404 protein-coding genes, 1 tRNA gene, 1 other RNA gene, 6 pseudogenes and 2 riboswitches (1 of these 414 cut by a window edge) are annotated in these 455,764 nt (G+C 64.8%); of the genes and pseudogenes, 193 read left to right on the forward strand and 219 right to left on the reverse strand.

The genetic code is table 11. The features are described from left to right. The 10 genes and pseudogenes from DNK89_RS18800 to DNK89_RS18845 all read right to left on the reverse strand — a co-directional run. Nucleotides 1-145, reverse strand: a pseudogene (locus DNK89_RS18800) (electron transfer flavoprotein subunit beta/FixA family protein); the annotation flags it as partial. Nucleotides 146-177: 32 nt separating this feature from the next. After that, nucleotides 178-1,743 carry a class I adenylate-forming enzyme family protein gene (locus DNK89_RS18805; protein ID WP_110961352.1) on the reverse strand — a complete coding sequence of 522 codons (1,566 nt, stop codon included), beginning with the start codon at nucleotides 1,741-1,743 and terminating at the stop codon, nucleotides 178-180. Between the two features lie 8 nt (nucleotides 1,744-1,751). After that, on the reverse strand, nucleotides 1,752-2,765 hold the full coding sequence (locus tag DNK89_RS18810) for a tripartite tricarboxylate transporter substrate binding protein (RefSeq protein WP_110961353.1): 1,014 nt from the start codon (nucleotides 2,763-2,765) through the stop codon (nucleotides 1,752-1,754). 183 nt (nucleotides 2,766-2,948) lie between these two features. Further along, nucleotides 2,949-3,947, reverse strand: coding sequence for a tripartite tricarboxylate transporter substrate binding protein (locus DNK89_RS18815; RefSeq protein ID WP_110961354.1), 999 nt, complete (start codon nucleotides 3,945-3,947; stop codon nucleotides 2,949-2,951). Between the two features lie 15 nt (nucleotides 3,948-3,962). Continuing rightward, on the reverse strand, nucleotides 3,963-5,219 hold the full coding sequence (locus DNK89_RS18820) for a CaiB/BaiF CoA-transferase family protein (RefSeq protein WP_110961355.1): 1,257 nt from the start codon (nucleotides 5,217-5,219) through the stop codon (nucleotides 3,963-3,965). Continuing rightward, nucleotides 5,216-6,052, reverse strand: a complete 837-nt coding sequence (locus DNK89_RS18825) for an oxepin-CoA hydrolase, alternative type (RefSeq protein ID WP_110961356.1) — start codon at nucleotides 6,050-6,052, stop codon at nucleotides 5,216-5,218. Before DNK89_RS18825 ends, DNK89_RS18820 begins: the two co-directional genes overlap by 4 nt. A gap of 4 nt (nucleotides 6,053-6,056) precedes the next feature. Further along, nucleotides 6,057-7,190, reverse strand: a complete 1,134-nt coding sequence (locus DNK89_RS18830) for an acyl-CoA dehydrogenase family protein (protein ID WP_110961357.1) — start codon at nucleotides 7,188-7,190, stop codon at nucleotides 6,057-6,059. Nucleotides 7,191-7,200: 10 nt separating this feature from the next. Next, on the reverse strand, nucleotides 7,201-8,397 hold the full coding sequence (locus DNK89_RS18835) for an acyl-CoA dehydrogenase family protein (protein WP_110961358.1): 1,197 nt from the start codon (nucleotides 8,395-8,397) through the stop codon (nucleotides 7,201-7,203). A 162-nt stretch (nucleotides 8,398-8,559) separates the two neighbouring features. Further along, complete coding sequence (locus DNK89_RS18840; RefSeq protein WP_110961359.1) at nucleotides 8,560-9,735, reverse strand: acetyl-CoA C-acyltransferase; 1,176 nt, start codon at nucleotides 9,733-9,735, stop codon at nucleotides 8,560-8,562. Between the two features lie 104 nt (nucleotides 9,736-9,839). Beyond that, entirely contained in the window at nucleotides 9,840-11,966 is a 2,127-nt protein-coding gene (locus DNK89_RS18845; protein ID WP_110961360.1) for a 3-hydroxyacyl-CoA dehydrogenase NAD-binding domain-containing protein, read from the reverse strand. Between the two features lie 153 nt (nucleotides 11,967-12,119). Here DNK89_RS18845 and DNK89_RS18850 point away from each other — a divergent pair, with 153 nt between their 5' ends. Beyond that, nucleotides 12,120-13,040 carry a LysR family transcriptional regulator gene (locus tag DNK89_RS18850; protein ID WP_110961361.1) on the forward strand — a complete coding sequence of 307 codons (921 nt, stop codon included), beginning with the start codon at nucleotides 12,120-12,122 and terminating at the stop codon, nucleotides 13,038-13,040. 153 nt (nucleotides 13,041-13,193) lie between these two features. Here DNK89_RS18850 and DNK89_RS18855 read toward each other — a convergent pair whose 3' ends face one another. From DNK89_RS18855 to DNK89_RS18890, 8 genes are all read right to left on the reverse strand, one after another. Further along, a complete protein-coding gene (locus DNK89_RS18855) occupies nucleotides 13,194-14,207 on the reverse strand; it encodes an ABC transporter ATP-binding protein (RefSeq protein WP_110961362.1) in 1,014 nt (337 codons plus the stop codon). Then, nucleotides 14,204-15,184, reverse strand: a complete 981-nt coding sequence (locus DNK89_RS18860) for an ABC transporter ATP-binding protein (RefSeq protein ID WP_110961700.1) — start codon at nucleotides 15,182-15,184, stop codon at nucleotides 14,204-14,206. Before DNK89_RS18860 ends, DNK89_RS18855 begins: the two co-directional genes overlap by 4 nt. 29 nt (nucleotides 15,185-15,213) lie before the next feature. Next, entirely contained in the window at nucleotides 15,214-16,125 is a 912-nt protein-coding gene (locus DNK89_RS18865) for an ABC transporter permease (protein WP_015012586.1), read from the reverse strand. Between the two features lie 122 nt (nucleotides 16,126-16,247). After that, nucleotides 16,248-17,831: an ABC transporter substrate-binding protein gene (locus tag DNK89_RS18870; protein WP_060986070.1), complete on the reverse strand. Its 1,584-nt coding sequence runs from the start codon at nucleotides 17,829-17,831 to the stop codon at nucleotides 16,248-16,250. A 111-nt stretch (nucleotides 17,832-17,942) separates the two neighbouring features. Next, a complete protein-coding gene (locus tag DNK89_RS18875) occupies nucleotides 17,943-19,160 on the reverse strand; it encodes a M20 aminoacylase family protein (RefSeq protein ID WP_060986071.1) in 1,218 nt (405 codons plus the stop codon). Beyond that, nucleotides 19,160-20,140: an ABC transporter permease gene (locus tag DNK89_RS18880; RefSeq protein ID WP_015012584.1), complete on the reverse strand. Its 981-nt coding sequence runs from the start codon at nucleotides 20,138-20,140 to the stop codon at nucleotides 19,160-19,162. The genes DNK89_RS18875 and DNK89_RS18880 overlap by 1 nt, the downstream gene beginning before the upstream one ends. A gap of 137 nt (nucleotides 20,141-20,277) precedes the next feature. Then, nucleotides 20,278-21,858, reverse strand: a complete 1,581-nt coding sequence (locus tag DNK89_RS18885) for an ABC transporter substrate-binding protein (protein WP_110961363.1) — start codon at nucleotides 21,856-21,858, stop codon at nucleotides 20,278-20,280. A gap of 500 nt (nucleotides 21,859-22,358) precedes the next feature. Further along, a complete protein-coding gene (locus tag DNK89_RS18890; RefSeq protein ID WP_110961364.1) occupies nucleotides 22,359-23,405 on the reverse strand; it encodes a porin in 1,047 nt (348 codons plus the stop codon). A gap of 315 nt (nucleotides 23,406-23,720) precedes the next feature. On the opposite strand from DNK89_RS18890, the gene coq7 reads away from it, so the two are divergent. Beyond that, entirely contained in the window at nucleotides 23,721-24,338 is a 618-nt protein-coding gene (gene coq7 / locus DNK89_RS18895; protein WP_110961365.1) for a 2-polyprenyl-3-methyl-6-methoxy-1,4-benzoquinone monooxygenase, read from the forward strand. Between the two features lie 93 nt (nucleotides 24,339-24,431). On the opposite strand, the gene DNK89_RS18900 is transcribed toward coq7, so the two are convergent. Next, entirely contained in the window at nucleotides 24,432-24,881 is a 450-nt protein-coding gene (locus DNK89_RS18900) for an OsmC family protein (protein ID WP_110961366.1), read from the reverse strand. A gap of 377 nt (nucleotides 24,882-25,258) precedes the next feature. On the opposite strand from DNK89_RS18900, the gene ilvA reads away from it, so the two are divergent. The 3 genes from ilvA (at nucleotide 25,259) to DNK89_RS18915 (ending at nucleotide 28,295) form a co-directional block, all read left to right on the forward strand. Beyond that, nucleotides 25,259-26,818 carry a threonine ammonia-lyase, biosynthetic gene (gene ilvA, locus DNK89_RS18905; protein WP_060984500.1) on the forward strand — a complete coding sequence of 520 codons (1,560 nt, stop codon included), beginning with the start codon at nucleotides 25,259-25,261 and terminating at the stop codon, nucleotides 26,816-26,818. An 80-nt stretch (nucleotides 26,819-26,898) separates the two neighbouring features. After that, a complete protein-coding gene (gene cobS / locus DNK89_RS18910; RefSeq protein ID WP_110961367.1) occupies nucleotides 26,899-27,705 on the forward strand; it encodes an adenosylcobinamide-GDP ribazoletransferase in 807 nt (268 codons plus the stop codon). Continuing rightward, nucleotides 27,702-28,295, forward strand: coding sequence for a histidine phosphatase family protein (locus DNK89_RS18915; protein ID WP_110961368.1), 594 nt, complete (start codon nucleotides 27,702-27,704; stop codon nucleotides 28,293-28,295). The genes cobS and DNK89_RS18915 overlap by 4 nt, the downstream gene beginning before the upstream one ends. Before the next feature lie 31 nt (nucleotides 28,296-28,326). Here the strand turns inward: DNK89_RS18915 and DNK89_RS18920 are convergent, their stop codons facing one another. After that, nucleotides 28,327-28,776: a type II secretion system protein N gene (locus DNK89_RS18920; RefSeq protein ID WP_056646703.1), complete on the reverse strand. Its 450-nt coding sequence runs from the start codon at nucleotides 28,774-28,776 to the stop codon at nucleotides 28,327-28,329. Nucleotides 28,777-28,824: 48 nt separating this feature from the next. On the opposite strand from DNK89_RS18920, the gene gspG (DNK89_RS18925) reads away from it, so the two are divergent. From gspG (DNK89_RS18925) to DNK89_RS18970, 10 genes are all read left to right on the forward strand, one after another. Further along, entirely contained in the window at nucleotides 28,825-29,289 is a 465-nt protein-coding gene (gspG, locus tag DNK89_RS18925) for a type II secretion system major pseudopilin GspG (RefSeq protein ID WP_043565124.1), read from the forward strand. 142 nt (nucleotides 29,290-29,431) lie between these two features. Continuing rightward, a complete protein-coding gene (locus tag DNK89_RS18930) occupies nucleotides 29,432-29,830 on the forward strand; it encodes a hypothetical protein (RefSeq protein WP_015012574.1) in 399 nt (132 codons plus the stop codon). Further along, nucleotides 29,827-30,201, forward strand: coding sequence for a type II secretion system minor pseudopilin GspI (gene gspI, locus DNK89_RS18935; RefSeq protein ID WP_110961370.1), 375 nt, complete (start codon nucleotides 29,827-29,829; stop codon nucleotides 30,199-30,201). The genes DNK89_RS18930 and gspI overlap by 4 nt, the downstream gene beginning before the upstream one ends. Before the next feature lie 104 nt (nucleotides 30,202-30,305). Further along, entirely contained in the window at nucleotides 30,306-30,962 is a 657-nt protein-coding gene (locus DNK89_RS18940) for a type II secretion system protein J (protein ID WP_110961371.1), read from the forward strand. 98 nt (nucleotides 30,963-31,060) lie between these two features. Then, nucleotides 31,061-32,038, forward strand: a complete 978-nt coding sequence (gene gspK / locus DNK89_RS18945; protein ID WP_161958965.1) for a type II secretion system minor pseudopilin GspK — start codon at nucleotides 31,061-31,063, stop codon at nucleotides 32,036-32,038. Between the two features lie 95 nt (nucleotides 32,039-32,133). Further along, the gene (gspL, locus tag DNK89_RS18950) at nucleotides 32,134-33,420 is read left to right on the forward strand and encodes a type II secretion system protein GspL (RefSeq protein WP_110961373.1); all 1,287 of its coding nucleotides are present in this window, start codon (nucleotides 32,134-32,136) and stop codon (nucleotides 33,418-33,420) included. Then, nucleotides 33,417-33,971 carry a type II secretion system protein GspM gene (gspM, locus tag DNK89_RS18955; protein ID WP_110961374.1) on the forward strand — a complete coding sequence of 185 codons (555 nt, stop codon included), beginning with the start codon at nucleotides 33,417-33,419 and terminating at the stop codon, nucleotides 33,969-33,971. The genes gspL and gspM overlap by 4 nt, the downstream gene beginning before the upstream one ends. A gap of 41 nt (nucleotides 33,972-34,012) precedes the next feature. Continuing rightward, a complete protein-coding gene (gene gspN, locus DNK89_RS18960; RefSeq protein WP_110961375.1) occupies nucleotides 34,013-34,825 on the forward strand; it encodes a type II secretion system protein N in 813 nt (270 codons plus the stop codon). Nucleotides 34,826-34,829: 4 nt separating this feature from the next. Further along, nucleotides 34,830-37,115 (forward strand): type II secretion system secretin GspD, encoded by a 2,286-nt coding sequence (gene gspD, locus DNK89_RS18965; RefSeq protein ID WP_110961376.1) that lies wholly within the window; start codon nucleotides 34,830-34,832, stop codon nucleotides 37,113-37,115. A 21-nt stretch (nucleotides 37,116-37,136) separates the two neighbouring features. Further along, nucleotides 37,137-38,525: a GspE/PulE family protein gene (locus DNK89_RS18970; RefSeq protein ID WP_110961377.1), complete on the forward strand. Its 1,389-nt coding sequence runs from the start codon at nucleotides 37,137-37,139 to the stop codon at nucleotides 38,523-38,525. A 66-nt stretch (nucleotides 38,526-38,591) separates the two neighbouring features. Here DNK89_RS18970 and DNK89_RS18975 read toward each other — a convergent pair whose 3' ends face one another. The 4 genes from DNK89_RS18975 to lpxC form a co-directional block, all read right to left on the reverse strand. Beyond that, nucleotides 38,592-40,241, reverse strand: a complete 1,650-nt coding sequence (locus DNK89_RS18975; RefSeq protein WP_110961378.1) for a methyl-accepting chemotaxis protein — start codon at nucleotides 40,239-40,241, stop codon at nucleotides 38,592-38,594. 193 nt (nucleotides 40,242-40,434) lie between these two features. Then, nucleotides 40,435-42,339 carry a phosphomethylpyrimidine synthase ThiC gene (gene thiC / locus DNK89_RS18980; protein ID WP_110961379.1) on the reverse strand — a complete coding sequence of 635 codons (1,905 nt, stop codon included), beginning with the start codon at nucleotides 42,337-42,339 and terminating at the stop codon, nucleotides 40,435-40,437. Between the two features lie 121 nt (nucleotides 42,340-42,460). Next, nucleotides 42,461-42,584: riboswitch (TPP riboswitch) on the reverse strand. 54 nt (nucleotides 42,585-42,638) lie between these two features. Beyond that, nucleotides 42,639-42,815, reverse strand: coding sequence for a hypothetical protein (locus tag DNK89_RS24595; RefSeq protein WP_015012563.1), 177 nt, complete (start codon nucleotides 42,813-42,815; stop codon nucleotides 42,639-42,641). A 12-nt stretch (nucleotides 42,816-42,827) separates the two neighbouring features. Then, nucleotides 42,828-43,751: a UDP-3-O-acyl-N-acetylglucosamine deacetylase gene (gene lpxC / locus DNK89_RS18985; protein ID WP_110961380.1), complete on the reverse strand. Its 924-nt coding sequence runs from the start codon at nucleotides 43,749-43,751 to the stop codon at nucleotides 42,828-42,830. Between the two features lie 192 nt (nucleotides 43,752-43,943). Here lpxC and DNK89_RS18990 point away from each other — a divergent pair, with 192 nt between their 5' ends. Further along, complete coding sequence (locus tag DNK89_RS18990; RefSeq protein WP_110961381.1) at nucleotides 43,944-45,725, forward strand: methyl-accepting chemotaxis protein; 1,782 nt, start codon at nucleotides 43,944-43,946, stop codon at nucleotides 45,723-45,725. Nucleotides 45,726-45,868: 143 nt separating this feature from the next. Here the strand turns inward: DNK89_RS18990 and ftsZ are convergent, their stop codons facing one another. From ftsZ to DNK89_RS19095, 21 genes are all read right to left on the reverse strand, one after another. Continuing rightward, a complete protein-coding gene (gene ftsZ, locus DNK89_RS18995) occupies nucleotides 45,869-47,110 on the reverse strand; it encodes a cell division protein FtsZ (RefSeq protein ID WP_060985579.1) in 1,242 nt (413 codons plus the stop codon). A gap of 151 nt (nucleotides 47,111-47,261) precedes the next feature. After that, nucleotides 47,262-48,491 (reverse strand): cell division protein FtsA, encoded by a 1,230-nt coding sequence (gene ftsA / locus DNK89_RS19000; protein ID WP_015012559.1) that lies wholly within the window; start codon nucleotides 48,489-48,491, stop codon nucleotides 47,262-47,264. 107 nt (nucleotides 48,492-48,598) lie between these two features. Further along, nucleotides 48,599-49,402, reverse strand: coding sequence for a cell division protein FtsQ/DivIB (locus tag DNK89_RS19005; RefSeq protein ID WP_110961382.1), 804 nt, complete (start codon nucleotides 49,400-49,402; stop codon nucleotides 48,599-48,601). After that, nucleotides 49,402-50,391: a D-alanine--D-alanine ligase gene (locus tag DNK89_RS19010; RefSeq protein ID WP_015012557.1), complete on the reverse strand. Its 990-nt coding sequence runs from the start codon at nucleotides 50,389-50,391 to the stop codon at nucleotides 49,402-49,404. Before DNK89_RS19010 ends, DNK89_RS19005 begins: the two co-directional genes overlap by 1 nt. Continuing rightward, nucleotides 50,388-51,821, reverse strand: a complete 1,434-nt coding sequence (murC, locus tag DNK89_RS19015; RefSeq protein ID WP_110961383.1) for a UDP-N-acetylmuramate--L-alanine ligase — start codon at nucleotides 51,819-51,821, stop codon at nucleotides 50,388-50,390. Before murC ends, DNK89_RS19010 begins: the two co-directional genes overlap by 4 nt. Then, on the reverse strand, nucleotides 51,818-52,882 hold the full coding sequence (gene murG / locus DNK89_RS19020; RefSeq protein ID WP_110961384.1) for an undecaprenyldiphospho-muramoylpentapeptide beta-N-acetylglucosaminyltransferase: 1,065 nt from the start codon (nucleotides 52,880-52,882) through the stop codon (nucleotides 51,818-51,820). Before murG ends, murC begins: the two co-directional genes overlap by 4 nt. Then, on the reverse strand, nucleotides 52,879-54,147 hold the full coding sequence (ftsW, locus tag DNK89_RS19025; protein ID WP_110961385.1) for a putative lipid II flippase FtsW: 1,269 nt from the start codon (nucleotides 54,145-54,147) through the stop codon (nucleotides 52,879-52,881). The genes murG and ftsW overlap by 4 nt, the downstream gene beginning before the upstream one ends. Continuing rightward, a complete protein-coding gene (gene murD, locus DNK89_RS19030) occupies nucleotides 54,144-56,102 on the reverse strand; it encodes a UDP-N-acetylmuramoyl-L-alanine--D-glutamate ligase (RefSeq protein ID WP_370220936.1) in 1,959 nt (652 codons plus the stop codon). The genes ftsW and murD overlap by 4 nt, the downstream gene beginning before the upstream one ends. After that, complete coding sequence (gene mraY / locus DNK89_RS19035) at nucleotides 56,099-57,277, reverse strand: phospho-N-acetylmuramoyl-pentapeptide-transferase (RefSeq protein WP_110961387.1); 1,179 nt, start codon at nucleotides 57,275-57,277, stop codon at nucleotides 56,099-56,101. The genes murD and mraY overlap by 4 nt, the downstream gene beginning before the upstream one ends. A gap of 39 nt (nucleotides 57,278-57,316) precedes the next feature. Then, nucleotides 57,317-58,783, reverse strand: coding sequence for a UDP-N-acetylmuramoyl-tripeptide--D-alanyl-D-alanine ligase (gene murF, locus DNK89_RS19040; protein ID WP_110961388.1), 1,467 nt, complete (start codon nucleotides 58,781-58,783; stop codon nucleotides 57,317-57,319). After that, nucleotides 58,774-60,288, reverse strand: coding sequence for a UDP-N-acetylmuramoyl-L-alanyl-D-glutamate--2,6-diaminopimelate ligase (locus DNK89_RS19045; RefSeq protein WP_110961389.1), 1,515 nt, complete (start codon nucleotides 60,286-60,288; stop codon nucleotides 58,774-58,776). The genes murF and DNK89_RS19045 overlap by 10 nt, the downstream gene beginning before the upstream one ends. Beyond that, the gene (locus DNK89_RS19050; RefSeq protein ID WP_015012549.1) at nucleotides 60,288-62,033 is read right to left on the reverse strand and encodes a penicillin-binding protein 2; all 1,746 of its coding nucleotides are present in this window, start codon (nucleotides 62,031-62,033) and stop codon (nucleotides 60,288-60,290) included. The genes DNK89_RS19045 and DNK89_RS19050 overlap by 1 nt, the downstream gene beginning before the upstream one ends. Next, the gene (ftsL, locus tag DNK89_RS19055) at nucleotides 62,030-62,359 is read right to left on the reverse strand and encodes a cell division protein FtsL (RefSeq protein ID WP_015012548.1); all 330 of its coding nucleotides are present in this window, start codon (nucleotides 62,357-62,359) and stop codon (nucleotides 62,030-62,032) included. Before ftsL ends, DNK89_RS19050 begins: the two co-directional genes overlap by 4 nt. A gap of 1 nt (nucleotide 62,360) precedes the next feature. Continuing rightward, nucleotides 62,361-63,287, reverse strand: a complete 927-nt coding sequence (gene rsmH, locus DNK89_RS19060; RefSeq protein ID WP_110961390.1) for a 16S rRNA (cytosine(1402)-N(4))-methyltransferase RsmH — start codon at nucleotides 63,285-63,287, stop codon at nucleotides 62,361-62,363. Between the two features lie 8 nt (nucleotides 63,288-63,295). Further along, nucleotides 63,296-63,724: a division/cell wall cluster transcriptional repressor MraZ gene (mraZ, locus tag DNK89_RS19065; RefSeq protein ID WP_015012546.1), complete on the reverse strand. Its 429-nt coding sequence runs from the start codon at nucleotides 63,722-63,724 to the stop codon at nucleotides 63,296-63,298. 252 nt (nucleotides 63,725-63,976) lie between these two features. Then, nucleotides 63,977-65,302, reverse strand: a complete 1,326-nt coding sequence (gene hslU / locus DNK89_RS19070; protein WP_110961391.1) for an ATP-dependent protease ATPase subunit HslU — start codon at nucleotides 65,300-65,302, stop codon at nucleotides 63,977-63,979. A 131-nt stretch (nucleotides 65,303-65,433) separates the two neighbouring features. Beyond that, nucleotides 65,434-66,000, reverse strand: a complete 567-nt coding sequence (gene hslV / locus DNK89_RS19075) for an ATP-dependent protease subunit HslV (protein ID WP_056646768.1) — start codon at nucleotides 65,998-66,000, stop codon at nucleotides 65,434-65,436. A 166-nt stretch (nucleotides 66,001-66,166) separates the two neighbouring features. After that, nucleotides 66,167-67,906: an STAS domain-containing protein gene (locus tag DNK89_RS19080; RefSeq protein WP_110961392.1), complete on the reverse strand. Its 1,740-nt coding sequence runs from the start codon at nucleotides 67,904-67,906 to the stop codon at nucleotides 66,167-66,169. Between the two features lie 47 nt (nucleotides 67,907-67,953). Beyond that, nucleotides 67,954-68,751 carry an RNA polymerase-binding protein DksA gene (dksA, locus tag DNK89_RS19085; RefSeq protein WP_110961393.1) on the reverse strand — a complete coding sequence of 266 codons (798 nt, stop codon included), beginning with the start codon at nucleotides 68,749-68,751 and terminating at the stop codon, nucleotides 67,954-67,956. A 178-nt stretch (nucleotides 68,752-68,929) separates the two neighbouring features. Then, on the reverse strand, nucleotides 68,930-69,985 hold the full coding sequence (locus tag DNK89_RS19090; RefSeq protein WP_110961394.1) for a GTP-binding protein: 1,056 nt from the start codon (nucleotides 69,983-69,985) through the stop codon (nucleotides 68,930-68,932). A 123-nt stretch (nucleotides 69,986-70,108) separates the two neighbouring features. Further along, on the reverse strand, nucleotides 70,109-71,344 hold the full coding sequence (locus DNK89_RS19095; protein WP_015012540.1) for a class I SAM-dependent rRNA methyltransferase: 1,236 nt from the start codon (nucleotides 71,342-71,344) through the stop codon (nucleotides 70,109-70,111). 226 nt (nucleotides 71,345-71,570) lie between these two features. Between DNK89_RS19095 and DNK89_RS19100 the strand changes: the two genes are divergently transcribed. Next, nucleotides 71,571-72,098 (forward strand): chemotaxis protein CheW, encoded by a 528-nt coding sequence (locus DNK89_RS19100; RefSeq protein ID WP_110961395.1) that lies wholly within the window; start codon nucleotides 71,571-71,573, stop codon nucleotides 72,096-72,098. 34 nt (nucleotides 72,099-72,132) lie between these two features. Next, nucleotides 72,133-73,788 carry a methyl-accepting chemotaxis protein gene (locus tag DNK89_RS19105; RefSeq protein WP_110961396.1) on the forward strand — a complete coding sequence of 552 codons (1,656 nt, stop codon included), beginning with the start codon at nucleotides 72,133-72,135 and terminating at the stop codon, nucleotides 73,786-73,788. A gap of 39 nt (nucleotides 73,789-73,827) precedes the next feature. Here DNK89_RS19105 and lepB read toward each other — a convergent pair whose 3' ends face one another. From lepB to dapF, 4 genes are all read right to left on the reverse strand, one after another. Continuing rightward, nucleotides 73,828-74,508, reverse strand: coding sequence for a signal peptidase I (gene lepB / locus DNK89_RS19110; RefSeq protein ID WP_110961397.1), 681 nt, complete (start codon nucleotides 74,506-74,508; stop codon nucleotides 73,828-73,830). A gap of 119 nt (nucleotides 74,509-74,627) precedes the next feature. Beyond that, nucleotides 74,628-75,611: a tyrosine recombinase XerC gene (locus DNK89_RS19115; RefSeq protein WP_110961398.1), complete on the reverse strand. Its 984-nt coding sequence runs from the start codon at nucleotides 75,609-75,611 to the stop codon at nucleotides 74,628-74,630. Between the two features lie 51 nt (nucleotides 75,612-75,662). Then, nucleotides 75,663-76,352 carry a DUF484 family protein gene (locus DNK89_RS19120; protein ID WP_015012535.1) on the reverse strand — a complete coding sequence of 230 codons (690 nt, stop codon included), beginning with the start codon at nucleotides 76,350-76,352 and terminating at the stop codon, nucleotides 75,663-75,665. Then, nucleotides 76,349-77,230, reverse strand: coding sequence for a diaminopimelate epimerase (gene dapF, locus DNK89_RS19125; RefSeq protein ID WP_110961399.1), 882 nt, complete (start codon nucleotides 77,228-77,230; stop codon nucleotides 76,349-76,351). The genes DNK89_RS19120 and dapF overlap by 4 nt, the downstream gene beginning before the upstream one ends. A 94-nt stretch (nucleotides 77,231-77,324) precedes the next feature. Between dapF and DNK89_RS19130 the strand changes: the two genes are divergently transcribed. Together DNK89_RS19130 and DNK89_RS19135 are read left to right on the forward strand one after the other, a co-directional pair. Beyond that, nucleotides 77,325-78,029 carry a glutathione S-transferase N-terminal domain-containing protein gene (locus DNK89_RS19130; RefSeq protein WP_110961400.1) on the forward strand — a complete coding sequence of 235 codons (705 nt, stop codon included), beginning with the start codon at nucleotides 77,325-77,327 and terminating at the stop codon, nucleotides 78,027-78,029. 113 nt (nucleotides 78,030-78,142) lie between these two features. Next, nucleotides 78,143-78,340, forward strand: coding sequence for a hypothetical protein (locus tag DNK89_RS19135; protein ID WP_110961401.1), 198 nt, complete (start codon nucleotides 78,143-78,145; stop codon nucleotides 78,338-78,340). A 25-nt stretch (nucleotides 78,341-78,365) separates the two neighbouring features. On the opposite strand, the gene DNK89_RS19140 is transcribed toward DNK89_RS19135, so the two are convergent. Beyond that, nucleotides 78,366-79,250, reverse strand: a complete 885-nt coding sequence (locus DNK89_RS19140) for a LysR family transcriptional regulator (RefSeq protein WP_110961402.1) — start codon at nucleotides 79,248-79,250, stop codon at nucleotides 78,366-78,368. A gap of 123 nt (nucleotides 79,251-79,373) precedes the next feature. Between DNK89_RS19140 and DNK89_RS19145 the strand changes: the two genes are divergently transcribed. The 5 genes from DNK89_RS19145 to DNK89_RS19165 all read left to right on the forward strand — a co-directional run bounded on the left by DNK89_RS19145 (nucleotide 79,374) and on the right by DNK89_RS19165 (nucleotide 85,901). Further along, nucleotides 79,374-80,576 carry an MFS transporter gene (locus tag DNK89_RS19145; protein ID WP_110961403.1) on the forward strand — a complete coding sequence of 401 codons (1,203 nt, stop codon included), beginning with the start codon at nucleotides 79,374-79,376 and terminating at the stop codon, nucleotides 80,574-80,576. A gap of 105 nt (nucleotides 80,577-80,681) precedes the next feature. Beyond that, nucleotides 80,682-82,379 carry an MBL fold metallo-hydrolase gene (locus tag DNK89_RS19150; RefSeq protein ID WP_110961404.1) on the forward strand — a complete coding sequence of 566 codons (1,698 nt, stop codon included), beginning with the start codon at nucleotides 80,682-80,684 and terminating at the stop codon, nucleotides 82,377-82,379. A 31-nt stretch (nucleotides 82,380-82,410) separates the two neighbouring features. Continuing rightward, a complete protein-coding gene (locus DNK89_RS19155) occupies nucleotides 82,411-83,205 on the forward strand; it encodes an rRNA pseudouridine synthase (RefSeq protein WP_110961405.1) in 795 nt (264 codons plus the stop codon). Nucleotides 83,206-83,388: 183 nt separating this feature from the next. After that, nucleotides 83,389-84,654: a YjgN family protein gene (locus DNK89_RS19160; RefSeq protein WP_238990875.1), complete on the forward strand. Its 1,266-nt coding sequence runs from the start codon at nucleotides 83,389-83,391 to the stop codon at nucleotides 84,652-84,654. A gap of 2 nt (nucleotides 84,655-84,656) precedes the next feature. After that, nucleotides 84,657-85,901 (forward strand): M48 family metallopeptidase, encoded by a 1,245-nt coding sequence (locus tag DNK89_RS19165; protein WP_110961407.1) that lies wholly within the window; start codon nucleotides 84,657-84,659, stop codon nucleotides 85,899-85,901. 68 nt (nucleotides 85,902-85,969) lie between these two features. Here DNK89_RS19165 and rnpB read toward each other — a convergent pair. Then, an RNA gene (gene rnpB, locus DNK89_RS19170) (RNase P RNA component class A) lies at nucleotides 85,970-86,309 on the reverse strand. Nucleotides 86,310-86,319: 10 nt separating this feature from the next. Continuing rightward, nucleotides 86,320-87,954 carry an RNA repair transcriptional activator RtcR gene (gene rtcR, locus DNK89_RS19175; protein ID WP_110961408.1) on the reverse strand — a complete coding sequence of 545 codons (1,635 nt, stop codon included), beginning with the start codon at nucleotides 87,952-87,954 and terminating at the stop codon, nucleotides 86,320-86,322. 346 nt (nucleotides 87,955-88,300) lie between these two features. On the opposite strand from rtcR, the gene DNK89_RS19180 reads away from it, so the two are divergent. The 11 genes from DNK89_RS19180 to DNK89_RS19230 all read left to right on the forward strand — a co-directional run bounded on the left by DNK89_RS19180 (nucleotide 88,301) and on the right by DNK89_RS19230 (nucleotide 100,101). Beyond that, nucleotides 88,301-88,373, forward strand: a tRNA-OTHER gene (locus DNK89_RS19180). 306 nt (nucleotides 88,374-88,679) lie between these two features. After that, a complete protein-coding gene (locus DNK89_RS19185) occupies nucleotides 88,680-89,819 on the forward strand; it encodes a slipin family protein (RefSeq protein WP_110961701.1) in 1,140 nt (379 codons plus the stop codon). Between the two features lie 277 nt (nucleotides 89,820-90,096). Further along, nucleotides 90,097-90,930, forward strand: a complete 834-nt coding sequence (locus DNK89_RS19190) for a hypothetical protein (RefSeq protein WP_110961409.1) — start codon at nucleotides 90,097-90,099, stop codon at nucleotides 90,928-90,930. Between the two features lie 52 nt (nucleotides 90,931-90,982). After that, nucleotides 90,983-92,200, forward strand: coding sequence for an RtcB family protein (locus tag DNK89_RS19195; protein WP_110961410.1), 1,218 nt, complete (start codon nucleotides 90,983-90,985; stop codon nucleotides 92,198-92,200). A gap of 66 nt (nucleotides 92,201-92,266) precedes the next feature. Next, the gene (gene rtcA / locus DNK89_RS19200; protein ID WP_110961411.1) at nucleotides 92,267-93,355 is read left to right on the forward strand and encodes an RNA 3'-terminal phosphate cyclase; all 1,089 of its coding nucleotides are present in this window, start codon (nucleotides 92,267-92,269) and stop codon (nucleotides 93,353-93,355) included. 128 nt (nucleotides 93,356-93,483) lie between these two features. After that, nucleotides 93,484-94,401, forward strand: a complete 918-nt coding sequence (cysK, locus tag DNK89_RS19205; protein ID WP_110961412.1) for a cysteine synthase A — start codon at nucleotides 93,484-93,486, stop codon at nucleotides 94,399-94,401. A gap of 186 nt (nucleotides 94,402-94,587) precedes the next feature. After that, complete coding sequence (locus tag DNK89_RS19210) at nucleotides 94,588-95,361, forward strand: endonuclease/exonuclease/phosphatase family protein (RefSeq protein ID WP_110961413.1); 774 nt, start codon at nucleotides 94,588-94,590, stop codon at nucleotides 95,359-95,361. Then, nucleotides 95,358-96,608, forward strand: coding sequence for a cardiolipin synthase ClsB (clsB, locus tag DNK89_RS19215; RefSeq protein ID WP_110961414.1), 1,251 nt, complete (start codon nucleotides 95,358-95,360; stop codon nucleotides 96,606-96,608). Before DNK89_RS19210 ends, clsB begins: the two co-directional genes overlap by 4 nt. A gap of 17 nt (nucleotides 96,609-96,625) precedes the next feature. Next, a complete protein-coding gene (locus tag DNK89_RS19220; RefSeq protein WP_110961415.1) occupies nucleotides 96,626-97,642 on the forward strand; it encodes a lysylphosphatidylglycerol synthase domain-containing protein in 1,017 nt (338 codons plus the stop codon). 201 nt (nucleotides 97,643-97,843) lie between these two features. Continuing rightward, the gene (locus tag DNK89_RS19225) at nucleotides 97,844-99,562 is read left to right on the forward strand and encodes an NAD(P)/FAD-dependent oxidoreductase (protein ID WP_110961416.1); all 1,719 of its coding nucleotides are present in this window, start codon (nucleotides 97,844-97,846) and stop codon (nucleotides 99,560-99,562) included. Next, the gene (locus DNK89_RS19230) at nucleotides 99,559-100,101 is read left to right on the forward strand and encodes a VUT family protein (protein ID WP_110961417.1); all 543 of its coding nucleotides are present in this window, start codon (nucleotides 99,559-99,561) and stop codon (nucleotides 100,099-100,101) included. Before DNK89_RS19225 ends, DNK89_RS19230 begins: the two co-directional genes overlap by 4 nt. Before the next feature lie 33 nt (nucleotides 100,102-100,134). Here the strand turns inward: DNK89_RS19230 and DNK89_RS19235 are convergent, their stop codons facing one another. Then, a complete protein-coding gene (locus tag DNK89_RS19235; protein WP_110961418.1) occupies nucleotides 100,135-101,478 on the reverse strand; it encodes an amidohydrolase in 1,344 nt (447 codons plus the stop codon). Between the two features lie 123 nt (nucleotides 101,479-101,601). Here DNK89_RS19235 and DNK89_RS19240 point away from each other — a divergent pair, with 123 nt between their 5' ends. Together DNK89_RS19240 and DNK89_RS19245 are read left to right on the forward strand one after the other, a co-directional pair. Continuing rightward, nucleotides 101,602-102,669 carry a GlxA family transcriptional regulator gene (locus DNK89_RS19240; protein ID WP_110961419.1) on the forward strand — a complete coding sequence of 356 codons (1,068 nt, stop codon included), beginning with the start codon at nucleotides 101,602-101,604 and terminating at the stop codon, nucleotides 102,667-102,669. Between the two features lie 173 nt (nucleotides 102,670-102,842). Beyond that, nucleotides 102,843-104,363, forward strand: coding sequence for a DASS family sodium-coupled anion symporter (locus DNK89_RS19245; RefSeq protein ID WP_110961420.1), 1,521 nt, complete (start codon nucleotides 102,843-102,845; stop codon nucleotides 104,361-104,363). 9 nt (nucleotides 104,364-104,372) lie between these two features. Here the strand turns inward: DNK89_RS19245 and DNK89_RS19250 are convergent, their stop codons facing one another. The 7 genes from DNK89_RS19250 to DNK89_RS19280 all read right to left on the reverse strand — a co-directional run bounded on the left by DNK89_RS19250 (nucleotide 104,373) and on the right by DNK89_RS19280 (nucleotide 112,549). Beyond that, on the reverse strand, nucleotides 104,373-105,956 hold the full coding sequence (locus DNK89_RS19250) for a methyl-accepting chemotaxis protein (protein ID WP_110961421.1): 1,584 nt from the start codon (nucleotides 105,954-105,956) through the stop codon (nucleotides 104,373-104,375). 236 nt (nucleotides 105,957-106,192) lie between these two features. Beyond that, nucleotides 106,193-107,074 carry a protease HtpX gene (gene htpX / locus DNK89_RS19255; RefSeq protein ID WP_110961422.1) on the reverse strand — a complete coding sequence of 294 codons (882 nt, stop codon included), beginning with the start codon at nucleotides 107,072-107,074 and terminating at the stop codon, nucleotides 106,193-106,195. 183 nt (nucleotides 107,075-107,257) lie between these two features. After that, entirely contained in the window at nucleotides 107,258-107,998 is a 741-nt protein-coding gene (locus DNK89_RS19260; protein WP_110961423.1) for a DUF3025 domain-containing protein, read from the reverse strand. After that, nucleotides 107,985-109,097 (reverse strand): NYN domain-containing protein, encoded by a 1,113-nt coding sequence (locus DNK89_RS19265; protein ID WP_238990876.1) that lies wholly within the window; start codon nucleotides 109,095-109,097, stop codon nucleotides 107,985-107,987. Before DNK89_RS19265 ends, DNK89_RS19260 begins: the two co-directional genes overlap by 14 nt. Nucleotides 109,098-109,138: 41 nt before the next feature. After that, entirely contained in the window at nucleotides 109,139-110,182 is a 1,044-nt protein-coding gene (gene pyrC, locus DNK89_RS19270) for a dihydroorotase (RefSeq protein WP_110961425.1), read from the reverse strand. Nucleotides 110,183-110,312: 130 nt separating this feature from the next. Beyond that, nucleotides 110,313-111,302: a tripartite tricarboxylate transporter substrate binding protein gene (locus tag DNK89_RS19275; protein WP_110961426.1), complete on the reverse strand. Its 990-nt coding sequence runs from the start codon at nucleotides 111,300-111,302 to the stop codon at nucleotides 110,313-110,315. 65 nt (nucleotides 111,303-111,367) lie between these two features. After that, nucleotides 111,368-112,549, reverse strand: coding sequence for a M20 family metallopeptidase (locus DNK89_RS19280; protein WP_110961427.1), 1,182 nt, complete (start codon nucleotides 112,547-112,549; stop codon nucleotides 111,368-111,370). A 99-nt stretch (nucleotides 112,550-112,648) separates the two neighbouring features. Here DNK89_RS19280 and DNK89_RS19285 point away from each other — a divergent pair, with 99 nt between their 5' ends. Next, on the forward strand, nucleotides 112,649-113,569 hold the full coding sequence (locus DNK89_RS19285) for a MurR/RpiR family transcriptional regulator (protein WP_110961428.1): 921 nt from the start codon (nucleotides 112,649-112,651) through the stop codon (nucleotides 113,567-113,569). Between the two features lie 106 nt (nucleotides 113,570-113,675). On the opposite strand, the gene DNK89_RS19290 is transcribed toward DNK89_RS19285, so the two are convergent. The 6 genes from DNK89_RS19290 to DNK89_RS19315 all read right to left on the reverse strand — a co-directional run bounded on the left by DNK89_RS19290 (nucleotide 113,676) and on the right by DNK89_RS19315 (nucleotide 119,015). Continuing rightward, nucleotides 113,676-114,413, reverse strand: a complete 738-nt coding sequence (locus DNK89_RS19290; RefSeq protein ID WP_015012504.1) for an amino acid ABC transporter ATP-binding protein — start codon at nucleotides 114,411-114,413, stop codon at nucleotides 113,676-113,678. Between the two features lie 40 nt (nucleotides 114,414-114,453). Continuing rightward, nucleotides 114,454-115,119: an amino acid ABC transporter permease gene (locus DNK89_RS19295; RefSeq protein WP_015012503.1), complete on the reverse strand. Its 666-nt coding sequence runs from the start codon at nucleotides 115,117-115,119 to the stop codon at nucleotides 114,454-114,456. Between the two features lies 1 nt (nucleotide 115,120). After that, a complete protein-coding gene (locus tag DNK89_RS19300) occupies nucleotides 115,121-115,879 on the reverse strand; it encodes an amino acid ABC transporter permease (protein WP_015012502.1) in 759 nt (252 codons plus the stop codon). Nucleotides 115,880-115,987: 108 nt separating this feature from the next. Then, nucleotides 115,988-116,887 (reverse strand): amino acid ABC transporter substrate-binding protein, encoded by a 900-nt coding sequence (locus DNK89_RS19305; protein ID WP_060983901.1) that lies wholly within the window; start codon nucleotides 116,885-116,887, stop codon nucleotides 115,988-115,990. 117 nt (nucleotides 116,888-117,004) lie between these two features. After that, nucleotides 117,005-117,901 (reverse strand): amino acid ABC transporter substrate-binding protein, encoded by an 897-nt coding sequence (locus tag DNK89_RS19310; RefSeq protein WP_110961429.1) that lies wholly within the window; start codon nucleotides 117,899-117,901, stop codon nucleotides 117,005-117,007. A 181-nt stretch (nucleotides 117,902-118,082) separates the two neighbouring features. Then, the gene (locus tag DNK89_RS19315) at nucleotides 118,083-119,015 is read right to left on the reverse strand and encodes a LysR family transcriptional regulator (RefSeq protein ID WP_110961430.1); all 933 of its coding nucleotides are present in this window, start codon (nucleotides 119,013-119,015) and stop codon (nucleotides 118,083-118,085) included. 250 nt (nucleotides 119,016-119,265) lie between these two features. On the opposite strand from DNK89_RS19315, the gene DNK89_RS19320 reads away from it, so the two are divergent. From DNK89_RS19320 to DNK89_RS19330, 3 genes are read left to right on the forward strand one after another with little or no spacing between them, the layout of a single operon-like run. Further along, nucleotides 119,266-119,820: a TRAP transporter small permease gene (locus tag DNK89_RS19320; RefSeq protein ID WP_110961431.1), complete on the forward strand. Its 555-nt coding sequence runs from the start codon at nucleotides 119,266-119,268 to the stop codon at nucleotides 119,818-119,820. Beyond that, nucleotides 119,817-121,115, forward strand: a complete 1,299-nt coding sequence (locus DNK89_RS19325) for a TRAP transporter large permease (protein WP_110961432.1) — start codon at nucleotides 119,817-119,819, stop codon at nucleotides 121,113-121,115. The genes DNK89_RS19320 and DNK89_RS19325 overlap by 4 nt, the downstream gene beginning before the upstream one ends. A gap of 39 nt (nucleotides 121,116-121,154) precedes the next feature. Continuing rightward, nucleotides 121,155-122,192: a DctP family TRAP transporter solute-binding subunit gene (locus tag DNK89_RS19330; RefSeq protein ID WP_060983896.1), complete on the forward strand. Its 1,038-nt coding sequence runs from the start codon at nucleotides 121,155-121,157 to the stop codon at nucleotides 122,190-122,192. A gap of 174 nt (nucleotides 122,193-122,366) precedes the next feature. On the opposite strand, the gene DNK89_RS19335 is transcribed toward DNK89_RS19330, so the two are convergent. From DNK89_RS19335 to DNK89_RS19345, 3 genes are all read right to left on the reverse strand, one after another. Continuing rightward, nucleotides 122,367-122,699, reverse strand: a complete 333-nt coding sequence (locus DNK89_RS19335; RefSeq protein ID WP_060983895.1) for a nucleotide pyrophosphohydrolase — start codon at nucleotides 122,697-122,699, stop codon at nucleotides 122,367-122,369. A gap of 73 nt (nucleotides 122,700-122,772) precedes the next feature. After that, the gene (locus tag DNK89_RS19340) at nucleotides 122,773-123,705 is read right to left on the reverse strand and encodes a 2-hydroxyacid dehydrogenase (protein ID WP_110961702.1); all 933 of its coding nucleotides are present in this window, start codon (nucleotides 123,703-123,705) and stop codon (nucleotides 122,773-122,775) included. Between the two features lie 43 nt (nucleotides 123,706-123,748). Continuing rightward, complete coding sequence (locus DNK89_RS19345) at nucleotides 123,749-125,593, reverse strand: ABC transporter ATP-binding protein/permease (protein WP_110961433.1); 1,845 nt, start codon at nucleotides 125,591-125,593, stop codon at nucleotides 123,749-123,751. A 128-nt stretch (nucleotides 125,594-125,721) separates the two neighbouring features. On the opposite strand from DNK89_RS19345, the gene DNK89_RS19350 reads away from it, so the two are divergent. Then, entirely contained in the window at nucleotides 125,722-126,144 is a 423-nt protein-coding gene (locus DNK89_RS19350; RefSeq protein WP_015012492.1) for an acyl-CoA thioesterase, read from the forward strand. A 77-nt stretch (nucleotides 126,145-126,221) separates the two neighbouring features. Here the strand turns inward: DNK89_RS19350 and DNK89_RS19355 are convergent, their stop codons facing one another. From DNK89_RS19355 to DNK89_RS19365, 3 genes are all read right to left on the reverse strand, one after another. Next, nucleotides 126,222-126,782 (reverse strand): polymer-forming cytoskeletal protein, encoded by a 561-nt coding sequence (locus tag DNK89_RS19355; protein ID WP_110961434.1) that lies wholly within the window; start codon nucleotides 126,780-126,782, stop codon nucleotides 126,222-126,224. Between the two features lie 203 nt (nucleotides 126,783-126,985). Next, a complete protein-coding gene (locus tag DNK89_RS19360; RefSeq protein WP_110961435.1) occupies nucleotides 126,986-127,471 on the reverse strand; it encodes a thioesterase family protein in 486 nt (161 codons plus the stop codon). Nucleotides 127,472-127,579: 108 nt separating this feature from the next. Then, nucleotides 127,580-128,377, reverse strand: coding sequence for a crotonase/enoyl-CoA hydratase family protein (locus tag DNK89_RS19365; protein ID WP_110961436.1), 798 nt, complete (start codon nucleotides 128,375-128,377; stop codon nucleotides 127,580-127,582). Between the two features lie 191 nt (nucleotides 128,378-128,568). Here DNK89_RS19365 and DNK89_RS19370 point away from each other — a divergent pair, with 191 nt between their 5' ends. The 7 genes from DNK89_RS19370 to DNK89_RS19400 all read left to right on the forward strand — a co-directional run bounded on the left by DNK89_RS19370 (nucleotide 128,569) and on the right by DNK89_RS19400 (nucleotide 136,641). Further along, on the forward strand, nucleotides 128,569-129,444 hold the full coding sequence (locus tag DNK89_RS19370; RefSeq protein WP_094288787.1) for a branched-chain amino acid ABC transporter permease: 876 nt from the start codon (nucleotides 128,569-128,571) through the stop codon (nucleotides 129,442-129,444). Between the two features lie 2 nt (nucleotides 129,445-129,446). Beyond that, nucleotides 129,447-130,523 carry a branched-chain amino acid ABC transporter permease gene (locus DNK89_RS19375; protein WP_110961437.1) on the forward strand — a complete coding sequence of 359 codons (1,077 nt, stop codon included), beginning with the start codon at nucleotides 129,447-129,449 and terminating at the stop codon, nucleotides 130,521-130,523. A gap of 14 nt (nucleotides 130,524-130,537) precedes the next feature. Then, entirely contained in the window at nucleotides 130,538-131,377 is an 840-nt protein-coding gene (locus tag DNK89_RS19380) for an ABC transporter ATP-binding protein (RefSeq protein ID WP_110961438.1), read from the forward strand. Then, the gene (locus DNK89_RS19385; protein ID WP_110961439.1) at nucleotides 131,374-132,195 is read left to right on the forward strand and encodes an ABC transporter ATP-binding protein; all 822 of its coding nucleotides are present in this window, start codon (nucleotides 131,374-131,376) and stop codon (nucleotides 132,193-132,195) included. Before DNK89_RS19380 ends, DNK89_RS19385 begins: the two co-directional genes overlap by 4 nt. Nucleotides 132,196-132,202: 7 nt before the next feature. Then, complete coding sequence (locus DNK89_RS19390; protein ID WP_110961440.1) at nucleotides 132,203-134,059, forward strand: long-chain fatty acid--CoA ligase; 1,857 nt, start codon at nucleotides 132,203-132,205, stop codon at nucleotides 134,057-134,059. 124 nt (nucleotides 134,060-134,183) lie between these two features. Beyond that, nucleotides 134,184-135,350, forward strand: a complete 1,167-nt coding sequence (locus DNK89_RS19395; RefSeq protein ID WP_015012483.1) for an ABC transporter substrate-binding protein — start codon at nucleotides 134,184-134,186, stop codon at nucleotides 135,348-135,350. Nucleotides 135,351-135,477: 127 nt separating this feature from the next. After that, on the forward strand, nucleotides 135,478-136,641 hold the full coding sequence (locus DNK89_RS19400; protein WP_110961441.1) for an acyl-CoA dehydrogenase family protein: 1,164 nt from the start codon (nucleotides 135,478-135,480) through the stop codon (nucleotides 136,639-136,641). 84 nt (nucleotides 136,642-136,725) lie between these two features. On the opposite strand, the gene DNK89_RS19405 is transcribed toward DNK89_RS19400, so the two are convergent. Then, a complete protein-coding gene (locus DNK89_RS19405) occupies nucleotides 136,726-137,028 on the reverse strand; it encodes a hypothetical protein (protein WP_225581100.1) in 303 nt (100 codons plus the stop codon). A 146-nt stretch (nucleotides 137,029-137,174) separates the two neighbouring features. Here DNK89_RS19405 and DNK89_RS19410 point away from each other — a divergent pair, with 146 nt between their 5' ends. After that, nucleotides 137,175-138,380: an acetyl-CoA C-acetyltransferase gene (locus DNK89_RS19410; protein ID WP_110961442.1), complete on the forward strand. Its 1,206-nt coding sequence runs from the start codon at nucleotides 137,175-137,177 to the stop codon at nucleotides 138,378-138,380. 22 nt (nucleotides 138,381-138,402) lie between these two features. Continuing rightward, complete coding sequence (locus DNK89_RS19415) at nucleotides 138,403-140,574, forward strand: 3-hydroxyacyl-CoA dehydrogenase NAD-binding domain-containing protein (protein ID WP_110961443.1); 2,172 nt, start codon at nucleotides 138,403-138,405, stop codon at nucleotides 140,572-140,574. A gap of 15 nt (nucleotides 140,575-140,589) precedes the next feature. On the opposite strand, the gene DNK89_RS19420 is transcribed toward DNK89_RS19415, so the two are convergent. Continuing rightward, entirely contained in the window at nucleotides 140,590-141,150 is a 561-nt protein-coding gene (locus DNK89_RS19420) for a hypothetical protein (RefSeq protein ID WP_153064299.1), read from the reverse strand. A 219-nt stretch (nucleotides 141,151-141,369) separates the two neighbouring features. On the opposite strand from DNK89_RS19420, the gene DNK89_RS19425 reads away from it, so the two are divergent. After that, nucleotides 141,370-141,615 (forward strand): hypothetical protein, encoded by a 246-nt coding sequence (locus tag DNK89_RS19425; protein ID WP_153064300.1) that lies wholly within the window; start codon nucleotides 141,370-141,372, stop codon nucleotides 141,613-141,615. Between the two features lie 130 nt (nucleotides 141,616-141,745). Here the strand turns inward: DNK89_RS19425 and DNK89_RS19430 are convergent. The 41 genes and pseudogenes from DNK89_RS19430 to DNK89_RS25045 all read right to left on the reverse strand — a co-directional run. Continuing rightward, nucleotides 141,746-142,081: pseudogene (locus DNK89_RS19430) on the reverse strand (3-keto-5-aminohexanoate cleavage protein); the annotation flags it as partial. Between the two features lie 26 nt (nucleotides 142,082-142,107). Further along, the gene (locus DNK89_RS19435) at nucleotides 142,108-143,229 is read right to left on the reverse strand and encodes a Fic family protein (RefSeq protein WP_110961446.1); all 1,122 of its coding nucleotides are present in this window, start codon (nucleotides 143,227-143,229) and stop codon (nucleotides 142,108-142,110) included. Between the two features lie 182 nt (nucleotides 143,230-143,411). Further along, a complete protein-coding gene (locus tag DNK89_RS19440; RefSeq protein WP_110961447.1) occupies nucleotides 143,412-144,299 on the reverse strand; it encodes a 3-keto-5-aminohexanoate cleavage protein in 888 nt (295 codons plus the stop codon). A gap of 14 nt (nucleotides 144,300-144,313) precedes the next feature. Further along, entirely contained in the window at nucleotides 144,314-145,486 is a 1,173-nt protein-coding gene (locus tag DNK89_RS19445; protein ID WP_110961448.1) for an acyl-CoA dehydrogenase family protein, read from the reverse strand. Further along, nucleotides 145,483-147,417 carry a biotin carboxylase N-terminal domain-containing protein gene (locus DNK89_RS19450; RefSeq protein WP_110961449.1) on the reverse strand — a complete coding sequence of 645 codons (1,935 nt, stop codon included), beginning with the start codon at nucleotides 147,415-147,417 and terminating at the stop codon, nucleotides 145,483-145,485. Before DNK89_RS19450 ends, DNK89_RS19445 begins: the two co-directional genes overlap by 4 nt. A gap of 109 nt (nucleotides 147,418-147,526) precedes the next feature. Continuing rightward, complete coding sequence (locus DNK89_RS19455) at nucleotides 147,527-148,330, reverse strand: enoyl-CoA hydratase/isomerase family protein (RefSeq protein ID WP_110961450.1); 804 nt, start codon at nucleotides 148,328-148,330, stop codon at nucleotides 147,527-147,529. A gap of 171 nt (nucleotides 148,331-148,501) precedes the next feature. Next, on the reverse strand, nucleotides 148,502-149,671 hold the full coding sequence (locus tag DNK89_RS19465; RefSeq protein WP_110961451.1) for an acyl-CoA dehydrogenase family protein: 1,170 nt from the start codon (nucleotides 149,669-149,671) through the stop codon (nucleotides 148,502-148,504). Nucleotides 149,672-149,724: 53 nt separating this feature from the next. Continuing rightward, nucleotides 149,725-150,855, reverse strand: a complete 1,131-nt coding sequence (locus DNK89_RS19470) for a DNA alkylation repair protein (RefSeq protein WP_110961452.1) — start codon at nucleotides 150,853-150,855, stop codon at nucleotides 149,725-149,727. A 23-nt stretch (nucleotides 150,856-150,878) separates the two neighbouring features. Then, nucleotides 150,879-152,492: an acyl-CoA carboxylase subunit beta gene (locus DNK89_RS19475; RefSeq protein WP_110961453.1), complete on the reverse strand. Its 1,614-nt coding sequence runs from the start codon at nucleotides 152,490-152,492 to the stop codon at nucleotides 150,879-150,881. Then, nucleotides 152,489-153,418 carry an SDR family oxidoreductase gene (locus DNK89_RS19480; protein WP_110961454.1) on the reverse strand — a complete coding sequence of 310 codons (930 nt, stop codon included), beginning with the start codon at nucleotides 153,416-153,418 and terminating at the stop codon, nucleotides 152,489-152,491. The genes DNK89_RS19475 and DNK89_RS19480 overlap by 4 nt, the downstream gene beginning before the upstream one ends. Before the next feature lie 24 nt (nucleotides 153,419-153,442). Further along, on the reverse strand, nucleotides 153,443-154,192 hold the full coding sequence (locus tag DNK89_RS19485) for a TetR/AcrR family transcriptional regulator (protein WP_110961455.1): 750 nt from the start codon (nucleotides 154,190-154,192) through the stop codon (nucleotides 153,443-153,445). A 1,087-nt stretch (nucleotides 154,193-155,279) separates the two neighbouring features. Beyond that, on the reverse strand, nucleotides 155,280-156,056 hold the full coding sequence (locus DNK89_RS19490; protein WP_110961456.1) for an enoyl-CoA hydratase: 777 nt from the start codon (nucleotides 156,054-156,056) through the stop codon (nucleotides 155,280-155,282). Nucleotides 156,057-156,131: 75 nt separating this feature from the next. Beyond that, nucleotides 156,132-156,992 (reverse strand): acyl-CoA thioesterase II, encoded by an 861-nt coding sequence (locus DNK89_RS19495; RefSeq protein WP_110961457.1) that lies wholly within the window; start codon nucleotides 156,990-156,992, stop codon nucleotides 156,132-156,134. A 27-nt stretch (nucleotides 156,993-157,019) separates the two neighbouring features. Continuing rightward, nucleotides 157,020-157,907, reverse strand: coding sequence for an alpha/beta fold hydrolase (locus DNK89_RS19500; RefSeq protein WP_110961458.1), 888 nt, complete (start codon nucleotides 157,905-157,907; stop codon nucleotides 157,020-157,022). 215 nt (nucleotides 157,908-158,122) lie between these two features. Next, nucleotides 158,123-159,322, reverse strand: coding sequence for an acetyl-CoA C-acyltransferase (locus DNK89_RS19505; protein ID WP_110961459.1), 1,200 nt, complete (start codon nucleotides 159,320-159,322; stop codon nucleotides 158,123-158,125). A 12-nt stretch (nucleotides 159,323-159,334) separates the two neighbouring features. Then, nucleotides 159,335-159,844, reverse strand: a complete 510-nt coding sequence (locus DNK89_RS19510; RefSeq protein WP_110961703.1) for a DUF4442 domain-containing protein — start codon at nucleotides 159,842-159,844, stop codon at nucleotides 159,335-159,337. 11 nt (nucleotides 159,845-159,855) lie between these two features. Further along, nucleotides 159,856-162,258 carry a 3-hydroxyacyl-CoA dehydrogenase/enoyl-CoA hydratase family protein gene (locus DNK89_RS19515; protein WP_110961460.1) on the reverse strand — a complete coding sequence of 801 codons (2,403 nt, stop codon included), beginning with the start codon at nucleotides 162,256-162,258 and terminating at the stop codon, nucleotides 159,856-159,858. 66 nt (nucleotides 162,259-162,324) lie between these two features. Then, nucleotides 162,325-162,762, reverse strand: coding sequence for a DUF2147 domain-containing protein (locus tag DNK89_RS19520; protein WP_110961461.1), 438 nt, complete (start codon nucleotides 162,760-162,762; stop codon nucleotides 162,325-162,327). Between the two features lie 45 nt (nucleotides 162,763-162,807). Then, nucleotides 162,808-164,604, reverse strand: a complete 1,797-nt coding sequence (locus DNK89_RS19525) for an acyl-CoA dehydrogenase C-terminal domain-containing protein (protein WP_015012460.1) — start codon at nucleotides 164,602-164,604, stop codon at nucleotides 162,808-162,810. Nucleotides 164,605-164,608: 4 nt separating this feature from the next. After that, the gene (locus DNK89_RS19530; RefSeq protein WP_060984113.1) at nucleotides 164,609-165,337 is read right to left on the reverse strand and encodes a TetR/AcrR family transcriptional regulator; all 729 of its coding nucleotides are present in this window, start codon (nucleotides 165,335-165,337) and stop codon (nucleotides 164,609-164,611) included. 148 nt (nucleotides 165,338-165,485) lie between these two features. Further along, entirely contained in the window at nucleotides 165,486-166,148 is a 663-nt protein-coding gene (gene slmA / locus DNK89_RS19535; protein WP_110961462.1) for a nucleoid occlusion factor SlmA, read from the reverse strand. A 216-nt stretch (nucleotides 166,149-166,364) separates the two neighbouring features. Beyond that, entirely contained in the window at nucleotides 166,365-167,816 is a 1,452-nt protein-coding gene (locus DNK89_RS19540) for a sensor histidine kinase (protein ID WP_110961463.1), read from the reverse strand. Between the two features lie 84 nt (nucleotides 167,817-167,900). After that, nucleotides 167,901-168,593 carry a response regulator transcription factor gene (locus tag DNK89_RS19545; RefSeq protein WP_015012456.1) on the reverse strand — a complete coding sequence of 231 codons (693 nt, stop codon included), beginning with the start codon at nucleotides 168,591-168,593 and terminating at the stop codon, nucleotides 167,901-167,903. A gap of 20 nt (nucleotides 168,594-168,613) precedes the next feature. Continuing rightward, nucleotides 168,614-169,504, reverse strand: coding sequence for an acetylglutamate kinase (gene argB / locus DNK89_RS19550; protein ID WP_015012455.1), 891 nt, complete (start codon nucleotides 169,502-169,504; stop codon nucleotides 168,614-168,616). Nucleotides 169,505-169,580: 76 nt separating this feature from the next. Continuing rightward, on the reverse strand, nucleotides 169,581-170,681 hold the full coding sequence (locus DNK89_RS19555; protein ID WP_110961464.1) for a glycosyltransferase: 1,101 nt from the start codon (nucleotides 170,679-170,681) through the stop codon (nucleotides 169,581-169,583). After that, nucleotides 170,678-171,490: a glycosyltransferase gene (locus DNK89_RS19560; RefSeq protein WP_203422375.1), complete on the reverse strand. Its 813-nt coding sequence runs from the start codon at nucleotides 171,488-171,490 to the stop codon at nucleotides 170,678-170,680. Before DNK89_RS19560 ends, DNK89_RS19555 begins: the two co-directional genes overlap by 4 nt. 6 nt (nucleotides 171,491-171,496) lie before the next feature. Continuing rightward, the gene (locus tag DNK89_RS19565; RefSeq protein WP_110961465.1) at nucleotides 171,497-172,861 is read right to left on the reverse strand and encodes a TolC family outer membrane protein; all 1,365 of its coding nucleotides are present in this window, start codon (nucleotides 172,859-172,861) and stop codon (nucleotides 171,497-171,499) included. A gap of 4 nt (nucleotides 172,862-172,865) precedes the next feature. After that, nucleotides 172,866-174,227 (reverse strand): HlyD family type I secretion periplasmic adaptor subunit, encoded by a 1,362-nt coding sequence (locus DNK89_RS19570; RefSeq protein ID WP_110961466.1) that lies wholly within the window; start codon nucleotides 174,225-174,227, stop codon nucleotides 172,866-172,868. 56 nt (nucleotides 174,228-174,283) lie between these two features. Then, nucleotides 174,284-176,038 (reverse strand): type I secretion system permease/ATPase, encoded by a 1,755-nt coding sequence (locus tag DNK89_RS19575; protein WP_110961467.1) that lies wholly within the window; start codon nucleotides 176,036-176,038, stop codon nucleotides 174,284-174,286. Between the two features lie 22 nt (nucleotides 176,039-176,060). Further along, nucleotides 176,061-177,812 (reverse strand): type I secretion system permease/ATPase, encoded by a 1,752-nt coding sequence (locus DNK89_RS19580; RefSeq protein ID WP_110961468.1) that lies wholly within the window; start codon nucleotides 177,810-177,812, stop codon nucleotides 176,061-176,063. After that, a complete protein-coding gene (locus tag DNK89_RS19585; protein ID WP_110961469.1) occupies nucleotides 177,809-178,420 on the reverse strand; it encodes a hypothetical protein in 612 nt (203 codons plus the stop codon). Before DNK89_RS19585 ends, DNK89_RS19580 begins: the two co-directional genes overlap by 4 nt. Nucleotides 178,421-178,496: 76 nt before the next feature. Beyond that, on the reverse strand, nucleotides 178,497-179,807 hold the full coding sequence (locus DNK89_RS19590) for a reprolysin-like metallopeptidase (RefSeq protein ID WP_238990888.1): 1,311 nt from the start codon (nucleotides 179,805-179,807) through the stop codon (nucleotides 178,497-178,499). 134 nt (nucleotides 179,808-179,941) lie between these two features. Continuing rightward, nucleotides 179,942-181,057, reverse strand: a complete 1,116-nt coding sequence (locus DNK89_RS19595; RefSeq protein WP_161958953.1) for an acyltransferase — start codon at nucleotides 181,055-181,057, stop codon at nucleotides 179,942-179,944. 573 nt (nucleotides 181,058-181,630) lie between these two features. Beyond that, the gene (locus DNK89_RS24315; protein ID WP_153064301.1) at nucleotides 181,631-181,822 is read right to left on the reverse strand and encodes a hypothetical protein; all 192 of its coding nucleotides are present in this window, start codon (nucleotides 181,820-181,822) and stop codon (nucleotides 181,631-181,633) included. Nucleotides 181,823-181,963: 141 nt separating this feature from the next. Continuing rightward, nucleotides 181,964-182,230: a hypothetical protein gene (locus DNK89_RS19600; protein ID WP_110961472.1), complete on the reverse strand. Its 267-nt coding sequence runs from the start codon at nucleotides 182,228-182,230 to the stop codon at nucleotides 181,964-181,966. 191 nt (nucleotides 182,231-182,421) lie between these two features. Next, nucleotides 182,422-183,969 (reverse strand): class I SAM-dependent methyltransferase, encoded by a 1,548-nt coding sequence (locus tag DNK89_RS19605; protein WP_110961473.1) that lies wholly within the window; start codon nucleotides 183,967-183,969, stop codon nucleotides 182,422-182,424. A 201-nt stretch (nucleotides 183,970-184,170) separates the two neighbouring features. After that, complete coding sequence (locus DNK89_RS19610; RefSeq protein WP_110961474.1) at nucleotides 184,171-186,669, reverse strand: hypothetical protein; 2,499 nt, start codon at nucleotides 186,667-186,669, stop codon at nucleotides 184,171-184,173. Nucleotides 186,670-186,929: 260 nt separating this feature from the next. Then, nucleotides 186,930-188,255, reverse strand: coding sequence for a tetratricopeptide repeat protein (locus tag DNK89_RS19615; protein ID WP_161958954.1), 1,326 nt, complete (start codon nucleotides 188,253-188,255; stop codon nucleotides 186,930-186,932). A 97-nt stretch (nucleotides 188,256-188,352) separates the two neighbouring features. Then, nucleotides 188,353-190,347: a CHASE2 domain-containing protein gene (locus tag DNK89_RS19620; RefSeq protein WP_110961476.1), complete on the reverse strand. Its 1,995-nt coding sequence runs from the start codon at nucleotides 190,345-190,347 to the stop codon at nucleotides 188,353-188,355. Next, nucleotides 190,348-190,887, reverse strand: coding sequence for a hypothetical protein (locus tag DNK89_RS24815; protein ID WP_238990877.1), 540 nt, complete (start codon nucleotides 190,885-190,887; stop codon nucleotides 190,348-190,350). It abuts the gene before it with no gap. 483 nt (nucleotides 190,888-191,370) lie between these two features. Then, a pseudogene (locus DNK89_RS25045) lies at nucleotides 191,371-191,703 on the reverse strand (FecR domain-containing protein); the annotation flags it as partial. Between DNK89_RS25045 and DNK89_RS24820 the strand changes: the two are divergent. From DNK89_RS24820 to DNK89_RS24320, 11 genes are all read left to right on the forward strand, one after another. Then, nucleotides 191,593-191,823 carry a hypothetical protein gene (locus DNK89_RS24820; RefSeq protein ID WP_238990878.1) on the forward strand — a complete coding sequence of 77 codons (231 nt, stop codon included), beginning with the start codon at nucleotides 191,593-191,595 and terminating at the stop codon, nucleotides 191,821-191,823. The pseudogene DNK89_RS25045 and the gene DNK89_RS24820 overlap by 111 nt on opposite strands. A 185-nt stretch (nucleotides 191,824-192,008) precedes the next feature. After that, nucleotides 192,009-193,175: an acyltransferase gene (locus DNK89_RS19630; RefSeq protein WP_110961478.1), complete on the forward strand. Its 1,167-nt coding sequence runs from the start codon at nucleotides 192,009-192,011 to the stop codon at nucleotides 193,173-193,175. 4 nt (nucleotides 193,176-193,179) lie between these two features. Continuing rightward, nucleotides 193,180-193,878, forward strand: coding sequence for a Crp/Fnr family transcriptional regulator (locus DNK89_RS19635; RefSeq protein ID WP_110961479.1), 699 nt, complete (start codon nucleotides 193,180-193,182; stop codon nucleotides 193,876-193,878). 39 nt (nucleotides 193,879-193,917) lie between these two features. Further along, nucleotides 193,918-195,030 carry an acyltransferase gene (locus DNK89_RS19640; protein ID WP_110961480.1) on the forward strand — a complete coding sequence of 371 codons (1,113 nt, stop codon included), beginning with the start codon at nucleotides 193,918-193,920 and terminating at the stop codon, nucleotides 195,028-195,030. 17 nt (nucleotides 195,031-195,047) lie between these two features. After that, the gene (locus DNK89_RS19645) at nucleotides 195,048-195,863 is read left to right on the forward strand and encodes an ABC transporter permease (RefSeq protein ID WP_203422376.1); all 816 of its coding nucleotides are present in this window, start codon (nucleotides 195,048-195,050) and stop codon (nucleotides 195,861-195,863) included. Then, nucleotides 195,853-197,169: an ABC transporter ATP-binding protein gene (locus DNK89_RS19650; RefSeq protein WP_110961481.1), complete on the forward strand. Its 1,317-nt coding sequence runs from the start codon at nucleotides 195,853-195,855 to the stop codon at nucleotides 197,167-197,169. Before DNK89_RS19645 ends, DNK89_RS19650 begins: the two co-directional genes overlap by 11 nt. Beyond that, nucleotides 197,166-198,170 (forward strand): GNAT family N-acetyltransferase, encoded by a 1,005-nt coding sequence (locus DNK89_RS19655; protein WP_110961482.1) that lies wholly within the window; start codon nucleotides 197,166-197,168, stop codon nucleotides 198,168-198,170. The genes DNK89_RS19650 and DNK89_RS19655 overlap by 4 nt, the downstream gene beginning before the upstream one ends. Nucleotides 198,171-198,640: 470 nt before the next feature. Next, a complete protein-coding gene (locus tag DNK89_RS25050; protein WP_370220949.1) occupies nucleotides 198,641-199,111 on the forward strand; it encodes a hypothetical protein in 471 nt (156 codons plus the stop codon). 1,115 nt (nucleotides 199,112-200,226) lie between these two features. Then, nucleotides 200,227-201,048, forward strand: coding sequence for a class I SAM-dependent methyltransferase (locus DNK89_RS19665; protein ID WP_161958958.1), 822 nt, complete (start codon nucleotides 200,227-200,229; stop codon nucleotides 201,046-201,048). Next, nucleotides 201,045-202,127 carry a glycosyltransferase family 2 protein gene (locus DNK89_RS19670; protein WP_110961485.1) on the forward strand — a complete coding sequence of 361 codons (1,083 nt, stop codon included), beginning with the start codon at nucleotides 201,045-201,047 and terminating at the stop codon, nucleotides 202,125-202,127. Before DNK89_RS19665 ends, DNK89_RS19670 begins: the two co-directional genes overlap by 4 nt. A gap of 550 nt (nucleotides 202,128-202,677) precedes the next feature. Next, nucleotides 202,678-203,244 carry a hypothetical protein gene (locus DNK89_RS24320; protein ID WP_153064302.1) on the forward strand — a complete coding sequence of 189 codons (567 nt, stop codon included), beginning with the start codon at nucleotides 202,678-202,680 and terminating at the stop codon, nucleotides 203,242-203,244. Nucleotides 203,245-203,363: 119 nt separating this feature from the next. Here the strand turns inward: DNK89_RS24320 and DNK89_RS19675 are convergent, their stop codons facing one another. The 7 genes from DNK89_RS19675 to DNK89_RS19700 all read right to left on the reverse strand — a co-directional run bounded on the left by DNK89_RS19675 (nucleotide 203,364) and on the right by DNK89_RS19700 (nucleotide 214,723). Continuing rightward, nucleotides 203,364-204,275: a glycosyltransferase gene (locus DNK89_RS19675; protein ID WP_110961486.1), complete on the reverse strand. Its 912-nt coding sequence runs from the start codon at nucleotides 204,273-204,275 to the stop codon at nucleotides 203,364-203,366. Continuing rightward, entirely contained in the window at nucleotides 204,262-205,176 is a 915-nt protein-coding gene (locus tag DNK89_RS19680; protein WP_110961487.1) for a glycosyltransferase family 2 protein, read from the reverse strand. The genes DNK89_RS19675 and DNK89_RS19680 overlap by 14 nt, the downstream gene beginning before the upstream one ends. Nucleotides 205,177-205,238: 62 nt before the next feature. Next, nucleotides 205,239-206,840 (reverse strand): hypothetical protein, encoded by a 1,602-nt coding sequence (locus DNK89_RS24325; protein WP_153064303.1) that lies wholly within the window; start codon nucleotides 206,838-206,840, stop codon nucleotides 205,239-205,241. A gap of 86 nt (nucleotides 206,841-206,926) precedes the next feature. Beyond that, nucleotides 206,927-208,189: a hypothetical protein gene (locus DNK89_RS19685; RefSeq protein WP_153064304.1), complete on the reverse strand. Its 1,263-nt coding sequence runs from the start codon at nucleotides 208,187-208,189 to the stop codon at nucleotides 206,927-206,929. Between the two features lie 263 nt (nucleotides 208,190-208,452). Next, nucleotides 208,453-208,824 (reverse strand): hypothetical protein, encoded by a 372-nt coding sequence (locus DNK89_RS19690; RefSeq protein WP_110961489.1) that lies wholly within the window; start codon nucleotides 208,822-208,824, stop codon nucleotides 208,453-208,455. Between the two features lie 146 nt (nucleotides 208,825-208,970). Continuing rightward, nucleotides 208,971-210,794 carry a methyltransferase domain-containing protein gene (locus DNK89_RS19695; protein ID WP_110961490.1) on the reverse strand — a complete coding sequence of 608 codons (1,824 nt, stop codon included), beginning with the start codon at nucleotides 210,792-210,794 and terminating at the stop codon, nucleotides 208,971-208,973. Further along, nucleotides 210,791-214,723, reverse strand: a complete 3,933-nt coding sequence (locus DNK89_RS19700; RefSeq protein WP_161958959.1) for a glycosyltransferase — start codon at nucleotides 214,721-214,723, stop codon at nucleotides 210,791-210,793. Before DNK89_RS19700 ends, DNK89_RS19695 begins: the two co-directional genes overlap by 4 nt. Nucleotides 214,724-215,164: 441 nt before the next feature. Here DNK89_RS19700 and DNK89_RS19705 point away from each other — a divergent pair, with 441 nt between their 5' ends. The 10 genes from DNK89_RS19705 to gspD (DNK89_RS19745) all read left to right on the forward strand — a co-directional run bounded on the left by DNK89_RS19705 (nucleotide 215,165) and on the right by gspD (DNK89_RS19745) (nucleotide 225,383). Continuing rightward, nucleotides 215,165-216,745: a GspE/PulE family protein gene (locus DNK89_RS19705; RefSeq protein ID WP_110961492.1), complete on the forward strand. Its 1,581-nt coding sequence runs from the start codon at nucleotides 215,165-215,167 to the stop codon at nucleotides 216,743-216,745. 170 nt (nucleotides 216,746-216,915) lie between these two features. After that, nucleotides 216,916-217,923, forward strand: a complete 1,008-nt coding sequence (locus DNK89_RS19710) for a type II secretion system F family protein (RefSeq protein WP_161958960.1) — start codon at nucleotides 216,916-216,918, stop codon at nucleotides 217,921-217,923. Between the two features lie 17 nt (nucleotides 217,924-217,940). Further along, nucleotides 217,941-218,381 (forward strand): type II secretion system major pseudopilin GspG, encoded by a 441-nt coding sequence (gspG, locus tag DNK89_RS19715; RefSeq protein WP_110961494.1) that lies wholly within the window; start codon nucleotides 217,941-217,943, stop codon nucleotides 218,379-218,381. A gap of 24 nt (nucleotides 218,382-218,405) precedes the next feature. Further along, nucleotides 218,406-218,870, forward strand: a complete 465-nt coding sequence (locus DNK89_RS19720; RefSeq protein ID WP_110961495.1) for a prepilin-type N-terminal cleavage/methylation domain-containing protein — start codon at nucleotides 218,406-218,408, stop codon at nucleotides 218,868-218,870. Next, nucleotides 218,851-219,330, forward strand: a complete 480-nt coding sequence (locus DNK89_RS19725) for a type II secretion system protein (protein ID WP_110961496.1) — start codon at nucleotides 218,851-218,853, stop codon at nucleotides 219,328-219,330. The genes DNK89_RS19720 and DNK89_RS19725 overlap by 20 nt, the downstream gene beginning before the upstream one ends. Further along, a complete protein-coding gene (locus DNK89_RS19730) occupies nucleotides 219,327-219,950 on the forward strand; it encodes a type II secretion system protein J (RefSeq protein ID WP_110961497.1) in 624 nt (207 codons plus the stop codon). The genes DNK89_RS19725 and DNK89_RS19730 overlap by 4 nt, the downstream gene beginning before the upstream one ends. 2 nt (nucleotides 219,951-219,952) lie before the next feature. Then, a complete protein-coding gene (locus DNK89_RS19735) occupies nucleotides 219,953-220,915 on the forward strand; it encodes a hypothetical protein (RefSeq protein WP_110961498.1) in 963 nt (320 codons plus the stop codon). After that, nucleotides 220,912-222,318, forward strand: a complete 1,407-nt coding sequence (locus tag DNK89_RS24330) for a hypothetical protein (RefSeq protein WP_153064306.1) — start codon at nucleotides 220,912-220,914, stop codon at nucleotides 222,316-222,318. The genes DNK89_RS19735 and DNK89_RS24330 overlap by 4 nt, the downstream gene beginning before the upstream one ends. Continuing rightward, the gene (locus DNK89_RS19740) at nucleotides 222,315-222,935 is read left to right on the forward strand and encodes a GspMb/PilO family protein (RefSeq protein ID WP_110961499.1); all 621 of its coding nucleotides are present in this window, start codon (nucleotides 222,315-222,317) and stop codon (nucleotides 222,933-222,935) included. Before DNK89_RS24330 ends, DNK89_RS19740 begins: the two co-directional genes overlap by 4 nt. 222 nt (nucleotides 222,936-223,157) lie before the next feature. Further along, complete coding sequence (gspD, locus tag DNK89_RS19745) at nucleotides 223,158-225,383, forward strand: type II secretion system secretin GspD (RefSeq protein WP_238990889.1); 2,226 nt, start codon at nucleotides 223,158-223,160, stop codon at nucleotides 225,381-225,383. Nucleotides 225,384-225,993: 610 nt separating this feature from the next. On the opposite strand, the pseudogene DNK89_RS25055 reads toward gspD (DNK89_RS19745), so the two are convergent. Then, nucleotides 225,994-226,379: pseudogene (locus DNK89_RS25055) on the reverse strand (transposase). Between DNK89_RS25055 and DNK89_RS25060 the strand changes: the two are divergent. Continuing rightward, entirely contained in the window at nucleotides 226,293-226,586 is a 294-nt protein-coding gene (locus DNK89_RS25060; protein ID WP_370220952.1) for a hypothetical protein, read from the forward strand. The pseudogene DNK89_RS25055 and the gene DNK89_RS25060 overlap by 87 nt on opposite strands. 288 nt (nucleotides 226,587-226,874) lie before the next feature. On the opposite strand, the gene rfbC is transcribed toward DNK89_RS25060, so the two are convergent. The 5 genes from rfbC to DNK89_RS19775 form a co-directional block, all read right to left on the reverse strand. Then, entirely contained in the window at nucleotides 226,875-227,426 is a 552-nt protein-coding gene (gene rfbC / locus DNK89_RS19755; protein ID WP_110961501.1) for a dTDP-4-dehydrorhamnose 3,5-epimerase, read from the reverse strand. After that, complete coding sequence (gene rfbA, locus DNK89_RS19760; RefSeq protein WP_110961502.1) at nucleotides 227,417-228,307, reverse strand: glucose-1-phosphate thymidylyltransferase RfbA; 891 nt, start codon at nucleotides 228,305-228,307, stop codon at nucleotides 227,417-227,419. Before rfbA ends, rfbC begins: the two co-directional genes overlap by 10 nt. Nucleotides 228,308-228,321: 14 nt before the next feature. After that, the gene (gene rfbD / locus DNK89_RS19765) at nucleotides 228,322-229,212 is read right to left on the reverse strand and encodes a dTDP-4-dehydrorhamnose reductase (protein WP_110961503.1); all 891 of its coding nucleotides are present in this window, start codon (nucleotides 229,210-229,212) and stop codon (nucleotides 228,322-228,324) included. Then, on the reverse strand, nucleotides 229,209-230,303 hold the full coding sequence (gene rfbB, locus DNK89_RS19770) for a dTDP-glucose 4,6-dehydratase (RefSeq protein WP_110961504.1): 1,095 nt from the start codon (nucleotides 230,301-230,303) through the stop codon (nucleotides 229,209-229,211). Before rfbB ends, rfbD begins: the two co-directional genes overlap by 4 nt. Before the next feature lie 111 nt (nucleotides 230,304-230,414). Then, nucleotides 230,415-232,400, reverse strand: coding sequence for an SDR family oxidoreductase (locus DNK89_RS19775; RefSeq protein ID WP_110961505.1), 1,986 nt, complete (start codon nucleotides 232,398-232,400; stop codon nucleotides 230,415-230,417). 228 nt (nucleotides 232,401-232,628) lie between these two features. Here DNK89_RS19775 and DNK89_RS19780 point away from each other — a divergent pair, with 228 nt between their 5' ends. The 3 genes from DNK89_RS19780 to DNK89_RS19790 all read left to right on the forward strand — a co-directional run bounded on the left by DNK89_RS19780 (nucleotide 232,629) and on the right by DNK89_RS19790 (nucleotide 234,947). Continuing rightward, on the forward strand, nucleotides 232,629-233,222 hold the full coding sequence (locus DNK89_RS19780; RefSeq protein ID WP_110961506.1) for a phasin family protein: 594 nt from the start codon (nucleotides 232,629-232,631) through the stop codon (nucleotides 233,220-233,222). Between the two features lie 229 nt (nucleotides 233,223-233,451). Then, the gene (locus DNK89_RS19785) at nucleotides 233,452-234,114 is read left to right on the forward strand and encodes a TetR/AcrR family transcriptional regulator (RefSeq protein ID WP_110961507.1); all 663 of its coding nucleotides are present in this window, start codon (nucleotides 233,452-233,454) and stop codon (nucleotides 234,112-234,114) included. A 56-nt stretch (nucleotides 234,115-234,170) separates the two neighbouring features. Then, complete coding sequence (locus DNK89_RS19790; RefSeq protein ID WP_110961508.1) at nucleotides 234,171-234,947, forward strand: hypothetical protein; 777 nt, start codon at nucleotides 234,171-234,173, stop codon at nucleotides 234,945-234,947. A gap of 195 nt (nucleotides 234,948-235,142) precedes the next feature. Here DNK89_RS19790 and DNK89_RS19795 read toward each other — a convergent pair whose 3' ends face one another. Further along, nucleotides 235,143-235,910 carry a type III pantothenate kinase gene (locus DNK89_RS19795; RefSeq protein ID WP_110961509.1) on the reverse strand — a complete coding sequence of 256 codons (768 nt, stop codon included), beginning with the start codon at nucleotides 235,908-235,910 and terminating at the stop codon, nucleotides 235,143-235,145. A gap of 170 nt (nucleotides 235,911-236,080) precedes the next feature. Between DNK89_RS19795 and lysM the strand changes: the two genes are divergently transcribed. Beyond that, nucleotides 236,081-236,569, forward strand: coding sequence for a peptidoglycan-binding protein LysM (gene lysM, locus DNK89_RS19800; RefSeq protein WP_015012417.1), 489 nt, complete (start codon nucleotides 236,081-236,083; stop codon nucleotides 236,567-236,569). A 76-nt stretch (nucleotides 236,570-236,645) separates the two neighbouring features. Here lysM and DNK89_RS19805 read toward each other — a convergent pair whose 3' ends face one another. From DNK89_RS19805 to DNK89_RS19840, 7 genes are all read right to left on the reverse strand, one after another. Next, nucleotides 236,646-237,062, reverse strand: coding sequence for a rhodanese-like domain-containing protein (locus DNK89_RS19805; protein WP_015012416.1), 417 nt, complete (start codon nucleotides 237,060-237,062; stop codon nucleotides 236,646-236,648). Nucleotides 237,063-237,078: 16 nt separating this feature from the next. Continuing rightward, nucleotides 237,079-238,026, reverse strand: coding sequence for a M48 family metallopeptidase (locus DNK89_RS19810; RefSeq protein WP_110961510.1), 948 nt, complete (start codon nucleotides 238,024-238,026; stop codon nucleotides 237,079-237,081). Between the two features lie 162 nt (nucleotides 238,027-238,188). After that, entirely contained in the window at nucleotides 238,189-238,935 is a 747-nt protein-coding gene (locus DNK89_RS19820; protein WP_060985269.1) for a 1-acyl-sn-glycerol-3-phosphate acyltransferase, read from the reverse strand. A gap of 94 nt (nucleotides 238,936-239,029) precedes the next feature. Beyond that, nucleotides 239,030-239,635: a D-glycero-beta-D-manno-heptose 1,7-bisphosphate 7-phosphatase gene (gene gmhB, locus DNK89_RS19825; RefSeq protein WP_110961511.1), complete on the reverse strand. Its 606-nt coding sequence runs from the start codon at nucleotides 239,633-239,635 to the stop codon at nucleotides 239,030-239,032. 47 nt (nucleotides 239,636-239,682) lie between these two features. Next, complete coding sequence (gene glyS / locus DNK89_RS19830; RefSeq protein WP_110961706.1) at nucleotides 239,683-241,824, reverse strand: glycine--tRNA ligase subunit beta; 2,142 nt, start codon at nucleotides 241,822-241,824, stop codon at nucleotides 239,683-239,685. A 20-nt stretch (nucleotides 241,825-241,844) separates the two neighbouring features. Next, a complete protein-coding gene (gene glyQ, locus DNK89_RS19835) occupies nucleotides 241,845-242,750 on the reverse strand; it encodes a glycine--tRNA ligase subunit alpha (RefSeq protein WP_015012411.1) in 906 nt (301 codons plus the stop codon). A 341-nt stretch (nucleotides 242,751-243,091) separates the two neighbouring features. Beyond that, nucleotides 243,092-244,168, reverse strand: a complete 1,077-nt coding sequence (locus tag DNK89_RS19840) for a type II asparaginase (protein WP_056647122.1) — start codon at nucleotides 244,166-244,168, stop codon at nucleotides 243,092-243,094. A gap of 208 nt (nucleotides 244,169-244,376) precedes the next feature. Between DNK89_RS19840 and DNK89_RS19845 the strand changes: the two genes are divergently transcribed. Next, nucleotides 244,377-245,294, forward strand: a complete 918-nt coding sequence (locus DNK89_RS19845) for a LysR family transcriptional regulator (protein WP_110961512.1) — start codon at nucleotides 244,377-244,379, stop codon at nucleotides 245,292-245,294. Nucleotides 245,295-245,390: 96 nt separating this feature from the next. Here the strand turns inward: DNK89_RS19845 and fabB are convergent, their stop codons facing one another. The 6 genes from fabB to DNK89_RS19875 all read right to left on the reverse strand — a co-directional run bounded on the left by fabB (nucleotide 245,391) and on the right by DNK89_RS19875 (nucleotide 251,488). After that, nucleotides 245,391-246,614: a beta-ketoacyl-ACP synthase I gene (gene fabB, locus DNK89_RS19850; protein WP_110961513.1), complete on the reverse strand. Its 1,224-nt coding sequence runs from the start codon at nucleotides 246,612-246,614 to the stop codon at nucleotides 245,391-245,393. Continuing rightward, nucleotides 246,611-247,132: a 3-hydroxyacyl-[acyl-carrier-protein] dehydratase FabA gene (gene fabA, locus DNK89_RS19855; protein ID WP_015012407.1), complete on the reverse strand. Its 522-nt coding sequence runs from the start codon at nucleotides 247,130-247,132 to the stop codon at nucleotides 246,611-246,613. Before fabA ends, fabB begins: the two co-directional genes overlap by 4 nt. Before the next feature lie 161 nt (nucleotides 247,133-247,293). After that, entirely contained in the window at nucleotides 247,294-248,928 is a 1,635-nt protein-coding gene (gene lnt / locus DNK89_RS19860; RefSeq protein ID WP_110961514.1) for an apolipoprotein N-acyltransferase, read from the reverse strand. After that, entirely contained in the window at nucleotides 248,928-249,812 is an 885-nt protein-coding gene (locus tag DNK89_RS19865; protein ID WP_110961515.1) for an HlyC/CorC family transporter, read from the reverse strand. The genes lnt and DNK89_RS19865 overlap by 1 nt, the downstream gene beginning before the upstream one ends. A 106-nt stretch (nucleotides 249,813-249,918) precedes the next feature. Further along, nucleotides 249,919-250,659, reverse strand: a complete 741-nt coding sequence (locus DNK89_RS19870) for a GNAT family N-acetyltransferase (protein ID WP_015012404.1) — start codon at nucleotides 250,657-250,659, stop codon at nucleotides 249,919-249,921. 346 nt (nucleotides 250,660-251,005) lie between these two features. Continuing rightward, complete coding sequence (locus DNK89_RS19875) at nucleotides 251,006-251,488, reverse strand: Lrp/AsnC family transcriptional regulator (RefSeq protein ID WP_015012403.1); 483 nt, start codon at nucleotides 251,486-251,488, stop codon at nucleotides 251,006-251,008. A gap of 165 nt (nucleotides 251,489-251,653) precedes the next feature. Between DNK89_RS19875 and DNK89_RS19880 the strand changes: the two genes are divergently transcribed. The 5 genes from DNK89_RS19880 (at nucleotide 251,654) to phhA (ending at nucleotide 257,001) form a co-directional block, all read left to right on the forward strand. Then, nucleotides 251,654-252,595 carry a triacylglycerol lipase gene (locus DNK89_RS19880; protein WP_110961516.1) on the forward strand — a complete coding sequence of 314 codons (942 nt, stop codon included), beginning with the start codon at nucleotides 251,654-251,656 and terminating at the stop codon, nucleotides 252,593-252,595. Between the two features lie 3 nt (nucleotides 252,596-252,598). Further along, entirely contained in the window at nucleotides 252,599-253,588 is a 990-nt protein-coding gene (locus DNK89_RS19885) for a lipase secretion chaperone (RefSeq protein WP_110961517.1), read from the forward strand. Nucleotides 253,589-253,941: 353 nt separating this feature from the next. Beyond that, nucleotides 253,942-255,054 (forward strand): 4-hydroxyphenylpyruvate dioxygenase, encoded by a 1,113-nt coding sequence (hppD, locus tag DNK89_RS19890; RefSeq protein WP_110961518.1) that lies wholly within the window; start codon nucleotides 253,942-253,944, stop codon nucleotides 255,052-255,054. 73 nt (nucleotides 255,055-255,127) lie between these two features. Next, nucleotides 255,128-256,096, forward strand: a complete 969-nt coding sequence (locus DNK89_RS19895) for a tripartite tricarboxylate transporter substrate binding protein (protein WP_110961519.1) — start codon at nucleotides 255,128-255,130, stop codon at nucleotides 256,094-256,096. Between the two features lie 65 nt (nucleotides 256,097-256,161). Beyond that, nucleotides 256,162-257,001, forward strand: coding sequence for a phenylalanine 4-monooxygenase (phhA, locus tag DNK89_RS19900; protein ID WP_110961520.1), 840 nt, complete (start codon nucleotides 256,162-256,164; stop codon nucleotides 256,999-257,001). Between the two features lie 890 nt (nucleotides 257,002-257,891). Here the strand turns inward: phhA and DNK89_RS19910 are convergent. Then, a complete protein-coding gene (locus DNK89_RS19910) occupies nucleotides 257,892-258,788 on the reverse strand; it encodes a triacylglycerol lipase (protein WP_203422412.1) in 897 nt (298 codons plus the stop codon). A 104-nt stretch (nucleotides 258,789-258,892) separates the two neighbouring features. Between DNK89_RS19910 and DNK89_RS19915 the strand changes: the two genes are divergently transcribed. The 9 genes from DNK89_RS19915 (at nucleotide 258,893) to DNK89_RS19955 (ending at nucleotide 269,076) form a co-directional block, all read left to right on the forward strand. Then, nucleotides 258,893-259,639 carry a hypothetical protein gene (locus tag DNK89_RS19915; RefSeq protein ID WP_110961522.1) on the forward strand — a complete coding sequence of 249 codons (747 nt, stop codon included), beginning with the start codon at nucleotides 258,893-258,895 and terminating at the stop codon, nucleotides 259,637-259,639. Between the two features lie 74 nt (nucleotides 259,640-259,713). Next, a complete protein-coding gene (locus DNK89_RS19920) occupies nucleotides 259,714-261,396 on the forward strand; it encodes an AMP-binding protein (RefSeq protein ID WP_110961523.1) in 1,683 nt (560 codons plus the stop codon). Between the two features lie 465 nt (nucleotides 261,397-261,861). Next, nucleotides 261,862-262,815, forward strand: a complete 954-nt coding sequence (locus DNK89_RS19925; protein ID WP_110961524.1) for a sugar ABC transporter substrate-binding protein — start codon at nucleotides 261,862-261,864, stop codon at nucleotides 262,813-262,815. A 144-nt stretch (nucleotides 262,816-262,959) separates the two neighbouring features. Continuing rightward, nucleotides 262,960-264,624 (forward strand): sugar ABC transporter ATP-binding protein, encoded by a 1,665-nt coding sequence (locus DNK89_RS19930; protein ID WP_110961525.1) that lies wholly within the window; start codon nucleotides 262,960-262,962, stop codon nucleotides 264,622-264,624. Then, nucleotides 264,621-265,613 (forward strand): ABC transporter permease, encoded by a 993-nt coding sequence (locus DNK89_RS19935; RefSeq protein ID WP_110961526.1) that lies wholly within the window; start codon nucleotides 264,621-264,623, stop codon nucleotides 265,611-265,613. Before DNK89_RS19930 ends, DNK89_RS19935 begins: the two co-directional genes overlap by 4 nt. 56 nt (nucleotides 265,614-265,669) lie before the next feature. Next, on the forward strand, nucleotides 265,670-266,692 hold the full coding sequence (locus DNK89_RS19940) for a LacI family DNA-binding transcriptional regulator (protein WP_060984503.1): 1,023 nt from the start codon (nucleotides 265,670-265,672) through the stop codon (nucleotides 266,690-266,692). Next, nucleotides 266,689-267,642: a ribokinase gene (gene rbsK / locus DNK89_RS19945; RefSeq protein ID WP_110961527.1), complete on the forward strand. Its 954-nt coding sequence runs from the start codon at nucleotides 266,689-266,691 to the stop codon at nucleotides 267,640-267,642. Before DNK89_RS19940 ends, rbsK begins: the two co-directional genes overlap by 4 nt. Further along, nucleotides 267,639-268,028, forward strand: coding sequence for a D-ribose pyranase (gene rbsD / locus DNK89_RS19950; protein ID WP_110961528.1), 390 nt, complete (start codon nucleotides 267,639-267,641; stop codon nucleotides 268,026-268,028). Before rbsK ends, rbsD begins: the two co-directional genes overlap by 4 nt. A 115-nt stretch (nucleotides 268,029-268,143) precedes the next feature. Continuing rightward, entirely contained in the window at nucleotides 268,144-269,076 is a 933-nt protein-coding gene (locus DNK89_RS19955) for an MBL fold metallo-hydrolase (RefSeq protein WP_110961529.1), read from the forward strand. 84 nt (nucleotides 269,077-269,160) lie between these two features. Here the strand turns inward: DNK89_RS19955 and DNK89_RS19960 are convergent, their stop codons facing one another. Then, nucleotides 269,161-269,757, reverse strand: a complete 597-nt coding sequence (locus tag DNK89_RS19960; protein WP_110961530.1) for a DUF4124 domain-containing protein — start codon at nucleotides 269,755-269,757, stop codon at nucleotides 269,161-269,163. Between the two features lie 118 nt (nucleotides 269,758-269,875). Beyond that, entirely contained in the window at nucleotides 269,876-271,861 is a 1,986-nt protein-coding gene (locus DNK89_RS19965; protein ID WP_110961531.1) for a lytic transglycosylase domain-containing protein, read from the reverse strand. Between the two features lie 14 nt (nucleotides 271,862-271,875). Between DNK89_RS19965 and DNK89_RS19970 the strand changes: the two genes are divergently transcribed. From DNK89_RS19970 to DNK89_RS19980, 3 genes are all read left to right on the forward strand, one after another. After that, nucleotides 271,876-272,448 (forward strand): 5-formyltetrahydrofolate cyclo-ligase, encoded by a 573-nt coding sequence (locus DNK89_RS19970; protein ID WP_060985741.1) that lies wholly within the window; start codon nucleotides 271,876-271,878, stop codon nucleotides 272,446-272,448. 170 nt (nucleotides 272,449-272,618) lie between these two features. Continuing rightward, a complete protein-coding gene (locus DNK89_RS19975) occupies nucleotides 272,619-273,311 on the forward strand; it encodes a glutathione S-transferase family protein (RefSeq protein ID WP_110961708.1) in 693 nt (230 codons plus the stop codon). Nucleotides 273,312-273,316: 5 nt separating this feature from the next. Further along, a complete protein-coding gene (locus DNK89_RS19980; protein WP_110961532.1) occupies nucleotides 273,317-273,625 on the forward strand; it encodes an NIPSNAP family protein in 309 nt (102 codons plus the stop codon). 24 nt (nucleotides 273,626-273,649) lie between these two features. Here the strand turns inward: DNK89_RS19980 and DNK89_RS19985 are convergent, their stop codons facing one another. After that, nucleotides 273,650-274,105, reverse strand: a complete 456-nt coding sequence (locus tag DNK89_RS19985; protein ID WP_110961533.1) for a hypothetical protein — start codon at nucleotides 274,103-274,105, stop codon at nucleotides 273,650-273,652. Nucleotides 274,106-274,144: 39 nt separating this feature from the next. Here DNK89_RS19985 and DNK89_RS19990 point away from each other — a divergent pair, with 39 nt between their 5' ends. Beyond that, nucleotides 274,145-275,404, forward strand: a complete 1,260-nt coding sequence (locus DNK89_RS19990; RefSeq protein ID WP_110961534.1) for a multifunctional CCA addition/repair protein — start codon at nucleotides 274,145-274,147, stop codon at nucleotides 275,402-275,404. Nucleotides 275,405-275,511: 107 nt separating this feature from the next. Next, nucleotides 275,512-275,970 carry a GNAT family N-acetyltransferase gene (locus DNK89_RS19995; protein ID WP_110961535.1) on the forward strand — a complete coding sequence of 153 codons (459 nt, stop codon included), beginning with the start codon at nucleotides 275,512-275,514 and terminating at the stop codon, nucleotides 275,968-275,970. Nucleotides 275,971-276,001: 31 nt separating this feature from the next. On the opposite strand, the gene DNK89_RS20000 is transcribed toward DNK89_RS19995, so the two are convergent. After that, nucleotides 276,002-276,643, reverse strand: coding sequence for an NrsF family protein (locus tag DNK89_RS20000; RefSeq protein ID WP_110961536.1), 642 nt, complete (start codon nucleotides 276,641-276,643; stop codon nucleotides 276,002-276,004). Continuing rightward, entirely contained in the window at nucleotides 276,640-277,185 is a 546-nt protein-coding gene (locus tag DNK89_RS20005; RefSeq protein WP_110961537.1) for a sigma-70 family RNA polymerase sigma factor, read from the reverse strand. Before DNK89_RS20005 ends, DNK89_RS20000 begins: the two co-directional genes overlap by 4 nt. A 213-nt stretch (nucleotides 277,186-277,398) precedes the next feature. Between DNK89_RS20005 and DNK89_RS20010 the strand changes: the two genes are divergently transcribed. The 4 genes from DNK89_RS20010 to DNK89_RS20025 are packed head-to-tail and all read left to right on the forward strand — an operon-like array spanning nucleotide 277,399 to nucleotide 279,791. Further along, nucleotides 277,399-277,692 carry a DUF2282 domain-containing protein gene (locus DNK89_RS20010; protein ID WP_110961538.1) on the forward strand — a complete coding sequence of 98 codons (294 nt, stop codon included), beginning with the start codon at nucleotides 277,399-277,401 and terminating at the stop codon, nucleotides 277,690-277,692. 2 nt (nucleotides 277,693-277,694) lie between these two features. After that, nucleotides 277,695-278,543: a DUF692 domain-containing protein gene (locus DNK89_RS20015; RefSeq protein WP_110961539.1), complete on the forward strand. Its 849-nt coding sequence runs from the start codon at nucleotides 277,695-277,697 to the stop codon at nucleotides 278,541-278,543. Further along, entirely contained in the window at nucleotides 278,534-279,307 is a 774-nt protein-coding gene (locus DNK89_RS20020) for a DNA-binding domain-containing protein (protein WP_110961540.1), read from the forward strand. Before DNK89_RS20015 ends, DNK89_RS20020 begins: the two co-directional genes overlap by 10 nt. Nucleotides 279,308-279,317: 10 nt before the next feature. Beyond that, complete coding sequence (locus DNK89_RS20025; protein ID WP_110961541.1) at nucleotides 279,318-279,791, forward strand: DoxX family protein; 474 nt, start codon at nucleotides 279,318-279,320, stop codon at nucleotides 279,789-279,791. 10 nt (nucleotides 279,792-279,801) lie between these two features. Here the strand turns inward: DNK89_RS20025 and trxC are convergent, their stop codons facing one another. Beyond that, entirely contained in the window at nucleotides 279,802-280,239 is a 438-nt protein-coding gene (gene trxC, locus DNK89_RS20030; protein WP_015015879.1) for a thioredoxin TrxC, read from the reverse strand. Between the two features lie 355 nt (nucleotides 280,240-280,594). Here trxC and otsB point away from each other — a divergent pair, with 355 nt between their 5' ends. The 3 genes from otsB to otsA are packed head-to-tail and all read left to right on the forward strand — an operon-like array spanning nucleotide 280,595 to nucleotide 284,560. Further along, nucleotides 280,595-281,332 carry a trehalose-phosphatase gene (otsB, locus tag DNK89_RS20035; protein WP_110961709.1) on the forward strand — a complete coding sequence of 246 codons (738 nt, stop codon included), beginning with the start codon at nucleotides 280,595-280,597 and terminating at the stop codon, nucleotides 281,330-281,332. Continuing rightward, on the forward strand, nucleotides 281,329-283,134 hold the full coding sequence (locus DNK89_RS20040) for a glycoside hydrolase family 15 protein (protein WP_110961542.1): 1,806 nt from the start codon (nucleotides 281,329-281,331) through the stop codon (nucleotides 283,132-283,134). The genes otsB and DNK89_RS20040 overlap by 4 nt, the downstream gene beginning before the upstream one ends. A gap of 49 nt (nucleotides 283,135-283,183) precedes the next feature. Continuing rightward, nucleotides 283,184-284,560: an alpha,alpha-trehalose-phosphate synthase (UDP-forming) gene (otsA, locus tag DNK89_RS20045; protein WP_110961710.1), complete on the forward strand. Its 1,377-nt coding sequence runs from the start codon at nucleotides 283,184-283,186 to the stop codon at nucleotides 284,558-284,560. Nucleotides 284,561-284,595: 35 nt separating this feature from the next. Here otsA and DNK89_RS20050 read toward each other — a convergent pair whose 3' ends face one another. After that, on the reverse strand, nucleotides 284,596-284,790 hold the full coding sequence (locus DNK89_RS20050) for a DUF2905 domain-containing protein (RefSeq protein ID WP_056745516.1): 195 nt from the start codon (nucleotides 284,788-284,790) through the stop codon (nucleotides 284,596-284,598). A gap of 21 nt (nucleotides 284,791-284,811) precedes the next feature. Next, complete coding sequence (locus tag DNK89_RS20055; protein WP_110961543.1) at nucleotides 284,812-285,930, reverse strand: class I SAM-dependent methyltransferase; 1,119 nt, start codon at nucleotides 285,928-285,930, stop codon at nucleotides 284,812-284,814. Nucleotides 285,931-285,940: 10 nt separating this feature from the next. Here DNK89_RS20055 and DNK89_RS20060 point away from each other — a divergent pair, with 10 nt between their 5' ends. From DNK89_RS20060 to DNK89_RS20090, 7 genes are all read left to right on the forward strand, one after another. Further along, a complete protein-coding gene (locus DNK89_RS20060) occupies nucleotides 285,941-286,735 on the forward strand; it encodes an SDR family oxidoreductase (protein WP_110961544.1) in 795 nt (264 codons plus the stop codon). Nucleotides 286,736-286,770: 35 nt separating this feature from the next. After that, nucleotides 286,771-287,154, forward strand: a complete 384-nt coding sequence (locus DNK89_RS20065) for a dihydroneopterin aldolase (protein WP_192420890.1) — start codon at nucleotides 286,771-286,773, stop codon at nucleotides 287,152-287,154. 4 nt (nucleotides 287,155-287,158) lie between these two features. After that, nucleotides 287,159-288,142, forward strand: a complete 984-nt coding sequence (gene ttcA, locus DNK89_RS20070) for a tRNA 2-thiocytidine(32) synthetase TtcA (RefSeq protein WP_203422378.1) — start codon at nucleotides 287,159-287,161, stop codon at nucleotides 288,140-288,142. Nucleotides 288,143-288,197: 55 nt separating this feature from the next. Then, nucleotides 288,198-288,809 carry a DUF4136 domain-containing protein gene (locus DNK89_RS20075; RefSeq protein ID WP_110961545.1) on the forward strand — a complete coding sequence of 204 codons (612 nt, stop codon included), beginning with the start codon at nucleotides 288,198-288,200 and terminating at the stop codon, nucleotides 288,807-288,809. Nucleotides 288,810-288,832: 23 nt separating this feature from the next. Beyond that, nucleotides 288,833-289,474 (forward strand): histidine phosphatase family protein, encoded by a 642-nt coding sequence (locus DNK89_RS20080; protein WP_110961546.1) that lies wholly within the window; start codon nucleotides 288,833-288,835, stop codon nucleotides 289,472-289,474. Then, nucleotides 289,458-290,627, forward strand: a complete 1,170-nt coding sequence (locus DNK89_RS20085; protein WP_060985411.1) for a DSD1 family PLP-dependent enzyme — start codon at nucleotides 289,458-289,460, stop codon at nucleotides 290,625-290,627. Before DNK89_RS20080 ends, DNK89_RS20085 begins: the two co-directional genes overlap by 17 nt. A 79-nt stretch (nucleotides 290,628-290,706) precedes the next feature. Next, nucleotides 290,707-292,509 carry a lysoplasmalogenase family protein gene (locus DNK89_RS20090; protein WP_110961547.1) on the forward strand — a complete coding sequence of 601 codons (1,803 nt, stop codon included), beginning with the start codon at nucleotides 290,707-290,709 and terminating at the stop codon, nucleotides 292,507-292,509. On the opposite strand, the gene ruvB is transcribed toward DNK89_RS20090, so the two are convergent. Next, nucleotides 292,466-293,527, reverse strand: a complete 1,062-nt coding sequence (ruvB, locus tag DNK89_RS20095) for a Holliday junction branch migration DNA helicase RuvB (protein ID WP_110961548.1) — start codon at nucleotides 293,525-293,527, stop codon at nucleotides 292,466-292,468. The genes DNK89_RS20090 and ruvB overlap by 44 nt on opposite strands. Before the next feature lie 114 nt (nucleotides 293,528-293,641). Between ruvB and DNK89_RS20100 the strand changes: the two genes are divergently transcribed. Next, nucleotides 293,642-294,781, forward strand: a complete 1,140-nt coding sequence (locus tag DNK89_RS20100) for a carbonic anhydrase (protein WP_161958961.1) — start codon at nucleotides 293,642-293,644, stop codon at nucleotides 294,779-294,781. A 4-nt stretch (nucleotides 294,782-294,785) separates the two neighbouring features. On the opposite strand, the gene ruvA is transcribed toward DNK89_RS20100, so the two are convergent. Further along, nucleotides 294,786-295,361, reverse strand: a complete 576-nt coding sequence (ruvA, locus tag DNK89_RS20105) for a Holliday junction branch migration protein RuvA (RefSeq protein WP_110961550.1) — start codon at nucleotides 295,359-295,361, stop codon at nucleotides 294,786-294,788. 80 nt (nucleotides 295,362-295,441) lie between these two features. Between ruvA and DNK89_RS20110 the strand changes: the two genes are divergently transcribed. From DNK89_RS20110 to DNK89_RS20125, 4 genes are all read left to right on the forward strand, one after another. Next, entirely contained in the window at nucleotides 295,442-296,398 is a 957-nt protein-coding gene (locus DNK89_RS20110; RefSeq protein ID WP_110961551.1) for a PhoH family protein, read from the forward strand. A gap of 62 nt (nucleotides 296,399-296,460) precedes the next feature. Further along, the gene (gene ybeY / locus DNK89_RS20115) at nucleotides 296,461-296,919 is read left to right on the forward strand and encodes an rRNA maturation RNase YbeY (RefSeq protein ID WP_110961552.1); all 459 of its coding nucleotides are present in this window, start codon (nucleotides 296,461-296,463) and stop codon (nucleotides 296,917-296,919) included. A gap of 143 nt (nucleotides 296,920-297,062) precedes the next feature. Continuing rightward, the gene (locus DNK89_RS20120) at nucleotides 297,063-297,845 is read left to right on the forward strand and encodes a sulfite exporter TauE/SafE family protein (RefSeq protein ID WP_110961553.1); all 783 of its coding nucleotides are present in this window, start codon (nucleotides 297,063-297,065) and stop codon (nucleotides 297,843-297,845) included. Then, the gene (locus tag DNK89_RS20125; RefSeq protein ID WP_110961554.1) at nucleotides 297,842-299,173 is read left to right on the forward strand and encodes a nitrate/nitrite transporter; all 1,332 of its coding nucleotides are present in this window, start codon (nucleotides 297,842-297,844) and stop codon (nucleotides 299,171-299,173) included. Before DNK89_RS20120 ends, DNK89_RS20125 begins: the two co-directional genes overlap by 4 nt. 180 nt (nucleotides 299,174-299,353) lie before the next feature. Here the strand turns inward: DNK89_RS20125 and DNK89_RS20135 are convergent, their stop codons facing one another. From DNK89_RS20135 to DNK89_RS20145, 3 genes are all read right to left on the reverse strand, one after another. Continuing rightward, the gene (locus DNK89_RS20135) at nucleotides 299,354-299,800 is read right to left on the reverse strand and encodes a universal stress protein (protein ID WP_110961555.1); all 447 of its coding nucleotides are present in this window, start codon (nucleotides 299,798-299,800) and stop codon (nucleotides 299,354-299,356) included. 73 nt (nucleotides 299,801-299,873) lie between these two features. Then, complete coding sequence (gene dtd / locus DNK89_RS20140; protein ID WP_110961556.1) at nucleotides 299,874-300,332, reverse strand: D-aminoacyl-tRNA deacylase; 459 nt, start codon at nucleotides 300,330-300,332, stop codon at nucleotides 299,874-299,876. Continuing rightward, nucleotides 300,329-301,279, reverse strand: a complete 951-nt coding sequence (locus DNK89_RS20145; protein ID WP_110961557.1) for a cation diffusion facilitator family transporter — start codon at nucleotides 301,277-301,279, stop codon at nucleotides 300,329-300,331. The genes dtd and DNK89_RS20145 overlap by 4 nt, the downstream gene beginning before the upstream one ends. 141 nt (nucleotides 301,280-301,420) lie before the next feature. Between DNK89_RS20145 and DNK89_RS20150 the strand changes: the two genes are divergently transcribed. The 4 genes from DNK89_RS20150 to DNK89_RS20165 all read left to right on the forward strand — a co-directional run bounded on the left by DNK89_RS20150 (nucleotide 301,421) and on the right by DNK89_RS20165 (nucleotide 304,956). Then, entirely contained in the window at nucleotides 301,421-302,965 is a 1,545-nt protein-coding gene (locus DNK89_RS20150) for an ATP-binding protein (protein ID WP_110961558.1), read from the forward strand. After that, nucleotides 302,955-303,587: a response regulator transcription factor gene (locus tag DNK89_RS20155; RefSeq protein ID WP_110961559.1), complete on the forward strand. Its 633-nt coding sequence runs from the start codon at nucleotides 302,955-302,957 to the stop codon at nucleotides 303,585-303,587. The genes DNK89_RS20150 and DNK89_RS20155 overlap by 11 nt, the downstream gene beginning before the upstream one ends. A gap of 138 nt (nucleotides 303,588-303,725) precedes the next feature. Next, nucleotides 303,726-304,220 (forward strand): heme-binding protein, encoded by a 495-nt coding sequence (locus tag DNK89_RS20160; protein WP_110961560.1) that lies wholly within the window; start codon nucleotides 303,726-303,728, stop codon nucleotides 304,218-304,220. Nucleotides 304,221-304,263: 43 nt separating this feature from the next. Continuing rightward, on the forward strand, nucleotides 304,264-304,956 hold the full coding sequence (locus DNK89_RS20165) for an ankyrin repeat domain-containing protein (protein WP_110961561.1): 693 nt from the start codon (nucleotides 304,264-304,266) through the stop codon (nucleotides 304,954-304,956). 64 nt (nucleotides 304,957-305,020) lie between these two features. Here the strand turns inward: DNK89_RS20165 and dbpA are convergent, their stop codons facing one another. Together dbpA and DNK89_RS20175 are read right to left on the reverse strand one after the other, a co-directional pair. After that, on the reverse strand, nucleotides 305,021-306,439 hold the full coding sequence (gene dbpA / locus DNK89_RS20170) for an ATP-dependent RNA helicase DbpA (RefSeq protein WP_110961562.1): 1,419 nt from the start codon (nucleotides 306,437-306,439) through the stop codon (nucleotides 305,021-305,023). A 33-nt stretch (nucleotides 306,440-306,472) separates the two neighbouring features. Then, nucleotides 306,473-307,753 carry a DUF4010 domain-containing protein gene (locus DNK89_RS20175; RefSeq protein WP_110961563.1) on the reverse strand — a complete coding sequence of 427 codons (1,281 nt, stop codon included), beginning with the start codon at nucleotides 307,751-307,753 and terminating at the stop codon, nucleotides 306,473-306,475. A gap of 158 nt (nucleotides 307,754-307,911) precedes the next feature. On the opposite strand from DNK89_RS20175, the gene DNK89_RS20180 reads away from it, so the two are divergent. The 4 genes from DNK89_RS20180 (at nucleotide 307,912) to DNK89_RS20195 (ending at nucleotide 313,716) form a co-directional block, all read left to right on the forward strand. Beyond that, nucleotides 307,912-309,975: a bifunctional diguanylate cyclase/phosphodiesterase gene (locus DNK89_RS20180; protein ID WP_110961564.1), complete on the forward strand. Its 2,064-nt coding sequence runs from the start codon at nucleotides 307,912-307,914 to the stop codon at nucleotides 309,973-309,975. A gap of 46 nt (nucleotides 309,976-310,021) precedes the next feature. Then, nucleotides 310,022-311,503, forward strand: a complete 1,482-nt coding sequence (locus tag DNK89_RS20185) for an AMP nucleosidase (RefSeq protein ID WP_060986393.1) — start codon at nucleotides 310,022-310,024, stop codon at nucleotides 311,501-311,503. Nucleotides 311,504-311,527: 24 nt separating this feature from the next. After that, nucleotides 311,528-312,664: a GGDEF domain-containing protein gene (locus tag DNK89_RS20190; protein WP_110961565.1), complete on the forward strand. Its 1,137-nt coding sequence runs from the start codon at nucleotides 311,528-311,530 to the stop codon at nucleotides 312,662-312,664. 116 nt (nucleotides 312,665-312,780) lie between these two features. Continuing rightward, nucleotides 312,781-313,716: an ATP-binding cassette domain-containing protein gene (locus DNK89_RS20195; protein ID WP_110961566.1), complete on the forward strand. Its 936-nt coding sequence runs from the start codon at nucleotides 312,781-312,783 to the stop codon at nucleotides 313,714-313,716. Here the strand turns inward: DNK89_RS20195 and DNK89_RS20200 are convergent. From DNK89_RS20200 to DNK89_RS20210, 3 genes are all read right to left on the reverse strand, one after another. Then, nucleotides 313,691-316,102 carry a bifunctional diguanylate cyclase/phosphodiesterase gene (locus DNK89_RS20200; RefSeq protein ID WP_110961567.1) on the reverse strand — a complete coding sequence of 804 codons (2,412 nt, stop codon included), beginning with the start codon at nucleotides 316,100-316,102 and terminating at the stop codon, nucleotides 313,691-313,693. The genes DNK89_RS20195 and DNK89_RS20200 overlap by 26 nt on opposite strands. 59 nt (nucleotides 316,103-316,161) lie before the next feature. After that, entirely contained in the window at nucleotides 316,162-317,364 is a 1,203-nt protein-coding gene (gene purT / locus DNK89_RS20205) for a formate-dependent phosphoribosylglycinamide formyltransferase (protein ID WP_110961568.1), read from the reverse strand. A 166-nt stretch (nucleotides 317,365-317,530) separates the two neighbouring features. Next, nucleotides 317,531-318,247 carry a TetR/AcrR family transcriptional regulator gene (locus DNK89_RS20210; RefSeq protein WP_161958962.1) on the reverse strand — a complete coding sequence of 239 codons (717 nt, stop codon included), beginning with the start codon at nucleotides 318,245-318,247 and terminating at the stop codon, nucleotides 317,531-317,533. 89 nt (nucleotides 318,248-318,336) lie between these two features. On the opposite strand from DNK89_RS20210, the gene DNK89_RS20215 reads away from it, so the two are divergent. The 10 genes from DNK89_RS20215 (at nucleotide 318,337) to DNK89_RS20260 (ending at nucleotide 328,615) form a co-directional block, all read left to right on the forward strand. Then, a complete protein-coding gene (locus tag DNK89_RS20215; RefSeq protein ID WP_110961570.1) occupies nucleotides 318,337-319,317 on the forward strand; it encodes a VOC family protein in 981 nt (326 codons plus the stop codon). Beyond that, nucleotides 319,314-320,222 carry a cytochrome c gene (locus DNK89_RS20220; RefSeq protein ID WP_110961571.1) on the forward strand — a complete coding sequence of 303 codons (909 nt, stop codon included), beginning with the start codon at nucleotides 319,314-319,316 and terminating at the stop codon, nucleotides 320,220-320,222. Before DNK89_RS20215 ends, DNK89_RS20220 begins: the two co-directional genes overlap by 4 nt. 166 nt (nucleotides 320,223-320,388) lie before the next feature. Beyond that, nucleotides 320,389-322,011, forward strand: coding sequence for a sigma 54-interacting transcriptional regulator (locus DNK89_RS20225; protein ID WP_203422390.1), 1,623 nt, complete (start codon nucleotides 320,389-320,391; stop codon nucleotides 322,009-322,011). 234 nt (nucleotides 322,012-322,245) lie between these two features. Further along, the gene (locus tag DNK89_RS20230) at nucleotides 322,246-323,157 is read left to right on the forward strand and encodes a sulfurtransferase (protein ID WP_015012391.1); all 912 of its coding nucleotides are present in this window, start codon (nucleotides 322,246-322,248) and stop codon (nucleotides 323,155-323,157) included. Between the two features lie 86 nt (nucleotides 323,158-323,243). Next, nucleotides 323,244-323,813, forward strand: a complete 570-nt coding sequence (locus DNK89_RS20235) for an OsmC family protein (RefSeq protein ID WP_008905298.1) — start codon at nucleotides 323,244-323,246, stop codon at nucleotides 323,811-323,813. Between the two features lie 151 nt (nucleotides 323,814-323,964). Next, nucleotides 323,965-325,122: an acyl-CoA dehydrogenase family protein gene (locus DNK89_RS20240; protein WP_110961573.1), complete on the forward strand. Its 1,158-nt coding sequence runs from the start codon at nucleotides 323,965-323,967 to the stop codon at nucleotides 325,120-325,122. Next, on the forward strand, nucleotides 325,119-326,444 hold the full coding sequence (locus DNK89_RS20245) for an FAD-dependent oxidoreductase (protein WP_110961574.1): 1,326 nt from the start codon (nucleotides 325,119-325,121) through the stop codon (nucleotides 326,442-326,444). The genes DNK89_RS20240 and DNK89_RS20245 overlap by 4 nt, the downstream gene beginning before the upstream one ends. A 151-nt stretch (nucleotides 326,445-326,595) precedes the next feature. Further along, on the forward strand, nucleotides 326,596-327,174 hold the full coding sequence (locus tag DNK89_RS20250) for a DUF3455 domain-containing protein (protein WP_110961575.1): 579 nt from the start codon (nucleotides 326,596-326,598) through the stop codon (nucleotides 327,172-327,174). Between the two features lie 107 nt (nucleotides 327,175-327,281). Further along, nucleotides 327,282-327,848 (forward strand): sigma-70 family RNA polymerase sigma factor, encoded by a 567-nt coding sequence (locus DNK89_RS20255; RefSeq protein ID WP_110961576.1) that lies wholly within the window; start codon nucleotides 327,282-327,284, stop codon nucleotides 327,846-327,848. Beyond that, nucleotides 327,845-328,615 carry an anti-sigma factor domain-containing protein gene (locus tag DNK89_RS20260; RefSeq protein ID WP_110961577.1) on the forward strand — a complete coding sequence of 257 codons (771 nt, stop codon included), beginning with the start codon at nucleotides 327,845-327,847 and terminating at the stop codon, nucleotides 328,613-328,615. The genes DNK89_RS20255 and DNK89_RS20260 overlap by 4 nt, the downstream gene beginning before the upstream one ends. A gap of 22 nt (nucleotides 328,616-328,637) precedes the next feature. On the opposite strand, the gene cynS is transcribed toward DNK89_RS20260, so the two are convergent. From cynS to DNK89_RS20290, 6 genes are all read right to left on the reverse strand, one after another. Then, nucleotides 328,638-329,081, reverse strand: coding sequence for a cyanase (gene cynS / locus DNK89_RS20265; RefSeq protein WP_008905293.1), 444 nt, complete (start codon nucleotides 329,079-329,081; stop codon nucleotides 328,638-328,640). Nucleotides 329,082-329,194: 113 nt separating this feature from the next. Continuing rightward, nucleotides 329,195-330,079, reverse strand: coding sequence for an ABC transporter ATP-binding protein (locus DNK89_RS20270; RefSeq protein WP_110961578.1), 885 nt, complete (start codon nucleotides 330,077-330,079; stop codon nucleotides 329,195-329,197). Continuing rightward, the gene (gene ntrB, locus DNK89_RS20275) at nucleotides 330,069-330,935 is read right to left on the reverse strand and encodes a nitrate ABC transporter permease (protein WP_066783581.1); all 867 of its coding nucleotides are present in this window, start codon (nucleotides 330,933-330,935) and stop codon (nucleotides 330,069-330,071) included. Before ntrB ends, DNK89_RS20270 begins: the two co-directional genes overlap by 11 nt. 1 nt (nucleotide 330,936) lies before the next feature. Next, nucleotides 330,937-332,343, reverse strand: coding sequence for a CmpA/NrtA family ABC transporter substrate-binding protein (locus DNK89_RS20280; RefSeq protein ID WP_110961579.1), 1,407 nt, complete (start codon nucleotides 332,341-332,343; stop codon nucleotides 330,937-330,939). Between the two features lie 146 nt (nucleotides 332,344-332,489). Then, nucleotides 332,490-333,185 (reverse strand): response regulator transcription factor, encoded by a 696-nt coding sequence (locus DNK89_RS20285; RefSeq protein ID WP_110961580.1) that lies wholly within the window; start codon nucleotides 333,183-333,185, stop codon nucleotides 332,490-332,492. After that, nucleotides 333,182-334,390 (reverse strand): PAS domain-containing sensor histidine kinase, encoded by a 1,209-nt coding sequence (locus DNK89_RS20290; protein WP_110961711.1) that lies wholly within the window; start codon nucleotides 334,388-334,390, stop codon nucleotides 333,182-333,184. The genes DNK89_RS20285 and DNK89_RS20290 overlap by 4 nt, the downstream gene beginning before the upstream one ends. Nucleotides 334,391-334,490: 100 nt before the next feature. On the opposite strand from DNK89_RS20290, the gene DNK89_RS20295 reads away from it, so the two are divergent. From DNK89_RS20295 to DNK89_RS20305, 3 genes are read left to right on the forward strand one after another with little or no spacing between them, the layout of a single operon-like run. After that, nucleotides 334,491-335,342, forward strand: coding sequence for an ABC transporter permease (locus tag DNK89_RS20295; RefSeq protein WP_110961581.1), 852 nt, complete (start codon nucleotides 334,491-334,493; stop codon nucleotides 335,340-335,342). Next, nucleotides 335,339-335,854: a hypothetical protein gene (locus tag DNK89_RS20300; RefSeq protein WP_110961582.1), complete on the forward strand. Its 516-nt coding sequence runs from the start codon at nucleotides 335,339-335,341 to the stop codon at nucleotides 335,852-335,854. Before DNK89_RS20295 ends, DNK89_RS20300 begins: the two co-directional genes overlap by 4 nt. Further along, nucleotides 335,851-337,203, forward strand: coding sequence for a GAF domain-containing protein (locus DNK89_RS20305; RefSeq protein WP_110961712.1), 1,353 nt, complete (start codon nucleotides 335,851-335,853; stop codon nucleotides 337,201-337,203). The genes DNK89_RS20300 and DNK89_RS20305 overlap by 4 nt, the downstream gene beginning before the upstream one ends. Nucleotides 337,204-337,230: 27 nt before the next feature. Here DNK89_RS20305 and DNK89_RS20310 read toward each other — a convergent pair whose 3' ends face one another. Beyond that, the gene (locus tag DNK89_RS20310; protein ID WP_110961583.1) at nucleotides 337,231-337,968 is read right to left on the reverse strand and encodes a hypothetical protein; all 738 of its coding nucleotides are present in this window, start codon (nucleotides 337,966-337,968) and stop codon (nucleotides 337,231-337,233) included. Between the two features lie 188 nt (nucleotides 337,969-338,156). Further along, nucleotides 338,157-339,746 carry a GMC family oxidoreductase gene (locus tag DNK89_RS20315; protein WP_110961584.1) on the reverse strand — a complete coding sequence of 530 codons (1,590 nt, stop codon included), beginning with the start codon at nucleotides 339,744-339,746 and terminating at the stop codon, nucleotides 338,157-338,159. A gap of 129 nt (nucleotides 339,747-339,875) precedes the next feature. Here DNK89_RS20315 and DNK89_RS20320 point away from each other — a divergent pair, with 129 nt between their 5' ends. The 9 genes from DNK89_RS20320 to DNK89_RS20365 all read left to right on the forward strand — a co-directional run bounded on the left by DNK89_RS20320 (nucleotide 339,876) and on the right by DNK89_RS20365 (nucleotide 348,175). Further along, nucleotides 339,876-340,724: a 3-hydroxybutyryl-CoA dehydrogenase gene (locus tag DNK89_RS20320; RefSeq protein WP_110961585.1), complete on the forward strand. Its 849-nt coding sequence runs from the start codon at nucleotides 339,876-339,878 to the stop codon at nucleotides 340,722-340,724. Nucleotides 340,725-340,928: 204 nt separating this feature from the next. Continuing rightward, the gene (locus DNK89_RS20325; RefSeq protein WP_110961713.1) at nucleotides 340,929-341,747 is read left to right on the forward strand and encodes a crotonase/enoyl-CoA hydratase family protein; all 819 of its coding nucleotides are present in this window, start codon (nucleotides 340,929-340,931) and stop codon (nucleotides 341,745-341,747) included. Between the two features lie 270 nt (nucleotides 341,748-342,017). Continuing rightward, entirely contained in the window at nucleotides 342,018-342,482 is a 465-nt protein-coding gene (locus DNK89_RS20330) for a MarR family winged helix-turn-helix transcriptional regulator (protein WP_110961586.1), read from the forward strand. A gap of 83 nt (nucleotides 342,483-342,565) precedes the next feature. Then, nucleotides 342,566-342,982 (forward strand): organic hydroperoxide resistance protein, encoded by a 417-nt coding sequence (locus DNK89_RS20335; protein ID WP_110961714.1) that lies wholly within the window; start codon nucleotides 342,566-342,568, stop codon nucleotides 342,980-342,982. Between the two features lie 4 nt (nucleotides 342,983-342,986). Next, on the forward strand, nucleotides 342,987-343,373 hold the full coding sequence (locus tag DNK89_RS20340) for a DUF1304 domain-containing protein (protein ID WP_110961587.1): 387 nt from the start codon (nucleotides 342,987-342,989) through the stop codon (nucleotides 343,371-343,373). A 134-nt stretch (nucleotides 343,374-343,507) separates the two neighbouring features. Then, the gene (locus DNK89_RS20345; protein ID WP_110961588.1) at nucleotides 343,508-344,266 is read left to right on the forward strand and encodes a metallophosphoesterase; all 759 of its coding nucleotides are present in this window, start codon (nucleotides 343,508-343,510) and stop codon (nucleotides 344,264-344,266) included. A 174-nt stretch (nucleotides 344,267-344,440) separates the two neighbouring features. Continuing rightward, complete coding sequence (locus DNK89_RS20355; RefSeq protein ID WP_110961589.1) at nucleotides 344,441-345,880, forward strand: bifunctional serine/threonine-protein kinase/universal stress protein; 1,440 nt, start codon at nucleotides 344,441-344,443, stop codon at nucleotides 345,878-345,880. 97 nt (nucleotides 345,881-345,977) lie between these two features. Next, the gene (locus DNK89_RS20360; RefSeq protein ID WP_110961590.1) at nucleotides 345,978-347,072 is read left to right on the forward strand and encodes a DUF2855 family protein; all 1,095 of its coding nucleotides are present in this window, start codon (nucleotides 345,978-345,980) and stop codon (nucleotides 347,070-347,072) included. 44 nt (nucleotides 347,073-347,116) lie between these two features. Continuing rightward, a complete protein-coding gene (locus DNK89_RS20365; RefSeq protein WP_110961591.1) occupies nucleotides 347,117-348,175 on the forward strand; it encodes a serine/threonine protein kinase in 1,059 nt (352 codons plus the stop codon). A 31-nt stretch (nucleotides 348,176-348,206) separates the two neighbouring features. On the opposite strand, the gene DNK89_RS20370 is transcribed toward DNK89_RS20365, so the two are convergent. Both DNK89_RS20370 and DNK89_RS20375 read right to left on the reverse strand, forming a co-directional pair. After that, nucleotides 348,207-349,862, reverse strand: a complete 1,656-nt coding sequence (locus tag DNK89_RS20370; protein WP_110961592.1) for a hypothetical protein — start codon at nucleotides 349,860-349,862, stop codon at nucleotides 348,207-348,209. Nucleotides 349,863-349,904: 42 nt separating this feature from the next. Then, nucleotides 349,905-354,902, reverse strand: a complete 4,998-nt coding sequence (locus DNK89_RS20375) for a fibronectin type III domain-containing protein (protein ID WP_161958963.1) — start codon at nucleotides 354,900-354,902, stop codon at nucleotides 349,905-349,907. 305 nt (nucleotides 354,903-355,207) lie between these two features. Here DNK89_RS20375 and DNK89_RS20380 point away from each other — a divergent pair, with 305 nt between their 5' ends. From DNK89_RS20380 to DNK89_RS20390, 3 genes are all read left to right on the forward strand, one after another. Beyond that, entirely contained in the window at nucleotides 355,208-356,356 is a 1,149-nt protein-coding gene (locus DNK89_RS20380) for a LuxR family transcriptional regulator (protein WP_110961594.1), read from the forward strand. Nucleotides 356,357-356,462: 106 nt separating this feature from the next. Next, nucleotides 356,463-357,488: a LuxR family transcriptional regulator gene (locus tag DNK89_RS20385; protein WP_161958964.1), complete on the forward strand. Its 1,026-nt coding sequence runs from the start codon at nucleotides 356,463-356,465 to the stop codon at nucleotides 357,486-357,488. A 513-nt stretch (nucleotides 357,489-358,001) separates the two neighbouring features. After that, on the forward strand, nucleotides 358,002-358,310 hold the full coding sequence (locus tag DNK89_RS20390) for a hypothetical protein (RefSeq protein WP_110961596.1): 309 nt from the start codon (nucleotides 358,002-358,004) through the stop codon (nucleotides 358,308-358,310). Between the two features lie 185 nt (nucleotides 358,311-358,495). On the opposite strand, the gene htpG is transcribed toward DNK89_RS20390, so the two are convergent. The 7 genes from htpG to DNK89_RS20425 all read right to left on the reverse strand — a co-directional run bounded on the left by htpG (nucleotide 358,496) and on the right by DNK89_RS20425 (nucleotide 368,085). Beyond that, a complete protein-coding gene (gene htpG / locus DNK89_RS20395; RefSeq protein WP_110961597.1) occupies nucleotides 358,496-360,475 on the reverse strand; it encodes a molecular chaperone HtpG in 1,980 nt (659 codons plus the stop codon). A gap of 162 nt (nucleotides 360,476-360,637) precedes the next feature. Then, nucleotides 360,638-361,573 carry an exopolyphosphatase gene (locus tag DNK89_RS20400; RefSeq protein ID WP_015012363.1) on the reverse strand — a complete coding sequence of 312 codons (936 nt, stop codon included), beginning with the start codon at nucleotides 361,571-361,573 and terminating at the stop codon, nucleotides 360,638-360,640. Between the two features lie 115 nt (nucleotides 361,574-361,688). After that, nucleotides 361,689-362,993: a triacylglycerol lipase gene (locus DNK89_RS20405; protein ID WP_238990879.1), complete on the reverse strand. Its 1,305-nt coding sequence runs from the start codon at nucleotides 362,991-362,993 to the stop codon at nucleotides 361,689-361,691. A gap of 45 nt (nucleotides 362,994-363,038) precedes the next feature. Further along, nucleotides 363,039-363,935 (reverse strand): pseudouridine synthase, encoded by an 897-nt coding sequence (locus tag DNK89_RS20410; protein WP_015012361.1) that lies wholly within the window; start codon nucleotides 363,933-363,935, stop codon nucleotides 363,039-363,041. 282 nt (nucleotides 363,936-364,217) lie between these two features. Continuing rightward, on the reverse strand, nucleotides 364,218-366,554 hold the full coding sequence (locus DNK89_RS20415; protein WP_110961598.1) for a bifunctional diguanylate cyclase/phosphodiesterase: 2,337 nt from the start codon (nucleotides 366,552-366,554) through the stop codon (nucleotides 364,218-364,220). After that, on the reverse strand, nucleotides 366,551-367,195 hold the full coding sequence (locus DNK89_RS20420) for a methylamine utilization protein (RefSeq protein ID WP_110961599.1): 645 nt from the start codon (nucleotides 367,193-367,195) through the stop codon (nucleotides 366,551-366,553). The genes DNK89_RS20415 and DNK89_RS20420 overlap by 4 nt, the downstream gene beginning before the upstream one ends. Further along, a complete protein-coding gene (locus DNK89_RS20425; RefSeq protein ID WP_110961600.1) occupies nucleotides 367,192-368,085 on the reverse strand; it encodes a DUF4394 domain-containing protein in 894 nt (297 codons plus the stop codon). The genes DNK89_RS20420 and DNK89_RS20425 overlap by 4 nt, the downstream gene beginning before the upstream one ends. A 404-nt stretch (nucleotides 368,086-368,489) precedes the next feature. Between DNK89_RS20425 and DNK89_RS20430 the strand changes: the two genes are divergently transcribed. Then, nucleotides 368,490-370,205 (forward strand): methyl-accepting chemotaxis protein, encoded by a 1,716-nt coding sequence (locus tag DNK89_RS20430; RefSeq protein ID WP_110961601.1) that lies wholly within the window; start codon nucleotides 368,490-368,492, stop codon nucleotides 370,203-370,205. A gap of 49 nt (nucleotides 370,206-370,254) precedes the next feature. Here DNK89_RS20430 and DNK89_RS20435 read toward each other — a convergent pair whose 3' ends face one another. After that, on the reverse strand, nucleotides 370,255-370,980 hold the full coding sequence (locus DNK89_RS20435) for a Crp/Fnr family transcriptional regulator (protein WP_015012356.1): 726 nt from the start codon (nucleotides 370,978-370,980) through the stop codon (nucleotides 370,255-370,257). Nucleotides 370,981-371,145: 165 nt separating this feature from the next. On the opposite strand from DNK89_RS20435, the gene DNK89_RS20440 reads away from it, so the two are divergent. Then, nucleotides 371,146-372,357, forward strand: coding sequence for an ABC transporter substrate-binding protein (locus DNK89_RS20440; protein WP_060987203.1), 1,212 nt, complete (start codon nucleotides 371,146-371,148; stop codon nucleotides 372,355-372,357). Nucleotides 372,358-372,490: 133 nt separating this feature from the next. Here DNK89_RS20440 and DNK89_RS20445 read toward each other — a convergent pair whose 3' ends face one another. Both DNK89_RS20445 and DNK89_RS20450 read right to left on the reverse strand, forming a co-directional pair. Further along, on the reverse strand, nucleotides 372,491-373,300 hold the full coding sequence (locus tag DNK89_RS20445) for a general secretion pathway protein GspB (RefSeq protein ID WP_110961602.1): 810 nt from the start codon (nucleotides 373,298-373,300) through the stop codon (nucleotides 372,491-372,493). A 5-nt stretch (nucleotides 373,301-373,305) separates the two neighbouring features. Further along, nucleotides 373,306-375,063: an ExeA family protein gene (locus DNK89_RS20450; RefSeq protein ID WP_110961603.1), complete on the reverse strand. Its 1,758-nt coding sequence runs from the start codon at nucleotides 375,061-375,063 to the stop codon at nucleotides 373,306-373,308. Nucleotides 375,064-375,244: 181 nt separating this feature from the next. On the opposite strand from DNK89_RS20450, the gene DNK89_RS20455 reads away from it, so the two are divergent. From DNK89_RS20455 to DNK89_RS20495, 9 genes are all read left to right on the forward strand, one after another. Further along, a complete protein-coding gene (locus DNK89_RS20455) occupies nucleotides 375,245-377,191 on the forward strand; it encodes a long-chain fatty acid--CoA ligase (RefSeq protein WP_110961604.1) in 1,947 nt (648 codons plus the stop codon). Between the two features lie 35 nt (nucleotides 377,192-377,226). Beyond that, nucleotides 377,227-378,012, forward strand: coding sequence for an ABC transporter ATP-binding protein (locus DNK89_RS20460; RefSeq protein WP_015012351.1), 786 nt, complete (start codon nucleotides 377,227-377,229; stop codon nucleotides 378,010-378,012). 15 nt (nucleotides 378,013-378,027) lie between these two features. After that, nucleotides 378,028-378,957 (forward strand): branched-chain amino acid ABC transporter permease, encoded by a 930-nt coding sequence (locus DNK89_RS20465; RefSeq protein ID WP_015012350.1) that lies wholly within the window; start codon nucleotides 378,028-378,030, stop codon nucleotides 378,955-378,957. Nucleotides 378,958-379,110: 153 nt separating this feature from the next. Beyond that, entirely contained in the window at nucleotides 379,111-380,187 is a 1,077-nt protein-coding gene (locus tag DNK89_RS20470; protein ID WP_015012349.1) for a branched-chain amino acid ABC transporter permease, read from the forward strand. Between the two features lie 126 nt (nucleotides 380,188-380,313). Beyond that, the gene (locus tag DNK89_RS20475) at nucleotides 380,314-381,642 is read left to right on the forward strand and encodes an ABC transporter substrate-binding protein (RefSeq protein WP_110961605.1); all 1,329 of its coding nucleotides are present in this window, start codon (nucleotides 380,314-380,316) and stop codon (nucleotides 381,640-381,642) included. A 222-nt stretch (nucleotides 381,643-381,864) separates the two neighbouring features. After that, nucleotides 381,865-382,677, forward strand: coding sequence for an ABC transporter ATP-binding protein (locus DNK89_RS20480; RefSeq protein ID WP_015012347.1), 813 nt, complete (start codon nucleotides 381,865-381,867; stop codon nucleotides 382,675-382,677). Between the two features lie 228 nt (nucleotides 382,678-382,905). After that, nucleotides 382,906-384,153 (forward strand): phenylacetate--CoA ligase family protein, encoded by a 1,248-nt coding sequence (locus tag DNK89_RS20485; RefSeq protein ID WP_110961606.1) that lies wholly within the window; start codon nucleotides 382,906-382,908, stop codon nucleotides 384,151-384,153. A 391-nt stretch (nucleotides 384,154-384,544) separates the two neighbouring features. After that, a complete protein-coding gene (locus tag DNK89_RS20490) occupies nucleotides 384,545-385,531 on the forward strand; it encodes a tripartite tricarboxylate transporter substrate-binding protein (RefSeq protein ID WP_110961607.1) in 987 nt (328 codons plus the stop codon). 346 nt (nucleotides 385,532-385,877) lie between these two features. Then, a complete protein-coding gene (locus tag DNK89_RS20495) occupies nucleotides 385,878-386,873 on the forward strand; it encodes a tripartite tricarboxylate transporter substrate binding protein (RefSeq protein WP_110961608.1) in 996 nt (331 codons plus the stop codon). Nucleotides 386,874-387,015: 142 nt separating this feature from the next. Here the strand turns inward: DNK89_RS20495 and DNK89_RS24830 are convergent, their stop codons facing one another. Continuing rightward, a complete protein-coding gene (locus tag DNK89_RS24830) occupies nucleotides 387,016-387,408 on the reverse strand; it encodes a DUF1840 domain-containing protein (RefSeq protein ID WP_370220951.1) in 393 nt (130 codons plus the stop codon). Beyond that, nucleotides 387,403-388,662, reverse strand: a pseudogene (locus DNK89_RS20500) (class I SAM-dependent methyltransferase); the annotation flags it as partial. The pseudogene DNK89_RS20500 and the gene DNK89_RS24830, both read right to left, overlap by 6 nt. A gap of 140 nt (nucleotides 388,663-388,802) precedes the next feature. Here DNK89_RS20500 and DNK89_RS20505 point away from each other — a divergent pair. From DNK89_RS20505 to DNK89_RS20530, 6 genes are read left to right on the forward strand one after another with little or no spacing between them, the layout of a single operon-like run. Next, entirely contained in the window at nucleotides 388,803-391,160 is a 2,358-nt protein-coding gene (locus DNK89_RS20505; RefSeq protein WP_110961610.1) for a bifunctional salicylyl-CoA 5-hydroxylase/oxidoreductase, read from the forward strand. Between the two features lie 5 nt (nucleotides 391,161-391,165). Next, nucleotides 391,166-391,657 carry a MarR family winged helix-turn-helix transcriptional regulator gene (locus tag DNK89_RS20510; protein ID WP_056059723.1) on the forward strand — a complete coding sequence of 164 codons (492 nt, stop codon included), beginning with the start codon at nucleotides 391,166-391,168 and terminating at the stop codon, nucleotides 391,655-391,657. Continuing rightward, entirely contained in the window at nucleotides 391,654-392,508 is an 855-nt protein-coding gene (locus DNK89_RS20515; RefSeq protein ID WP_110961611.1) for an enoyl-CoA hydratase family protein, read from the forward strand. The genes DNK89_RS20510 and DNK89_RS20515 overlap by 4 nt, the downstream gene beginning before the upstream one ends. A 3-nt stretch (nucleotides 392,509-392,511) precedes the next feature. Beyond that, nucleotides 392,512-393,708 (forward strand): acyl-CoA dehydrogenase family protein, encoded by a 1,197-nt coding sequence (locus DNK89_RS20520; RefSeq protein ID WP_110961612.1) that lies wholly within the window; start codon nucleotides 392,512-392,514, stop codon nucleotides 393,706-393,708. Nucleotides 393,709-393,712: 4 nt separating this feature from the next. Next, nucleotides 393,713-395,374, forward strand: coding sequence for an AMP-binding protein (locus DNK89_RS20525; RefSeq protein ID WP_110961613.1), 1,662 nt, complete (start codon nucleotides 393,713-393,715; stop codon nucleotides 395,372-395,374). Between the two features lie 2 nt (nucleotides 395,375-395,376). After that, a complete protein-coding gene (locus DNK89_RS20530) occupies nucleotides 395,377-395,775 on the forward strand; it encodes a RidA family protein (protein ID WP_015012337.1) in 399 nt (132 codons plus the stop codon). Here the strand turns inward: DNK89_RS20530 and DNK89_RS20535 are convergent. Beyond that, on the reverse strand, nucleotides 395,720-396,688 hold the full coding sequence (locus tag DNK89_RS20535; protein WP_110961614.1) for an EamA family transporter: 969 nt from the start codon (nucleotides 396,686-396,688) through the stop codon (nucleotides 395,720-395,722). The genes DNK89_RS20530 and DNK89_RS20535 overlap by 56 nt on opposite strands. 97 nt (nucleotides 396,689-396,785) lie before the next feature. On the opposite strand from DNK89_RS20535, the gene DNK89_RS20540 reads away from it, so the two are divergent. Further along, nucleotides 396,786-397,247, forward strand: coding sequence for an Lrp/AsnC family transcriptional regulator (locus DNK89_RS20540; protein ID WP_015012335.1), 462 nt, complete (start codon nucleotides 396,786-396,788; stop codon nucleotides 397,245-397,247). Nucleotides 397,248-397,298: 51 nt separating this feature from the next. Here the strand turns inward: DNK89_RS20540 and DNK89_RS20545 are convergent, their stop codons facing one another. Then, complete coding sequence (locus DNK89_RS20545) at nucleotides 397,299-398,459, reverse strand: DJ-1/PfpI family protein (RefSeq protein WP_153064309.1); 1,161 nt, start codon at nucleotides 398,457-398,459, stop codon at nucleotides 397,299-397,301. Between the two features lie 65 nt (nucleotides 398,460-398,524). Here DNK89_RS20545 and DNK89_RS20550 point away from each other — a divergent pair, with 65 nt between their 5' ends. Continuing rightward, nucleotides 398,525-399,541, forward strand: coding sequence for a GlxA family transcriptional regulator (locus DNK89_RS20550; RefSeq protein WP_203422393.1), 1,017 nt, complete (start codon nucleotides 398,525-398,527; stop codon nucleotides 399,539-399,541). 60 nt (nucleotides 399,542-399,601) lie between these two features. On the opposite strand, the gene DNK89_RS20555 is transcribed toward DNK89_RS20550, so the two are convergent. The 12 genes from DNK89_RS20555 to phnG form a co-directional block, all read right to left on the reverse strand. Then, a complete protein-coding gene (locus DNK89_RS20555) occupies nucleotides 399,602-400,162 on the reverse strand; it encodes a phosphonate degradation HD-domain oxygenase (RefSeq protein ID WP_110961616.1) in 561 nt (186 codons plus the stop codon). 12 nt (nucleotides 400,163-400,174) lie between these two features. After that, complete coding sequence (gene phnE, locus DNK89_RS20560) at nucleotides 400,175-400,981, reverse strand: phosphonate ABC transporter, permease protein PhnE (protein WP_110961617.1); 807 nt, start codon at nucleotides 400,979-400,981, stop codon at nucleotides 400,175-400,177. A gap of 34 nt (nucleotides 400,982-401,015) precedes the next feature. Beyond that, a complete protein-coding gene (gene phnD, locus DNK89_RS20565; RefSeq protein ID WP_110961618.1) occupies nucleotides 401,016-401,963 on the reverse strand; it encodes a phosphonate ABC transporter substrate-binding protein in 948 nt (315 codons plus the stop codon). Nucleotides 401,964-402,008: 45 nt separating this feature from the next. After that, the gene (gene phnC / locus DNK89_RS20570) at nucleotides 402,009-402,869 is read right to left on the reverse strand and encodes a phosphonate ABC transporter ATP-binding protein (RefSeq protein ID WP_110961619.1); all 861 of its coding nucleotides are present in this window, start codon (nucleotides 402,867-402,869) and stop codon (nucleotides 402,009-402,011) included. 215 nt (nucleotides 402,870-403,084) lie between these two features. Continuing rightward, nucleotides 403,085-404,239, reverse strand: coding sequence for an alpha-D-ribose 1-methylphosphonate 5-triphosphate diphosphatase (locus DNK89_RS20575; RefSeq protein ID WP_110961620.1), 1,155 nt, complete (start codon nucleotides 404,237-404,239; stop codon nucleotides 403,085-403,087). Next, entirely contained in the window at nucleotides 404,236-404,970 is a 735-nt protein-coding gene (gene phnL / locus DNK89_RS20580; RefSeq protein WP_110961621.1) for a phosphonate C-P lyase system protein PhnL, read from the reverse strand. The genes DNK89_RS20575 and phnL overlap by 4 nt, the downstream gene beginning before the upstream one ends. Next, a complete protein-coding gene (gene phnK, locus DNK89_RS20585) occupies nucleotides 404,967-405,755 on the reverse strand; it encodes a phosphonate C-P lyase system protein PhnK (RefSeq protein WP_110961622.1) in 789 nt (262 codons plus the stop codon). The genes phnL and phnK overlap by 4 nt, the downstream gene beginning before the upstream one ends. Beyond that, nucleotides 405,752-406,213 (reverse strand): GNAT family N-acetyltransferase, encoded by a 462-nt coding sequence (locus tag DNK89_RS20590; RefSeq protein ID WP_110961623.1) that lies wholly within the window; start codon nucleotides 406,211-406,213, stop codon nucleotides 405,752-405,754. The genes phnK and DNK89_RS20590 overlap by 4 nt, the downstream gene beginning before the upstream one ends. After that, complete coding sequence (locus DNK89_RS20595; protein WP_110961624.1) at nucleotides 406,210-407,130, reverse strand: alpha-D-ribose 1-methylphosphonate 5-phosphate C-P-lyase PhnJ; 921 nt, start codon at nucleotides 407,128-407,130, stop codon at nucleotides 406,210-406,212. The genes DNK89_RS20590 and DNK89_RS20595 overlap by 4 nt, the downstream gene beginning before the upstream one ends. Next, entirely contained in the window at nucleotides 407,127-408,230 is a 1,104-nt protein-coding gene (locus DNK89_RS20600) for a carbon-phosphorus lyase complex subunit PhnI (protein WP_110961625.1), read from the reverse strand. The genes DNK89_RS20595 and DNK89_RS20600 overlap by 4 nt, the downstream gene beginning before the upstream one ends. Nucleotides 408,231-408,232: 2 nt before the next feature. Continuing rightward, nucleotides 408,233-408,889 (reverse strand): phosphonate C-P lyase system protein PhnH, encoded by a 657-nt coding sequence (gene phnH, locus DNK89_RS20605; protein WP_238990881.1) that lies wholly within the window; start codon nucleotides 408,887-408,889, stop codon nucleotides 408,233-408,235. Beyond that, complete coding sequence (gene phnG / locus DNK89_RS20610) at nucleotides 408,886-409,398, reverse strand: phosphonate C-P lyase system protein PhnG (RefSeq protein WP_110961627.1); 513 nt, start codon at nucleotides 409,396-409,398, stop codon at nucleotides 408,886-408,888. The genes phnH and phnG overlap by 4 nt, the downstream gene beginning before the upstream one ends. A 75-nt stretch (nucleotides 409,399-409,473) precedes the next feature. On the opposite strand from phnG, the gene phnF reads away from it, so the two are divergent. From phnF to DNK89_RS20635, 5 genes are read left to right on the forward strand one after another with little or no spacing between them, the layout of a single operon-like run. Further along, nucleotides 409,474-410,256 (forward strand): phosphonate metabolism transcriptional regulator PhnF, encoded by a 783-nt coding sequence (gene phnF, locus DNK89_RS20615; protein ID WP_110961628.1) that lies wholly within the window; start codon nucleotides 409,474-409,476, stop codon nucleotides 410,254-410,256. Next, entirely contained in the window at nucleotides 410,243-410,971 is a 729-nt protein-coding gene (locus DNK89_RS20620; protein WP_110961629.1) for a DUF1045 domain-containing protein, read from the forward strand. Before phnF ends, DNK89_RS20620 begins: the two co-directional genes overlap by 14 nt. Beyond that, nucleotides 410,968-411,582: a phosphonate metabolism protein/1,5-bisphosphokinase (PRPP-forming) PhnN gene (gene phnN / locus DNK89_RS20625; protein WP_110961630.1), complete on the forward strand. Its 615-nt coding sequence runs from the start codon at nucleotides 410,968-410,970 to the stop codon at nucleotides 411,580-411,582. Before DNK89_RS20620 ends, phnN begins: the two co-directional genes overlap by 4 nt. Continuing rightward, nucleotides 411,579-412,001: an arsenate reductase (glutaredoxin) gene (arsC, locus tag DNK89_RS20630; protein ID WP_110961631.1), complete on the forward strand. Its 423-nt coding sequence runs from the start codon at nucleotides 411,579-411,581 to the stop codon at nucleotides 411,999-412,001. Before phnN ends, arsC begins: the two co-directional genes overlap by 4 nt. Nucleotides 412,002-412,040: 39 nt before the next feature. After that, entirely contained in the window at nucleotides 412,041-413,240 is a 1,200-nt protein-coding gene (locus DNK89_RS20635) for an MFS transporter (protein ID WP_110961632.1), read from the forward strand. Nucleotides 413,241-413,260: 20 nt separating this feature from the next. Here the strand turns inward: DNK89_RS20635 and DNK89_RS20640 are convergent, their stop codons facing one another. After that, complete coding sequence (locus DNK89_RS20640; protein ID WP_110961717.1) at nucleotides 413,261-413,935, reverse strand: DNA-3-methyladenine glycosylase I; 675 nt, start codon at nucleotides 413,933-413,935, stop codon at nucleotides 413,261-413,263. Between the two features lie 82 nt (nucleotides 413,936-414,017). Between DNK89_RS20640 and DNK89_RS20645 the strand changes: the two genes are divergently transcribed. From DNK89_RS20645 to DNK89_RS20655, 3 genes are read left to right on the forward strand one after another with little or no spacing between them, the layout of a single operon-like run. After that, on the forward strand, nucleotides 414,018-415,190 hold the full coding sequence (locus DNK89_RS20645) for an aminopeptidase (protein WP_110961633.1): 1,173 nt from the start codon (nucleotides 414,018-414,020) through the stop codon (nucleotides 415,188-415,190). After that, complete coding sequence (locus DNK89_RS20650; RefSeq protein ID WP_110961634.1) at nucleotides 415,183-415,590, forward strand: polyhydroxyalkanoic acid system family protein; 408 nt, start codon at nucleotides 415,183-415,185, stop codon at nucleotides 415,588-415,590. Before DNK89_RS20645 ends, DNK89_RS20650 begins: the two co-directional genes overlap by 8 nt. Nucleotides 415,591-415,606: 16 nt before the next feature. Continuing rightward, nucleotides 415,607-416,311: a nitroreductase gene (locus DNK89_RS20655; RefSeq protein WP_110961635.1), complete on the forward strand. Its 705-nt coding sequence runs from the start codon at nucleotides 415,607-415,609 to the stop codon at nucleotides 416,309-416,311. A gap of 28 nt (nucleotides 416,312-416,339) precedes the next feature. Here the strand turns inward: DNK89_RS20655 and DNK89_RS20660 are convergent, their stop codons facing one another. Continuing rightward, nucleotides 416,340-417,404 (reverse strand): ornithine cyclodeaminase, encoded by a 1,065-nt coding sequence (locus DNK89_RS20660; RefSeq protein ID WP_110961636.1) that lies wholly within the window; start codon nucleotides 417,402-417,404, stop codon nucleotides 416,340-416,342. A 200-nt stretch (nucleotides 417,405-417,604) separates the two neighbouring features. On the opposite strand from DNK89_RS20660, the gene DNK89_RS20665 reads away from it, so the two are divergent. After that, a complete protein-coding gene (locus DNK89_RS20665; RefSeq protein ID WP_110961718.1) occupies nucleotides 417,605-418,525 on the forward strand; it encodes a hydroxymethylglutaryl-CoA lyase in 921 nt (306 codons plus the stop codon). Between the two features lie 61 nt (nucleotides 418,526-418,586). Here DNK89_RS20665 and DNK89_RS20670 read toward each other — a convergent pair whose 3' ends face one another. Continuing rightward, nucleotides 418,587-418,841: an acyl-CoA-binding protein gene (locus DNK89_RS20670; protein WP_060985084.1), complete on the reverse strand. Its 255-nt coding sequence runs from the start codon at nucleotides 418,839-418,841 to the stop codon at nucleotides 418,587-418,589. Nucleotides 418,842-418,989: 148 nt separating this feature from the next. Here DNK89_RS20670 and DNK89_RS20675 point away from each other — a divergent pair, with 148 nt between their 5' ends. Next, complete coding sequence (locus tag DNK89_RS20675) at nucleotides 418,990-420,624, forward strand: wax ester/triacylglycerol synthase family O-acyltransferase (RefSeq protein ID WP_110961637.1); 1,635 nt, start codon at nucleotides 418,990-418,992, stop codon at nucleotides 420,622-420,624. After that, nucleotides 420,621-421,214 (forward strand): DUF922 domain-containing Zn-dependent protease, encoded by a 594-nt coding sequence (locus DNK89_RS20680; RefSeq protein WP_110961638.1) that lies wholly within the window; start codon nucleotides 420,621-420,623, stop codon nucleotides 421,212-421,214. The genes DNK89_RS20675 and DNK89_RS20680 overlap by 4 nt, the downstream gene beginning before the upstream one ends. Nucleotides 421,215-421,241: 27 nt before the next feature. Here DNK89_RS20680 and DNK89_RS20685 read toward each other — a convergent pair whose 3' ends face one another. Then, entirely contained in the window at nucleotides 421,242-421,850 is a 609-nt protein-coding gene (locus DNK89_RS20685; protein ID WP_110961639.1) for a TetR/AcrR family transcriptional regulator, read from the reverse strand. A gap of 89 nt (nucleotides 421,851-421,939) precedes the next feature. On the opposite strand from DNK89_RS20685, the gene DNK89_RS20690 reads away from it, so the two are divergent. Beyond that, nucleotides 421,940-422,407: a nuclear transport factor 2 family protein gene (locus tag DNK89_RS20690; RefSeq protein WP_110961640.1), complete on the forward strand. Its 468-nt coding sequence runs from the start codon at nucleotides 421,940-421,942 to the stop codon at nucleotides 422,405-422,407. Between the two features lie 33 nt (nucleotides 422,408-422,440). On the opposite strand, the gene DNK89_RS20695 is transcribed toward DNK89_RS20690, so the two are convergent. Continuing rightward, nucleotides 422,441-423,388, reverse strand: a complete 948-nt coding sequence (locus tag DNK89_RS20695) for a LysR family transcriptional regulator (protein WP_110961641.1) — start codon at nucleotides 423,386-423,388, stop codon at nucleotides 422,441-422,443. A gap of 119 nt (nucleotides 423,389-423,507) precedes the next feature. Here DNK89_RS20695 and DNK89_RS20700 point away from each other — a divergent pair, with 119 nt between their 5' ends. The 4 genes from DNK89_RS20700 to DNK89_RS20715 all read left to right on the forward strand — a co-directional run bounded on the left by DNK89_RS20700 (nucleotide 423,508) and on the right by DNK89_RS20715 (nucleotide 427,397). Continuing rightward, nucleotides 423,508-424,446 carry a dihydrodipicolinate synthase family protein gene (locus DNK89_RS20700; RefSeq protein WP_110961642.1) on the forward strand — a complete coding sequence of 313 codons (939 nt, stop codon included), beginning with the start codon at nucleotides 423,508-423,510 and terminating at the stop codon, nucleotides 424,444-424,446. Nucleotides 424,447-424,527: 81 nt separating this feature from the next. Further along, nucleotides 424,528-425,490, forward strand: a complete 963-nt coding sequence (locus DNK89_RS20705; RefSeq protein WP_108498757.1) for a tripartite tricarboxylate transporter substrate binding protein — start codon at nucleotides 424,528-424,530, stop codon at nucleotides 425,488-425,490. Beyond that, a complete protein-coding gene (locus tag DNK89_RS20710) occupies nucleotides 425,480-426,178 on the forward strand; it encodes an SDR family NAD(P)-dependent oxidoreductase (RefSeq protein WP_099731432.1) in 699 nt (232 codons plus the stop codon). The genes DNK89_RS20705 and DNK89_RS20710 overlap by 11 nt, the downstream gene beginning before the upstream one ends. Before the next feature lie 52 nt (nucleotides 426,179-426,230). After that, on the forward strand, nucleotides 426,231-427,397 hold the full coding sequence (locus DNK89_RS20715) for a mandelate racemase/muconate lactonizing enzyme family protein (protein ID WP_110961643.1): 1,167 nt from the start codon (nucleotides 426,231-426,233) through the stop codon (nucleotides 427,395-427,397). A 63-nt stretch (nucleotides 427,398-427,460) separates the two neighbouring features. Here DNK89_RS20715 and DNK89_RS20720 read toward each other — a convergent pair whose 3' ends face one another. From DNK89_RS20720 to DNK89_RS20735, 4 genes are all read right to left on the reverse strand, one after another. Beyond that, nucleotides 427,461-429,095: a tannase/feruloyl esterase family alpha/beta hydrolase gene (locus tag DNK89_RS20720; protein ID WP_238990882.1), complete on the reverse strand. Its 1,635-nt coding sequence runs from the start codon at nucleotides 429,093-429,095 to the stop codon at nucleotides 427,461-427,463. A gap of 187 nt (nucleotides 429,096-429,282) precedes the next feature. Continuing rightward, nucleotides 429,283-430,308 carry a LuxR C-terminal-related transcriptional regulator gene (locus DNK89_RS20725; RefSeq protein ID WP_110961644.1) on the reverse strand — a complete coding sequence of 342 codons (1,026 nt, stop codon included), beginning with the start codon at nucleotides 430,306-430,308 and terminating at the stop codon, nucleotides 429,283-429,285. Nucleotides 430,309-430,509: 201 nt separating this feature from the next. Continuing rightward, a complete protein-coding gene (locus DNK89_RS20730) occupies nucleotides 430,510-431,607 on the reverse strand; it encodes a M14 family metallopeptidase (protein ID WP_110961645.1) in 1,098 nt (365 codons plus the stop codon). A 111-nt stretch (nucleotides 431,608-431,718) separates the two neighbouring features. Continuing rightward, the gene (locus tag DNK89_RS20735; RefSeq protein WP_108626405.1) at nucleotides 431,719-432,930 is read right to left on the reverse strand and encodes a M20 aminoacylase family protein; all 1,212 of its coding nucleotides are present in this window, start codon (nucleotides 432,928-432,930) and stop codon (nucleotides 431,719-431,721) included. A gap of 76 nt (nucleotides 432,931-433,006) precedes the next feature. Here DNK89_RS20735 and argE point away from each other — a divergent pair, with 76 nt between their 5' ends. Then, nucleotides 433,007-434,164 (forward strand): acetylornithine deacetylase, encoded by a 1,158-nt coding sequence (gene argE / locus DNK89_RS20740; RefSeq protein ID WP_110961646.1) that lies wholly within the window; start codon nucleotides 433,007-433,009, stop codon nucleotides 434,162-434,164. A 46-nt stretch (nucleotides 434,165-434,210) separates the two neighbouring features. Here the strand turns inward: argE and DNK89_RS20745 are convergent, their stop codons facing one another. Further along, nucleotides 434,211-435,359 (reverse strand): ABC transporter substrate-binding protein, encoded by a 1,149-nt coding sequence (locus DNK89_RS20745; RefSeq protein ID WP_110961647.1) that lies wholly within the window; start codon nucleotides 435,357-435,359, stop codon nucleotides 434,211-434,213. A gap of 136 nt (nucleotides 435,360-435,495) precedes the next feature. Between DNK89_RS20745 and DNK89_RS20750 the strand changes: the two genes are divergently transcribed. Then, nucleotides 435,496-437,616 carry a molybdopterin-dependent oxidoreductase gene (locus tag DNK89_RS20750; protein ID WP_110961648.1) on the forward strand — a complete coding sequence of 707 codons (2,121 nt, stop codon included), beginning with the start codon at nucleotides 435,496-435,498 and terminating at the stop codon, nucleotides 437,614-437,616. A 146-nt stretch (nucleotides 437,617-437,762) separates the two neighbouring features. Here the strand turns inward: DNK89_RS20750 and DNK89_RS20755 are convergent, their stop codons facing one another. From DNK89_RS20755 to DNK89_RS20775, 5 genes and pseudogenes are all read right to left on the reverse strand, one after another. After that, complete coding sequence (locus DNK89_RS20755) at nucleotides 437,763-438,443, reverse strand: type 1 glutamine amidotransferase domain-containing protein (RefSeq protein ID WP_110961649.1); 681 nt, start codon at nucleotides 438,441-438,443, stop codon at nucleotides 437,763-437,765. A gap of 141 nt (nucleotides 438,444-438,584) precedes the next feature. Beyond that, a complete protein-coding gene (locus DNK89_RS20760; RefSeq protein WP_238990883.1) occupies nucleotides 438,585-439,661 on the reverse strand; it encodes a hypothetical protein in 1,077 nt (358 codons plus the stop codon). Nucleotides 439,662-439,882: 221 nt separating this feature from the next. After that, nucleotides 439,883-442,227: pseudogene (locus tag DNK89_RS20765) on the reverse strand (penicillin-binding protein 1A). 159 nt (nucleotides 442,228-442,386) lie between these two features. After that, a riboswitch (glycine riboswitch) is annotated at nucleotides 442,387-442,477 on the reverse strand. A gap of 68 nt (nucleotides 442,478-442,545) precedes the next feature. Beyond that, nucleotides 442,546-443,709 (reverse strand): iron-containing alcohol dehydrogenase, encoded by a 1,164-nt coding sequence (locus DNK89_RS20770; protein ID WP_110961651.1) that lies wholly within the window; start codon nucleotides 443,707-443,709, stop codon nucleotides 442,546-442,548. Between the two features lie 199 nt (nucleotides 443,710-443,908). Then, a complete protein-coding gene (locus tag DNK89_RS20775) occupies nucleotides 443,909-444,826 on the reverse strand; it encodes a LysR family transcriptional regulator (protein ID WP_110961652.1) in 918 nt (305 codons plus the stop codon). Between the two features lie 131 nt (nucleotides 444,827-444,957). Here DNK89_RS20775 and DNK89_RS20780 point away from each other — a divergent pair, with 131 nt between their 5' ends. Next, entirely contained in the window at nucleotides 444,958-445,980 is a 1,023-nt protein-coding gene (locus tag DNK89_RS20780) for a zinc-binding alcohol dehydrogenase family protein (RefSeq protein ID WP_110961653.1), read from the forward strand. A 128-nt stretch (nucleotides 445,981-446,108) separates the two neighbouring features. Then, on the forward strand, nucleotides 446,109-446,522 hold the full coding sequence (locus DNK89_RS20785) for a VOC family protein (RefSeq protein WP_060985098.1): 414 nt from the start codon (nucleotides 446,109-446,111) through the stop codon (nucleotides 446,520-446,522). A gap of 119 nt (nucleotides 446,523-446,641) precedes the next feature. Here the strand turns inward: DNK89_RS20785 and DNK89_RS20790 are convergent, their stop codons facing one another. Next, nucleotides 446,642-447,619: a tripartite tricarboxylate transporter substrate binding protein gene (locus tag DNK89_RS20790; protein WP_110961654.1), complete on the reverse strand. Its 978-nt coding sequence runs from the start codon at nucleotides 447,617-447,619 to the stop codon at nucleotides 446,642-446,644. Nucleotides 447,620-447,715: 96 nt separating this feature from the next. Continuing rightward, nucleotides 447,716-448,726, reverse strand: coding sequence for a fumarylacetoacetate hydrolase family protein (locus DNK89_RS20795; protein ID WP_110961655.1), 1,011 nt, complete (start codon nucleotides 448,724-448,726; stop codon nucleotides 447,716-447,718). 102 nt (nucleotides 448,727-448,828) lie between these two features. Here DNK89_RS20795 and DNK89_RS20800 point away from each other — a divergent pair, with 102 nt between their 5' ends. From DNK89_RS20800 to DNK89_RS20810, 3 genes are all read left to right on the forward strand, one after another. Then, on the forward strand, nucleotides 448,829-449,611 hold the full coding sequence (locus DNK89_RS20800; protein ID WP_015012292.1) for an IclR family transcriptional regulator: 783 nt from the start codon (nucleotides 448,829-448,831) through the stop codon (nucleotides 449,609-449,611). A 23-nt stretch (nucleotides 449,612-449,634) separates the two neighbouring features. Next, nucleotides 449,635-450,822: a DUF3108 domain-containing protein gene (locus tag DNK89_RS20805; protein ID WP_110961656.1), complete on the forward strand. Its 1,188-nt coding sequence runs from the start codon at nucleotides 449,635-449,637 to the stop codon at nucleotides 450,820-450,822. A 200-nt stretch (nucleotides 450,823-451,022) separates the two neighbouring features. Beyond that, the gene (locus tag DNK89_RS20810) at nucleotides 451,023-451,322 is read left to right on the forward strand and encodes a DUF3567 domain-containing protein (protein WP_060984226.1); all 300 of its coding nucleotides are present in this window, start codon (nucleotides 451,023-451,025) and stop codon (nucleotides 451,320-451,322) included. Nucleotides 451,323-451,349: 27 nt separating this feature from the next. On the opposite strand, the gene DNK89_RS20815 is transcribed toward DNK89_RS20810, so the two are convergent. The 5 genes from DNK89_RS20815 to DNK89_RS20835 form a co-directional block, all read right to left on the reverse strand. After that, entirely contained in the window at nucleotides 451,350-452,432 is a 1,083-nt protein-coding gene (locus DNK89_RS20815) for an AbrB family transcriptional regulator (protein ID WP_110961657.1), read from the reverse strand. Nucleotides 452,433-452,687: 255 nt separating this feature from the next. Then, nucleotides 452,688-453,272 (reverse strand): hemerythrin domain-containing protein, encoded by a 585-nt coding sequence (locus DNK89_RS20820; protein ID WP_110961658.1) that lies wholly within the window; start codon nucleotides 453,270-453,272, stop codon nucleotides 452,688-452,690. Between the two features lie 20 nt (nucleotides 453,273-453,292). Next, the gene (locus DNK89_RS20825; RefSeq protein WP_060984223.1) at nucleotides 453,293-453,706 is read right to left on the reverse strand and encodes a hypothetical protein; all 414 of its coding nucleotides are present in this window, start codon (nucleotides 453,704-453,706) and stop codon (nucleotides 453,293-453,295) included. A gap of 46 nt (nucleotides 453,707-453,752) precedes the next feature. Continuing rightward, nucleotides 453,753-454,430 carry a nitroreductase gene (locus tag DNK89_RS20830; protein WP_203422395.1) on the reverse strand — a complete coding sequence of 226 codons (678 nt, stop codon included), beginning with the start codon at nucleotides 454,428-454,430 and terminating at the stop codon, nucleotides 453,753-453,755. 72 nt (nucleotides 454,431-454,502) lie between these two features. Then, nucleotides 454,503-455,764, reverse strand: partial view of an adenosylcobalamin-dependent ribonucleoside-diphosphate reductase gene (locus DNK89_RS20835; protein WP_110961659.1) — the 3' portion only. Its footprint extends 1,186 nt past the window's final position; only the last 1,262 of its 2,448 coding nucleotides appear in the window; its start codon lies beyond the right edge, outside the window; its stop codon occupies nucleotides 454,503-454,505.

Genomic DNA, 455,764 nt, shown 5'->3' on the forward strand with positions numbered 1-455,764 from the left:
GGCGCACGGCCTCTTCAACGGCGATTTCGTCAAAGGGGTTCATGCTCATCTTCACGTTGGCGATGTCCACACCCGTGTTGTCCGACTTCACGCGGACCTTCACGTTGTAGTCCACCACGCGCTTGACGGGAACGAGAACTTTCATGGTTGGGTCTTTCTGAAAAAACAGGAAATCGATCAGTGCGACAGCGTGCGGTGCAGGTCGCGCAGCTCGCGCTTGAGCACCTTGCCAATCGCGCTGCGCGGCAGCTCGTCGATGAAATGCAGCGCAGCCAGCCGCTGTGTTTTGCCCGCCCGGGCGTTGTACCAACCCATGATCTGGGCGGCGTCTTCGGTAGCGCCCGGTCGGCGGCACACAAAGGCCACCGGCGTCTCGCCCCACTGTTCGGAGGGCACGCCGGTCACGGCCACGTCCTCCACGGCCGGGTGCTTGCGCAGCTCGGCTTCGAGGTCGCTGGGGTAGATGTTGAAGCCACCGCTGATGACCATGTCCTTGCGGCGGTCCAGCAGGGTCAGAAAGCCCTGCGCGTCAAACCGGCCCACGTCGCCCGTGCGGATGAAGCGCTTGCCGGTGGCGTCAAACCACTCGGCCTCGCGCGTCTTGTCGGGCTGCCGGTGGTAGCCGGTCATCATGCCGGGCGAGTGGCCCACCACCTCGCCGGTGGCGCCGGGCGGCAGCTCATGGCCCTCTTCGTCAATCAGGCGGATGTCGCTGGTGGATGCGGGCTGGCCCACAGTGTGCAGCTTGTCCGGGTGCTCGCGCGCCGCCAGGATGCAGGTGCCGCCGCCTTCGGTCATGCCGTAGAACTCGTACAGCGCGCCCGGCCAGCGCGCCAGGATGTCGGCTTTCAGCTCGGCGCGGAACGGCGCGCTGGTGCAGAACTTGGCGCGAAAGGACGACAGGTCGAATTCACCAAACTGCGGCAGCGCCATGATGCGCTGGTATTGCACCGGCACCAGCATGGAATGCGTGGCGCGGATCTGCTGCGCGGTCTGTAAGTAGCGCAACGCATCAAACTTCGCCATCAACCGCACGCTGCCGCCCCAGCACAGGCCGGGGAAGAACGACACCAGCGTGGTGTTGGAATACAGCGGCGTGGCCAGCAGCGTGACGCTGTCGGGACCGTAGCCCTGCGCCAGGCCGCGCACCAGATGCGCCCAGCGCATGCCATGCGATTGCACGATGCCCTTGGGGTTGCCGGTGGTGCCGGAGGAATAAATGATGTTGAACGGGTGCTCAGGCCCCACGTCCACCGACTGCGGCACCGCGCCTTCAGGGGCAAGCCACTCGCTCCACGGCGTGCCCGCGCCGGTGTCGTCCAGCGCCACGAGCGGCAGCGCACCGGCGCCTTCCATCACCGCAGGCGGCACCGCCGCCCTGCCCTGCGCATCGGCAAACAGCAGGCGCGCCTGGGCATCGCCCAGCATGGACGCCATGGCCTCGGGCGTGACGGACGGCGCCAGCGGTGCCACCACCCCCCCCGCACGCAGGGCGCCCAGGTACACAGCGGCATAACGCACCGATGACGCGGCGCACACGGCCACCACATCGCCCGACTGCAGGCTCGCCTGCTGCAACGATGCGGCCACGCGGTCCACCAGGGCATCGAGCCCAGCCCAGTCCAGCGCAGAGTCGTCATCGGCCAAGGCCTTGGCCTGCGGGCGCTGCCGCGCGTTGTCACGCAGCAGATCGGAGACCCGGCGGAACGGAGGGAAAGGGGCAGAGGCAGTGGTGTTGGTCATGGCCCCTCTTACTCGAAGACGATGCCCTTGTCGCGGATCACCTGGCCCCACTTGGCGTAATCGCCACGCACGCGCTTGGCCATCTGGTCGGGGCCCTGGTAGTTGGCGATGGCACCGGCGTTGAGCAGCTTGTCCTGCACTTCCTTGTCAGCCAGGATGGCCTTGACTTCGGTGCTGATGCGATCGACCACATCCTTGGGCGTACCGGGCGGGGCCATCAGGCCGCCCCATGACACAGCATCAAAGCCCTTGAAGCCCTGCTCGGCAATGGTGGGCACGTTGGGGATCACGCCCACGCGCTGCGGCGAGCCCACGGCAATCGCACGCAGCTTGCCCGTCTGGATATGGGGCAGCGCCGCCACGAGGTCGGCATACATCATGGGCACCTGGCCGCCCAGCGTGTCGGTGATGGCAGGCACGCCGCCCTTGTAAGGCACATGCTCCATCTCGAATTGGCCCAGCTGCTTGAGCAGCTCCATGCTCAGGTGACCAAAGCTGCCCACGCCCGAGGAGGTGTAGTTGAGCTGCCCAGGCCGTGCCTTGGCGTGGGTGATGAGCTTTTGCAGATCGGTCACGGTGGGCATCTGCGCCGGGTTGACCACCACCACGATGGGCAGGTCGTACACAGTGGCCACGGACACAAAATCCTTGGTGGTGTCGTAGCCCGCCTTTTTGTACAGGTGCGGGGCCAACAGCGTAGGCGTGGCCAGCATCATGAGCGTATAGCCGTCACCAGGGGTCTTGGCAATCTGCTGCGCAGCAATCGATCCCGAAGCGCCCGCGCGGTTCTCCACCACCACCGGCTGCTTCAGCCGCTCAGCCAGCTTCTGGCCGACGATGCGCGAGGCCGTGTCGGTGGGGCCGCCCGCCGGGAAGGGCACCACGAGCTTGATCATCTTGTTGGGCCAGGCCTGGGCGTATGCCGGGGCCGTGCCCAGCAGGCCCATGGCCGCTACAGCCGCAGCTGCGGAGAGAACGACGCGACGCGAAAACGCAGCGGGGAAAAGGGATGGTTTGTTCATGGCGAAAACGTCTTGTCTTTCAGTGATCCTTAGCGCTGCGTAGGCCCACGCCGTCCGAAACTGGCGAGGCCGAAGCGAGTGCAGCCGCGCAAGGGCCGCCCCGCCGCGCTGGCTGCGTCCCCCTGCCCGCATGGCGCAGCCATGCGAGAGCGGGGGGAAGCCGCGCAGCGGCTCGGGGGGGTGTTAATCGAGCTTTGCGCCAGAAACCTTCACCACCCGCTCCCACACCGGTGCGTCCTTCTTGAACTGCGCGTTGAACTGTTCGGGGCTGCTGCCCACGGGGATGAAGCCCATCTGCTGGATGCGCTCGCGCACCTCGGGCATCGCGATCACGGCCTGCAGCTCGGCGCCGAGCTTGGCCACGACTTCAGGCGGCGTCTTGGCAGGTGCGCTCATGCCCACCCAGCCCGTCACCAGGAAGACCTCGTCCTTGATACCCTGCTCCGCCATGGTGGCCACTTTGGGCAGCGCGTCCATGCGCTGCGCGCCGGTCACGGCCAGTGGCTTGAGGCGGCCCGATTCGATGTACGGTCGGGCCGACTGCAGGCTGGCAAACGCCATCTGGAACTGCCCGCCCACGAGGTCCTGCAGCATGGGGGCCTCGCCCTTGTAGGCCACATGGTTCATGTCGGCCTTGTGCTTGTCGGACAGCCATGCACCCGCCAGATGGGCGTACGAACCCATGCCCCATGAGCCATAGGCGATCTTGCCCTTGTTGCGGTCGATGTAGGCCATCAGCTCCGAGGCGTTGTTGACCGGCAGCTGCGGGTTGACCAGCAGCACCACCGGCGCCAGCGCGATCTGCGTGATGAGGGCCTGGTCCTTTTGCGGTTGGTAAGGCAGGCGGTCGTACAGGAACTGGTTGATGAGCATGGTGGTGCCCAGGGACACCAGCAGGGTGTAGCCGTCGGCAGGCGACTTGAGCGCCTGGTCGGTGCCGGTCACGCCGCCGGCTCCGCCGCGGTTGTCCACCAGCACAGGCTGGCCCAGCCGGGCCGAGAGCTTCTCGCCCAGCGTGCGGGCGGTGATATCGGTGGCGCCGCCCGCCGGGTACGGCACGATCAGCTTGATGGGCTTGGCAGGCCAGGCCTGCGCATGGGCTGCCGACATGATGCCGGGGACAGCCAAGGGGGCCAGGGCAGCCACGGTGGCCAGGATGGCGCGGCGGGAAAGGGATCGCATGGGGGGAGTCTCCTGTCAATGTTGTTGTGGGTCGGGCAGCGTGAGCACGCCCTTGTCGCGCAGGGCCTGCAGCTCGGCCTCGGGCAGTTGCAGCAGTTGCTGCAGCACCTCGCGCGTGGCGGCGCCCAGCGTGGGCGGTGAGTTGCGGATGGGCAGGCGCTGCCCGTCCAGCCGATAAGGCGGCGCGAAGACATGCGTGGTGCCCGCCACGGGGTGTGGCATTTCCTGCAGCAGGCCGCCGCGGCGCGTGCGTTCGCTGGTCAGCGCTTCGTGCAAGCCAGCCACCCTGCCGCAAGGGATGCCCGCAGCGGTCAGGCGTTCGAGCAGCACATCACGCGGAAAGCTGGCAATCAACGCCTTCATCTCGGGCAGCAGGGTCAGTCGATTGCGGGCACGCTCGACGTTGGTGGCAAAACGGGGGTCTTCCACGATGTCCGGGCGCATCACTACCTGGCGGCAGAACTTGTCGAACTGGCTGTTGTTGCCCACGGCGATGATGAGCGGACCATCCTGTGCCTCGAACATGCCGTAGGGCACGATGGACGGGTGGGCGTTGCCGTAGCGCTGCGGGTCGTGGCCCAGCAGCATGGCGTCCAGGCCGTAGTAGCCGGTGATCATCAGGCCGCAGTCGTACAGCGCCATCTCGATGTGGCGGCCCTTGCCCGTACGTTCCCGGCGGAACAGCGCGGCCAGCACAGCCTGCGCGGCGTACATGCCAGTCATCATGTCCACCGCGGCCACGCCGAACTTCAGGGGCGGCTGGTTGGCCTCACCGTTGATCGCCATCAGACCCGCCTCGCCTTGGATCACCAGGTCGTAGCCGGGGCGCTTGGCCTCGGGGCCGGAGCTGTCGTAGCCCGCCACCGAGCAGTAGATGAGGTCGGGCTTGATGGCCTTGAGCTGTTCGTAGCCCAGGCCCAGTTTCTCGGCGCCGCCGGTCTTGAAGTTCTGCACCACCACATCGCACTGGGGCAGCAGGTCGCGGATGATCTTCACGCCTTCGGGCGTCTGCAAATCCACCGTGATGGACCGCTTGTTGCGGTTCATGCTGTTGTAGTAGGTGGTCTCGGTCTTGCCGATGCGCATGCCCCAGTCGCGGGTGTCGTCACCCCGTCCGGGGTGTTCCACCTTGATGACGTCGGCACCAAAATCGGCCAGCACCTGGCCGCACAGCGGCCCGGCAAACACGCGCGAGAGGTCGAGCACGCGCACGCCTTCGAGCGGGAAGTCCATGCCCTCGGGCAATGCGGGTGTGGGGGTTGTGGAGGTCATTGCGTAGTGTCTTGTGTACCCGCGCCAGCGGCATTGACCTGGCGCAGGCGGGCGAAATCGGCCGGGCGCTTTTCCAGAAACGCACCAATGCCTTCGCGGGATTCTTCGGTGGCTTGCGACTGCACCATGAGCTGTGCTTCCAGCTCCAGCTGGGCGTCCAATGACTGCGCATAAGCACTGCGGCACAGCGCCTTGATACGGCCCATGGCCAGGTCCGGCCCGGTGGCCACCTGCGCGGCCAATGCCAATGCCTGGGTCAGCGCTTCTCCCGGCTCGGCCAGTCGGTTGACCGGGCCCAGTGCATGCAGCCGCTCGCCCGAGATGCGTTCGCCGGTGAGGCACAGCTCGGTCAGCACCTGGCGCGATACGAACTCGGCCAGGAAGGCCGTGGCGCCGCCGTCGGGCGTGAGCCCCACCTTCACATAGGCCACCGAGAACACGGCATTGCGCGCAACCACCAGCATGTCGCAGGCCAGCGCCAGCGACAGGCCCGCACCGGCCGCTGCGCCCTCCACCGCCGCGATCACCGGCTTGCGGCAATCGCGCACGGTGCGGATCAGGTCGTGCAGACCTTCGAGCTTGGCGCGGCGTTCTTCAATGGGTAGCTCGCGGCGCTTGGCCAATTGGCGCAGGTCACCGCCTGCACAGAAGTGCCCGCCTTCGCCGGTAAGCACGATGGCGCCCACGGTGGGGTCGGCCTCGGCCTGCGCCAGTGCCTCGGTCAGTGCCGCGTAGAACGCGGGTGACAACGCATTGCGCGCGGCGGGGTTGTTGTTGGAGAGCACGAGCACCGCGCCCTCGCGGCGTTGCAGCAGAGGCAGTGGCTGCTCCATGGCTTCAGCTCCGGCCCAGCGCGATAAAGCGCGCCAGGTGGTGGTCTTCGTCGCCAAACTGGTGATCCACCATGACGAGGCGCTTGGCGTAATGCGACAGCGGCAGCTCCCACGTCATGCCAATGCCGCCGTGCAGCTGGATGCTTTCCTCAGCTACCAGCGCGCCAATGCGGCCCATGGTGACCTTGGCGGCGGACAGCGCACGCTCGCGCTCGGCGCGGTCGGTGGTGTCCATGGCTGCGGCGGCGTTGATAACGGCAGAACGCGCCTGCTCCACTTCCAGCAGCAGGTCAGCCATGCGGTGCTGCAGGGCCTGAAAGCTGCCGATGGGCACACCAAACTGCTTGCGCGTTTGCAGGTATTCCAGCGTGTGCTTCTTGGCCACATCCATGGCGCCCAGCGCCTCGGCGCACACGGCCAGAATGCCCCAGCCCACGGCCTGTTCCAGCGTGGCAAGGCCCTGCCCCTCCGTGCCCAGCAGCGCATCGGCACCCACCTGCACATTCTGCAAGCTGACTTCGGCCACGCGGCCACCGTCGATGCGGCCCATGCCACGGCGGTTCAGGCCTGAGGCATCCGCGGGCACCAGGAACAGCGAGATACCGTCTTCCTCATCATCCGCGCCCGAGGTGCGAGCACTGACCAGCAGCAGCTGAGCCTGGTCGCCATGCAGCACCACGGCCTTGTGGCCTTTGAGCTGCCAGCCGTCGCCACTGCGCACGGCGCGGGTCGTCACGCGGTTCAGGGCGTAGTGCGCTCCGGGCTCTTCATGCGCCAGTGCGGCCACGGTGCTGCCGTCGATAAGGCTGGCGATGTGTTCCTTCTGCGCAGCGCTGCCCACCAGGCCCAGAGCCCGGCCCACCACCAGCGCGCCCACAAAGGGCTCCACCACCAAACCGCCGCCCAGGGCTTCAAACACCACAGCCACGTCAAAGCCTGCGCCGCCAAAGCCACCGTCGGCTTCGGGGAAGAGCGCGCCAATCGCACCCAACTCGGCAAAACGGGCCCACAGCGCAGGGTCCGTGCCGGTGTCGCCGTAAGCGATGTGGTTGCGGGTTTCAATGCCGTACTGCTCGGCCACAAAACGGTTCAGGGTGTCCGCCAGCATGCGGCGGTCTTCGGTATGTTCAAAGTTCATCGCGGCAACCTCACAGGCCGAGAATCATCTTGGAGATGATGTTCTTCTGAATTTCATTGGAGCCGCCAAAGATCGACAGCTTGCGGTAGTTGAAGTAGCTGGCTGCTGCCGTGGCCGCTTCCTTTGGCCCCACGGGTTCTTCGGCATAGCCTTCGTACTGCGCTTCTTCGATGAAAGGCAACGCGTACGGGCCCACAGCGCGGCGGATGAGCGACAAAATCTCTTGGCGGATCTCGGTGCCACGGATCTTGAGCATGGAGCTTTCTGCCCCCGGCACACCGCCACCGGCCACCGCGGCAATCACGCGCAGGTTGGTGGTCTTCATGTTCTCCAGGTCAATCTCGACCTGGGCCATGCGAGCGGCAAACAGCGGGTCCTGGTCCAGCGGCTGGCCGTTCTTCATCACCTTGGCAGCAATGACCTTGAGCTTGGCCAGTGCGGCAATGCAAAAGCCTACGCCTGCGATGCCGGTACGCTCGTAGGTCAGCAGGTACTTGGCATACGTCCAGCCCTTGTTTTCCTCGCCCACCAGGTTTTCTACCGGCACCTTCACGTCGGTGAAGAACACTTCGTTGACTTCCTTGTCGCCGTCCAGCGTGCGGATGGGGCGCAGCTCTACGCCGGGCGACTTCATGTCCACCAGCAAGAAGCTGATGCCCGACTGCGCCTTGGCTTCGCGGTCGGTGCGCACCAGGCAGAAGATCATGTTGGCGTGCTGGCCCTGGGTGGTCCAGGTCTTCTGGCCATTGACGATGTAGTGGTCGCCCTGGTGGACGGCCGTGGTCTTGACCGAAGCCAGGTCCGAGCCCGCGCCGGGTTCGGAGTAGCCCTGGCACCACCAGTCCTCGCCACTCAGGATGCGGGGCAGCCAGTATTTCTTTTGCGCCTCGTTACCAAACTTGATGAGCACCGGGCCCAGCATGTTCACGCCAAAGGGCACGATGCGCGGGCCACCGGCCAGGGCGCACTCTGTGTCAAAGATGAACTTCTCGACCGCGCCCCAGCCGGGGCCGCCGTAGGCCTCGGGCCAGTGGTTGGCCAGCCAGCCGCGCTCGTTCAGGATGGCGTGCCACTCGTCCTGATCGGCCTTGGTCAGGCGCTGCCCGGCCTTGACCTTGGTGGCGATGCGGGCGGGCAGCTTGTCTTTCAAGAAAGCCTGCACCTCGGCGCGGAAGGCTTCTTCTTGGGGGGTGAAATTCAGGTCCATTGACGGTTTTCCTCAGTCATCCATGGCGCTGTGCGCCTGTATACGGCCTTTGCACTGGCGCGCCCCAGGCGGGGGACGCCGAGCAAGGGCCGCCCCGCAGCGAGGGCGTCGTCCCCCTCCCGCAGGAGAGGGGGAAGCGGCGCCAGCCGCTCAGGGGGTGTTTCAATAAATCTCAAACAGGCCGGCCGCGCCCATGCCACCGGCGATGCACATCGTCACCACGCCGTACTTGGCCTTGCGGCGGCGGCCTTCGAGCAGCAGGTGGCCCACCAGGCGTGCACCGGTCATGCCGAAGGGGTGACCAATGGCAATGGCCCCGCCGTTCACATTCAGTCGCTCGGACGGAATGCCCAGGCGGCGCTGGCAGTACAGGGCCTGCGAGGCAAAGGCCTCGTTCATCTCCCACAGGTCGATGTCCTGCACCGTGAGGCCGTGGCGCGCCAGCAGCTTGGGCACGGCAAACACGGGGCCAATGCCCATCTCGTCGGGCTCGCATCCGGCCACGGCAAAACCACGGAAGGCACCCAGGGGCTGCAGGCCGCGGCGCTCGGCTTCTTTGGCTTCCATGAGCACGCAGGCGCTGGAGCCGTCGGACAGCTGCGAGGCGTTGCCTGCGGTGATGAACTGGCCCGGGCCCTTCACCGGCTCCAGCTTGGCCAGGCCTTCGAGCGTGGTGCTCGCACGGTTGCAGTTGTCGTGCGTGGCCGTCACTTCGCGGTAGGTGACCTCGCCGGTCTCCTTGTTCTTTTCCATCATGCGCGTGGTGCAGGGCACGATCTCGTCAGCGAACACGCCCGCCTGCTGTGCGGCGGCGGTGCGTTGCTGGCTTTGCAGCGAGAACGCGTCCTGGTCTTCACGGCTGATGCCGTAGCGGTGGGCCACGATGTCGGCGGTGTCGATCATGGCCATGAAGAGGTCGGGCTTGTGCTCTTGCAGCCAGGGGTCGATGTCTGCCGGGTTGCCGGGCCGGATGGCCGAGATGCTTTCCACCCCACCCGCCACCATGGCGGGCACGCCTTCGGCCACGATGCGGCCCGCGGCAATCGCCACCGACTGCAGACCCGACGCGCAAAAGCGGCTGGCCACCATGCCCGCCACCGAAAGGGGCAGACCCGCACGCAGCGCCGCCTGGCGGCCAATGTTCTTGCCGGTGATGCCCTCGGGGTAGCCGCAGCCCATCACCAGGTCTTCGATCAGCTCGGGGTCGATGCCCGAGCGCTCCACGGCCGCCTTGACGGAATACGCCGCCAGCTGCGGGCCGGGCGTGGCGTTGAACTCGCCCCGGTGCGACTTGGTCAGCGGGGTGCGGGCGGTGGAAACGATGACGGCTTCACGCATGATTTGCTCCTTATTTGGTAGCTGCTTGCGCTTATTGATCAAGCGGTAGCGGCCAAAATGATTTGAATTCGATGGGACTGAGAAAATTGCCTCGCGAGGCGGGCTCAGCGCTTTTCAGCCTGGTTCAGGCTGTCAAAGTTGCGCCCCTCCCGCACCAACTGCACCAGCAAGGGCGAGGGCTTCCAGAACAGTGGGTCTTCCTTGGCAAAAGCCTCGATGTCGGCCAGCAACTGGGGCAGGCCCGTCATGTCGGCCCACTTCATCGGGCCGCCCCGGTGGCGCGGGAAGCCGTAGCCCGCCACAAAGGTCACGTCCACATCCAGCGGGCGCAGGGCAATGCCCTCGTGCACCACGTTGGCTCCTTCGTTGACCATGGCGGCCATGTAGCGACGCATGATCTCGTCGGCAGTGAAGCTGCGGGGCGTGACGGCCTTCTTGGCGCGCTCGGCATCCACAATGGCCAGCACTTCAGGGTCGGGCTGGCCCACGCGGGCGCCTTCGGGGTAGAGGTAAAAGCCGCGCCCGGTCTTCTGGCCAAACCAGCCGCGCTCGCAGATGCGGTCGGCAATTTCCACGTAGCGGGCCTGGGGGTCGCGCGTGGCAGCACGGCGCTTGCGGGTGGCCCAGCCAATGTCGCCACCGGCCAGGTCCGTCACCTGGAAGGGGCCCATGGCAAAACCGAAGCCGCGCACGGCGGCGTCGATCTCATACGGGCTGGCACCGTCTTCCAGCAGGTAGTCGGCCGCCTGCTTGTACACGGCCAGGATGCGGTTGCCGATGAAACCGTCGCACACACCGGCGCGCACGGGCACCTTTTTGAGCTTCTTGGCCAGCTCAAACGCCGTGGCCACCACATCGGGTGCGACCTTGGCGGGCACCACGATCTCCAGCAGCTTCATGATGTTGGCGGGGCTGAAGAAGTGCAGGCCGATCACGTCCTGCGGGCGGCCGGTGGCAGCGGCAATGGCGTCAATGTCGAGATAGGACGTGTTGGTGGCCAGCACAGCGCCGGGCTTGCACACGCGGTCCAGCTCGCGGAACACGGTCTTCTTGACCTCGATGTCTTCAAACACGGCCTCGATCACCAGATCAACCTGCGCAATGTCGGCGTAGCTGGTGCTGCCGGTGTAGCGCGCCATCACGGCGGCCTTGGCGGCGTCGGTCATGCGGCCCTTGGCGACCAAGGCGTTGTAGACCTTTTCCACATTGGCGCGGCCCCGGGCGATGGACTCGGCATCGCGCTCGATCATGGTCACGGGCAGGCCCGCATCCAGCGCGGCCACGGCAATGCCCGCGCCCATGGTGCCACCCCCGATGATGGCAATGCGGGCCACGGGGCGCGGCTGCGCGGCCTGGGCCTCGGGCACCTTGACCACTTCACGCTCGGCAAAAAAGGCGTGGATGAGCCCGGCGCGTTGCGGGCTGTCGATGCATTCCATGAACAGCGCACGTTCGCGGGCCATGCCTTCGTCAAAAGGCAGCTGCAGTGCTGCCTGCACGCATTCGATGATCTTGAGGGGCGAGAACAGGCCGCGCGACTTCTTGGCCGTCTCGGTCTTTTGCTCTTCCAGCCAGGCCAGCGCCACCTGCGGCTCGGCAATGGCGAGGTCCCGCGTGCGGCGCACGGGAGCGTTGGCCGCCAGCAGTTCGCGCACATAGGCCAGGCCTGCGGCCAGCGGGTCGGCGCCTTCCACCAGCTTGTCGACCAGACCTGTCTGCAGCGCGGCCTGCGCCTTGAGGGGCTGACCACTGAGCATGAGGGTGGCGGCGGCCTGCACGCCCATCAGCCGTGGGGCGCGCTGGGTGCCGCCCGAGCCGGGCAGCAGGCCCAGGTTCACCTCAGGCAGGCCGAGCGTGGCAGCGGGCAAGGCCAGCCGATAGTGGGCTGACAGCGCCACTTCCAGCCCACCGCCCAGGGCTGCGCCGTGCAGTACGGCGACCACGGGCTTGTTCAGGTTTTCGATGGCGCGGCAGACCTCGGGCAGGATGGGGGAGACAGGGGGCTTGCCGAATTCGCGGATGTCCGCCCCGGCAATGAAGGCCTTGCCCGCGCCCACCAGCAGCACGGCGGCCACTTTGGTGTCGGCCTGCGCCTGCTGCATGGCGGCCAAAAGGCCCTGGCGCACGGCGGCGCCCAGGGCATTGACGGGCGGGTTGTCGATGGTGACGACCAGAACATCGCCATGCAGCGCGGTCGTAACAACGGAAGATGCGGTAGCGGCGGCGTGCATACGGGGAAGTCTCCTGGTCAATGGCTGTGCCTGTTGATGACCGGGGGATTGTTGATGCGCGAAGTAATCTTGACAATTACAGAGCCCATTGACAGACTGTCAAAGTTCTTTTGACAAACTGCAGCCAACGCGCGGTCAAGCGCCACCCCACCTATGGAACTCACCTCCCTCACCGTGCTGGTCGACATCCTTGATGCCGGCAACCTGAGCCAGGCCGCGCGCAACCTGAAGATGACCCGGGCCAACGTAAGCTACCACCTGCACCAGCTGGAAAAATCGGTGGGTGTGCAACTGGTGCGCCGGACCACGCGGCGTGTGGAGCCCACCGAGGTGGGGCTGCGCCTGTACGCCCATGGCCGCGCCATTCAGAACGAAATGCTGGCTGCGCGCGAGACGATTGCCACGCTGGGCCAAGGCCTGCAGGGCCGCGTGGGCCTGAGCGTGCCCAGTGGCTACGGGCAGATGGTGATGTCGGACTGGCTGATCGACTTCAAGCGGCTGTACCCCGGCATCGTGCTCGATGTGCGCTTTGAAAACCGGGTGGACGACCTGATCCGTGATGAGGTGGACATCGCCATCCGCGTGATGCCCGAGCCCCCGCCCACACTGGTGGCGCGCGACCTGGGCAGCGTGCGCTACATCGCCTGCGCGTCGCGCGGGTACGCCGAGGCGCATGGGCTGCCCCAGGACTTCGAGGCGCTGCAGGCCGCGCCGGTGATCACCGCAGGGGTGGTGGGCAAGCAGCTGCGCCTGCGCGGGTACCGGGGTGACCAGCGCCAGGAAGCCATGCTGGAGCCCACCCTCATTTCGGAGCACTTTCCGTTTCTGCGCCAGGGCATCCTGGCGGGGCTGGGCGTGGGGCTGGTACCGGACTACGTGGTGCAGGACGCCGTGTCCAGCGGGGACGTGCTGACCACGCTCGACGACTGGCGGCTGAGCATTTTTGGCACCCAGATGTTCATGCTCTACATGCCCAACCGCCACCAGACCCGGGCGGTGCGCACGTGCATTGACTACCTGCTGGGGCGGGCCCTGCCGGCAGCCGGCCAAGGAGTGACTGCGGATCCAGGATGAGCATCTTCTGCACGTTTACAAGCAAAAATAGCCGCAAGCGCAGGTATTCATTGCGTCAGCAGCTATTCTATTGATAGCAATCGCTACTGCGACAGTAGCACTGCGGGATGAGTCCCTCCGCCGCGCGTCAGCACACCCGCGTGGCGGCTGGCATCAGATGCGCCCTTCCTCCACCGCATGGCACGCAATGCGGATGCCGCCAATGCTCAGGAGCTGGGGGCGCTCGGTGCGGCAGCGGTCGTTGACGTGAGGGCAGCGTGGGTTGAACGCACAGCCGGGCGGCGGGTTCAGCGGGTTGGGTACCTCGCCCTGCACCGGAGTGCGCGCCTTGCCGGTGTCGTGCATCTTTGGGATGGCATCGAGCAGCATGCGCGTGTAGGGGTGGCGCGGCGTGTCAAACAGCGTGTGTTTATCGGCCAGCTCCACTAGGCGGCCCAGGTACATCACGCCCACCTGGTCGCTCACATGGCGCACCACAGCCAGGTTGTGGCTGATGAACAGATACGTGAGCTGCCGCTCGCGCTGCAGGTCCTTCATGATGTTGAGGACCTGGGCTTGCACCGACACATCGAGTGCGCTGGTGGGCTCGTCGCAGACCAGGAACTCGGGTTCGGTGGCCAGGGCGCGTGCAATCGAGATGCGCTGGCGCTGGCCGCCCGAGAACTGGTGCGGGTACTTGACCATGTCCAGCGGCGACAGCCCCACGGACTTGAGCAACTCGCCCACGCGGGTTTTGAGCTGCTCCTTATCGGTGATGAGCCCATGCTCCTTCAGCGGCTCGCCGATGATGTCCTCCACCAGCCAGCGAGGATTCAGGCTGGCATAGGGGTCCTGGAAGATCATCTGGATGCGGCGGCGCATGGCCTTGGCGTTGTTGCCCTTGAAGGCCGCATGGGCGTCTTGCCCATCAAACGTGAGGCCGCCGCGCGTGGGGTCGTACAGGCCCACCAGCAGGCGGGCCACGGTGCTTTTGCCGCAGCCGGATTCGCCCACCAGCGCCAGCGTCTTGCCCTTCTCGATCTCGAAGCTCACGCCGTCCACTGCATGCAGCAGGGTGCGGGGCTTGCGCTCGATCACGCGGTTGAGCCACGGGGCAGAGACGTCGAAGGTCTTGGCCAGGTCGTGTGCCTGCACCAGCGCCTTGCTGTTCGTTGCGGCGGCGCTCATGCGGTCACCTTGGTCGTTGCACCGGCATGCAGCCAGCAGGCAGCGCGGGTGGCGCCGGCATCCATCAGGTCGGGGCGGTCGGTCATGCAGCGGTCAAAGGTCTTGGGGCAACGGGGGTTGTAGGCACAGCCCTTGGGGATGGCGTTGAGGCGCGGCATGGCGCCGTCGATCTGGTTGAGGCGCTCGCGGTCCTGTTCCATGTCGGGGATGGAGGCCATCAACCCGGCGGTGTAGGGGTGGGATGGCTGGTTGATCACGTCATGCACCGGGCCGATCTCGGCCACGCGGCCTGCGTACAGCACGGCCACGCGGTCGCAGGTTTCGGCGATCACGCCCATGTCGTGGGTGATGAGCATGACGGCCGCGCCACGCGATTTGCAGATGTTTTTCAGCAGCGTGATGATCTGTGCCTGGATGGACACATCGAGCGCCGTGGTGGGCTCGTCGGCCACGATGAGCTTGGGCTCGGCGGCCAGGGCCAGGGCAATCACCACGCGTTGGCGCATGCCGCCCGAGAACTGGTGGGGGTAGTGGTCGATGCGCTCTTCGGCCGCCGGAATGCCGGTGTCCTTGAGCAACTGGATGGCGCGCTGGCGGGCCTCGGCGGCGTTGACCGGCAGGTGGGCGAGGATGGTCTCGGTGAGCTGACGGCCCACGGTGTACAGAGGGTTCAGCGAGGTCAGCGGGTCTTGAAAGATGGCACCGATGCGGCGGCCCCGAATGTGGCGCATCTCCTCGTTGTTGAGGTTGTCGATGCGCTGACCTTCCAGCAGGATCTGGCCCGAGGCCACGCGCCCGGGCGGCTCCAGCAGGCCGATGATGGCCGCGCCGGTGAGCGACTTGCCGGCGCCGGACTCTCCCACCACGCCCAGGATCTCACCGGGTGCGATGGAAAAGGAAATGTCGTCCAGAGCGCGCAGGGTACCGCGGCGGCCCGGGAATTCGACAACGAGGTTTTTGACTTCGAGAAGGCTCATGGAAATATCGCTTTTCTTCTTGTTCTTGTTCAACGCAGGCGGGGGTTGAGCGCGTCGCGCAGCCAGTCACCCAGCAGGTTCACGGACAAAGCAATCAGCACCAGCATGGCGCCCGGGAAGACGGTGATCCACCATTCGCCCGAGAACAGGTAGTCGTTGCCGATACGGATCAGCGTGCCCAGCGAGGGCGAAGTGGGCGGCGCGCCCACGCCCAGGAAAGACAGCGTGGCTTCGGTGATGATGGCCGTGGCCACCTGGATGGTGGCCAGCACCAGCACGGGCCCCATCACGTTGGGCAGCACGTGCTTGCGCATGATGCGCAGCGGCGAGACGCCCGTCACGCGGGCGGCTTGCACGTATTCCTTGTTACGCTCCACCAGCGTGGAGCCGCGCACCGTGCGGGCATATTGCACCCAGCCGGTGAGGGAGATGGAAAGGATCAGCACGCCAAACGCCAGCGACTCGTGGGCATTGGGGAACAGCGCACGGCCCACGCCGGCAATCAGCAGCGCGACCAGGATGGCGGGAAAGGACAACATCACGTCGCACAGGCGCATGAGCACGGCATCCACCCAGCCGCCCCGAAAGCCTGCCAGCAGGCCAAAGGCCACGCCCACCACCACGGACAGCACCACCGAGGCGATGCCCACCACGAGCGAGATGCGCGCGCCGTAGATCAGCGCCGACAGGATGTCGCGGCCCTGGTCATCGGTGCCCAGGGGATATTTCATCGAGCCCATTTCGCTCCATGCCGGAGGCAGGCGCGCATCGCTCAGCTCCAGCGTGGTCAGGTCGAACGGGTTGTGGGGCGCCACCCATCCGGCAAACACCGAACAGAACAGGCAAATCAGCGCAATGGCAGCGGCCAGCATGGCGACCGGCGATGTGCGGAAGCTGTAGCCAACGTCGCTGTCGAACCAGCGGGCAAGGGTAGTTTTCATTGTGGGAAACCAGTCAACGGGCAACAACACGCGCAGCGGGTAGCTGCGGGTGTTGTTGCGGGCTTGGATCAGCCGGTGGCTTTGTTGTTGTCGTCGTATCGATCAGTCGGAAAAATGCGGGCTCACTTGCTCACGGTGATCCACTTGAACGGCATGTAGTTGTCGGCCATCTGCACGAGCTTGACCTTCTTGCTCACGCCCCAGGCCAGCGCCTGCTGGTGCAGCGGCAGGTGGCCCACATCGGCGGTGTGCACTTCAAAGGCTTCCTTGATCATGGCGTCGCGCTTGGGCTTGTCGGTCTCGACCAGGATCTTCTTGGTCAGCTCGTCCAGCTTGGGGTTGCAGTACGCACCCAGGTTGAACTGGCCCGCGCCAGTCTTGTCGTCGGGGCAGATCATCAGCGCATTGAGGGCGTTGTGCGAGTCGTACGTGGTGGGGGTCCAGCCCAGCATGTAGAAGCTGGTGTCACGACGCAGCACCTTGGGGAAGTACGTGCCTTTGGTTTCCGCAGCAAGGTTGATCTTGACGTTGATGCGCGACAGGTTGGCAGCCACCGTCTGGCAGATACGGCCGTCGTTCACATAACGGTCGTTGGGGCAGTTCATGGTGACTTCAAAACCGTTGGGGTAACCGGCTTCGGCCATGAGCTTCTTGGCGGCTTCGACGTCATAAGGCAAGCGCTTGACGTCGGGCTGGAAGCCATTGATGCCGGGGCCCACCATCAGTGCGGACGGGTTGGAGGCGCCGCGCATCACGGTCTTCTTGATGCCTTCGATGTCGATGGCCTGGTAGAAGGCCTGGCGCACGCGCTTGTCCTTGAAGGGGTTCTTGCCCTTGACGTTGGAGTACAGCAGCTCGTCGCGCTTCTGGTCCATGCCCAGGAAGATGGTGCGCAGCTCGGGGCCGGTGATGGCGCGGGCGTTGGCGCTGTTGTTGATGCGCTCGATGTCCTGCACCGGCACGGGCTCCATCACGTCCACTTCACCCGACAGCAGGGCTGCCACGCGGGTGGCGTCGTTGCCGATGGGCGTGAAGACGACCTCGGTCGCGTTGCCTTCGATCTTGTCCCAGTAGGCGCCGTTGCGCACAAACACCGTGCGCACGTTGGGTTGGCGCTCACGCAGGCGGTAGGGGCCCGTGCCGTTGGCGCGGAACGATGCGGCGTTTTCGATGCCCTTGCGGCGGTCTACCGGGGTGGTGGCCTGGTTGGTCTCACACCACTTCTTGCTCATCATGTAGGACGTGGTGATCACGTCTGGCAGGATGGGCTGGGGAGCGACGGTATCGATCTCGACTGTGTGGTCGTCGATCTTGCGCACCTGCTTGATGTCGCTGTTGGTGGCCTTCATGTCCGAGCCATCGCCCTTCATGCGGGCAAAGCTGAACACCACGTCGTCGGCCGTGAACGGCGTGCCGTCATGGAACTGCACACCCTTGCGCAGTTCGAAGCGCCACACGGTCGGGGCAATCTGCTTCCAGCTGGTGGCCAGCGCGGGCGCCAGGCTCAGGTCCTTGTTGCGGCCCACCAGGGGTTCGTACACGTTGCTGGTCACGCTCAGCTGCAGGGATTCGTTGAGCGAATGGGGGTCCATCGACAGTGCATCGCCCTGGTTGGCGATGCGCACGGTCTGGGCCTGGGCTACCACGCTCGCCGCAGCCAGCGCAGCGAAGAGAGCGGTCACAGCGAGTTTTTTCTGGAATTTCATGGAAATCTCCTGGTAGTGAAAGGGTGGAATGGAAGGGTACGAAGACTTCCGGTGGGTGAAAAGCGTGTTTGCGCGAAGGGGCGGTGCAAGCAATGAAGCCTGGGCATCCGGTCAGACTGCCGGCAGGGGCATGGCCTGCTCAATCAGGCTTGCGTGCAGAGCAGCGCCCAACGGCAGGATGTCGTCGTTGAAGTCGTAGCGGCTGTTGTGCAGCGCACTGCCGCTTGCGCCCGTGCCCTGGCCAATGCGCAGGTAAGCGCCGGGCTTGTTCTGCAGCATGAAAGAGAAGTCCTCGGCACCCATGCTGGGCTCCAGGTCGCGCACCACGTGGTCGGCACCCAGCAGGGATTCGGCCACGTCGCCCGCGAAGATGGCTTCGCTTTCGCTGTTGATGGTGGCGGGGTAGATGCGCTCGTAGTGAACGGTGGCCGTGGCACCAAAGCCCAGCGCAATGGCGCTGCACAGCTCCTTGAGCCGCTTTTCCACCATCTCCTGCACTTGCGGGTCGAAGGTGCGCACGGTACCCACCAGCGTGGCCGTACCGGGCAGCACGCTGAAGGCCCCCAGGTCGCCTGCCTGCATCGCGCACAGGCTCACCACCGCGCTGTCGATGGGCCGGACGTTGCGCGACACGATGCTCTGCGCAGCGGTGATGATGTGCGCCGCGACCAGCACCACGTCCACCGTCTGGTAAGCGTGCGCGCCGTGGCCGCCTCGCCCGGTGATTTCAACGGTGAAGCGGTCGGCAGCGGCCATCATGGGCCCGGCGTTGATGCCGACGGTGCCGGGCTTCATCGCAGGCCAGTTGTGCATGGCAAAAATGGACTGCACCGGGAAGCGGTCAAACAACCCGTCTTCCATCATCACGCGGGCACCGGCAAAGCCTTCTTCGCCTGGCTGGAACACCAGCACGGCGGTGCCGTCGAAGTTACGCGTTTCCGCGAGGTAGCGCGCGGCGCCAATCAACATGGCGGTGTGGCCGTCGTGGCCGCAACCGTGCATGAGGCCCTGCTTGCAGGACTTCCAGGCAAAGTCGTTGTGTTCGGTCAGCGGCAGGGCATCCATGTCGGCGCGCAGGCCCACCATGCTTCCGCTGGCCGTGCTGCGCCCCCGAATGACGCCCACCACACCGGTCCGCCCGATGCCGTCGTGGATCTCATCCACACCGCAGAGCTTCAGCGCTTCCTTGACGCGTTTGCTGGTGTAAACCTCTTCAAAACCCAGCTCGGGATGGGCGTGCAGGTCACGCCGCAGTGCCGTCAACTCGGGGTGGTATTGCGCGATGTGCGCGAAGGCGCGACCACCCGCTTTCAAACGAGGGCCTTGCATCAGTGGCCTCCTGCCTTGCCCACGCGCAGGCGGGGATCGACAGCGAAGTACAGCAGGTCGACCACCAGGTTGATGACCACGAAGATCAGCGCGATCAGGCACAGGTAAGCGGCCATGACGGGGATGTCGGCGAACGTGACGGCCTGAATGAACAGCAGGCCCATGCCTGGCCACTGGAACACGGTCTCCGTGATGATGGCGAAAGCGATCAGGCCACCCAGTTGCAGACCGGTGATCGTCAGCACAGGCACCAGCGTGTTCTTGAGGGCGTGGCCAAAGTGAATGGCCCGGTTGGACAGGCCGCGCGCCCGGGCGAACTTGATGTAGTCGGTGCGCAGCACCTCCAGCATTTCAGCCCGCACCAGACGCATGATCAGCGTGAGCTGGAAGATGGCCAGTGTGATCGCAGGCAGGGTGATGTGATGCCAACCCTTGGCCTTCAGCAAGCCGGTGCTCCACCAGCCCAGCTGCACCACTTCGCCACGGCCGAAGCTGGGGAACCAACCCAGGTGCACCGCAAACACCAGGATCAGCAAGATGCCGATCAGGAAGGTGGGGAGGGACACGCCCAGCAGCGACAGGGTCATGAACAGCTGGCTGGTGAAAGTGCCGCGCTTGAGAGCGGCATACACGCCCATCGGCACACCGATCACCAGCGCGAGAAGGGCCGCTACGAGGGCTAGCTCCAGCGTGGCCGGGAAGCGCTCGGCAATCAGGCGCGATACCTTGGCGCCCTGGCGCAGGCTCAGGCCAAACTCGCCCTGCGCCGCATTCACCAGAAAGTGCCAAAACTGCACGAAAAAGGATTTGTCCAGGCCGAGGGCGCTGCGCAGCTCGCGAATCTGCTCAGGGGTGGCATCCTGGCCCAGCAGGAACACCACGGGATCTCCCACGTACTGGAACAGCATGAAGGAGATGAAGGCCACCGTGACCATGACAATCACAGCCTGTATCAGGCGGCGCAATATAAAGGCAAGCATCAGAGAGTCGAGTGAGTGTTCGATGGAAGTGCCACCGCCACTTTTGGTGGCCGAGGCACTGCGGGTCAATACATCGTCAGATATACCAAAGAAAGCAAGGGCCGCACGGCCCTTGCTTTCAGTCAGTCAAGAATAAATCAGTTCACCTTGACGGTGCGCATGTCCACGCGGTTATCGGCACGGTGCACCAGTTCGATGTTCTTCTTCATGGCCCATGGGATCACCTGGTCATGCAGAGGAATGTGGGACACGGTGTCGTTGGACAGTTGCAGCGCCTCGGTCAGCATGCGGGCGCGCACAGGCGCATCGGTTTCTGCCTTGATGCGGTCCACCAGGTAGTCCATGCGCTGGTTGCTGTAGCGACCCACGTTGTAATTGCCGTCGCCGCCTTGACCCACGGTGCGCACCAGCGATTGCAGGCTATATAGCGCGTCGAAAGTCGGCACGCCCCAGCCCAGCATGTAGATGCTGGCTTCGTAGCGCTGGATCATCGGGAAGTAGTTGACCAGCGGCAGCGTGCGCAGCTTGGCCTTCACACCCACGCGCGCCCACATCGCTGTAACGGCCTGGCAGATGGCTTCGTCGTTGATGTAGCGGTTGTTAGGACAGGCGAAGTCCACTTCAAAACCATCGGGGTAACCCGCCTCGGCCAGCAGCTTCTTGGACGCATCCACGCTGTACGGGAAGCGCTTGCCCACGGTCTCGGTGTAGCCGGCCACTTGTGGCGCCACGATGGTGCCGGTGGGCTTGCCCAGGCCGCGCATGATGTTGCGCGAGATGGTTTCGGCATCAATCGCCTGATAGAGCGCCTTGCGCACCCGCACGTCCTTGAGCGGGTTCTTGCCCTTGATGTTCGAGCCCGGGAGTTCTTCGCGGAACTGGTCCATGCCCAGGAAGATCGTGCGGTTCTCCACGCCGTCAATCACCTTCAGGTCAGGGCTGGCGCGCAGGCGGCCCAGATCTTGGGGGGACGGGTCGAGCACCAGATCCACTTCACCCGACAGCAGCGCGGCAATGCGCGTGGCTGCAGACTTGATGGGCGTGTAGACGATCTCGGTCACATTACCGTCCATCTTGCCCCACCAGTTGGGGTTGCGCTTGAACACCATCTTCACATCAGGCTGCCATGACTCGAGGGTGTAAGGCCCTGTCCCCATGGCATTGCGGTGGGCAAAGTTCTCGTCGGTTCCTTTGATGTCTTTGGGCTCTACCGACTTGTTCTTTTCGGCCCATGCCTTGCTCATGATGCGCAACTCGGTCATCTGACGCAGCAGCACCGGGTTGGGCGAAGACAGGATCACATCAAAGTTCTGGGCATCCACCTTCACCACTTTGCTGATGCCCTGCACGTAGGGGGTGAAATTGGACGTTTTGGCCATGGCTCGCTGGATGGAGTACACCGCATCGTCGGTGGTCAGCGGCGAACCATCATGGAACTTGACACCCTGGCGCAGCGTGAAACGCACCTGCGTAGGGCTGATCTCCTTCCAGGCTGTTGCCAGCACGGGTTCCACATCAAACGTCTTGCTGTTGTAGTAAACCAAGCTTTCATACACGTTGGCATGAAGGCCGTTTTGCAGCGCATTGTTCTGGGAGTGAATGTCCCAGGTCGCGATTTCCCCCTGACTGGCCCATTTGAAGGACTTGGCTTGCAGTGATGGCGCAAACAGCAGCGCGGCGGCCGCAGCCACCGCCAAAAGACTGTGGTTGAGTTTCATGGAACCCTCTTGATTAAAAGTTTTACTATGCAGTAAAGGTTGCTCTATAGCCAACGGGAAATCCCTGAATCCCCGGTGCTATGAAGGGCCTATAACTGCGCTGACAGCGCGTCCGTCATGCAAGGTTGGTGCCAGCTAAAACTTTCTTTTTATCTTGTCCGTGCGGGCTCACGCCTCCGGGCACGGCCGCGACATTACTTCACCACTCAGCAACCCAGGGGCAGAGTGCCCTGTGGCCTTGCCACCCACCAGGCCTTATCGCCACCTCGACGGAAGCACTCCACAGAGGGAAATCAGTTGCCCCACAAAACCTACAGGTCTGCATGGCAGTCACTGTTCTGCAAGCAAACCACGAGACAGCTTTGGACTACTCGAATCGATACACAGGGAGTCGCACGCGACGAACCGACTCACGAAAGCAATTCGAGAAATGAAAAAAGCCGCCCGAAGGCGGCTTTTAAGCTTTTGTATCAACAACTGGCCAAAGCCAGCTGACGATATTAGAAGCTGTGACGGATACCGAAGTCGTAGCCGTTGGAGTTGCTGTTCACACCAGTCACAGCGCCGTTCAGAGCTTGTGCAGCGCCGTTCTTGTTGGTCAGGTGAGCGTACGTTGCGTACAGAGCCGTGCGCTTGGACAGGTTGTGCACGTAGCCCAGAGCCAGCTTGTTCGTACGGGGATCAGCACCAACGGTGTCGATCTTGTAGGTGGAGTAAGCCAGACGAACTTCGCCAGCGCCCACGGGGATCAGACCACCAATCAGGAAGCCCTTACCGTCGTTACCGCCGCTGATCTTGTCTTGGTTGTAGTGAGCCATGATCTTAGCCATGCCCAGGTCGTATTGACCGCCCAGGTTCACAGCCTTGATGTTGCCCGTCAGGAACTTGGTTTCGGAGAAAGCGATAGCGGCGTTGATGGGGCCGTTAGCGTAACCAGCGCGCAGTGCCAGGCCGTTGCCGTCCTTCTTGTTGGCAGCGTTGCTGTTGTTCTCACCCATGTAGTACTGGGCTTGGCCGTAGAAACCACCCAGGTTGCCAGGCAGGAAGTAGCCGATGGAGTTCGAAGCGCGGATGGTGGTAGGGCCGCCCAGGCTGGAGTTCAGGGTTTGGGTGGTGCCCACGCCGTTCGTGCCGAACGGATCGAACACGGTCAGGTTCCAGAATTGGGGGGTGTAGTCACGGCCCAGACGCACTTCACCGAAGCCGCCGTTCAGGCTAACCGTCGAACGACGGTTGAAAGTCAGGCCGCCGCCAGTGCTGGTAGCTGCTTGGTTGTTGGTGTTGGTAACGCCGCCGGTGCCGTTGTCGTTGTTCAGACCAGCTTCGAGCCAGAACGAAGCGGACATGCCGCCACCCAGGTCTTCAACGCCGCGGAAACCCAGACGGCTGCTGTTGTAGCCGGAGTTCGTCAGTTGCGACTTGTTAGAGACGCTGCCGGAACCGTAAGCGTAGGTTGCGTCAACCACGCCGAACAGGGTCACGGAAGATTGAGCCATTGCAGCGCCGGAAGCAGCCAGCACAGCCAGGGCAATCAGGGATTTTTTCATTGCGAGTTACTCCAAGGTTAAACATCGGGCTCCGGTACGGGGGGTCTATGGTGAAAGCACCTGCACAGTCCCGCCGGTTTCCCGGGCCAACCTCCTGGTGGGGAAGTTGCTCTTATTGCACCAGACCCGGACCGGTTTCGCAAAGGAATTCACCCACAATCGCCCCGAAAGGGGAAATTCGTTGCAGTGTTGCAACATTTCAGTGCGCACGGGCAAAATCACGATTGCTGCATGCAACTCCTGTGCCTTGCCTTGTGGTTTTTTGTATCCAAGTGCAATTTGTGTTTCGACACCATTGCCACTCGAAAGCTTTCCATGGACGCTTTTTTGACTGCCGCAGACAACGCGCTGCGCACACTGTTCGCCCAACCCCGCGCTTGCGAACAGACACCAGCCCACGGTGTGCCCGAGGCGTCGCTCGATCCCGCACAGAAAAAGCTGGCCGGGGCCCTGATGCGGGTGAATCATGTGGGAGAAGTGTGCGCCCAGGCGCTCTACAGTGCGCAGGCGGCTGTCACCCGCGACCCCGCCCTGCGGGGCCACCTGCAGGCAGCGGCGCGCGAAGAAACCGACCACCTGGCCTGGACACAACAGCGCCTGGACGCGCTGGGTGCCCGCCCCAGCTTGCTCAACCCCCTGTGGTTCGCAGGGGCTTTTGCGCTCGGACTGGTGGCCGCCAAGGTCAGTGACCGGGCCAACCTGGGGTTTGTGGTGGAAACAGAAACCCAGGTGGCAGCGCATCTGCAAAGCCACCTCGACCGGCTTCCCGAGCAGGATCAGGCCTCAAGGGCCGTGGTCGCCCGGATGAAGCAGGACGAGGAGCGGCACGCAGACCAGGCCCGCGCCGCCGGCGCCCTGGAATTGCCCGCCCCGGTGCGCCTGGCCATGAAAGGCGCCGCCAAGGTCATGACCACCACGGCGCACTATCTTTGAACCCCCAGTTGGTTCACGCGGGCAGCAGGTGCACCAAAAACATACGCACAACTACCCGCTCAGTCTGGCAATCCAGACCATCCCACGACTTCGTCAGGCCTCCAGCACCTCGTAGCCGGTGGTGATGTCGGCCGTCTTGCCCAGCATGATGCTGGCCGAACAGTACTTGTCATGGCTCATGGCAATCGCGCGCTCCACGGCGGCTGAGGGGATGCCCTTGCCCGTGACGGTGAAGTGCATGTGGATCTTGGTGAACACCTTGGGGTCGGTCTCGGCGCGTTCCGTCGTCAACTTGACGCTGCAGCCGCGCACGTCATGGCGGCCGCGCTTAAGGATCAGCACCACGTCATAGGCGGTGCAACCGCCCGTGCCTGCCAGCACGGTCTCCATGGGCCGGGGCGCCAGGTTCTGGCCGCCATTGGCGGGGTTGGCGGCATCGGGGGCACCGTCCATGGTCAAAACATGGCCGCTGCCGGTTTCGGCCACAAAACCCATGCCGGAGCGGGTTCCCGCCCCGCCGGTCCAACTGACTGTGCATTCCATTTGTGTTTCTCCTGTGTGACACGTGGTTTTTTTCGCACGGAAAACCGAAACGAAAAGAATTTGATGCGAATTTTGCTGCATCGCAACAAGACTCGCGCTAAACTTCGCCCATGCGCTGCCGCTTTCGAACAGAAAGGAACCGGCAGGCGGCAAGAAGCCCGGAATCCGGCACTTGCCTCGCACCGATTGTCTCCTCCATCTCCTCAAAGGATGGATTAGCCCCAGGCCTCACGGCCCGGGGCTTTTTTTTGCCCGCTCGCCCTGCGCCGCAACAGGCCGCCCGCCCAGAGGCCTCGGCCCCTGCCCAGGGCGACGCCCTATGATGTGGGCCCCCGCCCGCCGCCCTGCGCCGGTGGGGCTCTCCTCCTGCACCTGCCATGACCCAGCACCTCACCCCCGCCGACTACCTCAAGAAAATCCTGACTGCCCGCGTGTACGACGTGGCGGTGGAGTCGGCGCTGGAGCCCGCCAAGAACCTCAGCCGCCGTCTGCACAACAAGGTGCTCCTCAAGCGCGAGGACCAGCAACCCGTGTTCAGCTTCAAGCTGCGGGGCGCCTACAACAAGATGGCGCACCTCACGCCCGAGCAACTGCAGCGCGGCGTGATCTGCGCCTCGGCTGGCAACCATGCCCAGGGCGTGGCCATGAGCGCCCACCGGCTGGGCACGCGCGCCGTGATCGTGATGCCCACCACCACGCCGCAGCTCAAGATTGATGCCGTGAAGACGCTCGGCGGCGAGGTCGTGCTGTTTGGCGAGAGCTATTCCGACGCCTACGGCCATTCCGTCCAGCTGGAGAAAGAACAGGGCCTGACCTTCGTGCACCCGTTCGACGACCCGGACGTGATCGCGGGCCAGGGCACCATCGCCATGGAGATCCTGCGCCAGTTGCAAAGCCTGGGCAGCAACCAGCTTGACGCCGTGTTCGTGGCCATCGGCGGCGGCGGGCTCATATCCGGCGTGGCCAACTACATCAAGGCCGTGCGGCCCGAGATCAAGGTGATCGGCGTGCAGATGAACGACTCGGACGCCATGATCCAGTCGGTGCAGGCCCACAAGCGCGTGACGCTGGCCGATGTGGGCCTGTTCTCCGACGGCACCGCCGTGAAGCTGGTGGGCGAGGAAACCTTCCGCGTGGCGCAGGGCCTGGTGGATGACTACATCACCGTCGATACCGACGCCGTCTGCGCCGCCATCAAGGACATCTTTGTGGACACGCGCAGCATCGTCGAGCCCGCTGGCGCGCTGGCAGTGGCGGCCATCAAACAATATGTCGCCAAGAACAAGACCAAGGGCGAGACCTACGCCGCCATCCTTTGCGGCGCCAACATGAACTTCGACCGGCTGCGCTTTGTGGCCGAGCGCGCCGAGGTGGGCGAGGAGCGCGAGGCGCTGCTCGCCGTCACCATCCCCGAAGAACGCGGCAGCTTCCGCCGCTTCTGCGAGGTGGTGGGCGGACTGCCCGGCGGCCCGCGCAACGTGACCGAGTTCAACTACCGCATCAGCGACGCCGCCCGGGCCCATGTGTTTGTAGGCCTGACCACCAACGGCAAGGGCGAATCGGAAAAGATCGCCAAGAACTTCAACCGCCACGGCTTCGAGGCGCTGGACCTGACGCACGACGAACTGGCCAAGGAACACCTGCGCCACCTGGTGGGCGGACACTCGGCCCTGGCCCAGGACGAGCGCCTGATGCGCTTCACCTTCCCCGAGCGGCCCGGCGCGCTGCTCAAATTTTTGAGCCTGATGCAGCCAACCTGGAACATCAGCCTGTTCCACTACCGCAACCAGGGCGCGGACTATGGTCGCATCCTCGTGGGCATGCAGGTGCCGCCCGAAGACAAGGCCGCCTTCGACGCCTTCCTGGCCACACTGGGCTACCCCTATGTGGAAGAAACACTGAATCCGGCCTACCGGCTGTTCCTGCGCTCCAAATAATGCAAAAAATGACTGCAAGCGCTTGTTGAGCATGCCTTGGCAGCTATCAAAACAGAAGCATCAAGCCCCTACGGCACACCATGCAAGCCCTGCGCCACTACCTACTGGCCGTGCAGTTCTTCACCCGCATCCCCGTCACCGGGCGGCTGGCGAACTGGGTGGGCTACAGCCCGGCCATGCTGCGGGCCAGCGCGGCGCACTTTCCGGGTATTGGCTGGCTGGCGGCGTTGCTGTCTGCGGCCGTGTATGCCGCGCTGCACTGGGCGATGGCGCCCAACCCGCTGGCCCCGGCCGTGGCAGCGGTGTTCTGCACCATCGCCACGGTGCTGATGACGGGCGGTTTCCATGAAGACGGCCTGGCCGATGTGGCCGATGGCCTGGGCGGCAGCTACGACCGCGAACGCGCGCTGGACATCATGAAGGACTCGCGCATCGGCGCCTTCGGGGCCATGGCGCTGGTGCTGGCGCTGTTGGCCAAGCTCAGCCTGCTGACGCTGCTGGGGGCACACAGCCTGCTGGCGGCGCTGGCGGCGCTGGTGGGCGCGCATGTGCTGTCGCGCTTTTGGCCCCTGCTCATCGTGCGCAGCCTGCCGCATGTGGGCGACACGGCGCGCTCCAAAAGCAAGCCGCTGGCCGATCAGATCTCCGGCCAGGCACTGGTTGCGGCGCTTTTATGGTGTTTTCCGCCCCTGGTGCTAGTGGGATATACCCAATCAGCTCTCTTTTTGGTAGCATCCATCGCTCTCAGCGCGCTCTGCGCGGCCTGGATGGCGCGCTGGTTCGCCCGACGGCTGCAAGGCTTCACCGGCGACTGCCTGGGCGCCACGCAGCAGGTGAGCGAGATCGGGTTCTACCTGGGCGCTGCCATCGCACTGCGATGGCTATGACGCCCCCTCCCGCCGCCGCCAAAAACCGCCTGTGGCTGGTGCGCCATGCGGCCCCGCTGGTTGCCCCAGGCACCTGCTACGGCGCTTTGGACGTGCCGGCCGACGCGCAGGACACCCGCGCAGCAGCAGAGCGCCTGGCAACAGCCCTGCCCGCTGGAGCCCTCGTGGTTTATTCCACGCTACAAAGATGTGAGCTGCTAGCGCATGAATTACAAGCGCTCAGACCCGATTTGACCCTTACCCCCGACGCCCGGCTGCGCGAGATGGACTTCGGCCGCTGGGAAGGGCAAACCTGGGAGGCCATCGGCAAAAGTGCCATCGACACCTGGGTGGCCGGGTTCGCCACCCACGCACCCGGCGGGGGCGAAAGCCTGGCCCACATGCTGCACCGCGTGGCGGCCGCCCTGCAGACCGCCCGCGAATGGCGCAATGATCAGGGGACGATGGATGTGGTGTGGATCACCCACGCCGGGGTGGCACGCTGCGTGGCCTGGTTGCTGGAGCGTGGCGAAAGCGCCCTGCCCCGCTCGGAGGACTGGCCGGCTGCGGCGCCGGGCTGGGGGGAATGGGAAATCAGGGAGCTGGCCTGACGCCACGTGCGGCAGGCCAACAAAAAGAACGTCAGTTTTTCAGCGGCATGTCCAGCGTCACCGTGGCAGGCCCGCCCATGCTGGCCCCCAGTTGCGCCTGGCGGGGGCCCAGGGCCTGCAGCACCAGCCCCTCATCCACAGCAGCGCCAACACGGAAGGGCTTGGCGGGCTTGCCGTCCACGGCAATCAGTGCCGCCCCGCCCCCGCTGCTGCGCCCCGACAGCACGCCGATCAGCGTGAACCGGCTTGCGGTAGGCGCCACCGGTGCTGCCACGCCAGGGGCGGCAGGTGCCGCACCCAGCAAACGCGCCAGCGCCTGCGCATCCATGGCCACCGGGGCAGGCGCCACGGCCGGCGCGGTGGATGCGGACGAAGGCGCCGACAGACGCAGCCCCCAATAGACCACGCTGGCGCCGGCTGCTGCCCAGAGCACCAGAGTCCCCAGGCGGACGCCCCATTTGCTGTACGTATTGGTCACCATGCGGAGATTATGATTCAGGCGATTCGACCATCCGAGAGACCGCCAGCAGTGAACACTTCTTTCTCCCTCCTCGTGCGCTCCGCCCCGCGCCGCGTTGCCAAGTCCGTGGCCCGTGGTTTCACCCTCATCGAACTGATGGTGGTGCTGGTGATCATCGGCGTGCTGGCCGCGCTGATCGTGCCCAATGTGCTCGAACGTGCCGACGATGCCCGCGTGACGGCCGCCCGCACCGACATCACCAACATCATGCAGGCGCTCAAGCTCTACCGCCTGGACAACCAGCGCTACCCCACGGCCGAACAGGGCCTGCAAGCCCTGGTCATCAAGCCCACTGCGGGCCCCGTGCCGGGCAACTGGAAGCTGTACCTCGAAAAGCTGCCCAACGACCCCTGGGGCCGCCCCTATCAATACCTCAACCCCGGCATCAAGGGCGAGATCGACGTGATGTCGTTCGGCGCCGATGGCCAGTCGGGCGGCGAAGGCAAGGACGCCGATATTGGCAGCTGGCAGTGACCGCTCATTGCCAAGGTGCCCCAGCCCCATGAAACGGGCACGCGCCCAGCGAGGGACGCCATGGAACTGGCTTTGCCAGGCCACTGGCGTCTTCTTCGGAAGAAGCCGTGCAGCAGCTCAGAGGGGCTTCACCCTCCTGGAGTTGCTGGTCGTCATCAGCATCATGGCGCTGGCCACGGCGGGCGTGGGGCTGGCGATGCGCGATGGCGGGCAGACGCAGCTGGAGCGGGAGGCCGCGCGGCTGGCGGCGCTGCTCGAATCCGCACGCGCCCAATCGCGCGCCGGGGGCATCCCGGTGCGCTGGCGTGCGCTGCCGGGGGGGTTCCGTTTTGAAGGGCTGCCGCGCAGCGCACAGGCCGCTCTGCCCAACCAGTGGCTGGACCCCGGCACCGTGGTGCGCGGACCGGCGGTGCTGCAACTCGGGCCCGAGCCGCTGATCGGCCCGCAGCAGGTGCTGATCACCCACCAGTCCTCCCCCGACCGTACCCTGCGCATTGCCACCGACGGTGTGCGCCCGTTTTCCGTGGATGCAGTGCAGTGAGGACGCGCCGCCCCCCTGTCAGCCACCAGGGCTTCACGCTGGTGGAAGTGCTGGTGGCGCTGGCCATCGTGGCCATTGCCCTCATGGCGGGGCTGCAGGCCACGACGGCACTCACGCGCAACGCCCTGCGGCAGTCTGACATCGTGCTCGCACAGCTGTGCGCAGAGAACGAACTGGTCAAGGCCCGCCTCTCGCGCCAGATGCCCAGCGTGGGGGACAGCAGCCTGACCTGCGAGCAGGCCGGGCGCCAGCTGCAGGTGGTGACCATCGTGCGACCCACGCCCAACCCGAGTTTTCGGCGCATCGATGCGCAGGTGCTGGATGGGGACAACTCCATCCTGCGCCTCTCCACCATCATTGGAAGGTATTGATGCCCCCCCTGAGTCGCTTCGCGCCTTCCCCCCGTGAGGGGGACGCACCCGGTGGCCTGGCAGAGCCAGTTCCATGGGTGCGCTGGCCTCGCGTCGCGCCAGTTTTGAAGGTCCCGCGCGGCTTCACGCTCATCGAACTGCTGGTCGCCATCAGCGTGATGGCGTTGATTGCCATCCTGAGCTGGCGCGGGCTCGATGGCATGGTGCGGGCGCAGGAGTCCACGCGCCAGCGGGCGGACGAGATGCTGGTGCTGCAGGCCGCGCTGGGGCAGTGGGGTACGGACCTGGACGCCCTGGTGTCCATCGCCAACACCACGCCGCTGGACTGGGATGGCCAGGTACTGCGCCTCACCCGCCGCAGCAGCGCCGTGCCCGACGAGGGTGCGCTGGTGGTGGCCTGGACCCGCCGCAACAACAACCAGGGCGTGGGCCAGTGGCTGCGCTGGCAGTCGCCGCCCGTGCGCACCCGTGCCGACTGGCGGCAGGCCTGGGAGCAGGCCGCCCAGTGGGCGCGCACGCCGGGCGACGCCGAGCGGCGCTACGAGGTGACGCTGCTGCCGCTCGACAACTGGCAGATCTTTTACTACCGGGGCGGCGCATGGTCCAACCCCCAGTCGAGCACGGGCACCCCGACGGGCGACAGCACCTCGTCCATCCCGGACGGCATCCGCCTGCAGATCACCCTGCCCCCGGGCCAGGCGCTGACGGGCCAGCTCACGCGCGACTGGGTCAACCCCGTGCTGGGTGGAGGCAGATCGTGAGTACCCCCCTGAGCGGCTGCGCCGCTTCCCCCCAGGGGGACGCCACCCGTGGCCTGGCAAAGCCAGCTCCACGGAGGCACTCGCTGTGGCAGCACCCATTGCACAGGCACAGGGCTCGCGGTGCGGCGCTGCTCGCCGCCATGCTCACCGTCACGCTGGTCGCCACCTTTGCGGCCGCCGCGATGTGGCAGCAGTGGCGCGCGGTGGAGGTCGAGACGGCCGAGCGTAGCCGCGTGCAGTCCGCGTGGATCTTGATCGGTGCGCTCGACTGGTCGCGGCTGATCCTGCGCGAGGATGGGCGCTCCGGCGGAGCCGACCACCTGGCCGAGCCCTGGGCCATTCCCTTGCAGGAGGCCCGCCTGTCCACCTTTCTCGCGGCCGACAAGAACGTGACGCAGGTAGACGACGCCAGCACCGACACCACCGAGGCCTTCCTCTCGGGCCAGATCACCGACCTGCAGGGCCGCCTGAACATCACCAACCTCGCAGAAGGCGGGCAGGTACAGGCCGTGGCGCTGCGGCAGTTCACCCGGCTGTTCGAGCGCCTGGGCCTGCCCGGCCAGCAGCTGAGCACCCTCATCGACGGCCTGCGCCGCGCACAGGCAGGTGCAGGCACAGACAGCGGCTCCGCCCCCCTGCTGCCACCCAGCGTGACCCAGCTGGGGTGGCTGGGCCTGACCCCGGCCACGGTGGCGGCGCTCGCCCCCCATGTGACGCTGCTGCCCGTGCGCACTCCGGTCAACCTGAACACCGCCGACATCAACGTGCTCATGGCCGCCATCGACGGGCTGGACAGCGCCACGGCCCAGAAGATCGTGCAGACCCGCGAAGCGCGGCATTTCCGCACCCTCAGCGACGTGCGCGACCTGGTGGGTGCCAGCATCGACATCAACGAAAGCGCCCATGCCGTGGCTTCGTCGTACTTTGAAGTGCGGGGCCGCCTGCGCCTGGGCGATGCGATGGTGGACGAGCGCTCTTTGGTCCGCAAACAGGGCATCGACGTGACCACGCTGTGGCGCGAGCGCGGGGCCTTCGACCGGGAAACCACGCAAACCCTGCCAGGGGTGCAGCGTTGAGAACCTGTTCTGAGGCGCAACAACCCTCAACGCCGCACCACCCACACCGCCGCCGTGTCACGCCCGCCCCCTAAAATGGCCCGCAAAACCCGCCCATGAGCACCCTGATCCTTTTCCTGCCGCCGGCACGCCCGGGACCCGCCTCCGAGTACGCCTACACGCTCACGGCAGACGGCCATTCCGCCCTCCAGCACGCCACCGCACCCGCTGCCCTGCTGCCCGAGCCCACCCGCCCCGGCGGCGAGGTCGTGGCTGTGGTGCCCGCACGGGCGCTGTCGTGGCAACGCGTGACCATTCCGGCCGGGGTGCCGCTGGGTGCCGGCCAGCAAACGCCCCGGCTGCGCTCCGTGCTTGAAGGCCTGCTCGAAGACCGCGTGCTGGACGATGCCAGCCAACTGCACTTTGCGCTGCAGCCCGGCGCACAAAGCCGCGCGCAGGCTGGCGAGCCGGTGTGGGTGGCCGTGTGCGACCGCGCCTGGCTGCGCGAACACCTGCAGGCTCTGGAGGCCGCAGGCCGCCGCGTGGCCCGCGTGGTGCCCGAATTTGCGCCCGGCCCCACGGCCAGCGGCCAGCCCGAGCTGTGTGCCCTGGGCACGCCCGAAGAGGCCTACGTGGTGCTCGCCGGCCACGGCGCCGAACAGGGCGTGGCGGTGCTGCCGCTGACGCCCATGGCCCTGACGCTGGCGCGTACCGGTTTGCCGGCCGCCGACGCTGGCGACGACCAGGTCCTCATGGTCCGCGCCGAGCCCGCGGTGGCTGCGCTGGCCGAACGCACCCTGGGCCAGCAAGGCCAACGCATTGCCCTGCACACCACCAGCCAGCGTGCACTCGACGCCGCCCGTGGCAACTGGGACCTGGCGCAGTTCGACCTCTCCAGCACCAGCAGCACCCGCGCGCTGCGCAAGGTGGGTAGCGCGCTGAGCGCGGCGCTGTACGCGCCGCAGTGGCGTGCCGCCCGCTGGGGCGCTGGCGTGCTGGTGTTGGCACACCTGGTGGGGCTGAACGCCTGGGCCTGGCAAGAACGGCAGGCACTGACCGCCAAGCAGGCCAGCGTGCGCAATACCCTGACCCAGACCTTCCCCAAGGTGCAGGTGGTCGTCGATGCGCCAGTGCAGATGGAACGCGAACTCGCCCAGCTGCGGCAGGCCGCCGGTAGCGTGTCGCCGCGCGACCTGGAGCCCCTGCTGGCAGCAGCCGGTGCGGCGCTGCCCGATGGCCGCCTGCCCAGCAGCATCGAATACACGCCCGGCGAGCTGCGCCTGCGTGGCGTGACCCTGGCGCCCGATGAAGAATCTGTGGTGTCTGGCCGCCTGCAAGCCGCCGGCTACCGCGCCCGCATGGACGATGGCAGCCTGTTGCTGCGCACCGAGGTGAGCCCATGACCCAACCCTCCGCCCTCCAGGACCGCTGGAAAGCCCTGGCGCCCCGCGAGCAGAACCTGGTGCTGGCCGCCAGCACGGTGGTGGCGCTGGCCCTGCTGTGGTGGGTGGCTGTCGCCCCCGCACTCGGCACCCTGCGCGCCGCGCCCGCGCGGCACGCCGCGCTCGATGCTCAACTGCAGCGCATGCAAAGCCTGCAGGCCGAGGCCCAGCAGCTGCAGGCCACACCCACCACCAGCCCCGGCGATGCCGTGGGCGCGCTGCGCACCGCCCTCACGCAGCGCCTGGGCAACACGGCCCAACTCAACGTGGCGGGCGACCGGGCCACGGTCACGCTCAAAGGCGCATCGGCCGACGCGCTGGCCCAGTGGCTGGCCCAGGCCCGTAGCAACGCCCGCGCCACACCGCTCGAAGCGCGGCTGACCCGCAGTGCTGCTCCTGCTGCTGCGGCGCCGACTGGCAATGCGCCCGTCACCCTGGGCAGCACGCCCGTGGCCATGCCCCGCTGGGATGGCACCGTGGTGCTGGCCCTGCCCGCCGCACCCGCCCGCTGACCCGCCGCTCCGTCACCGCCCTGAACGACACCCTCCCCACCGTGGCCCGCAACCTCCGTCCGACACGCCCTGCCCCCCGCTCCGCCCCCCGCACAGCGTGGGGCTGGGCATGGGCCGGCGTGCTGGCCGGCGTGCTGCCCGCCGTGGTGGCCTTTGCGCCCGCGCACTGGCTGGCCGGCGGCGTGGCCCGTGCCACCCAAGGGCAGGTGCTGTTGCTGCAGCCACGCGGCACGGTGTGGACCGGATCGGCCCAGCTGGTGCTGACCGGCGGCCAGGCCAGCAAAGACAGCGCCGCCCTGCCCGGCCGGGTGGACTGGCAGCTGCGCCCCACCTGGGGCGGCCTGCGCGCCCGGCTGCAAGCGGGCTGCTGCACGGCGGAGCCCCTGCAGGCCCAGGTGCACCTGAGATGGGCCGGCCCGCAAATCACCCTGGCCGACGGCCAGAGCCAGTGGCCCGCCGCGTTGCTGGCGGGCCTGGGCACCCCCTGGAACACGCTGCAGCCGCAGGGCCAGCTGGCGCTGCAGACCCGCGCACTGGCCGTGCAATGGGCCGCTGGCCGCATGGTGCTGTCGGGCCAGGCCCAGCTGGATGCGCGGGCCATGTCCTCACGCCTGTCCACCCTGCGCCCCATGGGCAGCTACCGGCTGGTGCTGCAGGGCGGCGAGGTGCCCACGCTCGCCCTCAGCACCATCGACGGGTCCTTGCAACTGAGTGGCAGCGGCCAGTGGGTGGGCAACCGCCTGCGCTTTGCGGGTGAGGCCAGTGCCGCCCCCGAGCGGGAGGCCGCACTGTCCAATCTTCTGAACATCATCGGACGGCGCAATGGCGCGCGCTCCATCATCACCGTGGGTTGAATCTATGACTTTCCTGTTTGCTCCACGCCTGCGCTTTACTGTCAAAACAATAGCTGCCAGCGCAATACTTACCTGCGCTAGCGGCCAAATTGGCGCCCAAACGGCGGTGGACACCCGCACCGGCAGCGTGCGCCCCAGCGAACCCGTCACGCTCAACTTTGCCAATGCCGAGATCGAGGCCGTGGCCCGCACCATGGCCACCATCACCGGCCGCAACGTGGTGGTGGACCCGCGCGTGAAAGGCCAGCTCAACCTGGTGACCGAGCGCGCGGTGACACCCGCAGCAGCGTTCCAGCAGTTCCTGGCCGCGCTGCGGCTGCAGGGCTTCACGGTGGTGGAGGCAGCCGGCCTGTACAAGGTGGTGCCCGAGGCCGACGCCAAGCTGCAGGGCGGCAGCGTGAGCGTGGTGCAGGGCAACGCGGGCAGCGCGCCCGGCGGCGGGCAGATCGTCACACAGATCTTCAAGCTCAACTTCGAGAACGCGGCCAATCTGGTGCCGGTGCTGCGCCCGCTCATCAGCCCCAACAACACCATCAACGTGAACCCCGGCAACAACTCGCTGGTGATCACCGACTACGCCGACAACCTGCAGCGCCTGGCGCGCATCGTGGCGGCCATGGATGTGTCCAACGCCAGCGATGTGGAGGTGATTCCGCTCAAGAACGCGATTGCCAGCGACCTGGCACCGCTGGTGTCGCGCCTGATCGATGGCGGCAGCGCCAACGGGGGCGCCGCCGCTGCGGCCGCGCCCGGCCAGGCCGACACATCGTTCAAGACCACCCTGATTGCCGAGCCGCGCAGCAACTCGCTGATCCTGCGCGCCGCCAACCCGGCCCGCGTGGCCCAGGTGCGCGCCCTGGTGGCCCAGCTGGACCAGGCGCCTGCGCCCGGCAGCAGCGCCGCCAGCGGCAACATCCATGTGGTCTACCTCAAGAACGCCGACGCCACCAAGCTGGCCACCACCCTGCGCGCCGCCATGGCTGCCATGGGCGGCGGCAATGCCGGCGCAGCCAGCGGCGGGGGCGGCGCCAGCGCGCCCGCACCCAGCACGGGGCTGAGCACCGGCGGCATGCTGTCCACCAACGGCAGCTCGTCCGGCAGCAGCAGCAGCAGCACCGGCGGCCTGGGCTCCAGCGCAAGCGCCATGGGCACCAGCAGTACCAACAACAACCAGCCCTCCACTGGCGGGCAAATCCAGGCCGACCCCACCACCAACTCGCTCATCATCACGGCGCCCGAGCCGCTGTACCGCCAGCTGCGCGACGTGATCGACAAGCTCGACGGCCGCCGCGCGCAGGTGCTGGTCGAGAGCCTGATCGTCGAGGTCTCCGCCAACAAGGTGGCCGAGTTCGGCATCCAGTGGCAGGGCGTTCTGGGCAAGAACGGTGATGGCACCGTGGGCGTGATCGGTACCAACTCCGGCCAGGCGGGCGCCAACATCCTGGGAGTCACGGCCGCGCTGGCCTCGGGCTCCACCACCTCCATCGCATCGGCTGCCAGCTCGCTGGGCAAGGGGCTGAACCTGGCGCTCGCGCCACGCGTCAACGGCCAGTACTACCTGGGCGCGCTGGCGAACTTTCTGCAGAACAGCGGCGACGCCAATGTGCTCTCCACCCCCAACCTGATGACGCTGGACAACGAAGAGGCGCGCATCATCATCGGCAACAACGTGCCCTTCGTGACCGGCTCGTACGCCAACAGCACGGGCAGCAGCACGGTGAACCCGTTCACCACGGTGGAGCGCAAAGACGTGGGCCTGATGCTGAAGGTGCGTCCGCAGATCAGCGAGAACGGCACCGTGAAGATGGCTATCTACCAGGAGGTCTCCAAGATCGACACCGCCACGCTGAGCAACGCCAACGGCCCCACCACCAGCAAGCGCTCCATCGAGTCGAACGTGGTGGTGGACGACGGCAACATCATCGTGATCGGCGGCCTGCTGGAAGACAGCTACTCGCAAGGCCAGGACAAGGTGCCGGTGATGGGCGACATCCCGGTGCTGGGCAACTTGTTCCGCAGCGAGAACCGCACCCGCAACAAGACCAACCTGATGGTGTTCCTGCGCCCCATTGTGGTGCGGGACAACGCCACCAGCGACGCGTTGATGATGGACCGCTACGAGGCCATCCGCGCGCTGCAGCAGAACACGCAGCCCGCGCCCAGCGTGGTGATGAAGTCGGTGTCCGGCGCGCCCATCCTGCCCGCGCTGCCACAGCGCGCAGAGCCCGGCGCAGCCACCGTGCCTGCGCAGCCGCTGGCCCCGCTGCCCGCAGAGACTTCGCCACGCTGAAGAAGAGAAGAGCCGCCACCCATGCGCCACCCCCTGCCCTACGCCTTTGCCCGCACCGCCCAACTGCTGCTGGAGGACGACGGCCACCAGCTGGTGCTGTGGCACGGCCCCAGCCCCGACGCGGGCGCGCTGTCCGAAGTGCTGCGCAAGCACCCCGTGCAGCAGCTGCTGCCGCTCGATGCCCCGGCCCTGGCCCAGCGCATCAGCGCGGCCTATTCGCACAGCGAATCGAGCGCTGCCACCGTGGTGAGCGAGGTCGAGAGCGACGCCGACCTCTCGCGCATGATGCAGGAGCTGCCGGCCGTCGAAGACTTGCTGGAGTCGGCCGGCGACGCGCCCATCATCCGCATGCTCAACGCCCTGCTCACGCAGGCCGCGCGCGACGGCGCGAGCGACATCCACATCGAGCCCTACGAGCGCCACAGCAGCGTGCGCTTTCGGGTGGACGGCACGCTGCGCGAAGTGGTGCAGCCCAACCGCGCGCTGCACGCGGCCCTGATCTCGCGCCTGAAGATCATGGCCGACCTGGACATCAGCGAAAAACGCCTGCCCCAGGACGGCCGCATCAGCCTGCGCCTGGGCACCCGAGCCATCGACGTGCGCGTTTCCACCCTGCCCAGCGCCCATGGCGAACGCGCGGTGCTGCGCCTGCTGGACAAGAGCGAAAGCAAGCTGAGCCTGGAAGCCGTGGGCATGCAGGGCGACACCCTGCACCGCTTCGAGGGCCTGATCGGCCAGCCGCACGGCATCATCCTGGTCACCGGCCCCACGGGCTCGGGCAAGACCACCACGCTGTACGCGGCGCTGGGCCGGCTCGACGCCACGCGCAACAACATCATGACGGTGGAAGACCCCATCGAGTACGAGCTGCCCGGCGTGGGGCAAACCCAGGTCAACAGCAAGATCGAGCTGACCTTTGCCAAGGCCCTGCGCGCCATCCTGCGGCAGGACCCGGACATCATCATGATCGGCGAAATCCGCGACTTTGAGACCGCGCAGATCGCCATCCAGGCGTCGCTCACCGGCCACCTGGTGCTGGCCACGCTGCACACCAACGATGCGGCCAGCGCCGTGACGCGCCTGACGGACATGGGCGTGGAGCCGTTCCTGTTGTCGTCGTCATTGCTCGGTGTTCTGGCCCAGCGCCTGGTGCGCAAGTTCTGCAGCCACTGCCACGGCGCGGGCTGCGAGCACTGCGGCCAGACCGGCTACACCGGCCGCACAGGCGTGTTCGAGCTGCTGGTGACCACGGACGCGATCCGCGCGCAAATCCACGCCCAGGCGTCAGAGGCCGACATCCGCGCCGCCGCCATGGCCGATGGCATGGCACTGATGCGCGAAGACGGCGAACGCCTGATTGCCGCCGGCATCACCAGCCGCGAAGAAGTGCTGCGGGTGACGCGGGACTGATTTGCTATACATCTGATAGCTGCTAGCACATGAAGCACTAGCGCTATCAGCCAAAAACACCTGAAATTACCGGATCTGCAACGCAGGTCGGCGCGCCACCTGGGCGACGGCGGGTGCTGCGGCAACGGGGGTGTTGAACGTGGCCGAGGGCGATGCGCCATCCTGCAGCTTGAACTGGCTGACCGCGCTGTTGAGGTGGTGGGCCTGCTCGCGCAGCGACTCGGACGCTGCGGTGGACTCCTCCACCAACGCCGCGTTCTGCTGCGTCATCTGGTCCAGCTGAGTGACCGACTGGCTGATCTGGCCGATGTTGTCGCTCTGCTCGGCCGACGAGGCGGTGATCTCCGCAATGATGTCGGACACACGCCGCACGCTGCTCACGATCTCCGTCATGGTCTGGCCGGCCTGGCTCACCAGACGCGAGCCGTCTTCCACCCGCTCCACCGACGAACCGATCAGGCCCTTGATCTCCTTGGCCGCTTCGGCGCTGCGCTGCGCGAGGTTGCGCACCTCGCTGGCCACCACTGCAAAGCCGCGGCCTTGCTCACCGGCACGGGCAGCTTCCACGGCGGCGTTGAGCGCCAGGATGTTGGTCTGGAACGCAATCGAATCGATCACGCCCGTGATGTCGGCAATCTTGCGCGAGCTGGTGGTGATCTGGTCCATGGTGGTCACCACCTGCGACACCACGGCGCCGCCGCGTGCGGCCACCTCGGCAGCGGTCGACGCGAAGTCGCTGGCCTGGCGCGAGGCCTGGGCGCTTTGCTGCACGGTGCTGGTCAGCACTTCCATCGACGAGGCCGTCTCTTCCAGGTTGGCCGCCGTCTGCTCGGTGCGGTGGCTCAGATCGTGGTTGCCGCTGGCGATCTCGGAGCTGGCGGTGGAGATGTTGCCCGCCGCGTCCTGCACCTGGCGCACCAGGTCACGCAACGAGTCCTGCATGCGGCCCATGGCGCCCACCAGCTGGCCCACTTCGTCCTGGTTCATGGCCGCCACATCGCGCGACAGGTCGCCGCTGGCAATGCGTTCGGCCAGCTCCTGCGCCTGTCCGAGGGATTTGGTGATGGAGCGCACGCTGAAGAACGTGAGCGGAATCAGAACCGCCAGCGCCAGCACCAGGCCTACACCGATCAGCGCGGCCATGGTGGAGGTGCGTGATTCGACGCCCGCACGGGCCTCGTCCATCTGCGCACGGGCCGAGTCCGCGAGGCTGGAGAACAGCTTGTCGGTGGCCTCCATGTGGACCTTCAGGCGATCGGCGTAGGCGCCGCCACCCGCGCCGTCCAGCTGCGCGCCTTCGATCTTCTCGAAGATGGGCGAAATGCCGGTTTCGTACTGCTTGATCTCGTCCAGCGATTTGTCGATGGAGGCCACAAAATCGGCATCGCCCGACTGCACCTGGCGCACATCGGCCAGGCGCTTGCGCAGGGAGGTCAGGGTCTTGGCCCAGGACTCGCGCAGGGCAGAGACCTCGACCGAGTTGTTGAAGTTGATGATGATGTCTTTTTCGGTCCGGCGCAGGTCACCCAGGGTGGTGCGCAGCTCGGACATGTCGGTCAGCGTCTGCACGCGCTCTGAAAACAGCACCTGCAGGGTGCCGCGCGTGCGGTCCAGGGCCACATAGCCCATGGCACCGATGACGACCAGAAGGATCAGGGAAAAGACGGTTCCGAAGTAGAGACGCGTGCGGATGGAGAAGCGGCCGAGAGCATTCATGGCTCTTCCTTACATTTTTTAACAGATAGTCCAGCATAGCAAATTTGGTGCCACGCACACACCCTACCTTCTGGGCCGGGAGTGGGCGCGACTATATGCCGGGCAGGGCCGCCTGCCGCACAGGGTAAGCACGGCCCCCATAAGCTCTTTCAGGGAAACCTCGGGGCCAGTAGCTGTGCTTATTGCCCCGTCGTTACACCGGCTTGAGCGGGATGTACAACTCGCCACCACCCTGCTGGAACTCGGCCGCCTTGGCCTGCATGCCCTGGGCCAGGGCTTCGGCCTCGGCCACGCCCTTTTGCGCGGCAAAGTCGCGCACTTCCTGGGTGATCTTCATCGAGCAGAACTTGGGCCCACACATCGAGCAGAAATGCGCCACCTTGGCCGAGTCCTTGGGCAGGGTCTCGTCGTGGTATTCCTTGGCCGTCTCCGGGTCCAGGCCCAGGTTGAACTGGTCCTGCCAGCGGAAGTCGAAGCGCGCCTGGCTGAGCGCATCGTCGCGCGAGCGGGCGCCGGGGTGGCCCTTGGCCACGTCGGCCGCGTGGGCGGCAATCTTGTAGGCAATGATCCCTTGCTTCACGTCGTCACGGTCGGGCAAGCCCAGGTGCTCCTTGGGCGTCACGTAGCACAGCATGGCCGTGCCCATCCAGCCGATCATGGCCGCGCCAATCGCGCTGGCGATGTGGTCATAGCCCGGCGCGATGTCGATGGTCAGCGGGCCCAGGGTGTAGAACGGCGCCTCGTGGCAGGTCTTGAGCTGCTCGGTCATGTTGGCCTGGATCATGTGCATGGGCACGTGGCCGGGGCCTTCGATCATGGTCTGCACGTCGTGCTTCCAGGCCACCTGGGTCAGCTCGCCCAGGGTGCGCAGCTCGGCAAACTGCGCTTCGTCATTCGCGTCCGATGCGCAGCCAGGGCGCAGGCCATCACCCAGGCTGAACGACACGTCGTACGCCTTCATGATGTCGCAGATGTCCTCGAAGTGCTCGTACAGGAAGCTCTCGCGGTGGTGGGCCATGCACCACTTGGCCATGATGGAGCCGCCGCGCGAGACGATGCCCGTGCGGCGCTGCGCCGTGAGGTGGATGTAGGCCAGACGCACGCCCGCGTGGATGGTGAAGTAGTCCACGCCCTGCTCAGCCTGCTCGATCAGCGTGTCGCGGAAGATGGCCCAGGTCAGGTCGTCGGCCACGCCGCCCACCTTTTCCAGCGCCTGGTAGATGGGCACCGTGCCAATCGGCACGGGCGAATTGCGCACGATCCAGTCGCGCGTGGTGTGAATGTTCTTGCCGGTGGACAGGTCCATCACGTTGTCGGCGCCCCAGCGGATGGCCCACACAAGCTTTTCCACTTCTTCTTCAATGCTGGACGTGACGGCCGAGTTGCCAATGTTGGCGTTGATCTTGACCAGGAAGTTGCGGCCAATCGCCATCGGCTCCACCTCGGGGTGGTTGATGTTGGCGGGGATGATGGCGCGGCCCCGGGCCACTTCGTCGCGCACGAATTCGGGCGTGATGATGCGCGGAATGCTGGCGCCCATGGGGTTGCCCATCAGACGCTTCTCACGGCCTGCATCAGCCATGTACTGCTCCATCCACTCGCGCTTGCCGTTTTCGCGAATGGCCACGTATTCCATCTCGGGCGTGATGATGCCCTTCTTGGCGTAGTGCATCTGGGTGACGTTGGCGCCTGCCTTGGCACGCAGGGGCTTGCGCTGCAGGGCGGCGGCTTCGGCACGCAGCTGGGCCAGGCGGGTCGCGTCTTCGCTCTTTTGCCCGTCGTCCAGCGCCACGGGCGCGCGGCCTTCGTAGTGCGCCACATCGCCACGGCCGGTGATCCAGCCGCCACGCACGCTGGCCAGGCCTTGGCGCACATCGATCACGGCGTTCGGGTCGGTGTAGGGGCCCGAGGTGTCGTACACGCTGACCAGCTCGCCGTTGGTGAGCGCGATGTCACGCACGGGCACGCGCAGGTCGGCGTGCAACTGGCCGGGGATATAGGCCTTGCGCGATGCGGGGAAGGGTTCGCGGGTGCGGGCGAGCAGCTCGGCAAACTTTTCAGCGCTGGCCAGTGGGGTGTGAGGGTCGGGGGCGTTCATGGGCAGGTCTCCTGGTTCCGGTGGCGGTGGGTCTGCTCCGGAATGGACCTGTGCGCCCCTCGGGCGGCTGCGCATGGCAGCCCCTGAGGCAAGGCGTGCCCACAGGGACTGCGGGCACGGGGACAAGGAGGTCGGCTCTTCTTCCGCCGGTATGAACCGGATCAAGTTCGTCGGGTTCGCAAGCTCGCCTGAATTCCTTCAGGACCCTTGCATCTCAGCGCATCAGCACACCCCGGAGCAGGCGCGAGTATAGGGCAGAGGAAAAACGGGCCCGCAGAGCCCGCGAATCAGCCGATACATCAGGCCAGGCGGCCGATGAGAATCACCGCAAAGAAGAACACAGCGGCAATCACCGTCCACTTGAGAATGACGAGCCCCAGGCGCTTGTAGCGCGGCTGCCCGGTGCCGGCATAAAACGCGAACGACACGGCCGCCGCCAAGAGCAGCAGCATGGCCAGCCAGCGAAAGATCAACATGGTCAGCGGGCCCTACCAGGCGCGCGCGGGCTGCGCAAAGCCGGTGGGGGCCTGGCGTTCATCCTCGAACGTGACCACCTCCCAGGCATCGCGCTGGGCCAGCAGCTCGCGCAGCAGCAGGTTGTTCATGGCATGGCCCGAGCGGAAGGCGCTGTAGTCGGCCAGCAGCGGCTTGCCAATGAGGTACAGGTCGCCCATGGCATCCAGTATCTTGTGCTTCACGAACTCGTCGTCGTAGCGCAGGCCGTCGCTGTTGAGCACCTTGTAGTCGTCCATGACGATGGCGTTGTCCAGCCCGCCGCCCAGCGCCAGGCCGTTGGAGCGCATCATTTCGACATCACGGGTGAAGCCAAAGGTGCGCGCGCGAGCAATGTCGCGGCTGTAGTTGCCTTGCCCCAGGTCAAACTCCACGCGCTGGCCGGTGGAGTCCACGGCGGGGTGGTCAAAGTCGATTTCAAAACTGAGCTTGTAGCCGTGGTACGGCGTGAGGCGCGCCCACTTGGCGTTGGCGCCTTCGCCCTCGCGCACCTCCACGGGGCGGGTGACGCGGATGAAGCGTTTGGGGGCGTTCTGCAGCTCCACCCCGGCGCTCTGCAGCAGGAACACGAACGAGGCCGAAGACCCGTCGAGGATGGGGACCTCTTCGGCCGTGATGTCCACGTAGAGGTTGTCAATGCCCAGCCCCGCGCAGGCCGACATCAGGTGCTCCACGGTGTGCACCTTGGCATTGCCCACCGCGATGGTAGACGCCAGCCGCGTGTCCGTCACCGCCTCGGCACGGATGGGAATGTCTACCGGCTGTGGCAGGTCCACCCGCCGGAACACGATGCCCGTGTCCGGCTGCGCGGGCCGCAGGGTCAACTCGACCCGCTGGCCGCTGTGCAGACCCACACCTACGGCGCGGGTCAGGGTCTTGAGGGTGCGTTGCTGGAGCATCCGCGCATTTTAGTTTCTGCGCCGCCGCCCCGCATGCGCCGATGTCTTGTCGGCTTTCCAGAGACGCGTACGTAGAGCTACCGCCGCGTTTTCACCTACTGTGCAGGCACCATTGTTCGCCGCACAATTTGGTACAGAGGGCCTTAGAAACCACAACATGAACTCACGACACTCGCCCCGCAGGAGACTCCCATGAGCAAACTCAGTTTCAAGATGAAGGTCATGCTCATGATCGGCACCGCGCTCACGGCGCTGCTGATCATGGCCATCCTGTCCCTCCTCCAGGAGCGACGGCTGATCACCGAGTCCCGCAAGGACATGCTGACCACCGCCGTCCAATCCGCCCACAGCATCGTGGTCGGCTACCAGGCCAAGGCCGCCAGCGGCGCCATGTCGGTGGAAGACGCGCAGAAAGCGGCCAAGGACGCCCTGCGCATTGCACGTTACGGCGGCCCCGAGGGCAAGACCGAATATTTCTACATCTGGACCACGGAGGGCGTGGGCGTGATGCACCCCTTCAAGACCGAATGGGACGGGCAGGACATGCTCGGCAAGGTCAAGGACGGTTCGGGCGTGGACATCATCGGCCTGCTGGTCAACGGCATGCGCAACAGCAAGGACGGCAAGGCCTTTGTGCCCACCATGTTTGCGCGCCCCGGCCAGCAGACGCCCGTGCCCAAGCTGCAGTACATCGTCAAGGTGGATGGCTGGAACTGGATGGTCGGCTCCGGGCTGTACACAGACGACGTGGATGTGATGCTGCGCCAGGCCCTGTGGTCGAGCCTGGCGCTGGTGCTGGCGGTGTTTGTGGCGGTGGGGGTGATCGGACTGCTGGTGTCGCGCTCGGTGTTGCGCCAGATCGGCGGCGAGCCCACCCACGCCATTGCCATCATGTCCGAGGTGGCCGAAGGCAACCTGGACGCGCAGATTCCGGCCGCCCCACCGGGCTCCATGCTCGACGGCCTCGCCCACATGGTGACCTCGCTGCGCAAGCTGGTGACCGAAGTGCGCTCGGCCACCGACAGCATCGCCACCGCGTCCAGCGAAATTGCGCAAGGCAACAACGACCTGGCCCACCGCACCGAAGACACGGCCAGCAACCTGCAGACCACAGCCAGCAGCATGGAGGAGCTGACCAGCACGGTGAAGCAGACCTCCGACTCCGCACAGACCGCCAACCAGATGGCCACGTCCGCCGCCGAAGTGGCAGCACGCGGGGGCGAGGTGGTGTCGCAGGTGGTGTCCACCATGCAGGACATCAACGCCAGCAGCAAGAAGATCAGCGACATCATCGGTGTCATCGACGGCATCGCGTTCCAGACCAACATCCTGGCGCTCAATGCTGCCGTGGAAGCCGCCCGTGCCGGCGAACAGGGCCGGGGCTTTGCCGTGGTGGCCGGCGAGGTGCGCAGCCTGGCGCAGCGCAGCGCCGAAGCCGCCAAGGAGATCAAGTCGCTGATCGGCGCGTCGGTCGAGAAGGTGGAGTCCGGCACCGCCCTGGTGGGCAATGCGGGCGCCACCATGACGGAGATCGTGGCCAGCGTGCAGCGCGTGACCGACATCATTGGCGAGATCCGTGCGGCCACGTCGGAGCAGAGCCAGGGCATTGCGCAGGTCAACACCGCCATGAACCAGCTGGACCAGATGACCCAGCAAAACTCGGCGCTGGTGGAAGAATCCACCGCCGCCGCCGACAGTCTGCGCGAGCAAGCCATGAAGCTCACCCAGGTGGTGGCGCTCTTCCGTGTGAACGGCAGCACCTCCGCGCCCGCCCCGGCCAGCCGGCCCGCAGCCGCGCCACGCCCCGCCGTGGCTCCTGCAGTGCGCGCCGCAACACCCCGCCCAGCCCTGGCCAAGGCGCCGGCAGCCCCTCGCCCTGCGGCGCCTTCACCCGCCCCAGCGGCGGCATTGCCCCCCAAGGCCAGCAGCCCCAAGACTGCGGCAGACAACAACGATGACTGGGAGTCTTTCTGATCGCTGAGAGGCCTGGGGCCACCCAGGCCTGAACGCGCGCTGAAGCACGCTACATCAGTAAAAAAGCCCTGCCAGCTTGCGCTGGCAGGGCTTTTTGTTTTACACCCCCATCAAGGGGCGGCGGAGTGCGATCAGCGGGGCTGTCAGTCCGCCTGCTTGCGCAGGAAGGCGGGGATCTCCAGGTCATCCATGCCGCCGGACGACAGGGCATCCACGCGGGCTGCCGCCTGCGTGCGGTTGGTGCGCCACACGCTGGGCACCGACATGCTGCCGTAGTCGGCCTGGGCACTGCCCGCATGGCCGCCAGGCACGCCCACAGCGGTACCCAGCGTGCCCACACCGGCGACGGGCATCTGGTAGGCCATGTTGTCCGTGCCCGTGCGCAGACCACCTTGCACCACCGAGATGGGCTGGCGGCGTGCATTGGCACGCGACAGGCCCGTGGCCACCACCGTCACGCGGATCTCATCGCCCAGGCTTTCGTCGTAGGCGGCGCCGAAGATCACATGCGCATCGGTGGATGCGTAGGCGTTGATGGTGTTCATGGCCTGGCGCGACTCGGACAGCTTGAGGCTGCCCTTGCTGGCCGTGACCAGCACCAGAACGCCCTTGGCGCCCGACAGGTCGATGCCTTCGAGCAGCGGGCAGGCAATGGCCTGCTCGGCAGCGATGCGTGCACGGTCTGGGCCGCTCGCCGTGGCCGTGCCCATCATGGCCTTGCCGGGCTCGCCCATCACGGTGCGCACGTCTTCAAAGTCCACGTTCACCTGGCCGTATTCGTTGATGATTTCAGCGATACCGCCCACGGCGTTCTTGAGCACGTCATTGGCGTGCGCAAAGGCCTCGTCCTGGGTGATGTCGTCACCCAGCACGTCGAGCAGCTTCTCGTTGAGCACCACGATCAGCGAGTCCACGTTGGCTTCCAGTTCGGCCAGGCCATCGTCCGCATTCTTCATGCGGCGACCACCCTCCCAGTCGAAAGGCTTGGTCACCACGCCCACGGTCAGGATGCCCATCTCCTTGGCCACGCGCGCGATCACGGGCGCAGCGCCCGTGCCCGTACCGCCGCCCATGCCCGCCGTGATGAACAGCATGTGGGCGCCGGAAATGGCTTCACGGATATCGGCCACCGCTGCCTCGGCCGCGTCGCGGGCCTTCTCGGGCTTGCCCCCTGCGCCCAGCCCGCTGTTGCCCAGCTGGATGACACGGTGGGCCGAGCTGCGCGTGAGCGCCTGCGCGTCGGTGTTGGCGCTGACAAACTCCACGCCCTGCACGCTGCGGGCAATCATGTGCTCGACGGCATTGCTGCCGCCGCCGCCCACACCGATCACCTTGATCTGGGTGCCCTGGTTGAATTCTTCGGCTTCGATCATTTCGATGGTCATCTTGGAGCTCCTGGTTCTAAATTCGTATGCAATTGCCAATTGAGAGATGGGATCATTTTTCTTGTAGTGCGTGGCGGCCCTGTACATCGCCATCGCTCGCGCGGTATCGGGTGAGGGCTCCCACGCGCTAGCCACAGGGGATATTTCATGGTCAGAAATTCCCCACGATGAAATCTTTGAAGCGTCCGAACGCGGTTTTCATGGACCCACTCTTCTGAGCCACCTTGAAGCCGCGCAGGCGCGCCAGCCGGGCTTCTTCAAGCAGGCCCATCACCGTGGCGGCACGGGGCTGGGCCACCATGTCCGCCAGAGCGCTGGAATACTTGGGGATGCCGCGCCGCACGGGCTTGAGGAAGATGTCTTCGCCCAGTTCAATCATGCCGGGCATCACCGAGCTGCCGCCCGTGAGCACGATGCCCGAGGACAACACCTCTTCGTAACCCGACTCGCGCACCACCTGCTGTACGAGCGAGAAGATTTCTTCAACGCGCGGCTCGATCACACCAGCCAGCGCCTGCTTGCTCAGCATGCGCGGGCTGCGGTCGCCCAGGCCGGGCACTTCCACCTGCGCCTCGGGGTCGGCCAGCAGCTGCTTGGCGTAGCCGCTTTCAACCTTGATGTCTTCGGCGTCCTTCGTAGGGGTGCGCAGCGCCATCGCGATGTCGCTGGTGATGAGGTCGCCCGCAATCGGGATCACCGCCGTGTGACGGATCGCACCACCCGTGAAGATGGCCACATCCGTCGTACCTGCGCCGATGTCCACCACCACCACGCCCAGCTCGCGCTCGTCGTCGGTCAGCACGGCCTGGCTGCTGGCCAGCGGGTTCAGCATGAGCTGCTCGACCTCCAGGCCGCAGCGGCGCACGCACTTGATGATGTTCTCGGCCGCGCTCTGTGCGCCGGTCACGATGTGGATCTTGGCTTCGAGGCGGATGCCGCTCATGCCAATGGGCTCCTTCACATCCTGCCCGTCGATCACAAACTCTTGCGGCTCCACCAGCAACAAGCGCTGGTCGCTGCTGATGTTGATGGCCTTGGCCGTCTCCACCACCCGCGCCACATCGGCCGAGGTGACTTCCTTGTCCTTCACGGCCACCATGCCGCTGGAGTTGAGACCGCGGATGTGGCTGCCGGTGATGCCGGTGTAGACGCGCTGGATCTTGCAGTCCGCCATCAGCTCGGCCTCTTTCAGGGCCTGCTGGATGCTCTGGACCGTGGCGTCGATGTTGACCACCACGCCCCGCTTGAGACCATTGCTCGGGGCCACGCCCAAGCCTGCGAGCTTCAGCTCGCCATTGGGCAGAACCTCGGCCACCACGGCCATGACCTTGGCGGTGCCAATGTCCAGCCCCACGACGACGTCTTTGTATTCTCTTGCCATATCAGTCTATGCCCTTCTCGGTTCTGTCCCGCTGTCCCACCAAGCCCTCACACCGCCCTCTCGGGGCCTGCAGCATGCTGCGTCCAGTCCTGTTGTTCCTCATGCCATCACCTCTTGCGCACGGCCGTGGCGCCGGTTGCGTCTGCACTCACCGTGGTCACGCCCCGCAGGCGCAGCGCGTAGCCCCCGGCGTGGCGCAGGTCTGCCGACTCCAGCGCATCCACGCGGCGGCCGTACTGCGCGGCCACCTGGGTGAGGGTTCGCACAAACCGCTGCGTGCGCTGCACCACTTCCTGCGGCGTGCCGCCGCCTAGCTCCACCACAGCCTCGCTGTCGAGGGTGGCGCGCCAGCCGCCCCGCCCTGTCAGCTCCAGCTCTTCCACATCCAGCCCAAGCGGTTGGAACACCGGCTCCAGCAGCCCGTACATCTGCAGCACCTCGGCCGAGCTGCCCGCTGGCCCCTGCAGGCGCGGCAGGCCTTCCTGCTCCACATCGCCCACATTCGCCTCGAAGACCTCGCCCTGGCTGTTGACCAGCGCCGAGCCGGTGTCCGGGCCCCAGTACGCCACGGCGTCGTGCTCCTGCAGCTCCACACGCAGGCTGCCGGGGTAGACCCGCCGCACCTGCGCGCGGCGAACCCAGGGCACCTGCTCAAAGGCCTCGCGCGCCGCGCGCAGGTCCACCGTGAAGAAGTTGCCCACCAGGTGCGGCGCCACGTTGGCCCGCAGCGTCACCGCGTTGTTGTGCACCAGTTCGCCCTGCACCACGATGCGTGCAATGGCAAAGCCGGGGTAGCGCAGCACCCACCACGCGCCCGCCGCCAGCACGGCCATGGCGCAGCCCACGAACAGGACCGACGCGGTCAGGTTCATGAGCTTGACGTCCAGGGGTGCGGGCAGCGTCTGATTCATCAGGCAGCCTTTGGCTTTGCGGGCGTGTCCAGTGCCGCATCCGCAAGGATGCGCAGGCACAGCTCTTCGTAGCTGATGCCTGAGGCCCGGGCCGACATGGGCACGAGCGAATGGCCTGTCATGCCGGGGGACGTGTTCATCTCCAGCAGGAAGGGCTTGCGGTCACTCGCACGGATCATCAGGTCGGCACGGCCCCAGCCACGGCAGCCCAGGGTGCGGTAGGCCTCCAGCACGATGCGCTGGATCTCGCGCTCTTCGGCCTCAGGCAGGCCGCTCGGGCACTGGTACTTCACATCGTCGGTGAAGTACTTGTTCTGGTAGTCGTAGGCACCATCAGGCGCCACGATGCGGATCACCGGCAACGCGCGGGCATTGGCGCCCTGGCCCAGCACGGGGCAGGTCACCTCTTCGCCCTCGATGAATTCTTCGCACAGCACGTCGGGGTCGTACTGGGCCGACAGCTGCACGGCCTCCTGCATGTCGGAATAGCCGCGCACCTTGGTCACGCCGATGGACGAACCTTCGCGCGGCGGCTTGACGATGAGGGGCAGACCCAGCTCGTCGGGCACGGTGCGCACCACTTCGCGCTGCTGGCGGTCAGGGGCCAGCCACACATAGCGCGGCGTGGGCAGGCCCTCGGCCAGCCACACCCGCTTGGTCATGACCTTGTCCATGGCAATCGCCGACGCCATCACGCCAGGGCCGGTGTACGGAATGCGCAGCAGCTCCAGCGCGCCCTGCACCGTGCCGTCTTCGCCATGGCGACCATGCAGTGCGATGAAGCAGCGCGCATAGCCGTCGCGCTTCAAATCACCCAGCGCGTTCTGCGCAGGGTCAAACGCATGGGCATCGACGCCACGGGAGCGCAGCGCCTGCAGCACGCCGCTGCCCGACATCAGCGACACCTCGCGCTCGGCCGAGTCTCCGCCCATCAGGACGGCGACCTTGCCCAGCGATTTCACGTCGATATTCGATTCAGGAAGGGTCATGGTGCGCTCCCTTCACGCGCTTTCAGCTCATTATTTTGTAGCATCTCAACCACCTTGCCGGGCACGGCACCGATGGAACCGGCGCCCATGCACATCACCACATCGCCCGCGCGTGCGTTGTCGGCAATGGCTTGGGGCAGATCGGCCACGTTGTCCACAAACACAGGCTCCACGCGCCCCGCTACACGCAAGGCACGGGCCAGCGAGCGGCCATCGGCAGCCACGACCGGCGCCTCGCCTGCGGCATACACCTCGGTGAGCAGTACCGCGTCGGCATGGCCGATCACCTTGACGAAGTCTTCGAAGCAATCGCGCGTACGCGTGTAGCGGTGCGGCTGGAAGGCCAGCACCAGGCGCCGCCCGGGAAACGCGCCACGTGCGGCTGCCAGCGTGGCAGCCATTTCCACCGGGTGGTGGCCGTAGTCGTCGATGACGGTGAAGGTGCCGCCGTCCTTCGCGGGCAGATCGCCATAGCGCTGGAAGCGCCTACCTACGCCCTTGAAGCCCGCCAGCGCGCGTTGCACGGCCTCATCGGGGATGTTCAGCTCCACCGCCACGGCAATGGCCGACAGCGCGTTGAGCACGTTGTGTTCCCCCGCGAGGTTGAGCACGACTTCCATGTCGGGCAGCGTGACGCCGTTGCGCCGCTGCACCGTGAAGCGCATCTGGCCCGCCTCGGCGCGCACGTTGATGGCACGCACCTGGGCGTCTTCCGAGAAGCCGTAGCTGGTGATGGGGCAGGTCACGCTTTGCAGGATGTCGCGCACGGCCGGGCTGTCCACACACAGGATGGCCGTGCCATAGAACGGCATGCGGTGCAGAAAGTCCACAAACGCGCCCTTGAGCCGGCCGAAGTCGTGCCCGTAGGTTTCCATGTGGTCGGCGTCGATGTTGGTCACCACCGCCATCACGGGCAGCAGGTTCAGGAACGACGCATCGGACTCATCGGCCTCGACCACGATGTAGTCGCCGCTGCCCAGTTTGGCATTGGCGCCCGCGCTGTTGAGCTTGCCGCCGATCACAAAAGTCGGGTCCAGTCCCGCCTCGGCCAGCACGCTGGTCACTAAGCTGGTGGTGGTGGTCTTGCCGTGCGTGCCAGCAATGGCAATGCCCTGCTTGAGGCGCATCAGCTCGGCCAGCATCAGCGCGCGCGGCACCACGGGGATTTTCTTTTCGCGTGCGGCCAGCACTTCGGGGTTGTCCGATGTGACTGCTGTGGACGTGACCACGGCGTCGGCACCATCGATGTGCGCGGCCGCGTGGCCGAGGCAGGTTTTGATGCCCAGGTCGGCCAGGCGGCGCAGCGTGGCGCTGTCGGCCAGGTCCGAGCCCGAGATGCGGTAGCCCAGGTTGAACAGCACTTCAGCAATGCCGCTCATGCCGGCGCCGCCCAGGCCGACGAAGTGGATGTGGCGAATCGCGTGTTTCATGCCAACTCCTCGCAGGCAGTCACCACTTCGCGGGTGGCGTTGATTTTTTGCATGTTTTTGGCCTTGAGCGCTACATCCACAAGCGTGGACCGCTCCAATTTCAATAGCATTTCAGACAACCCTTGCGGCGTCAGGTCGCGCTGCTGCACCAGCCAGCCGCCGCCCGCATTCACCAGGAACTGCGCGTTGGTGGTCTGGTGGTCGTCCACGGCCGACGGGAAGGGCACGAAGATGGACGCAGCGCCCACGGCCGCGATCTCGGTGACGGTGCTCGCACCCGCGCGGCAGACGATGATGTCGGCCGCTGCGAACGCGCTGGCGGTGTCGTCGATGAAAGGCGTCAGCTCTGCCTCAACACCCGCGACGGCATAGTTGGCTCGCAGCGCATCGATCTGCGCCGCACCGCTTTGGTGGACTACGGTGGGGCGCTGGTCGGCAGGCATCAGCGCAATGGCCTGGGGCACGATCTCGTTGAGCGCACGCGCGCCCAGGCTGCCGCCCACCACCAGCAGACGCAGCGGGCCGCTGCGGCCCGCAAACCGTTCTGCCGGGCCGGGCTGCTGTGTGAAGGCGGTACGCAGCGGGTTGCCCACCCACTGCCCCTTTTTGAACACGTTGGGGAAGGCGGTGAACACCCGGTCGGCCACACCGGCCAGCACCTTGTTCGCCATGCCCGCCACGGAGTTCTGCTCGTGCAGCACCAGAGGCTTGCCCGCGAGCACGCCCATCATCCCGCCCGGAAAGGTGATGTAGCCGCCCAGGCCCACCACCACATCGGGCTTCACACGGCGCACGACCTGCAGCGCCTGCCAGAACGCACGCAACAGGCGCAGCGGCAGCAGGGCCAGCGTGACGAGCCCCTTGCCGCGCACGCCAGAGAAATCGATGAGTTCCAGCGCAAAGCCGTGCTGCGGCACGATGCGCGACTCCATGCTGCCGGGCGCGCCCAGCCAATGCACGCGCCAGCCACGCGTACGCAGCTCTTCGGCCACAGCCAAGCCGGGGAAGATGTGGCCACCGGTGCCACCGGCCATGATGAGTGCGGTCTTTTGCTTGCTCATACGCGGCCTCCGCGCATGAGCAGCTTGTTTTCATAGTCCACGCGCAGCACCACCGCCAGCGCCACCAGGTTCATCAGGATCGCCGACCCGCCAAAACTCATCAGCGGCAGCGTGAGCCCCTTGGTCGGCAGCGCGCCCAGGTTCACGCCCATGTTGATAAAGGCCTGGAAGCCGATCCAGATCGCCACGCCCTGCGCGACAAGGCCGGAGAACACCCGGTCCAGCGCGATGGCCTGTCGGCCGATGTGCATGATGCGGCGGGTCATCCAGAGGAACAGGATGATGAGCGCCACCACACCCACAAGGCCAAACTCCTCGCCGATCACGGCCATCAGGAAGTCGGTGTGCGCCTCGGGCAGCCAGTGCAACTTCTCCACGCTGCCGCCTAGCCCCACGCCAAACACCTCGCCCCGCCCGATGGCGATCAGCGAGTGCGACAGCTGGTAGCCCTTGCCCAGCGCATGCTGTTCGCTGAAAGGGTCGAGGTAGGCAAACACGCGCTCGCGGCGCCAAGGGGAGCTGGCGATCATCAACGCAAAGGCACCTACCAGTACCCCTGCGATCAAGAAGAACATGCGGGCATTCACACCGCCGAGGAACAGGATGCCCATGGCAATCACGGCCACCACCATGAAGGCGCCCATATCGGGCTCGGCCAGCAGCAGCACGCCGACGATGGCCACCGCAGCGCCCATGGGCAGCACGGCACGGAAGAAGCGCTCCTTCACCTCCATCTTGCGCACCATGTAGTCGGCGGCATAGATCAGCACCGCAAACTTGGCCACCTCGGACGGCTGGAAGCCCACCGGCCCGATGGACAGCCAACGGCGCGCGCCGTTGACCACTTTGCCCACGCCAGGAATCAGCACCGCCACCAGCATGAGCAGGGCCACAATGAACAACCAAGGCGCCACGCGCTCCCACAGCGCCATGGGCACCTGGAACGCCAGCAGCGCCGCCACAAAACCCACCACCAAGTACATCATGTGGCGGGTCAGAAAATGGGTGGACGCATAGTTGGCAAAGCGCGGGTTGTCCGGCATGGCAATCGACGCCGAATAGACCATCACCAGCCCCCAGGCCAGCAGCGCCACCACCACCCAGAGCAGGGCCTGGTCAAAGCCCAGCACGCTCGCGGGCGTGCTGGACGACTGTCGGTACTCGGTGCCGCCCACGCGCACGGGCAACACGTCGGCCGCCTTGCTGGGCAGGCCGCCGAACCAGCCGGTCACGCGTTGGAGCAGGGTGCTGGCGGGTGCTGTCATTGCATTCCCTCCGCCGACTGGCCCGCATCGTCGACCATCGCCCGCACGGTCTCGCAAAAGACGTGGGCGCGGTGCTCGTAGTCCTTGAACATGTCGAAGCTGGCACAGGCAGGCGACATCAGCACTGCGTCGCCAGAATGGGCGCGCTGCGCTGCCAGTGCGACGGCCTCAGGCAAGGTGCCCGCATCGAGCAGTGGTACGCCTGTGTCCTGCAGCGCCGTGCGGATCAGCGGTGCGTCGCGGCCGATCAGCACCACCGCACGTGCATAGCGCGCGACGGGGGCTGCCAGGGGCGCAAAGTCCTGCCCTTTGCCTTCTCCGCCCAAAATGACCACCAGACGCCGCTCCGTGCCCAACCCCACCAGCGCTGCCGCCGTGGCGCCTACGTTGGTTCCCTTGCTGTCGTCAAAATATTCCACGCCATGGATGATGGCCACGGGTTCCACGCGGTGCGGCTCACCCCGGTATTCACGCAGGCCATACAGCATGGGCGCCAGCGGGCAACCCGCTGCCGTGGCCAGCGCCAGCGCCGCCAAGGCGTTGGTGGCGTTGTGGCGCCCCCGGATGTGCAGCGCATCCGCCGGCATGAGCCGCTGGATGTGCAGGTCCTCTTCGACCTCGTTGCGGCCACGCTTGCGGGTTTCGTCGGCATCCATGGCACGCACCAGCCAGGGCATACCGCTGACCACCTCAATGCCGAAGTCGCCCGGACGCCGGGGCATGTCGCCACCAAAGGTGATGTGTGCGCGCGCCTGCGGCTTTTGTAGCTTGACCTTGACGGGCGGTGGCAGCATGCCCATCACCGCAGGGTCTTCGCGGTTCAGGATCATCAAGCCCGTCTGGCCAAAGATGCGTGCCTTGGCCGCAGCGTAGGCCTCGATGCTGCCGTGCCAGTCCAGGTGGTCCTGCGTGATGTTGAGCACCGTGGCGGCTGTGGGCTCGAAGCCGCCTTCACCCCCATGCACGCCATCCAGCTGAAAACTCGACAGCTCCAGCACCCACACATCGGGCAAGGTGTCGGAGTCCAGGTGTTCTGCCAGTGTGTCGAGCAGGGTCGGACCGATGTTGCCGGCCACGGCCACGCGTTTGCCCGAGCGTTCCACCAGTTGGCCGGTGAGCGAGGTCACAGTGGTCTTGCCGTTGGTACCGGTGATGGCCAGCACGGCGGGGGCATACGCGTGCGATGCACGCAGCGCAGCCAAGGCCGTGGCATACAGGCTCAACTCACCGCCAGCGCTGATGTTGCTTGCGCGAGCCGCTTCCAAAACAGGAGCCACTGCCTCGGGGCTCAGCCCTGGCGAACGATAGACCGCGCGCAAGTTCTGCCCCTGCACCAGACTGGTATCGAATGCGCCCGACACAAAACGCACCCGGGGCAGCTCCTGCTGCAGCGCGGGAAGTTGCGGCGGGGCAGCGCGCGTATCGGCCACGGTGACCCGCGCACCACAACGCACACACCAGCGTGCCATCGCCATGCCCGAGGCGCCCAGGCCCAGGATCAGGATGTGCTGGTCTTGCAGCAGGTTCGCCACGCCTTCGCGCGCCGGGCCTGCAGGCACATCGGGCGTGGTGGACTCGTCGGCCTCAGCGGTCTCGGCAACGTCCGCGCTGTCCGCAGCGCCCGGCTCGGGGGCAGTCACCTCGGCAAAAATCTGCGCCACAAAGTCCGCCGCTGCCTTCGCGGCGGAGACGGCGGGCACGGCCTCGGGGTTCCAGGCGGTACTGGTGCTTTTGGCTGCGGGCGCAGCGTCTGTGGCCTCCCTGCCTGTCGCGGCAACAACCTGCTCAGGATTCGCCTCAGGCACTGCGGGCTCTGCGGGCGCTACGGGCAAAGGGGCCTGCATGCCAGGATCGCCTTCGGGAGTGCCGTCCGCACCCACCCAGGCCCCTGCCAACGGGGGCATGGCCTCGGGCGTACCGAGGGGGTCAGGGACAAGAGGATCGTTCGGGTTCATCGCAGTTTCAGCGTGGACAGCCCAATCAGGCACAGCAGCATGGTGATGATCCAGAAGCGCACAACCACCTGCGTTTCCTTCCAGCCGCTCTTCTCAAAGTGGTGGTGCAGCGGCGCCATCTTGAGCAGGCGGCGGCCTTCACCGTAGCGCTTCTTGGTGAACTTGAACCAGGCCACCTGCAGCATCACCGACAGGGCCTCGACCACAAAGATGCCACCCATGATGGCGAGCACGATTTCCTGGCGCACGATGATGGCGATGGTGCCCAGGGCACCGCCCAGCGCGAGCGCACCCACGTCACCCATGAAGACCTGGGCAGGGTGCGCGTTGAACCACAAAAACGCCAAGCCTGCGCCCGCCATGGCTGCGCAGAAGATCAGCAGTTCGCCCGACCCCGGAATGTGCGGAAAGAACAGGTACTTGGAGTACACCGAGCTACCGGTGACGTAGGCAAACACACCCAGAGCCGAACCCACCATCACCACGGGCATGATGGCCAGGCCGTCCAGACCATCGGTCAGGTTCACCGCATTGCTCGAACCCACGATGACGAGGTAGGTGAGGATCACGAAACCGAGCACGCCCAGGGGGTAGCTCACCTCTTTGAAGAACGGCAACTGCAGGCCCGCCTTGGGCGGCAGGTCGAGCGAAAAGCCCGACTGCACCCAGCCCACAAACAGCTCCCACACCTTGGCGTTGGAGCTTTCAGAAATGCTGAACACCAGGTACAGCGCGGCCATGAGGCCGATCACCGACTGCCAGAAGTACTTCTCGCGCGAACGCATGCCCTCGGGGTCTTTGTTGACCACCTTGCGCCAGTCGTCCACCCAGCCGATGGCGCCAAAACCAAGCGTGACGATGAGCACAATCCACACAAAGCGGTTGGACAGGTCAAACCACAGCAGGGTGGAAATGGCGATCGACAACAGGATCAGCACACCGCCCATGGTGGGCGTGCCGCTCTTGGACAGGTGCGACTGCATTGCATAGCCCCGAATGGGCTGGCCGATCTTGAGCGAGGTGAGGATACGGATCACCTTGGGGCCGGCCACCAGCCCGATGAGCAGCGCCGTCATGGCAGCCATCACCGCACGGAACGTGAGGTACTGGAACACCCGGAAAAAGCCGAACTCGGGCGACAGCCCTTGCAGCCATTGCGACAGCATCAGCAGCATGTGGCACCTCCGGCGCAGGCTGGCACCGTGCGGGCAATATCAATGCGTTGCGCCATGGTGTCCCTCCCGTGGGTTGATCGGCTTTTGTTGTTGTTCTGCGGGCAGTGCGGCGGCGCTGATCGCCTCGACCACCTGTTCCATCTTCATGAATCGCGATCCCTTGACCAGAACGCTGCCCACCGTGGGCAGAGCCTGGCGCACGGCATCCTGCAGGGCGGCCATCTCGTTGAAATGTCGGGCCCCATCGCCATAGGCCGAAGCAGCATGCACCGACTGCGCACCCAGAACAAACATCGTGGGGATGCCCGCCTCACGGGCCAGTGCGCCCGCCTCGGCATGGAACTGCGGGCCCTGGTCGCCCACCTCGCCCATGTCGCCCATCACCAGCAGTTGAGGGCCCGGCAGTTCGGCCAGCACCTGGATGGCAGCGTGCATGGAATCGGGGTTGGCGTTGTAGGTGTCATCCACCACTGTGATGTCGCGGCCCGCAACGGACACGCTGAACGCGCGCGAACGCCCCTTGACCGGGGTGAAGTCGCGCAACCCCTGGGCCACGGCCGCAACCGGTGCACCCGCTGCCAGCGTGCACGCCGTGGCCGCCAGTGCGTTCGTCACGTTGTGGCGGCCTGCGATGTGGAGACGGGTGGTGATCTCGCCGCGTGGCGTGGCCAGGGTGACCGCCCAGGCGCCGCGCTCCCAGGTGGCCTGTGCACAGCGGACATCGCCGCCATCGCCAAAGGTCACCGTGCGGCGGCCGGGCCGCTCCATGGCAAGCGATTGCCACAGGCTCGTGTACGCATCCCCTGCCGGGAATACGGCCACACCATCGGCCGGCAGGCTGGCAAACACCGAACCGTTCTCGCGGGCCACGGCCTCCACGGTGTGCATGAATTCCAGATGCTCGCGCTGCGCGTTGTTGACCAAGGCGACCGTGGGCTGGGCCATGGCCGCCAGTGTGGCGATCTCGCCAGGGTGGTTCATGCCCATCTCAATCACGGCGGCGCGGTGGCTGGCGCGCAGGCGCATCAGCATCAGCGGCACACCGATGTCGTTGTTGAAATTACCCTGCGTGGCAAACGCAGCCTCGCCCTGCCAGGCACGCAGAATGGACGCAATCATCTGCGTCACCGTGGTCTTGCCGTTGCTGCCCGTCACGCCGATCAGCGGCAGGTGAAATTGCGTGCGCCAGCCGGTGGCCAGCGCGCCCAACGCCGCCAGGCTGTTGGGCACTTCGATGCCGGGCAAGCCTGCGGCTTCCAGACCACCGTGTGCGATGGCGGCCGCAGCGCCGCCAGCCCGGGCGTCGGCCAAGAAGGAGTTGGCATCAAAGCGCTCGCCCTTGAGGGCCACAAACAAATCGCCTGGCTGCAACGTGCGCGTGTCGGTGTGCACGCGCGCCAGCGGGGTGGCGCCATCGCCCACCAGACGGGCGGCAGGGATACTGGGCTGCAGCAGTGCCCAGGCTTGCTGCAGGGTCATGACGGGTTCAAAACTGTTCATGCCCATGTGTGGGCTCCTCGGGCCTGCAGCGCAGCCTGCGCGTGGGCCATGTCGGAGAACGGCACACGCACGCCTGCCGCCTCCTGGGTGTCTTCGTGACCCTTGCCGGCAATCAGCACCACATCGGCGGGCGCGGCCTCGGCAATGGCCTGGGCGATGGCGACGGCACGGTCGGGCTCGGCTCGCACCGTGCCACCGGCAATCGTGCCCTGCAGGATCTGGTGCAGGATGGCAGCCGGGTCTTCGCTGCGGGGGTTGTCGCTGGTCACCACCACTTGGTCGGCCTGCTGCTGGGCCACGGCGCCCATCAGCGGGCGCTTGCCCGCATCACGGTCGCCGCCGCAGCCGAACACGCACCACAGCCGCCCGCCACGCTCGGCCACCAGGGGGCGAAGGGCTTGCAGGGCCTTGTCCAAAGCATCGGGGGTGTGGGCGTAGTCCACCGCCACCAGGGGTTGGCCCACCGCCACCAGCCGCTGCATGCGCCCCGGCACGGGCTGCAGGCTGGCGCAGGCACGCACGGCGCGGTCCAGCGGCACACCCAGGCTGCGCAGCGTGGCCAGCACACCCAGCAGGTTGAGCACGTTGTATTGGCCGATCACGCGGGTTTGCAGCAGATGACGGTCATTGCCCTCCACCACCGTGAAGCGCAGGCCCTGGTCACCCAGGGCGATGTCTTGTGCCGTCAGACGCGCAGGTGCCTGGGCCGAGACGCTCCACCGATCCAGCGCACTGCCTTTCAGCTCGCCATGCAGTTGGGCGCCTGCGGGGTCGTCCACATTGACGATGGCGGCCTGCAGGCCGGGCCAGTCGAACAGCGCGCGCTTGGCCAGCCAGTAGTCGGCCATGCTGCCGTGGTAGTCCAGGTGGTCCTGCGTGAAGTTGGTGAAGATGGCGGTGTGGATCTGCGTGCCATCGAGCCGGGCCTCGGCCAGTCCAATCGACGAGGCCTCGATGGCACAAGCACCAAGGCCCTGCGCCACAAACTGGGCAAACGCGCGCTGCAACCGCACCGGGTCGGGCGTGGTCATGCCGGTGGAGGCCAGCGCGGGAGGCACTCCCATGCCCAAAGTGCCCACCAGCGCACATTGATCTTGCCCCGATCGCTCCTCATTCGATAGCGCATTCAGCGCACCCGCCAGCCACCAGGCCGTGCTGGTCTTGCCGTTGGTTCCGGTCACGGCCAGCACCTTCAGCTGCTGCGTGGGTTGTGCAAACCATTCAGCGGCAATGGGCCCTGTGGCGGCCTTGAGGCCTGGCAGCGCAGCCATGTGGTCGCCCTCGAAAGCGAAAGCCTCGACCCCCGCCTGTTCGACCAGGCAAGCCGTGGCACCGCGGACCATGGCATCGGCCACATGCGCTCGGCCGTCGGTGGCGGCGCCGGGCCAGGCAATGAAGCCGTCGCCGGGCGTGATCTGGCGGCTGTCGGTGTGCAGGGTGCCGGTGACGCGCGTGCGCAGCCATTGCACGGCCTCGCCCGCGGTCTGCAGGGTGTGGAGCGGCGCTGGCATCACAGCGACTCCTCCACCGCATTGGCCACGATCTGCGGCTTGACCGCCATGTCGGGCTGCACGCCCATCATGCGCAGGGTTTGCTGCACCACCTCGCTGAACACCGGCGCGGCCACAGCGCCGCCGTAGAACACGCCGTTGCTGGGCTCGTCGATCATCACGGCCACGATGATGCGGGGCTTGTCGATGGGCGCCATGCCGGTGAACCACGCACGGTACTTGCCCGAGGCGTAGTTCTTGCCCACCTGCTTGCGCGCGGTGCCCGACTTGCCGCCCACCGAGTAGCCCACGGTCTGCGCCTTCTGGCCTGTGCCGCCGGGGCCTGCGGCCATCTGCAGCATCTTGCGCACCTGGTCGGCCGTGCGCTCAGAAAACACGGGCACGCCCACGGCGGGCTCGCTGGTCTTGAGCATGGTGGCGGGAATGACCCGGCCGCCATTGGCAAACACGGTGTACGACCGCGCCATCTGGAACAGGCTGGCCGACAGACCGTAGCCGTAGGACATGGTGGCCTGCTCCACCGGGCGCCAGCTCTTGTAAGGGCGCAGGCGCCCCGTCACCACACCCGGGAAGTGCAGTTGCGGCTTCTGGCCAAAACCGGCCGCCGAGAAGGTCTCCCACATCTCGCGCGCGGGCATCTGCATGGCCAGCTTGGTGGTGCCCACGTTGCTGGACTTCTGGATCACGCCTTCCACCGTGAGCACGCCATAGTTGTGCGTGTCCGAGATCGTGGAGCCGGTGATGGTGATGCGCCCGGGGTTGGTATCCACGATGGTCTCGGGGCGCACGCGGCCCGTCTCCAGCGCGAGGCCAATGGTGAACGGCTTCATGGTGGAGCCGGGCTCGAACACGTCGGTGAGCGCGCGGTTGCGCAGCTGCTCGCCGGTGAGGTTCTGGCGCTTGTCGGGCACGTAGCTGGGGTAGTTGGCCAGCGCCAACAGCTCGCCGGTGTGGGCATCGAGCACCACCACGCTGCCCGCCTTGGCCTTGTGCGCGGCCACCTGGTCGCGCAGCTTCTGGTACGCAAAGAACTGCACCTTGCTGTCGATGGACAGCTGCATGTCCTTGCCGTCGACCGGGGGCACGGTTTCGCCCACGCTTTCCACCACGCGACCCAGGCGGTCCTTGATCACGCGGCGCGAACCGGGCTTGCCCGCCAGCTCCTTGTCGAACGCCAGCTCCATGCCCTCCTGGCCATGGTCTTCCACGTTGGTGAAGCCCACCACGTGCGCGGCGGCTTCGCCCTCGGGGTATTGGCGCTTGTATTCCTTGCGCTGGTAGATGCCCTTGATGTCCAGAGCTGCAATCTGCTGGCCCACATCCCAGTCGAGCTGGCGCTTGATCCAGACAAAGGTCTTGTCCTCGTCCGCCAGCTTCTTCAGTAGATCGGCCTGCGGCATGTCCAGCAGCTTGGCCAGCTGCTTGAGCTTGGCGCGGACCTCGGGCTTGTCCTGGTCCACGTCTTCAGGAATGGCCCAGATGCTCGCAGCTGGCACGCTGGATGCGAGGATCAGGCCATTGCGGTCCACGATCTTGCCGCGGTTGGCAGGCAGCTCCAGCGTGCGCGCAAACCGCACCTCACCCTGGCGCTGGAAGAACGCGTTGCCAAACACCTGCACATAGGCCGCCCGCCCAGCCAGCCCCAGAAAACCCAGCGCAATCACCGCCACGATGAACTTGCTGCGCCAGACCGGTGTCTTGCTGGCCAGCAGAGGGCTTGAGGTGTAGAGCACACTGCGGCTCATGGCTGCGCCCCCGCAGGTTGCGAAGCGGCGGCTGCCGCTGCTGCATTGGCAGTTGCGACACCCTGTGGGTCAGACACGTACTGCGTGATGGCTGGCGTGGCGGTGCGCATGTTCAGCTGCGCACGCGCGATCCTTTCCACCCGCAGCGGCGTGGCCTGGGCGCGCTTTTCCACCTGCAGGCGCTGGTGCTCCGTCTCCAGACGGCGCGCCTCGGCCACCGCGCGGTCCAGCTCGGTGAACAGGCGGCGCGATTCGTACTGGGTGTGCACCAGGTAGATCGCGCTGGCAAGCACCGCCAGCAAAAGGACCACGTTCAGCCGCGTCATGTCAGACGACTGCCGTGCGCTCGGCCACGCGCATGATGGCGCTGCGCGAGCGGGGATTGGACTCGACCTCGGCCGCACTGGGCTTGATGCGGTCGAGCGCGATGAGCCTCATGGCCTGCGGCGCGGCAAACGGTGCGCGGCGGTCGTAGACCTCCTTGGAGTGTTTCGCGATGAATTGTTTGACGATACGGTCTTCGAGCGAGTGGAAGCTGATGACCACCAGCCGCCCGCCGGGCTGCAGCACCGAGAGGCTGGCCTCTAGCGCCTGTTGCAGCTCTTCAAGCTCGGCGTTGATGAAAATCCGAAGAGCTTGAAATGTGCGCGTTGCAGGGTTCTGGCCCGGCTCGCGGGTTTTGACCGCGCCAGCCACGAGGTCGGCCAGTTCTGCGGTGGTTGCAAGAGGACCCCGTTCTTCGCGCCGAGCAACAATCGCCTTTGCAATGGGGCCAGCAAACCGTTCTTCACCGTAGTCACGTATCACCTCCGCAATCTGACCGACTTCGGCCGTGGCCAACCAATCGGCCACGCTTTCGCCGCGCGTGGTGTCCATGCGCATGTCCAGCGGGCCGTCAAAACGGAAACTGAAGCCCCGCTCGGGGCTGTCGATCTGGGGCGAGCTCACACCCAGGTCCATCAGCACGCCCGCAGCGCTGGCAGGCGGCAGGTCGGCCAGATGGCGAAAACCTTCGTGCCGAATGGAAAAACGCGCATCGGTGATGCGCGTTGCTTCGGCGATGGCCTCGGGGTCCTTGTCAAAGGCCACCAAGCGCCCCTGGGGGCCCAGCCGGAGCAGGATGAGGCGGGAGTGCCCGCCGCGCCCGAAGGTCGCATCGACCCAGGTGCCGGAAGGCTCCGGGCCTGCGCCGCCCAAGAGAGAGTCCACAGCCTCATTCAGCAGGACGGTGGTGTGTTGCAAGGGAGATGTCACAGCGCGCCTCAGAAGGAAAAGTCCTTGAAGACATCCGGCATCTCGCCCTGCATGGCCTTGGCCTCCTGCTCGTCGTAGGTGGCCTTGTCCCAGAGCTCGAAATGGTTGCCCATGCCCAGCAGCATGGTGTCTTTGGAGATACCGGCGGCTTCGCGCAGCTCCGGGGAGATCAGCACACGGCCGGTGGCGTCCATGTCCACGTCCATGGCGTTGCCCAGAAAGATGCGCTTCCACCACTGGGCGGACATGGGCAGCTGGGCAATGCGCTCGCGGAACTTCTCCCATTCAGGACGGGGAAAGACCATGAGGCAGCCGTGCGGGTGCTTGGTGATGGTGAGCTGACCGGATGCCGTGGCCGCGAGGACGTCACGATGCCGGGTCGGCACGGACAGCCGACCCTTCGCATCGAGACTCAGCGACGAGGCACCTTGAAACACGGACAGATTCCCAGTTCGGTTTTGCGCCTCGGAGGTCCCGAAGGGGACCTTGAGGGCACTTTTCACCACTTAATTGCACTTTTTTGCACTGTAGCAGGAAAAGCACACCGAACAAGGGGGGTGTCCCACAAACTTTTCAATGAAATCAACGACTTAGATGCGTTTTTTCAGCTACCAAAACGCCAAAAGTCGTTGAAAAAGAAGTACTTAGAGAGGCCTATGAAAGTGACCTCTCAAGGCTTGACCGAGTGGTCACAGGATGTAGCGCGACAGGTCCTCGTCCTGGCTCAGGGTCTGCAGGCGCGCATCGACGTAGGCGGCGTCGATGGTGATGGTCTGGCCGGACAGGCGCGTGGCGTCAAAACTCACCTCGTCCAGCAGGCGCTCCATCACCGTGGAAAGGCGGCGCGCACCGATGTTCTCGGTGCGCTCGTTCACCTCAAAGGCGATGTGCGCCAGGCGTGTGATGCCCTCGGGGGCAAACTCCAGCGTGACGCCTTCCGTGGCCAGCAAGGCCTGGTACTGCTTGACCAGCGACGCATGGGTCTGCGTGAGGATGGCCTCGAAGTCCTTGACCGACAGCGACTCCAGCTCCACCCGGATCGGAAAACGCCCCTGCAGCTCCGGAATCAGGTCGCTGGGCTTGGACAGGTGGAAAGCGCCCGACGCGATGAACAGGATGTGGTCCGTCTTGATCATGCCGTACTTGGTGGACACCGTGGTGCCCTCCACCAGCGGCAGCAGGTCGCGCTGCACGCCCTGGCGCGACACGTCCGCACCACTGCTTTCCTGCCGCGCGGCCACCTTGTCGATCTCGTCGATGAAGACGATGCCGTTTTGCTCGGCGTTCTGCACGGCGCGGGTCTTGATCTCCTCTTCGTTGACCAGCTTGGCCGCCTCTTCGTCGGTGATCAGCTTCAAGGCTTCCGCGATCTTGAGCTTGCGGGTCTTGCGCTTATCCTGCCCCAGCTGGCTGAACATGCCGCGCAGTTGCTCCGTCATTTCCTCCATGCCCTGGGGGCCCATGATTTCGAGCTGGGGGCGGCCTTCGGCCACGTCGATCTCGACCTCCTTGTCGTCCAGACTGCCTTCGCGCAGCTTTTTGCGAAAGACCTGGCGGGCGGTGTTGTCAGCGGCGGGCTCGCTGCCTGCTGCAGCACGGGCCGGAGGGATCAGCACGTCGAGAATGCGCTCCTCGGCCGCATCTTCGGCGCGGGTGCGCACCTTCTTCATCTCGGCCTCGCGCGTCTGCTTGACGGCCATCTCGGCCAGGTCGCGGATGATCGAATCCACATCCTTGCCGACATAGCCCACCTCGGTGAACTTGGTGGCCTCGACCTTGATGAAGGGCGCATCGGCCAGCTTGGCCAGGCGGCGCGCGATCTCGGTCTTGCCCACACCAGTGGGGCCAATCATGAGGATGTTCTTGGGCGTGATCTCCTGGCGCAGGCTGCCTTCCACCTGCTGGCGGCGCCAGCGGTTGCGCAGGGCGATGGCCACGGCGCGCTTAGCGCTGGCCTGGCCCACGATGTGGTTGTCCAGCTCGGAGACGATTTCCTGGGGGGTCATGGACGACATACAGGTCTTCCTGGTATCAAATGGGGCGGTAGCGCTAGTGGATCATGCGCTAGCAGCTATAAAAAACAGAGCAATTGCCCATCAGAGGCTGACCGTGCGGCCAGCCTGGGGCCGGTTCCACCGCCGTACGCTCAGAGCGTCTCGATGGTGTGGTTCATGTTGGTGTAGATGCAGAGTTCGCCCGCGATTTCGAGCGACTTCTTCACGATCTCTTCGGCGGACAACTCGGTGTTCACCAGCAGCGCCTTGGCCGCCGAGTGCGCATAGGCGCCCCCGGAGCCGATCGCCACGATGCCTTGCTCGGGCTCCAGCACGTCCCCATTGCCGGTGATGATGAGCGACGCGCTGGCATCGGCCACGGCCAGCATGGCTTCGAGGCGGCGCAGAACGCGGTCGGTGCGCCAGTCCTTGGTGAGTTCGATGGCCGCGCGCGTTAGGTGGCCCTGGTGCTTTTCCAGCTTGGCCTCGAAGCGCTCGAACAGCGTGAAAGCATCGGCCGTGGCCCCGGCAAAGCCCGCCAGCACCTTGCCGTGATAGAGCTTGCGCACCTTGCGCGCCGTGCCCTTGACCACAATGTTGCCCAGCGTGACCTGCCCGTCGCCGCCGATGGCGACCTGAATGCCGGAGGGCGTCTGGCGACGCACGCTAAGAATGGTGGTGCCGTGGAACACCGGATGGTTGTCTTGTGATGAATCCATAGCTGCGGCAGATGGGGGCGGCAGCCCATTTTGCAAGGCAGCCATCCGACGCGAATACCTGTGGAGCACGCCACTCGCGCCCACGACAGAAGCCGACTTCACCGACAACCCTAGAAAACAAGAAACAGAGAGGCGCGCCAGCCGACCGCCGCACTGCCAAGTCAGCTCAGTTCTTGCGGGGAACCACCCAGGCGTGCTCGTTGATGCCGATCACGTTGAAGAAGATCGCCACCAGCCGCTGCAGGTTGTGGAACTGGATCACATGGCCATGGCCTTGTTGCTCGGCGGCCCAGTTGAGCACCGAGCCTGCGGCCGCAAAGTCCACCCGGATCAGCTTGTCGCAGGCAATGGTCAGCGGCACACCGGGCTTGAAGTGCGCCTCGAACGGCTGCAACAGGGGCGTGGCATCGCCATCGATGTGGCCCTTCAGCTCTGCCACCGGGCCCGCATCCAGCGGGGCCGGTGCCGACAGCTCGCCCAGGTCGGAGGCCATGAAGTCGCTGTCCGCCGCCAGCGGGGCGGAACCAGACGAAACCCCTTCGTTGTCCGAGTATCCGCAGCGCGGCGACACCCAGGACGGCGGCGAGACCTCATAGGTCACGCAGTAGTCCAGGGCCACCAGTTCAAATTCGTCGGGCTTGCCCATGAGGCGCATGGCGGCCATGCGCAGGCGCCACCACTCAGGGCTGTTGGAGCGGTCGCCCGACTGGGTCTTGGCATCCAGCAAGGCATGGAGCTTTTCCACACCCGAAAACACGATCTGCCCATCACGGTCAGCCCACTGGCTGAACTGGTCGGCCAGCAGGGGCACCGCAGCCTCGTCGATGGAAGTGAGGCGCGACCAGGACAAGGTCCAGGGCGATGCGGCACGCACCAGGGAGGCCTGCAGGGCCGCCACCGAAGAGACAGCGACGGTGGGTGGTGCGTTCCAGCTGAAATCGCGGCGCATGGCGACGGCGGGCTCGGCAGCCGGTGCGGCCTCTGCGGCCAGACCCAGCTGCGCCGGAATGGAGAACCACAGCGGCGCAGAACGGCCGTACTGCGCGGCAAAGTCGATGGCCAGGGTATCAAAACGGTCGTGCTGCCCGGTGGCCCGGTACAGGTCAAACAGCGTCATCCAGATTTCCAGCTGCTGCGCTGGATCGTCCTGCTGGTGCTGGGCCAGCACCTCCAGCAGACCAGACTCGGCCCCTGCATGGTCACCATTGGCAAACCGGATGGCGGCTTCTTCAAGATCGGGTTCGTGCACGAATTCCTCCGGTTCGAATGCGGGCGCGGGCGCAGCCGTGGGAGCCGCAGGGCTGAAGGATGCTTCGACGTGTGGGGTGCTGCCCGGCAGCATGGTGGCGTCCGTGCCACCAAAACGGCCAATGGCCATGCTGTCATCGGCAAACAGGGGCTGGACGGCAGGCTTGGTGTCCAAGGGGGCAGACAGGCTTCCGGGCACCGTGGGCGCATAGGCACGGGCCTGCTCCTCCGAAGAGGCCTCCGTGCTGGAGTCCGGCATCACCCCAGGCTGGGTGGGGGCGTCGGCGCCCTGCTTGCTCTTCCACCACTGCTGGGACATCTGCGCTTCAATCTCGTCGATCTTCTTGAGCGTGACGGCCCGCTCGTCGGGCGATGCCATGCTGCTCTGGAAGAACGAGGGCCGCCCAGCAGCGTCTTCCACCCGCTGGCCGTGCAAGACCTCGCGCTGGCGCAACTTGCGCAGCTGATCGAATTCGCGGCGCCGCACAAAGTCGTTGCGGCGCTTGCGCTCGATCATCTCCTTGAGCATCTGCTTGCTGTACTGGCTCTCCCGGTCGTCCTGAAGGGAATCCAGCTCTGTCCAGTTGACGGTCGGATTCTTCACGAACCGCACCACCTTCGATAGCAGGCCGCCGGGGGTGGATTCTTCCTTGCTCATTGCTCAGGGTGCAGAGTGCGCGCGTTGATTGACAGGCCGCTGCCTGCTCAATCCCCAAACATCTTCTGCTTGAGTTCGCGGCGTTGCTGCGCTTCGAGCGACAGCGTGGCAGTGGGGCGAGCGATCAGGCGGCCGACACCGATGGGTTCACCGGTTTCGTCGCAGTAGCCGTAGTCACCGGCATCAATGCGGGCGATGGATTGCTCGATTTTCTTGAGCAGCTTGCGCTCGCGGTCGCGGGTGCGCAGTTCCAGTGCGTGCTCTTCTTCGATGGTGGCGCGGTCGGCCGGGTCGGGCACCACCACGGTGTCTTCACGCAGGTGCTCGGTGGTTTCGCCGGCGCTGTTGTGGATGTCCTGCTTGAGCTGAACGAGCTTGAGGCGGAAGAACGCCATCTGTTTCTCGTTCATGTACTCGCTGTCGGGCATGGCCATGACTTCAGCGTCGGTCAGCTCGGCGACGGACTTGGTCTTCCAGTTGTTCGCCAGCTTGGGGTCTTTTTTGGCAGCCGTGAAAGTAGGCTGCGCTTGCGCGGTCGTGGGCATGGTGTGTTGATAACTGGCTTTGGCGGCCGTTGAGGCCACCGTCTGTGCCATGGATGGTACGGTCAATTGGGCCAATCGGGAAGAAGGCCGGGTTGTGCGCACGGGTACCTGCGAGCCCGCCTGCAGCGCAGGCGCCGCAGCGGCTACCGCCACGGCGGGGGGCGCGGCCACCTTGGGTGCCGCAGCAGCCTTGGCAGCGGCCTTCGCAGCCACCTTGGGTGCTGCTGGGGCGGCGGCGCTTTTCGCCGCGGCAGGGGTTGCCTTGGTGGCCCCCTTGGATTTGCTGGTGTCGGCTTTCACTTCCTGGTCTCCTCGCAGTACGGGCGGGCCCTTGGCCGCTCTCACGGCCCGGGACTGGTGGCAAGCCTTGGGTGGTTTTACCGGGGCGCGATTGTATCGACCTGGGCTGACGCAAACGGAAACGTTGCGGATACAACACAAATCGGGCGCCATCGCCCCCTCAAACCCCGTGCGCAGGTCAGACCAGGCTTTGCTCCAGCCCCTGCAAGAAGATGTCCTTGGGCAGGTCAATGCCAATGAAAACCATCTTGCTGGTGCGCAGCTCGCCCTCGGCCCACTGGGGGCCCAGGTCGCTGCCCATGAGCTGATGCACGCCCTGGAAGATCACCTTGCGCTCCGTGCCTTTCATATTCAGCACCCCTTTGTAGCGCAGCATGCGCGGGCCGTAAATGTTGACGATGGCGCCGAGGAAGTCTTCGAGCTTGGCCGGATCGAACGGGCGGTCCGAGCGGTACACAAAACTCTTCACATCATCGTCGTGGTGATGGTGGTGCCCGTGCTCATGGCCATGCTGGTGCGACGGGTGGTTGCAGTGCTCGCCATGCTCATGGTCGTGGTGGTCATGGCTGTGCTCCTCTTCCTTGAGAAAGTCCGGGTCGATGTCCAGCTTGGCATTGAGGTTGAAGCCGCGCAGGTCCAGCACCTCCTTGAGCGGCACTTCGCCAAAATGCACGGCCTTGATGGGCGCTCGGGGGTTCATGTGCTTGAGGCGGTGGATCAGCGCATCGGTTTCGTCCTGGGACACCAGGTCGGTCTTGGACAGGAAGATCTGGTCCGCAAATCCCACCTGGCGGCGCGCTTCCTGGCGGTCGTTGAGCTGCTGGGGCGCGTGCTTAGCGTCCACCAGGGTGATGATCGAGTCGATGAGGTAAGTCTCGGCGATCTCTTCGTCCATGAAGAAGGTCTGCGCCACGGGGCCCGGGTCGGCCACGCCGGTGGTCTCGATCACGATGCGGTCAAAGTCGAGCAGGTTCTTGCGCTTCTTGGCGGCCAGCAGTTGCAGCGTCTCGCGCAGGTCTTCGCGGATGGTGCAGCAGATGCAGCCATTGCTCATCTGCACGATCTGCTCCTTGGACTCGGTCACCAGGATGTCGTTGTCGATGTTTTCTTCGCCGAATTCGTTCTCGATCACGGCGATCTTCTGGCCATGGGCTTCGCTCAAGAGGCGCTTGAGCAACGTCGTTTTGCCCGAGCCCAGGAAGCCGGTGAGGATGGTGACGGGGATCAGTGCCATAAATCTGTCTTTCTAGGGATCAACTACTTGCGCGGCGGCGTGGCCGCCGCATATCTCAGTGCCCCGTGGGGCCAATTTTTCAGTGTACCGAGGCTGTCAACCCCTTGCCGGGAGCCGCCTCGTTCACCCTTTTCGCATCACGACCAGGCCCTTGAGGTACTCCCCTTCCGGAAACTCCAGCGTCATCGGGTGGTCGGGCGCGCCGCCCAGGCGCTCCAGGATGAAGCCGTCCACGCCCGCATCCGCTCCGGCCGACGCCACGATCTTGTGGAACAGGTCGGCGCTGATGCCGCCTGAGCACGAGAAGGTGAACAACACGCCACCGGGCGACAGCAACTGCAGCGCCAGCCGGTTGATGTCCTTGTAGGCGCGTGCGGCGCGCTCGGCGTGCGCCGCAGTGGGCGCAAACTTCGGCGGGTCCAGGATGATGGCGTCGAAGCGTTGGCCTTCCTTGAGGAACTGGCGCAGCGAGGCGTTCACGTCGGCATCGAGGAAGGTGGCGCGGTTCGGATCGAACCCATTGAGTGCCACGTGGGCGCGGGCGCGCTCCAGGGCCGGGCCTGAAGAATCGATGGAAGTCACGTGCCCATCGGCCACGTTGCCTGCCGCACGCATGCCCGCCAGCGCCGCCACGCTGAAACCGCCGGTGTAGCAAAAGCAGTTGAGCACATGCTTGAAGCCCAGGCGCTGGGTGTAGTCGGCAAACCGCTTGCGGCTGTCGCGCTGGTCCAGATAAAAGCCCGTCTTGTGGCCCTCGGCAATGTTGAGGGTCAGGCGCCACTGGTGCTCGCGGATCGTCAGCTCCAGCGGCGGCCCCTCGCCATCGCCCGCAGCGCCCGTCGGCCCGCCACGCAGCCAGCCGGTGGCGGGCTCCAGACCTTCCAGCGAACGCACGCTGGCGTCCGAGCGCTCGTACAGCTTGGTCAGCCCCGTCTCGCGCAGCAACGCATCGGCAATCACGCCCTTCCAGCGCTCGGTGCCTGCGCTGGTGAACTGCGCCACCAGGGTATCGCCATAGCGGTCCACGATGAGCCCCGGCAGACCGTCGGACTCACCATGCACCAGGCGCACGCCATCGCTTTGCACATCAAAACGGGCTCTGGCGATGATGGAACGTGCGCAAGCAGCTATAAAAAATGGAGCATCAATGCGCTGCGCCTCGTCAAAGCTCCACACCCGCGCGCGGATGCGCGAGCTGGGGCTGTAGGCCGCCCAGGCGAGGAACTGGCCTTCGTGCGATTCCACGCGCACGGTCTCGCCGCTGTCGCCGCCGCCCTTGGCGATGGCCGATTCAAAGATCCAGGGATGGCGGCGCAGTAGCGAGCGCTCTTTGCCTGCGCGGAGTCGAAGGGTTTTCATGCCCCGGATTGTGCGGCCTGAAGGCCACGGTAGCGGACCCCACCGACGCAAAACGCGCGCAGAAGCCGGCACTGCGACTGATCACGCCTTGGTCTGACACGCGCCGCACGCCCCTCTTCGCCCGGCAAACACCCGGCCGAGTCACTCTCTCGAAACCGCATATTTGACAAATATGATTTTCAATCGATAAAATTACGGAAATTAGCATTTTTATCAAAACACTCCGATGACTACCTCAGCCACACGCCCCAGCACCACCCGCCTCGCCCCCGCGCCCGGCACGGCCCAGGCCGTGATGACCGACCTGCGCGAATTTCTGGCCTTCAAGATCGGCAACGAGGAATACGGGGTGGACATCCTGCGGGTGCAGGAGATCCGGACGTACGAGAAGCCCACCACCATTGCCAACGCCACGGGCGAGTTGCTGGGCGTGATGAACCTACGCGGCGTGATCGTGCCCATCATCGACCTGCGCCTGAAGCTGGGGCAGACCGCCGTGCAATACGACCACCTGAAGGTGGTAATCGTGCTGCACATCGGCCAGCGCACGGTGGGCGTAGTGGTGGACGGGGTCTCCGATGTACTCACTCTGGAGCGCGAACAGCTGCGCCCCGTGCCCGCCCTGCGCGGCAACGTCAAGCCCGAACACCTGCTGGCCATCGGCTCGGTGGGTCCACGGATGCTGATCCTGCTCGACATCGAGAAATTCCTTGCCCGGCCTGTGGCGGGCGAAGCCCTTGCCGCCACCCACTAAACGGCCACCCCCTCCCCCAAGAACTGGACACACCATGAAATTCAATGACCTGAAGATTTCGACCCGGCTCACGCTGGGCTTTGGCTTGATGGCGCTGCTCATCGGCCTCATGGGCACGCTGTCGGTGGTGCTGGCAAGCCGCGCGGACAAAGCGTTCCACTCCATCATCGATGACCGCTTCCCCAAGGTGCTGCACCTGCATGTGGCCAAGGAAGACGTGACGGGGGTCGAACTGGCCCTCACGCAGATGCTGCTGGATACCAGCCCCGAAAACGTACAACGGCACCAGGCCACCATCAACGCCAAGCGTCAACAGATCACGCAGCTGTTCGAAGCCCTCGCACAGCAGATCACCACGCCCCAAGGCAAAGCCGCACTGGCCGAAACCTTGCGCGCACGCGGTGAGTACGCGGCGCAGTTGTCACGCTACTCTGAACTGCTGACCGCCGGGCGCCTGGACGATGCACGGGCTGTGCTGACAGGGTCCATGGCGGCGCCGCGCAAGGCGTACTTTGATGCCCTCGACGGCCTGATCGAATTCCAGGAGTCGCTGGCGAAAACGGCTCAGGCCGATGCCGTGGCGGCGGTGTCCACGCTGAACGTGTCGGTGCTGGCGCTCACAGGGCTGGCCCTGGTGGCCGGTGCGGCGATTGGTTTTGGCATCGTGCGCTCCACCACGGCTCCCCTGCGCCGCGCAGTGGATGCCGCCCGCGCCGTGGCGGCCGGGGACCTGAGCCTGCCCATCACCTACTGTGGCACCAACGAAACCGCACAACTGCTGCAGGCCCTGCAGGAGATGCAACAGTCACTGGTGCATCTGGTCGGCCAGGTGCGGACCAACAGTGACAGCGTCTCCTACGCGTCGGCCGAAATCGCCCAGGGCAACAACGATCTGTCAGCGCGCACAGAGCAGCAGGCCAGTGCACTGCAGGAAACCGCTGCCTCCATGGAGCAGCTGAACGCCACCGTGCGCCAGAACGCCGAAAACTCCCGCCAGGCCAACCAGCTGGCCCAGGCGGCCACAGCGATTGCCGTGCAAGGGGGCGACGTGGTGGCCGACGTGGTGCGCACCATGAAGGACATCAACGACAGCAGCAACAAGATCTCAGAGATCATTGGCGTCATCGACTCCATCGCGTTCCAGACCAACATCCTGGCGCTGAACGCTGCCGTGGAGGCCGCCCGTGCAGGCGACCAGGGCCGTGGCTTTGCCGTGGTGGCCACCGAGGTGCGCGTGTTGGCGAGCCGCTCGGCCGAGGCGTCCCGCGAGATCAAGGGCCTGATCGGGAACAGCGTGGAGCGCGTGGAAGCCGGATCGGCCCTGGTGGACCGCGCCGGTCAAACGATGAGCGAGGTCGTTGCCTCCATCCGCCGCGTCACCGACATCATGGGCGAGATCAGTGCCGCCAGCACCGAGCAAAGCCAGGGCGTGGACCAGATCAACGAAGCGGTGACGCAGATGGACCACGCCACACAACAAAACGCTGCCCTGGTGGAAGAAATGGCCGCTGCCGCTGCCAGTCTGAACCAGCAGGCGGGCGAACTGGTTCAGACGGTTGCCACCTTCAAGCTGCCCGATGGCCAGGAGCAAGCCCAGGCTTCCGTGCAGGAGCCACGCGCTGTCTTGCAACACCGACCCGTACGCCGCCCCTTGCTCGGCCAGGCCCATCTGCCGATGGCGGCAGCCTGAGCGGCTTAGAGCGGCAGGTCACGCTGTGGATGAACCAGACTACAGCGCCTTGCCAAAGCGCTCCAGGCGCGGCGCCCAGTGGCCCAGCACATCGGCCGACAGCAGCACGCGGTGCGCCTGCCCGATGAGCAGATGGCGCGGCACCAGGCCGATGTAGCGCGAGTCCGCACTGTTGTCCCGGTTATCACCCAGCACCAGGTATTCGCCCTCGGACACCTGCACCGGATCGAAGCTGCTGCGCGCTGTCACGCCCTGCAGCCACTGCACGCGGCGCTCATGCCCCAGCAGGCGCTCCGTCCAGCGCGTGGCGGTGAGCGTGCGGCCCGGCAGCACCGCCTCCTGCACAGAATCGGGCCTCTCGTATTCGGCGGCTTGGCCGTTGATGTAGAGCACCTCGTTGCGCATCTCCACCGTGTCGCCGGGCAAGGCGGCAATGCGTTTGATCAAGCGGGTGCCGTCCAGCGGGGACGAGAAGGTGACCACATCGCCGCGCTGCGGGTCGTCGATGTGCGCCAGGATCACGTCAGTGAGCGGAAGCTTGAGGTCGTAGGCCAGGCGGTTGACCAGTACCACATCCCCCTCCAGCAGCGTAGGCCGCATCGAGCCCGAGGGAATGGGGTTCCAGTCGGCCACGGCAGTGCGAAAGACACCAAAGCACAACAGCAGCACAATGAACCACCGGTTCGATTTAAGGTTCGATTGGATCCAGTTCAACAGCATCACGACAACTCCAGAGCGCCCACGGCGGGCGGCAATTTGATCGGAGGCGCCACGGGGCCACTTGGTTCCGCGCGGCGGGCGGGCGGTTGTTTCGCTTTCGCGGAGGCCCGCGCGGCGGCTCAGGGGGGCTTCTTCCGCGCACGCGGGTGGGCGGCGTCATACACCTTGGCCAGGTGCTGAAAGTCGAGACGCGTGTAGACCTGTGTGGTGGTGATGTTGGCGTGGCCCAGCAGCTCCTGCACCGCGCGCAGGTCGCCGCTGCTTTGCAGCAGATGGCTGGCAAACGAGTGGCGCAGCATGTGCGGGTGCACCGGCGTGGTCAGCCCCGCCTGCTGGCTGCGCTGGCGCAGGCGCAGCCAGATCGACTGGGCGGTGAGGCGTTTGCCGCGCTGGCCTACGAACAGGGCGGTATCGAGCCGTGCAGAGCCTTCGCCACCAAACGGTGTGGCCCGCAGCTGCAACCAGGCCTGCAGCGCGGCCGTAGCGGCGGCGCCCACCGGCACGCTGCGGCGCTTGCTGCCCTTGCCGAACACATGGGCTTCGCCCGCTTGCAGGTCCACCCAGCCACGGCCCTGGCGCTGGCGCTGGGTGTCGGCGTTGGGGATGGCATCGAGCCCCGCCAGTTCGCCCACGCGCAGGCCGCAGCCGTACAGCAGCTCCACCATCGCCGCATCGCGCGCCTCCAGCCAGGGGTCGGCGCCGGTGTTGTCGAATTCGGCCAGCCGCACGGCGTCGTCCACGCCCAGCGCCTTGGGCAAGGGCTTGGGGGCCTTGGGGGCGCGCACGTCCTGCACCGGGTTGTGCGGAATCAGCCCCTGCCGCCCGGCCCAGATGAAGAAGCCGCGCCAGCCCGAGAGGATGAGCGCAATGCCCCGCCCGCTGCGCCCGCCGCTGTGCATCTGTGCCACAAAGCGGCGAATGTGTGCCGTCTGCAACTGCAGCAGCGGCACGTTCACGCCAGCCGCAAACTGCGCCAGCTTTTCAAGGTCCAGGGTGTAGAGCGTGAGCGTGCGGGCGGCCAGCCGCTTTTCGACGCGCACATGCTCCAGATAGCGCAGGACGTGGGGGTCGAGCGTGGTGGGGGCGATGGGCGTTTCAGACATGGTGCCGTCGCCGAGACGCCGCTAGGTTGGCACGGGCTGCCAGAAGGCGGGCTACTGAAGCCGCAACAGTGCTGCGCTGGCCAGCTCTGCCATGCGCGACAAGAAGTCGGTGCCCATCGTGGCATCGAACCGCTGCGGATCGTGCGAGCCCAGCACCAGCAGGCCAAACGCTGGCGTGGCGCTGTCGATGGCACCGGCACGCAGCGGCAGCAGGGCCAGGGACTGGGCGGGCTCGCCGCCTTCCTGCGCCAGCCAGCCTGCAGGCTCGAAGCCCAGGTTGGGGCCGCAGAAGGGCATGGTCAGCGACGAAGCAAACGCCCGCGCGTCTTCGCTGGCGCCCTGTGTGAAGTCGGCGTCGATGTACGGAGCGGCCACTGCCCACACCCGCACGGCCGCCTGGGGCACATCGAACAGGGTGCGCACGCCATCGACCACGGCCTGGGGCAGGTCAAACGGGTCGCGCACCTGCAGCAGGCTCCCGGTCCATTGGTGCACCTTGTGGGCGATGGCGGCGTTTTCGGTGCTGTTGCGCACCATTTCCATGATCCGATGCTCCAGGCCCTTGATCTTCTCGCGCAGCATCTCGGCCTGGCGCTCCTGCAGGCTCACGGCGCGCGCACCGTGCGGGCTGGTGATCTGCACGCTGGCCAGCACCTCGGCATGGCGCTCGAAGAAACCCGGCGTGTTGGTGAGGAACTGGGCGATGTCGTCTTCGGTGATCGGTGGGATGTGGGTAGTCATACGAGCGTGTCGGGAATGTCGATCTGGCCTTCGAACACCGTGGTGGCCGGGCCGGTCATGAAAACGGAATCAGCCTCCTGGCCGCTCCAGGCGATGGTGAGGCGGCCGCCGCGCGTGTCCACCTGCACCTCGGGGTCGAGCAGCCCCAGCCGGATGCCGCTGGCCACGGCCGCGCAGGCGCCGGTGCCGCAGGCCAGCGTCTCGCCCGCGCCGCGCTCGAACACCCGCAGGCGCACATGGGAGCGGTCCACGATCTGCAGGTAGCCCGCGTTCACCCGCTGGGGGAAGCGCGCATGGCGCTCGATCAGCGGCCCGGTCTGCGCGACAGGCGCCGTGTCCACGTTGTCCACCAGTTGCACCGCATGCGGGTTGCCCATGGAGGCCACCGCTACCAAAACAGAAGCGCCCGAGGCATATTCCTCTAGCGCTACCGGCCATTTTTGCCCTGAACCCTGCTGCACGGGCGTAAGACCGGTGGTGTTGAACGGCACCTTGGCGGGGTCGAACTCGGGCCGGCCCATGTCCACCGTGACGCGGCCGTCGCCCGTGAGGCGGGGGGCAATCACACCGCTTTTGGTCTGTACGCGGATGGTGTCCTTGCCCGACAGCCCCCGGTCGTGCACAAAGCGAGCAAAACAGCGCGCACCGTTGCCGCACTGCTCCACCTCGCCGCCATCGGCGTTGTGGATCACGTATTCAAAGTCAATGCCCTCCCCCGGCGAGGGGCGCACGGTGAGGATCTGATCGGCGCCGACGCCGAAATGGCGGTCGGCCAGGAAGCGGTATTGGGCGGCGCTGAGCCCCAGGCGGCCCTGGGTTTCGTCGAGCACCACAAAATCGTTGCCCGCGCCCTGCATTTTGGTGAAGCGAATCTTCATGGGACGGGATTATGGCCCCGCCCCTGCGCCAAACCGCGCAGGGGCTTACGCTTGGCAGCTTCTCTCGATTCCACCGGCTTTTCAGGAACCTCGCATGACCGATCTTTCCGCTTTTGCCATCACCCGCAAGTGGCCCGCCCGACACCCGGACCGCATCCAGCTGTATTCACTGCCCACGCCCAACGGCGTGAAGGTGTCGATTGCGCTGGAAGAACTGGGCCTGCCCTACGAGCCCCACCTGGTGAGCTTTGAGACCAACGACCAGACCACGCCCGAATTCCTCTCGCTCAACCCCAACAACAAGATCCCGGCCATCCTGGACCCGAACGGGCCGGACGGCCAGCCGCTGGCACTGTTCGAGTCTGGCGCCATCCTGGTGTACCTGGCCAGCAAGACGGGCCAGCTGCTGCCGCAGGACACCGCCGGGCGCTACGAAACCCTGCAGTGGGTGATGTGGCAGATGGGCGGTGTGGGCCCCATGTTTGGCCAGCTCGGGTTCTTCCACAAGTTTGCAGGCAAGGACTACGAAGACAAGCGCCCGCGCGACCGGTATGTCGCTGAATCGAAGCGCCTGCTCAAGGTGCTGGACGAGCGCTTGGCGGGCCGCCAGTGGGTGATGGGCGACCAGTACACCATCGCCGACATCGCCATCCTGCCGTGGGTGCGCAACCTGGTGGGCTTTTACGGCGCGGGTGACCTGGTCGAGTTTGACCAGTTCAAGGAGGTGCAGCGCGTGCTCGCAGCCTTCGTGGCGCGTCCGGCGGTGGCCCGGGGGCTGGCGATTCCGGCGCGCGGCTGACGGCTAGGGCGCCGGGTTTCTCATCCGCCCTTGATCTTGATCATGCCGCGCAGCCCGGCACCCGGGCGCCACGCACCTACCATGGGCCTCCTCAAAAAAACAGGGAGCACCCCATGGGATTGACCGTTAATGTTCTTCAGGATCTGGACCTGCACGACCTCCAGGCCGCCGCCCGCGCGGCGCTGCAGGAAACCAACGCCATCGCGCTGATCGAGTTGCTGGAAATGCTGTGGAGCTGCGATGTGGAGGGCGCCAACGCCGTCATCGACGCCGTGCTGCAGCGCCTGCAGCAACTGCGCGCGCTGCGCTGACGGCGGGCCTGCAAGGCAGGCCTGCTCAGCCCAGACGCTCCTGTAAGAAATCCAGAAAACACGCGATACGTGCCGCCAGTTGCGTGTTGCGGTAGTACACCGCACTGATGGGCTGGCGCACCTCCACCGTGTCCTTGACCAGCACCTGCACCAGGTCGCCGCGCGCGCGGTCAGCGGCCGTCATGAAGTCCGACAGGCACACGATGCCCACCCCTTGCAGCGCTAGATGGCGCAGTGTCTCGCCGCTCGATGCGGTGAGGCCGGGCACGATGGGCCAGGCGTCTCCATGCGCGCCGCGCAGCGGCCACTGGTTGAGCGACTCGGGCTGGTTGAAGCCCAGCAGCGTGTGCCGGGCCAGGTCGGCCACACTTTTGGGCTTGCCCGTGCGCGCCAGGTAGTCGGGGCTGGCCAGCACCCGCAAGCGGCTGGTGCACAGCGGGCGCGCATGCAGGGTGGAATCCGGTAGCTGCCCGATGCGAATGGCCACGTCCGTGCGCCGCTCCAGCAGGTCGATGTATGTCTCGTCCGTGTCCAGCTGCAGCGTGATCTGTGGATAGGCCTTGCGAAACGCAGGCACCAGGGGCACCACGGCGTGCAGCATGAAGGGCGTGGCCGCATTCACCCGCAGGCGGCCGGCGGGCTGCTGGCGGCGCGCGGCAATGTGCTCCTCGGCGTCGTCGATCGAGGCCAGGATGGCGCGCGTGCGCTGCAAAAAGGCCCGGCCCTCCTCCGTCAGCTCGGTGCGGCGTGTGGTGCGGCGCAGCAGCGTGGTGTCCAGCTTTTTCTCCAGCCGCGCCAGCGCCCGGCTGATGCCCGAGACGGTTTGGCCCAGCGTGTCGGCTGCGGCCGTGATCGAACCGCCGTCCACCACCGCCACAAAGGCCTGCAGTTCTTCCAGCGTGGTTTTCATGGGTTCTCCTGCCGCGATATTGTTGACTTTAAATCAATTATCAATGGCGCTTAGCGATCTTTTTCAGCAAGACTGAAACACCCACACTCCACAGCCCGAAAGCCTGAAACCTGGAGTGTTCCCATGCCCATTGCCTTGCTCGCGCTGACGCTCAGCGCATTCGCCATCGGCACGACCGAGTTCGTGATCGTGGGCCTGCTGCCCACCGTGGCGGCAGACCTTTCCATAAGCATCCCCTCGGCGGGCCTGCTGGTCAGCCTGTACGCCCTGGGGGTCGCCATTGGTGCCCCGGTGCTCACCGCACTCACCGGCAAGCTGCCGCGCAAGGCGCTGCTGCTGGCGCTGATGGCACTGTTCACTGTAGGCAACCTGCTGGCCTGGCAGGCGCCCCGCTACGAGACCCTGGTCGCGGCGCGCATCCTGACCGGGCTGGCGCATGGCGTGTTCTTCTCGATCGGCTCCACCATCGCCACCGGCCTGGTGCCGCGCGAAAAGGCCGCGAGCGCGATTGCCATCATGTTCACCGGCCTCACGGTGGCCCTGGTCACCGGTGTGCCGCTGGGCACGTTCATCGGCCAGCATTTCGGCTGGCGTGAGACCTTTCTGGCCGTGTCGGTCCTGGGGGTGGTGGCCTTCATCGGCAGTGCGGTCTTTGTACCCCGCCACATCGCCCACACGCCCCCCGCTTCGCTGGCGCAACAAGCCCAGGTGCTGGTCGAGCCCCGCCTGCTGCTGGTGTACGCCAAGACGGCCATTGGCTACGGCGGCACCTTCATTCCGTTCACCTTTCTCGCGTCCATCCTCACCGACATCTCGGGCTTCAGCGCCAGTGCCGTGGGCTGGGTGATGCTGGTCTACGGCGTGTCCGTGGCCGTGGGCAACCTCTGGGGCGGCAAACTGGCCGACCGGCTGGGGCCCATCCCGGCACTGCGCATCATCTTTGCGCTGCTGGCGGCCGTGCTGCTGGTGCTGCAATTCACGGCTCCCCATCCCTGGCTGGCAGTGGGCACCGTGCTGCTGTGGGGCGCTGTGGCGTTCGGCAATGTGCCGGGGTTGCAGGTGTACGTGGTCAAACAGGCCGAGCGCTTCACCCCGCAGGCGGTGGACGTGGCCTCGGGCCTGAACATCGCAGCGTTCAACCTGGGTATCGCCGGCGCCGCGTGGGCCGGAGGCCTGATCGTGACGCACCTGGGCCTGCAGCACACGCCGTGGATCGGTGCGCTGGTGGTGCTGGTGTCGCTGGCCCTCACGCACTGGAGCGGTGTGCTGGACCGGCGCAGCGGCATCCCCGTGAGCGCCAGCGGCCCTGTGCCCGTGGGGCACTGACCGTGCCGTGCCCCTCACGCAAAGGGGCACGCGCCATGGGCTACCCGCTGCAGCCTGTGCGCTGGCAGGAGTGCACGGAGTCCAGCGCGCCTCGATAATGGGCTGATGCCCCGCTCCAGCCAACAACTCCACCCCCACCGCGAACCCGTCGCCACCCGCCCCGCCGCCACCGTGCTGCTGCTGCGCGATGTCCCTGACGGCGGCGGGCTCGAAGTCCTCATGACCCGGCGCTCGGCCACAGCCAGCTTTGCGCCCGGCGCCTATGTCTTCCCCGGCGGAGGCATTGATGCGCTGGATGCCGCCCCCGCCACCCACGCCGCTGCGGACCGCCGCCCTACCCAGAGCGACCTGCATCTCACCCAGGCGATTGCAGCCATCCGCGAGAGTTTTGAAGAACTGGGCGTGCTGCTGGCGCGCCATGCCGAGGGCCCCCGCCAGGGGCAGATGGCCGATGCGCAGGACATTGCCACCATCGACCGCCACCAGCCCTTTGCTGCGCAGTGCACCGCACGCGGACTGCGCCTGGCGGCCGATGGGGTGTACCTGCTGGCACACTGGACGGCCGACCGCGACCTGGCACGCCGCTTTGAAGTGCCTTTTCTGGTGGCCCGTATGCCCGATGGCCAGGAGCCCGTGGCCGACGAGGCCGAGCAGTTCGAGCCCGTGTGGGTGCGCCCGGCCGATGCGCTGGCGCGGCACGAGGCGGGGCAGTTCTTCATGATCTTCCCGACCATCCGCACGCTGCAGCGCCTGGCCCAATTTGCCAGCACCCAGGCGGTGCTGGACGCCGTGGCGCACGAGCAGCCCCTGTGGGTCAGCTGCCCGCGCGCCGGCCTGCTGGCAGGCAAGGAAGCGCGCTACATGGAGGACGACATGCCGTTTGGCGAGCTGGCGCTGGTCTGCCCCGACGGGCAGATCGTGCACCCACTGGACTGGCAGACTGAGCGCCCCGTGCCGCTGCTGCGCAACGTGATGCGCCTGACCGCCCCCAACCCCGGCGTGATGACCGGCCCTGGCACCAACAGCTATCTGGTGGGCGACCCGGCCACGGGCTTCATCGCCATCGACCCTGGCCCGGCCGACGCCGAGCACCTGGACAAGCTCTGGCGTGCAGCGGGGGGCGACATCCGCATGATTGTGTGCACCCACTCGCACGCCGACCATTCTCCCGGCGCGGCGCCGCTGCAGGCGATGTGTGTGCAGGCCGGCAAGGCGCGCCCGCCCGTTCTGGGCCTGCCGTCGGCCCCCACGGCCCGCGCGGCCAGCCAGTTCACCCCCGACCGGGCGCTACAAAATAATGAGCTGCTTGTGCTTGAGGGACTAGCACCTGAAGGCAAAATCACCCATACCCTGCAGGTGATCCACACCCCAGGCCATGCGGCCAACCACCTGTGCCTGCTGCTGGTGGAAGACGCGCTGCTGTTCAGTGGTGACCACATCCTGAACGGCAGCACCACCGTGATCGACCCGCCGGACGGCAACATGGCCGACTACCTGGATTCGCTGGACCGGCTGGATGCGGCGTGCACCGAGCACAGCGTGGAGTTCATCCTGCCCGCGCATGGCTACGTGCTGGGGGGCCCGGTCCTCGGTGCCCGCAATGCCATCGCCAAGCTCAGGGCCCACCGCCTGGCGCGCGAGGCCAAGGTACTGGCCGCCATGCAGGCGCTGCCCCAGGGCAGCATGGACGACTGGGTGCGCCACGCCTATGACGACGTACCGCAGCGCATGTGGCCCGTGGCCCAGCGCTCGCTGCTGGCGCATGTGGAGCGCATTCGCTCTCTGCAGCCCGGCAATGACTGAACCACAAGAACACCAAGACCGCCTTCATTCAATGACCGACAAGAACCCTGACTCCACCCACATCCGCCTGGCCAAACGCGTGGCCGAACAGCTGAGCTGCTCGCGCAGCACGGCCGAGCAATTCATCGAGGGCGGCTTTGTGAGCGTGGACGGCCAGATCGAGGAAGCCCCCGGCGCGCGCGTGCGCCCCGATCAGACCGTGGCGGTCGCACCCGATGCCAGCCTGCTGGAGCTGACCCCAGTGACCTTGCTGCTGCACAAGCCCGCAGGGTTTGAAGCCGGCCTGGGCCTGCCGGGCGCACCCACAGGGCAGGCAGCCCACGCCAGCCGCAGCCAGGGTGCGCAGCAGGCGCTCACGCTGCTCAGCGCGGCGTCCCACCTGCCGGAAGACGCGTCGGGCATCCGCGTGCTGCAGCGCCACTTCAAGCAGCTCGAATGCTTCCCCCCCCTGCCCACCGAGGCCAGCGGCCTAGTGGTGTACACGCAGGACAAACGCATCGCGCGCAAGCTGGCCGAAGACATCGAGGTGCTGGAGCAGGAATGCATCGTCGAGGTCAAGGGCGACATCGCCCCCAACGGCCTGCAGCGCCTGTGCCATGGCCTCACGTTCAACGGCCGCCCCCTGCCCCCCATCAAGGTGAGCTGGCAGAACGAGACCAAGCTGCGCTTTGCACTCAAGGGCATCCGCCCCGGCCAAATCCCGGCCATGTGCGAGGCGGTGGGCCTGACGGTGGTGGGCATCAAGCGCATCCGCATCGGCCGCGTGCCGCTGGCCAAGGTGCCCGAGGGGCAATGGCGCTACCTGCAGCCGTGGGAGAAGTTCTAAGAATCTGCTCTAAGCGCTTACGGGCCCAGCGGCGCACTGCCGATGCGCAAGGGACAGGTGACGCACATATGCTCCTGAAAACATAGCTATCAGCGCTTTTACAACAAGCGCTTCAGGCCTTTTCCATTTGAATTCCCTCGATCCACACCGCTGCTACACTGCGCAGCACTCTGGAGGGAGTTCATGAACACAAACCAATCGTCAGGCGGCGCTGCGGGGCCGATGTCCACCTTCATGCCGATGAACATCGATGCCCACCCGCTCGAGTTCACAGGCAACGGTGGCGAGTATTTCCGGGTCTGGATCGTCAACGTGCTGCTGTCCATCGTCACGCTGGGCATCTACACCCCCTGGGCACGCCGCCGCACCGCCCAGTATTTCTACAGCCACACGCTGGTGGCCGGCAGCCCCCTCGAATTCACCGCGCAGCAGCGCAAGATGGTGATGGGCTTTGTGCTGCTGATGCTGCTGACCATTGCCTACAACCTGGCCGCCAACACCGGGCAGGACACGGCCGTGGGCCTGTTCCTGCTGGCGGGCGCAGCGCTGGCGCCCTTCATCTGGGCCAGCGCCATGCGGTTCCGCCTGGGGGCCACACGCTGGCGCGGGCTGCGACTGCAGTTCACGGCGAGCTGGAAAGAGGTCTACCTCGCCAGCTGGCCCGTGTTTGCGCTGGCGCTGGTGTGGTTTGGGGTGTTCTATGGCCTGCAGCTGCTGTCGCCCGACCTCGCCCAGGCGCTGGAGACCATCGAGGAAGAAGGCAAGAAGCAACCCATGCCCTCGTTCACCCCCGCCATGGGCGGCCTGGTGCTGCTGGGCCTGGTGCTGTCGGTGCTGTGCGTGATCCGCATGGAGTACAACTTCAAGAGCCTGCTGGTGCTCAAGGCCCAGGTCGGCGCCGAAAAAGGCCGCTGGAAGCCCGTGTACATGGACTTCGTCAAGGTGTGGATGGCCACCGTGGCCGTTTTCATTCTGTGCGTGGTGGGCTTCTCGGCACTGATCGGCATCCTGGCGGGCAGTTCCATCGCCCTGGTGGCCAGCCAGAGCAATCGGCTGGGCCTGTGGATGTTTGTGGTGATCATCGTGTCCATCATCGCCGGCATCTTCATGCTGATCCTGGCGTCGGCCCCCGCACGCGCGTACCGCGAGGCGCGCATGTTCCAGCTGATGTGGAACAACATCGGCGTGAGCCATGTGGCCCGTTTCAAGTGCCACCTGAAAAGCGGCCAGTACGTGTGGCTGCGCATCAAGAACATGCTGCTCACCCTGCTGACGCTGGGGCTGTACCGCCCGTTTGCGCGGGTGAGTGAGTACCGTATGAAGTGCGAGTCCGTCACCCTGCACGTCAAGGGTGGCGTGGAGCAGGTGACCGGCGCCATGGTGCGCCAGCAGCAGGGTGGCCTGGGCGATGCGCTGGCGGATGCCGCTGGCCTCGACCTCATCGGTTGACCATGTCGACGCCCGAGCACCCTGCCCTGGTCCCCGGGCGCTGGTTTGACGGCCAGAGCAGCAAGGCCCGTCCGGTGGTGGTGAGCCTGCGGCCCACGCCACAAGGCCCATCGCTGGTGCTGCATCCGCTTTCGCAGCCAGGTGCTGAACCGGTGGTTTTTACCTGGAAGCAGGTGGGCTGGCCGGAGGCCTGGAACGAGCGCAAGCCGCAGCCCCGCGTGGTCGTCGATCTGCGCGACCATGGCAGCGTGGAGATCGACGCAGTGACCGAGTGGCGCGCGGCCCTGGCCGCTGCGGGCGAGCGCCCCGGCATCGCACAACGCATGCAGACCCGCTGGCCCGTGCTGCTGGGCGTGACGGCCGCCGCCGTCATCGGCCTCACGCTGTTTTACCGCTACGGCACACCCTGGGCCGCCACGCAACTCACGCGGTTTGTGCCCCTGGGCTGGGAAACCAGTGTGGCGGAGAACGTGCTCAAACAGATGGATGAAGGCACGCTCAAGCCCAGCAAGCTCCCTAAGGAGCGGCAGCAGCAACTCCAGGCACGTTTCAACACGTTGGTGCAACAGGCGCCCGCCACACTGCACCGCTACGCACAATACAACCCGCCCCTGTCGCTGGAGTTCCGCTCGGGCATGGGCGCCAACGCTTTTGCCCTGCCCGGTGGCAAGATCGTGATGACCGACGGCATCGTGAAAGCCGCCGCCGACAATGGCCTGCCCGACGACGCCTTGGTGGGCGTGCTGGCCCACGAGATCGGCCATGTCGTGCACCGCCACACCACCCGCTTGGTGGTGGAGCAAGGCGTGCTCAACGTCGGCCTGGGCTTGGCACTGGGAGATGTGTCAGCGATCGTCTCCACCGGTGCCTCGGTGATGACGGGCTTGGCCTACAGCCGCAGCCACGAGCGCGAGGCCGACTGCTACGCCATCGCCCTCATGCGCCATACCGCGCTGTCCACGGCGCCCATGGGCAAGCTGCTGCTGGCCATTGCGCGGGCCGAGGAAAAGGAAGAGGACAAGGGCAGCGACAAGGACAAAAAAGCGGCCGACGACAACCCAGCCGATGCTGCCCACGCCCCAACGCCCCAATCCGCCGCCAGCGCACCCGACGCCACACGCAAACGCAAGCTGGGCCAGGAGGCCGAATCCCACCCGGTCTGGTCGCTGCTCAGCAGCCACCCCGAGACGATGAAGCGCGCCACCGAGCTGGAGCAGGGGCATGCGCCACACTGCGCCAAAAGCTGAATGAATAGTTGGAAGCGGCGCCCAGGGCTGGCACCGCACCCGCGTGCCAGCGCGGGACAAAAAATAAAGTGTGAAGCACGCCGATAAGCCGGATTCTGTGCACCACGGTTGCCCGCAGTGTGACCGCCATTAATCTGGGCCGGGTGTCGCCACCACGGCTCGGTGCTACCTACCCGCCAGCTCTGCGGAACCACATCAACGCTGGCCTACTTGGTATTGCTGCGCGTAGAGATTGCCCGTTTCACCCCCGGTGGTTTGCCTTGCGGCACTCCCCCGGGACTCGTCTCTGTTGCTCTGATCCTCACCTCACGGTGGGCAGCCGTTAGCTGCTACGCTGTCCTGTGCAGTCCGGACGTTCCTCCAGTGCCTGGTTTCCCAGATTGCACCAGCGGCGGTCTGGCGTGCTTCACGGGCGTGATTATCGCCCAGCACCCGATGCCCGCTCCCAATCCAGCCCAAACCGCGCCAGGTACTTGCGCAGCCGGTCTGCGTCATTGACCACGGTGCGCTGCGTACGCGAGGCCTGGAACAGCACGCGCCCTGCATCCGACAAGGTGCGCGACTGCCGGCAGACCTGCAGCACAGCGGCCAATTGCAACTGGTCGAAGAGGTCCATGGACTCCACCACCTCGTCACCCAGCAAAGCCTCGAGTTCATCGCGCCCTACCGCACCTGCGACGGGAGCCAGGCCATGGCGCGCGTCGCTTGCGGGCTGCCACAGCCAGCGCAGGCGGGCGATCTCGGCCTCCACCAGCGGCAGACCGATGCGTCCGCTATCTGCCAGGGTAGCCAGGCGCGTCACGCTGGCCGACAGGTCGCGGAAGTTGCCCGTCCACAGCGCTTCGGGCGACTGGGCGTAGCGCAGGTAGGCGGCGCGCGCCTCGTTGGAAAAGCGCACGCTGCGGCCCAGCTCTTCGCCCGCTCGCTGCAGCAGGTGGTCCACATTGGGCTCAATGTCCTCGGGCCGCTGGGCCAGGCCGGGCAGCACATAGCTCCACAGGTTGATGCGGGCAAACAGGTCTTCACGAAAGCGCCCAGCCGCCACCTCGGTGCGCAGGTCGCGGTTGGTGCCGGCCACCAGTTGAAAGTCACTCTCCACCTCGCGGTCGCTGCCCAGGGGGTAGAAGCGCTTTTCTTCCACGGCCTTGAGCAGCATGGCTTGCTCGTCTGCGCCCAGCTCGCCGATCTCGTCGAGGAACAGCACGCCCTTGTGCGCCGTGCGCAGCAGGCCCGCGCGGTCGGCCGCCGCGCCGGTGAACGAACCCTTCTTGTGGCCGAACAGCGTGGACGCCGCACCGTCACCATGCAGCGTGGCGCAGTTCACCTCCACAAATTCGCCTATGACCTGGTGGCGCGCCTTCTTCAATTCGTACATGCGCCGCGCCAGATGCGACTTGCCCGCGCCCGTGGGCCCGGTGAACAGAATGGGCGCGCGCGAGCGCACTGCCACGCGCTCCACCTCGTCAATCAGCGCATTGAAACGCGCGTTGCGCGTGGCAATGCCGCTCTTCAAAAACTGCACGGCGTCGCGCTGCTCGGCGCCAAAGCGCTGCGCGATCACGTCGTAGCGCGACAGGTCCAGGTCGATCAGGGTGTAGCTGCCCGGGTCGCCAAGGCGCTGGCGCTTGGGGGGCGAGGTTTGCACCAGCACACCCGGAATGCGGCGCGACTCCACCAGCAAAAACAGGCAGATCTGCGCGACATGCGTGCCGGTGGTGATGTGCGTCCAGTATTCCTCGCGCTCGGTGTCAAAGCGGTAGACCTGCGTCCAGTCGTACAGCTGGGCATAGACCTCACCAAAGTCCCAGGGGTCGGCAACGGGCAGCGGCACCAGGTTGACCGTGGTTTCGGGCGAGGCGGTGGCCATGTCCGTGCACACCTGGTGGGCCAGCTCGCGGTGCGGCGGGGTGTAGAGCAGTTCCAGCCGCTCGATCACCACGTCTTCGTGCTGCACCAGGGACACGGTGGGGCGCCATTTCTCCCACCGGCCAGCGCCCTTGCCAGAGTCCAGCTGGGTGCCCAGGAAGCCGATGACCACCTTGTTTTTGCGCATATTTTCTTATCTATTTAACTAGCTTTCATTCTAATTATCTTGGCATCTAAACACCCAATCAATTTCGCCGAAAGGAAAACACCCCATACAAATCAACAACTTGAACGCATTAACGCCCTGCATTGCAAGCTGGCATGCATCTGGCAATAGAAGATGCATCCAGCGCAAGCGGTGACCGCTCACAGGTCGGGGTTAGGACCAACGTTCGCCCCACCGGTGCCGGGCATCCGGGGCCTTCGGGTTCTGTTGACGTTCTGCATGCCGCACATCGCAAACGCTGGGTAACGACGGCACGGTCGTGGTGACCACTCCGAAAGGAACTGCCTGGTTCGACTCCAGGCGTGCCACCACTGGTAGCTCAGTCTGGTAGAGCCCCGCCGAAAGGCGGTTGTCGCAGGTTCGATTCCTGCCCACGGTCGCAAGACCTTGATTGGAAGTACCGGTCGAAAGACCACCCGCCGAACGCGGGGAGAAGCCCCCAGGTTGCGCTGCAACCGCAAGGGATTCACCCCGTCAGCCGGTGGCGGTTTGTGCCAGCACCCGGCACAGCCCGCGCCCGCAGCCAGCCGCGCTGCCGCCCTTCCCGCTGGGGATGGGGGCAGCCACCACGGCGCACTGCACGGCCCAGGCTGCGCCCCCTGGCACCCCGCCATCGCTGTAACGGCAACCCGATATGTGACGAGTGACGACAACGAAGAAGAAAGAAAGAGGAAAAAGAGATGCTGATGAAGATGTTCCAACGCGCCACCGTGAAGAACAACGAACGCGCCCTGCTGCTGCGCAATGGCAGCTTTGACCGCGTGCTGCACAGCGGCACCTACTGGCTGTTTGCGGGCACCGACGCGCTGCGCGTGGAGACCTTCGCCCTCGAACAACCCGCCTTCACCCACGGCCTGGCCGAGTACCTGATGGCGCAAGAGCCTGCCGTGGTGGCGGCCGAGTTTGTGCAGGTGAGCCTGTCGGAAACCGAAGTGGGCCTGCGCAGTGAAAACGGTGTGCTGGTCGAGATCCTGCCCCCTGGCACCCGCCGTCTCTATTGGAAAGGCTTGGTGGATGTGAGCGTGCAAGTGGTGGACTTGCAAGCAGGCGCTGAACTGCCCGCCGCACTGGTGGCGCGATTGACGCAAACCCAGCTGCGCCAGCGCAGCGTGACCGGATTGGCCGGTGTGCTGCAGGTGCAAGTGCCCGAGGGCCAGTGCGGCCTGCTGACGGTGGACGGCAAGGTGGTACGCCTGCTGACCACGGGCACCTACGCCTTCTGGAAGTATGGCCGCACCGTGGCCGTGGAGATGGTGGATTTGCGCCTGCAAGCCGTGGAGGTATCGGGCCAGGACATCATGACCCGCGACAAGGTGAGCCTGCGCCTGAACCTGTGCGCCACCTACCGCTACACCGATGTGCTGCGCGCCTTTGCCCAGTTGCAAAAGCCTGCCGACTACCTGTACCGCGAACTGCAGTTTGCGCTGCGCGCCGCCGTGGGCACCCGCACGCTCGATGAGCTGCTGGAGAACAAGACGGTGATCGACGAGGTGGTGACCGCACACATGGCCCCCAAGCTGTTGCCCTATGGCATGCAACTGGAGAGCGTGGGCGTGAAGGACATCGTGCTGCCCGGCGAGATGAAAACCATCTTGACCCAGGTGGTGCAAGCACAGAAGCAGGCCGAGGCCAACGTGATCCGCCGCCGCGAAGAAACCGCCGCCACGCGCTCGCTGCTCAACACTGCCAAGGTGATGGAGGACAACCCCGTCGCCCTGCGCATGAAGGAGCTGGAGACGCTGGAGCGCGTGGCCGAGCGCATCGACAAGATCTCGGTGTTTGGCGGCCTGGACCAGGTGCTGAATGGCCTGGTGAAGATGCGCTGAGCCACGGGTGAAAAGGATATGGGCGCGCTGGCATAGAAGGGAGCGCCACTGCCAAAAATGTTGTTATTGCCGGCAGCTCGGGTAACACCGAGTACAGCGGGAGAGTCGGTGAACGGGCAAGGTTGAGGATGCAGGTGCTGGCTCCGATGACGGGTCTGCCACTGGCGCGCGTTTCCAACCGTTCACCGGGCCAGTGGATTCAAGCACCCTGGTCGCTGTATTGATGCGGGTTCGAATCCCGTCGCGTCCACCAGACAAAGCAGAAAAGAGAACTGCCATGAAAAAGAAGAAAACCGAAGCCAACGCAGTATTGGAATACACGCCAAGCAATGCGCTGGAAGCCGCGACACAAGCGGCCTACAAAGCGTTTGCGCATTACCAAGCACCGGATCACCTGCTGGACGTGTGTACCGCCTGCTGCATGAATGCCGAGCTGGAGCGCGAGATGCGACACCTTCCTCTGCGCCAACTGACCCAGAGGCATTTCTACGAGTACAACGATTCAGCCAAGAGCCAGGTGCAGCCCGCGGATGAAATCAAATACTTGGCCCCACGGCTGCTGGAACTGCTGGCCGAAGGTGCCCGGCTACACCACTCCACCGAGCTGTACCTGGACCGGCTGGGGCGATGTGAGCCCGGTTCGTTTTCAGCGACAGAGCAGGCTGCGCTGCAGGGCTTTGCGCTGGCGTACTTTGCGCAAGGGTTGGAGCAATGGCCTGCAGCCAGCGATTCGCTCTTCCAGGGCGATAACGCCTTCTCCATCCTGCTCATGTGGGCCTATGCCCGCGTGCCGCTGGAGCCCCTGCTGCAACACTGGCTGGAATGCGAAAGCGACGCATCGACCCTGAACTTTGTGGACGCGTGCTATTGGGACTATGTGTGGAATGCCAACCAGATGGGCAATGCGTTTGCCACGGATGAGGTCGAATACAAACACACCATGGAGGAATGGCTGAACAGGCCAGCCACCAAAGCGCGTTGGACAGAAAAGCTCATGCGGCTGGTGGATGCGGGCCCTGCCAGTTCCTGGTTGCCAGCGGGGGCCGTGGACCACCATTGCTACCCGCTCCCGGAGCGGATCACCGCGGTCTTTGACGCAATGGCTGCATGACGAACATCGCCACAAAAAAGAAATACAACGAAGAAACAACGAGAAAAGAACCATGAACTACGAACAACTCGAAATCCCGAACGGCGTGCCCGTGAAGATGTGGACGAACGGCGTGCCCGTGGAAGAAGACGCCAAGAACCAGCTGCGCAACATTGCGCGCCTGCCCATCGTATTCAAGCACGTGGCGGTGATGCCCGACGTGCATCTGGGGATCGGCGCGACCATCGGCTCGGTGGTGCCCACCCTCAAGGCCATCATCCCCGCTGCGGTGGGGGTGGACCTGGGGTGCGGAATGATGGCGTGCAAGACCACGCTGACTGCGAGCGACCTGCCCGATAACCTGTCTGGCATTCGCGCCGCCATTGAGCGCGCCGTGCCCGTGGGCCTGACGCCCAAGCACTTTGGCCACGACAAGGGGAGTTGGGATACGCCACCCGCTGAAACCGATCGCGCCTGGGCGGGGCTGGTGGATGAGTTCAAGGAAATCTGTGAAGCGCACCCGCGCATCGAGAAGACCAACAACTACAAGCACCTGGGAACGCTCGGAACGGGGAACCACTTCATCGAGATCTGCCTGGACGAACACCAGAGCGTTTGGGTGATGCTGCACTCCGGTTCGCGCGGAGTGGGGAACGCCATCGGCACCCACTTCATCGAGCTGGCCAAGAAGGACGCCGAGATGAACCAGCGCAACCTGCCCGATAAAGACCTGGCGTACTTTGAAGAAGGCGCGCAGTACTTTGGCGACTACGTGAAGGCCGTGGGGTGGGCACAAAAGTTTGCCGCCGCCAACCGCGAGGTGATGATGGGCCGCGTGATTTCCGCGCTACGCAAGGTGATCACCAAGCCATTCGAGACGCACATTGAGGCGGTGAACTGCCACCACAACTACGTGCAGCGCGAGACGCACTTCGGGCAAGACGTGTTCGTGACCCGCAAGGGCGCGGTGAGTGCCGAGCAAGGCAAGCTGGGGATCATCCCGGGAAGCATGGGGGCCAAGAGCTTCATCGTGCGCGGAAAGGGCAACCCAGAGAGCTTCAACAGCTGCAGCCACGGCGCAGGGCGAACCATGAGCCGCACCAAAGCCAAGAAGCTGTTCACCGTGGAAGACCAGATCAAGGCGACCGAAGGCGTGGAATGCCGAAAGGATGCGGATGTGATCGACGAGATTCCGATGGCCTACAAGGACATCGACGCGGTGATGGCGGCGCAGCAAGACCTGGTGGAGGTGGTGTACACGCTCAAGCAGGTGGTGTGTGTGAAGGGGTGACACCCTTTGTAACTATCAATTTGATAGCTGCTTGCGCTTTTCCATTGGGCGCAGCAGCTGCTTTTTATGCACAAAAATAATCTGGAGAAAATCACTTCTGCACCCCTCGTTCTCGACGGCTCTACCGGCGAAGGCGGCGGGCAAATCCTGCGCACGGGCCTGGCGCTGGCGATGGTCACCGGCCGGCCGCTGCACATCACGCGCGTCCGCGCCGGGCGGCCCAAGCCAGGACTGATGCGGCAGCACTTGGCCTGCGTGCAGGCGGCGGTGGCCGTGTGCGGCGGGCAGGCCGAGGGCGCGGAGCTGAACTCGCAGACGCTGGTGTTCACGCCCGGCGAAGTGCGATCGGGCGACTACCGTTTTCAGATCGCCACCGCAGGCAGCTGCCTGCTGGTGCTGCAGACGGTGCTGCCCGCGCTGATGCTGGCCGACGGGCCGAGCAAGGTCGAACTGGCGGGCGGCACGCACAACCCGATGGCGCCGCCGTTTGATTTTCTGGAGCGCGCCTTTGCGCCGCTCGTGCGGCGGCTGGGTGTGGGGCTGGAGCTGCAACTGCAGCGGCGGGGCTTTTACCCCGCCGGGGGCGGCGAGCTGGTGGCGCACATCACGCCCGCCCCATCCACCCGACCTCTGTCACCGGTGGATGTGCTGGAGCGCGGCCCGTTGCACAACGGCTGGGGCGAGGCTCTGGCACCCGGCCTGGCGCGCCACATTGCCACGCGGGAGCTGGAGGCGCTGGGCCAGCGCATGGGCTGGACTTTTGAGGGCGGACAATTGCGCCAGCCGCCCACGCGCCAGAACGAAGGGCCGGGCAATGCGCTGATCGCCACGCTGGAGTATGCGCAGGTAACCGAGGTGTTCTACCAGTTGGGCGAGCGCAGCCTGTCGGCCGAGCAGGTTGCCAAGCGGCTGATGGACGAAGTGCGCGCCTACCAGCGCAGCACCGGCGCGCTGGGCCCGCACCTGGCGGACCAGTGGATGCTGCCGCTGGCCCTGGCGGTGTGGCGCAGCGGGCAGGCCGCCAGCTACACCTGCAGCGAGGTGACGCAGCACACGGCCACCAACGCGCAGACCATTGCGATAGGCCTGCCGGTGCGGGTGCAGATCACGCCCGCAGCGGGCGCCATGCGCTTGGAGGTATCACCCCTGCCGTGACAGGCGCTGCAGCGGCCGCCCCATACCCTGGCTATATCCATATGGCCAGAGCCGTAGAACAAGTGGTTCAGAATGCGCGTCACAGACCTTCCACTTTGTGTCCAACCCAACGCTTCACAGGAGACGCCATGAAAGTTGACAACATTCTGCAAACCATCGGCAAAACGCCCCACGTGCGCATCAACCGCCTGTTTGGCCCTGGCGCCAACGTGTGGGTGAAGTCGGAGCGCAGCAACCCTGGCGGCTCCATCAAGGACCGCATTGCGCTGGCGATGGTGGAAGACGCGGAAAAGTCTGGCGCGCTCAAACCCGGCGGCACCATCATCGAGCCCACCAGCGGCAACACCGGCATCGGCCTGGCGCTGGTGGCGGCTGTCAAGGGCTACAAGCTGATTCTGGTGATGCCCGACAGCATGAGCATCGAGCGCCGCCGCCTGATGCTGGCCTATGGCGCACAGTTTGACCTGACGCCGCGCGAAAAGGGCATGAAGGGCGCGATTGCCCGTGCCCAAGAGCTGCAGGCGCAGACACCCGGCGCGTGGATTCCGCAGCAGTTCGAGAACCCCGCCAATATCGACATCCATGTGCGCACCACGGCGCAAGAGATCCTGGCCGACTTCCCTGACGGGCTGGACGCCATCATCACCGGCGTGGGCACCGGCGGCCACCTGACGGGTACTGCGCGCGTGCTCAAGGCGAAATTTCCGCAGCTCAAGGTGTTTGCGGTGGAGCCCACGGCCTCGCCCGTCATCTCGGGCGGCGCGCCCTCGCCCCACCCCATCCAGGGCATTGGCGCGGGCTTCATCCCCAAGAATCTGGACACCAGTGTGCTCGACGGCGTGATCCAGGTCGATGCCGAGCCCGCCCGCGAATACGCCCGCCGCTCTGCGCGCGAAGAGGGCCTGCTGGTCGGCATCTCGTCCGGCGCCACCTTGGCCGCCATTGCCCAGAAGCTGCCCGAGCTGCCCGCAGGCGCCAAGGTGCTGGGCTTCAACTACGACACTGGCGAGCGCTACCTGTCGGTGGAAGGCTTCCTGCCGGCCTGATGGCCTCCCACGCGCACCGCGCTGACACCAGGGCCCTTCGGGGCCCTTTTTTTTGGGCTGCGCAGCACAAGGCTACGGCCAGCCGTCCTACAGCGGCAACGCGCTCGGGCCAGAACAATCAAGGCTCGCACCGGCCCACCTTTGCGGTGGCTTCGCCGGAGCCCCTTCCAACGATTGCAACTGCCCATGGCCCCGAACTCCGCGACAGACTCTCAGCCTATTGCGTTCAAGGTGCTCACCGTGAACGTGCACAAGGGCTTCACCACCTTCAACCGGCGCTTCATGCTGCATGAGCTGCGCGAGGCCGTGCGCGACGTGGCGGCGGACCTGGTGTTCTTGCAGGAAGTGCTGGGCACGCACCACCGGCACGCCAGCCGTCTGGCCAACTTTCCCCAGGTGCCGCACTACGAGTTTCTGGCCGACACCATCTGGTCGCAGTACGCCTACGGGCGCAATGCGGTGTACGACAACGGCCACCATGGCAATGCGCTGTTGTCCAAGTTTCCCATCACGCACTACGAAAACCACGACATCTCGGTGAGCGGGCCCGAACGGCGCGGCATGCTGCACTGTGTGCTGCAGCCGCCTGGGCACCATCTGCCCGTGCATGCCGTGTGCGTGCACCTGGGCCTGCAAGAGTCGCACCGGCAGCACCAGCTGCGCCGCGTGTGCGATCTGGTCAACAGCTTTCCCGCCAATGAGGCTGTGGTGCTGGCTGGGGATTTCAATGACTGGCGCCACCGCGCACACGACTTCCTGCACCGCGATGCGGGCTTGCAGGAAGTGTTTGTGCAGGCCTTTGGCCGGGCGGTGCGCACGTTTCCGGCCGCCATGCCGCTGCTGGCGCTCGACCGCATTTATGTGCGCAACGCCACCGTGCACTCGCCGCTGGCGCTGCCCAAGAAGCCTTGGGACAAGCTCTCGGACCATGCGCCCCTGGCTGCGGAGATCCTGCTATGAAACGCCCTGCCTTCAGCACGCCCCGCGCCCTGCGCGCGCCCCGGTCCTCGCGATGGGTGCCCGGCAACCATTTCGAGTTGCTGGAAAACGGCGAGGAGTTCTTTCCCCGCGTGTTCCAGGCCATTGCTGAAGCCCGGCGCGAGGTGATGCTGGAGACCTTCATCCTGTTCGAGGACAAGATCGGCCAGCAGCTGCACGCGGTGCTGCTGGCGGCCGCCCAACGGGGTGTGGAGGTTCACGTGCTGGTGGACGGCTTTGGCTCGCCCGACCTGTCGGACCGGTTTGTCGGCAGCCTGGTGGAGGCGGGCGTGCACTTTCGCATCTTTGACCCCGGCCGCCGCTTCCTGGGCCAGCGGCTGAATATGTTGCGCCGCATGCACCGCAAGATCGTGGTGGTGGACGGGCACCTGGGGTTCATCGGCGGCATCAACTACTCGGCCGACCATGTGGCCGACTTTGGCCCCGAGGCCAAGCAGGACTACGCCGTGCAGGTGCGCGGCCCCATCGTGGCGCAGATGCACCACTTCACCCGCGAGGCGGTGCTCAGCCGCCAGGAGCGCAAGCGCCATCAGGCCGCCGGCATCACCGGGCGCCCGCACGCGGGCACGGCGCACGCGATGTTTGTGACACGCGACAACCAGCAGCACACCAACGACATCGAGCGCCACTACCGCGTGGCCCTGCGCGCAGCGCGCAGCCGGGTCGTGATTGCGAATGCCTACTTCTTCCCCGGCTACCGCTTCATCCGCGAGATGCGGCGCGCCGCAAAACGGGGGGTGGATGTGCGCATCATTCTGCAAGGCCAGCCCGACATGCCCATCGTCAAGACGGCCGCCAGCCTGCTGTACGACCACCTGCAGCGCGCAGGGGTGCGGGTGTACGAATACTGCGACCGCCCTTTGCACGGCAAGGTGGCGCTGGTGGACGAGGACTGGTCCACCGTGGGCTCCAGCAACCTCGACCCGCTGAGCCTGTCGCTGAACCTGGAGGCCAATGTGATCATCCAGGACCGCGCCTTCAACGCCCACCTGCACCGGCGCCTGTCGCACCTGATGGAGCACAGCTGCAAGCAGGTGGAAGCCACCGCGCCCAGCCGCTGGAACGGCCTGCGCCTGCTGCGCAGCTATGCGGTGTTCCATCTGCTGCGCTGGTTCCCCGCCTGGGCGGGCTGGCTGCCCCGGCACGAGCCCCACATTACGCTCGCCAACCCGGGTGCCGCAGCGCCCGCAGGCAGCCCCGCCACCTGAACTGGCGGGCACACCCCATGGCCACCCCCACGCTGCACGCGGACACCCAGGTGGGCCGCAACCGGCACACCACCAGGGGCTGGCGCCACTGGTCACAGCAGGCCTGGTGGCCCTGGCTCACGCGGGGGGTCGCCATCGCCTTCTTTGCGGTGGTGGCCGCGCTGATCTTTCGGCAGGCGCGCACGGTGGACTGGCCCGCCGTGCTGCAGGCGCTGCGCGACCTACCCACCGCCGCACTGGCGCTGGGCGGCGCACTGGCGCTGCTGAGCCACTTCACCTACGGCAGCTTTGACTGGGTGGGCCGCCATTGCAGCGGTCACCGCCTGCCGCGTGGTACCACGCTGGCCATCGCCATGACGAGCTACCCGTTCACGCTCAATCTGGGCTCGCTGATTGGCGGCGTGGGCGTGCGCTACCGGCTGTACGACCGGCGCGGCGTGGACCCCGGCACCATCGGCCAAGTGGTGGGCACTAGCATCGTGACCAACTGGGTGGGCTACCTGCTGCTGGCCGGGGTGTTGGCGTGGATTTGGCAGCCGCCAGCGGTGGCCGGGTGGGCGGTGACGCCCTGGCAGTGGCGCCTGGGCGGCACGGTGCTTGGCTGCTTGCCGCTGGTTTACCTGGCACTGTGCGCGGTGCGCAGAGGCCGTGCAATCACGCTGCGGGGCCACGCTTTTCCACTGCCGCGCTGGCCCGTGGCGCTGTGGCAAATCGCGGCATCGGCCACCAACTGGATGCTGATGGGCGCCGCACTGTGGACGGTGCTGCAACACCAGGTGCCCTACCCCGCCGCCCTGGCCACCGTGCTACTGGGGGCCGTGGCCGGGCTGGTGCTGCGCGTGCCTGCAGGCCTGGGCGTGCTGGAGGCCGTGGGCGTGGCGCTGCTGGCCACCGACGCATTGGGACAGGAACAGGTGCTGGCGGCCCTGCTGGCCTACCGGGCGCTGTACTACTTTGGGCCGCTGGTGCTGGCGGCCGCGGCACTGGGCGTGGCCGAGCTGCGCTGGCGCCAGCGGCCTGCCCAGGACGCCTAAACACGTCCTGACAACAAAAATTCAGCAAAAACCGCCGGATGGGCTAGTGCAACATGCCTTGATTGCTATCATTTTTACTTAGATAGCGCCTCCTACACCCCGGTCGCGTAGGCCGACGGGGTTCCGCCCGCTGCGCAGACCCCGTATCATCCCGGCCCCACGCCATTGCTTTTCGCCCGATCGACACGGGCCTGCAAGACCATGATCCGACTCTCTGAAATCCGGCTGCCGTTCACCGCTGCCGAAGCCCCCGAGGCGCCCCTGCGCGCCGCTGTCACCCAAATCCTGGGCATCTCCGACGCCGACATCGCCCACCTGCACGTCTTCAAGCGCAGCTTTGACGCGCGCAAGGTGGATCTGCTGGCGGTGTACATCGTAGACATCACGCTGGCCCAGCCTGAACGCGAAGCCGCGCTGCTCGCCAAGTTTTCTGGCAACCCGCACATCCAGCCCACGCCCGACATGGCCTGGCACCCCGTGGGCCAGGCGCCCGCCGAGCTGCCCCTGCGGCCCGTGGTGGTGGGCTTTGGCCCTTGCGGCATCTTTGCTGCGCTGGTGCTGGCCCAGATGGGCTTCAAGCCCATCGTGCTGGAGCGCGGCAAGACCGTGCGCGAACGTACCAAGGACACCTGGGGCCTGTGGCGCAAGCGCGAGCTGCATGCCGAAAGCAACGTGCAGTTTGGCGAGGGCGGCGCTGGTACGTTCAGCGACGGCAAGCTCTACAGCCAGATCAAGGACCCGCGCCACCTGGGCCGCAAGGTGATGAACGAGTTCGTCAAGGCCGGCGCACCCGAGGAAATTCTCTACGTGGCCCACCCGCACATCGGCACCTTCAAGCTGGTGAAGGTGGTGGAGAACCTGCGCGAGCAAATCATTGCCCTGGGCGGCGAGATCCGCTTCGAGCAGCGCGTGACGGACGTGATCGTGGAAGGCACTGGCGATAAACGCCACCTGCGCGGCCTCAAGGTGCTGAACCAGGCCACGGGCGAGACCACTGAGCTGCGCGCCGACCATGTGGTGATGGCACTGGGCCACAGCTCGCGCGATACCTTTGCCATGCTATACCAGCGCGGCGTGGCCATGGAGGCCAAGCCGTTTTCCATCGGTTTTCGCATCGAGCATCCGCAGGGCGTGATCGACCGTGCCCGCTGGGGCCGCCACGCGGGCCACCCGCTGCTGGGCGCGGCCGACTACAAGCTGGTGCACCACGCCGCGAATGGACGTGCGGTGTACAGCTTTTGCATGTGCCCCGGCGGCACCGTGGTGGCCGCCACCAGCGAGCCCAACCGCGTGGTGACCAACGGCATGAGCCAGTATTCGCGCAACGAGCGCAATGCCAACGCGGGCATGGTGGTGGGCATCGACCCGCGCGACTACCCGCAGGACGCGCAAGCGTTTGAAACCCACCTGGGCCAGACCTATGGCGTGGAGGCACTGCCGGCCGGGCAGTTCCACCCGCTATCGGGCAGCGTGCTGCAGCGCCAGCTGGAATCCAACGCCTTTGTGCTGGGCGGGCGTGACTACAGCGCGCCGGGCCAGCTGGTGGGCGAGTTCATTGCCGGCAAGCCATCGACCCAGCTGGGCAGCGTGGAGCCGTCGTACAAACCTGGCGTGGCCCTGGGCGACCTGCACGCCGCCCTGCCCGGCTACGCCATCGAGGCGCTGCGCGAGGCGCTGCCCGTGTTCGGCCGCAAGATCAAGGGCTTTGACATGCACGACGCGGTGCTGACCGGCGTGGAGACACGCACCTCATCGCCCCTGAAGATCGGGCGGGGCGAGAACCTGCAAAGCCTGAACACGCCGGGCCTGTACGCGGCGGGCGAAGGCGCCAGCTACGCGGGCGGCATTCTGTCGGCCGGTGTAGATGGCATCAAGGTCGGTGAAGCCGTGGCGCGCAGCCTGCTCGGTGCGGCCGCATGATGCGGGCGCCCAGCCTGCCGCAGTTTGCAGCGGCGGCCCTGGCCATGGCCGCCGTGGTGCTGGCGTCCAACATCCTGGTCCAGTTCCCCCTCAATGACTGGCTCACCTGGGGTGCCATCACCTACCCGGTGGCTTTTCTGGTCAGCGAGCTGGTGAACCGCGCCCACGGCCCGCAGCAGGCGCGGCGGGTGGCGTGGGTGGGCTTTGCGGTGGCCGTGGCGGCCTCGCTGGTGCTGGCGCCAGTGCGCATTGCCATCGCGTCGGGCACGGCGTTTTTGCTCTCGCAGTGGCTGGACATCAGCGTGTTTGACCGTCTGCGACATGGCACCTGGTGGCGCGCGCCGCTGGTGGCCACACTGCTCGCGGCGGTGCTGGACACCGCCGTGTTCTGGAGCATTGCGTTTGCAGGCACTAGCGACCCGTGGATCACCTGGGCGCTGGGGGACCTGGGCGTGAAGCTGGGGCTGGGGGTGGCGCTGCTGCTGCCGTTTCGCCTGCTCATCGGCCGCCAGCTGGCAACGCACCGCCGCGCGGCCTGAGCCGCACGGCGCCCGTCTTCTTTCCGCTTCTTTTTACTTGCGCTGCAAAAAGTCCACGGCCAGCGCGGCCAGGCTGCGTGCGCCGGTGGGCAGCTGGTCTTCGTCGATGTCGAACAGCGCAGAGTGGTTGGGCGGGGCCTTGGCAAATTCCTTGCCCTTGGGCGGCGCGCCCAGGAAGTAGAAGAAGCCCGGCACGACCTTCTGGAACTCCGAGAAGTCCTCCGACCCAGCGACCTTGGGGATCACCATGGTCTTGCCGCCCATGGCCAGGTTCAGCGCGGGCAGCGAGGCCTGCGTGAGCTGCGCGGGGTTGGTGGTCACGGGGTAGGCCACGGGGCCAAAACGCACGCTGGCCTTGGCGCCGCTGGCAGCAGCAATCGACTCGGCCGTGGTGGTGATGCGCTTAAGCGCTTCCTGGCGCATGTCTTCGTCAAACGTGCGCAGCGTGCCCAACATCTCCACCTTGTCGGGGATGATGTTGTAGCGCGTGCCGCCCTGAATCTGGCCGATGGTGACCACGGCCGGTTCCTGGCTGATGTTGAGCTGGCGGCTCACCACGGTCTGCAGGCCCATCACCACCTGGCTGGCGGCAACGATGGGGTCGATGGTGGCCCAGGGCGACGAGCCATGACCGCCGCGCCCTTCCACATGGATGGTGATGTTGTCCGACCCGGCCATCAGCGGGCCGCTGCGGTAGCCCACCACGCCACCAGGCAGGTTGGAGGTGATGTGCAGGCCGTAGATGGCCTGCACGTCCTTGAGCGCACCGGCTTCGATCATGGCCTTGGCGCCGAAGCTGGGCACCTTGCCGCTGGCGTCGGGCTCCACCGGCGCGCCCTCTTCGGCGGGCTGGAAGATGAACTTGATCGTGCCGGGCAGCTGGGCCTTCATGCCCGCCAACACCTCGGCCGCGCCCATCAGCATGGCGGTGTGGGCGTCGTGGCCGCAGGCATGCATCACGGGCACTTCCTTACCCAGATAGTTGGCCTTGGCCTTGCTGGCAAACGGCAGGCCGGTGTTCTCCAGCACGGGCAGCGCGTCCATGTCGGCGCGCAGGGCCACCACCTTGCCGGGCAGGCCACCCTTGAGCGTGCCCACCACGCCGGTGCCGCCCACGCCGGTCTGCACCTCCATGCCCAGCTTCTTCAGGTGCTCGGCCACCAGCTTGGCGGTGCGCACTTCCTGGCCCGAGAGTTCGGGGTGGGAATGGATGTCGCGGCGCCAGTTGACCATCTTGGGTGCCACGGCCGTCACGGCGGCGTCGATGGCCTGCAGGCCGGCGGCGTCCAGGGCCTGGGCATGGGCGGACGATGCGAACGTGAGCCCGCTGAGAAGCAGGCCGGTGGCCAGCGAGATGGCAGAGAGGGGTTTGTGCATGAGGCAGATCCGTGCAGGAAGTGAAAACAAAAGGGAACGCAGTAAAAAGACGCACGTTCATGCTACGGGCCCACCCCGCGCCGCAGACAAGCGAAAATGGCCATCCACAGAGCCAATATCGCCATGCCCCGTTCTTCTGTCCTGTCTGCGACGGCCTCGGTTTTTCGCATCGACATCCCGCTGCTGCCCGAATCAGCGGTGGGCAACGCACTGCAGTTCATCGACCTCTTGCGGGGCGCCAACCTGCTGGCCGGCCTGCGGGGCGGTGCAGGCTCGCCCCGCCTGGCCTGGCGGCTGCTGGATGCCCAGGGCCAGCCCCTGCCGCACCAGCCGGGCCCGCTGGCGGCCTACACGCAGCCCACGGCGGCGCCGGCCGACGGCCCCGCACAGGCCTGGTTCATCCCCTCGTTCCACGCGGCCGACATCCCGGCCATCCGCGATGTGGCGGCGCGCCACCGCGCCCTCTCACGCCAGATCGGCATTGCGCTGGATGCCGGGCACAAGGTGCTTACCGTGGGCAATGGTGCCTGGCTGACAGCGCAGAGCGGGCGCCTGCAGGGCCGGCGCGGCTGCCTGCCGTGGTTCTACCTGGCCGGGTTTGAGCGGGACTTTCCCGAGGTGGTGCTGGACGCAGGTCACGACCTGAGCGATGACGGCCCCTGGCTCAGCTGCGCGCTGCCCCACAGCCTGGGTGAGATGGCGATTGCCCTGGTGCGCCATGCGCTGGGCGATGCGCTGGCCCAGACCTGCGCCAGCGTGCTGCGGCCCGACCACGACCGCGCCCGGGCCGCCCTGCAGGCCAACGCGCAGCAACACATCCCCGCCACACGCGACAGCACCCTGGCCCGCGCCATGGCCTGGATGGAGAACCATCTGGACGAGCCGTACTCGCTGGCCCGATTGGCCGAAGCGGCGGCGGTGAGCCCGCGCACCTTGCTGCGGCACTTTCAGCAGGAGCTGTCGCAGTCGCCGCTGGACCACCTGCACAGCCTGCGCTGTGCACGCGCCAAAGTGCTGCTGGAGGTGACGCTGGAGAGTGTGCCCAGCATTGCGGTGGCCTGCGGCTACAGCGACCCCGCCGCGTTCCGCCGCATCTTTGTGCGCTACACCGGCATGGCACCGGGGGAGTACCGCAAGCGCCACGCCTTGCGCGCGCCGCGCAGGCGCTGGCGGGTGGATGTGGGGGCATGAGACGCAGCAGCCTCTCCGCCCCGCTGCGAACGCGGCCCCACCACCGTTCCTCCTTGACCTGAATCAACACCCGCAGCGGACAGCGCGCAACACTGGAAGCCCTTGGGCCGGCCATGCATTCGCACGCGCGGCGCAAGGGTTCGCGCCCAGCGCGCCTTCACCGGAGCCACCCCATGTCCACTGCCGCACCGACCACATCCCCGGCCCCTGCCCCTGCATCGGCGAGCCTCGCCAAGCGGCTCGGCCTGCTCGGCGCCCTGGTGGCGCTGCTGGCCGTGCTGGCCTTGCCCACCCCGGCCGGCTTGCCCGTAGCGGGGCAGACCATGCTGGCCATCCTCGCGTTCGCGGTGATCGTCTGGATGACCGAAGCGCTCGAATACTCGGTGAGTGCGGTGGTGATCGCCGCGCTGATGGTGTTCTTGCTGGCCTACACACCCAGCGTGGCCAAACCCGATGGCGCGGACATGGGCACGGGCGCGGCGCTGAACCTCGCACTCTCGGGCTTTGCCAACAGCGCCGTGGCGCTGGTCGCTGCCGCGTGTTTCATTGCGTCGGCGATGACCGCCACGGGGCTCGACCGGCGCATCGCGCTCACGGTGCTGTCCAAGGTCGGCGCCCAGACCCATCACATCGTGATCGGGGCCATGGTGGTGGGCTTTCTGCTGTCGTTCATCGTGCCCAGCACCACGGCGCGCGTGGCCTGCCTGATGCCAATCATGATGGGCTTTGTGCTGGCCTTCAAGGTAGACCGCAAGAGCCGCTTTGCCGCGCTGCTGGTCATCACCACGGCGCAGACGGCCAGCATCTGGAACGTGGGCGTCAAGACCGCCGCCGCGCAGAACATGGTGGCCATCGGGTTCATCGAAAAGCAGCTCGGTGCGCAGATCACCTGGGGCGAATGGTTTGTGGCAGCCGCCCCGTTTGCAGCCCTGATGACGGTCGCGCTGTTCTTCATCATGACGCGCATGATGAAGCCCGAGATGAAGGAAATTGCGGGCGGGCAGGAGACCATTCGGCAGCAGCTGGCCGAACTGGGCCCGATGACGCTGAACCAGTGGAAGCTGCTGGCCGTGGTGCTGGTGCTGCTGGGGTTCTGGTCCACCGAGAAGGTGCTGCACGACTTTGACACCACCTCCACTACCCTTGCGGCCGTGGCGCTGATGCTGTTTCCGCGCATCGGCGTGATGGACTGGAAGCAGTCGCAAAAGGGGTTCCCGTGGGGCACGGTAGTGCTGTTCGCGGTGGGCATCAGCGTGGGCTCTGCGCTGCTGCAGACCAAGGCGGCGGGATGGCTGGCCCAGCTCATCGTGGGCCACCTGGGCCTGCAGATGGCATCGGCCTTTGCCATCCTGATGCTGCTGTCCGCGTTCCTGATCGTCATTCACCTGGGCTTTGCCAGCGCCACGGCGCTGGCGTCCACCATGATTCCCATCGTCATCAGCGTGCTGTCCACCGTGCAGACGCCTGGCATCAACATCGTGGGCATGACGATGATCCTGCAGTTCGTGGTGAGCTTTGGCTTCATCCTGCCGGTGAACGCGCCGCAGAACATGATCGCCTACGGCACCGACACCTTTGACGCGCACGACTTCGTGCGCACCGGCATCGTGATCACGCTGACCGGGGTGATCCTGCTGGTGGTCTTTGCGCTGACCTACTGGCCTTGGCTGGGGCTGATGGTGACCCGCACCTGACCGGCAGGCTTACCGTAGCGCCTTCTGGCCCCCAGCGGCTGCAGGCAGGCGGAAGGCCTCCACCAGCTCGGCCAATTGCTGCGCCTGCACGCGCAGGCCTTGCGCAGCGGCGGACGACTCTTCCACCAGCGCGGCGTTCTGCTGGGTCATCTGGTCGAGCTGCGAGACCGCCTCGCCCACCTGGCTCAGGCCCGTGGTCTGCTCGCGGGCGGCGGTGCTGATCTCGCCAATGATGGTGGCCACCTGCTGCACGGACTGCACGATCTCGCCCATGGTGCCCCCAGCGGCGTGGACCAGCTGCGTGCCCTCGTCCACCTGCCGCACGCTGTCGCTGATCAGCCCGCCGATCTCCTTGGCCGCCGTGGCCGAGCGCTGGGCCAGGCTGCGCACTTCGCTGGCCACCACCGCAAAGCCCCGGCCCTGCTCGCCCGCACGGGCGGCTTCTACGGCCGCATTCAGTGCCAGGATGTTGGTCTGGAAGGCGATGCCATCGATCACGCTGGTGATGTCGGCAATGCGGCGCGACGACAGGGCAATGCCGTCCATGGTGCCCACCACGCGGTCCACCGCCTCGCGCCCGCGCTGGGCCACGCTGCTGGCACCGGCGGCCAGGGTGCTGGCCTGCGCAGCGGCGTCGGCGCTGTGGCGCACGGTGGCCAGCAGTTCTTCCATGCTGGCGGCGATCTCTTCGAGGTTGGAGGCCGTCTGCTCGGTGCGGGCCGACAGGTCGCTGTTGCCCGCCGCGATCTCGCTGCTGGCCCCGGCCACCGACGTGCTGGCCTGGCGCATGCCCACCACCAGCTCGGCCAGCCGCGCCTGCATGCCCCCCAGGCGCGCCAGCAGGGCCTGCAGCTCGTCGCGGTTGCCCGCCTGCGGCGCGGGCACGGGGGAAGTGAGATCGCCTTCGGCAATGCGGTCGGTCACCTCGGACGCATGGGCCAGGGGCTGCAGGATGGAGCGCGACAGCAGCCAGGCACAGGCCAGGCTCAGCAGCAAGCCTACCAACGAGCCCGCCGCCAGCAGCGTGATGCCCTGGCTTTCGCTGCGGGCGGCAGCGGCACGCGCTTCGGCCACACGCTGGCGCTGGTATTCGGCCAGCTTGTCCACGGCAGCGGCGTAGGCGTCTGCCGCAGGACGCAGCTGCTTGGCAATGGCGTCGGGCGGCAAAGCCTCTCCCGCCTTGCGGCGCTTGACGAGGTCGTCCCGCACCGTGCGAAAGCCGTTGCCGGCCTTGTCGATGGCATCGAACAAGGCCTGGGATTCCGGGTCTGCCGCCAGCTCGTCCAGGCGCTTGCGCACTTCGGACGAGCGGGCTGACGTGGTCTTGCGGTCGGCGTCGATGCGCGCCGCGTAGTCGGGGTTGTTGTCGATCTCCAGCAGCGTTTCGGCGCGGGCGGAGCTGAGCACCACGATGGCGTGCAGCTCCCGCGCCAGCAGCGCGCGCTCGGACGACGCACCGCCCAGGTCGTCCGCAATGTCCTGCAGCCCGGCCAGCCGCCAGATGCCCACCGCCGCCGACAGGGACATGACGAGGCAGACCACACCAAAGGCCAGGGCCAGGCGGACGGCAACACGTGCGTGGGAGATGGACATGGGAGGCTCTCGTGAGGGTGAATGGGACAACGCGGGCCTACCGTTCAGGGTGGCAGGCGTTGGGAATGTATCGACAAAAGGTTACAAGTCCTTGAGCCGGCCCACAACAGGCCCCACCCTGCCGGAGCGCCAAAGCAACAGCCGCCCAACAGCCGCCCGCACACCCACAAAAAAAGCCGCCACAGTGCAAGACTGTGGCGGCCCTCGGGTCGGTCAGGCGCAGCGCCTGCAGCGGGTTATTGCTGCTGCTGAGCGTTTTGCAGCGCAGCAATGCGCTCTTCGATGGGCGGGTGGGTGCTGAACAGCTTGCCAATGCCACCGGCAATGCCCATGGCGGCCACGCTCTTGGGCAGCTCGCCGGGGTGCATGCCGCCCAGGCGGGCCAGCGCGTTGATCATGGGCTGGCGGCGGCCCATCAGCTGGGCGGCGCCTGCGTCGGCGCGGAACTCGCGCTGGCGGCTGAACCAGGCCACGATCATGGCCGCAACGAAGCCCAGCACGATGTCGAGCACGATGGTGGTCACGTAGTAGCCGATGCCAGGGCCCGAGCTGTTCTCGTCGTTCTTGCGCAGGAAGCTGTCCACCGCATAGCCGATGACACGCGACAGGAACACCACAAAGGTGTTCATCACGCCCTGGATCAGCGTCATGGTCACCATGTCGCCGTTGGCGATGTGGGCCACTTCATGGCCGATCACGGCCTCGACCTCTTCGCGCGTCATGCCCTGCAGCAGGCCGGTGGACACGGCCACCAGCGCCGAGTTCTTGAACGCGCCCGTGGCGAACGCATTGGGGTCGCCTTCAAAGATGCCGACTTCGGGCATGCCGATCTGGGCCTGGTCGGCGAACTTGCGCACGGTCTCGACGATCCAGCGCTCGTCGGGCGAGCCGGAGCCGTCGATCACACGCACGCCCGAGGTCCACTTGGCCATGGGCTTGCTGATGAGCAGCGAGATGATCGCGCCGCCAAAACCCATGATGAGCGCGAAGCCCAGCAGCGCGCCCAGGTTCAGGCCGTTGGCCGTGAGGTAGCGGTTGACGCCCAGCAGGCTGGCCACCACCCCCAGCACGACAACGACGGCCAGGTTGGTCATCACAAACAAAAGGATCCGCTTCATGGAATGGTTTCTCCGTGGGGTAAACAACAACGAGTGTTTGCTGGCTTAGATGGGGGCCGGGGGCTGCGCTTCAAGCGCCGCCACCCTGGGTGACAACGGCACCCGCCCCATGGCCGCGATTGCATCGCGCTATGGTAGGTGCAAACCCCGGCCAGGGCCTTATCACACAAGGCTTGGCGGGAATTACGGCACAGGCGCTGCCCGCAAGGGCCGGAACACCTGGGCGTCGTCATAGAAGCCCGGCGCCTCGTTGGAAGGCCCCCAGCCGGGCACGCCCAGCACCGGCAGCGGCGTGAAGGGCTTGGTGGACCATGCCGAGGCGTCCACCTGATCGGCCAGCCAGCCATCCATATCCGCTATTGAATTCATAGCTACTGGCACATGAAATACGTGCGCCACCATGGGTTTTCGTGGAGAAACCAGCTTTTCGAGCAGTGCGTGGCCGAACAGCACCAGCCGGGCCTCGGCCCACAGTGGGCGCAGGTCGATGAACAGGCGCTGCCAGTCCCGCGCCCGGAGCGCATCCCACAGGGCATCGGGCGCCTGCAGCAGTGCGCCGTTTTCATCGAAAACCGTGACGGCATCGCGCAGCGGCCCGCGCACGGCTTGCACGCCATCGGCGGCGATGGCTTGGGCCTGCAGCTGGTTCAGGCGCCGCTTGGTGCGCGGAAACTGCAGCCAAACGAGGCCGTTGAAGAAGTCGTGCAGGTTGTCGCGCGTGGGCACGCGGCGGGTGTCCCAGATGTATTGCTCGTAGGCGGTGCCTTCGGGCAGGTCGGACTGGGGGACAAAACGGAAAGAGACCGTGGAAAGTACATTCAGCGCCTCAGCTACCGGCTTTCCCTCGAACACTTCACGCTGAACACGGACGCCCAGATCGCGAACTGCGCCTAGCCAAGGCGCGCCCCAATCAATCCTTTCCATTCGCAGCAGCACGTCGTTGAGGAATATTTTTGGCCACGTGGGGCGCGCAGGGCTCAATGTAGGTGACTTGTGTAGGCTGCCCTTTGGGAGAAAGCTTGAAATGGGAAGGAAACTGTCCAAAAAAGGCAGTCGACTTGGTCGTTTTCCCTATGATGGCTTTCTGACGTAATACTGGGACGACCTGGCTAAGCATCTGCGGCCCGAGCCTCAAATCCGGCACAGCCTTCAACACTCGCTGAACCATCTCAGAAGAAGGCATTGCAGGCGAAGCCGAAGCAGTATCTCTAGAGGCTTTGGCTACTTGCTTCGCCTTAGCATCAGAGATGTAGGCGATCTGGTTCGGCTGCTGCAAAGGTTGCAGCTGAAAGCGGCCGCCACACTGCGCGAACCACACCGAGGTCTTCGTGGTCTTCCCCAACACACCCCGCTGACGCAACGCGGCTACCACTTGGCTTAGGTGCTGGCTTTGGCCATTGCGCAGTGATGGCACAGCCTGAAGCACCTGCTCGACAAGATCTTTTTGGGTTAAGGACTGCTGAACTAAAGCGGTGGACTCAGAGGCCGCTTCAACAACCGGACGAATCTGGCCGCCAGAGGATTGAGCCTCGGCAATCAAAGAAAAATTCAGATCGGTAGCTACTGAGACCTCTGGCTCCACTATCTTTGAAATGACCGGGCTCTGCGGCTTTTCCACCACCTCCAGCAAGATCACTTCGTCATAAAAGCTCTCGGGGTTCGCAAAAATTTTGTTGGACAGGCTAAAACAAAGAACATGGCAACCGCGCTCTCTGACCCAGGTCGCTAAGGGAACAAAGTCCGCGTCGCCCGAACAGATCGCCACTGTGTCGATGTCTTGAGTGCAAACCGCCTCTACCGCATCAATCACCAAGGCGCTGTCCGTAGTGACCTTGTTCACGATCATGTTGCTGACCGGGCGAACACCGTGGCGCCACAGTACAGATTCGATGCCTTTAAGGCTATCCACCCGGCCGTAAGCGCGCTTGTAAAGCACGCGTTCAGCACGATGACGCAAATCCATCAGAACGTGGTCCAAGGCCGTCGCATCATTCAGGTTGTCCGCGTCGATGAAGACGGCCATGTTCCTGGCCGTCCTAACCTTGTGCGGCTCCTGCGGCAAGGTCATTGCATCATCCGCCACGGCAGGGCTTCACCGGCACGCAGGGGCTTGAGTTCGGCTTCGCCAAACGCAAAGCTGTCGGGCGGTGTCCACGACTCGCGGCGCAAGGTGATGGTGCCGGTGTTGCGCGGCAGGCTGTAGAAGTCCGGTCCGTGGAAGCTGGCAAAACCTTCGAGCTGGTCGAGCGCACCGGCGTTGTCGAATGCCTCGGCATACATCTCGATGGCGGCGTGGGCGGTGTAGCAGCCCGCGCAGCCGGTGGCGTGCTCCTTGAGGTGCGCGGGGTGCGGTGCGCTGTCGGTGCCCAGAAAGAACTTGCTGCTGCCGCTGGTGGCGGCCTGCACCAGGGCCACGCGGTGCGTTTCGCGTTTGAGCACGGGCAGGCAGTAGTAGTGGGGCCGCACGCCGCCGATGAAGATGGCGTTGCGGTTGTACAGCAGGTGGTGCGCGGTGATGGTGGCGGCCGTGAAGCGGTCGGCCTGCATCACGTAGTCGGCCGCGTCCTTGGTGGTGATGTGCTCGAAGACGATCTTCAGCTCGGGGAAGTCGCGGCGCAGCGGGATGAGCTGCTGCTCGATGAACACGGCCTCGCGGTCGAACAGGTCGATGTCGCTGCTGGTCACCTCGCCATGCACCAGCAGGAGCATGCCGGCCTTCTGCATGGCTTCGAGCGTTTTATAGGTCTTGCGGATGTCGGTCACGCCCGCATCGCTGTTGGTGGTAGCGCCTGCGGGGTAGAGCTTGCAGGCCACCACGCCGGCGGCCTTGGCGCGCACGATTTCTTCGGGCGGCAGGTTGTCGGTGAGGTACAGCGTCATCAGCGGCTCGAAGCTCATACCAGCGGGCACGGCGGCCAGGATGCGCTGCTTGTACGCCAGGGCCTGCTCGGCCGTGGTGACCGGTGGGCGCAGGTTGGGCATGATGATCGCGCGGCCGAACTGGGCGGCAGTGTGCGGCACGACGGTGTGCAGAGGCTCGCCGTCGCGCACATGCAGGTGCCAGTCGTCGGGGCGGGTGATGGTGAGGGTTTGGGGGGCTGCAGTCATGGGTGTGATTGTCCCATTGTGGGCAAGAGACTCCCAAACGCTCTCATTTTCATAGCTTTCGAGGCATATGAACGTAGCGCTACCGAGCAAAATCGCTCAAAACCGGCGCGCTACGGGCAGGTGGACCGGTTTATTCGGCGGTGATGCCCGCGCGTTTGACGACTGCGCCGAACTTCACCATGCGGTCGGCCATCATCTTTTCGAACGCAGCGGGTGGCATCTCTTCCGGCACGATCACGCCCCGGTCCTTGAGGTTGGCCACCATGGCGGGCGACGTGGCCACCTGGCGCACGGCCTTGTACAGGGTCTGCACCACAGCCTCGGGTGTACCTGCAGGCGCAGCAAGGCCCGTCCAGGAGGTAAGGTTCAGCTCGGGGTGGCCCACCTCGGCCATGGTGGGCACGTCGGGCAGCTGCGGCAGCCGCTGGTCGGCGGCCACGGCCAGGGCGCGCACCTTGCCCGCCTGGATGTGCGGCAGCATGATGACCAGGTTGTCGAGGATGAACTGCACCTCGTTGCCCAGCACACCCGTGATCAGCGGCGTGCCCCCACGGTAGGGAATGTGCGTGGTGAACACGCCCGTGGAGACCTTGAGCATTTCCACATTGAGCTGGCCCATGCTGCCCACGCCGCCGCTGCCGTAGTTGAGCTTGCCGGGGTTCTTCTTGGCGTAGTCGATGAACTCCTTGAAGGTCTTGAACGGCAGGCTGCTGTGCACCACCAGGGCATTGGGCTGGCGGCCCAGGATGGCAATGTTTTCAAAGTCCTTGATGGGGTCGTAGCCGATCTTGGGCTGGGTGAGCGGGTTGGCCAGGTGGCTGCTTTGCGACGAGACCACCAGGGTGTAGCCGTCGGCCTTGGAGCGCGCCACATACTGCGCGCCCACCGAGCCCCCGGCGCCCGCGCGGTTTTCCACCACGATGGGCACGCCCAGCACGCGCGACAGCGGCTCGGAATACTGGCGCGCCATGATGTCCACCGACCCGCCGGGCGGGAACGGCACCACCAGCGTGATGGGACGCGACGGGAATTTGTCCTGCGCCAGGGCGGGCAATGCAGCAAGGCCTGCGAGGCCCAGGCCAGTGGTCAGAAGATGGCGGCGGGAAGTGGTGGCGGTCATGGCAGTCAAGGAACTCAGAAAACGGGTCAAAACAGGTCCAGCAGGTCCCACAGGGACGGAAAGAATCAGGGGTGTGCCAGCACGGCCAGTGCCACGGCTTGTGCGCGGGGCACGAAGGTGGATAGCTCGCAGTACTCGCGTTCGGTGTGCGGGTGGCCGCCCACGGGGCCGGTGGCGCACAGGGTGGGCACGCCCACCGAGGCGGTGAGGCCGCTGTCGGCCGCGCCGCCGGTGAACTCACCTTGCACCTCAAAGCCCAGTGAACGGGCGCCCTGCTGGTACAGCGCCAGCAGGTAGTCGGGCGTGGGCTTCATGGGCAGGGAGCGGCGCGTGGTGGTGATGCGGCCCTGGGTGCGGGGCACGGACTCTTCTTCGACGATGGCGCGCACGCGCTCCAGCAGGTCGTCGGGGTTGGTGTCGGCCGTGAAGCGCAAGTCCACCTCGGCGCGCGCGTGAGGGGCCACCATGTTGGGCACGATGCCGCCCTGCACCACGCCCACATTGCAGGTGATGCCCGTGGCAGTGTCGGTCAGCGCGTGCAGCGCCAGCGTCTTGCGCGCCAGGGCGTCAATGGCGCTGGCGCCTGCGGCGTGGTTGATGCCCGCATGTGCGGCCACGCCCTGCACCTCGAACTCCACCACCATCGAGCCCTTGCGACTCGTGACCACGTTGCCGCTCACGCGGCCGGGCTCGGCATTGAACACTGCACGCGCGCCCCGCACGCGGGCCATGATGAGGTCGCGCGTGGCGGGCGAGCCGACCTCTTCGTCGCACGAGAAGAACAGGTGCAGCGGCGCCTTCAGCCCGCCGCAGCGTGCAAAGGCCTCGGCGACAAACACGTTGAGCACCAGGCCCGACTTCATGTCGGCCACGCCGGGGCCATAGGCGCGCCCCGCTTCTTCGCGGTAGGGACGTTTGGCCACCGTGCCATCGGGAAACACCGTGTCCATGTGCCCCATGAGGATGATGGGGGCGCCGCCGGTGTCCGTACCTTCCGCAGGGTTGACCTGCGCGTGCAGCAGCACGCCATAGCCGGGCACGGGCTCGAACTGCACGGGCACACTGGCCGCCTGCAGGCGCTCGGCCAAAGCATGCGCCACCGCCGTCACGCCCGCTTCATTGCGGCTGCAGCTCTCGATGTTGACCACTTTTTGCAACAGGTCTTGCATGGCCTGCTGCTGCCGGGCCAGCCAGTCCAGCACCTGAGCATGCACCGGCAGTCGGGTTTCGTTCGTGGTATTGAGCATCCTTGTCCTTGGGCAATGCCCGGGTGGGGGCAAAATTTGGGTCGCAGTGTTGCATGCGACTCCGGGTTTTGCAACGTATTTTGCACGATTGAGTATTTTATGAAATCATCATTGCAGGAATCCACCGCCTTGCTGACCGAGCGGCTGGCCCGCCAGGACGCCGACCTGACCGCCAGCGAACGTGCGTTGGCCGAGGCGCTGGGGCGTGACTACCCCCATGCCCTGCTGGAGTCCGCCACGGCCCTCGCGGCCCGCACAGGCACCAGTGCGTCGACCGTGGTGCGGCTGTTTGCCAAGCTGGGCTACGGCAGCTATGCCGAGGCGCAGCGCGAGGCGCGGGCCGAGGTCACCGCCCTGCTGCAAACGGCCGGGCAGCGTGCCCCCGTCACCATTGGCACCCGGCGCAGCCTGCAGCAGTGCGTGGACGATGCGCTGCTGCACGACCAGCACAACCTCACCACCACACGCGATGGGCTGGACATGGCGGCCTTCGAGGCCATGGTGGCGCGCATCGCGCAGGGCAAGGGCCGCATTTTTGTGCTGGCGCAGATCAACAGCGCCCCGGTGGCAGCCTGGCTGGCGCTGCACCTGAACATGTGCCGCCCCGGCGTGCATGAACTGGGGGCTGGCGCGGTGGACGCCACCGACCAGCTGCTGTGGATTCAGCCTGAGGACGCCCTGCTGGTCTTCAGCATTCGCCGCTACGCGAGCGGGCCGGTGAAAGTGGCGCAGCGCTTTCGCGACGCGGGCGCCCAGGTGCTGGCCATCACCGACAGCGCTGCAGCGCCCCTGGCCGCCGTGGCCCACCACCGGCTGCAGGTGCGCACGTCCAATGCGTCGCCGTTCGACTCTTACACCGCTGCGTTCTTCCTGTGCAATGCGCTGGTGTCGGCCGTGGCGCAGCTGCGGCACAAGGCGGTGTCCGAAGCGCTGAAACGGCGCGACGACCTGTGGACGGATTTTGAGTCCCAGCTCATCGTGGAAGGCCCTTCGCCCGCCGGTCGAAGGAGCAAGCGCTAGCCCACGCAGCACGCGTCTCCGGCAACCGTGGGGCCATGAAAAAAGCGCTCCGAGGAGCGCTTTTTTATTGGCACCGCGCCGTGCGACGCGGAGTGCAAGGCAGCGTTCAGTGCTGCAGGATCTTGTTGAGAAAGTCCTTGGTACGGGGCTGGCGCGCATCGGGGTTGTTGAAGAACTCGTCCTTCGAGCAGTCTTCCAGGATCTTGCCGCCCACGTCCATGAAGATCACGCGGTTGCTCACCTTGCGCGCAAAGCCCATTTCGTGGGTCACGCACATCATGGTCATGCCTTCGTTGGCCAGGCCCACCATCACGTCCAGCACTTCGCCGACCATTTCGGGGTCGAGCGCCGACGTGGGTTCGTCGAACAGCATCACGATGGGGTCCATGGAGAGAGCGCGCGCAATGGCCACACGCTGCTGCTGGCCGCCCGAGAGCTGGCCGGGGAACTTGTCCTTGTGCGCAATCAAGCCCACGCGCTCCAGCATTTTGAGACCGCGCTTCTTGGCGTCGTCCGCGCTGCGGCCCAGCACCTTGATCTGCGCGATCGTCAGGTTGTCTGTCACCGACAGGTGGGGGAACAGCTCGAAGTGCTGGAACACCATGCCCACGCGGCTGCGCAGCTTGGGCAGGTTGGTGCTGGGGTCGTGCAGCTTCACGCCATCGACCGTGATCTCGCCCTTCTGGAAGGGTTCGAGCGCATTGATGGTCTTGATGAGCGTGGACTTGCCCGAGCCCGACGGGCCGCACACCACCACCACTTCACCCTTGTTGATGGTGGCCGAGCACTCGTTGAGCACCTGCACCGGGCCATACCACTTGGATACGTTCTTGAGTTCGATCATTTCTTTTTCCTCAATCCAATCTCTTTTGCACCAGCGTCGATCAGCGGATGATCGCGATCTTCTGGTGCAGGCGCTTGACCATCCAGGACAGCGCGTAGCACATCACGAAGTACAGAACCGCAGCCGCCAGGTACGCCTCGATCGGACGGCCAAAGTTCTTGCCCGCCACTTCAAAGCCCTTGAGCATGTCGTAGGCACCAATGGCATAGACCAGCGACGTGTCCTGGAACAGGATGATGGTCTGCGTGAGCAGCACGGGCAGCATGTTGCGGAACGCCTGGGGCAGCACCACCAGCTTCATGTTCTGGCCGTAGGTCATGCCCAGCGCCTGGCCTGCATACACCTGGCCGCGCGGGATGGACTGGATGCCCGCGCGCATGATTTCGCTGAAGTACGCCGCCTCGAAGGCGATGAAGGTGATGACGGCAGACACTTCTGCGCCGATGGGGCGGCCGATGATGGCCGGCACCAGCAGGAAGAACCACAGGATCACCATCACCAGCGGGATGGAGCGCATGCCGTTGACGTAGATGGTGGCGGGCACATCCAGCCACTTCTTGCCCGATAGGCGCATGAGCGCCAGCACGGTGCCGAACAGCACGCCGCCTACGGTCGCCACCAGCGTAAGGATCAGGCTGAAATACAGCCCCTTGAGCACGAAGTTGGAGATCAGGTCCCAGTTGTAGAAGGAGAAATCGAGATTCATATCAATGCCCCCCTCCGGCCGCGCCACTCACGACCATGCCCGGGATGCGTGCACGCTTTTCAATGAAGGCCATGATGCGGTTGATGGCAAACGCCGAGAGGATGTACAGCGTGGTCACCGCCAGGTACACCTCGATGCCGCGCGAGGTTTCTTCCTGCGCCTGCATGGCGAACATCGTGAGCTCGGCCACCGACACGGCAAACGCCACGGACGAGTTCTTGAAGATGTTCATCGTCTCGCTGGTCAGCGGCGGAATGATGATGCGAAACGCCATGGGCAGCAGCACATAGCGGTAAGTCTGGAACGTGGTGAACCCCATGGCCATGCCGGCGTAACGCTGGCCGCGTGGCAGGGCCTGAATGCCCGAGCGCACCTGCTCGGCGATACGCGCCGAGGTAAAGAAGCCCAACGCCAGCACCACCAGTGCAAAACCGGGTACGCCGCGCAGCACCGGAAACAGGGTAGGCAGCACGTGGTACCAGAGGAAAATCTGCACCAGCAGCGGAATATTGCGAAACAGCTCGACCCAGGCATTACCCAGCCGAACGATCATCGGACGGTCCTGCAACGTGCGCAGCGTACCGATGATGGAACCCAGCACAAGTGCCAGCAGCAGCGCCAGCAGCGAAACGGACACGGTCCAGCCCCAGGCCGACAGCATCCAGTCCAGGTACGTGATGTCGCCGCCCTTGCCAAAGCAGCTTTGCACGACTTCCCGGTCCATGGTGTCCTGGCAGAACACCTGCCAATCCCAACTCATAGGAGCACCCCTTCAAATTTTGGTTATGCGTTGGGCGCCACCCTTGGCCCACCCAACAAAAAAGCCCCTTCAAACCGGTTGGCCGAAGGGGCACAAGCGTTGCGAAGATTACTTCTTGGCGTAGTCTTCCATGGGCTTGTCGTTGGGGTTGGCCCAGGCTGCCTTGGTGGCTTCAGACATGGGCAGACCGATCTTGGTGTTGGTCGGTGGCACGGGTTGCATGAACCACTTGTCGTACAGCTTGGCCAGCGAGCCGTCGGCGATCTGGCGCTTGATGGAGTCGTCCACGGCCTTCTTGAAGGCAGGGTCGTCCTTGCGCAGCATGCAGGCGATGGGTTCCACGCTCAGAACTTCACCAACGATCTTGTAGTCGGCGGGGTTCTTGGACTTGGAGATGTTGGCAGCCAGGATGGAGCCGTCCATCACGAACGCGTCAGCGCGGCCGGTTTCCAGCATCAGGAAGCTGTCAGCGTGGTCCTTGCCGAACACTTCCTTGAAGTCGATGCCGCCTGCACGTTCGTGCTTGCGCAGGGTCTGCACGGAGGTGGTGCCGGTGGTGGTGGCCACGGTCTTGCCGTTCAGGTCCTTGATGGAGTTGATGCCCGAATTGGCCTTCACCACGGTGCGCACTTCTTCCACGTAGGTGGTCACGGCAAAAGCCACGTCCTTCTGGCGGGCGGCGTTGTTCGTGGTGGAGCCGCACTCCAGATCCACGGTGCCGTTGGTCACCAGGGGGATGCGGTTCTGCGAGGTAACGGGCTGGTACTTGATGTCCAGCTTGGCCAGGCCCAGCTGCTTCTGGATGTCGTGCAGGACGATTTCACCCATTTCGGTGTGGAAACCCACGTACTTGCCGTTGCCCAGCGTGTACGAAAGACCCGAAGACTCGCGCACGCCGAGCGTCACGCTGCCGGAGGCCTTGATCTTGGCCAGAGTGTCATTGGCCTGGGCAAATACGCTGCCAGCAGCCAAGGCGGTCACGGCAACCGCGAGCAAATGTTTCTTCATAGGGATCTCCTTGTGTTGAAAACGAAAAAGGGGGGGATTTTAGAGACAGGGGCCTTCCCGGGGTCTCCGGTCAGGACCGCACTCCAAAAAGGGGTAACTCGCAACCAGGGATATTAGTCAGAACGGGACCTGGTCGGTAGGGTATTTCCAGAAGTCGCGCAACAAGTAACTGACCGGCAGGTTCAGCACCGTGTTGTTGGGCGGGATGGGTTTGTTGAACCACTTGTCGTAAATCGGATAAATCTCGCGGCTGGTGATCAGGCGGCGCATTTCCTCGTCCACCAGCTTTTTGAACTCGGGGTCATTCTTGGGCAGCATGATGGCCAGCGGCTCGGTCGTCATGAACCGGCCCACCACCTTGAGCGCCTTGGGGTCGGGCCGCCCTGCAGCCAGGCCGTACAGCAGCACATCGTCCATCACAAACGCGTCGGCCTCGCCCTTTTCCACCATCTCCACGGCCTTGGCATGGTCGGGCGCCTCCACGATGGTGATGCCCATCAGCCGTTCGCGGTTGGCCTGGTCGGCCGCCTTCAGGGGCGTGGTGCCTTTGGTGGACACCAGCTTCTTGCCGTTGAGGTCCTCCACCTTGTCGATGGGGCTGGCGGCCTTGACCAGGAGACGCGCGCCGGTGATGAAATGGGGGATGGTGAAGGCCACCTTCTGGCGCCGCTCGGCGTTGTTGGTTGTGGAGCCACACTCCATGTCGGCCTTGCCCTGCTCGATCATGGCGATGCGGTTGGCCGGGGTGACGGGCACCATCTCGACCTCCATGTCCTTCTTGCCGGTCTTCTTGCGCACCAGCTCGGCCATGCGCAGGCACAGGTCCAGCGCGTAGCCCACCGGCTTGCCCGACTGGCTGTCGACATAAGAGAAAGGCACCGAGGATTCGCGGTAGGCGATGACCAGCTTGCCACCGCCAGCCACGCGCTCCAGCACGCTGGCCTGCGCAGACGCACCGACAGCACAGCACAGTGCTGCGAGGCCCCAGGCCAATCCCCAATGCTGAACTTTCATACGATGCCTCTGTGAAGGAATGAACCGGGTTTGCAATCTTCGTGCCACCGTGGGGCCCTGCCAAGGCACACGCTGCTGTCCACCGATCCGGCGATGGCGCAGACTGTACGTGTCGTTACGGTGAAATTCCAATGCCGTTTGCGCGCACAACTATGCAAACTGTTTATGTCCGTATTTACCCTTAGCATGAAGCCGCTTGGGCCTGCAGGTAGCTCCACAGCGCCTGCGCGGTGCCTTTGGGGGTGTCCTTGCCATTGGGCTTTTCGCGGTAGGCGCGCACATCCATGGTCATTTGCAAGCCTTCAGCGTCCGGGGGCGCGGCACTGACGAGGCGGCGCGAGCGCAGTTCCTTCTTCACGGCGCTGTGGGGCAAAAAGGCCACGCCGTGCCCTTCCAGCGCCATGGCCTTGAGGCCCTCGGCCATGTCGGTCTCGTACACGCGCTCCAGGTGGATGGGTGTCTGCGACTGCTTGAGGATGAGTTCGGTCACCCGCCCGAGGTAAGCACCGGGCGCGTAGCCCAGGTAGGGCAGCGGCTGCCCCGCGCGGCCCGGCAGGCGGTGCACGGGCTGGCCGTCAGCGTCGGCCTTGCTGTAGGGCGACAGCACCTCCTGCCCCAGGCTGACCATTTCATAGCGGTCGGCATCGAGCTGAAACGGCTGCGAAGGGTGGTGGTAGGCAATCAGCAAATCGCAACCGCCCTCCACCAGCCGCATCACGGCGTCGTGCACATTCAGCGCAATCAGGCGGCTTTTGAACGGGCCGAACTTGTCGTGCAGGCTGGACACCCAGGCCGGAAAGAACGTGAACGCCAGCGTGTGGGGCACAGCAAACTCGATCATGTCCTTGCCCGCGCTGGTGTGCGCACGCAGCATGGCGCGCGTGTTCTGCAGCGACTGGAGCATCTCCAGGGCCTGGTCGTAGAGGGTTTTGCCGGCCGGGGTCAGCCGGGTGGGGTAGGAGCTGCGGTCCACCAGATCGGTGCCGGCCCAGGCCTCCAGCGCCTGGATCCGCCGCGAGAACGCGGGCTGGGTCACATGCCGCAGCTGCGCTGACCGGCTGAAGCTGCGGGTTTCCGCAAGACTGACGAAATCTTCAAGCCACTTGGTTTCCATCGGCGCATTATCCGCGCGCGGGCTGGAGCCTGCTGGCCGCCGGCATGAGGGTTTCTACAGAGCGCGCGGCGCATCGACGCAGGCCGCGCCCGCGTTTGCGGCACCGCACCAATGCTGTGCATGCATAGCAAGCGACGCATAATACCCAGCGCGTCTACCCCGCCTCATCATCGGTCAACGCCCCAGGTGCACAACGCCGCCGGGCAGCAAGATCGGCATCGGCCCTCTGTTCTTCTGACTCCCCGCGTTCATGTCCACCTCCACTCCTGAAGGGCCATCTGCTGCGCCCCCAGTGCCTGCTGCGGCGCCCAGTGCCCCCCTCGACGAACCCCGTTCCCTGCGCCTGGAAGACTGGCTCATCGTCCTGACCATGGCCGCCCTGGCGCTCATCACCTTCGTGAACGTGGTGGTGCGCTATTTCACCGATGCATCGTTTGCCTGGACCGAAGAAATTTCGGTGTTCCTGATGATCGTGCTGGCCATGGTCGGCGGTTCCGCCGCCGTGGCGCGGCAGTTGCACATCCGTATCGAGTTTTTTGCCGATGGCGGCTCCGAGCGCCGACGCCAGGTGCTGGCGCAGTTCGGCGCCTTGATGGTGGCCCTGCTGTTTGCACTCATCACGGTGCTCAGCATCCGCGTGGTGTGGGACGACTACCGGTTTGAAGAAACCTCCCCCGGCATCGGCGTGCCGCAGTGGTGGTACTCGGTCTGGCTGCCGGTGCTGTGCGCACTGACCACGGCAAGGGCCTTGCAACTGTTCGCCCGGCTGCGGCGCGCATCGGCGGAACAGGGAGCCCGCCCATGATCGCGACCCTGCTGTTTGTCGCCTTTCTGGGCATGATGTTTCTGGGCGTGCCGATTGGCGCGGCACTGGGCCTGGCGGGTGCTACCGCCATCGCCATCGCCAATGCGGAGGCGCCCTGGTTCGGTCTGCTGGCGGTGCCACAGAACTTTTACGCCGGCTTGGGCAAATACCCGCTGCTCGCCATCCCGATGTTTGTGCTGGTGGGCTCGATCTTCGACCGCTCGGGCGTGGCACTGCGGCTGGTGAACTTTGCCGTGTCCATCGTGGGCCGGGGGCCTGGCATGCTGCCGCTGGTGGCGATTGCCGTGGCCATGTTCCTGGGCGGCATCTCGGGCTCGGGCCCCGCGACCGCAGCGGCAGTAGGTGGGGTAATGATCGCAGCCATGGCACGCGCCGGGTATCCCGCTGCCTACTCGGCCAGCGTGGTGGCCGGTGCCGCAGCCACCGACATTCTCATTCCGCCATCGGTCGCGTTCATCGTGTACTCGGTGCTGGTGCCGGGCGCCTCGGTGCCTGCACTCTTCGCCGCAGGCATGTTCCCCGGCATCCTGGCGGGCCTTGCGTTGATCGTGCCTGCCGTGTGGCTGGCCCGCCGCCACAAGATGGGCGCCGCAGAGGCCGACATGCCGCGCCCGCCTTTCTGGCGCAGCCTGCGCGAGGCGTCCTGGGGACTGGCCGCGCCCGTGGTGATCCTTGGGGGCATGCGTGCGGGATGGTTCACCCCCACCGAGGCTGCGGTGGTGGCCGTCTTTTACGGGCTGTTTGTGGGCATGTGCATCCACCGCACGATTCGTGTGCGCGACCTGTTCACCATCTTGCGGGAGGCGGGCGAGCTGTCCGCTGTGATCCTCGTGGTGGTGTCGCTGGCAGGCATCTTTGCGTTCTCGCTGTCCACCCTGGGAGTCATCGACCCCATCACACGCGCCATCGTGCAGTCCGGGCTGAGCGAACAGGGGGTGCTCGGTGCGCTGATCGTCTTGCTGCTGATCGCCGGCATGTTCCTGGATGGCATCTCCATCTTCCTGATCTTTGTGCCCTTGCTCATGCCCATCATGCAGCACTACCAGTGGGACGTGGTCTGGTTTGGCGTGGTGCTCACACTCACCGTGGCCATCGGCCAGTTCACCCCGCCCATGGCGGTGAACCTGATGGTGTCCAGCAAGATCGCCAACGTGCGCATGGAGCAGACCACGCGCTGGGTCATCTGGCTGGTGCTGGCCATGACACTGGCCATGCTGCTGGTCGTCGTGTTCCCGTCGATTGCGCTCTGGCTGCCGCAGCAGCTGGGCTACTGATTTCTACTCTCACCCATCCATCCAACAAGGAGACAACCCATGAAACTGCGCACCTTCCTCACTTCGGCCGTGGCCGCTGCCGCTGCCCTCGCCTTCACCGCACCTGCCGCCATCGCGCAAACCGCGTACAAGAGCGAATACCGCATGTCGCTGGTGCTGGGCACGGCCTTCCCCTGGGGCAAGGGCGGTGAGCTGTGGGCCAACAAGGTGCGCGAGCGCACCAACGGCCGCATCAACATCAAGCTGTACCCCGGCGTATCGCTGATCCAGGGCGACCAGACGCGCGAGTTCAGCGCGCTGCGCCAGGGCGTGATCGACATGGCCGTGGGCTCCACCATCAACTGGTCGCCCCAGGTCAAGCAGCTCAACCTGTTCTCGCTGCCCTTCCTGTTCCCTGACTACGCGGCCGTTGATGCAGTGACGCAAGGCGACGTGGGCAAACAGATCTTCACCACGCTGGAGAAGGCAGGCGTCGTGCCCCTCGCCTGGGGTGAAAACGGCTACCGCGAAATCTCCAACTCCAAGCTGGCCATCAAGAGCCCTGCCGACCTCAAGGGCCTGAAGATCCGTGTGGTGGGCTCGCCCCTGTTCCTGGACACCTTCACCGCGCTGGGCGCCAACCCCACGCAGATGAGCTGGGCCGACGCACAGCCGGCGTTTGCCAGCGGCGCCGTGGACGGCCAGGAGAACCCCATTGCCGTGTACCAGGCCGCCAAGCTGCACACCGTGGCCCAGAAACACATCACCATGTGGGGCTACGTGAACGACCCGCTGGTGTTTGTGGTGAACAAGGACATCTGGGCGTCGTGGACCCCAGCGGACCGCGAGATCGTGAAGCAGGCCGCCATCGACGCCGGCAAGGAAGAAATCGCTATTGCCCGCAAAGGCATGGTCGAGGCCGACAAGCCCCTGCTCAAGGAAATCGCGGCCAACGGCGTGACCGTCACGCAGCTGTCCGCCGCCGAGCGCGACGCGTTCGTGAAGGCCACGCGCCCCGTGTACGAAAAGTGGAAGGGCCAGATTGGCGCCGACCTGGTGGGCGCCGCAGAGAAGGCCATTGCCGCCCGCAAGAAGTAATCCTTCAGCGGACCTGGCACCGGTGCGTGGCAGTCGCCCGGTGTCTGCCCAAGCCCCGCCATGGCGGGGCTTTTTGCTGAGCGGGCACAAAGGCAACTGCGGGTGACGTGCCTGCAATGTCGCTATCTATTTAATAGCATTCAAGGCATATTGCACTGGCGCTACCCGCCACTTTTACTTCAAATCATCGGGAACCGGGTGCTTGACCGCGTTTTTGCGCAGCTTGTGCTCCACCGCCTCGGCCAGGTCCACGCCCGCGTGGTCCGCCAGCTGCAGCAGGTACAGCAGCACGTCGGCCACCTCATCGGCAATGGGCTCTTTCAGCGCCGGGTCCTCACGCACCGCGAGCGACTGCTCCGGCGTCATCCACTGAAAGATCTCCGCCAGCTCGGCCGCCTCCACCATCAGCGCCATCGCCAGGTTCTTGGGCGTGTGGAACGGCTGCCACTGCCGCTCTGCCGCAAATGTGCGCAACCGGGCCTGCAGCGCCGTCAGATCGACAGACATTCCATTGCTCCTGATTCAATAGCTACCAGCGCATATTCAACATGCGCTAGCGGCCTGAAATACCTGAAACCCATCACACCGGCGTGACCGGTACCTCGCCCGCCAGGTGGCGCCGGGCGTTCTCCATGAACCGGTCCACCGAGGCCTGCACGGCCTCGGGCGACCAGCCCGCCACATGGGGTGTGAGCACCACGTTGTCCAGGTCCAGCAGCTCGGCCGGGGGCGCGGGCTCGCTCTCGTACACATCCAGGCCCGCAGCGGCAATGCGGCCTTCGCGCAGCGCGGCGGCCAGGGCGGCGGTGTCGATCACGCTGCCACGTGCAATGTTGACCACCACGCCGCGCGAGCCGAGCGTGTTGAGCACCGCAGCGTTGACCAGATGCTTGGTGCCCGCGCCGCCGGGCGTGGCGATGACAAGAAAGTCTGCCCACTCGGCCAGCGCCGCCACATCGGCAAAGTAGCGGTAAGGCACATCGGTGCGCTCACTGCGGTTGTGGTAGCCGACCTCGATCTCGAAGCCCAGGGCGCGCTGCGCAATCTTCTTGCCGATGGTGCCCAGGCCGATGATGCCCAGGCGTTTGTGCGACACGTTAGGTGGCAGCGGCAAAGCGGTGCGCCAGATGCCAGCGCGGGTGGCCTTGTCCAGCGGCAGGATGCGGCGCTGCGCCGCGATCAGCAGACCCCAGGTGTGGTCGGCCACACAGTCGTCGTTGGTGCCCGCACCCGTAGCCACCACGATGCCCCGGGCCTTGGCGTAGTGCACCGCCACGTTCTCGTAACCTGCGCCCAGCGCGCAAATGAGGGTGAGCGTGGGCAGCGCATCGATCTGCGCCGGGCTCAGGCCCACCGAGCCGATGGTCAACACCACCCGCACACGGCTGCCGTGCTGCGCGATGGCGGCTGCGGCCTGCGGCGCGTCAGGCGCGTAGATCACTTCAAAGGTCTGGGCCATCTGGGCGATGTGCTCTTCAGACAAAAACATGAGGGCGAGAAGGACGGGCTTCATGGATGACAAATCGCGAAACAAATGAATGAGAGAAAGACGCTGCTCAGGCGGCGGCATCACTTTGCTGGAGCGACCACATGCTGGCGTAGCGGCCACCCAGGGCCAGCAGCTGCGCGTGCGTGCCGCGTTCGATGATGCGGCCCGCGTCCATGACCAGGATCTCGTGCGCGTCCACCACCGTGGACAGGCGGTGGGCAATCACCAGCGTGGTCTTGTTCTGCGCCACGCCCTGCAGCTCGGCCTGGATGGCGCGCTCGTTGGCGGAGTCCAGCGCGCTGGTGGCTTCGTCAAAGATCAGGATGGGCGGGTTCTTGAGCAACGTGCGCGCAATCGCCACGCGCTGCTTTTCGCCGCCCGAGAGCTTGAGCCCGCGCTCGCCCACCATGGTGGCGTAGCCCTTGGGCGTGCTGGCGATGAAGTCGTGGATGCGCGCAGCGCGGGCGGCGGCTTCGATCTCCTCCTGCGTCGCTCCGGGGCGGCCGTAGGCAATGTTGTAGGCCACGGTGTCGTTGAAGAGCACGGTGTCCTGCGGCACGATGCCGATCTCCTGGCGCACGCTGGCCTGCGTCACGCCGCGGATCTCCTGCCCCGCAATGGTGATGCGGCCCTGCTGGATGTCATAGAAGCGGAACAGCAGCCGTGCCAGGGTGCTTTTGCCCGAGCCCGAGGGCCCGACCACTGCCACCGTCTTGCCCGCCGGAATCTCGAAGCTGATGCCCTGCAGGATGGTGCGCCCGCCCTTGGGGTCATACGCAAACACCACGTCCTCGAAGCGCACGGTGGGCTGGTCTAACCCTGCCAGCGGCTGGGCGCCGGGGGCATCGGCCACCTCGCGCTCCTTGTCCATCAGCGTGAACATTTTGTCCAGGTCGGTGAGGCTTTGCTTGATTTCGCGGTAGATCACGCCCAGGAAGTTGAGCGGGATGTAGAGCTGGATCATGAACGCGTTGACCATGACCAAATCGCCCAGCGTCATGCGGCCGTCGACCACGCCCTGCGTGGCGCGCCACAGCATGGCCACCAGGCCCACGGCAATGATGAGCTGCTGGCCGGTGTTGAGCATGGACAGCGTGGTCTGGCTCTTCAGGCGCGCTCGGCGCAGGCGCTCCAGGCTTTCGTCGTAGCGGCGGGCCTCAAAGCCTTCGTTGTTGAAGTACTTCACCGTCTCGTAGTTGAGCAGCGAGTCCACGGCCTTGGAGTGCGCGGCCGAGTCGAACTCGTTGGCCTCGCGGCGAAATTTAGTCCGCCACTCGGTCACCAGCACCGTGAAGAGGATGTACAGCGCCAGCGCCGCCAGCGTGATCCACGCAAACCAGGCGTCGAACTTGATGGCCAGCACCGACAGCACCAGCACCACCTCGACCAGCGTGGCGACCACGTTGAACAGGGTGAAGGAGATCAGCGACTCGATGCCGCGCACACCGCGCTCGATGTCGCGCGTCATGCCGCCGGTCTGCCGCTCCAGGTGAAACCGCAGGCTCAGGGCATGCAGGTGTTCAAAGGTCTGCAGCGCAATCGAGCGCGCCGCGCCCTGCGTGGCCTTGGCAAACACCAGCTCGCGCAACTCGGTGAACAGCGAGGTGGACAGCCGCAGCGCGCCGTAGGCCACCAGCAGCCCCACGGGCACCACCAGCAGCGCGGTGGGGTCGCCCGGTTTGAGGCTCATGGCATCGACCAGCGTCTTGAGCAGGATGGGTACGCCCACGTTGGCGAACTTGGCGCCCACCATGAAGACGATGGCGGCGATCACGCGCCACTTGTATTGCCACAGGTAGGGCAGCAATCGGTGCAGGGTGGCCCAGTCCGACTGGACCGGCGCGGGGCTGGCGGCCATGCCACTGGCAGTGGCACCGGCAGCGGTGGGGGCAGTTTCGCCGTGGTGGCGCATGGGGGACAATTCCGGTTGTTGTTTTTACCGACCTGGCTGATGCCCAGGTGGTTTTTCTCGGGGCGCAAGGCCTGCGGAAACCACCGGTTTCCCCAAGGATTGGCTCAGCCCCAACCGAGATTGTGCCCATGTCTGCTGTTTTCAGCCCACCACCCGCCGCATTGCCCACCGACAAGGAACTGGTGCTCAAGGTCATCCCCATGCCCGCCGACACCAACGGCAATGGCGACATCTTTGGCGGATGGGTGATGGCGCAGGTGGACTTGGCGGGCTCCGTGCTGCCCGCGCGCTACATCCAGGGCCGCATGGCCACGGTGGCGGTCAACGAATTCATCTTCAAGCAGCCCGTGCGCGTGGGCGACATCCTGTCGTTCTTCTCGGCCATCACGCGGGTGGGCAACACCTCGGTCACCGTGGAGGTGGAGGTGTATGCCGAGCGTTTTTCCGCCCAGGGGCAGTATGTGAAAGTGACGGAGGCGCGCCTGACGTACGTGGCCATTGACCACCAGGGCAGGCCGCGCCCGGTGCCCAAGCACAACGCGCCTGCGTGAGCGGATTAATTAGTAGCAGCCCAGGTGGATGGGCCGCGCCGGGCGGCGCCCGCCCGCGCAACGACCCAGGGCTTGGATCAAGCCGCCAGCGCGGCGGGCTCTGCCCTCAATGGCGCTGCGGCACGCTGTGGACTGCTGGACGAGGAGGAAGAAAATCCCGCCTCGATCTCGCCCGCCAGCTGGCCGCCCTCTTCCACCACGAGCTTGCCGTAGCGGATCTTGCCGTTGACTTTGCCCGAGCTGTAGATCACCAGCTTCTGGCGTACGGTGAGCGTGCCGTTGAACTCGCCGTGGATCTCGGCAATGTCGATCTCGGCCGAGCCCTTGAAAGCCCCGTTCTCCGAAATCTGGATCACGCGCGAGTCCATCGTGGCCTCGACGGTGCCCTCGACCACGAGGGTGTCGCAGTCGGTGATCTCCACGCCCTTGAGCTTGATGTTGGGACCCACCGTGAGCTTGCTGCCCGAGCTGTCGCTGGCGCTGCTGGGCTTGGGGGCTGCCGCTGGGGGCACCGGCTGTGCCGATGCGGCACTGTTGTTCACCGCACTGCTCCCCAATACGGAGCCTGAGTTGGTGCTGCTGCGGGGTTGAAACGATTCGGGTTCACGCTTGCCAAAGAAGGGGTTTTGCACGGCCATCAGATCTCCTTGAAAAGAGGCCATGCTAGGTTTGCGGCACGCAAAAAAATGCCCTCGTTACGCAAGAACCGTAACCAAACGGTTCGATGGTTGCATGCGCTTGCAGGGCTTGCGGGATCACACATCCGTAAGAGCCTGTTGACGATCTCCCAGGGGTCCCCTGCGAGATCGTCAACAGGCTCTTACATCCTGCGGCGCACGCGTCAAGACACGATGTATGCAGCGGCGCCTGCCGACATGATCTGCCCGTCTGGCCCGAGAAACTCCATGCGCGTGGTGGCGACCCGCGATCCCAGACGCAGCACCTGGGCGCGCAGCTCGAAGTGGCTGCCGATGCCGGGGCGCAGGTAGTCGATGCGCAGGTCGATGGTGCCCAATTTGGCAAAGCGGTGCAGGCGCTGCTCGGGCGGCTCGTCCAGGTGTTTGGCGCCAATCGCGGCCATCACGGCCAGGCCGCCCATGGCATCGAGCCCCGCGCTGATCACGCCGCCATGGATGCGGTTGTAGGCGTAGTGGCCCACTAGGTCGGGCTTCATGTCAATGCGCCCCACCACGCCATCGGGCGCCAGCGACGTGATCTTGAGGCCCAGCACCTGGTTGAACACGATCTTCTCTTCAAAGATGGCCTTGAGCCCGGCGATGAAGGCGGGCTCGAAGGCTTGCGGGGCGGGGGGCTCGGATTTTCTCATGGGTCTCCTGGGATGGATGTGGTGCAAGGAACAAGGGGCACAGCTCCGAATGCTCCTGATTTTGTAGCTATCAGCACATGATGGACAGGCGCAAATGGCCATTTTTATCTAAAACTTGCCGTGGCGCCCTTCCCCGTCGGCAAACCGGGTGGCCCCGCGCAGCGCTTCGGCCAGGCATTCGCGCCCACCGGCCCACTCCTGCAGCAGTGCCTGCTGCAGCGGCAGGCCCTCGCCCGCCAGCGCACTCGCGCGGTCGGCGCGCAGGGTGGCCTGCGGAAAGGCGGTCAGCGTGTGTGCCAGCGCCAGCGCCGCCTGCAGCGCCTGGCCCGCTGGCACCACGCGGTTGCACAGGCCCATGCGCAAGGCCTCGTCGGCTTCGACCTTGCGGCCGGTCAGGATCAGGTCCAGCGCGTGCGACAGGCCCACCAGGCGCGGCAGCCGCACAGTGCCGCCGTCGATCAGGGGCACGCCAAAACGGCGGCAGAACACGCCCATGTACGCATCCTCGGCCATCACGCGCAGGTCGCACCACAGCGCCAGCTCCATGCCGCCCGCCACCGCCGCACCTTCAATCGCAGCGATCACGGGCTTGGTCAGCTGCAAACGGCTCGGGCCCATCGGCCCCGGCGGGTGGACCGCATCGGGGGCGAAATCGAGCGATTGCGCCAGCGCCTCGGGCGCCACACCGTCGGCCAGCAAACGCGCGCCCGACTGCAGATCCCAGCCCGCACAGAAATGCCCGCCTGCTCCGTGGAACACGGCCACGTCTGCCTGCGCGTCCTGGTCGAACGCGACAAATGCGGCGTGCAAGGCCTGCGCTGTGTTGGCGTCCACCGCATTGCGCACATCGGGCCTGCGCAGTGTCACCAGCGTGACACGGCCTTGCGTTTCCACCTCTACGGACATGGTGCTCTCCTGTGGGCGGGTCGTGTGCACCCGACGTAACTCCTATTGCGCAGGGTTTGGTGCTGGGTCAATATCCGCCGCTACCCGATCACGCCCCCATCAGGGTTAGCCCCGAGTGCGGTAAGCAGCGGTCGCAGGCAGCATTATTTATGCAAAGCAATCGCTTTGTAAAAATCTTCTGGAGAGCCAGGGTGCAATTTGTGCAACTGTTGATCAGCGGTGTCTCCCAGGGGTGCATCTACGGGCTGATCGCGCTGGGTTTTGTCCTCATCTACAAAGCCACCGAAACCGTGAGTTTTGCGCAGGGCGAACTCATGATGCTCGGCGCCTTCTGCGGCCTGGCGCTGATGACCGTGCTGGGCTTTCCCTTCTGGGTGGCAGTGCTGGCCAGCGTGGTGGCCATGGGGCTGTTCGGCGTGCTGGTCGAGCGCGCGGTGATCCGCCCCATCCTTGGCCAGCCTGCGTTCTCCATCGTCATGCTCACCATCGGCATCGGGTATGTGATGCGCGGCCTGGTCACCATGATCCCCAACATCGGCACCGACACGCACACGCTGCCCGTGCCCTACAAGGACCAGTCCCTGCGGCTGGGCGAGCTGGTGGTCAGCGCCGAGCAGCTGGTGGTGATCGGTGCCACGGGCGTGCTGTGCGTGCTGCTGTTTGCGATGTTCCGCTACAGCAAGCTGGGCATTGCGATGCAGGCCGCCTCGCAAAACCAGCTGGCGGCCTACTACATGGGCATCCCGGTGCAGCGGCTCAACGGCCTGGCCTGGGGGCTGGCGGCCGTGGTGGCGGCGGTGGCGGGGCTGCTGCTGGCACCCATCACGTTTGTGCACGCCAACATGGGTTTCATCGGGCTCAAGGCGTTTCCGGCTGCCGTGGTGGGGGGCTTTGGCAGCCTGCCGGGTGCCATCGTCGGCGGGCTGGTGATTGGCATCGTCGAATCGCTCTCGGGCTTTTACCTGCCCGATGGGTTCAAGGACACGGCCGCCTACATCGTGGTGCTGATCATGCTGATGGTCAAACCGAATGGCCTCTTCGGCGAAAAACTGAGAAAGAAAGTCTGACCATGCGCTTTCTTTTCAAAACCAGCTACGCGCAAGACATCCGCCTGGCCAAACATGGCGGCCATGTGTTCTGGTACAGCCTGCTAGGCCTGGCGCTGCTCGCCGCGCCATGGTTGGCGCCTGAATACTGGCTGGCGCAGCTCACTTTTGTGCTCATCTATTCCATCGTGGGCCTGGGGCTGATGCTGCTGGCGGGTTTCACGGGGCTGTTCTCGCTTGGGCATGCGGCCTTCCTGGGAGTAGGGGCGTACACGCAGGCGGTACTCACCGGCATGGGCTGGCCGTTTGCGCTGTCGCTGGCCTGCGCAGCGGGGCTGTCGGCTGCCGTGGGTGTGGTGGTGGGCCTGCCCGCGCTGCGCGTGAAAGGCATCTACCTCGGCATGGCCACGCTGTCTTTTGGCTTCATCGTCGAAGAGGTGTTTGCACGCTGGGAGTCGGTGACGGGTGGCAACTCGGGCAAGCACCTGGTGCCACCGCAGATCGGCGGCTATGCGTTCGAGACCACGGAGTCGTTCTACTTCTTGTGCCTCGTCATCACCGTGGTCTGCACGCTGGCCATCCTGAACCTGCTGCGTTCTCCCACAGGGCGCGCGTTTGTTGCCATCCGCGATTCAGAGATATCGGCGCAGAGCATGGGCATTCACCTCGCGCGCTACAAGACGCTGTCGTTCTCGCTGTCGGCCGCGCTGGCGGGCATCGGCGGCGCGCTGTACGCCCACAAGCTGCAGTTCATCTCGCCCGACCAGTTCAACATCCTGCAGTCCATCGACCTGCTGCTCATGATCGTGATCGGTGGGCTGGGCTCGGTGCACGGCGCCTTCCTGGGCGCGATCTTCCTGATCTCCATGCCGCAGCTCATCTCCCTGGGCAAGGACTGGTTGCCAGACTCCATCGGTCAGTCGCCTGGCCTGCAGGCGGTGGTGTACGGCGTCGTGCTGATTGCGTTTGTGCTGTTTGAGCCCATGGGCTTGTATGGCCGCTGGCTCAAGGTGCGCACCTGGCTGCAGATGTTCCCGTTCTACCGCAAGGGCCTGTTCAAGCGGCAGAAGTCGTTCCAGAAATCGGATCGCTTGAAATGAGCGCGGCGACCACCATGAACCAAGACGTTCTGCTTTCGGCTCAGAACCTCAGCGTCCGCTTTGGCGGCGTGCTAGCCGTCAACAACGTGAGCTTTGACGTGCGGCGCGGCGAGGTGTTCACCCTCATCGGCCCCAACGGCGCGGGCAAGACCACGGTGTTCAACCTCATCAGCCGCATCTACACGCCCACCACCGGCACCATTGCCTATGCGGGCCCCGGCGGCGCCATGCTGCCGCTCACCGACCAGCCGCCCCACAAGGTGGCGGGCCTGGGCATTGCGCGCACCTTCCAGAACATCGAACTCTTCGAGCACGCGAGCGTCCTGCACAACCTGCTGATCGGCCGCCACACCCGGCAGCACAGCAGCCTGTGGGCCGAGATGTTCTTCACGCGCAAGGTGCGTGAGGGCGAAGTTCAGGCGCGCGAGAAGGCCGAGCAGGTCATCGACTTTCTCGACCTGCAGCACTACCGCGACACCATGGTGGCCGGCCTGCCCTACGGTGTGCGCAAGGTGGTGGAACTGGCCCGCGCGCTGTGCACCGAGCCGCAGCTGCTGTTGCTCGACGAGCCTTCGTCGGGCCTGAACGTGGAGGAGACCGACGACATGGCCTTCTGGATCCAGGACATCCAGCACGAGCTGGGCATCACGGTGCTGATGGTGGAACACGACATGTCGCTGGTGTCCAAGGTGTCCGACCGTGTGCTGGCCATGAACCAGGGCGAGGTGGTGGCCATGGGCACGCCGCGCGAAGTACAAACGCATCCTGGGGTGATCGAGGCGTACCTGGGCACCATCGACGACGTGAGCAACCTGCGCCGGCCTGCGGGTTCCAGCATGGGAGTCCGCACATGAGCGCCGTGCTGCCCCCCCCCGCCACCAGCCAGGCAGCCAGCGCCGCCGACCAGCCGCTGCTGCGCCTGCAGAACGTGGAGAGCGCCTACGGCCCCATCAAGGCCATCCGGGGCGTGAGTCTGCAGGTGCGGCGCGGCGAGATCGCTGCCGTGCTGGGGAGTAACGGGGCGGGCAAGACCACCATCCTCAAGACCATCAGCGGCATCATCGACCCCCGCAAGGGCTCCATCGAATTCCAGGGAGCCGACATCACCGCCAACGACCCAGCCGCCATCGTGCGACGGGGCCTGATGCATGTGCCCGAGGGGCGCGAGGTGTTCCCGCTGCTGTCCGTGCGCGACAACCTGCTGATGGGCGCCTACACGCGTGCCGACAAGGACGCAGTAGCGCGCGACATCGAGACAGTGTTCGGCTACTTCCCCATCCTGAAGGAGCGCGCCGCGCAGGATGCGGGCCTGCTCTCGGGCGGCCAGCAGCAAATGCTGGCCATCTCACGCGCGCTCATGGCCAACCCCGAACTCATCCTGCTGGACGAGCCCAGCCTGGGCCTCTCCCCCAAGCTCACCAAGGAGATCTTCGAGATCGTCGTACGCATCAACCGCGAGCGCGGCACCACCATCCTGCTGGTGGAGCAGAACGCCAACATGGCGCTAAACGCATCGGACTACGGCTATGTGCTGGAGAACGGCCGCATCGTGATGGAAGACAGCTGCGAGCGCCTGCGCGAAAAGGACGACATCAAGGAGTTCTACCTCGGCATGAAGGACGAAGGAGTGCGGGGCGAGCGGCGGTGGAAAAAGAAGAAGACATGGCGGTGAGGACAACATGAGCAATCTCTGGGACCTCGATCACATCCAGCCCGCAGGCACCGACGTGCTGGCGGGCGACACCATCGCCGCCATGTTCTGGAACGCTGTGGCCGAGCGCGGCCCGCGCGTGTGGATGCGCCAGAAGGAGCTGGGCATCTGGAAGAGCTGGACCTGGGACCAGACGGCCGAGGCCGTGCGGGAAATTGCCGGCGGCCTGATGTCGCTGGGCTTTGCGCCGGGTGAGTGCGCGTCCATCCTTTCCAACACCAACATCGAATGGGTGCTGGCCGACCTGGCCGTGCTCAGCTGCGGCGGCGTGGCCAACGGCATCTACCCCACCGACGCAGCCGCGCAGGTGCACTACCTGTGTGAAGACTCGCGCACCACCGTGCTGTTTGTGGAAGACGACGAGCAGCTCGACAAGGCGCTGGAAGTGCGCAACAACCTGCCCCTGCTGCGCAAGGTGGTGGTGTTCGACATGGAAGGCCTGCGCAGCCTGAACGACCCCGATGTGTTGAGCCTTGCGAACCTGCGCGAGTTGGGCCGCGCGTGGAACACACAACACCCCGACGCACTGATGCAGCGCGTCAAGGCCTGCCGCCCCGACGACCTGGCCATTCTGGTCTACACCTCCGGCACCACCGGCAAGCCCAAGGGCGCCATGCACACACACGGCGCACTGACCTACACCGTGCGTGGCTACAACACGCTCATCTCGCGCAGCGAGGCGGATGAGACCATGTGTTTTCTGCCGCTGTGCCACATCGCCGAGCGCATGGGCGGCGAGTACTTCTCGCTCTACACCGGCGCACGCCTGAACTTTGTGGAGAACCCGGACACCGTGCCCGAGAACGTGCGCGAGATTGCACCTACGGTGTTCACCGCCGTGCCGCGGGTGTGGGAGAAGTTCTATTCGGGTGTGATGATTGCCCTGAAGGAATCCACGCGGCTGCAGCAGGCGGCCTATGCCTGGTCGATTGGTGTGGGCACGCGCATTGCAGACCGCGTGCTGGCGGGCAAGCCAGTGGGTGGCCTGCTGAAGGCGCAGTTCATGCTCGCGCGCTTTCTTGCGCTGAACAATGTGCGCAAGCTCATCGGCATCCACCGCGCCCGCTTCCTCGTCACGGGGGCAGCCCCCATCTCGCCCGAGCTGGTGAAGTGGTACCTGGCCCTGGGCGTGCCCATGCTGGAGGTGTGGGGCATGACCGAGACCTGCGGCGCGGCCACGGGCGTGCCCGCTACCCGCATCAAGCCTGGCTCCATCGGCCCGGCAGCCAGCTACAACGAGGTGCGCATCGACCCCGCCACCGGCGAGATCCTGGTGCGCGGCCCCAATGTGTTCAAGGGCTACCTCAACCAGCCCGAGAAGACGGCTGAAACCATCGACCCCGACGGATGGCTGCACACGGGCGATGTGGGGCTGGTCGATGCGGACGGCTACCTGCGCATCACCGACCGCATGAAGGACATCATCATCACGGCGGGTGGCAAGAACATCACGCCCAGCGAGCTGGAGAACGAACTCAAGTTCAGCCCCTACATCACCGACGCGGTGGTGATTGGAGACAAGCTGCCCTACCTCACAGTCATCATCATGATCGACCAGGAGAACGTGGAGAAGTACGCGCAGGACAACGACGTGCCTTTCTCCAACTACGCCAGCCTGACTCGTACGCGCGAGGTGCAGGAACTGATCCAGGGTGAGATCGACCGCGTCAACACCAAGTTCGCCCGCGTGGAGCAGATCAAAAAGTTCTTCCTGCTCGACACCCAGCTCACGGCCGAGGATGAAGAGCTGACACCCACCATGAAGCTCAAGCGCAAGCTGGTGCAGCAGAAGTACGCCCCCCAGATCGAGGCCATGTACCGGTAGGCGCGCGCGGCAAGCAACCACAGGCCACGCCCATCAGGATAGGGAAAGTGCTGGTGCCCCACCCCGGGCATCGTTCTATAACGAGCGATCGTTTTTGTTTCGATCCAACCGAAGGAGACGTGCCATGAAGTTTCATCACATCGCCGCGCTGGCCCTCGTGGCCATGGCCGGTGCCTCCGCCCAGGCGCAGCCCAGCCAGGGCGTGAGCAAGGACACCATCACGCTGGGCTCCATCCAGGATCTTTCGGGCCCGCTGGCGGGGTTTGGCAAGCAGGTGCGGCTGGGCATGATGCTGCGCGTGGACGAGGCCAACGAGCAAGGCGGCGTGAACGGCCGCAAGCTGGACCTGAAAGTGGAAGACTCGGGCTACGACCCCAAGAAAGCCGTGCTGGCCGCGCAGAAGCTTGTCAACCAGGACAAGATCTTCATGATGATCGCGCACATCGGCACGGCGCAGAACCTGGCCGCCATGCCCGTGCAGTTCAGCAAGAACGTGATCAACTTCTTCCCGGTGACGGCCGCGCGGGAAATGTACGAGCCCTTCCACAAGCTCAAATATTCGTTCGCCGCCACTTACTACGACCAAATCCGCCTGGCCGCGCCCAAGCTCATCAAGGAAAAGGGCGCCAAGAAGATCTGCACCATCTACCAGGACGATGAGTTTGGCCTGGAGGTGATGCGCGGCGGCGAGGCAGCGCTCAAGTCCATCGGCATGGACTTCACCGAGAAGACTTCCTACAAACGCGGCGCCACCGACTTCTCGTCACAGGTCGCCAAGATGAAGTCGTCCGAATGCGACTTCGTGATCCTGGGCACCATCATCCGCGAGACGATTGGCACCATTGCCGAGGCGCGCAAGACCGGTTTCAGCCCCACCTTCCTCGGCTCCAGCGCGGCGTACACCGACCTCATCCATAAGCTGGGCGGCAAGCCCATGGACGGCCTGTACGCCACGATGACGGTGCAACACCCCTACCTGGACGAGGCCAGCCAGCCCATCCGCTTCTGGGCCAACAAGTACAAGACCAAGTTCAATGAAGACCCCACCGTCTTCTCGGTCTACGGCTACAACGCCATCGATGCCTTCATCAAGGCCGCCCAGAAAGCAGGCCCCAACCTGAGCACCGACAGCTTCATCAAGGCCATGGACACCATGGTGATCCCGCCCGACATGTTCGGCAGCGCTGAGGGCACCTTTGGCCCGCAAAAGCGCCTGGGCAGCGACCTCTCGCGCCTGTCGCAGATCCAGGACGGCAAGTGGAAGGTGGTCTCCGACTACGTCAAGCCATGAGCGCCTGAACCGCTTCCGTCAAGCCGCCTTCGGGCGGCTTTTGCGTTTCAGGGGGTGCATCCGGGCCCAGTCAGTGGCAGAATTTAACCAAGCAGTAACTTTGCATAAATAACCTGGTTGCCCCACCATGATCGAACGCACCCTCTTCCAGCCCGACCACCAGGCCTTTGCCGACAGCTTCCGCCGCTTTATTGAGAAAGAGGTCACGCCCCTCCATGCCGACTGGGAAGACCAGGGCTACGTGGCGCGCGAGGTGTGGAGCCAGGCAGGCGCCAACGGCTTTTTGTGCATGAGCCTGCCCGAGGAATACGGCGGCGCCGGAGCCGACAAGCTGTACTCGGTAGCGCAGATGGAAGAACTGGCGCGCGCGGGCACCACCGGCATCGGCTTTGGCCTGCACAGCGAGATCGTGGCGCCGTACATCCTGCACTACGGCACTGAGGCGCAAAAACAAAAGTACCTGCCCCAGATGGCCAGCGGCGCCATGGTGGGCGCCATCGCCATGAGCGAGCCCGCCGCAGGCAGTGATCTGCAAGGCATCAAGACCACCGCCATCAAGAGCGCCGACGGCAGTCACTATGTGCTGAACGGCAGCAAGACTTTCATCACCAACGGCTGGCATGCCGACCTGGTGATCGTCGTCGCCAAGACCAACCCGGCGGCGGGAGCCAAGGGCACCAGCCTTCTCCTGGTCGAGCGCGGCATGCCCGGCTTCGAAAAAGGCCAGCGTCTCAAGAAGATGGGCATGAAGGCGCAGGATACGTCCGAGCTGTTCTTCAACGACGTAAAGGTGCCCGCAGAGAATCTGCTGGGTGGCCCCGCCATGGAAGGGCGCGGCTTCATCTGCCTGATGGAGCAGTTGCCCTGGGAGCGCCTGCAGATCGCCATCACCGCCGTGGCTGCCGCCCAGGCGGCCATCGACTGGACGCTGGACTACGTCAAGCAGCGCAAGGTCTTTGGCCAAAGCGTGGCGTCATTTCAGAACACCCGCCACACACTGGCCGAGCTGCAAACGCAGGTGCAGGTGGCACGCGTGTTTGTGGACAAGTGCTGCGAACTCATCGTGAAGGACCAGCTCGACACCGAGACGGCCAGCATGGCCAAGTACTGGACGACGGACCTGCAGTGCAAGGTGATGGACGAATGCGTGCAGCTGTTTGGCGGCTACGGCTACATGTGGGAATACCCCATCACCCGCGCCTATGCTGACGCCCGGGTGCAGCGCATTTACGGCGGCACCAACGAGATCATGAAAGAAGTGATTGCACGTGCCATGGGCCTGGGCAAATAGCCGTATGCACCGCGCCATGAGCCACGCAGTGCACGATGCTCCGCACAGCGCCCGTCATAACGCGCCAATGGGCGCCGAATGCCGTTACAGATACCAGGCGGCGCGCGCTTCCTCAGGGCTGAGTGGCGCACCGGGGCGGCGGTCGGTCACATTCAGCCATGAGCGCACACCCTGGCTGCCGCTCAGCGCGCGCATCAGCAGCAAGCCTGCGCCAATGCCGCGTATGGCCGCCGAGCTGCGGCTAGGGGCCATGAAGGCCGCCACCGCCAGCGCGCTGGACGCCGCCAGCACGACATGGTGCTCCAGCGCAAACCCTTCGCGCGTGTCGTCGTATTCGATGGCGCTGCGCGCGATGCGCTGCAAAGCAGGGGATGTATTTCGTTCCATAGCCAGAAATGTAGATAGCAACCGCCGAAAGATAGTGCAAAAACCACTGCACCCTCGTCAGAAAGCACCTTGTAGCGGCGTGGGCCAGCCCAGCTGCTTCACCACAATACCCGCTTGAAGTTTAGAGAAACCACCGGAGACCATTCATGACCGAAGCCTATGTATTCGACGCGCTGCGCACCCCGCGCGGCAAGGGCAAGAAGGACGGCACCCTGCACGAGGTCAAGCCCATCGACCTGCTGGTGGGCCTGCTGACCGAGCTGCAAGCGCGCCACCGCTTTGACACGGCGGCGGTGGACGACGTGGTCATGGGCATCGTCTCGCCCGTGGGCGAGCAGGGCTCGGTGCTGCCGAAGGTGGCCGCGCTCAAGGCAGGGTGGGACTTTCGCTGTGCGGGTGTGCAGGTCAACCGTTTCTGCGCCTCGGGCCTCGAAGCCGTGAACCTGGCCGCGCAAAAGGTGCGCAGCGGCTGGGAGGATCTGGTGGTGGCGGGCGGCGTGGAGAGCATGAGCCGCGTGCCCATTGGCTCCGACGGGGGCGCCTGGGCGCAAGACCCCGCCACCAATTCTGAGACGCTGTTCGTACCCCAGGGCATCGGCGCCGACCTGATCGCCACGCTGGACGGCTACACCCGCGCCGATGTGGACGCCTTCGCCGTCGAATCGCAGCGCCGCGCCACCGCCGCGCGCGCGGCGGGCTACTTCAAGAATTCCGTCGTTCCCGTGCGCGACTTCATCGGCCAGACCATCCTGGCCGAAGACGAATTCATCAAACCCAAGACCACGCTGGAGGGCCTGGGCGCGCTCAAGCCATCGTTCGAGCAACTGGGCGGCATGGGCTTTGACGCCGTGGCGCTGCAGCGCTACCCGCAGGTAGAGCGCATCCACCATGTGCACCACGCGGGCAACTCGTCAGGCATTGTGGACGGCGCCGCCGCCGTGCTGATCGGTAACGAGGCCGCCGCCAAGGCCCACGGCCTTACGCCCCGCGCGCGCATCGTGGCCACGGCGCTCAGCGGCGCCGACCCCACCATCATGCTCACCGGCCCCGTGCCCGCTGCCAAAAAGGCGCTGGCCCGCGCGGGCATGACCATTGACCAGATCGACCTGTTCGAAGTGAACGAGGCCTTTGCCGCCGTGCCCATGCGCTTCATGCGCGAGCTGGGCGTACCGCACGACAAGGTCAACGTGAACGGCGGCGCCATCGCCATGGGCCACCCGCTGGGCGCCACGGGCGCCATGATCCTCGGCACCCTGATTGACGAACTGCACCGCCGGGGCCAGCGCTATGGCCTGGCCACGCTGTGCGTGGGCGGCGGCATGGGCATTGCCACCATCGTTGAACGTATCTGAACGGGCAGGAGACAAGAACATCATGCAAACCATCCGCTACGAACTCATCCCCGCTCAGGGCACCGACGGCGAAGTGGCCGTCATCACGTTTGACGAAACCAATTCCCCCGTCAACACCATGTGCCGCCAGTGGCAGCAAGAGCTGGGCGAGGTCACGACGCGGGTAGCAGGCGACCGCGAACGCCTGGGCGCCGCGCTCAAGGGCATCGTGCTGGCATCCGCCAAGACCAGCTTCTTTGCCGGTGCCGACCTCAAGGCCACCATGCGCCTCACACCTGCCGATGCGCCCGCCGTGTTTGGCGAAATCGAGCGCATGAAGAAGCACTTTCGCACGCTCGAAACGCTAGGCATCCCCGTGGTGACCTGCCTCAACGGCGCCGCGCTGGGTGGCGGCTGGGAGGTGGCGCTGGTCGCCCACTACCGCATTGCCGTGGCCGACCCCAAGATCCAGTTTGGCCTGCCCGAGGTGACGCTGGGCCTGATGCCTGGCGCCACCGGCGTGACCAAGATGACGCGCCTGCTGGGCCTGATGGGCGCGCAGCCCTACATCCTGGAGGGTAAGCTCTTCAACCCCGCCGAGGCACTGGAGCTGCAACTGGTGCACGAGCTGGTCGCCACGCGCGAGCAACTGCTGCCCGCCGCGCTGGCCCACATCGCCACCCACCCGCACGCCGTGCAGCCGTGGGATGACAAGAACTACAAAATGCCCGGCGGCACGCCTGCCAACCCCAAGATTGCAGGCGCCCTCACCGTTGCGCCCGCCATGCTCAAGAAGACCACGCGCGGCCGCTACCCCGCGCCCGAGGCCGCGCTGGCCGCCATGGTCGAAGGCGCCATGGTGGACTACGACACCGCCCTGCGCATCGAAAGCCGCTACCTCGCCCGCCTGATGACCGGCCCCGTGGCGCGCAACATGATCAACACGTTCTTCTTCGACATGAACGCGATCAAGAGCGGCAAGTCGCGCCCAGGCTCGGCCCCACGCTACAAGCCACAAAAGGTCGGCATCCTGGGCGCGGGCATGATGGGCGCGGGCATCGCCTGGGCCCAGGCCAGCCGGGGCATTGCCACCGTGCTCAAGGACGTGAGCACGGAGAAGGCCGAAGCTGGCAAGGCCTACAGCGCCAAGCTCACCCAGGCCCGCGTGGACAAAGGCCGCATGACCGCCGATGCGCAGCAAGCCCTGCTGGCCCGCATCACACCCACCGCCAGCGCGGCCGACCTGGCGGGCTGCGACCTCATCATCGAAGCCGTGTTCGAAAGCCGCGACCTCAAGGCCAAAGTCACACAAGAGGCCGAGCCGCAATTGGCACCCGGCGGCTTCTTTGCCAGCAACACCTCCACCCTGCCCATCAGCGGCCTGGCCACGGCCAGCAGCCGGCCGGAGAAGTTTGTCGGCATCCACTTCTTCAGCCCCGTGGACAAGATGAAGCTGGTCGAGATCATCCGGGGCAAGCAGACCGATGACGAAACCGTGGCCCGCGCATTCGACTACGTGCAGGCCCTGGGCAAGGTGCCCATCGTGGTCAACGACTCACGCGGCTTCTACACCAGCCGCACGTTCGGCACCTTTGTGATGGAAGGCGCCGCCATGCTGGGCGAAGGCATCCCCGCCGCCGCCATTGAAAACGCCGCCATGCAGGCCGGCCTGCCCGTGGGCCCGCTGGCCGTGCTGGACGAAACCGCGCTGACCCTGAGCGTGCATGTGCTCGACCAGACCCGCGCCGACTACGCAGCCGAGGGCAAGACCTACACCGCCACGCCTGGAGAGTTGCTGGTGGAACGCATGGTCAAGGAACTGAAGCGCCCAGGCCGCGCCGGTGGCGGCGGCTTTTACGACTACCCCGCAGGCGCTAGGAAGCACCTGTGGCCGGAGCTGAAAGCGCTGTTCGAGAAGCCCGGCGTGGAATGGAGCGTGCAGGAGATCCAGGACCGCCTGCTCTACCGCCAGGCCATCGAGACTGCGCGTTGCCTGGCCGAGGGTGTGTTGACCAGCGTGCATGACGCGAACATTGGGTCGATTTTTGGGATTGGGTTTCCGGCGTGGACGGGGGGGGCGATGCAGTTCATTTATGGAACGGATGTTGAGACGTTCCTAAAGCGCGCGGATGAGCTGGCGGCGAAATACGGCTCGGGATTCACGTTAGAAACAAAAGTCCGAGATGCCATCCGCGAATTTCAGCCACGCCATTGACTGAACCTGGGCCCTTCAAGTCGGGTACCTGAAGGAGCTCACTTCGGGCTCCCGCAATGCATCCCCGACCAACTGCCACATATGTAGGTCTGGAGTTGTCGCGAACACGAACCACAACTCTGCAATGTGCAGGGCGGGAAACACAACCTCCTCCAGAGAGAAACGGCCCTCTCTGTTGAGAAAGATGGCAACTATCAGGTCATCGCCGGAATATTTGCTCAAACCATCGACCAATGCCTGGACAGTTGCGCCTTCGTTCAAATGCGCGGGCACTAACTCCTTGAGTTGCACTCGCGCAAAGTGCTGAGCATCAGCAGTCCGCCATGTGGCAACGAAGTCATAGTCACTTGATTCCACGGGGGAAAACAAAACCTGGTGCCCCAGACGCAGGGACATGCCATGGCAAAAAAGCGCAGCATGGCGAAACTCGCGTATGTGCTTCAAGCCGTTGGTTCGTAGATTGCGGACTTGTGGGGACAAGTTTGCGCCTACCATTTGAGCCTCGATCTGGCGGAGTTCACGCAGAACTACCGCTGGGTCACGATACGACAGCGCGGCGAATACCTTGAGGTCCAATGAGGACTGCGCCACAGAATTTCCCCTTCACCAGCTGTAGTAGACGTTCATGTGAACTATTCAGATTGAACGGGCTCGATACGGCCCTGCGTACTCAGCCACCCTAAATGCTCTGCAGAGATGACACCACAAGTACTGAAGAAGCTCGTTTACGTACTCATTGGCCAAGCAGTTCTCTGTTTCTGTGTAGCGGCTGTGTTCATGGTGTTTCACTCTCCCATGATCAAGATGGACACCGTGGGGATTGTCGAAAGCATCGACAGAAGTTATGTGTACCGCGACCGGTTGACTCCTGCGCAGATCACAGAATTGAACGAATACAAGCGCTTCATTCGATACAACGAAGACGCGCATTGGGGAAAGCATCGCTTTGCCCGGATGGTGGGGATTTACGGATTCTTGCTATCGGCAGCTGTGAGCCTTGTGGTGGCCTGGTTTCTTGTGCGACGAGTAGACCTGGCATAACAGCCCCGCGGGTGTTCCAAAAACCTTCGTCGAGTTAACGCAGCGCAACCCGACGCCCCTCCATCGCAGGGCAGAGTGTCAGCTAGCGCCACCAGCTAACCCGATCTGCGGCCCTGGGCGCCACCACCTTTCACTGAATACCCACCTTCAACCCCAGCATCTCCCGCGCCTCATGCGGCGAAACCACCTCACGCCCCGCTTTCCTCGCGTACTCCGCCAGCTTCTCAATCAACGGCCCCTTCGAATCCGCCTTGGTCCCATCCGGCAGATAGAACGTGTCCTCCAGCCCCGTGCGCAAATGCCCGCCCAGCTCAGCCACGCGCTGGTGCTCGCGCCAGATCTCGCTGCGGCCGATGACGGTGGCTTGCCAGGGGGCGTCCTTGATCTTGAGCTTGAGCAAGATGGGCAGCAGGTCCGGGTCGGCAGGCATGCCGGATTCGACGCCCATCACAAAGTTGCATTCGCGGCGTACACGCCCCCATCCGAGGCCTTTTATCCACGCTCCCCACGCACCAACAACTCCACCAACGACGCATTGATGAAATACAAGTGTTTGCCTTGGCTGTGCTCCTGCACCAGCCCCGCTTGGGCCAGTTGTCGTAAGTAGCGCGCTGCCGTTTGGCGCGTGATGCCCAGGTCGTTCTGCACAAATTCGATGCGCGTGTAGGGGTGGCGAAACAGGTTGTTGAGCAGATCCTGCGAATACAGCTTGGGGGTGTCGGTTCGCATGCGGCGCTTGGTTTCGGCCATCAGGTCGCGCATGCCACCCACCAGTTGGACGGCTTGGCGCGCCGTCTGCGCCACGGCATTGAGCATGAAGACCACCCAAGCCTGCCAGCTTGCTGCACTGGCAGCCGGGTCGCCTTCCGCATCGCGCACCTCCTGCAGCAAACGGTAGTAGTCACCCTTGTACTGATTGATGTAGCGAGATAGGTACAGCACGGGCGTGTCCAGCAAGCCGGTGCGCACCAGATACAGCACACACAGAATCCGCCCGATGCGACCGTTGCCATCACTGAAAGGGTGGATGCTTTCGAACTGGTGGTGAATCAGCGCCATCTTGATGATCGGGTCCAGGTCGCTGGCCAGGTCATCGTTGATGAATTGTTCCAGCGCCTGCATGTGGGTTTGCACCTGCGAGCTGTCTTGCGGTGGCACGAAGACGGTTGCACCGGTTTTCTCATTTTTGAGCACCGTGCCCCCACCGGTACGGAATGTCTCGCTGCTGTTCTTCAGCAACTGGAACAGCGCAATCAGCGTGCCATTGCCCAGGATGCCTTGTTGCTCTCGCATGCGGTCGAATCCGTGCCTCAACGCCTCCCGGTAGCGCGACACCTCCTTGGCGGCGGGCGACACCCATTCGGCGATGTGCAAATCCGCCTGAAACAACTCGTCCTGCGTGGTGACATAGCTTTCCACTTCCGAACTCGCCTTGGCCTCCTGCAGTGCCAAGGTGTTGATCAGAATGGCCTGGTTGGGAATGCTGGCGGCGCAGCCCTTGAGTTCCGCCAGATAACGATGGGCCGCAACCAATGCCTTGAGCAGTTCTGGTGTCTGAAAATCGACACCCAGCGGAGGAAGCTTGGGGATGGAATAACTGGGCTGCAAGGTCATGGAGTCATTCTGGTCGTGTCTGGATTCACGCAAAAACCGCACATGAGCGCCATGATGCGTTAAAAAAACACGATTTTTCTAACATGAATGGGCCGTCATGTTAAATAAATGATGTGCCCATGCGCGGTGTTGATCCCTCCACGATGAACGACCGAAGTGAGCGATTGCCCACCAGCCACAAGCTAGCGCGCTTGCAACCCCAACATCCCCCGCGCCTCCTGCGGCGAAGCCACCTCCCGCCCCGCGTTGCGCGCGTACTCCGCCAGCTTCTCGATCAACGGCCCGTTCGAATCTGCCTTGGTCCCGTCCGGCAGATAGAACGTGTCTTCCAGCCCTGTGCGCAGATGCCCGCCCAGCTCGGCCACGCGCTGGTGCACGGGCCAGATCTCGGCGCGGCCGATGACGGTGGCTTGCCAGGGGGCGTCCTTGATTTTTAGCTTGAGCAAGACGGGCAGCAGGTCGGGGTCGGCAGGCATGCCGGATTCGACGCCCATCACAAAGTTGTATTCGGGCAGGCGTTCGGTGTACATACCCGTCTGCACATACATCTCCACGCAGCGCACAATGCCCACGTCGAAGCATTCAAACTCGGGCAGCGTGCCAGTCTCCAGCATCACGTCGATGAAGTCCTTGACCTTGGCGGGTTGGTTGTCGAACAACATGGGCGGCCAGGCCCAGGTGCCGTTGCTGCGCACCTTCAGGTAGTTGAGCGAGCCGGCGTTGCACGCTGCCATCTCGGGGCGGGTGGCGCGCAGGCAATCCAGCGGGCCCTGGTAATGGGGGCCGACCACGCCGGTGGTCTGGTTGATGATCAGGCCCGGGCAGGCCTCGCGCATGGCTTGCACGCAGTCGCGCGCCACCTGCGGGTCCCAGCTGGGCAGGTGGCCCTTGCCGGGCTCCTGGTTGCGAAAGTGCACGTGGACCACGGCGGCGCCTGCGTCGTAGGCGCGGCGGGCTTCTTTGGCCAGTTGCTCGGGCGTGACGGGCACATGGTGTTGGCCGGGGTCGGTCAGCACGCCGGTGATGGCGCAGGTGATGATGGCTTTGTTGCCGTGGTCGGTGCCGTGCATGGAGGCTGTCTCCTTCAAATGCCCAACTGCTTGGCAGCCAGGTCTTTCATGATTTCTTCCGCGCCACCGCCGATCATCATGACCTTGACCTCGCGGTAGATGCGCTCGCTGACGGTGCCGCGCATGAAGCCCATGCCGCCCAGGATCTGCACGGACTGGTCGGCGCAGAACTGCATGGTTTGGGTGGCGTGGTTCTTCAGCATGCAGATGTTGGCCACCCATTCCGGCCCGGTGCGGCCCGCGTCGGCCTGCGCGGCCACGGACTCGCACCACGCGGCGGTGGACTGGATGCGCATCTGCATGTCCACCAGCTTGTGGCGGATGACCTGGTGCTCGACCAGCGCTGCGCCAAAGGTCTTGCGCTGGCGGGCCCAGGCCAGGGCTTCGTCGTAGCAGGCCTCGGCAAAGCCCAGGGCCGATGCGGCGAGGCCAAAGCGCTCGCCATTGAAGTTGGCCATGATGATGCGAAAGCCCGCGCCCTCTTCGCCCAGCAGGTAGCGGGCGGGCACGCGCACGTTGTCAAACCGCAGGTGGGCGGTGTCGGAGCAGAGCCAGCCCATCTTGTCGAGCTTGCTGCGCGACAGGCCCGGGCTGTGGCCGGGGATGAGCAGCATGGAGATGCCTGCTCTGCCTTTGCTTCCAGCTTCTCCCGTTCTGACAGCTACCGTGATCCAGTCAGCGCGCATGCCGGAGGTGATGAACACCTTTTCACCGCTGACGATGTACTCATCGCCCTCGCGCCGCGCGGTGGTCTTGAGCTGTGCCACGTCGGACCCGCCCCCGGGTTCGGTGATCGCCAGCGCGGCAATCTGCTCGCCCGCCAGCACGGGCGGGATGACCTCAGCACGCACCGCATCGCTGCCATGCGCCAGCACGGGCGGCAGGCCGATGTTGTGCGACAGCAGGCTGGCCAGCACACCGCCGCTGGCGCCGTGGCGGCTGAGCGCGCGCCACAGCGGCAAGCGCAAGGCGTAGCTGGCAGGCGTGCCGCCGTACCGCTCGGGGTAGCCCAGGCCCAGCAGGCCCAGGTCGGCCGCGCGGCGGTACAGGCTGCGGGGGAATTCACCGGCGGCATCCCACGCACCCACATGCGGCGCGATCTCGGTGCGGGCAAAGCGGGTGACGGTGTCGGTGAGGGCGGTGCGGTCTTCGTCGCTCACAGGGGTTGCGTCGGATGTGGCGGTCATGCGGGCGCTCCTTGCGTGGCGGGTGCAAAGCGGGCCAGCACCTGGCCGGGCGACACCTGCTGGCCGGGCGCTACCAGCAGCTCGGCCACCGTGGCGGCTGCGGGGCTGGCCAGGCTGTGTTCGAGCTTCATGGATTCGATGACCACCACGGTGTCGCCCGCCGCCAGCGCCTGGCCTGCGGACACAGGCAGCGCGACCACCTTGCCGTTGAAGGGCGCGCGCAGCTCCGTCGCACCGCCCGCCGCACCCGCGCGCGCGGCGGGCTCCCACGATGCGTCTTCGACCCAGCCGTCCACGCCGCCGGTTTGCCAGTGCCAGCGCCTCGGGCCCACTGCCACGCAGTTCACACCGCGCTGGGGCAGTTGCAAAGTCACAGGCTCTGCCCCTGCCTGCTCTACCAGCAGGCGCCCACCGCCCAGCTCGCGCACGACCACGAGATGTACCTGGCCCTGGTGGCGCAGGCGCATCGGACGGGCGAGCGCACAGGGCAAGTCAGACGAAATTTCTGAAGAAAAAACAGCCTCTACCGCGCAGTGGGCAAGCGCTTTAAGCTCACTTTTTAATAGCAAATCTTGCAAATCTGCAGCATGTTCGGACAAGAATGGCACCAGCGCCTGCCCGCTGGCAAACACCGGGTGCTGCAGGCAGGCCGCCAGAAACGCGCGGTTGGTGGGCAGGCCCAGCACTCGGGTGCTGTGCAGCGCGCGCACCAGCGCGGCAATCGCCTCGGGCCGCGTGGGCGCGTGCACGATGAGCTTGCCCAGCATGGCGTCGTAGTGGGGGGTGACCTCGGCGCCCTCCTCCAGCGCGTGGTCAAAGCGCAGCGCGCCGGGCGCGGCGCGTTCAAACGCGGTGGCTGGTGGCGCGCCGAACTGCAGCACGCGGCCCGTGTGGGGGCGGAAGTGCGCGTCTTCGGCACACAGGCGCACCTCGATGGCGTGGCCTTGCAGGTGCACCTGGTCTTGCGTGAGCGGCAGCGGTTCGCCCCGCGCCACGCGCATTTGCCACTCCACCAGGTCCAGCCCGGTGAGCGCTTCTGTCACCGGGTGCTCCACCTGCAGGCGGGTGTTCATCTCCATCAAGAAGAATTCAGCCCCATCCAGAAGGAATTCCACCGTGCCCGCACCCACATAGCCAGCGGCCTGTGCCAGCGCCACGGCGCAGGCACCCATGCGCTCACGCAGCGCTGCGTCCACGGCGGGGCTGGGGGACTCCTCGATGATCTTCTGGTGGCGGCGCTGCACAGAGCAATCGCGCTCGCCCAGGTGGATGCACGCGCCGTGGGCGTCGGCAAAGATCTGCACCTCCACATGCCGGGGCTGCAGCAATGCACGCTCGATGAGCAGATCGCCACAGCCGAAGCCCGCCAGCGCCTCCGACCGGGCACTGGCCAGAGCGGCAGGCAACTGCGCCATGTCGGTCACCAGGCGCATGCCGCGCCCGCCGCCCCCCGCCACGGCCTTGACCATGAGGGGGGTGCCGATGCGCGCGGCCTCGGTGGCAAAGCGCTCGTCACTTTGATCGGCGCCGGAGTACCCGGGCAAGCAGGGCACGCCGTGCGCATGGGCCAGGGCCTTGGCCTCCGACTTGCTGCCCAGTGCACGGATGGCGGCAGGCGGCGGCCCCATCCAGGTCAACCCCGCATCCACCACGGCCTGGGCAAAGTCGGCGTTCTCGCTGAGGAATCCATAGCCGGGGTGCACCGCGTCGGCGCCGGTGGCACGCGCAGCGGCCAGCAGCTTGTCGGTGTGCAGGTAGGTGTCCGCACTGGCGGCGCCGCCCAGGGCCACGGCCTGGGTGGCTTCGCGCACGTGCAGGGCGTTGGCGTCGGGGTCGGAGTAGACGGCCACCGTTTCTATGCCCATGCGGTGGGCGGTGTGGATGATGCGGCGGGCGATCTCGCCGCGATTGGCGATGAGGATCTTTTTCATAGGCTATGCCCTCGCGACTCCATCGCCCGCCTGCACGCTGCGCGTGCACGGGCAATCTGCTTCGCCATGCCTTCGGCATGAACAGCCCGATTGGCAATGAGGATTTTCTTCATGAGTTCGCACTCCACGGCGGGGCCTTGCGCGCAGCAAATGCTGCCAATCCTTGCGGAGCTTCGGGTCCGCGCAACGCTTTTGCAAAAGCCACGGTCGCTTCATCCAGCAGCGCGGGCAACGGTGTTTCAGGCTGGGCCAGCAACAGACGTTTGGTAGCGGCCACGGCCTGCGGCGCTGCGGCGGCATGGCGTGCGATGGCGGCTTGCACGGCAGCGTCCATGTCGCCCTCCACCACGTCATCGACCAGCCCCGCGCGTTGGGCGGCCGCAGCATCCCAGCGCTCGCCTGTCAGCAGGCAACGCCGCGCTGCGGCGGGGCCCAGGCGCCGCACAACAAACGGCGCGATCTGCGCGGGCACGATGCCCAGCGTGACCTCGGGCGTGGCGAACTGTGCGCTGGTGTGGGCCAGCACATGATCGGCACAGCACACCAGGCCAAAGCCACCACCCATCGCAGCACCTTCAACCGCCACGATAAGCCACTGCGGCAGTGCACACAGGGCCTGCAGCAGCGCGCCAAAGCGGCGGTTCAGCGGCACCAGCGGGTCCGCCTCGCCCGCAGCCAGAGGCTGGCCAATGGTCTTGGCGAAACCGCCCAGGCTGCCCCCCGCGCAGAAGTGCCCACCGGCACCCCGCAGCACCACGCCGCGCAGGTCGGCATCTGTGGCAGCGCGCTCGCACGCGGCCAGCAGGGCGTCCACCATCGCCTCGGACAGCGCATTGCGGCTGGCCGGGTCGTTGAGCGTCCAGGTCTCCACACAGCCGCTGGCCAGCGACGCGCGGGTTATCTGCAAAGGCATGTCAGGTCTCCACCGTGCTGCGCGCTACGCACGACATACGAAACTGGCGCGGCCCAGTGCCAGGGCAGCCTAGCAAGGGCCGCCCCGCAGCGAGGGCTGCGTCCCCCTGCCCGCATTGCGCAGCAATGCGAGAGCGGGGGGAAGCGACGAAGTCGCTCAGGGGGGTGTTGCTCATCTCTTGGCGATGCCCATGAGCTTGGACAGGATGCCCAGCATCACTTCATCCGCGCCCCCGCCGATGGACGCCAGCCGCCCGTCGCGGTACATGCGCGAGACCTTGTTCTCGAGCGTGAAGCCCATGCCGCCCCAGAACTGCAGACAGGTGTCGGGCACCTCGCGGTTCAGGCGGCCGGCCTTGAGCTTGGCCATGCTGGCCAGCTCCAGCACGTCCTGCCCGTTCACATACAGGTCGCAGGCGCGGTAGGTGAGTGCACGCAGCGCTTCGACCTCGGTCTTGAGCTCGGCCAGCTTGAACTGCACCCACTGCTGGTCGGCCAGCGTGCTGCCAAACAGCTTGCGCTCCTGTGCGTAGTCGATGGTCCACTGGATGCAGTGGTTCAGCGATTCGAGCGTGCTGGCGGCGCACCACAGGCGCTCTTCCTGGAACTGCTGCATCTGGTAGATAAAGCCCTGCCCTTCGGCACCGATGCGGTAGCGCTGCGGCACGCGCACCTCGTCAAAGTAGATCAGGCCGGTGTCGCTGCTGTGCATGCCGATCTTGCGGATCTTTTGCGCTACTTCGATGCCCTTGGTGAGCTTGCCGCCGGGCCCGTCACGCATGGGCACCATCACCAGGCTTTTGTTCTTGTGCACAGGGCCTTCGCCCGTGTTCACCAGCATGCACATCCAGTCGGCCTGCAAGCTGTTGGTGATCCACATCTTCTGGCCGGTGATCACGTAGTCGTCACCATCCTTGCGCGCCACGCTCTTGATGCCCGACACATCGCTGCCCGCCGCCGGCTCGCTCACGCCGATGCAACCCACCATGTCGCCCGCAACGGCGGGGGCGAGAAAGTTGCGCTTGAGTTCTTCGCTGCCGTAGCGCGCCAGTGCCGGGGTGCACATGTCGGTCTGCACGCCAATGGCCATGGGCACGCCGCCGCAGTGGATGTGACCCAGCGCCTCGGCCATGGCCAGGCTGTACGAGTAGTCCAGCCCCTGGCCGCCGTATTCCTCGGGCTTGCACAGGCCCAGCAGGCCCAGGTTGCCCATCTTCTTGAAGACCTCGTGCGCGGGGAAGATCTCGGCCGCCTCCCACTCGTCCACGTGGGGGTTGATCTCCTCGTCGATGAAACGCTTGAGGGTCTTCTGGATCTCGCGGTGCTCGTGCGTGAACTGCATGGTGCTTGTCTCCTGCTGTTGCGTTTGTATGTTTGTGTGCCTGCAAACCTCGATCACGAAAGCTGAAACTGCCCCAGCGGCTGGGGCCGCCCGTTGAGCACCAGCTCCACCTGGTGCGCGCCGGGGTAGTGGGTGCGTGTGGTCATCTGCTGCAGCGACAGTGTCTTGCCCACCGCCAACGTGGCACCAGGGGCTATGTCCAGCGTTTGCAGCTTGAACACCTTGGGCGCCGTGCCGCCGTGGGCCTTGACGTAATGCACTTTGAGGTCGGCCAGCACGCGCTGGGGCTGGGGTGTGGGGTTGTGCAGCTCGGCTTCGATGCGCACCTTGTCGCCGATGCGCGCACGGGCGGGCAGCACGCGCGCGGCCCGCACATCCAGCGCCACGGCATGGCCCACGCCCAGGGCATCGAGCGCAGCGGCGTCGCCGCGTTTGATAAGAAAACGCAGGCCGTGGCGCACCAGGGCTTCACGCGGTGCGGGTGCGCCCTGCAGCCAGGTGCGCGCGGTGCCTACGGCGAGGTCGGGGTGGTCCTTGGCGATATCGCCCAGGTGGTTGGCGACCGAGCGGCGCACGTAGGACGATGGGTCGTCCTTGAGCGCGTCGAGCAACGGCAGGGCCAGCTGCGGGTCCTTTTGGAACGCGGGCAAGCGCGGCGCCCAGGGCAGGCGGGGCCGCGTGCCTTCGCTCACCAGACGGCGCACATGGGCGTTGTCGTCCTGCGCCCAGTCGCGCAGCCGCGCAAGCGTGGCGCCCTGGTGGTGCAGCAGGTAGGGGCGGATGCTGAACTCGGCGGTAAAGCGCTGGGTGAGCGCGTGCTGCGCGGCCATGGCCGCCTCGAAATGCGGCAGACCGTGTGTGCCGATGTAGATGCTGTGGGGCAGGTACAGGAAGGCGCTGTAGGGGCGGTCACCCGCGTCGGGCTCACCGGCGGCATCGATGCCCATCGGCGGGTCCATCGAATCGACCAGCACACCCAGCGCGCGCGGCACGTCTTGCGGCAGGTGGGCCTGCAGGGCCTGCGCAATGCGCTGGCCGCGTGCCATCAGCTCCAGCGATTCGTAGCCGGGCTCTACCTGCTGCAGAAATGCAGTGGTATCGAACTTGCGCCACGCGCGCCGCACCATGGCAGCGATGCGCGGCGGCACGGAATCATTGAGCAGGTGTTTGAGAGGCTCGGCCATCGGGGAGATTGCGTGCGAAGCGCTTACATCCGCGCCACGCCAAAACTCAGGGGCCGCAGCGTGCGGGCCTGTGCCTCGGCGCAGGTGTCCAGGCAAAACGCCAGCACGGCCCGTGTGTCGCGCGGGTCGATCACGCCGTCGTCCAGCAGCAGGCCGCTGGTGTAGAACGCATCGGCCTGGGCCTCGAACATGGCGACAATCTTGTCGAACTGGGCCTGCGATTCGGCCGGGTCGGGCGTGATGCCTTTGCGCGCGAGCGCCGCCTCGGTCACGATCTGCATGGTGCGCGCAGCCTGCTCGCCGCCCATCACAGCCGTCTTGGCACCGGGCCAGCTGAACAGGAAGCGCGGCGCATAGCCGCGCCCGCACATGCCGTAGTTGCCCGCGCCAAAGCTGGCGCCGCACTGGATGGTGATCTGCGGCACGGTGGCGTTGGTCACGGCCTGGATCATCTTGCTGCCGTGCTTGATCATGCCGCCCTGCTCGCTGTCCTTGCCCACCATGTAGCCCGTGGTGTTCTGCAGGTAGATGATGGGGTGGCCCAGCTGGCACATCCACTGGATGAAGTGCGTGGCCTTGTTGGCGCCCGCCACGTCGATGGGGCCGTTGTTGCTGATGAAGCCCACCGCATGGCCCTGGATGTGGCCCTGTGCGCACACGGTGGCCATGCCGTAGCGGGCCTTGAATTCGAGCAGTTCCGAGCCGTCGACCAGCCGCGCCATCACCTCGCGCATGTCCACGGGTTGGCGCAGGTCGGCAGACATCAGGGACAGCAGGTCGTCTGTCGGCAACAGAGGTGCGGGCGCGCTGGGTCGTCGGGGCATGTGCCAGCCCAGCTGCGCGACCACATCGCGCGCCAGGCCAATGGCCTCGCGGTCGTCCTGCGCCAGGTATTCACCCAGGCCCGAGACGGCGGTGTGCATCTCAGCACCGCCCAGTTCTTCTTCCGTCGCAATTTCGCCCGTGGCGGCCATGAGCAGCGGCGGCCCGGCCAGAAAGGCGCGCGAGCGGCCCTGCACCATGATGACCACGTCCGACAGCCCCGGCATGTAGGCGCCGCCTGCGGTGCCCGAGCCGTGCTGCACGGTGATGACCGGAATGCCTGCCGCCGACAGCCGCGCGAGGTTGCGGAACAGCGTGCCGCCGTGCACGAAGCCCTCCACCCGGTAGCGCATGAGGTTGGCGCCTGCGCTCTCCACCAGGTGGATGAACGGCAAGCGGTTTTGCAGCGCGATCTCCTGCACGCGCAAGATCTTTTCCAGGCCCATGGGCTGGATGGCTCCGGCCTCGATGCCCGAATCGCTGGCCACCACCATGCAGCGCACGCCACTGACAAAGCCGATGCCCGCAACCATGCCGCCACCGGGCACGGACTTCTCGGGGTCTTTCACATCCTGCAGGTAGCCCGCCAGCGTGCACAGCGGCAGCCAGGGCGCCCCCGCATCCAGCAGCAGCGCCACGCGCTGGCGCGGCAGCAGCTGGCCGCGTTTTTCAAACTGGGGCAGCGACCGGGCCGAGGCGGTGGCGGCACGCTCTTCCAGCGCGCGCAGGGCATGAAGGCGGGCCTGCAGCGCCGCGCGGCGCTGGGTGGCCTCGGCACTGCCTGGGTTGAATCGGGAAGTGAAGACGGCAGTCATGCGGCCTCGGTCTTGGGGGTGTGGGAAGGGGCAAACACCTGCGGCACCTGCGCGCGGTGAAAGCCGTCAAATGGCCGCACGGCCGGGTGTGCAGCGGCGGTGGCACCAGGCGGGCGCTGCGGCCAGCCCATGCGCACCTGGGGCCGTGCGCCGTCCACCCGCAACGTGGTGCCGCTGATGAAGCTGGCTGCCGGGCTGAGCAAAAAGGTGATGGCCGCCGACACCTCGGCCTCGTTGCCAAAGCGGCCGAGCGGCACCGTGCGCGGCATGGCGCGCAGCATGTCGCCCGCCTCGGGCGGGTAGTTGTCCATGCCGCTGGAGGCGATGTAGCCCGGCGCCACGGCGTTCACGCGCACACCGCTGTGTGCCCATTCCAGCGCAGCGGTTTCGGTGAAGCTGACCATGCCCGCGCGCGCAGCCCCGCTGTGCCCCATGCCCGGCATGGAGCCCCACATGTCGGCCACGATGTTGACGATGGAGCCGCCGTGCTGCGCCATCCACTGCCGATAGCACTCTCGCGCCATCAAAAAGCCGCCGGTGAGGTTGGTGTTCAGCACCGCCTCCCAGCCCTTGGCGCTGATGGATTCAAGCGGCGACATGAACTGCCCGCCCGCGTTGTTGACCAGCGCATCGATGTGGCCCTGCGCAGCAAGGATCTGCTGCACCAGCGCCACCACGCCTTCTTCGGATCGGATGTCGCACACCTCGCAGGACACACGGCCGCCATCGGCAGTGATCTCTTCGGCCACGGCCAGCAGCTTTTCTGGCTTGCGCCCCACCAGCACCACATGCGCGCCCAGTTGCGCCAGCTCGTGTGCCGTGCACCGGCCAATGCCGGAGCCGCCGCCGGTGACCACCACCACCTGGCCCTGGAACAGGCCCGGAGCAAACACAGACTGGTAGGCGTTGCGCGCGGTGGGGGCCATGGTGACTCTGCCTTGATGGGGTTGTTATGAACGGATAAACAAGGCGAGTGCCTCATCGGTGAGCGCGTCGAGCGACTTGCCCTTCTTGGGCGAGAACCATTGCACCGCCCAGTTGAGCGCCCCAAAGATGAACAGCCGCGCCACACCGGGCTCGGCCTGCAGCGCACCCTGCTTTGCCAGCGCTTCCAGCACAGGCATCCAGGTGGCCTCGTAGCTGTCCTTGATGCGGGCAATGCCCTTGCGCTGCGCAGGCGTGAGCGAACGCCACTCGTAAAGCATCACTGGGATGAAGCTACTGCGCGGCCCGAGCAGGATTTCAAAATGGTGACGAATGAGCGTGTGCAGTTGCTCGCGCGGGGTGGCCTGAGCTGGCAGTGCATCGAGTGCCTGCTGCTGGCTTTGCGCGGCCATGGTCATGCCCTCGCTCATCACGGCGTAGAGCAGCGCGCTTTTGCTTTCAAAGTGGTAGAAGGGCGAGCCGCTGTGCATGCCTGCGGCCGCCGCAATGTCGCGCGTGCTGGTGGCGGCGAAGCCCTGGGTGCGGAAGAGTTTGGCAGCGCCATCCATGAGCTTGCGGCGGCGGTTGCCGTCGTCGAGTTCTTCGGCGGTTTTACGGGGGCGGCCGCGGGGGCGGCGGGTGGGCTCTTCGGCGGAAAGGTTTGCGTTGGGTGTGGAATTGGCGCTGGAGGAGGCTGCGGCCTTGCTGCGGGGGCGGGCCGGGGGTTTCTTGGGAGCGGGGGCGATGGCGCTGGTGCGCGGCACGGGTGAATCCATGCTGGCACGATAGCAAACCTGATTATTTTTAGCAAGCAAGCGCTTTGTAAAAATAGATGACTTGTCTGGTCCTGATTGCTGTGGAATGCTATTTGAGGTGAAGCGCTTTATCTATTGCCTGATTTGCTATTTATTTGGAAGCAGATGGCATGCCTATGCGAAGAGCGGAGGCCGGGAGTCGCCCGGCATGCGAGTAACTTTCTTTCGCGTCGCCGAAAGAAAGTCACCAAAGAAAGGGCGACCCTACTGCGCGCGTCCCTTCACTGCGCTACGGGCAACCTGCGATGCTCGGACAGGGGGTGCGCCGCAGAACTCACTGCGCGCTACGCGCTCCGTTCAAACAACTGCGGCAAGTCAGTGCACGAAGTGCGTGTGTCCTTCGGCACACGCACGCACCCCCTGCCCTGCGCTTCTCGGCACGCGCAGAAGGGAACCCAAAAACGGACATCCACACGGGCCATTGCTTCGCTGCGCTGCGCTCGGCCCCGTCTCGCGGGCGCAAGCGCCACGCGCTGCGGACACTGAGCCGAGCGCAGCGATGGCCCGTGTGGCTGTCCGGCTGTTCGGCTGTCCATCCCCTGCTGGCTGCGCCTGCGCCTGCGGCGGGGCGGTTGCGGGGTGGGCATGGGCGTCGAAGCGCCCATGCTTCGTACTCTGACTCGCCGTGGCTGTCCGAGCGGCGCGCGCAGCGCAAAGCGAGTTCCACGGCGCACCCCGCAACCGCCCCGCCGCAGGTTTGCCCCGTAGCGAAGCGCAGGGGTCGCAGACTGGGGGTCGCCTTTTCTTTGGTGACTTTCTTTTGGCGAAGCAAAAGAAAGTCACTCGCACGCCGGGCGACTCCCGGCTCCCGCACTCAAAACGGGCATGCGGTAGCCGCCGCACAGAAGCCTCGACAGGCCCAACCCGAACGGAAAGGACGAGAAAAAACTATAAAAACAATAGCTGCCAGCGCTTTCTGCATAAGCGCCTGCAGCCAAAAAACCTTCAAATTCGGTGACTCAAACCGCGCTGAAATCTGGCCTTCTCTTTTACCGAAAGATCGTTCAGCCCGCTACGCGGTCTGCACCGCTATCGCGGTGGCCAGATTTCAGCTCTTGCTGAAATCCGGCTTACGCTTCTCCATGAAAGCCGAGAAAGCTTCCCGCGCCGCCGGCTCGCGCAACATGCGCCCAAAGCTCTCGCCCTCTTCCGCCATCACCTCCAGCACCTTCGCCGTCTGCCCACCCTTCATCAACCGCTTGGTTTCGATGAGCGACGACAACGGCTTGGCCGCCAGCTTTTTGGCCTGCGCCTGGGCATAGGCATTGCACTCCGTCGGCGGCACCACGCGGTTCACCAGGCCGACTTCCAGCGCCGCCTCGGCCATGAAGGGCTCGCCCAACAGCAAAGCCTCCGCAGCACGGTGATACCCCAGCATCTGCGGCACCAGCAGGCTCGATGCCGCCTCGGGGCACAGGCCCAGATTCACAAAAGGCATCGAGAATGCCGCGTTGTCGCCCGCATAAACCAGGTCGCAATGGAACAGCATCGTCGTGCCAATGCCCACGGCCGGGCCGCAGACCGACGCGATCACGGGCTTGGGGAAGGTGGCGATGCCGCGCAGAAAGCGGAACACCGGCGAGTCCTGCGTGGCAGGCGGCTGCTGCAGAAAGTCGCCAATGTCGTTGCCCGCGCTGAAGATGGCGATGTCGCCCTGGAACACCACCACGCGCACGCTGGCGTCGGCCTTGGCGGCGTCCAGCGCGTCGGCCATGGCGGCATACATGTCGCGCGTGATCGAGTTCTTCTTGTCCACGCGATTAAACGTGATGGTGGTCACGCCCGCTTCAGAATGGACGAGGATGTCTTGGGTGGCTTCGGTCATGGTGGTGAAGGTTCCGGGGTCTGATGGATGTGAACGAGAGGAATGGTGCACGGCGCAGGGCAACAGGCCGACTCCCTACTCCTTGTAGTAAACGATCTGGTGGCTGGTGGCGAGCATGGTGCCCGCTTCGTTCCACAGCTGCACGGTCTGGTCAAAAAAGCCGTTGCGGAACTCCTGCCCGCGCGCCTGGCCGAGAAGATAACCCGTGCCCGTGGCCTGCAGTTGTGCGGCGCTGGCATGGAAGTAGACCGTGATCGACACCGTGCCTGCCGGCACATGGCGCGCACGGCGCAGCCAGACGCGGGGAAAGAACACATCGGCCAGGGCCGCGAGCGCCACAAAGTCCAGCGGACGGGGTGGCGCATCGCGCATCCACAGCTGGGTCAGGCTGTGGTCGCCACTGCCGTCCCACTCGCGCGGAATGGCGCCGGTGACGGGGCGCATCTCGTAGCGGTTGAGCCATTCCACGCCAAAGCCCGGGGGAATGGCGGGCTGTGCCGATGGTGCAGGCACTTCGGGCTTGGGCACGTCGCCCACGCTCCAGGTCTCGCGCCGCACGGCGGTGACGGCCGTGGCCGTGGTGGTGACCACCTGGGCGCCATCATCACCCGCCTGCAGGATCGACAGCGTCCAGTGCTGGGTCGAGCGGTTGGTGCGCACGGGCGTGGCCTGCACGGTGAACGCACCAGCGGTCAAAGCGCCCGCGTAGTTGACGGTGAGCGACAGCGGATCGCCCAGCCGGTCCGGGTGCTGCAAGATGGCCTGCAGCAGCGTGGCTGCGGTGACGCCGCCGAACGGGCCGACCATGTTCCAGTAGCCAGGGTGGGTCTGCCCTTCGTACTGGCCCGGCGCAGAAGAAGACGAGGCCGTCAACTGCACTGCCTCGTCCAGCGGGTGGGCATCGGACGCAGTGGAAGAATGGGAGGAAGAAGTCATGCTGCGAGTGTGCCGCGAAACAGCCGCTCAGGCCGTCGTGCCGGAGACTTCGGCGTGCGATACACCGCCGCCCAAGGCCGCCAGCGCCGCTGCGGCGCGCGGCCACAGACTCTGACGGAACTGGTCGCGAAAGAAGCCGAAGTGCCCGATGCGCCGCACCTTCACATCGGCGGGCGTGATGCTCTCCACGCGGCGTTCGGTGTTGGCGTACAGGTTGACAAGGTTGTGCGTGCCGCGCAAGGTCATCAGCTCGTCGTCCGCCATCGACAGCGCCAGCACCGGGAACCGCACCGCACCATAACTCTGCGCCACCGCAGGCCCCTCGGCGCCCACGCTGTACGCCGGGTCCAGACACCAGCGCCGCCACTGCAGGATCACGCCTGCCGGCAGGTCACCCACCTTCTTGAGCGTGCGACCCGGAAAGTACCCGCATAGCCGCGTGGCCAGCGGTACCAGCACCCACCAGAAATACGGAACGATGCGCTTGAGCTGAGGCGCGTTGTCACGCCAGTAACCGCTGCCTGCGGCCACGCTCAGCAGGCCCGCCACCTGCTCGGGCTTTTTCAGCAAGCCCGGCAACTGTGCGCCCAGGCTGTGCCCCAGCAAATACAGCGGCTGCGACGGCAACGCGGCCTTGGCGGCTGTGATCACCGCCTCGTAGTCCTGCGCCCAGTCAAACAAATCCGCCTTCACATCGCGCATCGCGCCCTGCAGCGAATCGCCATGGCCGCGGTAATCAAACGTGGTGACACGAAACCCCTGCTGCGCCATCCACAACGCAAAGGCCTCGTAATATGACTGCCGCACCCCCATCGCGCCGCCGATCACGACGCTGGCGCGTGGCGCGCCCTCGGGTTCGTAGACACGCAGTGCCAAAGACACCGCCCCGTTGACCTGCAAGGTTTGCTTGTTCATGTCTGTCTCCTTAGCTCAATGCTGATCTGCGCCGGCTTGAATGGAAAACAAAAACAGGCAGTGCACTTTCCCCCTGCCTTACACCCCACCCTCCAGGGCGTAGCGAGCGGGATCAGCTGCTAGGCGGACGGAGCACAGGAACCGGAACGTACTTGCCTAGTACGTGAGGATTCCGAGCACCGCCCAACGACGCAGATGACCCGCGCAGTAGCCAGTTACAACGCCTCGATGATGCCGGCGGCGCCTTGGCCTGTCCCTACGCACATCGTGACCATGCCGTACTTCAGCTTGTGCCGACGCAGCGCGTGCACCACCGTCGCCGCGCGAATCGCACCGGTAGCACCCAGCGGATGCCCCAGAGCAATCGCGCCGCCCATCGGGTTCACGTTCACAGGGTTCAGGCCCAGCGTGTTGATCACGGCCAGCGACTGCGCCGCAAAGGCTTCGTTCAGCTCGTACCAGCCAATGTCGTCACTCTTCAAGCCCGCATAGCGCAGCGCGGCCGGAATCGCCTCGATCGGGCCGATGCCCATGATCTCGGGCGGCACGCCACGCGCGGCATAGCTCACAAAACGCGCCAGGGGCGTCAGGCCAAACTGCTTCACCGCCTTTTCGCTGGCCACGATGAGCGCACCCGCGCCGTCGCTGGTCTGCGAGCTGTTGCCCGCCGTAACGCTGCCGCGTGCTGCGAACACGGGCTTGAGCTTGGCCAGGCCTTCCAGGGACGTGTCGGGGCGTGGACCTTCGTCCAGGCTCACGGTGCGGCGCTTTTCCACCACTTCACCGGTGGTGAGGTTGGGCGAGCGCTCCACGATTTCGATGGGCGTGATTTCGTCGGTGAACTCACCGGCCTTTTGCGCCTTGATCGCGCGCAGGTGGGATTCGAGGGCAAACGCGTCCTGCATTTCGCGGCTCACCTTCCACTGCTGGGCGACCTTTTCTGCGGTCAGGCCCATGCCGTAGGCGATACCCACGTTCTCGTCCTTCGCAAAGATCTCGGCGTTGAACGAGGGCTTGTTGCCGCCCATGGGCACCAGGCTCATGGACTCGGCGCCACCGGCGATCAGCACGTCGGCCTCGCCCACGCGGATGCGGTCGGCGGCCATCTGCAGCGCGGTGATGCCCGATGCACAGAAGCGGTTCACCGTCACGCCGCCCACGGGGTGGTCGAACGCCAGGCCCACGGCGATGCGGGCCATGTTCATGCCCTGCTCGCCTTCAGGGAAGGAGCAGCCAATGATGGCGTCTTCAATCGCCTTGGGGTCCAGCGTGGGCACCTGCAGCATGGCGCTCTTGATGGCGGCGACCAGCAGGTCGTCAGGCCGGGTGTTCTTGAAATAGCCGCGGCCCGAGCGCCCGATGGGCGTGCGCGTGGCGGCGACGATGTAGGCGTCCTGGACTTGTTTTTGAGCCATGGTGAAACTCCTTCAATTCTTGGGGGGGCGGCTGGAAGGAACCCAGGCCCACGTAAATACACATTCGACCGGCTCCACGCCGGCTTCGTCGGTCACGGTGACTTTCACCTGCACCTCGCCCTTGTCGCTGGCCAACATGGCGGCGCGCTGCTCGGCGGTGAGCGTGGCCACGGCCTTGAGGCCGCCCGTGGCGCGCTTCTTGAACGCCATGCTCAGCTCCTTGGCCAGCGGCAGGCAGTCGTCGCGCACGTTCATGCCCACGACCATGCCGGTGGCCGTTTCGGCCAGCAGGTTCATGGCCGAGGCGTGCACGCCACCGATGTGGTTTTGCACGCGGCGCTCGTTGGCAAGGTGCACCTCGACACGCTCGGGCGTGAGCGACACGAACCGCACCCCGGCCGTGCCGGTGAAGGGCACGGCCCGGCGCAGGATGATGTTCTGCACGAAGCCGCGCATGAAGGCGGGCGCCTCGTCCAGGCGCATCAGCGAGCGCTGGAGTTTGTTGGGGGCTTGGCTCGTCATGGTGATGCCGGTCAATTGCGGACAGGCTTGCCCGTGGAGAGCATTCCGAGAATGCGCTCGTGCGTCTTGGGCTGGGCAATCAGGTGGCAGAACACCTTGCGCTCCAGCGTGAGCAGGTATTCCTCGCTCACCATCGAGCCCGCATCCACATCGCCGCCACAGACCACCTCGGCGATCATCGCGCCGATCTTGAAGTCGTAGGCGCTGATGAAGCCGCCGTCGCGCATGTTCACCAGCTGGGCCTTGATGGTGGCCAGGCCGCTGCGGCCCGCCACGGGGAACAGGCGCTTGTGCGGTGCACGCCATCCGCTCGCAGCCATGGACTTGGCTTCGTTGATGGCGACGAACAGCAGCTCGTCTTTGTGGGGCACGATCACGTCGCTGTCCAGCAGGTAGCCCAGCTTGCGCGATTCGAGCGCGCTAGTGCCCACCTTGGCCATGGCGGCGGCGGTGAAGCCTTCGGTCAGGAAGGGCAGGATGTCCTTGGATGTGGAAGCTGCCATGTTCTCGGCCGCGCGGCGGGCGATGTAGGTCAGGCCACCAGCGCCGGGCACCAGGCCCACGCCCACTTCGACCAGGCCGATGTAGCTTTCCATGTGCGCCACGCGCTTGGCCGAATACACGGCCAGCTCGCAGCCACCGCCCAGCGCCATGCCATGGATGGCAGCCACCACGGGCACCTGGGCGTAGCGGATGCGCAGCATCAGGTTCTGCAGCTCCTGCTCGATGCTTTCCACCGCGTCGGGGCCGCCCACGGCAAAGGCGGGCATGGTGGCTTCCAGGTCGGCGCCCACGCTGAAGGGCGCATCGCCCGACCAGATGACCATGCCGTCGTATTCGCGCTCGGCCAGCTCCACGGCTTCAGCCAGACCTTCCATCACTTCAGGGCTGATGGCGTGCATCTTGTTCTTGATGCTAGCAATCAGAACCTTGCCGTCCAGCGTCCAGGTGCGCAGGGCCTTCGATTCGGCAATGGTGGTGCCAGCGGTGCGCCAATCAGGCAGGCTGGTTTCGCCCAGCAGAGCCTCGGGGAAGATTTGGCGCTCGTACACGGGCAGCTGGCGGCGTGGCACGAATTGGCCGCGCGATGCGCTCCACGAACCCTGGGCTGTGTGCACGCCACCGGCTTCGGCCACGGGGCCCTTGAACACCCACTCGGGCAGCGGTGCCTTGCACAGCGCCTTGCCAGCGTCGATGTCTTCCTGAATCATCTTCGCCACTTCCAGCCAACCGGCTTCTTGCCACAGCTCGAAGGGGCCCTGCTTCATGCCAAAGCCCCAGCGCATGGCCTGGTCCACGTCGCGGGCGTTGTCGGCTATTGTTGAAAGGTGCACGGCGGCGTAGTGGAAGCTGTTGCGCAGGATGGCCCACAGGAATTGGCCGGGCGCACCTTCGGCGTTGCGCAGCAGGCGCAGGCGCTCGGCCGCAGGCTTCTTGAGCATGCGGGCGTACACCTCGTCGGCCTTCTGGCCGGCGGGCACGTACTCTTCGCTTTCGAGCTCAAAGCGCATCACGTCGCGACCAACCTTCTTGAAGAAACCGGCCTTGGTCTTCTGGCCCAGGTTGCCCAGTTCCAGCAGCTTCTTCAGCACAGCGGGCGTGCCGAAGCTTTCGTAGAACGGATCGGTCTCGATGCTCAGGTTGTCCTGCAGCGTCTTGATGACGTGGGCCATGGTGTCCAGGCCCACCACGTCGGCGGTGCGGAAGGTACCGCTCGATGCACGGCCCAGCTTCTTGCCCGTGAGGTCGTCCACCACGTCGTAGGTCAGGCCGAAGTTCTCGACTTCCTTCATGGTGGCCAGCATGCCCGCAATACCCACGCGGTTGGCCACGAAGTTGGGCGTGTCGTGCGCGCGCACCACGCCCTTGCCCAGGCCACTGGTGACGAAGGCTTCGAGCTGGTCCAGCACTTCGGGCTGGGTGGTGGGAGTGTTGATCAGCTCCACCAGCGTCATGTAGCGCGGGGGGTTGAAGAAGTGGATGCCGCAGAAGCGGGGCTTGATGCTCTCGGGCAGCACTTCGCTCAATTTGGTGATCGACAGGCCCGAGGTGTTGGACGCCAGGATGGCATGCTTGGCCACATGGGGCGCGATCTTGGTGTACAGGTCGAGCTTCCAGTCCATGCGCTCGGCAATGGCCTCGATCACGAGGTCGCATTCCTTGAGCAGGTGCATGTGCTCTTCGTAGTTGGCCTGCTGGATCAGCGCGGCGTCGTCGGCCACGCCCAGGGGCGAAGGCTTGAGCTTCTTCAGGCCTTCGACGGCCTTGGTGACGATGCCGTTCTTGGGGCCTTCCTTCGCAGGCAGGTCGAACAGCACCACGGGCACCTTCACGTTGACGAGGTGGGCGGCAATCTGCGCGCCCATCACGCCTGCGCCGAGCACGGCAACTTTTTTCACTTGAAATCGGGACATGGGTTGGGTTCCTGGTTGGGGCGCTGCGCGACACCGCTGGGGTGCGCGCGGCCACGGGAATGGGGTTTACTGGACGCGGATCCAGGTTTGCGTGCGGCCAAACGGGCCGATCGAACCGCGCACTTCGAGCTTCTTGCCGCCCTCGATGGGGGTCATGCGCAGGGTGTAGTTGCGACCGTTCTCGGGGTCGAGAATCTTGCCGCCCTCCCACACTTCTTTGCCGTCGGCCTTTTTGGCGCCACGGATGATCTCCAGCCCGAGGATGGGCTTGCCCTTGCGATCATCCGAGCACTCGTCGCAGACCTCATCGGGCTTGGCGTCCTTGGACAGGCGCTTTTCCAGCGCTCCGTGCAGCACGCCGCCGCCAATGTCGCGGATGCGGATCTCGGCCTTGGCCTCGCCGGTCTTGTCATCGATGTTGCGCCACAGGCCTTCGGGCGTCATCTGCGCCCAGGCCGGTAGCGCGCCCGCTACCAAAACAATAGCTGCTACCGCTTTGAACATCTGCGCTCCCTGGCAAAAAGGCTTGAAATCCGCATCCGGCGCCGATCAGGCCAGGGCCAGATCGGTGTCCATCAGCACCTTGCTGCCGGCACGGGCGGTGCGCATCAGCGTCGCCGTTTCGGGGAACAGCTTGGCAAAGTAGAAGCGCGCGGTCTGCAGCTTGGCGCCATAAAACGGGTCGGTGTTGCCGGCAGCGATCTCGCGCAGGGCCACCTGGGCCATGCGGGCGAACAGGTAGCCGAACACCAGGTGGCCGGCCACGCGCAGGTAGTCCACGGCGGCGGCGCCCACTTCGTCGGGGTTTTGCATGCCCTTGAAGCCGATCTCGGTGGTGAACTTGGTCATCTGGTCACCCAGCATGGCCACGGGGTTGATGAACTCGGCCATGCGCTCGTTCACGCCCTCTTCTTCCACCAGCTGGCCAATCAGCTTGCCCAGCTTTTTCAGCGTGGCGCCGTTGTTGCCCAGCACCTTGCGGCCCAGCAGGTCCAGCGACTGGATGGTGTTGGTGCCTTCATAGATCATGTTGATGCGGTTGTCCCGCACGTACTGCTCCATGCCCCATTCCTTGATGAAGCCATGGCCGCCGAAGACCTGCATGCAGGCGTTGGTGCTGATGTGGCCGTTGTCGGTGATGAAGGCCTTCACGATGGGAGTCAGCAAAGCCACGAGTTCTTCGGAGTCCTTGCGCACCTTTTCATCGGGGTGGCTGTGCACCTTGTCCAACAGCAGCGTGCAGAAGATCTGCAGCGCGCGGCCACCTTCGGCATAGGCCTTGGCGGTGAGCAGCATCTTGCGCACATCGGGGTGCACGATGATGGGGTCGGCGTCCTTGTCCTTGGCCTTGGGGCCCGACAGGCTGCGCGACTGGATGCGGTCCTTGGCGTAGGCCAGGGCGTTCTGGTAGGCCACTTCGGTCAGGCCCAGCGACTGGTTGCCCACGCCCAGACGGGCGGCATTCATCATCACAAACATGGCAGCCAAGCCCTTGTTGGGCTGGCCCACCATGGTGCCGATGGCGCCGTCCAGCGCGATCTGCGCGGTGGCGTTGCCGTGGATGCCCATCTTGTGCTCCAGGCCCGTGCAAAAGATCGGGTTGCGCTCGCCCAGGGAGCCGTCGGCATTGACATTGAACTTGGGCACCACAAACAGACTGATGCCCTTGCTGCCCTTGGGCGCATCGGGCAGGCGAGCCAGCACCAGGTGAACAATGTTGGCGGCCATGTCGTGCTCACCGGCACTGATGAAGATCTTGTTGCCGGTGATCTTGTAGGTGCCATCGGCCTGGGGTTCGGCCTTGGTGCGCATCAGGCCCAGGTCGGTACCGCAGTGGGGTTCGGTCAGGCACATGGTGCCGGTCCATTCGCCGCTGGTGAGCTTGGGCAGGTACAGGGCCTTCTGGGCGTCGGTGCCGTGGGCGTGCAGGGCTTCGTACGCGCCGTGCGACAGGCCGGGGTACATCGTCCAGGCCTGGTTGGCCGAGTTCAGCATCTCGTACAGGCACTGGTTCAGCACAAAGGGCAGGCCCTGGCCGCCATAGGCCGGATCGCAGCTCAGCGCCGCCCAGCCGCCTTCCACGTACTTGGCGTACGCGTCCTTGAAGCCGGTGGGGGTCTTCACTTCGTGCGTGGTCTTGTTCAGCACGCAGCCTTCGGTGTCGCCGCTGATGTTGAGCGGGAACGCGACTTCGGCAGCAAACTTGCCGGCCTCTTCGATCACGGCGTTGATGGTGTCCACATCCACTTCGGCGTGGGGGGGCATCGCCTTGAATTCATCACTCACCTTGAGCACTTCGTGCATGACGAATTGCATGTCGCGCAGGGGCGGCGTATAGGTAGGCATGGGTTTACTCCTTGGATGGGGTGGTTTGGTTGGAAACTTTGCGGCGCGCCACCGTGGGTGCCTTGGCGGCGGCCGCGGTGGCGCTGTAACGCGCCAGGATGTTGTGAAAGCCCACGACGGCTCTGTCGATAGAGCCCGGGGTCTGCAGGAACCGCGCTTCGTAGTGCAGCGCGAGGATGAGGCCGTGGATCTCGAAGAGCATCTGCTCTTCCTTGGTGTCGGCCCGCAGCTCGCCCAGCTCCTTGCACTGCTCGATGGCGCGGCGCATGGCGGCATGCCAGGTCAGCACCGAGCTGGCCAGCGCGTCGCGCACGGGGCCGGTGCGGTCGTCAAACTCGACCGCGCCGCTGATGTAGATGCAGCCCGAGTCGATTTCGATGGAGGTGCGCTTCATCCAGTTGTCGAACAGCGCCGACAAACGCGCCACGCCGCGCGGTGCGGACATGGCGGGGTAGAACACTTCCTGCTCGAAGCGGGTGTGGTATTCGCGGATCACGGAGATCTGCAGCTCTTCGCGCGAGCCAAAGTGGGCGAACACGCCCGACTTGCTCATGCCCGTGACGTCGGCCAGCGCCCCGATGGAGAGGCCCTCCAGCCCGATGTGGGTGGCCAGGCCCAGCGCCGCCTCGACGATGGCCGCCTTGGTCTGTTGGCCCTTTTGCAGTGCACGGCCCGTACCGCTGCGAGCGCGCGGAATGCGGGTGACTTGGCGGGATTCGGGGGTGGAGGACATGGGCACGAATAAAAACGAACGTTCGTTCTATTCTGCAGCAATTTACCCGCACACCCCAAGCCCCCGGAAAAAATAGGGAGACGCACCCAAACCACCCGTTGCAGCAGCGCCACCTTTGCTGGGTAACGCTGCCTCAGCCGTCTGCTGGCTACAGCATCAGCGCCAGACTGGCGTCTAGGTGCTCGGTGGGCAAGCGCCGAAACCCCGAGCGGGCATAACCCTGCAGCCGCCCGACCACAAAGGCCGTCAGCACACTGGCCGTCACCTGGGCGTCCACCGTGGGCGTGCTGGACGCGGCCGTGGTCGAGCGCAGACACTGGCGCAGGGTGGATTCGATGCGGTCAAAAAACTGGTTCATGCGTTGCTGCAGGCGCTCGTGCTCGAACACCAGCGCGTCGCCCACCATCACCCGCACCATGCCCGGGTTGCGTTCGCCAAACTGCAGTACCAGAGCCACGATGCGGGCAGCCTGGCGCGCGCCCGCGTCGGCAGGCTGCGCGGGGTCTGGCACGTCGCGCCCAGTGATCTGCTGCACCAGCGTGAACACCGACTGCTCGATGAAATCGATCAAGCCCTCGAACATCTGCGCCTTGCTGGCGAAGTGGCGGTACAGCGCGGCCTCGCTGACGGACAGGCGTGCGGCCAACGCGGCGGTGGTGATGCGTTCAGCCCCCGGCTGCTCCAGCATGGCGGCCAGGGCCTGCAGGATCTGGATGCGCCGCTCCCCGGGCTTGGGCCGCTTGCGGGCAGCCGCAACATCACCCGCTTCGGCGGTACTGGCGGACTCGGGGAGGGGCGAGATTTCAGACATGCAGGACAGGGACTCCGGTGGGCCCCGCGCCCGGAACACATGCCACCGGGCATGGTCGGATCACGGCAGGGCGTGGATCACGATGTCACGTCTTGCCACAGCCAGGAGGAGCCGGGGCGCCACCTGTTTGCACAAGTCAATCGTGTGTGGAAATGATTCTCGCACAGGCCCCTGAGCGATCCCCGCCGGCCCCGGCAGGCCGCAGGACACGCACCACTACAGCGGGAACACCACGGCCACCACGAGCCCCCGCCCCTGGGGGCCAGTGCCCAGCGTCAGTGCGGCGCGGTGCACGCGGGCAATCTCGTCCGCAATCGCCAGCCCCAGGCCAGTGCCCTCGCCGCCCGCACCGGGCACGCGGTAGAAGCGCTGCAGCACGCGGGTGCGCTCACTCTCCGGCACCCCCGGGCCGTCGTCCTCCACCTCCATGTAGGGGCGCGGGGGGCCCAGACGGCCCTGGCGCAGTCCGCAGCGGATGGTGACCACGCCCCCCGGCGGGGTGTACTTGATGGCGTTGTCCACCAGGTTGGACAACAGCTCGCGCAACAGCCAGCCGTGGCCTGTGACATGCACCAGCTGCACATCGAGCCCCAAATCCAGGCCCTTGCCGGTGGCGGCGTCCAGAAAGTTTTCGAGCAGCGATTCGCACAGGTCCTTGAGGTCCACCCGCTGCGGCGGTTGCGCATCCAGGCTGCGGGCATCGGCCCGGGACAGCGCCAGCAGCTGGTGCGCCAGCTGCGAGGTGCGGCGCGTGGCATTGCGCAGCTTCTCGATCTGATCGACTCCTAAAACAATAGCGCCCTGGGCACGATCCTCATGCGCTAGCGGCATTTTTCGGTCGAAATCCGGGAAAGAGGTGCGGGGTGGCGCTGCCGCCTTGGCCATCATGGCCCAGGCCTCGACCTGGGCCTGCAGGCCTGCGAGGGGCGTACGCAGCTGGTGCGCCGCGTCGGCCACAAAGCGCCGCTGCCCCTCCGCCTGCGCGTTGACCAGCGCAAACAGGCGGTTGAGCGAGTGCACCAGGGGGCGCACCTCGTCGGGCGATGCGGCCTCGTCGATGGGGCTGAGGTCCCGCGGCGAGCGGCGCTCCACCGCCTCGGCCAAACCCACCAGGGGCTTGAAGGCTTGCCGCACCGCCCAGTGGATCGCAAAACCCGCCGCTACCAGCAGCACCAGGTTGGGCAACAACACGCGCAGCAGCAGTTGTTGCGCCCATTTCTGGCGCGGGTCTGACCCGTCGGCCAGAGCCACCACCAGCTCGCCCGCCCCTGTGCGCCCGCGCTGTGCCGCCACCCGGTACGTCACCCCGCCGAATTCCACGCTGTGGAACTCCGGGGCCTGGGTGGTGGGCACGGCGCCATGCACCCAGCCCTCGCCCAGCAGCAGGCGGCCGGAGGTGTCACGCACGCTGTAGGCAGCAAAGCCGGCGTTCTGGCGCAGAAAATCTTCAATGGGCGGCGCGAGCAGGAGCAACGGCGGGTCGTTGTCGTGAATAGGTGGCGCCAGCACCGAATCGGCCAATGCCGGCAGCAGCCGCACCAGCCGCTGGTCGTGCTGGCCAGCCGCCTCGTCGGCCGAGCGGTAGTCCAGCCAGACCCCCACCAGCGCCAGCACGCACAGGGGCATCACCAGCATCAGCAAGAGCCGGGTGCGCAGATCCGACGTCATCGCACGCAAACCGGGCCGCCGGGAGGAGTTCTTCTTCCAAAGCATGGCGAGGCGGCCGAAAGATCGGGGGGGGATAGTTGCCGCTCAGGGGGCCTGCAGTTCGAGGCGGTACCCAAAGCCCCGGATGGACCGCAGCGCCACGCCATGGGGCTCCAGCTTGCCCCGCAGGCGCGACACATAGACCTCCACCGCGTTGGGGGTGATCTCCTTGTCCCAGCCCGTCAGCGCCTGCAGCAGCTTGTCTTTGCTCGCAGGCTTGGGCGCGTTGATGAGCAGGTATTCAAGCACCGTCCACTCGCGGGGCCCCAGTTCGATGACCTGTTCGCCCGCCGGCGTGCGCATGCTGGCTCGGCGCCCGGCCGTGTCCAGCTCCAGCGGGCCAAAACTTAGCACGGCCGTGGTCGCAGCCTGGGAGCGGCGCAGCAGTGCCCGCAGGCGCGCCAGCAGCTCGGGCAGCTCAAACGGCTTGACCATGTAGTCGTCCGCCCCCAGGTCCAGCCCCTGCACCCTGTCATGCAGCGCGTCTCGCGCTGTCAGGATCAACACAGGCATCGCAGGGCTTGCCATGTCCGGGCGGCGCAGGCGGCGTGTCAGCTCCAGGCCGTCCATGGCGGGCAGCCCGATGTCGATGATGGCGGCATCAAACGACTCGGCGCGCAGCACCTCCTCGGCCCGCTCGCCGCTGCCCACCCAGTCCACTGCGTAACCCGCGTCGGTGAGCCCCAGCTTGATGCCGCTGGCCACCATCACATCGTCTTCGACCAACAGCAGGCGCATGGTGCCCTCACGCGGGGAGATCAGTGGGACCGGATCATGGTGCCGTAGGCCTGGTCGGTCAGGATCTCCAGCAGCATGGCATGGGGCACACGTCCGTCAATGATGTGAACGGCATTAACCCCGGCTTTGGCAGCATCCAGTGCACCGGCAATCTTGGGCAGCATGCCGCCCGAGATCGTGCCGTCGGCAAACAGCTCGTCGATACGGCGGGCCGTCAGGTCGGTCAGCAGGTTGCCGGCTTTGTCGAGAACACCGGGCGTGTTGGTCAGGAGCATCAGCTTTTCAGCCCGCAACACCGTGGCCAGCTTGCTGGCCACCACATCCGCGTTGATGTTGTAGCTCTCGTTGTTCTCGCCAAAACCAATCGGGCTGATGACGGGAATGAACGCATCGTCCTGCAGCGCCTTCACCACGCTGGGGTCAATGGAGACGATGTCGCCCACCTGCCCCACGTCGTGTTCGATGGTGGGGTCCTTGCTATCCACCATCTTGAGCTTTTGCGCGCGGATCATGCCGCCGTCCCGGCCAGTCAAGCCCACGGCCTTGCCACCGGCCTGGTTGATCAGACCCACGATGTCCTGCTGCACCTCGCCCGCCAGCACCCATTCGACCACTTCCATGGTCTCGGCATCGGTCACCCGCATGCCCTGGATGAACTCGCCCTTCTTGCCCAGGCGGTTGAGCGCCGTCTCAATCTGCGGGCCGCCACCGTGCACCACTACAGGGTTCATGCCCACCAGTTTGAGCAGAACCACGTCCTCGGCAAAGTCCGCCTGCAGGGCGGGGTCGGTCATGGCGTTGCCGCCGTACTTGATGACCATGGTCTTGCCATGGAACTTGCGGATGTAGGGCAGCGCCTGGGCCAGGATTTCAGCCTTGTCGCGCGGGGCAATCGAAAGAAGGTCGGTCATGGAGGCGGGCCATCCGGAGAAAACAGTGAGGCACAAATTGTGCCGCATTCGCCGGGCGCGCGAACACAAGAAGACGTCAGTGCCGCAGCCAGTTTGGTACTTTGAACCGCACGATGGCCAGGTAGGCCATCACATAGCTGACTACAAACAACCCGCAAAACGCCATGAGCAAGGGGGTGTTGTTCCAGAACAGCACCGCCGGCACCACGGTCAAGAGCGTGAAACCCCACAGATAAGGTGACGTGCGGTTGTTGCGCATGAGCACCCGGCGAGACTCATCATCGTGAAACACCCCGCGCACAATGCGGCGGTAAATGAGCTGGTGGAAATGCAGAGCATCGGCCACTCCCGGAGAAACCCCCCGCACCGCCTTGCGGTATATGGAAAAAACCGTCTCCCACACCGGGTAAATCAGCAGGAGCATGGGGAACCAGGGCGATACGTCTGCGTTGCGCTGTACCAGCGAGATGCTGGCCATGGCGATCACCACGCCCCACACATAGGCCCCGCCATCACCGGCAAACAACATGCCCCGCGGGTAGTTCCAGACCAAGAAACCGCCGGTAGCTGCGGCAGTGGATACCAAAATGGCAGCGATAGCCCTGTCCCCTACTTGCAAGGCTACATGGGCTAGTGCGAGACACACGATAACGGCCACCATTCCCGCCAACCCGTTATAGCCATCAATAATATTGAAAGCATGTGGAAGACCGGCCACAGCGAGCACCACGAAGCAGAGCCCAAGCCATGGAGCTATCGGCAGCAGCATGTCCAGCCAAGGTATATCAAACCTCGGGACGGTAAGGCCAAGCAACCAAACGGCCAAGCCTCCCGAGATAGCCGTGAGGCCAAGACGGTATCTCACTGTGAGGCGCTGAGTCATATCCTCTGCGATACCGCCAATAGCCGCAGGAATCAAGGTGAGCATCCAGCATCCCACCCACGAGCCAAACCGCAGAGACCCCGGGTCGCCAAATATTGACTGGATCCAGCCGAGCGCCCAACTGGTAACAATGCCCAAAAGCAGGGCGACCCCCCCCAACCTTGGCACGTCTCCCACGTGAAACCGCTGCGGCATGCCATCTCCATACCGTGATGCATGGCCCCTGACCCACTGCACAATGAATCCCGCCACCAAAGTAGCCACAACAAATCCAAGCAGAGACAGCGAAATCATGAAGGGTCGATCGTAACCTTGGATTCGTTCGTTGCAGTAACCATGTGCAGACTCGATTTGTAGACAGGGGAGCGCCACAATCGAAAAAGGCTAAAGAGATGCCAAAAAAGGTGTCGGGGGTTGCAACTGCTCGCCCGTTGTCCAGCATGAACCACGCGAACCGGAGCACGGGCGAGAACCCATCCTCTCAGGCGCAATCTCAGTGAAAAATCGACATCCTCACAGTACATAAAGTACCGGATATCAAATCCATCCAAGCTGTCCCACACAGCGCGCTGCATTACTAAACATGCGGCATTGACCCAGTCAACTCGAGAGTCGGATCTTCCTAACACCCGGCGTGCGAACAACGCCGCAGGCGTTGGCAATGACCGTTCAAAATCCTGAAGTATTCCCGTGCTATCCACTTGTTCTGGATAGGAGCAACCCACACCCTGTTGCAAAGCAACTTGCTTGAGAGCTACAAAGGGGTCGCTACCCAATAGCCCGACATCGGGGTTGAGCACACACACCAAGGATTCGGTCGCATCACGCAGAGCTTGATTGTGATTGAAACCGAATCCATGAGGCCTAGTGTTGTGGATGAAATCCATTTTAAAAGGCCAACCGCCAACGGGTGCGCAAGGCACCTCTTCTGGAATATTCAGCGTGAGAATGACTCGTGTTACAGAAGACGCGCAGTACCGCGTGAGTTCTTCCAGGATGGACTGGACCAATTTGCCATGACCATGGCTCACGATGGATATAACCAAGCTCTCAGCCTCTTTACTGCAAAGACTTGCTGAAGCGCATCTTGGATCCAAGTCCATCGCGTGCTACTGCATCAACCAGCTATTTGCCTCGGACACGTTAAGTTCGCGATCATCCCCTGCGAGCGACCGCAAGCGCATCAGAGAGACCAGGTACAAATAACGGGCCTGTGCGAGGTCGCGCAGCGCCGTTGTTTTCTGTTGCTCCGCATTCAGCACATCCAATGTGGTGCGAATACCCGCCTCAAATGATCTCTGGTTGGACTCGAGGGCAGTTTCAGCCGACCGCACAGCTTGCTCCAGTGCTGCGATTTTCAGGACTCCTTCTGTCACACCACGGAACTCCCGATGAACGCGCACACGCAAATCACGACGCGTCGCCTCCAGCATTTCACGAGCACGTGTTTCAGACGCCACGGCCTGACGCACTGTAGAACTCACGTAGCCCCCCGAAAAAATAGGGATTGATAACTGCAGACCAATCATCTTGTTATCGTATTTGTAGTTCACACTCGTGACGCTATCGCTGTTGGTGCGTGACCATTGTGCGACTGCATCCAAAGTAGGCAAATGTCCAGCCTTTGATTTTTCTATTTCCTGGCGTGCAATTTCTATCTGTGACTGCAGTGATTGCAGCTCCGGACTTCCGTTTTCAGCGCGTGCCATCCAAGCTTCAAGATCTGCAGGTATTGGCGCCTTCGCTACAAAACGCACGACATCGAGTTGCGCCAAGCTCGGAACCGACTGCCCCGTGAGAACCTCAATTCGATGCAGCGTGTAGTCCTTGTTCTGCTTCGCTTCCAATTCCTGAGCGACAACCAAATCAAGTCGAGCCTGCGCCTCATCGATGTCCGTTCGGGTTCCAGACCCAGCCTTTACACGCTTACGTGCAGCGTCAAGCTGGGTCAAATAAGTAGATTTTTGAGAAGCAATCAATTTCAGCTGCTCTTCCGCGAGCAAAGCTTCAAAGTAGGCCTCCCCCGCCCGCACAACCAGACTTTGCTCATCACGTTGAAGGGCGGCCTCCGCATCACCCACCTGCGCCTCCGCCTGGCGAAGGAGTGCCAATTGATAGGGACGGTAAAGAGGTTGCTTCACTGTCAGTGTCTGACTCCCAGAGAAATAGTGGGTTTGGCGGGTAGTCTCCTGGCCCAATATGTTGGGAGTTGTGCTGGTAAGGTCGTTGTAGTTTCGCCCAGCGGAAAGCGCCACGTTAGGCATCAACTGCGCATTGGCCTGCGGAATCTTTTCACGCACAGCCTCGGCAGAAGCACGAGAGGCTCTCACCTGAGCATCGTTGGCTACGGACGCGTCATACACCTGTTTGAGATCAAGCCCCCAAGCAGCCGAACAAAACGGACCAATAGCACCCAACAGAACCAGTCCTACCCATTTCGAGCCCGCAGCAGATGTTGATTTTTTCGACTGCATGGCTTTACTCCTCCTTCATCGCGGCAGAAACGCGCTTAGCCAGCGGATGCAGCAGATAGGTCAGCAAAGAACGCTCACCGGTCTTGAAGACGACCTCTACGGGCATCCCCGGTTGTAACTGGCGTTTGCCCAATGTTTTAAGCCCCTCAGGCGTCACGCGAACACGAGCAAGATAGTAGCCAGCGCCAGTTTGTTGCTCTGTGAGTAGATCCCCAGATACCGAGACCACCTTTCCCTCTACTACGAGCTGGGGCGAGTGAGCGAACGACGAGAAACGGACGTCAACTGGCATTTCTGCACGTACCCGATCGATCAGATGCGGCGGCACTTTCGCTTCCAGGAGCAACGCCTCATCCTCTGGCACGATGTCCATAAGCTTCTGGCCGGGCTGTACCACGCCGCCAACCGCTTGGACCGCAAGGCTCACAACTTGCCCGGAAACCGGGGCTTTGACTTCGGTCCGCTCGAGATCATTCGAAACTGCACGGTATTTCTGCTCTTCCGCCAACACTTCCCGACTAACGTCTGCCAGTTGGGTTTCGACTTCCTTGCGGTATTCCTGCTGACGCGAGATAACGCGTTGGCGTAGATCTCCGATTGCGCGTTGCGCACGAATGGTGTTTCCCTGAAGATCAGCAATGGAGGTATTCGCATCCGCGACCATGCGCTCCATTTCCAGCTGCCGGTTGCGGGGTGCGTATCCCTCTTTCACGAGACCACGCAAACTCCCGAGCTCATCGTTGATCAACGCCAACTGCGAGCGTCGGCTGTCCAGCATTCCGGCATATGCCTGTAGCAACCCCTGCTGCCCTTGAATACTCTCTTCAAAGGACTGCAGATCAGAACGAAGCAGGTTTCTGCGTGTCATGAACAATTGCTCTTGATTCAGCATCTGTTGGCGGATCAACGGATCTGCACTCTCCTTCACCAGATCGGGGTGAAAGGTCACTGTATTGAGGCCTGCCTGTTCAGCAAGCAGTCGCCCTTGCACGGCCCGAAGCCCCAGATACCGCTGACGGGCGGCCTCAAAGTTCGCGCGCGCCACAGCTTCATCCAACCTAACGAGCAGTTGCCCTTCATGCACGACGGTCCCCTCTCCTACCAGGACCTCTTTGACAATCCCCCCTGTTAGATGCTGAACAGGCTTGCGCTTTGTGTCGATCGCGACAACCCCGTGACCTGGCACCCCTTCATCCAGAGGCGCAAGCCCAGCCCATAACAAAAATCCGCCGAAACCGACAATCAAAGTAAGCAGTCCCACGCGACCGACGCGCCGGGCCTCGGCAGCGGCCGGGGTCGTAGCAACAACATCACGACCAGAGTCGGGATTACTTCCCATTGGGGAAGCCGAGTTCGATGAATTCATTGAAGATGTAGCCATGTCAAAACCAGGCAAAAAATCTGAAAATATGTCCAGTCGGTTTACGCTGGATTGGGAATCGCAGGACTGACGCCGCTGGCGGTGTCCAGACTTGCACGTGACACTGACTCCTGGGCAGTCCGCAGCGCCGCGATGACCTGATCACGGGGACCATTTGCCTGCACAACCCCATCGCGCAAAACGATGAGGCGGTCAGCGACCCCCAAAATGCCAGGGCGATGCGTGATGAGTACCACCGTTCGGCCTGCATCCTTCAGAACTTTGACCGCATGCACCAGCGCGCTTTCGCCCACATCGTCCAAGTTCGCATTCGGCTCATCCAACACAACCAGAATCGGATTGCCATAGATCGCACGTGCAAGGCCAATGCGCTGGCGCTGCCCTCCCGACAACAATCCGCCGGCTTCACCAATGGGCGTGTCATAACCCCTCGGGAATCGAAGAATCATGTCGTGCAAGCCTGCGCTCCGGGCAGCCTCAATCACCCTCTCCGACTCAACCGCACCAAACCGGGCAATGTTTTCCGCGATAGAGCCCTCAAAGAGTTCGATGTCCTGCGGGAGATAGCCGATGTGCGGGCCCAGCTCAGTTCGGTCCCACCCGTCAATAGGCAGCCCATCGAGCAATACCTCACCACTGACATTCGGCCATATGCCGACCATGCAACGCGCCAGCGTGGATTTGCCCGAACCCGAAGCTCCCAGAACTACGGTCACTGAGCCTGCCTGCAGCGTGATGGACACCCCTTTCAGAATGGGGGTAGGGCGACCAGGCGCGGTAGCCGTAACACCAATCAGTTCCAAGCTTCCCTTGGGCGCGACACGCGAAATAGCAGGATCGCGCTCAGGATACTCATTGAGCAGCGCCTCCAGCCGAAGAAACGAAAATCGAGCACTCGTGAAGACGCGCCACATCCCAACCAACATGTCGATCGGTGACAGTGCACGCGTCATGAGGACATTGGCAGCAATCATCCCCCCCGGCGACAACTGCCCATCAATCACCAGCAGCGCGCCCACCCCCAGAGCCAATGACTGCTGCGAATAGCGAATAAATTTACTCCATGCCGAAATCCGATTTCCCATCGACACGGAGGATGACTGCAACGCGAGGGATATGCGATGGCGCTCAAGCCAGCGGGGCAACAAGTTGTGCACCATTCCCATCGACTCCAGAACCTCTGCGTTGCGCAGTTTGCTGTGCAAATAAGTACCCGACGCCGATGCCGCCTGCGCCGCAGCCTCGCTAGGTGCAACAGTTTGCCGATGCCCAAACCAAGCCAGGGCTGCTTGAACGAGGGCAAATGCAATCGCAACCCAGCCAAGTACGGGGTGCAAGAAAAACAAAACCGCGAGGTAAATCGGGGTCCACGGAGCATCGAAGAAGGCAAAAATCCCGTTACCCGTCAGGAACTGACGCACTTGAATGAGGTCATTGAAAGCACGCGCCGTTGTCTCGCTCGATTGCCCAAGATGAGCCTCAAAACTGGAATTGAAAACACGAGTGCCCAGCATGGCGTCTAGCCGCACCCCCGCCCGAACCAACACCCGCGAACGCATCCACTCGGCAAAAGCCATCACTGCAAATAAAAACAGCGTTATCAAAGACATGGCCAGCAGCGTGAGCTCACTCATACTGACCATAACGCGATCGAAAACCTGCAGCATGTAAAGTGTTGGCGATAGCATGAGCACATTGGCAATCATGCTGAAAACCGCAACCATCAAGAACTCGCGGCGAAACGTCCACAGAGCTCGCGCCAGCTCACTTCGATCAAAAAAGGACAGAGACTTCATATTGATTTGCCTGCGTATTGCATCAGCTTGATGCCAACTGAGCCGCATTGGCATGCGTAGAGTTTGCCGACTGAGATTGCCCCTGCTGTACGGCACGTTGCAGCGCGTTCAATACTTCGTCGCGAGGGCCAAATGCATGCATTTGCCCTTCGCGCAAGACCAGCATCTTGTCCGCCACAGCGAGAACGCTAGTGCGGTGCGTCATCACCACAAAAGTAGTGCCTTGCGCCTTGAGATTGGCAATGGCCCGCGCCAGCGCCACATCCCCCTCTTCATCCAGACTAGAGTTTGGCTCATCCAACACAACAAAAGCTGGGCGCCCATAGATTGCGCGGGCAAGCCCCACGCGTTGACGCTGACCGCCGGAGAGCATCGCACCATCTTGGCCTACGGGACTGTCGTAGCCTTTAGGCAATGCCAGGATGTACTCATGCAGGCCTACGGCAGTAGCTGCGGCCTGCACTTTCTGCATATCGACGTCACCAAAACGGGCAATGTTCTCTGCCAAGGTACCGTCAAAAAGCTCCACCCCCTGGGGCAGGTACCCCACATAAGGCCCCAACTCAGATTTATTCCACACGTACACATCAGCGCCGTCCAGCCGAACCTTGCCGACTGTCGCGGGCCACAATCCGACCAACAAACGAGCGAGCGTTGTTTTTCCTGAAGCTGACGGCCCCACCACAGCAAGAACCTCTCCCGGGTTCAGCGCAAAGCTGACACCACGGAGAATACTGGAGGTACCAGCGGGAGCTGTTGCCATCAAATGATCGACCTGAACAGTTCCCCGAGGTATGGGCAAGCGCATACTGTCTGCCTTGGCAGGAATCGCTGCCAGCAACTGATTCAATCGAGCCCACGAATCTCTTACATTGATTACCGTTTGCCATTGCGCGACCGTTTGGACCAGCGGCGACAGTACGCGCCCCCCCAAAATGGAACCCACGACCAGCATTCCACCACCGCCATTTAGACTGTTGTGCAAGAGCAACCAGCAAGCCAGACCCAGCAGCGCCGAACTCAAGACCTGCTGGAAAAATTTCGATACAGCCTGATAACCACCTGCATTTTCAGAAGCTTTGGCTTGGAGGTTAAGAAATTCCCGCTGCTTAACCATCCAGCGCGCGTGAATGTTCTTCAACATTCCCATCGACTCAATCACCTGCGCATTGCGCAACGACCCATCTGCATACTGCTGTGCCGCCACCGCCATGCGATTGGCGGAACCCAATACCGGCTTGGTACTGCGTTCATTCAGCCATCCAATGACGGTAAGTGCGATCGAGAAAACAATAGATGTCCATCCAAGCACAGGGCTGATAAGAAAAAGCAGAACCAAACACACAATTGATACAGGGATCTCCATCAAGGCAAGCAAGGCGGGTGAATACAAGAACTCACGTATTTGTTTGAAGTCTTGGAGCGGTTGCTGGGTACCCCCAGGTAATCGTTTGAGATTCGCCTCAAAAATGGCATTAAAAATCCGCTGACTCAGCTTCGCATCCAACTCCAGGCTTGCCGCACGCATCACTTCACTGCGCGCCCACTCGAGAACTTCCATCACGACGTACACCCCGACCACCAATAGCGTCAACATAGCCAAAGTGAGGTGATTGCGGCTATTCACTACTCTGTCATATACCTCCAGCATGTACCATGATGGCGCCAGAACCAAAATGCTGGACAGCAGACTGAACCAACCCGCCTTCACGAAATAGGGACGGAGCCCGAGCATGGCTGCTCGCAACTCAGATTGGGAATTATTTGGATTCATACTGTTTCTTCCACCACCACATATTCAGGAATTTCCGCCATGGAATCATTGGCGCTCGACGCGGAATCACCATCTTTGCCATCCACGTCTCCGAGCAGAAAAGACAACTCAAAAATACCGCCCGTTCTGCGCGCTAGCACGACCTCACGCAACTTGCGCGAATGAAAAGCCAACTCATCTTGCTCTCTCAATTCGAGCTGAAAGCGCATACGCCCGTCCAAGGTGAACATCGATAACTGGCCGGCCTTGATACTGAGTGTGTGGCGATCAAAATAGACGGGGCAGGTGTCAGCAAACCGCAGCAACGGCAATGACCGATTTCCCCAAGTACCCAAGAAAAAAGGACTTCCAGGTTGCTGAAATACGAGGCGGCAGGTCCTCGACACCGAGTAAATAGCATTGCAGACCATCTGCGAACCCATCTCGGGAAACTGCTCCCGCAGTTGCCGGTAGGCCAAGTGATGGAGAGCCACCCGGTTCCACACCCGCGTCTGCTGCACCAACGGCGCAAGCGCGTTGCACACCTGCGCAAAGCCCTTCTGGAGCGCTTCGAGGCGCTCCACTTGATCGGGCGAAGCATGCAAAGGAATGCGCAACAAGGAATTCATATAGGAAGAATTGTATCAGTTCCTATATGAATTTTTTTGAAAAAAATGGGAGCATCACTTTTCGATGCCCCCACTTTCAGGCCGGCAAGTATTCCAAACCGTGTGCTTGCAGACCGACCAATCCAATGTTGGCGGCATTGACATCAGAAGCCGCTGCAACTGCCACCAACACATCTACCGAATAGGCACCCGAATCAAGCAATCCGGTAAGTGCCGCGCGTGTGGCAGCATCAGGGCTGGCATGAAACAGATTGGCGTACACGAGATTGACCACCTGCTCGTTGGTATACGCCGGCCCGAGCATCACCTTCAATGCCAGACGAGACAGATCAGCCATACTGACACCGTCATCCGCCAATCGCAGACCTATTCCCACCCATTCTCGGCGACCAACCGCTGCCTCGCCCAACACAGCCCCCAAAACTCTTGCGGTCGCTCCGGCGATTCCGTTCAAGTCCAGAGCCACATTGAAGTCGGAGAATTGCAACCTTTCTGTCTGCAGCACGGTGTCGGTACCATCACGCCCAGCCGTGCGATCTGCAACCTGCCACGAAGATCCATTGCCCGCCAATGTGTAACCAGCCCGCAATCCTTGCAGCATCAGAGTGTCTGTGCCTGCCTGTCCATCAAAGGTTTCATTGGCACTGGTGCTTCGAAAGACATCTGCCTTTGAAGTCCCTACGATGCGCGCTGGGGGAGGGCTGAACGCCAAAGAGGGGCCGTTGACAGAGTTGTAACCCCACGCTCCCCCAACTCCATCTCGACCATAAATCCAGTCAAGCGCTAGAAGATCGTAAGACTGGAACTGCGATTTCGGTGCACCGCGGTCCGTGTACGACATCACCGTATTGCCGGTGTGATCCTCTGCTACCGGCAAAGGACGCGGGGATTCCGGAGCAAAGGGGTGCGACAGCCCAAGCATGTGGCCTACTTCATGCAACAAAACCTCATAGCCAATACTGCCGGCAACGGGCTGGGAATTAATTCCAGCCTGCTCCACGTTATCAAGGTAGATGAGCGACTCCGCCTCCAGGCTTGCAATCATCCCGTCTTGCGTGCTCGAATACCGCCAGTAGGACGATGCAAGCCCCGCCACGGAGGCGCCTTGAAGATCAGTGGCGCCAAAATGCACATCCGCAAGAGCACTGCTAGACACCTCAACAAACGCCAGGCCTGTGACGGTCGCTGCGTACTGGAGGATCGCACGGGTTGCCTGCTGCTGCTGCGCGTTAAACCGAATTACCGGCGCAGAGGTTTCCATGTCGATAACACTACCCGCGCTGACATCGAACGTGAAGTACAGCACATTGCGACCATCTGGCCAGAAGTTCCAGGGAGCTACATTGTCGAGCAATGCATCCGCGCGGTAGTCACCCGAGTACACCACCGTCGTCAAGTCCGATACTCTTGCCGCCATGAATCCTCCGCAAACCTCAGAACAACTGAACATTTTGACGTACCGGCGCAAAGCGTGCCAAGTCCGCCACTCGCCATACCGGAGTCACCGAATTGAGCTGGGCGTCACTTGCGGGCCACCGTCGGCATCCAGCCTCGCCCCCAAGCCCGCGCTGGCGCCTCCACCGCACGATGCAGCACCCAAGCCGCAGTCACTGTAAGCCCTGCAGCAGCCCATACACGCGGCCAGCCGCCCAAGCCTGGCCATAGCATGCCGGATACTTCCTGCCCAGCGTTGTGCAGCAGATAAACACCATAACTCAGCTGGCCACCCAACATTGACAGACGCGCCAGCCAAAGCTTGTATGTCGTTGCATTGCTGGCCGCACTGTTAACTTCTGCAGCCCGCGCACTCACCGCGCACATCAGGAGCGCATACGCCGTCGCAGCCCAGTAACCCATGTTCCCGCGCAGCAATGGATGCGCCAACACGCCAGAATCCCCAACTGCGACCCAAACCATTGCGGCCGACAACCACAAGGCGCCTGCCGCGCCCAGCAGCCAAGGCACCCAGCGCCCCGCCACCGGCAGACGTCCAACCCGCCAAGCGAGACACCCCAACAGAAACTCCCCCCACAGCCCCGGCCAATGCACATTGGCCAGCACCATCGGCATAGGCGCTTGGCCAGGCAAAGCCCATCGCGACAATGCCAGATGCAGCACTACGGCGCCGATCAGCATTACGCCAAACCAATGCCTTCTTCGGCCAACCAAACACGCCAGTAGTGGCAGCAAAGCATAAAACTCCACTTCTACAGGGAGACTCCAGTAGGCGCCGTTGTAGTAAGCCGCCATCTCCTGAGAAACAGTGGTATGCAGCATGAGCACATGCTGCCAAAAGTAGCGCCAGGGTTCAGCCCCCTGCAGTTGGCGCAGCACCACGTAAATCAGCAGGCTTACCAGGTACAGGGGATAAATGCGGAGCACACGCCGCACATAAAAAGGCCCCAGCGCCAAGGGCTTGCCAAATACATATGGTGCGAAAACAAAACCACTGAGTACGAAGAACAGATCGACACCGGTGTACCCGAACGCATCCACGCCGCGCACTTCGGTCACCCAGTGGCGAAAATGCCACCACATCACCATGAACGCAGCCAAGCCGCGCAATCCCTCGATAGGCCACTGTGTAGCGCCATCCTGGGACCCAACGACTGTATGCGCCGAAGCAGATACCTGCATCCCCCCACTCCTTCGACTGATCGCTTCGAGCATTCTCAACACAGCACGCGTTGCATTGTGGCGGCGCACCATGAGGCTGCCGTCCGGCTGTTGTGCCAAGCAGCCGTTCAAGCCATCGCGAAGCGGTGCATAGTGCTCCGTCCGCAAACCCGATACCGCTTTGGCCTGCAATGGATCATGCCTTTGCGGGCACCTTCAGTCACTCGCCAAAGAAACCCGGACTCACGTTGTTTACACAGGGGCAGTTGCGACTGAATCTTGTACAAGGTGGGCACGGCCCTATCCCAAGGCCGTCTCTGCATACACCCCACAGCTCAGCCATAGGCTGCCCATATCCAGCTCGGCGGATCAGCCCGAAGTAGTGAAACTATGTACCAAAGCCGACGCCCTATGCAGCGAAGAATGGAAACGCTAGATGCTTCACTGGTGCAGCACTGACTGGCCGGAAAACATCCCCGCCCCGCAGCAACGCACCAACCTTCGAGAACCTACACCGAGCTAACCCTCGCGATGAATGACACCCTAATGTGGTGCACGCGATGAAACAGGAACACCGCAACTGGCCAGGGAGGCTCACTTCTGGGGCTTTGTACTTTGCTGTTTTTCAGTGTCAGGGGCATCAGGCTTGCCCATGAGGCGCTCCAACTCGGCGCGCATTTTTGCAATGTCTGGCAGCTGTGTTGGCGCTACAGATGAACCATCCGAGGGAGGCTTCGCTGCTGCAGAGGTATCACCAAGGTTTGTAGAGTTTTGCGTGTTAGTCATGGCTGAGACTCTAGCACGCCAGCCTCTGCAAAGTGAATCCGGGGCGATTCAAAGGCCGAACGGAGGACTTAGAAAGCCCAGTTCCCACCAAAACGGTGGCACCTGAGCCTAGCCGTTGGAAGGCCGCAATCGCGCGGACATTCAATCAAGCATCAAGACCGCCCCCGCCCAGCTTCCGTAGTCAGCAACCCCGACCACCTCAATCACCAGCGGCTCGCCTTCGGAAGGGGACTGATGACTCTGCAACAGCGCGGCGTTGGGAGCCAGCCATACAGCATCCCAAACCTGAACTGAAACCATCGCCGGGAAGCGCCCCTCCGGCGGAGACAACTCCACCCGTTCGCCACCGGCACCCTCCACGGTATCGCTCGCTGGAAATCCGGGAAGGTCATGAAACAACTTCAACATTAAAAACCATATGACTTGGTTGCATCAGCCGGGTTGGCTCGCAGGGGCAGAGTATGCGCCAACCTCCCCCCCGCGAGATTCACCGGAACATGGGTGCCATGCCCTGGGGCACCATCGGATGGATATATCGAACAGGCTGTGTGTCCGCCAAGTCGACAGCCAAAGCCCGTGCCCCAAAGGCTGCCTGCAGGCTATGCGGCGATTCCCAGCTTTTGCAGTATCGGTAACTCGTGGAGGACAAACTCCTGTGTAAGTTGCGTCAATGCCTCCAACCCTTGCGCCGAGCCGGACAGTTCCTGACCATTCTTCACCGGGCGCCGCCCCCGGCTTTCCATCTGAGCAGACACTTTGCGCGCCAGGTCTTCAGACTGGCTCCCTTTGCCACTCTCACGCATTGCGAGCAGCAGCCATTGCGCGAATTCATTGACCGCATAACCTCCGCCCAAGACTGGGCTGGCGAGATAAGGCAGGCCTGCATCCGCTTCGCGGCGCGCAAGGACATGCGCATTCAGTTGCGCGGCGTGAACGCGAGCCTGCTCGATAGCACCCTCCTCTGCCACCGGCCAAACGCGCGCGCAACCCATCAGCACCCATACCGCCTGCTCAGCGGCTGAGGCGGTCACGCCACGTTGCACGGCATGCTCCACCACGGCGGCGTAGGTGTGAGGCAGGTGGTCGGCCAGCGCGTCCAGCACCGGCCCGTAAACTTCGGCCTTGAGGGCTCCCTCGCCCAAAGTGCCACGCACCTTTCCCTCCAGCACCGTGCTGGGCCTATCGGTCAGCACAATGCGCATGGCACCCAGCTGCATGGCACGCTCGCGCGCCGACAGCCGACGGCCGCCTTTGATCCAGTAGTCCGCACGGAATTGCTGATTCACCATGAAGTCGCGCAACGTCTCACGCGCCCCCCCCGCAGGCAGTTCATCCAGCATTTGTTGCTGCCCCTCCGTCAAATGAAGACCATCAACATGATCGAGCGGCCTGGCGGAGCAGGCAAACTGCAGCTTGGCAGGTTCTAGGCAGTCCGCGATTGCCGATAACAACATCGGATGCCAGTCGCGGTTGAGATATTCGTGCGCAATGTACTCTGCAGGCTTGGTGCGCAAGTCTCCAATGCGCTTTTGGACCACCGGATTGGCGCGGGCATACATCGGATCAACCGCCAACAGGCGCTCCGCAAACTCCAGCGCGGAGCTTGCGCGACGCAGCGAGCCCTGCCCTGGCGCACCCAGCAGCGCACCGTGCAACGCCATCAGGTCACGCATGGGTGCAAAGGTGGACCAGCCGGGCTGCACGTTGTAGCTGACGTAGGCGACTCCCCCCACCTTGAGCTTGCGGCGAATGAAATCCACGATCAGCGAGCGGTTCTTCTCACTCACCCAACTCCAGATGCCATGCAAGGCGATGAAGTCAAACTCGGGCATATCGGGACGGTTGGTGAACTCGGCGAACGAGTCATCGAACAAATGCACGTCAGCACCCGACGCACTTCCTAGTCCGCGCGCAAAGCTGGCCTGTGCGGGAGCGAAATCCGTGCCCCACCACGCCACGGGCGAAGCGGCTGCGTGCAAATTGATGCTCAAGCCTTGGCCGTACCCCAGTTCACAGGCATTGACCACCCGCGGCGCCTCCCAGCCCGCACCGATCAGCGCCATGCGCATGCGCAACGGATTCATTTCGCCGTAATAACCCATGGTGTAACCCACGTCGGACACATATCCCTCGTCCCAGCCTGCCATGCCTGTTGCCTTCCTTGTGTTGTTTGTTGAAGCCACCCGCACTCGAACGACTCTGCCGCCTATACCACACGACGGTGCTGGCACGCCATTTGTGCTTGAGGTCGGTCAACCTCTTATAAAGAAAAAACCCAGCAACCGGGCCCGGTTGCTGGGTTTTTAAGAAATGTGCAGCCTACCTTCACGGCAGGCTGCATCGGGCCATTAAGACCAGATGATGTCAGCGGTGCCGACGTCAGCAATAGCCACACCCACCAGCGTCAGCACCAAGTCACCAGCACCCAGCTTGTTGTCGCTGTTGGTGTCGATGTAGACCACGGCATTGCCGCCGTTGTTGGCCACAGCCGCAGCCTTGCCACCGAATTCGTTGGCGGTACCGTTGAGCAGTCCAGCAGCTGCAGTCACGCCTTGCAGGCTCACGTCGAAACCGAAATTACGCAGATCGATCAGGTCTTGGCCCGTTGCGACAAAGCCAGTCACTTGGTCGCCCGTTGCCACAGTGGAACCCGTGTCGCCCAGCGACAGCACCAGAACGTCCACACCAGCACCCGACAGGGTGATGTTGTCGGTGCCTGCACCGCCCTGGATGGAGCTGCGTGCATCAACAATGGTGTTCACGGAGATGGTATCGCCACCAGTGCCACCGATCACCACCACACCAGCGCTGGTGTTGTTAAGGGTCTGGTTGATGTCGTTGTTCTTGACCGTGAAGGTCTGATCGCCCGTACCGGCCGAGCCGTCCAGCGTCAGCGTCAGGTTAGTCGTTGCTGCGTTGGTCAGGTTTTCTGCCTTGTCCACCGTCACAGCGTTCTTGCCAGCACCACCCACCTTGACGGAAGCGTTGGCGGCATCGCCCAGCGCGCCGAACACAGCGGTGAAGCCAGCCTTCACACCCGTAGCATCCACCGACGTCAGCTTCAGCAGGTCATTCACGTTGTTGAGCGTGACCTTGCTGTCAGACGTGACGTTCAGGGCCTTGAGTGCTGTACCCACGTTGATGTCAGCGACCGTCACGGTGTTGGTGGCGCCCAGGTCGGCGAAGTTGAAGTTCAGCGTTTCGACGTTGTTACCCGAGTTGGTCAGCGTGCCGATGGTCACCGTGGAGTTTGCAGCCATGGCCACACCACCATTGTTGAACGCAAAGTTGATCACGTCAGTAGTACCCGTGGCGTTGGCCAGGTTGTACTTGACGTCGCCGAACACAGCGTTAGCACCGTTCACAGCAGCGGCAGCACCTTCGCCTTCGAAGGCAAACGTCAGACCCGACTTCACAGCGGTCACGTTGTTGATGCTGGCAGTGCCTGCCACTTCGGCAACGGCGATCAGGTTCACATCGGTGGCGGCGATCAGGTTCAGGTTAGAGCCAGCAGCGCGCACTTCGATCTGTTCAACACCCACCATCTTGGTGGCTTCGTTGGTGCCGGTGTCGCCGGTGGCCAGAACCATGCGGTCCACGCCGTTACCGCCAGTGATCGTGTCCTTGGCGGTCAGACCAGACACCACCACGGTGTCGTTGCCAGCACCCAGAGTGATGGTCTGGTCCTTGCCACCAGCAGCGCTCACGTTCAGGAACACGCCAGCCGTAGCAGCCGATGCGTCCAGCGTAGCGACTTCGGTGCTGGTGAAGCCGCTGCCGTTGGTCTTGTCGCCAATGGTCAGAGCCACATCGGCCGTCACGTTGACGGTCTTGACGCCAGCGCTGGTCACGGTAGACAGCACGCTGGCTGTAGTAGCCGCCTTCACGTTGATAGTTTCGATGGCAGTACCAGCGCCGGGAGTCAGCGTGACAGCGGAGCGATCGATCTTCGTGCCAGCGCCTTCCAGCACCAGGTTCACAGCGTCAGAGCTACCGGCCATCACGGAAGGCAGCCACGCAGCAGTGGTGTCAGAGGTCGTGTTACGCACCACCACATCAACGATGTTACCGATGTTGTTGAAGGTCAGGGCTGCAGTTTCAGCAGAGCCTTGGTTCACAACTTGCTTGGCACCCTTGGTGTCGGTCAGGTCCAGCGTACCTGTAGCGCCCTTCAGTTCAGCAGAGATGATCTCAATGCCGTCCAGACGTGGGCGGGTGTTGGCGGCGTTCAGCAGCTGTGCAAACAAGACGTCGTTGTCAGCAGCCGTACCGGTCAGGCGGTCGCTGTTGGTCAGCGTTTGTTCGTCGTTACCGGTGAACTTGTTGTAGTCCAGGTAGCCGTTGAACAGAGGGCCAGTCAGCACGTCCGTTTCACGTGTCAGCGTGGAAGCGCTGGTGGTGAAGTCGCCTTGTTGAGCAACGGTGTTGTCCACGTCGCTGGAGTACAGGAAGCCGCGTTCCACTTCCTTGTTCCAAGCGATTGCAGCTGCGTTGAAGATGTTCTGAGGAGCTGGAGCGGTTTCCAGCGTAGACAGGATCTGGGCCAATTGCAGAACCACCAGGCCACGGTTGGCCAAGCCATTGTCTGCAAAGTATTGCGTCACGGCAGCTTCAAGTTCTGCGTTGGGCAGAACACCCAGGTTACCCAGAACGCGCGTGGACATTTCTGCGTTGGTCAGACCAGCAAAGTTGTTACCAAACTGGTTCGCAAAAGCCGCCCAGCTTGCTTCGGTAGTACCAGCGGTAGCCACTTGGTTGTTGAACACGGCGTTACCGGGCGATCCGTTGTTGAACGCACGGTTCAACATGGTGACGACTGCTTGTGCGCCAAAGACGGTTTGAGACATGAGGTCTTCCTTTACGTAGTTTCGGATGAAAACAAGTTGCTAAAGAGGGCCAGACTTTATAGCAGCACCTGAATGCCGCACGTAGCAGAACCCCACCCTATACAAGTTTGCCGGATGATTATCACACGCAGTGCAGATTTGCCTAGCGTCTAACAAGCCCCAATAAGCGAACTTGGGAGCAAGTGTAGCGCTGGCGCGACTGGCCTGGGCGTGATCAGCGTCACAGCTTGTGTGCGGCGCCGGGTCACCGTCGCCCCCATTCACCAACTGGCCCGCAGGCCAGCATATACCCCGCGGCTGCGCAAGGTGAACAATGGCAGGCTGGCATTTTGCGCGACTCCCTCAATCCCGCCCAGAGCTTGCAGGCCAGGCGCTAGGTTGTGCTGGTACTCGACACGGAAGGTAAGGCGAGCGATGGTGCGTCGCCGTCCGCTATCCAGTAGCGGGCTGTACCCCACCGCGTCGCGGCTATGGCTGGCCTCCGTATCGAACAGCCAGGCACCATTGCCTCCCATCGGCGTACGTGCATAAGCGCGCAGGCTGTATTGGTCTTGCGCGGCACCGGGCCGGGCAAGGTCGACTGGGCGGTCACGTCCAGCCCTCGCAGACAGTTGCCACTGCCGCCCTCCCGGCAGGTTGCAACCCCATTGCCCGCTCAAACCGGTGTAGCGCCCAGACAACACCGAATTGCTCCGCAACTGGCGATTCTGCCATTCCGCACCGGCGCGCAGCGTGCAGGGCGACGACGTGGAAGGCGCACCAGTGCCAGGAAGCGCCCACTCCAGGCCGGCCGCCAAACCCTGGCTGCTGTAACGGGTGCCAGCGTGGGTGTGCAGAGCTGTGAAGGCTACGCTAGCGTAGTGCCCCCAGTCTCCCGGCTTGGCAGGGCTGAGGGTGTGCTCAAGTTGCAGTTCGGCCTGGGTACTGCTGGCGTCCACCACACGGGGGCTATTGCGCTGCAACACAGCCGCTTGCAGGTCCCACCGATGACCACCGGGCTGCAAGCGGGAGTGCTCCAGGCGCAGATCAGTACGCGCATACAGCCCGGGACGCGGCTGGCTACTGCCATCCACCGGCAAAGTGATGTTTTCCCCCGGCAGGGTAAGAGTGAGGCTGCGCAATTGCGGAGCACCGAGCAGGTTGCTGTCATAGCCGGTGCGCATGCCGGTACTCATACGCGTGGCTTGGGTGAGTGAATTGCTCGCGGCGCCACCAGCAGCCTGCACCCATTGCTCTCCAGCCAAGCGCAAGCTTTGGCGCAGGGCGTCCGGCAGATCTGGGCGTTGCCCCAAGGCGAATACCAGATTGAGGGCCGAGGCCGCGTCCCCACTGCCCGCCAGGGCTAACGCGTAATCGAGCTGGGTTTCCGGATTTTCCGGATCGAACAGCAAAGCACGCTCAAGGTGGTCAGCGGCTTCGGCATAACGCTGCTCCTGAATGTAGAGACGACCCAAACGAGCGAGGTAACTGGCGTTGTTCTGGCAGTGCTGCAAGCTTTGGCGCAGGGTATCTGCCGTTTGCGAAAGCGCAGCGGGATCGTCACAAGCGGGTTGCTGCGCAAGCGCGGAGCTCATCCACAGCGTCATGCAGACAGCCGTCACTACGACGCGAGTGGATACACCCCCCGAGGGCGCAACGCGCGGCAACCGCGGGCGCTGAAAGGTGCGTTGCGAGATGGCTGGATCAGTCGATGCGGAGTGCTGCATCGAGAGGATGGGCGTAAACGTGATGGGGCACACGCATGCCGTCAAGCAGAAAGGTGCCCATGGATTGAAGCCCCGCACCGCCTATCTGGCCAGCCAGCCCCTCACCCACAAGTATGGGGTGAGACAAGTCGGACGTCATCTCGACCAGTCGGCTGGCAATGGTGACGGTACGCCCCATCACCATGTGGGTACGGCGGCTGGCCAAACCGAAGCTTCCCGCCATGGCCGGGCCAGTTTCCACCCCCACGCCCAGACTGAGAGGCTCTAGCCCATCGGGAGCAGGATCAGGGAGCACTCCGCGTATGGCCACCTGCAAATCAATTGCGGCTTGCAAGGCTTGCCGCGCATGGTTGGTGCTGGCAGCGGTGATAGATTCCTGCAACTCACCGTTCCAAACGGCAATGATGGCGTCCCCCTGGAAGGCCTCGATAACCCCCCCGTGCGCCTGTACTACCCTGGTGGCAGTGGAGAAAAATGCATGCAACACAGCTGCGGCCTCTTCCGGAGGCCGTGCCTCACAGTAGGCAGAGAAGTTGCGTATATCAGCAAACAACACACTGACTTGGCGAGTTTGCGCCTGTATTGCACTGCTGGGCGACTGAAGTGCAAGCGCCGCAGCCACGGGAGCAGGCAAATAGCTGGACAGATGGGCGTAGAGACGATCACGGTCAATGCGGCTCTGCGCGTGCGTCAGGACCCCCAAATACAGCCCGGCCAACACCACAAACAAGACTGGCACGGTCCAACCGAGCCAAAGCGACGCCAATACTTGTAGCAAGCCATGTACCAGCCAGAGCGCAAGACCCACCACCAAACCGGCAAGCGGCAACAGGTAAACGGGGCTGCGCAAGTGACGCACCCGCCCTGGCTGCGCCGCAGGTGCGGCATGCGCCAATGCATAGAGCAGCCCCACACCCAACAGAATGGCTAGCGCTTGGACCAGAGGCGCAATGCGAGGCGTGACAGGAATGCGCCCATCAATCAGCGCAGCGATAATTTGCGCATGCGCTTGCATGCCTGAGGCAGCACCGCCGAATGGCGTGGCAATAGTGTCATTCAAACCAAAGGCGCTGCTACCAACCAACACCCACGCCCCCTCCACCAAGCCCTGAGGGATACGGCCTGCAATGACATCGGCCGCCGACAGGCTAACGAAACTATCAGGATGAAGCCGCCAAGGTATACGCAGATCGCCTTGCTCGCTCAAGGGCACGCTACCCGACGCAGCGCTGGCCCCCAACAACCAAGGAGCTTGCAGCCAGCCACCGCGCTGCAAGGTCAGAGCCCCGTCGCCACTTCCCTGCATCATTGCCGCCAAGCCCAGCGCCGGATAGCTACGAGCCCCCAAGCATATAACAGCAGGTTGGTGCCGCATGACTCCATCATCGGCAATACGAGGGGTGATGTGCCCCACATGCAACGGCGCAGAAGGAGCGGCAGTCGCACTATTGACCCGCGCCCCTCCCCCAGCACCGTAGGACGCCGGGAGTAGGGAAACGGCATTTGCCAAATATCCCCGTGCTTGACCAAAAGGAGCGGGGCATGTGGGCCATTCAAGAGCACCAGCCAACTGTCCCACCGACGGGCTTCCCCCCTGCTCAAGAGCAAACACTTGCGCAAGCACAGGTCGGTGCTGCGCAATGGCCAGGGCCAAAGCGGCGTCGTCTGAGCGCTCGTTGGTAAACACGATATCGAGCACTTGCTGGCGAGCCCCCGCCTGCGCGAGTTGGTTAATCAATCGGGCTTGTGTGGCACGTGGCCATGGCCAAGGGCCTACCTCAGCCAGACTGCGCTCATCAATGTCGACAACAATAATGCGGCGCTCATCCGTGCGCTCTGCCGTTGCAGCCCACACCCAGTCACCCGAGCGGTCCTCCAACGCAGTCAACCAGTTGCCTGCGAGCAGGTGCAGCAAAAACGCCGTCAGGCCGGCGAGCGCCAGCCCCACCCCAAATACGCCATGGCGGCGCAATTAACGACCCCAGAGGGTGATGCCACGCAGCACGCCGCTTCCAAGGGTCTTTTCAAATGCGTAGCCCGCCTCGCGGCCATCCGTGCTGAGCCCCCCCGCAATCGCCGCGTTGCTAACGTCGGCCCTTAGTGCACCCGAGGGCAGCACCGCACCACTCGCACTGATATTGTCAGCCCCCATACTGGGGTTGCTCACATCCAGACGAGTGGCAAACGTGCTGCGCGCGAAGTCAACTGTCAGGGCGCCTTTGTGCACATTGACGTTTTCAGCCGGCAAAAAGGTACCCCGCCACAAATGAGCGGTTGCCTCGGCCAAACGGAAGTTGACCACGGGTTCAGTCATATTTTGCGAGGCGAGCGTAGCAGCCCCCCCCACAGGAGCAGCGGGCGCACGATAAAGCGCATAGCCACTGTTGCTGGAAACCTTCTCAAGCCCAGCCGCCAAGGCCTGCTCCAGACTGCGGCTGAAGGTATCACTATCAGGCCGATTGATCCACGAATAACGAACCCATGCCAGCTGATTGACCTGCGGCGGCGCCACCACCGGCGGAAGTTCAGGCTCAGAAACTACGGGTGGGGGTACAGGCACTGGCGGAGGCACAGGTGCTGGCGGCGGGGCAGGCACAGGTGCCGGTGGAGGCGGTGGAGGCGGTGGAGGCGGTGGCACGTACGCTGCAACTGTAACGCCCAGCGCTTCGTTGCTAAGATTTTTGGCGTTAGCGCCATCGGCCAGGGCAACCTCGCGGGGCTTACCAGGCGACGTAGCCGCATCTGACTGCGCAACCACAGTTGCAGCGACCGGCGGGCGGACGATGGGCTCAGCGACAGTGACCAGGGTTGGCGTACTTTGACTACGCGCAAGCTCCAGCATTTGCCCCCTCATGTCAGCCGTAAGGGTCTTTTCGTTTCCGTTCAGACAAGGGCCAACGCTCGTGCTGCAACTGCCGGCGAGCGGGGTGACCATGATGGCGCCAGTGTAGACGGTCGCCGCAGTAGTGCCAGCATGGGAGCGAACGATGAAATCGGTGCCCTTAACACCTATCGCAGCCACCGGAGTATTGAGACGAAAACGCTCACGCGCAGCTTCACCCCAACTACCAGTGATTGAGCGAACCACACCTTCGTCGAGACGGAATTTGATGGCACCCAATTGAGGCTGCTCTGCGGTATGGCTGTAGCTCTCTATTTGCAGGCGACTGGCAGGCCGCAGGCTCAAGCGCCCACCATCCACAAAACGCAGAAGCACATGCCCTCCCGCCTGAGTTTCAATGCGATCACCCACACGGATAGCGGCACCACGCTCAACCACACGGCTCACGCCCCATGCATCGATGGCAGTGGCGCTACCGATGACCATGGTGGCTTCACCCACGATAGCTTGGGCACCCGCCCAACTACAGGCACTCCAGCAAGCAATAGCCAGCAAGGTTCGAGCATGCAGGTGGTGGTGTTTCATGGTTTGCCTTTCAATTCCTGATGGGTGGTTCGCGTAGACACAGGCGCATCACACCCATTGACCAAAGGTATATTTTCTCGCAGTTGTGGCGCGACAGGTGTGAGCCACGTCACAGGAGGGATCTGCAGATGGCAAGCAAATGAGACAGTCAAGCTGCGGTATGGGCGATACTCTTAAGTTGCATCTTTATTACCATCCATTCGAAAATGTTGAACGCAGCGCGCGTAGAGCAGTTGACCGGCTTACGGTTTTTTGCTGCGCTGGGAGTTTTGCTCTGTCACTTCTATGTGTTGACCCCTCATTTAGGACCCAAATTCCTGTTTGATTTGGGCGGACACGGCGTTACGCTGTTTTTTGTTTTGAGCGGATTTGTTCTGACGTGGCGTTACGATGCCCCCGATCAAGCGATAGGCCTAACAAAAGTTTCAGCAGTGCCGCAGATTGATCTTGGGGCATTTGCTGCGGTGCGGTTTGCGCGTATTGCCCCCGTCTATTGGCTGACGCTGACCATGGTCTTGGTCGCTTATGGGGTGTTTGGCACCGGGGTCGCAATGAGCACGCGTCCGCCCTCCACGGCGGAGGGGCTGGGCGGATTGGTTTTGAACGCACTGGCCCTGCAAGCATGGGCACCCAGCGAGCATGTACAACAGTTCTGGAATGCCCCTGGTTGGAGCATTTCTGCTGAAATGTTTTTTTATTTTTGTTTTCCCTGGCTGCTACGTTTGCGCTGGCTGTCCGGTTCGATACGGTCTTTTGTGCTAGCAATGGCGATATTCTCGGCCTTCTTGGGCTTGTATTTGTGGATTTTGCAGGTTAGTGGCCATTGGGACGCTATGGGGTTGGCGTTTGCAGCGCGCTTACCAGTGCTCGGGCTCTGGCCTTTTGTAATGGGGATATTGTGCTGCCGCTTGCTACGCCACAGTCGGCACATGCGACCCCACCAAGGGGCGCTGACCCTGCTGGCCGTGACCCTCCTCATCGCGGTAGCTTGGGCCATTGACAAGTGGGCACCCCGAGAGGCCCCCCACCTCGCACTGCTGCTGGCCTCACATCTGCTGTACGTACCTCTATTCGCGTTTTTGATTGTGTCCCTTGTGTTGGATAGCGGCCCAATAGCTCAATGGCTCAGTAGCCCTCTGTTAGTGCTGCTGGGGAATTCCAGCTATGCACTGTATCTACTGCACTGGCTACCCTTGGGTATAGCTTTGTGGTGGCTGGACGATTCAGCCCCCTCACTGCTGGGTGTGTCGTTAGGAATCAGCGGGCTGGTGATGCTATCCATACTGGTGTATCGCTGGTTTGAAACCCCTCTGCGCTTGCGCCTTGTTGCCTTGCTGCTGAAGGGGCGACAGAACCTTCAGCGGGTCAAGTAACACTATGCCCGTCTCTCTGCAGTTACTGTCGCAATTCACGCTGCTCAAACCTTTGCCGCGGGAAGCACTGGAGCCACTATCCAGTCGCATGAGCTTGCGCCAATTTGCACGCCGCGCCATGGTGATGTCCAAAGACAGTCCAGTACAGGAACTTGGCTTCCTGGTGGAGGGTCGCCTGCAAGGAGTAGATTTCACGGTGGATGGGCGAAGCGTAGGAATGTATTTTGTGGACCCGGGCGATTACTTCGGCGAACTGTCGCTGGTAGACGGGAAGGCCCCATCAGAATTTGTAGTTGCCGCCGTCAAATCGACAGTGGCATTCTTGGACGCCAATGCCGCGCGCGAACTGATTTTGGGTCATCCCGAACTGGCGCAAGCGGTGATGGCGAGGCTTGCACAGCGCGTGCGTGCAGTGATGGCCCAGCGCACTTTGTTGAGCTTGCCCAACCCTTTCCAGCGACTGTGCGTGTTGCTTTTACAATTGCCGCAGCGTTCGGTCGACGGTACGGTAGAAGTTGATCAGGCGCCGACCCATCAGGAACTGGCCATCATGATCAATGCCAGTCGCGAAACGGTGACACGGGCCTTTCAGATCCTGTTCCTTAATAGGGTGCTGATACGCGAAGGCAACTCACTCAAGCTGGTGCAGCCGGCACTCCTCAAAGACATTGCGGAGGGGCGCGCGGACCCGCCTAAGGCCTGACGTGTGGCATCCCACCTCCATTCACCGCCAGCCCAGCCAATGCCGCAGTCAGCAAACACAGAGATTCATGCGATTGACACGCTACGTGCGCTGGCGATCACTGGGGTCTTGATTCACCATGTATTCGCCTACGGTGGTTTCAGTTTCCCCTACCTGGACCGCAATGGCGGGCTTTTGGGCGTACAGCTCTTTTTCATCATCTCGGGCTATTTGATAGTCCAGAGTGCACAAAAATACTCGCTAAGTGTCTTTGCTTTACACCGATTTTTTAGAATCTTCCCCCCTTACCTGGCAGCTTTGCTGGCGAGTGCAGGAACCTACTATCTGCTGGTTCCTGACTATCGGCAAACCATGGATGCTTTCGCACCATATTTCTTACTGAATATTGCCAATCTGCAGTTCTTGCATCCTGTATCAGTCCTACTGCTGGATCCTTTGCATGTGGGCTGGTCGCTAACGGTAGAACTATGCTGGTATGCGCTTGCACCTTTGGCGGCGTGGTGGGGCTGCCATGGCTCCAACGCCAAGGTGCGCTGGATGGGTCTTTTGCTTGTCAGCGTGCTCACGGCATGCCTCTGGGTATTTACGGCCTCTCGCGGCGAACTCAACTGGCTCTACGAGGGCATGTTTTCCAAGGCGGGCATTCCCCTGTCAGACGCATTGCGCCATGGAGTCATTGATAACGCGCCACCGGCACAATTGATGTTTTTTGTCATGGGTGCATGCATACATGTGTTCCGTGCAGAGTTGGAGCGGGTTCCCTCCGCCGCCTTATGGCTCGTGGCTGTGGGTATTTTGATGTTTGTCCCGCAATGGAGCCTGATCCTTGATTTGCATCCCAACCCACTGACCGGCCTGGGAATGGCGGCGATGTTTGTATGGGTACTACGTGGTGGATATGGCGATGGACTGACCCGCTGGCTGGCGAAGGTGTCGTATTCGCTGTACCTCATCCATGCCCCGATTTTGGTGGCCGTATTTAAGTATCTGCACTGGGAAGGGGGCGCTGGCGCGTTCCTGGCTGCATCTCTCATAGTCATGGGCGCTGAATTGTGCTGGCGATGGGTAGAGCGCCCATCACAGGCGTTGGGCAGACACCTGTCGAATCGATTGCAGCCCCGCAAGAAAAGCAGCGCGGTGGCAACCTACTGATAAATGGATGACCTTTCTTGAAGAATTTTTTGACTTTTCTTTTTTCCTACCTTTGGCCTTGGCGTCATCGAGGCTTGATAGCGCAACTGGCACGCCGGGAGGTGCATGCGCGTTACCGCCAATCCTGGCTGGGGTTGGTATGGGTGGTGCTGACACCTTTGATGATGCTCGGTGTATACACACTGGTGTTCCGACATGTGATGCGAGTCCGTTGGTATGGGTTGGAAGAGAGCAATCTAGCGTTCGCGCTGCGAATCTATGCGGGTCTGGCGGTATTCAACTTTTTTGCAGAATGCGTCAACCGTGCGCCCACATTGGTGCTGGAACAGCCGCATTTGGTGAAGAAGGTTGTTTTCCCGCTTGAAATTTTGCCCTGGGCTGGCGCTGTCAGTGCATGCGTCGGGCTGGCAGTTTCGGGAATACTAATGATGACTTTGTTGGCCTTGGGGCCACAGGGTTTGCCTCTCACGGCTATTGCTTTGCCGCTGGTATGGATGCCTTTGATGCCTTTGGTATTGGGACTAGGGTGGTTGCTAGCGGGGGTTGGCACATATGTGCGTGATGTGAGCCAATTGTTGGGCATGGTGGTGAGCGCTCTGATGTTCCTCAGTCCGATTTTTTTTCCCGTGGAGGCATTGCCCGAGTCGGTGCGAGGGGTGATGCTGCTCAACCCGCTGGCCTGGGTGATGACAGGCACACGAGAAGTGCTTTTGATGGGCCAATGGCCAGACTGGTGGGATTTGTCATTGCTCTTTGTGGCTTGCACCCTGGTGGCGGTACTGGGTGCTGTATTTTTCCGCAAGGTGCGGGGGGGGTTTTCTGATGTCGTTTGATGTGCAATCGACCTCAGGAGAGCTTGCCATTGAGGCCCGCCGACTGGGCAAACGGTTTTCATTGTTTGAAAAGCCCAGCGACAGGCTCAAACAACTCCTTTGGGGTCGCTACAAGCAATACAGCCGGGACTTTTGGGCATTGCAGGAAGTCAGTTTCGACATCCGGCGAGGCGAAGTGGTGGGACTGGTGGGCCGCAATGGCGCGGGCAAATCCACGTTGCTGCAGCTGGTGTGTGGCACGTTGGCCCCCACCGTCGGCACCCTGGCGGTGCGTGGGCGCGTCGCTGCGCTGCTTGAGCTGGGCGCGGGATTCAGCCCCGAATTCAGCGGACTGGAAAATGTGTACATGAATGCGGCCATTCTCGGCCTGAGCCGCGCCCAAGTCGACACGAGACTGGACAGCATTCTGGCGTTTGCTGATATCGGTCAGTTTATCCATCAGCCCGTGAAGACGTACTCCAGCGGCATGTTTGTCCGCTTGGCCTTCGCTGTCGCCACGAGTGTGGAACCCGACATATTGGTCATCGACGAAGCATTATCTGTGGGCGATGGCGCATTTGCGCGCAAGTCTTTTGACCGGATCATGGAGCTGAAAGATCGCGGCGCCACAATCCTTTTTTGCTCGCACGCCATGTATCACGTTCAGGCCTTGTGCTCTCGCGCACTTTGGCTGGAAAACGGGCGCGTTCGCATGTGGGGCCCAGCTCCCAAAATCACCGCGGCATATGAAACCTCTCTGGTGATGGATGTGCCCACCAAGGAACCACTCTCCGAGCCCAAAAAAATAATAGCAGGCGGCGATTTACCAGCAAGCCCTGAGGCCCAATTCGAAGCTGATTTTTCAGCCCAAGGTGCACAGGTTCGCAAAGCACCGGATGGCACGGCGGTAATAACGGGTATCAATTTTTGGGCGGACGGAGTGGTCGCGCGCGAGTTGGCGATTCATTCTGGCCAAACAACACTGGAGCTGCAGGTGCAGTTTGCCAGCGACCCTGCCCTGCCCTGCCCTTCAGTCGCCATCGGCATTGCGCACGCGAGTGGGACCGTGGTGGCCAGCGCAGGTAGCGCCAATGACGGCGTCCAGCTGAACCGCAACGCTCAAGGCGCAGGGTTTACACGATTAACGCTGCCGCGCCTGCCACTGCTCAAAGGCGACTACACGGTGTCTGTGATTCTGGCGTGCGAACGTGGGTTGCATGTTTACGAAATCGTGGAACGAGCAGCCACGCTGAGGGTAGTGCAGACGGGGCTGGAGCAGGGGATGGTGAGTTTGCCGCACCAGTGGCAGTCGGGACCTGCGCAATGACCGTTCTCCAATGGCATGCCGTTGATCTTGGCATTGCAGAGATGCCGGAGATCCGAACATTGTTTGCCCAGGTGTTTGGACACTCCATGAGCGACGCGCTGTGGCGCTGGAAGTACGATGCCGGGCGCGGCATCGCCACGGGAACACGTGATGAACAAGGCCGATTGCTGGCGCACTACGGAGGAACGGCACGTGCCTTGCAAATCAATGGAGTGGCTGTAAATGCCGTCCAGTTGGGTGATGTCATGGTGGCGGCTCAGGCACGCGGTATCCTGTCCCGGCGCGGGCCATTTGCCACGGCGGCTACCGCTTTTTTGCAGCACCACATAGGTTCGCCTGGCGGGTATGCATTGGGTTTTGGATTTCCCAATCAGCGACACACCCGCTTGGGCGAGAAGCTTGGCTTGTACAACGCTTTGGGGAACGTGCAGGAGCTGAGCTGGACGTGCGAGAAAACCAGCACCTCTTTGTTCTTCGGTGCGGATAGTCATAGCACCCCGCTGGACTGGAGTGATGCCCGCACTGACAATCTGCTCAATGGCCTGTGGCGTGCCCTGAGTCAGGATGCTCGCGGCTTCGTGATTCCTCGGAGAGACGCACCTTGGTGGCGCCACCGGTTTGCCAACCATCCTGAAGGACCGTACCGCTGTTGGTGGGTGCATGGGCGCTGGTCGCGTCGCCTATTGGGGGCCATTGCGCTCAGACCGGGCGGGCAGCCTGGTGCCAACTGGGAAATTCTGGACTTGCTCGGCCCCACGAAACACTGGCACGCAATGCTTTGTGCCGCGCGCTTGCTGGCCCAGCAAGGCGCGGCAGATCGGTTGACGGGCTGGTTCAGTGATGCGGTGGCCGATATCGTGCGCAACCAAGACTTAGGCTCCATCGCTGCATCGCAAGTGGCATGTCCACACTGCGTGACACGGCAGAGGTCTCCGGAATGGGCGGATGTCGTTACTACCCAGCCTTGGTGGCTGACGGGTGGTGACACCGATTTTCGTTGACGATGATGCAATCGCCCGTTGCACACCCACCCTGGAGCCTTCGAGCGCAGGGCCCTGAGTACGCCTGGCTGCTGCCAGCCCTGGCGCACATGCCAGACGGAATCAGTTACCCCATCTCACGTTGGCGCGGCCGATGGAATGCACGATGGGACCGCGACTGGGTGTCCTTGAGCCTTGGCCACCGGCATGTAGCCGCTTTGGCGCAGCAGGGATTCTCACAATTTTTGCCTGCTGAGCAAGTGCAAGCCGCGCTGGTGGAGCGGTTTGAAACGGTCGCGCGCGAAGAGATGGAGTCGCGTGCGCTCCAACTGCATGGGTTAGAGCACTTCCGGGTGGATGCGGCGGACGCGCTCGCAGCACTGGCCCAGCGCCCTAGAGATCGCGGACTGGTATTGGTGACGGCTCATCTGGAAACGTTTGTGCTGGGTATTGCGGCGCTGGCCTGTACCGGAGAGCGCATTCACCCTGTCATGTCGAGCGTTTCAGAGGACCCCCGTGTAGCATCATCAGTACGCGCCCATTTCCGCCTGAAGTACGCAGGTCTTGAACGCCATTTGAATGGTGGACGTCTCGCGGATGCCGAAACATCTATGCGGTATTTTTACAGGGTACTTAAGCAAGGCGACATAGTCGTAGTGCTCGCAGATGCTCCTGCCCCCCCGGGTGGGCCCGGCGTGTGTGTCCCATGGATGGGTGTTTCGCGTTTGGTCGCGCAAGGCGCGTTACGTCTGGCGACGCAGAGCAACAGCATGTTGGCAGCATTTGCTTGCCATGCTGATCATGCTCGACACCACCATGTCGAATTGTCGGCCCTGACAGATCCCAGAGATGACCCTCAAGACTGCTACGCACAAGCGTTTGCTTTTATGGAGCAACACATTCGAATGAGGCCTGGCCGATGGTGGGCATCCCACCTCTTGCCTCTGTTTACATCATGCTAATTTTTTCGGCAAGCAATGACATCTTCAGGCGATGATCTCCTTTTCGTCAGTGGTATCAGCCGACTGGATGTCGCTCGCGATTGCCTGCTGGCATCCCCGTGCCTGCAGAGTGGCGGCAGACCTTTGATCATGCGATGGAATGCACGAAGCGCTGCTGATGCGTTCAATGCTGTTCTAGACTCCAAACCCGCGCAGCGCTGGGTGGTCTGGGTGCATCAGGATGTTCGCTTGCCGCTCGGATGGGACTCATTGTTCTTGGCAGCAATTGAACGAGCGCAGGCGCGATGGAGCCAGCTTGCGGTTGTGGGAGTCTATGGAGTTGTGGGTGCCGGATCTAACGCGCGCCGCGTCGGACATGTTATTGACCGTGGCAACCCATTGAAAGAGCCGTACGAGACACCTTGCGCTGTGGACAGTATGGATGAACTGCTATTTGCGGTTCGCGGAGATACATCTTTGCGCCTCGATCCTGCGTTGGGATTCGATCTTTACGCGACCGACTTGGTCCTACAGGCTCAGACTGCGGGCCTCACGTCCGTCGTTGTCGATGCATGCTGTGAGCATTGGTCAGACACACCCACGGACGGACAGGTGTCAGCGTCGCTTGCTAGGCGTGTTGCAGCCAGCGGCGGGGTGTTTGAAACTAAGTGGCAGCACAGATTGCCGGTGTCCACACCATGCTTTGATGTTTCACGGCCCGGTGACATCCAGGCATTCGCAAATACATTCATCCAAGCTTGATCACCGCGATACAAAACATGACCCCGATTGATCTTGTGGCCGTTTGCACGGCATCGAGCCCCTTGGCCTCTTCGGAGTTCGCTCATGGCTGGCACCGCCTGCGGGCTACGATAGCCACAGACGTGCCTTGGGTGGAGGTTGCGCAGGCTCGTGCTGAAGGCTTGCTTTGTGGCGTGCTTTCCAGCCCTGTCGCTGCAACTCTGCCCGACAGTGCGCGGGTGCTGTTGCTCGCTCACGGGCACTTGCTACTTACCCGGGGAGCGCTCGCGCAACTGGACCGTGCTCTCAAGGCGGTGCCAGGCCCCACCGCAGTTCATGCGTTCGACTCAGGCCACCCTCCTCCACAGCCCCCAGACTATTGCACCTTACGGGGTATGGAACGTTTCGTCCAAAAGCTCGCCACTTCGCACTTTGCGGCTCAGCCAGATGATGGCAAACGCGATGCGCTCGTTACGCTGACCACGCTTGGCGCTGTGCGCAAAGGACTTGTTTTCGACCGAGCGGAATGGATTCCGGGTGCCTATGTCCATGACTTTTCGAATTACCACCAGGGCCGCCGCGAGGAAGTGCTGCCCCTTCTACCCAAAGATACCCGTCGCTTGCTAGATGTAGGAGGGGGGGAAGGTGGCTTCTTGCGTGCAGCAAAGCAATCTTTGAATTGCGAGACACATTTGGCGGAGTTCTCTCCCGATGCCTGCCTGAAAGCGGCCCCTCACGTAGACCATGTATGGCAGGGCGATTTTTTCACGCAGACCTTTTCCGTCTCGCCACAGGTAGCCGCTTCGACCTTTGACTGCATTACCTTCTTGGACGTGCTGGAGCACACCAGCGATCCTCATCATTGGCTTGATCGGGCGCGTGGGCTTCTCGCACCTGGTGGTTCGGTGGTAGCGTCGATTCCCAACGTGGGGCATTGGGGCGTGATCGCCGATCTGCTTGAGGGTCGATGGGACTATTGCCCGGTTGGCATACATTGCGTGACCCACTTGCGTTTTTTCACCGAGCATTCTGTACGTGAGCTGTTCGAACAGCAAGGGTATGAGGTTGACTGCATTGAGTACGTCAAAGTCCCTTGCCCGCCAGATTGGTCTGCGCACTGGATTCAGTCCCCCGGCCTGCAGTCGATGCCGAAAAGTTGGGACAACTACGCTTTTTTGATACGCGCTCATCCAGTTGAACACAAGGGCGCGCGATGAAAGTGTGCGCAGTACTTGTGAACTACCACGGGGCGCGTGAAATAACGCAGGCCGTTCATTCTATTCTCGCAGACAGGCAGAATACCGATATCGTGGTCGTTGACAACAGTGACGATGCACTGGAATGGGAACAGCTTCGGAGACTGTTACCTCCGTCGGTTTGCAGGGTCCGTGCGCCTGGAAATATCGGTTTCGGCCGAGGTTGCAATCTCGCGCTGGAGCATACCGACGCGCCTTTTGTGTTCTTGGTTAATCCGGATGTGAGGCTTTTGCCAGGTTGCACCGAAGCGCTGCTCGACGCGCTCTTGACAGACCTCACACTCGGCGCAGTGTCTCCGCGCCAGTTTCTCGATGAAGCGTGTCACTGGCAGCTTCCATCTAGTTGGCTGCCAACCGCCTTGAGAGCGTGGGCGACTGAGCGCGCGATGCGTGAACCATCGGTTGCCGTCCGGCTTCGAAAGGCAAAAGATGCAGAAAACCGTCGCTTTTGGAGAGCGACTCAGCCCATCCATCAACGAGCGCTGTCAGGCGGGGCCATGATGATTCGTCGATCCGCGATACGGCCAGATGAGTCAATGTTTGACCCACGGTATTTTATGTATTTTGAGGACACTGATCTGTGCATGCGCTTGCGCCGGCAGGGTCTGAGTTTGGCAATGGTTCCTGCAGCTCGGGCCGTTCACGCGTGGCGGAATCAGCCCCATAAGGCAGCGTTGATGTCAGGGGGTTCTCAAGTCTATTTCGATAAGTTTTATCCTTCTGATGACCCGTGGCTGTCTAAATGTCGTGCCATGGCAAACGCACCTCACCGCGCACCGTATGCGTTTCGGAAATTTCCACCTTTTGGAATTCCGCGTCCTTCTCACTGGACTGAAGGATGGATATTGGAACTAAGCCCCAGTCCACTCGTCGAACCGTCGGTGTCGATGACCGGCAGAGATGCGCATATTTACGAGCCGGTCAACGTATTGGCGCATTTTGAGTCTTTTCCAGTTTTTGGGCGTTTGCACTCCAACTCCGCCTCAGATGACCTTGATGAAAGCCATTTTTTCCATTGGAACGTTGGACCTGATCAGTAAATGGATGTTATTTTACAGTTGCGATTCACAAATGCTCATCTGTGCCAAACCTTCTGCTATTGTAGTTGTGCATTTACCTTCTATCTCGAGCAGATTCTGTAGTTTAGGACGGTATTGGTGAACTGCTGCGTAATTTTCGAAAATTTACTTTGCACCAATGGGCGAGCCATATAACGCAAAGGACGAATTAATGAACATTTTTATTGCACGTCGTATATTGTCAGGCTCGGTGCTGCTGACAGCTATAGCTACGGCGCTAAATAGTCACGCACAGAGTGCCCTTCCGACACTGCCAATGACTACGCAACCGCTCGCGTCCACCCCACGCTCCGTTGGTCAGGCCCCCAATCCCGCTGCTCCTGCATTGAAGGTTGGAGAAAGTCGGACTGGCAGTACTTCCATTGTGGAGAAGGCCAGCCCAGTTGCACCTTCACTAGAGATTTCGAACGTTTTCGACAGCCAGCGAAAGATTTGGCCTGATAGGGTACCGCCCCCACCACCTCCGCCACCGCCACCACCGCCCACTCCTGTTACCGATGCTGACCTGCAGTTGTACGGCGTGGTGATTGTTGGTCAGGTCAAGCGAGCGACTGTCAAAATGGGGCCGCGCTTTGCAAATGCCGCAACACCCGGCCGAGCCTTTGCTAATCTCGTCGAGGGTCAGCTTTTAGGTGAATTTACCGTAGCTGAAATTTCCCCCACCTATTTGACTCTGTCTGCCCCCGGTGGACGCCAGCAGGTTTATTTCACGAAGAAGTCCGACCGTGGCACCGGAAATCCTGTCGCTTCTGCAGCGCCTGCACAAGCACCGATTCAAAGTGCAACCGAACCCGCCGCATCGGCTACCGAGACGCAGCAAAGGGCAGCTGGTGGTTTGCAGGCCAGTTCGGGTGAAGCACCGTCAGCTACAGGCGCATTGATTGCAAACGCCGGAAGGAATCAAGCCCCCCCTGCGGGTGAAACGCCGGCATCTCCAACAAGTGGCAACGGTACCGCATCGCCGCCTCCTGTCGATATCCAAAACAGCTTAGCGGCCGCCCTCGCAGCTGCTAGAGCAAATGCCTCGAACCGACCTTCCGGACCGTCTTCGCTAAACCCTTTCATGCAGAAACCTTGAGTGATGCCGATCTATGTCTTTTAATTTAATATTCACGATATAAGTAAATGACCAGCTGAACTCCGCCTCGTTTACACCGCGCTTGGATTAATGCGTAAACTCGGCGTTTCATTTGGAATTTATTTACTAAAAATTCTATCGACAAACCCTAAAAAAATGACAAACCGTCGAATGATCCAATCTTCAAAGGGGTCAGTTCGCAATCGCATCCTACCCAATGAATGATGATTTTTCACATCATTGGTAGCGTTTTTGTTATGGTCGATGAGTGCAAGGTAAAGGGCTCGCCCCTGAGTTACGGTTCTCCATGTTCTGAAGGGCGACCTAATGCGCTTTGCCCAAATTTCTAGCAACCCTTTACCTGGGGCCCCGACAACGTTGTGGGCGTGCTGCCTGTATTGCACTAGCGGCTTCGATATTATGCGCACCGCCCCATACATTCCCGCCAACGCCATAAGAATTCTGTCATGTGGTAATTGATTGCTAAACCTTTTTATAAGTTCAGCATTTTTCAAAAACATGCGTTGGCACTCATGATTAAAGCTCATTGTCATGCCTGGAGCCGGCGTCTCGAAGCAATAGTGCGCCGCTGATAGCTTTTTCAGAGGGGAAAATTCCGGTTTATATTCGCCCCCCGCCTCCCCGGACTTCAGATCTAGCCAAGCATGTATGGTGGCATTAATTTCATGCGGTTTATTTCGTGCATCTTTAGCTTGCACACTCAACTTGTCAGGCATCCACAAGTCATCCTGATCTGACAGGTAGTAATATTCAGCATCTATCCCCGCTTCAACGACAAGTTGCAGGAAACTTGCCGATGCACCTAACCTCTCCAATCTAGTCCAAAATATAAATTTTGCTGGCACCTCTCGCAGTGAATCCCATTTCACCTGCCGGGATCCGTCATCAACTATGATCAGAATATCTCCATCATTCATTTGTGCGACGATGGTGGCCACTTGCTCCTTAAAATATGGTGACGGGCCATACGCCGACATCAATATTGCATTTTTGTATTTAAATTTTGTCATTGCCCCCCCATCGAGCACGCACAATATGCTTGATCGCAGTGATGATTGCGCCACACTGCGCGAGTCTACGGGGCCCAAATACGATTCCGATCAACGCAATTTTTAAGATTTTTTTGGTTACGTAATTGCGCCAATTTTCAGGCGCGTATGGCTCGCTTGCCAAAAAAAATGCATTTCTTATAAAGTGATATGTCCGCATCGGGGGCCTTTGTCTCAGCACCCATTTGGAGTTTTTGAACTTGTGAGGACTTGCGTCACCCAGAATGTGAAACAGTGTTGATTCGGGGTCACATATTATTTTGTATCCTGCGGATCTGACACGAAAGCACCATTCTGTATCGACAAAGTCGATGAAATATCTCTCCCTGGCTCCACCTGTTTGAAGCCATATTTTGGTTTTAACCATCATGCCTGAAGTTATGGCTGCTGCTACCTCGCGCCTCTTGGTTATCAGAACCTCTCGCACCTTGCGCCCCTGACCTTCTACCAGCATGGGAAGGTTTTGTTGACCAATCGAATCCACAATCACTGGTACTGCAGCAGCCACAAGTGAGTCGTCATTTTTCTGCGAGCTAAAATTTCTTAGCAATGTGTTGGCCGAACCCACTTTTGGAACGCTATCTTGGTCAAATAGCCAACAATACTCATATCCAGCCGCTCCTAGTCTTTGGACGCCAACATTGAGCGCGGTGGCAACCCCAACATTCCCATTCATCTCCACGAACGTTACGCCTTTGGCTTCCAGGCTGATCTTTTTCTGTTCGTACAAGAGATTGCGCTCACCATTGTTTACCAGAACTATCTCAGATATCTCATTCTCGAGACTTGCAATTAGTGCTTCAAGCTTGTCGTAGCAAGGGTTAAAGATCACTATCAATCCGGCAACAACATCGCGAGACATAGCTTACATTTCTTCCAAAAAAAAAGCCTCCAGAGGAGGCCTTTTTCTAGTTAATTATCAACCTACCAAACTTTTCCGAGGTTAACAAATGTTCCATTGCTATTAGCGTAGCCGAAGAAAATTTCCACGCTGAACGGCCTCAAGTCAGCAGCAGTAAGACCAAGTGGAACGTCAAACACTTGCTTTGTTGCAGCCGGTTGATTGCGTGCAAAGGCATACGAGTTGATATCAATACTGTCGATCTCGCGCCACACGGTAGAGGTTTTAAAGAACCATACATCTTCGTTGAAGAATACTGCCCCTGCAGGCAAATGCGCAGCAATCCAGACGTTGGTAGTCAAACCCGCAGTTGCAACATCTGCGGCGGGCTGATTGAGTGTCAGTCGTAGCGTAATTTTCCCATCCGAAGCGGTTAACACTTCGGGAACAACTGATGCCACAGATCCAGCCGGCTTCACGGTCAGTGTTTTCGTAAACCCGCCACATGTGATCGTCTCGTCCTGCGCGGTAGTCAAAGAGCTCGCAGTGCTCTTAAGGGTCACTACCGCACCAGTGATAGACAAGTACCCAGTCGACGCGACAGTACATTGCGGAAGAACCGCATTTGACGGTACAGGTTGCACAGTCACCGATGTCGCAGGACCACCAACCACCAAAGAACTGGCGCTCAGGGATACCCCTGTAAGCGTCACGGCACCAGTTGATGCGGGGACGATATTAATTGTCTTTGACTCAGTACCGCACGTGACGGTTGCTGGGGTAGCCACTCGCAAATACCGCCCCAAAGCAGACAAATATACCTGTCGCCCAACGATACTCAGGTAGGAGGACGTGGTTGAGCAAGTGCCAAGTGTCGCATTCACTGGATTCGGCACTATGGTCGAAGTTTCCGTACTACCGATTACCAACTCAGCCGGAGAAAAACTAAATGCACCGGAATTCGTGCCACCGCCTGTACCACCTCCGCCTGGATTTCCACCGGTACTGCCGCTGCAGGTATGCGCTGCACCTTCGAGCGGGTTGCCACTCTCATCCCAACTAGCATTGGCATACCAGTTTGCGTAGCACGTCTCATCAACCTCTAGCCGTGTGGAGAGGCTGAGAATTTGGCTGGCAGGAATGCTCAGCATGTTGAAGTATATATAGCCACCCGTGGTACCTACAAAGGTATCCGTACTTTCGGAATTGGCCATCATCAGTACACCACTGCGCGCTGGCGAGTAGAACTTCAGTTCCTCACCCGCAAGCAGGCGTTTCAAAGTAGGCCGAGTATCGCTTACTGAAGTTTCAGGGAGAACGTCACCAAAACCGCTCACAGGGGGTGTCCCAAACTTCGCTGCGGCACGTGCGTCCTGATCTGCCGCATACGTCGTCAAACTGATGCCCAGTCGCTTCGCTCCAGGCGGAACGAAAAGCTTGATTTTCTGCAACGTCAGACCGTCATGTTTGGTTCTCAGCGTGGCCACACCCGCCACACCAACCACAGCCGCACTGCCAGGAACATTCTGCTGCTTGAAGCTCACAAAGGTGCCCGCTCCGACCAAGGGCGTGTATTCGCTGGCACTTTGTGCAAAGGCAACGGTGGCCGCGAACATAAAAACCGTACCTGCGAGAACTCGCCGGAGAAAGCCAACTTTTAGCGGTGACATGACATGATCATCCATTAGCGTGAGATTCAGTTACATATTTCAAATGGCAAAATGCCGCCAAGAGAACTTGGCGGCACTTTCTGTCAGAAGACTAAAGTCGATCAGTTAGCAGCAGGCGTAGCTGTCTTGGCGGCATATTGCCAAGTGCCTTGCAGGCTACCACCGGTCACGTCCCAGTGAATGTACGTGACCAGAGCAGGAGAACCAGCTTGACCGAAGTTGTTGTAGTTCACAGTGCTACGGGTATCCGACACATCGGTAGCGATAGCCACGTTAGCCCAGCCCTTGCTGAAGCCGCTGGTATAAACCAGACCAGCGTTGCTAGAACCGGAGCCAGGAACGAAAGCGATCACGTTCACTTCACGTGGCAGAGAAACCGTTTGGTCAGGGCGGCATGGCGAGAAGCTGCAACCAACCGTACCCACTTTGTGCTCTTCTTCGTCACGGATGTCGTAGCCAACTGGAACAGCAGTACCGATGTCGGCGGCCACGTTATTCACAGCAGGGAAGAACGGAGCGTACTGCGAGCCGGCGCTCAGGTTGAACGTTTCCTTTGTGGGGAACGTCACGGTAGCGTAGCTGGCGTTGCCGGCAGACACGTTGTAAGGCACGGTGTAGTTGGAAGACCACAGAGCGTCTTCAACTTGTTGCTTCGAGCTGTTTGCAATGTTGGTTGCAAAGGAAGTCAGACCACCAACGCTCAAGTAAGCCAGGTTGTCGTAGTTTGCCAGAGCAGTCATACCCAACGACAGCTTGTTGCCGTTCAGAGGGTTAGACATCGTCACAGAACCGGTCAGAACGTTGTCGGTATCTGCAGCGGTGATAGGCGTGTTGGCAACGCAAGCAGCGGAGTAAGCAGCCAGAATCTTTGCCTTGCTCACAGTGCCATCGGCTTCAGGAGCGATGCCGCGGATCATGCGAGCTTGGAAAATGTTTGCATAACCCGTTGCCACTGGCAGCGTGAACTTAGCCTGCATGGGGTTAAAACCAGGCGTACCGGTTGCAGCAGGGCAAGCGCCGGAGTTAGCCACCGTGATGGAGGAAGCGTCAGTGCTAGAAACGCCAACGGAACCGTCAGCATTTTCGACCACACTGCCAGTCCACACGTCGCCAGGGCTCAGGAAGATCAAAAAGTCAAGAACTTCATCGCTACGGCCAGGAGCGTGGAAAACCACCTTGGCCACTGCCGAGTCCGTCACGCTGGTGTTGATCACCTTGAACTCAGACTGCCAGCCACCCTTGGTCATGAACAGGGGAGCAATCAGCAGATCGCCTTTTGCACCAGGGTTCACCTCAACCGCAGCGGCGGAGCCAGCCACGAGCATTGCACCCAGTGCCACGGCAAGAGATTTTTTTACCATCACGTTATTCTCCTAACAGATTTAAACGAAGTACCGACACAAAGACCGATGTCAGCTAGCTAACAAAGTAACAAGTCTACACCAGAAAAAACAATCCAGCCGTTTCGGCTCGAACATGCAAAAAAGCATGGACTGTTGACCGATGGTACCGAAACCATCATGCCCCCACAATGCCCGACTCAAAAACTTGTGATCAACGACACAACTTGAATCTGCGATTGTGGCTGAATCACAACAAGCCCCCCTCCCCGCCTGCGTCGACCGGGTCAGCGATTACCCGTCAGCATCGGGTCAGTGACCCAGTGACGCCAGACACCATCCATCCGCACCCACTTGTCCTGACGATGTATGGCTCGCACCTTACCACTGTCAGGATCCCTGAACTTCATGGACAAGGTCATGCGCGCCTCAGCGTCACTCTGCTCCAGACTCAAAACATCAACATGAGTAACTTGCCACGCACGCGCGTGATACGGAACATAGAACGTAGCACTGATCGGCGCCTCAGCGACTTCGAATGCATGCAAGCGAGCCCAGTCACGAGCGGCGTGAGCACTCCAGTAGTCGTTGAATGGCCTGAGGAGATCAAGCTCCACCAACCTAGACTGAATCTGTCCGTCCGAGTAGTTGATGAGCACGGATTCACGTGTGGTCGGGGGCGGGGTCAAGCTCGCAGATGGCGGATTCACATTGACAGCACATCCCCCCAAAAACAGAGTGGCAGCCATACAACACAGCGCACCGCGTTGAAAAATAGGAAATTTGATATGGAGCATGGGACTGTCTAGTTATTTAAGGTGAAAGGCTTTCCGACGTGTCGAAACAACACTTTAGGGATAAGCGCAACCGAATCGGCTTCCTGAGTGCGCAAGGCTTCTCTAAGTTCCCCGCCCTGAGAGGGCCGCAGCGGGTGGCGCACCAACGTGAACAAGGGGGGTAGCCCCTCATCTCGGCAAGCAACGGCGGCCTCCACAGAGTTATAGCAGCGCATCAGAGGGGCACTTTCCGGATCACCTTGCACCAAGTCGGCGCCAATGAAAGTTACCCCCGGACGATCACGAGCGAGCGTCACAAAATGGCGTATGGCATCGAATGCGAGGGTCGTTCCGTCCGGGACATTCATGCAATATTCACCTTGGGCACACTTCTCAGCCTGTTGAAGGCGTCTAGCGGGATCCGAGATTCCGCTCACGATGTGAACTCGCTCATCGAGACTACTCAAGTCATCAATAGCCTGCCGGATCGCGTCGGATTGCCGTGAAGTCTCTATGAGTATCAGTTCCCACCCCGTGTACGTTTGCCTCACCAAAGAGAAGAAAGTACTGATCAGGGCAAGCGAATCTTCTGGCTCCACGATCACAGAGACAAACGGCGCTGGCAGTGCTCCCGGAAGACCTGGCGCAATAAAAGGACGAGGCTGCATACGCATGAGCGCGTGCCGAAGCTTGAACCAAGTCCGATGCGGTAGCACCTTTCGCATCGAAGCGAGCGCCCCAAAAGGCCTCCAACGAGGCAACACGAGGTGTTCGACGGACGAGTGCCCTGGATAATATCGGTTCAGATACCGGGTCCGATCCATCGCAATCACGTGTTGCTCCTGCATCACTTTCAGCTCATCATGCAGTGAAGCGATTTCTTCTCGAGCGGCAATCAGCTTCCGCACGTCATCGACGCCCTGTAGTTGGACCCGATGCCCGTCGTCGACGGAAATCTCGGAAGTCGAGTGATGCTCTTTAACTGGGTTCACCAGATTCACAGACACGCCCGCAGCCAGCGAACGTATTACGTGCGCAGGTAACGAATCCAGCGCCGCAAGAATTGGGGCATCCCCGGGCTCAGAGAGCCCCCTCCCACTCCGATCAAGCGCTCCCAACAATTGCTCTAGCGTTGTGGCTCGCAACGTAGACGCCTCAGCCGCCTCCAAACGGTCGAGGTACACACCAAGAAACCACGTCAGCGACCACTTCGGATGCTGATAAGCCTCTACACCACTCCAACGAATATCAAAGTCACGAAACCAATGCCGGAGCCCAGTTTCAGTGGCGTTGTAGAAATGGTGCGGATAGCCGTGCTCTGGCTGAAGAAATGCTGTATCAATCTTGGCCACACCACCAGGTTGCAGCACACGGCGAATCTCCGCCGCAGCCCACTCGGGATATTGAAGGTGCTCGAAGACGGCTTGACTAATGACTGCCTTGAACGTGTTATCCCGAAATGGCAACCTATCGGCCGTAGCCACCACATCGGTCATCGGATATCGGAAGATGTCTATCTGAATGACATTGTCCCATCGCTGGAGCTTGCCCCCGGCACCGAGGTCCAACACCCAGCCATCACGATGGTTGGCAATTATTTCCAATGCCGCCGGACTATAGGGATGACGCGATACCGGATCATCCGCCGACACGGTGCCGACACCTGGCTCGGACATGCTCTCGGGAAGCAAAATGGGCACACCCGCTCGCACCGGGTACTTTCGTTCACAGCTGACACACCCGAGGAATGTCGGGGACAACGATTTCAGGCGCCCACCGCAAGATGGGCAGGCAAGCAAAGGGGTAATCGCGGCGAGTCTGTCGGCCTGTTGCGTAATTGGATTGGTTGTCATTGCGCGCTCGCAGTTGTCAGCCGCACTCGTGGAGGAAATGCCAGAGAAAAATCTTCAGCGTCGGCGGTCAAATTGGGGTTGTAGCAAGGATCCCTCTCCAACAATGCGGACCAGCGAGACTGCAAAATGTCAATTTCACCTTTGAAGCGCCGCTGCTTCTCTGGAGTGTCTTCGTAGCCCCGTGAAATCGATTCGTGATGTATCAGCTCCGCATAGGGAGTCCAATGATTTCGATATCCCGCTTGATGAACACGCAGGCAGAAGTCGACATCATTGAAAGCCACAGCCAGTGCTGGATCCAACCCGTCAACCTCGTCATAAATACTCTTACGAACCAACAAACAGGCTGCAGTGACAGCCACGAAATCTTGCGCCAACACTGCGCGCCCCATATAGCCGTGCTGGCCTCGCTGTAGAAATTTGTGGGCGTGGCCCGCAACCCCGCACACGAGTATCACGCCTGCGTGCTGCAGGCGGCCATCTGGGTACCACAAACGGGCCCCAACGCAACCAACGCCTTGCTCCATCGCAGGCCCCACCATTTCATCAAGCCACTCAGGGTGCGTAATCTCAATGTCATTGTTCATCAGCAGCACAAACTCCCCCCGCGCCGCCTCACTGACTGCCCTATTGTTGAGTGCTGAAAAATTGAACGGACTGTCATCACGAAGCACCCTGATCTGGCCACAGCGCTCACGCTCAGCCAATAGGCCCAGCGCAACGGGATCATCGCTGCCATTGTCAATCACAATCACCTCGTAATTCGGGTAGCTGGTCTGCTCCAAGCTGTCAAGACATTGACGCAAGATGTCCTGCCCATTACGGGTTGGAATGATGATGCTCACGAGGGGCGCAGGGTCTGGGCGCTGCCACAGAATGCGATACATGCCGCGAGCCTCCTTCGCCTCCACCACCTCACCAATGACCCCTCTGCGTTGGAGATGCTCAGCCAATGCGCGCCGACCCGCCTCGAATGCATATGACTTGTTTGCGTGTCCAGATGCAGTGCTGCCCGAGGCAGTACGCCAGTGATAGAGCACTTGGGGAATATGGCCGATAGCCTGCCGGGACACCGTGTCCACCGCACGCAATGCCAAGTCATAGTCTTGTGCGCCCTCGTACCCGGGACGCAGGCCGCCCAGTTGCTCCATCAACCGCCGCTCGTATACCGCGAAATGACACATGTAATTGTGCGAACGCAATAACCCCAGATTGAAGTCGGGCTTGAAATATGGATCTAGCCTTGTCCCAGATTGATTGATTTTGTCTTCGTCCGAGTACAAAACCTTCAGGTCAGGGTTACTTACAAACATCTCGACCGCACATAACAGTGCATGAGGGCGCAACTCATCATCGTGATCGAGAAAAGCCAAATAATCTCCATGCGCGAGACTAATAGCTGTATTAGTGGCATGAGAGATATGTCTATTTTTATCGTGAAAGGTCAGTCGAATTCGCGGATCACTACGCGCAGCAGACTCTAGAAACAACCGTGTTTCCGGGCTCGGTGAAGCATCGTCGCAAATACACAATTCCCAGTTCGGGTAAATTTGTGCCTGAACGGATGCGATTGCTCTCTGCAAATCATCTGCATCCGGGTTATAGACCGGCATGATCAATGAAACGAGAGGTGACACTCGCAGCATTCGCAGCCGCTCGCGCCAGTTGGATCGTTGCTTTTCGCCCGAATTGTCATAGATGGCAACCCAGTTGGCATAACTGGAACTATTCGCGGAGTTATCAACAACCCCACTAGCGGCCGCCATCTCTCCATTTTCTGCGACACGCTGGACATTCAGCATACGCCGTGCACGTTCACGCACGCCAGTCCATCCTTCTTGACCAAGCACTTCACCTGTGCGTCGTGCCAGGTGCCCCAACCCCAAGCCGCGCTGGCGGGCCGCCTTGATAACACTAAAAACTTGACGAATGTTGCGCATGACCCTGCCAGTCACACGCACGGGCTTCGAAATACGCCACGACGTACTCGATAGAAGCTCTCCGACCTGGCGTCGCGATTCCTCTAACGCCACCTGAGTCACGTGCATTGACTGCTGAACGTTAGTCACATGGTCACGGGTGAGCAGCAACTCGGCACTCAGCCTCTGCACCTCTTCCCCCAGATGCTTCACGCTAGCATCAGCCACGACACGGCGAGCATGCTCATCAATCCAATCTGAGCGAACAGAAGAAAGCTGCGCAGCGAACTCATCTCGCTCGCGGGCGACCTCGTCGCGTGCCGCGCACGCTTGGTCATGGGCCGCCATCAACTCATCACGCGCAACGCACGCCTCGTCATGAGCAGTGCGCATTTGATGGGCATCTTGACGCGCAGCATCAGCCTCCTTTTGCGCGACCATGGCCTGCTGCTGTTGCACCACCAACTCACCGGCCAGTCTTTGGGACTCTTTGAACTGGTACTTCAACTGGCGCAAGGCGCTTCGCCGGGAAAGCGCGCGCGACACGAGTTCGTTGAAAGTCTGCTCCGACTGAAGCACGTCCCATTTGGAATAGAGATACGCCGTGGCTTCGTGCGCTCTTGAGCGCTCAGCCTGCACACCCTCTCCTGCGCCAGGATGGATTCTGTAGGCAGCAGAGACTCCGTCGACAAATCCAAAGGAAGTCATAGTCTCCACTTGGAGCCAGAAGTCCCAGTCTTCGTAGAGGTCAAATTCGGGATCAAACCGACAGCCGTCGTCGCGAATGCTGCGATGAAACAATACCGAGTGGATGGGCATAAAGTTGCCGTAGCGCAACTCTCCAGTCGCGTAAGGGAAGTCGAAAATTTCCCCCTGTAGCGCACCAGCCTCGTTGACACACTCCACCTCAGTGTGCACCGCTCTCACATCGCTACTTTGCCGGATCGCAAACACCAGCTTGGCGATGTGATCCGGGTAGAACCAATCGTCGTCGTCGAGGAATATCAGATACTCGCCACGCGCCGCATTCAGACCGGCGTTTGCGGCATGCGCGCGCCCCAACTTGCTACCCGTCGAAATTAAACGACTCGGTACGCGCGCACTTGCGAATTGAGCCTCAGACAACCCCTGACCCGTAGCATCCACTAGAACAATTTCCAGATGCGCATATGTCTGGAAGGCGATAGAGCTAAGGGCCTTCGACAATGTTGACCGCCCCATCGTCCGGACAATAACCGAAACCAATGGCGCATCTTGCGGTACGACGGCAATCCCGCGCTTTAAAAGCCGCTCTCGCTCTCCTTCAATCAGCATCGGACCACCGGCACGCAAATCGTCAGATGCATACATCTCGAATGCCTCGGCGTACTCCACGGTAGGCGCCAGAGTTAAGGCTCGAAATCGGTTCAATGCGGCAATGAAGCTCGAGTACGGCAGCTTCTTTTCCTGACTCGCAAAGGCCCGCATTGCCTGCTGCTTAAGCTCCCAAACTGACGTGACATCGACTAATACGTTCGGGCGAAGCGGCGCGCTGACCTCATAGAGATAGAGTTTTATTGACCCAGGGGATCGACGGACGCACTCCACCGCAGCCATCGCCGTCGCCCGATGATCAGGATGCAACTCCCAAGGTGAAGGCGCATAAATAACGTCAGCACCAACTTGCTCAACAACCTCCACCATTCTCTGGACGAGATCTTCGTCGTATGTCAACTCGCGGTCTGCGAGCCCCCAGCAACGAGGGGGGGGCAAGCCAAGCAGCTGGGCTGCATATGCGCTCTCGTTCTGCCTAGTCAACGCGTAATCGTTGCCAACATCATCCAGAGATCCAAACTCCCCAGAAGTCAACAATATGACATGCACCGAGTGCCCGGCCCGAACATGATGAATGATCGCCCCCCCACAACCAAAAATCTCATCATCTGGGTGCGGTGCAAATACAAGTACGTTGCGCGCCTCCGGAACTATGGATGCATGGTATGGACTAATCTCTGCCTCGCTAATGTGCATGGCTCGCATTCATTTCAATGTGGAAAGTGTGGAGGGCCTGCGCTCCGGAGATCAGCCACCTACAACGCCGTTGCGGAAGCCAGCCATAGCAGGCCTCTGAGACAACCCCAGAAACTCCGCGCCCTCTGCCGAACGCCAAACGTCCCGAGCAAATGCCCTTGACCTCACCGAAATCTCAGTCAATGCAACTTGGCGCAGCAAAACCGAAGATTCTAGCGTTTGCTCCAAGTGGTCAGGATGGCATCGATTGGGGCCGTCCCGCGATGGTGAGCCCTAACTCTGGGGTCACAGAATCATCGCTAGCTACAATACAACGGGGAGTTGCAGTACGGCAGCGTGTTTCGCCCTGTGCCAATCAATTGCTTTCGAGACGACTCACGGGGCACTGAGTCCCCACCTTTGCGCCGTTTTGCTACCAACCTCACCACAAGCAGTCTCCAAATGGGCACCGAAGTGATAGATCAAGAAGCCGACTTGCTGGCTGAGTTCTCCGTCAATCTAAAAGTGCCCGTGCTCAACACGGCGACTAGGGGTCTTCAAGACGTCTTGCCTATTGCAGGCCTTTCACCAGCCTTCCTTCGTACCAACAATTTTCTGCCGTTATCGGTCACTGAAGAGCGCGCTCTGGTGGTCGCGGCAGTACCGGTCAGAATGGCAGCATTGGATGCTCTGAAGCAGTTCTTCAGCGTCCCAATACAGCTTGAACTCGCGCCTCAGCAGTGGATTCAGTCGGGCCTGGATCAGGTCTATCGATCAGACCCCATGGGCGCCCCCTCCTTTGAAGATCTACCTGCCAACGGCTCTGAAAGTCAGGATGACGATCTTGAAACGCTTAAAGCCCTTGCCGAAGATGCCCCTGTAGTACGACTCGTGCAGAGCCTGCTGCTGAAGGCTGTGGAAAGTCGAGCCTCCGACCTGCATCTCGAGGTATCTCAGCAAAAATTCCGAGTGCGATATCGCATTGACGGCGTACTTTTCGATGCGGAATCTCCACCTCGAAGAATGTACATGCCGTCCATATCGCACCTGAAACTACGTGCGAAAATGAACATTGCAGAGCGTCGTCTTCCTCAGGACGGGCGCATGAAAATGGAGGTTGCAGCGCGCCAAGTCGACATGCGCGTCTCCACAGTACCCACGGTTTACGGCGAGAGCATGGTGATTCGGCTTTTGGACCAGGGGCCCGGGTTGATGGGGCTGGAATCGCTCGGGCTGGACGCAGACCATCTTGCAACGCTTGAGGCTGCTATCCAACAGCCGCACGGCATGATTTTGGTGACTGGCCCCACAGGTAGCGGCAAGACAAGCACCCTTTATGCAGCCCTTGGACAGGTCAATCTACCCGAGAACAAGATCATCACCGTGGAAGATCCCGTTGAATACCAAATCGACGGCATCAACCAAATTCAGGTCAAACCGCAGATCGACCTCACCTTCGCAAGTGCTTTGCGATCGATCGTCCGGCAAGATCCAGACATCATCATGGTCGGGGAAATTCGTGACCGCGAGACCGCCGAAATTTCGATTCAATCAGCATTGACCGGGCACCTCGTGTTCTCGACTCTGCATACCAATGATTCTTTCGGCGCCCCCCACCGACTGATGGACATGGGAGTCGAAAGTTACCTCATAGCTTCATCTGTAGTGTTGATAGTTGCGCAACGACTTGTTCGCGTAATCTGTCCACACTGCAAAGCCGCCACCAAGCCGACCGAGGCAGATCTACTATTCTTAGCAGAAGAAGGGTTTCAACCCCACGAAGTAGCTCAACTTTTTCATGGACACGGTTGCCACCACTGCGGACAGTCCGGGTACATTGGACGAACAGGCATCTATGAACTGCTGCCCATGACGACAGCTATCAAGGAAGCCATCATCAAGAAGCTTCCCGCAGAAGGAGTTCGACGACGCGCTGGAGAAGAAGGCGTTCGAACAATGCGCGCCGATGGCATCAGAAAGGTACTCGCGGGCGTAACCACACTCGAAGAACTCGCCCGCGTGACCCGCCAGGAACTAACGTGAGACCACGTCCAAAGGCTGCGGGAGAATGGCGACAGCCCCCAACAGAACTCCCACAAACCGAGCGGCAAACCCCTTCTGGCATTGCAATGCAACGCGATGCTGAGCCTCGCGCGTCGCAGTCCTGGAGTCTCGGACCAGGAAGACGCGTGGGGGTGAAGCATGTTCTCTCCATGACAGAGCAATTGCTTACATTGCTGGATGCGGGCCTTCCACTAGATCGAGCGCTTCACATCTGCCAAGGAAGCTTGGAGCATCCGTACTTTCGATCGGTGATGCAAAGCGTTGTTGTGGATGTTGAAAAGGGCAATACCCTGGCAGATTCATTCATGCGACATCCCGGCGTCTTCCCCCGTTTGTACGTCAACATGGTACGCGCAGGCGAAGAGGGAGGAGTGTTGCCCGTAGTGATGCAGCGCTTAGTGGAGTTTTACACACGCAGCATGGAATTCCGAGCATTTTTGGTCACTTCTTCGATCTATCCGGTACTGCTTTTTACTTTCGGAATCAGTGCCCTCCTGGGACTAACTATCTTCGTGCTGCCGAAGTTCGGTCAAATTTTTCATGACATGAACCAAGCCCTTCCACTGCCTGCTGCCGTGCTGATCAGTGTCGGGGACTTTATGAAGGCATATGGAGCCTTCTTCTTGATAGGAATTGCAATAAGCGTGGGCATGTTCGTCTATGCACTTCGTGATGAGCGGTGGAGAGAACGCTGGCAAATAGCCCTCCTGCGCCTACCCGTGCTTGGGCCGCTGATACTCAAAACTCAATTGGCCCACGTTTGCCGAACTTGGGGAACTCTGCTGGCAAGCGGTGTTCCGATACTCACCGGCATGCGGATCGTGCGTGAACTGACCGATCACATACCGTTGCGCAAGGCACTGGATCGCTTGGTGAGAGCAGTTCAAGAAGGACGCGGAGTATCGGATCCGGTACGAGCGGACCCATTTTTCCCCAAGCTGCTGGGCCAATTGGCCTCTGTTGGAGAAGAATCAGGGGCTTTGGATGCCATGTTGATTAAAGTTGCAGATCAATATGAAAAAGATATACAGAAGGCCACTCGCAACTTAGTCGCTCTATTTGAACCAGTCATGATTCTGGTGATGGGGGGATTGATCGGGGCCATCGTCGTGTCCATGCTTACCGCCATTTTTTCCATCAATGATATGCCACTGTGAGTGGAGATTAAAAATATATGCCAATTCAAAGAATAGCCCGAAAATACTCCCAAGGCTTCACGCTGATCGAACTGCTGATTGTCATGGTCATTCTTGGCCTACTGGCATCATTAGTAGGTCCGCGACTATTTGGTCAGTTGGATTCCTCTAAAATTAAGGCTGCCAGAACCCAGATCGAAATGGTGGGGGCGGCCCTTGACACATATCGGCTTGATATGTCGAGGTATCCAACGACCGAGCAAGGAATTGCTGCGTTGACAGAAAAGCCGGCTGATCCCGCACAAGCAGCCTTGTGGCGCGGCCCCTATCTAAAAAAGCGAGTCGACAAAGACCCCTGGGGAAACAGCTATGTCTACAAGACACCTGGAGCTAAGTCTGACTACGAATTGTCTTCACTCGGCGCAGACGGCAAAGAGGGTGGTAGCGGCAACGACGCTGATATTCATAGCTGGGAGTAAAGGCGACAGCAACTGGTTCGCCTCATGAACAAGATATCAGGATTCACGCTGATCGAACTGCTGCTAGTGCTGGTGTTGATTGGCGTCGGCTCAGGTCTGGCGATAGTGTCCGTGGATAAGCTCGCTGGTCGTGTCGACGAGCGGCGCTGGCTGGACCGAACTCAACAAGAACTGCGGCGCTTGCGCAACAGGGCCGTGCTGGGAGGGTTACCCATCCGTGCAATCGTTCGTTTTGATGAGGGCACAATTTCAACCAGCTCTGCCCCTCCCTTGAAACTGCCAGATGGCTACCGCTTGTACGCTCCGGAGGAGCGTCAATCACCCGGGATCTCTCGACCTGCCAAGCAAGTAGACTTGTTATTTTTTCCAGATGGGACTATGCAGGAGGCCCATTTTGGCGTGATTACCCCCAGCGCCTTGCGCGAAGAGTTTTACCTGGAGAGGGTCACTGGACGCATAGAAAGGCGCAATGTTGTTTCGCCCCAGTGAAAACGCATATTTACAAGCCAGCTCGCAGCGGGGTTTTACCCTGCTGGAAGTACTCGTAGCCATGGCCCTCATCGGGTTCGGTCTTGCTGTAGCTTTTACAGCCGTCTCCGGTACGGCACGACTGGATGAAAAGATGTCAGGACATTTTGCGGCAATGGCATTGGCACGCTCAAAGCTAGATGAAACTCTCGCTTCACCTAAATTCGCAGTGGCCAATGACCGGGGCGAAGATCGATTCGCGGGAATGGACTTTGGCTACAGAATCCAATTGCGTCCAGTTACGTTGCTCACTCCTGAACAGCAAAACCAGATTCGCTCATTCAACACCAAGCTGGAACGCATCGACATTGATGTCTTTTGGGGCCCGAAAGACGCCCAGCAAGTCTACTCGCTAAGCAGCTACCGTATCGCCCCTTCTCAGCCCAAACTCGCTGCACAATCAGAGTCGAATCGGCCATGAAGAACACGCGGAGAGCGCAAACTGGATTCACGCTCCTCGAGCTGATCGTTGCCCTGGCCATATCGTCACTGGTCGCCGTCATGGGAGCGGCGGCCATGTCCACGGCCCTCGATTTTTACCAACGTAACGCCCATCGAAGTGCTGCGCGTGAAGATGCTCGAGCAGTAGAACGCACATTGCGACACGAATGGGCAACGCGCGGCATTGAGGTGCGCTCCGACGGGGCTGTGCTGGAATTCGACACATTGCATCCCGTGACAAAGCAGAGTTCGCTAGATTTGACCATGGCTCATGTGAGATATGCCTGTGAGGCCACGACAGAAGAGGGGCTAGCACTCACCCACAGAATCAGCGTCCTGCCACCCACCCAAGCAAGTACACGGCAAAGTACCAAGAATAATCCTGTCTACGTAGAGACTCGAGTGCTGATTTCGCGTTTGCAGACATGTGCGTTTTCATTTCTGGGAACGGCTCCCGACTCCCAAGGAAAACCACAGCCTCGATGGCTCACAACCTGGGATAAACAAACTCCAGCGCCCAACTTGATGCGCCTTGCCCTGTCTGGTGTTGCCGTTGATCTGCCACCAGTGGTTTATAAAAGCCGCACTGGGGAGCGCTGACGATGATTTATCGCTCTACGCAAGGAGCGCACTCGAGCGGTCGCCCGGCCGAATTCATCCATCGACGAGAAAAGGGCTACGTTCTACTATTCGCCCTGGGGCTGTTGGCAGTGGTTGGCACGCTTGTTCTTAGCGTAACGGTGACTCTACGCCTAGATGCGCAATTGCTCGCCCGAGAAAAAGCAATTGTGCAAGAAGAGTATTTACTGCGAGGCGCCGCACAGTTCACCGCTGCTCAACTGAGCATTACATCCGCTGTAACAGCGCTCAGGCCTCCGTTGACGAAGGAGTCTCTGAGCGCATGGACACTATGGACCCCCAAAGGGCAGACCTACAACACGACTATTGGCTCCACCAATGTCTTGGTGGAGCTTGACGACATTAGTGGTCTGCCGGATGCCAATCTTCTAACGCTTCAGGAATGGGAGCGGATTTTTGTTCTGATCGGCTCTAACACCCCAGAGTCTGCGAAATTGCTTGCAAAAAAAGTGGTCGAGCTGCGAGAGCAACTCGCTCTTACCCGCAAAACGGCGGGCTTTTCGAGCCTAGAAGAACTTCTCCAATGGAGGGAAATTTCCAAGTTGGAGACTGGCAGAAACAATGAGAAGTCCCAGCTCAGACTGCAAGACGTAGTGGTGGTGGGGACCATGAACAAAAAAGTCGACCTGAAACTGACACCGCTCCCCCTGCTTCAAGTTCTTGGCACCGTGACCAACGAACATCTTCGACGACTCGCTACACTCAGGCAGTCCGGCAACATCACTTCTGTCCAAGCCCAGCAATGGCTGCAAGGCACAGGTTTGACCGCCTTAGCCACCGATACACCCCCCACCGCGGTCCAAGCACGCCTGAGAATGGCTTCCTCCAAACCCAATGGGCTGTCCTTGATAGCCGTCATCACTGGCGAAAATGGCGAGTATTCAGTGATCGACCAACGGATTGAGAAAGGTGAGGCAGGCTCTTGAGCGCCACCACTCAACTTGTCCGATCTGCAAAAATTGAGCCTTATTTCATGCGCATCCGTACACTCTCTGCTGGCCAGAAACACCGGCTTGTTCTGTCACTTTCACCTCACAGTTTGAGCCTTCTGCATTTCCAACGTGGAGTGATGGGATGGAAGCGTGTGCATGCAAAAACGTTGAATTTACTAGAAGGTGACGAATATTTAAGTCAAATCCAAAATTCGATAGCCCAGTGCTTTCTGGAGTGGAAATTACCCTCTGGGACTTTTGCATATTGGATATTGGCCGGTGACATTCTTGGTGTAATCCCACCCGGGCATGGTGAAGTGAGCGCTTCGGCAGCCTTGCCATTCAGCGCAAGCGACACTCGCACTCAGCCGGACACTTTTACTGGCTGTCAGCCGTTTTCGCTCATGTGGATGCATAAGGACTGGGTCGCTGAAATCGAGAGAATCAGTGCTCAGTGCCACTTGCAATTGGCTGAAATTTTTTCGCGCGCGCAGCTGTTTCAGAACCATGTGGAAAAGCTACCGGGGCGACTGAAGATCGTCGTTGAGCAAGTCACCAACGTACACTTTTTGCACATTTTTAACACCGGTGGAATGGTACTCCGCACAAGAGTACTGGAGAGTTCGGAAGTGGCTGCACTTCACTCAGTGCTTCAAGCAGAGATCGCGGGTCTGGACTCAAAAACCGAGAGTGGGAATACACCCTCGATCTGTTTGTTCACCTCGGCTGAATTGGTCAACAAGGCTGCCTCTTGGTCCAATTTTGACGTTCATTCTCTGAAGAGCTCAATTGAAGACGAACTGATTGAAAAACTTTGGCGCTCTGATCTTGAAGGAATTGTCATTCGCCCCACTCACGGGACAGTGGTGAGGGATATGGTATTGCTAAGTGTGGGATTAGCGGTCGTTGGCCTTATTGGCATTGGGTTTATGGCCTGGCATAACGAAAAATTAGAGCAAAAGATTGATGAGGGCAGAAATCAGGTACGTAAGGATCTACCTAACGTCGAGACAGCTAAGAATCTCAAGGCGCGAACTCTTTTGATGGCTGAGGCGGTTAGCGCAGCGAAGAACTTTCGTGAAAAAGATGAGGCGATGGCCGCATTTACTCTAGTTTTGGCCAACTTTCCGCCCGCGCCAGCGACACTCATCTATGTCCGTACAGATGAAAAAACGATCGCGTTCGCCGGATTGGGCAGCGATGAAAGCGTGAAATGGCTTAAGGAAAGAAGCTTTCCTGGCTATGAACCTTTAGAAGACTGGGTGACTCCCGATTTTTTAGAGAGCAGCCATCCTGTCATTCACTTTAAAACCCACAAATCAACGCCTGATAATCCTGCGACCAATAGCGCAGCCTCTTCTACTGCAGGCGCCGCATCAAGGACCGTTGCACAATGAAACGTGATCTCAAAAGGGTTTACAAGGAACATGGTATCAAATATTTTGCGTTCCCTGCCATCGTTCTACTTATGCTCGCAGCGCTCGCAGATCAACGACTAGAAGGCTACATTTCCAACCGCGAAGAAGCTGCGGACCTAACGACGCGCCTGGAAACCAATCGCAACATTCTTGATTTGAATGAGAAGATTAAGCGCAACTTCGATGAATTGGATCCAGATTTTACATCTTTGCAACAGCAATTTTTCATAGGACAAGACATTTCCGTCTCAGTAAATGCGATGCAAGAAGAAGTTCGCAAATTGCTTCAGTCGCTCTACTTTGACAATGTGGAATTTTCAGATTATTCCGATGCCCGCCAAAATAACGTGTCTCGTATCGCTATGAGTGTGCGCTTTACTGGCGTGCCACAGCAACTGCCTAGACTTCAAAAGGCCCTTGCACAATCTTCCAAAATGTTAGCAATCGACAATCTGGAGATCAATGTGGTTGAAGACCTCCAACGCGGCGGTAAACAACTTGCTGTGAAAGCTCGGTTTGCAGGGATGCACATGAAACAAGTTCCTGATTACATTTCCGCCAGCAACGCATCGAAGACAACCGACGTCCGGCAGTAAGGCCTTGCCTTACCGAAATTCAATATGAAAAACATCACCCCTTTGTCTCTCCGCACGATCACTGTCGCCGGACTGCTCGCACCGACATTGGCGCTTACCGTCGTCAACCACGCCATTGCCCAAACAATAGTCAATCCCTTCACGGGGATGCCAATCCCTACTCCAGCACCTGCGCGAGAACCAGCAACCCTCCCGGGGTCAGGGAACACTGGGACGTCGCCAATGGCCCCAACTGGGCCTGCTGCAACATCACTGCCTCCCCTTGGGACGAGCACTCCAGCGGCTACTCCAGGGTCTAGCCCGACAGTCACTTCTACGACAACATCATCACCAGTCCCGTCGGGCTCTACAAACCCGTCTGTACAACTGACCAACACACCCAATCCAGGTGTTACTCTTAAGTTCGATAACGCCGATATCTACGATGTCATCCAAGTAGTTTTAGGTGATATTCTAAAGCTTGACTATGTGATTGACCCTGCCGTGCAGGGTCGAGTTACAATAAAAAGCACAGGCGCCATTAGCATGGCGGATATCTATAGCGCATTGGAAACCGCATTATCCACAAGCAATATTTCCATTATTCGCCAAGGTAAAGTTTACAAAGTCACTCGCGACGCCGTGGCGACAAGGGATGCATTGACCAATCAAGGCTCAGGTCCTGCTTCGGTTGTTATGCAAATCATTCCTTTGAAATTTGTTCAGGCAAACCAGTTGGTTAACACCCTTCGTAATTTTGTAGGACCGCAGGCCGCAATTACGAATGACCCTACAAACAAACATTTGATCGTTGTCGACCGAGCCGCCAATGTCGAGAAAATTATAGACATGGTCAAAACGCTTGACGTCGATTACCTAAACCAGGTGAACATCAAACTGATCCCCGTCAAATACGGAGAGGCGGCCGAATTGGCCAAAGAGCTCGATGGACTATTTAAGACCTCTGGCATTTTCAACTGGACAGGCACTGAATCCACCAAGGCCTTTTTCCTACCTGTAGTGCGAATGAATGCGCTTCTGGTTGCTACAAGTAACGACGCCGTTATGAAGGCCGCCGAACAATGGGTCAAAACACTAGATGCAGAACCAAGCAACGGCTTAGGCACCTATGTTCATGTGTACCCCGTCGCTAACAGTAACGCAGCACATCTAGCCAATTTAGTCACTCAGATCTTTGGGGGAACAGCCTCTGGCACTTCAAATGCCGGAGCCTCCGCGCTCCCCTCTGCCGGCAGCAGTTCATTTGCAAATTCAGCAACAGGAAGCCCCGGCTCTGGGTCTACTGCAGGGATGAACGCTTTAGGCGGCCAAACCAACGCTGCCACGCGCACCATTGAACGAGGAACCGTACCTTCGGCACAACAAAGCGCCGCGGTTACAAGCATGGGCTTGAGTGGCTCCGTGCAAGTGATTGCGGACGAAATCACCAATACGTTGGTAGTTCGCGCATCCGCTCAGGACTATCAGCAAATCCGCAAGGTCCTCGAACGCCTCGACACTCGTCCTCGACAGGTGTTGGTGCAGGTGCTGGTAGCTGAAGTTACGTTGAACGATACGCTTCAGTATGGCGTCGAATGGTGGCTCAAATCCGCTTTGACATCTGGCGGCAAGAGCTGGCCCGGCTTCGTAGGACTGGACGGAGGTATTGCACCCAAAATCACTTCTGCGGCTGCAGGTGCAACACCTACTGTAACTGGCACTGCGACTGGACTGAACTACGCAGTGTTTGGAAGCGCTGGCCAAGTGATCGGGATGCTGAACTTACTGGGCCAAGATACCGATGTGAATGTACTCTCAACACCTCACGTACTTGCAAGTGATGGGAAGATTGCCAAGATCGAAGTAGGCAACGAAGTGCCTGTCATCACTCAAACTGTATCAACACCCACGAGCGGTCTCACGACCGGCAGTACTTTCTCAACGTCAAACTCCGTGCAGTACCGTCCCACTGGTATTTTGTTGGAGGTTAAGCCAAGCATCACGGCATCCGGACAGGTTACCTTGAGTATTTCGCAAGAAGTTAGCAGTGTGGGAAACCCAGTTTCCGCAGGTGGATCGGAATACCCCAGCTTTCAGAAGCGCAAAGTTACTACTGATGCGACCGTGGAAGACGGGAAAACCATTATGCTCGCCGGCCTAATCGAGGACCGCGGCAACGATACTGTCACGGGTGTACCTGGACTCAAAGACGTACCAGTATTTGGTGCTTTGTTTGGCACAACGCGAAAAACTCGAAATAAGACAGAGCTGCTGATTACTATTACCCCGTATATTGTCGCTAGTCGCGAAGATGGGGACCGCGTAGTCGGATCTTTCCAAGATAGCTTGCAGAAGTTGCGAGGCCTGCTGGAGAGCAATTCCAACTCCAATCTTCGCGAAGACACCCGCGTGCGCAACGCTCCTCGCAATCAACCTTTCGCACCAACCCCCGGGCATCCTATTCAATGAGCTGATCGGATACTGGCGAGCAAAAGTAAGGGGTGAGCTACGCCAAGCAGCACTCAATCGAAAAAAATTTGATTTTGCATTGTTGCTCCTGTACTGACTACTAGGCCGGGAAACTGAGGGAGCGCGAGGACTCTAGGGCAATCGGGCCCTTGACAGCGAGCCGGGAGTGGTAAGTGACCTCACCCAGTGCTGTGACAACACTTCCCAGTCCGGGCCAGGTGCAAGACATGCAACAACACGCTTCGGCTAAAAGCTAGCGGCTTTCGCCGAAGCGCAGCAACTCTGGGCCATAAGTGTTGTCGAGCCGCGGCATCTGCAACAGGTTGGTATTGATCGGATGCAAAAACCGGGGGTGATTTAAGGCCTCTTACGCTGAATCTCACCCGGGGAAGGTCTGCAAAACTCCATTCGCCGAACCGGCACGGCCCCATGCCGAGCGCAGCGTCACCAGTTGCCTGCACAACCCGCATTTTGCGGGTCGGATTGGCACGGGTTTCAGACCCATTTCAGCCCTTGTAGTGCCAACTCGGCACCCCGAGACGCACCTGCCCCTGCGGCTCCAAGATCCGCATTCTAGCCACCCACAGATTGCCCAGCGCAGACAGCATCGTCAGGCGAACCGTGTTCTTTCCCACCCCCGGTAGCGCACCTTGGCATAGCCAAACTGCTGTTTGTTCATGCGGAATGGGTGCTCGACCTTGGACCGCACGCTGGCTTGCAGCCGCTCGGCTTTCTCCAGCAGTTTGTGCAGTTCTCTCCCTGAATCAAGCCCCTTGCACTTGCCCGGGCGCAAGGCCACGTGCCACTTGATCTTGGCGTTGCTCCCTTGCATCTCCTGACGCTCGTCAGCGCCCCGGTGGCCCGCATCGCCCCAGCATGCTTTTCCTTGCCATGCAGCAGTACTGCTGCATGCGCCACATCGTTGAAGTTGGCGGCCGTACCGATGGCGGTGTGCACCAGTCCCGAGTCAACATCCACGCTGATGTGTGCATTGATGCCGAAGTGCCATTGGTTGCCCTTCTTGGCCCGGTACATCTCGGGGTCTCGCTCACCCTCATTATTCTTGGTCGCGCTGAGCGCCGCGACAACGTGATGGTGGCATCCACAATGGTGCCGGTCTTGAGCATCAGGCCCCGCCGGGCCAGACCGGTGTTGATGGCGGCCAGAACCTGGGGAGCCAGCTGGTACTTCTCCAGCAGATGAAAGAAGCGCAGGGTGGTGGCTTCATCGGGAATGCGTGCTGCGCCGCCTAGGCCGGCGAAACGGCGATACGGCGGCGCCAGTGCAGTTCTTCTTCCATGGCCGGACGGCTCTGGTTCCACCATGGCTGCAGGCAAAGGATGCGCAGTGTGGTCTCGATGGGAACCGGTGGACGGCCGCCCAAGGCCAAGCGTGCGCCTCGGGCACCCTGCGTAGTAAACGCCCTAGCATTCGGTCATCTGGTGCTAAGGTCTTCGCGCACCATTGAGCCCTCGTGCCCTCCAACTTTCATCAGTCAAAAATCTCAGCACTCAAAAACTTGGCACCTTGTGCATCTTTTGCTGAAAGCGAGGGCGAAACGCCCACCTCCGGCCAAGCAATGGCCAAATTCTTATCATCCCAAACAATACTACGTTCGAACGCTGGCGCGTAGTAATCCGTAGTTTTATAGAGAAAGTCTGCACTTTCACTGAGCACAATAAAGCCATGTGCAAATCCAGGTGGCACCCACAGTTGGCGATGGTTATCCTCAGTCAGTTCGACTCCCACCCAACGACCGCAGTTGGGTGAACTCTTCCGGATATCAACAGCCACATCAAAAACGGCACCGCGAACCACCCGCACCAATTTACCCTGGGGCTGCCGGATTTGATAATGCAAGCCCCTCAAGACCCCTTTGGCACTTCGGCTATGGTTGTCTTGTACAAACTCCACCTGCACCAGCCCGGTGGCCTTGCGAAACGCCTCAAGATTGAAGCTTTCATAAAAAAAACCCCGCGCATCACCGAATACTTTGGGCTCGATGATCAGCACTTCGGGAATTGATGTGGCGGTCACTTGCATGGATTGGATTCACTCATGAGTTGCAGGAGGTACTTGCCATACCCGTTCTTGGCGAGCGGCTGGGCCAGCTTCTCCAGCTGCTCATTGCCTATAAGTCCATTGCGCCACGCAATTTCTTCAGGACATGCAATCTTCAATCCCTGCCGGTGTTCCAACGTAGCAATAAACTGCCCTGCCTCCAGCAGGCTATCGTGCGTACCAGTATCGAGCCAAGCGTAGCCCCGCTGCATGATCTGAACATTCAGGCGATCACGCTCCAAATAGGCTCGATTCACGGTCGTGATTTCAAGTTCACCACGTGAACTGGGTTTTACCGCCTTGGCGATATCGACTACCTCGTTGTCATAGAAATACAGACCTGTTACAGCGTAGCTGCTCTTGGGCTGCGCTGGTTTTTCTTCGATGCTGCTAGCCTTTCCGGTCCGATCGAATGACACCACGCCATAGCGCTCAGGATCGTGCACATGGTATGCGAAGACGGTAGCTCCCGAGGTCTGCTGATCAGCCGATTCCAGCAGTTTCTGGAAATCATGGCCGTGGAAAATGTTGTCCCCGAGCACCAGCGCACTAGGAGAGTTGCCCACAAAGTGCTCTCCGATGATGAAAGCCTGCGCTAGCCCATCAGGACTTGCCTGAACTGCGTATTGCAGATTGATACCCCACTGGCTTCCGTCACCTAGCAGTTGCTCAAAGCGAGGGGTGTCTTGCGGAGTACTGATAATGAGGATGTCTACTATTCCCGCGAGCATCAGTGTGCTCAACGGGTAATAAATCATGGGCTTATCGTAAACAGGCAGCAGTTGTTTACTGATTGCCAACGTAGCGGGGTGCAGGCGGGTGCCCGAGCCTCCGGCAAGGATGATGCCTTTGCGTTGCGTCATGGAGAGAGAGCAGTTTAGAGAATTTCAGCCAGCATGCGCGCCACACCGGCCTGCCAGTGAGGCAATTCAAGGCCAAAAGTAGATTGCAGCTTTTGCGCATTCAGGCGCGAGTTATGCGGGCGCACAGCGGGTGTCGGGAACGCACTGGTAGGCACTGGCAACACCTTCTCTGCTTTGAATTCGAGAGCAGGCTTGAGCCTTTTTGCCGTCGCAAGAACAAACTGTGCGTACTCGTTCCAGCTAGTTTCGCCACCTGCAACACAATGGTATATGCCGGCATCTTCGGGATACAACCGCAAATGGCGCAATACGTGAGCTGTAACGTCAGCCAGCAGATCCGCTCCAGTGGGAGCACCCCATTGGTCATCAATCACTGTCAGCTGTTCACGCTCTTGCGCAAGCCGAAGCATCGTCTTGGCGAAATTACCACCCCGCGCGGCATAAACCCAACTAGTACGGAGGATCAAATGCTTGGCACCAGCGTCCTTGATGAGTTGCTCGCCTTCGAGTTTGGTGCGACCGTATACGCTCAACGGCGCAGTCTTATCGGTCTCGACCCACGGAAGGTCACCGCTGCCATCGAAGACGTAATCAGTGCTGTAGTGCACCAGCCAGGCGCCGAGTTTCACGGCCTCCAGCGCGATGGCGCCAGGAGCGGTAGCGTTCAGTAATCGGGCGAAATCAGTCTCGCTCTCTGCCTTGTCCACCGCAGTGTGGGCTGCAGCATTGACGATGATGTCGGGGCGCAATGCGCGCACCGTCTCGGCCACGCCAGCCGGGTTCGAGAAATCACCGCAGTGGTCGGTGCTATCGAAATCCAAAGCGGTGACCGCGCCCAGCAATGACAGGCTGCGCTGCAACTCCCAGCCGACCTGGCCACCTTTACCAAAAAGCAGGATATTCATGCAGCAACGCCCTCGGGTTTCCCAATGGAGGTTTCCTGCGCATACTGGGTCTGCACCCATTCGCGGTAGGCACCGGTCTGTACGTTAGCCACCCAGTCGGCATGCTCCAGGTACCACTGCACCGTCTTGCGAATGCCGGTATCGAAGGTTTCGGCAGGCTTCCAACCCAGCTCGCGCTCGATCTTTCGGGCGTCGATGGCGTAGCGACGATCGTGGCCGGGGCGGTCCTTCACATAGGTGATCAGGGCCCTGTAGCTCTGGCCGTCGGCGCGGGGGCGCAGCTCGTCGAGCAAGCTGCAGACCATGTTCACGATCTCGATATTGGGCTTTTCGTTCCAACCGCCCACGTTGTAGGTCTGGCCGGGAGTGCCCGCCTCCAGCACACGGCGGATGGCACTGCAGTGGTCCTTCACGTACAGCCAGTCGCGCACCTGCATGCCGTCGCCGTACACCGGCAGGTTCTTGCCGGCCAAGGCGTTGACGATCATCAGCGGGATCAGCTTCTCGGGGAAGTGGTAGGGCCCGTAGTTGTTGCTGCAGTTGGTGGTGAGCACCGGCAGGCCGTAGGTGTGGTGCCAGGCACGCACCAGGTGGTCGCTGGCAGCCTTGCTGGCGCTGTAGGGGCTGTTGGGCTCGAAGCCGCGGGTTTCGGTGAAAGCTGGGTCGGTGGGGGAGAGTGAGCCGTACACCTCGTCGGTGGACACGTGCAGAAAGCGGAAGGCCGCACGCTCGCCCTCAGGCAGTGCGCTCCAGTAGGCGCGCACTGCTTCGAGCAGGCGGAACGAGCCGACGATGTTGGTCTGGATGAAGTCCTCGGGCCCATGGATGGAGCGGTCCACATGGGATTCGGCGGCGAAGTTGACCACGGCGCGCGGCTTGTGCTCGGCCAGCAGGCGTTCCAGCAGTGCGGAGTCGCCGATGTCGCCCTGCACAAAGATGTGCCGGGGATCGCCCTGGACGCTGTCCAGGTTGTGCAGGTTGCCCGCGTAGGTGAGCTTGTCGAGGTTGACCACGGGCTCGCTGGACGCGGCAAGCCAGTCAAGAACGAAGTTGGCGCCAATGAAACCTGCGCCGCCGGTAACCAGAATCATGGGATGGGCTGTGTGAAATGCCTGCTCGGCAGAACCCGCGATTATCCCACCCCGCCCGGCTACCGGGTAACAGAGTTCAACGAGGGTCTTTCTGCACGAGCCAACGGAACATCAAAAGTGGATACCGCGCATCATCTGCTGCAAGGCCACGGCCTCGGCCGACAGCTGCGGTTTGGCGTCCTTGCTGCCCTTGGCCGCCGTGGAATCCGGGAACATGCGGAAGCTGGTGTTCATGGTGATCTGGGCCACGCGCGGCACCAGTGCGTGCAGCAACTGCCCGGTGATACCCAGGCGCGTGGCGATGCGCACGGGCTTGAAGATGCAGGCCTGGGCAATCATGTCGGCCGCCTCTTCCGGTGCCAGGGTGGGTACGTTGTTGTAGATCTTGGTGGGCGCGATCATGGGAGTGCGCACCAGCGGCATGTTGATGGTGGTGAAGGTGATGCCCTGGTCGGCAAACTCGCTCGACGCGCAGCGCGTCCAGGCGTCCAGCGCCGCCTTGCTGGCCACATAGGCCGAGAAGCGCGGCGCATTGGTCAGCACACCGATGGAGCTGATGTTGACCACATGCCCCTTGCGCTTTTCCACCATGCCTGGCAACAGGCCCATCGTCACCCGCAGGCAGCCGAAGTAGTTCAGCTGCATGGTGCGCTCGTAGTCGTGGAAGCGGTCGTAGCTCGACTCGATGGCGCGGCGGATGGAGCGGCCCGCGTTGTTGATCAAAAAGTCCACGCCGCCATGGTTGTCGATGAGCAATTGCACGAAGCGGTCGCAATCGGCCATGTCGGCAATGTCGGCCGAATAGGCGATGAACTGGTAGCCCTTGGCTTTGGCCTCGGCACAGGCCTCGTCCAGCTTGTCCTGGTCTCGGCCGCAAATGATGGTGGTGGCGCCCGCCTCGGCAAACTTGTGCGCAGCCGCCAAGCCAATGCCGGACGACCCGCCCGTGATCAGCACCACCTTGCCCGCCACCGTGCCCTTGAGCGTGCGGTCGATGAACAGCTCGGGGTCCAGGTGGCGCTCCCAGTAGTCCCACAGGCGCCAGGCGTAGTCCTTGAGGTTGGGGCACGAAACGCCTGAGCCCTTGAGCGCCGCCAGTGTCTCGCGGCAGTCAAAGCGTGTGGGGTAGTTCACGAAGGTGAGCATGTCCTCGGGCAGGCCCAGGTCCTTCATGACCGCGTTGCGCACCCGGCGCACGGGCGCCAGCGCCATCAGGCTCTTCTTCACGCTCTTGGGGATAAAGCCCAGCAGCGCAGCGTTGACGAACAGGTTCATCCGCGGCGCATGGGCTGCGCGGCTGAAAATGTCCAGCACATCGCCCACGCGGTAGCCCACCGGGTCCACCAGGTGGAAGCACTTCTTGCCGATGTCTTTCTGGTGGCTAATCACGTTGAGCGCGTTCACCACAAAATCCACGGGCACGATGTTCACGCGCCCGCCCTCCAGCCCCACGGTGGGCATCCAGGGCGGCAGCAGCTGGCGCAGGCGCTGGATGAGTTTGAAAAAGTAGTAGGGCCCGTCGATCTTGTCCATCTCGCCGGTCTGGCTGTCACCCACCACCATCGCGGGGCGGTACACCGTCCAGGGCACCTTGCAATCGTGGCGCACGATTTTTTCGCTCTCGTGCTTGGTCTGGAAGTACGGGTGGTCCAGGCCCTCGGCCTCGTCGAACATGTCTTCGCGGAACACGCCTTCGTACAGGCCGGCGGCTGCGATGGAGGAGACATGGTGGAAGTGCCCTGCATCGATGGCCTTGGCCAGGTCCACCGTGTTGCGCGTGCCCTCGATGTTCACGGCCACTTGGGTCTCTTCATCGGCCGCCAGGTCGTACACCGCAGCCAGGTGGTAGAAATGGTCGATCTGCCCCTTGAGCTTCTTCACATCTTCGGACGCCACGCCTAGCTTTTTGGCGGTGAGGTCGCCAAACACAGGGACGGCGCGTGCAGGGCCCACGCCCCAGAAGCTGCGCAGGTCGGCCACCTTGTCGGCACTCTCCTTGCGGATCAGGAAGTGGACCACCGCCCCCTTGCGCTCCAGCAGCTTCTTGACCAGCCGCTTGCCAATGAACCCCGTTGCCCCCGTCACGAAATACTGCATGGATAACTCCTCTGAGATAACTTCATTCTTGCCCAAGGCCTGCGCACCCCGATTCAGCAGAAACCCGCGCCGATGCTAGGCGGCCAGCGCCCTCCCCCGCTAGGTGGCACGCTCTACATTTTTAGGAGCGCGTGCCTACACCTTGCGCACCGTGCGGCGTACAGTGCGGCCATGCGTCGAAGGCAAAATCGCCCCGGCAACCCCAACCAACCGCACCACGGAGGCCTCATGGTCAAGAAACTGCAGAAACTCAGCGCTGACAAGAAGAAGAGCAACGCCCAACTGTCCAGCACCGTCAAGGACTCCGCCCAGCAGATCTGGCTGGCTGGCTTGGGTGCCTTCTCCAAGGCACAGGAAGAAGGCGGCAAGGTGTTTGAAGCCCTGGTCAAGGAAGGCCTGACCATTCAGCGCAAGACCCAGGCCGTGGCCGAAGAGAAGATCACCGAAGCCACCAGCCGCGTGACCACGATGGCCAGCGACATCGGCTCCAAGGCCCAGGGCCAGTGGGACAAGCTCGAAAACATCTTCGAAGACCGCGTGGCCAAGGCACTGGCAAAGCTGGGCGTGCCCTCGGCCCGCGACCTGGAAGCCCTGAGCGCCCGTGTGGACGCGCTGGCCAAGGGCAGCAAAGCAGCTCCTGCCAAGGCTGCGGCCAAGCCCGCTGCCAAGGCTCCTGCCAAGAAAGCGGCCGCAAAGAAGGCCGCTCCTGCCAAGGCTGCGGCCAAGCCCGCTGCCAAGGCCCCCGCGAAGAAGGCTGCGACCAAGAAGACCGCAACACGTGCCGCTGCCGACACCGGCACCAGCACGCCGTCGGCCAGCTGATCAAAGGCTTGCCGCTGGCAAGCACCCAGCCCGCACCAAGCGGTCCACGCGCCACAGCGCCTGGGCCGCTTTTCTTTTATTGGTGAAACCCATGAAGTGCGCTACAAGCAGCCTGGATGCTGCACGCGCGCCCTTTGCTCATGTCGCACTGCAGCATGACTGCGTGGGTTAGAGTAGCCATCAGAGACACCGAAACAACGAAGTACAACGACGCGAAGGGCCCGCACACATGGTGAAGAAAGCGCCACGCCGCACCGCAGAACGCATTCTGGAAGTGACGCTGGACCTGTTCAACCGGTTCGGCGAACCCAACGTCTCCACCACCCTGATTTCGGCCGAGCTGCGCATCAGCCCCGGCAACCTGTACTACCACTACCCCGCCAAGGACGAGCTGATCAACGCGCTGTTTGATCGCTACGAAGCCTCACTCACCGAGCTACTGGCCGCCGCCGACGGCGTGCGCAATGTGGAGGACGCCTGGTTCTTCATGCACTCCCTGTTCGAGCTGATCTGGCAGTACCGCTTTTTGTACCGCGACCTCAACGACCTGCTGTCCAAGAATCGGCGACTGGAGACCCACTTCCAGGCCATCCTCAAGAACAAGACCCGCGCCGTGCGCGCCATGCTGGACGGCATGGCGCGCGCAGACGCACTGCACATCGACTCGCGCGAGCTGGAGGCCACGGCCACCAGTATGGTCGTGGTGCTCACCTACTGGCTCAGCTTTGAATACGTGCGCGACCCGCGCCGTGCGCTGGAGCCCGAAAGCGCCCAGGCCGCGCTGCTGCGCGGCGCCCACCATGTGCTGAACCTGCTCATGCCGTACCTGGAAAGCGGCCAGCGCGCCCACTTGCTGGAGCTGGTCGGCGCCTACGCCGCAGTGCCAGGCTGATGCAGAGACAGCCCATCACAGACACCCCACCACAAGAACTTCCGGAGACACACACCATGGCCAAATGGACCCCCTTCCCCCACGCCGGCGACTACCAGTTCGACGCTGCGAGCGTCAAGAAGCACTGGGCACGACTGCATGCCGGTGATGCAGAACCCTGCCCCAAGGACGCAGCCGTGCTGGAAGCGTGGGCGCTGTTCCATAACGGAGACTTCGAGAAGGCGGCAGCAGCAGGCCTGGCCGCCGGTGGCGCAGGCAACACTGCGGCCAACAAAGCCACTTCCATCTACGCCAACTACCTGGAGCCCAAGGAAAAGACGCGCCTGGACCTGTTCATGCAAGTGGCCGAAAGGGCCGAGGCCCAGGCCGCCGCAGAACCGAACAATGCCAACGCCTGGTACTGGCATGCGTATGCTCTGGGCCGCTACAGCCAGGGCATCAGCGTGGCCAAGGCGCTGGCGCAGGGGCTGGGCGGCAAGGTGAAGGAGTCGCTGGAAAAGGCCATTGCCCTGTCACCCAAACATGCCGATGCACGCATCGCTCTGGGCGCCTTCCATGCCGAGGTGATCGACAAGGTGGGTTCGCTGATTGGCGGCATGACCTATGGCGCCAAGAAGGACACGGGCCTCAAGCTGTTCCAGGAAGCGCTCAAGCTCAATCCAGGCTCAGCCATTGCGATGATCGAATACGCCAACGCACTGGTCATGCTGGAAGGCGACAAGAAGATGAAGGAAGCCACCGCGCTCTACGAAAAAGCCGCCACCGCCGAGCCCATGGATGCCATGGAGCGGCTGGATGTGGAAATGGCGCGGAGTGAACTCGAAGAAGAATAAGTTCGGTACATCCCCCTGAGGCGCTTCGCGCCTTCGCCCTTCTCTCGACTGACTACGCCATTCGGGAAGTAGGACGACACCTTCGCTGCGGGGCGGCCCTTGCTCGGTGTCCCTGGCGTGGGCAGCGCCAGTTTTGCTGGTCGATGATCCTAGAAAACCGCTTCGCACTGGTGCAGCGACGGCGTTACAAGGCCCTCAGCCCCCAAACCGCCGCGCAGCAATCTCCAGCAGCCCATCAAAAATCAGGTTGTCCACCAGCTCGAACGGCCGCGTCATGCTGGGTGCCATCTTCCAGCCGGCGCCGCCGGTCATGATGCAAGCTGGCTCCTGGCCGCAGTGTTGCAGCAGGTGCTGGTACATGCGCTCCACGGCCCCTGCGATGGCGTAGGTGCCACCGCTGGTCAGGGCATCGCTGGTATTGGTGGGGAACGGGCGCACTTCACCGGTGGGCACATGCAGCCCGGCCGTGCCCGATTCGAGTGCTCGGAGCATGATGCCGTGGCCGGGCAAGATCAGGCCGCCCATGAAGCGGCCTTCGGTGTCGATGCATTCCACCGTCACGGCCGTGCCCACCATCACCACCACCAGCGGCCGTGCGGGGCCGCGTGCCAGCACATGGTGGCGCGCGCCGATCATGGCCACCCAGCGGTCGGAGCCCAGGCGCGAGGGATGGTCGTAGCCATTGGTCAGCCCCGCCTCCTGCGCCGATGACACCACCCACGAGGGGGTGACGTCCCACAGCTCCATTTGCTCCTGCACGCGGCGTTTGACGGCATCTCCTGCCACCACGCAGCCCAACATGCGCTCCGGGTGCGGCAGCGATGCCCAGCTGCCTTCGGCCAGGCGGTCGATGTGGTCGAGGAATTCGGCGCCATGCGCGATCAGCGCAGCCCCGGGGCGGGGAGCGTCGTACAACGCCCATTTGAGACGGGTGTTACCGACGTCGATGGCCAGAAAAGTCATGCGGCGGATTATCCCGAGTTTTGGCATCGGGGCTGATTCCGCCGAGACAGCCCCACAGCGGCCCGCGCGGGAATGTGAAAAATCGTTTCACACCCTTCGTCTGACACGGGCGCGCCCTCCATTGCCGCTACAGTGGCCTCTCCTTTTTCTGCAACCTCAGGAGGTACGACATGGGTCTTTTCAGTTTCATCAAGGAAGCCGGTGAAAAGCTGTTTGGCGGTAAGGACGCGCAAGCTGCCACCGCCGCCGCTCCCACGCAGGATGAACTCAACGCCAAGGCGAGCAAGGCTATCGAGACCTACATCGCCGCGCAAAACCTGGGCGCCAGCAATGTGCAAGTGGCCTTTCAGGGCCCCGAAGGCAAGGTCACGGTGAAGGGCACCGCCCCCACCCAGGCCGCCAAAGAGAAGATCACCCTGTGCTGCGGCAACGTGGCCAGCGTGACCAGCGTCGAGAACCTGATGGAGGTGACCAACCCCGAGCCCGAAGCCCAGTACCACGACGTGGTGCGCGGCGACACGCTCAGCGCCATTGCCAAGAAGTTCTACGGCGACGCCAACAAGTACCCCGTGATCTTCGAAGCCAACAAGCCCATGCTGAGCCACCCCGACAAGATCTACCCCGGCCAGAAGCTGCGCATCCCGCCCCTAGCCAAGTAAGCCTTCTCGGCCTCAAGACCAAAGAGCGGCCAGCGCTTGTAAATCAGGCGCTGGCAGCTCTTTTTTTGATAGCTATTCAGCCCTGCTTCCACGGCAGGCCATGAAAGCGCCAGCCGCCCTTCTTGCCGCGCTGCCCTTGCGCGTCCGCATCGCCCTCAAACCCTTCGAGGATGTTGTACGCAGTGATGCCCAGCTCGGTGGCGCGGCGCGCGGCGGCGATGGAGCGCACGCCGCTGCGGCACAGCAGCACGGCCCGCGCGCCCTCAGGCACGGCGGCGCGCATCTGGGCATCAAAATCGGCGTTCATCGCCATGCCTGGCCATTGTTTCCAGGCCACGGCAGCAGCACCAGGCACGTAGCCGACCCACTCGCGTTCGGCGTCGCTGCGCACGTCCACCAGCACGGCCTGCCCGGCCTGCACCCATTGCCAGGCCTGCTGGGGCGTCACGTCACCGGCGTAGCCGTCGGCGGGAGAAATCTTGGCTTCGGTCATCTTCAAGGTCCTTCTTTCAGTCCCACAAAGGGGCAGGTTCGTCGCGGAGATGGCTGCGCAGCTGGGCGTAGTCGGGCACCACGGTGGCCACGGTATCCCAGAAGCGCGGGCTGTGGTCCATCACGCGCAGGTGGGCCAATTCGTGCGCCACCACGTAGTCGATGATGGCCGGGCGGTAGTGCAGCAGGCGCCAGTTCAGGCGGATGGAGCCGTCGGCCTTGGCGCTGCCCCAGCGGGTGTTGGCGCTCGACAGGCGCAGGCTGGCCCAGCGCACGCCCAGGAGCGGCGCAAAGTGGTCCAGCCGCTCGGTGAAGTGGCGGCGCGCGTCGCGCATCAGCCAGGCCTGCACAGCGTCGCGGATCTGCGCGGGGTTGGCGCTGTGGGGCAGGCCGATGTGCAGGCTGGGTTGTTCCGTGGCAGTGACCAGCGCCCCGCCCTTGCCCGCAAAGCCGTGGCTGGGGTCCAGCACCACCGTCAAGGGCTCGCCCAGGTAGGGCAGTACCGCGCCATGGGCCCACACGATGCGGCCGCCTTCCATGCGCTGCTGGCGCTCGCGCGCTTCGCCCAGCTTGCGCAGGATCCAGTCGGATTTTTCGCGCAGTGCAGAATCCACCGCGCCCAGCGTGACCCAGCTGGGTGCCCGCACCGACAGGCCGTCGGGCCCCACCGAGAAGCCGATGCTGCGGCGGCGCGCACGCTGCAGCGCGTAGGCCACCACGGCATCGCCCAGCAAAACCTCGCGGTTGGCCTGGGGGTGGCGGAATTCAGCGGGGGACAACAGCGAGGGCAGCGGCACTGCGGGTGCCGCTGGGCGTTGCACTATCGTTTTAGGAGCTACTGGCGCATGATCGACTAGCGCTTGCGGCTGATTTGGCCTCAAACCCGCAGCCATGGGGCTGGGGGCTGCTGCAGGCGCGCCCGGCGGGTCGAACAGGTCCAGCGCCAGTTGCACAAGCCGCTGCATCAACTCAACAGTCCCCGAGGGTCCACAAAAACGCACGCAGTTTTTGCAACTGGCACGGCCCAAGCCAGTGGCCGCCGCGCAAGGGCCGCCCCGCCGCGCTGGCGGCGTCCCCCTTCCCGAATGGCGCAGCCATTCGAGAGAAGGGGGAAGGCGCGCAGCGCCTCAGGGGGTTGTCTTGTAAGCATCGGGATCCAGTCGGCGCATCTCGGCCTCGATCCAGGCCTCCACCTCGCGCATCAGTTCGTCGGGCTGGCGCCCCACGCTGGAGATGGGTTTGCCGATCGACACATCCACCACGCCGGGGCGCTTGATGAACGCCTTGCGCGGCCACACCTTGGCCGAGGTCACGGCGATCGGGATCACGGGTGCGCCCGTGTCGATGGCGAGGCGCGTGCCCCCCGTCTTGTAGTTGCCCTTCTGCCCCCGCTCGATCCGCGTGCCCTCGGGGAACATGATGATCCAGATGCCCTTGGCGAGCAGGTCCTTGCCCTGCTGCACCACCTTGTTGAAGGCCTGGGTGCGCTGGTTGCGGTCGATGTGGATCATGTCCAGCCGCCCGATGGCCCAGCCGAAGAAGGGCACGTGCAGCAGCTCCTTCTTGAACACGTAGGCCAGGGGGTGCGGCATGATCACCGGCATCAGGAAGGTCTCGTACGTGGACTGGTGTTTGACCAGCAGGATCGCGCCTTCGTTGGCGCCCTGCGGCAGGTTCTCCATGCCGGTCACCTCGGCGCGAATGCCCAGAACCACCCGCGCGCCGCTGATGCACAGCGACAGCCAGGCCCGCGCGATGCGGTACAGGGGCACACCGCGCACGCCCAGCAGCGTGCCCAGCATGATGGCCAGCGCGTAGGGCACCACGGTGATGCCCATCCAGAGAAGGTGAATGACGGAACGGATAAGAGCCATTGGAAAGTCTTTTAGGCCGCAAGCGCTAGTGGAATATGCGCTAACAGCTATCAATTAAATAGCATCAGGATGTTGCCACGCCTGTGATGCCCTGTCACGACTGCGGCAAGGGCGCTGCGCCCAAAGCGCCCACAGCACCTGTAGCACCAGGCACCACCGGCAGCAGCTGGTCCACAAAATCTGCGAGGCTGGCGTGCACTTGCGTGCCCGCTGGCAACCCCACAGGCAATGCCCCGCCCGGCCGCAACGCGGCCGACTGGCCGGTGCACACCAGGTGCAACTGGGCCCCCAGGGCGGCACCCGCCTGCAAGTGGGCCTCGCAGCTGCCAACCACGCGGACCTCGTTGCGCTCCACGCCGTAGCGGTCGCAGATTTGCTCGAGCAGGCCCGGAGCGGGCTTGCGGCAACTACAGTCCTCGTCGGCCGCGTGGGGGCAATAGAACACCGCATCGATGCGCCCACCCACCGCCGCCACCTGCCGATGCAGCTTGGCGTGGATGGCGTTGAGCGCCACCACGTCAAACAGGCCCCGGCCCAGGCCCGGCTGGTTGGTGGCCACCACCACATGCCAGCCCGCGTGGTTGAGGCGGGCAATGGCTTCGAGCGCGCCGGGCACCGCCGTCCATTCGTCGGCCGAGGTGATGTATTCGTCCCCCATCGGGTTGAGGGTGCCGTCGCGGTCGAGGATGGCGAGTTTCATAGGAGGGGTTTGCCTTGTGAGAACCACCAGCCTACCAGCACCCGGGGTCAGACCGCCAGACGGGACAGATCGGCCACGCGGTTCATGGCTTCGTGCAGCGTCTTGAGCAGGCCCTGGCGGTTCAGGCGCAGGTCCAGTTGCTCGGCGTTCACCATCACGTCGTCAAAGAACGCGTCCACGGGCGCGCGCAGCACGGCCAAGGTCTGCAGGCTGGCGGTGTAGTCACCGGCCTCGAACTGGGCGTTGGCCTCGGGCACAAAGCGCTGCAGCGCGGCAAACAGATCCTGCTCGGCCTTTTCCTGCAGCAGCTGGGGATTGACGTGGGCATCCACAGGGCCTTCGACCTCGGCCTTTTTCAGGATGTTGCCCACACGCTTGTTGGCGGCGGCCAGGGCCGGGCTTTCGGGTAACGCGGCGAAGGCTCGCACTGCGGCCAGCTGCTTCTCGACCAGGGCCAGACGCTGCGGGCGCAGGGCCAGCACGGCGTCCACCTCTTGCGCGCTGTAGCCTTGCTCACGCAGGCTGCCGGCGAGGCGGTCGTAGATGAATTCGGCGAGCTGCGCCGAGGCGTCGCTGATCTTGTCGCCAAAAGCAGGCACTGCACCGGCCAGCAGCGCGTTCAAATCGAGCGGAAGGTCTTTTTCGACCAGCATGCGGATCACGCCCAGCGCATGGCGGCGCAGCGCGAAGGGGTCACGGTCGCCCGTGGGCAGGTTGCCGATGCCGAACATGCCGACCAGGGTTTCGAGCTTGTCGGCCAGGGCCACCACAACACCGGCCGTGTTGCGGGGCAGCGTGTCACCCGCGAAGCGTGGCTTGTAGTGGTCTTCAATCGCGTTTGCCACGGTCTCGCCCAGGCCGTCATTCAGGGCGTAGTAGCCGCCCATGATGCCCTGCAACTCGGGGAACTCGCCCACCATGTCGGTCACGAGGTCGGTCTTGGCCAGTTGCGCGGCCAGGTCGGCGTCTTGCACCAGTTGTGCATCGCCCAGCTGCTGTGCGATGGCCTTGGCGATGGCGCGCACGCGCTCCACGCGCTCACCCTGGGTGCCCAACTTGTTGTGGTACACGACCTTGCCCAGACCCTCGACGCGCGAGGCCAGGGTCTTCTTGCGGTCCTGGTCGAAGAAGAACTTGGCGTCGGCCAGGCGCGGGCGCACCACGCGCTCGTTGCCGCCGGTCACAAAGCTGGTGTCTTCGGGGCTGATGTTGCTGACCACCAGGAATTTGTTGGTGAGCTTGCCTGCGGCGTCGAGCAGCGGGAAGTACTTCTGATTGGCCTTCATCGTGAGGATGAGGCACTCTTGCGGCACGCCCAGGAACTGCTCTTCAAACTGGCAGATGACAACGTTGGGACGCTCGACCAGCGCGGTCACTTCGTCCAGCAGGGCTTCGTCTTCAATGGGGCGGGCACCGTTGCCCACCTTAGCGGCGGCAGCGGCGAGCTGGCGGGCGATCTCGGCTTTGCGCTCGGCAAACGATGCGATCACCGCGCCGTCTTTTTGCAGCGTGGCGGCGTAGCTGTCGGCGTCCTTCAACACCACGGGCGACACGGCGGCTTCAAAACGGTGGCCAGTGGTGCTGTTGCCAGCCGTCAGACCCAGCGCCTTCACGGGCACTACGGTGCTGCCGTGCAGCGCCACCAGGCCGTGTGCGGGGCGCACAAAGTTCACGCTGGTCCAGCCGGGCAGCTCGCAGTCGGTTTCGAGCTGGTAGCTCATCACCTTGGGGATGGGGAGCTTGGCGATGGCTTCGTCGAGTGCCTTTTGCAGGCCACCTGCCAACGTCGCACCGGGCACCACGCTGTCGTAGAACAGGGCCTCGGCCTTGCCGTCCTGGGCGCGCTTGAGCGCGGCCACGGCGGCTGCGGGGTTGGACACATCAGCGCCCAGCGCCTGCAGCTTTTTCAGCAGCGCGGGCGTGGCATTGCCGTCCTTGTCCAAGCCCACGGTCACGGGCATGAGCTTTTGCTGCACGGCCTTGTCAGCGGCCTTGCCGGCCACGACGGTCACGTGCGCAGCCAGGCGGCGGGGCGAGGCAAATGGCGTGACCACCGAAGCGGCCGTCGCCAGGCCCTGGGCCTTGAGCTGGTCGCCCAGCACGGTGGCAAAGGCATCGCCCAGCTTCTGCAGCGCCTTGGGAGGCAGTTCTTCGACAAACAGTTCAACGAGGAGGTTTTGGGTCGTCATGTTCTTGTTCTTTCGCTCGTTCACGCGGCCTTTTTGACCATCTGTTCCACCCACTCGCGCGGCGCCATGGGGAAGCCCAGGCGCTCACGGCTTTCGTAGTAGCTCTGTGCCACGCTGCGGGCCAGGTTCCGGATGCGGCCGATGTAGGCGGCGCGTTCGGTCACGCTGATGGCGCCGCGTGCATCCAGCAGGTTGAAGCTGTGTGCGGCCTTGAGCACCTGCTCGTACGCGGGCAGCGCCAGCTGCTGCTCCATCAGGTACTTGGCCTGCTTTTCGTGCGCATTGAAGGCGGTGAACAAGAAGTCCGCGTCGCTGTGCTCGAAGTTGTAGGTGGACTGCTCCACCTCGTTTTGCTTGTACACGTCGCCGTAGCTCAGCGTGTCGGTCCACTTGAGGTTGTAGACGTTGTCCACGCCTTGCAGGTACATGGCCAGGCGCTCCAGGCCGTAGGTGATCTCGCCGGTGGCGGGCTTGCAGTCGATGCCGCCAACCTGCTGGAAGTAGGTGAACTGCGTCACTTCCATGCCGTTGAGCCACACCTCCCAGCCCAGGCCCCAGGCGCCGAGCGTGGGGTTTTCCCAGTCGTCTTCCACAAAGCGGATGTCGTTCTTCTTGAGGTCGAAGCCCAGGGCTTCGAGGCTGCCCAGGTACAGCTCCAGGATGTTGGCCGGTGCGGGCTTGAGCACCACCTGGTACTGGTAATAGTGCTGCAGGCGGTTGGGGTTCTCGCCGTAGCGGCCGTCCTTGGGGCGGCGGCTGGGCTGCACGTAGGCGGCCTTCCAGGGCTCGGGGCCGATGGCGCGCAGGAAGGTGGCGGTGTGCGAGGTGCCGGCGCCCACTTCCATGTCATAGGGTTGCAAAAGGGCGCAACCCTGCGCGTCCCAATAGGACTGCAGCTTCAAAATGATTTGCTGGAATGTCAACATGGCGTCTGTGGCTGAGGCACTGGCAAGCCAGGGCCGGGCAAGTAAGGGGAAAGGAAGAAAACGCGGTGCGTGAGCAAACCCCAGGCCTGTCGCCCCACAAGGCAATCAGGACGGGCATCGCGCGCGCAAACCGGTGATTTTACGGCGCGCAGCCGCGCGCGCTGCGGCAGCGCCAGCAACACCGGCCCGCGACCATGAAAAAAGGCCGGAGCCCTTTTGGAGCCCCAGCCTTCCCAACCAGTCACGCGAGCTATAAGCCGGTGCGTACCGGTGGCCACACGGGTGTGGCCGTCAACGCATGCATCGCGTCAAAGCATGGCGTTCTAACCTCAGAACCGGGATCAGTACTCCCAGAAAATGCGCTGCAGTTCCTTGCTGTCGTTGGTCTTGGTCAAAGCGACCATGGCCAGGATGCGGGCCTTTTGGGGGCGCAGGTCATGGGCCACCACCCAGTCGTACTTGTCGTCGGGCTGCTCGGCATTGCGCAGCACAAAACCATCGGGCACGCGGGCCGAACGGATGATTTGCACGCCCGAGGCGCGCAGGGCCTTGAGCGAATCGACCGCTTGGGCAGCCACAGAGCCATTGCCAGTGCCGGCGTGGATCAGCGCCTTGACGCCGGCCTTGCCGTAGGCGTCGATGCCGGTGGTGTTCATGTTGCCGTAGCCGTAAACGATGTCCACGGCAGGCAGGGCCTTGATGTCATCGATGTTGAACTCGGAGTTGGTGGTGTGGCGCTTGACCGGGGCGCGGAACCAGTAGTTCTTGCCTTCCACCACCATGCCCAGCGGGCCCCACTGGCTCTTGAAAGCCTCGGTCTTGATGTTGATGGTCTTGCTCACGTCGCGACCGCTCTGGATCTCGTCGTTCATCGTGACGAGCACACCTTTGCCGGCAGCATCCTTGCTGGCGGCCACGGTCACGGCGTCGTACAGGTTAAGTGCGCCGTCGGCCGACAGGGCCGTGCCGGGGCGCATGGAGCCGACCACCACGATGGGCTTGTTGGTGCGCACCGTGAGGTTCAGGAAGTACGCGGTTTCTTCCAGCGTGTCCGTGCCATGGGTGATCACGATGCCGTCCACATCGGCCTGCTTGGCCAGGGCCGAAACCCGCTGGCCCAGGCGTAGCAGGTGCTCGTTGGTGAAGCTCTCGGAGGCGATCTGGAACACCTGCTCCCCCGACACCTTGGCCACGTTGGCCAGCTCGGGCAGGCCTGCCAGCAGCTTGTCCACCGGCACCTTGGCGGCGGCATAGGTGGCGCTGTTGGCGGCCGAAGCGCCCGCACCGGCAATGGTGCCGCCCGTGGCCAGCACCACCACATTGGGCTTGGCCGCCTGGGCCATGGCGACGGCAGAGGCAGCGGACAACAGCAAACCCGCGAGCCAGCGGCTGGCGGTGGGGGAGGAAGCAATGCGCATGAAGAGGTCTCCAGATTTTTTTGGGTCGCAGCGCCTGTTGCGCCGCTTTGTTCAAAACCGCCGGTGAAGCGGTGCCGCATCCTATGAGAAACCAGAACACAGTCATGCGGAATAATTGACCCACCCTTATGAATTGGACTCACACCCTTAATGGGCCGTTTGACGACCATCAAGGGCCCATCAGCCCACGCCACGAAACGAATCCGCCATGAACTTGCGACAGCTGGAAGTTTTTCAGGCCGTGCTGCAAACCGGCAACATGAGTGTTGCGGCACGCCTGCTGTGCATCACCCCTTCGGCCGTCAGCAAGGCCGTGGCACACACCGAGCTGCAGCTGGGCTACCGGCTGTTCAACCGCTCGCCGGCAGGCCTGACCCCGACCCCCGAGGCCCAGGTGCTGGCCACCGAGTCCACCGGCATCTACCGGCAGCTGGATGCCCTCAAACGCACTGCGCGCAACCTGGCGACGAGTGATTCGGGCGATGTGCGGCTGGGCGCCATCCCTTCCATCACCCACGAGTTTCTGCCGCGCCTGCTGCAGCACCATGCGGAGCAGCACCCCCAAGTGGGCGTGGAGGTGCGCACCATCCACCAGGACCAGATGACCCAGGCCCTGCTCACACGCAGCGTGGACTTTTGCCTGGGCTTCTACAAACACCCCCATCCACAAATCGCGAGCGACCTGCTGGTGAGTGGCCGCCTGTACCTGGCGGTGGCAACCAGCGTGTGGGCGCGGGCGCCCCGCGCGGCCAGCCCCGGCGCACGGCTGGCGCAGGTACCCGTGATCCGCCTGGTGGGGGACGACCCCATGCGTCAGGCGATTGACGACATCGCACACCGCCTCGGCTCGCCCGCAGGGCCCGGCATCCAGGTGCAGACATCGCGCCTGGCGCTGGAACTGGTGCGCCGGGGCATGGGCTGGACGGTGGTGGACTTTCTGACCGCCAAGGGCCTGGACCCGGCACAGATGGTGGCGCAGGAGTTGCATGAGCTGGCGCCCATGTCGCTGTACAGCTACCACGCGCGCGCCTTTCCGCCCGGCCTGCAGGCCACGCGCATGCTGAGCATGCTGCCCGCCTTGCTGCACGAGGCCCTACAGCCCAACCCCAAGGCCACCAGGCGCTGAGCGTGGTCGTTCACGCCATGAAAAACGGCCTGACCGTCCGAAGACAGGCAGGCCGTGGCGCAAGCCAAACCATCGCTCCGCGAGGGAGCGAGGCGGTCAGTCGTTCCAGCGGCGCAGCACCAGGCTGGCGTTGGTGCCGCCAAAGCCGAAGCTGTTGGACAACACGGTGGTCAGCTGCGCATCGCGCGTCTGGGTGACCAGGGGCATGTCGCCCAGGGCCGGGTCGGGTGTCTCGACATTGGCCGAACCAGCGATGAAGCCCTTGTTCAGCATGATCATGCAGTAGATGGCTTCTTGCACGCCTGTGGCACCCAGCGAGTGGCCGGTGAGCGACTTGGTGGACGAGAACGGCGGCACCTTGTCGCCGAACAGGGCGCGCATGGCACGCACTTCCTGCATGTCGCCCACCGGGGTGGACGTGCCGTGGGTGTTGATGTAGTCGATGGGGGCATCGAGCCCCTCCATGGCCTGCTGCATGCAGGCAATGGCGCCGTCGCCGGAAGGGGCCACCATGTCTTCGCCATCGCTGGTGGCACCAAAGCCCACCACTTCGGCCAGGATGGTCGCGCCGCGGGCCAGCGCATGGTCCAGGCTCTCCAGCACCACGGCGCCGCCACCGCCGGCGATCACAAAGCCGTCGCGGTTCGCGTCGTAGGCGCGTGAGGCTTTCTCGGGCGTTTCGTTGTACTTGCTGGACATGGCACCCATGCCGTCGAACAGCAGGGACATGCCCCAGCTCAGCTCTTCACCGCCGCCCGCGAACATCACGTCCTGCACGCCCCAGGCGATCTGCTGCGCAGCAGCGCCGATGCAGTGCGCCGACGTCGAGCACGCCGAGGTGATGGAGTAGTTGATGCCCTTGACCTTGAAGTTGGTGGCCAGGCACGCGGACACCGTAGAGCTCATGCAGCGCGTGACCTGGTACGGCCCCACGCGGCGGATGCCCTTCTCGCGCAGCGTGTCGGCTGCTTCGATCTGGTTGGCCGGCGAGCCACCGCCCGAGCCCATGATGAGGCCGGTGCGCGGGTGGCTGACCTGTTCGGGGGTGAGACCCGCCTGCTGGATCGCGTCTTCCAGCGCGATCTGCGCATAGGCCGCCGCGTCGCCCATGAAGCGCAGCTGCTTGCGGTCGATGCGCGCTTCAATGTCGATCTCGGGAGCGCCGCCCACCTGGCTGCGCAGGCCCAGCTCCTTGAACTTTTCCACGGCCTTGATGCCGCTGGTGCCTGCACGCAGCGAGGCCTCCACGGTGGCCAGGTCGTTACCAATGCACGAGACGATGCCCGCGCCAGTGATGACTACACGCTTCTTGGTGGTCATGCTGCGTCCTTGTCGTCACCCTCGCGCTTGAACAGCCCCACGCGCAGGTCGTTGGCTACATAGATTTCCTTGCCGTCGGCCAGCAGGCGGGCGTCGCCGATGGCCATGACCAGCTTGCGCTTGATGACGCGCTTGATGTCGATTTCGTAGGTGACCAGCTTCACATCCGGACCCACTTCGCCGGTGAACTTGACCTCACCCGCGCCCAGTGCGCGGCCCCGGCCGGGCAGTTGCAGCCAGGTCAGGTAAAAGCCGATGAGCTGCCACATGGCATCCAGCCCCAGGCAGCCGGGCATGACCGGGTCGCCCTGGAAGTGGCAGGCAAAGAACCACAGGTCGGGCTTGACGTCGAGTTCGGCACGGATCTTTCCCAGCCCGTGCGCGCCACCATCGCCGTCGATGTGCGTGATGCGGTCAAACATCAGCATGGGTGGCAGCGGCAGTCGCCCGCTGTCAGCGCCGAACAGCCGGCCTTCGCCCGAAGCGATCAGTTGTTCGTAGGAAAAGGAATCTGCCATGTTCAGTCGTGCTCCAGAACGGCGGGTGGCCCGCCTCAAATCATCGTTTTACGCAACACCAGCCCCCGGTTGCGGGGCTCTATTATCAAGGCATAGGGAGCCGCCTCTAAACACCGGCCTGCGCGGGCCCCTGTGCAGGCCGGCGTAATGCCTGACCTGGATCAATCGCCAAGCGCCCTTCGGCCCCTGGCGGCGACCATGGCAACCAGCAGCGCCAGAGCCCCCAGGCCCCACAGCGGCCACAGCCCCCAACGGGACACCCACCACGCGTAAGGCGTGATGGCCCAGCCACTCTGTGAGTCCAGCCCCCGGCCGTGCACCGCGCCTTTGAGCACGCCGCGCGTGTAGCGGGCCAGCTGGTGCGTGACCACGCCCCGGTGGTCGATGATGACCGTGGCGCCCGTGTTGGTGGCGCGCACCATAGGACGCTCGAACTCCAGCGCGCGCATGCGGCTGATGTGCAGGTGCTGGTCAATCGCCAGGGTGTCGCCAAACCAGCCAATGTTGCTGAAGTTGACGAACACCGTGGGCGCCTGGGCCGGGTCGATGAACCGCGCACCCAGCTCCTCGCCAAACAGGTCTTCGTAGCAGATGTTGGGCGCAATGCGCTGCCCCGCCACGGCAAAGGAGGCCTGGCCCACCGTACCCCGGTTGAAGTCGCCCAGCGGGATGTTCATCATCTCCGTGAACCACTTGAAGAACGGCGGGATGAACTCGCCAAACGGCACCAGGTGGTGTTTGTCGTAGCGGTACGGCTCGGCCTGCGTGGCAGCACTCATGCCCAGTACCGAATTGGTATAGCCCTGGGCCTCATCCCCCAGCGGAATGCCCACCATCGCGGCCTGGCTGCCTTGCGCATAGCGTTGCTGGATGCCCTCCAGATATCCGGGAATGAGCTGTTGCGGTAACAACGGAATGGCCGTCTCGGGCGCCACCACCAGGTCGACCTGGGCGTTGCGCAAGGCCTCGGCATACCACTGCAGGGCCACGGGCACGCCGCTGCCGGGCTGGAATTTTTCGTCCTGGGGGATATTGCCCTGGAGCAGCTCCAGGCTCAGGGGCGCCGGGCGGCGATGCGCCGGGGTGTGGCACAGGTCCACGGCGCAATGCCGGTCTACCGTGGCCCAGGCCAGCAGTCCCCCCATGGCCAGCAGCAGCGCCCACCAGCGCACGCTGCGCAGGTCGGCCGCGCGCACTTGCACCAGGCCCATTGCCAACGCAGCGGCCACGGCACTGATGCCATACACCCCCATGTGGCGGGCCAGCACGGCCAGCGGACCGTCCACATGCGCATAGCCGCCTGCGCCCCACGGGAACCCCGTCCACCAGATGCCCCGCGCCAGCTCGGCCAGCAACCAGAGCGCTCCGAAAAAGAGAGCACCTCCGCCACGATGTACCGGCGCATAGCGGCAAAAGAGTGCCAAAGCGGCTGCGTAGTAGCTGGCCAGAAACGCTGCCAGACCCAGAACCGCAGCCACCGCCAGCGGCGCGGGCAGGCCGCCATACGAATGCATGGAGATGAACAGCCACCAGAATGTACCCGCCAGCCAAGCGGAGCCAAACACCCCACCGAGGATTGCGCCCCGCTGCCAGCGCACCGTGCGGAGCCCTGAGCCTGCGCTTGCTGCAGGTCGCACCAGCCAGGCCAGCACAGCCATCGACACCAGTTGCAGCCACCACAGGGGTTGGCCGTTGCCCGGCCAGGCCAGCGAGGCGGCCTGGGCCAGGCCCGCAACCAGCGCCAGCAGCAGTTGCGGCAGCAGCGGCCCGCTCGCCGTCCGAGAGTGCCGCGACATCAGTCGGCGGCGTCGGTGGCTTCGACCCGGGACACCTTGAACCAGCGCACCGCACCGCCCTTGGTGTGCAGCACCACAAAGTGCAGGCCGCTGAGCTGAAGGTGCTCGCCGCGCTTGGGCACGTGGCCCATCTCGTGGGCGATCAGGCCGCCGATGGTGTCGAAATGCTTGTCCGGGTCGCTGCCTGCAATGGCCACCTCGAAGGCTTCGGCCACGCGTTCAATCGGCGTGTCGCCGCTCACCCGGTAGGTACGGTCGGCCAGGCCAAAGATGTCGCCCTGGTCTTCGGGGATGTCGAACTCGTCCTCGATCTCCCCCACGATCTGCTCCAGCACATCTTCGATGGTGATGAGCCCGGCCATGCGCCCAAACTCATCGATCACGATGGCCAGGTGGTTGCGGTTGCCCCGGAACTCGCGCAGCAGGTCGTTCAAGCCCTTGCTTTCGGGCACAAAGGCTGCGGGGCGCAGCAGCGCGCGGATGTTGAGCTCAGGGGCGCGCTGCAGCTTGAGCAGGTCCTTGGCCATCAGGATGCCGATGATGTTCTCGCGCTCGCCCTGGTACACCGGAAACCGTGAATGCGCGGTGCTGATCACCAGGTGCAGCAGCTCTTCGAAAGGCGCATCGATGTTGACGAGGTCCATGCGCGGAGCGGCCACCATCACGTCGCCCGCCGTCATGTCGGCCATGCGGATCACGCGCTCCAGCATCACGCGCGATTCGGCGCCGATGACCTCGTTGTCCTCGGCCTCGGCCAGGGTTTCGATGAGTTCTTCCGTCGAATCCGGCCCGGGGTGGATGAACTCGGCCACTTTCTGCAGGAAGCTGCGCTTGTCTTCCCTCTCGGGCGGTCGCCCGGGGTGCGCGGGGTGCGGGTCAGACACTGTCTGGAGTGCAGGACGTGCGGTAGTGAATCAGGCCCCTAGGATAGCGGATTGCCGTGACAGGACCACACCGGCCGATCTCACGACCCGGCGCGGCCCGGGTCGCTCACTCGGCCGACTGATGGCGCGCGTGCTGCACGCCGCTGCGCACTTCCTGCACGCTGGCCAGGAAATCCCAGAACTGCTTGGCCTGCTTCTTGAGCTGGTAGTCCACCTCGGCGAACTGTTGCTCGACCATTTCGGTCATGCGCGTGTCGAGGCTGGCGGGCGGAATCTGCAGGTAAGCCTCGGACTCGGACCCATCGCGGCGCACCGTGGCACCGGCGTTGCGCGCGATCTTGAGCATGGCGGTGTTTTCAGACAGCGCATGGATGAACACCATGTTCACGCCCTCATTGCGCGCATGCATCACGGCGCGCTCGAACAGGCGCGCACCAAAGCCACGGCCCCGCGCCTGCTTGAGCACGGACACACCAAACTCGGCACAGGGCTTGTGTTCGGGGTTTTCCGAGAACGCCAAGTGGGCCATGGCAATGAGCTCAAGGCGGCGGTTGTAAATGCCAAAAATTTCGTCGCGCTCGAAGTTGAGCTGCTCGGCGTAGCGGCGGATCTGCTCGTCGTTGGCGGCATAGCCAAAGCGAAGGTAGCGGTCTGCAGGCTCCAGCTGCAGCAGGTGCTGGGTGATCCGCTCCCGATAGGAGGGGCCCAGGGAGCGGATAGGAACCATCACGGGCGTCTCCTGCTGGTGGATGTGAATGTCAGAGGCAGAAGAGCCGCCGGTTACCGGGCGCAGCATGTCCCGGCCTGCGTACCAGGATGCCTTGAGCCAGTCTTTGGTTGCGAACATGTCGCCAAATATAAGGGTTTTCCCTCATCTTTTCCAGTCCAAATTGCTGCGCCGCAACAAAATAGTGATCCGACTCAAAATACCGAAAAATCGGCCCTAGGCGCTGGAAGATCATGCCTCAATAGCTATCAATTTAAGAGTGTCTGTACCCCCAATTTCCTCTGCAGGGGTCGCAGACGCGACGGCTGGGGCAGCTGCACTCTGATTTGCGCCAAGCCTTCTTTGCACAAGGCAGAGCGTAAAGCGCGGACCGTCCTACGGCAACCTCCGCCACATCAATAGACGCCACAGCGAGTCACGCCTGTGACCTGCCCGGGTGCGTCCCGTGGCCAAGGCCCGCGCCGGGTTACACCGGCACGGCCGTGGTCGCCTTCACGCGGTCGAGCACAAAGCTGGTCTTGCAGTCCTGCACGCTGGGGTGCTTGAGCAGGGTGTCCATGATGAAGCGGCTGTAGTGCGCCATGTCGGCCACCACCACGCGCAACAGGTAGTCCATTTCGCCGGTCAGCGATGCGCACTCCACCACCTCAGGCCAGGTCTGCACGCTGGCGCGGAACAGGTCCATGGGGTTGCGTTTGTGGCTTTCGGTGTGCTTTTCCAGCCGTACGTTCAGGTACGCCGTGAGTCCCAGCCCCACCGCCTCGGGCTGCACCAGGGCCACGTAGCGGTGGATCACGCCGCTGTCCTCCAGCCGCTTGACGCGGCGCAGCACCGCGCTGGGCGACAGACCCACCTGCTCTCCGATGACGTCGTACGTCTCGCGGCCGTTGTCCTGCAGGCGGCGCAGGATGGCGCGGTCCAGCTTGTCGAGTGCGTCAAAGGCTTTCATGGCGCAGGATTTTACGAACAACCGCACAGTTTCTGCATGCTGCGGCGCACACGCGGGTATGTCCCGATAGTGACTCCAGGGGCTGAATACAAGAATTGATCTCGCAAAAAAGAACGGTCGTTCGTTTTTGCAGACATAAGAAACCATACCAACGGAGACAAACACATGACCGGATTTTTCAGCCGCTTTTTGCGGCGACTGGTGCTGGCAGCCACAGCGGGGTTGCTGCTGCTGGGCGTGGGCGCGCAGGCGCAAACGGGCTACACCCAGACGCGCTACCCCATCGTTCTGGTGCACGGCCTGTTCGGCTTTGACTCGGCCCTGGGCATCGACTACTTCTACGGCATCCCCGACGCGCTGCGCCAGGGCGGCGCCAAGGTCTACGTGGCCCAGGTGTCGGCCGCCAACAGCACTGAGGTGCGTGGCGAGCAACTGCTGGCGCAGGTCAAGACCATCCTGGCGCTGACCGGGGCGTCCAAGGTCAACCTCGTGGGCCACTCGCACGGTGGCCCCACCACCCGCTATGTGGCCGGTGTGGCGCCACAGCTGGTGGCATCGGTCACGTCGATCGGCGGCGTGAACCGGGGTTCGCGTGTGGCCGACATCCTGCGCGGCGTAGCGCCCGCAGGTTCGGTGTCCGAGGCCGTGGCCAGTGCCGCCGCCAAGGCGCTGGTGGGACTGATCAACCTGACCTCTGGCGGCACCGGCCTGCCCCAGATGCCCACGGCGGCGCTGGACTCGCTGACCACCGCTGGCTCGGCCAAGTTCAACAGCCGCTTCCCACAAGGCGTGCCCACCTCCGGCTGCAGCAGCGGCGCGGAGCTGGTGAACGGCGTGCGCTACTACTCCTGGACCGGCACCCTGCCCCTGACCAACGTGCTCGACGCCAGCGACGCGCTGCTGGCCACGCTGAGTCTGACCTTTGGCGAAGCCAACGACGGCTTGGTGTCGGCCTGCTCGTCGCGCCTGGGCAAACACCTGGGCGACTACCGCCAGAACCACCTCGACGAGGTGAACCAGCTGCTGGGCCTGCGCGACTGGTTCTCCACCGACCCGGTGACGCTGTACCGCCAACACGCCAACCGCCTCAAGCAGCAAGGCCTGTAAACCATGGCCCAACCCTCGCGCACCTGGGCGGTTGCCGCCGCAGTCCTTGCCCTCACCACGGCCGCCGTGGTCTGGTGGCTGGGAGGCCCTGCCGGGTTGGGCGCGGGGGATACGCATCAACCACCCGTGGGGGCGGCCGCCGCCACCGCCGGTGCCCAGGTACAACCATCGCCAGCACAGGGCGCGGACAACAGCTTTTTTGCACGCCGCCGCGCCATTACCCCTGACGGCCCGGCCGACCCGCTGCTGGTACACGGCCTGCGCGACACGCTGGAAGCCCTGCTGATGGAAGCGGGCGACGCCAGCGATCCGGCCACGCTCAAGCAGCGCCTGGCCGCACTGGTCAACCAGCATTTCCCCGCCGCGCTCGCCACGCGGGCACTGGCCCTGGCCGAGCGCTATGTGGACTACCGTGTGGCCCTGGGCAGCCTGCGAGCGCCACAGGATTTGACCGACCCACGCGCCTTGCGCGATGCCCTGGAGGCGCGCCACAAGGTACGCCTGCAGTTTTTTGACGACGCCGAATACGACGCCCTGTTTGCCCGCGAGGCCGACCTGGACCGCTACACCCTGGCGCGCCTGGAGATTGAGCGCAACACCCAGCTCAGCCCCGAGCAGCGCGCCCAGGCGCTGCAGGAGGCAGACAACGAACTCTCCGCCGAGCGCCGCGCCGAACGCAGCGCCGCCACCGAACACATGGCCGCCGCCGCGCAGACGGCCGCGTTCAACGCCAGCAATGCCGACGAACGCACCCGCTACGCCGCCCGCAGCGCGCAATACGGCCCGGCAGCCGCGCAGGCCATGGCCCAGCTGGACCGGGAGGAACAGCACTGGAACCAGCGCCTGGACCAGTACAGCCAAGCCCGCACGCAACAGGGCGAAGGCCCTGGCCTGCAGCAGTTGCGCCAGCAGCTTTTCTCGCCCGAGGAGCAACAACGCATCGACGCCGCACTGGCGCTGCGCCGGCTTAACGCGGGCACCTCGGGCTCCTAGGGATGTCCTGGATAACCCTCGCAGGTCTGTGGTGGTGCGGATCGGGACAGGCCGCAAGGCGTCTTTTTGCAGCCAATAGCCGGGCTATTGGCAAAAAAAGCAACGCAGCGGATGGCCCGAGGCCGTGCTACCACGGACCGCAGGGAGTTATTCAGGACATCCCTAGCTCTTCTGATACCGACGCAGCCCCGGGGCGGCAATCCAGCGGCAGCGCGCCGCCATACTGCGCAAAATTTTGACCATTCACAAGATTCCTGCAAATCAAGCGGCCAAGCCTCTTGAATTCGCCAGAAACATGAGGCAGGCCGCGCCTACAGTCCATGACATTCATCAACGAATGCCGGAGACACCCCATGAACGCCGCCCTGCCGCAAGAAACCGCCGCCCAGCTCCAAGCCTGGGACAACCCCATGGGCCTGATGGGCTTCGAGTTCGTCGAATTCACCTCGCCCCAGCCGGGCGTGCTGGAGGCGGTGTTTGAAAAGTTGGGCTTCACGCTCGTGGCCAAGCACCGCTCCAAGGATGTGGTGCTGTACCGCCAGAACGGCATCAACTTCATCCTGAACCGCGAGCCCCACAGCCAGGCCGCCTACTTTGGCGCCGAGCATGGCCCCTCGGCCTGCGGCCTCGCCTTTCGCGTGAAGGATGCGCACAAGGCCTACAACCGCGCGCTGGAACTGGGCGCGCAGCCCATCGATATTCCCACCGGCCCCATGGAGCTGCGCCTGCCCGCCATCAAGGGCATTGGCGGCGCGCCGCTGTATTTGATCGACCGCTTTGAAGACGGCAAGTCCATCTACGACATCGACTTCGAATTCATCGAAGGCGTAGACCGCCGCCCCGTGGGCCATGGGCTGAACGAGATCGATCACCTCACGCACAACGTGTACCGCGGCCGCATGGGCTTCTGGGCCAACTTCTACGAGAAGCTGTTCAACTTCCGCGAGATCCGCTACTTCGACATCCAGGGCGAATACACGGGCCTGACCTCCAAGGCCATGACCGCGCCCGACGGCAAGATCCGTATCCCGCTGAACGAAGAGTCCAAGCAGGGTGGCGGCCAGATCGAAGAATTTTTGATGCAGTTCAATGGCGAAGGCATCCAGCACATTGCGTTGATCTGCGACAACCTGCTGGACGTGGTGGACAAGCTGGGCATGGCCGGCGTGCAGCTGGCCACGGCGCCCAATGACGTGTACTACGAGATGCTGGACACCCGCCTGCCCGGCCACGGCCAGCCCGTGCCCGAGCTGCAGTCGCGCGGCATCTTGCTGGACGGCACCACCGCCGACGGCACACCCCGCCTGCTGCTGCAGATCTTCTCCACGCCCATGCTGGGCCCGGTGTTCTTTGAATTCATCCAGCGCGAAGGCGACTACCGCGACGGATTTGGCGAAGGCAACTTCAAGGCGCTGTTCGAGTCGCTGGAACGCGACCAGATCCGCCGTGGTGTGCTGAACACATAAGACATCAGACATCCAGGGTTAACCCTGCACAGGTGCCTATACTGCGCGCTCCCCGGAACTCAAAAGGATCCCGATGTCGCTCCGTAGCACCCTGTTCAGCACCCTTCTGGCCGGCGCAGCCACTGTCGCGCTGGCGCAGAACCCGTCTGCCCCGCTCACCATCGTGGTGCCCTACCCCGCTGGTGGTCCGCTGGACACCTCGGCCCGCATCGTGGCCGACGGTGCCGCAGCCCAGTTGGGCTCCATCACTGTGGAGAACAAACCGGGGGCAGGCGGCAATACCGGCGCCGACCAGGTCGCCAAGGCCCCCAAGACCAGCAACCAGGTGCTGATGGGCGCCGTGGCCACGCACGCGGTGAACCCCTGGCTGTACAAGAACTTCCCCTACAACGCACTCAAGGACTTCAAACCCCTCGTCCTCGTGGCCCGCACGCCCAATGTGCTGGTGGTGAACGCGGAGCAGGCGGCCAAGCTGGGCATCAAGACCACGCCCGACCTGGTGCAGTACCTGAAAAAGAACCCGGACCAGGCCAAGTACGGCTCGGGCGGCAACGGCAGCATCGGCCACATCTCGGCCGAGATGTTCAAGTCGCTCACCAACACCAAGATGGGCCACACGCCGTTCCAGGGCTCCAAGCCCGCGCTGGCGGCGCTGGAGTCCGGCCAGGTGCTGATGGTGTTTGACAACCTGGCCTCGGCATTGCCGCAGATCCAGTCGGGCAAGCTGTTGGCGCTGGGCGTGACCACTTTGAGCCGCAACGAGGCGCTGCCCAACGTGCCCAGCATCAACGACAGCGTGCAGGGCTTCAACGTGTCCACCTGGTTCGGCCTGTTCGCGCCCGCCTCGCTGCCCGATGCAGATGCTCGCCGCTATGCCAACGCGTTCAGCGCCGCGATGCACTCGCCCGCCGGCAAGGAGAAGTTCAAGAAGATGGGCATCACGCCCGAAGAGCTGACGCTCGACGGATTTGCGCAGTTTGTGCGCTCGGAAAACAGCAAGTACGAGTTCCTGATCCGGGCCGCAAAGATCAAGATCGATTAGCAGCCGCGTGGGCTGGTGCGCACCCCCGTCGCGGTGCGCCGACCATCGCGGCAAAGGAGAAAAAAATGGGACAAGCCCCTGTCGTCTATGGCCAATCCACCCGCCCACCGCGTGGCGACTACTCGCGTGCGAACGCGGACTACACCTGCCCGCAGGACTACGCGGCCTACACCGCCGCCGACCACGACACCTACCGCCGCCTGTACGAACGCCAGCGCGCCCTGCTGCCGGGCTTAGCGAGCCAGGCGTTCATCGACGCCCTGCCCTCGCTGGGCGCGAGCGACCGCATCCCGCGTTTTGAAGAGGTCAACGAGCGCCTCTACAAAGCGACCGGCTGGGAGCTGGTGGGCGTGCCCGGGCTGATCCCGGAGGTGCCGTTTTTCACATTGCTGGCCAACCGCAAATTCCCGGTGACGGACTGGATCCGCAAGCCCGAAGAGTTCGAATACATCGTCGAGCCCGACATTTTTCATGACCTGTTCGGGCATGTGCCGCTGCTGTTCAACCCGGTGTTTGCCGACTATGTGCAGCGCTACGGCCAGGGCGGGCTGAAGGCGCAGGGGCTGGGGTCGTGCGAGATGCTGAGCCGCTTGTACTGGTACACGATCGAGTTCGGTCTGATCCGCGAGGCCGGTCAGTTGCGGGCGTATGGCGCGGGGATTTTGAGTTCGTCGGGGGAGCTGGCGTATTCGGTGCAGAGCACGGAGCCGCAGCGCATTCCGCTGCAGTTGGAGCGGACCATGCGCACGCGCTACAAGATCGATACGTACCAGCAGACGTATTTTGTGATCGACAGCTTTGAGCAGCTGTTTGAGATGACGGCAGCGGACTTTGCGCCGATCTATGAGCGGCTACGGGGGCTGCCGGAGTTTGCGGCGGACGAGCGGGAGGCTGTGGCGGCTTGATTTTTGGTGGTATTGGCTGCTAGCGCTAGTGATTCATGCCTTATTAGCTACATATTTGATAGCATTTCTTCTGCATCCAGCAATACCTGGCTGAGGTTGTTGGAGCTTGTGGATGAATTGGGCTCTGTGCCTGGGTTAAGGGCGGAGGCCGGGAGTCGCCCGGCATGCGAGTCCCTTTCTTTCGCGTCGCCAAAAGAAAGGAACCAAAGAAAGGGCGACCCCACTGTCTGCGTCCCCTGCGCTGCGCGCCGGGGCAACCTGCGGTGCTCGGGTTTCGCGGGGTCTCGCTAGAACTCGCTGCGCTCAGACAATCGCGAGCCCTGATCCGCCAAACCCTGCGCTCCTCGGCGCATCCAGAGGGGCAAGGGGAACCAAACATCCATACGGGCCTTTGCTTCGCTCGGCCCAGCTTGCGCAGCGCGTGGCGCTTGCGCCCGCAAAACGAGGCCGAGCGCAGCAATGGCCCGGATGGATGTTGGCTGTTCGGCTGTTCGGCTGTTCGGCTGTCCCACCCCTGCTGGCTGCGCCTGCGGCGGGGCGGTTGGGGGGTGGCGCGCGCGCCGCAGCGCGCGTGCTTCGTGAACTGACTCGCCGTGGATGTCCGAACGAAGCTGCAACGCAGCGCAGTGAGTTCCACGGCGCACCCCGCAACCGCCCCGACGCAGGTTTGCCCCTTCGCCACGCGAAGGGGTCGCAGACTGGGGGTCGCCTTTCTTTTGGGTACTTTTCTTTGGCGAAGCAAAGAAAAGTACCTCGCCCGCCGGGGCGACTCCCGGCCTCCGCCCTCAACAAAGGCACGCCACCCAATCAGCGCACGCGACCGAATACTACAAAATCAATAGCTACCAGCGCATATCCCACTAGCGCATCCAGCCAATAGAACCAAAACATCACCCCCGAGCAACCTCCTCCAGACAAGCCCCCATCACCCCAGGGTCAAACGCCATCTGCACATGCGCAACCCCTTCCACCAACCGGTGCCCCGCCCCCGCTAACGCCGCCGTAGTCGCCGGAAACACGATGTTGTCACAGTTCGAATACCAACAGGTAAACAACGCCGCCCGCCCCGCAGGCTCCGCCCGCTGCAACGCCACCACCCAGTCCCCCGCCAAACTCATCTGCCGCCCATTCACCGCGCGACTGAAACGCCCCAACCACGTACCCCCATGCGGCGTGCCCAGCGTCAACACCCGGTGCACCCGCCCATCCGCCTGGTGCGCCCGCAGCCACGCCCGCGCCGCCAACCCGCCCATGCTGTGGCACAACAACACCGGCGCCTGCCCCGTGGCCGCCGTCACCTTGCGCACAGCGTCTTCGATGATGTCGGCGTACTCGTCAATCGAGCCCATCACCGGCTCCAGATTGACCGCCACATAGGCATGCCCCCGCGCCTGCAACTGCGCAAACCACGGCAGCCACAGCCCCCGGTTGCACATGAAGCCGTGCACCAGCACCACGCCGCGCCTCCCGGTCGGCTGAGCAGGCAGCCAGTCGGGCACGGACTGGTGGCGAAACGGCTGGCGCCAGCAGAAGACCAGCAGCGCCACCCACACCTCGGCCCACCAGGCACCCACCACCTGCGACAGGCGAGCACGCGGCGCGGCGTCGGCGCAGTTGGTGATGTGCATCAGCACAAACTCCACCGCCATCACCACCAGGTACAGACACAGCGGTACCAAGGCCCCCAGCACGGCGCGCCAGGGTGAATGGGGCCATTGCCACACCAGCCAGGCGGCCATGGCCAGCAGGATGCTCAGAAGAAGGGTTCGTTGCCAGCGCGCGATCATCATGATGGTGGTGATGGGCAAATGTTGTAATGGACCAGCCGCATTGTGCGGTCTGACCACAGCCTGACACCGCACCCCGCAGAACGCTGAAAGGACCCCGCCCCATGGATGCCGCCCAGACCATCCGCGATGCCATTGCCGATGTGACCGCCCTGCGCCTGCACCGCACGGGCGACCCGGCGTTGGGGGCGGCGGTGGGCAGCGTCAAGACCTTTCAGGCGCGGCGCTTTCGCGGCACCTATGCGGACCTTATGGCGTCACCCGCGTTCGGGCCCGCCGCCCGGTTTTTTCTGGAAGAGCTGTACAGCGACACCGACTACACCGACCGAGACCAGCAGTTTGGCCGCATCGCGGGCACGCTGCAGACCATGTTTCCCCAGCCGGTTGTGAACACTGCCGTGGCCCTGGCCGTGCTGCACGGGCAGACCGAAGAACTGGACCAGGACATGGGCCGCGCGTGGCTGGCGCACGAAGGTGCCGATGAAGCCAGCGACGCCGCCCGCTACACCGCCGCCTGGCGCACCGTGGGCCAGCGCCATGCGCGCCAGCAGCAGCTGCAGCGCGTGCTGGCCATGGGCACCGACCTGGCGCGCCTCACCCGCACACCCGGCCTGCGGATGATGCTGCGCATGATGCGCGGCCCGGCCAACGCGGCGGGCATGGGCGCGCTGCAGAAGTTTCTGGAGGCCGGGTTCGACACCTTCGGCCAGCTCGCGCGCCAGCGGGGCGGGGTGGAGCAGTTCCTGGCCACCATCGAGCAACGCGAGCGGGCGCTGATGGATTTGCTCTTCGACGCCGATCCTGTCACCTGCGGGACCCAGCTTAACCACACACTAGGACAAGCCCGATAGCCCGTTGCGCCCCCGCCTTCCACAATCTGTGCCCACCTATCAACGGCATTTGGCGAGCACAAGGAAACACGCGCATGGAAAAGATCTGGCTCAAGAGCTACCCCCCGGGCGTCCCGCATGACGTGAAGCCCGAGCAATACCGCTCTGTGGCCCACCTGCTGGAAGAGTCGTTCCGCAAACACGCATCCAGCCCGTTCTCGGTCTGCATGGACCAGTGGATGACCTATGGCGAGCTGGAACGCCGCTCGGCCGCGCTGGGCGCCTATCTGCAGAGCCTGGGGCTGGAGCCCGGCGCGCGCGTGGCCATCATGCTGCCCAACATCCCGCAGTTTGGCGTGACCATGGCCGCCGTGCTGCGCGCGGGCTACACCTGCGTGAACGTAAACCCGCTGTACACCGCGCGCGAGCTGGAGCACCAGCTCAAGGACTCGGGCGCCACGGCCATCGTGATCCTGGAGAACTTTGCCCACACGCTGGCCGAGGTCGTGGACCACACCGCCGTCAAGCATGTGGTGATGGCGTCCATGGGCGACCTGCTGGGCTTCTGGTTTGGCAAATGGATCACCTTTGCCGTGCGCCACCTGGCCAAGATGGTGCCTGCGTATGACCTGCCGCTGTCCAATGGGCGCAAGGTGGTTACGTTCAAGAAGGCGCTGTCGCTGGGCGAGCACAAGTCGCTCGCACCCAGCCAGGCCACGCTGGATTCGATTGCCTTTCTGCAGTACACCGGTGGCACCACGGGCCTGTCGAAAGGCGCGGTGCTCACCCACCGCAACATCGTGGCCGCCACGCTGCAGGCCGAGGCCTGGTTCACGCCCGCGCTGTCCAAGGTGGGTGACCTCTCCAAGGCCAACAGCATTGCCGCGCTGCCGCTGTACCACATCTTTGCGCTCACGCTGTGCCTGCTGGCCATCCGCCAGGGCTCCAGCCTCACGCTGATCCCGAACCCGCGCGACATTCCCAAGTTCATCGCCGAGCTGAAGAAGCGTCCCTTCCACATGCTGCCGGCGGTGAACACGCTGTTCAACGCGCTGCTGCAAAACCCTCAGTTCAAGACGCTGGACTTCTCGCACCTGTGCGTGTCGCAGGCCGGTGGCATGGCGGCCAGCGAGGGCACGGCCAAGCAGTGGCAGAAGGTGACCGGCAGCACCATGATCGAAGGCTGGGGCATGAGCGAGACCTGCGCCATCGGCACCAACAACCCGGTGATCAGCACCACCTTCAGCGGCAACATCGGCCTGCCGCTGCCGGGCATCGACATTGCCATCAAGGACGACGAAGGCAACAGCCTGCCCCAGGGCGAGTCGGGCGAGATCTGCATCCGCGGCCCCAACGTGATGACGGGTTACTACAACCAGCCTGAAGAAAACGCCAAGGCCTTCACGCCCGATGGTTTCATGCGCACGGGCGATATCGGCATCATGGACCCGCAGGGCTACACCCGCATCATCGACCGCAAGAAGGACATGATCCTGGTGAGCGGCTTCAACGTGTTCCCCAACGAGCTGGAGCAGGTCATCAGCCTGTGCCCCGGCGTGGTCGAATGCGCGGCGATTGGCGTGCCCGACGAGAAACAGGGCGAGGCCATCAAGGTGTTCATCATCAAGAGCGACCCGGCCCTGACCGAGGACGAAGTGGCCAACTACTGCCACCAGAACCTCACCGGCTACAAGCGCCCCAAGTACATCGAGTTCCGCGACGAGCTGCCCAAGAGCAATGTGGGCAAGATCCTGCGCAGGGAATTGCGCAAGGCTTGACCTTGTTCATGGGCGCGGCGGCCCGAACGCCGCACCCGGCAACCTCCCCCAGGGCGCTTCGGCGCCCTTTTTCTTGGGCGCAAAAACTGTGAACCGCTCGCGCGCACCAGGTGCTCCGATGTCGGCATCTCCGGGTAATTACTGATTAGCAAACGTTTGCGCAAACGTTTGCTTTCGTTATCATCCCGATCGTGACAAGGCACCGGGCCTCCGCAGCCGCTCCTTTTTGCGGGGTATGCCGGGGTTCTATCCGCGCTGTCGGTCGCCTGAGGGCGACGCTGAATAAGCCTCCACGATGCGGCGGGCCCTGGGTCGGGATGGACTGCAAGGCGCAAACCACAGCGATAGCCGTAGCTATCGCGAGGATTTGCAACGCTGCAGACCGTGCTGAGCCAGGGATGCGCCGGGCGCGAGAGGCTTGTTCAGCGTTGCCTTTATCCACATTCCAACCTGGAGACAACCCCCATGAAGTTCACCCGCCGTTCCGTTCAGACCGCCGCCGCCCTCGCCGTTGTGGGCAGCCTGCTGGCCAGCCCTGCGTTTGCGCAAGACAAGCCCAAGATCGCGCTCATCATGAAGTCGCTGGCCAACGAGTTCTTCCGCACCATGGAAGACGGCGCCAAGGCGCACCAGAAGGCCCATGCCAAGGAATACACGCTGGTGGCCAACGGCATCAAGAACGAGACCGACACGGCAGCGCAGATCAAGATGATCGAACAGGCCGTGGCGCAAAAGGTCAACGCCATCGTGCTGGCCCCGGCGGATTCGAAGGCGCTGGTGCCCGTGGTCAAGTCCGCCATCGACAAGGGCATCATCGTGGTCAACATCGACAACCAGCTCGATGCCGATGCGCTGAAGGAAAAGAACATCACCGTGCCCTTCGTGGGCCCCGACAACCGCGCGGGCGCCAAGCTGGTGGGCGACCATCTGGCCAAGACGCTGAAGGCGGGAGACAAGGTCGGCATCATCGAAGGCGTGTCCACCACCTTCAATGCGCAGCAGCGCACCCTGGGCTACCAGGACGCCATGAAGGCCGCCAACATCACCGTGGTGGGCGTGCAGTCCGGCAACTGGGAGATTGAAAAGGGCAACACCGTGGCCGCCGGCATGATGCGTGAGCACCCGGACCTGGTGGCCCTGCTGGCGGGCAACGACAGCATGGCTCTGGGCGCCGTGGCCGCTGTGAAGGCTGCAGGCAAGACCGGCAAGGTGCAAGTGGTGGGCTACGACAACATCGGCGCCATCAAGCCCATGCTGGCCGACGGCCGCGTGCTGGCCACCGCCGACCAGTACGCCGCCAAGCAGGCCGTGTTCGGCATCGAACTGGCGCAGAAGGCCCTGGCCGCCAAGACGCCGCAAAACCAGCTGCCTGCCACGGTGAAGACGGATGTGGTGCTGGTGACCAAGGACAGCAAGTAAGCCCTGGCGCGGAGAACAAAGCTCTTCTGGCGTTGTTGCCGTGTCTTGTCGTACTTCCAGTACTGCCTGCGACACGGCGCCTAGCCAGAACCGCTTCGCTGAGCTTTGTTCACCGCTGCAAAATTAAAAACTGCACACACTGCCATGCCCACCAGCCCGTCACCTGACTCACCACGTACACCCCTGCTCGCCATCCAGGCCGTGGGCAAGGACTACACCACCACCGTGCTCGATGGCGTGAACGTGGAGCTGGTTGCGGGCGAGGTGCTGGCGTTGACCGGGGAGAACGGCGCGGGCAAGAGCACGCTGTCCAAGATCCTCTGCGGGCTGGAACAGCCCACACGCGGCGGCATGCAGCTGGCGGGGCAGGCCTACGCCCCCTCGTCGCGCCGCGATGCCGAGCGCCACGGCGTGCGCATGGTGATGCAGGAGCTGGGCCTGGTGCCCACGCTCACCGTGGCCGAGAATTTGTTGATGGGCCGCCTGCCGCACCGGCTGGGCTGGCTGCAGCGCGATGTGCTGCACGCCGCCGCCCGTGCGCAGCTGGCCAAGATCGGGCTCGACACCATCGACCCCGGCACACCCGTCTCGCAGCTGGGCATTGGCCAGCAGCAGATGGTGGAGATTGCGCGCAACCTGCAGGACGACACGCGCATCCTGGTGCTCGACGAGCCCACGGCCATGCTCACGCCGCGCGAGACCAATTACCTGTTTGAGCAGATCGCCCACCTCACCGCGCGTGGCGTGGCCATCATCTACGTGTCGCACCGGCTCGAAGAGCTGCGCCGCATTGCAGACCGCGTGGCCGTGCTGCGCGATGGCCGCCTGGTGGACGTGCGCCCCATGGCGGGCATGAGCGAAGACGACCTGGTGCAGCGCATGGTGGGCCGCGTGGTGAGCGACCTGGACCACCGCCCGCGCCGCCCCGTCGGCCCCGTGGTGATGAGCGCAGACAAGCTGGGCCGGGGCACCGCCGTGCAGGACGTGAGCCTGGAGCTGCGGGCCGGTGAAATTTTTGGCATTGCCGGGCTGGTCGGATCGGGCCGCACCGAGCTGGTCCGCCTGCTGTTTGGCGCCGACCGGGCAGACCGGGGCAGCGTGACGCTGCACCCGACTTCAGAGCAAAAACAGCCCCAAGCGCTAGAAGATCATGCGCAAACAGCTACACAAAACATAGCAAAACATCTCGCTCCGGCGCCCACCGTACCCCGCACCTGGCAGCGGGGCTTTACGTCGCCGCTGCAGGCCATTGCCGCCGGAGTCGGCCTGGTCACCGAAGACCGCAAATCCCAGGGCCTGCTGCTGTCGCAGCCCATCCGCATCAACGCCACGCTGTCCGACCTGTCGGCCGTGTCGCGCGGCGGCTGGCTGCAGCGCGGGCTTGAGAACCGTCTGGTGCAGGGATTCATCCGCACCCTGCGCGTGCGCTGCCACGGCCCGGAACAGCCCGTGGGCCAGCTGTCCGGCGGCAACCAGCAAAAGGTGGTGTTCGCCCGCTGGCTGCACCGCGAAGGCCGCGTGCTGCTGCTCGACGAACCCACGCGCGGCGTGGACGTGGGCGCGCGCGCCGAGCTGTATGGCGAGCTGGACCGCATGGCCGCCGAGGGCCGTGCGCTGCTCATGGTGTCGTCGGACCTGCGCGAACTCATGGCCATGGCCGACCGCATCGGCGTGATGAGCGCGGGCCGCCTGGTGGCCGTGTTCGAGCGCGGCGAGTGGTCCGAACAATCACTGCTGGCCGCCGCGTTCTCCGAGCCCGGCGGGCGCACCAGCACAAACCCTTCAACTTCTTCCCCCGTCACCGCATGAACGCCCCCACCACATCTGCCGCGCCCGCTGCGGCACCTTCCTCCGCCTCGGTCTGGCGCAGCCAGCTGGGCACCTACCTGGGCCTGATGGCCGTGCTGGCGGGCATGGTGGCGCTGTTCTCGTCGCTGTCCGAATACTTCTGGAGCGCCGAGACCTTCATCACCATCGCCAACGAAATCCCGGCCCTGGCCGTGATGGCCGTGGGCATGACCTTTGTGCTCATCATCGCGGGCATCGACCTGTCGGTGGGCTCGGTGATGGCGCTGGCCGCCGCCACCTCGGCCGCCGCCATCCTGCAGTGGGGCTGGACGGTACCCGCCGCCGCTGCGCTGGCGCTGGCCACCGGCCTGGTGTGCGGCACCATCACCGGCATGATTTCCGTCGCATGGCGGCTGCCCTCGTTCATCGTGTCGCTGGGCATGCTCGAAGCCGTGCGCGGCAGCGCGTATGTGGTGACCGACTCGCGCACCCAGTACGTGGGCGATGCGATCTCGTGGCTGTCGGCGCCCTTTTTTGGCGGCATCTCGTTCGCCTTCTTGCTGGCCGTGGTGCTGGTGGTGGTGGCGCAGCTGGTACTGTCGCGCACGGTGTTTGGACGCTGCGTGGTGGGCATTGGCACCAACGAAGAAGCCATGCGCCTGGCCGGTGTGGACCCGCGCCCCATCCGCGTGATCGTGTTTGCCATGACCGGCCTGCTGGCAGGCCTGGCGGGCCTGATGCAGTCGGCCCGGCTCGAAGCTGCGGACCCCAACGCGGGCACGGGCATGGAGCTGCAGGTGATTGCCGCCGTGGTGATTGGCGGCACCAGCCTGATGGGCGGGCGCGGCTCGGTGGTGAACACCGCGTTTGGCGTGCTCATCATCGCGGTGCTCGAAGCAGGCCTGGCCCAGGTGGGCGCCAGCGAGCCCAGCAAGCGCATCATCACGGGTTTTGTGATCGTGGCGGCCGTCATTGTGGACACGCTGCGCCAGCGCCGCGCCAAGGTCTGAAAGACTAGCCCCGCATCCAGCCGCCCCACCACCCACGACCTCATTCTTCTTTTTGCATGGCTACTATCAAGGACGTTGCGCGCCACGCCGAGGTGTCGGTCACCACGGTGTCGCACGTGGTCAACGGCACGCGCCGCGTGAGCCCCGAGGGCCGCGAGCGCGTCGAGGCCGCCATCCGCGCTCTGGGCTACGTGCCCAGCGCCATCGCGCGCAGCCTCAAGAGCAACAACACGCGCACGCTGGGCATGCTGATCCCCAACAGCTCCAACCCCTACTTTGCCGAGATCGTGCACAGCGTGGAAGACCGCTGCTTTGGCGCGGGCTACAACGTCATCCTGTGCAACACCAATGACGAGGCGCACCGCCAGGGCACCTACCTGCAGGTGCTGGCCGAGCGGCGCATCGACGGGCTGATCGTGGTCTCTACCGGGCATGACGCCACGCTGGCCACGCAGCTCGCAGGCCTGTCCATCCCCACCGTGCTGGTGGACCGCGAAATCGACATCGCCGAACAACAACCCTGCGACCTGGTGGAAACCGCCCACATGCAGGGCGGCCTGCTGGCCACGCGCCACCTGCTGTCGCTGGGCCACCGCCGCATTGCCTGCATTGGCGGCCCCGAAGGCATTGCCCCCAGTGAACAGCGCATTGCCGGCTGGCGCACGGCACTGGCCGACGCGGGCTGCGGCACGGGTGAGGGCCTGCTGTGGCACGGCAACTTCACCAGCCAGGGCGGCTACGAAGCCATGCACGCCGTGCTGCGCGCACCCGAGCCACCCACAGCCGTCTTCGTCTGTAACGACCTCATGGCCATGGGCGCGCTGTGCGCCGCGCACGAACGCGACCTGCGCGTGCCCGAGGCACTGTCCATCGTCGGCTTTGACGACATCGAACTCACTGCCTTCACCAGCCCCCCGCTCACCACTGTGGCCCAGCCCAAGCAGCGCATCGGCGCGCTGGCCGTGGACATGCTGCTGGAGCGCATCGACGGCAAGCGCCAGGACGCGCGCAAGGTCATGCTGCAGCCCGAGCTGCGCGTGCGCGCCTCCACCGCCCATGCGCCCGGAGGTGTGGCATGAGCACGCCCCAAACACCCCACGCGCCCCGCATTGCCGTCGTCGGCAGCCTGAACATGGACCTGGTGCTGCAGGTACAACACGCACCGGGTCCCGGCGAAACCGTGCTGGCCGATGCCCTGCACCTGGTGCCCGGCGGCAAGGGCGGCAACCAGGCCGTGGCCTGCGCGCGCCAGGGCGCCCAGGTGGCCCTGTTTGGCCGCGTGGGCGACGACGGCTACGGCCACACGCTGCGCGCCGGGCTGGACGCCGACGGCATTGACCACAGTGGCGTGCAAACTGACACCGACACCACCACCGGCGTGGCCGCCATCACGGTAGAAGCGACGGGGCAGAACCGCATCGTGGTCGTGCCCGGAGCCAACGGCCGCTTTGTGCTGGATGCTGCCGCTCTGGGCCCCGCGCTACAAGGCGCAGGCGGCCTGGTGCTGCAGTTTGAAACGCCCCTGCCCCAGGTGCTGGCCGCCGCCGAGATGGCGCATGCCGCTGGCTGCCCGGTGGTGCTCAACCCCTCGCCCATCCAGCCCCTGCCCGAAGCCCTGTGGCCGCTGGTGCACACGCTGGTGGTAAACGAAGTGGAAGCCGCTGCGCTGGCGGGCCAGAACGTGACCACGCCCGCCGACGCCGCGCAGGCCGCACAAGCCCTGCGCACCAAGGGCCCCGCCCAGGTGGTGGTGACCCTGGGCGCAGCAGGTGCCGTGGCCGCCGATGCCGCAGGCAACCGCTACCACCCTGGCCTCGTCGTGAAGGCTGTGGACACGACGGCCGCAGGCGACACCTTTTTGGGGGCGCTGGCCGTGGCCCTGGCACGCGGCGAGCCACTGGACGCCGCCGTGCGCGAAGGCATCCGCGCATCGGCGCTGTGCGTCACCCAGCCCGGCGCCCAGCCCTCCATCCCCACCCGCGCCGCCGTGGCGCACAGCCCCCAACCACCCGCCTGGAGCCCCCTGTGAAACGCACCGCCCTGCTGCACGCCGAACTCTCCCACGCCATCGCCACCCTGGGCCATGGCGACATGCTGGTGATTGGCGACGTGGGCCTGCCCATCCCCCCCGGCCCGCGCCGTATCGACCTGGCGCTCACACCCGGCATCCCCGCCGTGGCCGATGTGCTGCGCGTAGTGCTGGAAGAAATGCAGGTCGAAAAGGCCGTGATCGCCACCGAGGCGGTGGAACGTAACGGCGGCCAGTTGCCCAGCTGGTGCCAACTGCCAGTCACTCCCCAGGCGGTTTCGCACGAGGACTTCAAGCGCCTGACGCAGCAAGCCCGCGTGATGGTGCGCACGGGCGAGTGCACACCGTACGCCAACGTGATCCTGGTGGCGGGCGTGACCTTCTGAGGTTCTGAGGTTGTGACACCCGCCGGGCCCGCCGCAGGCCGGGCGTTGCGGGTTTTGGAGAACGTCTGGCAGGGCACACCTGGGGTACGCTGGGGCATCATCTATTGCCTGCCCCATGCCCAGCTCCGAGCCCCACGACCTCCTGCCCCCCGAAATCACCGTCCTCGAACGCGGCTGGCTGTCGGCCAACAACATCCTCTTCATCGGCCAGCACGATACGGCCATCGTGGACACCGGCTACTGCAGCCATGCCGATCAGACCGTGGACCTGGTGCGCGGCACGCTGCAGGGCCGCGCGCTGGACCGCATCCTCAACACCCACCTGCACAGCGACCACTGCGGAGGCAACGCGGCGCTGCAAAAGGCTTGGCCGGGCGTCATCACCGCCATCCCGCCCGGCCAGGCCGACCATGTGCGCCAGTGGGATGCCTACGCGCTGAGCTACACGCCCACCGGGCAGGAGTGTCCGCCCTTTCGGGCCGACACGCTGCTGGTGCCGGGCTCTTGTGTGCTGCTGGGCGACAAGCCCTGGCAGGTGCACGCCGCGCCCGGGCACGACCCCCATTCGGTGGTGCTGTTCGAGCCCCAGGGCCGCGTGCTGATCTCGGCCGATGCGCTGTGGGAGAACGGCTTTGGCGTGGTGTTCCCCGAGCTGGAGGGCGACGATGCCTTTGCCCAGGTGGGTGCCACGCTGGACCTGATTGAGACGCTGTCGCCGCAGGTCGTGATCCCGGGGCACGGCCCCGTGTTTGCCGATGCGCCCCGCGCCATCGACGGCGCCCGCCGCCGCCTGGACGGCTTTGTGCGCAACCCGGGCAAACACGCGCTCTACGCGGCCAAGGTGCTGCTGAAGTACAAGCTGCTCGAATGGCAGCAGATCGGCATCCCCGACCTCACGGCCTGGGCGCAGGCCACACCGTATTTCGGCATGCTGCGCGCGCGCCACTTTGCAGCCCAGACCGAGGCCGAATGGCTGCAGAGCCTGGCGGATGAACTGGTGCGGTCAGGCGCTGCGGTACGCCAGGGCGAGGTGCTGCACAACGTGTGAGGCGTTGTGCCTGCACCTGCGTACCTGCGGGGTTGAACACACTGCCACAGGCTCAAGCCGACCGAGAAGGTCGGCCCGACGCCCTCAATGTTTGTATTGCTTATCGCAGCCCGTCACGTGGTTCTTGCTGCTGGACATGCACTGGTAAAACGACTTCTTGTTGCCCGATGACCCCTGGCAGTCGGACACGCTGTACTTGCCCTTGGCTTCGCGGATCTTGGGGGCCGTGGCGTCGAAAGCCGCCTGGGTCATGTAGCCGTCCCGCACGTTCTTCTGGCCCACCTCCAGCATCAGGTCAGCCTGGTAGTGGATGTTGTCCACGGCCACGGCGCAGTTCAGGGGGACTTGCTTGCTGTCCACGGTGCCCAGCGATTTTTTGAGACCCTCGCCAAACTCTTCGACGTCCTTGGAGACCTTCTTGGTGCCGTCCGGGTTGTACTGCTGGCCTGCCTTGGCGCTGGCGCCCTTGCTGCTGGAGGAGCCACTGCCCCCGCTGGTGCCGTTGTTGCTCTGCAGCTTCAGCGGCTCGGCGTCCTGCTTGGCGGGTGGGGGCTGCGATCCGTAGTGGGTCTTGCCATCGGCATCCACCCATTTGTACACGGGCTGCGCTTGCGCGCCCGCGCTCCACGCCACGGCCGCGCCGATTGTGGCCACACAGGCCATCCATGCCAGTTTGCCCATCACACCCTCTCTTTTTTGAATAAAAACCCGCTGAGGCGCTCGTTGAATATGCGCCTTCAGCTCCTCCATTGATAGCAAATCGAATACCACCAGCCCCCGCGTGGCGAGCACCTGGGTGTCAAGGCAGGTCTTTGTTCACCTCGGGCAGGTTCGCGTCGCGCGGGCCAATGGTGCCCAGGCGGCTCTTGAGCGACTGGGGCAGGCCGGTGAGGATGGCTGCGTAGTTGGTGGTGTTGGACAGCACCTTCTTCACATAGTCGCGTGTCTCGGCAAAGGGCACGTTTTCTGCCCAGATGGCGGCGTCCAGCACCGGGCCGTTGCGCCAGCTGCGTGGGCGGCCAGGGCCCGCGTTGTAGGCAGCAGCAGCCATGGGCATGGAGCCTGCAAAGTCGTCCAGCGCGAGCTTGAGGTAGGCGGTGCCGATGGTGATGTTGGTGTCGCGGTCGGTGATCTGGTCGGGCGTGAAGTTGGTAAGGCCGATCTTCTTGGCCGTCCAGCGGGCGGTGGCGGGCATCACCTGCATGAGGCCCGAGGCACCCACGTGCGAGCGGGCGTCCATCACAAAGCGGCTTTCCTGGCGGATCAGGCCGTACACATAGGCCGGGTCGATGCCGATGCCCTGCGCGCGCTCCACCACGGTGCTGCGGAACGGCATGGGGAAGCGCTGGTTCACCTCGATCACGCCCTTGGTGCGCTCGCTGGTGTTGATGCACCGGTCCCACACCTCGCGCTGGCAGGCAAAGTCGGCAGCGGCCAGCAGTTCGCGGTCCGGCATGCCGCCGGGCTGGTGCAGGTTGGTGGTGTAGTTCCACTCGCGCACGCCTTCGCTGCGCAGCCCCAGCAAAATGGCGTAGAGCGCGCGATTGAGCCCCGGGTTGGCGCGTGCAGCCGCCTTCTCTTCGGCGGTGAGGGGGGCCGGCGCAGGCGGCACGCTGATGCGCTGGCCCAGCTCCTCCAGCGCCAGCTGCTCATAGAACCCGCGCGTGCCGGCAATGCTTTCGAACAGCTGGCGCGCCTCGGCACGGTCTGCATCGCTGGGCTTGCCGGCCAGCAGCGCACGCGCCTTCCAGTACACCCAGGTGCTGTCCTGGCGGCCTTCAGGGCCCATGGCGTCGACGGCCTTGGCCACGGCCTTCCACTGACCGGCGCGCAGCGCGGCGCGCACCTTCCAGCCCAGCAGATCGTCGTTGAGGTCGCTGTCCTTGGTGATGTTGCCAAAGTAGCCCATGGCATCGCTGGACAGCTTTTGCGCAGCCGCCTTGCCGATCACGCCCCAGGCCCAGTTACGCTCCTCGGGCGAGAGGTGCACGCTCCATTTGCTGTCGAGCTGGCGGGCTGCGCCGTCCGGGTCGCTGCCTGCAAGCTTGATCAGTGCCAGCACGATCAGCTCCTGGCGCACCTTGCCCCGCGCCGTAGCCCGGCCGAGCAGGTATTTGCTAGGGGTGTCGAGCGCTTCCTTGAGCTGGGGCAGCGCATCGGGCGCCACGATTTCGACGGCATTGCGCACCACGCGGGGCCGGTTGGCGTCCACGCCCAGCCGCGCCTTGCGCCAGATGTCCAGGGCAGAGAGCTTCTTGGCGGTGTACAGCTCGCCCGCCGCATGGTTGCAGCCGTCGTCAGCGTCGCGGATGGCGTACCAGTTGCTGCGCACGTCGTCCGCCACCGTGGCGGGCGCCGTGCCCTTGATGTGGTCGATCAGCAGCGCGTAGCAGCGCACCTCGCGGTCGTCCGACATGCGGTAGCTGGGGTGCTGCTCGGCAAACTGGCTCCAGTCGCGCCGCTGACCCAGCAGCAGCAGCCAGTCGTTGCGCAGGCGGTCTTCCTGGTAGGTGCCGGCGTAGCGCTGCATGAATGACTGGATCTCCTGCGGCGACGCCTCGCCCAGGCGCACCCGCAGCTCCCAGTAGGCTGCCCAGGGCTCCAGCGCATGGCCGCGCGCGGCGGGCAGCAACTGCGCGAGTTTGTTGCGGTCGCCCTTGCGGAACGCCTGCTGCATCTCCAGCAGGGTATCGTCACCACGGTTTTGCGCCATGACAAGCGGCGCGGTGGCGGCCAGCAGGGTGGCGGCCACAAGGGGTGTCAGAATCGCTCTGAGAAATTGCATGGGGGAATTATCTGATGGACAAAGCAGCCCTTCGGCGCACATTGATAGAAGAACGCCTCAACCTGCCCGACCGCCTACAGCGGGCCGACCTGTTACAGCAGGTGATGCGCATCTGGCTGGTGAACCGGCCGGACACGGTGATCGGCGCCTACTGGCCCATCAAGGGCGAGTTCGACCCCCTGCCCGCCCTGCACCGCTGGAAGGAAGACGGCGAGCTGCTGGACGAGCCCCTGCGCCGCCGCATCGGCCTGCCCGTGGTCAACAAGCAGCACAAGACCCTGACCTTCCACGCGTGGTACCCAGGCTGCCCCATGGAAGAAGACGCCTACGGCATCCCCAAGCCCAAGGACACCGAGGTCATCGTGCCCACGCTGCTGTTTGTGCCCTGTGTGGGCTACGCCGCCGGAGGCTACCGGCTGGGCTACGGCGGCGGTTTTTACGACCGCACGCTGGCCACGCTGCAGCCCAAGCCCTTCACGGTGGGCCTGGGCTTCACCAACGGCTACCTGGACGAGTTCGAGCCCGAGGAGTTCGACCTGCCGCTCGATGCCATCCTGAACGACAACGGCGTGGTCTGGCCGGTCTGATCCCCTCAGTGCCCGCTGGCGGCCGCACGGCAGACCGCCCACGGGCACTTGCCGGTCGGCACGAAGGCCTGTGATGCCTGCTGCGCATCATTCGGACCGATTTTTCGCATCGCTGGCGCGCGCCGCAACGGCTAGCATGGAAGGCTGACTCTTCATTTCAGGTGCCCACCATGCTCAAGCTCTACATCGGCAACAAGAACTACTCGTCCTGGTCCATGCGCCCCTGGGTGCTGCTCAAGCAGGCGGGCATCGTCTTTGAAGAAGTGCGCGTGCGCTTTGACAGCTTTGACGCGCAATCGGAGTTCAAACGCACCATCGGCGCCGTGAGCCCGACTGCCAAGGTGCCCGTGCTGATTGATGGCGACCTGGTGGTGTGGGACACGCTGGCGATTGCCGAATACGTGGCCGAAACCCATCCCGACAAAAAGCTCTGGCCCACGGACGCCAAAGCCCGCGCACGCGCCCGCAGCGTCTGCGCCGAGATGCACAGCGGCTTCACCGCCCTGCGCAGCCACTGCCCCATGAACATCGAAGCCCAGCTGGCCGACACCGGCGCCCTGATCTGGCGGGACCAGGCGGGCGTGCGCGCCGACGTGCAGCGCCTGGTGGAGATGTGGAGTGCGCTGCTGCAGGAGCACGGCGGCCCCCTGCTGTTTGGCGACTTCACCGTGGCCGACGCCTACTTCGCCCCCGTGTGCATGCGCCTGCACACCTATGCCCTGCCGGTGCCTGCGCCCATCCAGGCCTATGTGGACCGTGTGCGCACCCTGCCCGGTGTGAAGGCCTGGATCGACGAGGCGCTGGCCGAGAAGGACTTTCTGGACTTCGAAGAACCGTACCGCCTGCGCCATACCGAAGGCTGAGCCCCATGGCCGTCACCCTCTACCTGCGCTATGTGCTCAACACCAGCAAGCTGAAAGAGTTTGAACACTACGGAAAACTGTGGATTCCGCTGGTCGAGAAATTCGGCGGCCAGCACCACGGCTACTTCATGCCCAGCGAGGGCGCCAACAACATTGCGCTGGCGCTGTTCACGTTCGAGAGCCTTGCAGCCTACGAGCGCTATCGCGAAGCGTCGATGCAGGATGCGGACTGCCAGGCGGCTTTCCGCTATGCCGAAGAGACGGGCTGCATCGTGAGCTATGAGCGGAGCTTCTTCAGGCCTGTATTCGCCTGAGCGAAGCCGCGCACAGGCGGTCCTTTAACGGAACTGCTTGCGCAAAAACGCCTTGTGCCGCGCGATGTGGGCCAGCTGGGCGGGGGCGATCGTGCCGCCCAGGTCTTCGTCCTCGGTGTTGAGCACCTGGTTGGCATAGGCCAGCGCACGGGCCACCACCTCCTCTTCGCTCACGCCCTGCGTGGCCGCCAGGTCCATGGCCACGCGGCGCATGGCGCGCTGCGACAGCATCCACATGGCACCGAACGAATCCCATGCGGCCGCCATCTCCTTGAACTTATCGTGTTCAGCCAGGATGTCGTTGAGCGGCTTGGCCAGGATCTCCTGCAAGCCTTCCACCCGGGCCTTCAGGGCCTCGAACTGCGCTTCGCGCTGCAGGGCCTCGGCAGCCGCGTTGGCGGCGGCGTCAGGCGCCGGGGGCACGGGCACGCTGCCGTCGGGGTTGAGCTGGGCAATGGTGAGATCAGACGATAGGGACATGGTAGCGGGACTATACGACCCTCGTCCTAAACTACACCGATGCAAATCTACATGGTGGGCGGCGCGGTCCGCGACAAGCTGCTGGGCCGGCCGGTGAATGACCACGACTGGGTGGTGGTGGGCGCCACGCCCGAACAGATGCTGGCGCAGGGCTACCTGCCCGTGGGGCGCGACTTCCCCGTCTTTTTGCACCCCGAGACGCGCGAGGAATACGCCCTGGCCCGCACCGAGCGCAAGAGCGGGCGCGGTTACCGGGGTTTTGTGGTGCAGAGCTCGCCCGATGTGACGCTGGAGGAAGACCTTTCGCGCCGCGACCTCACTATTAATTCAATAGCATCCAGCACAGATGAATCCGGCGCCACCCGCCTGTTTGATCCTTACCATGGCGAAAAAGACCTCCGTGCGCGGGTGCTGCGCCATGTGACCGATGCCTTCCGCGAAGACCCCGTGCGCATCCTGCGCGTGGCGCGGTTTGCGGCGCGCTTCACCGACTTCACGGTGGCGCCCAAGACGATGCAGCTGATGCGCGAGATGGTGGAGCACGGCGAGGTGAACCATCTGGTGCCCGAACGCGTGTGGCAAGAGCTGGCGCGCGGGCTGATGGAAGAAAAGCCGTCCCGCATGTTCGAGGTGCTGCGCGAATGTGGCGCACTGCAGGTGCTGCTGCCCGAGGTGGCGCGCCTGTGGGGCGTGCCCCAGCGGGCCGACTACCACCCCGAGGTGGACACCGGGGTGCACCTGATGATGGTGCTGGACATGGCCGCGCGGCTCTCGGCGCCGCTCACCGTGCGCTTTGCCTGTCTGGCGCACGACCTGGGCAAGGGCACCACGCCCGCCGATGTGCTGCCGCGCCACATCGACCACGAAACCCGCAGCGCCGAGCTGCTGAAAGACGTGGCCGAGCGCCTGCGCGTGCCGGTGGACTGCCGCGAGACCGCCGATGTGGTGGCGCGTGAACACGGCCACATCCACCGCAGCACCGATTTGTCGGCCGCCGCGCTGGTGCGCCTGCTGGAGCGCTGCGACGCGATCCGCAAGCCCGAGCGGTTTGCCGAAATCCTGCTGGCCTGCGAATGCGATGCGCGCGGGCGGCTGGGGTTTGAAGAGTCTGCCTACCCGCAGCGCCCCCGCCTGCTGGCCGTGCTGGCCGCCGTCCAGTCGGTCATCACGCGCGAGATTGCTGCGCAGGCCGCCGCCAGGAGCCAGAGCGGTCCGCAGGTGGGTGCGCTGATCCACCAGGCACGGGTCGAAGCCGTGGCACAGTGGCTGCAAACCCAGGCGCACGGCGCAACCAACTGACCCGGTGCGCTGCGTCGCAAAGATCGGTCCAACCCTCCCTACAATCCGCGTCCGCTCGCGCCCTGGGAAGGGTGCGCCTTTTGGCTATCTTGCGATCACGACGCCCCATGACCTCTATGCACATCCGCCCCGCCACCACGGCCGACGCCGACACCATCGCGCCGCTGTTTGACGCCTACCGGCAGTTCTACGAGCAGGCGCCGGACCTGGCCGGAGCGCGGGCCTTCATCGCTGAGCGGTTGGAGCGGGAAGAGTCCGTGATCCTTCTGGCGTTGGATGGGACGCAGACGGCCGTGGGCTTTTGCCAGCTCTACCCCACGTTCTGCTCGGTAGAGGTCGCGCCCATCTACACGCTGTACGACCTGTTCGTGGCGCCGTCCGCACGCAAGACAGGCGCCGGTCGCAGCTTGCTGCTGGCAGCAGAAGCCACCGCCCGCGCGCACGGCAAGGTGCGCATGGACCTGACCACGGCCCACACCAACACCACGGCGCAAAAACTTTACGAATCGCTGGGCTGGACGCTGGACACGGTGTTTCGCGCCTATAACAAACGCATCAGTCCCTGAACCGCAGTGCCCCTGGCGATGCCAGTCGCCCTCACCAGCGCAGCAAACGTGGCCCCAGGATTGCCCCCAGCGCGGTCGGAATGGCCATGCCCACCACGTACCACACCGCCAAAAACGGGGTGGCCATCTCGGGGCAGTGCAGGGCGTACACCAATGCGCCCAGCGCACCTGCCAGCAAGCCAGCGCTCGCACCGGCCCACGCCAGTCGCGTCGGGGCGGCGCCCTTCAGCGCCCAGAAGCCCGCAACAAACGCCGGCACGGACAGCGCTGCGATATTGAACGGGCAAGTCCGCCAGGTGCTGCCCAGAATCAGCGGCACACGCTCGGCCGCAGGCACCTGCCACAAAGCCCCCAGCGCCATGGCCCACAGCACCAGCGGCGGCACCGCCAGCCACAGCACCGCATGGCCCAGCGGCATGCCCGGGCGGGCCATGCGGCGCAGCAGCGCCAGGCCGGCGGCAGCCAGCGCAGCGGCAAACACCAGCTTGCCCCAGAACATGGGCAGCGCCATGGTCGCCAGCAGATCAGGCCGCAGGCCGAACAGCGCCAGCATCAGGACCCCGGCGCCGGCAATGCCCGCCGCGCTGGCCACAGCAAACCGCTGCTCGATGGCGGTGCGCTGCACAGGCCGCTCGTCCGCCGCCAGCAGGTGGATCAATTCATCGGTTTTCATGCCATTCCCCTGATTTTTGCGGCCAGGGCCTTGAGCCCCCGGTGTACGCCGACTTTCACGGCCGACTCCGACAGCCCCGTGAGGCGCGCCGTCTCGACCACCGACAACCCTTCCAGCTTCACATACTCAATTGGCAGGCGCTGCTTGTCCGGCAGGGTCTGCAGCAACTGTCCCAGATCGCGCCGCGCCTCGGCAGCCTCGCTGTCGCTGCTGGCAAACAGCTCGTCCGCATCGTCCAGCGGGTCGTTGCGCGCTTCCTTGGCGGCATGCGAGCGCAGCCAGTCGATGAGCTTGTAGCGCGCAATCGCATGCGCCCAGGCCGTCACAGGCATCTCGGGCCGGTACGTGTGGCGCTGGTTGTGCACGGCCAGCAGCGTCTCCTGCACCAAGTCTTCCACCTCATCGGGCCGCTGCGCAAGGCGGCGGCGCAGGAAGGCCCGCAGGTGGACGCTCAACTCCTTCAGAAAGCGCTGGTAGGCGGCTGCATCGGCATCCAGGCCCTGCAACAACAAGCCGCGCAAGCGCTCTTCCACTATCTCCATGGTGTCTCCCTGAAGGCAATTCGGATGCCGGGACGAATGGGTTACAGGCCGTGCAAAAAAATTTTGTGGTGCATGCCACCCCATTTTTTTGCGCAGCGCTGTAACCCGCTGGCTGCACAGCGCGAATTACAACGCAGATCGGGCCACGCAGCGCAACCGCTGTGCTGTCACCCGGTCGGATTCAACCTTTATCAACCCTTGGAGAACCGCACCATGACCACCCGCACCCTCAGCCTCGGCGCCCTCGCACTTGCTGCACTGACTTCTGGCGCCGCCATGGCCCAAACCAGCGCCGCCCCCATGGACGGCGCCAAGCCCGCCATGGAGAAGTGCTACGGCGTCTCGATGGCCGGCAAGAACGACTGCGCCGCAGGCCCTGGCACCACCTGCGCAGGCACGTCCAAGATGGACTACCAGGGCAACGCCTGGAAGTTTGTGCCCGCAGGCACCTGCACCACGATCAAGACGCCCAAGGGCATGGGCATGCTGACGCCCATGAAGAGCTGACCATGGCACCCGCTCTCACCGCCGGCCTGGGCCTCAAGCCCCAGCACTACGACGAGGCGCTGCGGTGCACCGCCCCCGGCCTGTGGTGGGAGGTGCACCCCGAGAACTATCTGGCCGATGGCGGCCCGCGCCTGGCCTGGCTCGAGGCCATCCGCGCGCGCCACCCGGTAGCCCTGCATGGCGTCTCGCTGTCACTCGCGGCCGACGCGCCGCCCGACGCGGCCCACTTGGCGCGGCTGACTGCCCTCGCAAGGCGCGTAGAGCCCGCCATCATTTCAGAGCACCTGGCCTGGTCTACCTGGGGCGGGCAGTACCTGCCTGACCTGCTGCCATTTCCGCGCACACAGGCCGCCTTGCAGCGCATCGCGGACAACATCGCCCGCACGCAGGATGTGCTGCAACGCCCCATCGCCATCGAGAACCCCACGCACTACCTGCACATCGACGGCCACGATTGGCTGGAGACCGAGTTTCTGGCCGAGCTAGTGCGGCGCACCGGCTGCGCACTGCTGCTGGACGTGAACAACGTGCACATCAGCGCCAACAACCTGGGTTTTGACGCGCAGGCCTACCTCGACGCCTTCCCCCTGCACGCCGTGGCAGAAGTCCACCTGGCGGGCCACCATGCGGACCCGGTGCATGGCGATACGCTGCTCATCGACAGCCACGATGCGCCCGTAGCACCCGCCGTGTGGGCGCTGTACGCACAGGTGATCGCACGCACCGGCCCTGTGCCCACCCTCATCGAACGCGATGACAACCTGCCCGTTTTCAGCGAGTTGCTGACCGAACGCGACCAAGCCCACCACGCGCTCACAGCCGTGCAGCCCGAGGAGACCACATGCAGCTGAGCACCTTCCAGAACGGCTTTTCTGCCGCGCTGCTCGGCCCGGCGGCCGATGCGCAGTGGCTGTCTGCACTGGAGTCCCAACCTGGCTTTGCCGTGTACCGCAACACCGTGCTCAAGGGCTGCATCGATGCGCTGCAGGCCAACTACCCCACGGTGGGTCAGCTGGTGGGTGACGACTGGTTCCGCGCCGCTGCAGCAGTGTTCGCCCGCACCCAGCCGCCGCGTAACGGCCTGCTGGTGAGCTATGGCGAAGGGTTTGCCGACTTTCTGGCCGGGTTTGCCCCGGCCGCCGAGCTGCCCTACCTGAGCGCCGTGGCGCGCCTGGACCGCTGCTGGACCGAATGCCACCTGGCGGCAGATGCCACCGCCGTGGACCGCCAATGGCTGGCACAGCAGACCCCTGACACTCTGCCCCAAGCATCACTGCGGCCCCACCCCGCTGCACGCTGGGCTTGGTGCGACGAGCATCCGGCTTATGCACTGTGGCAGAGCCACCGTGAAGGTCTGCATGCCAATGAGGCACTGGAGTGGACGGGCGATGGCGCCTTGCTGACCCGGCCCCATGCCAAAGTTGTGTGGCATCCCTTGTCGCGGGCAGGCATGGCTTTTTTGGACGCCTGCGCCGATGGCCGCACGCTAGAGGCCGCCGCCACGTCGGCCCTGAATGCCGAACCCACCGCCGACTTCGCTGCCCTGATCAGCACCTTGCTGGACGCAGGCGCATTGATACCCACCGATTTACCCACCGATTCACGCCCAGGCTGAGGAGCCCTTCATGACCACCAGCACACACTTCCCTTCGGCCCCTGCCAAAGGCCCACGCTTGCTCTTGGCGCGCCTGGCCGACACCGCCGCCTGGCTCACCCCGCACAGCCTGCTGGCGCTGGTCAACCGGGTGGCCATCGCGGGCATCTTCTGGATGTCGGCACGCACCAAGGTCGAGGGCTGGTTCACCATCTCCGACAGCGCCTACGCGCTGTTCCGCGACGAATACAAGCTGCCCTTGCTGCCGCCCGAGCTGGCGGCGCAGATGGCCGCCGTGGCGGAGCACCTGTTTCCGGTGCTGCTGGTGCTGGGCCTGTTCACGCGCCTGTCGGCGCTGGCACTGCTGGGCATGACGCTGACGATTCAACTGTTTGTCTATCCGGACGCATGGCCCACCCACCTGTCATGGGCGGGGCTGATGTTGTACCTGGTGGGGCGCGGTGCGGGGAGCGTGTCGATGGACCGCGTGCTGGGAATCCGCTGACCGCTGCGCATCAACCTGCGGTGGTGCGCACCCAGCGCACGATATCGGCCGCCCCCAGCGCGCCCGAAATACGCGCCACCTCACGCCCTTGCTGGAACAGGATCATGGTCGGAATGCTGCGGATGGCATAGCGCGCCGCAATGGCCTGCTGGTCTTCGGTGTTGAGCTTGGCCAGGCGCACGCGGGGCTCCAGCTCGCGGGCGGCCTGCGCAAAGGCGGGCGCCATCTGTCGGCAGGGACCACACCACGGGGCCCAGAAGTCCACCAGCACCGGGATGTGGCTGCGCGCCACATGCTTGTCAAAGCTGGTCGCATCCAGCTCCAGCGGCGCCCCCGCAAACAGGGGCCGATGGCATTGGCCGCAATCGGGCGCGCTGCCCAGGTCGGCGCTCTGCACGCGGTTGGTGGTGTGGCAATGGGGGCAGACGATGTGCAAGGCTTCGGTCATGGCGCAGCAAGGGTTGGTGGCAAAAAAGCTTGGGATGTCCTGCATAACCCTCGCGGGTCGGTGGTAGTGCGGATCGGGACAGGCCGCAAGGCGCCTTTTTGCAGCCCATAGCGGGGCTATGGGCCAAAAAAGCAACGCAGCGGATGGCCCGAGACCGCGCTATCACAGACTGCAGGGAGTTATGCAGGACATTCCATACTGATCACATGGCGCCGCAAGCGCTTCGTTTCAAGGCTCCGCGTTGCCATCTGCGGCCACCCCAGTTGCAACCGGTCGCAGACCTTGCGCGCGTTTACCAGCCCTGAATCCCCCTCGTGGCCGTGGCTGCATTGCAGCGTCTGCTATGGTTTCGCGCATGCAGCTGCTCCCCACACTGACAACTGCCCATGCGCTTTTTCTCGATTTCGATGGCACGCTCACCGAGCTGGCACCACGCCCTGAGGCGGTGCGCATCGCATCGGGCCTGATTCCCACGCTGTCATCGCTGCACGCCCAGTTGGGTGGCGCGCTGGCCATCGTGACCGGCAGACCCGAAGCCGACATCGACGGATTTCTGGCGCCGCTGCGCCTGCCACTGGCGAGCGAACATGGGGCCCAATATCGCCTCTTTGACACTTCGGTGCCCGCCACCGCACCACCCGCCCTGGAGCCCGTTTTGCAGGCCGCCCAGGCCCTGGCAGCGCGCCACCCGGGCCTGTTGGTCGAGACCAAACGCGTGAGCGTCGCCCTGCACTACCGCCTGGCCCCCCACCTCGAACCCCTGTGCCACGACACGCTGGTACACGCCATGCGCGAGGTGGACGGTGTGGAACTGCTGCGCGGCAAATGTGTCTTTGAAGTGAAACCCCGTGGCGTTCACAAGGGCCAGGCCATCATCGATTTCATGACGCAGCCCCCCTTTGAGGGCCGCACGCCGGTCTTTGTGGGCGATGACGTCACCGACGAGGCCGGCTTTGCCGCTGTGCAGTCGCTGGGCGGCTGGGGCATCAAGGTGGGCGAAGGGCCCACCATGGCACAACACCGCTGCATGACGTCGGCCGCACTGCGGGGCTGGCTGTCGTCTGCACGCACAACGCTGGAGCGCGAACGATGAACACCGCCGCCACACAGCCCCAGACTGGCTCGCTCAACCTCGGGATGATCGGCAACTGCGCCATCAGCGCACTGATCGACGACCACGCCCGCATGGTGTGGTGCTGCCTGCCGCGCTTTGATGGCGATCCGGTGTTCAACGCCCTGCTGCAGCCCGGCGACGAGGGCAGCCACTTCGCGATCGAGCTGGAAGACCTGGCATCGGCCCACCAGTGGTACGAGCCCAACACCGCCATCCTGCGCACGCAGTTGTTCGACAAGGCGGGCCACGGCATCGAGATCACCGACTTTGCGCCGCGCTTTTACAGCCGCTCGCGCTACTTCCGGCCCATGACGCTGGTGCGCCGGGTGCGCCCCATCCAGGGGTCGCCGCGCATCCGGGTGGCGCTCAAGGTGCGCTACGACTGGGGCCAGACCACGCCCGAGATCACGCGCGGCAGCAACCACATCCGCTATGTGGGCGAGAGCATGACGCTGCGCCTGTCCACCGATGCACCGGTGTCGCATGTGCTGTCGGGCCAGGCGTTTGTGCTCACGCGCGAACACAACTTTCTGCTGGGCGCCGACGAGACGCTGGTGGACGGCATTGCCGACACCGCCCGCCACTTCGAGCAGGAGACCACGGCCTACTGGCGCAGCTGGAGCCGCGCGCTGGCCATTCCGCTGGAGTGGCAGGACGCTGTGATCCGCGCCGCCATCACGCTCAAGCTGTCGTTGTACGAAGAAACCGGCGCCATCGTGGCCGCCATGACCACCAGCATCCCCGAGTCCGCCCACAGCGGCCGCAACTGGGACTATCGCTACTGCTGGCTGCGCGATGCGTTCTTCGTGGTGCGCGCGCTCAACAGCATCTCTGAGGTGGGCACCATGGAGGACTACCTGCGCTGGCTGAGCAACGTGGTGGTCGAAGGCGGCGACGGCCACATCCAGCCGCTGTATGGCATTGGGCTGGAGAAAGACCTGCCCGAAAGTTTCGTACCCCAGCTGGCGGGCTACCGGGGTATGGGCCCGGTGCGCGTGGGCAACCAGGCGGCCGAGCATTTTCAGCACGACGTGTACGGCAACATCGTGCTGGGCGCGGCCCAGGCCTTCCACGACCACCGCCTGCTACACCGCGCGGGCCTGGCCGAATTCAAGCGGCTGGAACAGGTGGGCGACAACGCCGTGCGCGTGTACGGCCAGCCCGACGCCGGCATGTGGGAGCTGCGCACGCGCGCCCGGGTACACACCTCGTCGGCCCTGATGAGCTGGGCCGCCTGCGACCGGCTGGCCAAGATCGCCGCCACGCTGCAGCTGGCCGACCGCGCCAGCCACTGGCAGCACCATGCCGACCGCATGCGCGCCGAGATCATCGACAAGTCGTGGTGTGAAGAACGCCAGGCGTTTGCCGAGAGTTTTGGCGGGCACGAGCTGGACGCCAGCGTGCTGCTGATGGCCGAGGTGGGTCTCATCGACCCGCAAGACCCGCGTTTTGTGAGCACCGTGGAGGCCATGGAAAAGAGCCTTTGCGATGGCCCCTATATGCGGCGCTATGAAGCGGCCGACGACTTCGGCAAGCCCGAAACGGCCTTCAACATCTGCACCTTCTGGCGCATCGACGCTCTGGCGCGCATCGGCCGCAAGGCCGAGGCGCGGGCCATCTTCGAGACCATGCTGGCCGCCCGCAACCCGCTGGGCCTGCTGTCGGAAGACACCCACCCCGACACCCGCGAGATGTGGGGCAACTTCCCGCAGACCTATTCGATGGTGGGCGTGATCAACGCCGCCGTGCGCCTGTCGGCGCCCTGGGACAGCGTGATTTGAGGCGCTGTCCGACAGCGGCCAGGGGCGGTCTGCACGGATGATTGCCCCCATGAGCCGTCTTGTCGTCATCTCCAACCGCCTTGCCGATCCCCGCAAACCCGCTGCAGGTGGCCTGGCCGTCGCCTTGGGCGAGGCCCTGAACCAGACCGGAGGACTCTGGTTTGGCTGGAGCGGCACCGTGGTCGAAGGCGGCACGCCCGGCGAGGGCGAACTGCACACCCGCCAGGCCGGCCCTGTCACCCTGGCCACCGCAGACCTGTGCCGCGAAGACCACGACAGCTACTACCACGGCTACAGCAACAGCGTGCTGTGGCCGGTGTTCCATTACCGGCTGGACCTGGCCGACTTCAATGCCAGCTACATCGCAGGCTACCGGCGCGTGAACCAGATGTTTGCGCGCAAGCTGCTGCCGCTGCTGCGCGACGACGATGTGATCTGGGTGCACGACTACCACCTGATCCCGCTGGCTGCCGAGCTGCGCGCCATGGGCTGCAAGCAGCGCATCGGGTTCTTTTTGCACATCCCCATGCCGCCGCCGCTCATCATGGCGGCCATCCCGCAGCACGAGTGGCTGATGCGGTCGCTATTCGCCTACGACCTGGTGGGCCTGCAGAGCGAGGCCGATGTGGCGCATTTCACGCGCTATGTGCGCAACGAAGGCAGCGCCGAAGCAGTGGACGAAAAGCGCGTGCGCGCCTTCGGGGCCACGGTAGTGGTGCAGTCGTTTCCCATCGGCATCGACGTGGACGAGTTCACGCGCCTCACGCACGCCCCCGACGCGGTGGAGACCTACGAGAACATGCGCGACGAGTATTCGCGCAGGCGCCTGCTGCTGGGCATCGACCGGCTCGACTACTCCAAGGGCATCCCGCACCGCGTGCGGGCCTTCCGCGAGCTGCTGGACCGCTACCCCGAAAACCGGGGCAGCGCGACGATGATCATGATCGCCTCGCCCAGCCGTGACGACGTGCACGCGTATGCAGACCTGCGCCAGGAGCTGGAGGGCCTGTGCGGCTCGGTCAACGGCGACTATGGCGAGCTGGACTGGATGCCCGTGCGCTATATCCACCGCATGGTGGCGCGCAAACGTGTGCCGGGCCTGTGCCGCGCCGCCGCCGTGGGGCTGGTCACACCGCTGCGCGACGGCATGAACCTGGTGGCCAAGGAATATGTGGTGGCACAAGACCCGGACAACCCCGGCGTGCTGGTGCTGTCACGCTTTGCGGGTGCGGCAGAGCAATTGAAAGAAGCGCTGCTGGTCAACCCCTACGACCCCCAGGGCATGGCCGACAGCATTCAGCAGGCGCTGCAGATGCCGCTGGCCGAGCGACAGGCGCGCCACCAGAAGCTCATGGCGCGCATCAAGGAGCACGACGTGCACTGGTGGCGCAAGGCGTTTCTGGATGCGCTGCAGACGGCGGGCTAATTTGAGATACCAGGGCAGCAGCAGCGGCCGCTGCACTACAACAGCTTGGTGATCAGACTGACCACAAAGCTCAGCAGCAGCGTGGATGCCAGCGGCACATCCCAGTCCCGCCCCAGCCACCGAAACCGGAAGTCCCCGGGCAACCGCCCAAATCCCATGCGGCGCAGCAGCGGCGACAGCCAGCTGATGAACATCAGGGCCAGGAGGATGACGAGGAGCCAGCGGAACATGGGCAGCGCGGCAGCAGGCGGTCAGAGCCGGTGCGAACGGTCGCCGTGGCTGAACCCCAGCGGCTCCCACGCCTCCCCAGCCCCCACGGCCAGCACCTTGAACAGCTCGCCCATCTCGTGCTCCATGATCAATTTGGCCGCTGTCGCCCGCTGGGATTGAGGTAGCTGCTCCATTTTTGGAAGCAATCCACAGTTGATGAGGAAATGCGCCTGCGTGGTGTACCCCAGTACGTTCAGGCCCGACTCCTGCGCGGCCAGCGCCATGGCGGTGAAGTTGACGTGGGCGGTGATGTCCTTGCGGCCCACCTCCACCAGCGGGTCGCCATCGGCCAGGTGGCCTTGGTGGCACATCACCGTGCCCATGTGGCGCTGGGGGTGGTAGTACTCGTCTTCGCCAAACCCATAGTCCAGCAAGAAGGCCGCGCCGCGCGTGAGCCGGTCGGCCAGCATCCGCATGAAGCCTTCGCCCTGGGCGTGGATTTCGGTCAGGTAGTCCTGCGGGCCTTCGATGGCGATGGGCGGTCGCAGGTCGGTGGGGCGGTCGGCCCAGGCAAAGCAGCCGTCTTCGGCCACCACCACACCGCGCTCATGCCACACACCGCCCTGCTGGCCGCCGTGGCGCGCCAGCAGCTGCACAGGCATGGCATCCAGCACCTCGTTGCCCACCACCGCGCCTTCGATGTGCTCGGGCAGTGCGTCCACCCAGCGCAGCTTGGGGGCGTGGGCCACCAGCTTGGCCTGCTGGCGGGCGCGCAAGCTGCCCGACAGATCGACGATGGTGTAGCGCTGCACCTGGTCGCCCAGCGCATCCAGCAACTGCAGCGCCAGCGCGCCGGAGCCTGCGCCAAACTCCCAAACTTCATGGGTGCCAGTGCGCTCCAGCGCCTCGCCCACCTGCACGGCCAGCGTCTGGCCGAAAAGGGGCGTGAGTTCGGGCGCGGTCACAAAGTCGCTGCCCGACTCGGGCATGGCACCGAATTTGGTGGAATCGTTGGCGTAATAGCCCAGGCCGGGCGTATACAACGCCAGGGCCATGAAGCGGTCAAAACCCAGCCATCCGCCCTCGGCGGCAATGGCCTGGGTGATGTGCTGGTGCAGGGCGGTCGTTAAACTGTCGGGTCTTTGGGTCACGGCCCGCATTGTCCCCCACATGTCCACCCCTTCCCTCCCCCATCGCCCCCGCACCGTGCTGGTGACCGGCGCCGCCAAGCGCCTGGGCCGCAGCATTGCGCTGGCCCTGGCCGCTGGCGGCTGGCAGGTGGCGGTGCACTACCGCTCGTCAGCGCAAGATGCTATCAATACCGTAGCTGAATGCACAAGATTGACTGGTGCAAGCGCCCATTTTGAGGCCGATTTTGATGACGAGGCCTCCGTGCGCGGCCTGTTGCCCCGCGTGGTGGCGCACTTTGGCCGCGTGGACGCGGTGGTCAACAGCGCCTCGCTGTTCGAGCACGATGACGCCGCCACCTTCAGTTTTGCCGCACTCGAAAAGCACCTGCGCAGCAACACGGCGACGCCCGTGCTGCTGGCCCAGGCCCTGCACCAGCATGTGGCCGACCGTGTGGCGGCGGGAGAGGCCGACGCGCAGGGCGCCGTGGTCAACCTGCTGGACCAGAAGCTCTGGAACCAGAACCCCGACTTTGTGAGCTACACGCTGTCGAAAGCGGCACTGGAGGCCGCCGGCACCATGCTGGCCCTGGCCCTGGCGCCGCGAGTGCGCGTGGTGGGCGTGGCGCCCGGACTCACGCTGACCAGCCACATGCTGAGCGACGAAAAGTTTGCCCAGCTGCACGCCTTGAGTCCCCTGGGCCGCTCGTCCACCCCCGAAGACGTGGCCGCCACGGTGAAGTTTGCGCTGGAGAACCGCTCCATCACCGGCACCACGCTGCTGGTCGATGGCGGCCAGCACCTCATGAAGTTTGACCGCGATTTCTCGTTGATGTGAGCCCAACGCCGGCGCACCCAATGAGCACCCACCCCATGACACAGACCCCTTCCCAGATGACTGGCACGCAGATCTTGACGCTCACCGGTTTGCGCTTTGATGCCAACCTGGGCATCCTCGACCACGAAAAGACCGACCCGCAGCCCATCCAGGTAGACGCTGAGCTGAGCCTGGGCGTGCAGCCGCTGGCCCCGCGCGACGACGACATCGGCCATGTGCTGGACTACCGGCGTGTGCGCCAGATCATCATCGACGAGTGCACAGCCGAGCATGTGAACCTGCTGGAGAGCCTGATCGGCAAGCTGGCCAACCGCCTGATGCAGTTGCCCGGCGTGCTGGGCGTGCGCGTGAAGATTGCCAAACTCGAAATTTTTGACGACTGCGAAGTGGCCATTCGCGTCGAGACAGGACAGTGGTGACCCCATGAGCACCGTAGTGAACGAAGCCCCACCCACCAACCCCGCCCTCTCCGCCCCCTCCGGCTGGACCGACGAGCCTGCAGAGGCCGCCGCCAGCGGCGCCGCCCGCTTGAAGATCGAGCGCGAAACCCACAAACTGGAAAAGCGCCTGTGCCGCGAAGTCGGCAAGGCCATCGTCGACTTCAACATGATCGAAGAAGGCGACAAGGTGATGGTGTGCATGTCCGGCGGCAAGGACAGCTACGCCCTGCTGGACATCCTGCTCAAGCTCAAGGCCCGCGCGCCCATCCACTTTGACCTGGTGGCCGTCAACCTGGACCAGAAGCAGCCCGGCTTCCCCGAGCATGTGCTGCCCGAATACCTGGCCAGCACCGGCGTGCCCTTCCACATCGAGAACGAGGACACCTACAGCATCGTCAAGAAGCTGATCCCCGAGGGCAAGACCACCTGCAGCCTGTGCAGCCGCCTGCGCCGGGGCATTCTGTACCGCGTGGCCGATGAACTGGGCTGCACCAAGATCGCGCTGGGCCACCACCGCGACGACATTTTGCAGACGCTGCTGCTCAACATGTTCTTTGGCGGCAAGATGAAAAGCATGCCGCCCAAGCTGGTGAGCGACGACGGCAAGCATGTGGTGATCCGCCCGCTGGCCTACGTGGCCGAGAAAGACACCGCCCGCTGGGCCGCGCACCGCAACTTCCCCATCATCCCGTGCAACCTGTGCGGCAGCCAGGAGAACCTGCAGCGCAAGCAGGTGGGCGAGATGCTGCGCGAGTGGGAAAAGCGCTTCCCCGGCCGCGTGGAGAACATGTTCAACGCCCTGCAGAACGTGGTGCCCTCGCACCTGCTGGACGGCAGCCTGTACGACTTCAAGAACGCCAAGGCCACGGGCATCGCCAGCGAAGACGGCGACAAGGCGTTTGACAAGGAAGAGTTTGCGGCACCATCGCCGTCGTTGCCGGGCGTGCAGGTGGTGCAGCTGTCGTGAACTGCCGGGGTCAGCGGCACTCTCACGGAGATCCTTGTTTCAGGACACTCTGACCATGACACAACGCCGATGGCTTCCCGCCCTGCTCCTGGGCCTCACCGTCACCCTGCTCGCGGGCTGCAGCACCACCCGCGTGGTCGAAGGCCAGGTGCAGAGCTTCTCAACGCTGGCGGCCGTGCCCGCCCCTGCCACGTACCGGATTGAGCGCCTGCCCTCGCAGCAAGCCCCTTCGTTCGAAGCGATTGCCACGCTGGCCGAGCAGGCCCTGGCCCGCGCAGGTCTGCAGCGCGATGATGCCGCGCCCCGCCTGCTGGTGCAGCTGGGTGTGCAGGCCGATGCCGTGCCGCGCTATGACCCCTTCCGCCCCTATGGCCCTTACGGGCCCGGCCCCTGGGGCATGGGCGGCTGGTATGGGCGGGGCTGGGGCGTGCATGGCGTGTGGCGCTTTGGCGAACCCACGCCCCTGCACCGCCGCGCAGTCAGCATCGTGATGCGCGACGCCAGCACCCAGGCCGTCGTGTACGAAACCTCCGCCGTGCACGAAGATGTGTGGGTGAGCGATCCAGCCGTCTATGGCGTGCTGTTCGACGCCGCACTCAACGGCTTTCCGAAGCCGCCCGAGGGGCCACGGCAAGTACGCCTGCCATTGGTTCCGCCCTCACACTGATTCCCTATACGCCTGTCTATTGCATGCACGCCACCCGCATCGTTGCCATCCGCCACGGCGAAACCGCCTGGAACGTGGACACCCGCATCCAGGGCCACCTGGACATCCCGCTCAACGACACCGGCCTGTGGCAGGCCGCCCAGGTCGCGCAGGCCCTCGTGGGCGAGCCGATTGCAGCCATCTACTCCAGCGACCTGCAACGCGCGCACGCCACCGCCCAGGCCGTGGCTCACACCACAGGCGCCCCGTTGAAGACCGAGCCGGGATTGCGCGAACGCAGCTTCGGGCACTTTCAGGGCCGCACGTTTGCCGAGATCGAGGCCGAGCTGCCCGAGGACGCCTTGCGCTGGCGCAAGCGCGACCCGCACTACACACCCGAGGGCGGCGAGTCCCTCGTCACCTTGCGTGACCGCATCGAACGCACCGTGACCGCGCTCGCACAACAGCATGTGGGCGAGCAGGTGGTGATGGTGGCGCATGGCGGCGTGCTCGACGTGCTGTACCGCCTGGCCACGCGCCAGGACATCCAGGCGCCGCGCACCTGGCAACTCGCGAACGCCGCCATCAACCGCCTGCTGTGGACGCCTGACGGCCTGACCCTCGTCGGCTGGGCGGACACCCAACACCTTGACCAGATTGTCGTGCGCGATGAAAACCACGCCTGAAGCCTTGCAAACCACCGTCGGCCAACGCGTGGACCTGATCGACACCCCCGCCCTGGTGGTGGACCTGGACGCCATGGACCGCAACATCCAGCGCATGGCCGACTTTGCGCGCAAGCACCAGGTGCGCTGGCGCCCTCATGCCAAGCTGCACAAGAGCGCCGAAATCGCGCTGCTGCAGCAACGCGCGGGTGCCCAGGGTGTGTGCGTGCAGAAGGTGGCCGAGGCCGAGGCGCTGGCTGCCGGTGGCGTCGATGACATCACCATCACCAACCAGGTCATCGCCATGCCCAAGCTGCACCGCGTGGCGCGGCTGGCCGCGCAGCTGGCGGCACGCGGCGGGCGCCTGGGGGTGGCGGTGGACCATGCCGATGGCATCGCCCGCCTGGCCGAAGCCATGGCCCAATCCGGCAGCGATGCGGGCATCGATGTGCTGGTCGAGATCGACGTGGGCCAAGGCCGCTGCGGCGTGCCACCGGGCGAGGCCGCCGTGCCCCTCGCACTGGCCGTGTCGCGCAGCCCCCGGCTGCGCTTTGCGGGCCTGCAGGCGTACCATGGCCGAGCCCAGCACCTGGCCAGCAGCGTGGGCCGCCGCGAGGCCATCGCCAAGGTGGTGGAGGCGGCCTATCACACGCGCCAACTCATCGAGGCAGAGGGCCTTGCCGTGCCCCTGATCACGGGCTCGGGCACTGGCACCCTGGTGCACGAGGCTGCCAGCGGCGTGTTTGGCGAGCTGCAGGCGGGCTCGTTTTTGTTCATGGACGCCGACTACGCCCGCAACGAACGCGACCCGGCCCAGCCCGCGTTTGAGCACGCGCTGTACGTCAAGACCCAGGTGGTTTCGGTGCGCGACACCCACGCGGTGTGCGACGCAGGCCACAAGAGCCATGCCATCGACTCGGGCCTGCCCACCGTGGCCCTGCTGCCCGCCGACCGCACCCTGCGCTACGCCAACGGGGGCGACGAACACGGTTTGCTTTACGCAGACGCTCCCGATGCCCGCCTGCCCAGTTTGGGGCACATGCTCTGGCTCATCCCCGGTCATTGCGATCCCACCGTCAACCTGTACGACTTTTTGATCGGCGTGCGCGGCGGGCTGATGGACGGGGTGGTGGAGCGGATCATCCGCGTGGATGCGCGGGGAGCGCTGACGTAGGCGCGGCCCTCTAAACACGGGCGCTATAGGGGTTCACCTGCCCCAGTGAGGGCTGGCTGCTGGACCACAATCCAGCAGCATGAGCCCCAGCCAGATCATCGTCCTTGCGACGCCCGTCTTCTTTGTGCTGATCGCCATTGAACTGGCCGTCGGCTTCAAGCGCCAGCGCAACACCTACCGCCTGGCCGATGCGGTGAGCAGTATCAGCCTGGGCATGCTCAGCCAGACCAGCGCAGTCTTCACGCGCCTGCTGCGCATCGGCATCTACACCGCCCTGTTCGAGCATGTGGCACTGTGGCGCAACGATGCGTTCTGGACCAGCCTGCCCGGTTGGCTGCTGGCGTTGGTGTTCTACGACTTCTGCTACTACTGGCTGCACCGCATGGGGCACGAGTCGGCCGTGCTCTGGGCCGCGCACGCGGTGCACCACCAGAGCCAGGACTACAACCTCAGCACCGCGCTGCGCCAGACCAGTTCGGGCGCGCTGCTGGGCTGGGTCTTTTATGTGCCCATGGCGCTGGCCGGCGTTCCACCCCTGGTGTTTGGCGTGGTGGCGCTCATCGACCTGCTCTACCAGTTCTGGGTGCATACCGAGCAGGTGGGCCGCCTGGGCTGGTTCGACCGCTGGTTCTGCAGCCCCAGCAACCACCGGGTGCACCATGCCGTCAACGACGCCTACCTGGACAAAAACTACGGCGGCATCCTGATCCTGTGGGACCGAATGTTCGGCACCTTCAAGGATGAAGACGCGCAGGAGAAATGTGTGTACGGCACGCGCGGCCTGCTCAACAGCTGGGACCCGCTGTGGGCCAACGCCCAGGTGTACGCCGGGCTGGCGCACGACAGCTGGCACGCGCGCAGCTGGCTCGACAAGCTCAAGGTCTGGATCCAACCGCCCGGCTGGCGGCCTGCGGATGTGGCGGAGCTGTTCCCAAAGCCTGCCTTCAGCATGGCGCAGATGCAGCTGTACCACCCACCCATGTCGCGTACCGTGCAGTGGTTTGCGCTGGTGCAGTTCGCGCTGCTGCTCACAGGCGTGGCAGCCTTTTTGTGGCAGGCCGATGCGGCGCCGTTGGCGCACAACGCTATCTGGTTTGCCGTGCTGCTGACGGTGCAATGGTCCCTCGGCGCGGTGATGCAGGGGCGCATCGGCATGCTGATGGCGCTGATGCTGCAAAGCGCGGCGCTGGCCACGGCCACCAGTGCGCTGGGGCTCACGGCGTGGCATTGGCTGTTCAAGCCACTGACCATGGTAATCGCTATTATTTTGGTAGCTACCAGCGCATATTCGACTAGCGCAAGGGGCACACCGGGCTCCAATACGCCCTGGATCTTGCTGATGGCCGCCCTGAGCGGGTCCTTGGCGGGGGATGTGTTCCTCATGTTCCCGGGGTTGTTCATCCCCGGTCTGGTGAGCTTTCTGGTGGCGCACCTGTTCTATGTGGCGCTGTTCAAAAGCGGGCAGACCTGGTTTCCGCACCGGGGTGCACTGGCGGCCACGCTGGGCATCGGCGTGGCCATGTACGCCTTTCTGTGGACGGGCGGCCTGCCGCCTGCACTCCGCGCCCCCGTCGCGGCCTATGTGCTGGTGATTGCGTTGATGGCGGCCCAGGCCATTGGCCGCGCCACCGTGTTGCGCGACGCCGCTTCGCTGTGTGTCGCCATCGGCGCCGGGTTCTTCATGCTCAGCGACTCGCTGCTGGCCACCAACCGCTTCGTGACGCCCCTGCCCATGGCCCAAGTGTGGGTGCTGGCGACGTACTACGCGGCGCAGGCGCTGATCGTGGCGGGCATGCTGCGGGGCACAGCCCGCGCGGAGCCCAGCTCTGCCGCGCCCCTCACACCCCAAACAGATCTTGCCCGCTCGCCTTCGGCGGCGTGACCCCCAGATGGCGGAACGCGGCCAGCGTGGCAATGCGCCCGCGCGGCGTGCGCTGCAGGAAGCCCTGCTGGATCAGGTAGGGCTCGATCACATCCTCGATGGTGCCGGCCTCTTCCCCAATGCTGGCAGCGATGTTGTCGAGCCCCACAGGCCCGCCGTCAAAGCGGTGGATCACGGCTTCGAGCAGCTTGCGGTCCATCACGTCAAAGCCCTGCGGGTCCACATCCAGCATGGCCAGCGCCTTGTCGGCAATGGACTTGGTGATGCAGCCATTGCCCTTGACCTCGGCATAGTCGCGCACGCGGCGCAACAAGCGGTTGGCAATGCGCGGTGTGCCACGCGAGCGGCGGGCGATCTCGAAGCCGCCGTCCTCGTCCATGGGTGCGTTGAGCAACCCGGCACTGCGCTGGACAATGCGCGCCAGCTCTTCGGCCGTATAGAACTCCAGCCGCGCCACGATGCCAAACCGGTCGCGCAGCGGGTTGGTCAGCATGCCCGCGCGCGTGGTCGCGCCCACCAGGGTGAAGGGCTGCAGGTCCAGCTTGATGCTACGCGCCGCAGGGCCTTCGCCGATCATGATGTCGATCTGGTAGTCCTCCAGCGCGGGGTAGAGGATTTCCTCCACCACGGGTGACAGACGGTGGATCTCATCGATGAAGAGAACGTCGTTCTTTTCCAGGTTGGTCAGCAGCGCCGCCAGGTCCTTGGGTTTTTCCAGCACCGGTCCGCTGGTCTGGCGCAGGTTCACCCCCAACTCGGCCGCGATGATGTGCGACAGCGTGGTCTTGCCCAGGCCCGGCGGGCCGAACAGCAGCACGTGGTCCAGGGCCTCCTCGCGCTTCCTCGCCGCGCCGATGAAGATCTCCAACTGCTCCCGCGCCTTGGCCTGGCCCACGTACTCCTGCAGGAGCTTGGGGCGCAAGGCGCGTTCGATGGCCTCCTCTTGGGGAGAGGCAGGGGCGGCAGAGATGACGCGTTTGGCGGGGGCGGGGGAGAAGTCGTCGGTCTGGATGGTCACGGCAGTTATGTCTGGGCGGCGAATGCCATGCTGGCATGCAATCTGCCACTATATCGCCCAAGGATTCCCCGGGGGTCAAGTAAGCGGGAACAGCGCCGATAGATGAACCAGACCATGACCAAGACGATGCCTGCGCCCCCTTGCCTGCCCCGGCCCCTTTTCCTCCACCAGCTGGCTGTGTTGGTTGCCTGTGGCGCTACCGCCCTCGCTGCGACCGGTCAGACTCCCCCGCCCTCACCAGCCCGGTCCGCCAGCGGCTCCATCCGTATTGAGAACCCGCAGGAAAAGGCCGACTTGGCCACTCGGATCGACGAAGCCATCCAGCGCGCTAAAACGAAGAACGCGCCCACCACGTCGGCAGGTGCGCGTCGGCGGGCTGAGCCTATCCCCAGCGTGGAAGTGCGTATCCCGACCGAGCGTCCCAGCAAACCAGCCAAGACCATGGCCATCCCACAGGCCCTGGCCCGCCCTGCCGTTCAGGACCCCGAAGCCAGTCGGCGCTATATCCAGACACGGGCAGCGGAACTGGCGGCAGTTGCGCCACCTCCACCGCCCCCAGACCCGCGCACGGTGCACTGGGACTACGACAGCGGAGACCGGGGTCCCCAGGCCTGGGGCAGCCTTCACCCGGACTTCGCAACCTGCAGCCGGGGCATGCGGCAGTCGCCGATCCATATCAAAGCCCAAGACGTGGAGGTCGGTCCGGCGCCCCCTCTGCCTTTCAACCACCAGTTCTTCGGAGGCACGGTGTTGCACAGCGGGCATGGCTTGGAACTGAAAGTGGAAGGCGACAGCATCCTGACCCTGCGCGGAATGCCCTGGCGCCTGGTGCGCCTGCAGTTTCGCCACCCTGCTGAAGAGCGCGTGCATCAGCACAACTACCCGATGGCAACCGATCTGGTGTACCAGGGACCTGACGGTCAAACAGCGGTGGTGAGCGTGCCCATGCAGTTGGGAAGCACCAACGCCTTCATCACCCACATCTGGACCCATATGCCCCTGGATGCGCAAGACAGCGTGCGTCTGCCGCAGCCGGTGCTTTCCGTGGATGAGCTGCTACCTCAGGACCGCCGCTATTACCAGTACGCAGGCTCTATCACCCAGCCGCCCTGCACCGAGGGCGTACTGCGCATTGTGATGAAGACCCCGGTCAATGTAGGACTCGCACAGCTGCGCATGCTGCAGCGTGTATCGCCGCCCAACGCACGTCCGGTGCAAGCCTCTAACGGACGCCTGGTTCGCGAGGCCCAATAGTCGCTCACTTCGCCAGCGACTTCAGCGCCATCTTGATCCCCTCACTCACCCCGACCTCCGCAGGCAGCGCCTTGAGCGCCGCGGCCGCCTCCTTGTCGTTGTAGCCCAAAGCCAACAGCGCCTGCAAAATGTCGGCTTGCGCATCGCTGTTGGCGGCGCCGCGCACAGCACCGATGTCCGCGCCCAGCTTGCCCTTGAGTTCCAGCAGCAAGCGCTCGGCCGTCTTCTTTCCGATGCCGGGCACCTTGACCAGCCGCCCCGCCTCCTGCAGCGAAATCGCCTGCGCCAGATCGCTCACTCCCATACCGCTCAGGATGGACAACGCCGTGCGCGGCCCCACGCCAGAAATCTTGATCAGCTCGCGAAACGCCTGCCGCTCGGGGGCGGTCGCAAAGCCGTACAGCAGCTGCGCATCCTCGCGCACGATGAACTGGGTCAGCAGGCTCACGCGCTCGCCCACAGCGGGCAGGTTGTAGAACGTGCTCATGGGCACATTCACCTCGTAGCCCACGCCGTGGCAGTCCAGCAGCACCTCGGGGGGATTCTTCTCCAGCAGGGTGCCGGTCAATTTGCCTATCATTGATGTCCTTTGGCGACGCGGGCGTGACATGCCGCGCCGTCGTTCTTGCCGTTTTCCGTTGCCTGACTGGAATTATCCGCGTGATCCTGCGCCACACCTTCACCCCCCACAACAACACCCGGCTTACGAACCTGTGTGGCCCGGCCGATGCGCACCTGCGCACCATCGAGGTGGCCCTGCAGGTGAGCATTGCGCACCGGCACGAGCAATTCAAGGTCGACGGCCCCAAGGCCAAGGCCACGCAGGCGATGGAGCTGCTGCAGGCCCTGTATGAAATGGCCGAGCGGCCCATCGGCGAGGACTATATCCAGCTGATGCTCGCGGGCGACAGCGAGCTGCTGGAGGCCCCGGACGACGCCATCATCCTCAATACCCGCCGTGCCGACCTGCGCGGGCGCACCCCCACGCAGAACCTGTACCTGCAGAACATCGCCACGCACGACATTACCTTCGGCATCGGCCCTGCAGGCACCGGGAAGACGTATCTCGCCGTGGCCAGTGCGGTGGATGCGCTGGAGCGCAGCAGCGTACAGCGCATCGTGCTGACCCGCCCGGCGGTGGAGGCGGGCGAGCGCCTGGGTTTTCTGCCTGGCGACCTGGCGCAGAAGGTGGACCCGTACCTGCGCCCGCTGTACGACGCGCTGTACGAGCTGATGGGGCATGACAAGGTGCAAAAGGCGTTCGAGCGCAACGCCATCGAGATCGCGCCGCTGGCTTTCATGCGCGGGCGCACGCTGAACAATGCCTTTGTGATTTTGGACGAAGCGCAGAACACCACGCCCGAGCAGATGAAGATGTTCCTCACCCGCATTGGCTTTGGCGCCAAGGCCGTGGTGACGGGCGACGTGAGCCAGATCGATCTGCCCAAAGGGACGCTGAGCGGCCTGATCGATGCCGAACGGGTGTTGAGGCGCGTGAAGGGTATCTCGGTCACCCACTTCACCAGCGCCGACGTGGTGCGCCACCCGCTGGTCGCCCGCATCGTGGACGCCTACGACGCCCCCCGCCGCGCGGCCACTGCGCGTGCACGCGACTGAACTTCTAATTTGATAGCTGCTTGCGCTGATTCATCAAGCGCCAAGTGCCAAAAGCAATCCCAATGTCTTTGAACCAACTCTCCCTGTCGCTGCAGTTCGGCACCTTTGACGGCGTGGCCGCCCACCGCGCCGTGCTGCCCCGCCACAAGGTCACGCGCTGGATTCGCCACGCTCTGGCCACCGACGCCGAGATCACGGTGCGCATCGTGGGTGCTGACGAGGGTCAGCAGCTCAACCGCGAGTACCGCAAGAAGGACTACGCCACCAACGTGCTCACCTTCGACTACACCCAGGAGCCGGTGGTGACCGCCGACCTGGTGCTGTGCGCGCCCGTGATCGAGCGGGAGGCCAAGGAACAAAACAAAAGCCTGGAAGAGCACTACGCCCACATGCTGGTGCATGGCACGCTGCATGCCCAGGGCTGGGACCATGAAACGAGCGAGGCCGATGCCGAGGAGATGGAGGCGTACGAGACCGACATCCTGCAAGAGCTGGGCTTTGAAGACCCCTACGCGACCTGATCGGCCGAACGGCTCCCCCGCGACTCGGCGGACAACCCACTTTTAAACGTCGTTTTAAAACGCAGCTGCAGGCAAAGCAGTCGCACCTTTTACAGTCGCAATCCGGACTCAAAAGCCCCACATCTCCACCTAACATCGGTGCAATGCCACGCGCGTTACGCCGTGGCCAAGGAGATACTTTGGATACCGCCCTTCTCGTCGCTGCCGCCTTCGTCGCCGGCGCCCTCAATGCCGTCGCCGGTGGCGGCAGCTTTCTGACCCTGCCCGCCCTCGTCTTCACCGGCGTGCCGCCCGTGGTGGCCAATGCCACGGGCACCGTAGCGCTGTTGCCGGGCTACATGGCAGGTGCCTGGGGCTTTCGGGAGGACATGCAGCCGCCGCCCGGCCTGTCCATGCGGGCTGTGGTGGTGCTGGCCCTCATCGGCGGCTCGGCCGGGGCTGCGCTGCTGCTGATCACGCCCGACGCCACCTTCCGCAAGGTCGTGCCCTGGCTGCTGCTGGCGGCCACGGCAATGTTTGCGCTGGGCCCCCGGCTGCGCCAGTGGGCCGGTGCGTCGGCCCATGGCCCTGCCGCGCCGTGGAAGGCGGCCTTGGGCATGCTGGCCGTTGCGGGGTATGGCGGCTACTTCAATGGTGGCCTGGGCATCTTGCTGCTGGCGCTGTTTGGCCTGCTGGGGCAAACCCAGCTCAACGCCATGAACGGCATGAAGAATCTGGTCTCGGCCCTGCTCACTGCGATTGCGGTGGCCATCTACGCAGCGGGCGGCATCGTGCTGTGGCCCCAGGCGCTGATGATGATGGTGGCCGCCACCGCAGGCGGCTACGGCGGCGCGCGCTTGGCGCGCAAGCTGCCTGCCAACGTGCTGCGCTGGGGCATCGTCGCCACCGGGCTGGTAATGGCGGCGGTGTTCTTCTGGCGGCAGTGAGCAGCAGTCCCTCTGCCCCGTCACCAAAGCCCAGGTCCACGCCTGCGGCGGCATCGGCACCCGCGCCGACACCCACGGCAGACAGCGGCCGCCCGCCGACCCGCGTGCTGTGGGCCATGCTGCTCACGCTGCTCAGCGGGTTTGCGCTGAGCCAGGCGTTTCGCACCACCACCGCCATCCTGGCCCAGGGGCTGACTGCCGAGTTCGGGCTGTCGCCGGGGTCTCTGGGGGCGTTCGCCGGGTTGTTCGGCCTGTCGTTCGGCGTGGCCCAATTGCTGATGGGCGTGGGGCTGGACCTGTGGGGCCTGCGGCGCACGGTGCTCACCGCCTTCCCGCTGGCGATTGGCGGGGCTGCGCTCTCCGCAGCAGCGCCCGGCTACGCGTGGCTGATGGTGGGCCAGTTGATGATCGGCGTGGGCTGCTCGCCTGCGTTTCTGGCTTGCACACTGTTCATTGCAAGGCATTTTCCGGCAGACCGGTTTGCCTACCTGTCGGGCGTGGCCATGGGGGTGGGTGGGCTGGGCCTGCTGTTCACGGGCACGCCGCTGGCCTGGCTGGTGCAGCACGGCGGCGGCTGGCGCACGGGCTATGCCGTGCTGGCAGTGCTCAGCGCGCTGTCGTGGCTGCTGATCTGGCTGCGGGTGCACGAGCCCGCCCCGCTGGTGCCGCCCCCGGCGCAGCGCGAAACCTGGGGCCAGGCGCTGCTGGGCTTTGGCCAGCTGCTCACGATGCCGCACACCTGGGGCATCCTGCTGCTGGGCATGTCGGGCTACGCCGCGTTTTTATCGCTGCGGGGCCTGTGGCTGGCGCCGCTGCTGATGGACCGCTACCACCTCACGCTGGTGGACAGCGGCAACGTGGCGCTGGGGCTGTCGCTGATTGCGCTGTTCGCCCCCGGGCTGGCGGGTCGACTGGACCCGGGCATTGGCCGCCGCCGGCGCTGGATTGGCAATGCCTCGCTGGTGATGGCCGGGCTGTTCATGCTGCTGGCCTTTTTACGGGTGCACCCCGCAGCCAGCGTGGTGCTGATCCTGCTAATGGGGCTGCTGTCGGGCTACGGCGTGCTGCAGTACGCCGATGTGCGCGCCTCGTACCCGCCCGCGCTCACGGGCCGGGCCCTGTCAGCCTACACGATGGCGATGTTCCTGGGCGTGGCGCTGATGCAGTGGTTCACTGGCATCGTGGCCACCGGCGCCCAGCGTCTGGGCTGGGATGCCCACACGGCCGTCATGCTGGCCATTGCGGCCTGGCTGGCGCTGGCGTCGACGGCGTTTCGATTTTTGCCTGTATCGCCACTGGTTTCTTCGCAGACACCAGAACCCAAATAGCCTGAAGCGCCTGCCTATCAAGACCGACGGCTACGGCGGTGCCCGCGTGGCGCACCAATGGCCTGCCAAAGTGCTGCGCCGGGGCGGCGTGGCCACTGGGCTGCTGATTGCCGCCGTGCTTTTCTGGCGGCTCTGACGGGCTGACCTGCTCCGTGGTCAGGACGGCCGCCAGTACTAAGTTCAGCCGCCGCGCACCAGAAGCACAGGCACAGGGGACTGGCGTAGTACCTGCTCGGCGTCGCTGCCCAGCAGCATGCGCCCCACACCCCGTCGGCCATGGGTGCCCAACACGATGATCTGGGCGCTCCATTCCTTGGCTTTGGTGAGGATCAGATCACTGACCCGCCCGGAATAACTCTCGAACAGTTCGGCCTCCACTGCAATGCCAGCAGCCTTCGTCCGCGCCTCGGCATCCGATAGCACCTGCTGACCCGCTTCCTTCAAGAGATCGAACACGTTGGGCGGTAACGCCATGGCGGCCTCAAAGCTCGTCATCAGCGAAATTTCATCCACCACATGCAGCAGCTTGATGGTGGAGCCCATCACCCGCGCCAGGGCAATGGCCTCATTCAGGCCCGCGAGCGAAGTGGGGCTGCCGTCCACAGGCACCAGGATCTTTTCGTACATGAGAGTTCCCCTTAAAAACCCATCGTAGCGCCTCACCGTGCGCAGGCACACCCCAGGCAGCTCTGTGCAGCACTCAGGCGGCCACCACGGCAGGCGGCATCCGCAGCGGGATCGTCACCGGCCCGTCATTGACCAGGTGCACCTGCATGTCGGCCGCAAACTGGCCGGTGGCCACCACGGGGTGGGCTTTGCGGGCCTGGGCCACCAGGTAGTCGTACAGGCGCCGCCCTTCGTCGGGCGCTGCCGCCTGGGTAAAGCTCGGGCGGTTGCCGCCGGTGGTGTCGGCCGCCAGGGTGAACTGGCTGACCAACAGCAGGCCTCCACCAATATCCTGCACGCTCTGGTTCATCTTGCCCGCTGCGTCCGAAAAAATCCGCAGCTTGAGAATCTTGGCCAGCAGCTTGTCGGCCTCGGCCTCAGTGTCGCCGCGTTCGGCACACACCAGCACCAGCAGGCCCGCCCCGATGGCGCCCACGGTCTGCCCATCGACATCCACACGCGCTTCGCGCACACGTTGCAATACGCTGATCACTTCACGGCATCCTTCACATCGTCACGCGGGTCGTCGAAATGCGCCTCCACATCGGTGGGCAGCAGTTCGATGGTGGCACGCAGGCCGGGCACGGCCGTCATCAACGCGCGCTCGACCTGGCCGCGCAGCTCGGCGGCGTGGCGCAGGGTCCAGTCGGCGGGCATGTGCAGGTGCATGTCCACAAATTGGCGCTGGCCTGCGCGGCGGGTAGAGACATGGTCGAAGCGCACGGCACCGGGCGCCTGGGCCGCCACAAACTGCTGCAGCGTGGCGTCGATGGTGGACTGCACCTCGGGCTCCACCGCTGAATCCATGAGGCCCTGGGACGACCGCCAGACCAGCTCGACGCCCTCTTTTAGAATGTTCAGTGCCACCGCAATCGCCGCCACCGCGTCCAGCCACAGCCACCCCGTCAACGCCGCGCCCGCAATGCCCACCAGCACCCCGGCCGAGGTCCACACATCGGTGACTAGGTGGCGGGCATCGGCCTCCAGCGCGATGGAGCGGTGCTCGCGCGCCGAGCGGAACATCACCCAGGCCAGCAGCCCGTTCAGGGCCGAGCTGAGCACCGACAGGCCCAAGCCCCAGCCCACCTGCTCGATGGGCTGCGGGTCGAACAAGCGGTGCCCGGCTGCCCACAGGATGCCTGCCGACACGCCCATGATGAGGATGCCCTCGAACCCCGACGAAAAGTATTCGGCCTTGTGGTGGCCGTAGGGGTGGTCGTCATCGGCCGGGCGTTGCGCCACCGTCACCATGGCCAGCGCAAACATGGCGCTGGCCAGGTTCACAAACGACTCCATCGCGTCCGACAGCAAACCCACCGAGCCCGTGACCACCCAGGCCAGCGTCTTGAGCGCGATGGTGACCACCGCCACGGCCACCGAGGCCCACAGCAGGTTGCGGGGTGAAAGCCAGGGGTGGGATGCGGAAGGTGGTGCGGACATGGTGAATGAACGAGGGAGCCGAAACAATGGCGAACAGGCGAGTCAGAAATTACACCAGAGCCACCTTAAGCTCCGTTTAACAGAGCGCCCAGGGTGCGCACCCAGCGTTGATGCAACGCAGCCCCATGCCAGAATCCGCGCATGCCCCCCGCCTGGCGCCGCCTTCTGCCCCGACACGCCCTGCACCTGCCCAGCCTGCTGCTGTGGGTGCTGGTGGCCTGCATGGGTTGCGGCTGGCTGGTGGTGGACCGCCTGCAGCAACTGCACGCGGCCTTCGAGACCGACGCGCGCATCGTGCACCGGCTGCTGAGCCAGCGAGTGGTGCAGCACGACGCCATCATGGCCACGCTGGCGCTGCTGCAGCCAGATCCTGCGGCGGACAGCCTGCACAACGCGGCATCGCCCCTGCCCCGCCTCCCGTCGGTGTACCCGCAAATCCTGGCCGTGCTGCAGCGCTCGGCCCACAGCGACTGGCCGCCCGCGCTGCAGGCCGAGCTGGCAGCGGCCGAGGCCACCTCAAGGCGCACGGGACACGCAGCCATGGCGGGGCTGAACCTGCCCGCAGGCCGTTACTACCTGGTGCTGGCCGGTACACCCGCCAGCTACGCGCTGCACATCGACCTGCGCACCACCATCCCCACCGACGAGTGGCCTATGGACATGGCCACCAGCCCGGTGCGCGTGACGCTGGAGCACGGCGGCACGGCCTTTGTGGTGCAGCCCGGCCAGACCGCCCCGGGCAACGGCATCCGCAGCTACGACTTTCACAAACTGCTGGCCGCCCCCAGCCAGCCGCTGGACGTGGTGGCCCGCCGCAGCGTGGGCCTGCACGAACTGCCCTGGTGGCGCATGCTGGGCTGGTGCCTGCTGACCGCAGCGCTGTGGGCCGCAGGCCGCGCCCTGTGGCGCCAGCGCGTGGCGCGCCAGCGGGCCGAAGAGCTGCTGCGCCTGGGCCAGGTGGCGCGGCTGAACACGCTGGGCGAGCTGGCCGCCGGCATGGCACACGAGCTGAACCAGCCGCTCACGGCGCTTCTGTCCAGCACGCAGGCCGCCCAGCGCCTGCTGGCCGACGACCCGCCCGACCTCGACACCGCTCAGACTGCCATGGCCCGCGCCGTAGAGCAGGCGCGCCGCGCATCCACCGTGGTGGGCCGCCTGCGCCGCCTGGTGGAGCGGCCCGACCTGGCAGGCCAGGCCCAGCCCCTGGCACTGGCCACCGCCGTGCAAGACGTGCTGCACCTGCTGGAGCCCGAGCTGTCGCAGCGCGGTGTGGCGCCCGAGGTGTTGGCCGCCGCAGACCTGCCCCCGGTGCTGGCCGAACCCGTGGCCCTGCAGCAGATCGTCCACAACCTGCTGATGAATGCGCTGCAGGCGCTGGAGCAGGTGCCGTCCGCAGAGCGCCAGCTGCGCCTGAGCATGGCGCGCACGGCAAGCGGGCAGGTGACCCTGTCGGTGCGCGACCACGGCCCCGGCATCCCGCCCGAGGCGCGCCAGCACCTGTTCGAGCCCTTCTACACCACGCGCACCGGCGGGCTGGGCCTGGGCCTCACGCTGTGCGAGAGCCTGGCGCAGGCCATGGGTGCGCAGCTCGCCCTGGCGCCCGAGGCCACGCCCCCGTCCGACGCCCAGCGGGGCGCCGAGTTTGTGCTGACCCTGCAAGCCGCACCGCCCACCAATGACCGATAGCGCCCCCTCCCTCTCGCCCCTGATCCACCTGGTGGACGACGATGCCGCCGTGCGCGAGGGCCTTTCCCTGCTCATCAGCACCGTGGGCCTGCGGGTGCAGACCTGGGCCGATCCGCAGTCGTTCATGGCGGGGTTCGACCGTGCCAGCATCGGCGCCATCGTGCTGGATGTGCGCATGCCCGGCATCAGCGGCCTCACGGTGCTGGAGCAGCTGCTGGCCCAGGGTGTGGACCAGCCCGTGATCCTGCTCACCGGCCACGGCACGGTGGAGATGTGCCGCCGCGCGTTCAAGACCGGCGCGGCCGAGTTTCTGGAAAAGCCGGTGGACGACGAGGTGCTGATCGAGGCCCTGCAAAACGCCGTGCGCCAGCATGTGCGCTCGCGCGAGCGCCACCAGGCCGACCAGCAGGCGCGCGAGCGTTTTGCGCAGCTCTCGGCCCGCGAGCGCGAGGTGCTGGAGCTGATCGTCGAGGGCCTCACCAACAAGGAAATCGGCCGGGCGCTGGAACTCTCGCCCCGCACGGTGGAAACACACCGCGCCAACCTGTTCGCCAAGCTGGGGGCCGAGTCGCTGGCGCAGCTGATCCGGCGGTATGCGGCGCTGGTGGATGCCGCATCCTGAATCGGTCGGCAAAGGCCTTCCGTAGTTCTACGGAGGCTCGCGCGTAGCCGCCCGAATGGCTGAAAACGGCGGCCATTTCTACAGTTCTCCCACGGCGCCACAAAGGGTGGCACCGACGCAAAAACACCGGAGAACACCATGCAAAACCGCCTCGCCACCATCGCCGCCCTCACCCTGTCCCTGATCGCCACCGCTGCCAGCGCCGAAGGCGTGCGCACCGAGAAGAACATGTCGCTGGACCTGGCCACGCAGATCGCCGCCCAGACCGTGGCCACCTGCACCGCCAACGGCTACGCCGTGACCGCCACCGTGGTGGACCGTGCAGGCACCGTGCGCGCCGTGCAGCGTGCCGACAACGCGGGCCCCCACACACTGGAAGCAAGCCGCCTCAAGGCCTACACCTCGGCATCGGCCAAGAACACCACGCTGGCCATGATGGAAGGCGCACAGAAGAACCCCGCTGCCGCCAACCTGGTCAACATCCCCGGCTACCTGCTGCTGGGCGGCGGCGTACCGGTGAAGGTGGGCAACGAAGTGATCGGCGCCGTGGGCGTGGGCGGTGCGCCCGGCGGCCACCTGGACGAGCAATGCGCGGTGGCGGGCATCGCCAAGGTGCAGGATTTGCTGAAGTAAGCCAGCCCGACCACAGGCAACGCAGCATTCACTGGAGGCACCCATGAAACCCTGGAACCTTGTCCTCGCCCTGGCCGCCGCACTGGCCTGCGCCACCCCGGCCCAGGCCCAGGTGCCGCCCACTGCGGCTGAAACGGCGGCCTATCAGGGCCTGCATGCGGCTGCGGCGCGGGGCGATGTGCCCAAGCTCACCCAACTGATCGCGACGCGGGCCGATGTGAACGCCCGCGATGGCTACGGCCGCACGCCGCTGCATGTGGCCACCTTTGCCCGGCAGGCCGAATCAATCCGCGCCTTGGCCCAGGCGGGTGCCGACCTGAACGCGCTAGAGAACGACCGCTACGACGCCGTGACCATCGCCGCCGTGGCTGACGACGAGGCCACGCTGCGCCTGCTGCTGCAACTGGGCGCCAGCGCCAAACAGGTGACCAGTCGCTACGACGGTACGGCCCTGATCGCTGCCGCCCACCTGGGGCACGACGGCGTGGTGCGCCAGCTGATCGCCGCCGGGGCGCCGCTGGACCATGTGAACAATCTGCACTGGACGGCGCTCATCGAGTCCATCGTGCTGGGCAATGGCGGCCCGCGCCACCAGGCCACGCTGCGAGCACTGCTCAAAGCCGGCGCCAGCCAGGCCCTGACCGACCGGCAAGGCAACACGCCCCTGCAGCTCGCGCGACAGCGCGGCTATGGCGAGATGGTGCGGATGTTGGAGGCGGCCGCCGCGTGGCGCTGAGCGGCTGCATCAGTACAAAATTGATAGCTGCTTGCGCTTATTAGATAAGCACTAGCGGCCCATTTCATTCAAATGCCTGGTTTCCAGTCACCAGGCGGGCCTTCACGCTCTTGCCCTTGACACGCCCGCTATTGAGCCGCTGCACCGCCTGGGCGCCAATCGCGCGGTCCACCGCCACGTAGGTGGAGAAGTCGTTCACGTTGATCTTGCCGATCTGCTCGCGGGTGTAGCCCATGTCGCCGGTCAGCGCGCCCAGCACATCGCCGGCACGGATCTTCTCCTTGCGGCCGCCGATGATCTGGAGGGTGACCATGGGCGGCACCAGCGGGCCGCTGCCCGTGGGCGTGAGGTCGGCCAGCGGGAACCAGCGCGACTCGCGGCCCTGCAACTGCTCGATTTTGCCCACACTGCCCATCTCGTCCAGGCTCGCCAGATTCAACGCCAGGCCCTCGGCGTCGCCCCGGCCGGTGCGGCCGATGCGGTGGATGTGCACCTCGGGGTCGGGCGTCACGTCCACGTTGATCACGGCGGCCAGGTTGGCAATGTCGAGGCCGCGCGCGGCCACGTCGGTGGCCACCAGTACCGAACAGCTCTTGTTGGCAAACTGCACCAGCACCTGGTCGCGCTCGCGCTGCTCCAGCTCGCCAAACAGCGCCAGCGCGCTGAAGCCTTGCGCCTGCAGCACGGCCACCAGGTCGCGGCACTGCTGCTTGGTGTTGCAAAACGCGATGGACGAGTCGGGCCGGAAGTGGTTGAGCAGCTGCGACACCGCGTGCAGGCGTTCGCTGTTCTTCACCTCATACCAGCGCTGCTCGATCTTGCCTTCGGCATGCTGGGCCTGCACCGTGATCTGCTCGGGCGACTTCATGAACTGCGCGCTGAGCTTGGCGATGCCTTCGGGGTAGGTGGCCGAGAACAGCAGGGTCTGCCGCTCTTTCGGGCACTGGCGCGCCACAGTCACGATGTCGTCGAAGAAGCCCATGTCGAGCATGCGGTCGGCTTCGTCCAGCACCAGGGTGTTGAGCGCCTCCAGCGTGAGGTGCTGGCGCTCCAGGTGGTCCATCACCCGGCCGGGCGTGCCCACCACGATGTGCGCGCCGTGCTCCAGGCTCAGCATCTGGCCGCGCAGCGGCACGCCGCCGCACAGCGTCACGACCTTGATGTTTTCTTCGGCGCGCGCCAGGCGGCGGATCTCGGTGGTCACCTGGTCGGCCAGCTCGCGCGTGGGGCACAGCACCAGGGCCTGCACCGCAAAGCGGCGGGGGTTGAGGTTGGCCAGCAGAGCCAGGGCAAACGCGGCCGTCTTGCCGCTGCCGGTGCTGGCCTGGGCGATCAGGTCCTTGCCCAGCAGGGCGGGCGGCAGGCTGGCCGCCTGGATGGGAGTCATTTGCGTGTAGCCCAGTTGCTGCAGGTTGGCCAGCATGGGGGGGCTGAGGGCCAGCGCACTGAAATCAGTGCGGGCTTGGTTTTCTTTGGAGGTCATGGGCCGATTATCCGGCCCGCCCTCCATAGGCTGCTATGCCTGCAGGGCCAGCACCCCCACAAAGGCCAGGGTGTGCGCCAACACGCCCGGCGCCACCGCCAGGGCGTAGCGCCAGCCCCCGCTGGCCAGGGCCACCACACATTTGCTGCCCGCATGCACCAGCAGCGCGGCCATCAGGGCCTGGGCGATGGCGGGTGCGAACGCGCTGTCCGGACCGCCGCGCACCAGCACAGCGGCGATGGCGGCGTGCACGTCGGCCAGCGCCGCCAGCAACGCGCCAGCCAGCATGCCTGCATCGCCCTGCCAAGCGGTGAGCGCCTGCACGCCGACCTGGATGCCCGTGAGCAGGGCTGCGATCAGCAAGGCATCGCGCAGCTTGAACATGGGGGTATCTGGTGGGACCGCCAAAGCCCCGTCCACCCCGGCATCTGCCACCGCGGCCGTACGGGGCCCCGCGCCCCGCCCACCCCACCAGCCCACAGCCGCCGCCACGCACCCGCCTGCCAGCGCGGGCAGCCACAGCCGCGCCAGCCACTGGGGCTGCACCGTGGCGGCCACCACCAATATCTGTGCCATGGTGGCCACACACGACAGCACCGCAGCCCCTGCGTTGGCGCGCGCCGTGGCCCCGCCCGCGCGCACCTCCATGCCCAGGCTGCCGATCGTGGCAGTGCTCGACACAAAGCCGGACGCCAGTGCCGACGACGCCACCGCATGGCGCGCCTGCATCAGACGCTTGGCCAGGTGCGCCAGCGACTGGATCACCAGCAGCACGATGACCAGGCGCACCACCACCTGGGGGTTCAGCACGCCTTGCCACAGGGGCGTTTTGGGGGCCAGCGGGTACACCAGCAAGGCCAGCGCGGCCAGAATGAGCCCGCTGCGCACCTCGCCGGGCTGCAGCCACTGGTTGGAGAATTGGTGCAGCGCGTCCCGCAGCGCCAGCAGCCCCGTCACCACCACCGCCAGGGCGGCGGCCAGCAACTGGTCGCGCGCGCAGGTCACCCCGATCACATAGGCCAGCAGCAGGGCGATCTCGGTGGTCACACCCGGGTCGCCGGACCGGTCGCGCGCATAAGCCACCACGGCCAGTGCTGCCACCAGCGCAGCCCCCACCGCCACCAGCGCAGGCACGGCCGTGAGCGCCGCCGCCGCGCCCGCCAGGGAGGCCAGCGTGAACGATCGCACCCCGGCCAGCGCTCGGTCGGGCCCGGCGCCCTTGCGGCGCTCGCGCTCGATGCCCATGAGCAAACCACAGCCCGCCGCGCTCGCCAATACGGCCAGCGCGCTGGAAAACCCGCCAAACTCCTGCATGGGACGCCCACACCTTTCCTGTTGATCGTGATTGCGGCAACGCAGCATGGTGACAGAAAGACCGGCCGCACAGCGCCTCCGGTCAGCGAACATGCGGAATTGCCCCAAGGCTGGGAGTCAGGTGGATCGGCTATAACGAATCCCACCAGCGCCAGCCCATGCAAGACAGCCCCCACGCAGCCCCCGCCCCTGGCCCCAGCGGCTCCAGCGACGCTTTGCTGCGCCTGATTGCCGACTCGGTCCCGGCCCTGATGGCCTACTACGACCTGCCGGGCCTGCGCTGCCAGTTTGCCAACCAGGGCTACGCCGCCTACAACGGCCACAGCACCGAATCCATCCTGGGCCTCACGGTGCAGGAGGCGATTGGCGACAAGGCCTGGCAGGCCATTCAGCCGCACGTGGATCGTTGCTCGCACGGTGAGCGCGTGAAATACACCCGCGAGCAGACCCTGCCCAATGGCGAGGTGCGGATGATCGAGGTCAACCTGATTCCGCACTTTGATGGCGCGAGACGGCAGCTCGGCTCCTTTGTGCTGATCACCGACATTACCGAGCGCTGGCGCGCCGAGCGCGAGGTGCGCCAGAGCGAAGAGCGCATGCGCAAGTTCACCGAGGCCACAGACGAGGCCATCGTGTTCCATCGCGACGGCCTCATCACCGACGGCAACGAGGCGCTCACCCGGCTCACCGGCTACAGCCTGCAAGAAGTCACCGGCCTGTCGATCTTCAACTTCATCAGCCCCGAATGGCGCGCCACGGCGCTGGAGTACACCCGCAGCGGACGGGAGGACCCTTACGAGGTCACCATCTGCCACAAGGACGGCCATGCGATCCCCGTCGAGGTCGTCGGCAAGACCATGCCCCTGCACCACGCGGACTACCGCATCGTGGTGGTGCGCGACATCACCGCACGCAAGCAGGCACAGGAGCGCGAGGCCTTCATTGCGCTGCACGACACCCTCACGCAGCTGCCCAACCGGCACTTTCTGATGGAGCAGCTGTCGCAGGTGCTATCGCTCGCGCGCAGACGCCACGGCCGTGCGGCTGTGCTGTTTGTGAACCTGGACCATTTCAAGACCGTGAACGACTCGCTGGGCCACCACGCGGGCGACCAGCTGCTGCGCAACGTGGCCGAACGCCTGCGCAACGGCGTGCGCGACGCCGACGTGGTGGCCCGGCTGGGTGGCGACGAGTTTGTGGTGGTGCTGACCGACATCCAGACGCCCGATGACGCAGCCATGGTGGCCGACAAACTGCTGGACTCGATGCATGGCGTGTTCACGGTCGATCACCTGCCGCTCACCATCTCGCCCTCCATCGGCATCAGCCTGTTTCCGGACCACGGCGCCATTGCCGACGTGTTGCTGCGCTGTGCCGATGCGGCCATGCAGCACGCCAAAGAGAGTGGGCGCGGCAACCGCCAGTTCTACGCCGCCAGCATGGACGCCAGCGCCCTCGATGTGCTGCACCAGGAGCGCCTGCTGCGCGACGCCATCGCCCGCAACGACTTCGAGCTGCACTACCAACCACAGATACGCCTGGCCGACGGCACGCTGCAAGGCCTGGAAGCGCTGGTGCGCTGGCGCCACCCCGAGCGGGGACTGGTCGGGCCGGATGAGTTCATCACCTTCTCTGAATCGCGCGGCCTCATCACGCCCATCGGCCGCTGGGTCATGCGCGAGGCCTGTCGCCAGCTCAAGGCCTGGCAAGACGAGGGCCTGGCCCCGGTGCCCGTGGCCGTCAACCTCTCGGCCCTTGAATTCCGCCAACGGGACGTGGCCGCCGAGATCGCCGCCGTGCTGCTCGAAACCGGCCTCGCCCCGCAATACCTCGAGATTGAACTGACGGAGTCCGTGCTCATGCACCAGACCGGCCAGGTGCTGGATACCCTCAACGCACTCAAGGCCCTGGGCGTGGGCATCTCCATCGACGATTTCGGCACAGGGTATTCATCGCTGGCCTACCTCAAGCGCTACCCCATCGACAAGCTCAAGATCGACCGTTCCTTTGTGGCCGACACACCAGGTCACTCCGACGACGTGGCCATCGTCACCGCCATCATCCAGATGGGCCGCAGCTTGCAGCTCCAAACCGTGGCCGAGGGAGTGGAAACGCAGGCGCAAATCGACCTGCTGGCGGGGCTGGGGTGTGATTTGATCCAGGGGTTTGTGGTGTCAGCCCCTTTGGACGCAGAGGCAACAGAGCGCTGGTTGCGCAGGTAACACATTTCTTGCCTTCCCGGCCATCTGGCTTGTGGACAATAGGGGAATGCCCATCATCCCCGACTTCATCGCCCCCACCCGCCACACCGACCCGGCCGACGCCCTGGCCCAGGTGCAGCGTATTTACCAGCAACAAATCGGCCACCTGCGCGACGCCATGCAGCGTTTTGTGGCGGGCGAGACGCCCGAGGGTCCGGTGCGGGCTTTCTACCCGTTTGTGCGGGTACACACCACCACCGTGGCGCGGGCCGACACCAAGCTGGCCTACGGTTTTGTGGAGGGCCCCGGGCGCTATGAGACGACGCTGACCCGACCCGACCTGTTTGCCAACTACTACGCCGAGCAGTTCCGCCTGCTGCGCGCGGCGCACAACGTGGAACTGGAAGTGGGCACCAGCACCCACCCGATCCCCATCCACTTCTCGTTTGCCGAACACGATCACATAGAAGGCACGCTGACCCCGGCCCGCCGCATGCTGATGCGCGACGTGTTCGACCTTCCCGACCTGGCCGCCATGGACGACGGCATCGCCAACGGCACCTGGCAGGCCGCGCCAGGCGAGGCGCAGCCGCTGTCGCTGTTCACCGCGCCGCGCGTGGACTACTCGCTGCACCGCCTGCGCCACTACACAGGTACGGCGCCCGAGTGGTTCCAGAACTTTGTGCTGTTCACCAACTACCAGTTCTACATCGACGAATTCGTGCGCCTGGGCCACGCCGAGATGGCCAAGCCCGACAGCGAATACATCGCCTTCATCGAACCCGGCAACGTGGTCACGCGCCGCGTGGGCCTGAGTGCCGAGGCGGGCGACGAGCTGGGCGCGGCCCCGCCCCGCCTGCCGCAGATGCCCGCCTACCATCTGGTGCGCAAGGACGCGAGCGGCATCACCATGGTCAACATCGGCGTGGGCCCGGCCAATGCCAAGACCATCACCGACCACATCGCCGTGCTGCGCCCCCACGCCTGGATGATGCTGGGCCACTGCGCGGGCCTGCGCAACAGCCAGCAGCTGGGCGACTACGTGCTGGCCCACGCCTATGTGCGCGAGGACCATGTGCTGGACGAAGACCTGCCGCTGTGGGTGCCCATCCCGGCGCTGGCCGAGATCCAGCTGGCGCTGCAGCAGGCGGTGGCCGATGTCACGCAGATTAGCGGCGCGGACCTGAAGCGCGTGATGCGCACCGGCACTGTGGCCAGCACCGACAACCGCAACTGGGAGCTGCTGCCCGACAACACGCCCCAGCGCCGCTTCAGCCAGAGCCGCGCCGTGGCGCTGGACATGGAAAGCGCCACCATCGCCGCCAACGGCTTCCGCTTCCGCGTACCCTATGGCACCCTGCTGTGTGTGAGCGACAAGCCCCTGCACGGCGAGATCAAGCTGCCCGGCATGGCCAACCACTTCTACCGCGAGCGTGTGGACCAGCACCTGCGCATCGGCATGCGCGCCATCGAGATCCTGCGCAATGGCGGCGTGGACCGCCTGCACAGCCGCAAGCTGCGCAGCTTTGCCGAGGTCGCTTTTCAGTAACCGACAGGCCCGGGGCCGCTGCGCATGCCACTGGATTTCCTCACCCTCATGACGGTCATGGCGGCCAACCTGTTCATGATCTCGGCCGCGCTGCCGCTGATCATGGGCCGGGATGTGAGCCGCGCAGCCCGCAACATGCAGGCCAGCATGCTGCTGCAGGCGGTGGCCTGGGCGGCCATCATCGCGTCGTCCTCGCTGTGGGACCAGGCCCTCTCCACCCTGTCGATCGCCTGCAATGCGGCCGCGCAGTGGATGCTGTACCGCGCGCTGGAGGAATGGCTGGGCCCCCGCCCCTTGCGCCGCATGCTGCTGGTGCTGGTGATTGCCACCCCGCTGGGCTACACGCTGGGCTTTGGTCACTACGCCTGGCGCGTGGGCTGGGCCAACTTTTTGATGGCCACCATCCTGTGCATTGTGGCGCGCGCCACCCTGGCGCCCGTGGTGGAGGCCAACCTGCGCTGGCGCAGCCTGCTGATGGGTTGCCTGCTGACGTCGGCCGCTTTCACGCTGGCGCGCGGCATGCTGGGGGCCTTCACCGACCAGTACCCGAGCTTTCGCACACCACACCCCGTCAACCTGGCAGCGGCCGTAGCCACCAACGTGAGCCTGGTGCTGGGCACCGTCGCCCTGCTCGTGGCATGGCGGTCAGAGGCCGAACACAAGCTGCGCACGCTGGCGATGACCGATGGCCTGACCGGTGTGCTCAACCGGCGCGGCTTCACCGCCCAAGGCAGCAGCCTGCTGGCACATGCCGCACGCCACCAGTTGCCCATGACAGCGCTGATGCTGGACCTGGACCACTTCAAGCAGGTCAACGACACCCACGGCCACGAGGCCGGAGACCGTGCCCTGCAGCTGTTTGCCCGCCTGCTGGGCGACACCTGCCGCAGCGGCGACCTGGTGGGGCGCCTGGGGGGCGAGGAGTTTGGCGTGCTGCTGCTGCACAACAGTGCGCCCGCCGGCCTGGCGCTGGACCGGCGGCTGCGCAAGCGCCTGCATTCCGCCAGCGTGGCCGAGCTGGGCTTTGCGCTGGACTACAGCGCCGGGATGGCCGTCCTGCAGCCCGGTGAGGCGGACTTGGCAGAACTGATGGCCCGTGCCGATGGCGCCCTCTATGCAGCCAAGACGGCAGGCCGGGGGCGGCTGGTCGCGACAGAATGAGTCGATCAGTCCTTATTTGATAGCATCCGGCGCAATACCCACTAGCGCCTGCGGCAGATTCTGGCAAAAATTTCGCCCCAGGCACCACGGGCACGCTCGTCGCACACAATCTCCCCATGACCGCACTTTTTGAAGCCCTGCACCTGCGCAAACGTTATGGCGAGACCACGGTGGTGGACGATGTGTCCTTCGCCATTGCTCCGGGCGAATGCCTCGGGGTCATCGGCCCCAACGGGGCGGGCAAGACCACCACCATCCGCATGTGCCTGGGCCTGGCCTCGCCCGATGGTGGCGAAGTGCACTTCACGCCGCAGCCGGGCACCGCGCCGCTGCTGATGCCCCGCGATGCGCTGGCCATCAAGGCGCAGCTGGGCGTGGTCACCCAGTTCGACACACTGGACCCAGACTTCACCTGCGCCGAAAACCTGCGCGTATTCGGCCGCTACTTCGGCCTGAAGGGCGCTGTGATGGATGAGCGTGTGCCCCAGTTGCTGGAGTTTGCCGCCCTCACCCACAAGGCCAATGCCAAGCCGGGTGAGTTGTCCGGCGGCATGAAGCGGCGCCTGTCGCTGGCGCGCGCGCTGGTCAACAACCCGCGCCTGCTGCTGCTGGACGAGCCCACCACCGGCCTGGACCCGCAGGCCCGCCACCTGATGTGGGAGCGGCTGCAACTGCTGCTGCAGCAAGGCAAGTCCATCCTGCTGACCACCCACTTCATGGACGAGGCCGAGCGTCTGTGCTCGCGCCTGCTGGTGCTGGACCATGGCCGCAAGATCGCCGAAGGCCGCCCGCGCGAGCTGATCGCCCAGCACCTGGAGCCCGATGTGGTGGAGGTGTTCGGCGTGGGCGCCGTGCAGATGGCGGAAGACGCCGCTCTGCGCACCCTGGCCGCCCGCGTGGAGATCAGTGGCGAGACCGTGTTTTTCTACACGCAGAATGCGCAGCCGCTGCTGCAGGCGCTGGGCCAGCACGGCCACCTGCGAACGCTGCACCGGCCCGCGAACCTGGAAGACCTGTTCCTCAAGCTCACGGGGCGGCAGATCCGCGAGTGATACCGACGGGGGAGCCGGCCACCCGGCCCTGCCACCAGTTTTCCAGGTCTTGTGGCGCACAAGGCTGGGAAAAGAGGTAGCCCTGCAGTTCGTCGCAGCCCAGCCGGGCCAGCCACTGGGCCTGGTGCTCGGTTTCCACCCCCTCAGCCACCGTGCGCAGGCCCAGCTTTTGCGCCAGGGCCACAATGGCGTCCACCAGCGCTTCGCCCCGGTCGTTGCTCCCCAGGTCGTTGACGAAAGAGCGGTCGATCTTGAGCTTGCGCACCGGAAACCGCTTGAGCTGGCTGAGTGATGAATAGCCGGTGCCGAAGTCGTCAATGGCCAGCTGCACGCCCAGCGCCGTGAGGCGCTGCATGGTCTGCAGGGCCTGCTCCACGGGCTCCATGATGGAGCTTTCGGTGATCTCCAGTTGCAGCAGATGGGACGGGCACCCCGTGCGCTGCAAGGCGCGGTCCACCACCCGGTCCAGATCGGGCTCCTGGAACTGGCGCGCCGACAGGTTCACCGCCACCGGTATTTCGCCCCATCCGGCATCCAGCCACCGGCGCGCCTGCGCGCAGGCCTCATTCAGCACCCATTCGCCCAGGGGCACGATCAGCCCCGTGTCTTCGGCAATGCCGATGAACTGCAGTGGCGACACGAGCCCCCGCTCCGGGTCTGCCCAGCGCACCAGCGCTTCGACCGAAGACACCTGGCCTGTCCGCGCATCCATGATGGGCTGGTAGTGCAGGCGCAGCCCGCCGTGTTCGATGGCGTGGCGCAGGCCGGCTTCCACCCGCAAGCGCTCGGTCAGCACCTCGGTCATGTGCGGGCTGAAGAAAGCCAGCCGGTTGCCGCCGAGGTCCTTGGCGTCGTACATGGCCACGTCAGCATTGCGCAGCAACAGATCGCCGGAGTCTCCATCCTGCGGGAACACGGCGATGCCCAGACTGGTGCCCAGCAACCAGCTGGATGTGCCGGTCTCGACGGGCAGCGTCAGCGCCCGCAAGATGCGCCGCGCCGTCGGCTCCACCACCGCTGCGTCCGGCAGGTCGGGCAGCACCACCACAAACTCATCCCCTCCCAGCCGCGCCACCACGTCGCCAGGGCGCACGCAGCCCTGCAGCCGGACCGCCACCTCCCGGAGCAAGGCATCGCCCCGTGCATGGCCCAGGCTGTCGTTCACCCCTTTGAACCGGTCCAGGTCCATGGCCAGCACCGCCACGCAGTGCGCCTGCTCCCGGGCCCGCTCCAGCGCCGCGTCCAGCCGTTCGGTCAGGCTGTAGCGGTTGGCCAGGTGCGTCAGCGGGTCGCGCCGCGCCTGGCGCTCCAGCGTTTCGGTGTGCTGCGCGATGGACTGCTGCTGGCGCAGCAGAGACTCCGCCATGCGGTCCAGCGCGCGGGCGACCTGGCCCAGCTCGCCGGGGGGATAGGGTGCGCCGATGGGTTCAGCGTAGTTGCCAGCGTCCAATCGGCCAATGGCGCGAATGGCACGCATGGCATGGCGGCGGACAGAAAACTCCACCAACAGCCAGGCCGCCACAAACACCACCACCGCCAGCGCCAGCACCCCCATCAGTGCACGGCGGAACTGGCGCTCCACGGGGCCTCGCAAGTCGTCTTCGGGCACCGCCAAGGCCAGGCGCAAGTCGGCGCCTTGCGTGCGTGGCAGCGGGGCGCGCACCCACACACGCCGCACGCCATCGCGGCCCTCCATCAGGGCATGCCCGTCGGCGGGCTGCAGCATGAAGGCACGCTCGACCCCTCCCGCAGCCAACGACGGCACCTCGGGCCGGTGGAAATCCATCACCACCGACCCATCGGCATTCCACACCTGCAGATTCATGCGCTCGTAGCGCTGCGCATGCACCATGGTCTGGCCGTAGTCCTGCATGTCCAGCGACGCCAGCAGGATGAAGCGCAAAGCCCCCGCAGCATCGCGCACCGGGTAGGCCACCTGCAGCACGCCTTTGCCCGTCAGGCGGCCAATGGCGGCCTCCAGCACCGGGCCCGTGGCCGTCTGCGCCCGCTGGAAGTAGCTGCGGTCGCGCAAGTCCAGCGCCCGGCCGCTGCGCAAGGAATCACAGAACAGGGAGCCGTCGGGCTGGATGGTGAGGATGCCGGTGTACTGCGGATGCTCCTTGAGGACATCCGCCAGAAAGTCCGAGCAGGCCGCCTTGTCGCCCGCTGCCAGCAGGGGCACGCGCCCCAGGCCAAACAAGAGCTGCCCCGTGCCCGCAATCTTGTCGTCCAGATCGCTCGCGATGATGCTGGCCCGGGCCACCAGGCGGTCACGCGCCTGGGTGGTGGTGGCCGAGCGGAACTCCAGCAAGAGCCACACAAGGGCTGGCACCGGCAGCAAAGAGGCCGCCAGCACCAGCCACAGAATGCGTGCACTCAGGCTCACAGGGTTGCTCCTTCACAAGCGCCATGGCACCGGCCTGCACCTGCTGCAGGCCTGGGTCATCAGGCCGCGCGGGGCCTGACCTTGCCCGCAGCCAGCTTGGCGTTGGCCCGCGCGCTGTCCACATTCTCGGCGCGCGCCAGCGCAACGCCCATGCGGCGCTTCACAAAACTCTCGGGCTTGCCAAACAGGCGCAGGTCGGTACCCGGCACGCGCAGGGCGTCTTCCACACCGTCGAACACGATGCCCTGGGCTTCCACACCGCCATAGATGACGGCACTGGCGCCTGGGTTGCGCAGGCTGGTATCCACCGGCAGGCCCAGGATGGCGCGGGCGTGCAGCTCGAACTCGCTCTGGTGCTGGGTGCACAGCGTCACGAGGCCGGTGTCGTGCGGGCGCGGGCTCACTTCGCTGAACCACACGTTCTCGCCCTTCACGAACAGCTCTACACCAAACAAACCCTGGCCCCCCAGGTTGTCGGTCACGGCCTTGGCGATCTGGCGCGATTTTTCGAGCGCTGCCGGGTGCATGGGGTGGGGCTGCCAGCTTTCCACATAGTCGCCACTGACCTGCACATGGCCGATGGGGTCGCAAAAGCTGGTGGCGATCTGGCCGTCCGCCCCCACTGAACGCACCGTGAGCTGGGTGATTTCGTAGTCGAAGTCGATGAAGCCCTCGACGATCACGCGGCCGTGGCTCACGCGGCCCCCGGCCATGGCGTAGTCCCAGGCCTTTTGCACGTCGGCCGGGCCGTCGATCTTGCTCTGGCCCTTGCCGGAGCTGCTCATCACGGGCTTGACGATGCAGGGGTAGCCAATACCCGCGTCAATCGCGGCCTGCAGCTCTTCGAGCGAGTTGCAGAACTTGTAAGGGCTGGTGGGCAGGCCCAGCGTCTCGGCAGCCAGCACACGGATGCCTTCGCGGTCCATGGTCAAGCGCGCGGCGCGGGCGGTGGGGATCACCCGCACGGTGCCCGCGGCTTCCAGCTCTTCGAGCATGGGGGTGGCAATGGCTTCGATCTCGGGCACCACTAGGTGCGGGCGCTCGGCTTCGATCAGCGCCTTGAGCTGGGCCGGGTCGCTCATGGTGATGGTGCGCGCGTGGTGGGCCACCTGCTGGCCGGGCGCGTTGTCGTAGCGGTCTACGGCGATGGTCTCGACCCCGAGACGCTGCAGCGCAATCAGCACTTCCTTGCCCAGCTCGCCCGAGCCCAGCAGCATGACTTTGGTGGCGTGGTGGGACAGGGGGGTTCCGAGGGTGGTCATGGTGGTAGTGCTTTCGTTGGGGGATGGGCCAGAGCACCGTGGGAGAGGCGGGCAATCCACGGCGCGAGCACAACTTTACGGCATCTGGGCGCTGACCAATCAGGCAGCCCCCGGTTGCCCCATCGCGCCGCTGGCACCACCCACCCGCAGCGTTGCGATGGCCTTGCTAGGAGCCTGCGCGGGGTGATTTTCGCCGCGTGCTAACGGCCCCAGCAGCAGCCTGCGTGGTGAACGCTGGCAGCGGCCGCGCCATGACCTCGGCTGCATCGACCGCCGCCATTCCCAGCCCGCGCAGCACCATCTGCAGCAGCGCGTTCACAAACGCGGGAGAGTCAGCCACCTCCCCTTGCGCAATGCGCACCTGCGCGCGGATGCAGGTACCGAACACCATGTCGATGGCGGCCTCTTCATCCACCACATCAAAGCGCCCCTGCGCTTTCGCTCGCCGCAGATCGGCCAAGGAATACGGCTTGACCAGTTCAATGGCCTGGGGGTGGGCCATCGCCAGCTGAATCATCAGCAGGGCCCAGGGTGCGCTCACTTCTGCCAGCCAGAGGAACCGCCGCATGCCGATGCTCATGCGCTGCGCCCCGTCCTCAATGTGCTGGTAGCTCTGCACCACCCGCTCGTTGAGCGTGGTGAACAGCGCCAGAGCCAGCGCTTCAAAGATCTCCTCCCGCGTGCTGAAGTGGTTGTAGACCGTACCCGGGGCCATGCCGGCCACACGTGCGATCTCCTGGATGGTGGTGCCGGCCACGCCCCGCGATGCGATCACCTCCACCGTGGCATGCAGCAGTTGCCGCCGCGTGCGTTCGCGCTTGGACGGCCTCTCGCCTTCTCCCGGCAGCAGGAACCGCGCCAAAGGCTCCGGCAGCGGGGGCATTGACGGAGCACTATAAATTGATTCAGAATTCATTTTTGAACAGTCAATTCAATTTTCAATTGTTTAATCAATTTCAGGAGCATACCGCCATGCTGAATTCCCTCCGCCTTGCCTATCTGGTGTTTGAAGCCCGCAAACCCGCTCGCTGGGAGCGGTTCATGAAAGACATGCTGGGGCTTCCCGCGCCCACCGTCCATGCCGACGGCAGCACAGGCTGGCGTGTGGATGGCGCCAGCCAGCGCCTCGTGGTGTCCCCAGGTCCCCGTGACGACCTGGCGGCCGTGGGCCTGGAATGCGCCGATGAACACGAACTGCGCCAGCTGGTGCAACGCTTGCAAGCAGCCGGGCACCGTGCCGAGCAAGGCGATGCCGCCCTTTGCAGCCAGCGCAAGGTCCAGCACCTCTGGCATGTGAACGACCCCGAACAGGGTTGCGTGGAGCTGTGCGTGGGCCTTGCCGAAGCGGCGACACCGTTTGCCAGCGCAGCCTTTCCCGATGGCTTTGAAACCGGCGCGCTGGGACTGGGGCATGTTGTCCTGGTCGCGCAGGACCTGGCCGCGATGGAGGCGTTTTATGGCGGACTGCTGGGGTTCGGCGTGACAGAGCGACTCCAGACGCAAGTGGGCCCGGTCCACATCCGTGGCACATTCATGCATTGCAACCAGCGCCACCACTCGCTCGCGCTGTTTGACCTGCCGTCCTCGTTCCGCATTCACCATTTCATGCTGCAGGCGCGCAGCCTGCGCGATGTGGGGCGGGCGTTCGAGCGGGCCGAGTCGCTGGGGCTGCCCATCGACCTGGACCTCGGACAGCATCCAGAGCCGGACGGTACCTTTTCGTTTTACGCAGAGACACCCTCCGGTTTTGCGTTTGAAATCGGAGCGCAGACCCAAGCCATCGACCCAACGGGCTGGCAGACCATGCACACCCACGAGACCAGCACTTGGGGCCACCAGCCGCGGCTGCGCCTGAAGCTCAAAATGGCACGCGAGCTGATCAAGTCGCGCTTCCGAGGGCGCCGCAGGCAACCGAGCCAGGCCGCCGGCACGGCTACGGGAGCAACATCATGAAGCGCTGGTTGCGACGAACCCTCTGGGCGGGAGCCGCACTGGCTGCTACCGCTGCAGCCCTCATTGCTGGCGGCACAAAGATGGCCGAGCGCAAGATGAATCGCCCGCTCGCGCTCGAAGTCGCCTCGCCCGCCATCGTGCAGGGCGCCGCCAGCATCGAGCGCGGCCGGTACCTGTTTGCCTCCCGTGGATGTGTGGACTGCCACGGGGCGAACGGTGCGGGCCGCACCTTCATAGACGATGCCAACGGCCTGCTGGTACGCGGCCCCAACCTGACACCTGGCGCAAACAGCGTGGTGGTGGGCTACCGCAGCGCCGACTGGGATCGCGTGGTGCGCCATGGCATCAAGCGCGACGGTCGCCCGGCCCTCATCATGCCCAGCGAGGACTACAACCGCTTCACAGACCAGGACCTCGCAGCGCTCGCGGCCTATGTGCAGCAATTGCCCGCTGTGGATGGCGAACCCGGCATCGTCCGGCTGCCGGTGCTTGTGAAGCTGCTCTACGCCGCCGGGGTCGTGAAAGATGCCTACGAGAAGATCGACCACACGCTGCCTGTACAGACGCCGGTGGCCGAGGGCGTCAATGTGGCGCATGGCGCCTATGTGGCCAATATGTGCATGGGCTGCCACGGTGAAAAGCTGGCTGGAGGCAAGATTCCCGGAGCGCCCCCAGACTGGCCGGCCGCCTCCAACCTCACATCGGCCCCGGAAGGCGCCATGCACCGCTACCTCAATGCACAACAATTCCGCCAGATGCTTACCACGGGTACACGCCCCGACGGCTCAGCGGTCAGCACCGTCATGCCTTTCGGCTCGCTCAAGTCCATGAGCCAGACCGACGCCGACGCCCTGTACCTGTACCTCAAGGCCCTGCCGCCCGTGCCCACCGGCAGCAAACGCTAGCGCCCGCACACGCCATTTTTGCAAGGTGCGTTGGCGACGCCCCAAGGCCAGACACAAGCGCTCAACAAAGTCGGGGAGCCGCCCCCGCGAGGCTCGGCAACGCGGAGGACGGCCCGGCGGAGCGAAGCAGGCGCAAAACTTGCGACGCACCGGCATGCGTACCCCCATGCCACCGCACTCCCCACCCAGCCCCGCCACCGACTGGCACGCGCAGGAGCTGCTGCTGATGCGCGAGGTGATGCGCCTCATCGGCCGCAGCCTGGCGCCCGGCCTGGTGCTGCGCGAAATGCTGCATCTGATGAGCGAGCTGCTGGGCCTGAACCGGGGGCGCATCGTGCTGGTGGACGCAGCGCCCACCGCCCCGGCCGGCGCGCTGCGCACCGCCTCCATCCAGCATGCCTACGGCCTCACCCAGGCCGAGGTGCAGCGCGGGTGCTACGCCTGGGGCGAGGGCATCACCGGCCGGGTGCTGGCCACGGGGCAGCCTGCCATCGTGCAGGACATCGATGCCGAACCGCTGTTCCTGGCCCGCGCGGTGGCGCGCAGCCAGCTGCCGCCCGAGACGGTGGCTTTCATCGCCCTGCCCATCGAGGTCAACAACGCGCCCATCGGCGTGCTGGCCTGCCACCGCATCCGCAGCCGCCAACGCCACCTGAACGACGACCTGGCGGTGCTGCGCGTGCTGGCCACGTTGGTGGGGCAGCTGCTGCAGCTGGAAGCCCTGGTGGCCGAGCAGACGCGGCAGCTGCAGGCGCGCAACGCCGTGCTGGCCAATGCGCTCAACACCAAAAGCGCGCGCTACGGGCTCATTGGCAGCTCGCCACCGCTGCTGCAGGCCTTGAGCGAGCTGGAACGCGTGTCACAAACCCGGGCCACCGTGCTGCTGCTGGGCCAGTCGGGCACGGGCAAGGAGCTGTTCGCACGCGCCGTGCACCTGGCCAGCGGGCGGCGCGACCGGCCCTTCATCAAGGTCAACTGCTCGGCCATCCCGGATGCGCTGTTTGAATCCGAGCTGTTTGGCTATGAAAAAGGCGCGTTCACCGGCGCCAGCACAGCCCGCGCGGGCTGGTTCGAGCAGGCCGACAGCGGCACCATCTTTCTGGACGAGATTGGCGAGCTGCCGCTGGCCCTGCAGTCCAAGCTGCTGCGCACGCTGCAGGAGGGCACGCTGGTGCGCCTGGGCGGGCAGCGCGAGGTCAAGGTCAACGTGCGCCTGGTGGCGGCCACCCACCGCGACCTGGCGGCCGATGTGGAGGCCGGGCGCTTTCGGCAGGACCTGTACTACCGCCTGCATGTGATTCCGATCCATCTGCCCTCGCTGGCCGAGCGGCGCGAGGACATCCGCGCGCTGGCGTTGCACTTTGTGAGCCGCGCCAACCAGGCGCACCAGCGCAACGTGAACCTCTCGCCCGACGCGCTGGCGCGGCTGGAAGAACACCCCTGGCCCGGCAACATCCGCGAGCTGGGCAATGTGATCGAACGCCTGGTGCTGCTGACCAATGACACGCTGGTGGCGCGGGCGGAGCTGGACCGGTTTCTGCCGGCTGCGTCCGTGCCGTTGCCTTCGCCTCCCGCACCACAGCCTCCTGCAGCCATCGCGGCAGCAGAACGCCCAGCCATTGCCCCGGCGCCGCTGGTGCGTGACTACGCACCGGCCCAGTCGCACAGCGTGTTGGTGCTGCAGACAGCACTGGCCGAGCACCACGGCAACCAGTCGCGTGCAGCGCAGAGCCTGGGGCTGACGCTGCGGCAGTTCAGCTACCGGCTGCGCAAGGCGGGTCTGAAGTGACGACGGACAATGTGTCGACAATGTGTCGACACAGTGTCCAGGGCCGTCTGGTCCACCCCGACCAGCGGTATGTGGCAAAACTCCATTCACTATCAAATCAATAGCTATCAGCGCATATTCCACTAGCGCATACAGCCATTTCCATTCAAATCTCCTCATCCACAACCGCTCTGGCACACCTGTTGCGATAAGGAGGGCAGGCATCCCGCCCACCACCGCACCGAAAGGTTTTCCATGAGCACCGTGACCGCTACCGCCTCCGACGCCGTCCTCATCTCGCCCACCCAGTTGTTGGCCCTGCAAGCCGCAGAGCCTGTGGTGCTGATCGACACCCGCGACGCCGACACCTATGCCCTGGGGCACATCCCCGGCGCGGTGAACCTGCGCGAGACCTTCACCTACCTCGCCACCTCCACGCCCCAAGGCCTGCAGGAGCTGAAAGACACCTTTGCCGCGCACCTGGGCGCCATCGGCCTGTCGGGTGCGGAGACGGCGGTGTTCTATGAAGATGCGCTCAACAGCGGCTACGGTCAGTCCTGCCGGGGCTACTACCTGCTGACCTGGCTGGGCTACCCCAAGGTCAAGGTATTGAATGGCGGCTACTCGGCCTGGAAGGCGGCAGAGCTACCCGTCTCCACCGAGGCCGTGGTGCCCACCCCTGCCATCTTCCCCACCAACCTGGCCACCACCGACGTGATGCTGACCAAGGAAGACGTGATCGAGGCCCTGGGCACCGACACCGTGCTGCTGGACGTGCGCGATGTGGACGAATGGATTGGCGACAGCTCCAGCCCCTACGGCAAGGACTTTGCGCCCCGCAAGGGCCGCCTGCCCGGCGCCAAGTGGCTGGAGTGGTACCGCTTCATGAAGCCCTCGCCCCAGGGCCCCGTCTTCAAGTCGCCCGACGAAGTGCGCGCCGAATGCGCCACGGCGGGCATCAGCCCGGCGGACACGGTGTACCTGTATTGCTTCAAGGGCGCACGCGCGTCCAACACCTTCCTGGCGCTCAAGCAGGCGGGCTTTGCCGATGTGCGCATGTACTTCGGCTCGTGGAACGAATGGTCGCGCGACGACAAGCTGCCGATCGAAAGCGGTCTGCCGCTGGTCAAGTTCCCCAAAAAGCCTGCGCTGGCGCTGGCGGCCTGAGTCCCGTGCGTTGTTGCAGCGGGTGTGGCCCGCTGCGAACCCTGTCCTTCTTTTTTGCATTCCCTTCTCTTTCTTCAAGGAACACCATGTCCACCGATCTGCTGGAACCCTCTGCTCCCGTCACCACCGTGCACACGCACCTGCGCCCCATCGACCGCGACGGCCTGATGGCCTTTGCCGACAAGGGCCGCAACAACCCCGCCAGCCGGGGCACCAACAAGGTCCACACGGTGATGGAAGGGCAGTACCGCTCGCTGAGCTATGTGGGCAATCATGCGCCGGTGGTGGTGGACGAGCCGCTGCACCTGTTCGGCCAGGACACGGCGCCAGCGCCCGGCGAAATCGTGCTGTCAGGCCTGGGCGGCTGCCTGGCCGTGGGGATCACGGCGGTGGCCACCTGGAAGCAGGTCAAGCTCAGCAAGATCGAGGTGTTCATGGAAGGCGACATCGGCAACCCCGCCGCCTGGGGTGCGGGTGGTGCATTGCAGAAGACGCCGCCGGAGATGGGCTTCCAGGCGATCCGCGTGAAGGTGCTGGTGGAAGGCGATGCACCGCGCGAGGTGCTGGACGAGATCGTGCAGCACGCCAACTTCTACTCGCCCGTGGCCAACAGCATGCGCAACCCCATTCCGTTCGAGATCAGCCTCGCGGACTGAGGTCGACACACAAAACTCTTCTGGCGTCGTTGCCGCGTCTTGTCGTACTACTCGTACTGCCTGCGACGCAGCGCCTAGCCAGAACCGCTTCGCTGAGTTTTGTGTGCCGCCCCTACCTGACCAACCGTTCCCCGCGCACCCAAGGAGCCCCATGAACCCCGCCGACCTCCCACCCCAACTCCACCTGGACGGCGCCCTGCGGGGCGATGCGCTGCTGGCCGCCGTGCGCGAGATTGCCCAGGGCCCGCTGGCCGCGCAGGTGGAGGCGATTGACTGCACCGGCTACTACCCGTGCGGCGAGCTGCAGCAGCTGGCCGCCGTGGGCGCGATGAGCGCGCACCTGGACAGCACGGCGGGCCCGGCCGACTACGGCTTGGCCATCCGCGCCATGGCCGAGGCCTCGCGCGTATGCGGCGCCACGGGCTTCATGATGTGGTGCCAGGCGGTGTGTGGGCTGTACCTGCAGCAGTCGGGCAACCCCACGCTGATGGGCGATGTGCTGCAGCGCCACGCCAGCGGCGCAGGCATGGGCGGCACGGCGCTGTCCAACCCCATGAAGAGCTACGCGCAGATCGAAGGCCTGCTGCTCAAGGCCACGCCGGTGGAGGGCGGCTACCTCGTCAACGGCACCCTGCCCTGGGTGAGCAACCTGGGGCCCGACCACTACTGCGGCGCGATTGCGGCGGTGGTGGAGGCCGACGGTGCGGCCAGCCAGCGCGAGGTGATGTTCCTGCTGCGCTGCGACGCACCGGGCGTGGAGATGCGCGAATGCCCCAGCTTCTCCGCCATGGAGGGCACGGGCACCTATGCGCTGCGGCTCAAGGACCATTTCATCGGCACGGCCGACACCATGGCCGACCCCACCCGGCCTTTCATCGCCCGCATCCGCGCTGCGTTTGTGATGCTGCAATGTGGCATGGCCGTGGGCATCACCCAGGGCGCCATCGACTCGATGTGGGCGGTGGAGGCCCAACTGGGCCATGTCAACCAGTTCCTGGAAGACCGGCCCGACGCGCTGCAGGCCGAGCTGGATGCACTGACTGCACGCGTCATGCGACTGGCCCAGACTCCGTTCGACACAAGCACTGATTTCTTCATTGACGTGCTGGACGCCCGTGCCCACGGCGCGGAGCTGTGCCTGCGCGCCGCCCAGTCCGCCCTGATGCACCAGGGTGCACGCGGCTACCTCATGAGCTCGGACGTGCAGCGGCGCGTGCGCGAGTCGCACTTTGTGGCCATCGTCACGCCCGCCATCAAGCACCTGCGCAAGGAGATCGCCCGGCTCAGCACCGAGGAGCTGCCTGCATGACACCCGCCCTCCCCACCGCCACCACGCCGTCGGTTGCCTCCGAGTTCGTGTTGAGCGCGGCATCGCAGGCGCTGTGCGATGCGTTTGCCGACACGGCCACCCAGGCGCCCTGGCAAAGCTACATCTGCAACGCCTGCGGCTACGTCTACCACGAGGCCGACGGCGACCCCGATGGCGGCCTGCCACCGGGCACCCGGCTGGCGGACATTCCGGACGACTGGGCCTGCCCGCTGTGCGGGGTGACCAAGGCCGATTTCTCGCCGTACGAAGCCCCCACGCTGGAGGCGCTGCGGGCGCAGGCCAGCGCAGCGCCAGCCGCCTCCCTGCGCGTGCGTGGCGAGCCGGGCGTGGTCATCGTCGGCGCGGGCCGTGCAGGCTGGCAACTGGCCGAAACCCTGCGCCAACACAGCGCCACGCTGCCCATCACCCTGGTGACGGCCTGCGCGGGCGACCGGTACGACAAGCCTTTGCTGTCGGTGGCCATGGCGCGCCAGCTGGACCCGCTGGCCCTGGTGTCCGAAACCGGTCGCGATGCGGCACACCGCCTGGGCGTCACCCTGCTGGCCCACACCCATGCTGTGCGCATCTGCGCCGCCACCCACCAACTGCGCACCACGCGGGGCGTGCTGCGCTACGGCCACCTGGTGCTGGCCCACGGTGCACAGGCCGCCTTACCGCCGGGGTTGCCCGCCAGCCTGTGCTGGCGCGTCAACCACCTGGACGCCTACCAGCGCCTGCGCCAGCACCTGGGCGAGCAGCCCAAGGACGTGCTCATCATCGGCGCCGGCCTGATCGGCAGCGAGCTGGCCAACGACCTGGCCCTGGGCGGCCACCGCATCACGCTGCTGGACACGGCTATCGAACCGCTGGCGCGCTGGCATGACCAGCAGGCGGGGCCTCAACTGCTGGACGCCTGGAAGGACCTGTCCATCCGCTTTGAAGGTGGGCTGCAAGTGGAGCAGGTGGAACGCGTGGGCCCACGCTACCGTGTCACCACCACCAGCGGGCGGCGTTTTGCAGCCGACGAAGTGGTGGTGGCTGCGGGCCTTGTGCCCCCCCAGCGCCTGGCGCAAAGTGCAGGGCTCGATTGGGCCCAGGGCATTGCGGTGGACGCAGGCACGCTGCAAACCAGCGTACCTCGCATCCATGCGCTGGGCGATTGCATCAGCATCAACGGGCAGTGCAGCCGCTACATCGAACCGATTGCACGGCAGGCGCGCACGCTGGCGGACGCCATCCTGGGCCAGCCGGCGGCCCCCTATGAGCACCGGGCAGCCGTGGTGCGCGTCAAGACCACCAGCCGGCCATTGACCCTGCATTGACACAGCCCCCCGTCCAAACGGTGGCCCTGCCCGGGCAGGTACCGGAAAAAATTTTTGCATCTCCTGCATCCAAACGGCGTTTTCGTGGGTAGTACCTACAGCAGCGCAACTTGCTGCTGTCCTATCAACCCATAGACCAGAGAGAAACGCCATGACCATCCACACGTCCCCCATCTCCCGCCTCCTGCCCCTGGCAGGCGCCGTTGCCGCCGCCGTGCTGCTGAGCGCCTGCGGTTCGATGATGTCGTCGCCTTCCAAATCCATGTATTCGCAGGACAGCCTGCCCGACAGCATCAAGGTTCCGGCGGGCAACAAGGTGGCGATGGAAACCGTGGGCGTGGGCGAGATCACCTACGAATGCCGCGACAAGGCCAACATGCCCGGCCAGACCGAATGGGTGTTCGTGGGTCCCAAGGCCGTGCTGAATGACCGCAGCGGCAAACAAGTGGGCACCTACTACGGCCCGCCCGCCACCTGGGAATCGAACGACGGCTCCAAGCTGACAGCCACCCAGCTGGCCGTGGCACCATCGGGCACGGGCAACCTGCCCTACCAACTCGTCAAGGCCAACCCCGCCATGGGCACCGGCGCCATGACCGGCGTGACCTTCATCCAGCGCGTGGCCTTGAAGGGCGGCGTGGCACCCGCTGCCGCCTGCACCCCCGCCAACAAGGGCGAGCGCCAGATCGTGAAGTACCAGGCCGACTACATCTTCTGGAAGGCCGCGTAAACCACGCACACCCAATCCCCTGCCCAGCGGGGGCTACCGCCAGAAGGCGGTGGGTTTGCGGCTACGATGCGCCCACCATCCAGCCGAGGCCCCGCCGCCTGCACAACGTGCCCCATATTCCTGGCGATTTTGACTACGAAGCCGCTTTGGCCGCCTGCGCAGCAGGCGACCGGCAAGCCATGCACCGCCTTTATGAACAGGAAGGTGCGCGGCTGCTGGGAGTAGCGCTGCGCATCGTGCGCCAGCGGGCTCTTGCCGAGGACATCGTGCACGATGCCTGCGTCAATATCTGGACGCGCGCCGCCAGCTACGACGCGAGCCGGGGCAGCGCACGCGGCTGGATCTACAGCGTGGTGCGCAACCTGGCCCTGAACGCCGTGCGCGACGGCAGCCGCCACGTGGATGTGGACGACACCACCACCCAAGCCCTGGAGGCCGACATGTCTGTGCAGGCCCACCACGAGGTGGAGGAAACCTTTGAACTCAACGCCAGCCTGGGTCGCCTGCAGCATTGTCTGGAGGGGCTGGACCCGGCACGACGCAATTGTGTGTTGCACGCCTATGTGGACGGCTGCTCGCACGGCGAAATTGCCGAGCGCCTGGGCGCCCCGCTGGGCACCGTGAAAGCGTGGATCCGGCGCAGCCTCGTATCGCTGCGGGAGTGCATGGCATGACCGACCTGCGCAACACACCGTCCCCCCCCTCGCCGGAAGATCTGAGCGTGCTGGCCGGCGAGTACGTGCTGGGCACCCTGCCCGCTGCCGAGCGCCAGGCCGTGCAGCAACGCCTGCCCGGTGACCGAGCACTGCAGCAGGCGGTGGCCGAATGGGAAGCCCGCCTGCTGCCGCTGACCCAGCTGGCCGAGCCCATCACGCCGCCCGCTGCCTTGTGGGAGCGCATCGATCAATCGCTGCAAGCAGCCAGCGCACAGCAGGCCGCGCCCCCCGTTACCACGCCACCCCGCGCCAACACCGAGCGCAAGCCGTCCGTCCGCTGGTGGGACCACCTGGGCCTTTGGCGGGCCCTTGCAGGGTCAGGCTTTGCGATGGCGGCGGTGCTCGCGGCGGTACTTGTCACGCGCACCGCACCCGTGGCTGCGCCGCCGCAGTTCATGGTGGTGCTGGTCGCGCCGCAAGACAAGGCGCCCGGCTGGGTGGTGCAGGCCAGCTCGCCGCGGCAGATCAGCCTGATTCCGCTGGGCGTGGCCGAAGTGCCGGCCGACAAGGCCCTGGAGTTCTGGACCAAGGCCGATGGCTGGAGCGGCCCCGTGTCGCTGGGCCTGGTGCAGCCCGGTCAGCCCCTGCAGATCCCGCTGGACAAGCTGCCGCCGCTGCAGCCCAACCAGTTGTTCGAGCTGACGCTGGAGCCGCCGACAGGCTCGCCGATTGGCAAACCGACTGGCCCGATCCAGTTCATTGGCCGCGCCGTCAAGGTGCTGTGACGAACACGGCCTGGGCCCAATTTCAGTACTGCTTGTAGGGCAGGAACTTGCCGGATAACACTACGTTGACGCGGTCGCCATTGGGGTTGGCTTCGCGCTGGATGTCCATGCTGAAATCGATGGCGCTCATGATGCCGTCGCCAAACTCTTCATGGATCAGCTCTTTGATGGTGGTGCCGTACACGCTCACCACCTCGTACCAGCGGTAGATCAGCGGGTCGGTGGGCACGGGTGTGGGCAGCGAGCCCTTGTAGGGCACTACCTGCAGCCACTTCTGCTCCTCGGCCGTCAGGCCGAAGATCTTGCCGACGATCTTGGCCTGCTCGGGGGTGGCGGTCATCTGGCCCAGGCACAGGGCCGTGGTCCATTCCTTGGACTGGCCGACCTTCTTGGCAATGGCCTCCCATTGCAGGCCCTTGGCGACCTTGGTGCTGATGATCTTTTCGGTAACGTCGTTGCGGTTCATGGTGATGGCTCCTTTGGTTGGATGGGTTTTGGAACGGGGAACAAAAACTTCAGGGTGCAGCCCTCCCTGCCACCCACAAGGGGTAACAAGTCAGGGCTTGGTTAATCAGGAAATCAGTGGGCTTTGGCGCGCGTCACCAGGAAGTCCACGATGTGGTTGCGCAGCGCGTAGTAGCCGTCCAGGTGGTGCAGGCTGGTGCGCGTGCGCTCGCGCGGTAGCGGGTTCACCACCACCTCGGCGATGCCACCGGGGCGATAGCCCTCGGGCGTCTCGTTGCCGTTGCTCATCAGCAGAATGCGGTCAGCCAGCAAAATGGCCTCGTCCACATCGTGCGTGATCATGAACACCGTCTGCTGCGTCTGGCGCACGATGGTCATCAGTTCGTCCTGGATGGTGCCGCGTGTGAGCGCATCGAGTGCGCCAAAGGGCTCGTCCAGCAGCAGCATCTTGGGCTGGATGGAGAACGCGCGCGCAATACCCACGCGCTGCTTCATGCCGCCCGAGAGTTGCGAAGGCTTCTTGTCGATGGCAGGGCTCAGGCCTACCAGCGCCACGAACTTCTCCACATGCGCATCGACCTGGCTCTTCTTCCAGTCGGGCCAGCGCGACTTCACGGCGAACGCGATGTTCTGGCGCACCGTGAGCCAGGGCATGAGCGCATGGCTCTGAAACACCACGCCCCGGTCCAGGCTGGGCCCGGCCACTTCGCGCCCGTCCATGATGACGGTGCCCGAGGTGGCGGTATCGAGCCCCGCCAGCACGTTCAGGATGGTGGTCTTGCCGCAGCCCGAGTGGCCGATGATGCAGACGAATTCGCCCTTGTCGAGCGTGAACGACACATCGGCAAACACGGGCTTGGCGGGCACAAAGGCCTTGCTCAGCCGGTCGATCTGAAGGAAGCCTTGGGTCACGGCAGAGGCCTTTCGGTACGGTGTGTCAGCGGCGTCAGTGGAAAGAGGGGCTGAAACAGCCGGGCGCTGGGCGACATCACTCCACATACGTCACCACCTTCTGCAACTGGCCAAAGGCCAGGTCGAGCAACATGCCCACCACGCCAATCACCAGGATGGCGAAGATCACGTTGGTGAGCGACAGGTTGTTCCACTCGTTCCACACGAAGTAGCCGATGCCCGTGCCGCCCACCAGCATCTCGGCCGCCACGATCACCAACCACGCAATGCCCATGCTGATGCGCATGCCCGTGAGGATGGTGGGCGCTGCGGCAGGCAGGATCACCAGGAAGGCCTTGCGCAGCGGGTTCACTTCCAGTGTGGCAGACACGTTGAGCCAGTCGCGCTTGACCGATGCCACACCAAACGCCGTGTTCACCAGCATGGGCCACACCGAGCAGATGAAGATCACGAAGATGCCCGAGATGGATGAGTCCTTGATGGTGTAGAGCGCGAGCGGCATCCACGCCAGCGGGCTGATGGGCTTGAGCACCTGGATGAACGGGTCGAACGCCCGGCGCAGCAGCGGCGACATGCCGATGATGAAACCGAGCGGAATGGCGACCAGGCAGGCCAGGCCAAAGCCCAGCGCCACGCGGCCCAGCGAGTGCGCCAGCTGGATGGCGATGCCCTTGTCGTTGGGGCCGTTGTCGTAGAACGGGTTGGACAGATGGCCCCACACGGTGCTGCCCATCGCACCCAGCGTGGGGAAGCCACCGCTCTTGGACGCACCCGGGTCCTTGCCCATCATCTTGGCGTACTCGATCTGCTCAGCCGTCATGCCTGCCGTGGCGCCGCTGGCGCCCGACGAAGACGTGGCCACGTACCAGATGCCCAGCAGCGTCAGGAAGATGAGCACGGACAACAGGCCCGCGCGCAGGTTAAGGTTCTTGGCGGCGGTCATGTCAAGCCGCCTTGCGGATAGGGAAGCTCTTGGCGTACTCGGCCGCCTTCGCCGCATCGAACTCGCGCCCCATGATCTTGAACTTGGGGTACGCGCCGTCGGGCACCTTCTGGTCCAACGCCTTCATCTGCTTTTTCGCATCCGTGATGAGGAACACCTTTTCGGCAATCTGCTTGTAGTCCACATCGCCCTTGATGTAGCCCCAGCGCTGCATCTGCGTGAGCATCCACACGGCCATGCTTTGCCAGGGCATGGGGTCGAAGTCGGCGCGGTCGGGCACGTTCTGGATCTTGCCCAGCCCATCGGCGAACTTGCCGGTGAGCACCTGATTGATCACGGCCTCGGGCTGGTTCAGGTAGGCCTGGGGCGCAATCACCTTGGCGATCAGCTCGCGGTTCTTGGGGTCGCGCGCCATGGCGGCCGAGGTGAGCACCGCGCGGTACAGCGCGGCGAAAGTGTTGGGGTTCTTCTGGATGAACTCGGTGCTGGTGCCGAAGGCGCAGCAGGGGTGGCCGTTCCACAGGTCCTTGGTGAGCAGGTGGATGAAACCGACTTCCTCGAACACGGCGCGCTGGTTGAACGGATCAGGGCCCAGGAAGCCGTCGATATTGCCCGCACGCAGATTGGCCACCATTTCAGCCGGAGGCACCACACGCAGCTGCACGTCGGTGTCGGGGTTCAGGCCCGCCTCGGCCAGGTAGTAGCGCAACAGGAAGTTGTGCATGCTGTACTCGAACGGAATCGCGAACTTGAAACCCTTCCAGTTCTTCGGGTCGCGGTTGTCCTTGTGCTTGAGGGCGAGCGTGATGGCCTGGCCGTTCACGTTCTGGATGGTGGCCACATTCATGGGTGTGGCGTTGGAGCCCAGGCCCATGGAGATCGCGAGCGGCATCGGGCTCAGGAAGTGCGTGGCGTCGTACTCCTTATTGATCATCTTGTCGCGGATCAGCGCCCAACCTGCAGTCTTGGTCACCTCCACATTCAGGCCCTGCTTGCTGTAGAAGCCCAGCGGGTGGGCCATGATCAGCGGCGTGGCGCAGGTGATCGGGATGAAGCCGATCTTGAGGTTGGTCTTCTCCAGCGCGCCCTGTTTCTCTTGCGCCATGGCTTGCAGGCTGGCCACCGGCAACACGCTGGCAATGGCCGCCATGGCCGTGCCCTTGCCCACCGCCTTGATGAAACGGCGGCGCACTGCGTCTTGCGGAAACAGCGCCTTGACCAGCGTGGCCTCGATGAACTCGTTGCTGTACAGCTCAAACTCGCGGGTCTCGCTGCGATGGCGCAGGGTGGCTGCAGCGGCATCGGCCGAGACTTCGGCATGGTGGTCGGCCACCGTGTGGTCACGGCCACAGCTGCATTTCAGCATCAACGGGCGGTCGGCATCGTAGGGCGAGAAGAATTCGGACATGGCACACCTCGAAGAAGTTGGTGCCAGGCGTTACGCAAAGCGCGGGCCAGTTTTTGCCGGTACCGGCCCGCTGTGATGAATTCGTGGGTGTGGTGTCTACAGCGTGTAGGGCCAGCACTACAAATCGGTCGTGCAACGCACCGAATTCAATCTACTGGTGTGCCGCGCGCCAGCAGCGCCAGCTCCACGTCGTTGCGCGCGCCGGTCTTTTCGAGGATGCGGGCGCGGTAGGTGCTCACCGTGTTGGGCGCGAGCTTGAGCTGCGCACCAATTTCGCTCACGCTCTGCCCGGCCGTGAGCAGCCGGAACACCTGGTGCTCTCGATACGAGAGCGCGTCCACCCCCGCAGGCGCGCCCTGCTGGGCGGCGCGCACCACGCCGGTGCGCTCCACCGCACCCGCCAGGGCTTGGGCCGTGGCCTCTGTCAGGTAGCGCCCGCCAGCCGCCACCTTGCGCACGGCAGCCACCATGTCGTCGGGGTCGGCGCTTTTGTGCAGGTAGCCCGCCGCGCCCATCTGGATGCAGCGCACCGCATATTGCCGCTCGGGGTAGGTGCTGAGCATCAGCACCGGCAGCGCGGGCCAGGCCTTGCGCAGCGCCTGCAGCACTTCAAGGCCGTCCATGCCAGGCATGGCAATGTCCAGCAGCACCAGGTCCAGTCCCGGTGCGCCCGTGGGCCCTTGCAGCGCCGTGACATGCTCCAGCACCTCGCTGCCCTGGGTGGCTTCGGCCACCACGGTGATTTCGGGCGACCCGTTGGCGGGGTCGCCCAGCACCTGCTTGAGCCCCTCCCGCACGATGCGGTGGTCGTCTCCGATCAATACGCGAACCACGGAATTCATGACAGCTCCAGAGGAATCAGCAATTGCAGGCATGAGCCCTGCCCCGGCTCGCTGGTGATGCTCAGCTGGCCTCCCAACTGCCGCGCCCGCTCGCGCATGCCCATCACGCCATAGGCGGTGGGCGCCTCCAGCGCTTGGCGGGTGGCGCCCACGCCGTTGTCGCGCACACGCAGTTGCAGCACAACGTCCTGCACGTCAATCGCAATGTCGATGGCGCTGGCCTGCGCGTGGCGGCCCACATTGCTCAGCATCTCCTGGAAGATGCGGAACACGGCGATGGCGGCGGGCTCGGGCAGGTGCAGGGTGGCGGGCACGTCCATGTGCCACGTCAGCTCCAGCTCGGCCGACTGCACAAACTCCTGCGCCTGCCACTCCAGCGCCGCCCACAGGCCCTGGTGGTCCAGGATGCTGGGGCGCAGGTCGGTGATGATGCGGCCCACGTTGTCCACGGCGTTTTCGATCAGGCGGCTCATGTTCTGGCATTTGCACCGCATCTGGGTGCGCATGTCGCCCGCCGCCTCAGGCGTGCGCTCGCCCTGCTCGCCCAGGCGCTTGTGCAGCCAGTTCACATCCATCTTCAGCGCCACCAGCAGGCTGCCCAGCTCATCGTGCACCTCGCGGGCGATGCGGGTGCGCTCGTCCTCCCGCACCTGCTCGGAGTAGGCAGACAACTCACGCAGCTGCGCCAGCGCCTGCGACAGCTCCTGGGTGCGCGCGGCCACGCGGCGCTCCAGCTCGTCATTGGCGCGGGCCAGGTCGTCGTGCGCGCGCTGCAGCTCGTCGGCAGCGCGCCTGCGGCTGGTGATGTCCACAAACGCAATGACGGCGCCGTGCACCTGATCGCCCTCGAGGATGGGGTGGCTGGAATACTCCACGGCAAACGCCGATCCGTCCTGGCGCCAGAACACCTCGGTGTCCACCCGGCAGGGCAGGCCCTGGCGAAAGGCGTTGAAGATGGGGCAGTCGCTGTCGGCGTAGGGGCTGCCGTCAGGGTGGCTGTGGTGGGTGAGCGCGTGCATGTTGCGCCCCATCACCTCTTCGGCGGCAAAGCCCAGCATTTGTGCGCCCGCCCGGTTGATGAATACGCAGTTGCCGGCCAGGTCGATGCCAAACACCCCCTCCCCCGTGGATTCCAGCAGCAGCCCGAGGCGGTTTTGCCAGAGGGCGCTGGCACCGGCGGGCAGGTTCAGGACATGGGTGGACATGGCAGCACCCAAGCAATGGACGTGCCCAGCTGGTGGGACGCCGTCCTGACAGGCGCGCCAGGGGCTGTGCGTCCGCCCGCCAACATCGCACAATAAGCGGATGCAAACCGTTACCCCGTCCTCCGTAGCCTCTGTGGCCCCGCCCCCGCCGTCGGTGTGGCGCCCGCCCAGCCTGTCCGTGCGTTGGTGGCCCGTGTTCATGCGCAACCTGCTGGTCTGGCGCAAGCTGGCCATCCCCAGCCTGGTGGGCAACATTGCCGAGCCGCTGATGTGGCTGGTGGCCTTTGGCTACGGCATGGGGGCCCTGGTGGGGCAAGTGAGCGTGGGCGGCGCGGCGGGCGACACCAAGGTGCCCTACATCCTGTTCCTGGCCAGTGGCTCGATCTGCATGAGCGCCATGAACGCGGCCAGCTTTGAGGCGCTGTACTCGGCCTTCTCGCGCATGCATGTGCAAAAGACCTGGGACGGCATCATGAACGCGCCAGTGAGCCTCGACGACGTGGTGCTGGCCGAGATGCTCTGGGCGGCGTTCAAGGCGCTGTTCACCGTGACGGCCATCCTGGGTGTGATGCTGGCCCTAGGGATCAGCCACAGCCCCAAGCTGCTGGTGGCCTGGCCGGTGCTGCTGTTCGTGGGCATCATGTTCTCCAGTATTGCGCTCATCTTCAATGCGCTGGCCAAGGGGTATGACTTTTTTACCTACTACTTCACGCTGGTGCTCACGCCGATGATGTTTCTCTCGGGCGTTTTCTTCCCGCGCGAGCAGCTGCCGCCCATCGTGCGCGCCATCTCCGACTGGCTGCCGCTGACCAACGCGGTCGAGCTGGTGCGCCCGTTGTTCATGGACCAGTGGCCCGCCCACCCCCTGCGCCATGGCCTGGTGCTGGTGGTGACCACGGTGGTGGCCTTTTGGGTGGCGCTGGCCCTGACCCGCAAGCGCTTCAAGGCATGACCGTGCTGCTCGGCCCCAGCCATATCGCCATGGTGGCCAAGGGCGGGTCGGCCATCGTGGCGTCCCGCGATGCGGCCCTGCGCCCGAGCATCATGCGGGCGGTGGGCAGTCACATCAGCGGCGATGGGCAGGAGGTCACGGTGTACCTGCGGCGCAGCCAGTCCGAGCAGTTGCTGCAGGACATTGCGCACACCGGCGAGATTGCCGTGGTCTTCAGCGTGCCGTCCACCCACCAGACGCTGCAGCTCAAGGCCCGCCGGGCCACGCAGCGCCCGGCCCATGACAGCGACTTGCCCGTGTTGCAGGCTTATCTGCAGTCCATGGTGCAGGAGGTGGGCCAGGTCGGCTACGGCCCGCAGTATGTAGCGGCCATGCTGGCAGCGCCGCTGCAGGATGTGGTGGCCGTGACCTTCACCCCCACCAGCGCGTTCGACCAGACACCGGGCCCGCGCGCCGGCGCGGAGTTGTGCTCGCCACCCACATCACCCTCACCATCTACGCCGCAGCCATGAGCACCGCCGCGCCGTCCCTGCACAGCATCCGCCCCTGCCTGGAGGGTGCGATTCCCGCCATCATGGCCACCTGCGACCCCGACGGCACGCCCAACGTGGCCTACATCTCGCAGGTGGTCTATGTGGATGCGGCGCATGTGGCGCTGTCGTTCCAGTTCTTCAACAAGACCCGCCAGAACATCCTGCGTAACCCGCGCGCGTCCGTGCTGGTGCTGGACCCGCTCACCGCCCATTTCTACCGCCTGCACCTGCTGTACGAACGCACCGAGGACAGCGGCCCGGTGTTCGAGAGCATGCGCGCGCAGCTGGCGGGCATTGCGTCGCATTCGGGCATGGCCGAGGTGTTCGAGCTCAAGGGCGCCGACATCTACGCCGTAGAGCACATCGAATCGGTGGCGGGCGAAGGCCTGCCGGCACCCGCGCCGCGCGCCGGGCTCTTGCACACGCTTCGCCTGTGCAGCGAAGGCATCGCACGCTGCACGGGGCTGGACGAATTGCTGCAAGGCGCACTGCAGGGCCTGCAGGACAAGCTGGGCATCGAACACGCCATGGTGCTGATGCTGGACGCCAGCGCCCAGCAGCTCTACACGGTGGCCAGCTGCGGCTATGCCACATCGGGCGTGGGTTCCGAAATCCGGCTGGGCCAGGGAGTGATCGGCATGGCTGCGCGCGAGCGCACGCCGGTGCGCATCAGCCACATGACGCACGCCGCCCTGTACAGCCATGCCATCCGCGACAGCATGGACGCGCATGCAACACCCAATGCGCCCTCGTTGCGCGGCCTGGACATCCCCTACCCCGGCCTGCCCGAGCCGCACAGCCAGGTGGCGGTTCCGCTGCTGTCGGCCGGGCGCCTGCTGGGTGTGCTGTTTGCCGAGAGCCCCGAGGACATGCGCTTTGGCTTCGAGGATGAAGACCTGCTGGTGGCCATTGCAGGCCAGCTGGCCGCCGCCATCGATCTGCTGCAGGCCGCGCCCGATGCGCCCGAGCCGCTGCCTACTCCGATAGCGGCACCGCCAGTGAGCGGCAGCGCGCTGCGGGTGCGCCACTTTGCGGCCAACGACAGCGTGTTCATCAACGACGACTATTTGATCAAGGGGGTGGCGGGCGCCATTGTCTGGAAGCTGCTGCGCGACCACCAGCACACCGGGCGCGTGGACTTCACCAACCGCGAACTGCGGCTGGACCCAGCACTGCGCCTGCCCGATGTGGCCGACAACCTGGAGGCCCGCCTGCTATTGCTGCAGCGCCGCCTGCAGGAGAACTGCCCGCACATCCACATCGAAAAAACGGGGCGCGGGCGCTTTCGACTGTGCGTGCTGCGCCCGGTGGTGCTGGAAGACGCCTGACGCCTTCACGCCACTGATTTCTCAGAGTCAGTGCACCAGACCCGGCACCACCGGCAGGCCCAGGCTGCGCATCAGCTTGGTCCACTCAGGCTGCGTGAGGTGCGGCTGCACTTGCGCCAGCACCGCTGCCAGCACAGGGGCAGGCGCATGTTGTTTCATGTCCGACAGCATGGCCGTGCGCTCGGCGGGTGACATGTAGGGCACCATCCAGCGGGCCACCACCATCATTTCGTGCGGCGGGATCGAGGCCACCAGCGCGTTGTGCACGCCCGCCAGTTCTGCGTCGGTGTAGCACTGCCAGAGCACGCGGTTGTGCGCAGTCTCTTCCTCGTGCATGTGCTCAAAGTTGTGCGCCACAAACAGCGCCAGCTGTCGGTACAGGGCCTGGGTGGCGGCGGGGCGTGCGGGCTTGGCACAGGCCATCAGGTGGTTTAAACCGTCCGCCAAAGCGACGATGGCCTGTTCGTGCTCCACATGTTCACCGGCAATGCTCTGGCTGGATCCGGGTTGGCGCGCCTCCATGGCGGCGTGCACAAACTGGTTCTCATGGTGCAGGTGGGCGCGGCACAGGTCCAGCAGCTGCATCACGCGGTCGCAGGTGTGGGCAAACTCCAGGTCGTCCTCGACATCCGTGCGGCCCAGGCCCAGCAGCGTGTCGGCCATGAAGGCGCGCAGCGCCTTGTGGATGCTGGCGTACATGTCCATGCGGGGGGCGGCGGGCTGGGCTTGTGTCAGTGCGGCAATTTCGCGGGCATCAATCTTCATCACGTTCTTTCATGGCCCCGGTGGGCTCTTTCAGCGCCTTTTTTTGGGCGCTGGGCCGGGTGCACCATGCACCCGTTTCCATGCAAAGAAGTCTAGAAATTCGCCGCGCTTTTGCCTGTTAAAAACTCCTTAAACAGACCCTTTGAAAACCTTAAAAATCGCGTTCCGGGCGCCAAACGTGAAATCGTTCACGGCGCAGCGCGCAGCAGGTCCACCGCTTTTTCAGCAATCATCACCGTGGGCGCATTGGTGTTGCCGCTCACAATGCGCGGCATGATGGACGCGTCCACCACACGCAGGCCCGCGAGGCCATGCACACGCAGTTCGGCATCCACCACATCCAGCGGCCCGGGCCCCATGCGGCAGGTGCCCACGGGGTGGTAGATGGTGTCGGCGTACTGGCGGATGAACTGCTCGATCTCCGCATCGCTGCGCGCACTGGCCGAGGCCGCCAGCTCCTTGGCGCCGAACTTCGCGAGCGCCGGTTGCATGAGGATCTCCCGCGTGCGTTTGAAGCCACGCACCATGCGCGCCATGTCATCGGGATCGGCCAGGAAGTTCGGGTCCACCAAAGGCAAGGCCATGGGGTCGCGGCTGGCCAGCGTGACCGAGCCCCGGCTCTTGGGCTGCAGCAGGCACACGTGGGCCGAGTAACCATGACCGAACACGGTCTTGCGCCCGTGGTCCACCAGCTTGCCGATCACAAAGTGCAGCTGCAGGTCGGGCGCTGGCTCGGACGGGTCGCTCTTGATGAAGCCCCCCGCCTCGGCAAAGTTGGTGGTCAACATGCCCGTGCGGTGCTTGCGCCATTCGGCAATGCCGCGCAGCGTCTGCGCCATGCCCGACAGTGACAGGCCGAACAGGTCCTTGAGCTCGGGTGCGTCCAGCACCTGCACCACGTCGGGGTGGTCGTGCAGGTGCTGGCCCACGCCCGGCAGGTCGTGCAGCACCGGGATGCCGTGTTGCTGCAAGTGTGCCGCGGGCCCCACGCCCGACAACATCAGCAGCTGCGGCGACAGCAGTGCGCCTGCACTCAGCAGCACCTCGCGTCCCGCCCGCACCTGCTTCAAGGCGCCGCCCTGGCGGTATTCGACACCCACGGCGCGTGTGCCCTCGAACAGGATGCGCGTGGCATGCGCACCGGTAATGACCTGCAGGTTGGGCCGCGCCAGGTGGGGCGTGAGGTAGCCCTTGGCCGCGCTGTGGCGCTCGCCGTTCTTGTGCGTGACCTGGTACAGGCCCACGCCTTCCTGCGTGGCGCCGTTGAAGTCGGTGTTGTGCGGGTGCCCGGCCTGCACACCGGCGTCGGTGAAGTATTGGCTGAACCTGTTGGGCGCACGCAGGTCCGCCACGTTGAAGGGACCGCCCCGGCCATGCCAGTCGTTGGCACCGCGCTCGTTGTTCTCGGCGCGCAGAAAGTAGGGCTTTACATCCTCCCAACCCCAGCCCGGGTTGCCCTGCGCGGCCCAGTGGTCGTAGTCCGCATGCTGGCCTCGGATGTAGACCATGGCGTTGATCGAGCTGGAGCCTCCCAGCACCTTGCCACGGGGCTGGTAGCCGCGCCGGTTGTTCAGCGCCGCCTGTGGTGTGGTGTTGAAGCCCCAGCCATTCAGCTCGAACTTGGCCATCACGGCCAGCCCGGCCGGGCAGTGGATGAGCACGCTGTTGTCGGCAGGCCCCGCCTCCAGCAGGCACACGCGCACTGCGGGGTTCTCAGTCAGGCGGCCGGCCAGCACGGAGCCTGCCGAGCCGCCGCCGATCACGATGTAGTCGAACATGTTGTGGTGTCTCCTCCGCCATGCTGCGCAGCGGCTTGTTGGTTCAGGTTTGACGCACGATAACCGAACGGTCGTGCGATTCCCCTTACCATTCCGTCCATCCGTTTCACTTTGAAGAGGGCTCTCTATATGACGATTCAGACCGTAGGCATCATCGGCGCAGGCACCATGGGCAACGGCATTGCACAGGCCTGTGCGGTGTCGGGCATCAACGTGGTAATGGTCGACATCTCGGATGCTGCAGTGCAAAAAGGCCTGGCCACCGTGGCTGGCAGCCTGGACCGCCTGATCAAGAAGGAAAAGATCAGCGAAGCCGACAAGGCTGCGGCCCTGGCGCGCATCAAGACTTCCACCAGCTACGACGACCTCAAGGCCGCGCAACTGGTGATCGAGGCCGCCACCGAGAACTACGAGCTCAAGCTCAAGATCCTCAAGCAGGTGGACGCCATCGTGGCGCCCGAGGTGATCATTGCCTCGAACACCTCTTCGATCTCCATCACCAAGCTGGCCGCCGCCACCAGCCGCGCCGACCGCTTCATCGGCATGCACTTCTTCAACCCCGTGCCCATGATGGCGCTGGTGGAAATCATCCGCGGCCTGCAGACCAGCGACGCCACCCACGACGCCGTGAAGGCCCTGGCCGAGGCGCTGGGCAAGAGCCCCATCACCGTGAAAAACGCGCCCGGCTTTGTGGTCAACCGCATCCTGGTGCCCATGATCAACGAGGCCTTCTTCGTGCTGGCCGAAGGTTTGGCCACGCCCGAGGACATCGACGCCGGCATGAAGCTGGGCTGCAACCAGCCCATCGGCCCGCTGGCGCTGGCGGACATGATCGGCCTGGATGTGTGCCTGGCCGTGATGGATGTGTACCTGACCGAGTTTGGCGACAGCAAGTACCGCCCCTGCCCACTGCTCAAGGAAATGGTGGCTGCGGGTCGCCTGGGCCGCAAGACGGGCCAGGGCGTGTATTCCTATTAACCCCCCCTGAGGCGCTTCGCGCCTTCCCCCCAGAGGGACGCCCCCAGCGCGGCGGGGCGGCCCTTGCGCAGGGGCACTGGTATCGCGCTGCGCCAGTTGCGCAGTCCGTCTGCTGAACAGCACCCCTAATGGAATGTGCTGTCTCAATTGAGACGGCGCGCTGTGCGTGATACGTTTTCAATCATGGGCCAGGAGACCGCGCCCATGACACACATCACCCCCACCACGCCCCCGCCCGAGGGCAACATCGACACCCAGGTCATCGGCCATGTGCTGCTGATCGGCATCAACCGGCCGGCCAAGCGCAATGGCTGGACGCCCCCCATGTTCCGCCAGCTGGCCGAGGCCTACACCCGACTCGACGACGACCCCGCCCTGCGTGTGGGCGTGCTGCATGCGTTTGGCGACCATTTCACCGCCGGGCTCGACCTGCCCGCTGTGAGCGCCTACATGCAGCGCGGCGAAAAGGCCATCCCCGAAGGCCTGGTGGAGCCGCACGACTACGGCCTGCCTGGCTACCGGCGCCGCACCAAGCCCATGGTGGTGGCGGTCAAGGGCATCTGCTTCACCGTGGGCATCGAGCTGATGCTGGGCGCCGACATCGTGGTGGCGGCCGACAACTGCCGCTTCTCGCAGATGGAAGTGCAGCGCGGCATCATGGCCACGGGCGGCGCCACGCTGCGCATGGCCGAGCGCGCGGGCACGGGCAATGCGCTGCTGCACCTGCTGACGGCCGATGAGTTCGGCAGCGCCGAGGCGTACCGGCTGAACTTTGTGCAGAAAGTGGTGCCCGCAGGCCAGGAGCTGCAGGAAGCGCTGCAGATTGCCCAGCGCATCGAAGCCCAGGCGCCGCTGGCCGTGGTGGCCACGCGGCTCAACGTACTCAAGGCTATCGAGCAGGGGCAGGCGGCGGCGGTGGCGGACTTCATCCCCGTGCAAAAGCAGCTGGCCAACAGCGAGGACGCGGCCGAAGGCGTGCGCGCGTTTGTCGAGCGCCGGCCCGCGCAGTTCAGCGGGCGCTGAGGTCCTGGTGGTTCGCCGTCGGCCGAACCACCTTGCGTCAAATTTCAGGCCAGATCTCCCGCTAGCGCTTATTTATAAAGCGCTAGCAGCTACGCTATTGATAGCATTTTTTTGAAAGTTACGGGGGCACACCGCCCCGCCTGCGCCTGCGGGACGCGCGAGTAACACCGATGGCGCGGCGCCGCTCCCCCACCCACACAATCCCATCAATTAACAAAGTTTTTCACAATTCAATTGCACGCAATTTAATTTTCACCCACAATTCACCCCATGCCCAGCCCCAGCACCCCCTTCACTCCCAGCCCCGCCATCCTGCGGCTGGACAACCAGGTCTGCTTTGCGCTGTATTCCGCCTCGCTGGCAATGACCAAGCTGTACAAGCCCCTGCTCGACCGCATCGGCCTGACCTACCCGCAGTACCTCGTGATGCTGGTGCTGTGGGAGCAGGACGGCGTGACCGTGTCCGAGCTGGGCGAGCGCCTGTTTCTCGACTCCGGCACGCTCACGCCGCTGCTCAAGCGCCTGGAGGCGCAGAGCCAGATTGCCCGGCTGCGCGATGTGCAGGACGAGCGCCGCGTGCGCATCACCCTCACGGCCGAGGGCCGCGCGCTGCGCGACCAGGCCGAGGCCATTCCGCAGTGTGTGCTGCAAAGCAGCCAATGCTCGATTGCCGAGCTGACCGCCCTGACCATTGAACTCAAGCAGTTGCGAGACCGGCTCAGCGAGCAACGCTGACGGCCTGCAGAAATACGCAACGACACCGCCAGAACCGATTCCCTCCACCGCCCACCGTGGGCAACAACCGCAAGGAAGACACCATGACCAAGCTCGAAAAAGTCCTGTACACCGCCAAGTCGCACGTGACCGGTGGCCGCGATGGCGCCGCCAAGACCGATGACGGCCGCCTGGACGTCAAGCTGTCCTCGCCCGGCGCCTCCGGCACCGGCACCAACCCCGAGCAGCTGTTTGCCTCCGGCTACGCAGCCTGCTTCATCGGCGCGATGAAGGCTGTGGGCGGCAAGATCGGCATCCCCGTGCCGCAAGACGTGTCCATCGACGCCGAAGTGGACCTGGGCCCCATCCCGAACGCCTACGGCATCGCCGCGCGCCTGGCCATCAGCCTGCCCGGCATGGACAAGGCCACGGCCCAGAAGCTGGTGGATGCAGCCCACCAAGTCTGCCCCTACTCCAACGCCACGCGCGGCAACATCGACGTGACCATCACGATCGTCTAAGACGATGGGTCGCCAGCTGCTTCCCCGCATCGCGGTGGCCCTGGTGGCCATCGAGCATGTGTACATCCTCGTGCTCGAAATGTTCTTCTGGAACAAACCACAGGGCATGAAGACCTTCAACCTGACCCAGGAGTTCGCCGACGCCACCACGACGCTGGCGGCCAACCAGGGGCTGTACAACGGTTTTCTGGCAGCGGGCCTGTTCTTTGGGCTGCTCACCGGCAACCGGGTGTTCAAGATCTTCTTCCTGGCCTGCGTGATCGTGGCTGGGGTGTTTGGCGCCGCCACCGCAGCGCCCAAGATCTTCTTCAGCCAGGCGCTGCCCGCGATCATTGCGCTGGGCCTAGTGCTGGCGCTGGACAAACCAGCCACCGCACAGCGTAGCCTCTGAGCTACCAAAACCATAGCTGCCAGCGCTTGATTAACAAGCGCTGGCAGCTATTTTTGCTTTGAAACCACGCAGGCACTGCCACCTGCAAGCTGGCATTCAGCGACACGCGCGATGATGGGGTTGGAGACAACACCATGAAAATCGCCCTGCTGTCCGACATCCACGCCAACCGCCAGGCCCTGGACGCCTGCCTGCAACACGCCCGCGCACAGGGCGCCGAACAATTTGCGCTGCTGGGCGACCTGGTGGGGTACGGCGGCGAGCCCGTGGCCGTGGTGGAGCAGGTGCGCGACCTGGCCCAGCAAGGTGCCCTGTGTGTGCTGGGCAACCATGACGCCATGGCCCTGGCCCCGCCTGCCAACCCACGCAACCGCAGCGAGCTGGGCGCACAGTGGACGCACGACCAGCTCGGCAACAGCCACATCGCCTTTTTGCAGTCGCTGCCGCTCACGGCGCGGCTGGGCAGCAGCGCCTTGCTGGTGCACGCCAGTGCCGACATGCCCGCGCAGTGGCGGTATGTGGAGGACTCCAACGCCGCCGAGCGCAGCATGACCGCAGCGCAAGGCATCGACCCCGCCATCCGCTATGTGTTCTGCGGCCATGTGCACGAGCAGGTGCTGTACTTCCTCACGCCCACGGCCAAGCTGATGCGCTTTGCGCCCGAGCCCGGCGTGCCCGTGCCCGTGCCGACGCACCGCCAGTGGCTGGGCATCGTGGGCTCGGTGGGCCAGCCGCGCGATGGCGATGCGCGGGCCATGTACGCGCTGTTTGACGACACCGCCAGGCAGATCACCTTCTACCGCGTGCCCTACGACCACCTGGCCGCCGCCGCCGCCATCCGCGCGGCGGGCCTGCCCGGCTTCTATGCCGACCGCTTGGAAAAGGGCCAGTAGGGATGCGACACCCCCCTGAGCGGCTACGCCGCTTCCCCCCGCTCTCACATCGCTGCGCGCTGCGGGCAGGGGGACGACGCCAGCGCGGCGGGGCGGCCCTTGCGCGGCGTCCCTCGCTCAGGGTATGCCAGTTTCTTGCGGCGTGGTCGGCAGGCAGCACGAGGAAGAACCGACATGAAATTGCTTGAACCCGGCACCGAGATCGACGGCTTCCGCGTGGTGGACTGCATCCACGCGGGTGGCATGGCCCACATCTACGCGGTGGAATACGCCCAGACCGACCGCAGCCCGGGCTTTCCGATGGCGATGAAGATCCCGCGCATGACGGCGGGCGACGGGGCCGAGAACATCGTGAGCTTCGAGGTCGAGCTGCAGATCCTGCCCGTGCTCAGCGGCCCGCATGTGCCGCGTTTTGTGGCGGCGGGCGACCTGGTGCGGCTGCCTTACCTGGTGATGGAGTACATCCCCGGCCAGACACTGCAGCACTGGCTGGACGAAGCGCCCGGGCGCTGCGATATCGCAACCATAGCCCGCCTGGGCGCCGCCACGGCCCACGCGGCGCACAGCCTGCACCAGCAGAACGTGTGCCACCTGGACCTCAAGCCCGCCAACGTGCTCATCAAGGACGACGGCACGGCCGTGCTGCTGGACTTTGGCCTCTCGTGCCACGCCCACTACCCCGACCTGCTGGCCGAGGAGATGCGCCAGGCCGTGGGCTCGCCCGCCTGGATCGCGCCCGAACAGGTGGTGGGCGTGCGCGGCGACCCGCGCAGCGATATCTTTGCCATCGGCGTGATGCTGTACGAACTGGCCACGGGCGAGCTGCCCTTTGGCGCCCCCACCACCAGCGGCGGCATGCGCCAGCGCCTGTGGATGACGCCCGCGCCGCCGCGCAAGCACCGCGCCGACATTCCGCCCTGGCTGCAAGAGGTCATCCTGCGCTGCCTGGAGCCCGAGGCCGCAAGCCGCTACCCCTCGGCAGCGCACCTGGCCTTCGACCTGTCCCACCCCGAGCAGGTGCTCATCACCGAACGCGGCGAGCGCACCGAGCGCACGCCGCTGCGCACCCACCTGCGCCGCTGGCTGCGCGCGGCGGGCATGCACTACACGCCCAGCCCCCTGCCCTCACAGCAGATCGAGGACACGCCCATCCTCATGGTGGCCGTGCCCCATGCCGACGTGACGGACGCCACGCTGTATTCGCTGCGCCAGGCCGTGGCCCGGTCGCTGGGCATTCGCCCCGGCGCACGGCTGGCCTGCGTGACGGTGGTGTCGCCCGGCGCCAGCAGCACCAGTGACAGCGAGCGCAGCGAGACCACGCTGCACCGCCAGCACATGGCCCGCCTGCGCCAGTGGGCCCAGGGGCTGGACCTGACCGGCCATGCCGTGAGCTACCACGTGCTCGAAGCCAGCGACGTGGCCCAGGCGCTGGTGCGCTACGCTGCCAGCAACCACGTGAGCATGATGATCCTGGGCGCCGCCACGCACGGGCTGCAGACCCAGCGCTTTTTTGCCACCGTGCCCATGCGCGTGGCACGCGACGCGCCTTGCACCGTCATCCTGGTCAAGCAGGCGCTGCCTTTCGAGCAACTGGCGCAGCCCACGGCGGACTGAGCCCGTTAGCAATCTGGCGCACCGACACGCCGCGCACCTGTCGCCCAGGCGGCGCGCATCGCTTGAGCGCGCGCACGCTTTGGTTTAGCGTCGCGGCATGAGCACCACCACCCTCCTCGTGCGCCAGGACCAGCTGGCCACCACCAGCCTGATCACCACCGACGACACCCCGCTGGCCGAAGGCCAGGTCCGCGTGCGGGTCGAGTCGTTTGCCCTCACGGCCAACAACATCACCTACGCCGCGCTGGGCGACATGCTGAACTACTGGCAGTTTTTCCCCACCGGCGAGGCCGGCTGGGGCATCGTGCCCGTGTGGGGCTTTGGCACCGTGGTGCAGTCGCTGCACCCGGCCGTGGCCGTGGGCGAGCGGCTGTATGGCTACTGGCCCATGGCCAGCCAGGCCGTGCTGTCGCCAGACCGCGTCAACCCCACGGGCTTCAGCGACGGCGCCCCGCACCGCGCCGGCCTGCATGCGGTCTACAACCACTACCTGCGCACCAGCACTGACGGGCTATACCGCGCCGACAACGAAGACGTGCAGGCGCTGCTGCGGCCGCTGTTCATCACCTCGTGGCTCATCGACGACTTTCTGGCCGACCAGCAGTTCTATGGCGCCAAGCGCATGCTGCTGTCCAGCGCGTCGAGCAAGACCGCCTACGGTACGGCCTTCCAGCTTGCGCAGCGGGAGGGCATCGAGGTCATTGGCCTCACCTCGCCCGGCAATGTGGCGTTTTGCGAGAGTCTGGGCTGCTACCACCGCGTGGTCACCTACGACGCACTGGACACCCTCGACGGCGCCCCGCCCAGCGTGTACATCGACTTTGCGGGCAGCGTGGGCCTGCGCCAGCGCATTCACGCCCACTTCACCGGCCTGGCCTACAGCTGCTCGGTGGGTGCAAGCCATGTGAGCGATCTGGGCGGCGTCGGCCAGCTGCCCGGCCCGCGCCCGGTGATGTTCTTTGCGCCCGCCCAGGTCAAAAAGCGCCATACCGACTGGGGCGCGCAGGGCCTGAACGACCGCTTGGTCGCGGCCTGGAACCAGTTCAGCACCGCCGTGTCGGCCGGGCCGCAGCCCTGGCTGGTGGTGCAGCGCCATGCGGGGCCCCAGGCCACGCAGGCCCTGTTTGCCACCGTGTTGGCAGGCAGCGGCGACCCGCGAGCGGGGCATATCGCCACCCTGCTGCCTGGCTGAAACGCTATGCGCGGCCGGCAAGGGCGCGGCGGCGACAATGGGGCATGACCCCATTGCCCCCCGATACCGCTGCCAACGCCTCGAACGACCAACACCCCTACGCCCGCCTCACCCCCGACCAGGTGCTGGACGCGCTGGCCAGCGTGGGCCTGTATGGCGACGGCCGCCTCATGGCCCTGTCGTCCTACGAAAACCGGGTGTACCAGGCCACGCTGGAAGACGGCCAGCGCGTGGTGGCCAAGTTCTACCGCCCGGGCCGCTGGAGCGAAGCGCAGATCCTCGAAGAACACGCCTTCGCCGCCGAGCTGATGGCGGCCGAGGTGCCCGCCGTGGGCCCGCTGGTGCTGAACGGCGCCACCCTGCACCAGCACGAGGGCTTTGCCTTTTCCGTCAGCCCCTGGCGCGGCGGACGCCAGCCCGAGCTGGACGACTTCGAGGTGCTGGAATGGATCGGCCGCTTTCTGGCCCGCATCCACACCGTGGGCGCCGCCCAGCCCTTTGCCCACCGGCCCACGCTGGACCTGGCCACCTTTGGCACCGCATCGCGCGACTGGCTGTTGATGAACGAGATCATTCCGCTCGACATGCAAGCCGCCTGGAAGACACAGTGCGACAAAGCTCTTGATTTGATAGCTACCAGCGCATATTCCACTAGCGCTACAGGCACATTTGGCTTGAATAATGCCACGCAGATCCGCCTGCACGGCGACTGCCACCCCGGCAACATCCTCTGGACCCCGCTGGATGAATGGGGTCGGGGTGGCCCGCACTTTGTGGACCTGGACGACGCACGCATGGGCCCGGCCGTGCAGGATTTGTGGATGCTGCTGTCGGGCGACCGGCGCCAGCGCACCCACCAGCTCGGTGTGTTGATCGACGGCTACGAACAGTTCCGCAGCTTCGACCGCCGCGAGCTGGCGCTCATCGAGCCGCTGCGCACCTTGCGCCTCATCCACTACAGCGCCTGGCTGGCGCGCCGCTGGCAAGACCCGATCTTCCCCGCGAACTTTCCGTGGTTTGGCAGCAGCGACTACTGGCGCGGGCAGGTGGACATGCTGATCGAGCAGATCGAGGCCATGCAGGAAGAGCCTCTCACCGCCTGAGTGACAGGGCAATATGCCCTGTCACTGCGCATTACTCAAACGACACGATACGGCGCACGGAGTACCCGTTCAGGTCGTTCCAGGATGTACCGTACTCATAATAAGTAAGGCCAGTCATCGCTGCAGGCCGAGGAGGAACTTCCAAGGTCACGGCACTGCCTCCCATAGCGGGAGAAGTGCTGACATCCATCCGGCTACCGGGATAGAAGTTGGTGTTGGTCGACAGAGCAGTTCGGCCCTGGGCAAAAAAGTAGATACCGGTGAAAGGAAGCTCTTTGCCGTCGATCTTGGCTTTGCGAATCTCCGTTGCCTGCAAACGCTTGCCCCCGTCAGCAAGATTCGACACCATCACAGTTGAATTGCCGAAGGCCGAGTTGCCGCCAGCGTCCAGCGCCACAGCACTGGCGGGAAGACGGTTCAAAGTTGTGGTGTACGTAGCGATAGGCGTTTTGCCCTGCTGTCCATTCACGGTTTTCCAGCCATCATCGTTGTAGACCTTGATGGTGTATACGCCGCCTGCACGGAACCCGAAGCTCGCGAACTGTGTATCCGCATCGGCTGCGACAGTGGTGTTTGAGCGCCAGCTTCTGCTGCCCGCACCATGGGTCACGCAGTCCGCCTGCTCGGCGTCTGCATAGTTGTTGTTGGTGGGTCCGATGCGGCATGCCATGAAGGCATCCGAATCCTTCCAATCCACGAAACTGCCATACTTTCCAGCAAACTCGGGCGCAGCGCGCAACAGCCGGGGTGAAATCAACTTGTACGCCGAGCCCACAATGCCTGGCCCACTGATCGTGGCATAAGTCGCCACGTTGGCATGGTCAACGATATTGAAGCGGATCTCATTGCGATAAAGACGGGCGTTGGTGGTCAGCGGAGTACCGTCGGAAAGCTTGTAACGGTCAAGCGTCATGTTCAGCGACGTGACAGAAGTCTCGACAACACGCCGATTGCCCAACACTCGCAGATCCTGCGACACCTGCGGTGTAGTACAGACGCTGCCATCCGCCATCCGGCTGCCCGCAGAGCTACCTTGGATAAGGGTTTCGTTCTGGGGTACCACCGTGCCATCGGAGTACACCAGGTCGTACTTCACGTCGATTTCACGGCGAGCGCTACCGTCGGGATTGATGAGATATCGCTCCGCCAGTACCTGCAAAGCCCGCCGTGAGGAGCCACGCTTGAGGTTGGTGCCCGTGCGCGTGGCTTCATCGTTGTCGAGCAGATTCATCTCGTAAGCGCGGGTACGCCCCGAATGCAAGTAACAGGCGTCGGCCAACGGCACCAACATGGCACCAGTGACGTCCGACACATGTGCTGCATCGACCTTGGCCAAATACGCCTGCGCCAAAGCCTGCGCATCTGATGGCTGGCAACTGGCAGGCTTGACGGAACAGGCCAGGCTCGCCAGCGTACCTACGGGCAATAGCTGACCACCCGTTGCGGGCCCCAGCACATAGACCGTGCCACCCGCGACCCCCATGAAATTGCCCGTGGCATAGGGCCCCCGGAATACGAAACCGTCACCCACCTGGTCGGGCAACCTGCCAGGAAAAAATTCCGCCAGCTGGGCCTGCGCCCAGTCCATCAGTTCAACGGCAGTGGGTGCCTGGGGCGCAGCGAAAGCCGAACCCATCAACATACCCACGGCACAGACGACAGCACGAACTACCACCCGCTTCTTCATCATGTCATTCCCTTCTGGTTAAAAAACAGAACCCACCCTCTCTCAGGGTGCCCACGACACCACCAACGACTGCACCCAGCGGCCATCCCCCACCCGCATGTGCAGCATCAACTGCTCCTGCACCACATCCAGCCAGACTGCCTGGCCCGCCTGCTGAGCAGATGCGGGCTGCAAGGTGGGCACGGGCGTCAGCAAATAGTTCTGCCCTGCCAGCCGTACACGCACCAGCCCATTCACTTGCACTTGCACCGTGGCCTGCGAATCCACCGCGTTCAGCAAGGTCAGCAGCGCACCAGGCTCCGCCAGCGCGGCATGCAGAATCATGCGCAGCCCGTCGGCCTGCATCAACCACACCCGCCCCGTTGCATCGGTTTCAAACCGATGAACCAACGGCGGCTGCGGGACTCCCCGCTCAGCCACCCAGTCTGGGCGCACGACCAGCGGCGCATCATTGGCGGACTCTAACCACCAAACACCGGTGTCGGCAATCCGAAAAGTGCCCTGTGGCAACAGCGCACGCAGCGCCTGGGTGGCAGCCTCCAGGCTGGCTGGAGCGGGACCGAAGCGCTGCACCAGCCCCTGATGCACCACGCGCAACGTTCCGTCGGGCTGAAGGCTCGCGCCCTCGGGCAGGGTCAGATCCACCTGCGGCAGACCCAAGGGCAGCAGGCCCAGAACCAACCCTCCCTCCCAAGACCAGATGGCATTGCCTGGGGTTTGCAAGTCTTGGCTGGCGACAGGCCCCAGCGCTGCCTGCAAGGCAGCCTGAGCCTGCGCCAGCAAGGTCAGGCCGGGCGTACGCGCCGGAGGCGTGTCATCGAGAGCCGGCAAAGGTGTTGGCAGCATGAGCCCCGGCAATGCAGGGGGCGACAACAAAGACAGCTGCTGAACAGCAACCCGCTGCACCAGGCCCTGAGCGCCAACCACTGCTTGCTCACCTTGCAGCAGGGTAATCAAGGGCGCGGATTCTCCAGGCCTTGGGCCGGGACACACCACTCCGCAGGGCAAGGTGGCGCTGCCTTGCAGCACCAGCACGGTAGTTCCGCCGCTTCCGCCAGCCCCATGCTGGACCTGAATGCTCGCGCCCCCGGGCCCCGCGACCACTTGCTGGCCACTGGCCACACCGCCTGCGCCCACAGGCCCAATATCCAGCAGGACCTGGCCAGGCAAGGTGCTGCCGATCACCAGGCTGCCAGACTGCAGCCCGAGCACGGGCGTCCCCTGACCTGGCACGGGGGCCAACACCACCGCCATGCCGGGGGGAGTCCCGGCCGGCAAACCCAGCGTGACACTGCCTCCACTGCCGCCCAGCACTACGGTGGCGCTGCCTCCGGTGGGCGGCGTCACCGTGCTACCTGCTGCGCCGGTCTGTACTGTCAGCGTCGCGCCGCTGCCCAGCGTGGCGCTCCCCGCGCCGGTCAAGCTGCCAGAGGCGCCGGGGGCCACATTGACATTGCCCGTTGTGGGTGGCGTCACGGGCGGAGGCCCAGGCGGCTGGGGCGGGGTGGGTGCCTGCGGCGTGGCACTGGCACTGGCCGCAGAGGCAGCACTGTCCCCCACCGCATTGATGGCAAACACCTGGAAGGTGTATGCCGTGCCGTTGGCCAAACCAGAAATCACGCAACTGGTGCCTGTCGTCGGCGCGGCCGGGGCGCAGTGCCCGGCCGAATCACCCACTACCTCGGCACGGTAGCCGGTGATGGCGCTGCCGCCGTCAAAGCCCGGAGCTACCCAGGCGATCGTGGCCTGGGTATTGCCCGGCGTCGCCACCACGCTGGTGGGAGCGCCTGGCACCACTGCCAGCACATCAAAGCTTTGCACCACCGGTGCTGCGGCCAGCCAGGCGGCGTTGCCCGCCTGCGTGGCCTCGATGGAACACGTACCCACAGCCAGCAGAGTCACCGCGTTGCCCGATACGCTGCAGACAGCAGCCGTGGTGCTGGCAAAGGCCACGCCCAGGTTCGATGTGGCGGTGGCCGACAGCGCAGGCACCGTGGCCCCCAAGCCCTGGTTGGACTGAGGGCCAAAAACGATGGACTGCGGCGCTTGCGGCGTGACCGGGCTGGCCGTGATGGCCGCGCTGCCCGTGATGCCATTGGTGGCCGTGACGGCAAAGGCATAGGCCGTGCCGTTGGCAAGGCCATTGATGGTGCAACTGGTGCCCGCCGTGGTGCAGAACTTGCCGCTGTCACCCACCACCTCGGCACGGTAGCCGGTGATGGCGCGGCCGCCATTGCTGATCGGCGCGGCCCAGTTCACCGTGGCCTGGCCATTGCCCGCCACCACGGCCCCCAGCGCGGGGGCTCCCGGTGCCACCGCATTGACGGCAAAGGTGTGGCTGACGGTGCTGGCCGCCGCATAGGCGCTGGTGCCTGCCTGATCGGCGTTGACGGTGCAGTTACCCGCGCTGGCAAAGCTGAGCACATTGCCCACCACACTGCACACGCCAGAGGCCGTGAATGTGACCGCCTGGCCCGAGGCACCACCCGTGGCCGAAAGGGCAGGCGTAGTGCCAAAGTTCTGCGCCCCGGGCGGTGCAAAGCTGATGGCCTGCGTGCCTTGCAACCACACCGGGGCGCTGGCGGCAGAGGCAGTGCCGGGGCCTGCGTCATTGGTGGCAGCCACGGTAAAGCTGTACTGCATGGCAGTGGCCAAACCGGAGACCATGCACGGCGATGCCGTGCAGGCAGCGCCCGTGCCGGCGGGCGCCACGGTGTAGCCAGTGATGGCGCTGCCGTTGTTGGCAGGCGCTGTCCAACTCACCGTGGCCGTGCCACTGCCCGCAGCGCCGGGCGTGGCGCTCACGCCGGTGGGGGTGCCCGGCGGTCCGACGCGCGTCACCGTCACGGTATAGGTCTGGGTGGTGGTTCCGTCACCCGAGGTCACCACCACGCTTAACGTGTTGCTGCCCAGGTTCAAGGGCAGCGCGGCAGATGCTGCGCCGCTGGCTACCGGCGTGCCATTGATGGCGATGGACGCATCACCGATCCAAGCCGTGGGGGTGAGTGTGGCGCTGCTGGCTGGTACCGTGGCGGTGTAGCTCAACGTGCTGCTGCTGAACGCAGGGGACAGGGTCACGGGGCCGCCAGCCTCCAGCGCCAGGCCCCGCAGGCGCGATTCGCTGGAGAGAGCGCCATTGGTGCTCTTGAAAGCGCTGCGGAACTGTGTGCCCGCAAACACCGCCTGGCCACCGCTGTGCAGCGCCAGGGACCGCACATCCTGATTGCCCAGCCCCGCGCTGGCCGCCGCCCAGTTCACGCCGCCATCGCTGCTCTTGAAAACGCCGCCACCATTCGTGCCAGCAAACACCGTCTGGCCGTCGCTGTGCAGCGCCAGGGAGTACACAAACTGATTGCCCTGCCCCGTGCTGGCCGCCGCCCAGCTCGTGCCGCCATCGCTGCTCTTGAAAACACCGCCGCCTGCTGTACCCGCTAACACCGTCTGGCCGTTGCTGTGCAGCGCCAGCGACACCACATCATTGCCCATCCCCGTGCTGGCCGCCGCCCAGCTCGCACCGCCATCGCTGCTCTTGAAAACGCCGCCTGTTGTACCCGCAAACACCGTCTGGCCGTCGCTGTGCAGCGCCAGGGAGTACACCCTCAGACTGCCCAGCCCCGTGCTGGCCGCCGCCCAGCTCGCGCCGCCGTCGCTACTCTTGAAAACGCCGGTATAAGTGCCCGCGAACACCGTCTGGCCGTCGCTGTGCAGCGCCAGGGAGGACACGCTCAGATTGCCCAGCCCCGTGCTGGCCGCCGCCCAGTTCGCGCCGCCATCGCTGCTCTTGAATACGCCACCGCCATCCGTGCCCGCAAACACCGTCTGGCCGTCGTTGTGCAGCGCCACGGACGACACATTCTGATTGCCCAGCCCCGTGCCGGCCGCCGCCCAGTTCGCGCCACCATCGCTGCTCTTGAAAACACCGCCGCCCTCGGTCCCCGCGAATACCGTCTGGCCGTCGCTGTGCAGCGCCAGGGACCACACCGCCCGGTTGCCCAGCCCCGTGCTGGCCGCCGCCCAGCTCGCGCCACCATCGCTGCTCTTGAAAACGCCGCCTGCTGTACCCGCGAACACCGTCTGGCCGTCGCTGTGCAGCGCCAGAGAGTACACCCTCAGACTGCCCAGCCCCGTGCTGGCCGCCGCCCAGCTCGCGCCGCCGTCGCTACTCTTGAAAACGCCACCGCCATCCGTGCCCGCAAACACCGTCTGGCCGTCGTTGTGCAGCGCCAGGGACCTCACAAACCAATTGCCCATCCCTGTGCTGGCCGCCGCCCAGCTCGCGCCACCATCGCTGCTCTTGAAAACGCCCATTGAGGTGCCCGCGAACACCGTCTGGCCGTCGCTGTGCAGCGCCAGGGACAAGACGATCTGATCACCCAGCCCCGTGCTGGCCGCCGCCCAGCTCGCGCCACCATCGCTGCTCTTGAAAACGCCGCCGCCAGCCGTACCCGCGAACACCGTCTGGCCGTCGCTGTGTAGCGCCAGCGACACCACATCATTGCCGATCCCCGTGCTGGCTAGCGCCCAGCTCGCGCCGCTATCGCTGCTCTTGAAAATGCCGCCAAAGGTGCCCGCAAACACCGTCTGGCCGTCGCTGTGCAGCGCCAGGGACAAGACGATCTGATCACCCAGCCCCGTGCTGGCCGTTGCCCAGCTCGCCCCTCCGTCGCTGCTTTTGAAGACGCCGCCATCTGTGCCCGCGAACACCGTCTGGCCGTCACTGTGCAGCGCCAGAGAAAAAACGATCCGACTGCCCAGCCCCGTGCTGGCTGCTGCCCAATTCGCGCCACCATCGCTGCTCTTGAATACGCCACCGCCATTCGTGCCCGCAAACACCGTCTGGCCGTCGTTGTGCAGCGCCATGGCTCGAACGTTACCGCCCCAGGGCCCCGTGGGCTGCCACGCATTCACCGCCCAGGCCGCAGTGGTGCCACCCAGTCCCCACAGCAGGCACAAGGCCACCAGCCAGCGCAGCCACCAGGGGCGGATTTCCGATTGATTTTCGGCTCCAGCGACCACTGGATCTGCGGCAAATGCTCTCATATTCATAGCTTCTTCTTGACGTTTGCATGGATCTTGGTGTCCATGACTACGGGAGGGGCGGCACCGTATTCGTAAAACAGCCACAAGGTGCGCGGGCTGTACCTCTACACTTTGAAACGATTAGCTGCCGATGCTGCCGAGGAAGGCGCCCAAGCGCCATACCGCAATTGAGGTAGGCACTACCTCGCATTTCTTTGTTGTGAGAATGGAGATAAGCGGTTACAAAAGGCTACAGCGAGCCGTGCACATCGCAGAAGAGCCATCCAATCCAGTTCATCCTGGCCGCCTTGGGATAAGGAATACGCATGCGAGAAGAACATGCCCGCCTGCTGGGCCACTTGTACGAAGGCGTTTTGCAGCCCGAGGCTTGGCTTTCGGCGCTGGACGGTTTGCGTGCGGGCACGGACAGCGGTGTTTTTCACCATGTGGCGTGGGATCACCACGCCCAGTGCGTATTGGGCGGCCTGGCGAACGACGCCCCGCCACCTGAGAAGGTGCTTGAGTACGAACAACATCACGCCCCGCACGACCCCCGCATTCCGCTGGTGATGACCCTGCCCGTGGGTGGCTTGCTGCTGGATCACCACCACTTCTCGGCGCGCGACATGTCGCGCAATGCTATTTACGCGGACTGGCTTGAGCCACTGGGCTACCGCCACACGCTGGGTATGCCGGTATATGACGATGGCGAGGTACGTGAATGGGTGTGCCTGATACGCGAGCGTGACCAACAGCCCTTTGGTGACGCGGCGCAGCAGTGGCTGCACCAGCTGATGCCGGATCTGGTGCGCGCATCGCGCCTGCGCGTACACATGGCGCGCACTGCCGCGCAAGCGGCGCTGGGGTTTGCCGCACTGGATACGTTGCCGCAGGCCCTGGCTGTGGTGAGCGCTACGGGCAGGGTGCAGCATCTCAACCCGGCCGCACAGCGCAGCCTGGCAGCCCCCCAGGTACCTGGCAGCCACCCGGAACTGCGTGTGCGCCACGGCTGCATTGAGGCCAGCGACGCAGCAGCACAGGCTGTTTTGCAGACCCGCATTGCCAGCGCGACCGGGCAGAGGGGGCGGGCGGTTCAAGGTGCCACAGTGCGGCTGCCACAGGAAACCGGTAGCGCCCACGGCATTTCACATGTCCACGTGTTGCCCCTGGCTGCCACCCATGTGCTGGCGCTGGCCTGCCATGCCCAACCTTACGCACTACTGGTGTGGGCTGCCAATGCCGACGCGGTTTTGCATGCAGAGCAGTTGGCGATGCTGCTGGGCCTGACAGACACCGAAGCCCGGTTGGCCTTGGCGCTCGCACGTGGCCAAACCGTCAAGGATTTCGCTGCCGCTCAGGGTTGCACCTGGCACACAGCGCGCACCCATTCGAGAAACCTGCTTCGCAAGACAGGTTTGCACCGGCAGGCAGATCTGGCCGGGCTGGTGCAATCCCTGCTACCTCTCTGTAGATAGATGCATGCCAGCGCACTTCAACGTCGAACAGCTTACACCTGCTTTCTATGAGGGCATTCTGGACCCTGGGCAATGGACTCAGGCCCTTCAAGACCTCCGCGAGCTGATGCAGTCGACCTGCTTTCATCAAGTGGAGATTGAAGGCACAACGGTACGGACGATTGCCGTTTCTCAAGACGCGCCCCAGGCCACACCTGTGGAGGTACAAGCCTACGAACAGCACTACGCGGCGGTGGATGTTCGCCTGCCGCTCATCCAGAGTACGCCCGAGGGTGGTTTGTGGCGGGATCACGAGCACATACCCAAGCAGACCATCACGCATTCCCCCATCTACACGGAATTTCTGGCCAGTTTGGGCATGCGCCACACCGCCAGCCTGTCGCTGAGGGACGGCGTGCATTCGCGCGACTTTCTGGGCCTCATACGGCCCGTGGACATGGCTCCGTTCAGTGCCGATGAACGGGCCCTGCTGGAACAGCTGGTACCTCACATAGGTCGAGCCAATAGACTGCGGCACCGTGCCGGTGCGCTGGCGTTGCAGGCCAGCTTGGGCACTGCGGCGCTGGAGGCCATGCCACAGGCCATGGTGCTGGTAGATGGCGCGTGCCGCGTACGGTACGCGAATGGCAGTGCACGCTCTTCGCTGGACAAGCTGGTCAGCCTGGGCATTCAAGGCGGCCGACTGGCCTGCAGTGACCCATCCGCTCAAAGTGCGCTATTGCACCATGTGGCAAAGGCCTGCGGCCTGACCGGCCCCCAGCAGGCAGGCGTTTTGCAACTACCCACGGGCGGCACGCCTCCTCATACCAGACTGCACGTCCTGCCACTGGCAACCACCCACGTGCTGGCCACAGCGCATGGCAATGAGCCACATGCGTTGCTGGTGTGGACGGCGCCGAGTAGCCTGGTAACGCACACAGAACAGCTGGCCATAGCGCTGGGCCTGACAGAGGCAGAGGCGCGACTGGCTCTGGCATTGGCACAAGGTCAGTCCGTCAGAGATTTCGCTGATCTGCAAGGCTGTACCTGGCACACGGCCCGCACCCATGCCAAGAACCTGCTGCGCAAGACAGGCTTGCACCGCCAGGCCGAGGTCATAGATTTGGTTCGGTCGCTGATGTGGGGAGGCTGACCGCGCCCGCGCGCATGTACTGGCGTTGTTACCGACGTTGTAGTGCACGGGGCGGCACCCCAATGCATCAGGCCTCGCCGGTGGCGGCCTGCCGCAGAGCCGTCTCAAGCCTTACCCTACCTGAACGCACTTCACGCCCCGCCGATGCGGTGCACTCTGGTTGGTGCCCCTGGAGCCCGGCCAGTCACCAGCACAGTCCAATACACCTGCATCAGCGCCGCTGAAGCAGCTGTGCGCAAGTGGAAAAAGAGACAGGACCATCAATCTTTGACTACTTGCCGGGACGTGGCGCACGCTGAGCTGCAGACCAAGGACCAGCGGTTGCCCACACTGCAAATCTGCGGTGGTGGTGGCGAACGCACGCAAAATGCAAGGGCAGTCGTTGTCGCCACCCAAAATCCCTCGCGCTCACTGACTGACCCGCCCCACATCCACCCACGACGGGCAACCATCCAATCGCATTGCGGGCGGCGCTGGGCTATCCTGCCGCCATCCACCCTTTGCACTGCCCCCATGAAAGACTGGATTCGCAACGCCCTGTCCATCCGCCAGCCCCGCCGGCCCGCCCCGGTGGGCTCGCTGCCTCCGGTGGGGGTACTCATCCTGCGGGGGCCGGTCAAGATGCTGGTCACGCACCCGCTGCCCGCTGAGCTGTGGGACTGGCTGGTGCTGTCGGGCTGGCGAAACATGCCGGTCAAGGACGACCGGCGCAAGGGCATGCAACTGCCCGAAGGCGCGCTCAAGGCCCTGATCGATGCCGACCCGGCTGAGCGCAACCAGGTCCACGCACGCATCCTGGAGCAGGCAGAGCCGGAGGCGTAAGGGGTCGTCCCGGACCTCCGAACACCCCTGCAGGACGGGAAAACCGGATAACAGCACACGCCAGCCTCCACTCCCCATAAAGAAACCCCGATGGCGCCAGGCACCACCGGGGTTTCTTATTTTGATAGCAGCCAGCGCTTATGGCACTAGCGCTTGCGGTCGTTTTTACTCAAAAAGCACCCAACTCAGGCCAGCAAGGCATTCACCCGCTTGACGTAGGCTGCCGGGTCTTCCGGCAGGCCGCCTTCGGCCAGCAGGGCCTGGTCGAACAGGATGTGCGCCAGGTCGTGAAAGTGCACGCTGCCGTCCAGCTTCTTGACCAGCGCGTGTTCGGCGTTCACCTCCAGCACGGGCTTGGTGGCGGGGGCCTGCTGGCCGGCCTGCTTGAGCAGGCGGGCCAGCTGCGTGCTCATGCCGTCGTCCTGCACCACCAGGCACGCGGGGGAGTCGACCAGGCGGGTGGTCACGCGCACGTCTTCGGCCTTGTCCTTGAGGGCTTCCTTGAGCTTGGCCAGCACGGGCTTGAAGGCTTCGGCAGCCTCTTCGGCGGCCTTCTTCTCGGCCTCGTCCTGCAGCTTGCCCAGGTCCACCGCACCCTTGGCCACGCTTTGCAGCGGGGTGCCATCAAACTCGTGCAGGTAGTTCAGCGCCCACTCGTCCACTCGGTCGGTCATCAGCAGCACTTCGATGCCCTTCTTCTTGAAGACTTCGAGCTGCGGGCTGTTCTTGGCGGCGGCGAGCGTCTCGGCGGTGATGTAGTAAATCGCCTCCTGGCCCTCCTTCATGCGGGCCTTGTAGTCGGCAAAGGAGACTGTCACGGCATCACTCTGCGTGGAGGCAAAGCGCAGCAGCTTGGCCAGGCGCTCGCGGTTGGCAAAGTCCTCGCCCAGGCCTTCCTTCAGCACGGCGCCAAACTCGGCGTAGAACGCGGTGTACTTGCCTTCCTTGGCCTTGTCTTCCTCGCTCACCACGTCGGTCACGCCGTCGGCGCCCTCAGCCGCTGCGGCTTCGTGCTTGTCGTGTTTGGCCAGGTCTTCCAGCATGCTCAGCACGCGCTTGGTCGAGCCTTCGCGGATGGAGCGCACGTCGCGGCTTTCCTGCAGCAGCTCGCGGCTCACGTTCAGCGGCAGATCGGCCGAGTCGATCACGCCCTTGACGAAGCGCAGGTAGGTGGGCATCAGCGCCTCGGCGTCGTCCATGATGAAGACGCGCTTCACGTACAGCTTCACGCCCGCTTTCTTGTCGCGGTTCCACAGGTCAAACGGGGCCTTGGCGGGGATGTACAACAGCTGCGTGTACTCGGTGTTGCCTTCCACGCGGTTGTGCGCCCAGGTCAGCGGCGCGTCGTGGTCGTGGCTGATGGTCTTGTAGAACTCGGCGTACTGCTCGTCGGTGATGTCCTTCTTGGGGCGCGTCCACAGGGCGCTGGCCTTGTTGATGGTTTCCCACTCTCCCGTCTTGACCATGCCACCGGGCTGGCGGCCACCGTTTTCATCGTTGGGGTTGATCAGCTCGCCATCTTTCCACTCTTCCTTTTCCATCAGGATGGGCAGGCTGATGTGGTCGGAGTATTTGGCGATGACCTGCTTGAGCTTCCAGGCGTTGAGGTATTCCTCGGCGTCGTCGCGCAGATGCAGGATGATGCTGGTGCCGCGCTGGGCGCGGGTGATGGTTTCGACCTCGAAGTCGCCCGTGCCGCCGCTGATCCAGCGCACGCCTTCTTCGGGCTTGAGGCCGGCGCGGCGCGATTCCACGGTGATCTTGTCGGCCACGATGAATCCCGAGTAGAAGCCCACGCCGAACTGGCCGATGAGTTGGGCGTCCGCTTTCTGGTCGCCGCTGAGCTTGCCCATGAAGTCCTTGGTGCCGCTCTTGGCGATGGTGCCCAGGTGGTCGATGGCCTCTTGCTGGCTCATGCCGATGCCGTTGTCGGTGATGGTCAGCGTCTTGGCGGCCTTGTCGAAGGTCACGCGCACTTCGAGGTTGGGGGCGTCTTCAAACAGCGCGGCGTTGTTCAGGCCTTCAAAACGCAGCTTGTCGCAGGCGTCCGACGCGTTGGAGATCAGCTCACGCAGGAAGATTTCCTGGTTGGAGTACAGCGAATGGGTGACCAGGTGCAGCAGCTGGGCTACTTCCGCCTGGAAGGACAGGGTTTGCTTGCTCATGGAGGGGTTCTCTCTCTATGGAAATCGGTCTGAACGAATGCGAATGGAATCGGCACAAAAAATCACGCCTGCCGAACCAGCAGGCGTGATGTAGGGGCATGCGCCCGGTTTTCAAGGGCCCCGCGTGGGCGGCGGACCGCCACCCCGCCGGGAGCGACGGCTTCAACCGTCGGTGGTGATGCGCTCGATCAGCGTCTTGAGCATGGCGTCGGCCTTGTCGTTGGCGACCTGGCAGGTGCCCGCGGCCGCATGGCCGCCGCCGCCAAACTCCAGCATCAGGTTGCCCACATGGGTCTTGCTGCTGCGGTCCAGGATGGACTTGCCGGTGGCAAACACCGTGTTCTGCTTTTGCAGCCCCCACATCACATGGATGGAGATGTTGCACTGGGGGAACAGCGCGTAGATCATGAACCGGTTGGTGGCCCAGATCGTTTCCTCGTCGCGCAGGTCCAGCACTACCAGGTTGGCAATGCGGATGGCGCAGCTTTGCAGCTGGGCCTGGGCCTTGGGGGCGTGCTCGCGGTAGAGCTGCACGCGCTCTTGCACATCGGGCAGGGCCAGGATCTCGTCGATGGTGTGGTCGCGGCAGTACTGGATCAGGTCCATCATCAACGCGTAATTGCTGATGCGGAACTCCCGAAAACGCCCCAGACCCGTGCGAGAGTCCATGAGGTAGTTCAGCAGCACCCAGCCCTGGGGGTTGAGGATGTCCTCGCGCGAGTACTGGGCCGAGTCGGCCTGGTCCACGGCGGCCATCATCTCGTCGGTGATGCGGGGGAAGGCCGCCTTGCCGCCGTAGTAGTTGTAAACCACCCGCGCGGCCGAGGGGGCATGGGCCTCGATGATGTGGTTCTCGTCGCGGCGGCCCGAGTTGCGGATGGTTTCGGACTCGTGGTGGTCGAACACCAGGTGCGCACCCGGCACATAGGGCAGGTTGGTGGTGATGTCACGGCTGGTGATGGGCACCTTGCCGTCCTGCATGTCCTTGGGGTGGACGAAAGTGATCTCGTCGATCAGATTCAGCTCATTGAGCAGCACCGCGCAGACCAGGCCGTCAAAGTCACTGCGGGTCACCAGGCGGTATTTCGCATCACTCACTCAATTCTCCTTGTTATGTGGCGCACCGCGACATGGTAGCCGCGCCCGGGCCCCTGGCAAGCACCGCTTGCGTCAAAAAGCTGGCCGTCGGGGTACTCTTTGAACAGACTCTTGGTCAATGGTTCTGCATCCAGTCCTGCAGTTGCCGGGCCACGCCCGCGTCTGCCAGCAGATCCAGGTGGCCCAGGCGGTAAAACACCGCCTGCCGGGCCTTGGCAAACCCCAGCGTCCTGGCAGGATCATCGTGGATGCCCAGCGCACTGTGCAAGGGCACCAACCCGTCCCCCACCAAGCGCTCGCCCACCGGGCTGCGCCGCGCCGCCAGGGTGGCCGCCACCGCGTGGCATGCCACTCCGGCAGGCAGCGGCACGGGAGTGCGCTGATCGGGGCTTTTGCGAAAGCGGTCCCGTCCCAGCCAGTCGGACTCCAGCACATGGCCGTAGCGCAGGTCGGTGATGCCCGCGCTGCGCAGCTGGGCCAGGCGCGCAAACGGGCGCGAATAGGCATTGCTGCCCAGCAGCACGTCCACCCAGTGCCCCGCGCGCTCCAGGGGGGCGCCGTGGTGTGGCGTGCCCAGAAAGACCAGGTGGCGCAGCAGGGGCAGCCACCCGCTGATGCCCGCTGATGCCTGGGCTGCATGGTGGCAGGCGCTGCGCGCCACCAGCCCGCCCATGCTGTGTGCCAGGATGGACAGCTCCGTCACCGGCACGGGCCACGAAGCCACCAGGGATGTGAGCAGGGCCGACAATTCGGCCCCGTTGGTGGAGGTGTGCTGGCCCGTGTTGTAGCGCAGGTACACGGGGGTGTAGCCCAGGGCCTCGGCCAGACGGGCGCCATGGTCATGGCCGTGGCGCAGCCACTGCAGGTCGTTCATGCACAGGCCATGCACCAGCACCAGCAGCTTGCCGGTGGCGGCGCCGGGGGCGGCCAGCGCCTGCAGGTTGAGCGGCCGCCCCTGCTGGTACCAGCCCATTGGTGTGCACAGCGGGTTGCCGTCGCGCTGCAAGCGATCGCCCATCACGCCATTGAGCGCGGCAATGACCGCCTCGCGCTCCCAGTGCACCTCACCGGCCGACGTGGCCGGGGCAAAAAACGGCTCCAGCCGCGCCAGCCCCGCCTGGAGACCCGCATCCACCAGCTGCGTCACCCCGCGAATGCTCTGGTACACCAGCCCCGTCAGTCCCCGCGTGCGACCCGGCTCGGCACCACCTGGCAGCCCCAGCGTGTCCAGCACCGACTGGTGCACCCCCTCGGCCACCCGGCTGATGCCGGTAGTGGCCTGCGTGGCCAGGCGCGCCACAGCGCGCAGGTCGGAGGCGCGCAACTGGCGCAGCGGGCTGGCCGTCGCCGCTTTAGTACCGTCGCCCGCAGGGGTAGAGGGAGCAGGCTTGCGTGGCCGAGGTGCGGAAGGAAGGGGCATGAGAGGGACTCCGTTCAGAAAATATTCGCAAGGAGCCCGGGGCTCTCAGAACCGCTCGTTGGGCGACAGGTAACGCCACTGGCCCACGGGCAGGTTGCCCAGGGTCACGCGGCCGATGCGGATGCGCTTGAGGCCCACCACCTTGAGCCCCACCAGCTCGCACATGCGGCGGATCTGGCGCTTTTTGCCCTCGGTGAGCACAAAACGCAGTTGCTCGGGGTTCTGCCAATCCACCTTGGCGGGCTTGAGCGGCTCGCCGTCCAGGCTCAGGCCGTGGCGCAGGCGCTCCAGCAGCTCTTTGGGAAACACCGCCTGCACATTGGTGCTGACGGGGTCACGCTCGTTGATTTCTTGAAGCGGCGCGGAGCGCTCCCCGGGATGGCGGGGCGCCGCCTGGCCCGGGGCCTGGTAGACCACGCGCACCAGGTACTCCTTTTCCATCACGGAGTCCTCGCCAATGATCTGCCGGGCCACGCGGCCGTCCTGCGTCAGCACCAGGAGGCCTACGGAGTCGATATCGAGCCGCCCACAGGGCGCCAGGCCCCGCAGCTGCGGCGGCGAGAAGCGGTTTCGGCTGGGGTCCTCGCGCCAGTGGGTGCGGGGGTTGATCAGCGCCACGGCGGGCGTGTGGCCGTCTTCGGCCTGGCCGCTCACGTAGCCGATGGGCTTGTTCAGCAGGATGGTGACGCGCTGCTCCTGGAAGCCCTGGGCAATCTTGTCCACCTCGATGCGGTCGGCCGCCGTGACCTGCTGGCCCATGGTGGCCACCACGCCGTTGACCTTGACCCAGCCCTGCTCCACCCAGTCGTCGGCCTCGCGGCGCGAGCACAGGCCCAACTCGGCCATGCGCTTGTTCAAGCGCGAGGTGGGCAAGCCGCCCACGGTGCCCGTCGCCGGCGCAGGCACCTGGCGCACCGGGGCCACAAAAGCGCCCGAGGCCACGCGGTAGTTGGAGGGTGCAGGGGCGCGGGACGGCCGTGGGGCCCGGGGCGGCGGCGCGGGCCGTGCAGAAGCAGGCCGTGCAGGGGCGGGCTTGGCCGTCAGGGTCGGGCGGCGCAGCACGGGCCGACCGGCGGCTGGCGCAGAAGACGATGGGCCGCCAACGTCGGAGGCGGGAGCGGCGGCAGGGCCCGCAGGCGGGCGAGAGGAGGAGGAAGACATTGCGGGTATTTTCGCCTGTGGACTGCTTAGCCCCCAAACAGAGAGGCGGCGGCCTGCTGCCAGCTACGCCTGGCGCGCCTGCCAGGCGAGGAAATCATCCACCGGCAGGGGCCGCGCGATGTGGTACCCCTGCGCCTCGTCGCAGGCCAGCGCACGCAGGCGATCCAGGATGGCGGCAGTCTCCACGCCTTCGGCCACCACCGTGAGCCCCAGGTTGTGCGCGAGGTCGATGGTGGAGCGCACGATCATCGCGTCGTCCTCACCCGTTTCCATGCCCATCACAAACGATTTGTCGATCTTGAGTTCATCGACCGGCAGGCGCTTGAGGTAGGCCAACGACGAATACCCCGTGCCGAAATCGTCGATGGACAGCTTGAAGCCCTGCTCCGACAGGCGGTTGAGCATGGCCTCGGCGCGCTGGGGGTCGTCCATGATCGCGCTTTCGGTGATCTCCAGGCAGAAGGCACTGGCCGCCACCCCATGGCGCACCAGGATGTCGGCCAGCCGGTGGCTCAGCTCGGGGTCGAGCAGGTCGCGCGTGGAGAGGTTGACCGACACCCTGAGCGGCAGGCCCTGGGTGCGTGGGTCGGCCAGCAGGCGCGCGACTTCTTCAAACATCCACAGCGTGAGGTGGCGCACAAACCCGGTCTGCTCGGCAAACGGGATGAACTGCATGGGCGGCACCAGCCCGCGCTGCGGGTGCTGCCAGCGCACCAGCGCCTCGGCCGCCAAGCCCGGCTGCCCGTGCAAGGGCACCTTGGGCTGCAGGTACAGACGCAGCTCATGGTGCTCCACGGCGTGGCGCAGCTCGGTCAGCAGCGACAGGGTCTGCGCGCTGGACGAGTCAAACGCCGCGTCGTACTGCAGGGCCCCGCTGAGTTGGCGCTTGGCGGCGTACATGGCAATTTCAGAACGGCTGAGCAGCGTGTCGGCGTCGCCCGCATCGCCCGGCCAGCAGGCAAAGCCAATGCCTGCGCTCAGGTCCACCGTCTGGTCCTCAAAGGCCAGCGGTAGCTCGAACGACTGGTTGATGCGCTGGGCCACGTCGTGCGCGTCCGCCGCATCGGCGCGCTGCAGCAGGATGGCGAACTCATTGCCGCCCAGGCGCGCCACCATATCGTCGGGCGAGCGCACCTGCTGGCTCAGGCGCTCGGCCACGGCCTGCAGCAGGCGGTCGCCAAAGGCATAGCCCAGCACATCGTTCACATGCTTGAAGCGGTCCAGGTCCAGCGTGAGCACGGCCAGGGGCTGCGGCGTGCTGGCACTGGCGGCAATGGCCTGTACCACGGCGTCGCGAAAACGCTCCCGATTGGGCAGGCCCGTCAGGCGGTCCCAGTAGGCCAGGCGGCGGATCTCGGTCTGCTGGGCGCCAATGTCCACGCGCATGTGGTCGAACGAGCGCGCCAGGTTGCCGATCTCGTCCGTGCGGTCGGTGTGCTCCAAAGGTACGTCGTATTCACCACGCGACAGCCGCTGCGTGGCCGCCAGCAAGGAGCGCAGCGGCGTGGCGAGCCGTTGCGCCACCAGGCCCGTACCCACGGCAAACAGCAGCACACCCGCCACGGTGATGATAGCCAGCAACACCTGCAGCTGCCGGTAGGGGGCTACCACCTCGTCCACCGACCGCAGCAGCAGCGAGTGCACCTCGCCCCCCACGCTGTCGAGCGGGCTGGAGCGCGTTAGCAAGGTGCCCTCGGCCGTCTGCAGCTCGCCCGCTGCTCCCCCACTGGCCAGCAGCAAGGCCTGCGCGTCCGCAGGCAGGGTGCTGACCGGCAGGGTCATCGCGCCCCCGGGGGCCTTGACCATCAGGGCCACATGCACCGACAAGAGCTGGCGCATTTCGTCGGCACGCGACTGGTCGATGCGAAAGCCCATCAACACCCAACCAATGACCACCGGCGCCCGCATGGGCACCATCACGAACTGGTAGGGAATGCCTTCCATCACCGCGATCTGGCTGCCCTGGGGCTGCTGCGCGAGGCGCGGCACCACCTGCTGCAGCGTGGCCGGAAACTGGTCCATGCTGCCCGTGAGGCTGACCGCACGCAGCGTGAGGTCGGTGCCCAGCAGCGCCGTCACGGCCGCGCCGATGCGGCTGCCGTGGTTTTCCAGCACCGACTGGATGGTTTCTTCGTCGCCCGAGTTGACCGCCGAACGAAACCCGTAGTCCGCCGCCAGCAGGGCCGAGCCCTGGCGCAGTTGCTCGGCGTTCTGGTCCAGCAGGCGGCGCCAGATGTTTTCGTCCAGGTCGAGGGCGCGCGCGATCTGGGCGCGTGCATTGCGGTCGATGGAGGCCCGCACCACGGCAAACCCCGCCGCCTGCACGATGAGCAGCAGCAGCAACGACAACCCCACCAACCGCAGGATCAGGCTGCGCCGGGCCAGGCGCAGCCGCGTCAAGGTTGCAACCCCGTCATGCGCACCGCCGCCGTGGCCGTGCCCGTGGCCGGCACGGTCAGCGCCTGCTCCAGGGCCGGGGCGCCCACCGGCAGGCGGGCGTGCCAGGTGCGCAGCGTGTAGGTGCCGGGCGGCACGTTGTCGAGCTGCGCCTTGCCCGTGGCCGCAGGGGTGCGGGTGTAGTACGGTGTGTCCACCACCAGCACCCAGCCCACCATCTGGTCGTGGATGTTGCAGCCCAGCGTGACCACGCCAGACTTTTCAAACAGCACAGGGTTGGACGGCGTGCCGCTGTAGAGCTTGAGCTCGAACTTCTTGGCGGGCGAAAACGAGTACACGTGGTGCCGCACGGTGTCGTGGTTGGGAAACCGTACCTCGGTACCCACGGGCACCACCAGCAGTCCAGGCACAAACTGCCGCTTCTCCTGCGCCATCTCCACGCCGGTCAGCGGCTTGACCTGCTTGCGCGCCTCGACGGAGTCCAGAAACACCACCGCATCGGCCAGCGGCTTGCCCGCAGCGTCGGACACGTCTACCTGTACTGTGCCCGCCTGCGCGCTTGCGGCCAGCATAGTCAGCAAGGCGCTGCGCAAGACATGGCGCCCCGCGACAGACAGCCGCGTCAGCAGGCAGTCTGTTTTCATGGCTCGATCGCCAATCCCACCAGAGGCGCGCCATCGCCCACCACGCCCAGAGGGCGGGTGGCGCCAGTGGCCAGGTCCACCTGGTGCAGGCGGGTCTGGGTGTCGGCGGCTGTGCGCACGGCAATGAGGGCGGTGTTGCCCACGTCGGCAATGTCAAAGCTCACATCCGTGAGCGGCCCGAGCCCCAGCGGGCCCACGGTGCGCAGCTGCCCGGCGTTGGGCGACACCACCGGCTGGGTGCCCTCGCGCGAGCCCTGCATCACCAGCACGCCCAGCGCGCGGTCGATCGCGTAGTTGGTGGTGATCTTGCTGTCGTTGGGGTTGTAGGTATAGGCAGCACCGGCAATGTCGGGCCTGCGGCGCGCGTTCACATCGCCCCAGGCGTAGCGCAGGCTGGGATCAGGCTGCACACCTTCGACGGTGGCATCGCCATCGACCACCGCCCCGGTGTCGGGGTGCAGGCGCAGGTTCTGGCCCGTGTTGGACACCACCCGGATGCGATCGGCCGCAGGGTTGAAGTCAAAGCCGAACACCGTGCCCTGAAGCGCCAGCGCAGCAGGCGCGGGCCCGACAGGGCGCAGCGCACCGGTGGGGATGTCGAGCGTGTACAGACGGCCCGCTTGCGAAAGCGCATAGAGCACGCCCTTGGCCACGCGGAAGTCGATGCCCACCAGCCGCTCGCCGGGCGCCAGGCCCGTCACCGGGCGCCGCTCCAGGATGCGGTCAGGCTGCGCTGCCTGGAAGGTGATGAGTTCCTGCGAGGCCGTCACCGCCACCAGGGTTTCGCGCAAACCGGTGTCGGGCCGGGGCGCTGCACAGCCGGCCAGCACGGCCAAGGCCGCTGCGGCAACGGCCGCACGCAGCGTGGAGGAGGGAAAAAACGGATGCATGAAAGGCCTCGCAAGTGTTACAGGTTTATACCTGATCGTTCGCACGTGTGGCGCATGCAAGGGCAAACCCCGAGCCTCGCCATTGCTTTGTTTTTGATAGCAACAATGGCATGTTCCATTAGCGCCTCTGGCGGTTTTCCTGATGATTTCACTGCCATCTTCTGTTGCACTTTGACGCGAGCGCACCAAAGTCGTGCGCGGGCGAATGTGTAACAAAACGGCTATGCAGATCAGGCATGGGAGCATCCTCAACACTCATGACACATTTTGTTGTTATTGCCTACACTGCACCGACCTCGGCCCCACCCATCGGGCGCCACGGGGCCGGTGGGCACCGTTATTGCTTTTGCACCAGGGCCCCCGCTTGATCACGCTTTGATCCTTTTCGATACCCAAGGACTCCCATGTCGGCTGCTTCCACCCTCAAATCCCTGTCGATCTCCAGCCGGTTGAGCCTGGGGTTTGGCTGCATGCTGGTGCTGCTGGTGGCCGTGGCAGCAGTGGGGCAGCTTTCCGTGGGCAAGGTGCACGATCAGATGACCCAGATCACCGGCGTGGGCGCCAACAAGGCCAAGCTGGTCAACGGCATGCTGGAGAGCGTAAGCGCCATCGGCATCCAGAGCCGCTCCGCCGCCATGCTCAACGACATCGACCCCAAGCAGGCGCGCGAGCAGATCGTGGCCGTGGGCAAGACGCTCAAGGAATACGCCGCGCAAGAAGCCGCTCTGTCCGAGCTGCTCACGCCCGCCAAGGCCACCCCCGCAGAGCTCAAGCTGCTGGGCGAGGTGCAGGCCCTGGGCGGCAAGACCCGCCCCGAACTCGACAGCGCCATCAAGGCCGCTGACGACGGCGACACCGTGAGCGCCACGCTGGCGCTGATGACCCGCGTGGCCCCCGCAGAAACCGCCTGGCGCGCCAAGCTGCGCGAGCTGATCGAGCTGCAAAACACCCTGAATGCTGAAGCCACAAGCTCGGCAGAACAAACCCAGAGCAGCGCCCGCGTGGTGGGCGGGCTGCTGGTGTTGCTGGCCATTGGCCTGGGCGCTCTGATCGCCTGGCGCATCACGGCCAGCATCACCGCCCCCATTGGCCGTGCGGTGGTGGTGGCCGAGCGCATTGCGCGCGGCGACCTCACCTCGCAGGTCGAAGTGCGTATCCACGACGAAACCGGCCGACTGCTCGAAGCCATTGCCGCCATGCAGGAGCGCCTGCGCACCCTGGTGGGCGAAATCGGGCAGACCGCCGACTCCATCCTGGTGGCCAGCTCCGAGGTGGCCTCGGGCAACCTGGACCTGAGCCAGCGCACCGAGCAGACCTCGCACAACCTGCAAAGCGCGGCCAGTTCGCTGGTGGACCTGACCGGCACGGTGTCGCAGAGCGCCGACTCGGCCCGTCAGGCCAACCAGCTCGCGTCCACCGCGTCCGATGCGGCCACACGCGGCGGCGAAGTGGTGGGCCAGGTGGTGCGCACCATGGACACCATCAGCGCCAGCTCGCGCAAGATCGCCGACATCATCAGCGTGATCGACGGCATCGCGTTCCAGACCAACATCCTGGCGCTGAACGCCGCCGTGGAAGCCGCCCGTGCCGGCGAGCAGGGCCGGGGCTTTGCTGTGGTGGCGGGCGAGGTGCGCAACCTGGCGGGCCGCTCGGCCCAGGCGGCGCGCGAGATCAAGGCCCTGATCGGCACCAGCGTGGACCAGGTGCAGGAAGGCAGCACACTCGTCAACCACGCCGGCAAGACCATTGAAGAACTGGTGCAGTCGGTGCGCCGCGTGTCCGACATCATGGGTGAGATCACGGCCGCCACGCAGGAGCAAAGCCAGCGCATCGGCCATGTGAGCCAGTCGGTGGGTGCGCTGGAAGAAATGACCCAGCAGAACGCCGCACTGGTGGAAGAAGGCGCGGCCGCTGCCGACAGCCTCAAGGACCAGGCCGGGCGCCTGACGCAGATGGTGGGCACCTTCCGCCTCTCGCGCAACGACGGCGGCGACGAAGACAGCTGGGGTACCGCCAGCCCCGCCGCAGCACCGGCGGCGGTGCCGGCGCCCACACGCACCACAGCCCCACGCCCACTGGCCTCGGCCCCGTCACGCGCTCCTGCACTGCCGCGCAGCTGACGGGACTCTCCCACGGGCGTACGCTCCCAGAGGGAAAGCGCACAGCGCCTCAGGGGGCGGTCACGCTGGACCGCAGCGCGGCCAGGTCCAGCACGCGCAGGCCGCCGTACTCCACACGGATCGCGCCTTGCGCCTCCAGCGCAGACAGCGCCTCGTTCACCCGCTGGCGTGACAGCCCCACCAGGTAGGCCAGCTCTTGTTGCGTGATGCGCAGCACCTCGCCCACGCCCGGGTACAGCACCGGGTTGAACAGCGAGGCGAGGCTACGGGCCACGCGCACATCGGGATTGTTCAGGCGGTCGATTTCGCGGGCTGCGATGAACTGGCCCAGGCGCTCGTTCAGCTGGTTCATAACGAAGCGGTTGAAGCCGATGGAGTGGTCCAGCAGCCAGTGAAAGCTGTCGATGGGCAGCCCCGCCACCACGCTCTTGCGCAGGGCCTGGATGTTGTAGCGGTAGGGCTCGCGTTTGATGGTCGTGCCCTCGCCAAACCATCCGCCGGGCGGCAGGCCTGCATAGGTCATGGTCTGCCCCTGGGCGTTGTCGGTGCTCATCTTGAGCAGGCCCTCCACCACACCAAACCAGTAGGTCACCGGGCGCCCGACGCGGCACACATAGTCGCCCGGTTTGGCATCCCCCACCAGCAGCGAGGCCACCGCGCGCTCCCGCTCGGCGGGCAGCAGCAGGGGGAGCCAGGGAATGCCTTCCAGCTCCTGCGGCGTGGGCGAACGGCGCCGCTGGTGCAGCGACAAGTCCTGGTGGGTGCGTGGGTCCATGGCGCAAAGGTTCTCACGAAAAAGGGCGCCCCGCAGCCGCCTGGGCATGCGGGAATACCACGACCCCAATTGTCGTCAGACCGACAAAAAAATGCCAATCGTGACGGGATGATGTCGCCTCGCGCCCCTGCCACCTACGGAGGGCGCCCCGAGGAGACCAGCACCATGACCCAACCATCTTCCACCACCGCACGCACCGTCCACCCCGCGCCCACCGCGCCGCGCCCCTTGGCCCGCCGCCAGGTGCTGGCTGCCGCGGCCGCCACCGCAGCGGCCGTAGGCCTGCCCGGGCTGGGCTGGAGCGGCGCGGCCCGCGCGCAGGAGGGCGCGATCAAGATCGCACAATCCACCGCCCTCACCGGCCCGCTGGGCGATCTGGGCTCGGCCATGCACCAGGGCGCCAAGGCCGCGTTTGCGGGCATCAATGCGCGCGGCGGCGTGCACGGCAAGGCCATCGAACTCGTCACCCAGGACGACACCTACGACGTGCCCAAGGCACTGGCCAATGTGGAGCAGTTTCTGGCCGACCCCGGGTACTTTGCGCTGTTCAACTGCATGGGCACGCCGATGATCGACGCCATGCTGCCCAAGGTGATCGAGAGTGGTATCCCGTTTTTTGCGCCCTTCACCGGCGCGCAGCTCAGCCGCACCAAGAACGCTCGCAACGTGTTCAACATCCGCGCCAGCTATGCCGACGAGGCCGAGAAGCTGGTGCAGCACCTGTCCACCATCGGCATCCAGCGCATTGGCATCGTCTACCAGAACAACTCGTTCGGCAAAGAGGTGTTCAACGCCGCCAAGCAGTCGATGGACCGGCTCAAGCTGCCCGAGGCCGTCACGGTGACCGTGGAGAACAATGCCTCGGACGCGGGCAGCGCCGCCGCCAAGCTGGCGGGCGGTAACCTGGAGGCCATCGTGATTGGCCTTGCAGGCAAGCCCACGCTGGAGTTTGTGAAGGCATTCCGCGCGCTCAAGCGGGGCGTGACGCTGTATGCGCTGTCGGTCATGGGCACCCCGGCCACCGTCAAGGCCCTGGGCGCGGACGCCACTGGCATGGCGATCTCGCAGGTGGTGCCCCTGCCCTCCAATGTGGTGATGCCCGTGGTGCGCGAGTTCCAGGCCGCCTGGAAGGCATCCGGAGCCACGGCCGAGCCCTCGCACCTGGCGCTGGAGGGCTACATCAACGCCCGCGTGTTTGCCGAGGCCTTGCAGCGCGCAGGCCGCAACCCCACCCGCGCAGCCTTCATCGACGCCACCTGGAACCTGAAAAAGTGGGACCTGGGCGGGTTCGAGATCAGCGCCAGCACCCCGGACCGCAACGCCTCGCGCTTTGTCGAACTCACGCTGGTGGGACGCGATGGGCGGTTCTTGCGATAGCCCGAAGGGCCCGCCGGTGGCACGCTGATGACAGGGGCGCGCTGCGGCGGGGCCGCCCATGCAATTGCTATAAATCAGATAGCTATCAGCGCATATTGCACTAGCGCTACTGGCCGATTTCGCCCAAATACTGCTATTGCGACGCCAGCCCGTACCGGTAGCCCTTGAACGACCAGATGGTGCGGCCGGGCTCGATCTTCTCCAGCAACAGGCCCGGCCCGGCCGGGTCTCCTTCGTGCAGCACCTGGCCGTTGACGATGGCCATGCGGTACACCGGGTTGCTGGAATAGGTGACCCCAGAAATCTTGAGTGACGGCAGCTGCGCCCGCACGGCCTCGGGCAGATCGGCTTGCGCAAACACGGTGCCGGTCGCGGCCGGGGATGCAGCAGGAGCGGGGTTGGCCAAGGCTACGTCTGCAGCACGCGGCGCGGGGGCTGCGGACGTGCGCTCGCGCGGGGCGGGCGCAGCAGGGCGCGGCCGCTCGGGGTCGGCGGCAGGGGAACGCGGCGCTACGGAGGGGCTGGGCGCGGGCGCGGGCGCAGGCCGCTCCCGCTGCGGTGCCGCCGCGCGCGGCGCGGGTGCCGGAGGGGGCGTTACCGCTGGCGCCACGGCAGGGGCCGGTTCCGGGGAGGCCACGGCAGCGGGTGGCGCCGTGGACGCTACCGCCGGCATGGACGGAGCCACGGCCGCAGGAGTAGCAGGCGCTGCAGCCACCACGACGGCACCCGCAGGCACCGGCCGCTGCAAGACCCACCAGGTGCCGCCAGCCGCTACGGCGGCCACAGCAACCACCGCCACAGCCACCAGCACCGGGCTGATGAATGACCGCCCGGCCACCGGCACGGCACCCGGCACAGGCACCGCCGGGGTATGGATGCCGGGCACGGCGCCACGGCCCCGTTCGGCTTCTGCGCGCCGCAGCGCGTCAAGGATGTAAGACACTGGGTTCAGCCTCCGGTGCGCAAGCGCGGTTCGCTCACGCCGTTGACACGGTTGAGCAGCATGAGGGTCAAGGGCCCCGCCCGGCCGTCCGGGGTCACCCCCTGGGCCAGCTGGAAGCGCTGGATGCGTGCCTGGCGCTGGGCCGGCGTGGTCGTACGGCCCGCAGCCGGTGCGCCAGCGCGCGAGCCACCGGCCGCAGTCGTCGCCAGCTGCTGGTCCAGCCAGGCGGCGCCGGCAGCGGTCTCCGCCAGGTCGCCCTTGTCGGGCATGTCGGGCGGCGTGCGCCACAGCGTGGCCATGTCGCCACGCCACACCTGCGCCAGCTCGGCCACCGGCACGCGCACCGTGCGGCCCGCGCCTTCGAGCGTGGCCATGTCGCCGTCCAGACGGCGCAGCACGGCCGACACCGCCACATCGCCCTCTTCAGACGGGAACAGCGTGAGCAGCACCGGGCGGTCAATCTGCCGCACCAGGTTCAGGCCCGCGCGGCGGTTGCGGTAGCAACGCAGGCCGTCGCGCGGCAATGCGGCGCAGGCATCGGCGCCATCGGCCACGCTGGCGCCCCAGGCCGATGCCAGCGCCTGCCAGGCGGCGGTGTCGCTGGCGGGCAGCGCGGCCACAAACTGCTGCAAGTCCGACATGGCCACCGGCGCCGCGACGCGCGGGGCCGAAGCCCCTGCCGCGGGCGCCGTGGGTGTTGTAACCGCTGCCGCACTGGCAGCACTGCTGGGTGGGGCGCTAAATGGCGCGCTGGCAGATGTTTTGCTGGCCGTGGCGCCCGCAGGCGCGGTGGATGACACGACGCCCTGCCGAGACCATTGCGGCCAGGTCCCCAGGGCCCAGCCGCCCGCCACCAGCGCGGCACCCGCCGCCACGCCCAGGCCCGCGACTGCCCAGCGGGGCCACTGGCCCCGGGCGCTGCGCGCCGCAGCGGCCGACGCGGGGGCGTCAAACACCTCAGCCGCCGCACGCTGGACGATGCGGGCGCTGACCTCGCGCACCCCAGCCGCGTAGGCGCCCAGCAGCGCCCGGTCGCACAGCAGGTTGATGCGCCGGGGAATGCCGCGCGACAGCGCATGCACTCGCCGCAGGGCGCTGCGGCTGAAGGGCAGCGGCCCTTGCAGGCCCGCCACAGCCAGGCGGTGGGCGATGTATTGCTGGGTTTCCTGCGCGCTCAGCGCATCGAGGTGAAAGCGCGCAATCACGCGCTGGGCCAGTTGCTCCAGCGCGGGGCTGGCCACCATGGTGCGCAGTTCGGGCTGGCCGATGAGGATGATCTGCAGCAGCTTGCGCTCGCTGGTTTCCAGGTTGGTCAAGAGGCGCAACTGCTCCAGCACGTCGGCCGACAGGTTCTGCGCCTCGTCAATGATCAGCACCGTGTTGCGCCCGGCGCCATGCGCCGCGAGCAGCGAGGCATTGAGCGGGTCGATGTAATCCTTGACCGTTTCCACCCCGGCCACCGATGGCTGGTGCGGCACACCAAACTCATCGCAGATGGAGCGCAGCAACTCGCCCACCGTGAGCTTGGGGTTGAAGATGTAGGCCACGTTGCAGTGCGACGGGATCTGCTCCAGAAAGCAGCGGCACACCGTGGTCTTGCCCGCACCCACCTCGCCCGTCAGCAGCACAAAACCGCCGCCCGCATCCAGCCCATACAGCAGGTGCGCCAGCGCCTCGCGGTGCCGCTCGCTCATGAACAGGTAGCGGGGGTCAGGGGCAATGGAGAACGGCGGGTGCTGAAGGCCGAAGGACGGGGCGTACATGCCCCGGAGGATACCGCCCGCCCGTGGGCAGGGTTTTACCCACCCGGGAGTTACCCCTAAATTGTCGTCGGCAAGACAAGATGGCGTCAAAGTGGGTCCTAGCATTCCCCCATCGCGCAATCACAAGCTTGCGCGCCCGGCAGTCACCGGGCTGACACCTTCTCACTTTCAGGAACCTGCAATGTTGACCACGTTCCCGCAACTGCTGCTCAAGCACGCCGCCGAGCGCCCCGAGGCCCCGGCCCTGCGCGAAAAAGAATATGGCATCTGGCAAACCCACAGCTGGGCAGACCTGGTGCGCCTGGTGGAACAGGTGGCCGCCGGCCTGCACCTGGCGGGCCTGAAGCGCCACGAGCACATGGTGGTGGTGGGAGCCAACCGCCCCCGCCTGTACGCCACCATGCTGGCCGCGCAGTCGCTGGGCGCCATCCCCGTGCCCCTGTACCAGGACGCGGTGGCGGCCGAATGCATCTTCCCGCTGAACAACGCCGAGGTGCGCTTTTGTCTGGTGGAAGACCAGGAGCAGGTGGACAAGCTGCTCGAAATCCGCGAGCAGTGCCCACAGATTTCCAACATCTACTTTGACGACCCGCGCGGCCTGCGCAACTATTCGGAGCCCGGTCTGGCCTCGCTGGACGCCCTGATCGAGTCCGGCAAGGCCTTTGCGGCAACGAACCCCGGCTGGTTCAAGGCCGAAGTGGCCAAGGCCCAGCCCGGCGACGTGGCCGCGATGTTCTTCACCTCGGGCACCACGGGCAATCCCAAGGGCGTGGTGCACACCCACAGCACGCTGCTGGACCGCGCCAGCGCGGGCGCCGAATTTGACAAGCTCACCAGCAGCGAAGAAGTGCTGGCCTACCTGCCACCCGCCTGGATCGGCCAGAACATCTTCAGCTACGCGCAGTGGCTGGCTTGCGGCTACGTGGTCAACTGCCCCGAGTCGGCCAGCACCGTGACCATCGACCTCAAGGAAGTGGGCCCCACCTACTACTTTGCACCGCCGCGCATTTTTGAAGGCCTGCTGACCAGCGTGATGATCCGCATGGAAGACGCGGGCGCCTTGAAGCGCAAGATGTTCGAGGCCTGCATGCGCGTAGCCAAGCGCGTGGGCCCGGCCCTCATGGACGGCGAACCCGTGGGGACGCTGGACCGCATCAAGTACGCGCTGGGCAACGTGCTGGTGTACGGCCCGCTGCGCAACAACCTGGGTTTCAGCCGCGTGCGGGTGGCCTACACGGCGGGCGAGGCCATTGGCCCCGACCTGTTCACTTTCTACCGCTCCATCGGCATCAACCTCAAGCAGCTGTACGGCTCCACCGAGACCGCCGTGTTCGTGTGCCTGCAGCCCGACAACCAGGCCCGCGCCGACACGGTGGGCGTGCCGATTCGTGGCGTGCAGATCAAAGTGGCCGACAACGGCGAGATCATGGTCAAGTCGGCAGGGCTGCTCAAGGAGTACTACAAGAACCCTGCCGCCACGGCCGAGGTGCTGACGGCGGACGGCTGGTACCACACCAGCGACGCGGGCTTTCTGGACGCGCACGGCCACCTCAAGATCATCGACCGCGTCAAGGACGTAGGCCGCATCATGGGCGGTGCCAACGACGGTGCCATGTTTGCGCCCAAGTACGTGGAGAACAAGCTCAAGTTCTTCCCACACATCAAGGAAGTGGTGGCCCTGGGCGACAAGCGCGAGAAGGTGTGCGTGATGGTCAACATCGACTTCGACGCCGTGGGCAACTGGGCCGAGCGCCGCAACCTGCCCTACGCCGGCTACACCGACCTGGCGCAAAAGCCCGAGGTCTACGAGCTGATCCGCGAATGCATCGAGAAGGTGAACGCCGACCTGGCGGGCGACAGCATGCTGGCTGGCAGCCAAGTGAGCCGCTTCCTGGTGCTGCACAAGGAGCTGGACGCCGACGACGGCGAACTCACCCGCACCAACAAGGTCCGCCGGGGCTTCATCGCCGAGAAGTACGGCGTGCTCGTCGATGCGCTGTACGCAGGCCGCACCGAGCAGTACATCGAGACCCAGGTCAAGTTCGAGGACGGCCGCACCGGCAGCGTGAGCGCCACGCTCAAGATCTCGGACGCAAAGACCTTCACCCCCGTCAAGACCGCCGCATGAAACCCGCGCTCTACCCGCTGGAGAAGCCCCCCACCATGACCACCAAAAAGATCGGCGACGTCATCCTCGACGTCAAGAACATCAGCCTCCGGTTTGGCGGGGTGAAGGCACTCACCGACATCTCTTTCAATGTGAAAGAGCACGAGATCCGCGCCATCATCGGCCCCAACGGCGCGGGCAAAAGCTCCATGCTCAACTGCATCAACGGCGTGTACACACCGTCCGAAGGCTCCATTACTTTCCGGGGCAAGACCTTTGACCACATGAACTCCCGCCAAGTGGCAGAGATGGGCGTGGCGCGCACGTTCCAGAACCTGGCGCTGTTCAAGGGCATGAGCGTGATCGACAACATCATGACCGGCCGCAACCTCAAGATCAAAAGCAACCTGCTGATGCAGGCGCTGCGCATCGGCCCGGCCGAGCGCGAGGAAATCCGCCACCGCGAATACGTCGAACACATCATCGACTTCCTCGAAATCCAGGCCTACCGCAAGACCCCCGTGGGCCAGCTGCCCTACGGCCTGCAAAAGCGCGTGGACTTGGGCCGGGCCCTCGCCATGGAGCCACAGGTGCTGCTGCTCGATGAACCCATGGCCGGCATGAACGTGGAAGAGAAGCAGGACATGTGCCGCTTCATCCTGGACGTGAACGACGAGTTCGGCACCACCATCGTGCTCATCGAGCACGACATGGGCGTGGTGATGGACATCAGCGACCGCGTGGTGGTGCTGGACTACGGCAAGAAGATCGGCGACGGCACGCCCGACGAAGTGCGCAGCAACGAAGACGTGATCAGTGCCTACCTCGGCACCTCGCACTGATCAGGAGAACAACTCATGGCATTCTTTCTCGAAACACTGATCGGCGGCCTCATGGCCGGCATGCTGTATTCGCTGGTGGCGCTGGGCTTTGTGCTGATCTACAAGGCTTCGGGCGTGTTCAACTTTGCGCAGGGCGCCATGGTGCTGTTCGCAGCCCTGGCCATGGCCCGCTTTGCCGAATGGATTCCGCAGTGGACCGGCATCACGAACCCCATCGTGGCCAACCTGGCCGCCTTTGTGATTGCCGGCGCCATCATGTTCGTGGTGGCCTGGCTGATTGAAAAGCTGGTGCTGCGCCATCTGGTGAACCAGGAGGGCGCCACGCTGCTCATGGCCACGCTGGGCATCACCTACTTCATGGAAGGCCTGGGCCAGACGCTGTTCGGCAGCAACATCTACAAGATCGACGTGGGCATGCCCAAGGACCCGATCTTTGCGCTGGAGTCCATGTTCCAGGGCGGCATCCTGATCAACAAGGAAGACGTGATCGCCGCCGCCATCGCCGCTGCGCTGGTGGCCCTGCTGTCGGTGTTTTTCCAGAAGACCTCCACCGGCCGCGCCCTGCGCGCCGTGGCCGACGACCACCAGGCGGCCCAGTCCATCGGTATCCCGCTCAACCGCATCTGGGTGATCGTGTGGTGCGTGGCGGGCGTCGTGGCCCTGGTGGCCGGGATGATCTGGGGCAGCAAGCTGGGAGTGCAGTTCTCGCTGACCACCGTGGCCCTGCGCGCGCTGCCGGTGGTGATCCTGGGCGGCCTGACATCGGTGCCCGGCGCCATCATCGGCGGGCTGATCATCGGTGTGGGCGAGAAGCTGTCGGAGGTGTACCTGGGCCCTTATGTGGGCGGGGGCATCGAAATCTGGTTTGCGTATGTGCTGGCGCTGGTGTTCCTTCTCTTCAGGCCTCAGGGCTTGTTCGGGGAAAAAATTATTGATCGCGTATGAAATACGAGACCAATAATTTTTCGAAGGAGGCACAACGCGCGCAGCGCGTTGTCAGCGGTGCCGCAGGCTCCGCGTGGCACCGCAGGTGCGCCCCCGTGCAAAAGATCCTTGATCGCACTTAACTCATAACAACAAGAACACAGGAGACACACCATGCTCTACCGCGAAAACGGCCAGTTCAAGACCAGCTACCGCGCCGACCAGCAGATCTTCCCGATCGCGCAGGACCGCCTTGCCATCGGCATCATCCTGGCCATCGCCTTCATCGCCGTGCCCATGCTGGCCAGCGACTACATCTTCCGCGCCATCCTGATCCCCTTCGTCATCATGGCGCTGGCGGCCTTAGGGGTGAACATCCTGGTGGGCTACTGCGGGCAGATCTCGCTGGGCTCGGGCGCCTTCATGGCCGTGGGGGCCTACGGGGCCTACAACTTCTTTGTGCGCTTTCCGGGCATGCCGCTGATTCCGGCGCTCATCCTGGGCGGGCTGTGCGCCACGTTCTTCGGCATCCTGTTCGGGCTGCCCAGCCTGCGCGTCAAGGGCCTGTACCTGGCGGTGGCGACGCTGGCCGCTCAGTTCTTCAGCGACTGGATGTTCCTGCGCATCAAGTGGTTCACCAACAACTCCGACTCGGGCTCGGTGTCGGTGACCAACCTGCAGGTGCTGGGCATGCCCATCGAAAGCGCCACCAGCAAATACCTCTTCTGCCTGGCCATTCTGGTGGTGGTGGCCCTGCTGGCCAAGAACCTGGTGCGCGGCGCAATTGGCCGCGAGTGGATGGCCATCCGCGACATGGACGTGGCAGCAGCCGTCATCGGCATCCGCCCCATGTACGCCAAGCTCAGCGCGTTTGCCGTCAGCTCCTTCATCGTGGGCATGGCCGGTGCGTTGTGGGCCTTTGTACACCTGGGCGCCTGGGAACCTGCGGCGTTCTCGGTGGAAGTGTCCTTCCGCCTGCTGTTCATGGTGATCATCGGCGGGCTGGGCTCCATCATGGGCGGCTTCTTTGGCGCGGCCTTCATCGTGGTGCTGCCCATCGTGCTCAACCAGTTCCTGCCCGCCTTCATGGGACTGTTTGGCATCGAGGTGTCCACGGCGGGCGTGTCGCATGCCGAGCTGATGATCTTCGGTGCGCTGATCGTGTGGTTCCTGATCGTGGAGCCCCATGGCCTGGCCAAGCTCTGGTCCACCGCCAAGCAGAAGCTGCGCCTGTGGCCCTTCCCGCACTGATCAGACCGCGCTGCAGGAAACCCCTTACTCGCAAGTCCTGATACGAGCCTGTTGCATTGCCGCGTTAACTGTCTGTCTGTCGTGTTTTTTCCCGTGCTTCAACACATTCATCCAAAGGAGACATCCATGAAGCTTTCGAAAATCGTGATCGCCGCTGCGGTGGTTGCTGCCGGTGCCTCGTCCATCGCGACGAACGCCTTCGCACAAGCCAAGGAGCAGTTCTTCCCGCTGCTGTCGTACCGCACGGGCCCCTATGCCCCCAACGGTGTGCCATGGGCCAACGGCAAGCAGGACTACATCAAGATGATCAACGCCCGCGACGGCGGCATCAACGGTGTGAAGCTGACTTTTGAAGAATGCGAAACGGGCTACGCCACCGACCGTGGCGTGGAGTGCTACGAGCGCCTGAAGAGCCGCCCCGGCGTCTCGCTGTTCGACCCCCAGGCCACCGGCATCACCTTTGCGCTGACCGAAAAAGCCCCCGTGGACAAGATCCCGCTGATGACGCTGGGCTACGGCCTGTCGGTGGCGCAGGACGGTCAGGCGTTCAAGTGGAACTTCCCGTTCATGGGCAGCTACTGGACCGGCGCTGACATCCTGATCCAGCACATCGGCAAGGCCAATGGCGGCCTGGACAAGCTCAAGGGCAAGAAGATCGCGCTGGTGTACCACGACAGCCCGTTCGGCAAGGAGCCCATCCCGCTGCTGCAGGAGCGCGCCAAGATGCACGGCTTTGAGCTGCAGATGCTGCCCGTGACCGCCCCCGGCGTGGAACAAAAAGCCACCTGGCTGCAAGTGCGCCAGAGCCGTCCCGACTACGTGCTGCTGTGGGGCTGGGGCGTGATGAACTCCACCGCGCTGAAGGAAGCCCAAGCCACTGGCTACCCCCGCGACAAGATGTACGGCGTGTGGTGGGCCGGTGCCGAGCCCGATGTGCGTGATGTGGGCGAAGGTGCCAAGGGCTACAACGCGTTGGCGCTGAACACTTCGGGCCAGCAGCCCAAGGTGATCCAGGACATCCTGAAGCACGTGCACGACAAGGGCCAGGGCACGGGTCCCAAGGACGAAGTGGGCTCGGTGCTGTACACGCGCGGCGTGATCATCCAGATGCTGGCCGTCGAGTCGGTGCGCCGCGCCCAAGAGCGTTTTGGCAAGGGCAAGGTCATGACCGGCGAGCAAGTGCGCTGGGGCATGGAAAACCTGGCCCTGGACCAGAAGAAGCTGGACGCTCTGGGCTTTGGCGGCGTGATGCGCCCCCTGTCCACCAGCTGCGCCGACCACATGGGCTCCACTTGGGCGCGCGTGCACACCTGGGACGGCAGCAAGTGGAACTTCTCGTCCGACTGGTACCAGGCCGATGAGCAGATCCTGAAGCCCATGGTCAAGGCCGGCGCGGACAAGTACCTGGCCGACAAGAAGATGACGCGCCGCGACGCAGCGGACTGCCAGAGCTAAGTACATCCCCCTGAGCGGCTTTGCCGCTTCCCCCTTCTCTCTTAGCGCTTCGCGCTGCGGGAAGGGGGACAACGCCAGCGCGGCGGGGCGGCCCTTGCGCGGCGTTCCTCGCTAAGGCCGCGACAGTTTTTACGGCCAGTGAACAGCGGTTGCTTTTTTTGGCAGCCGCCAATCCAAAGGGTTGACCCACAGCCTTTTGAATTGGTACAGGAAGGCAAGACCATGGACTCCAACAGCAACATCGTTCTCAACGTCAACGGCATCGAAGTCATCTACAACCACGTGATCCTGGTGCTCAAGGGCGTCTCGCTGCAGGTGCGCGAGGGCTCCATCGTGGCCATCCTGGGGGGCAACGGGGCGGGCAAGACGACGACCTTGCGCGCCATCTCCAACCTGCTGCAGGGTGAGCGGGGCGAGGTGACCAAGGGCAGCATCGAGCTGCGTGGCGAGCGCATCGAGAACCTCTCGCCCGCCGACCTGGTGCAGCGCGGTGTGGTGCAGGTGATGGAGGGACGACACTGCTTTGCCCACCTGACCATTGAAGAGAACCTGATGACGGGCAGCTACACCCGCACCAGCAAGGCCGAGATCGCGGCCAATCTGGAGAAGGTCTACAACTACTTTCCACGCCTCAAGACGCGCCGCACCTCGCAGGCCGCCTACACATCGGGCGGCGAGCAGCAGATGTGCGCCATCGGCCGTGCGCTCATGGCCAACCCCAGCATGGTGCTGCTGGACGAGCCTTCGATGGGCCTGGCGCCGCAGATCGTGGAGGAGGTGTTCAACATTGTGAAGGACCTGAACACCAAGGAGAAGGTCACCTTCCTGCTGGCCGAGCAAAACACCAACATGGCCCTGAAGTATTCGGACTACGGCTACATCATGGAAAGCGGCCGCGTGGTGATGGACGGCGCTGCCAGCGACCTGGCCAACAACGAGGACGTCAAGGAGTTCTACCTGGGCGTGGGCGGCGGCGAGCGCAAGAGTTTCAAGGACGTAAAGAGCTACAAGCGGCGCAAGCGCTGGTTGGCCTGACATGTCCCCTGTGGCGCTGCGCGCCTTCCCCCTCAGGGGGACGCACCCGGTGGCCTGGCAGAGCCAGTTCCACGGGTGCGCTGGCCTTCGGCAGCGCGGGCGACCAGGGCAGTAATCCTTTTCAGACGCTGAACGAATTCACTCTTAATTTCATAGCTGCTTGCGCTTTATGGATAAGCGCTAGAGGCTGATTTCATTCAAAACCACCTTCTCACAAGGAACCCAGGCATGAGCACGTTCTATGACGCCCTGGAAACGCGCAGCCCCGCCGAGCGTGAAGCGGCCTTGATGGCGGCGCTGCCGCAGCAGATCGCCCATGCCCAGAAGGCGTCGCCCGCCTTTGCCAGCATCCTGGCGGGCGTGGATGCATCGACCATCACCAGCCGCGCGGCGCTGGCGCAACTGCCCGTCACGCGCAAGTACGAGCTGCTGGAGCGGCAACAGGCGGGCCGCGCGGCCAATGTGTTTGGCGGCTTCAGCGCGCTGAACTTCGGGCCCGGCATGACCCGTGTGTTCGCCAGCCCTGGCACCATCTACGAGCCCGAGGGCACGCGGCGTGACTACTGGCGCATGGCGCGCGCGATCCACGCGGCGGGCTTTCGCAGCGGCGAGCTGATCCACAACAGCTTCAGCTACCACTTTGTACCTGCAGGTTCGATGATGGAGACCGGCGCCCACGCGCTGGGCTGCACCGTGTTCCCCGGCGGCACCGGCCAGACCGAGCAGCAGGTGCAGGCCATGGCCGAGCTGAAACCGGCGGGCTACATCGGCACGCCCAGCTTTCTGAAAATCATTGTCGAGAAGGCCGCCGAGATGGGCGTGGCCCTGCCCACCGTCACCAAAGCGCTGGTGTCGGGCGAGGCGTTTCCGCCCTCGCTGCGCGACTGGTTTGCCGAGCGCGGCATCGCGGGCTACCAGTGCTATGCCACGGCAGACCTGGGCCTGATTGCCTATGAAACCTCGGCACGCGAAGGCCTGGTGCTGGATGAAGGCGTAATCGTCGAGATCGTGCGCCCCGGCACCGGCGACCCGGTGCCCGAGGGCGAAGTGGGCGAGCTGGTCATCACCACGCTCAACCCCGACTATCCGCTGGTCCGCTTTGGCACCGGCGACCTGTCCGCCGTGCTGCCCGGCCAGTGCCCCACCGGTCGCACCAATACGCGCATCAAGGGCTGGATGGGCCGGGCCGACCAGACCACCAAGGTGCGCGGCATGTTTGTGCACCCTGGGCAGATCGCCACCATTGCGCGCCGCTTTCCGCAGGTTCAGCGCGCCCGGCTTGTGGTCAGCGGCGAAATGGCCAACGACCAGATGGTGCTGCAGGTCGAAACCACCGAGACCGCCGAGGGCCTGGCCCACCAGCTAAGCGACGCGATCCGCGAAGTGACCAAGCTGCGCGGCGAGGTGCAGATGGTGCCCCCTGGCACACTGCCCAACGACGGCAAGGTGATTGAAGACGCGCGCAGCTACAAATAGCTCTTTCAACAGTTACGCCCGCCTGAATGTGCGCATGCGCGCACTGGCAGGCGACTTGGGCGCCTGTTGACGATCTCGCTGCGCAGGCCGGGGCGCAGCGCTGGACTCCGAAGGCGGAGTGCGTGCGGCATGCAAAAGATGTGTGTGCACATCAATCGATCAGACAGTGCATCCGGCCTTGCGACAGCGCAAAACAAGGCCATTTCGCACACGGGGGCACCGCAGTGTTTACCCTAACATTTGCTATTCTTTAAGTAGCATTCAGGGCAATAAATACCAGTGCTACCGGGCCATTTGGCTTAAAGACCATGCGGCCTGTGTGCTACGTACTATCCGCAATGTTGGCGGAAATGCCCCTCGCTATCATGGCCCGTCATTTACAGGAGCACCCATGAAAACAACGCTGAAACTCGCCCTCGTCGCTGCCGCTGCAGTGCTTGCCTTTGGCGCCCACGCGCAGGACTTCCCCGCCAAGGACAAGACGGTCACCATCGTGGTGCCCTTCGCCGCCGGTGGCCCCACCGACCGCGTGGCCCGCGACCTGGCCGAAGCGCTGCGCAAGCCTTTGGGCGCCACCGTGGTGGTGGACAACACCGCCGGTGCAGGCAGCTCCATTGGCGCCGCCCGCGTGGCCCGTGCAACGCCCGATGGCTACACCTTGCTGCTCAACCACATCGGCATGTCCACCATGCCCGCGCTGTACCGCAAGCTGTCGTTCAGCGTGCCCAACGACTTTGAATACCTGGGCATGGTCAACGAAGTGCCCATGACGCTGATCGCTCGCCCCACCATGCCCGCCAACAACTTCAAGGAGTTGACCGCCTGGATCCAGCAGAACAAGGGCAAGATCAACCTGGGCAACGCGGGTCTGGGCGCGGCCTCGCACCTGTGCGGACTGATGTTCAAGTCCGCCCTGCAGACGGACATGACGGATGTGCCTTACAAGGGCACGGCCCCTGCCATCACCGACCTGATCGGCGGCCAGATCGACCTGCTGTGCGACCAGACCACCAACACCACCAGCCAGATCGAAGGCAAGAAGGTCAAGGCCTATGCCGTGACCACCTCCAAGCGCCTGACCACCCCTGCGCTCAAAGACCTGCCCACCCTGGCGGAATCGGGTCTGAAGGACTTCAACGTGAGCATCTGGCACGGCCTGTACGCCCCCAAGGGCACGCCAGCCGATGTGCAAAAGAAGATCAACGAAGCGCTCAAGGCCGCTCTGAAGGACCCAGAGTTCATCAAGAAGCAGGAAGCCCTGGGCGCCGTGGTCATCACCGACAAGCGCATTGAAGGCCCTGAGCACAAGAAGTTCGTGGCCGCCGAGATCGACAAGTGGGGCGCCGTCATCAAGGCCGCAGGCACCTACGCGGACTGATCCTCTCGCACCCGGTAGGGCTCTGAACGCAGCCCTGCCAGCACCTCCCCAAAGCCGCCACGTCGCACGACGTGTTGCGGCTTTTTTCATGGGCGCGGGTGGGCTGTTGAACGGACCGTGCGCGCGATATTGCGGGCTGCAGATGCCCTGCGCCACCAGGATTGGGGTTATCCATCTGCCCCCACTGCGCCAACGCGCGTAGAACCCCAGCAGACCTTTCTCTTCTCCCCGACATCAAGGATTGATCTCCATGGCACGCACTCCCCTCCACGCACCCACTCGCTCATCCGGCTCATCGGATGCCGCAACCGCTGCGCATCCACTCCACGCGCGCCGTCGCCAGGTGATGGCCCTGGCCGCCAGCACCGTTGCGCTGGCCTGCGCGGCGGCGCTGCTGCCCACCATGGCGCGCGCCCAGGTCGCATGGCCCACCAAGCCGGTACGCATCGTGGTGCCCTTTGCGCCCGGTGGCACCACCGACATCCTGGCCCGCGCCATGGCGCCCGAGCTGTCCAAAGCGTTCGGGCAGCAGTTCATCGTGGACAACCGCGCGGGCGCGGGCGGCAACGTGGGTGCAGAGTTGGTAGCCAAGTCTCCCGGCGACGGCTACACGCTGCTGATGGGCACCGTGGGCACCCACGGCATCAACCGCGCGCTGTACGCCAAGCTGCCCTACGACCCCATCAAGGACTTTGTACCTATCACCCTGGTAGCCGCCGTACCCAACGTGATGGTGATGAACGCCGACAAGGCCAAGGCCCAGGGCATTCACAACGTGCAGGACTTCATCCGCGTGGCCAAGGCCAACCCCGGCAAGATGAACATGGCCTCCAGCGGCAACGGCACGTCGATCCACCTGGCTGGCGAGCTGTTCAAGAGCATGACCGGTACCTTCATGCTGCACCTGCCCTACCGGGGCTCCGGCCCGGCACTGATGGACATGGTGGCGGGCAACGCGGACGTGATGTTCGACAACCTGCCCTCGTCCATGGCGCAGATCAAGGCCGGCAAACTCACCGCGCTGGCCGTGACCAGCTCCGAGCGCTCGGGCGCCTTGCCCGATGTGCCTACGGTGGAACAGGCAGGCGGCCCCACGCTCAAGGGCTACGAGGCCAGTTCGTGGTTCGGCCTGCTGGCCCCAGCGGGTACGCCCCCCGACATCGTGAACCGCATTCAGCAGGAAGTCGCCAAGTCACTGGCCACCCCTGCCATGAAGGAGCGGCTGCTGGCCCAGGGTGCGATCCCCGGCGGCAACACGCCCGCAGAATTTGCCAAGCACATCGACAACGAGCACAAGAAGTGGGCGCAGGTGGTAAAGACCTCGGGCGCCAAGGTGGACTGACGGCAGACACTACTGCAACGGCGAAGATCGCAGCGTGGCCTGCGACGGATTGCTGAGGGTGGGTGGATGGGACTGACAACGCACTTTCGTCGCAAAGTGCGCATTGCGCGTTGTGTGAGTTGCGAACCCGCCTGCCCTCAGGTCATACGCCCCACACCACGTCCACATCTGCCGCCGCACTGCGCTTGAGCATTTCAATGAAGGGCGCTGCGCGCTGGCGCAGGCGCACCACGTCGTGGCGCTCCTCAGCGGCGGATTCATCGTTTTCCTGGGCTTCGGGCTGGGCCTCGTCGGCGATGACGGCGGCCTCCAGCGCAGCGATGGCGGCAGGGATTTGCGCAGCGGTCACGATGCCGCTGGTGCCGGGGGTCTTGCCGATGAGGGTCACGATCTGGCGCCCCTGGGGTTCGAGCATGATGAGGTCGGCAGTGGCGCGGGATTTGAACTTGTAGAGCATGGTCAAAGGCCTGTCAGAAAGGTTGTCAGAGAGGGTTTTTGAGAGAGTTTCAAAGCGGGTCTTACGGGCCGCGTACATATGGTCGCGGGTGAAGGGATAACTCGATTGTGCGCCGGGTACAGCGCCCTTGGCGGTATCGCCATCCGGCTTGATGGCCAGCATCTGGTGCAGCGCCATCCAGCCCCGTTCAAAGCCGAGAGCACTGCCTGCGAGGTACAAGCGGTAGGCACGCAAGACCTTATCCGCCTGCTCGGCGCCCGCTTGAGCGGACAGCACCCCACGGGCTGCCGGCAATCGGGCTTCGAGGCCATCGGACCATGCCCACAGCGTGCGCGCGTAATGCGGGCGCAGGTTCTCGGTATCCACCATCTCCAGGCCCGCGCGGGCCAGGTCCTGCAGCACCGTGCTCACATGCAGTAGCTCACCGCCCGGGAAGATGTACTGCTCGATGAAGTCGCCCATGCCGGCGCCCAGCTGCGCGTTGTCCACGCCCCCGGCGGTGATGCCATGGTTCAGCACCAGTCCGCCCGGGCGCAGCAGGCGCGCCACGGTGTTGAAGTAGCGGCCCATCTGCGCACGCCCCACGTGCTCGAACATGCCCACCGAGGCGATCTTGTCAAAGGGCTGGTCCACGTGCAACTCGCGATAGTCCACCAACTGCATGCGCACCCGTCCTCCTAGCCCTCGCTCGTGGATGAGCCGCTGCACATGCGCATGCTGGTTGCGCGATAACGTGATGCCGGTTGCATCCACCCCGTAGTGTTCGGCCGCCCACAGCAGCAGGCCGCCCCAGCCCGCCCCAATGTCCAGAAACCGGTCGCCCGGCTGCAGCTGCAGCTTGCGGCAGATGTGGTCGAGCTTGGCCTCCTGCGCCTGGGCCAGGGTAAGTTCGGGTGACCGGTAGTAGGCGCACGAATACACGCGGCGCGGGTCCAGCCACAGCGCATAGAAGTCATCCGACAGGTCGTAGTGGAACTGCACCTGCCGCGCGTCATGCGCCAGCGTGTGTGCTGCCATGGACCGCGCGCGCCCCAGCACCCTGCGCCACCAGCCATGGTGCTGGTCGCGTGCGGGGTCGTGCGTCAGCAGGCCTGTGGCTGCTGCCATCAGATCACGCATGCCGCCCTCCAGCGCCACGCGGCCCTCGACGATGGCGGCCCCGACATGACCGATATCGCCAGAGGCCAGCGCGACCAGCGCCATGCGGTCCCGAAAGCGCAGCACCACCGCCGGGTCGGGCGCGCCCAGGTGCTGACCCGCCGGCAGCTCCACCGCCATGGGCACCGGCAGGGTCGCCAGCCGCCCCTCCAGGGTATGCAGCAAATGCTTCATGCCAAGGATTCTTGAAGTCATGCTGCAGCGCGTCAACACGCAGCCCGGCTTTTCAGAGTCTGTCCTACAGCGGCGGCACGCTCTGGCGGCAGGGAGCAACCCCATTGACAGCATTTTGTTTAGGTCTAAACTATTTTGACATGAACATCCTCTGCATTGGCGGCGGGCCCGCCGGTCTCTATTTCGCCCTGCTGATGAAGCAGCAGAACCCCGCCCACCGCATCACGGTGGTCGAGCGCAACCGACCGTTCGACACCTTCGGCTGGGGCGTGGTGCTGTCCGACCAGACGCTGGCCAACCTGCAGGCCGCCGACGCACCCACGGCCGCGCTCATCGGCGATGCGTTCAACCACTGGGACGACATCGAGGTGTTCTTCAAGGGGCGCAGCGTGCGCTCCACCGGCCACGGCTTTTGCGGCATCGGCCGCAAGCGGCTGCTCAACATCCTGCAGGACCGGTGCCTGGAGCTGGGCGTGGAGCTGGTGTTCGAGACCGACGTGGCCGACGACCAGGCGCTCGCCGCGCAGTACCACGCCGACCTGGTCATCGCCAGCGACGGCCTCAACAGCCGCATCCGCACCCGTTACGCCAGCGTTTACCAACCCGACATCGACCTGCGCCAGTGCCGCTTCGTGTGGCTGGGCACCAAGAAGAAGTTCGACGCCTTCACCTTCGCGTTCGAACAGACTGAGCACGGCTGGTTCCAGGCCCACGCCTACCAGTTCGACGCCGACACCTCCACCTTCATTGTCGAGACGCCCGAGGCCGTGTGGAAAGCCCACGGTCTCGACCAGATGGAGCAGCCCGAGGCGATTGCCTTCTGCGAGAAGCTGTTTGCCAAGTACCTGGACGGCAACGCGCTCATCAGTAACGCCACCCACCTGCGCGGCTCTGCCAACTGGATTCGTTTTCCGCGTGTGATCTGCAACACCTGGGTGCACCGCGAAGCGATTGGCGGCAAGCAAGTGCCTATCGTGCTGATGGGCGATGCCGCGCACACGGCGCATTTCTCCATCGGCAGCGGCACCAAGCTGGCGCTGGAAGATGCCATCGACCTGGCCAATGAGTTTGCGACCGGCTTGCCCATCGATGAGGTGCTTCAGCACTATGAAGCGCGCCGCAGCGTGGAGGTGCTCAAGATCCAGAACGCCGCACGCAACAGCACCGAATGGTTTGAAAACGTGGCGCGCTACACCGGCATGCCCATCGAGCAGTTCACGTATTCGCTGCTCACGCGCAGCCAGCGCATCAGCCACGAGAACCTGCGGCTGCGCGATGCGGCATGGCTGGAGGGCTACGAGGCCTGGCTCGCAGGCGGCAAGGCGGCGATGCCGCCCATGCTCACGCCTTTCACGCTCAAAGGCCTCACGCTCAAGAACCGCATCGTCGTCTCGCCCATGGCCACCTACAGCGCGGCCGAAGGCGTGCCGCAGGACTTCCATCTGGTCCACCTGGGCGCGCGCGCGCTGGGCGGCGCCGCGCTGGTGATGGTGGAGATGACCAGCCCCACGCCCGAGGGCCGCATCACGCCCGCCTGCCCCGGGCTGTGGAACGATGCGCAGCAAGCCGCGTTCGCGCGCATCGTGAATTTTGTGCACGGCAGCAGCACGGCCAAGATCGGCCTGCAGCTGGGCCACAGCGGTCCCAAAGGCTCCACGCGTGTCGGCTGGGAAGGTACCGACGAGCCCCTGGAGGCCGGCAACTGGCCCCTGCTGGCCGCCAGCCCCGTCGCCTACGGCGCGCAGAACCAGACACCGGCAGCAATGACCCGCGCCGACATGGACCGCGTGGCCGCCGCATTTGTGGACAGCGCCCGCCGGGCCATGGCCTGCGGCTTTGATTGGCTGGAGCTGCACTGCGCACACGGCTACCTGCTGGCCAGCTTCATCAGCCCCGCCACCAACCAGCGCACAGACGAATACGGCGGCAGCCTGGAGAACCGCTGCCGCTACCCGCTGGAGGTGCTGACCGCGCTGCGCGCCGTGTGGCCGGCCGACAAGCCGCTCTCCGTGCGCATCTCGGCCCACGACTGGCTGCAGGAAGGCCAGGGCAACACCGCCGACGATGCGATTGCCATCGCACGGCTGTTCAAGGCCGCTGGCGCGGACCTGATCGACGTGTCCTCAGGCCAGACCACGCGCAACTCCCGCCCGGTGTACGGCCGCATGTACCAGACGCCGTTTGCCGACCGCATCCGCAACGAGGTGGGTATTGCCACCATGGCCGTGGGCGCGATCACCGAGGCCGACCACGCCAACAGCATCGTTGCAGCCGGTCGGGCTGACCTGTGCGCCATCGCCCGCCCCCACCTGGCCGACCCGGCCTGGACCTTGCACGCCGCCGCGCAATTGAGCCCCGTGGCCGCAGCGCACACGGACTGGCCGGTGCAATACCACAGCGGCCGCGACCAAATGCTGCGCGAGATTGCCAAGCAAAAGCAGATGGCTGCACTGGCCGCACCGGCGCAGGAATCCAGCAAACCCGCAGCCATCGAGTAAACCCCATGGACCTCGAAGCCCGCCTGCACGGCGCCGCCCCCAGCGAACACCCAGAAGCCCTGCGCCTGTGGCTGCGCCTGCTCACCTGCACCCAGCTCATCGAAAAGCAGGTGCGCAGCCACCTGCGCGCGCAGTTCGACACCACCTTGCCGCGTTTTGACCTGATGGCGCAGCTGGAGCGTGCACCGGACGGCATGAAGATGAAAGAACTCTCGCGCCGCATGATGGTGACGAGCGGCAACATCACCGGCATCACCGACCAGCTCGTTGCCGAAGGGCTGGTTGAGCGCATGGACGTGGAGGGCGACCGCCGTGCGTACCTGGTGCGCCTGACGCCGCAGGGCCGCGAGCAGTTCAACACCATGGCGCGCCAGCACGAGCAATGGATCGTCGAAGCCTTCGCCACGCTGGGCGAGCGCGACATCGCCACCTTGTACCGCCTGCTGGGCAAGGTGAAAGAGCACACACAAAACAATTCTTTGGAGACAGCCGAATGAAACACTTCATCGGGGCGAGCAACCCCATGCGCGAGCAGTTCAACCCGCAGGCCAGCTACGTGGCTGAGCACTTCGCCTGGAGCTTTGCCGATGGCGTGGGCACCGTCACGCTCAACCGGCCAGACCGCAAGAACCCGCTCACCTTCCAGAGCTATTCGGAGCTGCGCGACTTCTTTTACGCGCTGCGCTTTGCCACCGATGTGAAGGCCATCGTGGTCACCGGCGCGGGCGGCAACTTTTGCTCGGGCGGCGATGTACACGAGATCATCGGCCCGCTGACCACCATGACCATGCCCGAACTGCTGGAGTTCACGCGCATGACGGGCGACCTGGTGAAGGCCATGCGCGCCTGCCCGCAGGCCGTGCTGGGCGCCATCGACGGCATCTGCGCCGGTGCGGGCGCGATGATGGCGCTGGCCTGCGACATGCGCTACGGCACCGAGGCGACCAAGACCGCGTTCCTGTTCACCCGCGTGGGCCTGGCCGGGGCCGACATGGGTGCCTGCGCGCTACTGCCCCGCATGATCGGCCAGGGTCGCGCGAGCGAACTGCTGTTCACCGGCCGCGCCATGACGGCACACGAAGGCCTGGCCTGGGGCTTCTTCAATGATCTGTACGAAAGCGCCGACCTGCTGGCCAATGTGCAGGCCACGGCGCGGGCGCTGGCCGACGGCCCCACCTTTGCCCATGGCATGACCAAGACCATGCTGAGCCAGGAATGGAGCATGACCATCGAACAGGCCATCGAGGCAGAGGCGCAAGCGCAGGCGATCTGCATGCAGACCGAAGACTTCCGCCGTGCCTACGAAGCGTTTGCGGCCAAGCAAAAGCCCGTGTTCCAGGGAGATTGATGCATGCATGTCGCCACGCCCCCCGCCCCTTGCCCGCCCTCCACGGCGCACCTGGCCCTGCCCTTCTTCGACGACGCGCACCGCGCGCTGACCGAGGGCCTGGTGCCCTGGGCGGCCGCGCAAGAGGTCGATGAAACCGATGACCGCGCCGCTTGCCGCGACTGGGTGAAACGCCTGGGCGCGGGCGGCTGGCTGCGCTACTGCGTGCCGGCAGCACACGGTGGCGCGCTGCCCGCACTGGACTCGCGCGCGCTGGTGCTGCTGCGCGAGACCCTGGCCTACCACTCGCCGCTGGCGGACTTTGCGTTTGCGATGCAGGGGCTGGGCAGCGGTGCGATCACGCTGGCGGGCAGCCCTGCGCAGCAGGCGCACTACCTGCAAGGTGTGGCGCGTGGCGAGCTGATTGCGGCGTTTGCGCTCAGCGAGCCCGAGGCGGGCTCCGATGTAGGCGCTATGCAAACCATAGCTACCAGCACAGATTCCACTGGCGCTACAGGCACTTTTTGCTTGAATGGGACCAAAACCTGGATCAGCAACGGCGGTATCGCCGACTTCTACTGCGTGTTCGCCAAGACAAACCCGAGCGGCGGCACGCGCGGCATCAGCGCCTTCATCGTCGATGCGAACGCGCCAGGGCTGGATGCCTCGCGCCACATCCATGTGATGGCGCCGCACCCGCTGGCGACGCTGCAATTCACCAACTGCAACGTGCCTGCCGCGGCGCTGCTGGGCGAAGAAAACGGCGGCTTCAAGCTGGCCATGCGCACGCTGGACATCTTCCGCGCGTCGGTCGCCGCCGCTGCGCTGGGCATGGCGCGCCGCGCGCTGGCCGAGGCCGTGCACCACGCCCGCCAACGCCGCATGTTCGGCCAGACGCTCGCGGACTTTCAGCTCACGCAGGCCAAGATCGGCGAAATGGCCGCACTGGTGGACAGCGCCGCGCTGCTCACCTACCGCGCGGCATGGCTGCGCGACACCGGCCAGGCGCGCGTCACCGCAGAAGCAGCCATGGCCAAGATGACCGCCACCGAAAACGCCCAGCGCGTGATCGACATGGCGCTGCAGTTGCACGGCGGGCGCGGTGTGGAGGTGGGTAGCAAGGTCGAATCGCTGTACCGCGACATCCGCTCGCTGCGCATCTACGAAGGCGCGACCGAGGTGCAGCAACTGATCATCGGCAAGGCCGTTCTGCAGGAGTAAACGCATGAAAGCCCCCTCCGCCCAGCCCGACCATTTCGTGCGCGACCGTCTGCCACCGCCTGAGGCCTGGCCCACGCTGCGCTATGACCTGCCCGAGCTGCAGATCGCAGACCAGGCCAACCTCGTGCACGCCCTCTTCGACCAGGCCGAGCGCGCTGGCCACATCGACCGCCCCCTGCTGCGCGGCCCGCACCGCACCTACACCTACCGCGACGCCCGCACCGAAGCCGCGCGCATTGCCGAGGTGCTCACGCAGGACCACGGCCTGGTGCCCGGCAACCGCGTGCTGCTGCGCGGCGGCAACACGGTGGAGATGGCGCTGGCCTGGCTGGGCACTGTCTATGCCGGCATGGTGGCAGTGGCCACCATGCCGCTGCTGCGCGCGGGCGAACTGGCCAGCATCATCGAACGCGCCCAGCCCACGCTGGCGCTGTGCGACGGCCGCCTGCTGGCCGAGCTGCAGGCTGCGCTGACGCAACAGCCGGTGCTGGCGAGCATCGTGCCGTTCCACACCGCACCCGATCCAGCCGACCTGATCCAGCGCGCCCAGGCCAAGCCGGGCACCACGCCGCCCTGCCCCACATCGGCCGACGACATCGCGCTCATGGCCTTCACCTCGGGCACTACGGGCGCACCCAAGGCGGCGGTGCACACCCACCGCGACGTGTTGGCCGCCTGCGAGGCCTGGCCACGCCACGTGCTGCGCGCCACCCCCGACGACATCGTGGCGGGCTCGCCGCCCCTGGCCTTCACCTTCGGCCTGGGTGGCCTGCTCGTGTTCCCCATGTGGGCCGGCGCCAGCGTGTACTTTCCGGACCAGCCCTACACCCCCGAGACCATGGTCACCCTGATGCGCGACGCGGGCGTGACCATCTGCTACACCGCGCCCACGTTCTACCGGCAGATGGCGCCGTTCGCCAAGAAGATCGGCCTGCCGCAGCTGCGCATCAGCGTGAGCGCGGGCGAGGGCCTGCCGGACGCCACGCGCCAGCTGTGGAAGGACGCGACCGGCATCGACATGACGGACGGCATCGGCGCGACCGAGATGTTCCACATCTTCATTTCCTCGCCCGGCGGTGAGAGCCGGCGCGGCGCCATCGGCAAGGTGGTGCCCGGCTACACCGCGAAGGTAGTAGACGACGACGGCAACGAGCTGCCGCGCGGCACCGTGGGCAAACTGGCCGTGATCGGCCCCACGGGTTGCAAGTACCTCGACGACCCCCGCCAGGCCAAGTACGTGAAGGACGGCTGGAACTACCCCGGCGACGCCTTCACGCAAGACGCCGACGGCTACTTCTTCTACCAGGCGCGCGACGACGACATGATCATCACCGCGGGCTACAACGTGGGCGGCCCCGAGGTCGAAGACGCCCTGCTGCGCCACCCGGCCGTGGCCGAGTGCGGCGTGATCGGCGTTCCCGACGAAGAGCGCGGCATGGTGGTCAAGGCCATCTGCGTCTTGAAGCCCGGGCACACGGGCGATGCCGCCATGGTCAAGACCTTGCAGGACCACGTGAAGGCCACCATCGCCCCGTTCAAATACCCACGCGTGGTGGAGTTTGTGACCGCACTGCCCCGCACCGAAACCGGCAAGCTGCAGCGCTTCAAGCTGCGCCAGGGTGCAGGCGCCTCGCCATCGCCCTCCCCCACAAAAACAACGACATGACGATGAAAAACACCCTTTTGCAGCCCGAAGGCTGGGTCACCCCCAAGGGTTACGCCAACGGCGTGGCCGCACGCGGCACCATGGTCTTTACCGGCGGCCAGATCGGCTGGAACGCGCAGCAGCAGTTTGAGAGCGACGACTTCATTGCCCAGACCAAGCAGACACTGCTGAACGTACGCGCGGTGCTCGAAGCCGGCGGCGCAGGCCCCGAGCATCTGGTGCGGCTGACCTGGTACGTGACGGACCGCAACGAATACAACAGCCGCCTGAAGGAGCTGGGCGCGGTCTACCGCGAGGTGCTGGGCAAGAACTTTCCGGCCATGGCCTGTGTGCAGGTGGCAGGGCTTATGGAAGAGCGCGCGAAGATCGAGATTGAAGCAACCGCTGTAATCCCGGACTGAGCTTTTCCAGCCACCGCTGCAGCGCTTGCCCGTACAGAATGAACGCCAGCGCTGCTCCAATCAACGGCAGCGCGGCAAACACCCAGCCCGTCAACAATTCTCCCCCCAGCGCCACGCCCACCAGCAAAGCCACTGCAGGGTTTACAAACGAATAGCTGCCTGCCAGCGCTGCGGAGGTGTTCTGCAGCAGCCACAGATACGCATTGAGCGCTACCAGCGTGCCAAACACCAGCAGGTAGACCCACGCCGCCCACGACTTGGCAGTGACCTGGCCCAGGGCGCTCAAAGGCTCGAACCACAACGCCACCACCAGCCCCATGGCGCCCCCCGCAAACCACTGCGCGGCCGATGCCATGGCGGGCGCGGGCAGCGACAGCTTGCGCGAGGCATACGAGCCCACGCTCCAGCACAGCGGCGCGCCAAAGGCCAGCAGCGCACCGAGCCAGGTGGCTGAAAAATCGCCCTCCAGCGCCAGCAGCAGGGCTCCCACCACGCCCAGCGCCAGGCCGATCCAGCTGGTGAACGGCACGCGCTCGCCGCCCCAGCGCGACCACAAAGCCAGCCACATGGGCATGGTGGTGACCACCGTGGCCATCAGGCCCGAGCCGATGCCAAGCTTTTGCGCAAAGCCCATCAGATTCATGGCCAAAAACACCATGCAGCCGCCCACCACCGCCGAGTTGCGCCATTGCACCCACGTGGGCAATGCATGGCCTTGCCACAACGCAATCACCAGCATCACGCTACCGGCGCACAAAAAACGGATGGCATTCATCAGCAGTGGCGGCATGCTCTGCAGCGCAATACCAATGGCGAAATAGGTAGTGCCCCAGACGATGTAGACCAGCAGCAGTGCCATGGCCACCGCCCCGTTGCGTTGTGCGCGGGCTTGCGCATTGAAAATTGTCGGCATATTCTCCACCTGACCGAATAATTTATGGAAACCGCAAGGTTTTCGGAATTTTTACCAAAAACAAGCGGCTATGCAAGCAAATATTCAGACAGATGACATGGACGCCAGAATTATTTCGGCACTGGGCGCGGATGGCCGACGTTCGTACGCCGATGTAGGCGCCGAGGTGGGACTGTCCACTGCTGCCGTGCACGAGCGCGTGAAGAAGCTGCTGGACAAGGGCGTGATCCGCCGCTTCTCGATCAGCGTGGACCCGGAGCGTGTCGGGCTGAACTTCACCGCGTTTGTGGCGATCCGCAACGATGGCGGCGCGCACTGCCGTGACATTGCGCCGCGCCTGCGCGCTATCCCTCAGGTGGAAGAATTGCACAGCGTGGCTGGCGAGCACGACTTCCTGGCCAAGATCCGCACCACGCACGCGCGCGGACTGGAGGACGTGCTCTACCAGATCAAGGCGATTCCCGGCGTGGCGCGCACCACGAGCACCGTGGTCCTGAACACCGAATTCGAGGACCGGCCGCTGGACCTGGGGTGGGTCAACGCAGACAAAGGCGGATGACGACCGCAGTAGCCTGGGTACACCAGCCCCAGGCGCGTAGAGAGTAGTCAATCACGGAGACGGGCCCGCTGTCCCACAGCGCACCACGGGGTCTTCGTATTCCAGTTGTGTGGCGACCCACTGGCGCGTAGCCGCCCCGTAACGCTGACCGATCATCTGCAGGCTGTGGTCCAGCGCACAGGCAGGGTGCATGCCACTGTCCAGCAAGACCGTGGTCGCCGACGCATCAGGCGGCGCAGCCCGCAGCAACAAGCCGCTGCGCAGGTGCACGGGGCTGGCGAGGGCGTTCACCGCCTCAGCGCGAGAGCGGTAGGTGCGCGACCACGCATCTGCCGCCAGGGCCAGCGCCACATCGTCCACCCCATCCATCACGGGGATGTCGATGCGCTCATGCCGCCAGAACAGCAGGGTGTTGATCGAGAGGGTCCCCACATGCGCAAGCGACAGGCCGAACCGTTCGCTGCGATGTGCAAGGCCCCAGGATGGCATGCCCAGCGCGGTCGCCACGGCGCGCGCCCGCTCGGCACCCGCCAGCGTCTCGACCAAAGCCAGCGACACGGGCAAAGACGCGGACACCCCCGTGGTAGTCACCACCGGCCCATCGGCCACATAACGCTGCCCGGGTACATGCACCGCGCCCGCGTGGCGCCGCAGCAAGGTGCTGCGGTCATACCAGTGCCCCGCAAAGCGGCGTCCATCCAGCAACCCCGCCCGGCCCAACACCCTGGCCCCGCTGCAGATACCGACCCCCACAGCCCCTTTGGCCGCCTGGGCCTGTAGCCACGCCAGTACCGCCGGGTCGTCTTCGATATGCAGAGCAGGCACCACCACGATGTCTGCCCCCTGCGGATACACGGAATCAAAGGCCGCGAAGCTGCGTGGCACCTCCACTTGCAGCGCGGGCATCAAGGTGACCGCGCCTGCGCGTGGGGCCACGGCCTCCACCACGCCCACCTGGGCCAGCTGCAGCACGGCATGGGGAACCAGGAAGTCTGTGGTTTCCGTCCCCTCGTTCAATGCCAGCACGGCAATCACGGGGGCGGTGCCCCCGGCCGGCGGGGGGCGCAGGGCCAGCGCGAACGGCGCAGAGGTCTGGGCCCCCTGGTGCGCCTCCATAGGCTGCGCGAACCCCGAGGTTGCACCTGCGGTCCACGCCGCCATGGCGATCAGCCCCATGCTCACCACCTCCATCCAACGCCACAATATCGCCACGCCCCGCCTCCTGTTGACATCCACTATTCACTACGTTCACCGGCCCCAGCTTAGGTTGCATCACGATGTCGCGCCATGCCAAATCCGCCGCAGTTCCTGCCAAGGCCGCTGCCCACGACCCTTGCCGCGAAGTGGTCCTGCTGGCCTTTGAAGGGGTGGAGGCCATCGACATTGCGGCACCCGCCAGTGCATTCAGCAAAGCCACCCTCGCTGTGCCGGGGGCCTACCGGGTTCACATGGCTTCACCACGTGGAGGCGCCGTGCGCACCAGTGCGGGATTTGCGGTGGCCGACACCGTCCCCATGCAGGCCATGGGCGGTTCGATCGACACACTGATCGTGGCGGGTGGTGAGGAGGACGCCCTGCGCCGCGCGATCTACGAGGACGGCGCGGGGGCGTGGCTGGCCCAGGCTGCGCAGCGGTCACGGCGGGTGGCCAGCGTCTGCACGGGCGCCTTTGCGCTGGCCGCTGCAGGGCTGCTGGAAGGGTGCAAGGCGACGACCCACATCAATGCCTGCGATCTGCTCGCCCAGTTATGCCCTGGGACACAGGTACAGCGTGACCGAATTTTTGTGCGCGACGGCGCGCTCTGGACGTCGGCTGGTGTAACCACAGGGCTGGACATGGCCCTGGCCCTGATCGAAGAAGACCTGGGCCGCGCCGTGGCCATGCAGATCGCCCGGGATCTGGCGGTGTTCACGCTGCGCACAGACACCACACCGCAGCTGAGCCCGGCACTGCTGGCGCAGACCGATGCATCGGTCCGCATGCGCGAGCTGATGGCTTGGATTCAGGGGCATCTGACCCAGGATCTGTCGGTAGATGCCTTGGCCCAGCGTGCACACATGAGCCCCCGCAACTTCGCTCGTGCGTTTGCGGCGCAGGCCCATTGCACGCCTGCCCGCTTCGTGGCCCAGGTGCGTGCGCAGCACGCTGCGGCGCTGCTGCGCCAGACCGACTGGCCTCAGGAGAAGATCGCAGCGCGCAGCGGTTTCGGCTCTGTGGATACCATGATCCGTGCGATGCAGCAGCACCTGGGGCTGGAGCCAGCGCAATGCCGTCCTGCGAACAAGCCGACCTGAGCGCTAGCCGCACGCGCTCAGAAACCGAAGCGGACGTTCCCCCCCGTTGAGGGTGCGCGTTCAATGCACCAAGGCCGCCTCGGGAACGAGGGCCAGCCGCTCCAACCCGGCCATGTAGTAGCGAAGCGGCTGGGTGGCGAGCCCCGGCACCTTGGCATGATCGTCATACCGGCGCAGGCGGATGGCCTCTTGCGCAAAGGGCTGGGCCGCAAACTGCATCGCCTCTTTGGGCGTAAAGGGCCCGCCCTGCAGCACCAGGCTGTGCTGCGATGCGGGTGACAGCGTCTCCCAATACCCCGGCTCCATGGTGCACAGGTAGCGCTTGGCATCCACGTGCAGGCGGATGGGCTCCAGCACCGCGTCGGGCAGCAGGCCCCGCAGGAACGGGATGGCAATGTACTGGTGCAGATCGTCCTGCTCGGCCGTGTCGCCCCCGGGTGCCAGCAAATGGCCCAGGTCGTGCAACAAAGCCGCTGCGACCGTCGCGGGGGTCTCGCCCGACTTTTCGGCCCACTGCGCGCACTGCAAGGCATGCTCCAGCTGGCTGACCGCCTCGCGGCCATATTGATTCACGCCCCGGGTGGCGAGCAGGTGGGCAATGTCTTCCAGGCTCAATGCCATCGTCTTTCCTTGTCAGACCAACGCTTTACGAATACGCGCAGAGACCAGGTCAATCACGCTCACCGTCACCACGATGATGAGCATCACCGCGCAGGTCTCGGCGTATTGAAAGCCGCGAATGATTTCCCACAGCACCACGCCAATGCCGCCTGCGCCGACCATGCCCACGACCGAGGCCGAACGCACGTTGGCTTCAAAGCGGTACAGCGTGTAAGAGATCCACAGCGGCATCACCTGCGGGATCACGCCGTAGATGATCTCGTGCAGCGCGCTCGCGCCGGTGGAGCGGATGCCCTCCACGGGCTGCGGGTCAATCGCCTCCGCGGCTTCAGAAAACAGCTTGGCCAGCGTGCCCGAGGTGTGGATCCACAGCGCCAGCACGCCCGCAAACGGCCCCAGGCCCACGGCCACCACGAACAGCATGGCAAACACCATTTCGTTGATGGCGCGGCACGCGTCCAGCACGCGGCGCACCGGCTGATACACCCACCAGGGCACGATGTTGGACGAGGCCAGCAGCGCCAGCGGCACGGCGGTGATCACGGCGAGTGCCGTGCCCCACAGCGCGATCTGCAGCGTGACCAGCATCTCCTGCACATAGATCTGCCACTGCGCAAAATTGGGCGGAAAGAACTCCGCTGCGTAGCTGACCATGTTGCCCGAGTCGTTCCACAGGGCCAGCGGGCGCATGTCGGCACCTTGCCAGGACGCGGCCAGCAACACCAGCAGGATGCCCCACGACAGATACCAGGCCAGGCTGCGCTTGGGCGACGTGGTGCTGGCCAGCGTGGCCAGAGATGGATTCAATGTTGAGGACATGGGGACACCCGGGCCAGAACCACCAAGCGGCGGATTACTTGAGCGACGCCAGCTGCTGGTCGATCTCGGCCAGGCGGGTCTTCTTGTCGGCATCGGCCAAGGTGGCGTCGGCCTCGATCTTGTTGCGCTTGCCGAACAGGTCGAGCTGACGGATGGGCGTGAGCTGGGCGTTGGTCGAGGGCTTGAAGCGCGACAGCTTGGAGATCTTCATCACGATCTCCTTCTCACGCGCATCGGTCTTGGCGTAGTTGTAGAAGAAGTTGCGGATCTTGGTCTTGGTGGCCTCGGGCAGGTCCTTGCGCATCACCAGCGGGTCCAGCGGAATCAGGGGCGAGGTCCAGACGATCTTGATGTCCTTGAACTTCTCGGGCTGGCGTTCCTTGATCTTTTCCAGGTTCTCGCTGTTGTTGGTGGCCACATCCACCTGCTTGTTGGCCACGGCCAGCGCGTTGGTCTCGTGGTTGGCGCTGCGCGTGATCTTGAAGTGCGTCTTCGCATCGATCTTGTTCTGCGCAAAGGCGTAGTAGCCGGGCACCAGGAAGCCCGAGGTGGAGTTGGGGTCGCCATTGCCAAAGCTCAGCGACTTGCCGTTCTTGAGCACATCGTCCAGGCTGGCCAGGGGGCTGTCCTTGTGCACGATGAGGTGCGAGTAGTAGCCCTGAGTGCCGTCGGCATTCACCATCTGTGCAAAGACTTCGCCGTTGGCGCGGTCCACGGCTTCCATGGCCGACTTGTTGCCCAGCCAGGCCACCTGCATCTTGTTGAAGCGCATGGCTTCGATCAGGCCCGCGTAGTCGGACGCAAAGAAGGCGTTGATCTTCAGGCCCGTCTGCTTGGCCATGTCGTCCAGCAGGGGCTGCCAGTCGGCCTTGAGGTTTTGCGTGGCCTCGGTCGAGATCATGCCGAAGTTGATGTCCTGGGCCCACGCGCCCGTGGTCAATCCCAGCCCGAGTGTCAGGGCAGCACACAGTTTCTTGAACATGTTGAAAGCTCCAGAGAAAGGAAATGAAGGGAACCGAATCACCGATCAAGCGGCCTGCACCATGGCGGGCGACCACTGCGGCGCAGGCATGGGGGCATGCGCAGGTGCAGGGTGGGCCCCGGATGCATCCGAGAGGATTTCATCGGCCTGCACGCCGTAAAGGCCACGCAGCAACGCGGGCGTAAGGGCCGCCGAAGGGCCGTCGTACACCACCTGCCCGTGGTGCAGAGCCACCACGCGCGGGCAATACTTGATGGCCACATCCACCTGGTGCAAAGACACAATGACGGTGCAACGGTCTTCGCGGTTGATGCGCGCCAGGATGTCCATGACCTTGCGAGAGGACTCGGGGTCGAGCGAGGCAATGGGCTCATCGGCCAGCACCACCTTGGCGCCCTGCACCAGCGTGCGGGCAATGGCCGCGCCCTGCTGTTGCCCGCCTGACAGAGTGGATGCGCGCTGCGCATGGCACTCGGCAATGCCCACGCGGTGCAACGCTTCGAGCGCCAGCGCGCGCTCGTGCGGCTTGAACATGCGCAGCCAGCCGCGCCACCAGGGCGTGCGGTGCAGCAGGCCCACCAGCACGTTCATCAGCACGGGCAAGCGGTCCACCAGATTGAACTGCTGGAACACAAAGCCCACCTGCGAACGCACCTTGCGGATGTCGCTGTGAATGCGCCCCGCCTGCTGCACGCAGCGGCCATCCACCTCGATCAGCGAATCGCTGGACGCATCGGCCACCACCAGGCCCGCCACGTGGCGCAGCAGGGTGGACTTGCCCGAGCCCGAAGCACCAATCAGCGCCACCATATCGCCGCGCTGCACGGTGAGGTTGATGTCGCGCAGGGCGTGTTTGCCGTTGGCGAAATGCTTGTTCAGTTGGTGGATGTGCAGTGCGGCAGTCATGGCAGCCTCCTTAGGGGGTTAATTCCGTTTCCAAATCATTCGTGTCTAGGCGCGAAGCCGCAGACAGTGCTGTAGCACGGCAAGGCGAAGCAACAACGACACGGATGATTTGGAAACGGAATAAGTCGTCTAGACAACCGGAGTGTGGTGGTCGGGCGTGACAGTGCTTTGACAGTTGGGAGAAGTTTGGATGTCAGGAAAGACTTGCACGCGCTCTACAGCACCCGCTGCCCTTCACGCCACACCCCACGCACCACGGCCTGGCGACCGCCATCGGGCAGCTCGGCCATGTGCACCTGCACCAGGTCGGCGCGCAGGCCGGGCGCCAGCGCGCCCCGGTCCAGCATGCCCGCCGCCTTGGCCGGGTTGCGGGTGACGGTAGCCACGGCCTGTGGCAGGGGCAGGATGTCGTCCTGTACCAGCCGCATCACGGCGCTCAGCAGGCTGCCGGGCACATAGTCGGACGAGAGGATGTCCAGCAAGCCCCTGCGCGCCAGGTCGGCCGCCGCCACATTGCCCGAGTGCGAACCGCCTCGCACCACGTTGGGCCCGCCCATCACGGTGAGCAAGCCGCGCTCGTGCGCAGCCTGGGCCGCAGCCAGCGTGGTCGGGAACTCCGACATCGCAGCCCCTTCGGCATGGGCCTGCTCCACGTGCGCCACCGTGGTGTCGTCGTGGCTGGCCAGCGAGATGCCGTGCGTACGGCAATAGTCCACGAAGTACGCACGGTGCGGCTCGGCGTACTGCGCCTGCAGCGTGGCCGCGTGCGCCACCTGGCGCTCGAACTTCTCGGCGCTCCAGCCCTTCTTGCCGGTGTAGTAGGTGCGCGCCTGCTCGATGTTCTCCCACTGGCGCTGGCCCGGGGTGTGGTCCATCAGCGAGATCAACGACAGGCGCGGGTGCCCGTGAAACGGCTCGAACAGGTCGATGGTATTGGGTGCGGGCAGCTCGCAGCGCACATGCAGGTGGTGGTCGGCCCTCAGCAGGTTGCGCTCGGTGCAGGTGTCGATGGTGTCGAGCACGCGATTCCAGGCGCTGCCGCGCAAGCTGTCCACATCGGCCTCACCCACGCCCAGCGCGTCCAGAACCGTGGTGATGCCTGCGGCCGCAATCTCGGCGTCGTGCGCCAGCAGCGCGGGCATCTCGGCCCATTGCACCTTGGGGCGCGGCATGAGGTGGCGCTCGAAGTTGTCGGTGTGAATTTCCACCAGGCCCGGAAGCAGGTAGTCGCCGCCCAGGTCAATGCCCTGCAACGCCGATGTGCCACCGCCGTCCACCGACGCGATGCGCCCAGCATCCACCTGCAGGCTGCCCAACACCACTTCGCCCGGCAGCACCATGCGGGCGTTTTTGAACACGGTCGCGGTCATGCCGATACCCCCCGGAAGTCACCCACATTCACGCGGCGCGTGGCCACAGCGGCACCCACCTGCGCGTCGTGAAAGATGCCCACCAGGGCCGCGCCGCGCGCCACGGCCTCGCGGATCATGGCAATCACGGTCTCTGTGTTGGCCGCGTCGAGCGATGCAGTCGGCTCGTCCAGCAGCAGCAGCGGCTTGGGCTTGATCATGTTGCGGGCGATGTTGATGCGCTGCTGCTCCCCGCCGGAGAAGGTGGCGGGCGGCAGATGCCACAGCCGCTCGGGGATGCGCAGGCGGGTCAGCCACCGGCGCGCTTCCTGGCGCGCGGCCTCGATGCCCGCTGGGTCGTCGCCCGCGTCTTCGGCCAGCGGCTCGGCCACCACATCCAGGGCCGACACACGCGGGATGACCCGCAAGAACTGGCTCACATAGCCCACGGTGTCGCGCCGCAGCTGCACCAGCGCACGCGGCGTGGCCTGCGTCACGTCCACCACGGTGCCATCGGCCGACCGCACGGTGATGCGGCCGGCATTGGCCCGGTAGTTGGCGTAGATCATCTTGAGCAGCGTGCTCTTGCCCATGCCCGAGGGACCGTCAAGCACCACGCACTCGCCCGGCTGCACGGCCAGGTCCACCTGGGCGAGCACGGGCAGTTCAATGCCGTTCTGGTGGTGCAGGGTGAAGCGCTTGGCCACCCCTTGCATCTGGAGAATGGGCGCAATGGAAGGACGCTGGTTCATGGCTGCAGTACCGAAGAAACGAGGAGCTGGGTGTAAGGGTGTTGCGGGTCGTCAAGCACCTGGTCGGTCAGGCCCGCCTCGACCACGCGGCCGCGTTGCATGACCACCATGCGGTGGGCCAGCAGGCGCGCCACGGCCAGGTCGTGTGTGACCACAATGGCCGCCAGCTGCATCTGCCGCGTGAGCTGGCGCAGCAGGTCCAGCAAGCGCGCTTGCACCGACACATCGAGGCCCGAGGTGGGTTCGTCCATAAACACCAGGCGGGGCTGCGTGACGAGGTTGCGTGCAATCTGCAGGCGCTGGCGCATGCCGCCCGAGAAGGTGCGCGGTGCATCGTCGATGCGCGCCGCATCAATCTCCACACGCTGCAGCCATTCCATGGCTGTGGCGCGCAGGCGGCCGTAGTGGCGCTCGCCCAGGCCCATCAGGCGCTCGCCCACGTTGGCACCCGCAGATACATCCATGCGCAGGCCGTCGGCGGCGTTCTGGTGCACAAAGCCCCAGTCGGTGCGGGCCAGCAGCCGCTGCTGGGCTTCGGTCATGGCATAGATGTCCTGCAGCTCGCCGCTGCGCTGGCGGAACTGCACGGTGCCTTCGTCTGGGGCGCTGCGCGCCGCAATGGCGTTGAGCAGCGTGGACTTGCCAGAGCCCGACTCGCCCACCACGGCCAGCACCTCGCCGGGCCACAGGTCAAAGGACGCGCCTTGCAGCGCGACGCGGTCGCCATAGCGCTTGCTAACGTTGCGCACGCTCAGCAGCGGCGCAGCGAAGTCGGTGTAGTTCATGGGAGGTTCTCGACAACAAAGCTCAGGCCATGCTGCGCAAAGCCCAGGGATTCGTAGAAGGCATGCGCGCCCTTGCGGCGGGCGTTGGACGAGAGCGCGAGCTTGTAGCAACCCGCATCGCGCGCCTGCTGCATGGCATGGGCCATCATCTGGCGGCCAATGCCTCGGCCCTGCTGGTCCTGCGCCACCACCACGTCTTCGACGATGGCCGAGGGCGTACCCCGGTGCGCCAGGTTGTGCATGACCAGCAGCGCATAAGTGCCCACCACCACGCCATGCTGCGCGGGGTCGCAAGCGACCCACAGGCGGTAGCTGGGGTAGCGCGCAAACTGCGCCCACACGGCCTGGGCTTCTTCCAGCGTCAGCACGTCGGCGGGGCTATCTTCAATGGCGGCATACAGCGCCAGCACGCTCTCCAGGTCGGCCTGCCGGGCTTCGCGGATCTGCACGGCGCTCATGCGGCGCCGCCTTGTTCCACCGCCGATTCAGCCTGCTGCGCCTGGCGTTCCTGGCAGTAGTCCGAGTCGGAACACACATGCATGCGCCCGCCCTGGTCGTCGGTGATGACCTCGTCCAGAAAGCTGTCGGTGGCGCCGCACAGCGCGCACGCGGCGTCCCAGCGCTGCACTTCAAAGGGGTGGTCCTCAAACCCCAGACTCTCCACCGGCGTGTAGGGCGGCACGGCGTAGATGCGTTTCTCGCGGCCCGCGCCAAACAGCTGCAGCGCGGGGTTCATGTGCATCTTGGGGTTGTCGAACTTGGGGATGGGCGATGGCGCCATCACGTACCGGCCGTTGACCAGCACCGGGTAGTCGTACGTGGTGGCGATACGGCCGTAGCGCGCAATGTCTTCGTAGAGCTTGACGTGCATGAGCCCGTACTCGGCCAGGCCGTGCAGGGTGCGCGTTTCGGTCTCACGCGGCTCCAGGCGCTGCATGGGCTCGGGCACCGGCACCTGGTAGACGATGACCTGGCCTTCGGCCAGCGGCGTCTCGGGGATGCGGTGGCGCGTCTGGATCAGCGTGGCCTCGCGCGTGCGGGTGGTGGTCGCCACGGCCGTGGTGCGCTCGAAGAAGCGGCGGATGTTGACCGCGTTGACCGTGTCGTCCGAGCCCTGGTCGATGACCTTGAGGCAGTCCTCTGGGCCGATGATGGACGCGGTGACCTGGATGCCGCCTGTGCCCCAGCCGTAGGGCAGGGGCATTTCGCGCGAGCCAAACGGTACCTGGTAGCCGGGGATGGCCACGGCCTTGAGGATGGCGCGCCGGACCATGCGCTTGGTGCGCTCGTCCAGGTAGGCAAAGTTGAAGTGGCCGTCCATCGGCGCGGCGTCGGCGGGCAGGCCCATCACGGCGGGTTCCATGGGCGCGTTCATGTGGCGTCCTCCTCGGCAGGGGTGGTGGGGTGGGCGGCTGCGGCGCGCATCTTGCGCACCAGCTCCAGTTCGGACTGAAAGTCCACGTAGTGCGGCAGCTTCAGGTGCTGCACGAAGCCCGAGGCCTCCAGGCTGTCGCTGTGGCCCAGCACGAACTCCTGCATCTGCGCGGGGGACTCCACCGGCTCGCCCAGCTCATCGGCGCGCAGGGCGCGGTCGACCAGGCTCATGGCCATCGCCTTGCGCTCGCTGTGGCCAAACGCCAGGCCGTAGCCGCGCGTGAACTGCGGCGGCTGGCTCTTGCTGCCCGCAAACTGGTTCACCATCTCGCACTCGGTGATCTCGATGTCGCCGATGTCGATGGCAAAGCCCAGCTCCTCGGGCTCGATCTCCACCGCCACCGTGCCCAGGCGCACCTCGCCCACAAACGGGTGCGAGTGCGAGTAGCCGCGCTGCGTGGAGTACGCCATGGCAAGCAAAAAGCCCTCGTCGCCGCGCGCCAGGTTTTGCAGGCGCGTGGCCCGGTTGGCGGGGAAGCGCAGCGGCTCGCGGGTCAGGTCCGTGGGCGCGGGGTCGCCCGGGGGCACGGGGCGGGTTTCGATCAGGCCTTCCTGGTTGAGCAGGTCCACCACACGCGGCGTGGGGCCGGATGGCACCGCAGCGGCCGCAGCGGCAGCCGGTATCACCGTGCCTTCGGCCAGCAGCTTGAAATCCAGCAGGCGCTGCGTGTAGTCGTAGGTGGGGCCCAGCACCTGGCCGCCGGGCAGGTCCTTGAAGGTGGCGGAGATACGCCGGTCCAGTGCCATGCGGCTGGTGTCCAGCGGGCAGGTGGTACCCAGGCGCGGCAGCGTGGCACGGTAGGCGCGCAACAGAAAGATGGCTTCCACCAGGTCACCCGCGGCCTGCTTGATGGCCAGGGCCGCGAGCCCGGGGTCGTACACCGAGCCCTCGGTCATCACCCGGTCCACGGCCAGCTTGAGCTGCTGGCGGATCTGCGCTACCGAGAGTTCGGGCTGCGACGCATCGCCCCGGCGCTGGCGGGCCAGCAACTGGTAGCTGTTGAGAATGGCGGCTTCTCCGCCCTTGACGGCTACGTACATGCTCAGGCCTCCTGAAGTGCAGTGGCACCGCGCGCTGCCCGCGTGGTGCGTGGCAGGCCTACGATGTGGTCTGGAGTGGCCAGCAGCAGATCCACACCGCGTGGAAACACTGCATGGTTGGCTGCCCAGTGAGTCTCGAAGTCCTCGGGCAAACCATCCACCTGCAAAGCCGCCACGTCCTGGATACCGGGGCCGCGCAAGTGCCATGCATCACTCACGTCCTCCGTAGTGGCGGCACGCGATACATCGATCACGCAGGTCGCGGATTGGTCGGGGTAGATGTCAGTACCCAGAGCGAGAATGTCCAGGGGCGGTACTACGTCGCCCTGAGCCACCCACACAAAGCGGGCCTGCGCGGCATCAGCCACCAACGTGCACCCCGTGTGAAAGCGCAGCCAGGCACCTGCATCACTGGCCGCAAGCCTTGGCGAGAGCCACAGCGTGCAGTCGCTGTCGAGCAGCGCCAGCAGCACGGCCGCCGATGCGGCATGCCCCACGGCGGGCGTCTGCGCGTCGTGTTCCACGGCCACCGTGCGACCGGGGTGCGACAGCGCCTGCAGCACCGCACGGAACACCGCCTGGCTGCCAAAGGCTTCGTTCGAAAATCCGGCACCCAGGGATGCCAAGGGGGTCACTGGGGTCATCGGGGTCGCGCTCATTCGGTGTCCTCGTTGTTGTCGGTACCGCTCTCGCGCGCCACGGTGAAGAAGTCCACCTTGGTGCTGGCGGCACGCGTCTGGCGCTCGGCCTGGGTGGTGCGCAGGTGGGCGCGGATGGGTTCCAGCAGCTGGGCGTCCAGCACCGGTTGGTGGGCAGGGTCTTGCAGCAGCGCATCGGCCAGGGCCGCGAGTTGCACCTGGCGGTGCGAGCGGCCCAGCACGTACGCTACGCCGACGGTGGCATCTGCCGCGTCCGATGCATCAGCCACGCGCAGAGCGCAGCGCGTGACGGTGACCTCGCCGAGGTTGAAGCGCTCGCCCGTGCCCCCGGCGCGGCCCTGCACCATCATCAGACCTGTCTCGGGCGCACGCAGCCAGCGCGCGGGGCGCGTGGCATGCTCATGCAAGGCAGATTCGAGCAGCCCCAGCGGTGCCCGGGCCAGCAGCGCCATCCACTGCGCGCGGCCCAAGGGGCGGTCCGGCCCCGGGTTGTCAAAGGCTTGAAACATGGAAGTGGTACCCTGAAAGTTGTATAGACAAATTGAACAACTGGCGCCAGCTTAAAGAGCGCGCATGTAGGTTTCATGACAGCCAGCACCACCTCTCTCACGACCCCGTTGCAGGTCCCGCAAGCACCGCCACTGCGCCCTGCGCGCGACAGCTTCTGGACGCGCATTGCCGCCGAGCTGGCCGAGGCCATTGGCAGCGGCGTCTACCCGCCGGGCCAGCGCCTGCCCTCGGAGCACGCACTGGCCGAGAAGTTCGGCGTGAACCGGCACACCATCCGCCGCTCGCTCGCCAGCCTGTGCAGCCAGGGGCTGGTGCGCATCACGCAGGGCAGCGGCACCTATGTGGAGGACTTTGCGGTGGACCTGGTGCTGGGCAAGCGCACGCGCCACCAGCAGGGTCTGGCACAGGCGGGGCTGCGTGGCAGCCTGGTGGTCTTGCAGGCCCAGACCACGCGCGCCACGGTGGCGCTGGCCAAGGCGCTGCAAGTGCCAGCGCGCAGCCCGCTGCTGGCGCTGCGCGTGCGGGGCGACGCCGAGGGCCAGCCCCTGCACATCAGCGAGCGCTACTTCCCCCTGCCCCGCTTTGAGAACCTGGCGGCCGTGGTGCGCGAAACGGGCTCCATCACCGCAGGCTTCACCGCCCATGGCGTGGCCGACTACACCCGCCGCGAAAGCCGCATCACCGCCGAGCTGCCCAGCGCCGAAGTGGCTGCCCAACTGCGCCAGCCCACGTCACGCCCCGTGCTGCAGGTGGAGAGCCTGAACGTGGACCTGGAAGGCACCCCCATCGAATGGGCCCGCGCCTGGTTTGCGGGCGACCGCGTGAAACTGACCATTGACCACGATGAACACGCCTGACATGCCACCCACCCACCACCGCTATGCAGTCTATTTCGCACCCAACCCGGGCAGCCTGGGCTGGCTGGCCGGCAGCCACTGGCTGGGGCGCTGCGCTGCGGTGCTGCAGCCGCTGCAACAGCTTGCCATCGACGGCGTGGCGGCCGACACGCTGCACCGCCTGACCGCAGCACCCCGCCGCTACGGCTGGCACGCCACGCTCAAGGCACCGTTTGCGCTGGCGCCCGGCACCGACTGGATCACGCTGCACCAGGCCGTGCAGGAGGTGGCACGCGGGCTGCAACCCTTTGTGCTGCCACCGCTGCAGGTGCAACGCATCGACGACTTTCTGGCGCTGGTGCCCCCGGCGCTGCACCCCGCCAATGCGCAGATTCAGAAGACCGCCGCCACCTGCGTGACGGCGCTGCAGCCCCTGGCCGCCCCCCTATCCAACGACGACCTGGCCCGGCGCCGTGCAGCGGGGCTCACCGCCCGGCAGGACGCGCTGCTGCAGCAATGGGGCTACCCGTTTGTGCTGGACGAGTTCCGATTCCACATGTCGCTCACCGGTAGCCTGGCGGAGATAGACGCACCCACGCAGTCGCTGGTATTCGAGGCCGCACAGGAATTTTTCTCGGACCTGCCCATCCTGAAGTTCAACAGCCTCGCCTTGTTCGCAGAGCCCACGCCCGGCGCGGATTTTGTGCTGCTAGACCACCTGGAGATGGGCGCATGACCACCGGTCGGCTGATCTACTGCATGGGCCCCTCGGGAGCGGGCAAGGACAGCCTGCTGGACTGGCTACGCACGCACCTGCCCCAGCCTTGCCCCGTGCACTGGGCGCAGCGCACCATCAGCCGTGCAGCGACCTCCCGCGGTGAAGCGCACGACAGCGTTTCGCCCCAAGCGTTTGGAGCGCTGTGCAGCGAACATGCCTTTGCCCTGCACTGGCAGGCCAACGGCTTGGGTTACGGCGTGCGGCATGCGCAACTGGCGCCGCTGGAGCAGGGCCACTGGGTGCTGCTCAATGGCTCACGCGCCTACCTGCCTGAGGCCCTGGCGCGGTTCCCGGACCTGGTGGCTGTACACATCACCGCCAGCCCCCAGGTGCTGCGCGAGCGCCTGCTGTCGCGCGGCCGCGAGACCCGCGAAGAGGTGGAGGCCCGGGTGCAGCGCGCGCTGGCCTATACCCCGCCCCCGGGTGCTGCCAGCCTGGAGGTGCACAACGACGGCGCGCTGGGCGATGCAGGCCAGCGGCTACTGAACGCGCTGGAAAATTTGCCGGGCTGGCCCCGGCGCAGTGGCAAACTTTCGCCCATTGCTCCCATCCTTTCCAGCACGCCATGACCACCATCACGATCTATCACAACCCCAAGTGCGGCACGTCCCGCAACACCCTCGCCATGATCCGCAACAGCGGCGTGGAGCCCGAGGTCATTGAATACCTGAAAACCCCACCCGACCGTGCCACACTGCTGGCGCTGATTGCGGCGACCGGCGAGCCAGTGATCAACGCCGTGCGCACCAAGGAAGCGATCTTCACCGAGCTGCAGCTGGACGCACCGGGCGTCACCGACGCCCAGCTCATCGATGCGATGCTGCAGCATCCCATCCTCATCAACCGCCCCATCGTGGTCACACCCCTGGGCACGCGGCTGTGTCGCCCGTCCGAGAAGGTGCTGGACATCCTGCCTGCGCCGCAGCAAGGTGCCTTCACCAAGGAGGATGGCGAGGTCGTCATCAACGCGCAGGGCCAGCGTGTCTGATGCAACCGCACACACCCAGGCCGTAGCGCACCGCGCGGCATGAGCGCAGTCTCGCAACGCTGGACTGTGGCGCGCCTGGGCACGGCCCAGACCCTGGCCTGGGCCTCGTCCTACTACCTGCCCGCCATGCTGGCCGCGCCCATGGCGCACGACCTGGGCGTGGCTACATCCACCGTGTTCGCGGCGTTCTCGGTGGCGCTCATCGTGTCGGCGCTGCTCGGGCCTTTCGCGGGCCGGACCATCGACCGCCACGGCGGCCGCCCGGTGCTGGTGGGCACCAACCTGTTGTTTGCAGCTGCTCTGGCGGGCATGGCCTTGGCGCAAGGTCCTGTGGTCCTGTTTGCCGCGTGGGTGTTGATGGGCATCGCCATGGGCTCGGGCCTGTACGAGGCTGCGTTTGCCACGCTGGTGCGACTGTATGGCCAGGGCGCACGCGGCGCCATCACCGGCATCACGCTGATTGCGGGGTTTGCCAGCACCGTGGGCTGGCCGCTGTCGGCCTGGATGGAGACGCAGTGGGGCTGGCGCGGGGCGTGTGCGGGCTGGGCGGCATTGCACCTGCTGGTGGGCGTGCCGCTCAACGGCTGGCTGCCCCGTGCCGACACCGCTAAGAAACCGCCTCCACCTTCGGCGGATGAGCCTGCGGCGGCCGCCTCGGAACCGGCGGCACCCGCCACGTCCGCAGCCGCCCACCCGCTGCGCACCACCGTGCTGCTGTCGTTTGTGTTTGCCGTCACCTGGTTCACCAGCACCGCCATGGCGGCCCACCTGCCGCGCCTGCTGCAGGCCAGCGGCACTTCGCTGCAGGCGGCAGTGGCCCTGGCCGCGCTGGTGGGCCCGGCCCAGGTGGCAGCGCGCCTGCTGGAGTTTGGCTTGCTGCGCCGCCTGCACCCGCTGCTGTCGGCCCAGCTGGCCGCCGCTGCACACCCCGTGGGCGCGGGCCTGCTGATGGTGCTGGGCGGGCCTGCGGCGGCGGTGTTCACCCTGCTGCATGGCGCGGGCAACGGCATCCTGACCATTGCCAAGGGCACGCTGCCGCTGGTGCTGTTTGGCCCTGCGGGCTACGGCACGCGCCAGGGCCTGATGATGGTGCCCGCCCGTGTGGCGCAGGCGTTTGCCCCCATTCTGTTCGGCATGGCCCTGGACCGCACTGGCGCCGCCGCTCTCTGGCTCACCACACTGCTGGGCCTGGCTGCGTTGGGAGCGCTGTGGCTGCTGCGGCCTGTGGCGCGGGCCTGAACGATCCATCAATCAATCGATCAACCGCGCGGCACCACAAACGCCTTCCGCGCCGCAAGTGCTGCGGCGCGCGAATGGCAGCCCTCCAGGTGGTCATTCACCAGCCCCATGGCCTGCATGAAGGCGTAGACCGTGGTCGGACCCACAAAACTCCAGCCGCGCTTTTTCAGGTCCTTGGACATGGCGATGGATGCGGCCGAAGTGGACAGGGTGCGCGCCACTTCGCGCGTGAGGCGCTCGGGCCGGTCGGTGGCGGCGGGCTCGTAGCGCCAGGCGTAGTGCGCCAGCGAGCCGAACTCGCGCCGCAGCTCCAGCACCCGGCGCGCGTTGTTGATGGTGGACTCGATCTTGCCCCGGTGGCGCACGATGGCCGCGTCCTGCACCAGGCGCTCAACCTCGGCCGGGCCGAAGGCCGCGACCTGCTCGGCGTCGAAGTTGGCGAACGCGGCGCGAAAGCCCTCGCGCTTGTTCAGGATGGTGAGCCAGCTCAGGCCCGACTGAAAACCCTCCAGGCAGATCTTCTCGAACAGCCGGCGGTCGTCCGCCACCGGGAAGCCCCACTCGGTGTCGTGGTAGTGGCGGTACAGCGGCGTGGCCTGGCACCAGGAGCAACGCGGGCAACCGGCTTCGTCAGCAAACAGGCCGTCGGCCAGTGCGGGTGGGCGAGCAGGATCTTGAGCAGTCGGGGGGGTCATGCGCGGCATTCTAGAAACCACCGCAGCCAGGCTGCTGACAGGGCAAGCACACAGGACTCGATCTGCCCATAAACTGCACTGCATGCGCGAGCCACTTAACCGCCTGCGGGCCACTGTCAGCCTGATGTTTTGCCTGGTGCTGGGCGGCTGCGCCAGCACCACCGGCCCCTCCAACGCTTGGGGCTACTACTGGCAATCGCTGCGCGGGCACATGCAGATCATGCATGCCGCAGAACCCATTGACGACTGGGTAGTGCGCAAGGACATCTCGCCCGCCCTGCGCGAGCGGCTGCAGCTGGCGCAACGTGCGCGGGCCTTTGCGGTCACCGAACTCGGCCTGCCCGACAACGCCAGCTACCGCCGCTATGCTGACCTGAAGCGCTCCGCCGCCGTGTGGAACGTAGTCGCCGCTCCGCCCTATTCGCTGACGCTGCACACCTGGTGCTTTCCGGTCACGGGCTGCATCGGCTACCGGGGCTATTTCACCGAGGCCGCAGCGCAGGCCGAGGCCGCCGAGCTGGCCGCACAGGGCCTGGAGGTGGAGGTGTACGGCGTGCCCGCGTACTCCACGCTGGGCTACATGAACTGGGCGGGGGGCGACCCGCTGCTGTCCACCTTCATCGCCTGGCCCGAGGGCGACTTTGTGCGCCTGCTGTTCCACGAGCTGGCGCACCAGGTGGTCTATGCCCAAAACGACACCCTGTTCAACGAGTCCTTTGCCACAGCGGTGGAGCGCATCGGCGTGGCGCAGTGGCTGGCTACGCAATCCACCCCCGCCGCGCGCGAGGCCTATGCCACCAGCGAGGCGCGGCGCAGCGCCTTCCGCGCGCTCACCCGGGCCACACGCACCCGCCTGGCGGCCATTTATGAGCAAAAAGAGCTTCAAGCGGTAGAGGATCATGCGCTGAATGCTATGAAAACAGAAGCAATGAAGGCTTTCCGAGACGACTATGCCGCGCTGCGCGCAAGCTGGCTGGACGCGCCCGGCGGCACGCCGCCCCGGGCCACAACCGCCCAGGTGGCCGGCTACGACCGCTGGGTGGCCCAGGCCAACAACGCCAGCTTTGCGGCCCAGGCCGCCTACGACGAACTGGTGCCTGCATTCGAGGCCTTGTTTGAACGCGAGGTCCGCAACTGGCCCCGGTTTTATGATGCCGTACGACAACTGACGCAGCAGCCCCAGCCCGAGCGGCACGAGGCCCTGCGCGCCCTTTTACCTGACCCGCAACACCTCAAGGAGACAGCCGGTGCCTGACATTCATATCCACCGCGAACACCACCTGGGTTTCAAGGAAGCCCGCAAGGTCGCCTTCTCCTGGGCCGAGAAGGCCGAAGAAAAGTTCGACATGGAATGCACCTACGAAGAGGGCGAGAAGGAAGACCTGCTCACCTTCACCCGCACCGGCGTCAAAGGCACGCTGCTGGTGGATGCCCACCAGTTCGAAATGAAAGCGCAGCTGGGCTTCTTGCTAGGCGCCTTCAAGGACCGCATCGAGGCCGAGATTGGCGAACAGCTGGATGCGCTGCTCAATGCACCGCACCCCAGTGCCAAGAAGCCCGCCACCGACAAGAAGAAAGCGGCGGCAGACACGGATGCCGGCAAGCCAGCCCCCAAGGCAGCAGCCAAGCCTGCCGCCAAGGCCAAGAAGGCCTAGCCGCAAGGGCCCCGCCATGACATCCACCGCGAACGAGGCCAGCGCCCACAGCCCGGCGTTTTACACCCTCTCCACGCTGCTGCACACCCGCTACAGCTGCCGCGCGTTTCTGCCCGAGCCGCTCCCGCGCAGCACCATCGAGGCCATCCTGGCCGCCGCGCAGCGCACGGCCTCGTGGTGCAATGCGCAGCCCTGGCAACTCACCATCGCAAGCGGTGCCACGCTGGAGGGCCTGCGCAGTGCCCTGCAATCCCACATGCTCGCCGCGGCACCCCAGCCCGACCTGCCCTGGCCGCGCGAGTACCGGGGCGTGTACCAGGAGCGGCGGCGCGAATGCGGCTGGGGCCTGTACGAAGCCCTGGGCATTGCCAAGGGTGACCGCGAAGCCTCGGCCCGCCAGGCGGCGCAGAACTTCACCATGTTTGGTGCACCGCATGTGGCCATCATCAGCAGCGACGAGGCCCTGGGCGTGTACGGCGCGGTGGACTGCGGTGCGTATGTGAGCAACTTCATGCTGGCCGCGCACAGCCTGGGCGTGGGCTCCATCGCGCAGGCCGCGCTGGCCTCCTACCCCGGCGTGCTGCGTGAGGTGCTGGGTATTGGCGAGGACCGCAGCATCGTCTGTGGCATCTCTTTCGGCATGGCAGACCCGGCGCACCCGGCCAATCACTTCCGCACCACGCGCGCCGACCCGGCCAGCAGCGTGGAGTGGAAGGACTGAGACGCCGAGAGGCGGGACCTGACGGGCGTCAGGCCACAACGCGCAGCAGGGGACTGCGTGTATGCAGCAACCCAAACAGGTTCTTGGGGTCGGACAGCTGGGGGATGAGTTCGATGGGCTGGCCCATGCCCAGCTCGGCCGCCGCGTCGCGCAGGAAGCGCAGCGCAGAAAAGTCCTCCAGCGCAAAGCCTACCGAGTCGAACACCGTCACCGCCGCATCGCTGGCGCGCCCGCCATGCTGGCCCGCCAACACTTGCCACAGCTCGGTCACTGCAAAGTCAGGCGGCAGTTGCTGGATGTCGCCTTCTATACGCGTCTGCGGCCCGTATTCCACAAACACCTGGGACTGGCGCAGCACGTCGGCGTGCAGCTCGGTCTTGCCGGGGCAGTCGCCGCCCACCGCGTTGATGTGCATGCCGGGCGCCAGCAGGTCGGGCGTGAGGATGGTGGCGTTGGTTTTGTCGGCCGTCACCGTGGTCACGATGTCGGCGCCGCGCACGGCCTCGGCCGTGCTGGTGCAGGCCACGGGGCGCAGGCCCACCGTGCCTTGCAGGTTGGCCTGCAGCTTGGCCGTTGCAGCCGGATCGGTGTCGAATAAACGCAGGGAGTCGATACCCAGCAGATGGTGAAAGGCCAGCGCCTGGAACTCGCTCTGTGCACCGTTGCCAATCAGCGCCATGGTGCGGGCACCGGGGCGGGCCAAGGCCCGTGCGGCCACGGCCGACATGGCGGCGGTGCGCAGCGCGGTGGTGAGGGTGAGTTCGCTCAACAGCAGCGGCGCGCCCGTGGACACATCGGCCAGCACGCCAAACGCCATCACCGTGGACAGGCCCCAGCGCGTGTTCTTGGGGTGGCCGTTGACGTACTTGAATGCATAGGTCTGCCCATCTGCAATGGGCATGAGTTCGATCACGCCGTCGCGCGAGTGGCTGGCTACCCGTGCGGATTTGTCGAAGGCGCCCCAGCGCAAGAAGTCATCATGGATGTAGTCGGAGATGCCGCGCAGGCAGGCCTCGATGCCCTTGCGCTGCACCAGCGCGATCACATCAGGGGCGCTGAGGTACAGGGTGGAAAAGTGCTGGGGGGTAGCCATGGTGTGGGTCTCCGGGTGCCGATGTATGCGTCTGCAGCCAGTGTCCCGAAGCGCAAAAACAATGGGAATCGCCCAAACTGCCGCCTATTGCAGGGCGGTTTGCCGGTATGCCAGCCAAAATTGCCACTTTGCTCAAAAGCCCAGGGCTGCGTTTGGCGCAGCCCACGCGCTATCCTCTGCCGCTTGATTTGCCCCGCACCATGACGTCCCCAGAAATCCTCATCAGCGAAGTCGGCCCGCGCGACGGCCTGCAGTCCGTCCAGGCCACCATGCCCACCACCCACAAGCTGCGCTGGATCGACGCGCTGGTGGCGGCGGGCCTGCGGGAGATCGAGGTCGGCTCGTTCGTGCCCGCCCGCCTGCTACCCCAGATGGCCGATGTGGCCGAGGTGGTGCGCCACGCGCTCACCCACCCCGGCATCACCGTGATGGCGCTGGCGCCCAACCTGCGTGGGGCCGAAGCCGCGCTGGCGGCGGGCGTGCACAAGGTCACGCTGCCGGTGTCGGCCAGCGCCGCGCATTCGCTGGCCAACGTGCGCAAGACGCGCGAGGCCATGGTCGAAGAGGTGCGCGCCGTGGCACAGCTGCGCGACGCGCAGGCGCCTGGCGTGCTGGTGGAGGTGGGGCTGTCCACCGCCTTTGGCTGCACGCTGCAAGGCGCGGTGCCCGAGGACGATGTGATCTGGCTCGCCGGCCTGTGTGCGGAGGCGGGCGCCGATGAGGTGGGCTTGTCGGACACCACCGGCATGGCCAACCCGGCCCAGGTGCGCCGCCTGTTCACGCGTTTGCGCGCCGAGCTGGGTGCCAAGGCCGGGGCGGCCCACATGCACAACACCCGAGGCCTGGGCCTGGCCAACTGCCTGGCGGCCTACGACGTGGGGGTGCGCACCTTTGATGCGTCGCTGGGCGGGCTGGGCGGTTGCCCCTATGCGCCGGGCGCGTCGGGCAATGTGGTGACCGAAGACCTGGTGTTCATGTTTGAGGCCATGGGCATCACCACGGGGGTGGACCTGGAGCGCCTGATGGCCGCGCGCGCGCCGCTGCAGGCGGGGCTGCCGGGCGAGCCCATTTACGGCATGACGCCTGAGGCGGGGCTGCCCAAGGGGTGGACTAAGGCATAGCCCCGGGGCAACCAAAGAAAAAGGCGACCTCGGTCGCCTTTTTCTTTGGGGTACTGCCGTATCAGCTCAGCGAGGTGATCAGGTCCACATACTGCTGCTTGGCCTCGTCGGCGCTGGTGCCCTTGAGCTTTTCCCAGGCGTCCCACTTGGCACGGCCCACCATGTCGGAGAAGCTGGGCTTCTTCTCGGTGTTGTCGCCAGCGGTGGCCTGCTTGTACAGCGCGTAGATCTTGAGCAGCGTGGCGTTGTCGGGACGCTCGCTCAGGTTCTTGGAATTGGCCACGGCGGCTTCGAAGGTGGCGTTGAGGTCGGCCATGTCTGTGTGCTCCTTGGGATGTATGGGGGAGGGAAAGAACGGTGTCGGCAAGGGTTTGCTGCGTTGTATCTTACGGGCTGAGCATGGCCTGGGGCCGCTCAATCCATAGAGGCAAGCCCCCAAAAATCAAACAATAGGTGTACATCTGATGGTGACCCGCATTCCTGCCCCCCGCAAAGCCACACCCGGCCACAGCACAAGCCCCCTGCGCACCCTGCGCGACCAAGGGCCTGACGTGGCGCGCAAGGCGGCCCAGGCCCTGCCCCCCGCCGCCCGCAAAGCCGCCACCGTGGTTCAGAAGAACGTGCGCCGCGCCGCCACCGGCATGCTGGGCCTGTCGGGCGAGCGCATGAGCAAGGTCGATACCGCCTGGCTGCGCATGGACTCCCACAGCAACCTGATGATGATCAACGGCGTGTGGACCCTGTCGCCCGGCATCACCTGGGAGGCGCTCTGCGAACGCGTGCAGCAGCGCCTGCTGCAGTACCCGCGCTTTCGCCAGCGGGTGGTGGAAGACGCGGCGGGCGCCACCTGGGTGGAGGACCGCAACTTCGACATTGCTGCGCATGTGCTGCGCGAAAAGCTGCCCCACCGCAAAGGCCACAGCATGCAGCGTGCGCTGCAAGACCGCGTGGGTGAACTGGCCATGCAGCCGCTCGATACCCGCCGCCCGCTGTGGCAGATGCACCTGATCGAAGACTTTGTGGGCGACGACGGCACCCAAGGCAGCGCGCTCATCGTGCGCATCCACCACTGCATTGCCGACGGCATTGCCCTCATCTCGGTGACTATGTCGCTGGTGGATGGCGGCTCGGAGCCCCCCAAGCGCAAGGCGCGAACGGGCAAGGAAGCCGCCACCGCCGAGGACTGGATTGCGGATGCCCTGATCAAGCCCTTCACTGGCCTCACCGTGAAGGCGCTGGACCTGGCAGGCGACAGCGCGGCCAAGTCGTTGCAAATGCTGGGCGATCCGGAGAAGGCCATGCAGCATGGGCTCTCGGGCACGGCCGACATGGCCCGCGTGGCCTACCAGCTCGTCAGTGATGCCGCAGCGCTGGCGTTGATGCCCGACGACTCGCCCACCCGCCTCAAGGGCCAGCCCGGTAGCGCCAAACGCGTGGCCTGGTGCCCGCCGATCCCGCTCGAAGAAGTCAAGGCCATCGGCAAGGCACTGAACTGCTCCATCAACGATGTGCTGCTGTCGTGCGTGGCGGGCGCCATCGGCGGCTACCTGCGCAGCCAGGGCGATGACCCCACGGGCCAGGAGATCCGCGCCATGATCCCCGTGAACCTGCGCCCCATGGAAGAGGCCTGGAAGCTGGGCAACCGCTTTGGCCTGGTGCCGTTGGTGCTGCCGATTGGCGTGGCCAACCCCATCGAGCGCGTGTACGAAGTGCGCAAGCGCATGAATGCGCTCAAGGGCAGCACCCAACCCATCCTGGCATTTGCCATGCTGGCGGTGGCGGGGCTGATGATCAAGCCCGCACAGGATGCGCTGCTCAACCTGTTCGGCCGCAAGACCACGGCCGTGATGACCAACGTGCCCGGCCCCAAGGAACAGCTCACGCTGTGCGGATCGCGCGTCACGCAGTGCATGTTCTGGGTGCCGCAGTCGGGCGACATTGGCCTGGGGGTCTCCATCCTGAGCTACGGTGGTGGCGTGCAGTTTGGCTTGATCACCGACACCACCTTGTGCCCCGAGCCGCAGCAGATCATCGACGCGTTTGCACCCGAGTTTGACCAGCTGTCGCTGCTTACGCTGATGCTGCCGTGGGGCGAATGACTGGCTTGGCACCCCTGCCGCTCCGCGCCTGGGCACGCCGGGCGTGTGCAATCGCTTGGCTGCTGGGCGCCTGCGGCGTACACGCGGAGGTGCAGGAAGAAAACACCCAGCGACCCTACGTGGTGCGCGCCCAGCCGGGTGAGAGCCTGCGCGCGGCCCTGCATGCCGCCACCCCCATTGCGGTGGGTGGGCAGCGCTTTCATGGCTATACCCGCTGGAACGTGCGCTGGACCTTCCGTTGGTGGCGTGAAGCCTCGGGCCGCTGCGCGATCACCGAGGTCACCACCCGGTTGCACACCGAGGTGCAACTGCCCGAACTGCAAGCCGCAAGCCCCGAGCAACAAGCGGCTTTTGACCGGTACCTTCGGGCCCTGTCCGACCACGAGCAGGGCCATGTGCAGATCGGCCGCGATGCCGCGCAAGCCATCGACCAGGGCATCCGGCAGATGCCTGCAGCGTCCGATTGCGCCACGTTGGAGCGCGAGGCCAATGCCCTGGGCCACCGGCTGCTGCAGGACCATGTGGCACGCGAAAAGCAATACGACCAGCGCACCCGCCACGGGGCCACACAAGGCGCGCGGCTGGACTGATCACACAGGCGGAGGCTAGCAGCGGTCTTAGCGCTTGCGTTGTAGAGGCGTTACCACCAGCCCATCCGTCAGGCGGGACACCGCGGCCACCACATCGACTACGGGCTCGCCCATCTGCACGCGCACGATGGCGCCCTCCACCACCAGGGTGAGTGCCTGTGCAATCTGCGCACGCTGGGCAGACGCAGGCAGCAAGCCCGCCAGCAACGCCGTCATGTCGCGCTTGTGGCGCTGTGCAATCTCCAGCACCTCGGGCACGGTGTCTCCCAGTTCGCTCACGCTGTTGATGAAGGCGCAGCCCCGAAAGTGCTGGCTGCCCAACCATTCCGCCAGGGCAGGCGCCAAGGCCCGCGTGGGGTCGGTGCCTGCGGGCAACGCGTGCGCATGCCGCTGCAGCGCATCGCCAAACCAGGCCGTCCAGCCGGTGTGCCGGTACTCCAGGTACGCGCAGATCAGGTCGTTCTTGCTCGGGAAATGCCGGTAGAAGGTCACCTTCGTCACGCCGGACTCCGCGATCACGCGGTCGATGCCCGTGGCACGGATGCCGTCCCGGTAGAACAGCGCATGGGCCGTGTGCAGCAGGCGGTCTCGGGCAGGCAGGTCTTGCCAGCCAGGAGGGAGGGGATCAAAGGTCATTCGCTCATTGTAGACAAACCTGTCTACATGGCCTTATGATGGAGAGTAGACAGACCTGTCTACATCAACCCTTCACCTTCGAGGTCCCCATGGAAACACGCCCGCCCTTGCCCCCCTTTACACAACACACCGCCATCCAGAAGGTGCGCCTGGCCGAAGACGGCTGGAACTCGCGCGACCCGGCCCGCGTGGCCCTGGCCTACACCGAGGACACACGCTGGCGCAACCGCGCCGAGTTCCCCGTGGGCCGCGACGCCGCCCGGCAGCTGCTGGAGCGCAAGTGGGCGCGCGAACTGGACTACCGCCTCATCAAGGAGCTGTGGGCGTTCAGCGGCCACCGCATCGCCGTGCGGTTTGCCTACGAATGGCATGACGACTCAGGCCAGTGGTACCGCAGCTACGGCAATGAGAACTGGGAGTTCAACGACGATGGTCTGATGGCCGTGCGCCACGCCAGCATCAACGACCGCCCCATCCAGGCCGCAGACCGGCTGTTCTTCTGGCCCCTGGGGCGCCGGCCGGACGACCATCCGGGGCTGAGCGACCTGGGCCTTTGAGGATCGGCGGCCCGCCAGGGGAACGGAAATCGCTCAGGGCTGCGACGCCACCTGCGCCAATGCCAGTTCCCACAACGACTCCGCCACCGGCGACATCTCGGCGCGCTGGCGGTACAGGCGGATCTGCACCGGCACGTTCCAGTCGGCGCCCCCGGCGGCCACCAGCGTGCCGGTGCGCAGCTCGTCGGCAATCAGGCTTTCGGGCAGCCAGGCCACACCCCGCCCTTCCTGGGCCAGGGTCTTGAGCAACACCGCGTGGTGCGCGGTGAACACCACCGCCACCGGGCCGTCAGTGCCTTCAGCAAACACCCCGCGCATGCGGGCCCGCATGATGCGGCCGAGCCCCGACGCCTCGCTGTAGGCCAGCACGGGCACCGGGGCCGACTGGCCCAGCGCGTGCAGCGGCTGGCCGGCAGCGCCCCCCGGCTGCGGCGCACTGACGGGCAGCAACCGGTCGTCCGCCAGGCGGCACATGGGGTACTGCGCCTCGTCCAGGCGTCCCGGCACCCCCTCATGGCCATGGCACAGCACAAACTGCACACGGCGCTGCAGCATCAGGTCTTCGCAGGCCTGGGAGCTGTCCGACATGGTCTGGATGGGCCCCAGCCGCAGTCGTGCCTCCATGCCCACCAGCCAGCGCGGAAAGAACGTGAGCGAGAGTACATGCGTGGCCGCAAAGCGCAGACTGGCAGCGGCCAGGTCATGCGCAGCGCGGGCCTTGATGCGTGCGGCCTCCAGGTTGGCGAGGATGGTCTCCAGCAGCGGCAGAAAGCGCTGGCCCGCCGCCGTGAGCGCGGCGGGGTGGGCACTGCGGTCGAACAGCTCCACGCCCACCCAGTCTTCCAGGGCACGGATATGGCGGCTGAAGGCGGGCTGGGCAATGGCGCGGGCCTCCGCCGCGCGCGAGAAGTTGCCCGTCTCGGCCAGGGCGAGGAAATCCTCCAGCCATTCCAGGTCCAGGGGTCGGTTGCCGGGTCCCATGTGTCTCCGCGATGGATCGATAGATAGTTGTATGCGATTCGAGTATTGGACCGCTGGCACCGGGTGGGAAATGATCCACCCCGTTGTTCACCAGCTTTTCCCAACGGAGACAAGAAAGCATGCCTGCCATCTCGAATTATCGCGGGATCATCCCCGCCATCTCGTGCCCCTTCACCCCCAACCACCACATCGACGAGCCCGCGCTGCGCAAGCTCGCGTCCTGGCTGGCGGGCCATGACGGTGTGGTGGCCATCATGACCAACGGCCACACCGGCGAGGTTTTCTCACTCACGCCGGTCGAGCGCGCCGAGGTCACCCGCATCGTGGCCGACGAGCTCAAGGGCCGCATGCCCGTCATCTCGTCCATCGTCTGCGAAGGCCTGAAGGACGCGGCCGACCACGCCCGTGCAGCGGTCGAAGCCGGCGCCGTGGCGCTCGACGTGATGCCCCCGCACCACTGGCTGCGCTTTGGCTTCACGCCGGGCCATGCACTGCAGTACTTCGAGGCCATCCACCAGGCCGCCCCCAACGCCGACCTGGTCTGCCACGTCTACCCCGCCTGGACGCGCGCTTCGTACTCCTCGCAGCTGCTGGCCGACCTGGCGAAGCTGCCCTACCTGCAGGCCTTCAAGGTGGGCCAGCGCGACATGAACAAGTACGCCCGCGACATCCAGGCGATCCGCGAGGCCGATGCCTCCAAGGCCATCCTGACCTGTCACGACGAATACCTGCTGGCCTCGATGGTGCAGGGCGTGGACGGCGCGCTGGTGGGCTTTGCCACCTTCATCCCGCAGCTCATCATCGATTTGTGGAATGCGGTGAAGGCCGGCGACCTGAAAAAGGCCATGGAAGTGCAGGCCGTCATCACACCGCTGAAAGACGCTGTGTATGGCGGCGGCGAGCCCACGGGCGAGGCCCACGCCCGCATGAAGGGCGGCATGTACCTGGCGGGTGTGATTGACGACGCCACCGTGCGCCCGCCGACCGAGGCGCCGAATGCCAAGGAAGTCGAAGCGCTGCGCGCTGCGGTGAAGCAGGCCGGCCTGCTCAAGCGCTGAGCGGTCCCTGCGAGGCTCTGGGGATTTTGAGTCCCCCGCGCCTCATTGCACACAAGAAAACCGACAAGGAGACAAGACACCATGCAACGCCACCTTTTCATCCGCGCCGCCCTGGGTGTAGCCACGCTCGCGATGGCGGCCAGCAGCTTTGCGCAGGCTTACCCCACCAAGCCCATCCGGATGGTCATCCCCTTTCCGCCAGGCGGCACGCTCGACACCGTGGGCCGCATGCTCGCGCAAAAGCTGGGCGACCAGATGGGCCAGAACTTCATCGTCGAGAACAAGGCGGGCGGCAATGGCGTGATTGGCGGCGACGTGGTGGCCAAGGCCCCGGCCGACGGCTACACGCTGCTGTTCAACGCATCCACCTTCACCACGGCGCCCATGACCATGAAGTCCGTGCCCTACGGCGTGGTCAAGGACTTCACGCCCGTGGCGCTGGTGGCCAAGGCCCCGCTGTCGGTGGCCATCAACAAGAACCTGCCGGTCACCGACATCAAGTCGCTGATGGCCTACGCCAAAGCCAACCCCGGCAAGATGACTTTCGCCGTGGGCTCCATCGGGTCGGCCGGGCACCTCTCGACCGAACTGCTCAAGCGCGCAGGCAACCTTGACTACCTGATCGTGCCCTACAAGGGCACGGCGCCTGCGTTCCAGGACCTGATCGGCGGACAGATCGACGGGTTCATCGATCCGATCCTGGGGTCTCTGCAGTACCACAAGAGCGGCATGCTGCGCGTGGTGGCCGTCACCTCCGCCCAGCGCGCAGCGAGCTTGCCCGACGTGCCCACGGTGGGCGAGACGATTCCGGGCTACGAGTTCTACAGCTGGTATGGCCTGTGGGGCCCGGCCAAGCTGCCGGCGGACATCACCCAGCGGCTGAACACCGAGGTGAACAAGGCCCTGGCCGAGATGACGCCCAAGCTCAAGGAGCAAGGGCTGCTGACCACACCGGGCAGCGTGGAGGACTTTGCGAAGTTCCAGCGCAGCGACATGGAGCGCTCGCAGAAGATCGTCACCGAAGGGAACATCCGTGTCGAGTAACGCCCGCCACGCCGTCGTCACCGGCAGCAGCAGCGGCATAGGCCGCAGCATCGCCGAGTCGCTGCTGGCTGGCGGCTGGCGCGTGACGGGCCTGGATGTGGCCCAGCCGACGGTCGTTCACCCCTCGTTCACCCATACACCGGTCAACCTGGCCGATGGCACCGACATCGCCCGCGTGGCCGCTGCGCTGCCCGGCGTGGACGCGCTGGTCCATGCGGCCGGCGTGCTGCGCGTGGGGCCGCTGGGCCAGCTCGACCATGCGGGGGGCGAGCTGATGTGGCGCCTGCATGTGGATGCCGCCACCCGGCTGGCCGATGCCATCGTGCCCGGCATGGCCCAGCGCGGCCAGGGGCGCGTGGTGTTCATTGGCAGCCGCGTGGCGCAGGGCATGGCCGGGCGTGGTCAGTACGCCGCGACCAAGGCCGCACTGATTGCACTGGCGCGCAGCTGGGCCGCCGAGGTGGCCGCGCAGGGCGTGACGGTGAATGTCGTCTCGCCCGCAGCCACCGCCACCGGCATGCTGAACGACCCCGCCCGCCAGGGCAGCGCGCCGCGCCTGCCGCCCATCGGCCGCCTGATCGAGCCTGCCGAGATTGCCGCACTGGTGGGCTTTCTTCTGTCTGAATCTGCCGCCGCCATCACGGGGCAGGACATCGCGATCTGCGGGGGCTCTTCGCTCGCCCGCTGATCTTTCCTTTTGATCCCGCCCCTTTCCCTCTTTGCCAACCAACGCGACCACCATGAAGATCGTCAACATCCTCGAATCGACCCGTCCCATCAAGTCGGACATCCGCAACGCCTACATCGACTTCTCGAAGATGACGCTGAGCCTCGTGGCCGTGGTCACCGACGTGATCCGCGATGGCAAGCCGGTGATCGGCTACGGCTTCAACTCCAACGGTCGCTACGGCCAGGGCGCGCTGATGCGCGACCGTTTCATCCCGCGCGTGCTGGAGGCCGAGCCTGACAGCCTGCTGGATGAGACTGGCGAGAACCTGGACCCGCACAAGGTCTGGGCCCGCATGATGATCAACGAAAAACCCGGCGGCCACGGCGAGCGCTCGGTGGCGGTGGGCACCATCGACATGGCCGTGTGGGATGCCACGGCCAAGATTGCGGGCAAGCCGCTGTTCCAGCTGCTGGCCGAGCGCTATGGCAACGGCACACCCAACCCGCGCGTGTTCGTCTACGCCGCTGGCGGCTACTACTACCCCGGCAAGGGCCTGGACGGCCTCAAGAAGGAAATGGAAAGCTACCTGGCGCGCGGCTATTCGGTGGTCAAGATGAAGATCGGCGGCGCCACGCTGGCCGAAGACTGCGAGCGCATCGAGTCGGTGCTCAAGATCCTGGGCCCGGGCCAGCAACTGGCAGTGGACGCCAACGGCCGCTTCGACCTGAAGACCGCCATCGAATACGGCAAGGCCCTGTCGCAGTACCCGCTGTTCTGGTACGAAGAAGCGGGCGACCCGCTGGACTACGAGCTGCAGGCGAGGCTGGGCGAGGTTTACAAGGGCCCGATGGCCACGGGCGAGAACCTGTTCTCGATGCAGGACGCGCGCAACCTGATCCGCCACGGCGGCATGCACAAGGACCGCGACTGGCTGCAGTTTGACTGCGCGCTCAGCTACGGCCTGGTGGAGTACCTGCGCACGCTCGACATGCTCAAGGAATACGGCTGGTCCCCCAGCCGCTGCATTCCACACGGGGGCCACCAGATGTCGCTGGCGATCGCGGCAGGCCTGGGCCTGGGCGGCAACGAGAGCTACCCCGATCTGTTCCAGCCTTACGGCGGATTCCCGGATGGCGTGAAGGTGGATAACGGCTACGTCACGCTGCCGCCGCTGCCGGGCATCGGCTTTGAAGGCAAGTCGGACCTGATCGCGGAGATGCGCGCGCTGGCGTCCTGACGGATGACTGGACGCAAAAAAAGGCACGCCCCAGGGCGTGCCTTTTTGCATCCAATGTGTTGCTCAGGTGGCTGAGCAGGTAAAGCTCTCTGCCTTGCTCGGGTCACCCGTGCCGTTGTAGCGCGGGAATTGGGGGTACTCGCACACCGGGCGCTGGGCCACCGGCGTGCTCGTGCCCGGGGCGAACTTGGTGGCCACCAGCTTGTCAGGCGCCGTGCCCTTCTCCACCCAGGCGTCCATGGCGGCCAGCAGGTCGATGGAGCGCGGCTCGGTGCCCACGCCGTCCAGGTCATGCCCGTTGGAAGGCGAGGTGACCATGCGTGCAAAGGTCTGTACCTTGCTGGCGCCCAGGCGCTGTTTCACCGTGTCGAAGTATTCCGCCGTGCGGTACAGCGACACGCAGGTGTCGCCCAGGCCATACCAGATCAGCAGCTTGCCGCCGTTGTCGGCAAAGGCAGCAATGTCTGGGTCCGTGCCGTCGATCATCTCGGCCAGCCGGCTGTACTGCGCCTGGTACTGCGTGGGGTCGTGGGTCAGGATGTTGGCGTTGGGGTTGCCTTCCACCAGTCGCGCAGCTTCGGTCACGGCCATGTGGTTGAACGAGTCGGGCGTGTCAAAGCTGGTGCCGAACATGTACGACTGCCAGTCCGATGTGGACGCACCGCCCCGGCCATAGCGCGGGTAGCCCACGGCGCCGCGCGACAGGGTCACGGGCGTCTTGTGGTCGCTGTAGATGAGGCGGATGGACTCGATCTGGCCAGCCGTGAGGCAGCTGTCGTTGTCCGCTCCCTGGCACAGCAGGTCGGTGGGCACGTAGTTGCAGGCCTCGATGTTGCCGATGATGCCATCCTTCAGGCCATCGAGGCCGTCGCACGCCGCCACCTCGGCCTTGGCATACAGCGCGATCTTGGCAGGGCTCATCCAGTTGTCGCGGCTCTTGAAGATGTGGCGCAGCACCGTGGGGCCCAGGTTGACCTGGTGCGCCTGCTGGGCGATGGCGGGCTCCATGGCGACCACGCCGTCGTAGTCCTTGGGGTACTTCTGCGTGGAGATGAGCCCCGAGCGCCCACCGTTGGAATGGCCCATGTGGTAGCGCCGGGTGGGACGCTTGCCGTAGAACTCGGTTGCGATGGCGGTGCCCACCTCCAGCACGAAGTGGTTGGCGTCGAACGCATGGTTGCGCAGCGCCACGTCGCTGCGGCCCCAGGCAAAGCCGCGCACCTGGTGGCCGGAGTCGGAGCTGATCTTCACGTACGGGTTGGCCGAGGGGCCCACCAGCTGCTGGTACCACGGGTCGTCGGTGGGGATGAAACCGTCAAAGCCGCCACCGCCAATGGTCAGCGTCTTGCCGTTCCACTGCGCGAGCGTGGGCAGCTCTACCGCCCAGTTGATGGTGGAATCGGGCGAGGAAACGATCTGCCCGCGCACGATGCAGGCATCGGGCAAGGTGGCGTCGGCCTTGCGCAGCTCGGTGCGGGTGACTTTGGCGCCATGGGGGAGCGCGGCAGAGGTGTACGCGGCGCAGGCTTCGGCCAGGGGTTTGCTGGCCAGTGGGGGATTGGCGTCGCTGCCGCCGCCGCAGGCGGTCAGGGCCAACGTGGCCACGGCACCCAGGGTGCAGGCGGCAGTCCATCGCCCTGCGCGTGCCAGGGCGTGGCGCCGGGGCGCCGCAGTGAGGGAGTGAGGATGGGGGAACATGCGAGGGTCTCCTGTTATGACGGTTCTTCAGGAGTCCAGGCCGGGCGACGGTGTGGCCCGCACCGGTGTCTGGACTCCGGTGCGGACGATAGGAAAAGGCGGCGCGGTTGCAGCCTCTGCAAATGCAGAGGGAGCGGGAAACTACCGAGCACCGCAGGGTCCACCTGCGGTACCCCGTAACCACCCCCTACTGGTGGCGAAGCGCGGCCACCAACTCCAGCTTGTTGCTCACGCCCAGCGCGGCATAGGCCGTGCGCAGATAGGTGCGCACCGTGGCGGGGGTGAGGCCCAGCGTGGCCGCAATGTCTTTGTGCGAGCGGCCCTGGGCGTAGAGCATGGCGGCGCTCAGCTCGCGCGGGGCCAGCGCCTGCTTGTGCTGGCGCGAGGCCAGGCTCACCGCCACCAGCGGCCCGCAGGGCTCCAGCCGCAGGCGGCAGGCCTTGCCCACCGACAGGGTGCAGGGCGCGCCCGCCAGCGCCTGCGCCACCGCCGGTGGCAGGTGGGTGCCGTTCCAGCCGGGGCAGGCCTCGCCCAGCGCCCGGCTGATGCGCAGTCCGGCAAACAGCAGCTCGCCCGACGGCCGGGCCAGGGCAAAGCGGTCCCATGGGCGGCCGGGGGTGTCGCTCTGCAGACGCTGCAGCCGGTGGTGCCACTGCTGCAACAGGTGCAGGACGAATTCGCCGAACAGCACGGTCTCGCCGTCCGAAAACTCGGGCCGCGTCGGCGGGCGATAGATGGAGACAAAAAACATCAGTCCGCTGTCAGGCAGCTCGGCCGTGAGGGCCATGCAGTGGTGCAGGCCGTGGCGCTGGCTGAAGGCCAGCACCTGCGGGTGCTCTGGAGCCTCGCCGATCACATCGCGCTCGCGGATCACCACCCCGAGCTGGCGCATGGACTGCAACCCAAACTCATCGACGGCCGCCAGCGCGTTCCACTCCTCGGCAAAACTGCGACTCAGGCCCATGCTGCCGTGCAGCCAGTTGCGGGGCGCTACCTGCACGTCGCCCGCAGAGACCTCGCCCCACCAGGCGGAATCAAAAGGCACCAGGCTTTGCAAGGTCTGCATGGCCTGGTGCAACAAGTCCTGTGGGGCCACCTGCTGGGCGTGCTCAGACAGCTGGAGCAGGCTGCGGCTCAGCGCGCGCAGCGGGTCGGGCGGGGGCACGAAGGGCTGCCGTGCCGGCCCTGCCTGCCGGGCAGAAGGCGGGCTCATCGGCATGCGCGTCGCCCCGCATCGTGCACAGGGTCAGAGGCCATGGTGTCTCCTGGTTTTTGGGGCGATGGTAGCCGCCCTGCGGTGGCAGCCCCAACCCTCCTGAACCCGTACTACCCGCCAAACCCCTGCGCAATCACTACTATATTGATAGCACCACAGGCATATGAAACTAGCACCTGGGGCTACTTTGGCACAAAATCAGGCCGCTAGCCCGTCCACCGCCTGGAACATCGACTGCCGTGCCTGGCTGATGATCTGGCCCTTCCACACGTCGGTGTCGGTGTAGAAGGCCGCCAGCATTTGCGCCTTGATCTGGGCCGCCTTGTCAGCCGGAGTTTCGGGGTGCAGATTGAGCCATTGCTCGGCACGGATGGCGTTCATCACGTCGAGCACGGGCACCGTGCCGTACTCCATGGCAATGCCGGTGTACTCGGCATGGGGGCACTCGTCGTAGATCGAGGTCCACATCAGGCCGGTGAGGAAGGCCGAGGTGGACGAGCCGTCGTAGATCGACGTGACCGGCGTGGCGCCGCCGCCGTCCCACCAGGCGCGTGCGCGGGCCACGGCCACGGCGTCGTCATTGCCGGCATAAATGCGCTCGCCATGGCCGCTGGGGCCCAGGCCGGTGTGCAGGTCAATCCAGGCAATCTTGGAAGCTGCGGCACCGTGCTGGCGCAGCACCTGGCGCAGCGTGCGGTTGCTCCAGGTGGGCTCGGTGCCACCAAAGAACACACCCTGCGGAAACTCGTGCTGGCCCTGCGAGATGGCGGCCTGCCACGCGGCCTCGCCCTTGGTGGCGATGTACTCCGCCACCGCCGCCTGGTTCTCGGGGCCGGGCGGCCACTGCTCGGGCAGCAGCAGGGGCTGCACCTCGCGGTAGGCCGTATTCACCGGCAGGGGCTTGCTGAAGTCCTGGAAGTTGCGGTTCAGGTCCACGTTCTCGTGCGTGAAGCGGCGCACGTGCGAGAAGCCATAGGGATTGAGCGCGTGGATGTAGAGCGTCGCTACCCCCGCATCGCGTGCCTTGGCGCGCCACTCGGCATCGTGCAGCGCAAACACCTGCACGCCGCTGCCGCAGTAGCCCTCGACGCCATGGCAGGCGCTGCTCACGATGAGCAGCTTTTTCGCATCGGTAGGGCCGTCGCGCACCACGTCCATGGCCAGGTCTTCGCCGTCGCGGCCCTTGAGCGGGTGGGCGTGCGATTCGATGGGCAGGCCGGCGGCTGCGGCGGCCTCCAGAAACTTGGTGCGTGCCTGGGCATAGCTGGGCGAGAAGGCTTCAACGATTCCGGTCATGGGCAGGGCTTTCAGGAGTCAGTGGGGAGACAAAAAGAAAACCCGGGCACGCGCGCTGCGCGCGCCCGGGTGGAGGAGGATCAACGCCGCTGCAAGCTGCTTCAGGCTGCTTCAGGCTGCTTTGGCAGGCTGGGCCAGCCATTCCTCGGCCAGCTTGACCCAGTAGGTCGCGCCCAGCGGGATCAGGTCGTCGTTGAAGTCATAGCTGGGGTTGTGCAGCATGCAGGGGCCGCCGCCGTGGCCCATCTCGCGGTGGGCACCGTCGCCGTTGGCGATGAAGCAGTACGCACCGGGCTTGGCCTGCAGCATGTAGGCAAAATCTTCGGCGCCCATGGTGGGCTCCTGGACTACCACACGCTCTTCACCCACGATGCCGGTCATGACCTTGCGGGCAAATTCGGCCTCTGCGGGGGAGTTGACGGTGGGCGGGTAGTTGCGCACGAACTCGAATTCGCAGGTGGCGTCGTGCGCAGCGCAATGGTTCTCGGCGATCTGGCGCATGCGCTTTTCGATGAGGTCCGTCACCTCGGTGGTGAAGGTGCGTACCGTGCCCTGCAGCTCCACGCTGTCAGGCACCACGTTGGTGGCCTCGCCCGCGTGGATCATGGTGACCGAGATCACGCCCGCATCCACCGGCTTCTTGTTGCGGCTGATGATGGTCTGGAAGGTCTGCACCATGCCGCAGGCAATCGGCACCGGGTCGATGCCGGTGTGCGGCAGCGCCGCATGGCCGCCCTTGCCACGGATGGTGATCTTGAACTCGCTGGTCGATGCCATCACCGGGCCGGGGCTCACCGCAAAGGTGCCCACGGGCATGCCAGGCCAGTTGTGCATGCCGTACACGGCCTCCATAGGGAACTGCTCGAACAGGCCGTCCTCGATCATCACGCGGGCACCGCCGCCGCCTTCTTCGGCCGGCTGGAAGATCAGGTACACGGTGCCGTCAAAGTTGCGGTGCTTGGCAAAGTGCTGCGCGGCCGCCAGCAGCATGGCCACGTGGCCGTCGTGGCCGCAGGCGTGCATCTTGCCCTGGTGTTTGCTGGCGTGGGCAAAGGTGTTGAACTCCTGCATGGGCAGGGCGTCCATGTCGGCGCGCAGGCCGATGGCGCGGCCGTTGGCGCCGCCATCGCGCCCCTTGACGATGCCCACCACGCCCGTCTTGCCCAGGCCCCGGTGGATGGGAATGCCCCACTCGGTGAGCTTTTGCGCCACCACGTCGGCGGTGCGCACCTCTTCGAAGCACAGCTCGGGGTGGGCGTGAATGTCCCGGCGCACCGCTGCAATACTGGCCGCCTGGGTGACGATGGAGTCAATAACGTTCATGATATGTGTCCTTACGATCTCACAGTCTAGCCCGGGAGCAACACACGTGCCAACCCGGGTTATTCGCTAGCCACCCATGATTTCTGCCCACGCCCTCGAACTTGCGCAAACCCTGGTGCGCATGAACACCGTCAGCCACAACTCCAATCTGGAGCTGATCCATTTCATCCGCGACCACCTGGCCAGGCTGGGCGTGAAAAGCCGCCTGACCTTCAACGAGGACAAGACCAAGGCGAACCTGTTCGCCACGCTGGGCGAGGGCAAGCCAGCGGGCATCATCCTCTCGGGCCACACCGACACGGTGCCGTGGGACGGGCAGGACTGGACCATGGACCCGCTGAGCGCACTGGTCAAGGACGGCAACCTGTACGGGCGCGGCAGCGCCGACATGAAGGCCTTCATCGGCGTGGCCGTGTCGCAGGCCGAGCAGTTCCTGAACAGCGATGCGCCGTTTGCACTCCACTACGCCTTCAGCTACGAGGAAGAGATTGGCTGCTTTGGCGTGAAGGAACTCATCGCCGACCTGCGCGACGCCAACATTCAACCACTGGCCTGCATCGTGGGCGAGCCCACCAGCATGATTCCTGCCATCGCGCACAAGGGCGTGTACCGCTACAAGTGCTGCGTGCGCGGCAAGGAGGCGCATTCCTCCCTCACGCCGCATTCGGTCAACGCCATCGAGATGGCCGCCCGCGTGGTGGGCCGGGTGCGCGACATGGCGGAAGACTTTGAAAAGAACGAGCCCCGCTTCGAGGGCTTTGACGTGCCGTTTTCCACCAGCAGCGTGGGCCAGTTCCACGGCGGCATCGCCGACAACGTGGTGCCGCGCGACGCCGAGTTCCGCTACGAGTTCCGCGACCTGCCCACGGCAAACGCCGCGCAGATGCAGTCTGAAGTGGTGGCCTACGCCAAATCGCTGGAGCCGGGCATGAAGAAAGTGGCGCCCGCAGCGGGCTTTGAGTTCGAGACCATCTGCGAGATACCAAGTTTTCTGGGCAGCAAGGACGACCCGGTGACGCGCCTGGCGCAGGAGCTGTCGGGCGAAAAAGGCACCACGCTGGTGGCCTTTGGCACCGAGGCGGGCCTGTTCAAGAACGCGGGCATCTCCACCGTGGTGTGCGGCCCCGGCAGCATCCAGCAGGCCCACCAGCCGGATGAGTACGTGAGTCTGGAGCAGTTGGGCCGCTGCGAAGCGTTCATGCAGGGGCTGGCGCGCACGCGCACGCTGGGCTGATCGCTTCAGGGCTGCGGGGCCTGCGCGTGCCCCCGCCCAACAGAGATCAAGTCCTGACCCGGCCGTCCCCGGTCAGCATCGACATCTCGACAAACTTCGACGCCGCGTGGCTGGTGGCGCTGAACGACACCGGAAAGCCCGAGATCACCTGGTTGCCGATGGACTCGGTGCCGGTGATAAAGCTCTCGCGTGTGATCTTGCCGCCGGCCTGGGCCTGGCGCAGGCCCTCGGTGAAGACGCGGGCAGCCAGGTAGCCCTCCATGCTGGAGTAGTTGGGCTGCACCTTGTCGCCGCCCTTCTTGATGGCCTCCAGAAACTCGCGCGTGATCTGGCGCGAGGGCTGGTAAGGCGAGGGCACCACCTGCGACACCACCACACCCGCGCCGTCCTTGCCCAGCTCGTCGGCCAGCGCCTGCGTGCCCACAAACGACACGTTGTAGAACGTGCCGCCAAAGCCCGCCTTGCGCGCCGCACGCACAAACGCGGCAGCCGACGCGTAGGCCGTGATCTGCACCACGGCATCGGGCGCGGCGGGCACCAGCTTGTCCACGGCCGCTTTCACGTCCGTGGAGTTACGCTCCACGGTGGCCGTCGCCACGGGGGTCAGCTTCAGCTCGGCCAGCGCGCGGTTCACGCCATCGAGCCCCGCCTTGCCGTAGGCGTCGTTCTGGTAGAACACCGCAATCTTCTTAAGCCCCAGATTGGTGAGTTGGCGCACGATGAGCGCGGTTTCGTCGTAGTAGGACGCACGCACATGAAAGATCAGCCGGTTGAACGGCTGGCGCAGCGCCTCGGCGCCGGTGAAGGGGCCAAAAAACGGCACCTTCTCCTTGGTGAACAGCGGCAGCGCGGCCAGGCTGGTAGGGGTGCCGATGTAGCCAAACAGGGCAAACACCTCGTCGGCAATCAGCTTGCGGGTGTTCTCGGCGCAGCGGTCGGGCTCGTAGCCGTCGTCCATGGTGCGGATCTCCACCATGCGCTTGCCCACGCCGCCCTGGGCGTTGAGCTGGTCAAAAAAGAGTTTGGCGCCCTGGTTGAACTGCACGCCCAGCTGGGCCGCCGGCCCGGTGAAGGCGGCTGACTGCCCCAGCACGATGCGCCCCTCGCCCTGCGCACGCGCTAGGCCGAACCCACCCAGTGCCACGGCCCCCATGCCCACCGAAAACTGCCTGCGCCCCAATACTGTCTGGTTCATGGTGAAATCTCTGCTCTTGTAAGAAGAAAGAAGGGGCATCCCCCTCTGCACTGCCGGTAGGCAGCCCCGTGGAAACAGGGGCCCATATGCACGCCTGTTCCAACCCTGACAGCCAGTTTAACGATCCAGCCCCCGAATGCCCACGCCTTCTGACGCTAAATCCCCTCCATCGGCACTGATTCAGGTGCGCGGCGCCTGCCCCCACGACTGCCCCGACACCTGCGCCCTGCTCACCACCGTGGACGAACACGGCGTAGCCACCCGCGTGCAGGGCAACCCCGACCATCGCCACACCGACGGCGCGCTGTGCGCCAAGGTGAGCAAGTACACCGAGCGCAGCTACCACCCCGAGCGCGTGCTCACGCCGCTCAAGCGCATCGGCCCCAAAGGCAGCGGCCAGTTCGCCCCCGCGACCTGGGATGAAGCCCTGGCCGACATCGCCCAGCGCCTGCAGGCCGTCGCCGCGCGCGCGCCCGAAGCCATCCTGCCCTACAGCTACGCGGGCACCATGGGTATGGTGCAGGGCGAGAGCATGGACCGGCGCTTCTTCCACAAGCTCGGCGCCTCGCAGCTCGACCGCACCATCTGCGCATCCGCTGGTGCCGAGGCGCTCACGCAGACCCTGGGTGGCAAGGTGGGCATGAAGGTGGAGTTTTTTGCCGAATCGCAGCTCATCCTGATCTGGGGCAGCAACTCCATCGGCAGCAACCTGCACTTCTGGCGCTATGCGCAGCAGGCCAAGCGCAGTGGCGCCAAGCTGGTGTGCATCGACCCGCGCAAGAGCGAGACGGCTGACAAATGCCACGAGCACATTCAGCTACGCCCCGGCACCGACGCCGCGCTGGCCCTGGCGCTGATGCACGAGCTGATCCAGAACGACTGGCTGGACCACGACTACATCGCCCGCCACACGCTGGGCTGGGCGCAGTTGCGCGAACGCGCCCTGCAGTGGCCGCCCGAGCGCGCGGCCGAGGTGTGCGGCATTCCGGTGGAACAGATCCGCCAGCTGGCCCAGGACTACGGCACCACGAAGCACGCCGCCATCCGCCTGAACTACGGCATGCAGCGCGTGCGCGGCGGCGGCAATGCGGTGCGCGCCGTGGCCTGCCTGCCTGCGCTCACAGGCGCCTGGCGCCACCGCGCGGGCGGCGTGCTGCTGTCCAGCTCGGGCCAGTTCCCGGCGCAGCGTGCAGTGCTGCAGCGGCCCGACCTGATGCCCGCCAAAACGCCGCGCACCATCAACATGTCTACCATTGGCGACGACCTGCTGCGCGACACGTCCGCCCAGTTCGGCCCCAAGGTCGAGGCCATCGTGGTCTACAACAGCAACCCCGTGGCCGTGGCGCCTGACTCCAGCAAGGTGGTGCAGGGCTTTGAGCGCGAGGACCTGTTCACCGTGGTGCTGGAGCACTTCCGCACCGACACGGCCGACTACGCCGACTACATCCTGCCCGCCACCACGCAGCTGGAGCACTGGGACATCCACCTGAGCTACGGCCACACCGACGTGCTCCTCAACCGCCCCGCCATTGCGCCGCAGGGCCAGGCGCGCAGCAATGCGCAGATCTTCCGCGACCTGGCGACGCGCATGGGCTTTGCCGAGCCCTGTTTTGCCGACAGCGACGAGACCCTGTGCCGCCAGGCCTTTGGCGACGCCGTGGACTACGCACTGCTCGAAAGCCAAGGCTTTGCCACGCTGGCGCTGCCCGACGCGCCGTTCGCCGAAGGCAACTTCCCATCACCCTCTGGAAAGTGCGAGTTCTACAGCACCCGCCTGGCCGCGCAGGGACTGGACGGCCTGCCCGACCACCTGCCCAACTACGAACTGCAGGGCACCAACACCCGCTACCCGCTGGCGATGATCTCGCCGCCCGCGCGCAACTTCTTGAACTCCACGTTCGTCAACGTGACAAGCTTGCGCAATATTGAGGGCCGGCCCCTCCTGGAAATCCACCCCGACGACGCCGAAGCGCGCGGCATTGCCAACGACGCCGTGGTGCGCGTGTTCAACGACCGGGGCAGCTACCTGTGCCACGCCAACGTGTCCCGCCGCGCGCGGCCGGGCGTGGTCAACGGCCTGGGGATCTGGTGGCGGAAGCTGGGGCTGAACGGCACCAACGTGAACGAGGTGACCAGCCAGGCGCTGACCGACCTGGGCCGTGCGCCGACGTTTTATGACTGCCTGGTGGAGGTGGAGGCAGCAAGCGCCGCCGATGCCGGCATGGATGCCGGGGCCCGCGCCAGCACCACGGCCTGAGGGTGGCTTGAGATGCTCGGCTTGCTATCCATTTAATAGCTGTCAGCGCAATATCCACTAGCGCTTGCAGCCATTTTGGCCCTTAACCTGCGCAAACACCCGTTCTGCGCAGGATCTGCGGCCATGCAGGGCTCCTTCGCGGCCCCTTACCCCAACAGCTTCAGCAACGCGTGTGCGCCCTGCTCGGACGATGCCGGGTTCTGCCCCGTGATCAGCGTGCCATCGGTCAGCACATAGGGCGCCCAGTCAGGGCCTTTGGAATACACGCCGCCGTTGGCCTGGAGCATGTCTTCCACCAGGAAGGGCACGATCTTTGTCAGCTGCACCGCGTCCTCTTCGGTGTTGGTAAACCCCGTGACCTTCTTGCCCTTGACCAGCGGTGACCCGTCGGGCGCCTTGGTGTGGCGCAGCACGCCGGGGGCGTGGCACACCAGCGCCAGCGGCTTGCCTGCGGCAAAGGTCTTTTCGATGAGGGCGATGGACTGCGGGTCTTCGGCCAGGTCCCACAGCGGGCCGTGGCCGCCGGGGTAGAACACGGCGTCAAAGTCCCCGGCCTTCACGCTGGATAAAGGCACGGTGCTGGCCAGCTGCTTCTGCGCTTCGGCATCGGCCTTGAAACGGCGCGTGGCATCGGTCTGGGCGTTTTCGTCATCGCTCTTGGGGTCCAGCGGCGGCTGGCCGCCGTGGGGCGATGCCAGCGTGATCTGCGCGCCGGCGTCCTTGAACACGTAGTACGGGGCGGCAAACTCTTCCAGCCAGAAGCCCGTCTTTTTGCCGGTATCGCCCAGTTGGTCGTGAGATGTGAGAACCATGAGGATGTGTGCCATGGAGGTCGCTTTCTGTAGGGGGTGAATCGGAAAACCAAACCACCACCGTAGCAGCCGTCGCGCATCTTGTCCCGCTATACGGGCAGGTTTGCGGCATTGGCTTACAACGCGGCGCGGCCGTGCGTGCCACGCCTTCGCCCTTCAACGCAGCTGCCGGTCCAGAAACTCCGCTACCTCGTTCTCCAGCGTGGCGTGGTAGGCCACGCGATCAAAGCCCTCGGGGTTGGCGGCAGCGTCTCCCGCCTCAGATGCCAGCGGCCAGACGGACTGGGCCATGAAGGCAAAGTGGCCCGCGCCCGGCACCGTGCTGGCCTGTGCAGCAGGCAAATTCGCCGCCACGTAGCCGCCGTGGTACTTGCCGGTGAGCACGGCATCGCGCTCGGCCACCATGAGCCGCACGGGCACGCTGATGGCCTTCAGGCTGCCCGGCGTGAACACCACGGCCATGGGTGCCATGGCCACCACGGCACGGATGCGGGGGTCTGCCACGGAGACCAGCGGACCATCCTGCGCGGCGGCGGGGACCTGCGCGGACGCTGCAGCAGCCGGTGCGGCCTGAACAGACTGGGCACGGCTCGGGAGCTTGCCCAGGCTGCAAAAGCCGGGGTCGTCCGACACGCTGCGGCAGTGCTGCGCCGCACGGGCGGGCTCGGCCTGGGCACCGGCCAGTGCCAGCACGGTATAGCCACCCGCCGAGTGGCCCACGGCGCCAATGCGCCCGGCCGGTATACGGGGGCCCCATTCAGGGCTGGCCAGCAGGGCATCCAACACGCGGCTCGCCTGGCGGGGGCGTTCGCTGAAGTACCGGCCGGAGGTGATCATCGACCGGTCTTCCCAGTTGTCGCCCGGGTGGCGCAGCGCCGCCACCAGATAGCCGTCGGCCGCTAGGCGCGTGGCCAGGTTGTGGTGGCCCAGCTCATGGCCGCCGGTGCCGTGCGAGATGAGGATCAGGCCCTTGAGGGGCGTGGTTGCCACCGGCGCCCCCGGCGTAACCACGGGCCGCCATGGGCCCATGGGCTGGGTGCGCGCCACCACCGGCGTGGGGTAGAACAGCGCCACGGTCACCGGCTCGACGCCCGGGACCACCAGGGTGCGCAGCCCGGCGTACTGGGCCGATGCCGGCGTGGCCCAGGCCAGCAGTGCTACAAAAGCCGCCAGCAGCGGGGCACGGGCCGTGCGCCATGCAGAGCGGAGGGCCAGGAGGAGGATGAGGGTCACGGTGCGCCTTTCGTCAAATGCCACCCAGAGGGGCGGCTTGACGGCACTGTAGGTGGCGCAACCGGCGGGCTCCATCGCCCTGCGACGAAACGCGGCTGTGCGGCGCGAAATGCGCCAGGAGAGGGACGTAACGATTGCCAAAGGCACAAGGGTGCTACAGCAAACAATCGCCCCACAGTACGTAGCACCTAGCGCTTGCCCACCAGGAGCCAGATGCGTTCTCACCCCATATCCAACGAGCCCTCGGGCTGCGGACGGCGCCAGTGGCTGCACTCAAAGGGGCTCTGCACAAACGCGGTACGGTCGTCCACGCAAGTGCCAAACACGTACTCGGGGTACAGGTAGTCGTCGCCAAAAAGCATCAGATCCAGCGGCAGGGTGCGCAGCACCGGCTGTCGCCCTTGGACTGCCACAGCCATATAGTCGGTCCATACCGGCAGCGCCAGCGTGCCGCCGGTATGCCGGCCCAGACTGCGCGGCTGGTCGTAGCCGATCCACACCACCGAGGCCACGCCCGACGAATAGCCCGCAAACCATGCGTCCCGCGCGTCGTTGGAGGTGCCGGTCTTGCCCGCCACATCAGGGCGGCCCAGCGACTTAGCCCGCCTGCCGGTGCCGTGCTCGACCACGTCGCGCAGCATGCTGTCGAGCACGAAGGCATTGCGCTCGGACACCGCAGTGGTGCGGGGCGATGGGCCGCCAGCTTCGTACAGCACCTCGCCGCCGCGCTCGCTCACCTTGCGGATCAGCCGGGGCTGCACCAGCGTGCCACCGTTGGCGAACACGGCGTAGGCCTGCGTGAGCTGCAGCGGTGTGACGGCACCTGCGCCCAGCGCCAGCGGCAGCCGGGACGGGTTGAGCGCGGGGTCGAAACCGAAGCGGGTGGCGAACTGCTGCACATATTGCGCGCCCGCCGCCTCCATCAGGTTGACGGCCACCATGTTCTTGGAGAGCACCAGGCCACGCCGCGCCGAGATGAAGCCCTCGTATTGGCCGCCGTAGTTGCGCGGGCGCCAGGCGGCGCGCCCCCGTGCGGCGGGGATGACAACGCGCTGCGTATCGTCGACCAGCGTGCCCGGCGCATAGCCCTTCTCCAGCGCAGCAGAGAAGATGAAGGGCTTGAAGGTGGAGCCGGGCTGGCGCTGGGCCTGCACCGCGTGGTCGAACTGGTTTAGTGCTTGGTCGAAGCCGCCGGTCAGCGCCAGAATCTCCCCGGTGTCCGTGTCCATGGAGACCAGCGCACCTTCCATGCCGGGCAGCTGCGCCAGGCTCCACTGCTGGCGTACGTCGACCACCACGCGGATCACCGCGCCCGGTGCAATGCGCCGCTGCGGGGGCGTATCGGGCGCCAAGGCCTCGCGGGCGCTGGCAGTCAGCCGGCTGCGCGGAATCTGCACGCGCGTGCCGTCGCGCAGCAGCGCGGAAATGCCGCCCGCCTGCGACGCCTCGCGCACCAGGGCCACACGCAGTTCACCGCTGTCCCGGTACGGCGCCAGCGCTGCACGCAGGGCCCGGGGGTGGCCGTTTCGGGCGGCCTCGGTGTGCGGTAAGCGGGCCTCGGGGCCCGCATAGCCCAGCGACGCTTGCGCGCGCAGCAGCCCGGCGCGCAGCGCGCGCGTGGCGGCCTGCTGCTCTGCCACGCGCAGGGTGGTGACCACATCCAGGCCCAGCGAATACACAGCCTCTCCAAACCGATCCACCACCATCTTGCGCGCTTGTTCCACGGCAAACGCTGCGGCGGGGTCGATGGAACGTGGCTGCGTGCGAAACGTGAGCACCTCGGCACTGGCCGCGTCGTAAGAGGCGGTGTCCAGGTAGCCCAGCGCGTGCATGCGTTGCAGGATGTACTGCTGACGCACGGTGGCGCGCTCGCGATTGACGACGGGGTTGTAGGCTGAAGGGGCCTTGGGCAGGCCGGCGAGCATCGCGGCCTCGGCCACCGTCAGCTCGTCCAACGTTTTGTCGAAGTACACCGAGGCTGCGGCCGCAAACCCGTAGGCCCGCTCGCCCAGATAAATCTGGTTCATGTACAGCTCCAGAATCTTGTCCTTGCTGTACGTGGCCTCCAGCTTGTAGGCCAGCAGGATCTCCATCAGCTTGCGGCTGTAGGTTTTCACCCTGCTCAGAAAGAACACCCGCGCCACCTGCATCGTGATGGTGCTGGCGCCCTGGGCGTGCTCGCCCGTCACCACGTTGCGCAGCGCGGCGCGTGCCAGACCCGTGAAGTCCACCGCGCCGTGTTCGTAAAACCGCGCATCCTCAATCGCCAGCAGCGCCTGGCGCATGTGCAGCGGTATCTGACCAATGGGCACAAATTCGCGGCGCTCTTCGCCAAACTCTGCCAGCAGGCTGCCGTCGGCGGCATAAATGCGCAGGGGCAGCCGGGGGTCGTAGTCGGCCAGGTGGTCCACGGTGGCAGCTGCTGCCACAGCAGGTGCAGCACATAGGCCCCTCCGGCGCTGCCGGCCAGGACGAGCCCTGCGAGAAACCCGCAGAGGAACTTCAGCGCCGAGCGCTTTTTTGGAGGCACTGCTGCGGGCGCAGCAATAGGGGGTGAGGAGGACATCGGAGGGAACTCTGGCTGGGCAGCGCCCGCGCAAAAGCGGGTCTGCGGCGCCTCTCCCCCTGTCCCTGTTACCTGAGAGTTTCAGCTGCGGTGGCAGCCAGCCCCTTCGGTGGACCCCGCCCGCGTTGCGCGGTGCGGCGGCCTCTCTCCAGTCGGCGATGGTCTCTTGCGGTCCGGTGTGCCTGAGCGATGATGGGAGTTTGCGCCTTCGGCGGGGGCAGTGCACGCCCCTCTCTCCCGCAAGATCAGGATTTACTCTAACCCACGCGCGCAAACCAAACCCGGCCCCAAGGTTATTGATGGCGCCGGGCAGGCCACTTACAGCGCGGCTTCAAGGATGCGGCGGCTCACGGCGGGCGTGATCTCGCGCTGTTCGCCCAGGGTCACCATGCCGTGCGCTTCGAGCTGCGCAACCACGGCGGTCACCGTGTCGCCGCCCAGGCCGTAGCCCGACAGGCGCGTGGCGATGCCCATGCTTTCAAAGAAATCGCGCGTGCGCTCGATGGCGGCGGTGATGCGCTCATCATCCGTGCCGGTGGTGATGCCCCACACGCGCTCGCCGTACTGCAGCAGCTTGGCGCGCTTGGCCACCCGGCGCTCGTTCAGCAGCGCGGGCAGCACGATGGCCAGGGTGCGCGCGTGGTCGATGCCGTGCAGGGCCGTCAGCTCGTGGCCGATCATGTGCGTGGCCCAGTCCTGCGGCACGCCCGCGCCAATCAGGCCGTTGAGCGCCATGGTGGCGGCCCACATCAGGTTGGCGCGGTCGTCGTACACGGGCTCAGGGGCGGTCAGCAGGCGCGGGCCCACTTCGATCAGTGTTTGCAGGATGCCTTCGGCAAAGCGGTCCTGCACGGGCGCGTTGACCGGGTAGGTCAGGTACTGCTCCACCGTGTGCACAAACGCATCCACCACGCCGTTGGCCAGTTGCTGGGGCGGCAGGGTGTAGGTCTTGGTGGGGTCGAGCACCGAGAACACCGGGTAGGTGTGCACGCTGCCAAACGACAGCTTGGCGCCTTTGGCACGGTGGGTGATGACGCCGCCGTTGTTCATCTCCGAGCCCGTGGCGGGCAGCGTGAGCACGGAACCAAACGGCATGGCACCCTGGATGTTGCGGCCGTGCTTTTCGAGGATGGCCCAGGGGTCGGCGCCCTCAAAACGCACGGCGGCGGCGATGAACTTGGTGGCGTCGATCACCGAGCCTCCGCCCACGGCCAGCAAGAAGTCAAAACCGCCTTCGCGGATCTGCGCCACGGCCTTCATGGAGGTTTCGTAGCTGGGGTTCGGCTCGATGCCGCTGAAGGTGGCGTGCTGGCGCTCGCCCAGCGCGGCGCGCACCTCAGCCAGGGTGCCGGTCTTTTCGGCGCTGGCGCCGCCCACCAGGATCAGCACCTTGGCGGCAGCGGGCACGAGCTTGGCCAAGTCGGCAATGCGCCCCTGGCCGAAGGCGATGTGGGTGGGGTTGTGGAAGTCGAAATTCAGCATGATCGTCTTTCTCCGTCAATGGCGTTGCCGCAGCACCGGGCATTTGGCTGCGCAGCGGGTTCGCCGCGCTCGGTGGCGGCAGCAAGGGCGCGATTGTGCGGCGCACGGGTGGGCGGCGCCGGTCGCGTGTGCGATAGCCCTGCTGCTGGCAGAGCCTCGTGCGGCAGGTCGGCGCAGCGCATGCGGTTGCTGCTAGCGCTCAGTGTGGCGCCCGCTCCATGAGCGCCTGCAGGCGCCCGGCCACGAAGTCGCGCAGCGCCCGCACCAGCGGCGTGAACTGGCGGCGGCTGGGGGCAACCAGAAAGAGCGGCACGGCCTCGGTGGTCCAGCCAGGGCACAGCGGCACCAGCCGCCCGGCGGCCAGATCATCAGCCACATCAAAGTACGACTTGTACGCAATGCCCCGGCCCAGCACGGCCCAGCGGCGCACGACATCGCCATCGTTGGCCACGTTGCGGCTGCGCACGCGCACCACCACCTCCTGGCCTGCGGCGTCCCAGAAGCGCCAGCGGTCGTGCACGTCCTCGCCCAGCATGAAGCACAGGCCCTCGTGCGCGGCCAGTGCGTGGGGCGTGCCGGGCATGCCGTGCGCAGCCAGGTAGGCGGGCGCCGCGCAGAGCACACGCCGGTGGTCGGCGGCCAGCGGCAGTGCGACCAGGCTCGAATCCTGCGGCTTGCCGTAGCGGAAGGCGGCGTCCACCGGCTCGCTGTAGACGTTGGCCACGCGGTCAGCCAGCTGCAGGCGGATATCGATGGCCGGGTGCTCGGCCTGGAAGGCATCGAGCCAGGGCAGCAGCACATTGCGCCCCAAGTCCGACGGCGCGGCCAGTTGCAGCGTGCCGCGCAAGCCACCGGCGCGCCCGCCTGCTAGCTGGCCTTGCACCTGCTGCAGCGCCGCCAGCGCGGGGCGGCAATGCTCCAGGAACAGCGCGCCCTCCTGCGTGAGCCGCAGGCTGCGCGTAGAGCGCACGAACAACGCCACGCCCAGCTCGGCCTCCAGCCGCTTGAGCGCGGCGCTCGCGGCGGCGGGCGTGAGGTCCAGCGCACGCGCCGTGGCCGAGAGGCTGCCGCTGTCCACGGTGCGCACAAAGATGTCGAGGTCTTGCAGGCTTTTCATGGCGTGCCTTGAGTGCGGATGGGTTTATTTACAAACAATGATTGAAGATGGATTCAATCAGCACCCCATTTAAAAACAATTTCGCAAAACCCATCATCGGGGCACCCTTCTTTGACAATCAGGACCTCCCCATGAAAGCCGTTGGCTACCAAACCGCTCACCCCATCGACCACCCCGAGTCGCTGCTCGACATCACCCTGCCCGACCCGGTGGCCACGAGCCACGATCTGTTGGTGGAAGTGCATGCCGTCTCAGTGAACCCCGTAGACACCAAGGTGCGCAAAAGCAGCTCACGCAGCGGTGACGGCCCCGACTACAAGGTGCTGGGCTGGGACGCCAGCGGCATCGTGCGCGCCGTGGGGCCCGAGGTGACGCTGTTCCAGCCCGGCGACCGCGTCTGGTACGCAGGCTCCATCGCCCGCCCCGGCACCAACAGCGAACTGCACCTGGTGGATGAACGCATCGTGGGCCATGCGCCGAAGTCGCTGGACTTTGCCGAAGCCGCCGCGCTGCCGCTGACCACCATCACCGCGTGGGAGCTGCTGTTTGACCGCCTGCGTGTGGCCCCCGGCAAGCAGCCCACGAACAAGACCCTGCTCATCATTGGCGCGAGCGGCGGCGTGGGCTCCATCCTCACGCAGCTGGCGGCGCGGCTGACCAGCCTCACGATCATCGGCACCGCATCGCGCCCCGAAACGCAGCAGTGGGTGCGCGACCTGGGCGCCCACCACGTCATCGACCACAGCGAGCCGCTCACTGAGGAGCTGGCGCGCATCGGCCACCCCACGGTGGACATCATCGTCAGCCTGACACAGACCGACGCGCACTTCGACCAGATCGTCGAGGCCATTGCGCCCCAGGGCCAGTTCGCGCTGATCGACGACCCGGTGTCGCTCGACGTGACGAAGTTCAAGCGCAAGTCGGTGTCGGTGCACTGGGAGCTGATGTTCACGCGTGCGCTGTTCGGCACCGCCGACATGATCGGCCAGCACCGCCTGCTGACCGAGGTGGCGCAGCTGGTGGACGCCGGGCTGATCCGCACCACGCTGGACCAGCGCTTTGGCACCATCAATGCCGAGAACCTGAAGCGCGCACATGCGCTCATCGAGAGCGGCAAGGCGCGGGGCAAGCTGGTGCTGGAGGGGTGGAACTGACGAACTGCGGGCCACGCAAGGGGTGCAGCGCCATCAACGCGGTGGATGGTGTGTCAGGTTGCAAAAATACTGTATTTATAAACAGTATTTGGGTATAAAACGGGGCTCACAACCCGAGGAGACCTCCCATGCTGGACCACATGACCTTCCGCGTCACCGACATCGCCCGCACCAAGGCGTTCTACACCGCCGCCCTTGCGCCTTTGGGCTACAGCCTGTGTTTTGAGGGCAACTACGGCTCGAACATGCTGGGCTTTGCCTACCCGGCGCCGTCCGAGCCCGACGGCAAGAAGGCCGATGTATGGTTCATTGACGGCCCCTCGCCCTACGGTGGCCCGCCCGCCACCACGGGCTGCCACCTGGCGTGGCGGGCCACCACGCGGGCCCAGGTCGATGCCTTCTACCGCGCCGCCATGGAAGCCGGGGGCAAAGACAACGGAGCCCCGGGCCTGCGGCCAGATTACCACGAGAACTACTACGGCGCGTTTGTCATCGACCCCGAGGGCAACAACATCGAAGCGGTGTGCCACCTGCCGGAGTAAGAAACACCGCTGTACCCTCCGCAGAGGGCGCGTCGCCAGGCGAGTGCACCCGTGGAACTGACTTTGCCAGGCCACCGGGTGCGTCCCCGTGGGGGGAAGCGGCGCAGCCGCCCAGGGGGTCAGTCGAGTTTGACGCCTGCCGCCTTGATGATCTCGCCCCAGCGCTTGGACTCGGCGCGTGCCATGGCGCGGAACTGCTCCGGCGTGCCGGGCAGGGCTTCCATGCCAAAGTCGTTCATGCGCTTGACCACGGCGGGGTTGAGCAGCGCCTTGTTCAGGTCGGTGTTCAAACGTGTGGTGATGGCAGCGGGCAGCCCGGCGGGCGCCAGGATGCCCTGGAACGCGAACACTTCGGTGTTAGGCACACCGGCTTCGGCCAGCGTGGGCACGTCGGGCAACGCGGCCACGCGTTTGGCCGAGCCGATGGCCAGCGCGCGCACCTTGCCCGAGGTGATCACGGGCAGGCCAGCGGCCAAGTCGAGGAACATGCAGGGCACCTGGCCACCCATCACATCCTGCAGCGCGGGCGCGGCGCCACGGTAGGGGATGTGAGTGAGGAAGGTCTTGGTGCGGTTCTTGAACATCTCCATAGCCAGGTGATGTGGCGAACCATTACCGGGCGAGGCGTAGTTGAGCTTGCCGGGGTTGGCGCGCGCGTAGGCCAGAAACTCTTTCACCGTCTTGGCTTCAAACGCAGGGTTCACCACCAGTGCCAGCGGAAAGCGGCTGATGCCGCCCACGTAGGTGAAGTCCTTTTCGGGGTTGAACGGCAGCTTGGTGAACAGGTGTTCGTTGTAGGCCAGGATGGCGTTGTCGGCCGACATGAAGGTGTTGCCGTCAGGCTTGGCAGTGGCCACCATCTGGCCGCCGATGTTGGTGGACGCGCCGGGACGGTTGTCCACCACGATCTGCTGGCCCAGCGTCTGGCGCATGGCCTCGGCCACGGTACGGGCCAGCACGTCGGTGCCGCCACCGGCGGGGTACGGCACCACCCAGCGCAGAGGCTGGTCGGGCCAGGCGGACTGGGCGGCGGCCCAAGGCGCGGCGGTGGTGGCGCCTGCGGCGGCCAGGGCGGACAAGAGGGTACGGCGTTGCATGGGGTTGTCTCCTTGATACTATGAATTTGATAGCTGCCAGCGCATATTCAACTAGCGCATGCAGCCGGTTTTATTCAAATTTTGCGCTGCAGGGCCTCAGGCGGCCGGTGCGGCAATGGTCTGGTCGATGGCACCAAAGAGGCTGGCGCCGTCTTTGCCCTTCACCTCGATGCGGATGGTGTCGCCGAACTTCATGAACTCGGTGCTGGGCTTGCCGTCCTGGATGGTTTCGATGCAGCGTTTTTCGGCGATGCAGCTGTAGCCCTTGGGCCATTCCATGCGGCCGTTCTGCTCCACGCCCTTGTTGCTGACGGTGCCGCTGCCCACGATGGAGCCGGCGCGCACGTTACGTGTCTTGGCGATGTGGGCAATCAGCTGACCGAAGTGGAAGGTCATTTCGGGGCCGGCGTCGCACATGCCGACCTTGCGGCCGTTCCAGGTGGATTGCACGGTCAGGTTCACGCGGCCGTGGTCCCAGGCGTCGCCCAGCTCATCCAGCGTCACGGCCACGGGGCCGAAGGCGGTGGCGGGCTTGGACTGGAAGAAACCAAAGCCCTTGGCCAGCTCGGCCGGGATCAGATTGCGCAGGCTCACGTCGTTGGCAATCATCACCAGGCGGATGCCGTCCAGCGCCTGGTCGGCATTGGTGCCCATCTTCACGTCGCCGGTGATGACGGCGATCTCGGCCTCGAAGTCGATGCCCATCGCCTCGCTGGGCACCACCACATCGTCGCAGGGGCCGATGAAGTCGTCGCTGCCGCCCTGGTACATCAGCGGGTCGGTGTAGAAGCTCTCGGGCACTTCGGAGTTGCGCGCTTTTCGCACCAGTTCGACGTGGTTGATGTACGCAGACCCGTCAGCCCACTGGTAGGCGCGGGGCAGCGGGGCCATGCACTGGGCCGGGTCGAAGGGGAAGGCGTGGCGTGCGCGGCCGCTGTTGAGCTGGTCGTACAGGTCCTGCAGCTGGGGCGACAGGAAGCCCCAGTCGTCCAGCACCTGCTGCATCTTGCTGGCAATGCCGGTCGCATAATGGGCCGTGCCCAGGTCGCGGGAGACGACAACCAGTTGGCCGTCGCGCGAGCCGTCTTTGTAGGTAGCGAGTTTCATGGTGGCAGGACCTTTGTCTCAAGGGGTTGAAGGTTTCACCCAACACGAATTACGCTTGGGTAAATTGATTTAACTAAACAAAACTCGCAAATTTTAGTGCACATGGACAAAGAACGTGCAGGAATTCAATCGGTCGAGGTGGGTTTTGCCCTGCTGGAGGGGCTGACACGCTCGCGCGGACCGCTGATGCTCAAGGACGTGGCCGCCTCGGCGGGCATGAGCGCGGCCAAGGCGCACCGGTATCTGGTGAGCTTTCAGCGTCTGGGCCTGGTCACGCAAGACCCGCGCACCGCGCGCTATGACCTGGGCCCCGCCGCACTCAAGCTGGGGCTGGCCTCGCTGACGCGGCTCGATGGCGTGCGCCTGGCCCGCGAGCGCATGCCAGCGCTGATGGAAACCATCGGCCACACGCTGGCGCTGGCCGTTTGGGGCAACCATGGCCCCACCATCGTGCACTGGGAGGAATCGCCCCAGGCCGTCACCGCCAACCTGCGCTTGGGCGATGTGATGCCGCTGCTGTCGTCGGCCACGGGGCGGTGTTTTGCGGCCTTCATGTCGCCCGAGGTGGTGGCGCCGCTGCTGAAAGAAGAACTGGCCCGCGCCGTGAAGATGCGCCGCACCGATCTGCCCGCCACCATGGCCGAAGTGAATACCTTGCTGGCCGAGGTGCGCGAGCGCGGCGCCGCCCGCGTGGTGGACACGCTGCTGCCCGGCATCGTCGCTTTCTGCGCCCCGGTGTTCGACGCCGACGGCCACCTGGAGCTGGGCATCACCACGCTGGGCTCCATCGCCACCTTCGACCCCGAGTGGGGCGGCGCCATTGATGCACCGCTGCGCGCGGCGGCGGCCCAGCTGTCCAGCGACCTGGGCGCGGGCAGCGCCTGACGGCCCCGCCACGCACGGACAAAATGCCACGGCGCGCGCTGGTTTTCATCACGGCCCTGGTGCTGGCCCTGCACTGGCTGGTGCTCAGCGGCGTGCCTCTGGTCTGGGACAGCCCTGCGCAGCCGTCCCGCCAGGTGTTCAGTACGCGCAGCATTGCGCCCGCGACGCCTCCACCAGCCGTGGCGCCCCCCGGCGTGACCGCCGTGCCGGTTGCCGCACCGCAACCTCCACCCCGCAAAAAGGCGCCCGCCCCCAAGCGCCCTACAGCCCCTCCAGCCCCTCCAGCCCCTCCAGCCCCTCCAGCCCCTGCAGCCCTGGACCGTCCCGAACCCGCACCGACAGCGGCTCCCGTCGCAGGGGCCGACGCGCCTGCAGACACTGGTGCAGCAACCACCGTGGCCAGTGCCCCCCCTGAGACGCATGCCAACGACGCCGCTCCGGCGCCCGCACCTGCAGCCTCGGCTCCAGCCGCCCCTGCAGAGCCGGCCACCGAGGACACCCAAACCGGCACAGGTGTGGACATCCGCCCGCCCGGAGGCACCGGCCGCAGTGCCAGCGCCCCACCACCGCCCGTGCGCATGCCTGCCCCCACGCGCCTCGCGTTTGACGTGAGCGGCCAGGCCAAAAAGTTCGCCTACAGCGCCCGGGCCGAGCTGCTGTGGCAGCACGACGGCAACCACTACGAGGCGCGCCAGGAGATCAGCGCCTTCCTGGTGGGCACCCGCACGCAGCGCAGCGTGGGCACGGTCACAGAGCAAGGACTGCTGCCCGCAAAGTTCTCCGACAAATCCCGCAGCGAGCAGGCCGCGCACTTTGACTACACCAAGGGCCGCGTCACCTTCAGCGCCAACACGCCCGATGCGGCGGCAGGCCCCGGCGTGCAGGACCGCCTGAGCCTGTTCATCCAGCTGGGCGCGATGCTGGCCGCAGACCCGGCTCGTTTTGTACCTGGCACGCAGATCACGCTGACCACGGTGAGCGCCCGCAGCGCCGACCGCTGGACCTTCACCGTGGAAGGCCCCGAAACCCTGGACCTGCCCGCCGGGCCCACGCCCGCCCTCAAGCTTCTGCGCCTGCCCCGCAAGGACTACGACCAAAAGGCCGAACTCTGGGTGGCCCCGGGGCTGGGCTACCTGCCCGTGCGCATCAAGCTCACCCAGGCCAACGGCGATTTCGCCGACCTGTTGCTGCGTGCCAGTGGCCCGCCCTGAGCATTGCCTGCGATCGCTTGCGCTGCACGGAGTGTTGCGCCCAAGCGCCATCCGGGCAAAAAAGCCCCACGAACCCGGCGTGCTCCGTTTTTCATGAAATACTGCAACGCAGCAGGGAACAAAAACCGAGGCTTACCCCGGGGCCCTTGAACTCTGCGCGCCCGCTGTCATCTGACGTTTATATCGACAAGGGGAACACGATGCACATGCTCTACGACTCAGAATCCTTCGTGGTGGTCCATATGCTGCCCGACGCCGTGGAGAAAAAGAGCACCCAGGTGCTCAACGACACTGCCCCCGCCGTTCCCCAGCTTGCACGCCATGGTTTTGAAATCGTGGACAAGCGCTCCGGCAAGGAGGTGTACCTGGACGGCTCCTGGGCCGAGATGTTCCAGGAACAGATCCTGGCCTGGCAGCGCGAAACCCCGACCCAGGAAGAAGTGGAAGACGCGCTGGACCGCTATGCGGGCTTGGCACAACACCCGGTGGTGGTGCACTGACGCCACGTCCAAGGCCCGCGCGTTAACTCAGCCCGCCGCACCTTCGGGTGCGCTGGGCGGATAAATCCGCCGGTACAGCGGGTCGACCAGCATCAGCACCGCAATCAGTCGGCACACCTGGAACGCCGTCACTACCGGTACGCCCAGTTGAAGCACTTTGGCCGTGATGGCCATCTCGGTGATGCCGCCGGGCGAGGTGCCCAGCAGCAAGGTGACCCAGGGCAGCCCCGTGGCCCAGGCCAGGGCACCGGCGAACAGGGCGCACACGCCCATCAGCCCCACGGTGCCCAGCGCCACCGACGCCAGCCAACGCGGCGCAGTGTGCAAGAACTCCGCGCGAAACCGCACACCCAGGCTCACCCCGATCACGAGCTGCGCGGCGTTGACCATGCCCTGGGGCACGGCCGACAGGCTCTGGCCGGCCATGGTCAAGCCCATGGACACGAGCATCGCCCCCATGAACCACGGGTTGGCGCGGCCCAGCCGGTCCATCAGCAGCGCCCCGGCCCCGGTCAGCAGCGCCATCAGCGCAAGCCCCGGCCAGTTCACCACCCGCAGCGTGGGCGGCAGGATATCGAGGCCGTGCAGGCCGCTGAACTGCAGCGCGAACGGAATGGTCACCGTAACGATCAGCAGCCGCAGGCTGTGGCTGGCGGCCACCAGGTCGGTGCGTGCGTTTTCGCGCTCGGACAACAAGGTCATCTCGGACGCTGCCCCAATCGCGCCGGCAAAGTAGCTGGTGGCGCGCAGCATCGGCGCAGGAACACCGTGCATGCGGGGCGCGTGCACACGGTAGAGCCAGGCGCCAAACAGCCAGCCCAAGAACAGCGCCCACACAATGCCCAGCACGATGGCCCACCACAGGCCACCAATCAGCGCCACCACCTGGGGCGTGAAATACAGGCCCAGGGCAGCACCAATGATCCATTGCCCGGCATTGCGCAGCGGGCCCCAGCTTTCGGTGGGGCCGCCGGCCATCGACACGACGGAGGTGGCCAGCAGCGGGCCGATCATCCAGGGCAGCGGGGTCTGCAGGGCCACACAGGCAGCAGCAGCGGCCCACGCCAGGGCCAAGGTGGCCACGGTGCGAACAATGAAAAGGGGGCGCATACGGAGAACGACAGGCAGGCAGGCGGACAGACGGACGCGGCGGGAGGCGCGCGCAACCCCGCAGTATCGCGCGACCTACCGCCCTGGCCGCCGTGCAGGCGCTGCCCAGACGGAACGGCTGGCATCGCCACCGGGCAACGGCCAGCTTGCACCGGGTGCTCAGGCGCCCTGACGGGTGGCAAACAGCAAAATTTCAGCCCCAGCGGCCTGATGCGCTAGTCGAATATGCCCAAGCAGCTATATTTTTGATAGCAATCAGGCAGCGCCCCGCCGCGCTGCCATCTCACGCCCCATCACCTCCAGGGCGGCAGGCGGCAGCAAAGCGGCAGCGGCGGGGTAGGCCACGCCTTCTTCGGCCGCGATGTGGGCGCCATACCGCCTGGCAAAACGGTCCAGCGCAGCCTCGTCCAGGGGCGTGAAGCCGGTCGCGTTTTCGTGCAGCAAGGCTTGCAGCCCGGCGCGGGCCGCCGCCCAGTCGGCGGTCATGGCCACGTGGTCCTGCTGAAGGCGGGTGACCAGCGCCTGGACCTCGGGCGTTGCCTTGGCAAGCAACAGGGGGAACACATGCAGCTCTTCGTCCTGGTGGTGCAGCGGCGCCGCGATATCGAAGTAGCGGAGCACATCGCGCGCGGCCTGGCGGGCGTCGTGGTCCACGCCCTGCTGCCGCACATGCTCCCGCAAGCGGCCCAGCAACCCCAGCGTGCGCTGCACGCGCTCGTGGCAAGCCTCCAACATGGCAAACGGCTGCTCAAAACCCACGGCAGGCGCGCTGAAGCCGGGCAGATGCCGTGGCACAGCAGCAGATGCGGGTGCGGACGCAGGTACGGAAGCCGGTGTCATGGCGCGTGTCATGGCCCGATTCAGCCAAACCGCACAGGGTGGCCCTGGCGGTCGAACGGAATGAACGCCCCATGCGCACCGCCCTTGATGGCATCCACCATGCGCTGCAAGGGCGCCTCAGCGTCGGCACTGGTGGGAGGCTTGTTCAGCGTGCCGGACATCGCCGCCGCAAACACGATGGCCCAGTCGTGGCCTGGGGCGGTGAACTGGCGGGCCTCGGCCACCAGCGCGTCAAACGATGCCAGCTCCTGTGGCGTCTTGTCCACGCACATCAGCGGCACCAGGGCACCGCCCTGCCCGGCCTCAAAGCGCGCACGCTGCGCCGGGGTGGCGTCATCGGGCAGTTCCACCGCCGCGAAGACGAACAGCAGGCGCTGTGGCTCGGGCTGCATGCGTGCAGCCTGCAGCAGGTCGTCAAAACTGGAAATATCCATGCAAAGGTCTCGCAATCAATGAAAGGTTGGGGGCCACGAGCGCACCTCAAAAACCGGGCACCACGCCCCGCTCGGCATCCAGCGTGCTCACATAGGCACCGGCCGCCGGGCGTGCACGCACCGCCTTGCGCGACAGCACGGTGCCAATGCTGATGAAGCACAGGGCCTGCTCGGAGGCAGCCAGCTGGAACAAGGCCCGCAGGCTGGGCGCCTTCAGCGCCTTGCCGCTGGTCAGCGCGGAGCCGTAGCCCTGCGCCGTCGCCATCAGCAGCATGTTCTGCACGGCACAGCCCGCAGAGACGGTGCGCTCGGCCAGATCGATTTCGGCGTCGCCCCGCTCCGCATCCACCACGGCCAGCAGCAATACCGGAGAGCGGTACGCCTTCTCGCTTGCCTGCGCGGCCTGCTCGGCGGTCGCAGCAGGGTCGCGCTCCAGCAGGGCTTGCGCAAACACATCGGCCAATGGCGCACGTGCGGTCTGCGGCACGAGGATGAAGCGCCAGGGCAACAGCTGTCCATGGTCTGGCGCATGGGCTGCGGCCTGGAGGATCTGCGCCAGCTCGGACGCGCTGGGGCCAGGGCCGCCCAGGCGCTTGGGCAGGATGGTCTGGCGCGACTGGATCAGCGCTGCCGCCAGCCCGGCCACATCGTCCGGCGCACTGGCCCGCGCCGCAGCCGGCTGCGCACGGGACGAAGGGTTCAACGGCCAGGGAATCACAGACATGGGGAAATCCTCGGAATGCTTACCGCGTCAACAACAAGGCACACCGGGACAGGCCGTGTAGGCTGCCACGGCTCATCCGCAGCTCCCCAGGTGCCCACATTGCGTGCAGTAGTCGCAGCCGTCCTTGCGGATGACCGCATGGGCACCGCACTCGCTGCACTTCTTGCCCGCCATGGCCTGGGGCACGGCCACAGGCGGTGGCGTGGGCTCGTCCAGCGGCAGTTGCTGCTGCACCGGGTCGGCCACGCGGCGCGCCAGGATGTTCTGGATGGCGTAGGCCATGGCAGCCACCTCGGAGTCGTGCCACATGGGCACCAGCGTGCCGTCGTCCTTGCGGTGGGTGCCCAGGCGCACGGGGCCCCGGTCCCAGGCGACCTTGCGCATGTCGCTCAAGGCTCGCTCCAGAAAACCGCCCCGCGCGGCCAGCGAGAGCAGGCGCATGCTGGAGGTGATCCACTGCTGCGACTCGCCGCTCTGGCCCACAGGCATGAAGAACTCAATGGCACGGTCCACAGTACGGTTGCCCACCCCCGTAGGCACGGGCAGGAAGGACACGATGAGGTACAGCGTCTTGTGGCCTTCCTGCGTCCAGTATTCAAGCTTTTCGGCCACGGCGGAGAGGCCGCCTTGCGGGCGGCTCTCGATCACGGTGCGCATCGGGTCCACGGGCGGCGCGGCGGGCGCAGGCGCTGCCACGGCGGCAGGCGCTGGTGCAGGTTCTGCATGCGTTTCGAGCACCGAGCCCAGGATGCTGTTGGGCCGGTAAGTGGCTAGGCCTTTGAGCCGCGCGCGCCAGGCCTGCAGATACAGGTCCTTGAAGTCCTCGTAGGGGTAGTCCGCCGGGATGTTCACGGTCTTGGAGATGGCCGTGTCCACAAAAGGCTGCACGGCTTCCATCATGGCGATGTGGTCCTGCGCCGACATGGCCAGGGCCGAGACAAAGTAGTCGGGCAACGCATTCACATCGCCGCCCAGCTCGCGGTACAGGCGCCAGGCGTGGTCTTCCACCGCGTATTCGGTGGTGCTGCCGTCCGACTCGCGCTTCTTGCGCTTGTACATCCACGAGAACGGCGGCTCGATGCCATTGGAGGCGTTGTCAGCAAAGGCCAGGCTCACTGTGCCCGTGGGGGCAATCGACAGCAGGTGGCTGTTGCGGATGCCGTGCGCGCGGATGGCCGCCTGCAGCGACTCGGGCAAGCGGCTGGCGAAGGTGCCTTCGGCCAGATAGCCGGTGGCGTCGAATTTGGGGAACACGCCCTTCTCGCGCGCCAGGTCCACCGACGCCGCGTAGGCCGCATCCCGCATGCACTCGGCAATGCGCGCGGCCATGGTGC

This window comes from Acidovorax sp. ST3, from assembly GCF_003231145.1.
GTDB lineage: Bacteria > Pseudomonadota > Gammaproteobacteria > Burkholderiales > Burkholderiaceae_C > Acidovorax.

Bases quoted from the DNA above. Each gene is read 5' to 3' on its own strand.
- gspM (WP_110961374.1), top strand. From the start codon at position 33,417: ATGACCCAACCCTCCGCCCTCCAGGACCGCTGGAAAGCCCTGGCGCCC.
- DNK89_RS20080 (WP_110961546.1), top strand. From the start codon at position 288,833: ATGCACGCCACCCGCATCGTTGCCATCCGCCACGGCGAAACCGCCTGG.
- DNK89_RS19295 (WP_015012503.1), bottom strand. From the start codon at position 115,119: ATGAATCTCGATTTCTCCTTCTACAACTGGGACCTGATCTCCAACTTC.
- DNK89_RS20530 (WP_015012337.1), top strand. From the start codon at position 395,377: ATGAAAAACACCCTTTTGCAGCCCGAAGGCTGGGTCACCCCCAAGGGT.
- DNK89_RS20660 (WP_110961636.1), bottom strand. From the start codon at position 417,404: ATGGCTACCCCCCAGCACTTTTCCACCCTGTACCTCAGCGCCCCTGAT.
- pyrC (WP_110961425.1), bottom strand. From the start codon at position 110,182: ATGACTGCAGCCCCCCAAACCCTCACCATCACCCGCCCCGACGACTGG.
- DNK89_RS19805 (WP_015012416.1), bottom strand. From the start codon at position 237,062: ATGACCGAAGCCAAGATTTCTCCCGCCGACGGCTACGCCGGTGACGTG.
- DNK89_RS19675 (WP_110961486.1), bottom strand. From the start codon at position 204,275: ATGACAAAATTTAAATACAAAAATGCAATATTGATGTCGGCGTATGGC.
- DNK89_RS19630 (WP_110961478.1), top strand. From the start codon at position 192,009: ATGTTGAACGCAGCGCGCGTAGAGCAGTTGACCGGCTTACGGTTTTTT.
- DNK89_RS24830 (WP_370220951.1), bottom strand. From the start codon at position 387,408: ATGTACGCGGCCCGTAAGACCCGCTTTGAAACTCTCTCAAAAACCCTC.
- DNK89_RS19965 (WP_110961531.1), bottom strand. From the start codon at position 271,861: ATGCAATTTCTCAGAGCGATTCTGACACCCCTTGTGGCCGCCACCCTG.
- rfbB (WP_110961504.1), bottom strand. From the start codon at position 230,303: ATGATTCTGGTTACCGGCGGCGCAGGTTTCATTGGCGCCAACTTCGTT.
- DNK89_RS19400 (WP_110961441.1), top strand. From the start codon at position 135,478: ATGATCGAACGCACCCTCTTCCAGCCCGACCACCAGGCCTTTGCCGAC.
- DNK89_RS18900 (WP_110961366.1), bottom strand. From the start codon at position 24,881: ATGGAATGCACAGTCAGTTGGACCGGCGGGGCGGGAACCCGCTCCGGC.
- murF (WP_110961388.1), bottom strand. From the start codon at position 58,783: ATGGGCATGAACAGTTTTGAACCCGTCATGACCCTGCAGCAAGCCTGG.
- DNK89_RS20725 (WP_110961644.1), bottom strand. From the start codon at position 430,308: ATGAGCCCGCCTTCTGCCCGGCAGGCAGGGCCGGCACGGCAGCCCTTC.
- DNK89_RS20825 (WP_060984223.1), bottom strand. From the start codon at position 453,706: ATGGATATTTCCAGTTTTGACGACCTGCTGCAGGCTGCACGCATGCAG.
- phnN (WP_110961630.1), top strand. From the start codon at position 410,968: ATGACCACCGGTCGGCTGATCTACTGCATGGGCCCCTCGGGAGCGGGC.
- DNK89_RS19775 (WP_110961505.1), bottom strand. From the start codon at position 232,400: ATGCAGTATTTCGTGACGGGGGCAACGGGGTTCATTGGCAAGCGGCTG.
- DNK89_RS20745 (WP_110961647.1), bottom strand. From the start codon at position 435,359: ATGAACCAGACAGTATTGGGGCGCAGGCAGTTTTCGGTGGGCATGGGG.
- DNK89_RS20775 (WP_110961652.1), bottom strand. From the start codon at position 444,826: ATGAAAAGCCTGCAAGACCTCGACATCTTTGTGCGCACCGTGGACAGC.
- DNK89_RS19810 (WP_110961510.1), bottom strand. From the start codon at position 238,026: ATGCAGCGGCTTGTGCAACTGGCGCTGGACCTGTTCGACCCGCCGGGC.
- DNK89_RS20065 (WP_192420890.1), top strand. From the start codon at position 286,771: ATGACACAGACCCCTTCCCAGATGACTGGCACGCAGATCTTGACGCTC.
- DNK89_RS19130 (WP_110961400.1), top strand. From the start codon at position 77,325: ATGACCGATCTTTCCGCTTTTGCCATCACCCGCAAGTGGCCCGCCCGA.
- DNK89_RS20820 (WP_110961658.1), bottom strand. From the start codon at position 453,272: ATGACACCGGCTTCCGTACCTGCGTCCGCACCCGCATCTGCTGCTGTG.
- DNK89_RS20335 (WP_110961714.1), top strand. From the start codon at position 342,566: ATGACCAAGCTCGAAAAAGTCCTGTACACCGCCAAGTCGCACGTGACC.
- DNK89_RS20550 (WP_203422393.1), top strand. From the start codon at position 398,525: ATGTCGCGCCATGCCAAATCCGCCGCAGTTCCTGCCAAGGCCGCTGCC.
- cobS (WP_110961367.1), top strand. From the start codon at position 26,899: ATGCAAGCCCTGCGCCACTACCTACTGGCCGTGCAGTTCTTCACCCGC.
- DNK89_RS19005 (WP_110961382.1), bottom strand. From the start codon at position 49,402: ATGAATCAGACGCTGCCCGCACCCCTGGACGTCAAGCTCATGAACCTG.
- DNK89_RS19695 (WP_110961490.1), bottom strand. From the start codon at position 210,794: ATGACAACCAATCCAATTACGCAACAGGCCGACAGACTCGCCGCGATT.
- argB (WP_015012455.1), bottom strand. From the start codon at position 169,504: ATGACCGACCTTCTTTCGATTGCCCCGCGCGACAAGGCTGAAATCCTG.
- slmA (WP_110961462.1), bottom strand. From the start codon at position 166,148: ATGTCTGAAATCTCGCCCCTCCCCGAGTCCGCCAGTACCGCCGAAGCG.
- DNK89_RS19555 (WP_110961464.1), bottom strand. From the start codon at position 170,681: ATGATTTCGCTGTCTCTGCTTGGATTTGTTGTGGCTACTTTGGTGGCG.
- DNK89_RS19790 (WP_110961508.1), top strand. From the start codon at position 234,171: ATGGCCAAATGGACCCCCTTCCCCCACGCCGGCGACTACCAGTTCGAC.
- DNK89_RS19445 (WP_110961448.1), bottom strand. From the start codon at position 145,486: ATGACCGCCACATCCGACGCAACCCCTGTGAGCGACGAAGACCGCACC.
- DNK89_RS20475 (WP_110961605.1), top strand. From the start codon at position 380,314: ATGAAGCTTTCGAAAATCGTGATCGCCGCTGCGGTGGTTGCTGCCGGT.
- DNK89_RS19510 (WP_110961703.1), bottom strand. From the start codon at position 159,844: ATGACGAGCCAAGCCCCCAACAAACTCCAGCGCTCGCTGATGCGCCTG.
- DNK89_RS19490 (WP_110961456.1), bottom strand. From the start codon at position 156,056: ATGACCGAAGCCACCCAAGACATCCTCGTCCATTCTGAAGCGGGCGTG.
- DNK89_RS20505 (WP_110961610.1), top strand. From the start codon at position 388,803: ATGAACATCCTCTGCATTGGCGGCGGGCCCGCCGGTCTCTATTTCGCC.
- DNK89_RS20270 (WP_110961578.1), bottom strand. From the start codon at position 330,079: ATGTGGAGTGATGTCGCCCAGCGCCCGGCTGTTTCAGCCCCTCTTTCC.
- htpX (WP_110961422.1), bottom strand. From the start codon at position 107,074: ATGAAGCGGATCCTTTTGTTTGTGATGACCAACCTGGCCGTCGTTGTC.
- DNK89_RS19795 (WP_110961509.1), bottom strand. From the start codon at position 235,910: ATGACTTTTCTGGCCATCGACGTCGGTAACACCCGTCTCAAATGGGCG.
- DNK89_RS19220 (WP_110961415.1), top strand. From the start codon at position 96,626: ATGGCCACCCCCACGCTGCACGCGGACACCCAGGTGGGCCGCAACCGG.
- DNK89_RS20705 (WP_108498757.1), top strand. From the start codon at position 424,528: ATGCAACGCCACCTTTTCATCCGCGCCGCCCTGGGTGTAGCCACGCTC.
- DNK89_RS19700 (WP_161958959.1), bottom strand. From the start codon at position 214,723: ATGCACATTAGCGAGGCAGAGATTAGTCCATACCATGCATCCATAGTT.
- DNK89_RS20005 (WP_110961537.1), bottom strand. From the start codon at position 277,185: ATGGAGATAGTGGAAGAGCGCTTGCGCGGCTTGTTGTTGCAGGGCCTG.
- DNK89_RS20355 (WP_110961589.1), top strand. From the start codon at position 344,441: ATGAAATTGCTTGAACCCGGCACCGAGATCGACGGCTTCCGCGTGGTG.
- DNK89_RS19840 (WP_056647122.1), bottom strand. From the start codon at position 244,168: ATGCGCATTGCTTCCTCCCCCACCGCCAGCCGCTGGCTCGCGGGTTTG.
- DNK89_RS19565 (WP_110961465.1), bottom strand. From the start codon at position 172,861: ATGCAGTCGAAAAAATCAACATCTGCTGCGGGCTCGAAATGGGTAGGA.
- DNK89_RS20495 (WP_110961608.1), top strand. From the start codon at position 385,878: ATGGCCCTGGCCGCCAGCACCGTTGCGCTGGCCTGCGCGGCGGCGCTG.
- DNK89_RS19240 (WP_110961419.1), top strand. From the start codon at position 101,602: ATGCCCCGTTCTTCTGTCCTGTCTGCGACGGCCTCGGTTTTTCGCATC.
- DNK89_RS19980 (WP_110961532.1), top strand. From the start codon at position 273,317: ATGGCCGTCACCCTCTACCTGCGCTATGTGCTCAACACCAGCAAGCTG.
- otsA (WP_110961710.1), top strand. From the start codon at position 283,184: ATGAGCCGTCTTGTCGTCATCTCCAACCGCCTTGCCGATCCCCGCAAA.
- DNK89_RS19520 (WP_110961461.1), bottom strand. From the start codon at position 162,762: ATGTTCAAAGCGGTAGCAGCTATTGTTTTGGTAGCGGGCGCGCTACCG.
- DNK89_RS19665 (WP_161958958.1), top strand. From the start codon at position 200,227: ATGGAACGTTTCGTCCAAAAGCTCGCCACTTCGCACTTTGCGGCTCAG.
- lysM (WP_015012417.1), top strand. From the start codon at position 236,081: ATGGGTCTTTTCAGTTTCATCAAGGAAGCCGGTGAAAAGCTGTTTGGC.
- DNK89_RS20755 (WP_110961649.1), bottom strand. From the start codon at position 438,443: ATGGCACACATCCTCATGGTTCTCACATCTCACGACCAACTGGGCGAT.
- DNK89_RS18840 (WP_110961359.1), bottom strand. From the start codon at position 9,735: ATGCGTGAAGCCGTCATCGTTTCCACCGCCCGCACCCCGCTGACCAAG.
- DNK89_RS18835 (WP_110961358.1), bottom strand. From the start codon at position 8,397: ATGGACCTGAATTTCACCCCCCAAGAAGAAGCCTTCCGCGCCGAGGTG.
- DNK89_RS19470 (WP_110961452.1), bottom strand. From the start codon at position 150,855: ATGGCCGAGCCTCTCAAACACCTGCTCAATGATTCCGTGCCGCCGCGC.
- DNK89_RS20790 (WP_110961654.1), bottom strand. From the start codon at position 447,619: ATGCAACGCCGTACCCTCTTGTCCGCCCTGGCCGCCGCAGGCGCCACC.
- lnt (WP_110961514.1), bottom strand. From the start codon at position 248,928: ATGTCGCGGCACTCTCGGACGGCGAGCGGGCCGCTGCTGCCGCAACTG.
- ftsZ (WP_060985579.1), bottom strand. From the start codon at position 47,110: ATGACCATCGAAATGATCGAAGCCGAAGAATTCAACCAGGGCACCCAG.
- DNK89_RS19230 (WP_110961417.1), top strand. From the start codon at position 99,559: ATGATGCGGGCGCCCAGCCTGCCGCAGTTTGCAGCGGCGGCCCTGGCC.
- DNK89_RS19500 (WP_110961458.1), bottom strand. From the start codon at position 157,907: ATGAACAAGCAAACCTTGCAGGTCAACGGGGCGGTGTCTTTGGCACTG.
- DNK89_RS20195 (WP_110961566.1), top strand. From the start codon at position 312,781: ATGACCGCACTTTTTGAAGCCCTGCACCTGCGCAAACGTTATGGCGAG.
- DNK89_RS19560 (WP_203422375.1), bottom strand. From the start codon at position 171,490: ATGGACTTGGATCCAAGATGCGCTTCAGCAAGTCTTTGCAGTAAAGAG.
- DNK89_RS20715 (WP_110961643.1), top strand. From the start codon at position 426,231: ATGAAGATCGTCAACATCCTCGAATCGACCCGTCCCATCAAGTCGGAC.
- DNK89_RS18885 (WP_110961363.1), bottom strand. From the start codon at position 21,858: ATGAAACTCAACCACAGTCTTTTGGCGGTGGCTGCGGCCGCCGCGCTG.
- DNK89_RS19355 (WP_110961434.1), bottom strand. From the start codon at position 126,782: ATGGCCGTGCAAAACCCCTTCTTTGGCAAGCGTGAACCCGAATCGTTT.
- DNK89_RS20320 (WP_110961585.1), top strand. From the start codon at position 339,876: ATGACGATTCAGACCGTAGGCATCATCGGCGCAGGCACCATGGGCAAC.
- DNK89_RS20670 (WP_060985084.1), bottom strand. From the start codon at position 418,841: ATGGCCGACCTCAACGCCACCTTCGAAGCCGCCGTGGCCAATTCCAAG.
- DNK89_RS19360 (WP_110961435.1), bottom strand. From the start codon at position 127,471: ATGAGAAAATCCGAGCCCCCCGCCCCGCAAGCCTTCGAGCCCGCCTTC.
- DNK89_RS19875 (WP_015012403.1), bottom strand. From the start codon at position 251,488: ATGAAAGCCTTTGACGCACTCGACAAGCTGGACCGCGCCATCCTGCGC.
- DNK89_RS19330 (WP_060983896.1), top strand. From the start codon at position 121,155: ATGAAACTGCGCACCTTCCTCACTTCGGCCGTGGCCGCTGCCGCTGCC.
- phnC (WP_110961619.1), bottom strand. From the start codon at position 402,869: ATGACTGCCGCACTGCACATCCACCAACTGAACAAGCATTTCGCCAAC.
- DNK89_RS19585 (WP_110961469.1), bottom strand. From the start codon at position 178,420: ATGAATTCCTTGTTGCGCATTCCTTTGCATGCTTCGCCCGATCAAGTG.
- DNK89_RS18810 (WP_110961353.1), bottom strand. From the start codon at position 2,765: ATGAACAAACCATCCCTTTTCCCCGCTGCGTTTTCGCGTCGCGTCGTT.
- DNK89_RS20330 (WP_110961586.1), top strand. From the start codon at position 342,018: ATGCCCAGCCCCAGCACCCCCTTCACTCCCAGCCCCGCCATCCTGCGG.
- DNK89_RS20455 (WP_110961604.1), top strand. From the start codon at position 375,245: ATGTTGACCACGTTCCCGCAACTGCTGCTCAAGCACGCCGCCGAGCGC.
- DNK89_RS20145 (WP_110961557.1), bottom strand. From the start codon at position 301,279: ATGTCCGCACCACCTTCCGCATCCCACCCCTGGCTTTCACCCCGCAAC.
- DNK89_RS20675 (WP_110961637.1), top strand. From the start codon at position 418,990: ATGGTGACCCGCATTCCTGCCCCCCGCAAAGCCACACCCGGCCACAGC.
- DNK89_RS19920 (WP_110961523.1), top strand. From the start codon at position 259,714: ATGGAAAAGATCTGGCTCAAGAGCTACCCCCCGGGCGTCCCGCATGAC.
- DNK89_RS19880 (WP_110961516.1), top strand. From the start codon at position 251,654: ATGACCGGATTTTTCAGCCGCTTTTTGCGGCGACTGGTGCTGGCAGCC.
- DNK89_RS20645 (WP_110961633.1), top strand. From the start codon at position 414,018: ATGCGCGAGCCACTTAACCGCCTGCGGGCCACTGTCAGCCTGATGTTT.
- DNK89_RS20210 (WP_161958962.1), bottom strand. From the start codon at position 318,247: ATGCCCCCGCTGCCGGAGCCTTTGGCGCGGTTCCTGCTGCCGGGAGAA.
- DNK89_RS19425 (WP_153064300.1), top strand. From the start codon at position 141,370: ATGATCAAGATGGACACCGTGGGGATTGTCGAAAGCATCGACAGAAGT.
- DNK89_RS19320 (WP_110961431.1), top strand. From the start codon at position 119,266: ATGTCCACCTCCACTCCTGAAGGGCCATCTGCTGCGCCCCCAGTGCCT.
- glyQ (WP_015012411.1), bottom strand. From the start codon at position 242,750: ATGTTGACATTCCAGCAAATCATTTTGAAGCTGCAGTCCTATTGGGAC.
- DNK89_RS20315 (WP_110961584.1), bottom strand. From the start codon at position 339,746: ATGTTCGACTACATCGTGATCGGCGGCGGCTCGGCAGGCTCCGTGCTG.
- DNK89_RS19150 (WP_110961404.1), top strand. From the start codon at position 80,682: ATGCCCCGCTCCAGCCAACAACTCCACCCCCACCGCGAACCCGTCGCC.
- lpxC (WP_110961380.1), bottom strand. From the start codon at position 43,751: ATGCTCCAGCAACGCACCCTCAAGACCCTGACCCGCGCCGTAGGTGTG.
- DNK89_RS19160 (WP_238990875.1), top strand. From the start codon at position 83,389: ATGAACACAAACCAATCGTCAGGCGGCGCTGCGGGGCCGATGTCCACC.
- DNK89_RS20490 (WP_110961607.1), top strand. From the start codon at position 384,545: ATGAAAACAACGCTGAAACTCGCCCTCGTCGCTGCCGCTGCAGTGCTT.
- DNK89_RS19925 (WP_110961524.1), top strand. From the start codon at position 261,862: ATGAAGTTCACCCGCCGTTCCGTTCAGACCGCCGCCGCCCTCGCCGTT.
- DNK89_RS19275 (WP_110961426.1), bottom strand. From the start codon at position 111,302: ATGACCGCCACCACTTCCCGCCGCCATCTTCTGACCACTGGCCTGGGC.
- DNK89_RS20600 (WP_110961625.1), bottom strand. From the start codon at position 408,230: ATGTACGTAGCCGTCAAGGGCGGAGAAGCCGCCATTCTCAACAGCTAC.
- DNK89_RS20025 (WP_110961541.1), top strand. From the start codon at position 279,318: ATGACCACCAGCACACACTTCCCTTCGGCCCCTGCCAAAGGCCCACGC.
- DNK89_RS20525 (WP_110961613.1), top strand. From the start codon at position 393,713: ATGAAAGCCCCCTCCGCCCAGCCCGACCATTTCGTGCGCGACCGTCTG.
- phnD (WP_110961618.1), bottom strand. From the start codon at position 401,963: ATGTTCAAGAAACTGTGTGCTGCCCTGACACTCGGGCTGGGATTGACC.
- DNK89_RS20220 (WP_110961571.1), top strand. From the start codon at position 319,314: ATGAAGCGCTGGTTGCGACGAACCCTCTGGGCGGGAGCCGCACTGGCT.
- rtcA (WP_110961411.1), top strand. From the start codon at position 92,267: ATGCACAAAAATAATCTGGAGAAAATCACTTCTGCACCCCTCGTTCTC.
- DNK89_RS20020 (WP_110961540.1), top strand. From the start codon at position 278,534: ATGCAGCTGAGCACCTTCCAGAACGGCTTTTCTGCCGCGCTGCTCGGC.
- DNK89_RS19340 (WP_110961702.1), bottom strand. From the start codon at position 123,705: ATGAAGCCCGTCCTTCTCGCCCTCATGTTTTTGTCTGAAGAGCACATC.
- DNK89_RS18850 (WP_110961361.1), top strand. From the start codon at position 12,120: ATGGAACTCACCTCCCTCACCGTGCTGGTCGACATCCTTGATGCCGGC.
- DNK89_RS19395 (WP_015012483.1), top strand. From the start codon at position 134,184: ATGAAGTTTCATCACATCGCCGCGCTGGCCCTCGTGGCCATGGCCGGT.
- DNK89_RS20365 (WP_110961591.1), top strand. From the start codon at position 347,117: ATGACCCCATTGCCCCCCGATACCGCTGCCAACGCCTCGAACGACCAA.
- gspD (WP_238990889.1), top strand. From the start codon at position 223,158: ATGGCCCCAACTGGGCCTGCTGCAACATCACTGCCTCCCCTTGGGACG.
- hslV (WP_056646768.1), bottom strand. From the start codon at position 66,000: ATGGATTCATCACAAGACAACCATCCGGTGTTCCACGGCACCACCATT.
- DNK89_RS19235 (WP_110961418.1), bottom strand. From the start codon at position 101,478: ATGCACAAACCCCTCTCTGCCATCTCGCTGGCCACCGGCCTGCTTCTC.
- DNK89_RS19260 (WP_110961423.1), bottom strand. From the start codon at position 107,998: ATGGAAAGGATTGATTGGGGCGCGCCTTGGCTAGGCGCAGTTCGCGAT.
- DNK89_RS20390 (WP_110961596.1), top strand. From the start codon at position 358,002: ATGAAAGACTGGATTCGCAACGCCCTGTCCATCCGCCAGCCCCGCCGG.
- DNK89_RS19720 (WP_110961495.1), top strand. From the start codon at position 218,406: ATGAACAAGATATCAGGATTCACGCTGATCGAACTGCTGCTAGTGCTG.
- DNK89_RS20325 (WP_110961713.1), top strand. From the start codon at position 340,929: ATGACACACATCACCCCCACCACGCCCCCGCCCGAGGGCAACATCGAC.
- DNK89_RS18890 (WP_110961364.1), bottom strand. From the start codon at position 23,405: ATGAAAAAATCCCTGATTGCCCTGGCTGTGCTGGCTGCTTCCGGCGCT.
- dbpA (WP_110961562.1), bottom strand. From the start codon at position 306,439: ATGACCTCCAAAGAAAACCAAGCCCGCACTGATTTCAGTGCGCTGGCC.
- phhA (WP_110961520.1), top strand. From the start codon at position 256,162: ATGGGACAAGCCCCTGTCGTCTATGGCCAATCCACCCGCCCACCGCGT.
- DNK89_RS19090 (WP_110961394.1), bottom strand. From the start codon at position 69,985: ATGGCACTGATCCCCGTCACCATCCTCACCGGCTTCCTGGGCTCGGGC.
- DNK89_RS20785 (WP_060985098.1), top strand. From the start codon at position 446,109: ATGCTGGACCACATGACCTTCCGCGTCACCGACATCGCCCGCACCAAG.
- DNK89_RS18815 (WP_110961354.1), bottom strand. From the start codon at position 3,947: ATGCGATCCCTTTCCCGCCGCGCCATCCTGGCCACCGTGGCTGCCCTG.
- DNK89_RS20720 (WP_238990882.1), bottom strand. From the start codon at position 429,095: ATGTTCCCCCATCCTCACTCCCTCACTGCGGCGCCCCGGCGCCACGCC.
- DNK89_RS19325 (WP_110961432.1), top strand. From the start codon at position 119,817: ATGATCGCGACCCTGCTGTTTGTCGCCTTTCTGGGCATGATGTTTCTG.
- DNK89_RS19095 (WP_015012540.1), bottom strand. From the start codon at position 71,344: ATGAAAACCCTTCGACTCCGCGCAGGCAAAGAGCGCTCGCTACTGCGC.
- DNK89_RS19385 (WP_110961439.1), top strand. From the start codon at position 131,374: ATGAGCGCCGTGCTGCCCCCCCCCGCCACCAGCCAGGCAGCCAGCGCC.
- DNK89_RS20260 (WP_110961577.1), top strand. From the start codon at position 327,845: ATGACCGACCTGCGCAACACACCGTCCCCCCCCTCGCCGGAAGATCTG.
- DNK89_RS20815 (WP_110961657.1), bottom strand. From the start codon at position 452,432: ATGCGCCCCCTTTTCATTGTTCGCACCGTGGCCACCTTGGCCCTGGCG.
- DNK89_RS19195 (WP_110961410.1), top strand. From the start codon at position 90,983: ATGAACTACGAACAACTCGAAATCCCGAACGGCGTGCCCGTGAAGATG.
- DNK89_RS20590 (WP_110961623.1), bottom strand. From the start codon at position 406,213: ATGAGCGCCGTGCAGATCCGCGAAGCCCGGCAGGCCGACCTGGAGAGC.
- phnK (WP_110961622.1), bottom strand. From the start codon at position 405,755: ATGAACTACACCGACTTCGCTGCGCCGCTGCTGAGCGTGCGCAACGTT.
- DNK89_RS20655 (WP_110961635.1), top strand. From the start codon at position 415,607: ATGACATCCACCGCGAACGAGGCCAGCGCCCACAGCCCGGCGTTTTAC.
- DNK89_RS19650 (WP_110961481.1), top strand. From the start codon at position 195,853: ATGTCGTTTGATGTGCAATCGACCTCAGGAGAGCTTGCCATTGAGGCC.
- DNK89_RS20730 (WP_110961645.1), bottom strand. From the start codon at position 431,607: ATGACCGGAATCGTTGAAGCCTTCTCGCCCAGCTATGCCCAGGCACGC.
- DNK89_RS20690 (WP_110961640.1), top strand. From the start codon at position 421,940: ATGGAAACACGCCCGCCCTTGCCCCCCTTTACACAACACACCGCCATC.
- ttcA (WP_203422378.1), top strand. From the start codon at position 287,159: ATGAGCACCGTAGTGAACGAAGCCCCACCCACCAACCCCGCCCTCTCC.
- ybeY (WP_110961552.1), top strand. From the start codon at position 296,461: ATGTCTTTGAACCAACTCTCCCTGTCGCTGCAGTTCGGCACCTTTGAC.
- DNK89_RS19165 (WP_110961407.1), top strand. From the start codon at position 84,657: ATGTCGACGCCCGAGCACCCTGCCCTGGTCCCCGGGCGCTGGTTTGAC.
- DNK89_RS20245 (WP_110961574.1), top strand. From the start codon at position 325,119: ATGACACCCGCCCTCCCCACCGCCACCACGCCGTCGGTTGCCTCCGAG.
- DNK89_RS20075 (WP_110961545.1), top strand. From the start codon at position 288,198: ATGACACAACGCCGATGGCTTCCCGCCCTGCTCCTGGGCCTCACCGTC.
- dapF (WP_110961399.1), bottom strand. From the start codon at position 77,230: ATGAAGATTCGCTTCACCAAAATGCAGGGCGCGGGCAACGATTTTGTG.
- DNK89_RS18825 (WP_110961356.1), bottom strand. From the start codon at position 6,052: ATGGAGCAGCCACTGCCTCTGCTGCAACGCCGCGAGGGCGCGGTGCTC.
- DNK89_RS20015 (WP_110961539.1), top strand. From the start codon at position 277,695: ATGGCACCCGCTCTCACCGCCGGCCTGGGCCTCAAGCCCCAGCACTAC.
- DNK89_RS19580 (WP_110961468.1), bottom strand. From the start codon at position 177,812: ATGAATCCAAATAATTCCCAATCTGAGTTGCGAGCAGCCATGCTCGGG.
- DNK89_RS18830 (WP_110961357.1), bottom strand. From the start codon at position 7,190: ATGAACTTTGAACATACCGAAGACCGCCGCATGCTGGCGGACACCCTG.
- DNK89_RS20250 (WP_110961575.1), top strand. From the start codon at position 326,596: ATGACCATCCACACGTCCCCCATCTCCCGCCTCCTGCCCCTGGCAGGC.
- DNK89_RS19415 (WP_110961443.1), top strand. From the start codon at position 138,403: ATGCAAACCATCCGCTACGAACTCATCCCCGCTCAGGGCACCGACGGC.
- DNK89_RS20535 (WP_110961614.1), bottom strand. From the start codon at position 396,688: ATGCCGACAATTTTCAATGCGCAAGCCCGCGCACAACGCAACGGGGCG.
- DNK89_RS20090 (WP_110961547.1), top strand. From the start codon at position 290,707: ATGAGCCCCAGCCAGATCATCGTCCTTGCGACGCCCGTCTTCTTTGTG.
- DNK89_RS19310 (WP_110961429.1), bottom strand. From the start codon at position 117,901: ATGAAAGTTCAGCATTGGGGATTGGCCTGGGGCCTCGCAGCACTGTGC.
- DNK89_RS20225 (WP_203422390.1), top strand. From the start codon at position 320,389: ATGCCACCGCACTCCCCACCCAGCCCCGCCACCGACTGGCACGCGCAG.
- DNK89_RS19680 (WP_110961487.1), bottom strand. From the start codon at position 205,176: ATGTCTCGCGATGTTGTTGCCGGATTGATAGTGATCTTTAACCCTTGC.
- DNK89_RS20405 (WP_238990879.1), bottom strand. From the start codon at position 362,993: ATGCCCCTTCCTTCCGCACCTCGGCCACGCAAGCCTGCTCCCTCTACC.
- DNK89_RS19300 (WP_015012502.1), bottom strand. From the start codon at position 115,879: ATGAGTTGGGATTGGCAGGTGTTCTGCCAGGACACCATGGACCGGGAA.
- DNK89_RS19930 (WP_110961525.1), top strand. From the start codon at position 262,960: ATGCCCACCAGCCCGTCACCTGACTCACCACGTACACCCCTGCTCGCC.
- DNK89_RS19140 (WP_110961402.1), bottom strand. From the start codon at position 79,250: ATGAAAACCACGCTGGAAGAACTGCAGGCCTTTGTGGCGGTGGTGGAC.
- DNK89_RS20295 (WP_110961581.1), top strand. From the start codon at position 334,491: ATGCAAACCGTTACCCCGTCCTCCGTAGCCTCTGTGGCCCCGCCCCCG.
- DNK89_RS20190 (WP_110961565.1), top strand. From the start codon at position 311,528: ATGCCACTGGATTTCCTCACCCTCATGACGGTCATGGCGGCCAACCTG.
- fabA (WP_015012407.1), bottom strand. From the start codon at position 247,132: ATGGCAGATTCCTTTTCCTACGAACAACTGATCGCTTCGGGCGAAGGC.
- DNK89_RS19655 (WP_110961482.1), top strand. From the start codon at position 197,166: ATGACCGTTCTCCAATGGCATGCCGTTGATCTTGGCATTGCAGAGATG.
- phnG (WP_110961627.1), bottom strand. From the start codon at position 409,398: ATGTTTCAAGCCTTTGACAACCCGGGGCCGGACCGCCCCTTGGGCCGC.
- DNK89_RS19440 (WP_110961447.1), bottom strand. From the start codon at position 144,299: ATGCACGGCACCGACCACGGCAACAAAGCCATCATCACCTGCGCCATC.
- DNK89_RS19570 (WP_110961466.1), bottom strand. From the start codon at position 174,227: ATGAATTCATCGAACTCGGCTTCCCCAATGGGAAGTAATCCCGACTCT.
- DNK89_RS19540 (WP_110961463.1), bottom strand. From the start codon at position 167,816: ATGACGTCGGATCTGCGCACCCGGCTCTTGCTGATGCTGGTGATGCCC.
- rfbA (WP_110961502.1), bottom strand. From the start codon at position 228,307: ATGACGCAACGCAAAGGCATCATCCTTGCCGGAGGCTCGGGCACCCGC.
- DNK89_RS20285 (WP_110961580.1), bottom strand. From the start codon at position 333,185: ATGAATTCCGTGGTTCGCGTATTGATCGGAGACGACCACCGCATCGTG.
- DNK89_RS20185 (WP_060986393.1), top strand. From the start codon at position 310,022: ATGCCCATCATCCCCGACTTCATCGCCCCCACCCGCCACACCGACCCG.
- lepB (WP_110961397.1), bottom strand. From the start codon at position 74,508: ATGCTGTTGAACTGGATCCAATCGAACCTTAAATCGAACCGGTGGTTC.
- ftsA (WP_015012559.1), bottom strand. From the start codon at position 48,491: ATGGCAAGAGAATACAAAGACGTCGTCGTGGGGCTGGACATTGGCACC.
- DNK89_RS19280 (WP_110961427.1), bottom strand. From the start codon at position 112,549: ATGCTCAATACCACGAACGAAACCCGACTGCCGGTGCATGCTCAGGTG.
- DNK89_RS20680 (WP_110961638.1), top strand. From the start codon at position 420,621: ATGACTGGCTTGGCACCCCTGCCGCTCCGCGCCTGGGCACGCCGGGCG.
- cynS (WP_008905293.1), bottom strand. From the start codon at position 329,081: ATGAACCGCAACGACGTTACCGAAAAGATCATCAGCACCAAGGTCGCC.
- phnL (WP_110961621.1), bottom strand. From the start codon at position 404,970: ATGAACCAGCGTCCTTCCATTGCGCCCATTCTCCAGATGCAAGGGGTG.
- DNK89_RS19990 (WP_110961534.1), top strand. From the start codon at position 274,145: ATGCAAATCTACATGGTGGGCGGCGCGGTCCGCGACAAGCTGCTGGGC.
- DNK89_RS19375 (WP_110961437.1), top strand. From the start codon at position 129,447: ATGCGCTTTCTTTTCAAAACCAGCTACGCGCAAGACATCCGCCTGGCC.
- DNK89_RS20555 (WP_110961616.1), bottom strand. From the start codon at position 400,162: ATGGCATTGAGCCTGGAAGACATTGCCCACCTGCTCGCCACCCGGGGC.
- DNK89_RS20300 (WP_110961582.1), top strand. From the start codon at position 335,339: ATGACCGTGCTGCTCGGCCCCAGCCATATCGCCATGGTGGCCAAGGGC.
- gspD (WP_110961376.1), top strand. From the start codon at position 34,830: ATGACTTTCCTGTTTGCTCCACGCCTGCGCTTTACTGTCAAAACAATA.
- DNK89_RS19265 (WP_238990876.1), bottom strand. From the start codon at position 109,097: ATGGCCGTCTTCATCGACGCGGACAACCTGAATGATGCGACGGCCTTG.
- DNK89_RS20800 (WP_015012292.1), top strand. From the start codon at position 448,829: ATGGACAAAGAACGTGCAGGAATTCAATCGGTCGAGGTGGGTTTTGCC.
- DNK89_RS20085 (WP_060985411.1), top strand. From the start codon at position 289,458: ATGAAAACCACGCCTGAAGCCTTGCAAACCACCGTCGGCCAACGCGTG.
- DNK89_RS18820 (WP_110961355.1), bottom strand. From the start codon at position 5,219: ATGACCTCCACAACCCCCACACCCGCATTGCCCGAGGGCATGGACTTC.
- DNK89_RS20695 (WP_110961641.1), bottom strand. From the start codon at position 423,388: ATGGGACCCGGCAACCGACCCCTGGACCTGGAATGGCTGGAGGATTTC.
- arsC (WP_110961631.1), top strand. From the start codon at position 411,579: ATGACCACCATCACGATCTATCACAACCCCAAGTGCGGCACGTCCCGC.
- DNK89_RS20180 (WP_110961564.1), top strand. From the start codon at position 307,912: ATGCAAGACAGCCCCCACGCAGCCCCCGCCCCTGGCCCCAGCGGCTCC.
- ftsW (WP_110961385.1), bottom strand. From the start codon at position 54,147: ATGACAGCACCCGCCAGCACCCTGCTCCAACGCGTGACCGGCTGGTTC.
- DNK89_RS19390 (WP_110961440.1), top strand. From the start codon at position 132,203: ATGAGCAATCTCTGGGACCTCGATCACATCCAGCCCGCAGGCACCGAC.
- DNK89_RS20700 (WP_110961642.1), top strand. From the start codon at position 423,508: ATGCCTGCCATCTCGAATTATCGCGGGATCATCCCCGCCATCTCGTGC.
- DNK89_RS19545 (WP_015012456.1), bottom strand. From the start codon at position 168,593: ATGCGCCTGCTGTTGGTCGAAGACGATGTGATGGTGGCCAGCGGCATC.
- DNK89_RS19410 (WP_110961442.1), top strand. From the start codon at position 137,175: ATGACCGAAGCCTATGTATTCGACGCGCTGCGCACCCCGCGCGGCAAG.
- DNK89_RS19120 (WP_015012535.1), bottom strand. From the start codon at position 76,352: ATGACTACCCACATCCCACCGATCACCGAAGACGACATCGCCCAGTTC.
- DNK89_RS19640 (WP_110961480.1), top strand. From the start codon at position 193,918: ATGCCGCAGTCAGCAAACACAGAGATTCATGCGATTGACACGCTACGT.
- DNK89_RS18920 (WP_056646703.1), bottom strand. From the start codon at position 28,776: ATGGTGACCAATACGTACAGCAAATGGGGCGTCCGCCTGGGGACTCTG.
- rbsK (WP_110961527.1), top strand. From the start codon at position 266,689: ATGAGCACGCCCCAAACACCCCACGCGCCCCGCATTGCCGTCGTCGGC.
- DNK89_RS19115 (WP_110961398.1), bottom strand. From the start codon at position 75,611: ATGTCTGAAACGCCCATCGCCCCCACCACGCTCGACCCCCACGTCCTG.
- argE (WP_110961646.1), top strand. From the start codon at position 433,007: ATGATTTCTGCCCACGCCCTCGAACTTGCGCAAACCCTGGTGCGCATG.
- DNK89_RS19380 (WP_110961438.1), top strand. From the start codon at position 130,538: ATGAACCAAGACGTTCTGCTTTCGGCTCAGAACCTCAGCGTCCGCTTT.
- DNK89_RS19455 (WP_110961450.1), bottom strand. From the start codon at position 148,330: ATGCCTTTGCAGATAACCCGCGCGTCGCTGGCCAGCGGCTGTGTGGAG.
- murC (WP_110961383.1), bottom strand. From the start codon at position 51,821: ATGAAACACGCGATTCGCCACATCCACTTCGTCGGCCTGGGCGGCGCC.
- DNK89_RS19935 (WP_110961526.1), top strand. From the start codon at position 264,621: ATGAACGCCCCCACCACATCTGCCGCGCCCGCTGCGGCACCTTCCTCC.
- DNK89_RS20810 (WP_060984226.1), top strand. From the start codon at position 451,023: ATGCACATGCTCTACGACTCAGAATCCTTCGTGGTGGTCCATATGCTG.
- DNK89_RS19915 (WP_110961522.1), top strand. From the start codon at position 258,893: ATGGATGCCGCCCAGACCATCCGCGATGCCATTGCCGATGTGACCGCC.
- DNK89_RS20290 (WP_110961711.1), bottom strand. From the start codon at position 334,390: ATGTCCACCCATGTCCTGAACCTGCCCGCCGGTGCCAGCGCCCTCTGG.
- DNK89_RS19225 (WP_110961416.1), top strand. From the start codon at position 97,844: ATGATCCGACTCTCTGAAATCCGGCTGCCGTTCACCGCTGCCGAAGCC.
- DNK89_RS20360 (WP_110961590.1), top strand. From the start codon at position 345,978: ATGAGCACCACCACCCTCCTCGTGCGCCAGGACCAGCTGGCCACCACC.
- phnF (WP_110961628.1), top strand. From the start codon at position 409,474: ATGACAGCCAGCACCACCTCTCTCACGACCCCGTTGCAGGTCCCGCAA.
- DNK89_RS20380 (WP_110961594.1), top strand. From the start codon at position 355,208: ATGCGAGAAGAACATGCCCGCCTGCTGGGCCACTTGTACGAAGGCGTT.
- DNK89_RS18870 (WP_060986070.1), bottom strand. From the start codon at position 17,831: ATGAAATTCCAGAAAAAACTCGCTGTGACCGCTCTCTTCGCTGCGCTG.
- purT (WP_110961568.1), bottom strand. From the start codon at position 317,364: ATGACCACCCTCGGAACCCCCCTGTCCCACCACGCCACCAAAGTCATG.
- phnH (WP_238990881.1), bottom strand. From the start codon at position 408,889: ATGAGCGCGACCCCGATGACCCCAGTGACCCCCTTGGCATCCCTGGGT.
- DNK89_RS20230 (WP_015012391.1), top strand. From the start codon at position 322,246: ATGAGCACCGTGACCGCTACCGCCTCCGACGCCGTCCTCATCTCGCCC.
- DNK89_RS19940 (WP_060984503.1), top strand. From the start codon at position 265,670: ATGGCTACTATCAAGGACGTTGCGCGCCACGCCGAGGTGTCGGTCACC.
- DNK89_RS20685 (WP_110961639.1), bottom strand. From the start codon at position 421,850: ATGACCTTTGATCCCCTCCCTCCTGGCTGGCAAGACCTGCCTGCCCGA.
- clsB (WP_110961414.1), top strand. From the start codon at position 95,358: ATGAAACGCCCTGCCTTCAGCACGCCCCGCGCCCTGCGCGCGCCCCGG.
- DNK89_RS18860 (WP_110961700.1), bottom strand. From the start codon at position 15,184: ATGAGCCTTCTCGAAGTCAAAAACCTCGTTGTCGAATTCCCGGGCCGC.
- rfbC (WP_110961501.1), bottom strand. From the start codon at position 227,426: ATGCAAGTGACCGCCACATCAATTCCCGAAGTGCTGATCATCGAGCCC.
- DNK89_RS20160 (WP_110961560.1), top strand. From the start codon at position 303,726: ATGCAAAACCGCCTCGCCACCATCGCCGCCCTCACCCTGTCCCTGATC.
- thiC (WP_110961379.1), bottom strand. From the start codon at position 42,339: ATGAACGCCCCCGACCCTCACACCCCACTGGCCAGCGCTGAAAAGTTT.
- DNK89_RS19305 (WP_060983901.1), bottom strand. From the start codon at position 116,887: ATGAAGAAACATTTGCTCGCGGTTGCCGTGACCGCCTTGGCTGCTGGC.
- DNK89_RS19010 (WP_015012557.1), bottom strand. From the start codon at position 50,391: ATGACCCTTCCTGAATCGAATATCGACGTGAAATCGCTGGGCAAGGTC.
- DNK89_RS19525 (WP_015012460.1), bottom strand. From the start codon at position 164,604: ATGCCTACCTATACGCCGCCCCTGCGCGACATGCAATTCGTCATGCAC.
- DNK89_RS20215 (WP_110961570.1), top strand. From the start codon at position 318,337: ATGCTGAATTCCCTCCGCCTTGCCTATCTGGTGTTTGAAGCCCGCAAA.
- DNK89_RS19960 (WP_110961530.1), bottom strand. From the start codon at position 269,757: ATGGGCAAACTGGCATGGATGGCCTGTGTGGCCACAATCGGCGCGGCC.
- DNK89_RS20100 (WP_161958961.1), top strand. From the start codon at position 293,642: ATGACCAAGACGATGCCTGCGCCCCCTTGCCTGCCCCGGCCCCTTTTC.
- DNK89_RS20780 (WP_110961653.1), top strand. From the start codon at position 444,958: ATGAAAGCCGTTGGCTACCAAACCGCTCACCCCATCGACCACCCCGAG.
- DNK89_RS19635 (WP_110961479.1), top strand. From the start codon at position 193,180: ATGCCCGTCTCTCTGCAGTTACTGTCGCAATTCACGCTGCTCAAACCT.
- DNK89_RS24595 (WP_015012563.1), bottom strand. From the start codon at position 42,815: ATGTTGATCTTTCGCTGGCTGGCCATGCTGCTGCTCTTGGCGGCGGCC.
- DNK89_RS19475 (WP_110961453.1), bottom strand. From the start codon at position 152,492: ATGACTGCCGTCTTCACTTCCCGATTCAACCCAGGCAGTGCCGAGGCC.
- DNK89_RS20805 (WP_110961656.1), top strand. From the start codon at position 449,635: ATGCCACGGCGCGCGCTGGTTTTCATCACGGCCCTGGTGCTGGCCCTG.
- DNK89_RS19100 (WP_110961395.1), top strand. From the start codon at position 71,571: ATGACTACCTCAGCCACACGCCCCAGCACCACCCGCCTCGCCCCCGCG.
- DNK89_RS25060 (WP_370220952.1), top strand. From the start codon at position 226,293: ATGCGCCACATCGTTGAAGTTGGCGGCCGTACCGATGGCGGTGTGCAC.
- DNK89_RS20750 (WP_110961648.1), top strand. From the start codon at position 435,496: ATGCCCACGCCTTCTGACGCTAAATCCCCTCCATCGGCACTGATTCAG.
- DNK89_RS19740 (WP_110961499.1), top strand. From the start codon at position 222,315: ATGAAACGTGATCTCAAAAGGGTTTACAAGGAACATGGTATCAAATAT.
- DNK89_RS19610 (WP_110961474.1), bottom strand. From the start codon at position 186,669: ATGTCTCAAACCGTCTTTGGCGCACAAGCAGTCGTCACCATGTTGAAC.
- htpG (WP_110961597.1), bottom strand. From the start codon at position 360,475: ATGAGCAAGCAAACCCTGTCCTTCCAGGCGGAAGTAGCCCAGCTGCTG.
- DNK89_RS20340 (WP_110961587.1), top strand. From the start codon at position 342,987: ATGGGTCGCCAGCTGCTTCCCCGCATCGCGGTGGCCCTGGTGGCCATC.
- DNK89_RS19870 (WP_015012404.1), bottom strand. From the start codon at position 250,659: ATGTTCGCAACCAAAGACTGGCTCAAGGCATCCTGGTACGCAGGCCGG.
- DNK89_RS19315 (WP_110961430.1), bottom strand. From the start codon at position 119,015: ATGGAAACCAAGTGGCTTGAAGATTTCGTCAGTCTTGCGGAAACCCGC.
- DNK89_RS19575 (WP_110961467.1), bottom strand. From the start codon at position 176,038: ATGAAGTCTCTGTCCTTTTTTGATCGAAGTGAGCTGGCGCGAGCTCTG.
- DNK89_RS20510 (WP_056059723.1), top strand. From the start codon at position 391,166: ATGGACCTCGAAGCCCGCCTGCACGGCGCCGCCCCCAGCGAACACCCA.
- DNK89_RS19530 (WP_060984113.1), bottom strand. From the start codon at position 165,337: ATGTCCTCCACCCCCGAATCCCGCCAAGTCACCCGCATTCCGCGCGCT.
- DNK89_RS19450 (WP_110961449.1), bottom strand. From the start codon at position 147,417: ATGAAAAAGATCCTCATCGCCAATCGCGGCGAGATCGCCCGCCGCATC.
- DNK89_RS19730 (WP_110961497.1), top strand. From the start codon at position 219,327: ATGAAGAACACGCGGAGAGCGCAAACTGGATTCACGCTCCTCGAGCTG.
- ntrB (WP_066783581.1), bottom strand. From the start codon at position 330,935: ATGACCGCCGCCAAGAACCTTAACCTGCGCGCGGGCCTGTTGTCCGTG.
- DNK89_RS19245 (WP_110961420.1), top strand. From the start codon at position 102,843: ATGTCCACTGCCGCACCGACCACATCCCCGGCCCCTGCCCCTGCATCG.
- DNK89_RS19345 (WP_110961433.1), bottom strand. From the start codon at position 125,593: ATGCGCCACCACGGCGAAACTGCCCCCACCGCTGCCGGTGCCACTGCC.
- DNK89_RS19190 (WP_110961409.1), top strand. From the start codon at position 90,097: ATGAAAAAGAAGAAAACCGAAGCCAACGCAGTATTGGAATACACGCCA.
- DNK89_RS20575 (WP_110961620.1), bottom strand. From the start codon at position 404,239: ATGACCGCGACCGTGTTCAAAAACGCCCGCATGGTGCTGCCGGGCGAA.
- DNK89_RS20430 (WP_110961601.1), top strand. From the start codon at position 368,490: ATGTCGGCTGCTTCCACCCTCAAATCCCTGTCGATCTCCAGCCGGTTG.
- DNK89_RS19845 (WP_110961512.1), top strand. From the start codon at position 244,377: ATGAACTTGCGACAGCTGGAAGTTTTTCAGGCCGTGCTGCAAACCGGC.
- DNK89_RS19135 (WP_110961401.1), top strand. From the start codon at position 78,143: ATGGGATTGACCGTTAATGTTCTTCAGGATCTGGACCTGCACGACCTC.
- DNK89_RS20640 (WP_110961717.1), bottom strand. From the start codon at position 413,935: ATGACCCCCCCGACTGCTCAAGATCCTGCTCGCCCACCCGCACTGGCC.
- DNK89_RS20280 (WP_110961579.1), bottom strand. From the start codon at position 332,343: ATGTCCGAATTCTTCTCGCCCTACGATGCCGACCGCCCGTTGATGCTG.
- murG (WP_110961384.1), bottom strand. From the start codon at position 52,882: ATGAGCAAGCAAAAGACCGCACTCATCATGGCCGGTGGCACCGGTGGC.
- DNK89_RS19785 (WP_110961507.1), top strand. From the start codon at position 233,452: ATGGTGAAGAAAGCGCCACGCCGCACCGCAGAACGCATTCTGGAAGTG.
- DNK89_RS19335 (WP_060983895.1), bottom strand. From the start codon at position 122,699: ATGTCTGTCGATCTGACGGCGCTGCAGGCCCGGTTGCGCACATTTGCG.
- gspL (WP_110961373.1), top strand. From the start codon at position 32,134: ATGAGCACCCTGATCCTTTTCCTGCCGCCGGCACGCCCGGGACCCGCC.
- DNK89_RS19485 (WP_110961455.1), bottom strand. From the start codon at position 154,192: ATGGATTCACCCGTGCCGCGCACCAGCGCCATCGCCCCCGCTCCCAAG.
- hppD (WP_110961518.1), top strand. From the start codon at position 253,942: ATGAACGCCGCCCTGCCGCAAGAAACCGCCGCCCAGCTCCAAGCCTGG.
- DNK89_RS20050 (WP_056745516.1), bottom strand. From the start codon at position 284,790: ATGTTCCGCTGGCTCCTCGTCATCCTCCTGGCCCTGATGTTCATCAGC.
- DNK89_RS20420 (WP_110961599.1), bottom strand. From the start codon at position 367,195: ATGAAAACAGACTGCCTGCTGACGCGGCTGTCTGTCGCGGGGCGCCAT.
- DNK89_RS19210 (WP_110961413.1), top strand. From the start codon at position 94,588: ATGGCCCCGAACTCCGCGACAGACTCTCAGCCTATTGCGTTCAAGGTG.
- DNK89_RS19710 (WP_161958960.1), top strand. From the start codon at position 216,916: ATGACAGAGCAATTGCTTACATTGCTGGATGCGGGCCTTCCACTAGAT.
- DNK89_RS20830 (WP_203422395.1), bottom strand. From the start codon at position 454,430: ATGTCTGTGATTCCCTGGCCGTTGAACCCTTCGTCCCGTGCGCAGCCG.
- DNK89_RS19595 (WP_161958953.1), bottom strand. From the start codon at position 181,057: ATGCAGGTATCTGCTTCGGCGCATACAGTCGTTGGGTCCCAGGATGGC.
- DNK89_RS19670 (WP_110961485.1), top strand. From the start codon at position 201,045: ATGAAAGTGTGCGCAGTACTTGTGAACTACCACGGGGCGCGTGAAATA.
- DNK89_RS24315 (WP_153064301.1), bottom strand. From the start codon at position 181,822: ATGACTAACACGCAAAACTCTACAAACCTTGGTGATACCTCTGCAGCA.
- DNK89_RS19105 (WP_110961396.1), top strand. From the start codon at position 72,133: ATGAAATTCAATGACCTGAAGATTTCGACCCGGCTCACGCTGGGCTTT.
- DNK89_RS20795 (WP_110961655.1), bottom strand. From the start codon at position 448,726: ATGAAACTCGCTACCTACAAAGACGGCTCGCGCGACGGCCAACTGGTT.
- DNK89_RS19480 (WP_110961454.1), bottom strand. From the start codon at position 153,418: ATGGCCCCCACCGCGCGCAACGCCTACCAGTCTGTGTTTGCTCCGGGC.
- DNK89_RS25050 (WP_370220949.1), top strand. From the start codon at position 198,641: ATGTCGAGCGTTTCAGAGGACCCCCGTGTAGCATCATCAGTACGCGCC.
- DNK89_RS20240 (WP_110961573.1), top strand. From the start codon at position 323,965: ATGAACCCCGCCGACCTCCCACCCCAACTCCACCTGGACGGCGCCCTG.
- ruvA (WP_110961550.1), bottom strand. From the start codon at position 295,361: ATGATAGGCAAATTGACCGGCACCCTGCTGGAGAAGAATCCCCCCGAG.
- DNK89_RS19185 (WP_110961701.1), top strand. From the start codon at position 88,680: ATGAAGATGTTCCAACGCGCCACCGTGAAGAACAACGAACGCGCCCTG.
- DNK89_RS18915 (WP_110961368.1), top strand. From the start codon at position 27,702: ATGACGCCCCCTCCCGCCGCCGCCAAAAACCGCCTGTGGCTGGTGCGC.
- DNK89_RS20515 (WP_110961611.1), top strand. From the start codon at position 391,654: ATGAAACACTTCATCGGGGCGAGCAACCCCATGCGCGAGCAGTTCAAC.
- rfbD (WP_110961503.1), bottom strand. From the start codon at position 229,212: ATGAATATCCTGCTTTTTGGTAAAGGTGGCCAGGTCGGCTGGGAGTTG.
- DNK89_RS20425 (WP_110961600.1), bottom strand. From the start codon at position 368,085: ATGCATCCGTTTTTTCCCTCCTCCACGCTGCGTGCGGCCGTTGCCGCA.
- DNK89_RS20480 (WP_015012347.1), top strand. From the start codon at position 381,865: ATGGACTCCAACAGCAACATCGTTCTCAACGTCAACGGCATCGAAGTC.
- DNK89_RS20595 (WP_110961624.1), bottom strand. From the start codon at position 407,130: ATGAACGCGCCCATGGAACCCGCCGTGATGGGCCTGCCCGCCGACGCC.
- glyS (WP_110961706.1), bottom strand. From the start codon at position 241,824: ATGACGACCCAAAACCTCCTCGTTGAACTGTTTGTCGAAGAACTGCCT.
- DNK89_RS19955 (WP_110961529.1), top strand. From the start codon at position 268,144: ATGCCCAGCTCCGAGCCCCACGACCTCCTGCCCCCCGAAATCACCGTC.
- murD (WP_370220936.1), bottom strand. From the start codon at position 56,102: ATGAACCCGAACGATCCTCTTGTCCCTGACCCCCTCGGTACGCCCGAG.
- DNK89_RS19705 (WP_110961492.1), top strand. From the start codon at position 215,165: ATGGGCACCGAAGTGATAGATCAAGAAGCCGACTTGCTGGCTGAGTTC.
- DNK89_RS19895 (WP_110961519.1), top strand. From the start codon at position 255,128: ATGTCGCTCCGTAGCACCCTGTTCAGCACCCTTCTGGCCGGCGCAGCC.
- gmhB (WP_110961511.1), bottom strand. From the start codon at position 239,635: ATGAAACTCGCCATCCTCGACCGCGACGGCACCCTCAACCCGATGGGG.
- DNK89_RS20465 (WP_015012350.1), top strand. From the start codon at position 378,028: ATGGCATTCTTTCTCGAAACACTGATCGGCGGCCTCATGGCCGGCATG.
- DNK89_RS18845 (WP_110961360.1), bottom strand. From the start codon at position 11,966: ATGCACGCCGCCGCTACCGCATCTTCCGTTGTTACGACCGCGCTGCAT.
- DNK89_RS24820 (WP_238990878.1), top strand. From the start codon at position 191,593: ATGCCCTCCCGCCTGAGTTTCAATGCGATCACCCACACGGATAGCGGC.
- DNK89_RS18880 (WP_015012584.1), bottom strand. From the start codon at position 20,140: ATGCTTGCCTTTATATTGCGCCGCCTGATACAGGCTGTGATTGTCATG.
- cysK (WP_110961412.1), top strand. From the start codon at position 93,484: ATGAAAGTTGACAACATTCTGCAAACCATCGGCAAAACGCCCCACGTG.
- DNK89_RS18975 (WP_110961378.1), bottom strand. From the start codon at position 40,241: ATGAATGCTCTCGGCCGCTTCTCCATCCGCACGCGTCTCTACTTCGGA.
- DNK89_RS19050 (WP_015012549.1), bottom strand. From the start codon at position 62,033: ATGAGCCGCAGTGTGCTCTACACCTCAAGCCCTCTGCTGGCCAGCAAG.
- DNK89_RS20370 (WP_110961592.1), bottom strand. From the start codon at position 349,862: ATGAAGAAGCGGGTGGTAGTTCGTGCTGTCGTCTGTGCCGTGGGTATG.
- DNK89_RS19435 (WP_110961446.1), bottom strand. From the start codon at position 143,229: ATGACCTTGCAGCCCAGTTATTCCATCCCCAAGCTTCCTCCGCTGGGT.
- coq7 (WP_110961365.1), top strand. From the start codon at position 23,721: ATGGACGCTTTTTTGACTGCCGCAGACAACGCGCTGCGCACACTGTTC.
- DNK89_RS20310 (WP_110961583.1), bottom strand. From the start codon at position 337,968: ATGAAGATTGATGCCCGCGAAATTGCCGCACTGACACAAGCCCAGCCC.
- DNK89_RS20345 (WP_110961588.1), top strand. From the start codon at position 343,508: ATGAAAATCGCCCTGCTGTCCGACATCCACGCCAACCGCCAGGCCCTG.
- DNK89_RS24325 (WP_153064303.1), bottom strand. From the start codon at position 206,840: ATGGATGATCATGTCATGTCACCGCTAAAAGTTGGCTTTCTCCGGCGA.
- gspG (WP_110961494.1), top strand. From the start codon at position 217,941: ATGCCAATTCAAAGAATAGCCCGAAAATACTCCCAAGGCTTCACGCTG.
- DNK89_RS18805 (WP_110961352.1), bottom strand. From the start codon at position 1,743: ATGACCAACACCACTGCCTCTGCCCCTTTCCCTCCGTTCCGCCGGGTC.
- DNK89_RS20440 (WP_060987203.1), top strand. From the start codon at position 371,146: ATGACCCAACCATCTTCCACCACCGCACGCACCGTCCACCCCGCGCCC.
- DNK89_RS19780 (WP_110961506.1), top strand. From the start codon at position 232,629: ATGGTCAAGAAACTGCAGAAACTCAGCGCTGACAAGAAGAAGAGCAAC.
- DNK89_RS20120 (WP_110961553.1), top strand. From the start codon at position 297,063: ATGCCACGCGCGTTACGCCGTGGCCAAGGAGATACTTTGGATACCGCC.
- DNK89_RS19885 (WP_110961517.1), top strand. From the start codon at position 252,599: ATGGCCCAACCCTCGCGCACCTGGGCGGTTGCCGCCGCAGTCCTTGCC.
- DNK89_RS20175 (WP_110961563.1), bottom strand. From the start codon at position 307,753: ATGCAGGAGTTTGGCGGGTTTTCCAGCGCGCTGGCCGTATTGGCGAGC.
- hslU (WP_110961391.1), bottom strand. From the start codon at position 65,302: ATGTCGTCCATGACCCCCCAGGAAATCGTCTCCGAGCTGGACAACCAC.
- DNK89_RS20485 (WP_110961606.1), top strand. From the start codon at position 382,906: ATGAGCACGTTCTATGACGCCCTGGAAACGCGCAGCCCCGCCGAGCGT.
- DNK89_RS19405 (WP_225581100.1), bottom strand. From the start codon at position 137,028: ATGGAACGAAATACATCCCCTGCTTTGCAGCGCATCGCGCGCAGCGCC.
- otsB (WP_110961709.1), top strand. From the start codon at position 280,595: ATGCAGCTGCTCCCCACACTGACAACTGCCCATGCGCTTTTTCTCGAT.
- DNK89_RS19735 (WP_110961498.1), top strand. From the start codon at position 219,953: ATGATTTATCGCTCTACGCAAGGAGCGCACTCGAGCGGTCGCCCGGCC.
- DNK89_RS19515 (WP_110961460.1), bottom strand. From the start codon at position 162,258: ATGTCCCGATTTCAAGTGAAAAAAGTTGCCGTGCTCGGCGCAGGCGTG.
- ilvA (WP_060984500.1), top strand. From the start codon at position 25,259: ATGACCCAGCACCTCACCCCCGCCGACTACCTCAAGAAAATCCTGACT.
- DNK89_RS20165 (WP_110961561.1), top strand. From the start codon at position 304,264: ATGAAACCCTGGAACCTTGTCCTCGCCCTGGCCGCCGCACTGGCCTGC.
- DNK89_RS19145 (WP_110961403.1), top strand. From the start codon at position 79,374: ATGCCCATTGCCTTGCTCGCGCTGACGCTCAGCGCATTCGCCATCGGC.
- DNK89_RS19285 (WP_110961428.1), top strand. From the start codon at position 112,649: ATGAAATCATCATTGCAGGAATCCACCGCCTTGCTGACCGAGCGGCTG.
- fabB (WP_110961513.1), bottom strand. From the start codon at position 246,614: ATGACCACCAAGAAGCGTGTAGTCATCACTGGCGCGGGCATCGTCTCG.
- DNK89_RS20040 (WP_110961542.1), top strand. From the start codon at position 281,329: ATGAACACCGCCGCCACACAGCCCCAGACTGGCTCGCTCAACCTCGGG.
- DNK89_RS20635 (WP_110961632.1), top strand. From the start codon at position 412,041: ATGAGCGCAGTCTCGCAACGCTGGACTGTGGCGCGCCTGGGCACGGCC.
- DNK89_RS20155 (WP_110961559.1), top strand. From the start codon at position 302,955: ATGACCGATAGCGCCCCCTCCCTCTCGCCCCTGATCCACCTGGTGGAC.
- DNK89_RS20620 (WP_110961629.1), top strand. From the start codon at position 410,243: ATGAACACGCCTGACATGCCACCCACCCACCACCGCTATGCAGTCTAT.
- DNK89_RS19600 (WP_110961472.1), bottom strand. From the start codon at position 182,230: ATGTTGAAGTTGTTTCATGACCTTCCCGGATTTCCAGCGAGCGATACC.
- DNK89_RS20235 (WP_008905298.1), top strand. From the start codon at position 323,244: ATGTCCACCGATCTGCTGGAACCCTCTGCTCCCGTCACCACCGTGCAC.
- DNK89_RS19820 (WP_060985269.1), bottom strand. From the start codon at position 238,935: ATGGCTCTTATCCGTTCCGTCATTCACCTTCTCTGGATGGGCATCACC.
- trxC (WP_015015879.1), bottom strand. From the start codon at position 280,239: ATGACCGAAGCCTTGCACATCGTCTGCCCCCATTGCCACACCACCAAC.
- DNK89_RS20385 (WP_161958964.1), top strand. From the start codon at position 356,463: ATGCAGTCGACCTGCTTTCATCAAGTGGAGATTGAAGGCACAACGGTA.
- DNK89_RS20435 (WP_015012356.1), bottom strand. From the start codon at position 370,980: ATGGACCCACGCACCCACCAGGACTTGTCGCTGCACCAGCGGCGCCGT.
- DNK89_RS19910 (WP_203422412.1), bottom strand. From the start codon at position 258,788: ATGATCGCGCGCTGGCAACGAACCCTTCTTCTGAGCATCCTGCTGGCC.
- DNK89_RS19045 (WP_110961389.1), bottom strand. From the start codon at position 60,288: ATGCCAGCGCCGCTCCACACCCTGCAGACCGCGGGCGAGGCCGTGCAA.
- DNK89_RS18855 (WP_110961362.1), bottom strand. From the start codon at position 14,207: ATGAGCGCCGCCGCAACGAACAGCAAGGCGCTGGTGCAGGCACACGAC.
- DNK89_RS20305 (WP_110961712.1), top strand. From the start codon at position 335,851: ATGAGCACCGCCGCGCCGTCCCTGCACAGCATCCGCCCCTGCCTGGAG.
- DNK89_RS20060 (WP_110961544.1), top strand. From the start codon at position 285,941: ATGTCCACCCCTTCCCTCCCCCATCGCCCCCGCACCGTGCTGGTGACC.
- DNK89_RS19350 (WP_015012492.1), top strand. From the start codon at position 125,722: ATGTCTGCTGTTTTCAGCCCACCACCCGCCGCATTGCCCACCGACAAG.
- mraY (WP_110961387.1), bottom strand. From the start codon at position 57,277: ATGCTGCTGATGCTGTCGCAATGGCTGCAAGGGCTGTCGCCCGAGTTC.
- DNK89_RS18875 (WP_060986071.1), bottom strand. From the start codon at position 19,160: ATGCAAGGCCCTCGTTTGAAAGCGGGTGGTCGCGCCTTCGCGCACATC.
- DNK89_RS19725 (WP_110961496.1), top strand. From the start codon at position 218,851: ATGTTGTTTCGCCCCAGTGAAAACGCATATTTACAAGCCAGCTCGCAG.
- DNK89_RS19615 (WP_161958954.1), bottom strand. From the start codon at position 188,255: ATGACGCTGTGGATGAGCTCCGCGCTTGCGCAGCAACCCGCTTGTGAC.
- DNK89_RS18865 (WP_015012586.1), bottom strand. From the start codon at position 16,125: ATGAAAACTACCCTTGCCCGCTGGTTCGACAGCGACGTTGGCTACAGC.
- DNK89_RS19495 (WP_110961457.1), bottom strand. From the start codon at position 156,992: ATGACTTCTTCCTCCCATTCTTCCACTGCGTCCGATGCCCACCCGCTG.
- DNK89_RS20520 (WP_110961612.1), top strand. From the start codon at position 392,512: ATGCATGTCGCCACGCCCCCCGCCCCTTGCCCGCCCTCCACGGCGCAC.
- DNK89_RS19995 (WP_110961535.1), top strand. From the start codon at position 275,512: ATGACCTCTATGCACATCCGCCCCGCCACCACGGCCGACGCCGACACC.
- DNK89_RS19365 (WP_110961436.1), bottom strand. From the start codon at position 128,377: ATGTCCGTAGAGGTGGAAACGCAAGGCCGTGTCACGCTGGTGACACTG.
- ftsL (WP_015012548.1), bottom strand. From the start codon at position 62,359: ATGACGCGGCTGAACGTGGTCCTTTTGCTGGCGGTGCTTGCCAGCGCG.
- DNK89_RS20770 (WP_110961651.1), bottom strand. From the start codon at position 443,709: ATGCTGAATTTCGACTTCCACAACCCCACCCACATCGCCTTCGGCCAG.
- DNK89_RS20375 (WP_161958963.1), bottom strand. From the start codon at position 354,902: ATGAGAGCATTTGCCGCAGATCCAGTGGTCGCTGGAGCCGAAAATCAA.
- DNK89_RS20055 (WP_110961543.1), bottom strand. From the start codon at position 285,930: ATGCGGGCCGTGACCCAAAGACCCGACAGTTTAACGACCGCCCTGCAC.
- DNK89_RS20460 (WP_015012351.1), top strand. From the start codon at position 377,227: ATGACCACCAAAAAGATCGGCGACGTCATCCTCGACGTCAAGAACATC.
- DNK89_RS19970 (WP_060985741.1), top strand. From the start codon at position 271,876: ATGGACAAAGCAGCCCTTCGGCGCACATTGATAGAAGAACGCCTCAAC.
- DNK89_RS20000 (WP_110961536.1), bottom strand. From the start codon at position 276,643: ATGAAAACCGATGAATTGATCCACCTGCTGGCGGCGGACGAGCGGCCT.
- DNK89_RS19465 (WP_110961451.1), bottom strand. From the start codon at position 149,671: ATGCAGTTCACGCACGAGCACCGCGAGATCCAGAAGACCCTCAAGCGT.
- phnE (WP_110961617.1), bottom strand. From the start codon at position 400,981: ATGTCCTCAACATTGAATCCATCTCTGGCCACGCTGGCCAGCACCACG.
- DNK89_RS20540 (WP_015012335.1), top strand. From the start codon at position 396,786: ATGGACGCCAGAATTATTTCGGCACTGGGCGCGGATGGCCGACGTTCG.
- DNK89_RS19505 (WP_110961459.1), bottom strand. From the start codon at position 159,322: ATGGCTCAAAAACAAGTCCAGGACGCCTACATCGTCGCCGCCACGCGC.
- DNK89_RS19985 (WP_110961533.1), bottom strand. From the start codon at position 274,105: ATGTCCCTATCGTCTGATCTCACCATTGCCCAGCTCAACCCCGACGGC.
- DNK89_RS18990 (WP_110961381.1), top strand. From the start codon at position 43,944: ATGAGCAAACTCAGTTTCAAGATGAAGGTCATGCTCATGATCGGCACC.
- DNK89_RS19605 (WP_110961473.1), bottom strand. From the start codon at position 183,969: ATGGCAGGCTGGGACGAGGGATATGTGTCCGACGTGGGTTACACCATG.
- DNK89_RS20010 (WP_110961538.1), top strand. From the start codon at position 277,399: ATGACCACCCGCACCCTCAGCCTCGGCGCCCTCGCACTTGCTGCACTG.
- DNK89_RS19975 (WP_110961708.1), top strand. From the start codon at position 272,619: ATGCTCAAGCTCTACATCGGCAACAAGAACTACTCGTCCTGGTCCATG.
- DNK89_RS20735 (WP_108626405.1), bottom strand. From the start codon at position 432,930: ATGAACGTTATTGACTCCATCGTCACCCAGGCGGCCAGTATTGCAGCG.
- DNK89_RS18970 (WP_110961377.1), top strand. From the start codon at position 37,137: ATGCGCCACCCCCTGCCCTACGCCTTTGCCCGCACCGCCCAACTGCTG.
- DNK89_RS19290 (WP_015012504.1), bottom strand. From the start codon at position 114,413: ATGATCGAACTCAAGAACGTATCCAAGTGGTATGGCCCGGTGCAGGTG.
- DNK89_RS20150 (WP_110961558.1), top strand. From the start codon at position 301,421: ATGCCCCCCGCCTGGCGCCGCCTTCTGCCCCGACACGCCCTGCACCTG.
- rtcR (WP_110961408.1), bottom strand. From the start codon at position 87,954: ATGCGCAAAAACAAGGTGGTCATCGGCTTCCTGGGCACCCAGCTGGAC.
- DNK89_RS20450 (WP_110961603.1), bottom strand. From the start codon at position 375,063: ATGTACGCCCCGTCCTTCGGCCTTCAGCACCCGCCGTTCTCCATTGCC.
- DNK89_RS20135 (WP_110961555.1), bottom strand. From the start codon at position 299,800: ATGTACGAAAAGATCCTGGTGCCTGTGGACGGCAGCCCCACTTCGCTC.
- DNK89_RS20665 (WP_110961718.1), top strand. From the start codon at position 417,605: ATGACGTCCCCAGAAATCCTCATCAGCGAAGTCGGCCCGCGCGACGGC.
- DNK89_RS19250 (WP_110961421.1), bottom strand. From the start codon at position 105,956: ATGTCCATCTCCCACGCACGTGTTGCCGTCCGCCTGGCCCTGGCCTTT.
- DNK89_RS19155 (WP_110961405.1), top strand. From the start codon at position 82,411: ATGACCGACAAGAACCCTGACTCCACCCACATCCGCCTGGCCAAACGC.
- DNK89_RS20470 (WP_015012349.1), top strand. From the start codon at position 379,111: ATGCTCTACCGCGAAAACGGCCAGTTCAAGACCAGCTACCGCGCCGAC.
- DNK89_RS19080 (WP_110961392.1), bottom strand. From the start codon at position 67,906: ATGAGCAAGGAAGAATCCACCCCCGGCGGCCTGCTATCGAAGGTGGTG.